This is a genomic window from Streptomyces sp. B3I8 (assembly GCF_030816915.1).
In the GTDB taxonomy this organism is placed as follows: Bacteria; Actinomycetota; Actinomycetes; order Streptomycetales; family Streptomycetaceae; genus Streptomyces.
The window spans coordinates 7036783-7491808 of the sequence record NZ_JAUSYN010000002.1 but is presented as its reverse complement, the minus strand read 5'-3'; the positions used below and the strand labels follow the sequence as shown (position 1 = coordinate 7491808).

At 72.7% G+C, this 455026-nt stretch carries 393 protein-coding genes and 9 pseudogenes (2 of these 402 running past the window's edge); 185 read left to right on the top strand and 217 right to left on the bottom strand.

The features are described from left to right. On the bottom strand, positions 1-1094 hold the 5' portion of the coding sequence (locus QFZ64_RS35050) for a chitinase (protein WP_307071526.1). 751 nt of this gene lie to the left of the window's left edge; the window shows 1094 of its 1845 coding nt (coding positions 1-1094); its start codon is at positions 1092-1094; the stop codon falls past the left edge of the window. Positions 1095-1439: 345 nt separating this feature from the next. Here QFZ64_RS35050 and QFZ64_RS35045 point away from each other — a divergent pair, with 345 nt between their 5' ends. Continuing rightward, on the top strand, positions 1440-1673 hold the full coding sequence (locus QFZ64_RS35045) for a hypothetical protein (RefSeq protein ID WP_307071525.1): 234 nt from the start codon (positions 1440-1442) through the stop codon (positions 1671-1673). 55 nt (positions 1674-1728) lie between these two features. Here the strand turns inward: QFZ64_RS35045 and QFZ64_RS35040 are convergent, their stop codons facing one another. Next, positions 1729-2784: a terpene cyclase gene (locus QFZ64_RS35040; RefSeq protein ID WP_307071524.1), complete on the bottom strand. Its 1056-nt coding sequence runs from the start codon at positions 2782-2784 to the stop codon at positions 1729-1731. A gap of 49 nt (positions 2785-2833) precedes the next feature. Next, positions 2834-3814 (bottom strand): SDR family NAD(P)-dependent oxidoreductase, encoded by a 981-nt coding sequence (locus QFZ64_RS35035; RefSeq protein ID WP_307071523.1) that lies wholly within the window; start codon positions 3812-3814, stop codon positions 2834-2836. A gap of 330 nt (positions 3815-4144) precedes the next feature. Here QFZ64_RS35035 and QFZ64_RS35030 point away from each other — a divergent pair, with 330 nt between their 5' ends. Beyond that, entirely contained in the window at positions 4145-4906 is a 762-nt protein-coding gene (locus tag QFZ64_RS35030) for an isocitrate lyase/phosphoenolpyruvate mutase family protein (RefSeq protein ID WP_307071522.1), read from the top strand. Here QFZ64_RS35030 and QFZ64_RS35025 read toward each other — a convergent pair. Together QFZ64_RS35025 and QFZ64_RS35020 are read right to left on the bottom strand one after the other, a co-directional pair. Next, a complete protein-coding gene (locus tag QFZ64_RS35025) occupies positions 4887-5213 on the bottom strand; it encodes a hypothetical protein (protein ID WP_307071521.1) in 327 nt (108 codons plus the stop codon). The genes QFZ64_RS35030 and QFZ64_RS35025 overlap by 20 nt on opposite strands. A 393-nt stretch (positions 5214-5606) precedes the next feature. Continuing rightward, a complete protein-coding gene (locus tag QFZ64_RS35020; RefSeq protein WP_307071520.1) occupies positions 5607-7247 on the bottom strand; it encodes a prenyltransferase/squalene oxidase repeat-containing protein in 1641 nt (546 codons plus the stop codon). Between the two features lie 475 nt (positions 7248-7722). Here QFZ64_RS35020 and QFZ64_RS35015 point away from each other — a divergent pair, with 475 nt between their 5' ends. The 7 genes from QFZ64_RS35015 to QFZ64_RS34985 all read left to right on the top strand — a co-directional run bounded on the left by QFZ64_RS35015 (position 7723) and on the right by QFZ64_RS34985 (position 16635). Next, positions 7723-8430, top strand: a complete 708-nt coding sequence (locus QFZ64_RS35015; protein WP_307071519.1) for a sulfotransferase family protein — start codon at positions 7723-7725, stop codon at positions 8428-8430. A gap of 1111 nt (positions 8431-9541) precedes the next feature. Then, positions 9542-10594, top strand: a complete 1053-nt coding sequence (locus QFZ64_RS35010) for an aminotransferase class I/II-fold pyridoxal phosphate-dependent enzyme (protein ID WP_307071518.1) — start codon at positions 9542-9544, stop codon at positions 10592-10594. Next, complete coding sequence (locus QFZ64_RS35005; RefSeq protein WP_307071517.1) at positions 10591-11616, top strand: polyprenyl synthetase family protein; 1026 nt, start codon at positions 10591-10593, stop codon at positions 11614-11616. The genes QFZ64_RS35010 and QFZ64_RS35005 overlap by 4 nt, the downstream gene beginning before the upstream one ends. Before the next feature lie 47 nt (positions 11617-11663). Further along, positions 11664-12620 carry a UbiA family prenyltransferase gene (locus QFZ64_RS35000; protein ID WP_307071516.1) on the top strand — a complete coding sequence of 319 codons (957 nt, stop codon included), beginning with the start codon at positions 11664-11666 and terminating at the stop codon, positions 12618-12620. After that, entirely contained in the window at positions 12617-14278 is a 1662-nt protein-coding gene (locus QFZ64_RS34995; protein WP_307071515.1) for a prenyltransferase/squalene oxidase repeat-containing protein, read from the top strand. Before QFZ64_RS35000 ends, QFZ64_RS34995 begins: the two co-directional genes overlap by 4 nt. After that, positions 14275-15537: an NAD(P)/FAD-dependent oxidoreductase gene (locus QFZ64_RS34990; RefSeq protein ID WP_307071514.1), complete on the top strand. Its 1263-nt coding sequence runs from the start codon at positions 14275-14277 to the stop codon at positions 15535-15537. The genes QFZ64_RS34995 and QFZ64_RS34990 overlap by 4 nt, the downstream gene beginning before the upstream one ends. A 246-nt stretch (positions 15538-15783) precedes the next feature. Continuing rightward, positions 15784-16635: a TauD/TfdA family dioxygenase gene (locus QFZ64_RS34985; protein WP_307071513.1), complete on the top strand. Its 852-nt coding sequence runs from the start codon at positions 15784-15786 to the stop codon at positions 16633-16635. Between the two features lie 66 nt (positions 16636-16701). Here QFZ64_RS34985 and QFZ64_RS34980 read toward each other — a convergent pair whose 3' ends face one another. From QFZ64_RS34980 to QFZ64_RS34960, 5 genes are read right to left on the bottom strand one after another with little or no spacing between them, the layout of a single operon-like run. Then, positions 16702-18105, bottom strand: coding sequence for an MATE family efflux transporter (locus QFZ64_RS34980; protein ID WP_307071512.1), 1404 nt, complete (start codon positions 18103-18105; stop codon positions 16702-16704). Between the two features lie 5 nt (positions 18106-18110). Beyond that, positions 18111-19139, bottom strand: coding sequence for a cysteine synthase family protein (locus QFZ64_RS34975; RefSeq protein WP_307071511.1), 1029 nt, complete (start codon positions 19137-19139; stop codon positions 18111-18113). 35 nt (positions 19140-19174) lie between these two features. Beyond that, a complete protein-coding gene (locus tag QFZ64_RS34970; protein WP_307071976.1) occupies positions 19175-20542 on the bottom strand; it encodes an alanine racemase in 1368 nt (455 codons plus the stop codon). Continuing rightward, the gene (locus QFZ64_RS34965; protein WP_307071510.1) at positions 20539-21573 is read right to left on the bottom strand and encodes an ornithine cyclodeaminase family protein; all 1035 of its coding nucleotides are present in this window, start codon (positions 21571-21573) and stop codon (positions 20539-20541) included. Before QFZ64_RS34965 ends, QFZ64_RS34970 begins: the two co-directional genes overlap by 4 nt. Before the next feature lie 32 nt (positions 21574-21605). Next, complete coding sequence (locus QFZ64_RS34960; RefSeq protein ID WP_307071509.1) at positions 21606-22595, bottom strand: TauD/TfdA family dioxygenase; 990 nt, start codon at positions 22593-22595, stop codon at positions 21606-21608. Positions 22596-22936: 341 nt separating this feature from the next. Between QFZ64_RS34960 and QFZ64_RS34955 the strand changes: the two genes are divergently transcribed. From QFZ64_RS34955 to QFZ64_RS34940, 4 genes are read left to right on the top strand one after another with little or no spacing between them, the layout of a single operon-like run. Beyond that, positions 22937-24448 (top strand): ABC transporter substrate-binding protein, encoded by a 1512-nt coding sequence (locus QFZ64_RS34955; RefSeq protein WP_307071975.1) that lies wholly within the window; start codon positions 22937-22939, stop codon positions 24446-24448. Next, positions 24433-25446, top strand: a complete 1014-nt coding sequence (locus tag QFZ64_RS34950; protein WP_307071508.1) for an ABC transporter permease — start codon at positions 24433-24435, stop codon at positions 25444-25446. The genes QFZ64_RS34955 and QFZ64_RS34950 overlap by 16 nt, the downstream gene beginning before the upstream one ends. Beyond that, a complete protein-coding gene (locus tag QFZ64_RS34945; RefSeq protein WP_307071507.1) occupies positions 25443-26303 on the top strand; it encodes an ABC transporter permease in 861 nt (286 codons plus the stop codon). Before QFZ64_RS34950 ends, QFZ64_RS34945 begins: the two co-directional genes overlap by 4 nt. Beyond that, positions 26300-27841: an ABC transporter ATP-binding protein gene (locus QFZ64_RS34940; protein ID WP_373430716.1), complete on the top strand. Its 1542-nt coding sequence runs from the start codon at positions 26300-26302 to the stop codon at positions 27839-27841. Before QFZ64_RS34945 ends, QFZ64_RS34940 begins: the two co-directional genes overlap by 4 nt. Positions 27842-28255: 414 nt before the next feature. On the opposite strand, the gene QFZ64_RS34935 is transcribed toward QFZ64_RS34940, so the two are convergent. Then, a complete protein-coding gene (locus QFZ64_RS34935; protein ID WP_307071505.1) occupies positions 28256-28441 on the bottom strand; it encodes a hypothetical protein in 186 nt (61 codons plus the stop codon). 618 nt (positions 28442-29059) lie between these two features. On the opposite strand from QFZ64_RS34935, the gene QFZ64_RS34930 reads away from it, so the two are divergent. Further along, entirely contained in the window at positions 29060-29449 is a 390-nt protein-coding gene (locus QFZ64_RS34930) for an AQJ64_40280 family protein (RefSeq protein ID WP_307071504.1), read from the top strand. A gap of 216 nt (positions 29450-29665) precedes the next feature. Here QFZ64_RS34930 and QFZ64_RS34925 read toward each other — a convergent pair whose 3' ends face one another. The 3 genes from QFZ64_RS34925 to QFZ64_RS34915 form a co-directional block, all read right to left on the bottom strand. Continuing rightward, entirely contained in the window at positions 29666-32782 is a 3117-nt protein-coding gene (locus QFZ64_RS34925) for a discoidin domain-containing protein (protein WP_373430792.1), read from the bottom strand. A 258-nt stretch (positions 32783-33040) separates the two neighbouring features. After that, positions 33041-33826: an SAM-dependent methyltransferase gene (locus QFZ64_RS34920; protein WP_307071502.1), complete on the bottom strand. Its 786-nt coding sequence runs from the start codon at positions 33824-33826 to the stop codon at positions 33041-33043. 971 nt (positions 33827-34797) lie between these two features. Beyond that, a complete protein-coding gene (locus tag QFZ64_RS34915) occupies positions 34798-35535 on the bottom strand; it encodes an aspartate/glutamate racemase family protein (protein ID WP_307071974.1) in 738 nt (245 codons plus the stop codon). Between the two features lie 276 nt (positions 35536-35811). Here QFZ64_RS34915 and QFZ64_RS34910 point away from each other — a divergent pair. Beyond that, positions 35812-36511: pseudogene (locus QFZ64_RS34910) on the top strand (alcohol dehydrogenase catalytic domain-containing protein). A 75-nt stretch (positions 36512-36586) separates the two neighbouring features. On the opposite strand, the gene QFZ64_RS34905 reads toward QFZ64_RS34910, so the two are convergent. The 6 genes from QFZ64_RS34905 to QFZ64_RS34880 form a co-directional block, all read right to left on the bottom strand. After that, positions 36587-38080 (bottom strand): MFS transporter, encoded by a 1494-nt coding sequence (locus QFZ64_RS34905; protein WP_307071501.1) that lies wholly within the window; start codon positions 38078-38080, stop codon positions 36587-36589. Then, entirely contained in the window at positions 38077-38601 is a 525-nt protein-coding gene (locus QFZ64_RS34900) for a hypothetical protein (protein ID WP_307071500.1), read from the bottom strand. Before QFZ64_RS34900 ends, QFZ64_RS34905 begins: the two co-directional genes overlap by 4 nt. Before the next feature lie 646 nt (positions 38602-39247). Continuing rightward, the gene (locus tag QFZ64_RS34895) at positions 39248-40114 is read right to left on the bottom strand and encodes a helix-turn-helix domain-containing protein (RefSeq protein ID WP_307071499.1); all 867 of its coding nucleotides are present in this window, start codon (positions 40112-40114) and stop codon (positions 39248-39250) included. An 86-nt stretch (positions 40115-40200) separates the two neighbouring features. After that, complete coding sequence (locus tag QFZ64_RS34890) at positions 40201-41055, bottom strand: SDR family NAD(P)-dependent oxidoreductase (protein WP_307071498.1); 855 nt, start codon at positions 41053-41055, stop codon at positions 40201-40203. Positions 41056-41098: 43 nt separating this feature from the next. Continuing rightward, positions 41099-41434 (bottom strand): hypothetical protein, encoded by a 336-nt coding sequence (locus QFZ64_RS34885; RefSeq protein ID WP_307071497.1) that lies wholly within the window; start codon positions 41432-41434, stop codon positions 41099-41101. Between the two features lie 45 nt (positions 41435-41479). Further along, positions 41480-42397 (bottom strand): LysR family transcriptional regulator, encoded by a 918-nt coding sequence (locus tag QFZ64_RS34880; protein ID WP_307071496.1) that lies wholly within the window; start codon positions 42395-42397, stop codon positions 41480-41482. An 88-nt stretch (positions 42398-42485) separates the two neighbouring features. Here QFZ64_RS34880 and hisD point away from each other — a divergent pair, with 88 nt between their 5' ends. The 6 genes from hisD (at position 42486) to QFZ64_RS34850 (ending at position 49770) form a co-directional block, all read left to right on the top strand. Then, a complete protein-coding gene (gene hisD, locus QFZ64_RS34875; protein WP_307071494.1) occupies positions 42486-43805 on the top strand; it encodes a histidinol dehydrogenase in 1320 nt (439 codons plus the stop codon). A 263-nt stretch (positions 43806-44068) separates the two neighbouring features. Next, positions 44069-45430, top strand: a complete 1362-nt coding sequence (locus tag QFZ64_RS34870; protein WP_307071493.1) for an ABC transporter substrate-binding protein — start codon at positions 44069-44071, stop codon at positions 45428-45430. Then, positions 45427-46440, top strand: coding sequence for a carbohydrate ABC transporter permease (locus QFZ64_RS34865; protein ID WP_307071492.1), 1014 nt, complete (start codon positions 45427-45429; stop codon positions 46438-46440). Before QFZ64_RS34870 ends, QFZ64_RS34865 begins: the two co-directional genes overlap by 4 nt. Beyond that, positions 46437-47246, top strand: a complete 810-nt coding sequence (locus QFZ64_RS34860) for a carbohydrate ABC transporter permease (protein WP_307071491.1) — start codon at positions 46437-46439, stop codon at positions 47244-47246. The genes QFZ64_RS34865 and QFZ64_RS34860 overlap by 4 nt, the downstream gene beginning before the upstream one ends. Next, a complete protein-coding gene (locus QFZ64_RS34855) occupies positions 47243-48100 on the top strand; it encodes a nitrilase-related carbon-nitrogen hydrolase (protein WP_307071490.1) in 858 nt (285 codons plus the stop codon). The genes QFZ64_RS34860 and QFZ64_RS34855 overlap by 4 nt, the downstream gene beginning before the upstream one ends. Beyond that, positions 48097-49770: a glycoside hydrolase family 13 protein gene (locus QFZ64_RS34850; protein WP_307071489.1), complete on the top strand. Its 1674-nt coding sequence runs from the start codon at positions 48097-48099 to the stop codon at positions 49768-49770. Before QFZ64_RS34855 ends, QFZ64_RS34850 begins: the two co-directional genes overlap by 4 nt. Positions 49771-50180: 410 nt before the next feature. On the opposite strand, the gene QFZ64_RS34845 is transcribed toward QFZ64_RS34850, so the two are convergent. From QFZ64_RS34845 to QFZ64_RS34825, 5 genes are all read right to left on the bottom strand, one after another. Continuing rightward, the gene (locus tag QFZ64_RS34845; protein ID WP_307071488.1) at positions 50181-50717 is read right to left on the bottom strand and encodes a hypothetical protein; all 537 of its coding nucleotides are present in this window, start codon (positions 50715-50717) and stop codon (positions 50181-50183) included. Between the two features lie 105 nt (positions 50718-50822). Further along, a complete protein-coding gene (locus QFZ64_RS34840) occupies positions 50823-52400 on the bottom strand; it encodes a molybdopterin-dependent oxidoreductase (RefSeq protein WP_373430791.1) in 1578 nt (525 codons plus the stop codon). 153 nt (positions 52401-52553) lie between these two features. Continuing rightward, entirely contained in the window at positions 52554-53135 is a 582-nt protein-coding gene (locus tag QFZ64_RS34835; protein ID WP_307071486.1) for a hypothetical protein, read from the bottom strand. Positions 53136-53341: 206 nt separating this feature from the next. Further along, positions 53342-53686 carry a hypothetical protein gene (locus tag QFZ64_RS34830; RefSeq protein WP_307071485.1) on the bottom strand — a complete coding sequence of 115 codons (345 nt, stop codon included), beginning with the start codon at positions 53684-53686 and terminating at the stop codon, positions 53342-53344. A 92-nt stretch (positions 53687-53778) separates the two neighbouring features. Next, the gene (locus QFZ64_RS34825) at positions 53779-54360 is read right to left on the bottom strand and encodes a TetR/AcrR family transcriptional regulator (protein ID WP_307071484.1); all 582 of its coding nucleotides are present in this window, start codon (positions 54358-54360) and stop codon (positions 53779-53781) included. A 103-nt stretch (positions 54361-54463) separates the two neighbouring features. Between QFZ64_RS34825 and QFZ64_RS34820 the strand changes: the two genes are divergently transcribed. The 3 genes from QFZ64_RS34820 (at position 54464) to QFZ64_RS34810 (ending at position 56506) form a co-directional block, all read left to right on the top strand. Beyond that, positions 54464-55330 carry a PHB depolymerase family esterase gene (locus tag QFZ64_RS34820; RefSeq protein ID WP_307071483.1) on the top strand — a complete coding sequence of 289 codons (867 nt, stop codon included), beginning with the start codon at positions 54464-54466 and terminating at the stop codon, positions 55328-55330. Between the two features lie 115 nt (positions 55331-55445). Next, positions 55446-55853: a PaaI family thioesterase gene (locus QFZ64_RS34815; RefSeq protein WP_307071482.1), complete on the top strand. Its 408-nt coding sequence runs from the start codon at positions 55446-55448 to the stop codon at positions 55851-55853. Continuing rightward, complete coding sequence (locus QFZ64_RS34810; protein ID WP_307071481.1) at positions 55850-56506, top strand: TetR/AcrR family transcriptional regulator; 657 nt, start codon at positions 55850-55852, stop codon at positions 56504-56506. Before QFZ64_RS34815 ends, QFZ64_RS34810 begins: the two co-directional genes overlap by 4 nt. Before the next feature lie 52 nt (positions 56507-56558). Here the strand turns inward: QFZ64_RS34810 and QFZ64_RS34805 are convergent, their stop codons facing one another. Beyond that, positions 56559-57320, bottom strand: coding sequence for an IclR family transcriptional regulator (locus QFZ64_RS34805; protein WP_307071973.1), 762 nt, complete (start codon positions 57318-57320; stop codon positions 56559-56561). 122 nt (positions 57321-57442) lie between these two features. Here QFZ64_RS34805 and QFZ64_RS34800 point away from each other — a divergent pair, with 122 nt between their 5' ends. The 3 genes from QFZ64_RS34800 to dmpG are packed head-to-tail and all read left to right on the top strand — an operon-like array spanning position 57443 to position 60262. After that, positions 57443-58309: a 2-keto-4-pentenoate hydratase gene (locus tag QFZ64_RS34800; RefSeq protein ID WP_307071480.1), complete on the top strand. Its 867-nt coding sequence runs from the start codon at positions 57443-57445 to the stop codon at positions 58307-58309. Next, the gene (locus tag QFZ64_RS34795; protein ID WP_307071479.1) at positions 58302-59249 is read left to right on the top strand and encodes an acetaldehyde dehydrogenase (acetylating); all 948 of its coding nucleotides are present in this window, start codon (positions 58302-58304) and stop codon (positions 59247-59249) included. Before QFZ64_RS34800 ends, QFZ64_RS34795 begins: the two co-directional genes overlap by 8 nt. Further along, positions 59249-60262 (top strand): 4-hydroxy-2-oxovalerate aldolase, encoded by a 1014-nt coding sequence (gene dmpG / locus QFZ64_RS34790; RefSeq protein ID WP_307071477.1) that lies wholly within the window; start codon positions 59249-59251, stop codon positions 60260-60262. Before QFZ64_RS34795 ends, dmpG begins: the two co-directional genes overlap by 1 nt. 282 nt (positions 60263-60544) lie before the next feature. Here dmpG and QFZ64_RS34785 read toward each other — a convergent pair. From QFZ64_RS34785 to QFZ64_RS34705, 16 genes and pseudogenes are all read right to left on the bottom strand, one after another. Beyond that, positions 60545-60691: pseudogene (locus QFZ64_RS34785) on the bottom strand (DUF427 domain-containing protein); the annotation flags it as partial. A gap of 144 nt (positions 60692-60835) precedes the next feature. Next, entirely contained in the window at positions 60836-63049 is a 2214-nt protein-coding gene (gene katG, locus QFZ64_RS34780; protein WP_307071475.1) for a catalase/peroxidase HPI, read from the bottom strand. Between the two features lie 101 nt (positions 63050-63150). Beyond that, the gene (locus QFZ64_RS34775; protein ID WP_307071474.1) at positions 63151-63855 is read right to left on the bottom strand and encodes an MIP/aquaporin family protein; all 705 of its coding nucleotides are present in this window, start codon (positions 63853-63855) and stop codon (positions 63151-63153) included. 800 nt (positions 63856-64655) lie between these two features. Next, a pseudogene (locus QFZ64_RS34765) lies at positions 64656-65270 on the bottom strand (glutamate-cysteine ligase family protein); the annotation flags it as partial. 16 nt (positions 65271-65286) lie between these two features. Beyond that, positions 65287-66087: a 3-hydroxybutyrate dehydrogenase gene (locus QFZ64_RS34760; RefSeq protein ID WP_307071473.1), complete on the bottom strand. Its 801-nt coding sequence runs from the start codon at positions 66085-66087 to the stop codon at positions 65287-65289. Further along, complete coding sequence (locus QFZ64_RS34755; protein ID WP_307071472.1) at positions 66084-66950, bottom strand: VOC family protein; 867 nt, start codon at positions 66948-66950, stop codon at positions 66084-66086. The genes QFZ64_RS34760 and QFZ64_RS34755 overlap by 4 nt, the downstream gene beginning before the upstream one ends. A gap of 4 nt (positions 66951-66954) precedes the next feature. After that, positions 66955-67779, bottom strand: a complete 825-nt coding sequence (locus QFZ64_RS34750) for an alpha/beta fold hydrolase (RefSeq protein ID WP_307071471.1) — start codon at positions 67777-67779, stop codon at positions 66955-66957. Between the two features lie 115 nt (positions 67780-67894). Next, positions 67895-69334: an NAD(P)/FAD-dependent oxidoreductase gene (locus QFZ64_RS34745; RefSeq protein ID WP_307071470.1), complete on the bottom strand. Its 1440-nt coding sequence runs from the start codon at positions 69332-69334 to the stop codon at positions 67895-67897. Position 69335: 1 nt separating this feature from the next. Continuing rightward, positions 69336-69893: a hypothetical protein gene (locus QFZ64_RS34740; RefSeq protein ID WP_307071469.1), complete on the bottom strand. Its 558-nt coding sequence runs from the start codon at positions 69891-69893 to the stop codon at positions 69336-69338. Between the two features lie 312 nt (positions 69894-70205). Beyond that, positions 70206-71645, bottom strand: a complete 1440-nt coding sequence (locus QFZ64_RS34735; protein ID WP_307071468.1) for an aldehyde dehydrogenase — start codon at positions 71643-71645, stop codon at positions 70206-70208. A 22-nt stretch (positions 71646-71667) separates the two neighbouring features. Beyond that, positions 71668-73992: a hydantoinase B/oxoprolinase family protein gene (locus tag QFZ64_RS34730; RefSeq protein WP_307071467.1), complete on the bottom strand. Its 2325-nt coding sequence runs from the start codon at positions 73990-73992 to the stop codon at positions 71668-71670. Between the two features lie 11 nt (positions 73993-74003). Next, on the bottom strand, positions 74004-76106 hold the full coding sequence (locus tag QFZ64_RS34725; RefSeq protein ID WP_307071466.1) for a hydantoinase/oxoprolinase family protein: 2103 nt from the start codon (positions 76104-76106) through the stop codon (positions 74004-74006). Positions 76107-76126: 20 nt separating this feature from the next. Then, entirely contained in the window at positions 76127-77758 is a 1632-nt protein-coding gene (locus QFZ64_RS34720; RefSeq protein WP_307071465.1) for an FAD-dependent monooxygenase, read from the bottom strand. Further along, complete coding sequence (locus QFZ64_RS34715; protein ID WP_307071464.1) at positions 77755-78537, bottom strand: alpha/beta fold hydrolase; 783 nt, start codon at positions 78535-78537, stop codon at positions 77755-77757. The genes QFZ64_RS34720 and QFZ64_RS34715 overlap by 4 nt, the downstream gene beginning before the upstream one ends. Before the next feature lie 248 nt (positions 78538-78785). Then, on the bottom strand, positions 78786-78998 hold the full coding sequence (locus QFZ64_RS34710) for a hypothetical protein (RefSeq protein ID WP_307071463.1): 213 nt from the start codon (positions 78996-78998) through the stop codon (positions 78786-78788). A gap of 207 nt (positions 78999-79205) precedes the next feature. After that, entirely contained in the window at positions 79206-79799 is a 594-nt protein-coding gene (locus QFZ64_RS34705; RefSeq protein WP_307071462.1) for a TetR/AcrR family transcriptional regulator, read from the bottom strand. A gap of 280 nt (positions 79800-80079) precedes the next feature. Here QFZ64_RS34705 and QFZ64_RS34700 point away from each other — a divergent pair, with 280 nt between their 5' ends. The 3 genes from QFZ64_RS34700 to QFZ64_RS34690 all read left to right on the top strand — a co-directional run bounded on the left by QFZ64_RS34700 (position 80080) and on the right by QFZ64_RS34690 (position 82449). Further along, positions 80080-80508: an organic hydroperoxide resistance protein gene (locus QFZ64_RS34700; RefSeq protein WP_307071461.1), complete on the top strand. Its 429-nt coding sequence runs from the start codon at positions 80080-80082 to the stop codon at positions 80506-80508. Positions 80509-80631: 123 nt separating this feature from the next. Continuing rightward, positions 80632-81240 (top strand): TetR/AcrR family transcriptional regulator, encoded by a 609-nt coding sequence (locus QFZ64_RS34695; RefSeq protein ID WP_307071460.1) that lies wholly within the window; start codon positions 80632-80634, stop codon positions 81238-81240. A 585-nt stretch (positions 81241-81825) separates the two neighbouring features. After that, positions 81826-82449 carry a TetR/AcrR family transcriptional regulator gene (locus QFZ64_RS34690; protein WP_307071459.1) on the top strand — a complete coding sequence of 208 codons (624 nt, stop codon included), beginning with the start codon at positions 81826-81828 and terminating at the stop codon, positions 82447-82449. On the opposite strand, the gene QFZ64_RS34685 is transcribed toward QFZ64_RS34690, so the two are convergent. From QFZ64_RS34685 to QFZ64_RS34665, 5 genes are all read right to left on the bottom strand, one after another. Beyond that, a complete protein-coding gene (locus tag QFZ64_RS34685; RefSeq protein ID WP_307071458.1) occupies positions 82415-83083 on the bottom strand; it encodes a chorismate mutase in 669 nt (222 codons plus the stop codon). The genes QFZ64_RS34690 and QFZ64_RS34685 overlap by 35 nt on opposite strands. Before the next feature lie 113 nt (positions 83084-83196). Beyond that, positions 83197-84735, bottom strand: coding sequence for an MDR family MFS transporter (locus QFZ64_RS34680; RefSeq protein ID WP_307071972.1), 1539 nt, complete (start codon positions 84733-84735; stop codon positions 83197-83199). Between the two features lie 196 nt (positions 84736-84931). Further along, entirely contained in the window at positions 84932-85942 is a 1011-nt protein-coding gene (locus QFZ64_RS34675) for an NAD(P)-dependent oxidoreductase (RefSeq protein ID WP_307071457.1), read from the bottom strand. A gap of 66 nt (positions 85943-86008) precedes the next feature. Further along, positions 86009-87322 (bottom strand): preprotein translocase subunit SecY, encoded by a 1314-nt coding sequence (gene secY / locus QFZ64_RS34670; RefSeq protein WP_307071456.1) that lies wholly within the window; start codon positions 87320-87322, stop codon positions 86009-86011. A 543-nt stretch (positions 87323-87865) separates the two neighbouring features. Next, on the bottom strand, positions 87866-88522 hold the full coding sequence (locus tag QFZ64_RS34665) for a TetR family transcriptional regulator (RefSeq protein WP_307071455.1): 657 nt from the start codon (positions 88520-88522) through the stop codon (positions 87866-87868). 68 nt (positions 88523-88590) lie between these two features. On the opposite strand from QFZ64_RS34665, the gene QFZ64_RS34660 reads away from it, so the two are divergent. Further along, the gene (locus tag QFZ64_RS34660; RefSeq protein ID WP_307071454.1) at positions 88591-90900 is read left to right on the top strand and encodes a CocE/NonD family hydrolase; all 2310 of its coding nucleotides are present in this window, start codon (positions 88591-88593) and stop codon (positions 90898-90900) included. 185 nt (positions 90901-91085) lie between these two features. On the opposite strand, the gene QFZ64_RS34655 is transcribed toward QFZ64_RS34660, so the two are convergent. From QFZ64_RS34655 to QFZ64_RS34640, 4 genes are all read right to left on the bottom strand, one after another. Next, a complete protein-coding gene (locus QFZ64_RS34655) occupies positions 91086-92156 on the bottom strand; it encodes a glycoside hydrolase family 43 protein (protein WP_307071453.1) in 1071 nt (356 codons plus the stop codon). Positions 92157-92862: 706 nt separating this feature from the next. After that, the gene (gene thrS / locus QFZ64_RS34650; RefSeq protein ID WP_307071452.1) at positions 92863-94101 is read right to left on the bottom strand and encodes a threonine--tRNA ligase; all 1239 of its coding nucleotides are present in this window, start codon (positions 94099-94101) and stop codon (positions 92863-92865) included. 330 nt (positions 94102-94431) lie between these two features. Further along, the gene (locus QFZ64_RS34645) at positions 94432-95289 is read right to left on the bottom strand and encodes an aldo/keto reductase (protein ID WP_307071451.1); all 858 of its coding nucleotides are present in this window, start codon (positions 95287-95289) and stop codon (positions 94432-94434) included. A gap of 178 nt (positions 95290-95467) precedes the next feature. Beyond that, complete coding sequence (locus tag QFZ64_RS34640; protein WP_307071450.1) at positions 95468-98380, bottom strand: AAA family ATPase; 2913 nt, start codon at positions 98378-98380, stop codon at positions 95468-95470. Positions 98381-98815: 435 nt separating this feature from the next. Here QFZ64_RS34640 and QFZ64_RS34635 point away from each other — a divergent pair, with 435 nt between their 5' ends. The 4 genes from QFZ64_RS34635 to QFZ64_RS34620 all read left to right on the top strand — a co-directional run bounded on the left by QFZ64_RS34635 (position 98816) and on the right by QFZ64_RS34620 (position 102468). Beyond that, positions 98816-99073, top strand: coding sequence for a hypothetical protein (locus QFZ64_RS34635; RefSeq protein WP_307071449.1), 258 nt, complete (start codon positions 98816-98818; stop codon positions 99071-99073). 444 nt (positions 99074-99517) lie between these two features. Continuing rightward, positions 99518-100459, top strand: a complete 942-nt coding sequence (locus QFZ64_RS34630; protein ID WP_307071448.1) for an MBL fold metallo-hydrolase — start codon at positions 99518-99520, stop codon at positions 100457-100459. A 22-nt stretch (positions 100460-100481) separates the two neighbouring features. Next, positions 100482-101984, top strand: coding sequence for a carboxylesterase/lipase family protein (locus QFZ64_RS34625; protein WP_307071447.1), 1503 nt, complete (start codon positions 100482-100484; stop codon positions 101982-101984). Positions 101985-102084: 100 nt separating this feature from the next. Next, positions 102085-102468 (top strand): RidA family protein, encoded by a 384-nt coding sequence (locus QFZ64_RS34620; protein ID WP_307071446.1) that lies wholly within the window; start codon positions 102085-102087, stop codon positions 102466-102468. A gap of 141 nt (positions 102469-102609) precedes the next feature. Here QFZ64_RS34620 and QFZ64_RS34615 read toward each other — a convergent pair whose 3' ends face one another. Further along, a complete protein-coding gene (locus QFZ64_RS34615; RefSeq protein ID WP_307071445.1) occupies positions 102610-103056 on the bottom strand; it encodes an Rrf2 family transcriptional regulator in 447 nt (148 codons plus the stop codon). 81 nt (positions 103057-103137) lie between these two features. Here QFZ64_RS34615 and QFZ64_RS34610 point away from each other — a divergent pair, with 81 nt between their 5' ends. Together QFZ64_RS34610 and QFZ64_RS34605 are read left to right on the top strand one after the other, a co-directional pair. Beyond that, positions 103138-104004 carry an NAD(P)H-binding protein gene (locus tag QFZ64_RS34610; RefSeq protein WP_307071444.1) on the top strand — a complete coding sequence of 289 codons (867 nt, stop codon included), beginning with the start codon at positions 103138-103140 and terminating at the stop codon, positions 104002-104004. Positions 104005-104130: 126 nt separating this feature from the next. Beyond that, positions 104131-104997 carry an MBL fold metallo-hydrolase gene (locus QFZ64_RS34605; RefSeq protein WP_307071443.1) on the top strand — a complete coding sequence of 289 codons (867 nt, stop codon included), beginning with the start codon at positions 104131-104133 and terminating at the stop codon, positions 104995-104997. 217 nt (positions 104998-105214) lie between these two features. Here the strand turns inward: QFZ64_RS34605 and QFZ64_RS34600 are convergent, their stop codons facing one another. Beyond that, entirely contained in the window at positions 105215-106153 is a 939-nt protein-coding gene (locus QFZ64_RS34600; protein ID WP_307071442.1) for an SDR family oxidoreductase, read from the bottom strand. A gap of 289 nt (positions 106154-106442) precedes the next feature. On the opposite strand from QFZ64_RS34600, the gene QFZ64_RS34595 reads away from it, so the two are divergent. Then, positions 106443-107285, top strand: a complete 843-nt coding sequence (locus QFZ64_RS34595) for a helix-turn-helix transcriptional regulator (RefSeq protein WP_307071441.1) — start codon at positions 106443-106445, stop codon at positions 107283-107285. Between the two features lie 74 nt (positions 107286-107359). Here QFZ64_RS34595 and ligA read toward each other — a convergent pair whose 3' ends face one another. Continuing rightward, entirely contained in the window at positions 107360-109489 is a 2130-nt protein-coding gene (ligA, locus tag QFZ64_RS34590) for an NAD-dependent DNA ligase LigA (protein WP_307071440.1), read from the bottom strand. 70 nt (positions 109490-109559) lie between these two features. On the opposite strand from ligA, the gene QFZ64_RS34585 reads away from it, so the two are divergent. Then, positions 109560-109799 (top strand): hypothetical protein, encoded by a 240-nt coding sequence (locus QFZ64_RS34585; RefSeq protein WP_307071439.1) that lies wholly within the window; start codon positions 109560-109562, stop codon positions 109797-109799. After that, positions 109799-110176, top strand: a complete 378-nt coding sequence (locus tag QFZ64_RS34580) for a fic family toxin-antitoxin system, toxin component (RefSeq protein WP_307071438.1) — start codon at positions 109799-109801, stop codon at positions 110174-110176. Before QFZ64_RS34585 ends, QFZ64_RS34580 begins: the two co-directional genes overlap by 1 nt. Positions 110177-110248: 72 nt before the next feature. Here QFZ64_RS34580 and QFZ64_RS34575 read toward each other — a convergent pair whose 3' ends face one another. Continuing rightward, a complete protein-coding gene (locus QFZ64_RS34575; RefSeq protein ID WP_307071437.1) occupies positions 110249-110614 on the bottom strand; it encodes a hypothetical protein in 366 nt (121 codons plus the stop codon). A 76-nt stretch (positions 110615-110690) separates the two neighbouring features. Beyond that, complete coding sequence (locus tag QFZ64_RS34570) at positions 110691-111602, bottom strand: SDR family oxidoreductase (RefSeq protein ID WP_307071436.1); 912 nt, start codon at positions 111600-111602, stop codon at positions 110691-110693. A 118-nt stretch (positions 111603-111720) separates the two neighbouring features. On the opposite strand from QFZ64_RS34570, the gene QFZ64_RS34565 reads away from it, so the two are divergent. Then, positions 111721-112329 carry a TetR/AcrR family transcriptional regulator gene (locus QFZ64_RS34565; protein ID WP_307071435.1) on the top strand — a complete coding sequence of 203 codons (609 nt, stop codon included), beginning with the start codon at positions 111721-111723 and terminating at the stop codon, positions 112327-112329. A 105-nt stretch (positions 112330-112434) separates the two neighbouring features. Here the strand turns inward: QFZ64_RS34565 and QFZ64_RS34560 are convergent, their stop codons facing one another. The 8 genes from QFZ64_RS34560 to QFZ64_RS34525 form a co-directional block, all read right to left on the bottom strand. Further along, positions 112435-112890 (bottom strand): GNAT family N-acetyltransferase, encoded by a 456-nt coding sequence (locus tag QFZ64_RS34560; protein WP_307071434.1) that lies wholly within the window; start codon positions 112888-112890, stop codon positions 112435-112437. Positions 112891-113072: 182 nt separating this feature from the next. Further along, the gene (locus tag QFZ64_RS34555) at positions 113073-113963 is read right to left on the bottom strand and encodes a LysR family transcriptional regulator (RefSeq protein WP_307071433.1); all 891 of its coding nucleotides are present in this window, start codon (positions 113961-113963) and stop codon (positions 113073-113075) included. Positions 113964-114019: 56 nt separating this feature from the next. Next, a complete protein-coding gene (locus QFZ64_RS34550) occupies positions 114020-114718 on the bottom strand; it encodes a nucleotidyltransferase domain-containing protein (RefSeq protein ID WP_307071432.1) in 699 nt (232 codons plus the stop codon). A gap of 137 nt (positions 114719-114855) precedes the next feature. Continuing rightward, positions 114856-115662 carry a hypothetical protein gene (locus tag QFZ64_RS34545; RefSeq protein ID WP_307071431.1) on the bottom strand — a complete coding sequence of 269 codons (807 nt, stop codon included), beginning with the start codon at positions 115660-115662 and terminating at the stop codon, positions 114856-114858. A 71-nt stretch (positions 115663-115733) separates the two neighbouring features. Further along, the gene (locus QFZ64_RS34540) at positions 115734-116594 is read right to left on the bottom strand and encodes a hypothetical protein (protein WP_307071430.1); all 861 of its coding nucleotides are present in this window, start codon (positions 116592-116594) and stop codon (positions 115734-115736) included. Further along, positions 116587-117186: a SigE family RNA polymerase sigma factor gene (locus tag QFZ64_RS34535; protein ID WP_307071429.1), complete on the bottom strand. Its 600-nt coding sequence runs from the start codon at positions 117184-117186 to the stop codon at positions 116587-116589. Before QFZ64_RS34535 ends, QFZ64_RS34540 begins: the two co-directional genes overlap by 8 nt. Positions 117187-117327: 141 nt before the next feature. Further along, positions 117328-117861, bottom strand: a complete 534-nt coding sequence (gene cpt / locus QFZ64_RS34530) for a chloramphenicol phosphotransferase CPT (RefSeq protein ID WP_307071428.1) — start codon at positions 117859-117861, stop codon at positions 117328-117330. Between the two features lie 113 nt (positions 117862-117974). Next, positions 117975-118985, bottom strand: coding sequence for a GlxA family transcriptional regulator (locus QFZ64_RS34525; RefSeq protein ID WP_307071427.1), 1011 nt, complete (start codon positions 118983-118985; stop codon positions 117975-117977). Between the two features lie 44 nt (positions 118986-119029). Here QFZ64_RS34525 and QFZ64_RS34520 point away from each other — a divergent pair, with 44 nt between their 5' ends. After that, on the top strand, positions 119030-119794 hold the full coding sequence (locus QFZ64_RS34520; RefSeq protein WP_307071426.1) for an NAD(P)H-dependent oxidoreductase: 765 nt from the start codon (positions 119030-119032) through the stop codon (positions 119792-119794). Positions 119795-119882: 88 nt separating this feature from the next. Here the strand turns inward: QFZ64_RS34520 and QFZ64_RS34515 are convergent, their stop codons facing one another. Beyond that, positions 119883-120647 carry an SDR family oxidoreductase gene (locus tag QFZ64_RS34515; RefSeq protein WP_307071425.1) on the bottom strand — a complete coding sequence of 255 codons (765 nt, stop codon included), beginning with the start codon at positions 120645-120647 and terminating at the stop codon, positions 119883-119885. A 101-nt stretch (positions 120648-120748) separates the two neighbouring features. On the opposite strand from QFZ64_RS34515, the gene QFZ64_RS34510 reads away from it, so the two are divergent. The 9 genes and pseudogenes from QFZ64_RS34510 (at position 120749) to QFZ64_RS34470 (ending at position 132262) form a co-directional block, all read left to right on the top strand. Continuing rightward, on the top strand, positions 120749-121624 hold the full coding sequence (locus QFZ64_RS34510) for a helix-turn-helix transcriptional regulator (protein WP_307071424.1): 876 nt from the start codon (positions 120749-120751) through the stop codon (positions 121622-121624). Between the two features lie 209 nt (positions 121625-121833). Then, positions 121834-122448 carry an NADPH-dependent FMN reductase gene (locus QFZ64_RS34505; protein ID WP_307071423.1) on the top strand — a complete coding sequence of 205 codons (615 nt, stop codon included), beginning with the start codon at positions 121834-121836 and terminating at the stop codon, positions 122446-122448. Positions 122449-122708: 260 nt separating this feature from the next. After that, a complete protein-coding gene (locus tag QFZ64_RS34500; protein ID WP_307071422.1) occupies positions 122709-124607 on the top strand; it encodes a PQQ-binding-like beta-propeller repeat protein in 1899 nt (632 codons plus the stop codon). After that, complete coding sequence (locus QFZ64_RS34495) at positions 124604-125899, top strand: MFS transporter (RefSeq protein ID WP_307071421.1); 1296 nt, start codon at positions 124604-124606, stop codon at positions 125897-125899. The genes QFZ64_RS34500 and QFZ64_RS34495 overlap by 4 nt, the downstream gene beginning before the upstream one ends. Positions 125900-126076: 177 nt before the next feature. Further along, positions 126077-127966 (top strand): BTAD domain-containing putative transcriptional regulator, encoded by a 1890-nt coding sequence (locus tag QFZ64_RS34490; RefSeq protein WP_307071420.1) that lies wholly within the window; start codon positions 126077-126079, stop codon positions 127964-127966. A 260-nt stretch (positions 127967-128226) separates the two neighbouring features. Continuing rightward, positions 128227-128670, top strand: a pseudogene (locus tag QFZ64_RS34485) (NADPH-dependent FMN reductase); the annotation flags it as partial. A gap of 294 nt (positions 128671-128964) precedes the next feature. Then, the gene (ribA, locus tag QFZ64_RS34480) at positions 128965-129579 is read left to right on the top strand and encodes a GTP cyclohydrolase II (protein WP_307071971.1); all 615 of its coding nucleotides are present in this window, start codon (positions 128965-128967) and stop codon (positions 129577-129579) included. Next, a complete protein-coding gene (locus tag QFZ64_RS34475; RefSeq protein WP_307071418.1) occupies positions 129576-131279 on the top strand; it encodes a WD40 repeat domain-containing protein in 1704 nt (567 codons plus the stop codon). Before ribA ends, QFZ64_RS34475 begins: the two co-directional genes overlap by 4 nt. After that, positions 131276-132262: an SUMF1/EgtB/PvdO family nonheme iron enzyme gene (locus QFZ64_RS34470; protein ID WP_307071417.1), complete on the top strand. Its 987-nt coding sequence runs from the start codon at positions 131276-131278 to the stop codon at positions 132260-132262. The genes QFZ64_RS34475 and QFZ64_RS34470 overlap by 4 nt, the downstream gene beginning before the upstream one ends. Before the next feature lie 179 nt (positions 132263-132441). On the opposite strand, the gene QFZ64_RS34465 is transcribed toward QFZ64_RS34470, so the two are convergent. Beyond that, the gene (locus tag QFZ64_RS34465; protein ID WP_307071416.1) at positions 132442-133404 is read right to left on the bottom strand and encodes a zinc-dependent alcohol dehydrogenase family protein; all 963 of its coding nucleotides are present in this window, start codon (positions 133402-133404) and stop codon (positions 132442-132444) included. Between the two features lie 111 nt (positions 133405-133515). On the opposite strand from QFZ64_RS34465, the gene QFZ64_RS34460 reads away from it, so the two are divergent. Then, positions 133516-134142: a TetR/AcrR family transcriptional regulator gene (locus QFZ64_RS34460; RefSeq protein ID WP_307071415.1), complete on the top strand. Its 627-nt coding sequence runs from the start codon at positions 133516-133518 to the stop codon at positions 134140-134142. Positions 134143-134251: 109 nt separating this feature from the next. On the opposite strand, the gene QFZ64_RS34455 is transcribed toward QFZ64_RS34460, so the two are convergent. Together QFZ64_RS34455 and QFZ64_RS34450 are read right to left on the bottom strand one after the other, a co-directional pair. Further along, positions 134252-136456 (bottom strand): SGNH/GDSL hydrolase family protein, encoded by a 2205-nt coding sequence (locus QFZ64_RS34455; protein WP_307071414.1) that lies wholly within the window; start codon positions 136454-136456, stop codon positions 134252-134254. 140 nt (positions 136457-136596) lie between these two features. Further along, positions 136597-137187: a TetR/AcrR family transcriptional regulator gene (locus QFZ64_RS34450; RefSeq protein WP_307071413.1), complete on the bottom strand. Its 591-nt coding sequence runs from the start codon at positions 137185-137187 to the stop codon at positions 136597-136599. A gap of 128 nt (positions 137188-137315) precedes the next feature. On the opposite strand from QFZ64_RS34450, the gene QFZ64_RS34445 reads away from it, so the two are divergent. Continuing rightward, positions 137316-138356 carry an NAD(P)-dependent alcohol dehydrogenase gene (locus QFZ64_RS34445; RefSeq protein WP_307071412.1) on the top strand — a complete coding sequence of 347 codons (1041 nt, stop codon included), beginning with the start codon at positions 137316-137318 and terminating at the stop codon, positions 138354-138356. A gap of 89 nt (positions 138357-138445) precedes the next feature. Here QFZ64_RS34445 and QFZ64_RS34440 read toward each other — a convergent pair whose 3' ends face one another. Next, positions 138446-139306 carry an enoyl-CoA hydratase/isomerase family protein gene (locus QFZ64_RS34440; protein ID WP_307071411.1) on the bottom strand — a complete coding sequence of 287 codons (861 nt, stop codon included), beginning with the start codon at positions 139304-139306 and terminating at the stop codon, positions 138446-138448. A 105-nt stretch (positions 139307-139411) separates the two neighbouring features. On the opposite strand from QFZ64_RS34440, the gene QFZ64_RS34435 reads away from it, so the two are divergent. Further along, a complete protein-coding gene (locus tag QFZ64_RS34435; RefSeq protein ID WP_307071410.1) occupies positions 139412-139834 on the top strand; it encodes a helix-turn-helix domain-containing protein in 423 nt (140 codons plus the stop codon). A gap of 22 nt (positions 139835-139856) precedes the next feature. Here QFZ64_RS34435 and QFZ64_RS34430 read toward each other — a convergent pair whose 3' ends face one another. The 12 genes from QFZ64_RS34430 to QFZ64_RS34375 all read right to left on the bottom strand — a co-directional run bounded on the left by QFZ64_RS34430 (position 139857) and on the right by QFZ64_RS34375 (position 152724). Next, positions 139857-141764: a glycoside hydrolase family 5 protein gene (locus QFZ64_RS34430; protein ID WP_307071409.1), complete on the bottom strand. Its 1908-nt coding sequence runs from the start codon at positions 141762-141764 to the stop codon at positions 139857-139859. Positions 141765-141922: 158 nt separating this feature from the next. Beyond that, positions 141923-142615, bottom strand: a complete 693-nt coding sequence (locus tag QFZ64_RS34425) for a hypothetical protein (protein WP_307071408.1) — start codon at positions 142613-142615, stop codon at positions 141923-141925. Between the two features lie 183 nt (positions 142616-142798). Then, positions 142799-143434: a GPP34 family phosphoprotein gene (locus QFZ64_RS34420; protein ID WP_307071407.1), complete on the bottom strand. Its 636-nt coding sequence runs from the start codon at positions 143432-143434 to the stop codon at positions 142799-142801. Positions 143435-143592: 158 nt separating this feature from the next. Continuing rightward, on the bottom strand, positions 143593-144252 hold the full coding sequence (locus QFZ64_RS34415) for a response regulator transcription factor (protein WP_307071406.1): 660 nt from the start codon (positions 144250-144252) through the stop codon (positions 143593-143595). Then, on the bottom strand, positions 144249-145340 hold the full coding sequence (locus QFZ64_RS34410) for a sensor histidine kinase (RefSeq protein WP_307071405.1): 1092 nt from the start codon (positions 145338-145340) through the stop codon (positions 144249-144251). Before QFZ64_RS34410 ends, QFZ64_RS34415 begins: the two co-directional genes overlap by 4 nt. A 205-nt stretch (positions 145341-145545) precedes the next feature. Next, a complete protein-coding gene (locus tag QFZ64_RS34405) occupies positions 145546-146619 on the bottom strand; it encodes a B12-binding domain-containing protein (protein WP_307071404.1) in 1074 nt (357 codons plus the stop codon). Continuing rightward, complete coding sequence (locus QFZ64_RS34400) at positions 146616-148229, bottom strand: SpoIIE family protein phosphatase (protein ID WP_373430790.1); 1614 nt, start codon at positions 148227-148229, stop codon at positions 146616-146618. The genes QFZ64_RS34405 and QFZ64_RS34400 overlap by 4 nt, the downstream gene beginning before the upstream one ends. 273 nt (positions 148230-148502) lie before the next feature. Next, positions 148503-148988: an ATP-binding protein gene (locus QFZ64_RS34395; protein WP_307071403.1), complete on the bottom strand. Its 486-nt coding sequence runs from the start codon at positions 148986-148988 to the stop codon at positions 148503-148505. A 174-nt stretch (positions 148989-149162) separates the two neighbouring features. Further along, positions 149163-149378, bottom strand: a complete 216-nt coding sequence (locus tag QFZ64_RS34390; RefSeq protein ID WP_307071402.1) for an STAS domain-containing protein — start codon at positions 149376-149378, stop codon at positions 149163-149165. Between the two features lie 110 nt (positions 149379-149488). After that, positions 149489-150811 (bottom strand): PP2C family protein-serine/threonine phosphatase, encoded by a 1323-nt coding sequence (locus QFZ64_RS34385; RefSeq protein ID WP_307071401.1) that lies wholly within the window; start codon positions 150809-150811, stop codon positions 149489-149491. Further along, positions 150811-151614 (bottom strand): alpha/beta fold hydrolase, encoded by an 804-nt coding sequence (locus QFZ64_RS34380; RefSeq protein WP_307071400.1) that lies wholly within the window; start codon positions 151612-151614, stop codon positions 150811-150813. Before QFZ64_RS34380 ends, QFZ64_RS34385 begins: the two co-directional genes overlap by 1 nt. 138 nt (positions 151615-151752) lie before the next feature. Then, the gene (locus tag QFZ64_RS34375; protein WP_307071399.1) at positions 151753-152724 is read right to left on the bottom strand and encodes a DMT family transporter; all 972 of its coding nucleotides are present in this window, start codon (positions 152722-152724) and stop codon (positions 151753-151755) included. A 134-nt stretch (positions 152725-152858) separates the two neighbouring features. Between QFZ64_RS34375 and QFZ64_RS34370 the strand changes: the two genes are divergently transcribed. Beyond that, complete coding sequence (locus QFZ64_RS34370) at positions 152859-153479, top strand: TetR/AcrR family transcriptional regulator (RefSeq protein WP_307071969.1); 621 nt, start codon at positions 152859-152861, stop codon at positions 153477-153479. Between the two features lie 58 nt (positions 153480-153537). On the opposite strand, the gene QFZ64_RS34365 is transcribed toward QFZ64_RS34370, so the two are convergent. Together QFZ64_RS34365 and QFZ64_RS34360 are read right to left on the bottom strand one after the other, a co-directional pair. After that, complete coding sequence (locus QFZ64_RS34365) at positions 153538-155058, bottom strand: SulP family inorganic anion transporter (protein WP_307071398.1); 1521 nt, start codon at positions 155056-155058, stop codon at positions 153538-153540. Between the two features lie 425 nt (positions 155059-155483). Beyond that, positions 155484-156374 (bottom strand): LysR family transcriptional regulator, encoded by an 891-nt coding sequence (locus tag QFZ64_RS34360; protein ID WP_307071397.1) that lies wholly within the window; start codon positions 156372-156374, stop codon positions 155484-155486. A 92-nt stretch (positions 156375-156466) separates the two neighbouring features. Here QFZ64_RS34360 and QFZ64_RS34355 point away from each other — a divergent pair, with 92 nt between their 5' ends. Beyond that, positions 156467-157549, top strand: coding sequence for a zinc-binding alcohol dehydrogenase family protein (locus QFZ64_RS34355; protein WP_307071396.1), 1083 nt, complete (start codon positions 156467-156469; stop codon positions 157547-157549). Between the two features lie 24 nt (positions 157550-157573). Here QFZ64_RS34355 and QFZ64_RS34350 read toward each other — a convergent pair whose 3' ends face one another. Further along, complete coding sequence (locus QFZ64_RS34350; protein ID WP_307071395.1) at positions 157574-158758, bottom strand: YeiH family protein; 1185 nt, start codon at positions 158756-158758, stop codon at positions 157574-157576. A 95-nt stretch (positions 158759-158853) separates the two neighbouring features. Here QFZ64_RS34350 and QFZ64_RS34345 point away from each other — a divergent pair, with 95 nt between their 5' ends. Further along, on the top strand, positions 158854-159834 hold the full coding sequence (locus QFZ64_RS34345) for a LysR substrate-binding domain-containing protein (protein WP_307071394.1): 981 nt from the start codon (positions 158854-158856) through the stop codon (positions 159832-159834). Between the two features lie 100 nt (positions 159835-159934). Here QFZ64_RS34345 and QFZ64_RS34340 read toward each other — a convergent pair whose 3' ends face one another. Together QFZ64_RS34340 and QFZ64_RS34335 are read right to left on the bottom strand one after the other, a co-directional pair. Then, entirely contained in the window at positions 159935-161098 is a 1164-nt protein-coding gene (locus QFZ64_RS34340) for a hypothetical protein (RefSeq protein ID WP_307071393.1), read from the bottom strand. A gap of 109 nt (positions 161099-161207) precedes the next feature. Then, positions 161208-162071, bottom strand: a complete 864-nt coding sequence (locus QFZ64_RS34335) for a GntR family transcriptional regulator (protein WP_307071392.1) — start codon at positions 162069-162071, stop codon at positions 161208-161210. 194 nt (positions 162072-162265) lie between these two features. Here QFZ64_RS34335 and QFZ64_RS34330 point away from each other — a divergent pair, with 194 nt between their 5' ends. The 5 genes from QFZ64_RS34330 (at position 162266) to QFZ64_RS34310 (ending at position 168479) form a co-directional block, all read left to right on the top strand. Beyond that, positions 162266-163531 (top strand): extracellular solute-binding protein, encoded by a 1266-nt coding sequence (locus QFZ64_RS34330; protein ID WP_307071391.1) that lies wholly within the window; start codon positions 162266-162268, stop codon positions 163529-163531. 37 nt (positions 163532-163568) lie between these two features. Beyond that, the gene (locus tag QFZ64_RS34325; protein WP_307071390.1) at positions 163569-164537 is read left to right on the top strand and encodes a carbohydrate ABC transporter permease; all 969 of its coding nucleotides are present in this window, start codon (positions 163569-163571) and stop codon (positions 164535-164537) included. Beyond that, positions 164534-165370, top strand: coding sequence for a carbohydrate ABC transporter permease (locus QFZ64_RS34320; RefSeq protein WP_307071389.1), 837 nt, complete (start codon positions 164534-164536; stop codon positions 165368-165370). The genes QFZ64_RS34325 and QFZ64_RS34320 overlap by 4 nt, the downstream gene beginning before the upstream one ends. A gap of 122 nt (positions 165371-165492) precedes the next feature. Then, on the top strand, positions 165493-167058 hold the full coding sequence (locus tag QFZ64_RS34315) for a beta-N-acetylhexosaminidase (protein WP_307071388.1): 1566 nt from the start codon (positions 165493-165495) through the stop codon (positions 167056-167058). Further along, entirely contained in the window at positions 167055-168479 is a 1425-nt protein-coding gene (locus QFZ64_RS34310) for a cellulose binding domain-containing protein (protein WP_307071387.1), read from the top strand. Before QFZ64_RS34315 ends, QFZ64_RS34310 begins: the two co-directional genes overlap by 4 nt. Positions 168480-168629: 150 nt before the next feature. Here QFZ64_RS34310 and QFZ64_RS34305 read toward each other — a convergent pair whose 3' ends face one another. From QFZ64_RS34305 to QFZ64_RS34285, 5 genes are read right to left on the bottom strand one after another with little or no spacing between them, the layout of a single operon-like run. Then, entirely contained in the window at positions 168630-169583 is a 954-nt protein-coding gene (locus QFZ64_RS34305; RefSeq protein ID WP_307071386.1) for an ROK family protein, read from the bottom strand. Next, the gene (locus tag QFZ64_RS34300) at positions 169580-171373 is read right to left on the bottom strand and encodes an ABC transporter ATP-binding protein (RefSeq protein ID WP_307071385.1); all 1794 of its coding nucleotides are present in this window, start codon (positions 171371-171373) and stop codon (positions 169580-169582) included. Before QFZ64_RS34300 ends, QFZ64_RS34305 begins: the two co-directional genes overlap by 4 nt. Beyond that, the gene (locus QFZ64_RS34295) at positions 171370-172272 is read right to left on the bottom strand and encodes an ABC transporter permease (protein WP_307071384.1); all 903 of its coding nucleotides are present in this window, start codon (positions 172270-172272) and stop codon (positions 171370-171372) included. Before QFZ64_RS34295 ends, QFZ64_RS34300 begins: the two co-directional genes overlap by 4 nt. Beyond that, positions 172269-173228 carry an ABC transporter permease gene (locus tag QFZ64_RS34290; RefSeq protein WP_307071383.1) on the bottom strand — a complete coding sequence of 320 codons (960 nt, stop codon included), beginning with the start codon at positions 173226-173228 and terminating at the stop codon, positions 172269-172271. Before QFZ64_RS34290 ends, QFZ64_RS34295 begins: the two co-directional genes overlap by 4 nt. Positions 173229-173278: 50 nt before the next feature. Beyond that, a complete protein-coding gene (locus tag QFZ64_RS34285; RefSeq protein ID WP_307071382.1) occupies positions 173279-175096 on the bottom strand; it encodes a peptide ABC transporter substrate-binding protein in 1818 nt (605 codons plus the stop codon). 311 nt (positions 175097-175407) lie between these two features. Between QFZ64_RS34285 and QFZ64_RS34280 the strand changes: the two genes are divergently transcribed. The 3 genes from QFZ64_RS34280 to QFZ64_RS34270 are packed head-to-tail and all read left to right on the top strand — an operon-like array spanning position 175408 to position 179050. Then, positions 175408-176685 carry an ROK family protein gene (locus tag QFZ64_RS34280; RefSeq protein ID WP_307071381.1) on the top strand — a complete coding sequence of 426 codons (1278 nt, stop codon included), beginning with the start codon at positions 175408-175410 and terminating at the stop codon, positions 176683-176685. Positions 176686-176717: 32 nt separating this feature from the next. Then, positions 176718-178265, top strand: coding sequence for a M81 family metallopeptidase (locus tag QFZ64_RS34275; RefSeq protein WP_307071379.1), 1548 nt, complete (start codon positions 176718-176720; stop codon positions 178263-178265). Further along, entirely contained in the window at positions 178262-179050 is a 789-nt protein-coding gene (locus QFZ64_RS34270; protein ID WP_307071378.1) for a copper homeostasis protein CutC, read from the top strand. Before QFZ64_RS34275 ends, QFZ64_RS34270 begins: the two co-directional genes overlap by 4 nt. A 313-nt stretch (positions 179051-179363) precedes the next feature. Here QFZ64_RS34270 and QFZ64_RS34265 read toward each other — a convergent pair whose 3' ends face one another. After that, the gene (locus tag QFZ64_RS34265; protein WP_307071377.1) at positions 179364-180245 is read right to left on the bottom strand and encodes a LysR family transcriptional regulator; all 882 of its coding nucleotides are present in this window, start codon (positions 180243-180245) and stop codon (positions 179364-179366) included. A gap of 164 nt (positions 180246-180409) precedes the next feature. Here QFZ64_RS34265 and QFZ64_RS34260 point away from each other — a divergent pair, with 164 nt between their 5' ends. Further along, positions 180410-180802: a VOC family protein gene (locus tag QFZ64_RS34260; protein ID WP_307071376.1), complete on the top strand. Its 393-nt coding sequence runs from the start codon at positions 180410-180412 to the stop codon at positions 180800-180802. A gap of 57 nt (positions 180803-180859) precedes the next feature. Here QFZ64_RS34260 and QFZ64_RS34255 read toward each other — a convergent pair whose 3' ends face one another. From QFZ64_RS34255 to QFZ64_RS34245, 3 genes are all read right to left on the bottom strand, one after another. Beyond that, positions 180860-181900 carry a LacI family DNA-binding transcriptional regulator gene (locus QFZ64_RS34255; protein WP_307071375.1) on the bottom strand — a complete coding sequence of 347 codons (1041 nt, stop codon included), beginning with the start codon at positions 181898-181900 and terminating at the stop codon, positions 180860-180862. Between the two features lie 56 nt (positions 181901-181956). After that, complete coding sequence (locus QFZ64_RS34250) at positions 181957-183708, bottom strand: discoidin domain-containing protein (RefSeq protein ID WP_307071374.1); 1752 nt, start codon at positions 183706-183708, stop codon at positions 181957-181959. Between the two features lie 142 nt (positions 183709-183850). Beyond that, positions 183851-184960: a DUF1996 domain-containing protein gene (locus QFZ64_RS34245; RefSeq protein ID WP_307071373.1), complete on the bottom strand. Its 1110-nt coding sequence runs from the start codon at positions 184958-184960 to the stop codon at positions 183851-183853. 269 nt (positions 184961-185229) lie between these two features. Between QFZ64_RS34245 and QFZ64_RS34240 the strand changes: the two genes are divergently transcribed. Continuing rightward, positions 185230-187173 carry an SMI1/KNR4 family protein gene (locus QFZ64_RS34240; protein WP_307071371.1) on the top strand — a complete coding sequence of 648 codons (1944 nt, stop codon included), beginning with the start codon at positions 185230-185232 and terminating at the stop codon, positions 187171-187173. A 70-nt stretch (positions 187174-187243) separates the two neighbouring features. Here the strand turns inward: QFZ64_RS34240 and QFZ64_RS34235 are convergent, their stop codons facing one another. Next, a complete protein-coding gene (locus QFZ64_RS34235) occupies positions 187244-188005 on the bottom strand; it encodes an SDR family NAD(P)-dependent oxidoreductase (RefSeq protein WP_373430715.1) in 762 nt (253 codons plus the stop codon). A 156-nt stretch (positions 188006-188161) separates the two neighbouring features. Here QFZ64_RS34235 and QFZ64_RS34230 point away from each other — a divergent pair, with 156 nt between their 5' ends. Next, positions 188162-189193 (top strand): Lrp/AsnC family transcriptional regulator, encoded by a 1032-nt coding sequence (locus tag QFZ64_RS34230; protein WP_307071370.1) that lies wholly within the window; start codon positions 188162-188164, stop codon positions 189191-189193. Positions 189194-189278: 85 nt separating this feature from the next. Here QFZ64_RS34230 and QFZ64_RS34225 read toward each other — a convergent pair whose 3' ends face one another. Then, positions 189279-190328: an aldo/keto reductase gene (locus QFZ64_RS34225; RefSeq protein WP_307071369.1), complete on the bottom strand. Its 1050-nt coding sequence runs from the start codon at positions 190326-190328 to the stop codon at positions 189279-189281. 129 nt (positions 190329-190457) lie between these two features. Between QFZ64_RS34225 and QFZ64_RS34220 the strand changes: the two genes are divergently transcribed. Further along, positions 190458-191069 carry a TetR/AcrR family transcriptional regulator gene (locus QFZ64_RS34220; RefSeq protein ID WP_307071368.1) on the top strand — a complete coding sequence of 204 codons (612 nt, stop codon included), beginning with the start codon at positions 190458-190460 and terminating at the stop codon, positions 191067-191069. Between the two features lie 49 nt (positions 191070-191118). Here QFZ64_RS34220 and QFZ64_RS34215 read toward each other — a convergent pair whose 3' ends face one another. The 5 genes from QFZ64_RS34215 to QFZ64_RS34195 form a co-directional block, all read right to left on the bottom strand. After that, positions 191119-191685, bottom strand: a complete 567-nt coding sequence (locus tag QFZ64_RS34215; protein ID WP_307071367.1) for a hypothetical protein — start codon at positions 191683-191685, stop codon at positions 191119-191121. Beyond that, positions 191682-193079 carry a hypothetical protein gene (locus QFZ64_RS34210; protein ID WP_307071967.1) on the bottom strand — a complete coding sequence of 466 codons (1398 nt, stop codon included), beginning with the start codon at positions 193077-193079 and terminating at the stop codon, positions 191682-191684. The genes QFZ64_RS34215 and QFZ64_RS34210 overlap by 4 nt, the downstream gene beginning before the upstream one ends. 23 nt (positions 193080-193102) lie before the next feature. Continuing rightward, positions 193103-193912: an ABC transporter ATP-binding protein gene (locus tag QFZ64_RS34205; RefSeq protein ID WP_307071966.1), complete on the bottom strand. Its 810-nt coding sequence runs from the start codon at positions 193910-193912 to the stop codon at positions 193103-193105. A 127-nt stretch (positions 193913-194039) separates the two neighbouring features. After that, positions 194040-194879, bottom strand: coding sequence for a zf-HC2 domain-containing protein (locus tag QFZ64_RS34200; protein WP_307071965.1), 840 nt, complete (start codon positions 194877-194879; stop codon positions 194040-194042). Positions 194880-194914: 35 nt separating this feature from the next. After that, entirely contained in the window at positions 194915-195475 is a 561-nt protein-coding gene (locus QFZ64_RS34195; RefSeq protein WP_307071366.1) for an RNA polymerase sigma factor, read from the bottom strand. Between the two features lie 192 nt (positions 195476-195667). Here QFZ64_RS34195 and QFZ64_RS34190 point away from each other — a divergent pair, with 192 nt between their 5' ends. Beyond that, entirely contained in the window at positions 195668-196258 is a 591-nt protein-coding gene (locus QFZ64_RS34190) for a TetR/AcrR family transcriptional regulator (protein ID WP_307071365.1), read from the top strand. A 151-nt stretch (positions 196259-196409) separates the two neighbouring features. After that, a complete protein-coding gene (locus QFZ64_RS34185) occupies positions 196410-197231 on the top strand; it encodes a MerR family transcriptional regulator (RefSeq protein ID WP_307071364.1) in 822 nt (273 codons plus the stop codon). A gap of 113 nt (positions 197232-197344) precedes the next feature. Here QFZ64_RS34185 and QFZ64_RS34180 read toward each other — a convergent pair whose 3' ends face one another. Then, positions 197345-197863, bottom strand: a complete 519-nt coding sequence (locus QFZ64_RS34180; protein WP_307071363.1) for a hypothetical protein — start codon at positions 197861-197863, stop codon at positions 197345-197347. A gap of 423 nt (positions 197864-198286) precedes the next feature. Between QFZ64_RS34180 and QFZ64_RS34175 the strand changes: the two genes are divergently transcribed. Continuing rightward, positions 198287-199654 (top strand): GDSL-type esterase/lipase family protein, encoded by a 1368-nt coding sequence (locus QFZ64_RS34175; RefSeq protein ID WP_307071362.1) that lies wholly within the window; start codon positions 198287-198289, stop codon positions 199652-199654. Here QFZ64_RS34175 and QFZ64_RS34170 read toward each other — a convergent pair. Further along, entirely contained in the window at positions 199611-200627 is a 1017-nt protein-coding gene (locus QFZ64_RS34170; RefSeq protein ID WP_307071361.1) for a chlorophyllase, read from the bottom strand. The genes QFZ64_RS34175 and QFZ64_RS34170 overlap by 44 nt on opposite strands. 266 nt (positions 200628-200893) lie before the next feature. Between QFZ64_RS34170 and QFZ64_RS34165 the strand changes: the two genes are divergently transcribed. Further along, on the top strand, positions 200894-201265 hold the full coding sequence (locus tag QFZ64_RS34165; RefSeq protein WP_307071360.1) for a MerR family transcriptional regulator: 372 nt from the start codon (positions 200894-200896) through the stop codon (positions 201263-201265). 171 nt (positions 201266-201436) lie between these two features. On the opposite strand, the gene QFZ64_RS34160 is transcribed toward QFZ64_RS34165, so the two are convergent. Further along, positions 201437-201844 carry a pyridoxamine 5'-phosphate oxidase family protein gene (locus QFZ64_RS34160; RefSeq protein ID WP_307071359.1) on the bottom strand — a complete coding sequence of 136 codons (408 nt, stop codon included), beginning with the start codon at positions 201842-201844 and terminating at the stop codon, positions 201437-201439. A gap of 502 nt (positions 201845-202346) precedes the next feature. Between QFZ64_RS34160 and htpG the strand changes: the two genes are divergently transcribed. The 4 genes from htpG (at position 202347) to QFZ64_RS34140 (ending at position 208165) form a co-directional block, all read left to right on the top strand. Next, complete coding sequence (htpG, locus tag QFZ64_RS34155) at positions 202347-204314, top strand: molecular chaperone HtpG (RefSeq protein ID WP_307071358.1); 1968 nt, start codon at positions 202347-202349, stop codon at positions 204312-204314. Between the two features lie 644 nt (positions 204315-204958). Beyond that, positions 204959-205921, top strand: a complete 963-nt coding sequence (locus QFZ64_RS34150) for a Rieske 2Fe-2S domain-containing protein (protein WP_373430712.1) — start codon at positions 204959-204961, stop codon at positions 205919-205921. A gap of 133 nt (positions 205922-206054) precedes the next feature. Further along, positions 206055-206990: an SRPBCC family protein gene (locus QFZ64_RS34145; RefSeq protein ID WP_307071357.1), complete on the top strand. Its 936-nt coding sequence runs from the start codon at positions 206055-206057 to the stop codon at positions 206988-206990. Further along, complete coding sequence (locus tag QFZ64_RS34140) at positions 206987-208165, top strand: zinc-dependent alcohol dehydrogenase (protein WP_307071356.1); 1179 nt, start codon at positions 206987-206989, stop codon at positions 208163-208165. Before QFZ64_RS34145 ends, QFZ64_RS34140 begins: the two co-directional genes overlap by 4 nt. Positions 208166-208211: 46 nt before the next feature. On the opposite strand, the gene QFZ64_RS34135 is transcribed toward QFZ64_RS34140, so the two are convergent. The 5 genes from QFZ64_RS34135 to QFZ64_RS34115 form a co-directional block, all read right to left on the bottom strand. Continuing rightward, the gene (locus tag QFZ64_RS34135) at positions 208212-209126 is read right to left on the bottom strand and encodes an STM4011 family radical SAM protein (RefSeq protein ID WP_307071355.1); all 915 of its coding nucleotides are present in this window, start codon (positions 209124-209126) and stop codon (positions 208212-208214) included. Between the two features lie 10 nt (positions 209127-209136). Then, a complete protein-coding gene (locus QFZ64_RS34130) occupies positions 209137-210534 on the bottom strand; it encodes an STM4012 family radical SAM protein (RefSeq protein ID WP_307071354.1) in 1398 nt (465 codons plus the stop codon). After that, entirely contained in the window at positions 210531-211346 is an 816-nt protein-coding gene (locus QFZ64_RS34125) for an STM4013/SEN3800 family hydrolase (protein ID WP_307071353.1), read from the bottom strand. Before QFZ64_RS34125 ends, QFZ64_RS34130 begins: the two co-directional genes overlap by 4 nt. A gap of 107 nt (positions 211347-211453) precedes the next feature. Continuing rightward, positions 211454-212764, bottom strand: coding sequence for an STM4014 family protein (locus QFZ64_RS34120; protein WP_307071352.1), 1311 nt, complete (start codon positions 212762-212764; stop codon positions 211454-211456). Further along, positions 212761-213720: an STM4015 family protein gene (locus QFZ64_RS34115; RefSeq protein WP_307071351.1), complete on the bottom strand. Its 960-nt coding sequence runs from the start codon at positions 213718-213720 to the stop codon at positions 212761-212763. Before QFZ64_RS34115 ends, QFZ64_RS34120 begins: the two co-directional genes overlap by 4 nt. A 181-nt stretch (positions 213721-213901) precedes the next feature. On the opposite strand from QFZ64_RS34115, the gene QFZ64_RS34110 reads away from it, so the two are divergent. Both QFZ64_RS34110 and QFZ64_RS34105 read left to right on the top strand, forming a co-directional pair. After that, positions 213902-214228: a hypothetical protein gene (locus QFZ64_RS34110; RefSeq protein ID WP_307071350.1), complete on the top strand. Its 327-nt coding sequence runs from the start codon at positions 213902-213904 to the stop codon at positions 214226-214228. Between the two features lie 236 nt (positions 214229-214464). After that, a complete protein-coding gene (locus QFZ64_RS34105) occupies positions 214465-215592 on the top strand; it encodes a DUF6745 domain-containing protein (RefSeq protein WP_307071349.1) in 1128 nt (375 codons plus the stop codon). Positions 215593-215744: 152 nt separating this feature from the next. Here the strand turns inward: QFZ64_RS34105 and QFZ64_RS34100 are convergent, their stop codons facing one another. Further along, positions 215745-216566: an alpha/beta fold hydrolase gene (locus QFZ64_RS34100; RefSeq protein ID WP_307071348.1), complete on the bottom strand. Its 822-nt coding sequence runs from the start codon at positions 216564-216566 to the stop codon at positions 215745-215747. Between the two features lie 45 nt (positions 216567-216611). Next, complete coding sequence (locus tag QFZ64_RS34095; protein ID WP_307071963.1) at positions 216612-217154, bottom strand: TetR/AcrR family transcriptional regulator; 543 nt, start codon at positions 217152-217154, stop codon at positions 216612-216614. Positions 217155-217487: 333 nt separating this feature from the next. Here QFZ64_RS34095 and QFZ64_RS34090 point away from each other — a divergent pair, with 333 nt between their 5' ends. From QFZ64_RS34090 to QFZ64_RS34075, 4 genes are all read left to right on the top strand, one after another. Next, positions 217488-218423 (top strand): alpha/beta fold hydrolase, encoded by a 936-nt coding sequence (locus QFZ64_RS34090; RefSeq protein ID WP_307071347.1) that lies wholly within the window; start codon positions 217488-217490, stop codon positions 218421-218423. 207 nt (positions 218424-218630) lie between these two features. Then, positions 218631-219227 carry a helix-turn-helix domain-containing protein gene (locus QFZ64_RS34085; RefSeq protein WP_307071346.1) on the top strand — a complete coding sequence of 199 codons (597 nt, stop codon included), beginning with the start codon at positions 218631-218633 and terminating at the stop codon, positions 219225-219227. 95 nt (positions 219228-219322) lie between these two features. Further along, positions 219323-220186, top strand: coding sequence for a trans-aconitate 2-methyltransferase (locus QFZ64_RS34080; protein WP_307071345.1), 864 nt, complete (start codon positions 219323-219325; stop codon positions 220184-220186). Positions 220187-220366: 180 nt separating this feature from the next. After that, positions 220367-221758, top strand: coding sequence for an erythromycin esterase family protein (locus QFZ64_RS34075; protein ID WP_307071344.1), 1392 nt, complete (start codon positions 220367-220369; stop codon positions 221756-221758). A 26-nt stretch (positions 221759-221784) separates the two neighbouring features. Here QFZ64_RS34075 and QFZ64_RS34070 read toward each other — a convergent pair whose 3' ends face one another. Together QFZ64_RS34070 and QFZ64_RS34065 are read right to left on the bottom strand one after the other, a co-directional pair. Continuing rightward, complete coding sequence (locus QFZ64_RS34070) at positions 221785-222672, bottom strand: trimeric intracellular cation channel family protein (RefSeq protein ID WP_307071343.1); 888 nt, start codon at positions 222670-222672, stop codon at positions 221785-221787. Positions 222673-222935: 263 nt separating this feature from the next. Beyond that, on the bottom strand, positions 222936-224417 hold the full coding sequence (locus QFZ64_RS34065) for an NAD(P)/FAD-dependent oxidoreductase (protein WP_307071342.1): 1482 nt from the start codon (positions 224415-224417) through the stop codon (positions 222936-222938). A gap of 245 nt (positions 224418-224662) precedes the next feature. Here QFZ64_RS34065 and QFZ64_RS34060 point away from each other — a divergent pair, with 245 nt between their 5' ends. Continuing rightward, positions 224663-225637: an AraC family transcriptional regulator gene (locus tag QFZ64_RS34060; protein ID WP_307071341.1), complete on the top strand. Its 975-nt coding sequence runs from the start codon at positions 224663-224665 to the stop codon at positions 225635-225637. Between the two features lie 50 nt (positions 225638-225687). Here the strand turns inward: QFZ64_RS34060 and QFZ64_RS34055 are convergent, their stop codons facing one another. Next, positions 225688-226488 (bottom strand): GntR family transcriptional regulator, encoded by an 801-nt coding sequence (locus QFZ64_RS34055; protein ID WP_307071340.1) that lies wholly within the window; start codon positions 226486-226488, stop codon positions 225688-225690. Between the two features lie 155 nt (positions 226489-226643). Between QFZ64_RS34055 and QFZ64_RS34050 the strand changes: the two genes are divergently transcribed. The 5 genes from QFZ64_RS34050 to QFZ64_RS34030 all read left to right on the top strand — a co-directional run bounded on the left by QFZ64_RS34050 (position 226644) and on the right by QFZ64_RS34030 (position 232155). Further along, complete coding sequence (locus QFZ64_RS34050) at positions 226644-227975, top strand: D-tagatose-bisphosphate aldolase, class II, non-catalytic subunit (RefSeq protein WP_307071339.1); 1332 nt, start codon at positions 226644-226646, stop codon at positions 227973-227975. Beyond that, positions 227972-229144: an SIS domain-containing protein gene (locus QFZ64_RS34045; RefSeq protein WP_307071338.1), complete on the top strand. Its 1173-nt coding sequence runs from the start codon at positions 227972-227974 to the stop codon at positions 229142-229144. Before QFZ64_RS34050 ends, QFZ64_RS34045 begins: the two co-directional genes overlap by 4 nt. Positions 229145-229181: 37 nt before the next feature. Continuing rightward, entirely contained in the window at positions 229182-230192 is a 1011-nt protein-coding gene (locus QFZ64_RS34040) for an N-acetylglucosamine kinase (protein WP_307071337.1), read from the top strand. Continuing rightward, the gene (locus QFZ64_RS34035; RefSeq protein ID WP_307071336.1) at positions 230179-231138 is read left to right on the top strand and encodes a DMT family transporter; all 960 of its coding nucleotides are present in this window, start codon (positions 230179-230181) and stop codon (positions 231136-231138) included. The genes QFZ64_RS34040 and QFZ64_RS34035 overlap by 14 nt, the downstream gene beginning before the upstream one ends. Before the next feature lie 162 nt (positions 231139-231300). After that, the gene (locus QFZ64_RS34030) at positions 231301-232155 is read left to right on the top strand and encodes a class II fructose-bisphosphate aldolase (protein WP_307071335.1); all 855 of its coding nucleotides are present in this window, start codon (positions 231301-231303) and stop codon (positions 232153-232155) included. A gap of 134 nt (positions 232156-232289) precedes the next feature. Here QFZ64_RS34030 and QFZ64_RS34025 read toward each other — a convergent pair whose 3' ends face one another. Then, complete coding sequence (locus tag QFZ64_RS34025) at positions 232290-234956, bottom strand: alpha-L-rhamnosidase C-terminal domain-containing protein (protein ID WP_307071334.1); 2667 nt, start codon at positions 234954-234956, stop codon at positions 232290-232292. A 222-nt stretch (positions 234957-235178) separates the two neighbouring features. On the opposite strand from QFZ64_RS34025, the gene QFZ64_RS34020 reads away from it, so the two are divergent. The 3 genes from QFZ64_RS34020 (at position 235179) to QFZ64_RS34010 (ending at position 239673) form a co-directional block, all read left to right on the top strand. After that, positions 235179-237491 (top strand): MMPL family transporter, encoded by a 2313-nt coding sequence (locus QFZ64_RS34020; RefSeq protein WP_307071333.1) that lies wholly within the window; start codon positions 235179-235181, stop codon positions 237489-237491. A 152-nt stretch (positions 237492-237643) separates the two neighbouring features. Beyond that, positions 237644-238972 (top strand): sensor histidine kinase, encoded by a 1329-nt coding sequence (locus QFZ64_RS34015; protein ID WP_307071332.1) that lies wholly within the window; start codon positions 237644-237646, stop codon positions 238970-238972. After that, positions 238969-239673, top strand: a complete 705-nt coding sequence (locus tag QFZ64_RS34010; RefSeq protein WP_307071331.1) for a response regulator transcription factor — start codon at positions 238969-238971, stop codon at positions 239671-239673. Before QFZ64_RS34015 ends, QFZ64_RS34010 begins: the two co-directional genes overlap by 4 nt. Before the next feature lie 18 nt (positions 239674-239691). Here QFZ64_RS34010 and QFZ64_RS34005 read toward each other — a convergent pair whose 3' ends face one another. Next, positions 239692-240291: a short chain dehydrogenase gene (locus QFZ64_RS34005; RefSeq protein ID WP_307071330.1), complete on the bottom strand. Its 600-nt coding sequence runs from the start codon at positions 240289-240291 to the stop codon at positions 239692-239694. A gap of 146 nt (positions 240292-240437) precedes the next feature. Here QFZ64_RS34005 and QFZ64_RS34000 point away from each other — a divergent pair, with 146 nt between their 5' ends. Beyond that, entirely contained in the window at positions 240438-241331 is an 894-nt protein-coding gene (locus QFZ64_RS34000) for a LysR family transcriptional regulator (RefSeq protein WP_307071329.1), read from the top strand. A 403-nt stretch (positions 241332-241734) separates the two neighbouring features. On the opposite strand, the gene QFZ64_RS33995 is transcribed toward QFZ64_RS34000, so the two are convergent. Continuing rightward, a complete protein-coding gene (locus QFZ64_RS33995) occupies positions 241735-242280 on the bottom strand; it encodes a hypothetical protein (protein WP_307071328.1) in 546 nt (181 codons plus the stop codon). Positions 242281-242541: 261 nt separating this feature from the next. Between QFZ64_RS33995 and QFZ64_RS33990 the strand changes: the two genes are divergently transcribed. Beyond that, on the top strand, positions 242542-243321 hold the full coding sequence (locus tag QFZ64_RS33990; protein WP_307071327.1) for a polysaccharide deacetylase family protein: 780 nt from the start codon (positions 242542-242544) through the stop codon (positions 243319-243321). Positions 243322-243369: 48 nt separating this feature from the next. On the opposite strand, the gene QFZ64_RS33985 is transcribed toward QFZ64_RS33990, so the two are convergent. Then, a complete protein-coding gene (locus tag QFZ64_RS33985; protein WP_307071326.1) occupies positions 243370-244365 on the bottom strand; it encodes an aldo/keto reductase in 996 nt (331 codons plus the stop codon). 128 nt (positions 244366-244493) lie between these two features. On the opposite strand from QFZ64_RS33985, the gene QFZ64_RS33980 reads away from it, so the two are divergent. Beyond that, positions 244494-245354 (top strand): helix-turn-helix transcriptional regulator, encoded by an 861-nt coding sequence (locus QFZ64_RS33980; protein ID WP_307071325.1) that lies wholly within the window; start codon positions 244494-244496, stop codon positions 245352-245354. A gap of 52 nt (positions 245355-245406) precedes the next feature. Here QFZ64_RS33980 and QFZ64_RS33975 read toward each other — a convergent pair whose 3' ends face one another. Beyond that, on the bottom strand, positions 245407-245802 hold the full coding sequence (locus QFZ64_RS33975) for a GNAT family N-acetyltransferase (RefSeq protein WP_307071324.1): 396 nt from the start codon (positions 245800-245802) through the stop codon (positions 245407-245409). A 43-nt stretch (positions 245803-245845) separates the two neighbouring features. Next, a pseudogene (locus QFZ64_RS33970) lies at positions 245846-247154 on the bottom strand (MFS transporter). Positions 247155-247710: 556 nt separating this feature from the next. Between QFZ64_RS33970 and QFZ64_RS33960 the strand changes: the two are divergent. Further along, positions 247711-248679: a helix-turn-helix domain-containing protein gene (locus tag QFZ64_RS33960; RefSeq protein WP_307071322.1), complete on the top strand. Its 969-nt coding sequence runs from the start codon at positions 247711-247713 to the stop codon at positions 248677-248679. Here QFZ64_RS33960 and QFZ64_RS33955 read toward each other — a convergent pair. Further along, positions 248612-249547: an AraC family transcriptional regulator gene (locus QFZ64_RS33955; protein WP_307071321.1), complete on the bottom strand. Its 936-nt coding sequence runs from the start codon at positions 249545-249547 to the stop codon at positions 248612-248614. The genes QFZ64_RS33960 and QFZ64_RS33955 overlap by 68 nt on opposite strands. Before the next feature lie 117 nt (positions 249548-249664). On the opposite strand from QFZ64_RS33955, the gene QFZ64_RS33950 reads away from it, so the two are divergent. After that, a complete protein-coding gene (locus QFZ64_RS33950; protein ID WP_307071320.1) occupies positions 249665-250582 on the top strand; it encodes an MBL fold metallo-hydrolase in 918 nt (305 codons plus the stop codon). Positions 250583-250826: 244 nt separating this feature from the next. Next, entirely contained in the window at positions 250827-251735 is a 909-nt protein-coding gene (locus QFZ64_RS33945; protein WP_373430789.1) for a glycoside hydrolase family 19 protein, read from the top strand. 32 nt (positions 251736-251767) lie between these two features. On the opposite strand, the gene QFZ64_RS33940 is transcribed toward QFZ64_RS33945, so the two are convergent. The 6 genes from QFZ64_RS33940 to QFZ64_RS33915 are packed head-to-tail and all read right to left on the bottom strand — an operon-like array spanning position 251768 to position 262890. After that, complete coding sequence (locus tag QFZ64_RS33940; RefSeq protein WP_307071318.1) at positions 251768-254464, bottom strand: SpoIIE family protein phosphatase; 2697 nt, start codon at positions 254462-254464, stop codon at positions 251768-251770. Then, entirely contained in the window at positions 254451-257945 is a 3495-nt protein-coding gene (locus tag QFZ64_RS33935; RefSeq protein ID WP_307071317.1) for a CoA transferase, read from the bottom strand. Before QFZ64_RS33935 ends, QFZ64_RS33940 begins: the two co-directional genes overlap by 14 nt. Continuing rightward, on the bottom strand, positions 257942-258766 hold the full coding sequence (locus QFZ64_RS33930; RefSeq protein WP_307071316.1) for a methyltransferase: 825 nt from the start codon (positions 258764-258766) through the stop codon (positions 257942-257944). The genes QFZ64_RS33935 and QFZ64_RS33930 overlap by 4 nt, the downstream gene beginning before the upstream one ends. A gap of 50 nt (positions 258767-258816) precedes the next feature. Further along, positions 258817-260403, bottom strand: a complete 1587-nt coding sequence (locus tag QFZ64_RS33925; RefSeq protein WP_373430788.1) for an AMP-binding protein — start codon at positions 260401-260403, stop codon at positions 258817-258819. Position 260404: 1 nt separating this feature from the next. Next, a complete protein-coding gene (locus tag QFZ64_RS33920) occupies positions 260405-261796 on the bottom strand; it encodes an NAD(P)/FAD-dependent oxidoreductase (protein WP_307071314.1) in 1392 nt (463 codons plus the stop codon). Next, positions 261793-262890 carry a UbiA family prenyltransferase gene (locus QFZ64_RS33915; RefSeq protein WP_307071313.1) on the bottom strand — a complete coding sequence of 366 codons (1098 nt, stop codon included), beginning with the start codon at positions 262888-262890 and terminating at the stop codon, positions 261793-261795. Before QFZ64_RS33915 ends, QFZ64_RS33920 begins: the two co-directional genes overlap by 4 nt. 489 nt (positions 262891-263379) lie before the next feature. On the opposite strand from QFZ64_RS33915, the gene QFZ64_RS33910 reads away from it, so the two are divergent. The 4 genes from QFZ64_RS33910 (at position 263380) to QFZ64_RS33895 (ending at position 267523) form a co-directional block, all read left to right on the top strand. After that, a complete protein-coding gene (locus QFZ64_RS33910) occupies positions 263380-263916 on the top strand; it encodes an EF-hand domain-containing protein (RefSeq protein ID WP_307071312.1) in 537 nt (178 codons plus the stop codon). Positions 263917-264005: 89 nt separating this feature from the next. Beyond that, positions 264006-264959, top strand: coding sequence for an EF-hand domain-containing protein (locus QFZ64_RS33905; protein WP_307071311.1), 954 nt, complete (start codon positions 264006-264008; stop codon positions 264957-264959). 210 nt (positions 264960-265169) lie between these two features. Then, complete coding sequence (locus tag QFZ64_RS33900) at positions 265170-266375, top strand: DegT/DnrJ/EryC1/StrS aminotransferase family protein (RefSeq protein WP_307071310.1); 1206 nt, start codon at positions 265170-265172, stop codon at positions 266373-266375. Then, the gene (locus QFZ64_RS33895; RefSeq protein ID WP_307071309.1) at positions 266372-267523 is read left to right on the top strand and encodes a DegT/DnrJ/EryC1/StrS aminotransferase family protein; all 1152 of its coding nucleotides are present in this window, start codon (positions 266372-266374) and stop codon (positions 267521-267523) included. The genes QFZ64_RS33900 and QFZ64_RS33895 overlap by 4 nt, the downstream gene beginning before the upstream one ends. A gap of 29 nt (positions 267524-267552) precedes the next feature. On the opposite strand, the gene QFZ64_RS33890 is transcribed toward QFZ64_RS33895, so the two are convergent. Then, positions 267553-268809 carry a nucleotide sugar dehydrogenase gene (locus tag QFZ64_RS33890; protein ID WP_307071308.1) on the bottom strand — a complete coding sequence of 419 codons (1257 nt, stop codon included), beginning with the start codon at positions 268807-268809 and terminating at the stop codon, positions 267553-267555. Positions 268810-269125: 316 nt separating this feature from the next. On the opposite strand from QFZ64_RS33890, the gene QFZ64_RS33885 reads away from it, so the two are divergent. The 6 genes from QFZ64_RS33885 (at position 269126) to QFZ64_RS33860 (ending at position 275431) form a co-directional block, all read left to right on the top strand. After that, positions 269126-270202: a hypothetical protein gene (locus tag QFZ64_RS33885; protein ID WP_307071307.1), complete on the top strand. Its 1077-nt coding sequence runs from the start codon at positions 269126-269128 to the stop codon at positions 270200-270202. Further along, positions 270192-271187, top strand: coding sequence for a sugar phosphate isomerase/epimerase (locus tag QFZ64_RS33880; protein WP_307071306.1), 996 nt, complete (start codon positions 270192-270194; stop codon positions 271185-271187). The genes QFZ64_RS33885 and QFZ64_RS33880 overlap by 11 nt, the downstream gene beginning before the upstream one ends. Then, positions 271180-272568 (top strand): M20/M25/M40 family metallo-hydrolase, encoded by a 1389-nt coding sequence (locus tag QFZ64_RS33875; protein ID WP_307071305.1) that lies wholly within the window; start codon positions 271180-271182, stop codon positions 272566-272568. The genes QFZ64_RS33880 and QFZ64_RS33875 overlap by 8 nt, the downstream gene beginning before the upstream one ends. 93 nt (positions 272569-272661) lie before the next feature. After that, complete coding sequence (locus QFZ64_RS33870) at positions 272662-273864, top strand: Ldh family oxidoreductase (RefSeq protein ID WP_307071304.1); 1203 nt, start codon at positions 272662-272664, stop codon at positions 273862-273864. Between the two features lie 128 nt (positions 273865-273992). Then, complete coding sequence (locus QFZ64_RS33865) at positions 273993-274979, top strand: Gfo/Idh/MocA family protein (RefSeq protein ID WP_373430787.1); 987 nt, start codon at positions 273993-273995, stop codon at positions 274977-274979. Beyond that, positions 274976-275431, top strand: coding sequence for a hypothetical protein (locus QFZ64_RS33860; RefSeq protein ID WP_307071302.1), 456 nt, complete (start codon positions 274976-274978; stop codon positions 275429-275431). The genes QFZ64_RS33865 and QFZ64_RS33860 overlap by 4 nt, the downstream gene beginning before the upstream one ends. On the opposite strand, the gene QFZ64_RS33855 is transcribed toward QFZ64_RS33860, so the two are convergent. Next, entirely contained in the window at positions 275412-276092 is a 681-nt protein-coding gene (locus QFZ64_RS33855) for a methyltransferase domain-containing protein (RefSeq protein ID WP_307071301.1), read from the bottom strand. The two genes, QFZ64_RS33860 and QFZ64_RS33855, sit on opposite strands and share 20 nt — an antisense overlap. A gap of 219 nt (positions 276093-276311) precedes the next feature. On the opposite strand from QFZ64_RS33855, the gene QFZ64_RS33850 reads away from it, so the two are divergent. After that, positions 276312-277973, top strand: coding sequence for a beta-1,3-glucanase family protein (locus tag QFZ64_RS33850; RefSeq protein WP_307071300.1), 1662 nt, complete (start codon positions 276312-276314; stop codon positions 277971-277973). Positions 277974-278072: 99 nt separating this feature from the next. Here QFZ64_RS33850 and QFZ64_RS33845 read toward each other — a convergent pair whose 3' ends face one another. Next, positions 278073-281165, bottom strand: coding sequence for a lectin (locus QFZ64_RS33845; RefSeq protein WP_307071299.1), 3093 nt, complete (start codon positions 281163-281165; stop codon positions 278073-278075). A gap of 395 nt (positions 281166-281560) precedes the next feature. On the opposite strand from QFZ64_RS33845, the gene QFZ64_RS33840 reads away from it, so the two are divergent. Then, positions 281561-281923 carry a DUF488 domain-containing protein gene (locus QFZ64_RS33840; protein WP_307071298.1) on the top strand — a complete coding sequence of 121 codons (363 nt, stop codon included), beginning with the start codon at positions 281561-281563 and terminating at the stop codon, positions 281921-281923. A gap of 98 nt (positions 281924-282021) precedes the next feature. On the opposite strand, the gene QFZ64_RS33835 is transcribed toward QFZ64_RS33840, so the two are convergent. Both QFZ64_RS33835 and QFZ64_RS33830 read right to left on the bottom strand, forming a co-directional pair. Then, on the bottom strand, positions 282022-282675 hold the full coding sequence (locus QFZ64_RS33835) for an NADPH-dependent F420 reductase (RefSeq protein ID WP_307071297.1): 654 nt from the start codon (positions 282673-282675) through the stop codon (positions 282022-282024). 40 nt (positions 282676-282715) lie between these two features. Beyond that, the gene (locus QFZ64_RS33830) at positions 282716-283534 is read right to left on the bottom strand and encodes an inositol monophosphatase (protein WP_373430786.1); all 819 of its coding nucleotides are present in this window, start codon (positions 283532-283534) and stop codon (positions 282716-282718) included. A gap of 246 nt (positions 283535-283780) precedes the next feature. Between QFZ64_RS33830 and QFZ64_RS33825 the strand changes: the two genes are divergently transcribed. Continuing rightward, on the top strand, positions 283781-284698 hold the full coding sequence (locus QFZ64_RS33825) for a LysR family transcriptional regulator (protein WP_307071295.1): 918 nt from the start codon (positions 283781-283783) through the stop codon (positions 284696-284698). Between the two features lie 105 nt (positions 284699-284803). Here QFZ64_RS33825 and QFZ64_RS33820 read toward each other — a convergent pair whose 3' ends face one another. The 3 genes from QFZ64_RS33820 to QFZ64_RS33810 form a co-directional block, all read right to left on the bottom strand. Next, positions 284804-285820 (bottom strand): SDR family oxidoreductase, encoded by a 1017-nt coding sequence (locus QFZ64_RS33820; RefSeq protein ID WP_307071294.1) that lies wholly within the window; start codon positions 285818-285820, stop codon positions 284804-284806. 193 nt (positions 285821-286013) lie between these two features. Next, the gene (locus QFZ64_RS33815; protein WP_307071293.1) at positions 286014-287009 is read right to left on the bottom strand and encodes a sulfite exporter TauE/SafE family protein; all 996 of its coding nucleotides are present in this window, start codon (positions 287007-287009) and stop codon (positions 286014-286016) included. A 195-nt stretch (positions 287010-287204) separates the two neighbouring features. Further along, the gene (locus QFZ64_RS33810; RefSeq protein WP_307071292.1) at positions 287205-287399 is read right to left on the bottom strand and encodes a DUF2795 domain-containing protein; all 195 of its coding nucleotides are present in this window, start codon (positions 287397-287399) and stop codon (positions 287205-287207) included. A 164-nt stretch (positions 287400-287563) separates the two neighbouring features. Between QFZ64_RS33810 and QFZ64_RS33805 the strand changes: the two genes are divergently transcribed. After that, entirely contained in the window at positions 287564-287914 is a 351-nt protein-coding gene (locus tag QFZ64_RS33805) for a hypothetical protein (protein WP_307071291.1), read from the top strand. A gap of 163 nt (positions 287915-288077) precedes the next feature. On the opposite strand, the gene QFZ64_RS33800 is transcribed toward QFZ64_RS33805, so the two are convergent. The 6 genes from QFZ64_RS33800 to QFZ64_RS33775 form a co-directional block, all read right to left on the bottom strand. Further along, on the bottom strand, positions 288078-288419 hold the full coding sequence (locus QFZ64_RS33800) for a DUF3040 domain-containing protein (RefSeq protein ID WP_307071290.1): 342 nt from the start codon (positions 288417-288419) through the stop codon (positions 288078-288080). Positions 288420-288680: 261 nt separating this feature from the next. Further along, positions 288681-289040, bottom strand: coding sequence for a hypothetical protein (locus QFZ64_RS33795; protein ID WP_307071289.1), 360 nt, complete (start codon positions 289038-289040; stop codon positions 288681-288683). Further along, the gene (locus QFZ64_RS33790) at positions 289037-289900 is read right to left on the bottom strand and encodes an extradiol ring-cleavage dioxygenase (RefSeq protein WP_307071288.1); all 864 of its coding nucleotides are present in this window, start codon (positions 289898-289900) and stop codon (positions 289037-289039) included. Before QFZ64_RS33790 ends, QFZ64_RS33795 begins: the two co-directional genes overlap by 4 nt. A 128-nt stretch (positions 289901-290028) precedes the next feature. Further along, on the bottom strand, positions 290029-290892 hold the full coding sequence (locus QFZ64_RS33785) for a citryl-CoA lyase (protein ID WP_307071287.1): 864 nt from the start codon (positions 290890-290892) through the stop codon (positions 290029-290031). Beyond that, the gene (locus QFZ64_RS33780; RefSeq protein WP_307071286.1) at positions 290885-292105 is read right to left on the bottom strand and encodes a CaiB/BaiF CoA-transferase family protein; all 1221 of its coding nucleotides are present in this window, start codon (positions 292103-292105) and stop codon (positions 290885-290887) included. The genes QFZ64_RS33785 and QFZ64_RS33780 overlap by 8 nt, the downstream gene beginning before the upstream one ends. A gap of 256 nt (positions 292106-292361) precedes the next feature. Further along, the gene (locus QFZ64_RS33775; protein WP_307071285.1) at positions 292362-293159 is read right to left on the bottom strand and encodes an IclR family transcriptional regulator C-terminal domain-containing protein; all 798 of its coding nucleotides are present in this window, start codon (positions 293157-293159) and stop codon (positions 292362-292364) included. A 405-nt stretch (positions 293160-293564) separates the two neighbouring features. Between QFZ64_RS33775 and QFZ64_RS33770 the strand changes: the two genes are divergently transcribed. Continuing rightward, on the top strand, positions 293565-295073 hold the full coding sequence (locus QFZ64_RS33770) for an amidohydrolase family protein (RefSeq protein ID WP_307071284.1): 1509 nt from the start codon (positions 293565-293567) through the stop codon (positions 295071-295073). A gap of 67 nt (positions 295074-295140) precedes the next feature. Here QFZ64_RS33770 and QFZ64_RS33765 read toward each other — a convergent pair whose 3' ends face one another. After that, positions 295141-295878, bottom strand: a complete 738-nt coding sequence (locus QFZ64_RS33765; protein WP_307071283.1) for an SDR family oxidoreductase — start codon at positions 295876-295878, stop codon at positions 295141-295143. A 145-nt stretch (positions 295879-296023) separates the two neighbouring features. Here QFZ64_RS33765 and QFZ64_RS33760 point away from each other — a divergent pair, with 145 nt between their 5' ends. Beyond that, positions 296024-296623 (top strand): TetR/AcrR family transcriptional regulator, encoded by a 600-nt coding sequence (locus tag QFZ64_RS33760; RefSeq protein ID WP_307071282.1) that lies wholly within the window; start codon positions 296024-296026, stop codon positions 296621-296623. 442 nt (positions 296624-297065) lie between these two features. Then, complete coding sequence (locus QFZ64_RS33755) at positions 297066-298538, top strand: glycoside hydrolase family 76 protein (protein WP_373430785.1); 1473 nt, start codon at positions 297066-297068, stop codon at positions 298536-298538. A gap of 49 nt (positions 298539-298587) precedes the next feature. Here QFZ64_RS33755 and QFZ64_RS33750 read toward each other — a convergent pair whose 3' ends face one another. Beyond that, the gene (locus QFZ64_RS33750) at positions 298588-299202 is read right to left on the bottom strand and encodes a hypothetical protein (RefSeq protein WP_307071280.1); all 615 of its coding nucleotides are present in this window, start codon (positions 299200-299202) and stop codon (positions 298588-298590) included. Positions 299203-299375: 173 nt separating this feature from the next. On the opposite strand from QFZ64_RS33750, the gene QFZ64_RS33745 reads away from it, so the two are divergent. The 5 genes from QFZ64_RS33745 to QFZ64_RS33725 all read left to right on the top strand — a co-directional run bounded on the left by QFZ64_RS33745 (position 299376) and on the right by QFZ64_RS33725 (position 303650). After that, a complete protein-coding gene (locus QFZ64_RS33745) occupies positions 299376-300500 on the top strand; it encodes a glycoside hydrolase family 76 protein (protein ID WP_307071279.1) in 1125 nt (374 codons plus the stop codon). A gap of 238 nt (positions 300501-300738) precedes the next feature. Then, the gene (locus QFZ64_RS33740; protein ID WP_307071278.1) at positions 300739-301254 is read left to right on the top strand and encodes a SigE family RNA polymerase sigma factor; all 516 of its coding nucleotides are present in this window, start codon (positions 300739-300741) and stop codon (positions 301252-301254) included. Beyond that, positions 301244-301924, top strand: coding sequence for a hypothetical protein (locus tag QFZ64_RS33735; RefSeq protein ID WP_307071277.1), 681 nt, complete (start codon positions 301244-301246; stop codon positions 301922-301924). The genes QFZ64_RS33740 and QFZ64_RS33735 overlap by 11 nt, the downstream gene beginning before the upstream one ends. A 145-nt stretch (positions 301925-302069) precedes the next feature. Beyond that, the gene (locus tag QFZ64_RS33730) at positions 302070-302666 is read left to right on the top strand and encodes a TetR/AcrR family transcriptional regulator (protein WP_307071276.1); all 597 of its coding nucleotides are present in this window, start codon (positions 302070-302072) and stop codon (positions 302664-302666) included. Positions 302667-302732: 66 nt separating this feature from the next. Further along, positions 302733-303650: an NADP-dependent oxidoreductase gene (locus QFZ64_RS33725; RefSeq protein ID WP_307071275.1), complete on the top strand. Its 918-nt coding sequence runs from the start codon at positions 302733-302735 to the stop codon at positions 303648-303650. Positions 303651-303960: 310 nt separating this feature from the next. Here the strand turns inward: QFZ64_RS33725 and QFZ64_RS33720 are convergent, their stop codons facing one another. From QFZ64_RS33720 to QFZ64_RS33710, 3 genes are all read right to left on the bottom strand, one after another. After that, positions 303961-305358, bottom strand: coding sequence for a DHA2 family efflux MFS transporter permease subunit (locus QFZ64_RS33720; protein WP_307071274.1), 1398 nt, complete (start codon positions 305356-305358; stop codon positions 303961-303963). Between the two features lie 23 nt (positions 305359-305381). Continuing rightward, on the bottom strand, positions 305382-306191 hold the full coding sequence (locus QFZ64_RS33715; protein WP_307071273.1) for an alpha/beta fold hydrolase: 810 nt from the start codon (positions 306189-306191) through the stop codon (positions 305382-305384). An 81-nt stretch (positions 306192-306272) separates the two neighbouring features. Further along, on the bottom strand, positions 306273-306740 hold the full coding sequence (locus QFZ64_RS33710) for a cupin domain-containing protein (protein ID WP_307071272.1): 468 nt from the start codon (positions 306738-306740) through the stop codon (positions 306273-306275). Positions 306741-306907: 167 nt separating this feature from the next. On the opposite strand from QFZ64_RS33710, the gene QFZ64_RS33705 reads away from it, so the two are divergent. Beyond that, positions 306908-307561, top strand: a complete 654-nt coding sequence (locus tag QFZ64_RS33705; RefSeq protein ID WP_307071271.1) for a TetR/AcrR family transcriptional regulator — start codon at positions 306908-306910, stop codon at positions 307559-307561. A 259-nt stretch (positions 307562-307820) separates the two neighbouring features. After that, entirely contained in the window at positions 307821-311030 is a 3210-nt protein-coding gene (locus QFZ64_RS33700; protein ID WP_307071962.1) for a TIM-barrel domain-containing protein, read from the top strand. 227 nt (positions 311031-311257) lie between these two features. Here the strand turns inward: QFZ64_RS33700 and QFZ64_RS33690 are convergent, their stop codons facing one another. From QFZ64_RS33690 to QFZ64_RS33680, 3 genes are all read right to left on the bottom strand, one after another. Beyond that, positions 311258-311599, bottom strand: coding sequence for a DUF5713 family protein (locus QFZ64_RS33690; protein ID WP_307071270.1), 342 nt, complete (start codon positions 311597-311599; stop codon positions 311258-311260). A 132-nt stretch (positions 311600-311731) separates the two neighbouring features. Next, complete coding sequence (locus tag QFZ64_RS33685; RefSeq protein WP_307071269.1) at positions 311732-312100, bottom strand: VOC family protein; 369 nt, start codon at positions 312098-312100, stop codon at positions 311732-311734. A gap of 45 nt (positions 312101-312145) precedes the next feature. Then, on the bottom strand, positions 312146-312919 hold the full coding sequence (locus tag QFZ64_RS33680) for an oxidoreductase (protein WP_307071268.1): 774 nt from the start codon (positions 312917-312919) through the stop codon (positions 312146-312148). 81 nt (positions 312920-313000) lie between these two features. Between QFZ64_RS33680 and QFZ64_RS33675 the strand changes: the two genes are divergently transcribed. The 4 genes from QFZ64_RS33675 (at position 313001) to gap (ending at position 315957) form a co-directional block, all read left to right on the top strand. Beyond that, complete coding sequence (locus QFZ64_RS33675; RefSeq protein ID WP_307071267.1) at positions 313001-313579, top strand: TetR/AcrR family transcriptional regulator; 579 nt, start codon at positions 313001-313003, stop codon at positions 313577-313579. 9 nt (positions 313580-313588) lie between these two features. Next, positions 313589-313861, top strand: a complete 273-nt coding sequence (locus QFZ64_RS33670) for a hypothetical protein (RefSeq protein ID WP_307071265.1) — start codon at positions 313589-313591, stop codon at positions 313859-313861. A 9-nt stretch (positions 313862-313870) separates the two neighbouring features. Then, positions 313871-314827 carry a GlxA family transcriptional regulator gene (locus QFZ64_RS33665; protein ID WP_307071263.1) on the top strand — a complete coding sequence of 319 codons (957 nt, stop codon included), beginning with the start codon at positions 313871-313873 and terminating at the stop codon, positions 314825-314827. Positions 314828-314958: 131 nt separating this feature from the next. Next, entirely contained in the window at positions 314959-315957 is a 999-nt protein-coding gene (gene gap / locus QFZ64_RS33660) for a type I glyceraldehyde-3-phosphate dehydrogenase (RefSeq protein ID WP_307071262.1), read from the top strand. Positions 315958-316028: 71 nt separating this feature from the next. On the opposite strand, the gene QFZ64_RS33655 is transcribed toward gap, so the two are convergent. Both QFZ64_RS33655 and QFZ64_RS33650 read right to left on the bottom strand, forming a co-directional pair. Next, positions 316029-316802, bottom strand: a complete 774-nt coding sequence (locus QFZ64_RS33655; RefSeq protein WP_307071261.1) for a DUF4328 domain-containing protein — start codon at positions 316800-316802, stop codon at positions 316029-316031. Between the two features lie 246 nt (positions 316803-317048). After that, positions 317049-317822, bottom strand: coding sequence for a DeoR/GlpR family DNA-binding transcription regulator (locus tag QFZ64_RS33650; protein ID WP_307071260.1), 774 nt, complete (start codon positions 317820-317822; stop codon positions 317049-317051). A 322-nt stretch (positions 317823-318144) separates the two neighbouring features. Here QFZ64_RS33650 and QFZ64_RS33645 point away from each other — a divergent pair, with 322 nt between their 5' ends. From QFZ64_RS33645 to QFZ64_RS33625, 5 genes are all read left to right on the top strand, one after another. After that, positions 318145-318999 (top strand): endo alpha-1,4 polygalactosaminidase, encoded by an 855-nt coding sequence (locus QFZ64_RS33645; protein ID WP_307071259.1) that lies wholly within the window; start codon positions 318145-318147, stop codon positions 318997-318999. Positions 319000-319263: 264 nt separating this feature from the next. Further along, positions 319264-320607, top strand: a complete 1344-nt coding sequence (locus tag QFZ64_RS33640; RefSeq protein WP_307071258.1) for an ABC transporter substrate-binding protein — start codon at positions 319264-319266, stop codon at positions 320605-320607. Positions 320608-320617: 10 nt separating this feature from the next. Beyond that, the gene (locus tag QFZ64_RS33635; protein ID WP_307071257.1) at positions 320618-321589 is read left to right on the top strand and encodes a carbohydrate ABC transporter permease; all 972 of its coding nucleotides are present in this window, start codon (positions 320618-320620) and stop codon (positions 321587-321589) included. Next, the gene (locus QFZ64_RS33630; RefSeq protein WP_307071256.1) at positions 321586-322506 is read left to right on the top strand and encodes a carbohydrate ABC transporter permease; all 921 of its coding nucleotides are present in this window, start codon (positions 321586-321588) and stop codon (positions 322504-322506) included. Before QFZ64_RS33635 ends, QFZ64_RS33630 begins: the two co-directional genes overlap by 4 nt. Before the next feature lie 133 nt (positions 322507-322639). Next, on the top strand, positions 322640-323977 hold the full coding sequence (locus QFZ64_RS33625) for an alpha-glucosidase/alpha-galactosidase (protein ID WP_307071255.1): 1338 nt from the start codon (positions 322640-322642) through the stop codon (positions 323975-323977). Positions 323978-324035: 58 nt separating this feature from the next. On the opposite strand, the gene QFZ64_RS33620 is transcribed toward QFZ64_RS33625, so the two are convergent. Further along, the gene (locus QFZ64_RS33620; RefSeq protein WP_307071254.1) at positions 324036-324212 is read right to left on the bottom strand and encodes a hypothetical protein; all 177 of its coding nucleotides are present in this window, start codon (positions 324210-324212) and stop codon (positions 324036-324038) included. Between the two features lie 135 nt (positions 324213-324347). Here QFZ64_RS33620 and QFZ64_RS33615 point away from each other — a divergent pair, with 135 nt between their 5' ends. Beyond that, complete coding sequence (locus QFZ64_RS33615; protein WP_307071253.1) at positions 324348-325127, top strand: SDR family NAD(P)-dependent oxidoreductase; 780 nt, start codon at positions 324348-324350, stop codon at positions 325125-325127. 224 nt (positions 325128-325351) lie between these two features. Here the strand turns inward: QFZ64_RS33615 and QFZ64_RS33610 are convergent, their stop codons facing one another. Continuing rightward, entirely contained in the window at positions 325352-325810 is a 459-nt protein-coding gene (locus QFZ64_RS33610) for a hypothetical protein (RefSeq protein ID WP_307071252.1), read from the bottom strand. A 171-nt stretch (positions 325811-325981) separates the two neighbouring features. Between QFZ64_RS33610 and QFZ64_RS33605 the strand changes: the two genes are divergently transcribed. Beyond that, on the top strand, positions 325982-326158 hold the full coding sequence (locus QFZ64_RS33605) for a hypothetical protein (RefSeq protein WP_307071251.1): 177 nt from the start codon (positions 325982-325984) through the stop codon (positions 326156-326158). Between the two features lie 105 nt (positions 326159-326263). Here QFZ64_RS33605 and QFZ64_RS33600 read toward each other — a convergent pair. Next, a pseudogene (locus QFZ64_RS33600) lies at positions 326264-326899 on the bottom strand (transposase); the annotation flags it as partial. Positions 326900-327003: 104 nt separating this feature from the next. Here QFZ64_RS33600 and QFZ64_RS33595 point away from each other — a divergent pair. From QFZ64_RS33595 to QFZ64_RS33575, 5 genes are all read left to right on the top strand, one after another. Then, a complete protein-coding gene (locus tag QFZ64_RS33595; protein ID WP_307071250.1) occupies positions 327004-327981 on the top strand; it encodes an ABC transporter substrate-binding protein in 978 nt (325 codons plus the stop codon). After that, entirely contained in the window at positions 327978-328760 is a 783-nt protein-coding gene (locus QFZ64_RS33590; RefSeq protein WP_307071249.1) for an ABC transporter permease, read from the top strand. The genes QFZ64_RS33595 and QFZ64_RS33590 overlap by 4 nt, the downstream gene beginning before the upstream one ends. Positions 328761-328873: 113 nt before the next feature. Then, positions 328874-329662: an ABC transporter permease gene (locus QFZ64_RS33585; protein ID WP_307071248.1), complete on the top strand. Its 789-nt coding sequence runs from the start codon at positions 328874-328876 to the stop codon at positions 329660-329662. Further along, entirely contained in the window at positions 329659-331320 is a 1662-nt protein-coding gene (gene mdlC, locus QFZ64_RS33580; protein ID WP_307071247.1) for a benzoylformate decarboxylase, read from the top strand. The genes QFZ64_RS33585 and mdlC overlap by 4 nt, the downstream gene beginning before the upstream one ends. 9 nt (positions 331321-331329) lie before the next feature. Beyond that, positions 331330-332088: an ABC transporter ATP-binding protein gene (locus QFZ64_RS33575; protein WP_307071246.1), complete on the top strand. Its 759-nt coding sequence runs from the start codon at positions 331330-331332 to the stop codon at positions 332086-332088. Between the two features lie 59 nt (positions 332089-332147). Here QFZ64_RS33575 and QFZ64_RS33570 read toward each other — a convergent pair whose 3' ends face one another. Both QFZ64_RS33570 and QFZ64_RS33565 read right to left on the bottom strand, forming a co-directional pair. After that, positions 332148-333989: an arabinofuranosidase catalytic domain-containing protein gene (locus QFZ64_RS33570; RefSeq protein WP_307071245.1), complete on the bottom strand. Its 1842-nt coding sequence runs from the start codon at positions 333987-333989 to the stop codon at positions 332148-332150. A 300-nt stretch (positions 333990-334289) separates the two neighbouring features. Next, positions 334290-335186, bottom strand: coding sequence for a DUF305 domain-containing protein (locus tag QFZ64_RS33565; RefSeq protein WP_307071244.1), 897 nt, complete (start codon positions 335184-335186; stop codon positions 334290-334292). Positions 335187-335506: 320 nt separating this feature from the next. Between QFZ64_RS33565 and QFZ64_RS33560 the strand changes: the two genes are divergently transcribed. Then, on the top strand, positions 335507-335980 hold the full coding sequence (locus QFZ64_RS33560; RefSeq protein ID WP_307071243.1) for a carboxymuconolactone decarboxylase family protein: 474 nt from the start codon (positions 335507-335509) through the stop codon (positions 335978-335980). A gap of 45 nt (positions 335981-336025) precedes the next feature. Further along, a pseudogene (locus tag QFZ64_RS33555) lies at positions 336026-336496 on the top strand (RNA polymerase subunit sigma-24); the annotation flags it as partial. Between the two features lie 87 nt (positions 336497-336583). On the opposite strand, the gene QFZ64_RS33550 reads toward QFZ64_RS33555, so the two are convergent. The 3 genes from QFZ64_RS33550 to QFZ64_RS33540 form a co-directional block, all read right to left on the bottom strand. After that, the gene (locus QFZ64_RS33550) at positions 336584-338503 is read right to left on the bottom strand and encodes an N-acetylmuramoyl-L-alanine amidase (protein ID WP_307071241.1); all 1920 of its coding nucleotides are present in this window, start codon (positions 338501-338503) and stop codon (positions 336584-336586) included. 156 nt (positions 338504-338659) lie between these two features. Continuing rightward, a complete protein-coding gene (locus QFZ64_RS33545) occupies positions 338660-341230 on the bottom strand; it encodes a SpoIIE family protein phosphatase (protein ID WP_307071240.1) in 2571 nt (856 codons plus the stop codon). 80 nt (positions 341231-341310) lie between these two features. Then, the gene (locus QFZ64_RS33540; protein ID WP_307071239.1) at positions 341311-341535 is read right to left on the bottom strand and encodes a hypothetical protein; all 225 of its coding nucleotides are present in this window, start codon (positions 341533-341535) and stop codon (positions 341311-341313) included. Between the two features lie 391 nt (positions 341536-341926). Here QFZ64_RS33540 and QFZ64_RS33535 point away from each other — a divergent pair, with 391 nt between their 5' ends. From QFZ64_RS33535 to QFZ64_RS33525, 3 genes are all read left to right on the top strand, one after another. Then, positions 341927-342952, top strand: a complete 1026-nt coding sequence (locus QFZ64_RS33535; protein ID WP_307071238.1) for a glycoside hydrolase family 11 protein — start codon at positions 341927-341929, stop codon at positions 342950-342952. A gap of 25 nt (positions 342953-342977) precedes the next feature. Next, positions 342978-344027 (top strand): polysaccharide deacetylase family protein, encoded by a 1050-nt coding sequence (locus QFZ64_RS33530; protein WP_307071237.1) that lies wholly within the window; start codon positions 342978-342980, stop codon positions 344025-344027. A 113-nt stretch (positions 344028-344140) separates the two neighbouring features. Further along, positions 344141-344989 (top strand): Cof-type HAD-IIB family hydrolase, encoded by an 849-nt coding sequence (locus QFZ64_RS33525; protein WP_307071236.1) that lies wholly within the window; start codon positions 344141-344143, stop codon positions 344987-344989. A 72-nt stretch (positions 344990-345061) separates the two neighbouring features. Here QFZ64_RS33525 and QFZ64_RS33520 read toward each other — a convergent pair whose 3' ends face one another. Further along, positions 345062-345937, bottom strand: a complete 876-nt coding sequence (locus tag QFZ64_RS33520) for an SGNH/GDSL hydrolase family protein (protein ID WP_307071235.1) — start codon at positions 345935-345937, stop codon at positions 345062-345064. A gap of 429 nt (positions 345938-346366) precedes the next feature. Next, the gene (locus QFZ64_RS33515) at positions 346367-348013 is read right to left on the bottom strand and encodes a SpoIIE family protein phosphatase (protein ID WP_307071234.1); all 1647 of its coding nucleotides are present in this window, start codon (positions 348011-348013) and stop codon (positions 346367-346369) included. Positions 348014-348399: 386 nt separating this feature from the next. Between QFZ64_RS33515 and QFZ64_RS33510 the strand changes: the two genes are divergently transcribed. Beyond that, positions 348400-348603, top strand: a complete 204-nt coding sequence (locus QFZ64_RS33510) for a cold-shock protein (protein WP_030379203.1) — start codon at positions 348400-348402, stop codon at positions 348601-348603. Positions 348604-348824: 221 nt separating this feature from the next. Further along, positions 348825-350351, top strand: coding sequence for a DEAD/DEAH box helicase (locus QFZ64_RS33505; RefSeq protein ID WP_307071233.1), 1527 nt, complete (start codon positions 348825-348827; stop codon positions 350349-350351). A 210-nt stretch (positions 350352-350561) separates the two neighbouring features. Here QFZ64_RS33505 and QFZ64_RS33500 read toward each other — a convergent pair whose 3' ends face one another. The 8 genes from QFZ64_RS33500 to paaA form a co-directional block, all read right to left on the bottom strand. Beyond that, complete coding sequence (locus QFZ64_RS33500; protein WP_307071232.1) at positions 350562-351812, bottom strand: cation:proton antiporter; 1251 nt, start codon at positions 351810-351812, stop codon at positions 350562-350564. 6 nt (positions 351813-351818) lie between these two features. Next, on the bottom strand, positions 351819-352331 hold the full coding sequence (locus QFZ64_RS33495; protein WP_307071231.1) for a cation:proton antiporter regulatory subunit: 513 nt from the start codon (positions 352329-352331) through the stop codon (positions 351819-351821). A 168-nt stretch (positions 352332-352499) separates the two neighbouring features. Then, positions 352500-352712 carry a hypothetical protein gene (locus QFZ64_RS33490; RefSeq protein WP_307071230.1) on the bottom strand — a complete coding sequence of 71 codons (213 nt, stop codon included), beginning with the start codon at positions 352710-352712 and terminating at the stop codon, positions 352500-352502. A 224-nt stretch (positions 352713-352936) separates the two neighbouring features. Further along, complete coding sequence (paaE, locus tag QFZ64_RS33485; RefSeq protein WP_307071229.1) at positions 352937-354094, bottom strand: 1,2-phenylacetyl-CoA epoxidase subunit PaaE; 1158 nt, start codon at positions 354092-354094, stop codon at positions 352937-352939. Beyond that, on the bottom strand, positions 354094-354570 hold the full coding sequence (paaD, locus tag QFZ64_RS33480) for a 1,2-phenylacetyl-CoA epoxidase subunit PaaD (RefSeq protein ID WP_307071961.1): 477 nt from the start codon (positions 354568-354570) through the stop codon (positions 354094-354096). The genes paaE and paaD overlap by 1 nt, the downstream gene beginning before the upstream one ends. Positions 354571-354665: 95 nt before the next feature. Further along, the gene (gene paaC / locus QFZ64_RS33475) at positions 354666-355514 is read right to left on the bottom strand and encodes a 1,2-phenylacetyl-CoA epoxidase subunit PaaC (protein WP_307071228.1); all 849 of its coding nucleotides are present in this window, start codon (positions 355512-355514) and stop codon (positions 354666-354668) included. 23 nt (positions 355515-355537) lie between these two features. Beyond that, positions 355538-355840 carry a 1,2-phenylacetyl-CoA epoxidase subunit PaaB gene (gene paaB / locus QFZ64_RS33470; protein ID WP_307071227.1) on the bottom strand — a complete coding sequence of 101 codons (303 nt, stop codon included), beginning with the start codon at positions 355838-355840 and terminating at the stop codon, positions 355538-355540. Beyond that, positions 355837-356826, bottom strand: coding sequence for a 1,2-phenylacetyl-CoA epoxidase subunit PaaA (paaA, locus tag QFZ64_RS33465; protein WP_307071226.1), 990 nt, complete (start codon positions 356824-356826; stop codon positions 355837-355839). Before paaA ends, paaB begins: the two co-directional genes overlap by 4 nt. 318 nt (positions 356827-357144) lie before the next feature. Here paaA and paaI point away from each other — a divergent pair, with 318 nt between their 5' ends. After that, a complete protein-coding gene (gene paaI / locus QFZ64_RS33460) occupies positions 357145-357570 on the top strand; it encodes a hydroxyphenylacetyl-CoA thioesterase PaaI (RefSeq protein ID WP_307071960.1) in 426 nt (141 codons plus the stop codon). Between the two features lie 11 nt (positions 357571-357581). Next, positions 357582-358928, top strand: coding sequence for a phenylacetate--CoA ligase PaaK (gene paaK, locus QFZ64_RS33455; RefSeq protein ID WP_307071225.1), 1347 nt, complete (start codon positions 357582-357584; stop codon positions 358926-358928). A 48-nt stretch (positions 358929-358976) separates the two neighbouring features. Here paaK and QFZ64_RS33450 read toward each other — a convergent pair whose 3' ends face one another. Continuing rightward, positions 358977-359444, bottom strand: coding sequence for an ATP-binding protein (locus QFZ64_RS33450; protein WP_307071224.1), 468 nt, complete (start codon positions 359442-359444; stop codon positions 358977-358979). A gap of 159 nt (positions 359445-359603) precedes the next feature. Here QFZ64_RS33450 and QFZ64_RS33445 point away from each other — a divergent pair, with 159 nt between their 5' ends. Together QFZ64_RS33445 and QFZ64_RS33440 are read left to right on the top strand one after the other, a co-directional pair. Continuing rightward, a complete protein-coding gene (locus QFZ64_RS33445; RefSeq protein WP_307071223.1) occupies positions 359604-360578 on the top strand; it encodes a hypothetical protein in 975 nt (324 codons plus the stop codon). 253 nt (positions 360579-360831) lie between these two features. Next, positions 360832-361917 carry a Ku protein gene (locus QFZ64_RS33440; protein ID WP_307071222.1) on the top strand — a complete coding sequence of 362 codons (1086 nt, stop codon included), beginning with the start codon at positions 360832-360834 and terminating at the stop codon, positions 361915-361917. Positions 361918-362017: 100 nt separating this feature from the next. Here QFZ64_RS33440 and proP read toward each other — a convergent pair whose 3' ends face one another. Beyond that, entirely contained in the window at positions 362018-363526 is a 1509-nt protein-coding gene (gene proP, locus QFZ64_RS33435; protein ID WP_307071221.1) for a glycine betaine/L-proline transporter ProP, read from the bottom strand. A gap of 301 nt (positions 363527-363827) precedes the next feature. Next, positions 363828-364319 (bottom strand): peptidylprolyl isomerase, encoded by a 492-nt coding sequence (locus tag QFZ64_RS33430; RefSeq protein ID WP_307071220.1) that lies wholly within the window; start codon positions 364317-364319, stop codon positions 363828-363830. Between the two features lie 206 nt (positions 364320-364525). Between QFZ64_RS33430 and QFZ64_RS33425 the strand changes: the two genes are divergently transcribed. Both QFZ64_RS33425 and QFZ64_RS33420 read left to right on the top strand, forming a co-directional pair. After that, positions 364526-365095, top strand: a complete 570-nt coding sequence (locus QFZ64_RS33425) for a TetR/AcrR family transcriptional regulator (protein WP_307071219.1) — start codon at positions 364526-364528, stop codon at positions 365093-365095. A gap of 96 nt (positions 365096-365191) precedes the next feature. After that, entirely contained in the window at positions 365192-366385 is a 1194-nt protein-coding gene (locus tag QFZ64_RS33420) for a GDSL-type esterase/lipase family protein (protein ID WP_307071218.1), read from the top strand. Positions 366386-366437: 52 nt separating this feature from the next. On the opposite strand, the gene QFZ64_RS33415 is transcribed toward QFZ64_RS33420, so the two are convergent. Both QFZ64_RS33415 and QFZ64_RS33410 read right to left on the bottom strand, forming a co-directional pair. Then, the gene (locus QFZ64_RS33415; protein WP_307071216.1) at positions 366438-366890 is read right to left on the bottom strand and encodes a hypothetical protein; all 453 of its coding nucleotides are present in this window, start codon (positions 366888-366890) and stop codon (positions 366438-366440) included. A gap of 186 nt (positions 366891-367076) precedes the next feature. Next, positions 367077-368027 carry an alpha/beta fold hydrolase gene (locus QFZ64_RS33410; protein WP_307071215.1) on the bottom strand — a complete coding sequence of 317 codons (951 nt, stop codon included), beginning with the start codon at positions 368025-368027 and terminating at the stop codon, positions 367077-367079. 148 nt (positions 368028-368175) lie between these two features. On the opposite strand from QFZ64_RS33410, the gene QFZ64_RS33405 reads away from it, so the two are divergent. Further along, on the top strand, positions 368176-368790 hold the full coding sequence (locus tag QFZ64_RS33405; RefSeq protein WP_307071214.1) for a TetR/AcrR family transcriptional regulator: 615 nt from the start codon (positions 368176-368178) through the stop codon (positions 368788-368790). 102 nt (positions 368791-368892) lie between these two features. Here QFZ64_RS33405 and QFZ64_RS33400 read toward each other — a convergent pair whose 3' ends face one another. Beyond that, positions 368893-369969 carry an alkene reductase gene (locus tag QFZ64_RS33400; protein WP_307071213.1) on the bottom strand — a complete coding sequence of 359 codons (1077 nt, stop codon included), beginning with the start codon at positions 369967-369969 and terminating at the stop codon, positions 368893-368895. A 122-nt stretch (positions 369970-370091) separates the two neighbouring features. Here QFZ64_RS33400 and QFZ64_RS33395 point away from each other — a divergent pair, with 122 nt between their 5' ends. From QFZ64_RS33395 to QFZ64_RS33380, 4 genes are all read left to right on the top strand, one after another. Beyond that, positions 370092-370469 carry a MerR family transcriptional regulator gene (locus tag QFZ64_RS33395; protein WP_307071212.1) on the top strand — a complete coding sequence of 126 codons (378 nt, stop codon included), beginning with the start codon at positions 370092-370094 and terminating at the stop codon, positions 370467-370469. A 96-nt stretch (positions 370470-370565) separates the two neighbouring features. After that, positions 370566-371075 (top strand): DinB family protein, encoded by a 510-nt coding sequence (locus QFZ64_RS33390; RefSeq protein ID WP_307071211.1) that lies wholly within the window; start codon positions 370566-370568, stop codon positions 371073-371075. A 401-nt stretch (positions 371076-371476) separates the two neighbouring features. Beyond that, a complete protein-coding gene (locus tag QFZ64_RS33385) occupies positions 371477-371932 on the top strand; it encodes a tellurite resistance TerB family protein (RefSeq protein ID WP_307071210.1) in 456 nt (151 codons plus the stop codon). A gap of 125 nt (positions 371933-372057) precedes the next feature. Next, the gene (locus QFZ64_RS33380; RefSeq protein ID WP_307071209.1) at positions 372058-372855 is read left to right on the top strand and encodes an SAM-dependent methyltransferase; all 798 of its coding nucleotides are present in this window, start codon (positions 372058-372060) and stop codon (positions 372853-372855) included. A 73-nt stretch (positions 372856-372928) separates the two neighbouring features. Here the strand turns inward: QFZ64_RS33380 and QFZ64_RS33375 are convergent, their stop codons facing one another. The 6 genes from QFZ64_RS33375 to QFZ64_RS33350 form a co-directional block, all read right to left on the bottom strand. Beyond that, positions 372929-373726: a TIGR03943 family protein gene (locus tag QFZ64_RS33375; RefSeq protein WP_307071208.1), complete on the bottom strand. Its 798-nt coding sequence runs from the start codon at positions 373724-373726 to the stop codon at positions 372929-372931. After that, positions 373723-374778: a permease gene (locus tag QFZ64_RS33370; RefSeq protein WP_373430711.1), complete on the bottom strand. Its 1056-nt coding sequence runs from the start codon at positions 374776-374778 to the stop codon at positions 373723-373725. The genes QFZ64_RS33375 and QFZ64_RS33370 overlap by 4 nt, the downstream gene beginning before the upstream one ends. A 164-nt stretch (positions 374779-374942) precedes the next feature. Then, positions 374943-376046 (bottom strand): NADH:flavin oxidoreductase/NADH oxidase, encoded by a 1104-nt coding sequence (locus tag QFZ64_RS33365; protein WP_373430710.1) that lies wholly within the window; start codon positions 376044-376046, stop codon positions 374943-374945. 152 nt (positions 376047-376198) lie between these two features. Continuing rightward, on the bottom strand, positions 376199-377098 hold the full coding sequence (locus QFZ64_RS33360; protein ID WP_307071206.1) for an NAD(P)-dependent oxidoreductase: 900 nt from the start codon (positions 377096-377098) through the stop codon (positions 376199-376201). Between the two features lie 331 nt (positions 377099-377429). Continuing rightward, positions 377430-378071 carry a CoA transferase subunit B gene (locus QFZ64_RS33355; protein ID WP_307071205.1) on the bottom strand — a complete coding sequence of 214 codons (642 nt, stop codon included), beginning with the start codon at positions 378069-378071 and terminating at the stop codon, positions 377430-377432. Then, positions 378068-378817 (bottom strand): CoA transferase subunit A, encoded by a 750-nt coding sequence (locus QFZ64_RS33350; protein ID WP_307071204.1) that lies wholly within the window; start codon positions 378815-378817, stop codon positions 378068-378070. The genes QFZ64_RS33355 and QFZ64_RS33350 overlap by 4 nt, the downstream gene beginning before the upstream one ends. 246 nt (positions 378818-379063) lie before the next feature. Here QFZ64_RS33350 and QFZ64_RS33345 point away from each other — a divergent pair. Then, positions 379064-379254: pseudogene (locus QFZ64_RS33345) on the top strand (fic family toxin-antitoxin system, toxin component); the annotation flags it as partial. Positions 379255-379298: 44 nt separating this feature from the next. On the opposite strand, the gene QFZ64_RS33340 reads toward QFZ64_RS33345, so the two are convergent. The 7 genes from QFZ64_RS33340 to QFZ64_RS33310 all read right to left on the bottom strand — a co-directional run bounded on the left by QFZ64_RS33340 (position 379299) and on the right by QFZ64_RS33310 (position 386464). Continuing rightward, complete coding sequence (locus QFZ64_RS33340) at positions 379299-380063, bottom strand: SDR family oxidoreductase (protein ID WP_307071203.1); 765 nt, start codon at positions 380061-380063, stop codon at positions 379299-379301. A 31-nt stretch (positions 380064-380094) separates the two neighbouring features. Beyond that, positions 380095-381078 carry a cyclase family protein gene (locus QFZ64_RS33335; protein WP_307071202.1) on the bottom strand — a complete coding sequence of 328 codons (984 nt, stop codon included), beginning with the start codon at positions 381076-381078 and terminating at the stop codon, positions 380095-380097. Positions 381079-381534: 456 nt separating this feature from the next. Further along, positions 381535-382599: an extracellular solute-binding protein gene (locus QFZ64_RS33330; RefSeq protein ID WP_307071201.1), complete on the bottom strand. Its 1065-nt coding sequence runs from the start codon at positions 382597-382599 to the stop codon at positions 381535-381537. Positions 382600-382765: 166 nt separating this feature from the next. Then, complete coding sequence (locus QFZ64_RS33325) at positions 382766-383920, bottom strand: ABC transporter ATP-binding protein (protein WP_307071200.1); 1155 nt, start codon at positions 383918-383920, stop codon at positions 382766-382768. 8 nt (positions 383921-383928) lie between these two features. Then, a complete protein-coding gene (locus QFZ64_RS33320) occupies positions 383929-384819 on the bottom strand; it encodes an ABC transporter permease (RefSeq protein WP_307071199.1) in 891 nt (296 codons plus the stop codon). Then, the gene (locus QFZ64_RS33315; protein WP_307071198.1) at positions 384816-385682 is read right to left on the bottom strand and encodes an ABC transporter permease; all 867 of its coding nucleotides are present in this window, start codon (positions 385680-385682) and stop codon (positions 384816-384818) included. Before QFZ64_RS33315 ends, QFZ64_RS33320 begins: the two co-directional genes overlap by 4 nt. 17 nt (positions 385683-385699) lie before the next feature. Then, entirely contained in the window at positions 385700-386464 is a 765-nt protein-coding gene (locus QFZ64_RS33310; RefSeq protein WP_307071197.1) for an IclR family transcriptional regulator, read from the bottom strand. 239 nt (positions 386465-386703) lie between these two features. Here QFZ64_RS33310 and QFZ64_RS33305 point away from each other — a divergent pair, with 239 nt between their 5' ends. Genes QFZ64_RS33305 through QFZ64_RS33280 form a run of 6 tightly spaced genes read left to right on the top strand, consistent with a single transcriptional unit; the run spans position 386704 to position 392409 of the window. Then, on the top strand, positions 386704-387615 hold the full coding sequence (locus QFZ64_RS33305) for a DUF6282 family protein (RefSeq protein ID WP_307071196.1): 912 nt from the start codon (positions 386704-386706) through the stop codon (positions 387613-387615). After that, entirely contained in the window at positions 387615-388559 is a 945-nt protein-coding gene (locus tag QFZ64_RS33300) for a 3-keto-5-aminohexanoate cleavage protein (RefSeq protein ID WP_307071195.1), read from the top strand. The genes QFZ64_RS33305 and QFZ64_RS33300 overlap by 1 nt, the downstream gene beginning before the upstream one ends. After that, positions 388556-389467, top strand: a complete 912-nt coding sequence (locus QFZ64_RS33295; RefSeq protein ID WP_307071194.1) for a hypothetical protein — start codon at positions 388556-388558, stop codon at positions 389465-389467. Before QFZ64_RS33300 ends, QFZ64_RS33295 begins: the two co-directional genes overlap by 4 nt. Further along, complete coding sequence (locus tag QFZ64_RS33290; protein WP_307071193.1) at positions 389464-389733, top strand: hypothetical protein; 270 nt, start codon at positions 389464-389466, stop codon at positions 389731-389733. The genes QFZ64_RS33295 and QFZ64_RS33290 overlap by 4 nt, the downstream gene beginning before the upstream one ends. Next, positions 389726-390952, top strand: a complete 1227-nt coding sequence (locus QFZ64_RS33285; protein WP_307071192.1) for an iron-containing alcohol dehydrogenase — start codon at positions 389726-389728, stop codon at positions 390950-390952. Before QFZ64_RS33290 ends, QFZ64_RS33285 begins: the two co-directional genes overlap by 8 nt. After that, positions 390949-392409 carry an NAD-dependent succinate-semialdehyde dehydrogenase gene (locus tag QFZ64_RS33280; RefSeq protein WP_307071191.1) on the top strand — a complete coding sequence of 487 codons (1461 nt, stop codon included), beginning with the start codon at positions 390949-390951 and terminating at the stop codon, positions 392407-392409. The genes QFZ64_RS33285 and QFZ64_RS33280 overlap by 4 nt, the downstream gene beginning before the upstream one ends. A gap of 122 nt (positions 392410-392531) precedes the next feature. Here the strand turns inward: QFZ64_RS33280 and QFZ64_RS33275 are convergent, their stop codons facing one another. Further along, positions 392532-393188, bottom strand: a complete 657-nt coding sequence (locus tag QFZ64_RS33275; protein WP_307071190.1) for a bifunctional 2-polyprenyl-6-hydroxyphenol methylase/3-demethylubiquinol 3-O-methyltransferase UbiG — start codon at positions 393186-393188, stop codon at positions 392532-392534. Between the two features lie 218 nt (positions 393189-393406). Here QFZ64_RS33275 and QFZ64_RS33270 point away from each other — a divergent pair, with 218 nt between their 5' ends. The 4 genes from QFZ64_RS33270 to QFZ64_RS33255 all read left to right on the top strand — a co-directional run bounded on the left by QFZ64_RS33270 (position 393407) and on the right by QFZ64_RS33255 (position 398698). Continuing rightward, on the top strand, positions 393407-396157 hold the full coding sequence (locus tag QFZ64_RS33270; protein WP_307071189.1) for a SpoIIE family protein phosphatase/ATP-binding protein: 2751 nt from the start codon (positions 393407-393409) through the stop codon (positions 396155-396157). A gap of 185 nt (positions 396158-396342) precedes the next feature. Next, complete coding sequence (locus QFZ64_RS33265; protein ID WP_307071187.1) at positions 396343-397065, top strand: nuclear transport factor 2 family protein; 723 nt, start codon at positions 396343-396345, stop codon at positions 397063-397065. Further along, positions 397062-397400: a YciI family protein gene (locus QFZ64_RS33260; RefSeq protein WP_307071186.1), complete on the top strand. Its 339-nt coding sequence runs from the start codon at positions 397062-397064 to the stop codon at positions 397398-397400. The genes QFZ64_RS33265 and QFZ64_RS33260 overlap by 4 nt, the downstream gene beginning before the upstream one ends. A 53-nt stretch (positions 397401-397453) precedes the next feature. Next, complete coding sequence (locus QFZ64_RS33255; RefSeq protein ID WP_307071958.1) at positions 397454-398698, top strand: RNA polymerase sigma factor; 1245 nt, start codon at positions 397454-397456, stop codon at positions 398696-398698. Positions 398699-398826: 128 nt separating this feature from the next. Here the strand turns inward: QFZ64_RS33255 and QFZ64_RS33250 are convergent, their stop codons facing one another. The 4 genes from QFZ64_RS33250 to QFZ64_RS33235 form a co-directional block, all read right to left on the bottom strand. After that, complete coding sequence (locus tag QFZ64_RS33250) at positions 398827-400158, bottom strand: acyltransferase (protein WP_307071185.1); 1332 nt, start codon at positions 400156-400158, stop codon at positions 398827-398829. A gap of 159 nt (positions 400159-400317) precedes the next feature. After that, positions 400318-400758: a hypothetical protein gene (locus QFZ64_RS33245; protein WP_307071184.1), complete on the bottom strand. Its 441-nt coding sequence runs from the start codon at positions 400756-400758 to the stop codon at positions 400318-400320. Positions 400759-400932: 174 nt separating this feature from the next. Then, positions 400933-401994, bottom strand: a complete 1062-nt coding sequence (locus tag QFZ64_RS33240) for a CdaR family transcriptional regulator (RefSeq protein ID WP_307071183.1) — start codon at positions 401992-401994, stop codon at positions 400933-400935. Between the two features lie 113 nt (positions 401995-402107). Beyond that, on the bottom strand, positions 402108-402332 hold the full coding sequence (locus tag QFZ64_RS33235; protein WP_307071182.1) for a hypothetical protein: 225 nt from the start codon (positions 402330-402332) through the stop codon (positions 402108-402110). 458 nt (positions 402333-402790) lie between these two features. Between QFZ64_RS33235 and QFZ64_RS33230 the strand changes: the two genes are divergently transcribed. Further along, positions 402791-403546, top strand: coding sequence for a hypothetical protein (locus QFZ64_RS33230; RefSeq protein ID WP_307071181.1), 756 nt, complete (start codon positions 402791-402793; stop codon positions 403544-403546). 21 nt (positions 403547-403567) lie between these two features. Here QFZ64_RS33230 and QFZ64_RS33225 read toward each other — a convergent pair whose 3' ends face one another. The 3 genes from QFZ64_RS33225 to QFZ64_RS33215 form a co-directional block, all read right to left on the bottom strand. Beyond that, on the bottom strand, positions 403568-404095 hold the full coding sequence (locus QFZ64_RS33225) for a hypothetical protein (protein WP_307071180.1): 528 nt from the start codon (positions 404093-404095) through the stop codon (positions 403568-403570). A 123-nt stretch (positions 404096-404218) separates the two neighbouring features. Further along, the gene (locus tag QFZ64_RS33220; RefSeq protein WP_373430709.1) at positions 404219-405754 is read right to left on the bottom strand and encodes an MFS transporter; all 1536 of its coding nucleotides are present in this window, start codon (positions 405752-405754) and stop codon (positions 404219-404221) included. A 233-nt stretch (positions 405755-405987) separates the two neighbouring features. After that, positions 405988-406179, bottom strand: a complete 192-nt coding sequence (locus QFZ64_RS33215; protein WP_307071179.1) for a hypothetical protein — start codon at positions 406177-406179, stop codon at positions 405988-405990. Positions 406180-406544: 365 nt separating this feature from the next. On the opposite strand from QFZ64_RS33215, the gene QFZ64_RS33210 reads away from it, so the two are divergent. From QFZ64_RS33210 to QFZ64_RS33200, 3 genes are all read left to right on the top strand, one after another. After that, the gene (locus QFZ64_RS33210; protein ID WP_307071178.1) at positions 406545-407975 is read left to right on the top strand and encodes a glutamate decarboxylase; all 1431 of its coding nucleotides are present in this window, start codon (positions 406545-406547) and stop codon (positions 407973-407975) included. A gap of 117 nt (positions 407976-408092) precedes the next feature. Further along, positions 408093-408962 (top strand): class II glutamine amidotransferase, encoded by an 870-nt coding sequence (locus QFZ64_RS33205; RefSeq protein WP_307071177.1) that lies wholly within the window; start codon positions 408093-408095, stop codon positions 408960-408962. Between the two features lie 21 nt (positions 408963-408983). Next, positions 408984-409376: a hypothetical protein gene (locus QFZ64_RS33200; RefSeq protein WP_307071176.1), complete on the top strand. Its 393-nt coding sequence runs from the start codon at positions 408984-408986 to the stop codon at positions 409374-409376. A 116-nt stretch (positions 409377-409492) separates the two neighbouring features. On the opposite strand, the gene QFZ64_RS33195 is transcribed toward QFZ64_RS33200, so the two are convergent. After that, positions 409493-411397, bottom strand: coding sequence for a discoidin domain-containing protein (locus QFZ64_RS33195; RefSeq protein WP_307071175.1), 1905 nt, complete (start codon positions 411395-411397; stop codon positions 409493-409495). 361 nt (positions 411398-411758) lie between these two features. On the opposite strand from QFZ64_RS33195, the gene QFZ64_RS33190 reads away from it, so the two are divergent. After that, a complete protein-coding gene (locus tag QFZ64_RS33190) occupies positions 411759-413630 on the top strand; it encodes a coagulation factor 5/8 type domain-containing protein (protein ID WP_307071174.1) in 1872 nt (623 codons plus the stop codon). 183 nt (positions 413631-413813) lie between these two features. Here the strand turns inward: QFZ64_RS33190 and QFZ64_RS33185 are convergent, their stop codons facing one another. From QFZ64_RS33185 to QFZ64_RS33155, 7 genes are all read right to left on the bottom strand, one after another. Further along, a complete protein-coding gene (locus tag QFZ64_RS33185) occupies positions 413814-414896 on the bottom strand; it encodes a YihY/virulence factor BrkB family protein (RefSeq protein ID WP_307071173.1) in 1083 nt (360 codons plus the stop codon). Positions 414897-415033: 137 nt separating this feature from the next. Next, the gene (locus QFZ64_RS33180; protein WP_307071172.1) at positions 415034-416083 is read right to left on the bottom strand and encodes a serine protease; all 1050 of its coding nucleotides are present in this window, start codon (positions 416081-416083) and stop codon (positions 415034-415036) included. Positions 416084-416430: 347 nt separating this feature from the next. After that, complete coding sequence (locus tag QFZ64_RS33175; protein ID WP_307071171.1) at positions 416431-417111, bottom strand: RecQ family zinc-binding domain-containing protein; 681 nt, start codon at positions 417109-417111, stop codon at positions 416431-416433. Positions 417112-417544: 433 nt separating this feature from the next. Beyond that, positions 417545-418324 (bottom strand): alpha/beta fold hydrolase, encoded by a 780-nt coding sequence (locus QFZ64_RS33170; RefSeq protein WP_307071170.1) that lies wholly within the window; start codon positions 418322-418324, stop codon positions 417545-417547. Positions 418325-418729: 405 nt separating this feature from the next. Further along, positions 418730-419152, bottom strand: a complete 423-nt coding sequence (locus QFZ64_RS33165) for a DUF6003 family protein (RefSeq protein WP_307071169.1) — start codon at positions 419150-419152, stop codon at positions 418730-418732. A gap of 195 nt (positions 419153-419347) precedes the next feature. Then, positions 419348-419755, bottom strand: coding sequence for a DUF4190 domain-containing protein (locus tag QFZ64_RS33160; protein WP_307071168.1), 408 nt, complete (start codon positions 419753-419755; stop codon positions 419348-419350). Between the two features lie 126 nt (positions 419756-419881). Further along, positions 419882-420931, bottom strand: a complete 1050-nt coding sequence (locus tag QFZ64_RS33155) for a LacI family DNA-binding transcriptional regulator (protein ID WP_307071167.1) — start codon at positions 420929-420931, stop codon at positions 419882-419884. Between the two features lie 265 nt (positions 420932-421196). On the opposite strand from QFZ64_RS33155, the pseudogene QFZ64_RS33150 reads away from it, so the two are divergent. The 6 genes and pseudogenes from QFZ64_RS33150 to QFZ64_RS33125 all read left to right on the top strand — a co-directional run bounded on the left by QFZ64_RS33150 (position 421197) and on the right by QFZ64_RS33125 (position 430969). Then, a pseudogene (locus QFZ64_RS33150) lies at positions 421197-422490 on the top strand (ABC transporter substrate-binding protein). Between the two features lie 8 nt (positions 422491-422498). Continuing rightward, the gene (locus QFZ64_RS33145) at positions 422499-423503 is read left to right on the top strand and encodes a carbohydrate ABC transporter permease (RefSeq protein ID WP_307071166.1); all 1005 of its coding nucleotides are present in this window, start codon (positions 422499-422501) and stop codon (positions 423501-423503) included. Next, positions 423500-424423: a carbohydrate ABC transporter permease gene (locus tag QFZ64_RS33140; RefSeq protein ID WP_373430708.1), complete on the top strand. Its 924-nt coding sequence runs from the start codon at positions 423500-423502 to the stop codon at positions 424421-424423. Before QFZ64_RS33145 ends, QFZ64_RS33140 begins: the two co-directional genes overlap by 4 nt. A gap of 64 nt (positions 424424-424487) precedes the next feature. Next, on the top strand, positions 424488-425726 hold the full coding sequence (locus tag QFZ64_RS33135; RefSeq protein WP_307071165.1) for a glycosyl hydrolase: 1239 nt from the start codon (positions 424488-424490) through the stop codon (positions 425724-425726). Positions 425727-425854: 128 nt separating this feature from the next. Then, positions 425855-427909: an endo-beta-N-acetylglucosaminidase gene (locus tag QFZ64_RS33130; RefSeq protein WP_307071164.1), complete on the top strand. Its 2055-nt coding sequence runs from the start codon at positions 425855-425857 to the stop codon at positions 427907-427909. A gap of 39 nt (positions 427910-427948) precedes the next feature. Then, positions 427949-430969 carry a glycoside hydrolase family 38 C-terminal domain-containing protein gene (locus QFZ64_RS33125; protein WP_307071163.1) on the top strand — a complete coding sequence of 1007 codons (3021 nt, stop codon included), beginning with the start codon at positions 427949-427951 and terminating at the stop codon, positions 430967-430969. A 75-nt stretch (positions 430970-431044) separates the two neighbouring features. Here QFZ64_RS33125 and QFZ64_RS33120 read toward each other — a convergent pair whose 3' ends face one another. From QFZ64_RS33120 to QFZ64_RS33110, 3 genes are all read right to left on the bottom strand, one after another. Then, positions 431045-431590: an isochorismatase family cysteine hydrolase gene (locus QFZ64_RS33120; protein ID WP_307071162.1), complete on the bottom strand. Its 546-nt coding sequence runs from the start codon at positions 431588-431590 to the stop codon at positions 431045-431047. 85 nt (positions 431591-431675) lie between these two features. Further along, positions 431676-432023, bottom strand: a complete 348-nt coding sequence (locus tag QFZ64_RS33115) for a PRC-barrel domain containing protein (protein ID WP_307071161.1) — start codon at positions 432021-432023, stop codon at positions 431676-431678. A gap of 153 nt (positions 432024-432176) precedes the next feature. Next, complete coding sequence (locus QFZ64_RS33110) at positions 432177-433295, bottom strand: hypothetical protein (protein ID WP_307071160.1); 1119 nt, start codon at positions 433293-433295, stop codon at positions 432177-432179. A 138-nt stretch (positions 433296-433433) separates the two neighbouring features. On the opposite strand from QFZ64_RS33110, the gene QFZ64_RS33105 reads away from it, so the two are divergent. From QFZ64_RS33105 to QFZ64_RS33085, 5 genes are all read left to right on the top strand, one after another. Continuing rightward, positions 433434-435794: a large ATP-binding protein gene (locus QFZ64_RS33105; protein WP_307071159.1), complete on the top strand. Its 2361-nt coding sequence runs from the start codon at positions 433434-433436 to the stop codon at positions 435792-435794. A 59-nt stretch (positions 435795-435853) separates the two neighbouring features. Then, positions 435854-436828, top strand: coding sequence for a MoxR family ATPase (locus tag QFZ64_RS33100; protein WP_307071158.1), 975 nt, complete (start codon positions 435854-435856; stop codon positions 436826-436828). 491 nt (positions 436829-437319) lie between these two features. After that, positions 437320-438096, top strand: a complete 777-nt coding sequence (locus tag QFZ64_RS33095; RefSeq protein WP_307071157.1) for a hypothetical protein — start codon at positions 437320-437322, stop codon at positions 438094-438096. Further along, positions 438093-441011, top strand: coding sequence for a hypothetical protein (locus QFZ64_RS33090; RefSeq protein ID WP_307071156.1), 2919 nt, complete (start codon positions 438093-438095; stop codon positions 441009-441011). The genes QFZ64_RS33095 and QFZ64_RS33090 overlap by 4 nt, the downstream gene beginning before the upstream one ends. A gap of 63 nt (positions 441012-441074) precedes the next feature. Then, on the top strand, positions 441075-442295 hold the full coding sequence (locus QFZ64_RS33085; RefSeq protein ID WP_307071155.1) for a toll/interleukin-1 receptor domain-containing protein: 1221 nt from the start codon (positions 441075-441077) through the stop codon (positions 442293-442295). A 98-nt stretch (positions 442296-442393) separates the two neighbouring features. On the opposite strand, the gene fxsT is transcribed toward QFZ64_RS33085, so the two are convergent. The 8 genes from fxsT to QFZ64_RS33045 all read right to left on the bottom strand — a co-directional run bounded on the left by fxsT (position 442394) and on the right by QFZ64_RS33045 (position 453471). Beyond that, on the bottom strand, positions 442394-446365 hold the full coding sequence (gene fxsT / locus QFZ64_RS33080; protein ID WP_307071154.1) for an FxSxx-COOH system tetratricopeptide repeat protein: 3972 nt from the start codon (positions 446363-446365) through the stop codon (positions 442394-442396). Beyond that, entirely contained in the window at positions 446362-447528 is a 1167-nt protein-coding gene (gene fsxC / locus QFZ64_RS33075; protein ID WP_307071153.1) for an FxsC protein, read from the bottom strand. Before fsxC ends, fxsT begins: the two co-directional genes overlap by 4 nt. A gap of 145 nt (positions 447529-447673) precedes the next feature. Next, the gene (locus QFZ64_RS33070) at positions 447674-449203 is read right to left on the bottom strand and encodes an HEXXH motif domain-containing protein (protein ID WP_307071152.1); all 1530 of its coding nucleotides are present in this window, start codon (positions 449201-449203) and stop codon (positions 447674-447676) included. Then, positions 449200-450351: an FxsB family cyclophane-forming radical SAM/SPASM peptide maturase gene (locus QFZ64_RS33065; protein WP_307071151.1), complete on the bottom strand. Its 1152-nt coding sequence runs from the start codon at positions 450349-450351 to the stop codon at positions 449200-449202. Before QFZ64_RS33065 ends, QFZ64_RS33070 begins: the two co-directional genes overlap by 4 nt. A 70-nt stretch (positions 450352-450421) precedes the next feature. Next, complete coding sequence (fxsA, locus tag QFZ64_RS33060) at positions 450422-450604, bottom strand: FxSxx-COOH cyclophane-containing RiPP peptide (protein WP_307071150.1); 183 nt, start codon at positions 450602-450604, stop codon at positions 450422-450424. Between the two features lie 258 nt (positions 450605-450862). Next, the gene (locus QFZ64_RS33055) at positions 450863-451438 is read right to left on the bottom strand and encodes a hypothetical protein (RefSeq protein WP_307071149.1); all 576 of its coding nucleotides are present in this window, start codon (positions 451436-451438) and stop codon (positions 450863-450865) included. Positions 451439-451672: 234 nt separating this feature from the next. Further along, on the bottom strand, positions 451673-452662 hold the full coding sequence (locus QFZ64_RS33050) for an alpha/beta fold hydrolase (protein WP_307071148.1): 990 nt from the start codon (positions 452660-452662) through the stop codon (positions 451673-451675). Positions 452663-452907: 245 nt separating this feature from the next. Then, positions 452908-453471: a hemerythrin domain-containing protein gene (locus tag QFZ64_RS33045; protein WP_307071147.1), complete on the bottom strand. Its 564-nt coding sequence runs from the start codon at positions 453469-453471 to the stop codon at positions 452908-452910. 238 nt (positions 453472-453709) lie between these two features. Between QFZ64_RS33045 and QFZ64_RS33040 the strand changes: the two genes are divergently transcribed. Next, positions 453710-453856 (top strand): hypothetical protein, encoded by a 147-nt coding sequence (locus tag QFZ64_RS33040; protein WP_307071146.1) that lies wholly within the window; start codon positions 453710-453712, stop codon positions 453854-453856. Between the two features lie 140 nt (positions 453857-453996). Here the strand turns inward: QFZ64_RS33040 and QFZ64_RS33035 are convergent, their stop codons facing one another. Continuing rightward, complete coding sequence (locus QFZ64_RS33035; protein ID WP_307071145.1) at positions 453997-454707, bottom strand: SDR family NAD(P)-dependent oxidoreductase; 711 nt, start codon at positions 454705-454707, stop codon at positions 453997-453999. Positions 454708-454809: 102 nt separating this feature from the next. Between QFZ64_RS33035 and QFZ64_RS33030 the strand changes: the two genes are divergently transcribed. Continuing rightward, on the top strand, positions 454810-455026 hold the 5' end (the start) of the coding sequence (locus tag QFZ64_RS33030; RefSeq protein WP_307071144.1) for a helix-turn-helix transcriptional regulator. 623 nt of this gene lie beyond the right edge of the window; 217 of the gene's 840 nt are visible here — the first part of the coding sequence; the start codon lies at positions 454810-454812; its stop codon lies off the right edge, out of view.

The window sequence follows — 455026 nt, the reverse complement described above, 5'->3', positions numbered from 1 at the left end:
TGGCCGCCGATCGAGATCAGCACCTTCTTGCCGGCGGCCTGCTTGGCCTTGATCGCGGCCTTGAAGTCGGCGTCGCTCTCCTCGCCGGGGCATTCTCCCCCACTCTCGGCTTCGCTCGTGCGGGAGGTGCCCCCATCCGGGCAGCGGTTGAAGCGGATGTCCCCGGAGGTGGCCGAGGTGGGCTCGCCGAAGGCCAGGTCGATGACGTCCCAGCTGTCGGGGACGTCGGCGAGGCGGGTGTAGCCGGCGCCGTTGGCGAAGCTGGCGTGCAGGTAGCCGACGAGGGCGTGGGCGGGCAGGTCGGACGGGCTGCCGCCGGTACCGGCGTTGGTGGTGGCGGTGACGGCTGCGGACTTCGCGGACTCGCCGGCGGCGTTGACCGCGGTCACCCGGAAGCTGTACGCGGTCGAGGCCGCGAGGCCGGACACGGTCGCCGAGGTGCCGGTCACGGTATGGATCCGGGCCCCGTCGCGGTAGAGCGCGTAGTTCGTCGCGCCGGTCACCGCCGACCAGGACAGGCCGACGGAGGACGAGGTGACGGAGGTGGTCTTGAGGCCGGCCGGGGCGGCGGGGGGCTGGCCGGTGCCGCTGCCGCCGGGGCCGACGAGGGTGATGTCGTCGGCCTGGTAGGCGCCGGTGCCGTACCAGCCGTGGGTGTAGATCGTGACCTTGGTGGTGGCGGGGCCGGTGCGGAAGGTGGTGCTCAGTTTCTGCCAGTCGGGGGCGGACTGGGCCCAGGCGGAGACGTCGGTGGTGCCGGTGCCGTTCGCGCCGAGGTAGACGTAGGAGCCGCGGACGTACCCGGACAGGGTGTACTGGGCGTCGGGCTGGACGGTCACCGTCTGGGTGCACTGGGCGTTGTCGCTGCCGGCCGGGACGGCCTGCAGCGCGGAACGTCCGCCGTGCACCGGTGAGTCGACGGTCGTGCCGGCCGTGCAGGTCCACCCGGTCAGGCCGGACTCGAAGCCCCCGTTGACCGCGAGGTCCGCGTCCGTCGCGCCGGCGGGCGACGAGAGCGCGGTGAGTGCGGGCACGGTCAGCAGGGCGGCCGTGAGCGCGGCGAGAACGGATCTGGGTCGTCGAGCGCGGTCCACAAGGGCCTCCGGGATCAGGGGAGTTGGAGGGGCGCAGCACGTTCAACTTGGTCCAGACCAATCATGTTGTCAAGACATCCGGGAGCTGTCCGTGGCCGCTCCCGCGTCCGGCCGGCATCCGCGAGCGCGGCGATGTCCCGCTGCCGTGCGGCCGGCGGCCGGTGCTCCCGGACCCGGCCCGGCCGAGGCGGTGGACAGTGGTGACCGTGTCGGTGCGGGTGCGGTCGGCGACGGCGACGGCGACGGCGTCGATGTGACCGCTCGCCCCGGCGACGGCGTCGATGCGCAGGGCGTACAGCTCGTGTCGGCGGCGGAGCGGTTGGGCAGGGTGGTGGGGCCGTCGCCGTGGGCTCCTACAAGAGCGAACTGGCCCGCTCCGCCGAACCGCGCGCCGCCCACGGTCCCGCCGTTCCGGACGGCGCCGCCACCGCCGGTCCCCGGCTCGTCCGCCTGCTGCACCACGTCACCACCGCGCACCAGCCGACCTGGGGCCCGGCCCAGCCCCTGTCCGGAGGGGAGGAGCAGTGGCGACGCGTCCCACACGAGGTGGCCGTCGGCACGAACCGGTTCCCCGTCTGATCCCTGCCGTGTCGCCCGTCGCCGGCAAGAGCGGCGGCGGTGCGGAGTGGGCCCGTCACCGAGGCGGGAAGGTTCCCGGTTCGGGGTGTGGCGGGCGGTGGGGGCCGGTGTGCAGGAGCTGGTCGAGGTGGCCCGGGCCCGAAGGAGGCACGACCCGGGGAGCCTCGCGGTAGCGGTGGGTCCCGGTCTGCCAGGTGTGGTAGCCGCTCATCCAGGCGGCCATGACGCGGACGTAGGCGGCGACGTCGGCCTGTTCCCGTTCGGTGAGGGCGAGTTGCGCGCCGACAGTGGGGACCTGTGCGGCCAGGCGGTGGAAGCGCCGCACGCGCCGGTCCACTTCGTCGCGGGCCGCGGTGAGGGCTTCGCCACGGGTGAGGTGGCGGGCCCGTTCCAGGACGAGGACGAGGTTGTCCATGTCGCCGCGGGCCTCCTCCTTCTCCAGGGAGTACACGTCGTTGCACATCAGGGTGACGTCGATGGCGGCCCGACGCATGAGGCGCAGCTCGGGACTGTGGAAGGCGGAGGCGGGGACGGTGAGACCGGCCGCGCGTTCCCCGAGGGAGAGGGGCAGGTCGGTGGCGGCGATGCCGCGCCGGACCTCGATGTAGGTGGCGAGGTCCGCCGGGGTGCCGCGCAGGCGGCCTCGCGCCTCGTGGGCCTGCGCGGCGAAGTAGTACTCCCACTCGTGGGCGGTACGGGCGGTCCAGGCCGGGTGGGCGCCGGCGGTGCTGCGGGCCCGGATGTCGGCGAACGCCGTGGTGCAGGGGTCGGCGCCGGGCGGCGGCGGGGCGCCGTGCGCGATGTCGATCAGCACCTGGCAGACGCGGGCGGCCTCGGCGGGGTCACGGCCGAGGGGGCCGTCGAACTGGTCGTCGAAGACGAAGAAGAAGCCCATCGCGTCCGCCAGCAGGTCCAGGGCCGGGCCCCGGGCGTGCGGGAAACCGAGCGCGGCCAGGCGCGGCATGTCCCAGGAGACGTACCAGGCCAACGAGCGTTCGTCGGCGGCCAGGCCGATGCGGCGCACCCAGTCCAGGTGGTGCCGGCGGGCACCTTCGAGGCCGGGGCCGGTCTGCGTGGCGGCGGGGAGGCCGAAGGTCATGTCCTGGGGCACGGGTCCCTCCCGGAGCCGTGGCGGGCGGCGCGGGGCGGGCGGGCGCGCGTCATGCGCGGTCGGCCGGGGTCGTGAGGTCGAGGACGGGTGTCCCGGCCGCCCCGGCGCCCAGCCGGGCCAGGGAGAAGCCCATGGACTCGCTGACGCTCGCCGGTGTGCGGAACGTCCCGGTGTCGCTGATCCGCGCGAAGCCGTCGCGGACCGCCTCCGGTGTGGGGTCGTGCGTCCACACGACGCCTTCGGTGGCGCCCAGGAAGATCCGGGCGGTGCGGCGGCCGGCCGCGTGCAGGAGGTGGCCGGTGCAGGGGGCGTCCTCGTGGGCCAGCAGGGCCACCACCGGGGCGACGTGCCGGGCGGGGAACAGGTCGGTCAGCAGCGCGGTCGTGCGTGCGTCGTCCCGGACCGCCTCCAGGGACATGCGGGTCGCGGCGACGGGTACGACCGCGTTGACCTTGATGCCGTGGGCGGCTCCTTCGGCTGCCGCGGAGGTGGTCAGGCCGAGCACGGCGCCCTTGCCCGCGGCGTACGCGCTGAGCCCGGTGTCGCCGAACAGGGCGTCGGAGCAGGTGTTGACGATCCGCCCGTACCCGGCCGCGACCATGTGCGGCCACACGGCCCGCAGCATGTTCAGCGTCCCGCCCGCGTGCGTGTCCAGCACCCGCCGGCACTCGTCGTCGGTGAGCTCGGCCAGCGGGCGCAGGATCGAGATGCCCGCGTTGTTGACCAGGGCGTCCAGTCGCCCGAACCGCTCCAGCGCGGCCGCGGTGAGGGCGTGCGCGCCGGCCGCGGTGGCAACGTCGTGCCCGTCCGCCAGCGCCTGCCCGCCCGCCGCCCGGATCTCCTGCACCACGGCCTGCGCGGGCACGGGTGACGTGCCGTGCCCGTCGGTCGCGCTCCCCACGTCGTTGACCACGACCTGCGCGCCGCGCGCCGCGAGGAGCAGCGCGTACTCCCGGCCCAGTCCCCTCCCCGCGCCGGTCACCACGACCACGCGACCGTCGAGACGGACCTCGTCACGCCCCTCGTCCACCGGAACCACCCAGCCCTTCCGAGGCGGCGCGCCGGGGCGGCTTCCCCCCGGGCTTCCGCCCACCCTGCCCCTGCCGTTCGCGCCGGGGCAGGGGGCGCGCGGACCGAGTGGACGCACCCGTGCGCACCCCGGGTGCCGTTGCGCGCTGCGGGCGCCCTCGCGCGATCCGGCACGCGCCGCCGCGTGGGACGCTGACGCGCCCTCGGGTACGACGGCGCGTCAGGGCGGCGCACTCCTCCGCACCGCACTTCGCACCTGAGGTGACGTGCGGGAGCGGTGAACGCCCGTCGTCCGTCCGATGGTCGGCGGTGCCGGGGTAGCGTTGACCGCATGACCCTCCACACCACCGTTGAGCGCGCTCAACGCCTCAAGCAGCTGCACGCCCGGCACCGGCCGCTCGTGCTGCCGACCGTCTGGGACGTCTGGTCCGCGCGCACGGCAGTGGCCGCCGGATTCCCCGCGCTGACCATCGGCAGCCACCCCCTCGCCGACTCCCGCGGCGCCGACGACCACGAGGGGCAGACCTTCGAGGAGGTCATCGCCGCCGTCGCACCGATCATCGCGGCGGTCGACGTCCCGGTGTCGGTGGACCTGGAGGCCGGGTACGGGCAGAAGCCCGCCGACCTCGTCGCCGGGCTCGTCGAGGCCGGCGGGGTGGGCCTCAACATCGAGGACACCGTCCACTCCGACGGCGGCCGCGTGCGCAGCACCCAGGAGCACGCCGCCTTCGTCGCCGGCCTGCGCGCGGCGGCCGACGACGCGGGGGTCCCGCTCTGGGTGAACGGGCGCACCGACCTCTTCCTGCACGCGCAGGACGCCTCCGGTGTCCTCGACGAGGCGATCGAGCGGCTGCGTGCACTGGAACAGGCCGGCGCCGACAGCGTCTACCCGGTGGGCATCCAGGACGACGACGAGCTGCTCGCCGCCGTGACCGGCGCGGTCGGCGTACCCGTGAACTCCACGGCCCACCCCGTCAAGCACGACCTCGAGCGCTTCCGCCGCCTCGGCGTCGGCCGGGTCACCTACGGCCCGCTGCTGCAGTTCGCCCTGACGGACAGCATGAGGGACATGCTCAAGTCCTGGGCGCCCTGAAGGGTCGGTACAGCTTGTTCACCGCCGTGACGGTCGTGGTCTTGAAACCCGCCACCTCCGCGTCCTTGGAGGTGCCCAGCCGGGCCCGGCGGACGATCGTGACGGTGGCGCCGTCGCGGCCGACCGAGAACAGATGGATGTCGGAGGAGCCCTGGGCGGAGGCGGTGTGGATGCCGTAGACGTCGGCGCCCTCCTCGACGTTCAGGTGGCCGTAGGGCTTCGAAGAGCAGGGGCGGCTGAAGCCGCGGCGCACCACCGGCGGCCGGCGCCTCTGCCCGGCCTCGGCCGTGGCGCGGGTGCAGCTCATCCAGCAGCTGTTCATCGCCGGGCTCAGCAGCTCAACTGCTCGCCACGCTCCTGCCGTCCATCGATGCCCGCCACGTCGATGCCGAGTCGTCGGCGCGACCGCTGGTCGAGCACGCACGGCTGGAGTCAGAGGCCGCCGGTCCGCTGGCGGCCGGCCGCCGTCTCGCCGCACTGATCGGTCTCGTCGATCACCCCGGCGATGCGTCGTGCCCGGCGTCCCTCGACGAGGCAGTGACCGATGGAGCAGTGCCCGATGGGGCACCGACGTCGAGGAGGACGTCATTGGACGGAGGAGACGTGGAGGACCGCGCCCACGCAGCGCCGGCGACGGGACGAACCGGCAGCACACCAGCCCCGGCCGGCACCCGACACACCAGCCAACGCCCACCGCGCGTCAGACGGCCCGGTGCCCGTAAGCGTCGAGGAAGGCCGCGAGGGCGCGCAGCGCGAGGCCGTTGGTCAGTCCGCCGTTCGGGAAGCGTGATGCGCCACGGATGAACTCGCTGACCGGTGCCTGCGGCCACCGGCCGTCGGTTCCCTGCGCGAGCAGCCAGACGACACCCCGGCGGACCGCCTCGTCATCCGTGCCGCGCCGGCCGGCCAGCAGGGCGCACACCGCCCACGCAGTCTCCTCCACCGTTCCCGGCGTGATCCCGTCCCCGGTACTCCACGAACCGTCCGGACGCTGGGTGCGCACCAGCCACTCCGCGGCCCGCCGGGCGACGGGATGCCCGCCGGCCCCCGCCTTCACCAGCGCCTCCAGCACCACCGACGTACCGGAGGTGTAACTGCGGTACCACACCGAGTCGAACGAGCCGTCCGGACGCCCGCCGGCCAGCAGCCAGCGCACCGCCGCCCGCACGACCCGGCCGTCCGCGGGCACTCCCGCGTTCAGCAGCGCGACCAGGGCCTGGGCCGTGGTGTGCGGGCAGGGGCCGCAGTTGTCGACCCTGGTGTTACGGACACACAGACTCCACGATCCCCGGCCATCCTGCTGCGCGAGCAGCCACGCCACACCACGGGCGACGTGCTCGTCCTTGCCTCCCTCCGGCATGCACGCCAGCGCGGACGTGATCTCGGCGGTCTCCACCGCGGCCGGCCAGCCATGAGGCGAGGACCAGCCCCAGAAACCCGCCGGACAGCCGAAAGCGGTGAAAGGCCTTTCCTGCTGACGGTCGTGGAACAGCGACCGGGACAAAGCCAGCCGTGGGTCGGCGCTGTAACCGGCCTCCACCAGGCCCTCGACGGCATAGACCGACCATGTCAGATCCAGCGGCATCATGTTCCACGAACCGTCCGGATTCGCCTTCGACCGCAGCCATTCCACAGTCGACGCCACCAGATCCGGTGCCGCACCGGAGCGTGACAGTGCCTCGCACGTCAGGCCGGCCGCCCAGGGATCCTCGCTGAACTCCCCCGTCATCCCCTCGTGTTCATAGATCTGCCGGATCAGCCGCAGCGCGGGGGGCGTGCCCACCCGGTTGAGCACCCGCCGCACCGGGCCCTGCGGACGACTACGGGCCTGGGCGAGCGCCGCGGCGGCGACGAGAGGGGCGCGGAAGTCGAGCAGCTCACGGAACAGCCGGGGAAAGGCGGCGAGTTCCAGAGGAAGCCGCGGAAGGTCCTCGGGGTCGAGCCAGCCGGCACGGGCGTAGAACCGCCGGCACACCGCAGCCATCTCCCGATGAGGAATCGCTTCCAGCCCGCCGAAATCCTCGAGCCACGACCGCGCCGCACGGACAGCCTCGCCCGCCCGCTCCGGCGCGAGCTGCTGCAAGGTCGCGGCGGCGACCGCGGTGGGACCGGCTTCGGTCGGCGTGTGGGGAATGGTGCTCCAGCCGCCGTCGGCGGCCTGGTTGCGGCACAGCCACTCCACGCCCTTTTCGACAAGGCTCGCGGACCGCACGGGATCGGCACAGTGCAGCGCGGAGACGGCACCCACTGTGGCCAGGACCGAGGTCCATCCCTCCGCCCCGTAGTCGAAAACCCCGTCGGGCCGCTGCACATCCCAAAGAGCACGCGCTCCGGCGTGCATCGTGTCATTGACTTGGTCAAGCAGTCGCGGACTCGTCGGCTGCAACTGCTCCTCCTTTCTCCTGGTCGCAGTGGACTAAGGGCTGTGCCGGCACGGCGTCCCACCTCTGGAATGGCGCATCCGCGTCATCGGTCCGTCGTCGAGGAATGCCTGGTCATCGTGTGTCGGAGAGCATTCACGGGTGTCCGGGCCGGGCACACGGACGCGGTGACTCTTATTCCGGTGCGGACAATGCCGCGAACAATTCACGCGGGCGGCTCCCGCCTGCTCGCCCGTCCGCACGTCACGGAGTAGCAGACTTACCTTCCCACGAGAGTTGCCCAGCCTTCCTCGGAATGTCAAGGGGGCCCCTCGCGCGCCGCCCTGGCTTGAATTCTCTCCCGTCTGCGTTTCCATCCGGTAACCGTCTCAGCGAGGGACAAATTCTCCCTTACCTGAAGTCAAACCCGATCGCCTGCAAAAAATTCTCCGCTTCGTGAAATCGTCATTCATTGACAGAGCAAGGTCGCTTCTCGTAAATTCCAGCCGACTGCGCCGAAACGAACGGAGATCGCCAGTGTCATTACGAGTCATCGGAGCAGGAATCGGACGCACCGGTACATTCTCTCTCCATCTCGGCCTGAGCGTACTGCTGGGCCAGAAGTGCTACCACATGCTTGAGGTGACCCAGCGCCCCGAGCATGTCCCGCCGTGGGAACAAGCCTTCGCGGAAGGAAGCCCCTCGTCCGGCTGGGAGAGTCTTTTCGACGGTTACGGTGCCGCGGTCGGCGGCCCGACGTCGGCGTTCTGGCGTGAGCTGCAGAGCGTATTCCCGGAGGCGCTCGTGGTGCTTTCGGCCCGTGACACCGACGAATGGTGGCGCAGTTTTTCGCAGACGGTTGTCCCCGTGCTGGAGCGGCACCTGGCGCACCCGGAGCACGCGGACGCGCGGATCATCGAACTGGGCCGCCTCACGACTGTCGAGCATCTGACGACCGCGTGGTCCGACGAGAGCGCCGCCAAAGCCGCCTATGAAGCGCACAACGACGAGGTGCGCTCGCACGTGCCGGCCGACCGGCTGGTCGACTGGTCCCCCGCCGACGGATGGGGGCCACTGTGCCGCGCCCTGGACGTACCGGTGCCCGAGGAACCGTTCCCGCACCGCAACACCACGGCGGAGCTGCGGGCCATGGCAGAGCTGTGACCGGCCCGGCATCCGTCGCGCCTCTCCGCGGCGCGCGCCCACCGGGGCCGGCGGAAGGCCCGCGCGGGATCGACGGGGGTTGAGACCGACAAGGGCCTCGGCTCGGCCCCGTGCCCGCCACCGAACCGAGGTCGAAGCCGACCTCCAGGGCCACAGCCGACCTCCGGGCGACGGGAGACGGGAGAGACGGCCGGGCAGCAGTCGGCCCTCCGGGTCCGGCGGCTGCCCTCCTCCACCCGTTTCCCTGCCGGCGCCGATGTTCCGGTGTCGAGGCACAGTGGTTTCCACATCCTTTCCTGACCGGTAGCCGGGTGATATCAGCCGCAGGGCACACTGGTCATACGCCTCCACCGGCAGGCCGTGAAGACGCCCGAAACCGCGATGATCCGCGGTGAACGGCTCGCGCGTCGTGGTCGAGGCGATTCCGCGGCAAGGTCGTGAGAGGAGAGTGGGGGCCTGTTTTCGGACGATGGACGAGAAATCAGCCATCGTCTTCGGCAGCGTGCGCATCACCGATTCCGTGGTATCAGCAACCCACTCCTTTGTCAGGAGTGCGGCAGCACCGACGGCCGCGCCCGCGCCCGACCGCCGCACGGTGCCGGCGACACCGTCACTGCCACCCGCCCGGCACCGACCGCGCCCGGCATCACGCCAGATCAGACCGGCACGAGTGAACGCAGCTGCCGCCTTTCGCCTGCCCGGCCGCAGCTCGCCCAGCTTTCCCCCGCGAGGCCTCCCGCCGCAGAATAAACATGGCGAAGGTCACACCGCGACAGGGGAAAACATTCCCTGACCGCCCACAGTGCCCCACGCGCCGATTCTCCAATTGCCGCCCCATCCGGAACAAATCACCCTTTCCGGGTTTCATCGGACCGGTGGTTGCGCGGGGAGCCGTGTCATGGTCAGACTGAAGGAGTCGGCACTCTTCAAGCCGGCCGACGGAACAGTGCCCCCCTCTCACGCCTGTTCTCTCACCCTCCGGTCTCCCCCACCGAATCCTCCACGCCAGCCCTCATTTCACAGCGCGCATTCCTTTTACCGCGCCGTCATCAGCATGCGGTCGCGGCTGCCTTCTCCATGCCCCATGGCACGTCGACAGGAAGGCCACCTCGTGGATCCGGCAATCTACGAACTCTCTCTCAACGAAAACCATTCGGCACTGTTACCGGGAGTGGCCCGGGCGGTCCGCGAGGCGAGTGAGCGCGTCAACCTCACCCTCGACGCGCTCGCCACCGGGCTCACCGAGGAACTGGCGCGCCGGCTCGGCCTGCCGCCTGCCCGGGTCGTGGCGGGCCCGGGGTCGGGCGCGCTGCTCCAGCAGTTCCTGACCGCGCACGCCGGGCCTGGCACCGAGGTGCTGTACGCCTGGCCGTCGTTCGAGATGTATCCACTCCTGATCCGCAACGCCCGCGCCGAACCGGTCGCGGTGCCGCTGACCGGTCAGAAGCACGACCTGGCCGCCATGGCCGCCGCCGTGACGGACCGTACCAAGGTGGTGCTGCTGTGCAACCCGAACAACCCGACGGGCGAGGTGCTCGGGCACAACCGGTTGAGGGACTTCGTGACCGCGCTGCCGCCGCACGTGCTGGTGCTGGTCGACGAGGCGTACCGCGAGTTCGCCGGTCCCGGCGAACTCGCCGACGCCATGGCGCTGGCGGGAGGTGACGAACGGATCGCGGTCGTGCGGACGTTCTCCAAGTCGCACGGGCTGCTCGGACTGCGGGTCGGCCATCTGGCCGGTGCGGAGACGGTGGTCGGGCCGCTGCGGAGGATGACGCCGTTCTTCCGGGTGAGCACCGTCGCGCAGGCCGCCGCGATGGCCGCGTTGGAGGCCGAGAACGCGATGCGGGAGCGATGTGCCGAGGTCGCCCGGGAGCGGGACCGGGTCCGGGCCGGGTTGCTGGACCTGGGACTGGAGGTGCCACCCAGCGGTGCCAACTTCCTCTGGCTGCGGCTCGGTGAGCGGAACAAGGCGTTCGTGGATCATCTGGCGGCCCATGGTGTGGTGGTGCGTGAGATCGCGGGCGCGGGCGTGCGGGTGAGCACCGGGACCCCCGAGGCCAACGACGCCGTTCTGGCGCTCGCCGAGGATTTCGTCGCGAAGGAGTGCACCGCTCAGGAGGGCACCGCTCAGGAGGGCCCGGCGCCGGAGTGTGCCGGATGACCGCCGAGGCCGTGGCGGCGCGGACGGCGGTGCGGGAGGTCACGCTGTCCCCGGCGGCCAGGGCGCTGCGCCGGGAGCTCGACGTCCGCTGGCCGGCCGGCGGGGACCGGATGCACGAGATCGCCCGCTACGCGCTTCTCGCCCCCGGCAAGCTGCTGCGGCCGCTGTTGCTGGTGACCTCCGCCGAGGCGACCGGTGGTTCGCGCAACGAGGTGGTCCCGGCGGCGCTGGCCGTGGAGTACCTGCACGTCGCCTCGCTGATCCACGACGACGTCATCGACGGTGACGACCTGCGGCGCGGCCAGGACTCCGTGCACGCGCTGTACGGTGTGCCGGACGCGATCGCCACCGGGGACGCACTGCTGTTCCGGGTGTTCTCGGCGGTCGCCGAGTGTGCCGCGCTCGGGGTGCCGGACACTGCTGTGCTGGGCGCGGTCCGGGTGCTGGCGGAGGCCGGCGAGGACCTGTGCCGGGGACAGGTCCAGGAGGCGGAGCTGGCCGCCGCGTGGCCCGGCGAGGGCGGCCTGGACGACTACCGGGAGATGGCCTCGCTGAAGACCGGGGCCCTGCTTCGGGCCGCCTGCCGGGCCGGTGCGCTGCTCAGCGGCGGCTCGCCGGAGGAGACCGAGGCGGTCACCGTCTTCGCCGGCCACTTGGGGCTGGCCTTCCAGATGTACGACGACCTGCTGCCGTATCTCGCGGACCCGGCCGTCACCGGCAAGCCCGGCACGAGCGACGCCGCCAATCTGCGTCCGACCTTCCCGGTGCTGCTCGCCCATCAGGCCGGCGGCCCGGACGACAGGCGCCGTCTGGAGCAGGTCCTCGGCGGCGGGCTCACTCCGGAGGGAACCTTCGCCGTGCTGCGCGAGGTGGTCGTCGCGACCGGCGCCCTCGACCTCGCCCGGACCCAGGCGTACGCCGAGATCGCGCAGGCGAGGGCGGCGCTGGCCCCGTTGCCCCGCGGCGACGCGCACGGGCTGCTCTCGGTGATCGCGGACCTCACCGTGCGCCGGGACCGCTAGCCGTGGCGGGCCGGTGGAGGCGCGGCCGGACGACCGTCCTCGCCCATGTGCAGACCTGGCGTCCGTACACGACCAGCTACCCTGCCCTGCTCGGGCTGGCCGGTGCCGCCTGGGCCGGGGGCGCCGGTGTGCGGCGGCCGGTGGTCGCCGCGGCCGCGGCGGCGTTGGGCTGGCTTTCCGGGCATTATCTGGGTGACTGGTTCGACCGGGGGCTGGACGCGATCGGCAAGCCGCAGCGGCCGATCCCCTCCGGACGGCTGTCGGCGGACGCGGCGCTCGCGGGCGGGGTCGCGTGCGCGGCGGCCAGTGCCGTCCTGGTGGTGACCGCCAACTGGGCCGTCCTGCCGCTGTTCCTGATCGCGATGGCCGGCATCGTCGGCTACAGCCGGGTCTTCAAGAAGCGCGGCCTGTCCGGGAACGTGTCCCGGGGCGCGCTGACCGCCCTCGCCGTCGTGATCGGCGCGATGATCGCACGGCCTGCGCCGCCCTGGTCGCTGCTGCCGGTGGCTGCCGGACTCCTGCTGCACGACACCGCGTCGAACCTGGTCGGCACCGTACGGGACGTGGACGGCGACCGGACCGGCGGATACCGGTCCGTGCCGGTGCGGCACGGCGTGCGGCGCGCGGTCCGGCTGGCCCTCGCCCTGTACGCGGGCGGGCTGGCGCTGGTCGCCTCGTCCGCCGGATGGGCTCCGCGCGACGCGGCCGGGCAGGTGTCTCTGCTCACCGTGGCCGCGGGCTGCGGCACGGCCGCGTTCGTACCGCTGCTGCGGTCGGGTCCGGTGATCGACGCCCGGTCCGCGCTGCGGGCCCACGAGGTGCTGGTCGCGGAGCGGCTGGTGCTGGCCGCCGCCGTCCTCGCCGGTGCCCGGGGGTCGGTGACGGCCACCGCCGTCCTGGTGCCGGTTCTGCTGTTCTCCCTGGTCACCCAGAAGCTGATGCGTGCGGGCCACGAGTTCCCGCCCGCCCCGGCCGTCCTCGTGAGAAAGGATCCCGCGGCGTGACCACTCCCCTGCTCGTGGACGAGGTCTCCGATGCGATCGACGCGGCCGCCGGCACGCTGTTCGCGGCGCAACGGCCGGACGGCGTGTTCGACTACGGGGCGCCGGCGTCGACACTGGGCACCGTCGGTGCGGTGGGTGCACTGCACTTCGGCGATCCCGAAGGCTCCGCGGACCTCATCGCGCGGGGCGCCACATGGCTGGCGCGGACCCAGGGCGAGGACGGCGGCTGGAGCATGGTGCCGGGCCAGGTGTCCGAGGCGGGCCCGACGGCGCTCGCGACCGCCGTGCTCCACCTCGTCGCGCCGCGGACGGCGGCGGACCGGGTCCGGGCCGGACGGGAGTGGACGCGGCGGCACGGCGGGCTGGAAGCGATCCCGAACCCCGAGGTCGTGGACTGGTGCCGCCAGTTCTTCGCGTACGCCGGGTGGCTCGACCCGCGGGACATGCCCCGCTTCCCGATCGAACCGGCCCTGCTGCCGGCCCTGTACCGGCGACTGTTCGACCTGCGCATGCCGACGGTGTCGGCGTCGGCCCTGGCCGAGGCCCGGCACCGGCCGCCGACCGGCTTCCGGCGCCTGCCGGCCCGCTGGGCCGGCCCGCGCGCGCTGTCCGTGGTCCGCCAGGTGTACGAGCACGGGGGCGCCACCGGCAGCTGGTACGAGGACCCCTGGGTGACGGGGCTGATCGTCACGGGGCTGGCTCGCGCCGAGGTCGGCCGGGACATGGTCGAGGGCGCGGTGCGGTGGCTGCGGGCCCAGGAGAACACGGACGAACAGGGCGTTGTGGAGGGGTCGTGGAGCACCGGCCCGCCGGACTTGACCTCGTCCGTGTACGCCACGCGCGGTCTGCTCGCCGCGGGCTACGGCGACGAACCCCGGCTGAAGCCGGTGAAGGCGCTGCTGCTGAAGCTGCAGCGGCACGAACCGTTCGCCGCCTTCGGCAGCCCGCCCGGCTTCTGGGGCCGGCCGGGAACGCTGGGCACTGGCGAGGCCGTCTCGGTGCTGGCCCGGCTCCCCGGTACCGATCAGGCCGACGCCGTCCGCCGGGGCGTCACCTGGCTCACGCTGCAGCAGGACAGCCGCGGTTCGTGGGGTTCGTGCGTACGCAACACCCGGGTCGCCGACAGCGGCCCCTGCCCGCACCTGACCGCCAAGGCGCTGGACGCGCTGCTGGACTCGGGCGTGCCCGCGGACGACCGGCGGGTACGGCGGGGGCTGCGCTGGCTGGCCAAGGCGCAAAGACCCGAAGGGAGTTACGAGTCGGTCTGGTTCCGGATGCACACCGCCGGCACCTCGGCGGTGCTGCAGACCTTCGCCCGGGTCGGTCTCGCGGACGCCCCCGCCGCCGTACGCGCCCGGCGGTGGCTGGAACGGACGCGGCGCGACGACGGCTCCTGGAGCACCGGCGATCCGGCCGACGCGGGCACGGTCGAGGAGACGTCGTGGGCGCTGGCCGGCCTGCTGGCCGCCGGGGCGCACCCGCGAGAACTGCTGCCCGGCGTGCGGTGGCTGCTGGCGGCCCGGTTGCCGGACGGCGGATGGCCGGCCGCGCCGGTCAACGAATACGTGCGGCACGTGTCGCGCTGTCGCATGCCGGCGCTCACCCAGGGCCTCGCGCTGCGGGCGCTGGCCCACTACCGGCAGGAGAGCACCCGATGAACGTGGATGTGGTGGTGTGCGGCGCGGGCGTCGGTGGCCTGGCGGCGGCCTGCGCGCTGGGACGGCTGGGCCTGCGCGTGCTGTTGCTGGAGAAGCAGCCCCGGCCCCGGCCGGTGGCCAAGGGCGAGGTCTTCCAGCCCGGTTCGCTGCGGGTGCTGGGCGACTGGGGTGTGTCCGGGCTGCTGGGGCGGGCGGGCGCGCTGCGCCTGGACCGGCTGGTCGCCCGTGACCAGGACGGCACCGCGCGGATGACGCTGGACTACCGGCGGCTGCCCGTCGACGGGAACTGGCTGCTGGCGCACGACTACCCGGCCATCCTGCGCGCGTTCACCGAGGCGTTGCCGCCCTCCGTCGAGCTGCGCCGCGGCGTGCTCGCCGACGAACTGGTCCGGTGCCCCGACGGCCGGGTCACGGGCGTACGGCTGACCGAGGACGGCTCACTGCGCACCGTGACGGCGGCGCTGGTGGTGGCTGCCGACGGGATCTCCTCCCGGCTGCGGCGGGCGGCCGGGATCGACTTGGACCGGCGGGAGTATCCGCACCGGCTGGTCGCCATGGAACTGACCGGCGCACCGGAGGCCGAGGCCGATTTCTCGGCGTACGTCACCGCGCGCGGGCTGCGGTTGCGGTATCCGCTTCCGGGCGGCCGGATCCGGCTGTACGCGCAGGCCGGTCCCGGGGAGTTGCGCGGGGCGGGGCCGGGTGAGCTGGACCGCTGGGCCGCCGCGCTGGTCCGGGACACACCGGCGCTGGCCCCGCTGGCGGACGCGATCCACGAGGCCCTGCCGCGGCGTCAGACCCTGCCGGTCGTCCGGGCGCTGGCGCCCCGCCTGACCGTGCCGGGACTGGCGCTGGTCGGTGACTGCGGGCATGTCGTGCATCCGATGGCGGCTCAGGGCATGAACAGTGCCGTCGCCGACGCCGATCGCCTGGCCGCGGTGCTGCGGGAGTGCGGCGACCTGACGGCCGCGTCCGTGGACCGGGCACTGCTCGCGTACGGGCGGGCCCGCCACGCCGACCTCGTACAGGTGGGGCGGACCAGCCACAACGCCGCACGGATGGTGACCGACCTGTCGTGGACAGGCCGGCTGCTGGGTCGGCGTGCCCTGCGATACACGGGTGCCAACGAGCGGATCCGTTACACGGTCATGCACAACATGGCCGGGCTCGGAGCCCATCCGCTGACCCCGCTGGACCGGCTGCATCAGATCGGGCTGCTGCCGGATCCGAGGGCCCGGCAGCGACCTGCGTGGGCGTGACACGCGTGGGCGAGGAAAGCGTGTCCCGGCGGCAGTGCTCCCGGCCGTGGTGCCTCCGGCGTGGGTGGCCTCCGACCGCGCCCCACGGCCGACGGGACGCCCGCCGGGTGCCGCGTCTCGCGGACGGCCGGCCCGGCAGCCGACGCCGGCGGGCCAGTGGGCCGGCAGCAGGAGTCCGCGGTCTGTCTGTCCCGCCCGGGAGCAGCCCCCGCGGGCCATCAAGGAACCCAGGAAGGTGATGTGGTGATGACGAACGACGGGACCCGGTTCGAGGTCCGCCCGATGTCCGGCGCACTCGGCGCCGAGGTGCGCGGGGTGCCGCTCGACCGGATGACGGAGACGGATTTCGCGGCCGTGCGCGAACTGCTGTTGGAGCACCTGGTGTTGTTCTTCCCGGACGCGGCGGGGCTGGCTCCCGAGGCGCACAAGGAGTTCGGCCGCTGGTTCGGCGACTTGGAGGTGCACCCCTTCCTGCCCAAGCTGCCCGGGCACGACGAACTCGTGGTACTCGACTCGGAGCGCGGTGCGAAGGCCGACGTCTGGCACACCGACGTGACGTTCTCCTCCTCTCCACCGATCGCGTCGGTGCTGCAGCTCGTCGAGTCTCCGCCGGCCGGCGGGGACACGATGTGGAGCAACCAGTACCTGGCATACGAGGCGGTGTCCGCGCCTCTGCGGGAGATGCTCGACGGGCTCACCGCGGTGCACGTCTTCGAGCACCCGTCCATGCCGTACCGCGGTGAGGCGGAGCATCCGGTGGTCCGCACGCACCCGGAGACCGGCCGCCGGTCCCTGTACGTCAACCGGCTGTTCACCCGGCGCATAACGCAACTGGCACCCGGTGAGAGCGACGCGCTGCTGCGGTACCTGTTCGAACTCTCCGAGAGCCCGCAACGGGTCTGCCGTTACCGCTGGCAGCCGGGCGCGATCGCGATGTGGGACAACCGGGCCACCCAGCATTACGCGGTCAACGACTACACGGGCCGCCGGGTCGGCTGGCGGGTGACGATCCTGGGCGACAAGCCGGAGGGCGAGGAGCCGCGTTGGCCACACTGGTCGGCCGGAACGGAGGGTGACAGCGCCGAGAAGTCACGGTGACGCGGTCTTGAAGCGGTCGTGCGCCGGTCCGCCTCGGTTCGTCTGTTCGCCTCGCACAGGAGGGGCTCAAGCGACGGCCGGCTCTGCGGCGGCGCGATGGGACAGGGCCCGATCGTAGCGGCGCAGCAGAAGCGCGGCGGTCGCGGCGAGGCCGGTGAGGAGGCCGAGCCAGACACCGACGGTCCCCAGACCGGCAAGGTGGCCGAGCAGCCAGGCGGCGGGCAGGCCGATCAGCCAGTAACCGACAAGGGTGACACGGAAGCCGCTCCTGGTGTCGTCGAGACCGCGCAGCAGGCCGACGCCGATGTTCTGGGCGCAGTCGAAGAACTGCAGCACCGCCGCGATCAGGAGGAGGTTCGTGGCGATGTCCGTCGCGCTGTTCCCTTCGGGCGCCGACGGGTCGAGGAAGGGGCGCAGCACCAACGCAGGGACGGTGAGGTAGACGACGCCGACCACCGCCATCACTGCCGCCGCGCACGCCAGCGCGGTGTTCTTGATGCGTCGGGCCGCCGTCGTCCGGTTCAGTGCGAGTTCCCTGCTGACGTTGAGGGACGCGGCGTGGGACAGGCCGACGGCCGTCTGGAAGACGATGTAGATGAGCTGGTTGACGGCTGTGTGCGCGGCCAAGGCGGCGCTGCCGAAGGTGCCGATGATCAGGGCGACGACGGAGAAGAAGCCGGCCTCGGAGCCGTAGGTCGCGGCGATGGGCAGGCCCAGGCCGGTGAGCTTGCGCAGGGTGGCCGGGCGGGCCTTCCAGATCCGGACGTCCAGCAGCGGGGCCAGCCGGGGGTCACGGCGGGCCGCGCCGTGGAGCGCCAGGCAGGTCAGTGTGTACACGAGTGAGGTCGAGACGCCGATGCCGGGCAGGCCCAGTTCCGGCAGGATCCAGGTCCCGTGCAGCAGGCCCCAGTCGAGGGCCGCGTTCACGGCAACAGAGGCGACGGTGATCCGGAGCAGGGCCTGCGGGCGGCGCATGCCGACCGTGAACTGCCGTATCGCCTGGAACCACAGGCAGGGGATCAGGCCGGGCGCAAGTGCCAGTAACACCGGCCAGGCCGTGTCGACGACCTCGGGGTCCTGGCCCAGTAAGGCGACGGCCTGCCCGATCAGCAGGATGAGGACCGCGCCCACGACGCCGGACAGGGTGGCCAGCGCCAGCGCGGCGCGGACGATGTCCCGGACCTCTTCCCTGGTCTCGTGGGTGAGTTCCTCGTCCTCTTCGGTGCGGGCGGAGGCGGCCGAGACCTGGTTGCCGACGGCTGTGACCATGCCGACGCCCATGGTGCGCAGCTGGTTGAAGATGACCAGCGCCAGGCCGCCGCCGGCCAGGGCCTCGGCGCTCATCAGGCCCATCATCACCGTGTCGGTGGTGGTCAGAGCCACCTGGGCGAGCTGGGTCAGGGCGAGCGGGACGGCCAGGGTCGCCAGGGCGCGGCTGTCGCGGAGGAGGGTGGTGAGCGGTATGGGCATCGGTGTCAGCTCTCGCGGAGTGTGGTCAGCAACTCGTCGATCTCCCGCTCGGCAGCCGGGTCGATCAGGTCCCGGGCGCTCATCCAGTCGTCGTCGAAGACGGTGTCCAGGTACTTCTCGCCTCCGTCGTTGACCAGCGCGACCATAGTCGTGCCCGGAGGGAGAGAGGACATGCGGGTCAGCGCCTCGTACACCACGCCGCCCGCGGAGCCGCCGATGAGGAGGCCAAGACGGCGGGCCAGCACCCGTGCGGTGGCGAACGCCTCGACGTCGCCGACCTTGGCGCCCTCGTCCAGCAGACGGTAGTCGACCATGGCGCCGATGGTGGCGCCCTCGGGAGTGCCGGTGCCGGACTGGTAGTAGTCGTGGGCGGGGGGCCCGAAGGCGATCGACCCCTTCGGCTCGACGCCGACGATCCGTACGTCCGGCACGGTCCTGCGCAGTTCGCCGCCGGTTCCGAAGAGTCCGCCGCCGGTCCCCACGGCGCCGATCAGGATGTCGATACGACCGTCCAGAGCCGCGTCGAGTTCGTGCGCCACCGGCCGGTAACCCTCCCCGTTCGCCATGTTGTTGTGCTGCTCGGTGAAGTAGGCGTTGTCGCTCTCGGCCGCCAGCTTCTCCGCGAACTCCTCGCGGGCGGCGGTGGCCAGCTCCTCGTCGCCCTCCTCCGCGACATACAGGAGTTCGGTGCCGAGTGCCTTCATGCCGCGCAGCTTGTCGGCGGCGGCGTGATGGTCGACGACCGCGGTGAAGGTGTAGCCGCGCTCGGCCGCGATCACGGCCAGGCCGAGACCGGTGTTGCCGGAGGTCGACTCGATGATACGGCCGCCGGGGCGCAGCAGTCCGCGTTCCTCGGCGTCGAGGACCATCTGCCGGGCCATGCGGATCTTCGCGGTGCCGGTCGGGTTGAACTGTTCGAGTTTGAGCAGCAGTCGGCCGCCCGTGGCGGTACGGCACAGCTCGAGGAGCGGGGTGTGGCCTATGAGGTCGGAGACACGTCTGACCACGGCCGGACGCGCGAGCGCCTTGTCCATCGGAGGGCTCCAAGTCGGGTACGTCGGGGAGGGGGTCAGGCGAGTGGATGGCGGTCGAGCCGCCAGCGGGTCGTGCCGCCGGCGGTGTCGAGGACGACCTTCGGGGGAAGCGGCAGTTCGTGGAAGGGGGACTCGTTGGAGTCCATCTGGTATCCGGCGGTGTTGGGGTAGACCAGCAGATCGCCGACGGCCGGGCGAGTGGGGAACCGCACCTTGCGCCAGGTGACCATGTCCGACTCCAGGCAGGTCGCACCGCCCACGCAGGCGGCATACGGCTCGCCGTGCGGCTCGTGCCGGGGCAGCAGCACGGGATCCGGCAGGTACTCGCTGTTGAACCACTGCTCGGACAGGCTCAGGCTGCTGCCGTCCACGGTGACGATGCCGTAGCCGCCGCGGTCCTTCACACCCTGCACGCGGAACACCGTGCATCCGGCCCTGTCCAGCAGGGCCCGGCCCGGCTCCAACAAGAGTTTCACGCCTGCCTCACGCAGTCGCCCGGCGAGACCGTCCCCGGCAAGGATCGTGCGCAGCGCATCGGCGCCCGCCACGGGCGAGTGGTACGGGTAGAAGTCCGCCGGATCGAAGGACCTGCCCGCGTGATAGTGCTCGGGCCGCTGCTCCCGCAGGAAGCTTTCCCAGTGCCCCGTGTCCGTGTAGTCGACGGCGAAGCCGCCGCCGATGCTGATCCGGTCCGCCCTCAGCCCCATGGCCCGGGCCTTGAGGCACAGCTCGACGAGTTCGCCCGCCGACGCGGCGCGCAGCGACGGTTCGTAGCCGGACAGGTGGAAGGAGAAACCCTCGACGACGACGGCGTCCTGGGCCTGCGCGCACCGGGCGAGAGCGGTTTCCAACTCCCCCGCGTCCAGACCGAAGCGGCTGTGCGGCTGTACCGGCGGCAGCCGCCGCAGCAGCACGCGCGCCGGTCGGGTGACGGCGCGCGCCTGCGCGAGGACGCTCTCCAGCTCGTCGAGGGCGTCGACGGCGATCAGGCAGCCCTGCAGGACCGCGACGCGCAGCAGACCGCCGGCCTTGGCAGGCCCGGTGACCACGATGTGCTCGCCGCGCACGCCGTGCCCGAGCGCGTCCCGCAGTTCTCCGGCACTGGCCACGTCCACGCCCCGGCCGGACAGTGCGCAGCGGTCCATCCATGCGGCGGCCTTGTTGGCCTTCTTCGCGTAGTACACGCGGCCCTCGACACCGGCCTCGCGCAACGCACTGTCGAATGCGGCGGCATTGGCGTCGAAGCGCTCGGGCAGCAGCAGGTGGAAGGGGCCACCGAGCGCGTACGACAGCTCATGCGGAAGCGCGCTGTGCAGGATCGCGTCGAGCTGTGGATCCGGGTGGGCGGGCAGCGGCGGGGCCCCGGCGGAGCCGCCCGCCGCGGCACCGGCGGCGTGCGTCACTGCCACAGCGGCACCCTCGTTCCCAGGCCCTGTTCAACGGCGAGCTGCGCGAACCGGTGGCCGAGCGCGATGTCGGTGACGACGAGGCCGCTGTTGTAGGCGAAGATCCGCTCGTCCGCCGAGCGCCGGCCCTCGGCACGGCCCGCCACGACCTCCGGGAACTCCGCGTCCACGGGCGGGAAGTTGCCGTCGGCGTCGGCCATGTCGGTGCCGGTGACCTTCATCTGCGCCTCGCTGGTGGCGATCACCCGGTCCGCCCTGAGCAGGGTGGAGGGGGCGATGCCGTGGCCGACCAGGATGGACAGGGCGCCCGGCCTCAGGTCGGCCGCCTCGACCGCGGCGGGTGTGTGCTGTCCGGCGGCGGCGACCACGACGTCGGCGCCGGCCGCGGCGGCCCGGACGTCGTCGACGACCTCCACCTCCCGTCCGGGGAAGTGGTGGTCCAGCTGTGCGCGGACCGCGGCGAGGCCGTCGGGGTGGGTGCCGTGGACCATGAGCCGGTCGAGGTCCGGCAGGGTGGTGAGCAGGAACGGCAGGGCCAGCCGGCCCTGGGTGCCGGTGCCGATGACCAGCGCGCTGCTGCTGCCGGGCACCGCCAGCTCGCGGGCGAGCAGAGCCGAGACGGCCGGCGTGCGCAGCGAGCCGATGCGGCCGCAGTCCATCATCGCGACCGGCAGGCCGGTGACGTCGTCGTAGAGGGTGAGAGTCGTGTAGTAGTGCTGCTCGTCACGGCCCTTGTCGAGGCCGTGCTTGTACGAGGTCTTGATCGCGACGGCCTCGCGGACGCCGTCCCGGCCGAGCATGGCGTACGAGACGGAGCGGCCGTCGTCGGGCTTCACGGTGAGTTTGCGCGGGTTGGCCGACTTGCCGTCGGCCAAGGTGCGGTACGCCTGCTCCACCACCTCGACCACCTCGGCGAGGGAGATGTCGAGGCCCACGACGTCGCTGGTGCTGAGGATGCGCAGGGTCTTGTCGTCCGCGGATGTGCCGGGCGGGTTGTCGTCCGTGCGTGCGGGGTGGGTGTCGGTCACGGCTGGTCCCTTCGTACGAGGGGATGACGGGATCAGAGGTGGGCCACGAGCGCGGCCTGGCCATAGCCGTGTTCGTCCGCCTCGGACAGCGGGCGGCTGCGGCGGCCGGGCACGCGCACCGAGGCACGCTTGAGCCAGCGGTCGGTGCCGTCGTAGCGGGCCTTGAACGGCACCCGACCGTGCACTACCTGGTCGTTGTCGACGACCAGGACGTCACCGGGCTCCAGCGCGACAGCGACGGACACGCGTTCCAGCTCGGCGGTCAGCCGGTCGTAGGCGGCGCGGTAGTCGGCGGGCGCCTCGTCCAGCGGGGTGTAGGCGGGGTCGTAGCGAAGGGTCGGTCCGGACTCGGTCTGCCACAGGACGCGGACCTTCGGCGGCGCTTCCGCGAACGACTGCGCCTCGGCATAGGCGTCGTCGGGGAGGATCGGCAGCACCGGGCGGGAGAGCAGCGCCACGTCGTCCGCGTCGAGGCGGACCTTGCGGACGCTGGCGGCGGTAGTGGCGACGGCGTCGTGGTTGCGCATGCAGGCGAGCAGCAGCAGGTGGGCGCGGCCGGGGTGGAAGGCGTCCTCGGTGTGCGGGCTGAGCAGCACGGTGCTGCTCGCGCCGGTCTGCTCGTCCTCGTGGCCGGGCGAGGGAACGATGTTGTGCACGAACCGGCCCTCCTGCTGCCCCTCCCAGGCGATCGGATGGCCCATCGCGGTGGCCAGCAGCAGCAGGATCACGTCCCATTCGGCCGCGCTGTCGCCCGCGGTGGCCCAACTGGAAGGTGTGGGGCCGGTGCCGCCGTCGTCGACGGGCAGGCCTCGCAGGACGAACAGGCCGTCGTCGGTGTCGACCGGGCGGCAGTGGTGGCGGATCGCCTCGCCGAGGCGGGCGGCGGACGCCGCGACGCGGCGGAGCAGTTCGGGCCGGGCCGCCGAACTGCCGAAGTGGGCGAGGATCTTCTGGGCTGTGTCGGTCAGCTCGTCAACGGTGTGCGGGTCGAGCTGCCGTAAGGATGCGGCTCTCGTGGGCATGGCGGAGTCATCCGTTCCAGGGTGCGGGTGAGGGGGAATTGCGGCGGGAACGCGTTCCTGTCGGCTTGCTGTGCCTCGGCGGCCGAGAACGTATCAGCGGAATTTAGGTAAGGCAACCCTTACTAGACCTCATGTCGTCGCGAGGCCCGCATCACGCCCCTCGCGCTGCCATGCGCCCCCCTGTGCGGGTTTACCGCCCCGGCAGAGGCGCGAAATGGCCCGCACAGCTTGCACACGGGATCTTCTTAGGGTAGGCACACCTAAGTAATCTTCCTCATGTGACGGGAACGAGGGCGTACGTGAACTGGAACAGGCGTCAAGTGCTGTGGGCCGGCGGCGGGATGGGCGCGGCCGCACTCCTCGCCGCCTGCGGCGGCGGCGACGAGACCTCCTCCAAGTCGCCATCGAAGACGAGCGAGAAGCCGCGGCCCGGGGGCACTCTCCGGGTCGGCGCGCTGGGCCGCGCCTCGGCCATCACCCGTGACCCGCACGGCACCCAGGCCAACGAGAGCGACTACCTGATCATCTCGCTGGTGTACGACACGCTCACCGTCCCTGGCGCCAGGCCCAACACCCTCCCCCGCCTCGCCGCTTCCTGGAAGGCGTCGGACGACCTCAGGACCTGGCGCTTCACTCTCGCCAAGGGGGCGAAGTTCCATGACGGCACGCCGGTCACCGCCGAGGACGTCGTCTGGTCGTTGAAGCGGCTGCGCAACACCCCCTCGGGCGCCTCCCGGCTGCCCGGCATCAAGCCCGCGAACATCAAGGCCGAGGGCGACGACACCGTCGTCCTGGTCTCCGACTACGCCAACGCCGAACTGCCCCTGCTCACCCGCCTGACGACGTTCGTCCTCAAGAAGGACACCAAGGACTCCGACCTGGGCAAGGCGCCCGGCACCGGCCCGTTCGAGCTGGAGTGGTTCCGCGCCGGCAACGCCAGACTGGTCCGCAACAAGGACTGGTACGGCGGTGAAGCCATCCTCGACGCCATCGAGATCAAGATCTTCGAGAGCCCGCAGGCGATGGCCAACGCGCTGCTCGCCGGCCAGATCGACGTCGCCTCCAACGTCGGGGCGGTGGCGGCGCGTACGGCCGAGAAGCGCCGGGACGTCCAGATCGTGCGCCGCCCCAACGACATGGCGATGCCCATCGTCATGCGCACCGCCGAGGGACCGTTCGCGGACGCGAGGGTGCGCGAGGCGCTGCGGCTGGCGGTGGACCGCGAGGCCATGGTCAAGCAGGTGCTGTCCGGGTACGGCACGGTCGCCAACGACATCCTGGGCACCGGCGACCCCGCCTACGCCAAGGACATCCCGCAGCGCAAGCGGGATCTGGCCAAGGCCAGATCGCTGCTGAAGGAGGCCGATTTCGACCTGTCGAAGACGTACAGGCTGCTGACCACCGAGGACATCGCCGGCCTCGCCGAGGCGGCCACCCTGTTCGCCTCCCAGGTCCGCGAGGCCGGGGTGAAGGTCGAGGTGGTCAAGCAGGAGTCGGCCACGTTCTGGGGAAAGACCTGGCTCAAGGGCGACCTGTACACCACGTACTGGGGCACGAACGACTCGGTGGTGTTCTTCGCCAGCAAGACCATGGTGTCCGACTCCGGCCAGAACGAGGCCGGTTGGAGGAACAAGAAGTTCGACGCCGCGTACGAGAAGGCGATGGCGACCGAGGACGCCGCGGAGCGCGCCGAGCTGCTGCACGAGATCCAGCAGTTCGAGTACGACGAGTCCGGCTACCTGCTGTGGGGCATGGCCGACGGCATCGACCTCGCCGCCGCGCCGGTGCGGGACCTGCCGGCCCTTCCCGGTTACGGACGCGTCCAGCTCGAGACGGCATGGCTGGCTCGCTGATCGGGGCCGTGCGACGCGGGCCGGGCCGGGGCGACGAGCCCCGGCCGGCCCCGGCCGTCGTACGTCTCCTCCTGCGCGTGACCGCGGTGCTCGCGCGCCGGGCCCTGCTGCTCGCCGTACTGCTCGCGTTCGTCTTCGCCGCCGTGGAGCTGCTGCCTGGCGACGCGGCCACCGCCACCTCCGAACGCGGAGAGAGCGCGGCCGACCTCGCCGAGCGGCGTCATCTGCTCGGCCTGGACCGGCCGGTGCCGGAGCGCTTTCGGGAGTGGATGACCGGCCTGCCGACCGGCGATCTCGGCACCTCGGCGCACGGCGAGGCGGTCACCGATCTGCTCGCCCGTCCCTTCCCCAACACCCTGCTGCTCGGCGGGCTCGCGCTCCTGGTGACCCTGGTCGCCTCCGTCACCCTCGGCTGCTGGGCAGCGGCCGAGCCCGGCGGGAAGGTCGACCGGGCCGTGTCCGCGAGCGCCACCGGTGTGCTGGCGCTGCCCGAGTTCGTCGTCGCGGTGGCCCTGATGCTGGTCTTCGCCCTGTGGACCGACTGGCTGCCCGCCGTCACTCTCACCGACGCCGACGGCTCGCCCGCCTCCTGGAAGATGCTCGTCCTGCCCGTGCTCGCGCTGGCGATCCCGCAGATCGGCTGGAACGTCCGGATCGTGCGGGCCGCGCTCGCCGACGAGTCCACAGCGCCGCACATCGAGACCGCCGTCCTCGACGGGCTGCCCCGGCACCGGATCTTCACCCACCATCTGCTGCCCGGCGCGCTGCCGACCATCACGGCCGGGATCGCCACCTCCACGGGCATGCTGCTGGGCGGCGCGGTCGTCGTGGAGACCATCTTCAACTACCCCGGCATCGGCTCGGTCCTCGCCGGAGCCGTCACCGACCGGGACAGCCCGCTCGTCGCCGGCGTCGTCGCCGTGACCGGAGCCGTCATCACCGGCGTCCTGCTGCTCGCCGACCTCGTACGCGCCTGGGCCTCGGGAGGCCGGACATGACCGTACCCACATCCACCGCACATCCCGTCCCTCCCGCGCGCCGTCTCCCCGGGCGCCGCCGACCGGCACTGCGGGTGCTCCCGGCCCTGCTGCTCATCGCCCTCACCCTGGCCGGGCCGTGGCTCGTCCCGCACGCGATCGACGTCCCCGTCACCGCCCCCTACGCCGAACCCGGCGGCGACGCCCCCTTCGGCGGCGACCAGCTGGGCCGGGACGTGCTCAGCCGGGTGCTGGCCGGAGGGCGCGAACTCGTCGTGACCTCTCTCCTGGTCGCCGTCCTGGTCACGGCCGTGGCCGCCGTGCTCGGCGCGGTCAGCGCCCTGCGCCCGGCCGTCGGACGGATCGTCGAACGCACCGCGGATGTCCTGATGCTGCTGCCCGCCGTCCTCGGCATCCTCCTCGTCACCCTGTCCTGGCCGGACGGCGGACGGCTCGCGGTCGTCACGGCAGCGGTCGTCCTCGGCGTGCCGTACGCGGTGCGCCTGGTCGCCGGCGCAGCCGCACCCGTGGCGGCCTCCGGATACGTCGAGGCAGCGGCCGTCGGCGGCGAACGGCTCGGGCACCTCGTCGTACGCGAGGTGCTGCCCAACCTGCGGGCGACGCTGCTCGCGCTGTTCGGACTGCGCTTCGTGGCTGCCGTCTACCTCGTGGCCACCGCCGGATTCCTCCAGATCGGTCCCCAACCGCCCGCCGCCGACTGGGCGTTGATGATCCGCGAGAATTCCGCGGGCATCCTCCTCAACCCCTGGGCCGTCCTCGCCCCCAGCATCGCCATCGGCCTGCTCGCCATGAGCGTCAACCTGGCGGCAGCCGCCCTGATCCCCGTAGCCGGCCGGAAGGCGGTACCCGCACTGTGAACCACATGCCCGACTGGTACCCCGACAGCCCGGCAGCGGACGGGGAGAACGCGGCGGTCCAGGTCTCGGGCCTGACCGTCGCCGCCCGCAGCGGCCGGATCCTGCTGGACCGGGCCGACCTGGAACTGGCCCCGGGCCGCGTCACCGCCGTCGTCGGCCCCTCCGGCAGCGGCAAGACCACCCTGCTGCGAGCCGTGACGGGCACCCTGCCCCCGGACACCGACCGGACCACCGGCACCGTCACCGTCCTCGGCCAGGCCCCTCTCACCCTGCCCGCCCCCGCCTTGCGCGCCCTGCGCCGACACCGCCTCGCCTACGTCGGCCAGGACCCCGGCTCCGGTCTCAACCCGCGCATGAGCGTGCGCCGCCTGCTCGCCGAAGTCACCGCGGCCCCGAGCCGCGAAGCCCTCCGGGCACAGCTCAACGAGGTGCGGCTGTCCGTCGACGGCGGCCTGCCGGACCGCCGTATCGGCGAACTGTCGGGCGGCCAGCAGCGCCGGGTCGCACTCGCCCGGGCCCTGGCACGCCGACCCGCCGTCCTCCTCCTCGACGAGCCCACGGCCGGACTCGACCCGGCGCTGCGCGACGAGATGGCAGAGCTCCTGCGGCACCTCGCCGAGAACCATCGGATCGCCATCGCCCTGTCCTGCCACGACACCGACCTGGTCGCCCGCCTCGCCGACGACGTCGTGCGCCTGGGCGGCCCACGCCCCGGGGCGACCCCGCCCGGCCCCCGCCCTGGGAACGAACCCGCCCGCCCCCCGTCCGACAGCCCGCCCATGCTCACGGCGTCCGGCCTGCATGCCGCCCACACCCACCGCGGCCGACGCGTCCCCGTGCTCCACGGCATCGACATCGCCCTCGCCCCCGGAAACAGCCTGGGCATCGTCGGCGCCTCAGGCTCCGGCAAGACGACCCTGCTGCGCACCCTCGTCGGCCTGCACCGTCCCACTGGCGGCAGCGTCAGCCTCGACGGTGCCGGCCTCGCCCCCGCCGCGCATCGCCGCTCCCGCGAGCAACGCCGCCGCCTCCAACTCGTGCCGCAGGACCCGCTCGGCACCCTCAACCCCAGCCGCACCGTCGGCGCCACACTGCTCCGCCCTCTCCTCCTGCACCGCCGGACCGGCCGCGCCGAGGCGTCCACCCGTGTCCTGGAACTCCTCGAGCAGGTCGGTCTGCCCGCCGCGTCAGCCGACCGCTACCCCCACGAACTGTCCGGCGGACAGCGCCAACGCGTCTCCATCGCCCGTGCGTTGGCGGCCGACCCCGACGTGCTGTTCTGCGACGAAGTCACCTCCGCGCTCGACGCGGACACCGCTGTCGCCGTCATGGACCTGCTGACTGACCTCCGCGACCGTCGCGGCCTGTCCCTGGTCCTGGTCAGCCACGACCTGCGCCTCGTCGCCGACCGGACGAACGCGGTGATCGTGATGTCCGAGGGGCACGTGGTGGAGTCGGGCCCCACCGCCCGGTTGTTCAGCTCACCGACACATCCGGTGACGGTGGCGCTGGCGACGGGCAGCGCGCTGGGCGGCTGACCCACTGCCTCGGAGTCGGACGCGGGCGGCAGAGTGTCGCGGACTGCCTGCGGTCCGTCGCGGGCCCGCGGGGGCTCTCGCCGCGCCGCCGGGGGCGCCTTCGCGGGTGGGGTGAGGTCATGGTGGTGCCGCCGTTCCTCCGGTTGGGCCCACGATCCGGCGAGCGTCGACGGTCTCCTGGTTTGGTCCGCCCTTCCCGGGGGCTTCTGTCCGACGGGCGGGGGCTGCCACGGCGGGACACTGTGAGTGACGCGGCACGTCCGGGGCCTGTCTGCCTGTCCGCGCCGGTCGTGGGCCGACGCGGCACTCGGCCGGGCACCGTCACTGCGCGACAGAAAGGGAGCGGTGTCCCCCGGGCGACGACGCTCATCGTGCGGGGGTCACGCCACGGCCGGGTCTGTGGGGCCCGCATCCCTACAGGGCGGCGGGAGGGACCTTCGGCGCGAAGATGTTCTGCGGCGCGCTCGGCTGGGCGGTGGATGCCGGGCGCAGTACCTGGGCCAGGTCGCGGTGTATCCGGTCGGCTTCACCGCGGACCTGGACGGGGATGTCGCCGCGTTCGGCGACGAGGCGATCGTAGACGGGGGTCTGCTGGAACACGGCGGGGCGGTCTCCCTTTCAGCGGGCGGTTCACGGACTGGCGCAGCATACGGCCCCGTTGACGCCCCGCCGGTGGCGGGGCGTTCAGACCAGGACGCGGGGAGCGCGGGCTGTGGTGTCCCGTCGCCGTCGAAGGCGCGGCGGCCAAGGCGGGCGTGGGCCGCCGGAGGGGGCCGCTGCGCGTGCGGTTGTCGCCGGTTCAGGGAAAGTCCGGCGCTGAGCGGCACGTCCAGGGCATGTCCCGCGCTGAGCGGCACACCGTGACCGCGCCGTGGACAGGGAGGAGTCCGGGCCGCGGTGCCGGCCGGCAGCCGCTCGAGGTGGGCAGCGCTCCCTCCCCCCGGCTCACCTCGGCCGCATCCGCTGCTCGTCCGGTGGATCACCCGGGTACGGCCTCACGTTCGCTCACCCGGAAAGGTGCCGGCACCGTTCGCCCACCGCCGGAGCCGGACGGCCCGCGCCCCCGCTCCCCGCGCGCCGGAAGAGGACAGGCAACCCTGCCGGATGTCGAGACGTCTCAGAGGACGAGTCTGATCGGGTCCCTCCCCCGGCGGACGCGCCGGAGCGGAACAGCGACACGCGACAGTCAGGAACCGAGCGGTCCGGAGGACACCGAACATGCAGGTGAATGTGGAATGGGTCGACGCACGAGTGAGGCTGCCTCACCCCGGGGAACCTGTTGCGGCCGCGACGTTCGGCACCTGGCCACACGACTTCCATGACCGTTCCGTCGCAGGTGAACACTACTGGCTGGTCAGGCCCATGGTGTTCCACGACCTGTACATCCCGACGACCTTCCAGCACCGGTCCGACGACGACAGCCACTACCACGACTGCTTCGTGGACTCCGACGGCATCATCCGCTACCCCCCGGGCGGACCGGGTGAGGACCACATCACCCACTGGGCGGCGCTGCCGTTCCTGCCGGGACTGTCGGTGCACGTGGCAGGCGGACCGGAGGCCGGCGCAGCCCTCCGGCGAGCTCGCGAGGCCACCGGCCTTCGGTAGACCGTCGCACGGCACCGTCACGTTGTCGCATACCTGGCTGTCCGAGCGAGCGTCGGGGCGTGGTGGGCCGCGGCCCGGGCCCGTGTTCGGGCCGCGGTGGGCCGGCCGGCGTCGGTGACCTGGTCCCGGACGGCGAGACTGCGGGACCTGGTGTCAGTGGATGAAAGAACCACACGGCGTCGCGGGGGGAGCGATCGGCCTGCCACCGGCCCGCCGTCACCGCAGGGAGAGGTGGACCAGACGGGCGCCGCTCCCGTCCGCCGCGTCGGTCGCCAGGGCCACGTAGCGGGCGGTGATGTCCGTGCCGAGGTGGCGGGTGCGGCCGCGGCCCGTGAGCCGGCCGGCCGGGGTGTAGGTGAGGCCGTCGTTGCTGAACTCGGCGCGCAGTCCCGGGACATGGCCGTTCGTCCAGTCCGTGCGGATGTCGCGGACACGGGCATCGGCGCCGAGGTCGACGACCAGGCGGCCGTTGGGACCGGGCGCCCACGCCGTCGCCGGATCGCCGTCGACGGCGGCGGAGGGGTCCGACATGCCCGGCGGCAGCGGGCTGGTGGGAAACACCGTGCGGCCCAGTGCCAGGTCGCGCAGGGGGTAGGCAGTCGCCCGCCGCACGGTGACCGTCGTGGGGCGGCCCGCGCGGACCACCGCCACCTCGCTGCGCCCCTGGGCGCTCACCCGCACGCGGCAGGCCGGTCCCGTGAGTTCGACCGACGCGCCGTCGCGCACCCGCGCCCGCAGACCCGTCGGCAGACTACGGCCGTCGAGGGGGCGCAGGGTCAATCGCGGGGGCAGCAGCCGGGCTTCGGCCGCGTCGAGTTCGGCCTCGTAGGCGGTGCCACCCTCGGTGAGGGTCTGCCGTCCCTCGAAGAGCAGCCTCCCGCTCCCGCTCTGCGGTACGTCGACACGCGTGGTGACGGGCTCGTCCGACAGGTTGAACAGGCTGAGGTGGCTGTCGGTGAGAGTCGCACGGACGGCTTCGGCGTCCGCGCGTGGCGCGGGTGCCGCGGCCCGCTCGCGCAGCGTACGGGGTGAGGCGCCGGGGAGTCCCTCGACCACGAGGGGCGCGGCCGGGCCGTCGGCCAGGATGATCTCGTCCTGGTGGACCGTCAGGCGGGAGTCCGAACCCCGTACCACCAGGCCCGCGCGGCCGTCGATGTCCAGCCAGCCGCCCCGGCTGGTGACGTCGGGCACCGGCCAGGAGGCGAGGTCCTCCCACTGGACTCCGTCCGCCGACCCCTGCACCGTGTAGGCGCGACCGGCGGCGGCCTCCCAGCGCAGGGTGACCCGGTCCACCGCGTGCGAAGCCCCCAGGTCGACGGCGAGCCAGCTGTCGGCTCGGGGTCGGTCCGCCCGTGACACCGCCCACCGGGTGGTCGGGCTGCCGTCCACCGCCAGCGCCGGCTCCTTGCCGGTGTCGTAGGAGGAGGCGGTGGCCGTGCCGGTCCGGGCCAGATCGGTGCCGTCCGCCCCGTCGCGCGTTTCGAAGGCGAAGAGCGAGTATCCGTAGGCCGGGTCGGGCCGCACACCGAGCATGCGCACATGCCGTACCTCGGTGCGCTCGAACGTCACCTCGTCGACGCGCGCGGCCGGCGTGGCCGGTCGGGAGTCGGAGGAGGCGACGGTGGCGCTTCCCTCGGCGAAGCGGTAGGTCCGCGCCCCGGTCAGGCCGGGCACGCCCGGCATGGTCAGGTTGTGGATCTCCAGGTGCCCCTCCCCCGCCGCGACGCCCGACGTCGCGTACACGACGGCACCCGTGGGAAGCGTGGTGAATCCCGCGTACCCGGCCCCCACCCGGAGCATCGTGGCGCTGCCGTCGAACCCGTCCCGGATCCTGCGGTAGGTCTGTACCCGGCGTTCCGTCGCCTTCAGGGAAGTCGCCGGCAGGAACATCGCCGTGGACCCGCTGAGCTTGAACAGCCAGTCGTCGTGGCCCGGTTGCCAGGCGTACTTCACGAAGCCGGGCTTGGTGACGGCGCCCGCCCATGCCGCAGCCGTCTGGTGCGACACCAGGCCGGGTCCGGGGCCGAAGTCGGTGACCCCCGCAGCGCGCTCGAACAGCTCGTCCGAGGAGAGGGGGCGGACCGTGCGGCCCTGATCGTTCGCCCACAGATGCAGGAGGTAGCTGATGGCGAGCTCCGCGCGCGCCTCCGGCTCGTACTTCGGCTCGCCCGAGAACTTCGCGATCCTGAACTCGGGCGGGTAGCTCTGGTACGCCTCCAGTCGCTCCGCCAGCGCGACTTCCGCCCGGGCGGCCGCCCTGTCCCCCAGCACCTGGGCGAGGAACACGAGCGGGATGACGTCACGGCCGTAGAGGTGCTCACGGTCGTTGACCATGGGCATCAGCGGCTCACCGGCGTCGCTCATCACGCCGAGGAGGGTGCTCCACAGCTGGTCGGCGTTCGGCTGGTGGGTGAACACCTCTGGCATCGTCCGTCCCGCGACGATGAAGTGGGCGGCGTTACGACCCGAGGTGCGCCACAGTTCTTCCTGGTAGTGCGGTCCGAACGAGCCGTGGTTCTCGACGATGAAGGTGTCGTACAGGTTGCGGGCGGTGTTGTCGGAGACGGGAACCCCGTCCACACGCGCCGGGTTCGCCAGGTCCGCCGGGGGCAGTCCGGTCTCGTTGCGCGACCACGTGCCGAAGGCTTCGGCCCAGTCACCGTGCCTGGGGTCGTCCGCGGCCCAGGCCAGTCCCGGGGCCAGGGACTGCGCGTAGACGCCCATCTCCTCGAGTTTGGTGTCCCCTTCGTGGCCGCCGAGCAGACCGTGCGGGGTCCAGCTGCCCGAGGCGGGGTCGTTGCCCGTGCCCAACGCGGTGGTGTGGGCGGCCTGTTCACGGGCGATGGTGTCCACATGGGCGCGCGTGGTCGCGTCGAGGTCGTCCCACAGCAGCCGCGCGGCGAGTACGAAGTACAGCTGGAAGGTGGTGTCGAAGAACAGTGTCCGGCCCCATTGGGTGCCGCCCGTCAGCCTGTTGGACGCGGCGAAGTGCTTGATGGTCGCTATGGTGCGGTCCTTGAGGACCTGCTTGTCGGTCCCCGCCCGGTCGTCGTCGTAGCTGCCGTGTGTGAGCAGGACGGCATGACCGAGCACGACGGCGAAGCTGAAGTCCTTGTCCGTGTAGTAGCCGCGGACCGCGTCCCACTGGGTTTCCGTCCAACGGGTGTGGTTCAGCAGGACGCGGTGATACGTGTCAGCCACCGGATCCGATCCGGTGCGGCTCTGCTCATGTCCTTGCCCTTGGGCCAGGGCCGCGCCGCTGCCGAGGGTGAGCGGGAGTGAGGCGAGCGCGCTCGTGACGCCGAGGAGTTGGACGAAGCGACGGCGGTCCATCGGGGTTCTCGGCAGCACGTACGGCACCTCTCACTCGGACAACGTTGTCAGGCAGTGGCCTGAATTCTTCGGTCCCGCGGGTCGATACGTCAAGAGGCCGGATCGGGAGAGGAAGGCCGCGGAGTGCCCCTTCGCGGTGGCGGTATGGGGAGTGCCGCCCTCTCGACAACGGCTCGGCCCCCTCCCCCGGACCCATTGACGGGTGAGCGGGAGGGAGGCGCGCCGCCGCGGCGTGAGGGCCCGGGCACCCTTGACCGGTCAGGGCACTCTGGCGACGCCGACATGGAAGCCGCTTCGCCCGGGAGCCGGCGCCGGCCCCTCCCGGTACCACTCGGTGGCGTTGACCAGGCCCGGCGCTACGAGGTCGAGCCCGTCGAAGAACGGCTCGACCTCGCTGCGACTGCGCAACCGCAGCGGGATCGAGCCCTTCTCGTACGCGGCCTCGATCTTCCCCTTCCACTCGGGGTGCTGGTCGGCCGTGCCGTGCGAGAGGACCAGGTAGCTGCCCGCGGGGAGTTCTCCCACCAGAGTGCGCACCATGTTGTACGGATCCTCGTCATCGGGCAGGAAGTGCAGCATGGCCAGCAGGGACAACGCGATGGGGCGTGCGAAGTCGAGCCTCTCGCCGGCGAGTTCCAGGACGGTCGCAGGCCGGCGCGCATCCGCGTGGAGGAAGTCGGTGAACCCCTCCGGCGTGCTGGTCAACAACGCATCCGCGTGCGGCAGGACGCTCGGGTCGCTGTCCACGTAGACGACTCGGGCGGTGGGCACGATCGCCTGAACGATCTGGTGCAGGTTGGGCTCGGTGGGGATGCCGGAGCCGATGTCGAGGAACTGGTCGACACCGTTTCTCGCCAGCCAGGCCACGGCACGGTGCATGAACGCCCGGTTCCGGGCCGCATTGCCGCGGGTCTCCTCGGGCAGTTCCAGGCCCACCTCCTGGTCCGCGGAGTGGTTGTCCTTCCCACCCAGCAGCCAGTCATAGACGCGTGCGGGACGGGGCTTGCTGGTGTCGATGCGGGCGTGGGGCACACCGGCGCTCACTGGAAACTCCTTCGTGCGGAAATCCTCCGGACACAGCGGCCGGAGCCCGTCCGCCCCCTTCCGCCAAGCGCGCGGCGGCGCGCGCACCACAGTGAGCGACACACACTAGGGGAGAACGTTCAGTCTCACCCATTACAGGCCCTCGGTGAATCCTCTGTCAATACTGAACGTTCTGTCCCGCACCGCGGTGCCGTTCTCGACCGCCTCGTGTGCGACCGCGGGTTCGTACGGCGTGCTCCGATCCGGGCAGCCGGTCGCCGTCGCGGCGGGACCGGCGTCCCGGCGCCGGGGCTCCCGCGCACAGCCGCGGGCGCCCCTGTCGGTTCAGGTTCCCGACGGTTGTGTCCGTGCCCTGGGAGGAGGAGAGGGAAAGGGCGGCGGTGAACTCGGCCGGTTGCTCGATGTGCCCGAAGCGGCCGCAGCGCTTCGGCTCGACGAGGTGCGCTGCCGCCGGCACGGTCCTCGACCGGCGAGGGCACGACCACGTAGCGTGCGCCACCGGACGCGTCTCGACGTGTCCGCTGGACCGCAGCACCGCCAGGGCCTCGCGCGCGACGTTCCGCGGACGGGGTCGAAGGTCCCTCGCAGTGGGCCGGTCCCTCACCTCCGTCGTCGCGCTCTGCGGGCACCGACCTGGAAGGCAGCGGAACCGGGTGTTCCGGGCTGCCGTCCTACGTCACCGACTACCTGCCCGGACCGCGGAACTGACGATCCCGCGGAGGCCGGGTGCCCCGGACCGCGTCGCCGGAGGAAGCGTCGACCGAGTCGTGGGGGCCGACGCACGTGAGCCGGACGTGCACGTCCGGGCCGGTGGGCCGGTGGGCCGACCGCCGACCGCCGACCGCCGACCGCCGACCGCCGACCGCCGACCGCCGACCGCCGACCGAACCATACGGACGGCACGACCCGGCCACCGGCCGACCGTGATCGGCCCGAGTGCGGCCAGGCTCCCGGGCCGTCGCGGTGTGCTCCTACCGGCGCCGCGGTCCGCTGCGGGCTCGCGCCGCCGACGGAGAGCGCTCTGACAGAGCGTCGGCCACGGCCGCCTCGGCGTGCAGCCGCGCTGTGGGAAAGATCGGCACGGGGCTGTCCTGGGGGCCGATGAGAAGCTCGATCTCGGTGCAGCCGAGAATGACGCCTTCCGCTCCGTGGGCAACCAGGTCCTTGATGACCCGTTGAAAGGCGGCGCGCGAGTCGTCCCGCACGACGCCGACGCAGAGTTCCTCATAGATCACTCGGTGCACCAGCGCCCGTCCGTCCCGCTCCGGGATCCGGACGTCGAGGCCGGCCTGTTCGAGTCGGCCCCGATAGAAGTCCTGCTCCATCGTGAACGCCGTGCCCAGCAGGCCGACCCGCCGCAGGCCCGAAGCCCGCACGGCGTCCGCGGTGGCGTCGGCGAGGTGGAGCAGCGGAACGGAGACCGCAGCAGCGACCACGTCGGCGACCTTGTGCATGGTGTTGGTGCAGATGAGCAACAGATCGGCACCGGCTGCCTCCAGGGACCTCGCGGCCTCGGCCAGGACCGTGCCGGCTTCCGCCCAACGCCCCTGGACCTGCAACCGCTCGATCTCCGCGAAGTCCACGGAGTAGACGACGCATCGAGCCGAGTGGAGGCCGCCGAGCCGGTCGCGCGTGCGCTCGTTCAGGATCCGGTAGTACTCCGCTGTCGACTCCCAGCTCATTCCACCGATCAGGCCGATCGTCTTCATCTTCATCGCTCCGCCTCTCGCGTGACCTGTTGACGACACACTACGATGGAGAACGTTCGGTATGGACATGAGGTGTGCGCAGACAAGCCCCGTCCCCGCTGCACGGGCCTGGCCCAGCGTTTACTCCCCTTCGCCGACCAGGCCCGTGGTTGCGCACTCGGCGCGTCTTCAGCGCCTCCTCGAGCGCGCCGACGCGCACCTGACGTGACGTGAGTCGATCCCGAGCGTGATGGTCATCGGGCTCGCCGAGCCCTCGTGCAGGCGAGGCGGGGCATCATGCGCGCAGCGCGCTCTCACGAGTGCGGCGGCGTTGAGCACCTCGTCATCGAGGAAGCACCGGACCCCCGGCCCGGGGCCGGCGAGATCCGTGTCCGGTGATCGCGGCCGGCGTCAACCCCGCCGACCGGAAGGTGCGCAGCGGCGCCGCCCGCGACTTCCTCTCACTGGCCATGCCCGCGATCCCCGGTCGCGAGGCCGTCGGTGTGGTGGACGGGATCGGTAACGGCGTACGGGGCGTGAGCATCGGTAATCGTGTCTTCGGACTGGGCGGTGTCACCGGAGCGACGGCTGGGCCGGCCGTACTCTCGGCCTGGGCCTCCGCACCTGCCGAATGGACCGACGGGCAGGCCGCCGGCGCCGGTCTGGCATCAGTCACCGCGCTCGCCGGTCTGGAGGTGTGTTCCCTCGGAGGTAGTACCGTCGTGGCGATCCGACCCGTGTGCCGACTGTCGCGGACGACGCCGACGCGGCGCGCCTCGGTGCGCATCCGGCCAACGCGCGCAACGACTTCCGTCTTCTCGTCCAAGCCGCGGCACTGGGCCGTCAGGGCCTCTGTACACCTCGAGTCGGTAAGACCTGCTCGCTCGAGCAGATCCGGGAAGCGCATGCTCACTCCGCAGGCGGACACGGGAGGGGGAGGTTCGTGGTCCCGCATCTGGCCGTCCGGCTCCGCGCGTGCCGTCGCCACCGGGCGTGACGCGGCGGGCCCCGGCAGCGCCCGTCCGGCGTTCCACAGCGCGTGGTCCCTGCGCCTCCCGTGCGAAGACCGCACCTACCGCTCTCGCACGGAAGAGAGCGCCTCTCCTTCCTTGGTTCCCGGCGTCCCGGGATCGTGGGCGTCGACGATCTTCGACGGGGTTTCCAGGGAGGGGACGCGTTCGGCCCGCAGTGACAGCAGCGAGGAGACGCACAGCAGCACGGCGATGAGGATCGACACCGAGGTGATGGCGTGCGCCGACCCGTACGCGTCGGCGGCCGCGTAGAAGATGCCACCGATGATCGCGACCGACAGGGCGGCGCTGATCTGAAGGGTCGCGTTGACCAGACCGCTGGCCAGGCCGGCGAAAGCGCGTGGAATGTGCGTCACCGTGATCCGGATCAGTGAAGGCAGGGCGAGCCCCTGCCCGAAGCCGATGAGCGCCAGGGGTGCGGCGGCCCACGGGGTCCGGTCGAACGCGGCGACGAGTCCGGCGAAGGCGAGGAAGCCGATGGTCTCCAGGCACAGGCCGAGAGCGGCGATCCGGCGCGGCATGACCCGCATGAGGTGCGGCACGGTCAGCGGCCCCACCAGGAAGCCGATGCCCAGCGGCAGGATGTCCAGGCTCGCCTCGAGCGGCGTACGGCCGACGGCCTGCTCGTGCTCGGAGAAGACGAGGAAGAACGCGGCGATCGAGTAGAACAGGGCGACCGCCGCCAGGGAGATCCGCACGCCCGGCGCGGTCACGGCCCGGGGCGGCACCAAAGGCATGACATGTCGTCCGCGAGAGCGGTCGCCGTCGCCGTCGAAGGCGGCCTCGTAGCGCCAGAACCTGTGCAGCACGCCGGCCGCGACGACGAACAGGACGAAGCACCACCACGGCCGGCCCAGGGCCTGCCACTCGAGCAACGGGATGACGATTCCGGCAAGCCCGGTGAAGAGCAGGACGGCGCCGACCGCGTCGAGCCTCTCCGCGCCTCGGGTGTGCGGGTCGTGCAGGAACAGACTGCCCACCAGGCCCAGGGCCGCGACGGGCAGGTTGATGAAGAAGATCGTCCGCCAGCCCAGGCCCCAGAGGTCGGCGGTGACGAGGAGTCCGCCCAGCGACTGGCCGATGACCGCGGCGAGTCCGATGGTCGCGCCGTGGAAGCCGAGGGCGATCGTCTGGTCCCGGCCGTCGAGGCTCGCGCGGATGAGGGCCAGCGACTGCGGCGCCATCAGCGCGGCGGTGAGACCTTGCAGGACGCGTCCGACGACCAGCAGCCAGGGCTCGCCGACCGCACCGCACAGGAGCGAGGCGAGGGCGAACCCTACGAGGCCGATGAGAAAGACTCGTCGCCGCCCGTACAGATCGCCCAGACGGCCACCGAGAATAAGCATCACGGCATAGGTGGCGGCGTAACTGGCCACGATCTGCCGGCCCAGGATGTCGCCGCCGCCGAGGTCGTCCTGAATCGAGGGGATGGCGAGGTTGACGACGAAGAAGTCGAGTGGCGGCAGCAGCGTGCCGGCCAGGAGTGTGACCACGCCCACCCAGGTCCGGGCGGACGTACGTGACGAAGAAGTCATTGCTTGGCCTTGTTCTCGGCAACGACCGTCTCGGCCTGCGTCTCCCGGAGGGGCAGAAGGGCGTCGGCGGAACGTTGCATCGTGTCGGCGGGCACGCCGTCGCGTGCCTGGGCGGAGATGCTCATGAGGAATTCGTGGACGAGACCGGCCATGGCTTCCGCGTCCGTTCCCGACGGCGGCGCGCCTTCCGCGACCGCCTGCCGGACCCTGTCGAGTACGCGGGAGCAAGTGATGTCCCGGCGCTCGGCCTCCCTCCGGTGGGCCGGGTCGTCGCAGTCCGAGATCGGGGCGGCCGGAACCATCGTGCAGCCGGGCGGGTGTCGCTTGTTGGCCCGCATCGCGATCGACCGGCTCAGGGTCGGCCCGACGGCTTCCCACGGATCCGGCGACGCATCGGTCAGCGGTTCCGGCGCGCGTCCGCAGGTCGTGCGGCAGTGCGTGTTCGCGTCGGCGAACACCTCGGCCTTGCTGCCGAACAGCTGGTTGAAGCCGGCCGATCGACGGCGGACATTGACCTGCACGCGACGTTGGTCATCCCCTGACCGAGCACGTCGACGTCGTGCAGCGGGCTCAGTAGGTGAAAGGGACACCACGGAGCCGGGAGGGGGTGAGGTCGGTGCAGCGAACGATGCCGTTCCTCACTTCCTCGGTCTCCGGCGCACCGAACACGGCGACGGAGGGCTCCTGGTCGCGTCGCCATGGGCGGTGCGTGCGACCAGTTGGCCGCGCATCATGACGGCCGTCTGCGCGCGGACGTCGTCCGATGCCTTCGGCGAGGTCCAGGCCTCGGCCCCGGCCCGCACGGCGGCTTCGTTGTCGCCGGCCTCCAGCGCCGCCCTCCCTGTCCCACGCGCTCCGCGGACAGGAGGAGGGCGGCAGGTCGTGCGGCCGGCCCGGGCCGGCTTCGTAGGGAGGTATCACGGTTGCTTGGTTCTTTCGAAAAGGTCGGCGTGTCCGTGGCTGTCGCCCACCGGCCCTCGGTGACGGAGCGCCGGCTACGCGGCCGCGTCGAGTTCGGCCGGTTCCGCACTCGGCGCGGTCCCCGGGCTCGCCCCGGATGCCGAGTCCGGTAAGCCGCATGGCGCCGAAGCCCGGGCGAGCGATCTTCTTCCCGGCGATCTCGCAGGTGCCCACGCTGTCGGCGAGAAAGGTGTTCATGATCGTGTGTCACCTAGTCTCCGGAGTCACGTTCTCGCCGGTGTCCGCCGCATCGGTGGCCGCCTGGTCGGCCAGCCGGCGCAGGAGGACCAGGCTGTCGTGGCCGGCACTGCCGGGTTCGGCGCTGTAGACGGACAGATGCTGTCCGGGGGCGCTGGCGACGGCGAAGGTCTCGAAGTGCAACCGCAGTTCCCCTACGCGCGGGTGCACGAAGTGCTTCTGCTCCCGGGTCCGCGGACGCACCTCGTAGCGGGCCCACAGGTTCGAGAACGCCGGGCTGTGCAGGGTCAGTTCACCGACGACCCGCTCGATGCGCCCGTCCGCGGGGAATTGCGAGGACGACGCCCGCAGATTGCTCACCGCAAGACGCGCCGCGGCGTCCCAGTCACCGTAGAAGGACTTCGCGTACGGGTCCAGGAAGATCATGCGCAGCAAGTTGTCGTACCGGGCGAATCCGCGGTACAGCTCGCGCGCCATCGCGTTCGCGCCCAGGATGTCCTGCGCCGCGCCGACCAGGAAGGCCGGCACGTCCGGCATGCCGTCCATCAGCCGGACCAGCTCCGGGGCGACGGTCGGCGACGCGGCCGCCCTCGTCCCGAACACCGGCAGGCCGAGCCGGAACAGATGCGCGGCGGCGTCGTCGTCCAGTCGCAGGGCGCCGGCGATCGACCGCAGCACCTGGTCGGAGGGGTGCCGTTCCCGGCCCTGCTCCAGCCGGATGTAGTAGTCCGTGCTCACCCCGGCGAGCAGGGCCACCTCGTCACGCCGGAGCCCCGGCACCCGCCGGGGACCGTCGTCGGGCAGACCGACGTTCCGCGGCCGGACCAGTGCGCGTCGGGCCCGGAGGTATTCACCGAGCTTGTTCTCGCTGTCCACCCTGACGACAGTAATGCGGACCGGCTCCCCGGGCGTGGGTGTGGTGCACCCACGCCGGCCGAGCCGCCGCCGCGGCGTCGCGCCCGTCATTCCTGCTGCTCCGTCGGCCGGACCAGGATCTCGTTCACCGCGACGTGGCGCGGCCTGGTGACGATGAAGGCGATGGTGTCCGCCACGTCCGTGGGACGCAGGCACTCCATCGTGGTGTAACGCTCGTACATGCGGTCCCGGACGTCGGGGCGGTTCTGGAGGGGCAGTTCGGTCTCCACCGCACCGGGTTCGACGAGCGAAACGCGCAGGTGGCGCTGGGTGACCTCCTTGCGGAAGGCTTCGCCGAAGGCGGTCACCGCGTACTTGCTCGCGTTGTAGACACCGCCGCCGCCGCGGACCATTCGGCCCGCGGTGCTGCTGACCAGGACGATGTCGCCGACTCCGCGCGGGCCGCCGGCCGCGGCCTCGAGCAGGTGGGGAGCGGCCGCGTGGGCGGTGTACATGAGTCCGAGGGTGTTGAGTTCGATCATCCGGCGCCAGTCGGTGGTGTCGGCGTCCGTGATCGGTCCGAGGATCATGACACCGGCGTTGGCCACGACGGTGTCGAGGCGGCCGTAGGTGTCGACGGCGCGGGCGACGGCCGCGTGGGCCTGCTCTTCGCGGGTGAGGTCGGCACCCACGGCCAGGGCCTGGCCACCGGCGCCTTCGATCACCTCGACGAGTGCGTGGAGGCGGTCCGCGCGGCGGGCCACGACGGTCACGCGGGCGCCGAGGGCGGCCAGCGTGAGCGCGGTGCCCTCACCGATTCCGCTGCTGGCTCCGGTCACCAGGGCGACCGTGCCGGAGAGGGGGCGGCCATCGGCCGCGGCCCGGCCCGGGACCACGGCCTCCTCCGCCGTGGACCGTGGACGGGTGCGGACCGCGTCCGCGGTGTGGGAATGACTGGTCATGAGGTCGACGGTAGGAGTGCTCCGGCCGGCGTGGGAGGGAGCATCACCCCCACCCGAGGAGCCAGAGCCGTCGGGCGCCGGAGGCCGCGGAGACCGTCACGACAGGCTCCACGCCCTGCTGGGCATCGTTCAGGGTTCGCGTCGGCGGGTTCGTGCGGTATCCGGTGGATGCGGCGTCGACGACTCCACCGGTGACACCGAGGACGGTGTGCAGGACGTGGACGCCCTGATCGGCCTCCGGGTCGGGGTACTTCGGTGCGCGGAGCAGGGATTCACGCACGGGCGTCGTGGTTCCGCCGTCCTCCCGCACGGTCCGGGTGATGTCGTGGCCGTAGGCGGAGGTGCCGGCGACCACTGCTGCGAAGTCGCCCTCCGCCACGTGCGCCCACCCGTGCGCTGACGGGCGCACGCCCCGGGACAGACCTCAGTGCGCCAGCAGCATCCGCCGGGCCAGGCGGGTGATCTCCCGGGTCGCCGGTGACAGTACCGAGCCCTGTCTGCGGACCACCGCGATCGTGTCGTAGAGGGGCTCCGCGAAGCCGACGGTGTGGAGGGTGTCGGGGAAGGTGCGGCTGCGGGAGACCGCGCGGGAGACGACCGTGTCGCCGGCTCCCCGGGCCACGATGTGCAGCGCGGATTCGACGTGCTCGACCTCGATGGCCGCGGAGAGGGCGACGCCCTCCACCTGGGCCCGTTCGGCGAGCTGGCGGCGGGTGGGGTCCCGCCAGCCGTAGTGGGCGTCGTAGAGGATGAGGTTCGCCTTGGCGAGGTCGGCCATGGTGACGGGCCGTGCGGTGCGGTCGGGATCGGCTGAGGTGTAGACGACCTCGTCCCGCATGAGGGGGGTGACGTCGAGCCCCTCGGCATCGATGGGCAGCACGACGAGCCCCGCCTCCAGGTCGCCGGCGGTGACGGCTTCCGCGACCTCGACGGAGTTCAGGCCGACGATCCGCAGCCGCACCCTGGGGTGGCGGGCGTGAAAGGTCTCCAGCAGTTCGGACAGGAAGTAGTAGTCGGCGTTGCGCAGCAGACCGAAGGTGGCGACGCCGCCGTCGAGGGAGGTCAGGGAGCGCAGGGCGCGGTCGGCGCCGTCGGCCGCTTCGGTGGCCTGCTGGGCGTAGGGCAGGAGTTCCTGACCCGCGGCGGTCAGCACCAGCCGGCGCGGGCCGCGGGTGAACAGGGGCACCCCGTAGTGCTCCTCCATGCGTCTGATCAGCTCCGACACCGAGGGCTGGCTCGTCCGCAGCTCGGCCGCGGCGGCGGAGAACGTGCCCAGCCGTGCGGAGGCGAGGAAGGCGCGCAACTGGTTGAGGGTGATCGCGACGGCGGCGGACGGAGGCATGCCGGGATTGTGCCATAGGGCAGCCCTATGGAATGCCGAGGACAATTCGGGGTTGTCCTTGAGAAGGTGCTGCTTCAGTCTCAGATGCATGAAATTGAGCCACCGCTTCACCACTGCCTTCGCCGGCCGCTTCACCCTGCTCAAGGCTCCCGAGGTGAACGCTCCCCCGGCCCAGCGCGACCCCGAGGTGATCGAGACCGTCAGCCGGATGCTGTCGGACATCGAGCGCCACGGCATGGACGCGATCCGCCGCTACGCGAGCTCCCTGGACGGCCAGCCCGACGGCCCGGTCGAACTCGGTGCGGCGGAGGTGGCCCGCAGCGGCGACCGGCTGCCCGAGAAACTGCGGGAGGCGATCGAACTCGGTGCCGAGCGCACCCGGCGTTTCGCCGCGCTCCAGCGCGCTCATCTGACGGACTTCGAGGAGGAGATCGCCCCCGGGCTGCTGGTCGGGCAGCGCTACGTTCCCGTCGGCGCGGTCGGCGCGTATCTGCCGGCCGGGCGCTTCCCGCTCACGGCCAGCGCGTTCATGACCGTGGGCGTGGCCAAGGCCGCGGGCGTCCCGACGGTGGTGGGATGCACTCCCCCGCAGCCTGACGGCCGCGCCAACGACGCCGTCACCTACGCCGCGCACCTGTCCGGGATCGACCACCTCTACGTCCTCGGAGGCGTGCAGGCACTGGCCGCCATGGCGTTCGGCCTGCTGGACCGGCCGCCCGTCGACATGATCGTCGGCGCGGGCAACGCCTATGTCGCCGAGGCCAAGCGCCAGCTGTTCGGGACGGTCGCCATCGACCTGCTCGCGGGCCCCTCCGAGGTCGCCGTGATCGCGGACGAGACGGCCGACGCAGAGGCCGTCGCGGCGGACCTGCTCGGGCAGGCCGAGCACGGCCCGACGTCCCCGGCCGCCCTCGTCACCACCTCCGAACGGCTGGGGCGGGATGTCGTCGCCGCGGTGGAACGACAGCTGACCACCCTGTCCACGCGGGACATCTGCGGTCCCGCCTGGCGCGACCACGGCTCGGTCGTCCTGGTCGGCAGCCGGGAGGACGCGGTGGCGGTCATGGACGAGTTCGCCCCCGAGCACCTGGAGGTGCACACGGGCGAGGACGACTGGTACCACGACGCGCTGCACAACTACGGCTCCCTCTTCCTCGGTCACTGGAGCACGGTGGCCTACTCGGACAAGGGCATGGCCGGCACCAACCACACCCTGCCGACCGCGGGCGGTGCCAAGCACAGCGCCGGGCTGTCCGTCTCGCGTTACCTCAAGCCGCTCACCTACCAGCGCGTCGCCCGGGAGGCGACCCCGCTCCTCGCCGAGGCGGTGGAGGTCATCTCGGCGAGCGAGGGCATGTCCGCCCACGAGGCCACGGCCACCCTGCGGCTGCGCACCTACCAGGGCTGACCCCGCCCGCGCCCCCTCGGCGCCGAGGTCCCGCCCTCCCGGGCCCCCCGCCGTCGCGGTCCGTCCGACGGCACTCCGTGCCCCGGGTCACGGCGGGCCCTCGGCCACCGAGCGGACGATGCCCGTCGGGCTCTCCGGCGGGCCGTACCGTCCCGTCCCCCTCGCCCTCGCCCTCGCCGCCCCGGGACGGTACGGACCGCGCGGCTCCCCCCTTCTTCCCCCACCTCCCGATCCAGCCATCCCGTACAGAGAACCGGTGCACCATGAAATCCGTACGTCGTGAAGGGGCGGGCCCGCCCCGGTTCGCCCCGGTCGCCGCCGCGGTCACCGCGCTGGCCGCCCTGCTGGCCTGCGCCGGATGCAGCCCGCCCGGGGCGGGCAGGAGCCCCGCCGGGGCGAACCAGCCCGCCGTCACCGACCCCGTGACCCCCGCGCAGGTCGCGGAACTCGGCGAGGTCACCTTGCGGATGTGGGCGGACCAGGCGGAGAAGCCCCTGATGAAGTCCGTGGTACCGGCCTTCGAGAAGCGGTACCCGAACGTCAGGGTCGACCTCACCTACAAGAGCTTCGACGACCTCGTCGCCACCGTCGTCAACGCGGCCTCCGGCACCAACCCGCCCGACCTCTTCCAGGGCAACATCGGCTATGCGGTCGACGGGGCGCTGGTCAAGGCCAAGCTGGTCCGGCCGCTCGACGACGTGGCGGCCGCCTACGGCTGGATCACCGGCACCGGTGCCAGCACCCTGGCCCCCGCCCGCTGGAACGGCTCGGGCACAGCGTTCGGCAACGGCAACCTCTACGGCATGTCACCCATCAGCGAGGTCCAGGGCATCTACTACAACAAGGCCCGACTCGACGAGCTCGGCCTGCGGCCGCCGCGGTCCCTCGCCGACCTGGAGAAGGACCTGCCGCTCGTCAAGAAGGCCGGCAAGCAGCCGATCATGCTGGGCAACAGCGACCAGTACGCCGCCACCCACATCTTCTCCGACCTCGCCGCCACCGAGCAGTCACCGGCCTCGATCCGGGACTGGATCGGCGGCAGGGCGGGCACCACCTTCGTCACCCCGGGCAACGCGAAGGCGGCCGGGACGATGGCCGACTGGGCGAAGAAGGGCTACTTCGGCTCCGGCTACGACGGCCTGAGCAACGAGGACGCCGTCTCCCGCTTCGCCAAGGGCTCGGGTGTCTTCTTCGTCGGCGGCTCGTGGAACGGCGCCACGCTCGACCCCGGGAAGTTCGGCTTCGGCGCCCTGACCACCGGTGGCGCCGGAGCGACCGCCTCCCCCTGGCACATCTCCGCCTCCTCCGAGGTCACCCCCGCCGCCGTCGCCTTCCTCGCCGCCCTGCACACCCCGCGAACCGGCCAGGAGATCCTCGACACCGGCCGGCTTCCCGTCGTCACCGACGGGGTGAAGGGCGGCAACACCCTGCAGAGCCAGACCCTCGACGCGCTCAAGCGCACCATCGCCGCCGGAACCCAGGTCGGCTACTACGACTGGACCGCCACCGACATGCTCAACGTCATGGGCGGCAAGCTCCAGGAGGTCATGTCCGGCCGCACGAGCGGCGCGGAGTTCCTGAAGGCGGTCCAGGACTCCTGGCGGACGGCGAGGCAGAAGCGATGAGCACCGCGGCCCCCACCACCGGGCGCCCCACCGAGACCTCCGCGCCGTCGGCCACCGGCGGCCGCCGCCGCCCCTCCCCCCTCGCCCGCCTGTCCTCCCTGTCCTGGACCTCACTGCTGTACGTCGCCCCGGCCCTGGCCTTCTTCGGCGTCTTCGTGCTCTACCCCATCGGCATCTCCGTCTGGTACTCGTTCTACGCCTACGACGGTCTGACCGTGGGCACGCCGGTCGGCTGGGGCAATTACACGGCCGTCTTCACCGACGGCCGGCTGCGCGCCGCACTGCTGCACTCCCTGGTCCTGCTGCTCTTCTACGCCGCTCTGCCGGTCTGCGTGGGCCTGCTGCTGGCCGGGGCGATGTCCCGGATCCGGGTGTACGGACTGACGGTGTTCCGCGCGGTGCTGTTCCTGCCGCAGATCCTGTCCAGCGTCGTCGTCGCCGTCGCCTGGCGGAACCTGCTCGCCGCGGACGGCCCCGTCAACGCGGTGTTCCGGGCCGTGGGGCTGGGCCGGTTCGCCACCAGCTGGCTGGGCGACTTCGACACCGCCCTGCCGTCGATCGGGCTGATCGGTACCTGGGTGGAGTACGGGCTGTGCATGGTGCTCTTCCTCAGCGGCATCGTCACCATCGACCGCTCCACCTACGAGGCCGCCCGTCTCGACGGCGCCGGGCCGGTGCGGGAGTTCTTCGCGATCACCCTGCCCGCGCTGCGCCCGCAGATCTCGATCGCGCTGGTCCTCACCGTCACGTTCGCGCTGCGCAACTTCGACCTGATCTGGAACACCACCCGGGGCGGCCCCGGCACCACCACGACCGTGCCCAGCCTGTACGTCTACCAGGACGCCTTCCAGAACCGCATGCTCGGCCGGGCCTCCGCCCTGGCCATCGTGCTGACCCTGGTCATCCTTCTCGTCGTGGTGGTCGTCCAGCTGGCGCTGCGCGAACGCGAGGGCCCGCGCCGCCGGTTCACCAGGCCGCGCACACCGGACAGAAAGGTGCAGTCGTCATGAGGATCGCCCGCAGCGAGAGCATCGCCACCCACACGCTGCTCGTCCTCGCCTCCGTCGTCGCCGTGTTCCCCCTGGCCTCGATCGTCGTCTCGTCCCTGCACGGGGTGGCCGGCTCGTCCGGCGGGCTGACGTTCGACGGCTACTCCACGGCCTGGACGCAGGGCCGGTTCGGCTCCGCCCTGCTGTCGAGCGCGCTGGTGTCGGTCACTGTCGTGGTGGTCACCGTCGTCCTGGCCGCCCTGGCCGGCTACGCGCTCGCCACCATGCGGGTGCCCGGCGGCAAGATCATCGTGGCACTGCTGCTGCTGGGCCTGGTCCTGCCCTACGAGGTGACCGTACTGCCGCTGTACGAGCTGCTCACCGGGTGGCATCTCATCGACACCTACTGGGCACTGATCCTGCCGCAGATCGCGCTGTCGGTGCCGCTGGGCGTGCTGTGGATGCGGTCGTTCTTCGCCTCCGTCCCGGTGGAGCTGATGGAGGCGGCGCGCATCGACGGCACGAGCCGTCTGCAGAGCCTGCGCCTGGTCCTCCTGCCCATCGCCGGCCCCGCGCTCACCACCCTGGGTACCGTGCTGTTCCTGTTCACCTGGAACGAGTTCCTCCTCGCGCTCATCCTCGTCCCGGACAACCCCTCGGTGCAGACCGTGCCGCTGGCGCTGTCCTTCTTCTCGGGAGCCGCCCGGTCCAGTGACCCGGCCGTGACCGCCGCCGCCGCCGTCCTGGTCGCCCTGCCGGTGCTGCTCGCCTACGTCTTCCTCCAGCGGCGCCTGATCAGCGGCCTGACCGAAGGAGCCGTCAAATGACCGCGCCCGTCCCGCACCCGGACAGTGGCGTCGCACTCGTGGTCTGCGAACAGCTCGCGCCGCGCGTCGGCGAGCTGGCCCACAACAAGGAACTGGCCCTGGACGCCGTGCGGCGCGCCCGCTCCGAGCGGGCCGACATCGTCGTCCTGCCCGAACTCGCCACGTCCGGCTACATGTTCGCCGACCTGGACGAGGCACGGCGCACCGCGATCACCCCGGACGACGCCTTCTTCAGCGACCTCACCCGCCTCCTGGCCGGGACCCGCACCGTCGTGGTGCTCGGCTTCTGCGAGGACGGCGGCCCCACGCTGTACAACAGCGCCGCCGTCCTCGACGCCGACGGCGTACGCGCCGTGTACCGCAAGACCCATCTGTGGGACCGCGAGACGCTGTTCTTCACCCCCGGCGAACGGATGGCCCCGGTCGTCACCACGGCGCACGGCCGCATCGGTGTGCTGATCTGCTACGACCTGGAGTTTCCGGAGATGCCCCGCCGGCTGGCCACGGCGGGGGCCGACCTGATCGCCGTGCCGACCAACTGGCCCCTGGAGGAGCACCCGGCGGGCGAACGCCCCGCCGAGATCGTCCAGGCGCAGGCCGCCGCGCGCGCCAACGGTGTCTACATCGCCTGCGCGGACCGCGGCGGCACCGAGCGCGGGCAGGCCTGGACACAGGGGTCGGCCGTCGTCAACCAGTACGGCTGGCTCACCGCCACCGCGACCGCCGCGACACGGCACCGGGCCGTCACCGACGTCTTCCTCCATCTCTCCCGGGACAAGTCCCTCTCCCCGCACAACGACCTGCTGCGCGACCGCCGAACCGACCTCTACGCCCAGGAGAGCCCTCAGCTATGACGTCAGCCGACACCACGCCCGCGCCGGCGCCCGCCTCCCCCGCGGCGGACGACGCCTGGTGGCGCACCGCCGTCATCTACCAGATCTACCCGCGCTCCTTCGCCGACAGCGACGGCGACGGTACCGGCGACCTGCCCGGCATCACCGCCCGCCTGGACCATCTGGCCGATCTCGGCGTCGACGCCCTGTGGCTCTCGCCGTTCTATCCCTCCCCGCAGGTGGACGGCGGCTACGACGTCGCCGACTACCGTGACGTCGACCCGCGCTACGGCACCCTCCGCGACTTCGACGCCCTGCTGGCCCGCGCCCACGCGATGGGCATCCGCGTCGTCGCCGACCTCGTCCCGAACCACTGCTCCGCCCTGCATCCCTCCTTCCGGGCGGCGTTGACCGCGCCGCCCGGCAGCGCGGAGCGGGCCCTGTTCCACTTCCGTGACGGCCGCGGTCCCGACGGAAGCCTGCCGCCCAACGACTGGACATCGATGTTCGAGGGCCCCGCCTGGACCCGCGTCACCGAGGCCGACGGCAGCCCCGGGCAGTGGTACCTCCACCTGTTCGACCCCGGCCAGCCCGACTGGAACTGGGACAACCCCGCTGTGCGCGAGGACTTCGAGACCACGCTGAGGTTCTGGCTCGACCGCGGCGTCGACGGCTTCCGCGTCGACGTCTGCGACGCCCTCGTCAAGGCCCCCGGCCTGCCCGACTGGCCGCACCCCACCCACGGGGTCGTCGAACCGGTCGACGGCGTGATGCCGCCCATGTGGGACCAGGACGGCATCCACGACATCTTCCGCTCCTGGCGCCGGCTGCTGGACGGCTACGCCGGCCACCGCATCCTGTGCGCCGAGGCCTGGCTGCCCCCCGAGCGCGCCGCCCGCATCATCCGCCCCGACGAGATGCACCAGGCCTTCAACTTCCGCTTCCTGGAGACCCCGTGGCGGCCGGCCGACCTGCGCCGCGTCATCGACGAGTCCCTGGCCGCCAACGACGCCGTGGGCGCCCCCACCACCTGGGTCCTGTCCAATCACGACGTGATGCGCCACGCCAGCCGTTTCGGCTACGACGGCCCCGTCGCCCTGGAACACGGCGTCGGCGCCGACGACCCCCAGCCCGACCGCGCGCTGGGCCTGCGCCGCGCCCGCGCCGCGACCGCGCTGATGCTCGCCCTGCCCGGCTCCGCCTACCTCTACCAGGGGGAGGAACTCGGCCTCCCCGAGGTCACCGACCTGCCCGACGCCGCCCGTCAGGATCCCGTCTGGGAGCGCTCCGGCCACCGCATCCGCGGCCGCGACGGCTGCCGGATCCCCCTGCCCTGGACCGCCGGCGACACCGCCCTGGGCTTCAGCGACACCCCCGACACCTGGCTGCCGCAACCCTCCTACTACGCCTCCTTCGCGGCCGACACCCAGCGCGACGATCCCGACTCGACCCTCCACCTCTACCGCCACCTGCTGTCACTGCGCCGCCGGTACGGGCTGGGTGCGGGCGGGCTGCGCTGGCTGCCGTCCCCGCCCGGGCTGCTGTCCTTCACCAACGGCACCGTCGAGGTCCTGGCCAACCTCACCACCGAGCCGGTTCCCCTTCCGGCCGGGGCCCGGGTGCTGGCCGCCTCGACGGCGGTGGGCGATCGGCTGCCGGCCGAGGGAACGGTCTGGTTCGTCAGGGAGTAGAGGGAGCAGGAGGCACGGCACCCGGCGCGACGCCGGGTGCCGTCTTTCGGCCCCGGTCCCACGACGGGTCCCGGCCGCGGTCTGCCGCGTCGTGGCGCTGCCCGCCGGTGTGCGCAGGGCGACCGGCGCGGCGTACTGCGACGGCGGCCGAGCCGCTCATCTCCCCGCGCGCGTCGCCGACCGGGGTCCGGCTCGTTGCACCGCGCGAGGATCTTCCGGGCGGCCGGTCCGCCCGGGTACCCGCGAAGGCGCTCTCGCCCGGATCACCCCTGCCCTGCTGTCGGGCGTCCCGGCCCGAGCGCCGCCCGCACCGGCCGCCCTTCGGACGGCGGGGAGGGAACCCGACGGAATGGGCCCGCCGGCGGACGACCGGCGGGCCCGTGGCAACGCGCATGCGACACCTGCGGTTGTTACGGCTTGGAGCCGTTCATGATGTTGGCGATCGGTCCGATGAGGAACCACTTGTTGTCGACACCCTGGCCCTTGATCTGGTGGGGCTCGGTGTCGCCCGTGTAGTAGTACAGCGGGTGGCCTCCGTAGGTGACCTGCTTCGTGCCGTCGGTCCGCTTGATGGTGCCCAGGTTGCTCGGCACGGTGTACTTGCCCGTCACGGTCACCGGCTTGGTCGTCGTGAGCGGCGGCCACTTCTTGGCGCACGCGTCGTAGCAGTTGGACGCCGACTTCTTGTCGTCGGTGTTCAGGTACAGCGTGCGCCCGGCCGTGTCGGTGAGCCAGATGCCGGCGCTGCCCTTCGCGGTCTTCAGGACCAGCTTCGAACCCGCGTCCGACTTCGCACCCGAGTCCGCCGAGTCCGGCGCCGTGGACGCCGTCTTCGAACCGGTGGACGACGAATCGTCGGAGGAGTCACTGCATGCTGCCGCGAACGTCGCCAGGGCGGCGAGGGAGAGGCCGAGGCCGAGCGTGCGCAGTGAAGTCGTACGGAGCATGACCATCCTTGTGTGTGAGTGCAACGCGACATGTGCCGTGGTGCGGGTTGTGGTGGTGAGGTGGACCGGCTCGCGGCTCCGCAGGAGCGCCGCCGGTCGTGGCCGTCAGGAGACCTTGACGGTGAGGGTGTGGTAGCCGGTGGCGCCGTTCGGCACCACGCCCTGGACGGCGGAGGTCTGCACGGCGCCGGTGGCGTCGGTCGCGCGCACCCTGACCTTGTGCGAACCCTTGGGCGCGTTCGTCCACTCGTACGACCACTGCCGCCAGGTGTCCGGGGTGTCCGCCGCCGTCAGCGTCGCCTCCCGCCAGGGACCGTTGTCGATCTGCACCTCCACGGCGGCGACGCCGCGGTGGGTGGCCCAGGCCGTGCCGGCGAGCGTCACGGTCCCGGCCGGGACCGTCGCCCCGCTCCGCGGCACATCGATCCGGGACGCGGTCTTGACCGGGGCCTGCGGCGAGTAGCCGCGCGGTGTCCAGTACGCGTCGGAGGCGGCGAAGGTGGTGAGGTTCAGATCGGTCAGCCACTTGGTGGCCGACACGTATCCGTACAGCCCGGGGATCAGCATCCGGCAGGGGAAGCCGTGCTGGGTCGGCAGCACCTCGCCGTTCATCGCGATCGCCAGCATGGCCTGCCTGCCGTCGAGCACCGCTTCGACCGGCGAGCCGATCGTCATCCCGTCGGTGGAGGTGGAGAGGATCATGTCCGCTCCGCGGTGGACACCGGCGCGGCGCAGCAGGGGCGCCAGCGGCGTGCCGAGCCAGCGCGCGTTGCCGACGTACGGTCCGCCGACCGGGTTGGACACGCAGGTCAAGGTCATGTCGTGTTCTTCGAACCGGTAGGAGAGGAGCTCGTCGAACGTGATCTCGAACGGGCGGTCCACCATTCCGTGGATCTTCAGCTTCCAGTCCCCCGGGTCCACCCGCGGGACGACGAGTGCCGTGTCCACCCGGTAGAACTCCGAGGTCGGGGTGAAGAAGGGACCGAGGCCGCGGACCTTCGCATGCACCGAGGCGGGCGGTTCGGGCAGTGCGGTGGCCGGCGTCGGGAGCACCACCTTCGCGCGCGCCTTCGCGACGTCGTAACGCTGCTTGATCCACTCCCTGCCGCCGTATCCGGCCACCAGAGCGCCCGCCGTCGTACCGAGTGCGCCGATCACGAAGCGGCGCCTGGCTCCCGACTCCGCGGACGGCTGCGACTCCTCGAGCGACAGGAGGGTGAGCCGCCACAGCACCAGCGCCGCGGCGATTCCGGCGAACAGTGAGGGGAACAGCCAGTTGGTGCTCGCCGTGGGCCGGGTGACGGCGGTGATCGCGCCGACGACGCCGAACGCGGCCGTCAGCACGCTCGCGAGGGTCAGCCGGGCGCGGGCGAGTACGCCGTTGGCGGCCGCTCCTATGCCGATCGTCGTGTAGACGCCGGTCAGCAGCACCGTCTTGTCGTTGCTGCCGAAGTTGCGGATCGCGAACTGCTCGAGCCATGTGGGCGTGATGCTGATCGCCCAGTTCCCGACCGCCGTCACCGGCGCGGAGGCCTCCCCCGTGGCCACCGCGACCAGTTCACCGACCGCCAGGCCCGCGCCGCCGGCCACCAGGCCGACCAGCGCGCCCCGCGCGATCCGCCCGACGCGAGCGGCCGGGCGCGTCCTGGCCCTGGTGGAACCCGGCTCCTGCTCCACGTCCATGCCTCCCGGCTCCGGCACCGGGGTGTCCGCGGCCTTCCCCCGACCACCGTCGGGCTGCTGCTCGCTCATACGCCCTCCGTGAACGTCGCAGTCGATGCCGGGAGGAACGGGGCGGCCGGTGCGGGGGTGACGTCTAACGATGCGCTGCCCATGTCAGTCCGCCTGGTGGGCGCGGCCGAGGCGCAGCGCCGAGACGAGGAAGAAGATCCCGCCGAGGACGGCGTAGCCGCCCACATTGGTCAGCTTCGGATCCGGGGCGGAGGCACTCAGGCAGAACTGCGTCCCGGCCAGCACGGAGATGCCACCGCTGAGGATCATCGGCCACTGGCCGCCCATCCGGCGCTTGCGGCGGCCGAGCCCCACGAACAACTGGAGGGCTCCGGAGACGACGGCCCAGGCGCCCCAGACACGCAGGACCGCCGGCACTCCCGAGGCACCGGCGACGGCGAGGCCGACCGCGGCGACGGTGCTGATCGCGATGTTCGTCTGCAGTCCGCGGAGCGGTCCGGTGACGCCGGACGAGCGTGCGTCGGCGATCGCCGCGGCGACGTCGAACAGGGGGTAGAGAACGAGCAGGGTGATGCCGAAGACGCCGAGGTCCGACTTGTCGGCGAACAGCAGGGCCGCCCAGACGACGGCGAAACCGGACCGCACGAGGTAGAGCTGGCGCAGGGCCGGCGCGAATCTGCCGACGGCCGCGGTGGAGCCGGCGGCCGGCACGTCCAAGGAAGTCACGATGTTCCTTTCGGGCTGTGACGGAGGGGACAGGACGTGTCGGCCGGCGGCACTGTCGTCAGCTCCCTCTGCGGGCAGGCGAGGGTGTGGAACCACCGGGTCCGTCTCGGTACTGAACGTTCTGTCTTGACTCAGCATCACGGGCCCGCCCCTCCTTGTCAAGACAGAACGTTCTCCCTGTCAGGCTTACGGTGCCTACCGCGCCTTTACCGGCGTTGCGGAGTGCGCCCTCTGCCGAGGTCTACGGGCGCGGGTCGGAGGGCGGTCGCCCCTCCGCGCCGTTCTCCCTCCCGAACTCGGCCAAGTCGTCGAACGCACGGATCGTCACCGCGCGACGCTCGTCCCTGCAGCCGGACGGGGGGCGACAACTCATCGATGCCGCGCTCCTCCACCAGCAGGTACGTCTTCTTCCACCCCTCGACCACCTCGGCATCGCGCAGCGACACCCCGACACAGCCCTGTCCCGCCAGGAGGCCGAGCAGTTCCAGGTCGGCCGGCACCGCGACACCCCAGCACTCGGCGGGCTCGATCTCGGCCGGGCCGGCGGACATCGCGTCGGCCACCTCGGCGAGGAGCCGGTGGGTGCGGATGCGCGGCCCTTCGCGCGTGCGGGTGTCGTTGAGCGGCCCTTCGAGCGTGCGGGTTACGTGTGGGTGTGCGTGCGCAGCCCTTCGAGCGTGAGGGTGAGGTAGCGGCGGACGACGGCCGCGCGGTCCTCCGTGTCGGCGGCCGCGCGCATCCTCGACGCGTGGACCACGCCGCACATCAGCGGCAGCAGGTCGCCCCGTGTCACCTCCGGGTCGGCCACTCCCGCGGCGTGCGCGCGGTCGAGGAGCTCTCCGAACACCTCGTTGAGCCGGCGCTTGAGCGCCGTGATGTGCGGCAGGGCGTCGGCCGGCGCGGCGAACACCGGAGGGAGCGAGGCGTCGACCATGACGGCGGTCGTGCCCGCGTGCAGATAGTCCGACAGCGCGGTCCAGGGGTCGTCGAGCTGGAGCACGCGCTCGGCGTGGCCGATCAGCGCCTCGATGCCGGGGGTGGCCACCGTTTCGAGGAGCGCTTCGGGGGTGGGGAAGTGCCGGTAGACCGTGGCCACTCCGACCGAGGCGACCCGGGCCACGTCGTTGAGCTGGAGCGGCGTCCCCTCGTCCACCAGCCGGCGCGCCACGTCGATGATCTTCTGCCGATTGCGGGCGGCGTCCTTGCGCAAAGGGGCGGGGGACATGGGAACCAGCTTAACGGATGAGCCATCCGTTTGTGCTACGGTGAAACGGATGAGTCATCCGTTTCACCGTAGCGATCAACCGTGGCGATCAGAGGACAGGCAGATGAACCCGAACAGCGTCGACGTCGACGGCAGACCTCGCACCTACACCGTGGTGGGCCCCGCGGACGGCAAGCCCTCCCGCGCGCTCGTCCTCGTCTTCCACGGCTCGTCCCAGACCGGGCGGAAGCACCGGGCGTTCACCGGCGCCGCCTACGACGCCCTGGCGGACACGAATGAGGCCGTCGTCGTCTACCTCGACGGCCACAAGGGCAACTGGAACGACGCACGCCGCGGCAGCTCCTTCCCCGCGCGGACGGAGAACATCGACGACGTCGCCTTCGCCCGGTCGGTGGTCGGAAAGCTGGCGGAGAGCCACCGCATCGACACCCACCGGGTCTTCGCCGTCGGCTACTCCAACGGCGGGCAGATGGTGATGCGTCTGATGCACGAGGCGCCGGAACTGCTCGCGGGGGCGGCGGTGATCGCGGCGACGCTGCCGGCGCCGGAGAACTTCCTGGCGGCGGACCTGTCGCCCGCGCCGATGCCGGTGGCGCTGATCCACGGGACCAAGGACCGCATCGTCCCCTACGCGGGCGGCGAGATGGCCTGGTGGACCCGGAAGCTCTTCAAGGTCGGCGGACGGGGCCTGTCGGCGCCGCGGACGGCGGCGTACTTCGCTCGCCACAACGGCATCGCCACCGAGCCCGTCAGCACCACCGTGCCGCACCGGGCCGGCTCGGCCGACGGGACCTCGGTCGAACGCACCGCCTACGAGCAGCAGGACCGGCCGCCGGTGGTGCTGTACACCGTGCACGGGGGCGGCCACACCGTACCCGGCCCCAAGAAGGCGCCCGCCGTCCTCGGCAGGACCAGCCAGGACCTCGACGTCGCGGAACTGGTCGGCGAGTTCTTCGGCACAGGACGGTAGTCGACGTCCCGGCCGGCACCGCACACCCCGGCGGCGCCCGAAGAGGTGACCCGAAGGGGTGACCCGAATGACTTGATGCTGTTAACTTAACGCAGTCAAGTCAGGAGGCTTCCCCATGCCCATCACCGCGGCCGACATCTACGCGCTGGCGCCGTACGCCAAGACCCTGGGAGTCGAATTCGGAAGACTTAAGGCCGGGTCGGTCGAGGCACGTCTCCCTCACGCCGTCGCCCTGTCGACCGGCGGCGGGGCGATGCACGGCGGAGCGCTGATGGGACTGGCCGATGTGGCCGCCGCGGTCTGCGCGGCGCTCAACGGCGGGGAGGGTGCGGTCCCGGTCCCGGCGACCATGGAGTCCAGCACGCACTTTCTCCGCCCGGTGCTGGGAGCCGCGGCGTTCGCGATGTCACGCCCCCTGCACGTCGGCAGATCGACCGTGACGATCGAAGTGGACATCCACGACGACCAGAAACGTCTGTGCACGCGTGTCACTCAGCTCGTCGCTCTCAAGAGGCCCCGATGACCGGATCCGGTGACTCCGGCGCCCCTCGCCCACGGCGCCGTCCACGGGCCCGGCGCGGCGAGGGAGGCCGGCTGTACGAGGAGCTCCTCGACGCCGCGGAGGATCTGCTCGACACCTCGGGGGAGGACGCCGTCACCATCCGCGCCGTGGCGCGGCGGGTGGGCGTCAGCAACCCCGCCGTGTACCTCCATTTCGCCGACCGCTCGGCCCTGTTGAGCACCGTCTGCCTCAGGGTCTGGGACCGGCTCGACGCATACATGGCGGATGCCGGCTCGGCCGCCACGGACCCCGTCACCGATCTGAGGAACCGCTGCGTCGCCTACATCAGGTTTGGCCTCGACCACCCGCTCCGCTACCGCCTCGTCGCCTCGGGACCGGCGACGGAGGCCACGGCGCAGGTGGCGGACGCCTGCTTCCGCAACCTGCGGCAGGCGGTGCGGAGGACGGCGGGGGACGACGGTGTGCCGGACAACGAGGTGACGGCGCTGACCCGCGCCGTCTGCGCCTGTCTGCACGGCGCCGTCTCCCTGCTCCTGCTGCAGTCGGCGTCCGTATGGCCGGACGACCTGGACCGGTACGCGGACGACGTGGCGTCCCTGGCGACCAGCGGAGTCCTGCACCGGATGGGCCGGCGACCGGCGGCGTCGGCGTGACCCGCGGGTGTGCGGATGCGCACCCGCGGCCATCCCTTGAACGAATCGCTCACTACAGCGCCGGACGGTGGCCGCTGAGCGAGATCGCGAAGTCGGTACCGCCCTTGAGAACACGGGACAGACCGAGGGCCGCCGTCCGTACGGCCGGTGCGAGGTGCGCGGGTCTGTAGTGCTCCCGGGGGACGGCGACGGACAGGGCCGCCACGGCTGTGGCGCCGGCGAACACGGGGGCCGCGATGCAGCACACACCCGGCGCCGCCTCCTGCTCCTCGTAGGCGAGACCCGAGATCTGGGTCTGTTCGAGTTCGGTGCGGAGGCGCACCGGGTCCGTGACCGAACGGGGCGCGAGCCGGGGCAGCGGCGCAGCGAGGACCTCCTCCACGAGCTCCGACGCGGAGAAAGCCAGCAGTGCTTTGCCGATCGCGGTACAGGTCAGGGGGAGCCGGCCGCCGATGCGTGAGGGCAGGGCGAGCGTGTCGTGCCCGTGCATGCGCTCCAGGTAGACGACGTCCGTGCCGTCGCGCACCCCCAGGTGCACGGTCCGGCGCGTGCCCTCGAACAGGTCCTGGAGGAAGGGCAGCGCCGCTTCCCGCAGGTCCAGCCTCCGGGGCACCAGCGAGCCGAGTTCGAACAGCCGGTTTCCGAGTCGGTACCGCTCCCCCGCCCGCTCCAGGAAACCGAGCCGGACCAGCTCTCCGACGAGGCGGAAGGTCGTGGTCTTCGACAGGCCCGACATGGCGGAGAGTTCCGTGAGCCGGAACTCCCCTCCCGCACGCTGGAACACATGGAGGATTCTGTCCGCCTTGTCGAGCATGTTGCCGCCCGCGCTGTTCCGTGACATGGAACGAACTTTGGCACAGGACCGTGGAGCCCTCTATATCTGAGGCGCTCGCCCCTGTCCGGGGCGCTCGTCCATCCTCCGGGAGAACCCCTGCCGTGACCGAAGTGGCCGACATCCCCGTCCCCGTCCGCTACGTCGCCGATCTCCTGGCGGCCGCCGCCAGGAGCGGGCACCCCAGTCCCCCCGTCCGCGACCTGCTCGCCCCCGGCGACATCGACGCCGCCTACGCGGTCCAGCGCCTCAACACCGAGCGGGCGCTCTCGGCCGGCAGTCGGCTGGTGGGCCGGAAGATCGGGCTGACCTCGAGCGCCGTACAGCGCCAACTCGGCGTCGACCAGCCCGACTACGGAGCCCTGCTCTCCGACATGGCGGTGGACCAGGGCGGCGAGGTGCCCCCGGGACGGCTGCTCCAGCCGAAGGTGGAGGCGGAGGTGGCACTGATCCTGGCCGCCGGCCTGTCGGACGAGCGGTGCACGGTCGAGGACGTGGTGGCGGCCACCGGGTTCGCCGTACCCGCCCTGGAAATCGTGGACAGCCGTATCGCGGGCTGGGACATCTCCCTCATGGACACCGTCGCGGACAACGCGTCCTCGGGACTCTTCGTGCTCGGGGACGCACGTGTGCCCGTCGACGAGGTCGATCTGCGCACGGTGCGGATGACCATGTCCCGGAACGGCGACGTGGTCTCCGAGGGCACCGGCGCCGACTGCCTGGGAAGTCCGCTGGAGGCCGCCGTGTGGCTGGCCCGCACCCTCGCCCGCCTCGGCGATCCGCTCCGCGCGGGCGACATCGTGCTGACCGGGGCACTGGGGCCGATGGCCCCCGCCGCACCGGGGGACACGTTCGACGCCTCCGTCTCCGGCCTGGGCTCGGTGCGGGTCGGCTTCGCCCCTCGCTCCGCCGACGACTTTGCGGACGACTTTGCGGACGACTCCACCGGCGAAGGAGCGGCAGATGAGTGACCGCGTCAAGGTGGCCGTCCTCGGATCGGGCAACATAGGCACCGATCTGATGATCAAGATCCTGCGGCTGTCGGAGCAGCTGGAGATCGCCGCGATGGCCGGCATCGACCCGGACTCCGACGGGCTGGCCCGGGCGCGTCGGCTCAAGGTGGCCACCACACATGAGGGGCTCGACGGTCTGCTCGGCATGGACGAGTTCGCCGACGTGCAGTACGTCTTCGACGCGACCTCGGCGGGAGCCCACCGCCGCCATGACGCGGTGCTGCGGGGCAGGGGCCGGACGGTCGTCGACCTCACGCCGGCGGCGGTGGGCCCGTACGTGGTGCCGCCGGTCAACCTGGACGAGCATCTCGACGCGGACAACGTCAACATGGTCACCTGCGGGGGCCAGGCCACGATTCCGATCGTGGCCGCCGTCGGAGCGGTCACCCCCGTGCACTACGGCGAGATCGTCGCGTCGATCTCCTCCCGCTCCGCCGGCCCCGGCACCCGGGCCAACATCGACGAGTTCACCGAGACCACGTCCGCCGCCATCCAGGAGGTCGCAGGCGCCGCCCGGGGCAAGGCGATCATCGTCCTCAATCCGGCGGAGCCGCCGCTGATCATGCGGGACACCGTCCACTGCCTCGTGTCGGCCGCCGACACGGAGGCGATCACGGCGTCGGTCGAGGCGATGGTCGGCACGGTCCAGGCCTACGTTCCCGGCTACCGGCTCAAGCAGAAGGTGCAGTTCGGGTCCGTCGCCGGGGACGACCCGCTGCGGTCGCTCCTGCCGGACGGTATGGACGACACGCCCACGAAGGTGTCCGTCTTCCTGGAGGTCGAGGGAGCGGCGCACTACCTCCCCGCCTACGCCGGAAACCTGGACATCATGACCTCCGCGGCCCTGCGCACCGCCGAACGCATCGCCACCCACCGCGCGGACAAGGAAGCCCGCTGATGACCAGTCTGTACCTCCAGGACGTGACCCTCCGCGACGGCATGCACGCCGTTCGACACCGCTACACCGTCGCCCAGGCGCGGGAGATCGCGGCAGCCCTCGACGCCGCCGGTGTCGCGGCGATCGAGATCGCGCACGGCGACGGGCTCTCCGGTTCCTCGATCACGTACGGCGTGGGCGCGCACACCGACTGGGAGTGGATCGAGGCGGTCTGCGACGTCACCACGCGGGCCGTTCCGACGACCCTGCTGCTGCCCGGGATCGGCACGCTGCGCGATCTGCGCCAGGCACACCGGCTGGGGGTGCGGTCGGTGCGGATCGCCACGCACTGCACCGAGGCGGACATCTCCGCCCAGCACATCGCCGCGGCCCGTGGGATGGGCATGGACGTGTCGGGGTTCCTGATGATGTCCCACATGGCCGAGCCGGCCGAACTCGCCGGGCAGGCACGGCTGATGGAGTCCTACGGGGCCCAGTGCGTCTATGTCACCGACTCCGGCGGCCGGCTCACCATGGACGGTGTCCGCGACCGCTTCCGCGCGTACCGCGACGTGCTCGACCCCGCCACCCAGGTCGGCATCCACGCCCACCACAATCTGGGGCTGGGCGTCGCCAACAGCGTCGTCGCCGTCGAGGAGGGCGCGTACCGGGTCGACGCCTCCCTGGCGGGACAGGGCGCGGGGGCGGGCAACTGCCCGCTGGAGGCGTTCGTCGCCGTGGCCGACCTGATGGGCTGGGAGCACGGCTGCGATCTGTTCCCCCTCATGGACGCCGCCGACGACGTGGTCCGCCCCTTGCAGGACCGCGAGGTCCGCGTCGACCGCGAGACGCTCAGTCTCGGCTACGCCGGCGTGTACTCCAGTTTCCTGCGCCATGCCGAGGCCGCCGCGTCCCGCTACGGCCTCGACACCCGGGCGATCCTTGTGGAGGTGGGGCGGCGGGGCATGGTCGGCGGCCAGGAGGACATGATCACCGACATCGCCCTCGATCTCGCCGCCGCGGCCGGGAAATAACGGCTCTCCCCAGGCCGCAGCCGCAGCATGAACACGGACCGAGCGGGCTCGGGCTGCCGCCGGGTGCCACGCGGCGCGCCGTCCGGGCCGGACAGCGGTCGCAGCAGCGGTACGCCGTTCTCGACGGAGATCGCGTCGTACAGTGGGCGGCTCGCCCCGGTCGCCGCCCGTGTCCGAGCGCTTCGGTAGATGGGTGGGAACGCGGCAGCGGACCGGCCGGGACCCTTTCGTGAGTCCCCGAGCAGGTCAGGTGCGCCCCGCCCACCCTGGCGTACCGACTCCTCAGAACACCTGCACCTCGTAGAAGCAGAAATGCTCCTTGATCGCGTCCGCCTCCGGTTTCGGGCCGAGGTACGCCCGGGCGAGGTCGGCCGCGTCCGGCGGCGACCAGTACGATGCGTCGCCCTTGAAGGGACAGTCCGTACGCGTGGATTCTCATGCGGACGGCACAGCCCGGACAGCACAGCCCAGGCGGAGAACGGCACTTCACGGTTCTCCGCCACGGGTCACCGGCTCCGTCACCTCGGAGGAAGCGACGGAGCCGGCCCTGGTGGGCGGTGCGGTGCGGTGGGTTCAGACGAGGTCGAACCGGTCCAGGTTCATGACCTTGACCCACGCCTTGACGAAGTCCGTCACGAACTTCTCCTTGGCGTCGTCGCTCGCGTAGACCTCCGCGAGGGCGCGCAGCTCTGAGTGGGAGCCGAAGACGAGGTCGGCACGGGTGCCGGTCCACTTGACCGCGCCGGAGGCGTCACGGCCCTCGAACGTGTTCCGGTCCTCGGAGGTGGACTTCCACGTCGTGCCCGGGTCGAGCAGGTTGACGAAGAAGTCGTTGGTCAGGACGCCCGGCGTCCCGGTGAGCACGCCGTGCTTGGAACCGTCGTAGTTCGCGCCCAGGACACGCAGACCGCCGACCAGGGCGGTCATCTCGGGCGCGCTCAGGTCGAGCAGGTTCGCGCGGTCCAGCAGCAGATACTCGGCCGGAAGGCGGTTGCCCTTGCCGACATAGTTGCGGAAGCCGTCGTGTCGAGGCTCCAGCGCGGCGAACGACTCGGCGTCGGTGTGCGCGTCGGTCGCGTCGACACGGCCCGCCGCGAACGGCACCTCGACCGCGAACCCGGCGTCCTTGGCCGCCTTCTCCACGGCCGCGGTGCCGCCGAGGACGATCAGGTCGGCCACGGAAACCTTCCTGGCACCGGCGTTGAACTCGCCCTGGATGTTCTCCAGGACTCGCAGGACCTGCGCGAGATCGTCCGGGTTGTTGACCTCCCAGCCGCGCTGCGGCTCCAGGCGGACCCGGCCCCCGTTGGCGCCGCCGCGCTTGTCGGAGCCGCGAAACGTGGAGGCCGACGCCCAGGCCGCGCCGATCAGTTGCGGGACGGTCAGACCGGCGTCGAGGATCTTCACCTTGAGCGCCGTCACGTCGGCGGCATCGACGGCCTCGCCCCCTGCCTCGGGCAGCGGGTCCTGCCACAACAGCGTCTCCGTCGGGACCTCCGGTCCGAGGTACTGAGACTTCGGGCCCATGTCACGGTGGGTCAGCTTGTACCAGGCGCGGGCGAACGCGTCCGCGAACTCCTCCGGGTTCTCGTGGAACCGGCGGGAGATGGGCGCGTAGATCGGGTCGAAGCGCAGCGACAGGTCGGTGGTGAGCATCGTCGGGCGGTGCTTCTTCTCCGGGTCGAAGGCGTCCGGAACCGTCTCCGGGGCGTCCTTCGCCTCCCACTGGTTGGCTCCGGCCGGGCTCTGGACGAGCTCGTACTCGTACTCGAAAAGATTCTGGAAGAAGCCGTTGCTCCACCGGGTCGGAGTGGTGGTCCAGGTGACCTCCAGGCCGGACGTGATCGCGTCCTTGCCCACGCCCGTGCCGTGGGTGCTCCTCCAGCCGAGGCCCATCTGCTCCACCACAGCCGCCTCGGGGTCGTCGCCGACACTGTCCGCCGGGCCCGCGCCGTGGGTCTTGCCGAAGGTGTGGCCACCGGCGATGAGGGCGACGGTCTCCTCGTCGTTCATCGCCATCCGGCGGAAGGTCTCGCGGATGTCGCGGGCCGCGGCGATCGGGTCCGGGTTGCCGCCCGGGCCCTCGGGGTTGACGTAGATGAGGCCCATCTGGACGGCGCCGAGCGGATTCTCCAGCTCACGGTCACCGGAGTGACGCCTGTCGTCCAGCCAGGTGGTCTCGGGACCCCAGTAGACGTCCTCCTCTGCCTCCCAGACGTCCTCGCGGCCGCCGCCGAAGCCGAAGGTTGCGAGGCCCATCTGCTCCAGCGCGACGTTGCCGGTGAGCACCATGAGGTCGGCCCAGGAGATGCTCCGGCCGTACTTCTTCTTCACCGGCCACAGCAGCCGGCGGGCCTTGTCCAGGTTGGCGTTGTCCGGCCAACTGTTGAGCGGGGCGAAGCGCTGCTGGCCGGAGCCGGCGCCGCCGCGGCCGTCGCTGATCCGGTAGGTGCCCGCGCTGTGCCATGCCATGCGGATCATCAGCGGGCCGTAGTGGCCGAAGTCGGCCGGCCACCAGTCCTGCGAGCTGGTGAGCACCTCGGCGATGTCCTGTTTCACGGCCGCGAGGTCGAGGGCCCGGAAGGCCGAGGCGTAGTCGAAGTCCTTGCCGAGCGGGTTCGCCACGGCGGGGTTCTTGGCGAGGATCTTCAGGTTCAGCCGCTTCGGCCACCACTGGCGGTTGCCGCCACCCTGCGTGGGATGCGCGGCACGCTGGTGCGCGACCGGGCACCCGCCGGTGCCGTCCGCCTTGGGGTCGGTCACGATTGCATCGGGGTTCTCAGACATGACAGTCCTTCCGAACTGGGGGGATCAGGAGGCTGGAGCGGGGGCTTCGACGGAGCAGACGGAACACAGGCCCCGTGATCTCCGCTCGAGGTCCGCGGACCTCACGTCTGAGCGGTGGCTCCCGTGTCCACCGCGTCGACACCGTGCACCACTGTGTCCGGCGCCGTCCGTGACGCGGCACGCTCATGCGGGTTGAGCGTGAGGAAGACAAGACCGGCGAGCGCACCACCGACACCCTGAGCGATGAGGTAGACCCAGAGGGAGGACCAGGCGAAAAGGCCGGCCACGGAACCCCCCACAGCCACAGCCGGGTTGAAGGCTCCGCCGGATATGCCCCCTACCGCTACCGCGCCCGCGAGGACGGTGAAACCGATGGCCAGGCCGTAGAAGGAGTTCTGCGGGTGGTCACTGCTGGTGGCGACGTTGAGAACCACGTAGACGAGCATGAAGGTGAGAAGTACCTCCACCACGAGCGCCGCCGCGAGTTGATGGCCGGACAGGGAGACGGCCGAGACCTCATCCGGGTCGACGGCCCAGCGGCCGAGCAGTCCTCCACCTGTCCCACCCGCTACCTGTGCCACCACATAGGCCATCGCCTCGGCTCCGCCGATGCGTCCGCGCACGAAGACGCCGAGCGTGACAGCCGGGTTGAAGTGAGCACCCGAGACATGGCCTCCGGCGTACACCATCACCATGAGGGCCGCACCGATCGCCAAGGGGGCGAGGGCGGCCTTGGTCAACACCGCAGCGGTAATGGTGAAGACCAGGAATAACGCACCGATGAATTCAGCTGCCGGTTTACGCAAAACTCTCTCCTTCGAGGGCTGAGTCCTACCTGGAATACGTGTCGTGCATCCTGGATGTCGCGGTGCACAAGACGGTTCGAGAAATGCACAGCGATCCGTGACGCTCGGGCATCGGCTGCGAGCAACACCCTAGGGAGGACCGGAGGGTTTCCCACCGGCCGAGCTCTTACGAAACGCTGACATCGTTGCCTTACCGGGGCGGCGGGTTGGCGGCAGGTAGGTCGGCCAGGCCCCGGTCACGTGGAACCTCAGTCCAGCTCCGGTGGCAATGACTGCCTGCTCAAGAGAGGGGATCCCCCGCCACGCCATGCCGCGTGTCAGGCGGTATTTCCCACTCGACCTCCGTGAGCAGGCGAAGCCCGGGCCATCGAGCTCAGGCATCCCGCCTTCGTCGGCAGTGTCCCGTCGAACGCTGATTCCCGCAGCGCGTCCGGAGCCCGCCCACGTACCTCGGCCGCTACCGGCGGGCCTGGCCGGGGCGAGCAACGGCAGACCGGTTCTTTCGGAACGCGGGTGCTCGAACGCGTCGTGCAGGCTGCCGCTCTCGGGTCGTATCGCCTCCTGCGACGACGCGCGGCAGCCAGTGCTCGCCCTGGTCGGCGATGTGCGAGATCCCACACCGAGGGGACATCAGCGGTGACACCGGAGTGGACAGCTCGGGGCCTTCCGCGCAACCGGTCAGCAAGGGGGTGCGTTCGCGGACCCGTGACGAGCGTGAGGAGCGCCACGCTCACGCCGGGTCTTGGCGTCTGTGGACACCTCACCCACGGCTGTGGTGCAGGTGGCGTCGGTAGAACGGTTCATCGGCCGTTCTTCTCGTTGAGCGGGCCGGGGCCGGTGGCGCCCGGCGTGACCGGCATGTCGTCGGCGGGGCAGCGGCCCACGACACGGGGCGCTCCAGGAGAACTCGGTCGCAGCGTCCGTGACCAGGTTCTTGGCGCCGAGCCGGGGCAGGTCGTCGAGTGCGGTGGTGACGCAGATGACGGCCGCCCGACGCAACTCGGGATCGGTGAGCCCGTCGCGGGCCGCGACCTCGTACAGGGAATTGTTCGGGCGCCTGCCGACCGGGCGTGCGCTCGGCGAACGGCTCGACAGGCGGTTTCGGTGGCCTCGCGGTCGTCGAACAGCGCGGCCGTCACCGCGAGGGGCACGATCCAGCCGTCACCGCCGGGCTGCGCGTCGATCACGCGCAACTCCAGGTGGCCGCGCGGCCGAACGGGCGGGAAGGTGGATCGCCGGCCGGTGAGCCGCTTCTCGGCCATCGGAGAGTTCGCGAACGATGCGAGCAGGACGGCCCCCAGGTGATGTGCCGGCCACCTACGACGTACGTGACCGAGGGGTTCCCCCTCTTTGTACCCGGCGTCCACGCACACGTGCACCGACACGGAACCGCACATCATGTGGCGGCCCACCGGCCGAGGCACGTGGCCGTCAGGACGCGCTCCACCCGCCGTCGAGCGTCAGCTCGGACCCCGTGAAGGACGCCGCCTGCGGTGAGCACAGGAACGCCACCGCGTCGGCGACCTCCTCGGGCTCGATCAGACGCTTGACCGCGGACCGGGTCAGCAGCACCTCCGAGAGGACCTGTCCGGCGTCCAGTCCGTGCAGGGCCGCCTGGTCCGCCAACTGCTTCTCCACCAAGGGGGTGCGCACGTAACCCGGGCACACGCAGTTGCTGGTGACGCCCTTGGCGGCGCCCTCCAGCGCGATGACCTTCGACAGCCCGAGCAGACCGTGCTTGGCACTGACGTAGGCGGACTTGTAGGCGCTGGCTCTCAGGCCGTGGACGCTGGAGATGTGGACGATCCGTCCCCAGCCCCGCGCGTACATGCCGGGCAGCACGGCGCGGCTGAGCAGGAACGGTGCCTCCAGCATCAGCCGCAGCATGAAGGAGAACCGTTCGGGCTCGAACTCCTCGACGGGCGCCACATGTTGGACACCGGCGTTGTTCACCAGGATGTCCGCGCCCAGAGCCGGCCCGGCCAGTTCGGTGGTCCGGCTGAGGTCGAGCACGAGCGGTTCGCCGCCGATCAGCCCGGCGGTGCTCTCCGCTCCCTCGGCGTCGATGTCGCAGGCGACGACGTGGGCGCCGAGTTCCGCGAGCCGGAACGCGACGGCCCGGCCGATCCCGCTCGCCGCGCCCGTGACGAGCGCGCGGCGGCCGGAGAGGTCGGGGCCGGGGGCGGGACCGATGACGGGGCCGTCGGCAGGGCCGTTGGCGGGGCCGGTCATGACGCCGGGGAGGCGAACGGATTGGCGTGGGTGTGGTGGTGTCCCCAGACGTCGGAGACACCGAAGTCGTGCGGAACCCAGTCCTCCCCCACCTCTATCCCGCCGCAGCCGATCTCCAGGTGGAAACCGCTGGGGTTCCGCACGTAGAACGAGATCGCCTTGTCGTTCATGTGCCGGCCCAGGCTGATGGAGATGGGCGCGCCGTTGGCCTTGGCGCGGTCGTACGCGCGCCCGACGTCGTCGATCGAACCGTGCTCGAACTCCAGGTGGTGGATCGAGGGCGTGTCGGCGTCGGCGAGCGCGATGCTGTGGTGCGCCGCGTTGCAGCGGAGGAAGTACAGCCCGGGGGCACGGTAGTCGGTCAGTCTGAACTCCAGGACGGACTCGTAGAGTTCACGCAGCTCGGCGAGCCGGGGACTGGCCAGCACGAAGTGGCCGAGGCCGGTGGTGCCGGGCATACCGTCGGGCCGGGCGACGCCGGTGCGTGCCTTGGCCTCGCCGACCGCCAGTTCCACCCGGTGGCCGACGGGGTCGGTGAACCAGCGCAGGAGTGTGGCCCCGCGCAGTTCCGTCTCCTGCGCCGAGCCGTCCTGGACGGTGCGGCCCGAGTCGGTGAGCCGGCCGGTGAGCCGGTCCAGCTCGCGCGGGGTGTCGACGATCCAGCCGAGGTGCCGTGGGGAGTCCTCCGTGGACGGGTAGAGGGCCAGCCGGTACTTGAACTCGTCCAGTTCGGCGAGTGCGATCTCCTGTGTGCCGGACTTCGCCGGGGTGACTCCGATGCCCAGCGTGCGCCCGAGCAGGTCGGTCCAGGCCTCGGCGTCCGAGACGTTCAGCCCGACGTAGCCCAGTTTGCGGATACCCACGGTCTCATCCCTCCGCCGCGGCGGCCGCGCCGCCCTGCAGGAACTCTCGGACGATGTGGTTGAACTCCGGTGCGCGCTCGTACTGCACCCAGTGCCGGCAGTGGGGAAGGACGCGGAGCTCCGCGTCGGGGATGCCCGCGAGGAGCGTGGAAGCCCAGGTGAGCGGGACGGTCTGGTCCTCGCGCCCCCAGACGAGCAGGGTGGGGGCGGCGATGAGCGGCAGGTCGGGGGTCAGATCCCCGAAGTTCGGCGGGATCGGCAGCTCCGGGTGGGCGCGCAGGCTCGCCTCGTACCGCTCGTCGATGAGGGCTTCGGTCGCCAGCGTCTCGTCGTACACCATCAGCCGTACGAACTCGGCCATCGCCTCGCGCGACGGCTTCTGGGCGGCCATGTAGGCGAAGAGCCGGTCGAGGCCGACGGGCCACGGCGGCGCGTCCGCCGGGAGGACCCCGCCCGGGGCCATGAGGACCAGCCGGTCCACGAGGTCGGGGTGGCGCGTCGCGAGGCGCATCGCGACGGCGCCACCGTAGGAGTTGCCCACCAGGTGGGCGCGCTCGATCCCCAGCGCCGTCATCGCCCGGCGCACCCGCTCCGCCGCGTGGAAGATCAGCGGTTCGTCCGGGGCGGGCCGCGGGGAGTTCCCCCAGCCGGGGAGGTCCAGCACGATGTTGCGGTGGTCCTGGAAAGCCGCCAGGTTGCCCCCGAAGTTGCTCATGCCCGTCGCGCCCGGGCCCGAGCCGTGCAGCCAGACGACCGGACTGCCCGAGCCGACGTCGGTGAAGGCCAGCCGGGTGTCCCCGACGTCCACCGTGTCCGCCGTGTTCGTCATGTCGGCCCCCTCTCTGTATGTAGCGCTCACTATACAAGTCTGTGCGGCACTCGCACCTGCTGTCAAGCGCCGCGAAAACCCCCTGCCCGCACGGGAGCAGGGGGCGCCGCGCGGGTCATCGGCCGTAGGCCTCCAGCAGCCGCAGCCACACCTCGCTGACCGTGGGGAACGCCGGAACCGCGTGCCACAGCCGGTCCAGCGGCACCTCCCCCACCACCGCGATGGTCGCCGCGTGCAGCAGTTCCGCCACGTCCGGGCCGACCAGGGTGAATCCGACGATCACCTTGCGGTCCTCGTCGACGACCATCCGCGCCCGGCCGTGATATCCCTCCGCGTGCAGGGAGGAGCCGGCGAGGGCGGCCAGGTCGTGGTCGACGACCCGGATGCGCAGCCCGGCGGCCTCGGCGGCGGCGGCCGTCAGCCCGACGGACGCGACCTCGGGGTCGGTGAAGACCACCTGCGGTACGGCGCGCTCGTCGGAGGTGGCCACGTGCCGGCCCCACCGACCCCGCTCGACCGGTTCGTCCTTCGCCCGGGCCACGATGACGTCGCCCACGGCGCGGGCCTGATACTTGCCCTGATGAGTCAGCAGCACGCGGCGGTTGACGTCTCCGGCGGCGTACAGCCACCCGCCGTCGAGCGGTGTGCCGTCCTCCCCGGTCACCCGCAGGGTGTCGTCGACGGTGAGCCAGGCACCGGGTGTCAGTCCGACCGTGTCCAGGCCGATGTCCCGCGTGTTCGGCGTGCGGCCGACCGCGACGAGCACTTCGTCGGCCTCCACCTGCTCACCGTCGGTGAGCGTGAGGGACACCGTCCCGTCGTCGGCCCGCTTCACCGAGACGGCCTCGGCGCCGAGGCGGACCGACACACCGCTCTCCCGCAGCGACTCGACGACGTGCTCGCCGGCGAACGGCTCCGCCGACGGGAGCACCCCGTCCCGCGCCAGCACCGTCACCGAGGCGCCCAGCGCGGCGAACGCGGTGGCCATCTCCGAGGCGACCACGCCACCGCCGATGACGGCGAGCCGTCCGGGCACCGCACTCGTCGCGGCCGCTTCGCGGCTGGTCCAGGGACGGGCCCGGCGCAGCCCCTCGACGTCCGGGACCAGGGCGCCGCTCCCGGTCGCGACGACGACCGCGCAGCGCGCGTTCAGTGTGGTCGTGGTGCCGTCCTCGCCGGTCACCTCGACGACCCGGGCGGAGCTGATCCTCCCGTGTCCGCGGTACAGCGGGACGCCCACCTGTTCGAGCCACGCCGCCTGCCCGTCGTCCTTCCAGTGCGAGGCCAAGGAGTCGCGGCGCCGCAGCACGGCGACCACGTCGAGGTCGCCGGTCACCGCCTCGCGGGCGCCGGGCACCTGGCGGGCCGCGCGGAGCGCGGCCCCGCCGCGCAGCAGGGCCTTGGTCGGCATGCAGGCCCAGTATGAGCACTCGCCCCCGACCAGTTCGCGCTCGACGACGGCCGCGCTCAGGCCGCCCTGTGCCACCCGGTCGGCGACGTTCTCCCCGACCGGGCCCGCGCCGATGACGACGACGTCGTAGGTGTGGGTGCTCATGTCAGCCTTCCTTGCGGGAGCGGCCGAGACGCAGCGCCGAGACGAGGAAGAAGATGCCGCCGAGAACGGCGTAGCCGGCCACACCGCTGAGCTTCGGGTCCGACCCGGAGGCGCTCGCCACGAAGTTGCCGCCGGCCAGTACGGAGATGCCGCCGCTGAGGATCATCGGCCACTGGCCCCCCATCGCGCGGCGCCCGACGCCGACGATGAGCTGGACGACTCCCGAGACGATCGCCCAGGCTCCCCACACCCGCAGGACCGCCGGCACACCGGAGGCGCCGGCGACGGCGAGGCCCACGGCGGCGACGAGGCTGATGGCCATGTTCACCTGGAGGCTGCGGACCTGCTCGTTGGTGTCGGACGAGCGGGCGTCCCACACCGCTGCGGCGACGTCGAAGAGCGGGTAGACGACGACCAGGGCGACGCCGAACGCGCCGAGTTCGGACTTGGTGGCGAACACCAGGGCCGCCCAGACGACGGCGAAGGCGAACCGCACGAAGTACAGCCGGCGCAGAGCCGGAGCGATGCTTCCGGCGGCGGGAGTGTCAACGGTGGTCACGATGATCCTTTCGGGGTTGTGTTCTCGGGGCTGTGGCGAGGCCACAGGTGCGATTCAGCGGGTGGCACGTCCGTCCGGCTCCGGGAGGCGGCCGCGGAACGGGCCATGAGAACCGCCGGTGTTGATACCGAACGTTCTACCTTGGTCCAGCATGGCGACTCCGCCGACCCCTGTCAAGACCGAACGTTCTACCTTGCACAACGCGATCCGCGAGAACACGGCTCCCGGTCACCGCGGAACAGCCCGCGACGACCGGGAGCGCCGACGGCATCCGGGCACGACGGGGCGAGCCCGCCGTTCCCGTCGTGGTCGTCACCGGTAGATCGACTTCACCTGCTGGTAGTTGAACACCGCCTCCGGCCCGAACTCCCGGCCCAGCCCGCTCGCCTTGACCCCGCCGAACGGCGCCGCCGGGTCGACCGTGTAGTGGTTCAGCCCGACCGTCCCGGTGTGCATACGACGGGCGACGCGCAGGGCGCGTTCGTCGTCGTCCGTCCACACGGTGCCGCCGAGGCCGTACTCCGAGTCGTTCGCGAGGCGCACGGCGTCGTCCTCGTCGGTGTACGGAATGACGGCCAGTACCGGACCGAAGATCTCCTCACGGGCGATGACCTGGGTGTTGTCCACGTCGGCGAACACGGTGGGCGTGACGTAGTAGCCCTTCTCGAGGCTCGGCCGGGTGCCGCCGACGACCAGCCGGGCGCCTTCCGACCTGCCCTTCTCGATGTACCCCTCGACCCGGTCGCGCTGACGCGCGCTCGCCATCGGCCCGACCTGCGTGGTGGGGTCCAGGGGATCGCCGACGGTGAGGCCGCCGACCAGGGAGGCCACCGCGTCCACGACCTCGTCGTACCGGCTCCGCGGCGCCAGGATGCGGGTGCTGGCGAAGCATGCCTGACCGTTCGCCAGGAGCGTGGCCCGGACGAACGGTTCGGACATCGCCGTCGCGAGGTCGACGTCGTCGAGGATGACGGCGGCCGACTTGCCCCCGAGCTCCAGCGTGACCGGACGCAGCAGGGCGCCGCAGGTCGCGGCGATCCGCCGGCCCGCCGCTGTGGAACCGGTGAAGGCCACCTTGTCGACATCGGGGTGGGAGACGAGGTACGCGCCGGCCTCGCGGCCCGCCGGCACGACATTGACGACGCCCGGCGGCAGCCCCGCCTCCTCGACCGCCTCCGCGAAGAGCACCGAGTCGAGCACGGTCTCCGGCGACGGCTTCAGCACAAAGGTGCACCCCGCGGCCAGGCCGGGCGCGTACTTCGTCGCGGACAGGAGCTGCGGTGCGTTCCACGGCACGATCGCCGCCACCACGCCGAGGGGTTCCCGGCGGACATGGACGGGCGCGCCGAGCATGCCGTCGCGGACGCTCTCGCCCGGCTCGTCGCGGACGAGGTCGGCGTAGTAGCGCAGCAGGACGCCCGGGAGCGCGCCCTCGACCTGTTCGGAGAGTCCGATCGTCATGCCGTTCTGGGCGCTGACGAGGTGGGTGATGTCCTTGACCCGCCGTTCGAGTGCGTCGGCGAGGCGGTGCAGGGCTTCCGCCCGCCGCGCCGGCTCCCAGTGGGCCCATCCGTCCGGATCGTCGAAGGCGGCCCGGGCGGCGGCCACGGCCGCGTCCATGTCCTTCTCCGTGCCCGCCGGGACGCTGCCGAGGATCTCCTCGGTGCTCGCGCCGAGGACCGTGATGCGCTCGCCGGATGCGGGGGTCACCCACCGGCCGCCGATGAAGAGCGCATCGTGGTGCGGATTCATGGCGTCTCCTTCGACGGGCGGTTCACGCCCAGCCCTTGTAGTGGTCGGCCGGGAGGGGGTGGTCGACGGGCACGACACGGGAGTTGACCGCGGTCAGGCAGCCGGGACAGCAGAGCTGCCGGAAGACGACCTCCGCGTCGACGTACTCCGACGGGTCGTGCCAGATGTGCGGCCCGGCCTCCGTCGGCGCCGAGTCGAGACGGGCCAGCGACCGGACGTACGCGCCGTCGGCCGGCGGGCCGATCTCGGTGGCGCAGTGGACGCACACCACCGTCCCGCCGCCGGCGGACTCCCGGACGGCGAGGTTGTCGTCGAGCCTGCGGGCGTCGCCGAGGTCATGGGTGCCCAGCGGCTTGAGGCGGGTGTCGGCCAGTCCGGCGCCGGCGGCGCGACGGTGGCGCATTTTCCGGCGGAGCTCACCGGACGCCGTCGGGTCCACCGTGCCGTCCTCGCGCAGTACGACACCGTAGACGTCCCGCGCGGCGTCCGCCGACACGCGCACCATCAGCACGTCCTCGCGGACGCTGTCGGGCTCGCGCAGCAGCGGGTCGCCGTAGCCGCCGCCGGCCTGCCAGTGCAGGTAGAGCGCGTCACCGGCGCCGAGGGTGGACTCCCCCTCGCAGGGCAGTACCTCGATCTCCCCGCCGAGCCCGTCGAGGTCCGCGGGGATCGCCGTCGCCCCGGCGAGCCGGGGCACGTCGATGCCGCGCACCACGAGGTCGAGCTGCGAGTTGCCCGGGTAGCCGCCGGCCAGTCCGACGTTCTGGTTGGCGACCTTGCCGGTGCCCGAGACGACCAGCGACATCGTGCCCGTCTGGTCCGGGTGCTGCACGTAGCAGACCGAGCCGCTCATCCCGCCGCGCTGCCGGCCCGGGCCGCCGGAGTCGGTCTGCTCACGCCGCCACAGGGCGACGAGGGGGTAGAGGTACTCGGTCATCTCCACGTCGGGGGCCCGGGCGGAGGGGATGATGAGCCGGCCGCCGGTGTCGACGCCGTCGTGGTGCACCTGGGCCCCGTAGCCGCCGGCCATGACGTCGAAGACGGGGGACACGAAACCTTTGTGCGCGCCGCCGCGGACGTCGACGCCGGAGACCACGCAGAGGTCGGTGGTGCCGTTGCAGATGGACTGCACGTCGGCGCGGTGGTCGGGTTCGGCGTCCAGCATCCTGGCGAGCACCTCGGCGACGAGGTTGCCCGATCCCCAGGCAGGCCCGAAGGGGCCCTTGCCCACGGCCGCGGGGAAGGAGGCGTTGGTGATCGTGTTCTCGTCGGTGACGATCTCGAAGCAGCGCATCAACCCGCCCGCCGCCCAGGGGATGTCGCCGGCCAGGAGGGGCAGCATCGTGAAGACGATGCCGGCCCGCAGGCCCGGGTAGGGGCAGTTGATGACGCCGGTCTGCTCGGCGGTTCCGCGGAAGTCGAAGACGAGCCGGTCGGCCTCCTTGGTCATCGTGACCTTGATGGCGTGCAGGCCGCGGTCGCCTGTCCCCGACTGCTCCTGGTAGCCGACGGCGCTCCACGTCCCGTCGGGCAGGGTTTCCAGCTTGGCCCGCAGCCGGCGTTCGGCGTCGTCCATCATCCGGCGCATCACGGCCTTGACGGTGTCGGCACCGTACTTGGTGATGAGCCGCAGGATCTGTTCGGCGGCGTTCTTGTTCGCGGCGATCTTGGCGCGCAGGTCGAGGCCCACCAGATGGGGAAGGCGCGACCTGCGGACCCACGCGTCGGCGACGTCGCGTTGCAGCACCCCGCCCCGGACGACCTTGATCGGCGGCGTGGGGACGGCTTCGCCGAAGACGTCCTGGGCCGAGGGGCTGAACGAGCCGGGCCGCGGGCCGCCGAGGTCGACCTGGTGGGCGATGGCCGTCGTCCAGCCGAAGAGCTTGCCGTCGTGGAAGACCGGGGCGAGGATCGCGGCGTCGTTCTGGTGCAGTCCGCCGCCGATCCACGGGTCGTTGCAGAGGAACATGTCGCCCTCTTCGATCCCCGGGTTGTCGCTGCGCTTGCGCAGCGTCCAGACGACGGCCAGGTCCATCGAGCCGATGAGGCCCACGTTGTAGGCGCCGACCTGGACCTGTTCGCCGAGTTCGTCGCAGATGGAGAAGTTGAAGTCGTTGGACTCGGTGACGACGTGCGAGCCCGACATCCGGCGCAGCGTCTCGCCCATCTCCTGAGTGATGGCCCACAGCCGGTGCCGCACCACCTCGTAGGTCAGTGCGTCGACGCGGTCGGCCGTCTCGTCGTCGATCTGGTGCAAGGGAAGACCGGGCGAGATCTGCCGCAGCAGTTCCTCGCGGGGCAGGGGGCGGCTGGTGTACTCGTCCGCCCCGGGGATCTGGGATGTCATGGGAGCTGTCCTCACTGGTAGCGCAGCACGAGGTTGCCGAGGTGGTCGACGCGGCCGGTGACCCCGGCGGGGACCACGACCACCGTGGTCGGGACATCGACGATCGCCGGTCCGACGAGCTCGTGGCCGGCCCGGAGCCGGGCGTAGTCGTAGACGGGGGTGGGCACATAGCCGGTCCGTGAGTCGAGGCAGACGTCGCGTTCCCCGAGGAGGGCCTCGGCCGGGTCGGGGCCGTCGGCCACGGGCGCGACCGGCAGTGTCACGGGGAAGCCGAGACCGGCCTTGGCCCGCACGCGGTAGGTGATCGCCTGCACACCGGCCTCGCGGTAGCCGGCGCCGCTGCCGTTGACGCGTTCGTAGCGCTCCTCGAAGCGCCGGAGAATCTCGGCACCGGTGTGCTCGGTGAACTCGGTGTCCGGTACGGCCGTCGAGAGTTCGGTGACCTGCATCGAGTAGCGCAGGTCGATCTCCCGTTGCAGCGTGACGTCCTGGAACGTCACCTGCTGCCGGTCGAGCGCGCGCCACAGATCGGCTTCGAGACGGGCGTAGTGCGCTTCGAGGACCGTGTGGTCGACCGGGAAGGAGGAGGGGTCGGAGAGTTCGGCGCTCATGATGACGTCCGAGGCGGCGAGTCCGTAGGCCGAGAAGGCGGAGGCGACGGGGCCGAGGGGGACGACGACCTCGCTGACCCCGAGATCCTGGCAGTAGCCGGCGCAGTGGGCGGGCCCGGCACCGCCGAAGGCGTAGACGACGAAGTCGCGGGGGTCGTAGCCGGCCTGCACGACGGCCCGGCGCAGCAGGTCGCCCGCCTGGGCGTTCTGCACCTCGTGGATGGCGACGGCGGCTTCTTCCACGGTGAGGCCGAGCGGCTCGGCCACGTGGGTGCGGATCGCCTCCCGTGCCAGGTCCATTCGCAGCGGTTTCCGGCCGCCGAGCAGACCGTGCGGGCTGAGGATGCCGAGGACCAGGTTGGCGTCGGTGTTCGTCGGGTGGGTGCCCCCGTTGCCGTAGCAGGCGGGGCCGGGGACGGCCTCGGCGCTTCGCGGACCCAGGCGCAGGTTCCCGCCGGCGTCCACCGAGGCGAGTGCCCCGCCGCCGGAGCCGATGGTGTGCACGTGGATGGTCGCCGCGTTGATGGGGAACTGGTTGACGACGGAGCCCGGTGCCATGACCGGCTCTCCGTCGACGATGAGCCCGGCGAGGAAGGTGGTGCCGCCGACGTCGGTGGTGATGACGTTGCGATGCCCCAGTTGCCCGGCCAGGCGCATGCCGCCGATGACGCCGCCGGACAGGACGGAACCGACCGTGGTGATGGCGTGTTCCGGTGCGCGGTCGGCGGTGATGGTGCCGCCCTCGCTCTGCATGACCAGCAGGGGCCCCTTGAGGCCGCCCTCCTCCAACTGCTTCTGCAGCGGCAGGAGATAGGTGCGCAGCCGCGGGCCCACCTGGGCGTTCATGATCGTGGTGGAGGTTCTCGCGAACTCGCGGATGCGCGGGCTGACCTCGGACGAGAGGGTGACGTACAGGTCCGGGGCGATCTCGTGGATCAGCTCGCGGACGCGTTGTTCGTGCGCGTCGTTCTTGAACGACCACAGCAGGCAGACCGCGATCGCCTCGACGCCCTGGTCGACGAGGGACCGCGTGACCTCGCGGACCTCGTCCTCGTCGAGGGGGACCAGGATCTTCCCGGCGTGGTCGACGCGCTCGGTGACTTCGAGGGCCCGGTACTTCGGGATCAGCGGTGCGGGTTTGCGCTGCCGGAGGGTGTCCTGGATCTCGTGGGCCGACCGGCCGAGGGTGCGGCCCTCGGCGTTCATGATGTAGATGGCGTCGCGGTGTCCCTTCGTGGCGATGAGCCCCACGTCGGCCACCTGGCCCTGGACCAGGGCGTTGATCGAGGCGGTCGTGCCGTGGGCGATGTAGTCGGTCCGCGAGAGCAGTTCGCCGACGTCGATGCCCAGCTCGCCCGCGATGTCCTCGATCGCGCGCATGACACCGACCTCACGGTGCGGCGGCGTCGTCGGTGTCTTGGCCGACACGATCCGGCCGGCGCCGTCGGAGGCGACCGCGTCGGTGAACGTGCCACCGACGTCGATGCCCAGTGCGTATGACATGTACCTTCTCCTGTTGCTCTCTACCGCTGAGGGGCGGCGGCCCGCCCGGTGACTGTCCGCAGGAGTTCCTCGGGACGGGCCTGCGGCCCGCCCATCCAGGCGACGTGCTGGTCGGGGCGTACGAGCAGCAGCTCGGTGGGGTAGTGGTCGGGCCGGGGTGCCGGCAGGTCGACGACGGCGAGCGGGATGCCGAGGCGGTCGGCCGCCGAGGTCCACGACGTCACGCCGACGCCCGGGTCGGTCCGCAGCAGGGTGAAGCCGGGACCGAGCACATCGAGCACGGAACGCTCGTCGTCGAGCCAGACGTGCGGCAGCCGGAACCCCGGCTGTGCCCGCCGGAGGTGGTCGCCCATGGTGATCGCGGCCTGTTCCTCGCCCCCGACCACGAGGGGCGAGTCCGCGTAGTGGTAGCCGAAGCTGAAGCCGTCGGGCGAGTAGCGCTGCGGCTCCGAGGCGGCGAGCCGGGCGGCGAACTCCGCGCGGGCACGCTCGCCCTCGGGACCGGGCAGATGGATGTCCGGCGAGAACTCCGCGAAGGCCTTGTCCGCCGCCGCCCCCACCGCAGCGGCGAACTGCTCGCCCACCGGCCTGCGCTCCCGCTCGTACGCGTCCAGTACCTCCGGTGCGGCCCACCCGTGATGGACCGCCGCCAGCATCCAGCCCAGTGCCGCCGCGTCCTGGATACCGGCGTTCATGCCGAACCCCCCGACGGGGATCCAGATGTGGGCGGCATCCCCGGCCAGGAACACGCGCCCGGTGCGATACCGCTGGGCGACCAGCCGGCGTCCGGTCCAGCGCACCACGCCGAGCACCTCGTGCGCGACGGATGCGCCGACCGCCTCCCGCAGCAGCTTCTCGGGGTCCTCGGCCTCGGTGTCGTGGTCGGGGGCGAAGGCCACGTGGTGCAGCCACCGCGTGTCACCGTCGATGGCGATGAGGGAGGAGATCCGACGGCCGTAGGTCCAGTACGTCCACGCCCGGTCCCGTGCGGCCAGCCGCCCGAGCTCGGGCGAGCGGAGGTAGGTGGAGACGAACTTCTGGAGGGCGTCGACGCCCTCGTAGCGGATGCCGAGTCGACGCCGCACGGTGCTGTGGGCGCCGTCGCAGCCGACCACGTAGGCACACCGCAGGGTGCGGCGCTCCCCGGCACTCTCCACGACCGCCTCGACATGGTCGTCGTCCTGCTCGAACCCGACCAGGCGGGTGCCCCGCTCCAGGGTGAGCCCGGGGAGCCGGCGCGCGTACTCCTCCAGGATCGGCTCGAGGTAGAGCTGCGAGATCCGGTGCTGCGGCTCCGGGGTCGGCCAGTCCTCCTTTCCCTCCCCGTCCAGCACGTCGCGGGCCGACGGCAGGTCGATGCGGAAGATCTCCTCACCGGTCAGGGTCGTCCGGTACTGGATGGTGGTGGGGTGGTTCTCGGGGAGCCCGGCACGCCGGACGTCGTCGGCCACTCCGAGTCTGCGGAAGATCTCCATGGACCGTGCGGAGGTGGTGTTGCACCGGGGGTTGACGGCCCGTTCCTCGGCCGCCTCCACTACATGGCACCGCACGCCGCGCCGGGCCAGGTCGATGGCGAGGGTCAGCCCGGCGGGCCCGGCACCGACGACCAGGACCGGGACACGGTCCTCGCTGTTGCTGGTTGCTTTCGTCATGCGCTCAGGAACTCTCCTACCAGGCCGCAGAAGGCGTCCGGCCGATCGACATGGATCCAGTGGCCCGCCCCCGCCACCACCTCCAGGCGGGCGTCGGGCAGGGCATCGACAAGGCGCTCGGAGACCTCGACCGGTGAGACCCGGTCGCGGGCGCCGTGCAGGGCGAGCACCGGATTGGCGAGCTTCGTGAGATCGACGGGAGGGGGACCGCCCGCGACGTCGGCGAACATCGACCGGAACGCCGGCTCCGCTCCGGGGCGCAGCGCCTGGCGCAGCCGGACGGCGGTGAGGGCGTCGAGGAGCGCGCGGTGGGCGCTCTCGTCGGCGACCAGCCGCCCGAGGGTGGCGCGCATCGAGTTCTCGGTCGGGTCGTCGTAGAAGGGAACGACCCGCGGCGGCGGTCCGGTTCCCGCACCTCCCATGACGACCGCCCGACCGACGCGGTCGGGTGCCAGGGACAGGAGCGCCAGTGCCGCGGCTCCGCCGGCGGTGGAGTTGCCGAGGAGGTGTACGCGTTCCAGTCCCTCGCGGTCGAGGAGGTCCAGGACCTGCCGTGCCCGCGCCAGCGCCCAGGCGCGCGGCCCCCGTATTCCGGCCGGCCCTTCGATCCGGGCGCCGAACCCGAGGAGATCCGGGGCCAGGCAGCGGAACTCGTCCGAGAGCCGCGAGCGCACGCTCGCCCAGTTGCTCTCGGCGTCGACGCCCGGACCTCCCCCGTGCAGCAGGACGAGAACGGGTCCGATGCCGGTACGGGCGACATTCTCCGATGTGTCCGCCACGTGCAGCCTCCTCGCTGGGCAGTGCTGGGTAGCACCGGGTCGTACGTCGGGTCTCTCTTCACGGCGGCCGAGCCTCGTCTGCGGTGACCACCTGCGACGGAGCCAGGGATGTCACGCTCCGGCCGCAGCGCCCTCGACCGGGTCATACGGCGCGGCCCTGGCGCGCATGGAGCGTTGTGTATGTAGCGTTCACTCTACGGCGCTCGCACCGTGTTGGCTACCTCCGCGACACGGCTGTGCGAATCCGGCTACATGCCCCACCGGGGAGTTATCTCGGCGACGGTCAGGGCCGCGAGCCGCAGGGTCGCGTCGCGGCGATGGCGCCGCGACGCCGGCGTGTCCGCCCTGGCCACGGCATGGCCGCAGGCCTCTTCGGGGCGGTCGGCGGTGACGATGAAGACATGCGTCCCGAACGTCCCTTGAGCGGTGAGCGTCGGGATGGTGACAGCCCATTGAGGCATGGCGTGTCTCCTGCGAGGCGTGCGGCGAGGTGTGGACGCAAAGCGGCAGGATCTTCATGCCCGCCTTGACTGGAGCACTCGGTACGAACGGCAGCCTAGGGTCGCCACACCCCTCCGTCAAGACCGAACGTTCTGCCGCAACTTCGCGGTCGGCCGACCGTGTCAGGCCGCGCTACGACCCGCCCCGCCCCGCCACGCCACTCCGCGCTACGCCGCTCCGCGCTGCGCCGCCAGGCCGCGGACCATCGAGAGGAACGGGGCGACATGGGAGCTGTAGGCCACGTTGTCGAAGCTGTTGGTCACCGACAGGCCGTCCGTCAGGGCCCGCCCGAGGACCGCCAGCTCCTGGACGAGCGCTTGCGCGTCCTCGTCGCCGCCGTCCGGCACGAATATCGGGGTCAGGGCGTCCACCCACGACTTGTGGGCGTAGTCCCGGATGCGACGCACGATCCGCTGCACGGCCTCGGCATCCTTGTGCGGGCCGACGCTGACGGCGACCAGCAGACGCAGGTAGTCGGGGCGCCGGTCGAGGGAGCCGCAGGCAGCCGAGAACCATGCCTCCAGGCGCTCGAACGGTGCCAGTTCGTCGAACGAGGACGGATTGGGGAACAGGGCGTGGAGTTCCTCGAAGGTGCGCTCGAGCAGCGCCGCCAGCACGCCGAACTTGTTGCCGAAGTGGTAGTAGATCGAGCTGGGCGGGAGCCCCGACTGCGCCGACAGGTCCGAGATGGCCATGCCGTCGTAGCCCTTTTCACCGATGAGCGAACGAGCCGCGTTCAAGATGACCTCGCGGCTGCTCAAGCCGGCACCAGCCGACGCCGAACCTGAAACCCTCGCCATGCGGCCATCATAGATCCCCGCACTCCCCTCCCCCGGAGGCCCGCCCCGGGCTCCTCCCCCCGGAGACCTGCTCCAGGCCCTGCCCCGGAGACCTGCCCCGAGACGGCGAAACAGACCAGGACTGCAAAGCAGTAGAACGTTCTGTCTTGACGCCGACCGCCTCCGTGGACACACTCACATAGAGACAGAACGTTCTACTTTGTCGAGGGCCACCACGGCCCTCCGATCCGAGGAGAGAGAAGTGACCGACATCCCGTACAGAGGCATCGCCACGTCCACCGGCGACGGCAGGTCGGGGGGCCGCGCCCGGACCAATGACGGACTGCTCGACCTCACCCTGGCGATCCCGAAGGAGATGGGCGGCCCCGGCGGCGCGACCAATCCCGAACAGTTGTTCGCGGCCGGCTGGGCCTCGTGCTTCCACTCCGCACTCAAGGCCGTAGCGGCTCAGCAGCGGACCGAGATCTCCGACTCCACCGTCGTCGCCGAGGTGGGTGTTCAGAAGACTCCCGAGGGCGGCTTCGGCCTCAGCGCCGTCCTGCGCGTCGAACTGTCCGGCGTCGAGCAGGAGACGGCGGACAAGCTCGTGGAGGCGGCCCACGCGATGTGCCCGTACTCCAACGCCACCCGCGGCAACCTCCCGGTCACCCTCGACGTGACGGTGGCCTGACGCCCCCGGCCGGGAGAGCAAGCCTCCCCTCCCCCGGCCGGACGGTTTCCTGCATCCACAGGGCTGTTCGGCGTACGATGGCTAAAACGAACGTTCTATCGCGCCAGTCGGGTAAGTGAGCGTATGAGTCGGAGCATTGAAGGTGCCGCCGTGTCCGAGGCCCGGACGCGGCTGCTCAACACGGCAACCCGGATCTTCTACGCGGAGGGGATCCACTCCGTCGGCATCGACCGGATCGTCGCCGAGGCCAAGGTGACCCGGGCCACCCTCTACCGGCACTTCGCCAGCAAGGAAGACCTCGTCCTCGCCTACCTGCAGCAGGCCGACCAGGCCGTCCGGGGACAGGTGGGCGCCGCCCTGGCCGACGCCCCCGCCCCGGCCGACCAGGTGCGGGCCGTGGCCACGTCCATCACCCAGGGCATCCGGTCCGCCGGGTTCCGCGGCTGCGCCTTCCTCAACGCGGCCGCCGAGTACTCCGACCCCACGCACCCGATCCACCAGGCCGTCCTGGCCCACCGGCAGTGGTTCCTCGACACGGTCACCGAACTGCTGGCCCGAACCGGCGACAAGCCCGCCGAGGCCGCGGGCCGTCACTTCGTGATGCTCCGCGACGGCGCGATGGCGGCCGGCTGCCTCTTCGACCCGAAGCTGATCTCCGACACCTTCCTCCACGGCGTCGAAGGCATCATCAGGGCCCGTGCCGTCCCCGAACTCGCCCCGCGCAAGGTTTGAGGCTGCCCGGCCGACGGGTCCCCCCGTCTCCTCGGCCGACGGCGCACGCGCCTTCACGCATGTTCCTCCCCACCTCCGCGGAAGCACCCGCCCGGCGGGGAGGACGTCTCGTGGTGCCGAGGCCGGCCGAGCGGTACCGGGTGGTGCTGTGCCACTACACGGGCTCGCGCCGCCTGACCTGCCGGCCCGCACTCGACAGCGGTACTGCTCGCCGGGCGGCCACACCGGCGACGTCGTCGCGACCGCGAGGTCAGCGAGGAGCGGGACACGAGCGCGCGGTCTCACCACGGTGGACATCGACGAACTCCTCGCCTCGCGGGAGCCGAACCGTCCGCGCCGGTCCTCCGTCACGGCGCCGTCGGTCACGGGCGATCCGGAGCGGCGGCACCACGGCACTCCTCGCCGCACGCCGGTACGCCCACACCGCGGACGCGGACATCGCCCCGGCCACCGTTCCTCCCGGCCCGGCGCGCATCTCGGACTCGCCGGGCCGGACCGTCGCCCTCCGCCCCGCGGCCCGCATCGCCCGACTTCGGGCGAAAGCCCTCAAGACTGAACGTTCTACCGTTTGGTACCGTGGGAGGCATGAGTCGGAGTACTGAAGGCGGCACCGTGTCCGAGGCACGGACCCGGTTGCTCAACACCGCGACCCGGATCTTCTACGCGGAGGGGATCCACTCCGTCGGCATCGACCGGATCGTCGCCGAGGCCAAGGTGACCCGGGCCACCCTCTACCGGCACTTCGCCAGCAAGGAAGACCTCGTCCTGGCCTATCTGGACCAGGCCGACCAGGCCATCCGGGGACAGGTCGACGCCGCTCGGGCGAGCGGTGCGTCCCCGACCGACCAGGTGCGGGCCGTGGCCAAGGCGATCACCGACGGGATCCGGTCCGCCGGGTTCCGCGGCTGCGCCTTCCTCAACGCGGCCGCCGAGTACTCCGACCCCACGCACCCGATCCACCAGGCCGTCCTGGCCCACCGGCAGTGGTTCCTCAACACGGTCACCGAACTGCTGGCCCGAACCGGCGACAAGCCCGCCGAGGCCGCGGGCCGTCACTTCGTGATGCTCCGCGACGGCGCGATGGCGGCCGGCTGCCTCTTCGACCCGAAGCTGATCTCCGACACCTTCCTCCACGGCGTCGAAGGCATCATCAAGGCCCGCACCATCCCCGAACTCACGAACGCGGCGTCCCCTGCGGCACGGGACTGACAGTCCCACCGGTGCGGCACACGGAGTTCGTCGCCGTGCTCAGCGCCCGGCGGTGGGGCGCGTCCAGGCGCTCCCGCACCGCTCCCGACACCTCCGCCAGCGCGAGCTGCACCGAGCAGGTGACCGGCCTGTCGCGGAGTTCCGCCGTGTTCCGCAGTTCCGCGAGCAGGTCCGTGGTCAGTCGGTCGAGGCGTACCCGGATCACGCCGAGGTCGGGGCGTGTGGTGGGGGCTTCTTCGGGGTGAGCGGTCCAGCGGGCGAACAGTGCGCGCTGCACCTCCTTGCTCGCGGTGATCTGGTCCCGGAAGAACGCCACCGCCGTGTCCGCGTCGACTCCCGCGGCCTCGGCCTGCGCGCGGACCTGCTCCAGCACCTGGGCCTCGCGCACCGGGTCCTCGACGGGTGAGTCGGTGCCGAATTTCGCCGCCGCCACCTCGTCGCTCACCAGGAGGCGTTCGATGACGAGGGCCGTGAGAGGGCCGAGCCTGCCGAGGGGTTTCGCGGTGGCACTGCTCGCGGGTTCGGCGCTCGTGCGCGTACCTGCCGCCACGGCCTGGGGGGCGGTCAGTACCGTGGCGGCCAGCAGGAGTCCGACGGTCGCCGCGCGGTGCGTCGTCCGGGTGCGCAGGTTCAAGGGTCTGCCTCGTTCTCGTGGTGTGGAAGGGACGGGTGACATGGGTCGCGTACTCGGCTGCCGGCGAGGGCCGGTGGCCGGAGCGGTCCGGTGGCGGAAGGTGTCCGGAGCGGTCAGGAGGCCTGCTCCGCCTCCGGCGCCCGCACCGCGCTGTCGGACGCGCGCAGGGGGACCTCCTTGATGAACAACGTCACCAGGAAGGCGATCAGGGCGACGGGGGCGGCGTACAGGAAGATGTCGCCGATGCCCCGGCCGTATGCGCCCTCGAGCCAGATGCGAACGGAGGCGGGCAGCACGGCGAGGTCGGGCAGCCGGCCACTGCCGGCAGCCTTCGCGGCGGCCGCCCGGTCCTGCGGGCCGAGGTCGCCGATGGTCTCCATCGCGTGCCGGCCGATGCGGCTGGAGAGGATCGAGCCGAGGACCGAGACCCCCACCGCGCCGCCGAGCGAGCGGAAGAAGGTCACGGTCGAGGACGCGACGCCGAGGTCGCGGGTGGAGACCTGGTTCTGCGTGCACAGGACGAGGTTCTGCAGGGTCATGCCGACGCCGAGCCCGACCAGCGCCATGCAGCCGGCCACGTAGAGGTACGGGGTGTCGTGACGGAGCATGCCGAGCAGGGCCAACCCCGCCGTGAGCAGGATGCCGCCGGCCAGGAGCCATCCCTTCCATCGACCGGTCCGGGTGATGACCCGGCCGGAGACGGTGGAGGAGAGGAACAGGCCGCCGATGAGCGGGATCGTCATGACCCCCGACAGGGTGGGGGACGCGCCGCGGGCCAACTGGAAGTACTGGCTGAAGAAGACGGTACCCGCGAACAGGGCGACGCCGACGAACAGGGAGGCGACGGAGGCGAGGGCGATGGTGGGGTTGCGGAACAGGCGCAGCGGGATGACCGGTTCGCTCACCTTCGTCTCCACGTACAGGAAGACGAGCGTCAGTGCGAGCGCGGCGCCGAGCAGCGTGTACGTCTGCCAGGACAGCCAGGCGTACTTGTCGTCGGCGAAGGTGACCCAGATCAGCAGGGTGCACACGGCGGCGGTGACGAGGAACGCGCCGGCCCAGTCGACCTTGACGTGACGCTTGGTCAGCGGCAGGTTCAGCGTGCGCTGCAGCACTATCAGCGCGACGACGGCGAAGGGGACACCGACGAACAGGCACCAGCGCCAGCCGAGCCAACTGGTGTCGGTGATGACGCCGCCGAGCAGCGGTCCGCCGACGGTGGCCACGGCGAAGGTGGCGCCCAGGTACCCCGAGTAGCGGCCCCGTTCACGAGGGCTGATCATCGCGGCCAGCACGACCTGTCCCAGCGCCGAGAGGCCGCCGCCGCCCAGGCCCTGGATGACCCGCGCGGCGATCAGGGTGGCGGGGTTCGGCGCGAGTCCGGCCACCAGGGAGCCGAGGACGAAGATCACCAGCGCCGACTGGACCAGGATCTTCTTGCTGAACAGGTCGGCGAGTTTGCCCCACAGGGGGGTAGAGGCGGTGACCGCGAGGAGGGACGAGGTGACGACCCATGTGTAGGCGCTCTGGCCGCCGCCGAGGTCACCGATGATGCGCGGCAGCGCGTTGGTGACGACGGTGGAGGACAGGATGGCGCAGAACAGACCGAGCAGCAGACCGGACAGGGCGCGCATGATCTGCGCATGGGTCATCGTGCCCTCGCCGTAGTCCTCGGTGTGGGGGGCGGGTGACTCCGTACCCGCGCTGGGGGTGGTTGGCATGGGGTGTGGTTCCTTCATGTGGTGCGGTGGGTGTGCCGTGGCCGGCGGCGCACCGGGCGCGGTCCTCACAGGTGAGCCGCGGGGCGGTTCTCGGAGGTGGGCCGCGGGGCGCGTCGGCGTCGGTCCGTCACCCCGCCTCGGCGTGGCAGTGGCGGGTCAGGGCGGTCATCTCCAGGAGGCCGTCGTCGAATGCGATGCGCGGCCGGTAGCCGAGGACGGTGCGGGCGGCGCTGATGTCGTAGACGCGGTCGCGGCCCAGGACCGCGACCCACCACTTGGTGAGCGGCGGGGTGGTGGTCCTGCGCGGCAGGCGGGCCCTGCTTTCCATGAGGACCGCGAGGGGTGCGGCGACACGCGAGGGGAGGCTGCGGCCGGTGGAGACGTCGACACCTCGGGTGGCCAGCAGTGCGGTGAGGAAGTCGCGTACCGGCATCGGGGCGCCGTCGGTGACGTAGTAGGGCACACCGTGGTGGCCGTGCTCCAGGGTCAGCAGCACGGCGTCGGCGAGGTTGTCGACATGGATGAAGTCGATGACCCGCCGGCCCCCGTCGATCCACAGGAACCGGCCCCTGGCGGCGACGGCGGCCATTTCGGTGAGGTTCATCCCCGGTCCCCAGACGAGGGGCGGCCGCAGGATCAGCAGGGTGGTCGCCTGTGACGCGGTGCCGCGCAGCGCCTCCTCGGTCGCCAACTTGGTGCGCAGGTACGCGGTGACGGGGGTGCCGCTGTCGGTGTGTTCGTCGACCACGGTGGCGCGTTGGGTGCCGGTGGACACATGCGCGGCGCTGAGCAGTACGAACCGGGGCACTTCCGCTTTCACGGCGGCCGCGTGCAGAGCGACGGTCGGTTCTTGGTTGTCGGCCCGGAAGCCCGCTTCGTCGCCCCGGGGTCCCGTTCTGGCCGCGGCGTGCACGACGGCGTCGACGTGGTGCAGGGTGTCGAGCCAGGCTGGGAGGGAACCGTCCGGCCGGACGAGTTCGGCCAGATCGCCGGGCACCGGCCGGGCTCCGGCGTCGGTGACCTTCTTCGCGCCCGCACCGGAGCGGGCCAGCGCGGCGACGGTGTGCCCTTCGGCGCGCAGTCGTCGAATCAGATGCCGGCCGACGAAGCCGCTGCCGCCGGTGAGAAAGACGTGCACGAGTGACTCCTCATGTGCGAGGACACCGTGTCGCCACAGGGCCCTTGGGTGGGAAGTGCGGGCCGCTCAGCGGAGGAAGCCCTCGTAGTGGCGTTGCCGGAGCCGGCTCTCGATCTGTCTCACGGTGTCCAGGCCCACGCCGACGATGATCAGGAGGCTGGTGCCGCCGAACGGGAAGTTCTGGCTCGTTCCGCTCGTGGCCAGCGCGAGGGTGGGGACGAGGGCGATCAGCCCCAGGTACAGCGCGCCCGGCCAGGTGATCCGGTTGAGCGTGTGGCGCAGGTACTCGGCGGTCGGGCGTCCGGCCCTGATGCCCGGGACGAAGCCACCGTGCTGCTTCATGGTGGTCGCGATCTCGTCCGGATCGAAGGTGATCGCGACGTAGAAGAACGCGAAGAGGACGATGAGTACGGAGTAGGCGACGAGGTAGACGGGGTGATCGCTCTTGGTGAGGTTCTGGGTGATCCAGGTCTTCCACCCCGAGTCGCCGTGCGAGAACTGGGCGATCAGGGCCGGGAGGTAGAGAAGTGACGAGGCGAAGATGACCGGGACGACACCGGCCTGATTCAGTTTCAGCGGTAGGTAAGTGGACGCACCGCCGTAGGAACGGCGGCCGATCACGCGCTTGGCGTACTGGACCGGGATGCGGCGTTGGGCCTGCTCCACGAAGACCACGAGGCCCACCAGGACCAGTCCGACGAGGAGGACACCGCCGAACGCGATCCAGCCGTCGGCGAGGGTGCCCTGCTTCTTGATGGCCCACAGTGCGGAGGGGGTCGTGGCGGCGATCGAGACGAACATGAGGATCGACATGCCGTTGCCGATGCCGCGCTCGGTGATCAGTTCACCGAGCCACATGACCACGCATGTGCCGGCGGTCATGGAGACGACCATCGTGACAGTGGTGAGGATCGCCTTGTCCGGGACGATGTCGGAGGCGACCGCGCAGCCGGAGAAGAGGGTTCCGCTGCGGGCGGTCGCCACCAGTCCGGTGCCCTGGAGCACGGCGAGCGCGACGGTCAGATAGCGGGTGTACTGGATGATCCTCGCGCTCCCGGCCCGGCCCTCCTTCTTGAGCGTCTCCAGACGGGGGACGACGACGGTCAGCAGTTGCAGGATGATGCCGGCGGTGATGTAGGGCAGGACGCCCAGGGCGAAGATCGTGATCTGAAGCAACGCACCGCCGCTGAAGAGGTTGACCAGCCCGAGCAGCCCCTGGTTGGCGGAGGCTCCGTCGACACACCGCTGGACGGCCCCGTAGTCGACGCCCGGGAGCGGGACGTGGGTGCCCAGCCGGTACACCACGACGACACCGAGCGTGAAGAGCAGTTTCCTGCGCAGGTCGGGCGTCCTGAATGCGTGGGCGAATGCGACGATCACGGTGCCTCCGGCGACCCTGCCAGACGCGCCGTCGTGGATCGTCGGCGCCCGGCAAGACCAAACGTTCTATCTCGCAGCATCGTCGACCGCGGGAAGCGTTCTTGTCAAGACCGAACGGTCTACCTACCGGTAGGTGCGGCCGAGCCGATCCTCGGATCCCGTCTCGGCCGGCACCGCCTCTCGCACCCGGCGGTGCGGCTCGGCCGGCGCGGGATCGGGCTCCGGCGAACGGGCGGCACCGAGGCGGGTCTCTCGAAGCGGACCACGCCGTCGAACCGCACCGGCGGCAGCAGCGGCGGCAGGCGGCCACCTCGGCGGACTCCCGGCGGATCGGGGCGGTCGACTCCGGTCAGGCGGCCAGGGTGAGGCGCGGGCTGCCGGCGGGCGAGGGGGGCGCGCACGGCTGGGCGGGCCGCCGTCAAGCCTCCCGGACCGTCGAGTCCACCGCCTCGTCCCCGTCCGACCTGACTCGACCGCGCGCACCGCGCCACCCCAAGGGCGCACCTCCACGCGGTTCGCGGCGCGGCTCAGTCACGGTGCGGCTCAGTCGTGGCCCTTCCCGTCCACCGGCTCCACGGGGTGCGGCGCGGGCAGGAGGACGGCCTGCAGGGCCGGGCCGAGCCGTCGGACGATCGCCTCGCGCTCCTCCTGCGCGAGCACCGTGACCCGCACGATCTGCCGTCCGACGGTGAGACCGATCAGCATGGAGGCCGCGAGGGCGACGCGGATCGCGGCGTCCTGGCCGTCCGAGCCGAACTGCGCCGCGTCCTCGGACAGCCGGGCCTCGATGAACTCCCTGAGCTGCGTGTTCGCCCGGGTGTTGGTGATCGCTCCGCGCAGCATCGCGCCCAGCGCCGCCGCGTCGGGTCCATCGCCCTCCCAGACGGCCAGATGCGCGCGGACGACCCGCTCACCGACCGACTCGGCGGGGCCGCCGAACGCGCCCGCGATACGGGCGAGCGCGTCCGGGGACAGCGACATCACGGCGCCGAAGAGTTCGTCCTTGGAACGGAAGAACTGCATCACGAGCGCGGCGTCGACGCCGGCCTCCGCGGCGACGGCGCGGATCGTCGTGTCCTTGAAGCCGTTCGTCGCGAAGAGTCGGCGCGCCGCGTCGAGCACCGCCTGACGGGTCGTGTTCCGTCCGGGTCTGCGGCCGCGCCGCGCGGGCGGCTTCGGCTCGTCGGGGTGCTCGGTCATGGGCGTAGTGTACGGTGGCCGCCATATTATCAACGTCCGTTGATATTTCCGTGGAGGAGATGGCACCGATGACGCACACAGGCCTTCTGGCCGGCCCGATCAGCGGTCTCAGGTACGAGACCCCGACGCATCGGGGGCTCACGGGCCCGCGGGGCGAGTTCCGCTACGAGGACGGAGAGCGCGTCGCGTTCCTGGTGGGAGCGGTGCCCATCGGCAACGCCCTCGCGCGTCCGCGGCTCGGCCTCGCGCAGATCGTCGCCCGCGTCGACGGCGACCTCGCCAAACTGCGCGACCCGGGGCTGACGAACATCGCCCGCTTCGTGTTCACCCTCGGCCGCACGGCCGTCCGCGACCACGGCACGCACCTCGCGCCGGAGGTCCACGACATCGTCGGCCGCCGGCCGGTCGACTTCCGCCACGACGCCGATTTCCAGGGCACGGGGGTAGTCGACAAGCTCCGCGCGTTCACCGACGACCCGGTCCTCGTCCAGCTCCTGCGCGACCTGAACGAGGCCGGTGTCTTCGAGGGCACCGAGCCGCGGACGTGGTGCTCCCCGGCGAGCGCCCGCAACGAGGTCCGCCGCAACGCGATGGGCATCCTGCGCTTCCGCAACGTCGAGATCCCCCTGCGCGACGGCGGCCACGTCCTCGCGGACGTCTTCCGCCCCGCCGGACCTGGCACCCACCCGGTCGTCGTCAGCTCAGGGCCTTACGGCAAAGCCTTCAACCACCACTCCATCGCCACCGCGGCGGACCTCGAAGCGCACGAGGTGATGGAGGACGACTACTTCTCGGGCAACCCCGGCGGGCAGGCGTTCGAGAACCACGAGACCGTCAACACCGCCTCCTGGGTCCCCGACGGATACGTGGTCGTACGCGCCGACATGCCCGGCGCCGGCAACTCCCCCGGGCGGCTCGCCCCATGGGGCATCACCGGGGCCGAGGCCCTGCGCGACTGCATCGAATGGGCCGGCACCCAGCCGTGGTCCAACGGCAACGTCGGCACCTGGGGCATGTCCTACCTCGCGATGAACCAGCACCAGGCCGCCAGTCTGCGTCCCGAGCACCTCAAGGCGATGATCGCCATCGGCACGGACGTGGACCTCTACGAGGAGGTCGCCTACAACGGCGGCATCTTCAACGAACAGTTCTGGTCCGTCTGGAAGGCCGCCGGCATCGAGCCCGCGATCGTCGGGGAGCCCGGCATCGCCGACTTCGTCGAGACCCTGAAGAACAGCCCCTTCCGCGACACCGACCCCGACGCCGTCTTCGGGCCACGGGCGGACGTCTTCATGAGCCCCGACCTGTCCGGTGTCACCGTCCCGCTCTGGGCGGTCGCCGCGACGACCCACTCCGCACACTTCCACCAGCTCGGCGGCGCCGGCGCCTACCTGGCCACACCGACACCGCACAAGAAGCTCGACCTGTGGGACGACTGGTTCCAGAAGGCCTACGCCGAGGAGACCACCGCCGCTCACAAGGCCTTCTTCGACCACTGGCTCAAGGGTGTCGACAACGGGATCATGGACGTCCCGCCCGTACGCCTCGAGATACGGACCGGGAACGGCGCCGCCGTCATCCGCCACGAGAACGCGTGGCCCGTCGAGCACACCGACTACCGGCGCTGGTACTTCGACACCTCGACCACGCCGACACCGGAACCGCGGCAGAGCCGGCGCTTCCACCTGCTCGCGACGGCCCCGCCGGCCACGGCCGGCCACGCCTCCTACTCCGCCCAGATCGCCCTCCTTCCTCCCGCCACCGGAGCGGCCCTGCGCGTCGACCCCGCCTCCGCCCCGTCCGACCCGCGCACGACGGGCATCTCCTTCCTCAGCGCCCCGCTGACCGCCGACGCCGTCCTCGCCGGATACGGCAGGGCCGGACTGGTGGTCTCCTCCACCAGCCACGACATGGACCTCTACCTGTCGGTACGGGTCATCGACGAGAGCGGCCACGAAGTCGACTTCACCGGACTGGCCACCAGCGGCTTCGGCGACCGTCCCATCCCGCTGATGAAGGGCTGGCTGAAGGCGTCGCACCGCCGGATCGACGAAGAGCGCACCACCACCTACACCGTCAAACACACCCACCGCGAGGCCGACTACGCGCCGCTCGCCGAGGGCGAGGAGGTGGAGGTCGAGATCGAACTGATCCCCAGCACCGGACTGCTCAGGAAGGGCCAGCGCCTCCGCGTCGACGTCCAGCCCTACGACGGCGTCGCACACGGCATGCACCACGCCTACGACCCCGCCTACCACGACGGAGCCACCAACACCGTCCACACCGGACCGACGCGCCTCGGCTATCTGCAACTGCCCCTCATCGACACCGGCCTGGGCCGCCCGGACGAACAGGCGGGCCGGGAGGGGGCGAGTTGACACCGCGTCCGGAGTCGGGGACGGGGCGCCCGGCTCACGTACGGTGAGCCCGGGGCCCTCCGGGCGGGCCGCGGCGAGCGGTGACCTCACACGGACCGGGAGCAGGAGCGTCGAGCTCCTCACCCGGGACGGCCGGCACACTGCCCCCGGAAGGCCCCGGCGTGCCGCTCGGAGGCGGCCGTCGGCTACTCGAAGAACTTGATGCTCCAGCCGGTGTCGGTGTTCGAACCGGGGACGTTGGCGCGGCGGTACGTGGTGTTGCCCCACCATGTGAACGAGCCGGTGTACCAGTACCGGTTGGCCCACTCGTACGGCGTCCCCTTCGGCACGGCGTGGAACATGAGAGGGAACGTGGGCCCGGCGGGCGGGCTGGTGTCGATGTCACCGTCGAGGAGCACGAAGGTGTGGTGGCCGGGGCCGTTGACGTGGAGCGTCGGGTCCCAGCCGGACATCATGGTCGCGCGGTTGGAGCCGAACAGACAGCCGTTGGACTTGTACCAGTCCCATACGTACGTCGGGTCACCGCCGGCCCGCAACCTGAGATCGGCGATGCAGTACTGCTCGCTCCAGCTCCCGTTGGCGGAGTACGTGATGTGCAACTGCCCGTTCGGGTCCTTGATGGCTTCGGGTGCCTCGTTGATGTACGGGTTGCCCACCACGCGCTCCCAGCTCTCGCGCGGCTGCGAGATGACGTACCGCGAGCCGGCGGGTGTGACCGGGTCGCTCATCCGCGCGATGTAGAGGTTCTGCTCGACGTTGGTGTCGCCGGCCCAGCCCGACCAGACGAACCAGCGCTGCCCGTTGAAGGTGAACAGCGTCCCGTCGATGGCCCACCTGTCGTCCGGCAGCAAGAGCCTCGTCTCGGCGGTGTAGCCGCTGTCCGGGGCGGCCGAGCTGATCACGTACATCCGGTGGGCCGCCCCGCGGCCGGCCGAGAAGTAGATGTAGTAGCGCCCGCCGTCCCGCACGACCTCCGGGGCCCAGATCTCGCCGAGGCCACGCGTGTCCGACCAGACCTGGCGGGCCGACGCCGAGGCGAGACCGGCCGTGGACGAGGCCTGCCGCACGGCGATGCCGCCGCCGGTCGACTGCACCGAGACGTAGGTGCCGCCCACGCGCAGCACGCTCGGGTCCGAGGCCCGCAGGGATGTCTGGTCCGCTCGGGCGGGCGTCGCCGCCGGCAGTGAGATGACGGCGGCGAGTACTCCGGACAGCGCGCAGACCGCGATGCCGGAAAGAAAGCGGGAAAGTCTCATGACCCCGTCCCGTGGTCGTCCTCCGTTGTCGACGCCGCACCGGCGCAGGCGCCGGGTGGGGGCGGCGTCCGGCCGGGATCACGCGGGAGGGAGCTGTGGGGAGTGATTCCGGCCGCCTGGCCCTCGGCTTCCATGGCGCGTTTGCATCGATGGAAGCGCTCTCACAGAGTCCCGACAAGTCCTGAGCATGTCAATAGTCTGGACCAATGTCCAACCGTCTCGCCGCACGCAGCGGAGGCGGCGGCACGCGGCACGCTCACCGCGCGGGCGAAGCCGCCGGGAGTGCTGATCGCCGACGCGGGTCGCCACAGCCCGGTGGCCAAGGCGGTCACGGTGCAGCTGATCAGGCAGCTGCGGGAGTGCGTCCGGGCCGGCATCGAGGCCACCCGGGCCGCCGGCGAGGCAGATCCCTCGCGTTCGTCGAACCGGTGCGGGAGCTGACCGGCGGCGCGGGCGTGCGTGTGGTGTTCGACGCCGAAGGCGCGGCCACCTTCCACGCCTCCATGCAGGTGTTGGCGCGCGCACGGTTCGCTGGTGTTCTACGCGACGGGGCACGGCCGGATGCCCTCGCTCCGACTCGACACGGTCCCTCGCAGCATCGGCATCACCTACCCCGGCGTCGAGGACCACGTCGGCACACCGGAGCAGTTCACCGCACACACGACGAACCGTTCTGGGGTTCGAGCGCGAAGAATCGTGACACCGGCTATGAGGCGGCTTCGGCCCACAGGTCGGTGCTGTGGGCCCCGATGAGAGCGCTGACGCGAGTGAGTACATCACCGACCGGCCGCGGGTCGAGCCGGCGTCCGTCACGCAAGCGCAGTGCGATGTGGTCGTCGGCGGCCTCCTTGGCACCGACGACGGCTTGGTAGGGAACCAGGCGGGCCTCTCGGATCCGGGCGCCCAGACTGCCGCGGTCAGGTCCCGCGATCCGGGCACGCAGTCCGAGACGGGTGCAGCGTCGGGCGAGGGCCTCCGCGTTCGGCAGTTCGGTGTCGGAGACCGGAAGGATCACCAGCTGAGTGGGGGCGAGCCAGGCGGGGAAGGCGCCGCCGTGCTGTTCGACGAGGTGGGCGACGGCTCGCTCCACACTGCCGATGATGCTGCGGTGGACCATGACCGGGCGGTGTCTGTCGCCGTCCGGGCCGATGTAGTGCAGGTCGAACTGCTCGGGCTGGTGGAAGTCGACCTGGACGGTGGACAGGGTGGACTCCCGGCCGGCGCCGTCGGTGACCTGGACGTCGATCTTGGGGCCGTAGAACGCGGCCTCTCCCCCGGCCGCCTCGTAGGGCAGGCCGGAGCGGTCGAGGGCGTCGGTCAGCAGGGCGATGGACCGCTGCCATTTCTCGGGTGCGGCAACGTACTTGCCACCGGGGCCCGGCAGGGAGAGCCGGTAGCGGGTCGGGGTGATGCCGAGCGCCTCGTACGCCCGGCGGATCATCTCCAGCGCCGCCTGCGCCTCCTCGGCGACCTGGTCCAGGGTGCAGAAGATGTGAGCGTCGTTGAGCTGGATGGCCCGCACACGGGTCAGCCCGCCGAGCACACCCGAGAGTTCAAAGCGGTACATGCCTCCCAACTCGGCCATGCGCAGCGGGAGTTCGCGGTAGCTGTGGGAGCGGGAGCGGTAGATCACCGCGTGATGGGGACACAGGCTCGGCCGCAGGACGACCTGCTCACCGCCGAGGTCCATCGGGGGGAACATGTCGTCGCTGTAGTGCGCCCAGTGTCCGGAGATCTCGTACAGCTCCCGCTTGCCGAGGACCGGTGAGTACACGTGCTGGTACCCCGCTCGCCGTTCGGCGGCGCGGATGTACTCCTCCAGGGTGTGCCGTACGGTCGCGCCGTCGGGCAGCCAGTACGGCAGGCCGGCGCCGATGAGCGGGTCGGTGTCGAACAGGCTCAGTTCACGGCCGAGTCTGCGGTGGTCATGGCGGCGGTCGTGCATGGCGGTCTCCTCGCGGACATCGGGCGAGTGACCGCAAGGCGAAGCCCCGGGGCACTCGCCCCGGGGCTTCGGACTCGGACATCTGTCAGCGCGCCGGGACACTCTCCGGCGTCGTCGTCACAGCAGCGCGCTTCATGCCGCAGAAGCTAGCAGGCTGTACCGCTGCGTGCAGGTCATTTCTCGACGGCAGCGCTCGGGCCACCCAGCCATCCGTCACGATGCCCGAAGGACGTGGGTCAACGCGACGGCGACGGCGACGGCGACGAGCTGCGCAAGAGGGGCAGCGGCCGCGCCCAGGTCCGGCACGGGGAGGTGGCGGCACCCCGAGGTTCAGGCGGACAGCGACGCGATCTGCTCGGCTGTGAGCTCCAGGTCGGCCGCGGCGGCGGAATCACGGATGCTCTCCGGGCGCGAGGCGCCGGGGATCGGGATGACGACGGGGGCGAGCGCGAGCTCCCATGCCAGGGTGACCCGGTGGACACTGACACCGATCTCGTCGGCGACCCGCTGGAACGCGCCGTGGCGCTCCGCGAGCTCCTTCGCGTTCGCGATGCCGCCGAGCGGGCTCCACGGCAGGAAGGCGATGCCCAGCTCGGCGCAGTGTTCGAGTTCCTGCAGGCTGGAACGGAAAGCGGGCGAGAACTGGTTCTGCACCGACACCAGCCGGCCGCCGAGCACTTCCCGCGCCACGTCGATCTGCTCCACGTTCGCGTTGGAGATCCCCGCCATCACGATCACGCCCTCGTCCAGCAGCTCGCGCAGCGCGCCGACGGAGTCGGCGTACGGCACGGCGGGGTCGGGGCGATGGAACTGGTAGAGACCGATCGCCTCGACGCCGAGCCGGCGGGCGGACTCCTTCACGGCACGCTTCAGGTACTGCGGGTCACCATTGAGCGTCCACGTCCCGTCACCGGGTCGCAGGTGCCCGCCCTTCGTGGCGACGAGCACCTCCGTGGCGCCCGCACCGTACTCGCGCAGCGCCCGGGCGATGAGCTCCTCGTTGTGGCCGACCTCGCCCGCGTCGCGGTGATAGGCGTCCGCCGTGTCGATCAGAGTGACACCGGCGTCCAGTGCGGCGTGAACGGTGGCGATCGAGCGCTCCGCGTCCGGACGCCCCTCGATCGACATCGGCATCCCGCCAAGGCCCACGGCGGAGACGGCCCGCCCACCGATAGTGCGCTCCCGCATGAAATCCTCCCGGACATCCTCGTGCGTGCGCGGCGCCGTGCGACACCACACCACCCACACTAAAAACCACCGGCTCGGAAGACCAACGCCAGTTCGTGCTGACACCCACAACCACGGCAGGTGAATGGCGTCCCACCAGCGCGAACAGGTGCTGACCGGGCGGTCCGCCCGGCTCCGCTCAGCTGCGCCCGGTGCCCGTCAAGGTGCCCTCGACCACGTCGCGGAGCTGTGCGCGGGCGGTGATGCCGAGTTTGGGGAAGACGCGGTAGAGGTGGGAGCCGACCGTACGGGGGGAAAGGAAGAGTCGTGCGCCGATCTGGCGGTTCGTGAGGCCGCGGGCCGCGAGCTGGACGATCTGTTGCTGCTGAGGGCTGAGTTCGGTGAAGGCTCGGGGCACCGGGCTGTCGGCGGCTTCGATGCCGGCGGCACGCAGTTCGGCCTGTGCGCGGTCGGTCCACGGGCGTGCGCCGAGTCGGCGGAAGGTGTCCAGGGCCGCGGTCAGCAGTGGCCGGGCCTCGGCGATGCGGCGTTGCCGTCTGAGCCATTCGCCGTAGTCCAGGCGGGTCTGGGCCTGTTCGAACGGCCATTGCTCGCCGCCGGTCTCCGCCAGCGCGGCCCGGAAGTGGTGTTCCGCCCGGTGGGGTTCGGCGAGCAGCGCGCGGCCCCGGTGGAGAGTCGCGGTGAGGCGGGCGGACGTGCCGGTGGAAAGGTGCCGCGCCGCCTGTTCGAGGAGCACGGCGGCGTCCTCGCGCGGGCCTCGGCGCACGGCCGTGGCGGCGAGTTCGGCGAGGACGGTGTAGGAGACGTGGTAGTGCACGGGGTCGCCGTCGTCGGTGAAGGCGGAGCGGAAGCGGGCGTAGGCGGTGTCGTGGTCGCCCTCGGCCAGTGCGGCCAGGCCCAGTGCGCGGTGGGCGCCGACGGCGACGGAGCGGCTGTGCGGCGGGTCGACCAGGAGCAGCGCCTGTTCGGCGGCCCGGCGCGCGGCGGCCGGGTCGCCGAGCAGGGCGAGGACCGTCGCGTCGAGAGCGTGCGCGCAGGCTTCGGCGTGGTCGAGTCCGGCGGCCGACGCCACCGTGGAGATCTCGGCGGCCACCGCGCGGGCGTCGGCCCACCTGCCCTGTTCGAGGTAGGCCCAGCCCACGGCGCAGCCCAGGCCGTCCGGGAGTGAGCCGCGGGCCTGCCAACGGTCGGACGCCTCGTCGAAGGTCTGGACCGCGAGGGCGGTCCGGTCCAGGAGCCAGGCCACGATGGCGAGCGCGGTCAGACGGCCGGGGTCGTCGCCGGCCTCGGCGATGAGTCCGGGCAGTGCCGGGGCGAGGGACGCTCCCGCGCCGTTCGGGTCGCAGACGGCCAGGATCCAGGCGCGAAGTGCGTCGCCCTCGTCGGGGTTCGCGTCGTCCGGCACGGCCGAGAGCAGATCCTCGATCCGTTGCCGCTGGGACTCCTCACCCGAGTAGTAGCGGACCACGGCGGCCGCGGCGAGTGCCTCCAGGGCGCGTGACGAGTGGGCGGCCGCCAGCTCCTCGCCGGTGCGGGCCAGCAGGGCGAAGGCCGCCGCGTGGTTGCGGCTCAGCGCCATGAGCTGTCCGGTGGCCAATGCGGCCCCGCTGGTCAGTACCGGGTCCTCGGTGCGTCTGCGGGCCTCGGCGGACAGGTGTTCCACCCAGCCGAGCTGGCCGGTCAGGACGGCCGTGCGGGCGGCCTCGGTGAGCAGGCGCGCCTGGTCGGCCCGGTGCGGGCTCAGCTCCGCGGCGCGGGCCAGGGCGGCCGCGGCGGCCGCGTGGCCGCCCCGTCGGCGGGCCCTGTCGGCGGTCTGCCGCAGGGCGGCGGAGACCTCTTCGTCGGGACGTGTGGTCGCGGCGGCCAGGTGCCAGGCACGGCGGTCGGGCTCCTCGTGCAGCAGCCGGGCGAGGGACAGATGTGCGTGTCTGCGTTCCTCGAAGGACGCGGCGTGGTAGACGGCCGAGCGGATGAGGGGGTGGCGGAAGGAGATCCGGGGGCCCTCCTGGCGTACGAGACCCGCCCGTTCGGCGGACGCCCACACCGGGTCGTCGACCTCGGGGATCCCCCGGGACGCGGCGGGCCCGTCCGTCGCGTCTGCGGCGGCGAGCAGCAGCAGAGGGCGCCGGGCGGCCGTGGGCAGGGACTCCAGTTGCCGCGCGAAGACTCGTTCGAGGCGGTCGGTGACGGGCAGAGGTCCCTCCACGCCGCTGCCCGCGAAGGGCCGGGTCCCGGCGGCACGGGTCAGTTCGACCAGCGCCAGCGGGTTACCGGCCGCTTCCTGCAGGATGCGTACCCGGGTCCGGCCGGAGGGTGGTGCGGGCTGCCGGTCGAGCAGCCGGTTCGCCGCCGCACCGCTCAACGGACCGAGTTCGAGGCGCGCGCAGCCCTTGTCGAGGCCGGGCAGCGCGTCGGCGGAATGTGCTCCCACCAGCAGCGTGACGGGTTCGTCGGCCATGCGACGGGCCACGAAGGAGAGGACGTCGAGCGACGCGCGGTCGATCCACTGGGCGTCGTCGACCAGCAGGAGCAGGGGCGCCGGGTACGACGGGCCTGACAGCTCGAATGGGTCCGACAGGCCTGATGGGTCCGACAGGTCCGACAGCGAGGGGTCCGACAGCGAGGGGTCCGACAGCGAGGGGTCCGACAGGTCCGACAGCAGGGTGAGCACGGCCAGGCCGACCGTCATGCCGTCGGGGGTTCCGGCGCCCGCGTCCAGCCCCAGAACGGTGCGCAGCGCCTCGCGCTGCCGCGCGGGCAGTCCGTCCAGCGCGGCGAGGACCGGGCGCAGCAACTGATGGAGGCCCGCGAACGCGAGGTGCGCCTCGGACTCACTGCCGACCGCCCGCAGTACCCGGCCGCCCTCGCGGCGCACATGAGCGGCCGCGAGATCGAGCAACGCGCTCTTGCCTGCACCGGAGTCACCGGTGAGGAGCAGCACCTCACCGCGGGACCGGCCGGCGTCGAGGCGCCGCATGATCTCCTCGGTCTCGGCTTCCCTGCCCACCAGCGGCACGCCGGGATCCACCAGCGGCACACCGGTGTCGCCGGGCGAGCTCTGGTTCCCTCGAGCCCTTCCACCACTTTCCACGGATGCTCCAGGGGACTTCACACATGCGGAGAACGACCTGAGCGCCGGAGTGTTCCACCCGGCCCTGCCTGCGAGCCGGGCATCGCTCCCGCGACTTCCATCACTCGCAACGTGCGCGCCGGCGAGGGTATTCCGGTCGGCCGGGGCGGGAGGGCCCGCTGAGGGCCGGCCTCGCCCCGGTGCACCCCGGGTTCCCGGTATCCCCGGTGTGCCGGGATGCAGTCGTGTGACGCATACCGGTGCCGCGCGGCCGGATCCAGACTCGCGCTGCGACGCCCTGCCTCGCGGCGTGGATGGCGTTCCTGCTGCTGATCTACGGCTCCGTGCACGCCCGCCGGTACGGCGCGAGGGGGCAGGGCCTGGGCGTCTTCGCCTTCATGGTCTTCTTCCTGGCGGAGTTCAGCGAGGCGCGTGTGGCGACGCTGCCACGGCTGGGTGCGGCCTTCTTCGTGGTTCGGATGCGTCGCGGCCCTGTACGGCCGCCCGGGATTCCTGACGGCGCCCCGCGTTCTGGCCCGGCTGCGGCGCACCGTCGACGCGCGACTGCGGGACGTGGCCGCGCTGCGCGTCGCCGGGCAGGACGCCGACGGGCTCGTGATGTCGCTCGCACGCCCCCTGGACAGGCCGCACGCGGCGGTGCCGCTGATCGAGAGGCTTCTCGGTGAGCGACGTTGTTCCTCACCGGCGGGCTGAGCATGCTGCTCGCCCTGCTCGGCAACTTCTCGACGGGCGTGCTCGTCGTGCGTGTACGGGAGACCGCGCTGGGCGTCTCGTACGGGGTCCTCACCGCCGCCGTACTCGTCCTGCCGCGGCGGGGTCCGTCGCGCGGGCAGGCAGAAGGAGGCCGCCTTCCGGCAGGGGCCCTTCCCGTCGGCGGCCTCCCCGCCGCGTCTCCCCCCGCCCGCCCTCCGGGCCCCCGGCACCCTCCGTGCCCCCGGCTCATCCTCGGGAGGATGCGTCTGGCCCCGAAGCGCCGCACCGGATGCAGTCATGTGACGCATACCGCCGCGCGCCCCGGCCGACGCACCCTTGCTGAGCAGGGTCGTTCAGCCGGCGGACTCGTCCCGGGCGACCCCCTCCTCCCCCGGCAGGAACCCGCGGCCCAGCTCGCGGAACCATTGCGCATTGGAGCAATTCGTGGACACCATCACCCTGGGTGACGTCACCGTGACTCGCGTCTGGGAATACTTCGGTCCGGTCGACATGACACCGGACGTCTTCTTCCCGGAGAGCTCGGCGAAGACCTGGGACGATCACCGTTCCTGGCTGGTGCCGGGCTTCCTGGACGCGCGGACCGAATCCGTCAACTCGGCCATACAGACGTGGGTGCTGCGCAGCGAGGGCAGGACGATCCTCGTCGACACCGGCGTCGGCAATCACAAGGACCGGCCCTACGCGCCGGTCTGGAACCGGCTCGACACCGACTTCCTGGGCAACCTCGCGCGCGCCGGTGTCCGTCCCGAGGACGTCGACATCGTGATCAACACGCATCTGCACATCGATCACGTCGGATGGAACACCTACCTCGACGGCCGGACGTGGGTGCCGACGTTCCCGAACGCCACCTACCTCATGCCCAAGGCGGACTTCGACTACTGGAACCCCGCCAACGAGCACAAGACCCACCTGGGCCGCGGCAATCAGAACGTCTTCGAGGACAGCGTCGCCCCGGTGCACCAGGCCGGCCTGACCCACCTGTGGGAGGACGGCCACCGCATCGACGGCAACCTGCGTCTCGAACCGGCGCCCGGCCACACCCCCGGCTCTTCCGTGCTGCGACTGGAGTCCGGAACGGACCGCGCGCTCTTCGTCGGCGACCTCATGCACAGCCCGGTCCAGATCGTCGAACCCGACACCAACAGCTGCTTCTGCGAGGACCCGGCCGGGGCCCGCGCCACCCGGCGCAGGCTGCTGGGCTCCGCCGCCGAGGACAACTCCCTCGTGATCCCCGCGCATCTCGGCGGCCACGGCGCCGCCGAGGTCGTCCGCGACGGGGGCGGGTTCGCCATCAAGGGCTGGGCGCCCTTCTCCCCGTATGCCGAGGAGAACAACACCGAGCGGTACATCGAGCAGGCCTGAAGCCGGCGGAAGGACACGAGACATGAGCAACCACTCCGCCCCCCTCGTCACCACCGATCGGGGAACCGTCCGCGGCGTGCGCCGGGGCCTCACCAGCGTCTTCCTGAACATCCCGTACGCCGCCCCGCCCCGCGGTGCCGACCGGTTCACGCCGCCCCGGCCGCACGAGCCGTGGGACGGCGTGCGGGACGCCACCGTGCCGGGCCCCACCGCACCGCAGTCCGCGCGCACGCTCGGCACCGTGGACATGACACCCTACTTCGGCACCGGATGGAGCCGCGGCGAGGACTACCTCACCGTCAACGTCTTCGCCCCCGCCCACGCCGGTGCCGGTGCCGGTGCCGGTCTGCCGGTCATGGTGTTCGTCCACGGCGGCGGATTCGTCGCCGGATCGACGCGCTCCGCCCTGTACGACGGCTCCGCGTTCGCCCGTGACGGCGTCGTCCTCGTCACCCTCAACTACCGGCTCGGCATCGCCGGCTTCCTCGATCTGCCCGGCGCACCCGCCAACCGCGGACTGCTCGACGTGGTCGCCGCGCTGCGCTGGGTGCGGGAGAACATCGCCGCCTTCGGTGGTGACCCGGGCAACGTCACCCTCTTCGGCCAGTCTGCCGGGGCGACGATCACCGCCGGCGTCCTCGCCGGCCCCGAGGCCGCGGGGCTGTTCCGCCGGGCGATCGTCCAGAGCGGCAGCGGCCTGGGCGCCTTCACCCCCGAGCAGGGCGCCCGTGTCACGCGGGCCGTGGCCGAGGCCCTCGGCATCGCTCCGCACGTCGACGCCTTCGCGGACATCCCCGACGAACGCCTGGTGGAGGCCGCCTCCGCGCCGGCGGGCATCGACCTGCGGACCGGCACCCACTTCGATCCGCTGATCGGCCTCAGTCCGTTCAGTCTGGTGCTGGACACCCAGCCCGCCGACTCCGTCGCCGCGGGGCTCGGCGCCGACGTCGACCTGCTCGTGGGTACCAACGCGGAGGAGGGCAACCTTTACCTGGTCCCGGTGGGCACGTACGCCGGCTCCACCGCCGCCGACGTCCACGCCGCGGCGGCACGCTCGCACCCGCAGCCGGAGCGGCTCGTCGAGGCGTACCGCGCGTCCCGTCCCGGGGCGTCCTTCGCCGAGCTGCGGTCCGCGGTCATGGCCGACGCGCTGTTCGGCGTGGGCAGCCGCGCCCTGGCCTCCGCGCATGCCGGCCACCCGGACTCCCGCACCTACGCATACGAGTTCGCCTGGCGCTCCCGCGCCCTGAACGGAGAGCTCGGCGCCACGCACACGGTCGAGCTGCCCTTCGTCTTCGACCTCACGGACCTGCCCGAGCTGCACGGCCCGACCGCCCTGCTCGGTCCCGACAAGCCCCCCGCGGACCTCGCCGTCCGCGTGCACGAGACCTGGATCCGGTTCGCCGGGACCGGTGACCCCGGCTGGGACCCGTACGACACCGAGCACCGGGCCACCATGCGCATCGACGGCGACTGGACCCAGGGCGACGATCCGCACGGTCGGGAGCGAGAGGCCTGGAGCTGACACCCCTCATGCGTCACTCCCGGGAACCCACCGTTCCCCCGGCTCCCCGCCCGTCGGCTCCCCGATTCCCTCCCGACTCCCTCAGGAAGAGCGGAACCTCATGACCAGAACCGTCCTCACCACCGAGCACGCGCCCTCGCCGCCGGCCCCGCTGTCGCAGGGCATCCGCAAGGGCCCCGTCCTGCAGGTCTCCGGGCAGCTCCCCTACGACCCGGGCACCGGCGAGATCGCCGGCACCACCGTCGCCGAGCAGACCACGCGGGCCCTGAGCAATGTCACCGCGGTCCTCGAGGCGGGCGGCGGGAGTTCGGGGGATGTCGTGATGCTGCGGGTGTACCTCACCGATCCCGCCCATCTGGCCGAGATGAACGCGGCGTACGCGGCGGCCGTCGGTGAGCCGTACCCGGCCCGCACCACCGTGTACACGCCGCTCCCGCCGGGCGTCCTCGTGGAGGTCGACGCACTGGCGGTACTGGACGACTGAGCGGGAGGCCGGTCGTCCGAACGGGGCGCACCCGCCCAGGAGCGGGCGCGCCGGCGCGGGCGCGGGACGCCCTGTGCGCACCGGTCGGACGGCCGGCACCGTCACGCGTGGGCCGGCACCCGTAACGTCAGCCGTCGAGCGTCAATTGTCGAGCGGCGGCAGCGTCGTCTCCAGCGTGCCCGTCAGGACGTCGCGCACGGTGAAGCGCCGTAGCGTGGCCGCGACCGAGTCGGCGACCGCGCGGTCGAGCGTGGTCAGGCTCTTCTGCACCTGGCGGCCGGTCGCGCAGGCCGGGTCCGGTCCGTGCAGGCCCAGCACCGGGTCGGTGCCCTGGAGCAGCGACCACACCCGGGCGAGCGGGATCCCGGCGGGGTCCACCGCCAGTTCCCAGCCACCACGGACACCGGGCCGCGAGCGCACCAGCCCGGCCTCGCGCAGCGGACCGAGCACACGGCGCACGTACACGGCGTTGACGTTGGCGCTGTTGGAGAGCTCCTCGGAACTGACCGCGTGCCCGTCGGTGACGCCTGCCAGGTACGTCAACACGTGCACGGCGACGGCGAATTGGGTGTTGGTGGATCGGGCCATGGGCCCATCTTGTCATTTCGTAGCCGTCATGACTACGCTTGCCGACATTCGTAATCATCATGACTACAATTAGGTGGACCGATGATCGGTATCACGGGTGCTTCCGGGGCTCTGGGGCGCGCCACCGCCGAGGCCGTGCTGCGTACGGTCGATCCCCGCCGGGTCGTGCTGACCACGCGCCGGCCGGAGGCGCTGGCCGACCTCGCGGACCTCGGTGCCCGGGTGCGACCGGCCGACTTCGACGACGTGCGCGGTCTCACCGCCGCGTTCGAGGGCGTCGACCGGCTGCTGCTGGTCTCCACCGACAACGTGGGCGCGCGCCTGGAGCAGCACCGGGCGGCCATCGCCGGGGCGGCCGCGGCGGGGGTGGCCCATGTCGTCTACACGTCCGTCCCCGAGCCGGTGCCCGGCAATCCCGCCGCCGTGGTCCTCGACCACGCCGGCACGGAGGGGGCCCTGCGCGAGAGCGGACTGCGGTGGACGATGCTGCGCAATCACCTCTACGCGCACCTCCAGGTCTCCGCCGTCGCGCACGCCGCCGCGTCCGGCCGTCTCGTCACCAATCACGGCACGGGCGCGGCGGCGTACGTCACGCGCGAGGACTGCGCCGCGGCGGCGGCCGCGGCGCTGACCCAGGACGGCCACGAGGACCGGGTGTTCGAGGTTTCGGGGCCCGAGGCGGTCACCGCCGGGGACCTGGTGGCCCTGGCCCGGGAGATCGGCGGCCGCGAGGTCGAACTCGTCGCCGTCGACGACGAGACGTTCGCCGAGGGTCTGCGGGCCGCCGGTGTGCCGGAGCTCGACGTCCGGTTGATCACCTCGTTCGGCGCCTCGACGCGTGGCGGGTACCTGGCCGGCGTCAGCAGCGCGTTCAGCGAGCTGACGGGCCGTGCGCCGACGCCCTTCGCGGAGGCGATACGCACGGCACTCCCCCGTCGAGGGGCGTGAGGTCCGTGTCGGCGAGTTGCCGTCGCGCCCGCCGCACACCGGCCGGCGTTCCCCTGCTCCCGCACCTCCCCCTTCCCCCCTCCCCACTGCGCCGAGGCCGCCACGGCCGTATCGGAAAGGTTCGTCATGACCACGGACACCACGAGTGACGCCACCCCCCGCATCACCCCCGACACCACTCCCGACGTCACCTCCGGCGCACTCCGCCTGCGTCGCCTGGGATGGGCGGGGGTGGAGATCCTGCTGGGCGGGACCAGACTGCTGATCGATCCGCTGGAGAACGTCGGGCCGCTGGAGCCCGCCCTGGGAAAGCCCAAGCGGCCTCTGCCTCCCGTCGAGACACCCGGGGGCGTCGAGGCACCCGAGGGAACCCACGTCCTGCTCACCCATCTGCACCCCGACCACTACGACCGTGAGCTCCTCACGCGGCTCGCCGGGTCCGGGACCGTCGGCTGTCACACGCCCGTCGCCCCGGCGCTGGCGCGGGACGGCGTCGAAGCCGTCCCGCAGGAGCGGGGACGGGCACGGCGGATCGGCCCGCTGACGGTGACACCGGTCGCCTCGCTGGACTGGCGCGGCAGCGAGTCCGACCAGGTCGCCTGGGTGGTGGAGGGCGCCGGTACGCGGATCATCCACTGCGGGGACACCATGTGGCACGGCGACTGGTGGAAGATCGCCCGGGACCACGGCCCCTTCGACCTCGCCTTCCTGCCCGTCAACGGGGTCATCGCCAAGTTCGAGGGCTACGAGGCGGACGTGCCGGTCACCCTGACGCCCGAGCAGGCCGTCGAGGCCGCGGCGGTCCTCGGCGCCACCGCCGTCTGCGCCATCCACTACGAGCTGTTCGACAACCCGCCCACCTACGTCGAGCAGCCCGACATCGCCGGGCGGTTCGTCCGCGCCGCCGCGAAGCGCGGCCTCATCGCTCACCTGCCGGGTGACGGCGAGGCGGTACCACTGGTCACGCGGCGGGCGGGGAGGGCCGCCCGGTAGGGCCTGTCTCTCCCTTCCCGTCGTCCGCCCGGAGGGCGGGCCGGGCGGCGTCAGGCGCGCGCTCTGGGGATATCCCCCTGCTCGCGGAGCCGAGAGCCTGGGGAGCGTGCAGGGCGTCGCCCGGCAGACGGGAAGGGAGAGACAGGCCCCAGCCCCTCCCCGCCGTCGCACCGCGGGTGGGCGGTAGTGGTGGTCCGCGGGCCGGAGTGCGCCGCGTTCACGCGCAGCGGATCCCGGTCAGTTCCTCCGAGCGGGCCCAGACGCGGCGGGCCTCGTCCGCGCTGTGCAGGCGGCTGTAGAGCTTCTGCGGCGCGGGCGGGCCGCCGAGGTGGCCGGGTCCTCCGGGGCCGTAGAAGGCGCCGCCTTCGGCCTGCGGCGACGTGGCGGCGTACAGGGCGGGGAGCAGCGCGCTGCGGACCGTGCCGAGGAGGATGCCCCGGGCGGACAGCACGCGGATGACGCGTACGCCGAGGGTGTCCTTGGTGCGCCCCAGCTCGGGGCGGGCGGCGAGGAGACTGGTGGGGGCGATGCCCGGGTGGGACAGGTTGCTGGTGATGCCCCAGTCACCGGCCGCGCTGCGACGGTCGAGTTCCAGGCCGAACAGCCCGGCCGCGATCTTCGACTGACTGTAGGCGCGGCCGCCGCTGTAGGAGCGTTCCCAGTTCAGGTCCTCCCAGTTGATCGCGAACTGGTTCGCCGCGATGCTGATCTGCGTCGTCACGCGGGCGCGGCCGGCCCGCAGCAGCGGCAGCAGGTGGGCGACGAGGGCGAAGTGACCGAGGTGGTTGGTGCCGAACTGCAGCTCGAAGCCGTCCGCGGTCGTCTGCCGCTCGGGCGGTGTCATGACGCCGGCGTTGTTGACGAGCAGGTGGATCGGGCGGTCCTCCGCCAGCAGGGTCTCGCCCAGCGTCCTGACGGAGGTGAGTGAGGACAGGTCCAGCGTGCGCAGCGACACGTCCGCGTCGGGGACCGTCGTGCGGATCGCGGCGAGCGCCGCCTCGCCCTTGCGGGGATTGCGGACCGGCAGGAGCACCTCCGCGCCGGCGGCGGCGAGGCGGGTGGCCAGACCGAGTCCGATGCCGTCGCTCCCGCCGGTGACGACGGCGCGCCTGCCGGACAGGTCGGGGACGGTGATGTCGATGTCGGTACGTGCCATGGGTGGGCTCCCTCGTGGTGTCGGTGCGACCACAATGGCCGGATCCGTCGGGCGGGTGCAGGGCCTGCCGAGCCACTGATCGCCGGGCCGTGGATACGGCGGACACAGCGGACCTTCGTGGCCATTCGCCGATCGGGGCGGTGCGGCGGGAGGGGTGTCCGAGGGCGCCGGGCGTGGGAGGTCGCGGCCGGTTCGTCGGCCGGAGAGGGGGATCGACGATCCGAGGCTGCGCCGCCGCGCCCGCCCGCGCGAGGCGGTAGAAAGGAAGGTGTTCACGGAGGAGACAGACATGGCGATCGACCGGGCCGGACTGGCCGCCTTCCTGCGGCGGCGGCGGGAATCACTGCAGCCCGAGGACGTCGGCCTCCCCCGGGGGCAGCGCCGCAGGACGAGCGGACTGCGACGCGAGGAGGTCGCGGCGCTGTGCCACATGTCGACCGACTACTACGCGCGGCTCGAACGCGAGCGCGGCCCCCAGCCCTCCGCGCAGATGGCCGCCTCGATCGCGCAGGGTCTGCACCTGTCCCTGGACGAGCGCGACCATCTCTTCCGTCTGGCCGGGCTCAGCCCGCCCGTGCGCGGCTCGGCCGGTGACCACGTCGGTCCCGGCCTGCTCCGCATCCTCGACCGCCTCGCCGACACTCCTGCCGAGATCGTCGGCGAGCTCGGGGAGACGCTGCGCCAGACCCCGCTCGGTGTGGCCCTGACCGGCGACACCACGCGGTTCACCGGTCCCGAACGCAGCATCGCCTACCGCTGGTTCGCCCTGCCTGGCACCCGTGAGCGGTACGCGCCGGAGGATCACGCGCACCTCTCGCGCATGTTCGCGTCCGGGGTGCGCGAGGTCGCCACGCTGAGGGGCCCGGGCTCACGGGCGGCGCACTACGCCGACCTCCTCCTGGAGCGGAGCGAGGAGTTCCGTGCCCTGTGGCAGGCCCACGAGGTGGGTGTCGGCCCCCGGCAGGTCAAGCGCTTCGTCCATCCCGAGGTGGGGCTCCTGGAGCTGAACTGCCAGTCACTGCTGGACACCGACCAGTCGCACCGGCTGCTCGTCTACACCGCCGCCCCCGGTTCCGAGAGCCACGAGAAACTGCGTCTGCTGTCCGTCATCGGCGCCCAGACGGTCGGCTGACCGGCCGGTCGGCAGAGTCGGCGGAAGTCGGCAGGCTCCGGGGGCGGCGGGGGGGGGCGGCCCGTGCCGGTTCCTCAGTCGAGGTGATCGGCGATGAGGGCGGCGAACTCGTCGGGCGTGGCCAGGCGGATCCCGAGGCTCTCGGCCTTGGCCCGCTTGGCGCCCGCGCCCTCCCCGGCGACGACGAGGGTGGTCTTCTTGGAGACGCTGGAGGAGGAGCGGCCGCCGGCCTGTTCGACGAGTTCGTTCATCCGGTTGCGGCTGAGCTTCTCCAGGGGGCCGGTCATCGCGCCGGTGACGACCACGGTCATGCCAGTCAGCGGGCCGCCCCCGGTTTCCCCCGCGGCTGCTTCGGCGCCCGGCAGGGTCCCGGCCCTGTCGGTGCCGTCGGCCGGCTCGCCGGTGACGTGCGCGTCCGGGACGGGTGGGGTGGCGCCGGGTTCGGTCATGTTGACGCCGGCCGCGACGAGTCTGTCGATGAGCGGCGCCAGTTCGGCCAGTTCGGCGACGATCGAGGGGGCCTTCTCGGTGCCGATGCCCTCGACCCGGCGCATCGCCTCCGCGTCCGCGGCGCGGATGTGGTCCATCGTCGCGAAGTACCGGGCGATGCGGCGGGACATGGACCGGCCGGTGCCGCGGATGCCGAGCGCGCACAGCACCCGTGCCAGCGGCCGGCCCTTGGCGGCGTCGAGGGCGGCGAGGAGGTTGTCGGTGCTGGTGTCGCCCATCCGCTCCAGGCCGAGGAGCTGCTCGCGGGTGAGGGTGAACAGATCGGCGAGGTCGGTGACGAGGCCGGCGTCGACGAGCTGGACGACGCGGGTGTGACCGAGGCCCTCGATGTCGAGCTGGTCGCGGCCGGCCGCGTAGGACAGGGCGGCCACCAGATGGCAGTTGCGTCCGTTCTCGCAGCGCCAGCGCTGCTCGCTGGTGTCGATGCCGGAGCCGCAGCGCGGGCAGACCGCGGGGAAGACGATGGGCTGTTCTTCGCCGGTGCGCAGATGGGCGACGGGAGCTTCGACGCGCGGAATGACGTCGCCTGCCCGGTGGACCATGACCTGGTCGCCCAGGCGCAGGTCACGACGGGTGATGTCGGCCGGGTTGTGCAGGGTGGCGTAGGTGATGGTGGCGCCGTCGATCTCGACCGGTCGCAGGACGGCACGCGGGGCGATGATGCCGGTGCGGCCGACGTTCCACTCCACCTCGAGCAGCCGGGTGATCTTCTCGACGGCGGGCAGCTTGTAGGCGATCGCCCAGCGTGGGGCGCGTGAGCCCGAGCCCGCCGTGCGCTGGTCGGCGGCGAGGTCGGCCTTGATGACGATGCCGTCGATGCCGAACGGCAGGTCGGCCCGCCGGGCGGCGATCTCCTGCACGCGGGCCAGCACGCCCGCGACGGTATCGGCAGTGCTGCCGGGTACCGCGGTGGTGGCGGTGGTGTTGATCCCGTAGGCGGCGGCCTGCGTCATCAGCTCGCTGTGCGCGAGTTCCGCCAGCCGGGCGGCGAGCGCGGTGCCGGTGCCTGGCAGGGGCAGCAGACCGTACCCGAAGAACGTCATCGGCACGGTGTAGGCGCGTTCCCTGGCGCGCAGGCTGCCCGCCGCCGCGCCACGCGGGTTGGCGAACGGCTGCCCGCCGTGCGCGGTGCGCACCTCGTTCGCGTGCTCGAACTGGGCGGTCGTCATCAGGACCTCGCCCCGGACCTCCACGGTGACCGGTTCGGCCAGCTCGACGGGGAGTCCCTCGATCGTGCCGATGGCGTGCGAGACGTCCTCCCCGGCCGTGCCGTCCCCGCGGGTGATGAGCCGTGCCAGCCGGCCGTCCGTGTACCGGGCGGCGACGGCGAGCCCGTCCAGCTTCGGCTCGATGCCGAACCGCTCGATCTCGTGGCCGACGCGCCGGGCCAGGGAGGCGGTCCAGGCGGTGAACTCCTCCGGTGAGAACACGTTGTCCAGGCTCAGCATCGCCACCGTGTGCGGGACGTCGCCCTCCACGGCACCACCGGCGACCTTCCCCGTCGGGGAGCCGGGCAGCACCTGCTCGGGATGGTCCGCCTCCCAGGCGGCGATGCCTCGGACCAGCCGGTCGTAGGCGTCGTCGTCCAGTGCCGAGGTCCCGTCCGCGTAGTAGGCGGCCGACGCCGTCACCGCGTCCTCGACCGCCTGCGCGTAGGCGGCGGCATCCATGATCACAGCTGCGGGTGTTGTCATGCCGGTCATCCTGCCCGCCCCCACTGACAACGGCCCTTCCCCGGCTGGTACCAGCTGTTACCATCGGGGAATGGCGAAGACACAGAAGGGCTGGCGGGTCGACGACGAGATCGCGGAGCTGGCCACGGCCCGGGCCAAGGACCGCGGCATGAGTGTCGGCGACTACATCGCCGCTCTCGTGCGGGAGGACGCCGACGGGATGCGGCAGCGCGGCCTGGAGGCGGCGCGTCGCTTCCTCGACGAGCACCAGGCGGTGTTCGACGAGGCCGAGGACGGCGACCGTCGCGCCCGGGGGGCGCACGCCGCGTAATGGAACTGCACATCGACGTTCCCTGGATCCTGCAGGTCGCGGAGGTCGCCGGCGCGGCCGACCCCTCCCCGGAGGACTACGGGGTCCCCGTGGCCGCGGTCGCCTGTCACCGGGCGGAGCTGCTGGACACCCCCGTCTACGACGGTCCCTACGCCCGTGCCGCCGCGCTGGTGCACGTTCTCGGGCGCTGCCGCTGGCTGGAGCGTTCGAATCTGGCCGTGGCCGCCGCGACGGGGGTGATGTACCTGGAGGCTTCCGGCATCCCGGTCAAACCCGCGCGCGAGGACGCGCTCGCCCTGCGTGACCTGTTGCGCGATCCCGCCTGCAGCGCCGCCCGGATCGCCACGCTGCTGCGCGGCTGGCCCCGGGCGAGCTGAAGGCGCGGCCGGTCCTTCCCGATCCCGGCGTCGGCGTCGGCTCCGGCTCCGGCGTCGGTGGGAGGAAGGAGATCAGGCGGGCGGCAGGGGGTCCAGGTCGAGGGTGGTGTGCTGGGTCGACAGGCCCTCCACGCTGACCAGGGCGCAGGCGAGGACCCTGCCCCGCCACACCCTGCTCACCGGGAGGTTCTGGCGCGGGATGAGCGGATACCCCTTCGGCTGGAAGGAATTGCCCCCGTTCGGCCCGACGCTCACATGGACGTGGTTCATGTACCGGATGCCGGTGTCGACGTCGAGGAGCACCGGGTGCCGGAAGGCCTCGGCCATGTCGAATCCGTGGCGTTCCTTCTCGGGTCTGACGTCCTGGTACTCGGTCACTTCGACGAGGTGGCCGACCGGTATCGGCGCCGGATAGTTGACTGCGAGGGGCACGCTCATGGAGCGCACGTTACCCCGCGCGGATCACCTTCCCGCACACGGTCGGCCCGGACGCCGGCGCGCGACCCGGCCGGCCTCAGGCCTGCGGCGCCGTGAAGTAGTCGCCGTGCGTGAGGTCCTCGATCAGGGTGGGCCGGCGGGGTGACCAGCCGAGCAGCTCCCGGGTGCGGGCGCTGGAGGCGGGGCCGTCGAAGGCGTAGACACGGGCCATGAACGGGTTACCGAAGTGGGTCACGGCCTCGTCGGGGGTGACCGACGCGGCGGGCAGGCCGAGGCCCCGGCCGATCGCCTCCGCGACGCTGCGCAGGGTGACACCGCTCTCGTCCACTCCGTGCAGCACACTGCCCGCGGGTGCCTTCTCCAGGGCCAGTCGGAACAGAACAGCCGCGTCCCCGCGGTGCACCGCGGGCCACCGGTTGGCGCCGTCCCCCACGTAGGCCGACACCCCGGTACGCCGCGCGGTGGCGACGAGCATGGGGACGAAGCCGTGGTCCCCGGGTCCGTGGACGGTGGTGGCGAGGCGGACCACGACGGCGCGCACGCCCCGGGCGGCGAGGTCCAGACAGGCGCGTTCGCCCGCCACACGGAAGGCGGCGAGACCGGCTTCGTCCGGCGCGTCCCGCTCGCCGCCCACCCGGCCCTCGGGCAGGACGAGCGTGCCGGAGGTGACGACGAGCGGCCTGCCCGACCCCTCCAGGGGACCGCCGAGCGTCTCGATCGCGGTCCGGTCGCGCCTCGCCATGTCGTCGAGGTCGGAGAAGTCGCCGCCGTAGGCCATGTGCAGGACGCCGTCGGCCGCCTCGGCGCCGCCGCGCAGGCTGTCGAGGTCGTCCAGGGATCCGCGGTGCGGTGTGGCTCCGAGCGCGCGCAGCCGGGCGGCGGCGGTGTCCGAGCGCGCCAGGGCGGTGACGGTGTGGCCGCCGGCGAGGAGCTCGCTGACGACGGCGGGACCGGTCTGGCCGGAACCACCGGTGACGAACACATGCATGGACATCTCCTGGACACGTCAGTGACTGGCACCTCTTAGTGCCAGTCACTGACGTTACGTAGCGCCAGTCACTGGCGTCAAGTAGCGCCAGTCACTGACACACCGGTATGGTGACCGGGTGCCACGCAGCGGAGCAGAAGCGCGTCGCCGCCTTCAGCAGGCGGCCCTGGAGCTGTACCGGGAACGCGGATACGACCGGACCACGACAGCCGAGATCGCCGCGCGCGCCGGCGTGAACGAGCGGACCTTCTTCCGGCATTTCCCGGACAAGCGCGAGGTCCTTTTCGACAGCGAGGCCGACCTGCGGGACGCGTTGGTGCGCGCCGTGGCGGAGGCGCCCGAGGGCCTGCGGCCGCTCGACGTGCTGCTGCGCGCCTTCCGGATGGCCGGACGCATTCTCGAGGAGAACCGTCCGTTCACCGAACCACGGCTGGCGATCATCGCGGTGACCCCGGCACTCCGCGAACGCGACACGGCGAAGGCCGCCTTGCTGGTCGAAGCGCTGACGGAGGCACTGCGGCGGCGCGGCGTCCCCGCCCGGCTGGCCGGCCTCGCCGCGCAGACCGGCTGGGGCACCTTCCACCACGCGGCCCAGGCCTGGATCGACGACCCCTCTCAGGACCTGCAGACGCATCTCCTGCGCGCCTTCGACGACCTGCGCGAACTCTCCGGGGCGCCCCGGCCCGCACCGGCGCGGGCACAGACCCGGGCCGAGACAGAGCGGTAAGGCCCGCCGACGAGCACCCGCTTCCCGGGTTCGCCGAGGGTGACGGGTGGGGCAGGGAGCCGACCGTGGTGCCCAACTCCTCCCAGCCGGCTCCGACGACCGGCGTCAGGCCAGTCGGCGGGCGAAGCAGACGGCCATGGGATGGCCTCTGTAGGGGCCGTAGCCGTCGGTGCGCCGGTAGCCCTCGCGGTCGTAGAAGCGGATCGCGTCGGGCTGTTCGACGCCGGTCGACAGCTGGACGGTGTCGGCCCCCCGTTGTCGTGCGTGGTCCTCCAGTGCCCGCAGGAGGGCCGTGGCCACGCCCGTGCCGCGGGCGTCCGGGGACACGTACATGCGCTTGACCTCCCCGGTGCCGTCGGGCAGCAGGCGCAGGGCCCCGCAGCCGGTCGCCTCGCCGGCCGCGTCCCGGGCGATCAGGAACACGTCGACGGTCTCCGCCGTCGGTCTGTCGGTCTCCTGGTCCGGGATGCCGTAGCGGGCGGCGAGTTCCTTCTCCATGGCGGCACGGAGGCGGGCGCCGTCGGCGCTGTCCCAGGGCTCCGGCGAGAGGGTGAAAGTCACGGCACTCCAGTCGATTCGTACGGGCGGTCGGAGCCGGCCGGTCCGGCCGACGCGGCGGTTGTCCTGCGGTGATCCAACCAGCGACGACGATCACTTCGGTAATGCCGATGCGGCAGCACCGCGCATGCCGAGCCGGCATGCCCGGCCCGCGCTGCACGGGCTCGTTCCGCCGCCATCGGGGGTCAACCACCCGGACGGGCCCAGTGGTTGCGTGCGTGTTCCACGAACTCCTCGGCCATCGGGTGGGCACCGTGCGCCGGCATCGCGATCTCCAGACTGCTCCCGGAGAGACCGTCGACCGGCCGGACACCGAGCCCCGGGAGCACGGTGTCCGGCAACGTCGAACCGTGGACGAAGGCCACGGCCCGGCCGAGCACGACGGCGGCGAGCACACCGGTCGCGTTCCGTACCAGGGGGCCGTGCCGCCGTGGGCGCCGGTCGACGTCCGCGCCGGTCCAGTGGGCCGCCTCCCGCGATGTCATGCCCGCCCAGTGGGTGACCGGCTCGTCCCGCAGGTCAAAGAGTGTCAGCCTCTCGCGGACCGTCAGGGGGTGGTCGGCGGGCAGCAGCACCATGCGGGGCTCGTGGGCGAGCCGGGCGACGACCAGTCCGTCCAGGTCGTGGCGGTCCCGCAGGAACGACACGTCCGCCGCACCGGTCCGCAACTCGTCGGTCTCACAGAGCCATTCGCGGGGAACGACGTCGACCCGCATGCCCGGACGGGCCGCCTCGAACGACCGGGTCGCCTCCCTCACGGCCACGACGTCGCACGACGGGGCGGTCACGGTCAGGGTCCGCGCCGGGGACCCCGTGCCGCGCACGCGGTCGAGAGCCGCCCTGGAACGGTCCACCAGCGCGTACGCCTCGGTGAGCAACGCGGCCCCCGCGGGCGTGAGTTCGGTGGCATGGGAGCGGCGCACGAAAAGGGGGACGCCGACCGTGCGCTCCAGCGCCTTGACCGCCCGCGACAGCGCCGGCTGGGTCATCGTCAGCCGGCGTGCCGCCCGCGTGATACTGCCGGCCTCCGCCACGGCGATGAGATACCTGAGGTGTCGCAGTTCGAGATCGGGCACGAACGTGACGGTAGGCGATACGTTCGGCTCGCGAGCGACGAACGCGCAACACCGTCTCACCCGATGCTGTATCCGTCCCACAACGGTCCGCCGGCGGCGTCCAGTGCCCGGGTCACGGCGGCCTCGAAGCCCTTGATGTCCCCGTCGGTCGCCTCCCTGGCGGCCTCGTACAGCGCGTGGTGGAGGTCGGGCTCGGCGGCGGCCAGTCGTCGCGACAGCCACTTGCCGCCGCCGAGCCAGTGCCCGCCGGCCAGGAGGACCAGCTCGGAGGCACGCTGCAGCAGGTGCGAGACGAGGTACAGCCGCTCAGCGGGGTCCGCGCAGCCGCGCAGGTCGTCGAGCAGATCGGTCACGATGTAGCGCAGGTGGTCGCGCTCACCGTCCGAGAGCGGGGGCGGACCCGCGGCCCAGCGGCTGCGGGCCTCTGCCTGGAGCGAGGCGCCCAGTCCGTCCTCGTCGAACAGCAGCGTGCCCTCGGCGCACATCGCGAGCAGCGGCGAACTGCGCTTGGCGGTCTCCTTGTCGGCGAAGTCCCGCCAGACGGCCTCCGTCTGCAGGAACAGCTCGGTGGGCCAGCCCCGGTGCACCAGGTTCTCCCGGCCGGGGGCGGGCGGCCCGTCCATGAGGACCACGATGTCCAGGTCGGAGGTGGGCGTGCGGCGGTGGGTGAGCACGCTGCCGGCGAGGAAGGCCGTCCGCGCGGTGGGGAACCGGTCCCGCACCAGTGCGCGGGCGGTGGGCAGGGGTTCGTCCATCCGCGCAGCCTACGTTCCGGCGCCGTCCCCGGTGGGCGGGGGCCGAAACCCACACCGCCGCCCCGGTGAGCCCGGCGGGCACCGACATCTGCCGCCGGTCGTCCGCCCCTGATCGGGCCGGGCCGGGCCGGGCCGGGTCAGCGGGCCAGGGAGGCGGCGTCGCCCATGACGATCATCGGCTTGCGGGACGGGTCCAGGGCGCGCAGCAGTTCCTTCATGTGGTCCCTGGCGATGCTGACGCATGCCTGAGTGGGGCCGTGGTGGTCGACGTGGACCCAGATGCCGCCGCCCTTCGCGGCGCCCTCCGGGCGGGTCCAGTCCAGCGGGGTCGTGCCGGGCTGCCGGTTGTAGTCGATCGCGACGACGTAGTCGAAGGAGCCGGCCAGCGGTTCGCCCCGTGAGCCCGTGCCGGCGATCCGGAACCCGGTGGAGCGGTCGTAGGGCAGCCGGGTGCCGGGGTCGGGCAGCAGGCCGCCCGCGTCCGTGAGGGTGAACGCGCCCACGGGGGACCGCAGGTCGCCGATCCGGTGGTCGTGGGTCCAGCCCTTGAGCGCGTTGTGGGCCGGCCAGGATCCGGTCGTGGGCTCCCAGCCGTCGGGGGTGCGCCGGTAGAGGCGGGCGGTGGCGGTACTGCCGTCGCGGTCCGTGCCGGTGACGAGGAGGACCTGGCTCGTGGAGTCGGGGACCCGGGCGAGCATCTCGGGTCCCACGCCCGGCAGGAGGCGTTCCCCGCGGACGCTCCTTACGGCGACGCCGGGTCGGCCGGCGGCGGTCGTGGGCGTGATGCGGCCGGCGGGCCGGGCCTTGCCTGCGGTGGTGTCCGAGGGAACGGCGCAGCCGCACAGGAGGAGTACGGCGCCGACGGTGACCGCGGCGCCGTAGCGGATCGGCCGGGGCGGGAGGGACAGAAGGTGCGGGAGGTGGGCGGGGCGGCGCAGGGGCATGGCGGGGGAACCCTTCGAGGGCGACGGATGTGCGGGGTGGTGCAGTCGGGTGGCGACCGCGGTTCGCGGCGTCAGCCGTGACGGGCCGAACCGATGAGTGCCTCGGCCTGGTCGAGGACGTCGCCCCAGGCTTCGGCGGGGCCGTTCGGGACGGTCTCGATGTCGAAGGCGCGCACGGTGTTCCGGCGGGGGGCGACAGTCGGTGACGAGGTCGGGCCGTGGGCGTCCTCGTCCGCCGGGCGGGCCGGGGGCTCGCCCAGGCAGATGCTCACCCGGAGTGCGGACCGGGCCGGCTTCGGTGCCGGCAGGACCAGGGCGGCGTACTGCAGTTTTCCGCCCAGGCTCCGGCAGGCGTCGCCGGGTGCGGGCGCCGGGGTGAGCGGGGTGCCGGGCGGTGCGGTGGGTTCCTCGGCGTGGGAGGTTCTGGCGTCGGGGGTTTCGAAGGCGACGAGGGCGCCGCCCCGCACCAGTTCGGACAGCGGCGCGCAGGTGAACGTGTCCACGGTGCCGGTGGTGTCCCGGCCGCAGGTTCCGGGGACCCGGTCGGCGTCGAGTGGCTGGACGGCGGCGTAGACCACGGCGCCGCCGTCACCGCGGGGCACGGCGAGCGCCTGCCACCCGGGCGGCAGCGTCAGGGTGAAGCCCGAGTCCGTGGTGAACCGCCGGTCGTGGGCGCCCGCTCCCGTCGGCGGGGAGGCCGCCGGCAGCGCGGTGTCCGGCGGTGTCCCTGGCGAACCGGTGCCCAGCCAGAGCGCGAGGCCCGCCGCGGCCAGCGCGCCCGCCGTCGCGGCCCGCGTCCGGCGACGGCGCCGGACGCGGCGCCGCACCTGTCGCATGCGGTCGGCCGGCGCTTCCAGGTGCGGGACCGACCGCCGCAGCAGCACCCGCAGTTCGGCGTCCTCGCCGGTGTCCGTCAGGTCGTGGTCAGGCACGCGCCCGCCCTCCGCCCGCGGTGAAGGCCGACGGTGCGCTCCCGGCCGACGGTGCGTCCCCGGCGCCGGGCCCGAGAACGTCCGGGTGCCGGTCGCCGAGGGCGGTGCGCAGGGTACGGAGCGCCTTGACGCTCTGGCTCTTGACGGTGCCGGGCCCGCAGCCCATGATCTGCGCGGTCTCCTCGACCGAGAGGTCCTCCAGGTAGCGCAGCACCAGCACGGCACGCTGCCGCCGGGGCAGACTTCTGACCGCGGCGGCCAGTGACTGTTCCAGGTCCACGGCGGCGAAGGGATCCCCGCCGGTCGAGGGCCGGTCGGGCAGTTCGCCGTGGGGCACCTCGCCCCGCCAGCGGCGCTGCCACCACGAGGCGTGCGTGGTGACGAGCGTCTTGCGCACATACGCCTCCGGGTGCTGGTCGGCGATCCGGGGCCACTTGGGCCACACCTTCGCCAGCGCCGTCTGCAGCAGGTCCTCCGCCTGGTGCGGGTCCCCGGTCAGCAGCCACGCCATGCGCAGCAGGCGGGGTCCGCGGGCTGTGACGAACGTCTCGAAGTCCCGCGCGCTGCCGCTGTTGCCCATCGCGCCGGTCATGCCCCCGCCATCGTGCCCGTGCCGTCCGTATGTCGCTCACACCAGGTGAACGGGGTGGGGGCCGCGCGGGGTTGCCCCGTGCGCCGGGGAAGTTCGCGGCGGGCGGGCGGTGCCGTCGGTCACCCGGCCCTCACCCCGCTCTCACCCGACCCGTGCGGCGATGGTCCGCGCGCACTCCATCGCCTCCGTGCGTGTGGTGTCCACCTCGAGGTCGTAGGTCACGCCCCGGTGGACCAGGTCCGCCTGGGCCGCCGCCATTCCGGCGGTACGGTCGCCCCGGGCGATCTCGCGCCCCGCGGCCACCGCCGCCTCGCACCTGACGCCGACCCACAGCACCGGCAGTCCGCCCAGGGCCCGCTGCCACCGGCGCTGCGAGTGGGCGCCGCCGAGGAAGACCTCGTCGACGACGATCCGGGCGCCCGCGCGGGCCATCGCGGCGACTCCCTCGATCCATGCCGCTTCCACGGCGCGGAACGCGGGGCCGACGCTCACCTCACCGTCGTCGGCGAACCCGATCCCGTCCCCCGCGGTCCGCAGGGCCGGCGGCAGCGCCTCGACCAGTGTGTCCGTCCCGAGGGCGAGCCACGGACCGGGCAGCACCGTCTGCAGGCACCGCGCGATCCCGGACTTCCCCGAGCTGGAGCCACCATTGAGGACGATCACCTGAGCCGGCACGCCGCCACTGTAGAGGCCGCGGGCTGCCCGCACACGACGGACCGGTGCGGCACGCGACGGCGGAGCGGTGCGGCCACCGCCGTCCGCCGCGTCCGGATCGGGGTGCGCGGTGGTCAGTCGCGGCCCCGGAACGTGGCGCGGTAGGCGGTCGGGGAGACCCCCAGTTCGGCCCGCAGGTGCAGGCGCAGGGAGTCGGCGGTGCCGAAGCCGGCGTCGGCGGCGACCTCGTCGACGGGGAGGTCGGTGCGCTCCAGCAGGGTGCAGGCGCGCTCGACGCGCTGCCGGACCAGCCAGCGCCCCGGGGAGGTGCCGATCTCCTCACGGAAGCGCCGGGTGAACGTGCGGACGCTGGTGGCCTCCCGGTCCGCCAACTCCCGGAGGGTGAGGGGCCGGTGCAGGTTGGCGAGGGCCCAGGCGCGGGCCCGGCCGGTGGAGGAGATCGCCGGTTCGGGCAGCGGCCGGTTGATGTACTGGGCCTGGCCGCCGTCGCGGTGCGGCGGGACGACGGTGGCGCGGGCCACGTCGCCCGCGACGACGGCGCCGTGGTCGGCGCGGATCATGTGCAGGCACAGGTCGATGCCCGCGGCGGCGCCGGCGGACGTCAGGACGCCGTCGTCGTCGGTGTAGAGGACGCCGGGGTCGAAGGCGACGTCCGGAAAGCTCTCCCGGAACAGCGTGGAGGAGCGCCAGTGGGTGGTCGCCCGCCGTCCGGCGAGGAGGCCGGCCCGGGCCAGTACGAACGAGCCGGTGCAGATCGAGGCGATCCGCGCGCCGGGCCGGACCCGGGCGAGCGCGGCGGTCAGCGCGGGGTCGAGCGGGCCGGCGTCGGCGGCACGGTCGCTCTCCGCTCCGGGCACGAAGACGGTGTCCGCCTCGGCCAGCGCCTCGGGACCGCGGGTCACGGTGACGGCGAAATCGGTGTCCGTGCGAATCTCGCCGGGCACGAGTGCGCAGGTGAGGACCTCGTAGAGCGGGGTGCCGGTGTCCGTGCGGGCCTGGCCGAACAGCCGGTGGACCAGGCCCAGTTCGAACGGCAGCATCCGGTCGCGGACCAGGACGGCCACCCGGTGGCGGCCGTCGGCCGCGAAGACGGTCATGGCCCGATCTTCGCACATGTTGTCCATCGGGCCAGTCGTGGCGGCATGGGTGCCGCCCGATGATCGGAGCCATGAACATTCTCTGGGTCATGGCCCATCCCGATTCCCGTTCGCTGACCGCACACCTCGCCGCGGAGGGCCGGCGCACGCTCCTCGCCGCGGGTCACGACGTCGAGGTCTCGGACCTCTACGCGATGGGCTGGAACCCCGTCGTCGACGCCGCGGACTACGCCCACGACCCCGCCGAGCGGCTCCATGTCGCGGCCGCCGCGAAGAAGGCCCACGCCGCCGGCGCGCTGAGCGCCGACATCCGGGCCGAGCAGGACAAGCTCGACCGGGCGGACGCGCTCGTCGTCCAGTTCCCGATGTGGTGGTTCCAGATGCCCGCGATCCTCAAGGGCTGGTTCGACCGGGTCTTCGTGCAGGGCTACGCGTACGGTCTGAGCGGGCCGGACGGGCGGCCGCTCGGCTACGGGGAGGGGTTCCTCTCCGGCAGGCCCGCACTGGTCGTCGTCAACGCGGGAGGCCCCGCCCGCTTCTACGGCGCGCGGGGCATCCACGGTGACCTCGACGAACTGCTGTTCCCCCTGCAGCACGGCACGCTGTTCCACTCGGGCGCGAAGGTGCTCCCGCCGTTGCTGGTCCCGGGTGCCGACCGGTACACGCCCGAGGACGCGGAGAGCGCGGCCAAGGAGTTGCGCGAGCGTCTGCTCACCCTGTGGACGACCGAGCCGATCCCGTTCCGCCCGCAGTACGGCGGGGACTACGACGCCGACCGCGTCCTGCGGCCGGACGTCGTGCCGGGTCGCACCGGCCTCGGCGTGCACCGCGCCTGAGGCCGGGCGCTCCCAAAGATGCGCGCGGGCCGATGCGGGAGCCGGCCCGTACCCGTGGGGGCCCGGGCCGGCGCGGGTGAGCGCCGGGTCACTTCCCGTGCGGGTCGGCCGCGTTGATCGCCCGGACGACCTCGGCGTAGTCGCCGCGGGACTCGCCGTGGCGCAGGAACTTCACCTGCTCGACCAGGATCTCCCCAGCCTCGGACCGCGCCTCGAGCAGTGCGACGGTCTCGCTCACGTACGCGTCCAGCGGCATGGCGTGTTCGTTGGTCTCCTGCCCCGGCAGGAGTGCGGTGCGGACGGACGGCGGTACCAGTTCGACGACCTTCACCGAGGTGCCGGCGAGCTGCAGCCGCAGGGACTCGCTGAGCATGTGGATCGCCGCCTTGGAGGCGTTGTAGCTCGGCGTGACCCGGAGCGGCGCGAACGCCAGTCCCGAGGAGACGGTCATGATCGTGGCGTCCGGGCGGGCCTTCAGGTGCTCGACGAACGCGGCGATCAGGCGGATCGGGCCGAGCACGTTCGTCGTCACCGTGGCTTCCGCGGTGGCGAGGAACGTCTCGGGGGCGCGCCAGTCCTCCACGTGCATGATCCCGGCCATGGTGACGAGGACGTTGAGGTCGGGATGGTTCGCGAGCACCGTCTTCGCCGCGGAGGCGATGCTCGCGGGGTCCGTGGTGTCGATCCGCACGGTGTCGATGCCGGGATGCTCCGCGGCGATCCGCTCGAGCAGGTCGGCGCGGCGGCCGCCGACGACGACGGTGTTGCCCCTGGCCCGCAGTTCGAGGGCGAGGGCGAGACCGATGCCGCTGGTGGAGCCGGGGATGAAGACGGTGTTTCCGGAGATGTTCATGCTCCGACTGTCGTCCGTCCGTCGGCGCGGGTGCAGAGACCCCTTGTCGGGGGATCGGCGGTCCCTGGCAGACCTGGCCGGGCGCGCGTGACAATCGGGGCATGGACCGTGCAGCACTCGCCGATTTCCTCCGTCGCCGCCGGGAGGCGCTCCAGCCGGAGGACGTCGCGCTCCCCGCGGGCGTACGGCGCCGCACCCGGGGTCTGCGGCGCGAGGAGGTCGCCTCGCTCGCCGTGATCTCGACGGACTACTACACCAGGCTGGAGCAGCGGCGCGGTCCGCAGCCCAGCGAGCAGACGCTGGCCTCGCTCGCCAGAGCCCTGCGCCTGACGAACGGCGAGCGCGACTACCTGTACCGGATCGCGGGGCACAACGCCCCCGCGTTCCTGTCGGCCTCGACGCACGTGGCGCCCGCACTGCAGCGGGTCATGGACCGGCTGGAGGACACCCCGGCGCTCGTCCTGTCCGACCTGGAGGAGACGCTTCTCCAGAACAGGATGGCCACCGCCCTGTTCGGTGACGCCTCCGGCCACACGGGTGCGGCGCGCAGCGCGATCCACCGCTGGTTCACCGATCCCGCGGAGCGACTGATCTACCCCGAGGCCGACCGGGAGCGGCAGAGCCGTTCCCGGGTCGCGGGCCTGCGCGTGTCGTACGGGCTGCGGGGGCCGCGGTCCCGGGCGGGCGACCTCGTGCGGCTCCTGCAACGGACGAGCGCGGAGTTCGCCGAGCTGTGGGAGCGGCACGAGGTCGCCCGGCGCTTCGAGGACCACAAGACGCTGCTGCACCCCGAGCTCGGCGCCCTCGAACTGCACTGCCAGGCACTGTTCACCGAGGACCAGTCGCAGACACTCCTGGTGCTGACCGCCCCGCCGCACACCGAGAGCCACGAGAAGCTGCAACTGCTCGGTGTGCTCGGCCTGAACCGTTTCGCCGGAGCGGAGGGCGCTGCCGGGCCGCGCCCGGGCACCGCCTGACGACGGCGGCCGGCCCGCGTCCGGGCTGCGCCTGACGACGGCGACACCCTGGCGCCGGGCAGAGGAACGGATCGGGAACGAGAAGGGAAGCGGAGCCTCCACTATCGAGAATGCGCAGGGATGGTTCCCGCCGGGGCAAATGCCCCGGAGTCCCGTTCCCGGCGTGACGGTCGACTCTCGCACCAGCCGACACGAGGGGAGGATCCGGTATGACCCGCATCGTTCTCGTCTCCGGCAGCCTCAGGCGCCACTCGTTGAACAGTGCGTTGCTGGCCACGGCGCAGCGCGTCCTGGATGAGCACGACGGGGTCCGTACGTCCGTGCTCGACCCTCGGTCCCTCCCTCACTTCGATCACGACCTCGACGTCGACGGCGGCCCGTCGCCGGTCGCGGCGGCGCGCGGTCTCGTCGGCGCGGCGGACGGTCTGCTGATCAGTACGCCGTCGTACAACGGCGCTCCGCCGGGCGTGCTGAAGAACGCCCTCGACTGGCTGTCCCGGCCGGAGGCGGGATGTGTGCTCGCCGGCAAGCCGGTGGCCGTCATGAGTGCCTCCACAGGGTTCCACGGCGCCGCGGAGGCGCAGGAGATCCTGCGGGACGTGCTCGACGGCGCCGGAGCCGATGTGCTGGACCATCCGGTGCTGGCGGTCGCCCGTGCCGACCAACTGCCGCGCCGCGGAAGAGAGCTGGCGGACCCCGCGCTGCTGGCCCCGCTGCGGGCTGTCGCCGACGCGCTGCTGTCCGCCGCCCGCCCCGTACCGGTGGAGCGACCCGAAACGACCCCCGACAGCCGGACCCGCGGCCCCGCCACCCCGGCGCGCTGAGCCCGGCCGGCCCCCCGAACCACTCAACGGGTGCGAGTGATCCGCCCGTTGAGTCGGCAGGAGCTATTCGAGGAGGGAGGTGACTGACATGACCAAGCCCATTCGCCGCTACGCCAGGGCCGCCCGCTAGTCACAACGGTCGCTCGGGGGTGTTCAGCCGGAAGAACACCCCCGAGCGCTGTCGGCGCCGGCCGGCCGGAACTCCCGGGCACCCCCCATCACAAAGCTACGCCGCACGCAGGCCTGGAGGATTTACACCCATGGAAATGCCCAGCCGGACGGTCCGCATACTACACATCGGAGACGGCACGCTCCTGGCCACGGACGTCGCGGGCCGGATCCACCTTCTCGACGAGGACCTCAACCTCCTGCGGTCCTCCCTGGTGGTGCCCGACGGTCAGCCGATCTACGCCGTGGCGGTCTCCGGCGACCACGTGGTCACGAAGGACAAGTACGGCGGGATCGGCCGCTGGTCGCTGCCCTCGCTGGACCTGCTGGACCACATCGACGCGACCCGGCTGTGCGACGACTCGCTGATGCCGGGAGAGGTGCCCTCGCCCGTCGTCAACCGCGGGCTCGGCATTCTGAACGACAAGGTCTACGTGAACAACGGCTACCTGCAGCTGGTGGTCATCGACCTGCCCACCTTCCGGGTGGAGCGGATCGTTCCGTCGATGAGCTCCGACTACCTGGAGTGGTTCGACTTCGGCCACCCCCGTCTGCACGCGGTCACGGACAAGAAGGGGCAGCTCTTCCTCGGCGACGTCGAGAAGCAGGAGTTCCCCGTGCGGGTCCAGGTGGACGACCACTCCAATCTGCACCGCGTCGTCTGGGACCACCGTCACGAGCGCTTCTGGGTCACGCAGGACCAGGGCGCGGGCGAGACGGGGAACAAGGCGAACGGCATCGTCACGCTCACGGACGACGGCCGGGTCCTGGAGAGCGTGGCCTTCGCGACGGACGACGTCGAGGTCATGACGTTCTCCCCGGACCACCGCTGGGTGTACACGGGCGGGTTCGACGGCGAACTGTACGCCTTCGACAACAGCGGGCCGGACCTGAGGCTGGACCGCATGGTGGCCTCGTTCCCCCACAACATCAACGACTTCACGATCTCGGACCGGTCCGACCGCCTGTTCGTCCTGACCCAGGACGGCGTCATCACGGCGCTCACCCCCGACGGCACCCGGGTGGCGCGCAACTCCTTCCGCCACCAGTCCTTCTGGGACCTCCAGGCCGACCCCGGCCGGCCCGACCGGCTGCTGGCCGCGGTGGACGAGGGCGTGGCCGAGCTGTTCGTCGAACGGACGGGCGCGCCCGGCGAGATCGGCGTGCGCATAGCCGCGCAGCACGACCACCGCCTCGGCCTCACCCGCCGTGTGGTGCCGCTCGAGGACGGCGGCTGGCTCGGGGTCACCCGGGAGAACCTGGCCTTCCGGGCCGGACCGGACGGCGCGTTGGTGTGGAAGGCGGCGCCGGGCGGCAGGCTGTCGACCGTCTCCGTCGACCCGGACGGTGCGCGGGCGCTGGTCACCTGCAACATCGGCGCCTACGAACTCGACGTCGAGACGGGCGAGACGGTGGACACCTACGAGGTCGACAACGCCCCCATCTGGGCGGGGACGTACACCCCGGACGGTGACCTCCTGCTCGGCGGCCGCAACGGGGTGTTGCGCCGCGTCGACCGCGACACGCACACCGACCGCTGGGTCTCGTTGCTCGGCGAGGAGGCGTACTGCAAACGCTTCCGCTTCGACGGCGACCGCGTCTTCGTTCTGGGCGGTGACGGCGTGCACGAGATCGACCCGGCCACGGGGACCGTGCTGCGGGTCTACTCGGAGCTGCTGGAGAACACCGCCGAGGACGCCGCCCTGGTGGACGGCCGGCTCTACGTCACCACCTACGGCCAGCAGTTGGGGGTGTTCTCCGACCCCCTTCCGCCCGGTACGGCCGAACCCGAGATGCTGGGACTGCTCGAGCCGCTGCCCGACTTCGCCAAGGTCGCGCACGCCGTGCGCAGCGCCGACGGCACGCCGTACCTGCTGGTCGGCGGGCGCGGTGGCTGGCTGCGGACGTACCGTCTGACGAAGGAAGGGCCGGAGCGGGTGCGCGACCAGTACCTGAGGCCCGTGGACCCCGGCCGCCTGGACCGTGCGTGACGCTCGAGAAGCCCGCGGCCGCGGCCTCACTGTGGCGGCGGCCGCGGTTCGTCTCCTTCAGCGCGGGCGTGTTCGCGAACAACATCGGTGACGGCATCTACGCCGTCACCCTGCCCCTGCTGTCGTACGACCTGACCGGGTCCCTGCACGTCATGGCGCTGCTCAGCGCGGTGACCCCCGTCTCCCTGCTGCTCAGCGGTCCCCTGCTCGGGCATGTCGCCGACCGGTACGGGACGCGGGCACTCGTCCTGTCGGGTCTCGCGGTCCAGTTCCTCGCCGTGCTGGTGCTGATCCTGGTGCTCGACAGCGACATCCGTCCCGGTGCCTGGCTGCTGGTGCTGTGCGAGCTGAGCGTCCAGTTCGGCGGCGCGACGTACCGCAGCGGCTGGTTCGCCAGCCTTCCGGCGCTCTTCCCCGACCAGCCGGGGCAGGCGCGCGGTCTGCAGTCGGCGTCGTTCCGGATCACCACGGTGCTCGGTCCGCTGCTGGCCGGCGCCCTGCTGGGGCCGCTCGGTTACGTCGGCCTGCTCTGGGTGAACCTGGGCAGCTTCCTGGTGCCCGTGGGGGTGTGGCTGGCGGGGGTGCGGCCGCCCCGCAAGACGGAGGACCACCAGCCGCACGACGGGTTCGCCCGGTCGATACTCGCGGGCTGGCGGGTGCTGCGGAGCAGCCGGGCGGTGTTCACCACGATGGTGCTGGTGGCGTTCGTCGAGATGCTCGGCGGTACCGGGAGCCAGGCGCTGTCGGTGTTCTACCTGCGCGACGAACTCCGGTTGTCCGGCGGCCGGGTGGAGATCGTCCTGACGGTGGTCAACCTGTGTGCCGCGGGGGGCGCGCTGTGGGCCACCCGGATCGCCGGCGAGGGCTCCCGGCTGCGCATGGGGCCCATCGCGCTGGGCACACTGCTGACCGCGGCGGGAAGTCTGGTGCTGATGACGGCCGGGGCGGCGGTGGCGGTCACGCTCGCGATGGTCGGGCTCTTCGGCGCGTACAGCGTCCTCAATGTCGCGGCCGAGGTGCTGCTGTACCGGACGATGCCCGCCGAGTACATCGGACGGTTGTGGGGACTGTGGCGACTGGTATGCGGCGGCGCCGAGGCACTGGGACCCCTGGTGATCAGCACGAGCAGCAGTGTGCTCCCAGTCAGAGGTGTATTCCTCGTGCTCGGCGTGATTGCTATCCTCCCGGTGTGCTGGCTGCTGCTGCATACCCGTACCGGTTGGGACTCTCTGCCACCGCCTTCCGGCACGCAGCACGCCGGCTCGGTCTCCGGCCCGCAGGACGCGGCCTGACCCGCCCGGGCAGACGCCCGCTGCGCACGGCGGACCCCCCGCCGTCGCGGGACACCGACCACAGCGTCGCCTCGCACCCCCTCCCCCCACAGCGAGGACTTCGCGCCGCTGCCCGGCACGCATGCGGCACCTCACGTCCGCACACACGGGGATCCGGACGAAAGATAAGGTCGTTACGTGACAGTTCAACAGCCCGGTATTCGCCTCCTGTTACTCGGGCCTCTCGAAGCATGGGACGAGGAACGTCGGATACATCTCGGGGGCACGCTCAACGAACGGGTACTGGCGGTTCTGCTGCTGGAACAGGGGCGGGTCGTCTCGGTCTCCCAGCTGGTGCAGGCGGCGTGGGCCTACGAGCCCCCGGCGACGGCCTCCCATCAGATCCGCAAGGCCGTCGGCGAACTGCGCCGGCGCATCCCCAACGGCGGTGCCCTCATCGCCACCGAACCGTCCGGCTACCGGATCCTCCTGGACGAGGGTCAGCTCGACCTCGCCCTCTTCGCCGCCCACGAGGACCACGCCCGGCGGTCACTGGCCGCGGGCGACCGGGCCGAGACCGCCCGGCAGTTGGAGGCCGCCCTCGCCCTCTGGCGCGGCCCCGCCATGCCGGACTCGGGCAGTGCCACCATCGACGCGGCATGCGCCCTGCTGGAGGAACGCCGGCTGAGCGCCCTGGAGTCGCTGGCCGACCTGCGGCTGTCCACCGGTGAGGCCGCAGGGCTCATCGGCGAGTTGCGTCACGCCATCGCCGCCCACCCCTACCGCGAGTCGCTGCGCCACCGGCTGCTTCTCGCCCTGTACCAGGCGGGCCGGCAGGCCGAGGCCATCAACGAGTACGCCAACACACGCACGTTCCTCGCCGAGGAACTCGGCATCGACCCGAGTCCGGAACTGTCCGCCCTGTACCAGGCGATCCTGCGCAACAGTCCCGAACTCTCGGTCGTGTCCAAACCGGCCCAGCCCGCGGGTGTGCCCTCCGGGCCGGCCGCGCCCGCCCAGGGCATCGAACGGCCCTGCCCCTTCCCCTATGTGCCCGACGACTTCACGGGCCGTACGGCCGAGATCGACAGGCTCGTGCAGGCCGCGACCCGCACCGCCGACCGCTCGCCCCGCATCGCGGTGATCGACGGCATGGCCGGCTCCGGCAAGACGGCGCTGGCCGTGCACGTCGTCCACCTCCTGGCGGAACGATTCCCCGACGGCCTGATGTACCTCGATCTGAAGGGATACTGCCGGGACGAGGAGGAGGTCGGCCTGTCCTCCGGCCTCGAGATACTGCTGCGCTCCCTGGGGCTGCCCGAGGCGGAGATACCCGAGGACATGCGCGGGCGCCTCACCCTGTGGCGCGCGAGGACCTCCGCCCTCAAGCTGCTGGTGCTCTTCGACCACGTCGGCGATCCCGACCTGGTGCACCGCCTGCTGCCGCCGTCGCAGGACAGCTTCGTGCTCGTCACCAACCGCTCGCAGCTCATGGACCTCGACGGCGCGGAGAGCATCTCGCTGGGACCGCTGTCCGAGGCGGAGAGCACCCGGCTGCTGAGCAGTTCCATCGGCTGCTCCCGGGCGGAGGCGGAACCGGAGGCGACGGCCGAACTGGCCGGACTGTGCGGGTACTTGCCGCTGGCCCTGCGGATCGCCGGCGCCCGGATCCGGAAGCGGGAGCACTGGACCATCCGCTACTTCGTGGACCGGCTCCGCAACGCGGACAACGTCCTCGACGAACTGCGCATCGGCTCGCGCAGTGTCGCGGCCTCGCTCGCGACCTCCTACGAGGCCCTCCCGCCGCGGATACGCGGCCACTTCCAGTTGCTGAGTCTGCGTCCGGCCTCCGACTTCGACGTGGAGTCCGCCTCGACCCTGCTCGGCATCGGCCCGGCCACCGCCGAGCGGACCCTGGAGTACCTGGTGGACATGCATCTGCTGCAGCAGAAGGGGCTGGGACGCTACGGTTTCCATCCCCTCGTGCAGGCCTTCGGCCGGAGTCTGCCCGACGACCCGCTCGGCCGGAGGCCGACGAACGGCTCCCCCGTGACGCTGACCCGCATCACGATACGTCCGGCGTCGTAGTACGTCCGGTCGCACGGCCGCCGCTGCGGGCAGCCGTGCGTGCCGTGTCCGTCCCGCCCCGGTGGCCCCCTGCCGCCGGGGCGCCGCCGTGTGGGCGGGGGCCGTCACGGCCCTCGCGTCGCCGGTGGCAGGCGGGACGGCTTCAGGAACCGCTCGGGACCGCTTCGGGACGCGGGCACCGGAACGTTGAACTCCGCCAGCGCTTCACGTCATGGCCCCGCCCCTCAGGCGGTGTTGTCCCCGGCGTCGAGGAGACCACGATGACCAGGATTGTCCTCATCTCAGGCAGCCGGCGGCTCCGTTCACTCAACACGGCGGCCCTCGCCACCCTCGAAGGGATACTCAGGGAGAGTGCCGAGCCCGTCGACACGCACGTACTCGTCCCCGACGACCTCCCTTTCTACGACGAGGACGCGGACGCGGAGGGCCGGGCGGCCGACGCCGTGGAGCAGGCCCGGGAGCTGGTGGAGTCCGCCGACGCGGTGGTGATCAGCACCCCGTCGTACAACGGCCTGATCTCCGGCCTGCTGATGAACACGCTGGACTGGCTGTCGCGCCCCTGGCACGCGGGGGCGCTGGCCGGCAAACCGACCGCCGTCCTGAGCGTCTCCACCGGAGCCCGCGGCGGCGTGGACGCCCAGCCCGTCCTGCGCGCGGTCCTGGAAAGGGCCGACGCGGTGCTGATGGACGGGCCGCGGATGGCGATCCCCTTCGCCGACGCCCTGCCGCAGACCGGGGGCCGCTTCACCCAGCAGGGCGTGCTCGCCGAACTGACCGCGTTCGCACACGCGGTGATCACCCACGCGAGCCGACGCCCCGACACCGCCGGCCTGAGCCAGGAGCACGTGACCGTCGCACCCCTGCCGGATCCCCCCGTGACGGCCCTCACCACACCGGACGGGCCTGCCGAACCGGCTGAACCGGCTGAACCGGCTGAACCGGTCGAGCCGGCCGACCGGGCCGCCTCCGGGAGCACCAAGTCCGGACATGCCTGGAGCGTGCCGAGCCCGGCCAGGATCCGGCAGAGCGTGCGGGTGCCGCTGCACCAGGGGCTGGGCACCGTCCTGCAGGCCGACCTGATGACCTTCACCGGCCTCGCCGACGTCGGCGAGCACCTCGCCGTGCGGCTGGGTCCCCCGGCCGAGGTGCCGCTCGTGCGCGTGCACTCCGAGTGCCTCACGGGCGAGGTGTTCGGCTCCGCACGCTGCGACTGCGGGCCCCAGCTCGCCGAGGCGCTGCGCGCGATCGACGACGCCGGAGGAGTGCTGCTGTACCTGCGTCAGGAGGGCCGGGGCATCGGCCTCTACAACAAGCTGGACGCCTACCACCTCCAGCAGCAGGGCCTCGACACCTACGAGGCCAACCGTGCCCTCGGACTGGACGACGACCTGCGCGACTACGCGGTCGCGGCCCAGATGCTGGGCGCCCTCGGGCACAACGAGATCGACCTGCTGACCAACAACCCCGACAAGCGCGATCAGTTGCTCAGGTACGGCATCAAGGTCCGTGACACGGTCTCCACCGGGGTCTTCGCCAACCCCTACAACACCGGTTACCTCAGGGCCAAGGTCGTCCGCACCTCGCACACCATCCAACTGAAGGGCTCGGCATGATACGTCACCATGGTCCCATCAGCGGCATCGCGGCCTTCGGCGGAGAACTCGTGGCGACGGCCGGCTACGACAACCAGGTCATCCTGTGGGACGCCGCCGAGCGCCGCCCGCTGGCCCGCGCCCACCACGACCACCTCGCCAACCACGTCGAGTTCAACGCGGACGGCACCCTGCTGCTCACCGCCTCCAGCGACTACACCGCCCGGGTGTGGTCACTGCCCGACCTGAAGCTGCGGACCGTGCTGAGCGAGCACCGGGACGACGTCGACATGGCGGCCTTCCACCCGAGCAGGCCGCTCGTCGCGACCGTCGCCCGGGACCACCTCATCCGCGTCCACGACCTCGACACCGGGGCCGTCGTCGCCCGGCTCGAGGGGCACACGGCCGACATCCTCTCCGTCGCCTGGCTGGCCGACGGCACGGAGCTGGTGACCTCCAGCGACGACGGCACGGTCAAGCGGTGGTCCCTGGAGACCCACGCCATGACGGGCGACGTCGATCTGGGGGACGCGGAGACCGACACCATCGCCATCACTCCCACCGGGGTGATCTACGCGGGCAACGACAACGGCGAGATCGTCACCATCACCGGCTCGCGCACCACCCAGCACCGCGCCCACGAGGCCGGCATCAAGCGGCTCGTCCACCACGCCGCCACGCAGTCCCTGGTGAGCCTCAGCTACGACCGCACGCTGCGGGTGTGGGACTGTTCGGGCACCGACGGCGAACCGGTCCTGACACACACCACGGAGTTCCCCGCCGAGGTGTGGCCCCGTTCCTGCGCGTTCCTGGACGACCGCACCGTCGTCTTCGGCACCTTCGGCACCGCCTACGCCACGTACGACCTGGACAGCGGGACATGGGACCTGACGGGCGTCGAACGGACGCGCTGCCTGAACGCGATCACGGCCGCCGCGGACGGGGTGTGGACCACCGGGGACGCGGGCGTCGTGTGGCGGGACGGACAGCAGGTCGCCGTCACGGGCAGCCTGTGCAACTTCCTGATCCCGGTGGGCGACCGCATGCTGACCGGCGGTCAGCTCGGCCGGCTCTTCGACGCCGCCGACGGCCGGACGCTGTTCCAGCACCGTTCGCCGCTGAACTGCGCGGCGGTCTTCGAACGGGACGGGGTGCCGCATGTCGTGGTGGGCGCCTACACCGGCGAGGGCCTGGTCTTCTCCGTCGGCGAGCAGGTCCGGCACGTGGCGACACTGCCGCTGCACACCAACCCGGTCAAGGACGTGGCGATCTCCGGCGACACCCTGTTCGCCGTCTGCGCCGACACCTCCGTGTGCTGGTTCTCCCTGACCGACTTCGAGGAGACCGGGCGCGTCGAGAAGGCGCACGACCAGATCGCCAACGGGTGCGCGGCGCTGGACGAGGGGGCCTTCGCCAGCGTGGGCAGGGACCGCACGCTGCGCGTCTGGCGCGGCCGCACCAGCCGGGCGACACCCACCCCGCACGACCACTCCATCAAGTGCGTGGCCGCCTCCGACGACGGCCGGTTCGTCGCCAGCGGCTCGTACGCGGGCACGGTCGCCGTCCGCGACCTGCGGACCGACACCTGGTCGTACGTCGGCAGGCCGACCGCGGCCGGCATCTCCTGCCTGTGCTACGACCCCGCCAAGGGGCAGTTCCTGGCCTCCTCCTACGACGGTTCCGTGCACGAGGTCCCGACGGGCGAGAGGATCGCCGCATGAGTACCATCACCCCGCCACCGGTCGATCCGCACGCCCTCGACGACCGCGCCACGATGGGCCTGCCCGCCTCCTTCGTCCCGCGGGTCGACGAGGCCGAAGCGAACAACCGGGCGCGGCTGCTGGCCTTCCGCGGCTCGCGCGACCTCGCCCGCACCGTCGAGGACCCGGCCGCGGAGTTCCTCACCCGGCTCGCCGCCGGACGGCTGCTGGCCCTGCTCGGCGACCCCCGGATCGTCCCCGACGACCCCGCGATGGTCGACGTGCCCGCGGCGCGCGTGCGGCTGGGGCTGCCCGCGGACCGGGTGGACGCGGTGACCGCGCGGTGGCACCACGTGGGCGTGGTGCGGGACTGGATCGCCAAGGAGGCCCCGCAGTACGAGGCGGACGTGCCGGCGTTCCGGATCGGCCGTTACCCGGTCACCAACCTGGAGTACCACGCCTTCCTGGTGGCGGAGCCGGACGCCGCTCCCCCGCCTTCGTCCTGGCGGTTCGGCGGCTATCCGGCGGAGCTCGCCAACCATCCGGTGTGGACGGTCGCGCCGCAGGACGCGGAGCGCTACGCGGCATGGCTGGCGGCGCGCACCGGGCGGTCCTTCCGGCTGCCGACGGAGGCCGAGTGGGAGTACGCGGCGGGCGGCGGGGACGGACGGGCCTACCCGTGGGGCGAGGAGATGGACCCCGAACGCGCCAACACGGTGGAGCACGGCCCCCTGTCCACCACTCCGGTCGGCATGTACCCGGCGGGCCGCTCCCCGTTCGGCGCCGCCGACATGGGCGGCAACGTGGAGGAGTACGTGTCCGACGACTACCGCCCCTACCCCGGCGGCGAGACGATCGAGGACGACCTGGGCGGCCGGGCGGCGTACCGCATCGCCCGCGGCGGCAGCTTCACCCGCTTCGCGGACCTGGCCCGCTGCCGCCGCCGGCACGGCTGGTACCACCGGGACATGTACGCCATGGGCTTCCGGCTGGCCGAGTCCTGAGGTGCTCCCGCGGTTCCCCGCGCCCCTTCTCAGGGGCGCGGGGCCGTGTCGACATGCGGCTGCGCCGCGTGGGCGCGGTCCTGCCGGGGGTCCGGGGGCGTAGCCCCCCCGGGCCGGAACGGGAAGGAGCGGCGGGGGCGAAGGAAACCGCCGCCCGGATGCCGCTCCCCCGCACCGGTTCAGGGAACCAACACGATCCTGCCGAACACTGTTCCCTCGTCCATCGCCCGGTGGGCCTTCGCCGCGTCCACCAGCGGCAGCACGTCGTGCACGACCGTGCGCAGCTCCCCCCGTGCGGCGTCGGCGAACTGCGCCGCCCGCACCTTCTGCCGGTCGGCGTTGGGCACGGTGTCCAGGCTGAGGGTGGCGAACGTCAGGGACTTGCGGAAGCCGTCCAGCAGCCGGGTGCCGAAGTCCGCCGGGGGCTGTCCGGCGACGACGCCGACGATCACGTACCGGCCGTTGGGGTTCAACCGGTCCACGATCCCGGGAAGACCGGGGCCGCCCACGACGTCGATCACCACGTCGAAGCCCTCGGGCGCGTCCGCGCCGCCCTCGCCGGAGCGGTCCAGGACATGCGTCGCGCCCAGGTCGCGCAGGCGCTCGCCGCGCTCGGCCGACGAGGTGGTCACCGCGACCGCGCCGGCACCGCGACCGGCCGCGAGCTGGACCGTCGAGAGTCCGATGCTGCCCGCCGCACCGCGCACCAGTACGCTCTCGCCGGGGGCGGGACGGGCGCGGTCCAGGGCGAAGTGGGCGACGACGCCGGAGCTGCCGAGTGTCACCGCGTCGGTGGCGGTCAGCCCCTCGGGCAGCGGGAGGACGTCCTCGACCGCGGCGACGGCCCGCTCGGCGTACGCGCCGGTCAGCCCCGTGAACGCCCATACGCGCCGCCCCACCCATGAGGCGTCCACGCCCTCCCCGACCGCGTCCACGGTGCCCGCGGCCTCGCTGCCGAGGAGGTGCCCCTCCTTGAGACCGAGGCCGCCGATCGTGGCCCGGCGGATCACGGCGTCGACGCCGCCGACCCCGATCGCCTCGGTCGTGATCCGCACCTGCCCGGGGCCGGGGGCGGGCACCGGCAGGTCGACGACCTCCAGCCCTTCGGGCGCCCCGAACGTCCTGATCACAACGGCCTTCATGTCACCACTCCTCGTTCGACGGAACGGCCGGGCCCGCGACCCTTCCCGGCGGGCCCCGCCGTCCTCGCAACGTAACGGACGCCCCCGTCCGGTTGGCTAAAGTGAGAGACCATGACCGAGCAACTGACTCACCCCGCCCGCTCCGACGCCCGCGACAACCGGCTCCGCATCCTGGAGGCCGCGCGCGCAGTCTTCGGTGCGGAGGGGCTCGGCGCGCCGATGCGTGAGATCGCCCGGCACGCGGGTGTCGGCCCCGCCACGCTGTACCGGCACTTCCCGACCAAGCGCGACCTGGTCCTGGAGACCTACGCCGAGCAGCGGCGTGTCTGCCGGTCCGCGGTCCACGACGCCCTCGCCGACCCGGACCCGTGGCACGGCTTCCGCGAGGTGATCGAGCGCGTCTGCGCACTCCACGCCGAGAGCCGGGGGTTCGCCGACGCGTTCATGGCCGCGTTCCCCGAGGCCCTGGACTTCAGCGCCGACCGGGAGCAGGCGCTGCGCGCGGTCGCCGAGCTCTCCCGCCGCGCGCAGCGGGCCGGACGCCTGCGGCCCGGGTTCGTCGTGGACGACCTGGTCCTCATGCTGATGGCCCACCGCGGCCTGCAGGACACCCCCCACGCCACGCGCCTCGCGGCCTCGCGCCGCTTCGCCGCGTATGTCATCGAGGCGTTCCGCGCGGTCCCGGAGGGCGACACTCCCCCTCCCCCGATGCCACCGGCACCGCGGCTGCGGGGGTGAACGGCTCACCCGGCGCGGCGGCACCTGCCGCACGCCGGTACGGGACCGCCCCGGCTGCCCGTATGTCGGGCAGCCGGGGCGAACGGGAGTGGGTGGGCCCGTCCGGTTGTCAGCCGCTCTGGTCGACGGTCGCGGCGAACAGTTTCAGGCGGGTGTCGTCCGGCAGTCGGACCGAGCGGAGCACCCGGTCCGGGTCCAGCGGGAGTGTGCGCGCGAAGATACGGACGGCCGGACCGTCGCGGCCCGTGCCCGCCCGGTACCGGTACGGCGCCGCCACGGCGACCGTCTCGCCGGGCTGCGGCTGCCCCGCCCAGTCGCTGAACCCCAGGGACACGGCGGCGGTGGAGCCGTCGGCGTAGGTGAGCGTGGCGGTTCCCTCCGCCGCGCCGCCGGAGGCGGCCCCCAGTACGCGCAGTTGCCGGGCCCGTAGCCCGGGCAGCTCCAGTGTCTGCCCCTGGGCGGTGACGGTGTTCTTCGTCCCGTCGGCCGAGGAGGGGAACGCGAACGGCGCCCCCGCGAGCACGGACGGGCCGTTCGCGGGCAGGGTCTCGGCGGCGTAGCTCCAGCCCAGGCCGTCGAAGTCGCCGTCGTCCGGATGGTCGGCGCTCGCGATCGAGTCGCGGTCGTAGGCGCCGGTCAGGTCCACCGGGCAGGAGTCGTCGGACTGTGCGCAGCCCAGGCCGCGGACGTCCAGGACGGCCGTCGCGGTCCGGCTGCGGCCGTCGCGGGTGCGGACCGTGAACCGGACGTGGTGCTCACCGGCCGCCAGGGCGGCCGGCACGGGCACGTCCAGCGCCACGTCGACCTGCGCGAAGCGGCCGTCGCTGCGTACCGCGAAGGGGTGCGCGTACCGCTTGCCGTCGAGGCTCGCGGTGACCTTTCCGCGGACCGTGCCGGGGCCCTGGACGGTCGTGCGGGTGACGAACGGGACGGTGGCCGCACGGCCGGCGATCGTGACGGCCCGCCCCGGGGCCGCGGCGAGGGTGAGCGAGCGCACGGGACGGAGGTACGGCGCGAGACGCGCCGGATCCGGGCGGCCGAGCGCGTCCAGGTCCACCGCGTCGGCCATGGCCCGCAGCCCCTCGTCGTTCGGGTGCAGATGGTCGCCGCTGTCGTATTCCGTCCGCATGCGGTGCGGGTCCGCCGGGTCGCGTACGGCGGCGTCGAAGTCGACCACCGCGTCGACGACCCCGCCGTCGCGGATCCACGTGTTCACGGTCTCGCGGGCGGCCTCCTGCTCCGGCCCGTACGTCTGCCATCCCTCGAAGGGGATGAGGGTGCCGCCCAGCACGCGCAGGCCGGCGGCGTGCGCGCGGTCGGCGATGTCACGCAGCCCCGTGACGATCTCGTCGGCGCTGCCCTCGCCCGGGATCCGCTGGATGTCGTTGATGCCTTCGAGCACGATGACGGTCCGCGCGCCCGCGCGGCGCAGCACGTCCCGGTCCAGTCTGTCCCGGGCGCTGGGTCCGGTGCCCTCGTGCAGCACGCGGTTGCCGCTGATGCCCGCGTTGAGCACGCCGAACCCGCGGGCCGGGCCGTGGCTCGCGCGCAGCCGGGCCGCCAGCCGGTCCGGCCAGCGCCGGTCCGTGCCGGGCGTCGAAGCGATCCCGTCGGTGATCGAGTCGCCGAGGGCGACGACGGCGCCGCTGCCCGTCGCGGCCTCGGGCCGGCCGGGCCGGACGTCGACCTCGGTGACGTAGTGCCAGGACTGGGTCGTCGAGGGCAGCCCGGCGCCGCCGAGGTCCCCTGCGTGGTCGGTGCCGTCCGTGGCGTAGTACGAGGTGGTCAGCCCGGCGGCGTGCAGGGTGACCGGTCCGGACGGGTCGGGGGTGTAGGTGGTGACGAACAGGTCGGCGGCCGCGGCGACGGGGAGGGCGACCGGATCGCTGTAGACCTCGGCGCCCGCGGGGACGGTGACGGCCCGGTGCCCGTCGAAGGTGAGGTCGCGCAGGGAACCGGGCGCGAGCGCGGCGCTGTCGGGCACCTTCTGCAGCCCCACGGTGGTGTGGGCGAACAGGACGGGTCGGGTGCCGAGGGCGTTGGAGAGTTTCACGCGGATCCGGTCGCCGCCGACGCTCGTGCGGACGAGGTTGCGGAGGGTGTATCCGGCGTACCCGGTGTCGCTCGCCGTGCCGCTCGCCGCAGCTGCCCAGGTGCCGGTCCAGCTCCCCCGTTCCGCCGCCGCGGAGGACGGGGCGGCGGCCGCGGCGGAGGGCGGGGCGGCAGACGTGGCGGTCGCGGGGAGGGCCGTGGCGGTCGAGGAGAGGCCCGCGGTCGTCAGCAGCAGGGCGAGAAGGGTGGCGCATCTTCGCATGGATGTTCCCTTCACAGGCGGAAAGACAACGTTGTCAGGCATCAGGCAAGCTATCGACGGTTCTGACGCCCGGTCAATCCCCTTGCGGGCCGGGCCGGTTGCTCCCTGCGGGCGGAGCCTGTCGCCGGCGGGACGCCCTCTCAGTCGGCGACGGTGACGGCCCTTCGGACGCAGTCGCGCAGGAGGGCCCGGCGCCGGTCGTGCACGGCGTCGGGCTCCTGATCACTGGCCGCGTACACATTGCTCACGGGCGACCAGGCCATGGACATGGCGATGACCACGGCCATGAGGTCGAAGGGGTCGCCCGGCCGGATCCGCCCGGCGTCCTGCGCCTCGGCGATGGCGGCGAGTTTGCGGTCGTCGTAGTGCTCGTGGGTCTCGACCAGGTGCCCGGCGGGCCGGCGCTCCAGCCGGGTCCAGGTGGCGAGCCGGATGAGGTCCGGGCGGCGCAGGTACTCGTCGTAGAGGCGCACGGCCCAGCCCGGGAGGTCGTCCGCGTCGATGGGCACGACGTCGGTGATGCGCTCCAGCGAGCCGAGGAAGATCGCGTCGAAGAGGCGTTCCTTGTCGCCGAAGTAGGCGTAGAGCTGCGCCTTGTTGGTGCGTGCCGCCGTGACGATGCGCTCGATGCGGGCCCCCGCGATGCCGTGGCGGGCGAACTCCTCGGTGGCCGCGTCCAGGATGCGCCGGTACGTCGCGGCGCCGCGTGAGGTCTGGGGCTGTTCCGGCATGCGGGGACCCTATCAAACATCAAACAGAACAGTTGGTTTGCTTTGTGGCCCACCTCGTGCCTAGGCTGCGAGGGAAGCGAATAGACCGAACAGTTTGTTTGTCATATCGATCGAGGAGGAGTCGGACTGTGCGAACGACCGTCGGATGGCGGGCCACCGGCCCCAATACGCTGCGACGCACCCCTCTGCACCGCCGTGACCTGCGTGCGGACGACCTCGCGGTGCGAGTGGACCACTGCGGGCTGTGCCACACGGATCTGCACGCCGTCCGGGGGCACGCCCCGGACGCCCCCGAGCCCCTGGTGCCCGGGCACGAGTTCACCGGTGTGGTGACCGAGACCGGGGCCGGGGTGACGGCCTTCTCGGTCGGCGACCCCGTCGCGGTCGGCAACATCGTCGACTCCTGCGGCTCGTGCGCCATGTGCGAGGCCGGACAGGAGAACTTCTGTCGCTCCTTCCCTACCCTCACCTACGGCGGCACGGACCGGCAGGACGGGTCGACCACCCTCGGTGGTTTCTCCCGCGAGTACGTCGTGCGCGAGGCGTTCGCCTATCCGCTCCCGGCCGGTCTGGACCCGGCCGGGGCCGCCCCGCTGATGTGCGCGGGCGTCACCGTCTGGGAGCCGCTGCGCTCACTGGGGGTGGGCCCGGGCAGCCGGGTCGCCGTGGCCGGGCTCGGCGGCCTGGGGCACCTCGCGGTCAAGCTGGCGGTGGCGCTGGGCGCCGACACGACCGTCCTCAGCCGCACCGGCGACAAGCGGGAGGACGCCCGCCGGCTGGGCGCGCGGGAACTGATCGCCGCCACGGACACCCGGCGCACGAGCGCGGCCCGGAACAGCTTCGACGTGGTCCTCGACACGATCTCCGTGCCCCACGACCTCGCTCCCCACCTGCGGCTGGTGGCGATGGACGGCACGCTCAGCCTCCTCGGCCACCTGGGTACGGTCACCGTCGAGGTCATGGATCTGCTCGTCGGCCGCAAGAAGCTCGGTTCCGCGGGCAGCGGCGGCCGCCGGTCGACGGCCGAGATGCTTCGCTTCTGCGCCGCGCACGGCATCACCGCCGACGTGGAGGTGCTTCCCTCCGCCCGGATCCACACGGCGCTCGACCGCCTGGGCCGCAACGACGTCCGCCACCGTTTCGTCCTGGACATGTCCGACCTGGACTGAGCGTGCGGGGACCCGCCGGGCGCCGGCACCCGGCGCGCAGGTGCCGCGCCGGGTGCCCGCCACGCAGGCACCCGGCGACCGGTCCCCCGTCAGCGCGCGGCGCCGCGCATCAGCGTCTCGAGGTCGCGTTCGCCGGCCGGTGTCTGCGCCCCTGCCCGCAGTCCCTCGCTCATCAGTCGACGTGCGGCCGGCCGGGCGATCGTGGCGGCCCAGGCGTCGTTCTCGCGCAGGAGTCCCTCCGTGAGATCGTCGGCGGGCAGCGCGCGCTTGGCCGCCTCGACGACACCGTCGGGCAGTGCGGCGATGTCGCGGGCCACCCGGTCGACGTGGTCGTCGAGTTCCGCGGCCGGCAGGGCCCGATTGATCCAGCCGTAGGCCGCGGCCGTCCTGGCGTCGAGCAGGTCGGCCGTGAGGATCAGCTCCAGCGCGCGGTTGCGGCCCACGCGGTGGCGGAGGTACTGGGTTCCGCCGCCGCCGGGGACGATGCCCATGAGCGACTCGATCTGACCGAGCCCGGCGGTCTCGACGGCCGCGAACGCCATGTCCGCCGCGGCCACGAACTCGGCCCCGCCACCACGGGCCTTCCCGGCGAGCTTGACGACGGTCACCTGGGGCTGGTGCCGCAGGAGCTCGCCGACGGCCTGGAACACGTTGACGTCCGCCGGAGCCGACGCGGCGAGCGACTCCAGCGCGGCCATGTCCTCCCCGATCCGCATGTCCACATGGGCGAGGAAGAACTCGGGATCGGCGCTGGAGAAGATGATCACGCGGACCGAGGGGTCGTCCGCGAGCGCGGTCAGCACGGTGCGGAGCTCACGCATCATCACGGCACTGATGACGTTCACCGGGGGGTTGTCGAGGACGATCCGCGCGACGCCCTGTGCGCTGCTCACGCGCAGCGTGGCGTAAGCGTCGTGGGCGTCGTGGGCGTCGTTCGTGAGGGAGGGCATGGAGGCTCCACAGGTCGCCGGAAGGCAGGTAGGTTTGCGATGCATACCTACCTTTGGCGGCATCGATGTGATCCGCAAGAACGCACTTCGGGAGTACCAGGGCACATGAAGGACACCGACCCGCACGGTTCCGGTCCCGGTGCCGGAGCCGGCCTGCGACGAGGCGCGGGCACCGCCGTGCCCGTCGTCTTCCGGGCGGACTGCCCCAGCCGGCCGATCCTCGACCAGATCGCGGACAAGTGGTCGATGATGGTCATGGCGCTGCTGGAGCGGCCCACCCGGTTCAACGAGCTCAAGCGCGGCCTGGAGGGTGTGACGCAGCGCGTCCTCACGCAGACGCTGCGGCGCCTGGAGCGCAACGGCATGATCCGCCGCACCGTGCTGCCGACCTCGCCCGTCGGCGTCGAGTACTCCCTCACGGCGCTGGGCGAGTCGCTGCGCGAGCCGTTCGGGCAGCTCTACGCCTGGACGGTCGCGCACAGCGAGGAGATCGAGGACTGCCGGCGGGAGTACGACGCCAGAGGCTGACACCCGCTGGTCGAAGGACGTCTCAGCGCAGCCGGCGGCAGAGCAGCGCGTCCGGGCCGCCCGCGCTGCCCACACGGGTGGTGAACGCGATCCCGGCGGCGTACTCGTCGTCGGCACACTGCCCCTTGTAGTTCCCGGAGGCGAAGTCGCCGCCGGAGTCGGGCCGGTTGTCGGACCGGTCGAACCAGAGCGTGCGGCCCGTGGTGCCGAGGGAGGTGCGGGCGGGGGCGCAGAGGGCGGCCGACACGCGGCTGCCGCGGCGGCTGTAGCCGATGAGGTAGGAGCCGGAGGGGCACTGGAACTTCGTGTAGCCCCCGGCCCAGTCACCGCCCTGCGGGACGTTTCGTTCGTCGGTCACGACCGTGTGGGTGCCGTCGGCGGCGCGCAGGTCGCCGGCTTCGGTGTCGGTGCACAGTCCGCGGCCCCCGGCGTGGCTCAGGCCGATCAGTCTCAGTCCGTCGGGGCAGGCGGCCTTGTAGGCGCCCGGGTCCCAGTCGCCGGTGGCCCGTACCCGCAGGGACTGGACCTGGTCGCCGTGGTCGGTGCTGAGCATCCGCCAGGCGGGCACCGGGGCGACGGAGCCGGTGCGGGTCGGTGCGGTCATCAGGTGGTCCCAGCCGGTGCGCCGCCAGTCGGTCTCGTCCAGCAGTCCGTGCCGGTGACCGTCGGCGTCGTAGCGCAGCAGCGCCCAGTCGTCGTGGCCTTCCCAGCCGACCAGCGGCCAGTAGGCGAAGTCGGCGTCGTGGTCGGCGAAGTAGTCGGTGATCCGGCCGAACCAGGTGCGGGCCGCGCCGTTCGTCTCGCCCGCGCCGATGCCGAACTCGCTGATCCACAGCGGTGCCGTGTAGTGCCGGCCGCTGTCCTGCGACACGAAGAACGCCTCGTCGTACAGGGCCTGCCGCAGTTCCTCCTCGGTCAGGTCCTGGTAGCGGGGGTCGCTGGTCTCCCCGATGCCGGTGGCTCCGCTGTGGTGGGGGCCGGTGTAGCCGTAGAAGTGGGCGGACCAGACCAGTTTGTCGCTCTGTACGAGGGTGTGCGAGAGGGTGCGGGCGGGGGTGAGCGTCGGCCGGCCGTGCGGGAAGCCGTCGACGGGCAGCCCGGTCCAGTTGATGCCCTCGACGACGATGAGGAGGCCGGGGTTCGCCTCGGTGAGGATGCGGTCGGCGGCCCACTGCGCCGCGGCGTACCAGTCGTAGTCGTCGCCGCCGCCCCAGTCGGGGTCGTGCAGCACGTCCCGGCGCACCTCGTTGTACAGGTCGGCGCCCACCACCCGGGGGTCGTCGGCGTAGCGGCGGGCCATGAACACCCAGTCGTCGACCCACTGTCCCGCGTCCTGGGAGCTGTTCCAGCGTTCGTTGCCGTCGAGGCCGCAGCACCAGCGGGAGGTGTTGGTGTGGTTGTTGAGCACGACCGCGAAGTCGGCGGCGGTGAGCGCGGCGACGACGGCGTCGAAGACCTGCAGGGGTGTCCTGCCGCGCAGTTGGGGGTTGGCCGCGACGGCGGAGTCCGGTACGGGGCCGGTGGCGTGGATCATCTCGTTGGAGAAGGGCAGCCGGACGCTGTTGATGCCGAGTGCGTGGAAGTCGGCGAGCAGCGCGGTCAGGGGGACGCGGTCCAGGCCGAGGGGGATGCCGTGGGAGTCCTGTCCGGCGTGGTGCTGGGCCGGGTCGGCCGCATCGCCGTTGCCCGTCCAGGAGCCCTGCGCCCCGTCCCAGTTGGCCGACTTCAGCCGGAACCGGTTGCCCGCCGCGTCGACGATGTAGCGGCCGCGGGTGGACAGGGGCGGTTGCCAGGTGCCGGCGGTCGCCGGCGCGTCGGACGTCGGCGGCCGGTCCTTCGGCGTGGCGGCGAGTGCGCCGGGGGCGGTGGCCGTCAGGAGCACGGCCGACACCGCGCATGTCAGGTACTTGACAATCCGATGCAGTGACATGGGCCCCTACCGGTGGTGGACGGGAGACGGTGACCGCGACAGCAACTACCCATGGGACGGAGGTGGTTGACGCGGATAGTAGTCCTCGCACGGCAGGGCGTCGAGCGGGCCCCGGACCGTGGGGTCCGGGGCCCGCTCGACGCCCTGCGCGGACGGGGTCAGGCGGGCCGACGGGCCGCGCCCGCCGCCGACGGCGCGTCCGTGACCTGCCGGTGCGCGCTCTTCGCGGCGCTGCGGCAGAGGGAGATGCCGAGGGCGAGCAGCCAGTAGCTGAGGATCGCGCCCATCGAGGCGGTGGTGCCCCAGCCGTTCGCCGCGTAGAAGTGCGCGGGTTCGTTGCCGAAGAACAGGGACGGCACGAAGGCCACGTTGAGCCCGGCCAGGACGAAGGCGCTCCGGTGGGCCCAGGACGGCAGCAGACGGGTGCGGGACAGCGTGTGTCCGACGGCGACCAGGAACAGGGCGAGCAGGACGCGCCCGATCGTCCCGTACAGGATGTAGGTGCCGCTCACGTCGATGGTCGGGTCGATCGGGTGGTCGGCGGCGATGACCGCGCCGCCCTCCAGTCCGCTGGAGACGAGGGTGACCGTCCCGTAGACCAGCCCGGCGGTGAAGGCCAGGCTGCCCGCCCATTCGTACGCGGGGCGGACCGTCCTGACCAGTTCGCGGAAGGCGGCCGCGAAGACGATGAAGAACGTCAGCCCCAAGATGCCGAACAGCAGTCTCGCGAGGACGTTGGAGTCCGGTGGCGGGCCGTCGTAGAGGAAGTACAGGGGTACTTCGACGATGAGGGCGACGGCGGCGGCGAGGCAGGCGAACCCCGCAAGGCGCCGGGCGGTGGTCTCGTTCATGGGTGTTCCCCCGTGGGTGTGTCTCGGATGGTGTGCCGAATGGTGTTCCGGTCCGGGCGGCGAGGGCCGGTGGTCCTCGCCGCCGGGACCGACGGACTGAGCCGTCGGCCGGTCATCGGGCTCGGCCCGGGGCCGGGCGGAGTGTGTGCTGTCGTCGCCCCTCGTCGTCCCTCCCCTGTCGGGTCAGCCGCCCCCCATGCCGCCGCGGGCGGCGAGGACGGTCATGGGCAGGGAACGGACGGCCTTCTCCAGGCCGGGCGCCAGGGCGGCGAGCCGCCTCGTGCAGGCGTCGATGCGGGACCGGAAGGCCCTGCGCTCATGCCGCGGGACGACGGAGGGGATACCGCCCGCCGCGGCCAGCGCCAGCAGCGCCGCGTCGGTGGCGGGCAGCCGCTGCACGGGGCCGTCGCCGTGCAGCGCGGCGCGGACGCGGGCACGGACGGCGGCGGTCGCCGCGGGGTCCACGGCGGTCGAGCGCCGGCGGCCGAGGAGGCCGCGGTGCGCTGTCACGGTGAGGACTCCGGCCGCGGCGAGCCTGTCCTCCACCTCGGCCAGGGTCCGCGCCCGGTGGCGGCGTACGAGGTGTTTCCAGCCGTGCCCGGGTGCGTCGCGCAGCACCCCGTCCAGGACGGGGTCGCCGGTGGACCCCGTGCCGTGCACGGTCACCGTGCCGCCGTCCTCACCCAGCCGTCCGCGCAGTACGAGGTCCGTCAGCGCGGCGGCACGCAGCAGCAGCTCGGTGCGGGAGCGGTCGTAGGGGCCGTGGGCGGTCTCGTCGTGGGCGAGCAGGTAGGTGAGGCAGGCCAGGTCTTCGGTCATGTCTCGACGCTACGGTCGGGCTCCCCGACGCGGATCGGCCGCACGGAGGGACCGGCACTGGGAGCACGGGAGGGACGACGGGCCCTTCTCCTCCCTGAGGAGGAGAGGGCGCCTCGGGGGTGGCGCGGGCGTGGCGGTGCGGGCGTGGAGGAGGCGGCTCAGGGACGGCGGGGCCGCACCAGGCCGTGGTCGTACGCGGTGACGACCGCCTGGACGCGGTCGCGCAGGCCGAGCTTGCGCAGCACGGCGGTGACGTGGTTCTTGACGGTGGCCTCCGACAGGGACAGCCGTTCGGCGATCTCCGTGTTCGACAGTGCCTGCCCGATCAGGGTGAGCACCTCCCGCTCGCGCCCGGAGAGGCTGCGCAGGGAGGGTGCCGGCGCCGGGTCGGGCAGGGTGCGCAGGAACCGGTCGAGGACGCGGGTCAGCACGGTCGGCGCGAGCAGTGCCTCGCCGCGCGCGGTGAGGCGGATGGCCTCGACGAGTTCGCCGGGGCGGATGTCCTTGAGCAGGAAGCCGCTCGCCCCGGCGCGCAGTGCGTCGACCACGTGCGCGTCCACGTCCCAGGTGGTCAGCACGAGGATCCGGGCCCCGCTGCCGCCGTCCGCGATCCGCCGGGTCGCCTCGATGCCGTCCACGACGGGCATGCGTACGTCCATCAGCACGACGTCGGGCGCCAGCTCCCGGGTCAGCCGCACCGCCTCCCGGCCGTCGCAGGCCTCCCCGACCACCTCCAGGTCGTCCCGGGCGTCGATGATCATGCGGAAACCGGTGCGGACCAGGGCCTGGTCGTCGGCCACCACCACGCGCAGTGTCATGAGACCCGCTCCACCGGCAGCCGTGCCGCCACCTCGAATCCGCCGCCGGGCCGGGGCCCTGCGCTCAGGGTGCCCCCGAGCAGCCGCGCGCGCTCCTTCATCCCGACGAGTCCGCGCCCCGCACCCGTCATGGCGACCCTGCCGTGCGCGGTCCGCCCGTTGTCGGTCACCGTCACGCGCACGCAGTCTCCCTCCGCCGTCACCCGTACGCTCACCTCGTCCGCGTCGGCCGCGTGGCGCAGCGCGTTGGTGAGCGCCTCCTGCACGATCCGGTATGCCGCCAGGTCCACCGCGGCCGGGAGTCCGTCGAGGTTCCCCTCGTGCCGCACGTGCACGGTCGTCCCGGTCGCGCGCACCGAGTCGGCCAGTTCCGCCAGGCGTGCGAGCCGGGGTCCGGGGTCTCGCGTCGCGGCCGGCCCCTCCTCCTCCGCGTCGGGCCGGAACGCCCGCAGCATGGAGCGGAGTTCACCCAGTGCGGAGCGGGCGCCCGTCTCGATGGCCCGCAGCGCCTGACGGGCCTGGGCGGGCTGTTCGGTGAACACGTCGTCCGCCGCGCCCGCCTGGACGACCATCACCGACAGGGTGTGCGCCACCACGTCGTGGACCTCGCGCGCGAGGCGTTCGCGTTCCTCCGCCAGGGCCCGGCGCAGGTCGGCCCGCGCCCGCTCCTGCTGGGTCCTGCGCCACTGTCCGAGGGTCCAGGCCAGGGCCGGTGCCAGCAGGCAGAGCACGAGGTCCGCGGTGCCGCCCGTCACCAGGGCGAGCGGTGCCACCGCCCACAGCGCGACGAGGGCCCGCGCGGACGCGCGCGGCGGCCGGACGGCCGCCGCGACGCACAGGGTGACCTGTGCGGCGAGCAGCGCTCCGGTCAGGGTCACCGTGGGCAGCAGCGCCCAGACGGTGAGTCCGGTCGCCGCGTGGGCGGCTAGGACGGGGAGAGGGGCGCGGGTCTGCCATCTCAGGGCGCCGACCTGGGCGAGCACCAGGACCTCGGCGACCGGGAGCCGCCCGCCTCGTCCGGTGCCGGCGACGAGCACCGAGGTGCCGAGGACGGCCAGCACCAGGGCGGCCGAGCTCCACCACAGCACCCGGGCATCCCGGGACGACGGCGCGTCCGATGGCTCGAAGGCCCCCTGCGCAGGCCCGGTCCACACGCCTTCCGGGTGCGTACCGGTACGGTCGTCGTCCGACTGCGTGCTGCCGCTGCCCCCCACGTGCCGACCATACCGTCCTGCGGGGCCGGGGGCTGCCGCGTTCCCACCCGCCGTTGCGGGCCCGTGGGCCGACGTCGGGTCAGGCGTGGGCGCCGGGGGCGGTGTGGCCGCGCAGGGCCGTGGTGCCCTCACGGATCAGTCGCTGGGTGCGGGGGAAGTCACGGAGCCGGCCGGCGAGGAGGTCCAGGCCGACGGTCAACGACCGGGCGGGCACGGCGCGGGCTTCGAGGATGACCGCGGTCCAGGTGAGGAAGTCGGTGAAGATCGCGCCGTCGTCCATGTAGAGGGCGGTGGCGAGGAAGTCGAGGATGTGGGCGAGGTCCTCGGCGGTGCGCTCGCGCTGCGCGTCGCCGTGGTCGCGGACGGCGGGGAAGGCGTCCTCGAGGTCGACCAGGGTCTGTTTGACCAGTTGGGCCCGGGACCGGACGATCAGGGTGTACTCCTGGTCGGCCAGGTGCGGCAGGTCGTCCACGGCCTGGCGGCCGGCCGGCGGGGCGGGCCGGGAGAGCCCTCCTTCCAGGGCGGCGGCCGCGCCCCGGGCGTCCGGCGCCCACCCGTCGGCGCCGAGCGCCCGGGCGTGCCGGCCGTCGGGGCCGAAGGCGCGCCCGCCCGCGAGGACGGGAACGCCGACGGACCGGCAGGCGGTGATGGCCGCGTGGGCGGCCGGCAGGTGGGTGGGGATCGACCCGGACAGCAGCACCGCGTCGGTGTTGGTGTGGTGCAGATGCGCGACCAGGTGCGGGGTGGGGGTCTGCGCGCCCAGGTAGTCGACGTGCCAGCCGCGCAGCCGCAGCACCTCGGCCACGAGCCGGGCGGGGAAGGCGTGCCACTCGCCGTCGACGCAAGCGACGGTCACGCGTCCACGCGCGGTGTCCGGGCGCGTCGCCGCGGAGGTCCGGTGGGCGAGGACGGCGACGACGCGTTCGTTGATCGCGGTGGCGGCGTGTTCCCGGGCGACGCTGAGGCGGCCCGCGGCCCACTCGGTGCCGACGCGTTCCTGCACCCGCGCGATCACCTCCAGGAGCAGCATCTCCCCGTCGACGTGCCGGGCCGACGCGTCCTGGACGAGGGCGACCGCGGTGTACTCGTCGCCGTCGGCCACAGCCCGCCACAGTTCCTCGCGCAGGCCGGCCGGCGTGGTCGGGTCACTCACCGGTCCTCCCGGCTTTTCCCTGCTCCCGCGACCGGCGTCGGGCCGGTGCGCACCGCTCCGATGGCGACGACGGCCATGTCGTCGTGGCCGCCGGAGCGCAGCCACTGGAAGGCGAGCATCTGCACGTGTGCCACGACGGCCTCCGCGGGCATGCCGGCGCATCCGGCCAGGGCCCGCCGCAGCCGTTCCTCGCCGAACAGTTCGTCGCCGAGCGGGCCGCCGCGGGCCTCGGTGATGCCGTCGGTGTAGAGCAGGCAGATCTCCCCCGGGGCGAGCGTCGTGTCGACGGTGCGGGCCCGCGCCTCGGGCAGGGCGCCGACGAGGGTGCCACGGGTGGGCGCCTCCTCCACCGTGCCGTCGGCGCGGACGAGCAGCGGGGGCAGGTGGCCTGCGCTGGTCAGCCGCAGCCGCACGCCGTCGTCGTCGCGGCGGCGGCGCACGGAGGCCAGGACGAGGGTGGCGAAGCGGGTCTGGTGGGAGGACAGGAGCGCTCCGTTGAGGAGGCCGAGGACGCGTTGGTGGTCGTCGGCGAGCGGCAGCAGGGCCTGCAGGGTGTTGCGGATCTTGCCCGTCAGCACCGCCGCTTCCAGCCCCTTGCCCGCGACGTCCCCGAGGACGACGAGGGTCTCCCGGGAGGGGTCGGCGCCGGGGTGGACGTCGTAGAAGTCGCCGCCGATGCGTTCCTGGTCCGTGGCGGCACGGTAGTTGCCGGCGTACTCCACCCCGTGGACGCTGCCGAGCACCGGCGGGAGCAGTTCCCGCATGAGGGTGGAGGTGATGGCGGTCTGCTCGGCGTAGAGGCGGGCCGCGGACAGCGCGGCACCGGCCCGGGCGGCGAACAGGCGGGCGAAGACCTCCTCGCCCTCGGTGAACGCCGTCTCGGTGCCGGAGCGCAGCAGCACCAGGGCTCCGGCGGGTACCCCGTGGCCGGGCAGCGGTGTGACGATCACCGAGCCGATCGGCCTCACGAAACCGTCGGGTATGAGCCAGTCCGGGATGTCGTCGGGGTTGAGCCGGCGGGCGGGCACCGGGGGGTAGCCCTGCAGGGCTTCCGCCAGCCCCGGCACGCCGCGGGTGTCGACCTGCCGGTTGACCTGGACGGCCGTGGTGCCCCGCGCCGCGTAGGTGAGCTGGTGGCGGCGCCCCTGCGGCGGGGCGATCAGGACGGCGGCCTCGGCCAGGTGCTGGGCGGCCAGAGAGGCGGTCACCTCCATGCAGCGCGGCACGTTCAGCGTCGACAGCAGCGTGGAGGCGATCTGCGAGAGCATCTCGGACCGGTCCCGGGCGTTGTCCAGCGCCGCCTCCGTCCGCCGGAGGTCGGTCTCGTCGATCAGCCACCAGACCACTCCCCCGTCGGCGGACTGGGTCGGGTGCGCCTCGAAGAGCCGGCCGCCGAGGTGCCCGGCCGGGACGGCACCACCGGCCAAGTGCGGTGCCTCGGTGAGACGGTGGTGGGCGTCGGCCAGCCAGGAGGGCACGCGGTCGCGCAGCCGGTCGCCTCGGACCGCGTCCGGCAGACACCGCCGGGCGGCCTCGTTGATCCCCGTCAGGTCCCCGTGCCGGTCGACGACCAGCACGGGGTACGGGGCGTGGCGCCACGTCCCGCCCACCGGGACGTCGGGGTCACCGGAGCCGGGGGACGAGCGGAGGCCGGGGTCCGTGACCGGACCGGGGGAAGCATTCAAATCGGCGGGCGCGCGCCGTGCGCACCCCACCGCCTTTCCGCTGGCTACGAAGACCTGTGGGCACAGATCCCTGGGCAAGGACGTGGAACGTTCAGCGTTCCGCAATCACCCGGCTGCCGCAAGCCGCCCCGAAACGCCTTGTTGAAACGTGCGACGGGTCACCTTGTGGGGGACGGTGCGAACCGCCGGTGCCCGGTGTCAGGTGTCGGGGGTGTGCGCGGTGCCGGGGGCGAGTGCGTCGTCGACGAGCACGATCCGGGCGGTGACGCGTTTGCCGGTGGGTTCGCGCCGGGTTTCGAAATCCCGGGCGATGGCCTTGACGATCTCCAGTCCGTGCTGGCCGATCCGGCCGGCGTCGGCGGCCCTGGGCACCGGCAGTTCCGTGTCGCCGTCCCGCACCACGACCTCCAGCAGGTTGTCCGTGACCCGCAGTTCCAGCGAGACGGGCCCGGGCGCGTACTTGCGGGCGTTGGTGACCAGTTCGCTCACCACGAGCTGGGTGTCGCCCACGACCCGCGCGGTCAGGGGCAGCCCCAGTTCGTCGCGGACCCGGCCGAGGAACGCGGTGGCGAGGTCACGGGCCCGGGCGATGCTCATGCCTTCCTTCTCCAGCGTCACCGCGACCCGTTCCGGTGTCCCGCCGAGCGGAGCAAGACGGCCGTCGCCGCCGGTAACCGACTCCATACGTCCTCATTCGTACTCGACCCGCACCTGCCCCGGCCGCACGGATGTGCCCTCGCACCGGCTCAGCCGTCTCCTCAGGGTAGAGCAGACGTTCGTGCGCGCTGTACAGGCGTTTCCCTCGGGGGTACCCCGAAGCGTCCCGGGCGTGCCTCCCCGCGTCCCGCCTTTCGTCGCTCACTCGTCCTCGGCGGTGGCGCGGAAGGTGAAGACCCGCTCGAGGCCCACGACGGCCAGAACGCGTTCGAGGTCGGGCGGTACGGCGGTCAGGACGAGTTCGGCGTCGGCGGCCAGGGTGTGCCGGCGGGCGGCGAGGAGTGCGGTGATGCCGGTGGAGTCGCAGAATTCCAGGCCGGACAGGTCCAGGACCAGGCACTGCCCCCGGTGCAGCACGAGCCGCTCCACCTACCGGCGCAGTTCGGCGGCGTGGACGAAGTCGAGTTCACCGGCCACGAGGAGGACAGGGCCGGCGGCGGTGTCGCGCTGGGTCAGGCGCAGCGGGCTCATCGCGGGGGGTCCGATACCGGGAGGGGGTGTACGGGGGTGTCGGGGACGCCCAGGGCCAGCAGTGCCGCGTCGTCGTCGAGGCCTTCGCCGAAGCCCTTGAGCAGTCCGGTGAGCGCGGTGACCAGTTCCTGGGCGGTGGCGGGCGCCCGTGCGGCGAGGAAGGCGTACAGGGCGTCCTCGCCGTACAAGCTGGCACGGGTGGGTCCGGTGCGCGCCTCGGTGAGGCCGTCGGTGTACAGCAGGAGGGTGTCGCCGGGGGCGAGGGTGGTCCGTGTGGTGGCGACGGGGGCGTTCGGCAGCACGCCGACGAGCAGTCCACCGGGGGTGGGCAGCAGGTCGACACCGCCATCGGCGCGCAGGACGAGGGCCGGGGGGTGGCCGCCGGAGGCGAGCTGGACCGTGGTGGGCCGGCCCTCCCCGCCGGGTTCGAGGACGCCGTAGACGACGGTGCAGAACCGGGGGTCGCCGCTCGCCGAGTAGCGCTCGTGCAGGACGGTGTTCAGGGTGGTCAGGGCGGCGACCGGCGCGGAGTCGTGGTGGGCGGAGGTGCGCAGGGTGTGGCGGGTCAGCGAGGTCAGCGAGGCGGCTTCGGGGCCCTTGCCGCACACGTCGCCGAGGAAGAACGCCCACCGGCCGTCGCCGAGGGGGAACAGGTCGTAGAAGTCGCCGCCGAGCCGGTCCGGAGAGGCCGTGTGGTAGTGGACGGCCGTCTCCATGCCGGGCAGCCGGGGGAGGGTCTCGGGCAGCAGGGACCGTTGCAGTACGGCGAGCGCGTCGGCCAGCCGTTGCCGGTCGGCCTCGGCCTGCCGGTGGGCCGCCTCCGCCTCGGCCCGCGCCTGCTCGGCCTCCTTCCGGCGGCGCAGGAGTTCCTCCTCGTAGGCACGCCGGTCGGAGGCATCGAAGACACTGGTGCGGATGAGCAGCGGATCGCCCTCGCTGCCGAACTTGACGGTGGAGGAGACGAGCACGGCGAGCCGGGCACCCCGGGCCGTCCTCATCTCCAGGGCGATCCCCCGCAGTTCGCCCTGCATGCGCAGCAGGGGCGCGAAGTGCGTCTCGTGGTAGAGCTTGCCGCCGACGGTGAGCAGATCGACGAAGCGCCGTCTGCCGACGACGTCCTCGCGGTCCAGGCCCAGCCAGTTCAGCAGCGTGGTGTTGATCTTGGCGATGGTGCCGTCCATCAGCGTCGACAGATAGCCGCAGGGAGCCGACTCGTAGAGTTCCTCGGCGCTGTCCTCCAGCAGCGCGCTGAACGCCGCGTGCGTGTGGTGCCGATCTCCGTCGCGGGACGGCTCGGGTCCTCCGCCCGTGCGGGACATCACTGCAGCTCCCGCAGGAAGCCGAGGAGCTCCCGCGCGGTGGCCTCCGGGGCGCTGAGCTGCGGGCAGTGCCCGGTGGCGTCCAGGGTGATCAACCGGGAGCCGGGAATCGCGGCGTGCACGTAGGCGCCGACCTCGCGCGGCGCGATGACGTCCTCGGAGCACTCCATCACCAGCGTGGGTACGTTCACGCGGGCGAGGTCGTCCCGGCTGTCCGACAGGAAGGTGGTCCGGGCGAAGACCCTGGCGATGTCGGGGTCGGTGGCGCAGAAGCTGTTGGTCAGCTCCTGTCCCAGTTCCGGCCGCTCGGGGTTGCCCATGATCACCGGGGCCATCGCGGAGGACCAGCCGAGGTAGTTGGACTCCAGGGAGCCGAGGAGTTCGTCGATGTCCTCGCGGGTGAAGCCGCCCCGGTAGCCGTCGTCGTCGACGTAGCAGGGCGAGGGCGTCACCATCGCCATCGCCCCGATCCGCTCCGGCGCGGCCTCGGCGGCCAGCACGCCGACCATGGCGCTGACGGAGTGCCCGACGAAGACCGCGCGCCGCAGATCGAGTTCCTCGCAGACCTCCACCACGTCGCGGGCGTAGCCGCGCAGCGAGGAGTACCGCTCGGCGTCCCACGCCGACAGGTCCGAGCCGCCGGAGCCGACGTAGTCGAACGCCACCACGCGGTGGCGCTCCGCCAGCGCGGGCTCCACCAACCGCCACATGTTCTGGTCGCAGCCGAAGCCGTGGGCCAGCAATACCACCGGCCCGTCCGCGGCACCGGTGATCCTCACGTTGTTCCTGCGACGGATGTCCATCGATCCATCGTCGCACCTCGGCCGGGCGGCCAGGACTGCGGTCCGATCCGCAAGCGGTCCGTGCACGTCTGCGCCGCCCGCGACGCCGCCGGGCCCGGACCCCTCGGGCGGCCCGGCGCTCCCGCACGGTGACGCGGCTCACGCCCGCGCCGTCGTCCGTGTCCGCCTCCCGTCCCGTCTCCCGTCCCGGTTCTCGTTCCGCCTCCCGTCCCGGTTCCCGTCCGTACCCCTGTCCCTCCCTCCGCCCGTGCCGCCGTCCGCGCGGTGGACGAGGCCGACCGCCGCGAGGGCGACGCAGAGGCCGACGGCCGTGCGGACGCCGAACGGTTCGGCGAACATCAGGGCGCCCCACACGGCCGTGACGGGGGCCATCAGGAACATGAGGGTGTTCACCCCGGTCACTCCCGTGCGCCGCAGCAGGACCCAGTAGAGCCCGTACCCGCCGAAGGTGGACAGCACCACCAGCCATGCGATCGCGGCCCAGAACGACGGCTCGGCCGGTGGCCGTGCGGCCCCGGTGCCGGCGGCGAGCGCGGTGAAGACGACGGCGCTGGTGAGGCAGTGCGTGGTCATCGCCGCATCGGGCGCGACCGGTGTGCGGGTGCGGCCTTCGAGGAACGTGGCGGCCACCAGGGACAGCATCCCGAGGAACGGTACGAGGTAGGCCCAGCGGGGGACGCCGGTGCGGGCCGCGGCGTCGGCCGTGGTGACGAGGACGACGCCGCCGAGCCCCAGGCACAGACCGAGCCACTGCCGGCGCGAGACGTACTGGCGCAGGACGGGTCCCGCGAGCGCCCCGGCGACCAGGGGCTGGACACCGTCGATCAGCGCGGTGGTGCCGCTGGAGACCCCGAGCTGGATCGCGTGGTAGACGGTGAGCAGGTAGCCGCTCTGCGAGAGGAGCCCGATCACGGACTGCCGGGCCACGTCCCTCGCGGTGAGCCCCCGCCACGCCCCGCGGGCGAGGGAGACGGCGCCGAGGACGAGGGCGAGGGGCAGGAACCGCCACATCAGGATCGTGACCGCGGCGGCGCTGCCCGCGCCGAGCTTGGCGCCGATGAACCCCGAACTCCAGCAGAGCACGAAGGCGGTCCGGAGCAGGACGTTCACGCCGGCCTCCTCTCGACGGGCCGGACCACGCGGGCCAGGCACTATACAGATCGGTATAGTCACGCTCCCCCACACTATACAGGTCGGTATACTTCCGGGATGTGAGCACTGTGAGCGAACCGCGACGGATCACGATGACGCCCGCCGCCCGGCGCGCCCTGGCGGCCGCCGAGAGGCTGTTCTACGCGCGCGGCATCCATGCCGTCGGTGTGGACCTGATCGCCGCCGAGGCCGGGGTGACGAAGAAGACGCTGTACGACCGGTTCGGCTCCAAGGAGCAGCTCGTCGTGGAGTACCTCGCCGCCCGTGACGAGCGCTGGCGGGTCTTTCTCGACGGGCTGCTCGACGCCGCGCCGCCGGAGCCCCGGGCGCGGGTGCTGGCCGTCTTCGACGCCTCGCTCGCCTGGACGCGGTCGCAGGAGTCCCATGCCAAGGGGTGCGGCATGGTCAACGCGCACGCCGAGATCAGCGACGCGTCCCATCCGGCCTATCCGGTCATCACCGGGCAGAAGCAGTGGATGCTCGCGCTGTTCACCCGCCTCGCGCGGGACGTCGTCCAGGACGGGGCGGGGTCCTGGGAGCGGGCCGAGTCACTGGGCCAAAGTCTCATGCTGCTGCACGAGGGGGCGTTCGTCGCCCACGGGCTGCGCATCTTCCCGGACCCGTTCGGCCGGGCCCGCGCACAGGCCGAGACCCTCCTGGCCGGCGCCGGGGAGCCCGCGGCGCCGCACGGGGTCGGCACCCCGCACGCATGAGGGGCCCGGCAGGCGTGCGGATCGGCCGCACCCCGCGCTCCGGGGCCCGGCGCCGGGTTCAGTGGCTCGCGGTGAGTTCGCCGCTGAGCCTGCCGTGCAGGCGGGCACTGGGGCCGTTCAGTCCGATGATCTCCACAGTCTTGCCGCGCTGGGCGTATTTGGTCTCGATGGCGTCCAGGGCGGCGACGGAGGAGGCGTCCCACACATGGGTGCCGGTGAGGTCGATGACGACCTTGTCCGGATCTCCGGCGTAGTCGAACCGGGTGACGAGGTCGTTGGAGGAGGCGAAGAACAGCTGCCCGGTGACGGTGTGGACGACCTGGGTGCCGTCCGGGTCGGTGACGGAGGTGACCTCGGTGAGGTGGGCGACGCGACGGGCGAAGACCACCATGGCGGTCAGCGAGCCGACGACCACGCCGATGGACAGGTTGCCGGTCGACACGACGACGATGACGGTCACCACCATGACGGCGGTCTCGCCGACCGGCATGCGCCGAAGCGTGGCGGGTTTGATCGAGTGCCAGTCGAAGGTGCCGACGGAGACCAGCACCATGACGGCGACCAGGGCGGCCATGGGGATCCGGGAGACCACGGGGCCGAGCGCGAGGCACAGGATCAGCAGGAAGAACCCGGCCAGGAAGGTCGACAGCCGGGTGCGCGCCCCGTTCTTCACGTTGATCATGGTCTGGCCGATCATGCCGCAGCCGCCCATTCCGCCGGAGACGCCGGTGACGATGTTGGCGATGCCCTGGCCGACCGCCTCGCGCGTCTTGTCGGAGGGGGTGTCCGTGAGGTCGTCCACCAGCTTGGCGGTCATCATCGACTCCATGATCCCCACGAGCGCCATCGCGAAGGCGTAGGGGGCGATGACGGTGAGGGTGTGCGTGGTGAACGGCACGTCGGGGAGGCCGGGCACCGGCAGCGAGGACGGCAGTGTGCCCTTGTCGCCCACGGTCGGCACGGCGATCCCGGCGGCGACGGTGAGGACGGTCAGGGCGACGATCGACACCAGCGGCGCGGGCACCGCCCTGGTCACCCTGGGGAAGAGCAGCATCAGCGCCAGTCCGCCGGCGACGAGCGGGTAGACCGGCCACGGGACGTCGCGCAGGTTGGGGATCTGAGCGGTGAACAACAGGATGCCCAGGGCGTTGACGAAGCCGACCATCACGCTGCGGGGAACGAACCGCATCAGCTTGGCCACTCCCAGCGCGCCGAGCGCGATCTGGAAGACGCCGGCGAGAATGACGGTGGCGACCAGGTGACCGAGGCCGTACTGGCGGGCGACGGGGGCCACGACCAGGGCGACGGCGCCGGTGGCGGCGGAGATCATCGCGGGCCGGCCGCCGACGAAGGCGATCACCATGGCCATGGTGCAGGCGGCGAACAGACCGACCTCGGGGTCGACGCCGGCGATCACGGAGAAGGAGATCGCCTCCGGGATCAGGGCCAGCCCGACCACCAGGCCGGCCAGGGCCTCGGTGCGGAACACGGTCGGCGACAGCCACACGGGACGGCTGGGGCGGCGCGGCAGCCGTGCGGAGGCGGGCCGGGGAGAGGGCGCGGGAGCGGGAGTGGGCAAGGAAGGCGGTACCTGTCGTGCTCGGGCACGCCCGGCGGGGAGCCGGGGGCGGCGGGGACGGAGAGGGCGGGCCGGGCGGACGGCCGCGGTCGGCCCGCCGGGTGCGGGCCGGAAGCGGGGTGGGAGGCCGGCGGCGGACGACTGCCCGCGGCTCGGCCGGTGTTCAGGACCGGTGCGTCACGGTGGACAGCCGACGGCGCCGGGCGTCATCGGCTCACACACGCGCATCTCCCCCGGAACTCGGTGATCGGACCTCGGCCTCGGACCTCGGCCTCGGGTCTCGTTCGCCGGGGGCGGCATCGGCCCCGGCCTCGACAGCGGTGGGGCCGCGGCACCCGTGCCGCGCACGGCACGGGTGTGCCGATCCTCACCGGCGGCCGAGACTACACCGACGTGGGAGTGTGCCGGGGCGGGTGGGCCGGACCTCAGGCCGCGGCGAGGGCGCGGAGGACGGCGACGACGGCCGGGGACGGCGGGCCCGGGAGGCGGGCCGCGAGGACGCGGCGGATCTCGGGTGGTGCTCCGTCGACGCGCAGCAGGCTCACGCCGGGCGGCAGCGCGGGCCCCATGCCGCGGGGGACGGTCGTGACGCCGAAACCCGCGGCGACCAGCCGGAGCTTCGTCAGCCAGTCGCGGGCGGTGTGGACGACACGCGGGCGGCCCGGCAGACCGGGCCAGACCCCGAGCGAGGGTTCGGCGCCGGAGGAGGGGGCGGCGATCCAGGGGACGTCGACGAGTTCCCCGGCGTGCACCGCCGTGCGGCCGGCGAAGACGCCGGTGGTGGGTGCCGCCACGCACAGTTCGGTGTCCTCGATACGTTCGACATGCAGCGGAGGGCTCTCACCGTCCGAGGGCCGGTGCGGCGGGCGGGAGGTCAGCACGGCCAGGTCGAGCGAGCCGGCCCGCAGGGACCGGATCAGGCTCGGCGTGGTGCCCTCCCGGGTCGTCACGGCGACCTGCGGATCGGTCGCGGCGAGCAGGGTCAGCGCCGGGGGCAGCAGTGTCGCTCCCCCGCTGGGGAAGATCCCCAGCCGTACCGGTTCCGACCGGGGTGCGGACCCCGACAGGTCCTGTGCGGCCTCGTCGAGGCAGGCCAGGATCGTGCGGGCGTGCCGCAGCAGGGTCAGGCCGGCGGGGGTGAGCCGCACTCCGTCGAAGTGCCGCTCGAACAACACCGCGCCCGCGCCGCGTTCGAGGGCGGCGGCCTGCCGGGAGATCGCCGACTGCGTGTAGCCGAGCCGTGCGGCGGCCGCGGTGAAGCTGCCCGACTCGGCGACCTGGCGCAGCACCCGCAGCGCCGTACTGGAGAAGTCCATGCGTCCCAGGCATACCAGATATGCGGGACTGTCGCTTCACGCATGCCCTCCGCGCTCCTAGCCTCGGCAGGGAGCGATCAAGGAGAAATACGATGCGAGCAGCGGTTCTGACGGAGTTCGGCGCGCCCCTGGCGGTGCGGGAGATGCCCGATCCGGTGGCGGGCGGTGGCGAGGTGGTGGTAGAGGTCCTCGCGGCCGGTGTCGCCCCGTACGCCGAGGAGGTGTTCGGCGGCCGGCGCAACTACCCACTGGTGCCCCCGGTGGTGCCGGGCATCGGCGGGGTGGGCCGCGTCGTCCACGTCGGACCGGACGCCACCCGGCTGCGCGTGGGCGACCTGGTGTGGTGCGACTGCACGGTGCGCGCCCGGGACGACGCGCTGACCCCCGACATCACGTTGCAGGGGTGGAGCGCGCGCGGCGAGGGCGGCGCCCTGCTGGCCGAGTACATGCACGACGGGGCGTACGCGGAGCTGATGCGGCTGCCGACGGAGAACGTGTATCCGCTGCCCGCCGCGGCCGGGGACGACCCGGCGCGCTGGTCGACGCTGGGCGTGTACGTGATTCCCTACGGGGGGCTGCTGGCGGGCGGCCTCGAGCCCGGCGAGACGCTCCTGGTGAGCGGGGCCACCGGCAACCTGGGCAGCGCCGCGGTCGCCCTGGCGCTGGCGATGGGGGCGGGTCGCGTGGTCGCGCCGGGCCGCAACCGCGCCGTGCTCGACCTGCTCGCCGACCGGTTCGGCCCGCGTGTCCGCCCGGTGGAGCTGACCGGCGACGAGGCGGCCGACCGCGCGGCGATGTCCGCGGCCGCCGGGGGCCCGGTCGACATGGTGCTCGACCTGCTTCCGCCGTCCGCGCCCAGCACCGTGGCCCGGACGGCGGCCATGACCGTCCGCGAGTACGGGCGCGTCGTCCTCATGGGCGGCGTCGGCATGCTCGGCGGGCCGGAGCTCGCCCTCCCCTATCCGTGGCTCATGCGCAACTCGGTGACGGTGCGCGGGCAGTGGATGTATCCGCGCTCCGCCGACGTCGGCATCGTGCGGCTCGCCGCGTCCGGGGTGCTGGACCTCGCCGGCGACCGGGTGCGGACGTTCGGCCTGGACGAGGTCAACGAGGCCGTCGCGTACGCCGCCGCGCACCCGGGCCCCTTCGACCGCACGGTCCTGGTCCCGCGCTGATCGCCCGGCCGGGCCGCGTCCCGCTCACAGATGCCCGGTCAGGAACTGGACGGCCAGGCTGGTGGCGGTGACCACCAGCCACAGGCAGCCGCCGAGCAGCAGGGGCGCGGGCCCGGTCCGGCGCAGCCGGGCGAGGTCGGTGGACAGGCCGATCGCGGAGAGGGCGAGCGTGATCAGAAAGCCGGCGGCGGCGCCGAGCGGGCCGTGGGCGGCCGCGGGAAGGAGACCGGCGGTGTTGACCGCCGCCAGGGCGAGGAAGCCGACGAGGAACCACGGCACCAGCCGCCCGACCCGCACGGGGGCGAGCCGGTTCCCGCTCCGGCCCGCGTCCACGTCACCGCGCGTGCCGGTGCGCGCCCCCGCGTTCGCGCGGGCATCCGCCGCTTCAGCGCGGCGGCGGGCCAGGGCGGCGAGGCCGAGGCAGATCGGGATGATCATGAGCGTGCGCGCCAGTTTGACCACCACGGCCTGGTCGGCCGCGTCGCCGCCGTACGCCGAAGCGACGGCCACCACCGACGACATGTCGTTGACGGCGGTGCCCGCGAAGAGGCCGAAGGCGTGCTGGTCCATCCCCAGCAGATGCCCGAGGGCGGGGAAGGCCGGCACCGCGGCGACGTTGAACACGAAGATCGTGGAGACGGCGTAGGCCACGTCCGCCCCCGCCGCGCCCACGACCGGCGTCACCGCCGCGATCGCCGAGGCACCGCACACCCCGGTGCCCACGCCGATCAGGGTGCGCAGGTCGCCGACGACACCGAGGCGGCGTCCGATGCCGTAGGCCGCCGCCAGACAGACCGCGAGGGTCACGAGCATGACCGGCAGCGAGCCGGCCCCGGCTCGCAGCACCTGGCCGAGGGAGAGCCGCGCGCCCAGGAGCACCACCGCCGCCTGGAGCACCCGGCGCCCGGCGAAGTCGACGCCCGGACGTGTCCGCTCCCCGGGGCGCACCGCGACCGCCACCAGTGCCCCGAGCGCGATCCCGCTCACCGGCCCGCCGACGACGGGGACGAGCCGCCCCACCGCGGTCGCGACGGCGGCGACCACGACGGCGAGCGCGAGCCCGGGCAGCCGGGCGGCGATGCCGCGCGGGGCGGAACCCGCGGCGTTCCCGGGCACGGGCACGGGCACGGGCACGGGCACGGGCACGGGCACGGGCGCCGTCGCTGACGCGGGCGCCGTCGCCGGACGGCAGGAGTCGGTGTCCTTCATGATCACCACTGTGCGCGGGCCCCGGCCCGTCCTGTAGCCCCCTGTCGACGAGGAGCTCATAGCGTCGACGTATGACCAACTCATACGCTGGCGCTGTGACTGACACCCCCGCCCCCCGTGCCGCACCGCTCCCGCTCCCCCTCCCGCTGCGCACCCCCGATCTGGAGTCGCTGCGGCTCCTCGTCCTGGTCGCCGAACTGGAGAGTCTGGGCCGGGCCGCCGAGCGGCTGCGGATCTCCCAGCCGTCCGCCAGCCGTCGGCTGTCCACGCTGGAGCGCGGGCTCGGTCTGGTGCTGGTGGACCGGACCCGGCGCGGCTCCCGGCTGACGCTGGCCGGGCAGGTGGTCGCCGGGCACGCCCGGCGGGTGCTGGGCGAGCTGGACGACCTCCTCGCCGGCGCCGGCCGGCTGCGGGACCGGCGGGAGGCCGAGCTGCGGGTGGCGGCGAGCCTGACGATCGCCGAGTACCTGCTGCCCGCCTGGATCGGCGAGCTGCGCGCCCGCCGGCCGGAGCTGTACATCGGCCTGAGGGTGACCAACAGCGCGCACGTGCCCGAGCTGGTGGAGTCGGGCGAGGCCGACATCGGGTTCATCGAGGGGCCGCGGCTGTCCCGGGTGATGTCGACCCGGCAGGTGGCCGAGGACCGGCTCGTCGTCGTGGTGGACCCCGGGCACCCGTGGGCGCGCCGTCGGGAACCGCTGACGGCGCGCGAGCTGTCCCGCACGCCGCTGGTGCTGCGGGAGAGCGGGTCGGGCACCCGGCAGACACTCGACCGCGCCCTGCACCTGGCCGGCTGCGAACGCGCCCGGGCGCTGGTGGAGCTCGGGTCGACGACGGCGGTGCGCGGCACGGTGGTGGCCGGCACGGGCCCGGCCGTCCTCAGTGAGCTGGCCGTCCGCAGGGACCTCGACGACGGTCTGCTGATCGGGGTCGAGGTCACGGGCGTCGACCTCACCCGCGAGCTGCGCGCGGTCTGGCCCACCGGGCGTCGCCTGGTGGGCCCGGCGGCGGAACTGGTCACGGTGGCCCGCGGCACGCGCGCCGCCCGGCGTCCGGCCGGCCCGTCGGCTCGGTGACCGCGTGGCCGGTCGCGTCAGAACGGCGACCGGTGGCGCTCCCGAGGCGGACACGGAAGAGGTCCGCGTCGGCCGGGGCCCGGAAGCCCGGGTCCCGGCGCTACTTCTTCGGGAGCCGGAAGCGGCCGAACGTCTTCGCGAGGGTGTCCAGCGGTGAACGGTCGGCCCCGGTCGTCCCGGTCGCGGGCGGGCGGGACGCGCCGTCGCCACCGGTGAAGTCGGCGAGAGCCGCCTGCGCCGCCTCGGCGGCCTCCTTGTAGAGGTCGCAGGACTTCGTCATGGCGTCGAGCGCCTCGGCGTACCTGTGCACCATGGCCTGGGCGTGGACCAGTTCCTCGTCCGGCGTCAGCAGGTGCCAGCCCAGGCGCAGCCGGTCCAGGGCCCGCTCGGCGTCCTCGGGCAGCGGCCGGGGCAGCGCGGCGAACTCCGTGAGGGTACGCAGCACTTCGGTGGGCTCGGAGCCGTCGAGGAAGACGCTGCGCACGGTGAACCGCTCCGCGTCCCGTTCCGCCGAGCGGTCTGTGCCGCGCGGCGCTGCGGGCAGGACAACGGCGCCGCCGCGCGGCATGCGGACGTTCAGCTCCCGTTTCATCTCGAAGTCGGCGATCTGCGCCTGTTCCGGTGTGGCCCGGTGCTCGACGACGCGGTGCCGCAGGCTGGGCGGCAGGAACGCGGAGAGCGGCCGCTGCCCCCGCGCGTCGGGCGTCATCGCCTCGTGCACCACCAGGTGGATGTACCAGCTGCCGCGGACGCAGTCCCGCAGCCGGTGGCGCAGCGCGTCGCCGTCCTTGGGCAGGTGGTTGACCTCGCGCAGGCGTACGTCCGGCACGGTGTCGTGGTCCCAGGGGACCTGTTCGCTGTCGGGCCAGAACATGGTGGCGGGCGAGGGCCAGCGCGCGTCCCAGGGGCGCTCGGCCTCGGCGGCGAGGACCCAGGTGACGCCCTCCCCGTCCTTGCGGCGGTTCTCGGGGTCGTACGTGGTGAGCTGCGCGCGGACGGTGACGTCGTCGGCGACGCGCCAGCGGGCCTCGAAGAGGCGCCGGGCCGACGGGCCGGGGTCGGCGGCCGCCTCCCTCGGGTGCAGGACGGTGGAGCGGGCCGCCTCGACGGGGTCGAGGTCCAGGAAGTCGTCGAGCACCCCGGCCGCCTTGAGGGCGATCAGGTTGCGGCGGGCGTCCTGCTCGGGCTCGTGCCCGGGGTGGCGGCCCCGCGCCAGCCACACGGTGGCGGGGACGAGCTTCTCGGAGCTGCTGTTCTTGGCCATGGAACCGTTCTGTGGGAGGGGACCCGGGGGGACCCGACCAGTATGGTCCCAGCCGGACGGATGCCCACGCGTGACCCGCGCGACACCACCGGTGCGCGCGTGCGCGCACTCAGGGGGCCTGCTGGACGTCGCCCCGGGTGGAGGAGGCGACGGGGTCGCCGTGGGCGAAGTCGCCGGGCGGGATGCCCGGGTGGTGGCCGGGCGCCGGTTCGGCCGGGGCCGCGGTCGTGGCGGTGGTGGGGCCGAGGGTGAGGCGGGAGACGATGCGGTAGCGGTCTCCGCGGTAGAGCGAGTGCACGTACTCCACGGGCCGCCCGCGCACGTCCGAGGTGAGCCGTTCGAAGAGCAGCGCGGGCGAGAGTTCGGGCACGTCGAGCAGTTCCGCCTCGGCGCGGGTGACGACGGTCGGCTCGATGCCCTGTACGGCTTCGCGGACGTGAACGTCGTGGTGGCGGCGCAGATGCTCGTAGAGGTCGCCGTTCTCCAGTTCCTGCGGGGTGAGGCCGGGCACGAGGTCGGCGCGGATGTGCAGGTGCTCGATCGCCATGGGCGTTCCGTCGACGAGGCGCAGCCGGGCCACGTAGACGATCTTCGCCGCGGGTGAGAGCCGCAGCCGGTGGCCGATGCGGGCGCCCGCCTGCAGGGTGGTGAACTCCAGCAGCCGGCTGGACCAGACGCCGTCGGCCTGGGGCACCGTCATCGTCTGTTCCCCGGAGACCAGCTCCTGGGTGATCTTCCCGGGTGCGACGAACATGCCGCGGCCGTGTTCGCGGACGAGAAGCCCGGCGGCGACGAGTTCATCGACGGCGGCGCGGAGGGTAGGCCGGGACACCCCGAGGCGGGCGCACAGGGCGCGTTCGGAGGGGATCGGGTCGCCGGGGTGCTGGGACTCGATCAGCTGGAGGATGTGGTCGCGCACCAGCTCGCGTTTGAGCACCGGTCCCGGCGCACCGCCGTCGGCGTCGGCGTTCACGTCACTCCCCGTTTTCGTACGACCAGTTGCCTGACCAGTTGACCACGTGCCGCCCGAGATCGACAACTATTCGCAGTTCATCGAGGGTTGACGGCCGCATTGGTCTATGCCACCTTTCTCCACCAACAGAGGTCACCTGACCAGTTGACCAACTGGTCAGATGCGACCCCAGGCGCGACTCTCCGAGGTGACCCGTGAAGCACCGCTTGCTCGTCGGCCTGTCGCTCGTCGCGGCCGTAGGAATCAGTGCCTGCAGTTCGTCCGGCTCCGACGGGGCGTCCGGTGACGGCGGGCGGACCGCCATCGACGTGTGGCTGATGCGCGACAGCGTGTCGGCCGCGTTCCAGAAGGAGTTCGAGAAGGGCTTCGAGAAGGCCCATCCCGACATCGACGTCCGGGTGCAGATACAGGAGTGGGACGGCATCGGGGAGAAGGTCACCGCCGCGCTGGCCGGCAACGACGCCCCCGATGTCATCGAGACCGGCAACACCCAGGTGGCCCAGTTCGCGCAGAGCGGCGGTCTGCTGGACCTCAGCGACAAGGTCTCCGACCTCGGAGGCGCCTCCTGGCTGGGGGGCCTCGCGGAGCCCGGTGCCTATCAGGGCAAGCAGTACGGCATCCCGTACTACGCGGCGAACCGCGTCGTCGTCTACCGCAAGGACCTGTTCGAGAAGGCCGGGATCGACGCCTCGAAGATCACCACGCGGGAGCGGTGGATCGACGCGACGAGGAAGCTCGACAAGAGCGGCCGGCAGGGCGTCTACCTGCCCGGACAGAACTGGTACACCCTGGCGGGCTTCGTCTGGGACGAGGGCGGCGATCTCGCCACCGAGTCCGGCGGCTCCTGGCACGGCACCCTGGACACGCCCGGGGCGCTGCGCGCGATGGCCTTCTACAAGAAGCTCCAGGCGCTCGGCAAGGGGCCCAAGGACTCCGACGAGGCGAACCCGCCGCAGGCCGAGGTGATGGCCAAGGAGCAGGTGGCCCAGATCGTCAGCACGCCGGGCGGCGCCAACGTCGTCACCCAGAACAACCCCGGGCTCAAGGGCAAGCTGGGCTTCTTCCCGATCCCCGGGAAGACGGCGGACCGTCCCGGCTCGGTGTTCACCGGCGGTTCGGACCTGGTGATCCCGGTGGTGTCGCGACATCACGACGCGGCGTACACGTTCGTCAAGGAGATCACCGGCGACGCCTGGCAGAAGAAGCTCGCGGTCGCGATGAGCTATGTGCCGAACCGCACGACGCTGGCGTCGGCGGTCGCCGGCGACCCGGGCGCCTCGGCCATGGCGGTCGGCGCGGCCCGGGGGCACGCGACGCCGAACACGCCGGGCTGGGCCGCCGTCGAGGCCAAGAACCCGGTCAAGGACTACATGACGGCGGTCCTCACCGGCGGGGACCCCGCCCGCGAGGCGAAGAAGGCGTCCGACGCGATCACCCGGGCCATGAAGTCCGGCACCTGACCCACCCACCGCGACCGCCGGCGAAAGGAGTGCGTCCATGTCGGTCGTCCGTGAGCGGGCCGCGCACCGCCCCCTCGTACCGCCGCCCCGCCGCCCGCCGGGTCCGGCCCGCCGCCCCACCATGGCCGGTGTCTGGCCCTTTCTGCTGATCGCGCCCGCCGTCCTCGGCATGCTGTACCTGCTCGTCTACCCGCTGGCCCGGGCGGTGCTGATCTCCTTCCAGGACTTCGGCCTGCGCCAGCTCGTCCTCGGCGACGCGCACTTCGTCGGCTTCGCCAACTACCGCGCCCTGCTGACCGATCCGCGGTTCTGGACGGTCGTGCGCCGCACCTTCCTGTTCATGGCGGTCAATGTGGCCCTGATCATGACGCTGTCGACGCTGGTGGCGCTGATGATCGAGCGTCTGGGCCGCCGCTGGCGCACCGCGGTGCTCAGCGCGCTGGTGATGGCCTGGGCGATGCCCGTGGTCTCGGCGACGACGGTCTTCCAGTGGCTGTTCCACTCACGGTTCGGGATCGTCAACCACATCCTCACCGGCCTCGGATTCGACTCGTTCGAGGACTACCCGTGGCTGGCGCACGGGTCCGCGGCCTTCGCCATCCTGGTGGCGCTCGTGGTGTGGCAGTCGGTGCCGTTCGCGGCGATCACCCTGTACTCGGCGCTCACCACCGTGCCCTGCGAACTGTACGAGGCCGCGCGGCTGGACGGCGCCTCCGCGGTCCGCGTCTTCCGGTCGGTGACCCTGCCGATCCTGCGGCCCCTGTTCATGCTGGTGCTCTCGCTCGAGGTCATCTGGACGTTCCGGGCGTTCGTGCAGATCTGGGTGATGACACGCGGCGGTCCCGGCGACGCCACCACGATCCTGCCGGTGTACGCCGTGCAGACGGCGCTCGCCCAGCAGCGCTACGACCTCGGCTCGACGGCGTCCATGCTCACGGTGCTCCTGATGTCGGGCGTGCTGGTCCTCTACTTCCGGCAGATGTTCCGTCAGGAGGCCGAACTGTGAGTACGCAGAGGGCACTTCGCCGTCTTCCCCTGCACCTGGCCGCGAGTGCGACGGTGGTGGTCTGCCTCTTCCCCGTCTACTGGATGATCACCACCGCGTTCACCCCCAACCGCGACATCCAGTCCGCCCACCCCCGGCTGGTCCCGCGCACCTGGACGCTGGAGCACTTCCGGCGGGCGGTGGACGCGGACGGGTTCGGGCTGTTCTGGCGCAACAGTCTGCTGGTGACGCTCGGCACCGTTCTGCTCGCGCTGCTGGTCGCGCTCGGCGCCTCGTTCGCCGTGGCACGGATGCGCTGGCGGGGCCGGCGGCAGTTCATGCTGGCGGTGTTCGTCGCCCAGATGGCGCCCTGGGAGTCGCTCATCATCCCCGTGTACATCATCGCACGGGACACCGACATGCTCGACCGGCTGCCCACGCTGACGCTCGTGTACTTCATGATGACCCTGCCGTTCACCATCGTCGTCCTGCGCGGCTTCCTCTCGACGATCCCGCCGGAGCTGGAGGAGTGCGCCCAACTGGACGGCTGCACGCGGCTGTCGGCGTTCCGGCACGTGGCCCTGCCGCTGCTGGCACCCGGGCTGATGGCGACATCCCTGTTCGGCTACATCACGGCGTGGAACGAGTTCGCCTACGCCAACTTCCTGATCATCAAGCAGCAGGACCACCGCACGCTCCCGGTGTGGCTGTCCTCGTTCCACAACGTGTTCGGCACCGACTGGGGCGCCACCATGGCCGCCTCCACCCTGTTCTCGCTTCCCGCCCTGGTGGTGTTCCTGCTGCTGCAACGGCACGTCACGTCCGGCTTCGCGGCCGGCGCGGTCAAGGGCTGATCCGTCGCGCCTCCGCCGTTCCGGCGCCCCCGCGACACCCGCCGCCCCCACCGTCTGGGCACCCCCGCCGCCTGTGCCGCCCCCGCCGCCCTCGCCGCCCCTTCGTCCCCCGGAGGACAGCAGTGTCCGCTCACCCGCCCGTAGTGATCCCCCAGCCCACTCAAATCGCCCACCGGCCCGGTGCCTTCACCCTGCGCGCGAGCACGTCACTGCGGATTTCGCCCGGCGCGGAACCCGCGGCCGCGCTGCTGCGGACACTCGCCGGTCCGTCCTCCGGGCCGGCCTTCCCCGCCTCCCCCGACGGGCCTTTCGTCCTGGCGCTCGACCCGAGGCTGACGGGGCTGGGCGCGGAGGGGTACGGCCTGACCGTCGCCCCGGACGCCGTACTGCTGCGGGCGGGCGGAGTCACCGGCCTGCTGCGCGGCATCCAGACCCTGCGTCAACTGCTGCCGGCGCGGGCCCTGTCCGGACGTCCCTCGCCCGGCGCCGCCTGGCAACTGCCCTGCGTGGAGATCACCGACGTGCCCCGGCACCCCTGGCGGGGCTTCATGCTCGACGTGGCCCGGCACTTCCAGCCCGTGTCACTGCTGCGCCGGTACGTGGACCTGCTCGCCCTGCACAAACTGAACGTGTTCCAGCTGCACCTCACCGACGACCAGGGCTGGCGCATGCCGATCGCGGCCTACCCACGGCTCACGGAGGTGGGCGGGCGGCGCGCCGAGTCGATGGTGGGTCCCGCCGGGTCCACCGTCTTCGACGGGGCACCGCACGAAGGGGCGTACACCCGCGAGGAGTTGACCGGCCTCGTCGCCTACGCCGCCGCGCGCGGGGTCACCATGGTGCCGGGAATCGAGATGCCGGGGCACGCGCGGGCCGCCGTCGCCGCCCATCCGGAGCTGGGCGCGGTGCCGGGGCGGCGGGTCGGCGTGTGGACCGAGTGGGGGGTGTGCGACACCGTGCTCGGCGTCCACGAGCCGGTGTTCGACTTCTGCCGCACCGTCCTCGACGAGGTCATCGACGTCTTCCCCTCCCCGCACATCCACCTCGGGGGCGACGAGTGCCCGACGAAGCAGTGGGCGGCGAGCCCCGTGGCCAGGGCGCGGGCCGCGGCCGAGGGGCTCGCGGGCCCGGAGGCGCTGCACGGCTGGTTCCTGCGCCGTGTCGGCGCGCATGTCCTGGAGCGGGGCCGCACCCCGGTCGCCTGGGCGGAAACGGGCGAGGGGCTGCCGCCGGAGTTCACGGTGATGACCTGGCGCGAACCCGAGCACACGCGGATCGCCCTCAAGCGCGGCCACGCGGTGATCAGTGCCCACCACCGGGCCGCCTACCTCGACTACGCCCAGACCGACTCCCCCACCGAACCGCCGGCGCAGCCCGGGGGCGTGGTCGACCTGCGCGCCGTCCACGAGCACACCGTGCCGGAGAGCGACGACACGGCCGGTGAACTCGTCGGCCTGCATGCCGCGTTGTGGACCGAGTTCGTGTCCGCGCCGGAACACCTCGACCATCTCGCCTTCCCCCGCCTGTGCGCGTTCGCCGACCGGGCCTGGTCCGGCGCCGCGTCCTGGCCGCACTTCCACGACCGACTCACGGCGCACGCCCCGCGGCTCACCGCCCTCGGCGTGCGGCACGGGCCTCTGCACCCCCACCTCCCCGCCCCCCACAGTTCCGGAAAGGAACAGTCATGAGAAGGACGACCCTCGGACGATCGGTCACCTGTGCCGTCGCCGCCGTGCTCGGCGCGGTGGGCCTCGTCGCGTTCCCCCCGAGCGCCGGCGCGGCCACGAGCGCGGTGAGCGTGCAGTACCACACCGGCTCCACGGGTTCCGACCAGGCGGAGCCGTGGCTGAAGGTGCGCAACACCGGGGACACCGCGGTGTCCCTGAGCTCGGTCAAGGTGCGGTACTACTTCAAGGCCGACTCGGCGGGCGCGGGTTACCGCTTCGCCTGCTCGTGGGCGGTCAAGGGGTGTGCCAACGTCACCGGCACCTTCGGCACGCTCGCGCATCCCACCGCGACCGCCGACCGCTATCTGGAGATCGGCTTCACCTCCGGCGCGGGCACGCTCACCGCGGGCGCCGACTCGGGCGACCTGCAGCTCCGGTTCTACCGTTCCGACTGGCAACCGCTCAACCAGGGCGACGACTACTCCTTCGGCGCGGGACAGACGTCGTACGCGAACTGGTCCAAGGTGACCGCCCAGGTCGGCGGCGCGACCGTGTGGGGTACGGCGCCCGAGGGCAACGACCCGGGGGACCCCGGAGACCCGGGCGATCCCGGAGACCCCGGGGGCCCGAACGCCGGGACGGCGCTGTTCGACGACTTCAACTACTCGTCGTACAACGACCCGAGGATCTCGGCCAACGGCTGGAGCGTGCGCTCCAACTCCGGTGGCCCGGGCATCCCCGGCGCGACCTGGGCCCCGGGGAACGTCACGTTCTCCTCCTCGGGCGGCAACTCCGTGATGAACCTGGAGACGTCCACGGCGGGCTCCGGCGAGAACACCAAGCAGGCCGAAGTCCTCACCAAGGCGCTGAAGTTCAAGAACGGCACGTACGCGGCGCGGGTCCGGTTCAGCGACGCCCCGAAGAGCGGGCCGGACGGGGACCACCTCGTCCAGACGTTCTTCACCATCAACGACCTCAAGGCGCCCATGGCCGACGACTACTCGGAGTACGACTTCGAGTACCTGCCCAACGGAGGCTGGGGCGAGTCGTCGAACATCCTGTACACGACGTCCTGGGAGACCTACAACCCGGACCCGTGGCAGGCGGTGAACCAGCACACGGAGGGCCGGCAGAGCTACGACGGCTGGCACGACCTGGTGCTCACCATCGACAACAGCGTCATCCGGTACTACATCGACGGGCAGCTGTTCGGCACGCACGACGCGCAGTACCTGCCGGAGCGGCCGATGTCGATCAACTTCAACCAGTGGCTGATCGACTTCGGCGGACAGTCGAGCACCAGCCCGCGGGCGTACGACGAGAAGATCGACTACGTCCTGCACGTGAAGGACCAGGCCCTGACACCGGCCCAGGTCGCCGCGAAGGTCGCGGCCTACCGCTCGGCGGGCACGACGTTCGAGGACACGGTCCCGGGAACGTGACCCGAACCCCGCAGGGCCGCGCCCCTACAGGGCCGCGGCCCTGTAGGGGCGCGGCCCTGTAGGGGCGCGGCCCTGTAGGGGCGCGGGGAACTGCGCGACCAGCCACCACGCAGCCGCGCACAACCGCCCTGCGCCCCTGAAAAGGGGGCCCTACGGCGCCGGCGTCGACGCCGGCTCGACGCGGCGTCCCCGGCCCGTCTCCAGGCGAGCCCGGGACGCCGCCCCCACCGGCACCGCGTCGGGGCCGAGCCCGGCCCGGACCAGGCGGACCGGATGCCCGCTGACCGGCGGCTCCTCGACGAGCCGCTGCCGTATCACCGGCTCCAGCAGGTGCCACGCCCGGCTGACGCCGCCGCCGATCACCACCGTGGTGATGTCCACGAGCCCGGCGGTCATGACGACCGCCCGGGCGAGCCCGGCAGCGGCGTCGTGGAACACCGCCCGCGCGTCCTCGTCGCCGCTTCCCGCCGCGTCCGCGAGGTCGGGGGCGGTGAGCGTGCGGCCCGTGCGCTCGGCGTACCGGGCGGCGAGCGAGCGGCCGGAGGCGAGGGTCTCCAGGTGGCCGCGGCCGCCGCAGGTGCAGGGCAGGTCGCCGAAGCCGGGGATGTGCCCGATCTCACCGGCCGCGCCGTGCGGCCCGGGGAAGAGGCGGCCGTCCGTCCACAGGGCGCCGCCGACTCCCGTGCCGAGGGTGATGCCGAGGACGTCCGGTTCGCCCCGGACCGCACCCGAGGACGCCTCGCCGCGCAGGAACGCGTTGACGTCGTTGTCGAGGAAGGCCGGCACGCCGAGCGCGTCCGCCACCGCGGTGGTGACCGGGAAACCGGCCCAGCCGCGGAAGGAGTCACTGGCCACCAGGACGCGGCCCTCGGCGGAGTCCACGACCCCTGCCGCGCCGACGCCGACGCCGGTCAGCCGGCCGGGTGTACCGCGCAGCAGCGGGGTCAGCGCCCCGAGCGCGGCGTCGATCATCGCCTGTCCGCCGTGGGCGGCCGGCGTGGTGGTCTCGGCGCGGTCGAGGACCGTGAGGGCGTCGTCGCAGAGGACGACCTGGGTCGTGGTACCGCCGATGTCCACACCGGCGTACAGGGTGCGGTCGCTCACGCCCCGCCCTCCGTACGTCCGGCCGCGAGGGCGGCCAGGCGTTCGGTTCTGCGTGCGCGCTGGACCACCGGATCGGGGACCGGGGCGGCGGCCAGCAGCCGCCGGGTGTAGTCGGTCTCCGGGTGGAGCAGCGTCTCGCCGGTGGGGCCCTGCTCCTCGATCCGCCCGGCCCGCATGACGGCGACCCGGCGGGCGAAGTGCTGGACGACGGCGAGGTCGTGGGAGACGAACAGGCAGGCGAAACCGAGGTCGTCCTGGAGTTCGGTGATGACCTCGAGGACGGATTCCTGCACGCTGACGTCGAGCGCGCTGGTGGGTTCGTCGGCGACGAGCAGCCGGGGTTCGAGCACCAGGGCGCGGGCCAGGCTGACCCGCTGGCGCTGTCCGCCGGACAGTTCGCCGGGGGCGCGGCGGGCGAGTGCGCGCGGCAGCCGTACCTGTTCGAGTACGTCCTCGACCCGGCTGCGCCGGTCCCGCGCGGACATCTCGCGGCGGTGGACGAGCAGGGGCTCGGCGACGCAGCTGCCGACGGTCATCCGCGCGTCGAGCGAGGCGACCGGGTCCTGCAGCACCACCCCGATACCGGCCCGCAGCGCCCGCCGGGCGCGGCCCCGGGTGCGCGCGAGATCGGTGCCGAAGAGGGAGACGGTTCCGGCGTCCGGGCCGATCAGCCCGAGGGCGACCCGCGCCGCGGTGGACTTGCCGGATCCGGACTCCCCGACCAGGCCCAGGGTTTCGCCGGGCCGCACGACGAACGACACCCCGTCCAGCGCGCGCACGGCCCGCTTGCCGCGCCCGTACACGACGGACACGTCCCTCAGCTCGACGACGGGCCCGCCCGCGGCACCACCGCCGGACGTGCTGTCGGACTCCCCGTCGGGACGTGCGCCGGTCGATCCGGCCTCGTTCTTCGGGGCCCGCTCGGTGACCCTGCGGGCCCCGCCCGCCGGCCGCCGTTCTCCCGTCGACGCGACCGTCAGTCGCGGTACGGCCGCCAGCAGCCGCCGGGTGTAGTCGTGGGTGGGGCGGAGCAGCACGTCCTCGACGGTGCCGCTCTCCACGATGCGGCCCTGGTGCATCACGGCGACCCGGTCGGCGAAGTCGGCGACGACGCCCATGTTGTGGGTGACGAGGAGGACGCCGGTGCCGGTCTCGGCGGCGAGCCGGCGCAGCAGGTCGAGGATCTCCGCCTGCACGGTGACGTCGAGCGCGGTGGTGGGCTCGTCGGCGATCAGCAGGGCGGGGTCGTTGGCGATGGCCATGGCGATGACGACGCGCTGGCGCTGGCCGCCGGAGAGCTGGAAGGGGTAGGCGCGGACGCGTCGTTCGGGTTCGGGGATGCCGACCCGGCGCAGCAGGTCGACGGCGCGGGCGGCGGCGTCCTGGGCGGTGACGTCGTGGTGGTTGCGGATCACCTCGCTGATCTGTCCGCCGATGCGGGTGAGCGGGTCGAGCGCGGTGGCCGGTTCCTGGAACACCATGGAGACGGTCCGTCCGCGCAGCCGGGCGAGCCCGGCCTCGTCCGCGCCGACGATGTCGGTGCCGGCGACGGCGGCCCGGCCGGTGACGCGGGCGTTGCCGGACAGCAGCCCCATCGCGGCGAGCGCGACGGTGGACTTGCCCGAACCCGACTCGCCGACCAGGGCGAGGGTCTCGCCGGGCCGGACCTGGAGGGACACCCCGCGCACGGCGGGGACCCGCGCGGACTCGGTGGTGAAGACGACGCCGAGGTCGTCGAGTTCGAGTATCGGCTCGGCCGCCGTCGCGGTGTCGTCGGGCTGGGCGGTCATCCTCGTCCCCTCACGTCGAATGCGTCGCGGAGCCCGTCCCCGATCGCGTTGAACGCCCACACCACCAGGATGATGGCCAGGCCCGGCGGCAGGATGAGCCACCAGTAGCCGGAGTAGGCGGCGTTGAGCCCCGCCGAGAGCATTCCGCCCCAGTCGGTGGACGGCGGTTGCACGCCGAGGCCGAGGTAGGAGACGTAGGCGACGAGGAGGATGGCGTCGGCGATCTGGAAGGTGGTGGCCACGATGATGGTGGACACGGAGTTGGGCAGGATGTGCCGCAGGATGGCGCGGGCGTGCGTGCCGCCGATGGCGCGCAGGGTGAGGACGTAGTCGCGGTTCTTCAGGCTCAGGGTCTCGGCCCGGATGAGCCGGGAGGGCACGAGCCAGGACACCAGGCCGAGGATCAGGATCATCCCGGCGAGACCGGGGGTGGTGATGGCGGAGACGACGAGCAGGATGAACAGGGCGGGGATGGCGATGCCGGCGTCCACGACACGCATCATCGCCGCGTCGATCCACCCGCCCGCGTATCCGGCGGTGGCGCCCCACAGGGTGCCGATGACGGTGGCCAGGACGCCCGCGGCGAGGCCGACGACGAGGGACACCTTGCCGCCGTACATGAGCCGGCCGAGTTCGTCGTGGCCGACGGCGTCGGTGCCGAGCCAGTGGTTCCCGCTCGGGGAGAGGTTGACCTGCTGGAGCGCGGTGTGGGTCTGGTCCGTGGAGTACACGAGCGGGCCCACGAAGCAGAACAGGACGAAGAGGGCGACGACGCAGAGCCCGGCGACGGCGAGCCGGTTGCGCAGGAAGCGCCGGACGGCGAGCCGGAGGCCGGAGGCGCCCTCGATCGGGGTGTCGGTCGCGCCGGGCAGTTCGGCCGGCTGGAGGATGGCGCTCATGCCCTGCCTGCCTTCACTCGGGGGTCGATGACGCGTTGGACGATGTCGGCGAGGAGTGTGCCGACCACGGTGGCGAGGGCGATGACCAGGACGCAGCCCAGCAGGACGGGATAGTCGGACGCCTGCGCGGCGGACCAGAACAGCAGCCCCATCCCCGGGTAGTTGAAGAGCTGCTCCACCACGAGCGCGCCACCGAAGAGGACGGGCACGTAGTAGCCGAGCATGGCGACCACCGGGGTCAGGGAGTTGCGGAAGACGTGCCCCCGCAGGATGGCGCGGGAGCGGGCGCCGCCGGCCCGCGCCGTCCTGACGTAGTCCTCGGAGAGGTTCTCCAGGGTGGCGGCGCGCATGTAGCGGCTGAACACCGCGATCATGGAGGCGGCGCCGGCGACCACGGGCAGAACCAGTGCCTTGGGATCGGAGAGCACGTCGGCCAGGGAGTCGCCCTGCGGTGCCTGGGAGGGGAACCAGGGCAGTACCTGGCTGAACACCAGGACGAGGACGAGGCCGAGGAAGTAGACGGGGGTGGAATAGGCGATGAAGCTGAGTGTGGTGATGACGTAGTCCACGGGCCGGTTGCGCCGTACCGCCTGCCACATGCCCAGCGGGATCGCCAGGAGCAGCCCGATGACGGCCGACAGGACGGTGAGGACGAGGGTCTTCGGCAGCCGTTCCCCGATGAGCCGGGAGACCGGCGCGTTGAGGGTGTACGAGGTGCCGAGGTCACCGTGCAGCAGCTGATCGAGGTAGTAGAAGTACTGCACGGGCAGGGGCTTGTCGAGCCCCTGTTCGTGGTTGAAGCGGGCGATCTGCTGGGCGGTGGCCTGGGGGCCGAGGATGCCTCGGGCGGGGCCGCCGGGCAGGGCGTGCAGCAGGGCGAAGACGACGATCGTGACGATGACGACGACGGCGAGGGCCTGGAGGACGCGTCGAATCAGGAACGTTGAGGTGCTCATGTGTTTTCCGGTCGCTTCGGCTCAGGGGTGCGCGGGGTCACCGGCCGGGCTCACTTGCCGGTCCACGTCCACATGGCGGGGTGGAAGTTGGCGAGGGAGTCCTGGGCGAAGCCACCGAGTCCGTCCTTGACGACGGAGACCTGGTAGTCGGGCTCCGGGAGCCAGATCACGGGCAGGTCCTTGGCCAGTGCGGCGCTGTACTCCTGGACCGCCTCGGTGGATTCGGAGGTGGTGGTCCGGTCGATCAGCTTGTCCACCGACGGGTTGGAGTAGTTGCCGAAGTTGGAGCCGCCGCCGGTCTGGAACAGCGAGTCGCCGCTCGGGTACGCCGGGAAGTACCAGCTGCCCGCGGTACCGAAGAAGGAGAGCTGCCACTTGCAGCCGGCGTCCCCCTGCTTGCACTGACCGGACTGCGAGAGCACGGAGTTGACCGGGGCGGTCTTGATGGTGAACTTGATGCCGGTCTTCTCGAAGGAGGACTGCAGCGCGCTCATCATGTTGTCGGTGACGGCCGAGCCGGACTGCGACAGCACCTGCATGCGGAACGTGGTGCCCTTGGCGACACCCTTGCCGCACTGGTCGTCGCCGCTGCCCGCGTCGGTGCACACCATGGTGCCGCCCTGCTCGGTCCAGCCGTGCGAGGTCAGCAGCTGCTTGGCCTTGGCGGTGTCGAAGGGGTACGGGTTGTCCTTCTGCACCGGGGAGACGAAGTCGGAGCTCTGACCCTGCGGGATCGGGCCGAAGGTGGGCACGGCCGTGCCGTTGAAGATGACCTTGGACAGGCTCTTCTGGTCCACCGACATCTGGATCGCCTGGCGGGCGTAGAGCTGCTTGAAGACGGCGCCCATGGCCGGGTTGTTGAAGTTGTAGGGCATGTAGGTGATCGCCCAGCCCGCCCACGGCTTGACGCTGTAGCCCCGCGACGTGAAGGAGGCCTCCTGGCCGAGGTCGGTGGCGTTGATGTAGCCGTAGTCGACCGAGCCGGCCCGCAGTGCGTTGGCCTCGGCGTCGGTCGTGGTGAACGGGAGCAGGTTGACGGTTTTGATGTGGGCCTTGCCGCCGCCGTCGTACTTGGCGTTGGCGGCGAGCTGGACCTTGCCGGCGGTGGAGAAGGATTTCAGCGTGTACGGGCCACTGACCGTCTTCCAGAGCGGGTCGCTCGCGTAGCCGGAGATGTTCTTGGCGGCCTTGTTGAGGTAGGCCCACACCTTCTTGGCGCCGGCGGCGGTGCGGTCCTGGTCCGAGACACCGGCGGAGTCACCGGTCTTGTCCCACACGTGCTGCGGCATGGGGCGGATCATGCTCAACTCGTTGGCGAGCATCCACTGTTGGTTGTACGCCTTGTCGAAGGTGAGGGTGAAGTGCGTGTCGTCGACGGTCTTGAACGAGGTCCAGTTGTCCGGCGCCTTGCCCGGGCTGTAGTTCGCCCAGTCGGCCTTGTCCGCCTTCACCAGGTTGAACCAGAACTCCACGTCGCGCGAGGTGACCGGCTTGCCGTCGCTCCAGTGCCGGTTGCCGAGGGTGACGGTCACGCTCTTGTTGTCGCCGGCGAACTTCGCGGCCGTGGCGAGGGAGTTGTCCTTGTTCCAGCCGACCTGGCCGGTGGAGCCGTCGTAGGCGATGAGCGGCTCCCAGAGGACCTGGGATATGGAGGAGTTGTTGGTGTTGAGGTGCGCGGCGGTGCCGATCGGGAGGATCCAGTTCGGCGTGAAGTTGGCCGGGAGCGCGTAGTTGATGCTGTCCGCCGAGTGTCCGCCGGACGACGAGTCGCCGCCCCCGGAACAACCGGTGAGCAGAGCGCCGGAGGTGACGGCGGCACCCGCGACCAGGGCCCAGCGGCGGCCGGTCGCCGTGCGAGCAGGGAACATGACTCTCCTCGAAGTGGAAGGACCCGTGAGAGGCCCCGGCGACGGCCGGGGTGGGCGCCGCGGGAACCGGCGCTGTCTGCACGACAGTCAACGTCCCACACGTCTGCCGAACAAACAAGGATCGGTAAAAATTAAGTGCCCGCGAACTCGGCGCGGCTTTCATGAGTGTGCGTCAGGCCGGGATATGGCCGCCTTCATCCCTATTGGTGCCACTTTCACCCTTGGTATTGCCACCCGGAAGACGGTTCCCGTCCGCGTCCTGCGGGCGTACTGTCTTCGCCACACCCACCGTTGCGGAAGTTACTTCGTACATGACTGAAATAAGTGCCCGGAACCGCCGGCCCGCGAAGGACCAGTCCGTGGAAGGCCGGTCCGTGAAGGGGAAGTCCGTGAAGGGGAACTCCCCGCTCGCCGCCCGGGTCCTGGAGCTCGTGGCCTCGGGCCAGGCCTCCTCACGCGCGGAACTCGCGGCCCTGCTCGGCGCGGCCCCCTCCACCATCTCCCTCACCGTGGGGCAGTTGGTGGAGCGCGGGCTGATCGCTGAGGAGGGCACCCACTCGTCCACCGGCGGGCGGCCGCGCAAGGTGCTGCGCCTCGGCGGGACAGACCAGTTCGCGGTCGCCGCCGACCTGGGCGGCCGGCACGCCCGCATCGGCGCGGTACTGCCCGGCGGCCGGCTGAGCCGGGTCACCACCGTGCCGTTCGTCATCGCCGACGGTCCCGAGGAGGCACTGCCCCGGCTCGCGGACACACTGGAGGCACTGGCGGAGGAGCAGGGCCGCGACCGGCTGTGCGGGGTCGGGCTCTCGCTGCCGGGTCCGGTCGACGTCGAGTCCAGGGCCGTCATGCTGCCGTCCCGGATGCCGGGCTGGAACCGCTTCCCCGTCGCCGACTGGCTGCGGGACCGCTTCGGCGTCGCGGTCGCGGTGGACAACGACGCCAACTGCATGGCGATGGGCGAGCACACCGTGCGGCCCGCCGAGCACCGGCAGTCGATCATGGTGAAGATCGGTTCGGCGATCGGCGCCGGTGTCATCGTCGACGGTCACCTCTACCGGGGCGCCACCGGTGCCGCCGGCGACATCACCCACATCCGTATCGACGGCGGCGCCGACATCCCCTGCTCGTGCGGCAAGACCGGCTGTCTGGAGACGGTGGCCTCCGGGGCCGCGCTGGTGCGCATCCTGCGCGAGCGCGGCGCCGACGTCGACAGCCCCGAGGACGTGGTGCGGCTCGCCGCCGACGCCGATCCCGAGGCGACGCGCGCGGTGCGCCGGGCCGGGGAGCACCTCGGTCAGGTCCTCGCCGCCAACGTCAACTTCTTCAATCCGGACGCCGTCTACCTGGGCGGCATCCTCTCCACCCTGGAACCCTTCGTGGCCGCCGTCCGCAGCCGGCTCTACGAGAGCTGCCATCCGATGGTCACCGAGCACCTCACCATCGAACGCGCCCGCCTCGGCGCCGACGCCGGTGTCGTGGGCGCCGGACAGTTCGCGCTGCAGCACGCCATGGCCGACGCCCTGCGCGGCCTCGGCGCCGGCGCTTCCGGCACCGGGCGCCCGGACCGCCTCGCACCCCGCACCCCCTGACTCACCCGCGTCCCACCCCCGTACGGAGAACCATGTCGGAAACCGCCGCCTCCCCCGCCGGCCCCGCACGTCCCGCCGCCGCCCGTCCGGTCATCGCCGTCGCCGGGCTCGGCATCGAGTCGTCCACCTTCTCCCCGGCCCGCACCGAGGCCCCCGCCTTCCACCCCTCGCGCGGCGCCGAGGTGCTCGACCGCTACCCCTTCCTCGCCCCGGGCGAGGAACTGTGCGAGGCCGCCGACTGGCACGGTGCGCTGGTGGGCAAGTCGCTGCCCGGCGGCACGGTCACCGCCGCCGCCTGGACCGCGCTCACCGACGAGCTCGTCGAGCGCCTCGCCGCGCTCCCGCGGCTCGACGGTCTGTGGTACGACATCCACGGCGCGATGACCGTGGAGGGCGTCGACGACGCCGAGGCCGTCCTGCTGGAGCGCATCCGCGCCACCGTCGGCCCCGGCGTCCTCGTCTCCACCTCGATGGACCTGCACGGCAACGTCTCCCGCGAACTGGCCCACCGCAGCGACCTGATCACGTGCTACCGGACGGCCCCGCACGAGGACCACATGGAGACCAAGGAGCGCGCCGTGCGCAACCTGGTCGACCTGCTGGCGTCCGGCGGCCCCCGCCCGGTGAAGGCATGGGTGCCGGTGCCGGTCCTGCTGGCCGGGGAGCAGACCTCCACCCGGATCGAGCCCGCGCGGAGCGTGTACGCGGCGGTCGAGGAGGTCGAGGCCTCGGACGGCGTCATCGACGCGGCGATATGGGTGGGTTACGCCTGGGCCGACGAGCCCCGCAACCGCGCGGCCGTCGTCGTCACCGGAACCGACCGGGACGCCGTGGCGGCCGGCGCCGAACGCCTCGCGCGCGGCTTCTGGGACGCCCGTCACGACTTCGACTTCGTCGCCCCGACCGGCACGTTCGACGGCATCCTCGACGAGGCCCTGGCCTCGCCGGACCGGCCGTACTTCCTCAGCGACACCGGCGACAACCCCACCGCGGGCGGCGCGGGCGACGTCACCTGGGGGCTGACCCGGCTGCTTGAGCGGCCGGAGTTCCGGAAGGACGACGGTCCGACGGTGCTGTACGCCTCGGTGCCGGGCCCCGCCGCCGTGGACGCCGCGGTCGCCGCCGGAGTGGGTGCCACCGTCACCGTCACCGCCGGGGCGGAGGTGGACGACCGGCACGCCGGGCCCGTCACCCTCACCGGGGTGGTGCACGCGATCCGGTACGGCGACCGGGACGCGGAGACCGAGGTCGTGATCCGCGTCGGCAGCGTGTACGCGATCCTCACCCGGCTGCGCAAGCCGTACCACCACGAGCACGACTTCACCGACCTGGACCTCGACCCCCGCTCCGCCGACATCGTCGTCGTGAAGATCGGTTACCTGGAGCCGGAGCTGTTCGACATGGCCGTGGGCTGGAAGATGGCGCTCACCCCGGGCGGCGTCGACCAGGACCTGGTACGGCTCGGCCACCACCGCGTCCGCCGGCCCCTGTTCCCCTTCGACCGCGACATGCCCGACCCGGATCTGACGGCACGGATCATTCCGGCCTCCGACCTGCCGCTCACCGGGGAGGACGAGTGACCGGCGGGAGTGCCGTCGCCGCGCTGGAGATCGCCGTCACCTCCCCGGCCGGGGCACGGACCGCCCTCGCGCACGGTGCGGACCGGGTCGAGCTGTGCACCGCGCTCGAACTGGGCGGACTGACCCCGTCGGCGGCCGTGGTGGAGGCGGCCGCGGCCGTCGGGCCGCCGGTGCACGCCCTCGTGCGGTGCCGTCCCGGTGACTTCGTGTACGACGCCGAGGAGATCGCCCTCATGGTCGCCGAGGTGCGCTCCGTCGTCGCGTCCGGCGCGGCCGGGGTGGTCGTCGGCGCGCTCACCGCCGGGGGCACCCTGGACACCGACGCCGTCGCCCGCCTCGCGGACGCCGCCCACGACGGGGGCCGGCCTGTCGACGTCACCCTGCACCGGGCCGTCGACCAGTCGGCCGACCCGGTCGCCACCGCCGCGCTGCTCCTCCCGCTCGGTGTCACCCGGGTCCTCAGCTCGGGCGGCGCGGCCACCGCGGCGGAGGGGTCGGCCACGCTGACCGCGATGGTCGCCGCGGCGCCCGGACTGGAGGTCATGGCGGGCGGAGGTGTACGCGTGACCGACATTCCCGCGCTGGTCGGCGCGGGCGTCGCGGCCGTGCACCTCTCGGCCAAGCACCGCGCCGAGCCACGCCGCACGGGCATCTGGACGCCCCTCGGCGCGGCGGGAACCACCGCCGACGAGGACACCCACTTCGTCACCGACCCGGCCCTCGTGGCGGCGGCCCGGCGGGCGCTGGACGTCAGGGCGGCGAGCCTGCCGGGCCGGGCACGCTGAAGACGACGGCCGAACGGCCGGGATGCCGGGATGGCCGGCCGGACGGCTACGCCCGGGAACCGTCGCCGTACGGAACGGCGAACACCCCGCGGGCGGAGCCGCCGTCCGGGGTCTGCCAGGTTCCGGTGACCTGCCCCGCCCTCTGCGGGGGGAGGGACCGGCCGGGGCGGGCCGCAGGATCCTGTGCGGATGGAGCGAGATGCCCCGGGACGCGGTCAGCACGGTGCTCTCCCGGTCGTCGTCGGTGACCGTGAAGTCCCTGGGAAGAGGGCCGTCACCGGTGCGGACGACGGACACCTCCCGGTCGACGGTGTCATCGCGGAGGGGTACCGGTGTCCAACAGGGCGAGGAACGCGGCCGCCGCAGGGGGTGGCGGGAAGCGGCTCCAGATGAGGTGTTCGACGCGTACGGGGCCGTCGGTGAGCGCCACGCACCGCACGCCGTGCAGCTCGGCGGTGAACGCCTCGGGCAACAGGGCGATGCCGAGGCCGTGGCGGACCATGCGGACCATCAGTTCCACGCCGGACACCTCGAAGGCGACCTCGCGGCGCAGGCCCGCCGCCGCGAACGCCCGGTCCGACTGGGCACGGGCGGCACTGCCGTCGGCGAAGTCCACGAACACCTCGTCGGCGACGCGGCGCAGGTCGACCCGGTCCTCGTCGGCCAGCGGATGGCCGGGGGCGACCACGGCGACGTGCCGGCCCTGGCGGAGCTCACGGTCCCGGACGCCCTGCGGCCGGAATCCCGGGGGCACGCCGAGGAGCGCGGCGTCGAGCGTGCCCTCGCGCACCTGCTCGACGAACCGCTCGCTGGAGCCCGTGCGCAGACGGATCCGTACGTGCGGGTGGCGCAGCCGGTAGTCGCGGAGCAGCGCCGGGAGGTCGAGGGCCGCGAAGGTGGGGATCGAGCCGAGGGTGAGCGTGCCGCGTATCTCGCCGGTGGCCGCCGCGACCTCGGCCCGGGCCCGCTCGGCCGCCTCAAGGGCCTGCCGGGCGGCCGGCAGGAACGCCTCGCCCGCGGGGGTGAGCCGGACCCGGCGGCTGGTCCGCTCGAACAGCCGGGCGCCCAGTTCTCGTTCCAGCCGGGCCACTTGGTGGCTGAGCGCCGACTGCACGATGTGGCACCGCTCGGCGGCGCGGGTGAAGCCGCCGGTGTCCGCGACCGCGAGGACGTAGCGCATCTGCTGGAGATCCATGGGGATCGATCGTGGAACACGATGGATCGGATGACAAGCATGTGTTGGACCGATGGACGGCCGTCCGGCCATGCTGAACGCGGCGGCGCGCTCGCGTCGGGTCCCTCACCGGTGGACCGCCGTCACACCGTTGCACCGCTCCGGCTCTCATTCGGGAGACATCCATGCGTGTGATCGCCTTCGACCACCTCGTCCTGAACGTCGCCGACATCGAGCGTTCGCTCGACTTCTACACCGGCCCGCTGGGGCTGGAGCCCGTACGGGTGGCAAAGTGGCGGGCCGGCCGGGCGCCGTTCCCCTCCGTGCGGGTCAGCCCCACCACCATCATCGACCTGGTGCAGGTGCCCGCAGGGCGGCCGGGGGGCGCTTCCAACGTCGATCACATCTGTCTGGTGGTCGAGCCGCTCGACTGGCAGGAGGTCGTCGACTCGGGGGTCTTCACCGTGCTGGACGGGCCCGGCGAACGCTACGGCGCCCGGGGCACCGCCCTCTCCCTCTACGTCCGGGACCCGGACGGCAACACGGTGGAGCTGCGCTGGTATCCGCAGGACGCCTGAGCGCGACCACCGGGAGCCGGGGCCCCCAGGTCGCCTGAGCCGGGTCCCGCGCAGCCGTCACGCGGAGTCGCGGACGACCAGCTCCGGGGCGAAGACCACCGACGCCGGTTCGGTGCGCTCGCCCCGGACGTGCTCGTCGAGGAGGCGGGCCATCCGGGCCGCCATGTCCTCCACCGGCTGCCGCACCGTGGTCAGCGCGGGGCGGGACGTCCGGGCGACGGCGGAGTCGTCGAACCCGACCACGGCGACGTCGTCCGGCACCCGTCTGCCGTGTGCGCGCAGCACCTCGCAGGCGCCTTGCGCCATCAGGTCGTTGGCCGCGAACACACCGTCCAGGCCGGGCAGTTCGGCGAGCAGCCGGGTCATGGCGGCGACGCCGCTGTCGTGCGTGAAGCCCCCCTCCTGGACGGGCACCGGATCGTGTCCCGAGCGGGTGAGCGCCTCGCGGAAACCGGCCAGGCGCTCCCGGCTCGCCGCGACGTCCAGCGGCCCGGACACGGTGGCGGGCCGCCGGCAGCCGCGTGCCAGCAGGTGTTCCGCGGCGAGCCGGCCGCCGGCCCGGTGGTCCAGGTCCACGTGGCTGAGCGGGACGGGGTGCCCGGGGCGCGCGAACAGGACGGCGGGCAGGGCCTGTTCGGCGAGCAGTGCGGGCAGTGGGTCGTCGGCGTGCGTGGAGACGACGAGCGCGCCGTCGGCGCGGCCCTGCCGCAGATAGGTCAGCACCTCGTGCCGGTCCTGCGGGGAGTCGGCGAACATCAGCACCGGGTACATCGAGTGCGGGCGCAGATAGCCGACGACGCCGGCCACCACCCGGCCGAAGAAGGGATCGGTGAACACCCGTGCGGCGAACGCCTCCTGGGTGTCCTCCGGCGGCTCCCCCGCCCCGGAGACCACCAGGGCGACGGTCTCGGCGCGTCGGGTCACCAGCGAACGCGCCGCCCGGTTGGGGGCGTAGCCGGTGCGGGCGATGGCCCGGCGGACCACGTCCTGGATCGCGGGGTCCACGTTGCGGATGCCATTGACGACCCGCGAGACCGTCGCCCGGGACACACCGGCCTCCCGGGCGACGTCCTCCAGCGTGGGAGCCCTCCTGCTCATGCCACGCACCTTAACGGCCCGGCGATCACCGCGAACAGAGCGCTCCCCCGGCCCGCTCAGCCGTAGACGCCGAACTCGTACAGCGAGTAGCCGTAACCGGTGCCGCGTGCCGTGCCGTCGACGCGGACGTAGCGGCCGGTCCCGGTGACGTCGAAGTCGTCGACGCCGCCGTTGCCGTCCGTCACCGTGCGCACCGTCCGCCAGGCCTGTCCGTCGTCGGAGGCCTGGACGGTGTACGCCTTGGCGTAGGAGGACTCCCACACCAGTTGGACGTGGCGGAACGAGGTGCGGCTGCCGAGGTCCACCTGGAGCCACTGCGGGTCGCTCCAGTCGCTGGCCCAGCGGGTGGCGGGGTCGCCGTCGACCGCGTCGGCCGCCGTGCACGGGCAGTCCCCGTAACTCGGCTGGAAGGAGGAGGCGGTGGCCGGTCTGCGCAGCGCCAGGTTGGTGCCGCCCACCTCGGGCGGCACGACCCGCATCGAGCGGGTCTCCACACCGACGTTGCCGTGCCCGTCGGTCGCCTTGACGTAGACCTTCCACACGCCGGGCCGGTCGGGGGCCGTGAACGACAGCCGGCCGGCGCCCGGACCGGTGAACGGCAGTGAGTTCAACTGCTTGCCGCCGTCGACGTAGTTGCTGTTGTCGAGCACCTCGTAGGTGATCGGGTCGCCGTCGGGGTCGCTCGCCCGGACGTCGAGGGTGACCGCGCGTCCGGCAGGCACCGCGCCCGCACCGCCCTCGACGGACAGATCACTGATGACCGGTGGTGTGTTGTCGTGGGAGGTGTCCTTTCCATAGGCCCGCTTCACCGCGTAGTACGACAGCCGTTTCTGGCCCGCGGGCAGCAGGTTGAACCAGATGCCGCCGAAGTCGTACTCGGTGCCGTAGTGGAACATGGTGGCGCCCAGGGCGACGCCCTCGTGTCCGGTGACGCAGCCCCAGGCCTTGGTGTATCCGTCGGCCTTGGCCTGGTCGCTCGGCTCCTGCGGGACCCCGTTGGCGTCGTCGGGCACCTCCCACTCCCCCGCGGGCCCGGTCTCGGTGACGATGTACGGCTTGGTGTAGCCGCCCTGTTCCCACGCGGACCGCACGTCGCAGACGCCGTTGTAGGAGTTGACGGCGTACAGGTCCAGGTCGGGCGCGTTCTTCTTGTAGTACGGCCAGGCGCCGACCCAGGCGTCGGTGGAGGTGACCGGGTGGTCGGGGTCGATGCCGTGGATCTTCTTGGTGATGTCGTTGACGAGGGTGGTGTAGGCGTCGCGCTGGCGCTCCAGTTCGTCGCCGCTGTAGCAGTTCCGCAGGCCGAGCACGGACTCGTTGCCGACGTCCCACATGAGGACGCCGGGGTTGTCCTTGTAGGTCCGCACCCACTTGGGAAACTCGTCGAGGACCTGCTTCTTGTACGCGGTGTCGGTGAGGTAGTTGACACAGCCGCCGGAGCCGGGGCCGCCGCCGGGCTGGAGCCAGAACCCGGCGACGACCTTGATGCCGTGCGCGGCCGCGGCGTCGAACAGGGGCTTGCTGGAGGCGTCTGTGCCCCAGGTGCGGATGGTGTTGACGCCCATGGACTGCAGGTCGGGCAGGTACTTCTCGGCGTCGGCGACGGACGGGCCCCAGGTGAGGCCCTTGACGCGGTACGGGCTGCCGTCGACGGTGAGCTGCCAGTGTCCCTGGGAGCCGGTCACCTTGACGACGCTGCCGGCGGCGTGCGCCGCGGTCGCGGGGAGTGCCGCCAGGGCGCCCGCCACGAGGGCGCCGACGGTGAGGGGGGCCAGGAGGCGGCGGGCACGGGTGCGGGGTGGGGTCACGGTGTCCTTCTCGGTGGTTACGTTCGCCGGTTGCGCAGGCCGGTTCGGTGAGGACGCGAGCCGGATACGGGATCCGGCCGCGTGGGCCGGTTGCGGAATCCGACTACGGAAGCCGGTCACGGGAGCCGGTTGCGGAGTCCGACTACGGAAGCCGGTAGTTCTCGTCGAGTGCCGCTCCCGCCTCCGGGTGCGTCTGGTCGTAGCCGCGCGCGTCGCACTGCAGTCCGCCGACGACGCAGTGGTCGACCAGCGCCTTCAGCGTGGCGTCGTCCCAGGCGTTGAAGAAGTCGTAGTGGAAGCTGTGCCCGGAGCCGCTGGCCAGCGTGACCCGTGACATGTCGCCGTTCACCGGGAACGCCATCTTGAACTCGATCATCGGCAGCGCCACTGGGTGGTCGGTGGGGCAGATGTTGTCGTTGGTGCCGGCCTTGACCACCGGGTAGGCCATGTGGCTCTTGTGGTCGGGCGTGTCGAGGTACGTGCCGTCCCAGCAACTGGGGGCCTGGAACCGGATGTTGAGCTGGACGTCGGGACGGTCCGGGCAGCTCGCCGGGAACTCGGTGTTGAAGAAGCTGTCACCGCACTCCCAGCCCTCGACGAAGCCGGGGTGGTTCCGGAACTCGGCGGCGCTCTGCATCGGGTTGGCGACGACGAACCGCAGTCCCTTGGGGAAGGGCCGGACGCTGGTGTAGTCGGTGACGCCGGCTTTGTAGTAGATCGTCTGGGGGCCGACCGGGAGCACCGGCTTCCCGTCGTTGAGCAGGGTGGGCATCCAGTAGCCGGAGAGGTCGCCGGGGGCCTTGCAGGTGGTGCCGCCCGCGGCCAGCGAGGCGGTCGAACTGTTGGCGTTCGTGGTGGTGTTGCCCATGAACGTGTGGTCGTGGGACTTGCCCGGCTGCTGCGGGTACACGATCGGGTCGTCGGGGGCGGTGTGGGTGACGCCGCAGTTGGCCTGGAACTCGTGGAAGTAGCGGTGCGGCGGGTTCTGCGTGGAGGGGGTGACCCCGGTGACCGGCGGGTTCGCCGGGATGTACCCGTCGCCGTCGGGGTCGTCCGGGGACGATGCGGTGGACACGGGCATGGCGTTGCCGGAGTGGCCCGCGTGCGCGGCGGTGTGCGAGGCGGCTGCCGTGGTGCCGGGTGCCGCGGCGTCGGCGTCGGCGCTCAGGGCGATGCCGCCGGCGCCGAACGTGGCGCACAGCAGCGCGCCCGCGATCAGCGTTCCGGAGAGGGCCTTCGATCTGCGGGGCATGAACGCCTCCTGAGTGTGGGGGGTGGAGGTCGTGCGAGGACGCGGGAGGGCGTGAGGTGCTCGGTAGGTGCTCCCGGAGTGCTCCGGGGTGCTCGGTGAGTGTGCGGGAGACCGTGGGAGAGTGCGGGAGAGCGCTCTCCCATGCACGGAGTGTCCGGGCGCTCATGACAAGGTGTCAAGAGGCGTGGCAGAAGCTGTGGCAGCGGACGCGCCCGGCGGCCGGGTCGGGCACGGGGGCGTTGTCAGTGGTGAGTGGCAGCATCCGGGACATGACGCAGACCACGACCTTCGACTGGCGCCCCTTCCTGCTCACATGGAGTGGAGAGTGGGCGGACTGCCAGGACGGCACGAGCGGGCTCGAGGGCGACGAGGCCGCCCGGCAGGCGCGGTGGCTGGGTTTCCCGCCCGCGTCCGAGGAGCGGATCACCGCCATGGAGGCGCGTCTCGGCCGCCGGATGCCTCCGTCGTACCGGGAGTTCCTCGCTGTCTCCGACGGCTGGCGGCACGCGGGCGGCTTCCTGTGGCTGCTGGCGGGCACCGAGGAGGCGCGCTGGCACGACAACGGCTCCGGTCTCGCCGACGACTTCGAGGACTACCTGGCGGAGGACGCCACTCCCCAGGAGCGCAAGGAGGTGGACATCTGGCGGAAAGGGCTGCAGTTGGACGTCGAGTCCGACGGCCTGTACGTGCTCATGGATCCCGAGGACGTGGACGAGCACGGCGAGTGGCCGGTGTACACCTGGGCGGGCTGGCGGGCCGCGCCGCCCGAACGGCACGCGAGCTTCCGGGAGTTCATGTGCGAGATGCACAGGGAGTTCCACCGCCTGCGTGCGCACGACGGGGACGGCGGCGCGGAGTTCGTCAACGACACGACGCGCGAGCTGGACGCCCTTGTGGAGGTGGCCCGGCTCGACGCGCTGCGCGGTGACTGGGAGCGGGCGCTTCGGGCACTGGACGAGGCCAAGGCGTACGGCAGGCCGCGGGCCACCGCGCTGGGCGACCAGATACGCCGTCTGCTCGGACGCACCTACCTGGTGTATTACGACGGCCTGGCCGCGGACCCGCGGTACGCACCCGAACTGCTGCCGCCGCTGGTGGTCGAGCACGTGGCGCACTCCTACCGGGACGACTCCACGCTGAAGTTCCACCTGCGCGGTGCCGACGAGGAGTTGCTGGCACGTGCCTACGCGACCCTGGACCAGGTGCGCACCGGCACGTACCGGTACGCGCCGGCCGGGCCGTTCGGGGAGGCGGTCGGCGAGGCGCGGGAGTTGGCGCGGTGGGGCGACACCGACGGGGCGTGGCGGACGCTGAGGAACGCGTTGCCCCTGTGGGAGCCGCTGGGGCCGGACCACCTGGCACCGCTGGGCTGGGTGGCCGACCCGCTGCTCGGCCCCCTGCTGACCCCACCGCGGGCGGAGGAACTGCTGTCCACGCCGAGGGGCGGACAGCGGGGTGCGGCACCGTCACCGACGGCCGGTGACGATCCGGAGGGCCTCGCGTGGCTGGCGGAGCCGGACCCTGGCAACAGGCGCGGTTCCTATCGCTTCGTGCTGGTGGAGGGCGTCGAACCGGCGGACCTGCCCGGGCGGCTCACAGACGGGGGAACCGCGCTGAAGGAGCCCATGACCCTGTGGGACGCGCACCGGGTGCGGAGCGACAAGAGGGAGTTCTCCTCCTACGACGACAAGGCGCTCATGGCCGTCGGCCGGGCCGGCCCCGGCTGGAGCTTCGCCTTCGACGCGGAACCCGCTCCGTTCAACGGGCAGCGCTTCGTCTCCCCGGCCGGGGCGGCGAGTGAGGGGACCCGCGCGGTGGTGGTGTGGAGCGGGCTGAGGGCTGGCCACGGGAGGCCGTCCTTCCACCTGTCGGTGGCGCGAGACGGCGTCGAGGAGTACGCCTTCACCTACGAGGCCGGGGAGATCCGCACGAGCGGCGCGATACCGGACGCGCTGGCGCCGAGCCGGTTCTTCGGCCGGACGAAGGAGGATGCCGCGGCGGAACAGGCGGTGCTGACTGCGGTGGCCGAGGAGTTCGGCGTCCGTCTGCCGCGGCACGCTCTCCTGCACGGCCGGCTGCACACCTTCACCACTCGCTCGTGGACCCGTCCGCCGGTGGCGGGAGAGACGTACGCGGTGATGACCCTCGGCTGGGGCCCGGCGCTCGTCGCGGACGGCACCGCTCCCGAAGGCACCGGACCGGACGGCGGCTGACAAGTGCCGGCGGGGCGGCGGGGCGGCGGGGCGGCGACCGGACCCTCGGCCCGCGGTCCGCCCCGGCAACTCACCACGGAACGGTCTTGCCCCAGCGGTCCAGGTACGCCAGGCCGGGTGTGCCCTGCCGGGAGAGGAGGACGTCGACGATCAGGGGGACGCTCTCCTCGATGGTGTACGGGACGTCCGGACCGCCGAGCGCGGTACGGATCCAGCCCGGCGCCATGAGGACGAGGGCGCGGCGGGTCCCGGCCTGCCGGGCGGCGAAGCCGCGCAGGAACATGTTCAGGGCGGCCTTGCTGCCCCGGTAGACCTCGCGGCCACCCGTGGTGTTGTTCGTGATGCTGCCCTGCCCTGAGGACATCGCCGCGATCAGACCGGTGTCCGGCACGAGGTCTTCGAGCGCCTCGATGACGCGCATCGGACCGAGCGCGTTGGTGACCATGATGTCGACGAAGTCGGCCGTGGGCACCGCCCCGATCGGGGTGTCCACGTTGTTGGTGGTGCCCGCGTTGACGAGGAGGAGGTCCAGCCGGCGCGCGGCGAGTCGGTCGTGCAGGGGCGCGAGGTGGGCGGGCTCGTTGATGTCCAGGTGCTCGACGGTGACCCGCCCGTCGGACCGGTCCGCGAGGTCGTGCAGGGGGGTGCGGGCGGTGGTGTCACGGACCGTGCCGAAGACGTGCCACCCCCGGTCCAGGAGCTCGGCCGCTATCGCGTGGCCGAGCCCGCGCGAGGCGCCGACGACGAGGGCGGTGGGAGCGGAGGGGAGGTCAGGGGCGTCCGGGGTGTTCGGGGCGGCCGAGGTGTGCCGGTTCCCGGCGGTCGACGACATCCGAGGTCATCTCCGTTCGGTGCGAGGTGGCTGGTGGGTGGTGCGCAGTGGATGCTGCGCGGTGGGTGACGTACACGGCAAGTCTCCGCGCCCCGCCGTCGCCGACAGGACTCCGGAGGGTGTTTCTGTAGGATTCCCGTCATGCGGGATGCTCCGATGTCTGAATCCTTCGCCGTGCGGTCCGAGGATGTGCGGATCATCCGCGCGCTGCAGATCGCTCCGCGGGCTCCCTTCGCCGCGCTCGCGGGTGCGCTCGGCCTCACCGAGGCCGCCGTCAACCGCCGGTATCGGCGGCTGCGGGGCGAGGGGGTCCTGCGGGTCACCGGTGTGGTGAACCCGGGGGCGCTGGGGCAGAGCAGATGGCTGGTGCGGTTGCGCTGCCGCCCCGGCAGTGTCTCGGCGATCGCCGAGGCGCTCGCCCGGCGGGAGGACGTCAACTGGGTGGCACTGAGCGCGGCCGGTTACGAGATCACGTGTGCGATCCAGTCCCGGAACCGGGAGCAGCGTGAGGAACTGCTCGGCCGGCGGCTGCCGCGCACGGCGGCGGTGCTCGACATCAACGCCTTCGCGATGCTCCGTCAGTTCCTGGGCGGACGCGGCCACTACTGGGCGGCGCTGGAGGGTGTGCTCTCCCCGGAGCAGGAGGCCCTGCTCGGGAGCGAGGGCTCCCCGTTCGCCGAAGTCCCCGTGGTCGCCCGCGAACCGGTGGTGCTGACCGCCGAGGACGAGCGGATCTGCGACGCCCTCGCGGTGGACGGCCGGGCCTCCCTCGTCGACCTGGCCGCGGCGGCCGGTTCCACTCCGGGACGCGTATCCCGCCGTCTGCACTCCCTGCTGGAGCGCCGGGCCGTGCACATCGACGTCGAGATCGCGGCGGCCGCCCTCGGGTACCACGCACGGGCGAACCTGTGGCTGCGGGTGCATCCCTCGGCGGTGAAGGAGGTCGGGCGCGCGCTGGCGCGGGAACCGGGGATCGCCTTCGCCGCGGCCGTCTCCGGGCCGTACAACGTCCACGCCGTCGCGCACTGCCGGGACCTCGACGAGCTCTTCGAGTTCACCTCGGACCGCGTCGGCTCCCTGGCCGGACTGCAGAGCATGGAGGTCTCCCCCGTGCTGCGGCACCTCAAGCAGGCCGGCACGCTGCTGTCCGGCGACCGCCTGGCCGGGCCGGCGCACGGCCGCACATGACCCGGGACGGACGGTCCGACGGCACGCCTCACCCGGGTCACCGTACGACGGCCTCACCGTACGACGGCCTCACCGAACGACGGCCTCACCGAACGACGGCGCGACGGCGGCGTTCCGGGGCGGCCAGGATCTCGGCGGCGTACCCGGTGTCGCCGGGATTGAGGTCGGTGCCCGGTGCGACGACACGGTCGACGCGGTCCAGTACGGCGGGTTCCAGGACGACGTCGGCGGCGGCGAGCTGGTCGCGCAGGTGTCCGGCGGTGCGCGGGCCGATGATCGCCGCGGTGACCGCCGGGTGTGTGGTGACGAAGGCGAGGGCGAGCTGGATCAGCGTCAGGCCGGCCTCGGCGGCGATGCCGGCGAGTTCGGTGGCGGCGTCGAGCTTGGCCCGGTTGCCCGGTACGTCGAGGTCGTAGTGGGAGAGCGTGGTGCGGAAGGGCATCGTGCGGGTGCGGTGGCTGGACAGGTCGGCCGCGTCGCGGTGCCAGCGGCCGGACAGCCAGCCCCCGGCCAGCGGGCTCCAGGCGAGCACGCCCATCCGGTGGCTCTCGCAGGTGGGCAGCACGTCGGCCTCGACGCCCCGGGCCAGCAGGGAGTACGGCGGCTGTTCGCAGACGAAGCGCTCGCGCTGCCGTCGTTCGGCGGTCCACTGCGCCTGGACGATCGTCGAGGGAGTGAAGGTGGAGGAGCCGGCGTAGCGGATCTTGCCCGCGCGGACGAGGTCGGTCAGGGCGCCGAGGGTCTCGTCGAGGTCGGTCTCGGGGTCGGGCCGATGCACCTGGTAGAGGTCGATGTGGTCGGTGCCCAGACGGCGCAGGCTCGCCTCGCAGGCCTGGGTGATCCACCGCCGGGAGGCGCCGCGCTCGTTGTGGCCGGGGCCCATGGGGCTCGACACCTTGGTGGCCAGGACGACGTCGTCGCGGCGTCCGGCGATCGCCTTGCCGACGATGATCTCCGACTCGCCGCCCGAGTACACGTCGGCGGTATCGATGATGTTGACGCCCGCGTCGAGCGCGGTGCGGATGATGCCGGCCGAGTCGTCATGGTCGGGGTTCCCCCACTTCCCGAACATCATCGCGCCCAGGCACAACGAGCTGACCTGGACGCCTGTGCTTCCCAGCGTGCGGTACCGCATGGTGTGGACCCTTTCCGTGGAGCGGCGGCCGACTGCTATCGTTCCGCCCAAGCGGAGTCGACTCCGCTTGATTTCGCCACGGTAAGCGGAGTCGACTCCGCATAGCAAGCCGAGAGTGGGAACACGCGCATGCCTGAGCCATCCGGCCGGTCCGTCCGGGCCGACGCGCGGGCCAACGAGGACAAGCTGCTCGCCGCCGCCGCGTCGGCCTTCGCCCGGGACGGCGCCGCCGCGACATTGAAGGGCATCGCCAAGGACGCGGGCGTCGGGATCGGCACGCTGTACCGGCGCTTCCCGACCCGCGAGCAGCTCGTCGACGCGACCTACCGCTACGAGACGACCCGGCTCGCCGCCGGGGCCCCGGACCTGCTCGCCGAACTGCCCGCCGACCGGGCCCTGCGCACATGGATGTCGCGCCTGTTGGACTACCTCGTCACCAAGCACGGCATGGCCGACACGCTGAGGACCCTTCTGCGGGACGACGACCGCCTGAGCTCCCGGACCCGCGAGCAACTCACCGGCGCGATCGAGCGGTTCCGCCTGGCCGGCGTGGCCCAGGGCCTCCTGCGGGAGAACGTGTCCTCCCCCGACATCCTCATGGCCCTGGCCGGCATCACCCTCGTCACCGGCACCCCCGAGCAACGCGCCCAGGCCGAGCGCCTTCTCGACCTGCTGATGGCCGGACTGGTCCGCTCGCGCTCCGGGGACGACGGCCGGGGGCCGGTGCGCGGAGCCCGGTGAGTGCGCTGCGACTCGGCGAGCCGGCCCCGCCGCGCCCCCCGTCGAACCCCTACCGGCGCGGACCCGCGAGCGCGTAGGTCGCGGTGCCCAGGGCCGTGAGGGTCACGGCGGTCCAGGTGGCCGACGCGGTGCCGGGGGGCAGGAGCAGCCAGGTGGCGATGCGTGTCGGGGTGCCGGTCGCGGGCGGAGCGAACAGCGTGAACGCGAGCCAGGTGAACGGCAGGGTCCACGCGTACTGTCGGCCCCACAGCGCGGCGCCCAGCGCGGCCAGTCCCATCAGCCCCGCGGCGTCCCGGACGGCGAACGCGAGGGGTGCCGGGGCACCGCCCAGTGACTCGACAACGGGCAGTGCGGCACAGACGGCCGCGGCGGCGATCAGCACGTGGGCCGCCCGGCGGGGTGCCCAGCGGATCGCGGCCGTCCGGTCCAGCGCGAGGTCGTGGCCGCCGAGTCCGGCCGAGGTCGCCATCGCGCCCGTGGCCAGGACGAGTACGGGCAGCCGCGGATCGCCTTCCGCGTCCCGGGTGAACGTCCACAGCACGAGGGCGCTCACCAGCAGCACCGCGAGCGACGCGGGCACCTGGCGCGAGCGGGTGTACAGCGTCAGCCGTCTCACCGGGACCCACCGCCCTTGAGCGCGTCGAACGCGTCGCCCTCGCAGGAGAACGCGGCGTCGCGCATCGCCCCGATCCGGGAGAGCTGCTCCGCCCGGGGCAGTGCCCGGAGCTTCTTCCACACCGGGCGGGCCTGGGCGTCGACCTGGTGGTGCAGCCCCGACGCCTCCGTGCCGGGGAGCGGTTTCAGGTCCCCGAGGACCCAGCCCACCGCGACCGCCTGCGCGTACAGGTCCCCGCCGACGCCGCTCCAGCCCACGGGCGTGCAGTCCGGCGCCATGCCCTCCGCGACCAGGGCCCGGGTCAGTTCCTCGCCCTTCGCGCCGCCGACGAGGCCGTCGTCGAAGCCGAACAGCACGGTGTCGCGGGACCACCGCGGTGTGGTGCCGTCCGGCTGGACGGCGGTGTTCTCACGGACGGTATCGGGGGCGCGGTCGCCGAGGGCGTCGTGCAGCAGGCGCAGTGCCTTCCTTCCGGGGCCGGCGACCTCGGCGAGCCGCTCCCGGTGCACCCGGGCCACGCAGACCGGACCGTCGCACACCGGGGTGGCGGCCGACTCGTCGACGACGTACATCCGTTGCGGGTCGGCGGGGAGGACCAGGAGTGCGAGGACAGCCCCGGCGAGGGCGGGTGTCACGGCGAGCAGCCGGGTGCGCGGGGTCGCCGCGACGAGCAGGGTGAAACCGGTCGCGGCCAGGCCGAGCAGCCAGAGCGTCTGCCCGACGTGCACGGAGGCGGAGAGCGTGACGAAGACGTTGTGCACCTCCTCCACCGTCGGCGACAGCAGGGAGAGACGGTTGGGCTCGGATTCGGGGACGCCGTTCGGTGCGGCGGTCTCGGTGTGGCCCAGGGACGCGTTCATCAGGACGGTGAACGTGAAGGCCGCCATCGTCAGCGCGGGCGGGGTGAGCATGGAGGGCAGCGCCCGTGCGACCCCCATGCCGAGCACGGCTCCCGCGACCAGGGACAGCGCTCCCACAGTTGCGATGGGCAGCCACCCGAGGTGCGTGTAGTCGGTGTGGGCGAACACCTGCACCCCGCCCACGAGGACGAGCAGCACGTACGCGCAGGCCAGTGCGAGCGCCGTCGCGCCGGCCGGCACCGCCGCACGCTGCCATGCGGGCCTCGGGGTGCTCGACAGCAGTTCGGGCATCCGGGAGCGGTGGTCGCGCAGCCCTTGCAGCGCGCCGAGGCCCACGGTGAGCGGCCACAGGTAGAAGAGCAGGCCGCGGGTCCACAGGGCCAGGGAGGTCCACTGGGCCGTCCAGGCCGTGCCGCCCCGCCACCAGGAGCCGTCGATCAGATACAGGAACGCGAGCGCGCCCGTGAGGACGGCTGCTCCGGCCCAGGGGGCGACGGAGCGCCTCAACTCGGTACGCAGGACGGTGGTGTTCAACTCGGTACGCAGGACAGGGACGTTCACCAGGAGCCCCCTTCCCGGCCGGGGCTCAGCAGCAGCGCCGAGTAACCACGCTCCAGCGGGCTGTCGCCCACGTGCTCGGGCCCGCCGGCCGCGGCAAGTTCCCTCGGGGTGCCCCGGAAGACCAGCCGGCCCTCGGCGAGGAGCACCACATGGGTACAGGCGGCGCCCACGTCCTCGACCAGGTGGGTGGAGACGACGACACAGGTGTCGGTGCCGAGTTCCTGCAGCAGTTCGCGAAACCGCACCCGCTGCGCCGGGTCCAGGCCGGCCGTCGGCTCGTCGAGGAGCAGCACCGCCGGGTCGTTGACGAGTGCCTGGGCGATGCCGGCCCGGCGCACCATGCCGCCGGACAAGGTCTTCATGCGGGCGTCGGCGCGGTCGGCGAGGCCCACCCGCTCGACGGCGCGCTGCACGGCGCCGGGGACGTCCTTCTTGGGCACCTCCTTCAGCCACGCCATGTACTCGACGAACTCGCGCACCGTGAAGCGCTTGTAGTAGCCGAACTCCTGCGGCAGATAGCCGATCCGGCGGCGCAGCGTACGGTGTTCGCCCCTGCCGCCCACGGTTTCGCCGAGCAGTTCCAGGGTGCCGCCGGCAGGGCGCAGCACGGTGGCCAGGGCGCGGATGAGGGTCGTCTTGCCGGCGCCGTTGGGGCCGAGCAGGCCGTGCACTCCGGTACCGAGCGACAGGTCGAGGCCGTCGACCGCCATGCGTTTCCGGCCGGCCCTGACCTTCAGGCCGGTGGCCCGGATCTCCCAGGCGTAAGCCGTCGGCGCGAGATCGGCCGCGCTCACCGCGGGCGTCATGGGCGTCATGCGGGGGTCCTCCTTGTTGTCGCTGTCGGGCGTCGTTCTTGTTGTCGTCGTCGCTGTCGGGGGTCGTCGGCGTTGTCGGGCGTCGTTGTTCGTCGCTGTCGGGTGCCGTTGTCCGTCGTCATCGATGGGCTCCCAGCACGGCGTACGCGCCCCTGCGGGCGAGGACGACCGTGGTGGTGAGGGCGAGGACCAGTCCCCATCCGGGCAGCGCGGCCGTCTGCAGGACGGCGGTGGTACGGCCGGCGGTCAGGGCCGGTGTCACGATCACGGCGGCCCACACGGTCACCAGGGACACGGCGGCGCGGGTGACGCCGATGACGCCGCCGAGCGCCAGGGTCGCGGAGGTGAAGGCCAGACAGGGCAGCAGCCACTGTCCGGCCGTCACCCCCGTCGCCCACCCGCCCGCGAGCAGCGCGGGCACGACCACGGCGAGCACGGCGGTGGTGCGCCGCAGCACCAGGTGCAGCCCCGCCCTCGGTGCGGAGGCCGTCAGCTCGTACGCCGGGTCCAGGCCGCGCGACCACGACGCGGCGACGCCGAGCACGGGCAGGACGGGGGCCAGCAGGAGCACGAGCGGCGCCTCGCCGGTGCCGATCCGGTCGAGGAGCAGCGCAAGCAGGGTCACGGTCACCGTCATGGCCAGCCACGGCACCATCACCGGCGTCGTCCACCGCGACAGGCGTGCGGGCCACCGCCGCCGGTGGGGCAGCGGGGGGATCGCGGCCAGTCGGGGTCCGAGGTCCGACCACACGGTGTCGACCAGTGCCGCCACCGCCGGGGCCCGGGCGTCCACGACGGCCGACAGCCGGTCGCGGCACGTCCGGCACTCCTCCAGGTGTGCCTCCAGGGCCCACACCTCGTCGTCGGCGAGACAGTCCGCGACGCCGCGCGCGTAGGCGTCCAGGAGCGGCGGTGACGCGTGTTCCCCGTGCGCGCCACCACTGCCGTGCCCGCCCATGCCGTTGGTGCCCATGCCGTCCCCTCCCCTGCCGTTCATGCCAGTGCCTTCCGCATCGCGATCCGGGCCCGGCGGGCGCGGGTCTTGACGGTTCCCTCGGGCAGCCCGAGCAGGACGGCCGTCTCCCGGACGGACATGCCGTCGAGGACCAGGGCCTGCAGCACCTGCCGCAGTTCCGGAGCGAGACGGCGCAGCGCGTCCCCGACGTCGCCGCCGACGGCCGCCGCGAGCGCCTCCTCCTCGGCGGCGGGCGCCGCGGTGCGCGGGGCGGCCGCGGGCGGCGGCTCCGCGTGGTGGGCGCGGCGCCGGAACGCGTCGACGAGGCGGCGCGCGGCGATCGTCCACAGCCAGCCGACGGCGCTGCCCCCGGCCGCGCTCCCGGCGAACGCGCCGGCCGCGCGCCACACCGCGAGGTACGTCTCCTGCATGACCTCGGCGACGATCTGCTCGTCCGCGCACCGCCGGCGCAGCCGTACGGCCAGCGACGGCGCGGTACGCCGGTACAACTCCTCGAACGCGCCCCGGTCACCCTTGGCCACGAGCCGGACGAGCCCTTCCTCGTCCAGCTCGCCCGGTGCCTTCCTCCGTGAACTCACGCCTTCTAGACGCCGGGCACGGCCGCCGGGTTTTCCCCTGCGGGTGATGCCGGTCACATCTACAGGTCCGCCTCGACGCCCGCGTCGCGCCGCAGCGCCGGTGCCACGCCGGGAGGGAGCCGGGCGGCGCCCCGTTCACGGTCCGCTACTCTCGCGGAGAGGTACCCCACTTGGCGAAGGCAGGAAGCGACCGTGCCCGACACCGCAGCGCGCCGGCCCCTGCGCGCCGACGCCCGGCGCAACCGGGAGCGCATCCTCACCACCGCCCAGGAGGCGTTCGCGGTCCATGGGGCCGGCGCCTCCCTGGAGGAGATCGCCCGCCGGGCGGGCGTGGGCTCGGCCACCCTGCACCGGCACTTCCCGTCCCGGCGGTCCCTGCTGGAGGCCGTCTTCCACGACCGCGTCGAGGCGCTCTGTGCCAAGGCGCGGCAGCACGCGCAGGAGAGCGAGCCCGGCACCGCCCTGTTCTCCTGGCTGCGGGACTTCAACGCCTACGCGGCCACCTGCCGAGGTCTGGCCGCCTCGCTGGCGCACGACGACCGGGACCCCGAGCCGGTGCGGCGGAACGAGGGCTGCACCACGATGATCGCCGACGCGGCCGGTGAACTGCTGCGGCGGGCACAGCTGTCGGGCGCGGCGCGCCCCGGCGTCCGCGTCGAGGACCTGCTCGCGCTCGTCGGCACCATCGCGCTGGCCACCGAGCACCGGGCCGACGACGAACAGGCGCGCCGGCTCCTGGACATGGTGATCGACGGCGTGCGCGCGGAGCGCCAGGAGCCCTGAGCCGCACCCCGGAGCACCGGACACCGGGCAGCGGGCAGCGGGCACCGGGCAGCGGGCACCGAAGAAGTCCTGATGGCGTCGGACGGTGTGGGAGGGCACCGGACGGTGTCTTGACCCTCACACCGTGTCAGGCGGTCGACTCGGAGACATCATGTTCACCATCGGAGACTTCGCCCGGCACGGCCGCGTCTCGGTCCGGATGCTGCGGCACTACGACGCGACCGGTCTGCTGCGCCCGGCCCACGTCGACCCCGCCACCGGCTACCGCCACTACACCGCCGCCCAACTCGCCCGCCTGAACCGGATCATCGCGCTGAAGGAGCTCGGCTTCACCCTTCGGCAGGTCCGGGACATCGTGGACGAGAAGGTCGGCGCCGAGGAGCTGCGCGGCATGCTGCGGCTGCGGCGGGCCGAGCTGGAGAGCGCCGTGGACGCGGCACGGGCGCGGCTGGTCCAGGTCGAGGCGAGGCTCCGAGCGATCGAGAGCGAGGGGCAGATGCCCACGAACGACGTCGTCCTCAAGAAGGTCCCGGCGGTCCGGGTGGCGGAACTGACCGCCACAGCCGCGAGCTTCGGGCCCGCGGACATCGGGCCGGTCATCGGCCCGCTCTACGACGAACTGTTCCGTCGCCTGGAGGCGGCGGGTATCAGGCCCACGGGCCCCGGTGTCGCCCACTACGAGGACGCACCCGAGGGAGGCGGCCGGATCACCGTCCACGCCGCCGTCCAGGTCTCCGTCCCCGTCCGGGACGGCGACGTCCGCGTCCTCGACCTGCCGGCCCTGGAGCGGGCGGCGACCGTCGTGCACCACGGCTCGATGGACACCGTCCTCTCCACCGCCCAGGCCCTGGCCCGCTGGAGCGACACCCACCGCTACCGCCCGACGGGCTACCCCCGCGAGATCAACCTGGAATGCCCCGAGGACCGCGACGCCTGGGTGACGGAACTGCAGGTCCCGGTGATACCGGCCTGACGCGGAGGCACCGGTCAGGCCCTCCCCGGAGGGCCTGACCGGTCACCGGGTGCACGCCGGGCACGGCCACCGGACGTACGCGGGCGCGGTGCCGGATGCCGCCGCGCCCGCGGTCACCAGAGCCCGCAGGGCTCCCTGGACGCCGCCCGGCGCAGGATCGCCCGGGTGGAGCCCATCCCGTACTTGTCCATGTCGCTGGAGAGTTCGGCCACGGTCAGGAGCAGCGGCCGCATGTCGACGCCGGCGTCCCGTGCCTGCCCGCACAGGTGGTCCAGGTCGACCATCATGTCCCGGGCGTCGTCGCCCTGGTCGACGACCGCCACCTCCAGCAGGCGTTGGGTGAACCCTTCTGCCGTGTGCGGGAAGGGCAGCGTCGCCGCCCAGCGGAAGGAAGCGCAGCGCTCCAAGAGCGTGCGCAGGGCCGCCCGGACGTCCTCCCCGCCCTCCTCGTACCGGCGGAGCACTTCCCGCAGCGCGGCCTCGGCCTCGGTCCGGACCCCCGCCTCGTCCAGCGGGTGCGGGGCTTCCCGCACCGTGCGCCTCCAGTCGGGATCGGTGAAGTCCACGGCTCTGGTCGCCATGGGCTTGACGCACACGTCGACGAGCGCCACCCGCTCCGCGAGCTCCGCCATTGCCTCCACGCTCAACGTCCGCCTCGCTTCCCCGCGTTCGGCACACGGAGACAGTGCGGGCCGCAGCCCGGCTCTCTTTGTCGCACAACATGATCAACCCCTCCGTCATGTCCTGCCCACCCCGCCGACGGCGCACACGGCCCTGTTCCGGGAGGCGGTGTCGGTGTCTAGGATGCGGAAGTCATCGCAGCGTCGCGCGTGGTGAAAGGTGCCTGCGGGGAGCCGGTGCGGGGTTGCGGCGGCCGGCCGCGCGATTCTCGCGGTGCGCGGCCGGCCGCCGCCACCGACGGAGCACAAGGCACGCAGCTCGCAGCTCGCACCGACGAAGGGAAGAGGACCGGACCGGACTGGACCGGATGCGCACCACCGCCCGCCCCGCCCGCAGATGACCGCACCCGTCCGCTCACGTCGGAAGGCACCCCCATGCGTCCACTTCTCATCCGCGTGCTCGACTCCTCCCGGGCCTCCCGGGCCTCCCGGGCCTCCCGGGCCTCCCGCGCCGGACGCGTCGCCGCCGCCCTGGCGCTGGCCGCGGCCTCGTCCGTCCTGGTCACCTCCGCGACGACCGCCGCCGCCCCCGCCGTGGCCGCCGAGGCCGCCTCCGGCCAACGCGCCCATGAACACGGCTGGTTCACCTCCTGGGCCACCTCCCAGCAGCATCTCTCCAGCACCCCTCTGCGCGACCGGTCCGTACGGATGATCACTCACCTCAGCCAGGGAGGTGACGCGCTGCGCGTGCGCATCCAGAACACCTTCGGCGACACTCCCCTCACCGTCGACGCGGCCACGGTGGCGCTCACCGACGGCAAGAGCGCGGCGACGGAAGGCGCCCCGCGCACCGTCACCTTCGACGGCCGGCGCACGGTGGTCGTCCCGGCCCACGGCGAGGTGTGGAGCGACAGCGCCCGGCTCAGGACCGGGGCCCAGGGCGACGTCGCGGTGTCGCTCTCCGTCTCCGGCACGGCGCCCGCGGGCCGCCACGACAGTGCGTTCCGCACCAACTACCTCACCCCGCCGGGTTCCGGCGACCACACCGCCGACGCGAGCGGCGACGCGTACACCGAGACGACGGAGTCCACCTACCTGGTGAGCGCCGTCGACGTGCACAACACCCGGCTGCGCGGCAGCCTCGTCGCCTTCGGCAGCTCCGTCGTGGACGGCACCGGGTCCACCAGTTGCGGTCCCGGCTGCGAGCGTCCGGGTGAGAACCTGCGCTGGACGGACGACCTGGCCCGGCGGATCACCGCCGAGCTCCCCGCCTCGCGGCAGTTCGCCGTCGCCAACGCCGGCATCGGAGGCACCACCAGCGCCGCGACCTGCCCGGGCAACGGCGACTCCATCCGCGGCCTGGACGCCGTCTCCCGCCTCGAGCGCGACGTCCTCGCGCTGCACGGAGTCACCGGCGTCCTCTACTACTACGGCACCAACGACCTCGCGAACCGCTGCGACGCCGACCAGATCCTGGCCGGCTACCGCGAGGTCTTCCAGCGGCTACGGGACGCGGGGATCAAGGTGTACGTCACCCCCATCACCCCCCGCCCCGGCTACAGCGACCAGAACAACCGCGACCGGCACACCGTCGGCACGTTCGTCTCCACATGGAACGACTGCACCGGCACCTGTGACGGCGTCCTCCCCTTCGACCAGGTGCTGGCGGACCCGGTGAAGCCGAACAGCATCAACCCGGCGTACGACCTGGGGGACGGCATCCACGCGAACATCGCCGGTCAGCAGGGACTGGCCGACGTCATCTCGCTCCCGATGCTCGCCTCCTCGGCGGCTCGCCGCTGACCGCCCGCCGTACGGGTGCCCCGCCCGGTCCCCTGCTCTCCAGCCGGGCCCGGGCGGCGGCGCCGTCGTCGCCGGCGCCGGAGAGCGCCTCTCGCGCCGCCGTCCAGCCCGTGTCGTCCAGGCCGAGGGCATGGCGCAGATAGGCCCAGGTGACGCGCTGGAGCAGGGCGACGCGCGCGGGGTCCTCGTCCGTCGTCTCCCGGGCCTCGTAGCCGGGGATGCCGCCCAGGGAGTGTTCCGCCCCGAAGAGGGTGAGCAGGCTCTTGTCACCCGGGCTCAGGGTGTAGGCGTCGGTCATCCAGTCCGGTCCCCGGTGGGTCAGAGGGGAGTCGTCGCGGTCGCCGACGACGACGAGGGCCGGTGTCGTCATGCGGGCGAAACTCGGGTTCAGGAAGGGGAAGTTGTCTGCCGCGAACGGGGTCAGGTCGGCGCCGCCCCTCCCGGCCGTGGCGAGGAGGAGGCCCGCCGTGATCCGCGCGTCGGACAGGTCGTCCTCCTCCTGCCCGGTCATCGGATCGAGGACGCGCAGTCCGAGGAGATTGCCCACCGTCTGGCCGCCGAAGGAGTGCCCGGCCGCGGCGATCCGGCTCCGGTCGAGCCGGCCGCCGAGGCCGGGCACGGCGGCCTCCAGCACGTCGAGGTGGTCGAGCACGCGCCTCATGTCCTCGACCCTGATCCGCCACAGCCGCGGGGTGCGGGGATCGTCCGGGGGCAGGCCGACGGTCCGGGAGTCGAGGTGGGTGGGCTGGATCACGACGAACCCGTGGGCTGCCCAGAAGTCGGCGAGCGGCCCGTAGCCGTCCAGCGAGGAACCGTAACCGTGCGAGAAGAGCACGACGGGGAGCTCGCCGCCGGTCACGGGCGCGGAGATCCTGACCCTCAGGTCCGTCCCCCGCCCCGGGGCCTCCAGCGTCACCGGCTTGACGGAGACGACGGGAGCGACGGCGGTGAGACGGACATCGATGAGCGCCATGCCGGACGTATCCTGTCCGGACGCTCGTCCGGTAGCTCGTCCAGTCCTTTGTTCGGTCGCATGTTCGGTCGCTTGTTCGGTCATGGGAGGGCCCTTTCTCGGACACCGAGGGGGAGGCCGCCGGACGGGGCACAACCCCGCCCCGCACCCCGGTGGGAACGGCCCGGCGGGCACGATCCCGGCGGGCGGCGCGGCGAGAGCTACGCTAAAAGCTCACGTCGACGTCAGGAGCAAGCGACGGCGTCCGTCCGGTCCCGGAGGAATCGATGCGCATCGGCGAACTCGCCGCCCTCACGGCCGTCAGCGTGCGGGCCCTGCGGTACTACGAGGAGCAGGGGCTGCTCGTCGCAGAGCGCGGTCCCGGCGGCCGGCGCCGGTACCCGGAGGGCGCGGTCGACCGGGTCCGGCTGATCCAGCGGCTGTACGCGGCGGGCCTGTCGAGCCGGACGATCAGGGAGCTGCTGCCGCGGGCGGCGAACGGTGAGGCCACACCCGAGCTGCTGGAGCGGCTCTCGGCCGAACGGCGGCGGCTCGACGGGCAGATCGACGACCTCGTGAGCACCAGGGGCGAACTGGACGCGGTCATCGCCCTCGCCACCGAGAGCCGGCGGACGGGCCGGCGCTGCCCGCAGCACTGACCGGCTGCCCGCTGCGCTGACCGCCGCGGGGCGGTACGGGGATGTCCCGACACCACGGGGCGTCGCCGGCGCACGGCGGGCGACCACCGCATACGGCCTGGACCACCGAGCCGCGCGAGGCCGCCCGAGCGCGGGACATCGCCGGCGACACCGCCGAGCGGCGGCCCCGCCCTACCAGCCGGACGGCTTCGCGGTGCCCATGACCCGGTCGACGGCCACCTCGATGACCACCCGCTCGACATTCGGCCGCGGGGGCCGGTAGCGCTCGGCGTAGCGGCGTACGGCCTCGGCGACCGACGCCGCGTCCTCGCGGACGACCGCCACCCCTTCCAGCGTGCACCAGCGGCGGCCGTCGACCTGGCTGAGGGCCACCCGCGCACCCGGCCCGGCGGCCAGGACGTTACGGACCTTGCGGCTGCGGCCGCTGCTGATGACCCGCGCGATCCGTGTCCCGGGGTCGTAGGTCACACCGACCGGGACCTGGTGCGGTGTCCCGTCGGGGCGCAGGGTGACGAGGAAACAGAGGTGGCGCTCCCGCCAGAACGTGTCGTCGGTCGCGGACGGGATCTCGGCAGGCACGTGGTCTCCTCGTACGAAGGGCACGGCGGGGCGCGGAATGACGGGCCGTACCGGCACATCGTACGGAAGGTCATGTCGGCCGAGCCGACCCGTAAGGGCATGATCGCGTCGGCGAGACTGCCGAGCCGGCGAAGGCGTGCGTGGCGAACGGCAGCAGCGTGATCGTGCCGTGCACGGTGAACGCCCGGCTGTACTGCTCCTTGGACAGGAACTGCGGCCCCGGACCCCGGCTCGGCCCTGATCGCCAGGGCCGGGACACGGTGGGTACCGTTCCGTCCGGCGCCGCCCGCCGGAAGGCCGGGGCGGGCCACCGGCCCCCGCACGGCACCGGATACATGTGCCCCCGCGCCGCATGCCTCACCCACCGGCTCGGTGAGATTTCCCGACCCTGTTTCCTGCCCCTGGGGCGGACCGGCCGGACGTGGCGGTGCGGGGGCCGCCGCGTCCCTTAAAGTGACCAGGATCAGTACCGGCGAACAGACCTGTGAGGTGAACGACAGCCATGCCGGCCGAAACGTTTGAGTTCCAGGTAGAGGCCCGTCAGTTGCTCCAACTGATGATCCACTCGGTCTACTCGAACAAGGACGTCTTCCTGCGCGAACTCGTCTCGAACGCCTCCGACGCACTGGACAAGCTGCGTCTGGAGGCCCTGCGGGACGACTCCCTCGGCGCCGACACCAGCGATCTGCACATCGAGATCGAGACCGACCCGGAGGCCCGCACCCTCACCGTGCGGGACAACGGCATCGGGATGTCGTACGACGAGGTCGGACGGCTCATCGGCACCATCGCCAACTCGGGGACGGCCGAGTTCCTGCGGGAGTTGCGGGAGACCAGGGAGAAGGCGGGGACGGAGAACGAAGCCGGGACGGGGGCCGACGGCGGTGACGCCGACACCGAGGGGCTCATCGGTCAGTTCGGCATCGGCTTCTACTCGGGCTTCATGGTGGCCGACGAGATGACCGTGGTGACCCGCCGGGCCGGCGAGTCCCAGGGCACGCGCTGGAGTTCGCGCGGCGAGGGCACGTACAGCCTGGAGAAGGTCGACGAGGCCCCGCAGGGCACCGCCGTCACCCTCCACCTCAAGCCGGCCGACCCGGACGACCAGCTCCACGACTACACCTCCCCGTACACGATCCGCGAGATCGTCAAGCGGTACTCCGACTTCATCACCTGGCCCATCCGAATGGCCGGGGAGAGGCCGGGCGGGAACGGAGACGGGGCGGGCGAGGACGGCGACGCCGGTGCCGCGCCCGAGACGCTGAACTCCATGAAGGCCCTGTGGGCGCGTCCGCGTGACGAGGTGTCCGACGACGAGTACCACGAGCTGTACAAGCACATCGGCCACGACTGGCGTCCCCCGCTGGAGACCATCCGGTTCCAGGCGGAGGGCACGTTCGAGTACCAGGCCCTGCTGTTCCTCCCGGAGCACGCCCCGCACGACCTGTTCACGCGCGGCTACCGGCACGGCCTGCAGCTCTATGTGAAGCGCGTCCTGATCATGGACGACTGCGAGGCGCTGCTGCCGTCCTTCCTGCGGTTCGTCAAGGGCGTCGTGGACGCGCAGGACCTGTCGCTCAACGTGTCCCGGGAGATCCTTCAGCAGGACCGGCACATCCGCATGATCCAGCGGCGGCTCACCAAGAAGGTGCTGTCCTCGCTGAAGGAGATGAAGAACCGCGAGCCGGAGCGGTTCGCCACGTTCTGGCGGGAGTTCGGGACGGCGGTCAAGGAAGGGCTCGTCACCGACCCCGACAGCCGCGACGCCGTCCTCGCCGTCACCACTGTCGCCACCACGCACGGCGAGGAGCCGACCACCCTCCACGAATACGTGGAGCGGATGAAGGACGGCCAGGACGCCATCTACTACATGACCGGCGAGTCGCGGCAGAGCATCGAGAGCTCCCCGCACATGGAGGCCCTGCGCGCCCGGGACATCGAGGTGCTGCTGCTCACCGACCCCGTCGACGAGGTGTGGGTCGACACCGTCGGCGAGTTCGAGGGCAAGAAGCTGCGCTCGGTCGCCAAGGGCGAGGTCGGCCTCGACCCCGTCGCGGACGAGAAGGACGAGGAGGAGCGCGAGAAGCAGGGGGAGGAGTACGCGGCCCTGCTCGGCTGGATGAAGGAGCAGCTCGACGACGAGGTCAAAGACGTGCGGCTGTCCGCCCGGCTCACCACCTCCCCGGCGTGCGTCGTCTCCGACACCGACGACCTGTCCCCCGCCATGGAGAACATGTACCGGGCGATGGGCCAGGAGGTGCCGAAGGCGAAGCGCATCCTCGAACTCAACGCCGGGCACCCACTGGTGAGCGCGCTGAACCGGGCGTACGGGGAGCGTGAGGACCGCAGCGGCCTGGTGGAGACCGCCGAACTCCTGCACACCCTCGCCGTGCTCGCCGAGGGCGGCCGGCCGGAGGAGCCCGGACGGTTCGTCAGGACGGTGGCCGACCGCCTCGCGGCCACGCTCTGACTCGTTCCTGTTCCTGTTCCCGGGCCTGTGCCCGGCGCCGACGCGCCGGGCACAGCGGGGCCGGCGCTCTGCCGTCCCGTTCCGCCCTCCCTCATCGAACCCACCACCGGTTCCTTCACCGGCTCCCTCCCCCGGCCCGAGCGCTCGTCGACGGTGTGCGCGTTGCTCGGGCGGCGTCGACGGCCGCTGTCGACGAGATCGCGCTCCGCCCACCGGCCCGCTGCTCGACGCTGCCGTGCACGTCCACGTCCTGGGCGCGCCGCTCTCCGCCTTCGCCGTCTGCCAGGTCGACCCGGTCCGCCACCGGTGGAGCCTCGCCCGGCGGGGCGGTACCCTGTCGGCCGCCGGGGGCGGCCCGCACCGTCCTCCGCCGTCCTCGCCAGGATGCTTTACGCCACTCCCCGCCGGCACCGCGTTCGCGGCCGCCGACCCACGCCGGTGCGCCCAGTGGATGTACCTGTCGCGCCCGGCAGCATGCGGCCAGAGATGCACATACCGGTCGCGGCCGGCGGCAGCCCGCCGCCCGTCCGGGGACGGCGGTCCGCCGGGGGGGACACGGCTCCGGAGGGACGGCCGGACGGGCCGTGTCGCGGGCCGACGGGTTGAGCCGGGTTGCTCCGCCCTTTTCCGGCTACTCGCCTCCCATGACCAACAGCGCATTCCCGCGCCGGGCAGGCGCGAAGATGATCCGGGCAGACGCCAGGACGAAGAGCCGGACAGCGCCCGATGCCAAGGGGCCCGGCCGGATTCTGGCGGCCACGGACCGGATCGAACGGTACTCCGGGGCGGACAAACTGCTCGCACAGGTGCAACAGGCGGTCCGGGCGCTGCCCCTGGGCCAGGCCCGTGACGCCCTGCACGGGCGGTGGCTGGGCCATCCCGTGCACCCCCTGCTCGTGCAGATCCCGGTGGGGAGCTGGCTGTCGGCCGCCGTGCTCGACCTGTTCCCCGGCCAGCGGCGGGCCGCCCGCACCCTGATCGCCACCGGGCTGGGCGCCGCCCTGCCGGCGGCCGTCGCGGGCTGGGTCGACTGGGCCGAGCTGCACCGCGAGCAGATGCGCGTGGGCCTGGTGCACGCCGTCGCCAACATCACCGGGATCGGCCTGTACGCCAGCTCGCTCACCGCGCGGCTGCGGGGGCGCGAGGCACGGGGCCGGATGCTCGGACTGGCCGGGCTGACCGCGGTGGGGGTGGGCGGCGCGCTGGGCGGGCACCTGGCCTACCGCCAGGCCTCCGGCGCCAACCACGCCGAGCACGTTCCCCACCTGGTCCGGCCGGGCTGGCATCCGCTGGCCGCCCTCGACGAGCTGCCACTGGGCCGGCCCGTACGGCGCGACATCGACGACATCGCCGTCGTCGCGGTGCGCGCGGAGGACGACACCGTGCGGGTCCTGGCCGAGCGGTGCAGCCACATGGCCGGACCGCTGTCCGAGGGGACGGTGGAGGACGGCTGCCTGCGCTGCCCGTGGCACGGGAGTCTCTTCCGGCTCAGCGACGGCTGGAACGTGGAGGGCCCCGCCACCGCGCCCCAGCCCGCCTTCGACACCCGGGTCGTGGACGGCCGCGTCGAGGCCAGACTCCGGGTGGAGCCGGCCGACCGCTCGTGACACTCCCTTTCCGCGCCGACGCGGAGGGCGCGCGCAGGAACCGGCCCCCCGCACGACGGCACGGACCGCCGTCCCCGTGCCCCGCACCGGCACTTCCCCGGCCCCGTCCGGACCGACATGAGGAGAACACACCATGAAGACGCTCCGCCGCGACCCCCTCGTGCGCGGTCTGGGCCTCGCCAGCGCGGCTCTCGGCATTCCGCAGGTGGCCAAGCCCGCCGACGTGGCCCGGGGCATCGGCGTAGCCGCCGGGCCCCGGCAGCGCACGGCCACTGTCGCCGTCGGCGTCCGCGAACTGACGGCGGCGGCCGGGCTGCTGGCCCGTCCGCACCCCGTCTGGCTGTGGGGCAGGGTCGGCGGCGACGTCGTCGACCTGGCCCTGCTGACCCGGACCCTGCGCCGCCACGACGGCCGGGGCCTCGGCCGTACGGCACTCGCCACGGCCGCGGTCGCCGCGCTGACCACCGTGGACGTCTACACGGCCGTGACCCGGACCGGCAAGGGGTCGGAGACGACGCTGACCGCCACGACGACCGTGAGTAATCCGCCCGAGGAGGCCTACGCCTACTGGCGGCGCCTGGAAGGGCTGCCCACGTTCATGGCGCATCTGGAGGAGGTGCGCCGGACCGGCGCGACGACCAGTCACTGGCGGGCGAGCGCCCCCTTCGGCCGGACGGTGGAGTGGGACGCCGAGGTGACGGAGGACGTGCCCGGCAGCGTTCTGGCCTGGCGTTCGCTGGACGGCGCCGACATCGACAACCGGGGCGAGGTGCGGTTCTCCCCCGCCCCGGGCGGAAGCGGTACCGAGGTGCACGTGACCCTGCGCTACGCGCTGCCCGCCGGTGCGCTGGGCCGCGCGGTCGCCCGCTACTTCGGCGAGGAGCCGTCGCAGCAGCTCGACGACGACCTCCGGCGCTTCAAACAGGCCGTCGAGACGGGGGAGGTCGTCCGGTCCGAGGGTGCCCCCGCGGGCAAGCGGGCCCGCGGCGAGTTCCCCCAGCACCCGGCCCGCCCCCTGACCTCGAAGGAACTGAAAAAACTGACGAAACTGAAGGAGACGCTGTCGTGAAGGCCACCTGCTGGACGGGGCCCGACTCGGTGTCCGTGGAGGACGTTCCGGACCCGTCGGTCCTGAACGGCCGGGACGCCGTCGTGCGGATCACCTCGACCGCGATCTGCGGTTCCGACCTCCACCTCGTCGACGGTTACGTGCCCGGCATGCAGAAGGGCGACATCCTCGGCCACGAGTTCATGGGCGAGGTCGTCGAGGTGGGAGCCGGGGTCGACCGTTCGAAGATCAGGGTCGGCGACCGGGTCGTGGTGCCGTTCCCCATCGCCTGCGGCGCCTGCGCGGCCTGCCGGGCGCGGCTGTACTCGTGCTGCGAGAACAGCAACCCCAACGCAGGGCTCGCCGAGAAGGTGTTCGGCCATCCCACCGCCGGGATCTACGGCTACTCCCACCTCACGGGTGGTTTCGCCGGCGGCCAGGCCGAGTACGCGCGGGTGCCCTTCGCCGACGTCAACCCGCTGGTGGTCGAGTCCGACCTGGACGACGAGCAGCTGCTCTTCCTGTCCGACGTGCTGCCCACCGGGTACATGGCGGCCGAGATGTGCGACATCACGGACGGCGACGTGGTCGCGGTGTGGGGCGCGGGAGCGGTGGGCCAGTTCGCCATGGACAGCGCGCGGATGCTGGGCGCGGCGAAGGTGATCGCGATCGACAAGGAGCCGTACCGGCTGGACATGGCGGCGGCGCAGGGCTACGAGACGATCGACTTCGAGACCGTGGACGTGCGTTCCGCGCTGCTGGACATGACCGGCGGGCGCGGTCCCGACAAGTGCGTCGACGCGGTCGGCCTCGAGGCCACGCACGGCTCCCCGCACGTCGATTTCTACGACCGGGCCAAGCAGGCGGTCCGGGCCGAGAGCGACCGGCCGCACGCGCTGCGGCAGGCGATCACGTCCTGCCGCAGCGGTGGGGTGGTGTCCGTCGTGGGTGTCTACGGCGGGCTCGTCGACAAGTTCCCGGTGGGGGCGTGGATGAACCGGTCGCTGACCCTGCGGGCGGGGCAGTGCCATGTGCACCGGTACATGAAGCCGCTGCTGGAGCGGATCGAGCGCGGGGAGATCGATCCCACCAGGGTGATCACCCATCGGATGCCGCTGGTCGAGGCGCCGAAGGGCTACGAGCTGTTCAGGAACAAGCGGGAGAACTGCGAGAAGATCGTCCTGAGCGCCCGCTGACCCGCTCCGGACGTCGTCCGGTCGGTCCGGTCGGCCGGGCGGGCGCCTAGGGACGTCTCGCGGCCGGCCGGGCGAGCGCGAGCCCGGTGGGTGCCGGCCGCCGGGCCGGTCCCGGTGGGACGGCCGCGGGGACGCGCTCCAGCACCCCGCCCGCGAAGACGTCGTACAACGGCAGTGTCTCCAGGTGGACATAACCGATGTGGCAGTCGCAGACGGCGAGCGGGCAGGGGCGGGGGCGCAGCGCGGCGCGGTAGGAGCCGTCGTAGAGGTTGCCGAGTTCGGCGGGGACGAAGTGGCAGCGGCGGACGGTGCCCTCGCCGTCGACGGAGATCACCGACTCTCCGGTGCGGCAGGGCAGTCCGGCGCTGGCGTGCGGGTGGCGGCTGTAGGGGAAGAGGGGATCCAGGGCCGTCCACCGGTCTGCTTCCGCGTCGGTGTACGTGTGGTCCTCGGCCGCGTTGATCCACAGGTAGACGTGGGCGGGCAGATCGGCGCGGAGCCGGCGGGCTGCCTGGAGGTGTTCGGGCAGGCCGACGACGCCGACGCTGAACCGCACGCCCCGGTCGGCCAGTTCGCGGCACTTGCCGAGGAAGCGGTCGTACGGGGTCTGGCCCGGATGGTAAGTGCACCACAGGGCGAGGGTGCCGGGGTCGGCGTCGGCCAGCCAGTCTGTGCGGCAGCTCAGGTTGGTCTGGATGGCGACGCGGCGGATGTGCGGCAGGTGCGACAGCTCCGCGAGGGTGCGCCGGTACCAGGAGCGGACCAGACCCTCCCCCCACGGGGTGAACAGCAGGGAGAGGCGGTCGTCCTGCTGGGCGGTGGCCCAGTGTGCGAAGCGTTCCAGGGCGGCGCGGTCGGCGCGCAGTTGGTCGGTGGAGTCGCGGCGCTTGGCGAACGGGCAGTAGGGGCAGTCGTAGTCGCAGGAGGCGAGCGGCCCCCGGTACAGCACGGTCAGGTCCATGGGCGGCCGGTCACTTCCTCTCGTACGCGGCCATGGCGGCGCGCACGGCCGGGGAGAACAGCAGCGGTCCGACGGCGTCGGAGTGGGCCAGCCCCTCGGGGGTGAGGCGCAGCCGGCCGTCGGCGGCCGACAGCCAGCCGCGGTCGTCGAGGACGTCGAGTTCCGTGCCGAAGTCGTCGGTGGGGGCCTGTCCGAACCGGGCGCGGTAGTCGCTCTCCGCCAGGCCCTCGGCCTGCAGCAGGGACTGCAGGAGATGCCGGCGGCGGGCCTCGTGGGCGTCCATGCGGTGGCCGACCTCGGCACGGGTGAAGTCCTCGGTGGCGACGTAGTCGTCGATGATGCCGCGGATGGCGTGCATGCCGACGGCGTAGTCGAAGGAGTAGTGCAGTGCGGAGGTGTACGAGCGGGCGCCGCAGCCGAGGCCGATCATGCCGTCGGTCTGGCAGGCGTAGTCGTCCGCGCCCTGGGGCGGGGCGTCCGCGCGGCGGAACATCCGCATGGACTGCTGGGTGTAGCCGCGGGCGAGCAGGTGGTCGCGGCCCGTGCGGTACAGGCGCAGCCGCTGCGCGTCCCAGGCCGGGTCGGCGCCCGGGGAGGCGGCGCGGTGGCGGTCGAGGCCGGTGAGGGGGCGGACGTAGAGCGGGTAGAGGTAGAGCTCCTCGGGTTCCCAGGCCAGGGCGGCGTCCAGGGAGTGGCGCCAGGTGTCCTCGGTCTGGCCGTCGATACCGTAGATCAGGTCGATGTTGAGCACGGGGATGCGGGCGTCGCGGATCCGGCCGAGGGCTGCTTCGACGTCCGCGCGGCGCTGGGGGCGTACGGCGGCGCGGGCCTCGGCCTCGACGAAGCTCTGCACGCCGAGGCTGAGCCGGGTGGCGCCCCGGTCGGCCAGGACGGCGAGGCGGTCGGCGGTGGCCGTGGCGGGTGACGCCTCGACGGAGAGGGGTATCGCGTCCAGCCGGGCGCCCATGCGCGACTCGGCGATGTCGCACAGCCGTTCCAGCTCGGGTGCGGTCAGGAAGGTGGGCGTCCCGCCGCCGAACGCGGCGGTGGCGAAGCGGATGTCCTGCCCCTCGCCGAGGGCGTCGCGCACGGCGGTCGCCTGGCGTTCCAGGGCGTCGAGGTAGGCGCCGGTGAGGCCGTCGGGGGCGCCGATGCGGGTGAAGAGGTTGCAGAAGCCGCAGCGTACTTCGCAGAAGGGGATGTGCAGGTAGAGGGAGAGGGCGCTCTTGTCCTCCGCCGCCCACAGGGACGTCAGCGTCGGGCGGTCGGGCAGCCGACGGTAGGCGCTCTTGTGGGGGTAGGCGTAGACGTAGTGCTGGTACGGGCCGGACGGGTCGGCGGCCGGGGTGAGGGTCGGTAGCGGCGTCACGGCGGCCGGTGTGGTCGCGGTGGTCGGGGCTGTGGTCATCGGTGGGCCTCGGCGGGTTCGAGGAAGAAGTGGGCGTAGGGCACGGTCCACACGCACTCGTGGCCGAGGCGGTGACCGGTGTAGCCGTCGTCGCCGTAGGCGGTGCCGTGGTCGGAGCAGACGATGGCGAAGCAGCGGCGGCGGGAGGCGGCGGCCGCGAACAGGCGGCCGATGTGCCGGTCGACGTACTCCAGGGCGGCGGCGTGTGTCTGCCGGGTGTCACCGGCCTCGCGGGTGGCGCCGGGCAGGTGGAACCAGTTGGGCTGGTGCAGCGCGGAGACGTTTACGAAGAGGAACAGCCGCTGTTCGGCGGGGAGTTCGGCGATCACCCGCTCGGCCCGGTCGATCTGGTTCTCGAAGGAGTGGGGCGAGGTGACGCCGAACTCCGGTTCCCAGTGCGACTCCTGGAAGAGGCCGGGAAGCACGGAGCCGAGCGGTCCCTGTCCGTTGAAGAAGCCCACGCCGCCGATGCACACCGTGCGGTAACCCGCCCCGGCGAGTCCGGAGACCAGGTCGGGGGTGTCGTAGACGAAGGTGCCGGGCGCGGTGCTCTCGCTGCCCGCGAAGCTCGCCGCGAACAGCCGCGGGTGCGGGCCGGGCCCGGCCGGAGTGGGCAGGAAGCCCGCGAAGATGGCCTGGTGGGAGGCGTAGGTGAAGCTGCCGGGCGCGTGCCGCTCCTCCCAGCGGCCGCCGGGAAGGTGACGGGCGAGGTGGGGCAGACGGCCCTGCCGCGCCAGTTCGACGGCCACGTCGTGGCGCAGTGTGTCGAGGGTGACCAGGAGGATGTCGTGGTCACCCACGACGGTGTTCATGTCCGGAGCCGACAGGCCGGGCGCGCCGGGCGGTTCATCCTGGCCGGGCACTGCGGGCGGCCCGGGTGCGCGAGGTGTGGTGGGTCGGTGCATGGCGGTCCTGTTCGTTACGTGTGGGACGGGTGCCGCGGAAGCCGCGAGCCGTGGTCCGGGGCGTCGGCCGGGCCGGAGCGGCTGTGACGCGGACCGGGACGGGCGTGGGAACCGGTGGCGCCGGGGCCGTGCAGGACGGCCGCGACCTGTGCGGCGTACGTGTCGGCGCTCTCCGCGCCGCTGCCGGGCAGTCCGGTGAGTCCGGGCAGCAGGTCGCCGAAGGCGTTGACCTCGCCGACGACGAACCTGCGCCAGCCGGTGGCGGGCAGCAGGTCCACGCCGACGCACAGGGTGCGTGGGAAGCAGGCCGCGGCCCGCTCGCACACCTGGAGCACGTCCGCCCAGCGTGCTCCCGCCCTCTCGACGGCCTCACGCGCCGCGTCGAGATCGCCGCGCGTGCCGCCGAGGTGGAGGTTGGTCATCGGGGCACGGCTGGTGCGGACCACGGCGTGGGTGGCCCTGCCGGCCACCACGACCACCCGCAGGTCGGCCGCGCGGCCCTGCTGGGACGCCTTGGGCAGCCAGCGTTCCAGGTGCAGCCCATCGTGGGCGAGGGTGTCGACGATCGCGGCGATCTCCTGTTCGCTCTCGTAGCGGCGCACCTTGAGCGAGTTGTACAGCCGGCCGTCCGGGGCGCGTTCCACCGAGGTGGTGGCCCGGATGCGGGCACCGGCCGTCTCGACGGCCAGGACCCCCGAGGCGGACGAGCCGTGCGCGAGCTTCACGAACAGCCGCGGCATCCGGTGTGCGCGCATCAGCGACCGCACGTCGTCCCAGCCGCGTACCGGCGCACCGTCCGGGCCCGAGGTGGGCGAGGCGGGTACCGGCACGCCGGCCGCGTCGAGCACGGCGTGGCAGCGGCGTTTGTCGAACAGCACGGCGAGGTCGTCGGGGTCGTCCAGACGGACGCCGCCGCGCAGTGTGGCGACCGCGGCCGTGAACCGCGCGTACCAGCGCGCCGAGCCCTCCACCCGGGCGGGGTCCCCGGCGTCCCGCAGCAGGCGGTCGATCTCCGGGTCCTCGCCCGGCGAGTCGAGCCGGACCGTCTCGTCGGGGGCGAAGTCCGCTCCCCCCTCGCGCAGTACGTCGATCCACGGCACGACGCGCGGGCCGGGCAGCCCGGCCGCGCGCACCGCTTGGGCGAACAGGGCCACCCGACGGTTGTCGGGGTTGCCGACCACCGCCAGGCGCGGGGCGTGCGGCACGGCCGGCGACGGGTCCGACGGACCCACGGCCGGGGCCGCGTGCGCCCCCGTCCCCGCGCCCGGGGCCGCGGACAGCGCCTCGCGCGGTGTCCGCGGCCCGACGGCGTCGGGGACGCTCATTCGTCCACGGCGACGTAGCGCCACGTCGTGCCGTCGTCGTTGGTGTCCTCGTAGACGTCGCCACGCTCCAGCTCGACCTCCACGCCCGCCGGTTCCAGCGCCTCGCGGAGCCTCTCCCGCAGGGGCTCGCTGAGGTAGTTGTGGTAGAGGTCCAGCTTGCGGAGGTGGGTCAGGGGCTGTCCGCCGAGGAGCGCGGCGGCGCCCTCGTCCGTCAGCGTGCCCATGGACATGTCCAGCACCTCCAGCTGGGCCACGACGGGGGCGGCGGCGACGGCCGCGGCCACCTCGTCCTGCATCTCGCTGTTGCGCAGGGCGAGATGGCGCAGCTTCGGCAACCGGGCGCCGGACAGCAGGGGTTCCAGGTCCGTGATCTCGCTGTCGCCGCCGTAGTTGGCGACGCCGAGCCACAGGTCGAGGTGTTCCAGCGCGGGCAGGTCACTGGCGCCGATGCCGCGCACAACCGTGGCGGGCAGCCCGCCGGTCTGCACCTCCAGCCGGCGCAGGTTCTCGTGGCGCAGGGCGGTGAACTCCAGTCCGATGCCGCCGCGCACCCCGAATTCCTCCAGCGCCGGGAAGGCTGCGAGCAGCGGACTCACGTCGCTCTGGTTGATCCACGATATCTCGGCCTGCTCCATCGAGATGTCACCGAGGAAGATCGCGCGCAGCTCCGGGAAGCGGTCCCGCTCGGCCACCAACGCCTCGATGACATGGGACGAGTCGTCCTCGGTCATGTCCGTCCACGCGCCCACGATCAGCGCCCGCACCCGGGTGGTGTCCACGGCGCTGCAGAACCGCGCGAGCGCCCTCGGCCATGCCTCGTCGGCCTCGTAGACATGACTGCTGACGCACCATGCGACGGAGTCGGCGGCGGGCAGGTCGCCCAGGGGCTCGTCGGGGGACGGGAATTGCGCGGCGGGCAAGCCGTACAGCGTCTCGATCTCGTCGGCGTCGTACACCTGGGTGCTCCTCGGCAGTTGGGGATGGCGCTCTCGCGATTGCCGCAGTTCTACCAAGAGCCACTGACATCCGCCGTGGGCGGGGCGGACGGAGCGCGGTGCGGGGGCGTTGTCAGTGGTGGCCCCTACGGTGTCGTTCATCAGGCCGGTGCGCGACGCACCCGGCCAGGAGGGGAGAGTCATGTTCCGGCAGGGAGACGTACTGATCGTGCCCGTCGCGGAGACCGCGGTCCCGGCTCATGTGGCGCAGGCGCCGAAGGAGCGGCGGGACGGGCGGGGCCGGCTCGTCCTGGCGCTCGGCGAGGTCACGGGGCACGCCCACGCGGTGGTCGGCCCGGGAGAGTTGATACGTGAGCCGGGGCCGCTCGGGCCGATGCTGCTGCATCTGCCCAAGGGCGGCCGGGTGGTGCACGAGGAACACGCGGTGGTCACGCTGCCCGCGGGCTGGTTCCGGGTCATCCGGCAGCGCGAGTACGTGCCCGGGTCCGTGCGCATCGTGGCGGACTGAGCACGGAGCCGGGTGGGTGCGGGGGCGCACCGGTCGGAAGGGCACCGGTACACCGGGCACCGGCGTGCGCACGGCCCCCGGGAGACATGCGAGTGATGAGCGTGGGTGGGACAGACGTGGGTGGGACGGACATGGGCGGGACGAACGTGAGCGGGACCGGCGTGAGTGGGACCGGCGTGAGTGGGACCGGCGTGAGTGGGACGGACATGGGCGGCACGAACCTGAGCGGGGCGGACATGAGTGAGACGGGCGTGATCGACGGAGACGGCCGGACGAATCTCGACGGCGTGTCGGAGGCCGAAGGGGCGGTGGCCGGCGGACCGGTGGTGGGAGCGGCGGACGGTGGCTCCGCCGACGCGGACGGGCTGGGTCCGTGGCGTGCTCGGGCCCGGGCCACCGCCCCCGCCGACCGGACGGCGGCCGAGGCAGGCATCAGGGCGGCCTACCGGCAGGCCGGACTGCCCGAGCCCGAGCGCTTCGTGTGGGCGGGGTCTCCGCGCGCTGCCGTGTCCCTGATACGGGAACTGCCCGACCGGGGCACCTGTGTCCGCGACGCGGTCAGGGACACCCCCTGGTCCGCCGAACGTGCCCGACTGCACGCCGAGTTGGGCGCCGCCGGGTGGTCGGAGCACTGGGCGGCGACGGGCGGGCGACTGTGGGAGTCCACGCAGGCGCTGGTGGACCGGATCAGGAGTGGAGTGCTGGAGGAAGTGGCCGGCGGGACGACGGGGGCGGAGGCGACCGCCGTACGGCTGCTGCTCCTGGACGCGGTGCTCGGACAGCACGACGCACCGTGGCTCGCGGCGTTCGCCACGGACGGCGGTCCGGTCGAGGCACTGACCGAGGTGTGCCGCAGCGCCGGCTGGTGGTGGCCGTACTCCCGGGTCGTCGTGGTGTCGGAACGCCCCGCGGCGCTGCACCAGGACGAGGCGGGCCGGCTGGACAACGGGGAAGGGCCCGCGCTGGCCTACCCCGACGGCTTCGCTCTCCACGCCTGGCGCGGCATGCCGGTGCCGGCCGACTTCCTCACCGAGCTGGCCGACCTGACGCCGCGCCGGATCCACAAGGAGGAGAACGCCGAACTGCGCCGGGTCATGCTGGAGTTCTACGGGTACGACCGCTATCTGAAGGACTCCGGCGCCCAGCCCCTGCACCGCGACGAGACCGGCACCCTGTGGCGCATCGATCTCGTCGGCGACGAACCGCTCGTGATGGTCGAGGTGCTCAACTCCACCCCCGAACCGGACGGCACCCACCGCACGTACTGGCTGCGGGTCCCGCCGACGACGCGCACGGCGAAGGAGGGGGTGGCCTGGACGTTCGGCGTCACGGCCGAGGAGTACGTGCCGCTGCAGCAGACCTGACGCAGCACTGACGTCAGCTCTGCCGACGGACGTGACCGCAGAGCTGACGACGACAGAACTGACGACGGAACTGACGACAGAACTGACGACGGACCGGGCGAGAGACGTGGCGGAGGAACTGAGGCCCACCCGGCGGGTCACCCGAGGACCCGTCAGGTGTGATCGGGGGTGGGTCGGCGCGCGTCGAGGAGGAACGCCGAGATCAGGTCGGTCAGGACCCCGGGTCGCTGCAGATGCAGGTCGTGCCCGGTACCGGGGACGCTGACGGACGTCATGTCGGGGCGTCGCCGCAGCAGTTCGTCGATCTCCATGGGCGCGAGAAGGCTCGCTCGGGCCAGCACGAGCAGGGTGGGGCAGGTGACACCGCTCCACTCGGGAGCGAAGGAGCGCCGGGCCGTCTCCGCCAGTGAGCCGACCATCACGTCCCGGTCGAAGCGCGGCCAGAGCCGTCCGTCGCGCTCCTGAAGTCCGTCCGCCCAGCCCTCGCCGACGGGCCCGCCGCCGAAGTACCGGACGGCGGCGTCGCGCGAGGGGAAGGGCACCGGCCAGGAGTCCAGCCACGCCCCGATGTGCGCCGGGGTGTCCGGGGAGGGCTCGCCCGCCCCGGCTTCGACGAGCACGAGCGCGCGCACCAGCCCGGGATGCCGCGCGGCGGTGAGAACGGCAGTGTGTCCGCCGAGCGACTGGCCGACCAGGACGGGCGACTCCAGGCCCAACTGTTCGGTCACGGCGAGGACATCGCCGACGTAGGCGTCGCGGGAGACGTCCGCGGACAGGTGTTCGCTCGCGCCGTGGCCGCGCTGGTCCACCGCGACGACACGGTGCGCGGCACGCAGCCGCGCGGCCGTCGCGTCCCATTCGCCGGCGTGACCGGCCAGCCCGTGCAGCAGCACCACGGGCGGTCCGCTCCCGCCCCAGTCACGGCAGACCAGCCGCACCCCGTCCCGTACGACCGTACGCTCCGTCCACGTCACCGCGCCTCCCCTGTCTCTTCCCTCCGTTTACTGTCCGAACTCCCCTCAGCCCCGTTCGCGCAGGCCCGCGACGAGGAGGCCGACGAGCCGGCGCGCGTCGTAGTCCGGGTCGCGATCGGCGCCGATGCAGAGGTTGCCGATGCCGTGCAGGAACTGCGGGGCGTCGGGTCCGGGGCGGATCTCCCCGGAGGCCACGGCCGCGTCGAGGAGGTCCGCGCAGACCGGCACCAACCGGTCGAGGAAGTAGGAGTGGAGGGTCTCGAAGCGGGTGTTGTCGGCGCGCAGCGCGGCGGCGAGTCCGTGCTTGGTGACGAGGAAGTCGACAAAGAGGTCCACCCAGCGCGCGAGCGCGACGTGGGGCGTGGGGGCAGCGGCCAGCAGGGCCGGTCCGGCCTCGACACAGGCGTCGACCTGGTGCCGGTAGACGGCGATGACGAGGTCCGCCCGGGTGGGGAAGTGCCGGTAGAGCGTGCCCATGCCGACGCCGGCCCTGGCCGCGATGTCGCGCACCGGTGCGTCCACCCCGGAGGCGACGAACACTTCGGCGGCCGCGTCCAGCAGGGTCCGCGCGTTGCGCCGGGCGTCCATGCGCCTGACTCCGGCCTCCTGCGTGGTGCCGTGGTTCACCGTGGTGCTCCCCTCTCGTGAGGCCGGATCGCGGATCGCGGGCCTCGAACATCGCGGAACGCGGATCGCGGATCGCGGGAACATTGCGAAGCGGAGCGACGTTCCGTATCGTGAGCGGAGCGACGTTCCGCTTCTGCCCATCCTGGCAGTTCCGGAACGCGACGTCCATCCCGAGCGCCCGCCCACGGTCCGTCGCCGTGCCTGATCACCGCCTTGCCCACTCCGAATACCGAACGGAAGGCATCACTCATGTCCGCCACGCCCGCCACACCACCCACAACCGCCACTCCTGCCATGCCGAAGACGACCGATCTGCGGGAGACCGCTCCCCCGCCCACCCCGGTGGTCTCCCTGCGCCCGATCGTCCTGCCCGCCCCGGAACGCGGCGAGGATCTCCAGGTGCGCGTCACCGCCCCCGCGAGCGGTGCCGGCCTGCCGATCGTCGTCTTCTCGCACGGCTTCGGCGGATCGATGAACGAGTACGCCCCGCTGGTGGACTTCTGGGCCGCCTCCGGTTTCGCGGTCGTCCAGCCCACTCACCTCGACTCCAGGACGCTCGGCCTTCCCCCCGAGGACCCGCGTACGCCGCGGATCTGGCGTTACCGCATCGAGGACCTGGTCCGCGTACTGGACAACCTCCCCGCGCTGGAAACCGCCGTACCGGGTCTGACCGGGCGGCTCGACCACGGCAGGATCGCCCTGGCCGGCCACTCCTGGGGCGCGCAGTCCGCCAGTGCCCTGCTGGGCGCCCGCGTCGTGGACGCCGAGGGCGTACCGGGCGAGGACATGACCGACGGCCGCGTCTCGGCGGGCGTACTGCTCGCGCTGACCGGCCTCGGGGACAGTCTGACCCCGTTCGCCGAGGAGAACCTCCCCTTCATGAAGCCCTCGTTCGACGACATGCGGACGCGGAGCCTCGTCGTCGCCGGGGACAACGACCAGTCCTTCCTGTCGACCCGCGGCCCGGACTGGTTCACCGACCCCTACACCTACAGTCCGGGCCCCAAGAGCCTGCTCACCCTGTTCGGGGCGGAGCACTCGCTCGGCGGCATCTACGGCCAGGAGTCGACGTCGACGACGGACGAGAACCCTTCGCGCGTCGCCCTCCTCCAGCGGCTGACGACCGCCTTCCTTCGTGACGCCCTCGTACCCGGCGACTCCGGCTGGCAGGCCGCGGCCGCCGCCCTGGAGGAGGGCCGCGACCCCCTGGGGCGGCTGCGGAGCAAGTAGGCGAGCGGTCGGCGAGTCATCGCGGAGCGGTGCGGTCGGTGCGGAGCGGCGAGACCACGCGTCGCACCGCGCACCTCCGGGGCGCACGCGCGACGTCCGCCCCGGAGGCACCGGCCGCCGCACCGAACGCACCGAACGCACCGACCTCACCGACCTCACCGACCTCAGGGCGAGCACTTCTTGCTGAGTAGGCATACGATGCTGCTCATGACGCAAGACGACGACGGTGATCTCGACAACCTCGTTCGCAGACGCATCCGTGCCCTTCGCCTCGCCCAGGGGTGGTCGCTGGAGGAACTGGCCGCCCGCGCCCGGCTCAGCCAGTCCACGCTCAGCCGGATCGAGACCGGCCGACGGCGGCTGGCCCTGGACCAACTGGTCACCCTCGCCCGCGCGCTGGACACCTCCCTCGACCAGCTCGTCGAGACCGCCGTCGACGACGTCGTCTCCCACCCGGCGATCGACGCGGCCCGCGGACAGATGAGCTGGCCGCTGAAGGCACAGCCCGGCGTGACCGTGGTACGTCAGCGCATGACCAAGCCGCCGCCGGACAACCCGTCCCGCATGCGAGCCCACCCCGGGCACGAATGGCTCGTCGTGCTGTCCGGCACCGCGACCCTGCTGCTGGGCAACCGCCGGCTGCGTATAGAGACCAACCAGGCGGCGGAATTCCCCACGATGCTGCCGCACGCCATCGGCGCCGAGGGCGGGCCGTGCGAGGTGCTGGGCATCTTCGACCGCGACGCCCGCCGCGGTCACAGGCGCGGCGAGGGCGCCGACAGCCCACCACGCCGGCCCTCCTGACCGTTCCTTGCGCGTCCGGCAGCAGAACGGGCCGCCGTCTTGCCCATGCGGGGAACACGGGGGGCGTACGCGGCCGGCCCGCTTAGCGTGACGGCATGAACCACCCCTCCCCGCACACGCACACGCACACGCCCACCGAGGTCCAGTCCGAACTCCTCGACCTGGACGCGGAGGTGCTCGCCGAGCACCTCGCCTCCCTCGTCGCCTGGTTGCCCGTCAGCGGTGGTCCCAGACACCTCGTCGACCTGGGGTGCGGCACCGGCGCCGGCACGTTCGCCCTGCTCGACCGCTTCCCGGAGGCGGAGGTGACAGCCGTCGACTCCTCCGCCGCGCATCTGCGCCGGCTGCGGGAGAAGGCGCACGCGGCGGGCGTCGCCGACCGCGTGCACGTCCTGGCGGCCGACCTGGACGCCGCCGAGTGGCCCGACCTGGGCACGCCCGAACTGGTGTGGACCTCGGCCGCCCTGCACCACCTGGCCGACCCCGAGGGCGCACTGCGCCGGGTGCGCGACCTGCTGGCACCGGGCGGGCTGCTGGCGGTGGTCGAACTGGCCGGCTTCCCCCGGTTCCTGCCCGCGGACGCCCCGGCGGAGGCCCCGGGCCTGGAGGAGCGCTGCCATACCGCGCTCGACCGCCGGCACGCCGCGAATCTGCCCCATCGTCATGCCGACTGGGGAACCCTGTTGCGGAGCACCGGGTTCACCGTCGAGGGGGAACGTGTCTTCGACATCGCGCTGGGTCCCGGCATGCGGGCCCCGTCGGACCAGGACGCGGTGCGCCGCTACGCGTCGAGCAGTCTGCGTCGCATCCGGGACGCCGTCGCGGCCGAGCTGGCACCCCGGGACCTGACCGCACTGGACGCGCTCCTCGCCCCGGACGGCCCGAGCGCCCTGTCGCGCCGGAACGACCTGGGAGTGCGCACCACACGCATGGCCTGGACGGCCCGCCGCGCCCTCTGACGTCCGTGCCGGGGCCACGCCCGTCGCCCCTCCCCCGCCGACCTCGTCCGGCACGGCCGGCCTTCCGGCCGGCCGTGCGGGGAGGCGGCGTTCCCCCCTGCCCGGGTAGCGCCTGCGGTACTCGCGGATGGGCAGCACACGGGTTGGTGGCGCGTGGGTGCCGCACGGGAATCTGGGACCATGAAACGACGCACGGCGATACTCCTCCCCTCGGCCCTCCTCACCCTCGCCACCCTGACCGCGGCCACCCCGGCCGTCGCGGCCCCCTCGGCCCACCCCCCGACCCGGGCGGCGGACACCGACCGCTCCGACAGGTCGACGGACCGGGTGGTGCGCGGCATCGAACGAAGCGCCCACGTCCTGCGGACCACCGACCCCGGGAGCCGTCTGCGGGACCTCGACGCGCTGGACCCCATGATCGCCGACGCCGAGGTGGTGGGGCTCGGCGAGGCGACCCACGGCTCGCGGGACTTCTTCCGCATGAAGCACCGGGTGCTGCGTCACCTGGTCCAGGAGAAGGGCTTCCGCGCCTTCGCACTGGAACTGCCCTGGAGCAGCGGCCTGCGCCTCGACGACTACGTGGTGCACGGCAAGGGCGACCTCGAGGACATCGCACACGACGAGTTCCAGGGCTCGTACGACATCTGGAACAACCAGGACTACCGCGACCTCATCGCGTGGATGCGGAACCACAACCTTCGTCACCCGCAGGACCCGGTGCACTTCGTGGGCACCGACATGGGCTACGCCGGGCCGGAACTGTACGACCGGATCACCGACTACGTGGCCCGCGCCCACCCGGAACTGCTGGACCGGGTCACCGCGCTCTACGAGGGGCTCAGGCCCACCACCGACGCCGCGACGTACAGCAAGCAGTACCTCGAACTGCCGCTCGCCGAGCGCAAGGACCGCGCGGAGCGCACCGGGAAGGTGCTCGACCTGCTGGAGGGGCAGCACCCGGGACGCGGTGCCGACGCCCGCGCCCAGCTGTGGGCCGTGCAGAACGCCAGGGCCGTGGACCAGTTCGCCGAGGGCTACTCCTTCGACATCGGGGACGACGCCCAGGTCGCGCGGATGATGAAGTTCCGCGACCGGACGATGGCGGCGAACACGCTGTGGTGGAACAGGCACACCGGTGACCGAATGCTGCTGTCGGCGCACAACACGCACGTGTCCTACGACTCGTTCGACCCGCGCTACCCCAAGACCGAGGGCGCGTACCTGCGCGACGCACTGGGCGGGAAGTACGTCAGCATCGGTTTCAGCTTCTACGAGGGCGGTTTCAAGGCGTTCGGCACGGACGACGGGGTGATGCGGACCCGCACCGTCGGAGCCGCGCAGCCGGACTCGAACGAGTACACGCTGGACGAGGCGCGACAGCGCGACTACATCCTCGACATGCGTACCGCCCCGCCCGCCGTACGTGCCTGGCTGGACCGGCGGCGCACCACCTACAACATCGGTGCGGGCTGGCCCGACACCTACCTGTACGACATGGCGCTGGGGCAGGCGCACGACGTGCTCATCCACCTGCACGAGATCCACGCCACCACGTATCTCGGCTCGTCCTGACCTCCGACGTCACGTGCCGGGTGACGTCACCGTCGGCGGGGCTCGTCGCCCGCCTCCTCCGGTCCGGTGTGCGGGAGCGAGGGAGCGTGCCAGCCGATCCGGGGATCCCGCGCGGGCGGGGCGGCGCCGCGGGTGAGGTCGCCCCGCCGGATGGTGACCGTGCGGGCGTCGAGCGGGCTCAGGGTCACGGTGTCCGCCTCCAGCGGAACGGGCGCCGCCGACCGGGCCGGCACCACGGCCTGCTGGTGGCGCATCCCGGAGAAGGGATTGCGCCAGAAGTGCGAGCGCGGGGTGCGCCAGCCGTAGCGCAGGGCGAGCAGCCGCAGGGCGATCGCGAACACCGACGCGCCGACGGCCGTACCGACGTGGAGCACTCCGGTGAGGTGGAGGACGGCGGTCGAGCCCGCTCCGGCGACAGCGGGCAGCGCGTAGAGGTCATTGTCCCAGCGCAGCAGGGAGGGCACCTCCATGGCGAGGACGCTGGCCAGTACGCCGCCCCCGACGGCGCTCGCGGCACCGAGGGTGACGGCGGCGGGGACGTTGAAGCCGTGAGTGAGCGCCTTGATGGTGCCGGTGACGCTGAACAGCCCGAGGGCCCCGGCGTCGGACACGTCGAAGATGACGCTCTTGCGCACCAGGAGGTCGTCGTGGAGACGGTGTCCGAAGTGGACGACGGCGGCGGCGCCGACGGGGGTGAAGTAGTAACCGAGGTCGGTGAAGGCGGCCGGCGGCACCTGGAGGACGAGGTCGCGGAAGAGGCCGCCGCCCAGTCCGGCGGCCTCGCTCAGGATGACCGTCCCGAAGACGTCGAAGTCCCTCCGTACGGCGATGAAGGCGCCCGAGAGGGCGAAGGAGAAGATACCCAGGAGATCCATGACGTACTGGGTGGCGCCGTTCAGTTCGTCGATCGGCATGGGACGGGACCTCCGGAGCAAGGTGTGCACGTGCGGCAAGTACGGTGAACACCCGGCTCGGGAACGGGGCACCCGTGTGGCGTTCCGAGACGACAGACGTCTCCTGTGCCGTCCACGTTCCCTTGCGCGGGCGGGAGTTGCTCACCCGCTCCGCGACTTCGACCGTACGGCTCGGTAACGGGACGCACGGTGACCCCGGCACCCGCGGAGGCCCGTGTGGAGGAGGCGGGCGCGAGGGGGCCGGGGTGTGGGAGGTGGGACGGTCAGTCCCGCGCCGCCTCGTTGACGGCGACGGCGCGTTCCAGCAGGGCGGGGTCGGCCAGGGTGGCGGGGTGGCGCAGCATGAACGAGACGTCGTTGAAGGCGCGGGCGATGTCCCCGTCGAGGAGCGTCGCGGCCGTCAACTGGCCCATCGCCCAGCGCTGTCGGCGGACCTCCTCGGGCACCTCGGCGCCGGTCTCCGCGTCGAGGCGGGCGGCGTCGCCGCCGGCGGAGACCGCCCACGCCGCGTCCACCACGATCTGCTGGAGCGCGAAGAACTCCGTGGCCGCGGCCGAGAGGTCCGGCTTCCCCGTGAGATACGCGGAGAGGCACGACGCGTGCAGGGTGGCCGAGCTCATGCCCTGCCCGTAGACGGGGTTGAAGGACGCGACGGCGTCGCCCACACCCACCAGGCGCGCGGGGAAGCGGCGCAGGCCGGTGAAGGTGCGCCGTCGGCTCTCCGCCTGGTGGTAGGTGACGATGTCGCGGGTGAGGGCACCGCTGGTGGCCTCGGTGAACAGGGGCGGCAGCTTGGCGCAGGCGGCGCGGAACTCGTCGATCGTCCTGCCGGGGCGGTCGTCGCCGTACCCCATCAGCATGACGATCCACTGGTCGTCCTCGATGGCGTTCACCGCGGCGACGGACACGCCGCCCGCGTCGTACCGGGGCGAGAAGATGCTCAGCGCGAGGCCGACGTCCAGGTCGGCGGTGCGTGTGCGGCGTTCGAAGAGCGCGGTGGCGTAGTTGATGGGGGTGCGCAGGCGTTCGAGCGGGGGTTCGTCGTAACCGTCCCGTCCCACCCACTCCGCGAGCCGGCCGCCGCGCCCGGTGGCGTCCACGACGAAGTCCGCGTCGAGTATCCGTTCGGTGCCCGCCTCGTCGACGCGGACACCGTCGACGGCGCCGTCGCGGTACCGCAGTCCGGTGGCCCTGGCATGCAGGTGGGAGACCTGGGGCAGAGCCATGACCGCGGCCCGGACGCGCGCCTCGAGCAGCGGCCTGCCGATGCCCAGCACCTCCAGGCCGGCGCCGCTCGGCGCCTGGGGGTGCCCGTCGAGGAGGGTGGCGGCCCGGTCGAGGCCGATGAGGGTCGCTCCGCGTTCCCTGACGTCGTCGGAGAAGCCGGGGAGCCAGCGCTCGATCCAGCTCAGACCGGCTGGGAGCAGGGTGTGCACCTGCTGGTCCTGTGGCACGCCGCGGCGCGGGGCGCCCTCGGTGGAGACCTCGTCCCGCTCGACGACGATCACGCGGCGGGCGTGGCCTGCGAGCACGCGGGCGGCCAGCAGGCCCGCGACGCTGCCGCCGAGGACACACGCGGTGTCGAACAGGACGGGGCTGGCGGTGGGCGGTTCGGCCCGGACGAGTCCGTCGAAGACGGAGACGACGGAGTCGGCGGGAACGACGGAAACAGAAGGAACGGCGGAAACAGAAGGAACGGCGGGATCCGCGGGAACGGCGGATGCGGGATCGGTCGGCACGGTCACGGGGTGTACTCCCCCAAGGAGTCCGCGGAGTCCGGCGGCACGTGCGGGACGAGCGTCGTACTCCGTGGAGATCGAAAAGCTGCGGTCGACAGGAGTCTCGCGCCTCACGCACGGGGCACATTGCACGTCCGTGCCAGGGAACGGCATCCGTGTGCCGTTGTGGGCTTAGGGTGGACGGCGGCCCAACCCGCCCTGCGTGCGGTGGTGTTGACGGCGGGTGTGGGCAGCGAGGAGGTGACGCGCCCATGCGCGACCAGGGCGGCCCCGTGCCGCTGCCGAGCGACGACCCCTCGGACGGATTCGCGATCGACCTCACCGTCCCGTACGCCGACAGCGACCGCGACCACGTGCTGCGGGAGCGGTGGCGGCGCCAGGCGGGAGACGCCGTGCCGCCCCCTCCCCTGCGGCTGCCGCGGCACAGCGAGGGCGCGTACCGGGTCCGGATCCGGCTGCAAGTCCTGGGCGACATCCGCGTGGAGGACCAATACAGCGACGCGGTCGCGGGCAGCACGGGAGGTGCGTACGGTCACCACGAGGACCTGGTCATGGCGCATCTGACGGTCGGCGGGGAGTGGCGTTTCAGTTCGGGGCGGCGGACGGCCGCAGTGGGGGCCGGGCTGCTGTGCGCCCGCCGGAACGACGAGCCGTGGGACTTCACGGTGGCCCGGGGCACCCGGGCGACCGCTCTCGGCCTGCCCGCCCGGGACATCCGCTTCCCCGCCCGCACGAACCTCGTCATGGCCGAGCACCGCGACCCCGCCGTGCGGCTGCTCCTCGCCCACCTGCGCGGCTGGGCCGAGGTGGCCGACTCCCTCGGTCCCGCCGCGTCGGCGACGGCTCGCGCCGCGGCCGTGGAACTGTTCCACGGCGTGCTGAACGACCAGGTCGTCGACGACCCGCCGTTCTCGCCGGCCCTGGTGCGGGCCGCCACGGAGTACGTGGAGAGCCGGCTCACCGACCCGGACCTGGACCCCCGGGCGATCGCGGCCGCGCTGCACGTGTCCGTCCGTACGCTGCACCGCGCGTTCGCCCAGGAGGCGACGTCGGTCATGGGCCTGGTGCGCGCCCGGCGCCTGGACAGGGCCAGGGCGGAGCTCCTGGCCACGCCCCTGAGCGTGTCGGAACTGGCGGCCCGTTGGCACTTCACCGACAGCAGCCACTTCATCCGGGCGTTCCGCGCGCGCTTCGGCAGGACACCTCGCGCGCTGCGCCGCACCTGACCGGCGGCGATGGCGGCGAGCGCCACCACCGCCGTCAGCCGGGGCGGGGTTCAGCCGGTGATGGACGCCCGGAAGTGGTAGCGGTCGCCGCGGTAGATGGCCGCGGTCAGTTCCAGGGGCTGTGAGTACTGGTTGAAGGCGAGCTGGGTCGCCACCAGGACCGGGGTGGCGTCCGTTATCTCGAGGAGGGTGCGCTCCACGTCGGTGGGCTGCCGGGCCTCCACCGAGTAGTCGGCCACGCGCGGCAGTTGGGGCGGGTCCGCGCGGCGCAGGGTGGCGAAGAGCGAGTCCTTGGAGAAGTCGGTCTCGGCGAGCAGCGGGCACAGTTCGAGGGGCAGCCGGTTGTGCTCCAGTACGACGACCCGGTCGTCGAGGTAGCGGACGCGGCGCATCTCGAACAGGTCGGCGCCGGGGCCGATGCGCAGCCGCTCGGCCTCCCGGACGGTGGCGGGCCGCACCTCCGACTCCAGCACCTCGGCGCGGATGCGGAAGCCGTGCTGTTCGGCGTAGTCGGCGAAGCCCTGCACGGTGCGGCCGCCGGCCGGTCCCGTCCCGCCCGTGGGCCGGCGCGGGGCCGACAGGACGCGGGTGATGCCCTCGGCGAGGAACCAGCCGCGGGCCGGTGAGGACTCGATGACGTCGCGCGCGGCCAGTTCGTTGAGCGCCGCCCGCATCGTGACGCGGGAGACGCCGTAGCGGCCGGCCAGCGCGCGTTCCGAGGGGAGGCGGTCGCCGGGGCGCGCGCCGTCGCCGGAGATGTCGTCGAGCAGGCGCGCGGCGACCTGGGTGTACAGCGGGAGAGCGTCGCTGGAGAGGAGGCCCTGCGGGAGGGCGGAGTCCGAGGCGGCCATACCAGTACCGTACCAGTGAGTTGCCATACCAGATACATACCAGAGCCAGACCATTGACGACCAGTTTTCAGGCCAGTATCGTTCCAGTTGAATTTGCGGGGTGATTGAGGCGCATTCGCCGGTCACGCCCGACTTGTGCGACCGTGGGGTGAATCATGAGCAGTTCCTTGGACGAACTGGTGCGACACCAGAAGGGTGGTGACGCACAAGGGATCACGTCGGTCTGCTCCGCCCATCCGCTGGTGATCGAGGCGGCCGTACTCCAGGCCCTGGAGTCCGGGGGCACAGTCCTGGTGGAGGCGACCTCCAACCAGGTGGACCAGTACGGCGGCTACACCGGCATGCGCCCGGACGACTTCCGCTCCCTGGTGCTCGGCATCGCCGAACGTCTGGGTCTGCCCGCCGACCGCGTCGTCCTCGGCGGCGACCACCTGGGGCCCAACCGGTGGCGCGCGCTGCCGCCGGAGGAGGCCATGAAGGAGGCGGAGCGACTCGTCGCGGCATACGTCCGGGCCGGCTTCACCAAGATCCACCTGGACTGCAGCTTCTCCTGCGCGGGTGACCCCGCGCCGCTGAGCGACGACGTGGTCGCCGACCGGGCCGCCCGCCTGGTGGCCGTCGCGGAGGCGACGGCGCGCGAGACGGCGACCGACCGGGCCGGTGCGCTCCGCTACGTCATCGGCACCGAGGTGCCCGTGCCGGGCGGTGCGCACGAGACGCTGGACGGCGTCCGCCCGACCACCGCGGACGGGGCCCGGCTGACGCTCAAGCGCCACCACGAGGCCTTCGCGGAGCACGGGGTGAGCGAGGTCTGGCCCCGGGTCATGGCGCTGGTCGTCCAGCCGGGCGTCGAGTTCGACCACCTGAAGGTCGTCGACTACGACCGGGAGCGCACCGGGGAACTGCGCGCCGTGCTGGACAGCGAGCCCGGCATGGTCTTCGAGGCCCACTCCACCGACTACCAGACCCCCGAGGCACTGTCCGCACTGGTCGAGGACCACTGGGCGGTGCTCAAGGTCGGCCCCGGCCTGACCTTCGCACTGCGTGAGGCGCTCTACGCGCTGGCCGGCATCGAGGAGGAACTCCTCGCCCCCGAGCGGCGCTCGGGCCTCCCGGAGGTCGTCGAGCGCCGGATGCGCGCAGAACCGTCCTGGTGGGAGGGGTACTACGAGGGCGACGACGAGGAGCGGCGGCTCGCCCGCCGCTACAGCTACAGCGACCGGGTCCGCTACTACTGGCCGGACCCCGCGATAGAGGCGGCCGTGACCGCGCTCTTCGACAACCTCTCCGCCACCGGCATCCCCCTGCCCCTGCTGAGCGCCCGGCTTCCCGAGCAGTACCGGCGCGTGCGGGCCGGCCTGCTGGAGGCGAGCCCGCGTGCCCTGGCCGTCGACCGGGTCCGCGACGTCCTGCGGGACTACGACCGTGCCTGCCGCACCGCCACACGCCGCACCGCCACACGCCACGAAGAAGAGGAGTACGCGTGACCACCACGACCGACACCCCCACCTCCCGCCCCGACGGCGGCCGCCACACGGTCGCCGAGATCGGGCAGCAGCCGCGGATGTGGCGCGAGGTCGGCCGGATCCTGGCGGACGGCCGCAAGGAGCTGGACGACTTCCTGGCGCCCTTCCTCGCCCAGGAGAACCTGCGGATCGTGCTGACGGGCGCCGGTACGTCGGCCTTCGCGGGGCAGCTCGTCCGCCGGGTGCTGTCCCGCCGCACCGGCCGCCGCGTCGACGCCGTGGCGACGACCGACATCGTCTCGGACCCCTACGGCTCCTTCGGCGAGGACGTGCCCACCCTGCTGGTGTCCTTCGCCCGCTCCGGGGACAGCCCCGAGAGCATCGCGGCGGCCGACCTCGCCGGCCGGTGCCTCACCCGGGTCGGCCACCTCGTCATCACCTGCAACAGCGAGGGCCGGCTCGCCCGCGAGCACGCCGCGGACCCCGACTCCCACGTCCTGCAGATGCCGGCGGCCTCGAACGACCGCGGTTTCGCCATGACGTCGAGCTTCACGTCCATGGTGCTGGCGGCCCTGCTCGCCTTCGGCGCCGTAGACGGCGAGTCGGAGGTCGAGACGCTGGCGCGGGCCGCCGAACACCTCACCACCGGCGGCCTGGACGACGGCATCGACGCCCTGGTCGCCCGGCGCCCCGAGCGGCTGGTCTACCTCGGCAGCGGCGCACTGAAGGGGCTGGCGGAGGAGTCCGCGCTGAAGCTGCTCGAACTGACCGGCGGCGCGGTCGTCGCCCTGGCCGAGTCGGCGCTGGGCTTCCGGCACGGCCCGAAGGCGGTGCTCAACGACCGCACGGCGGTGCTCGTCTACGTCTCCAACGACCCCTACACCCGCGCCTACGACCTGGACATCCTGAGCGAACTGCGGGCGGGTCTCCCGCAGGGCACCGTCGTCGCGGTCGCCGGGCGCCCGGAGGGACTGCCCGAGGACGGCACCTGGCTCGTCCCCGGCGCCGGAGAGGTCGAGGACGCGGCGCTGGCCCTGCCCGCCGTCGTCTGCGCGCAGCTCATCGCCCTGCGTTCCTCCCTGGCCCGCGGCATCCCGGCCGACAACCCGTTCCCCTCCGGCGAGGTGAACCGAGTGGTGCAGGGCGTGATCCTGCACCCCCTCCCGGAGCGCGGCGACGGCCGTGCCTGACAACGACAAGCGCACCGAACCGACAGGAGGAACGACGATGTTTCTGGGTGTGGACGGTGGAGGCACGAAGACGGCCTTCTGCCTCGTCGACAGCACCGGCGCCGTGCGGGCCGAGGCCCTCGGCGACGGCGCCTACTACTTCGCGGAGAACGGCACGGGCGGCGTCGACCACGTCGTGCGGGTGCTGGAGAAGGGCATCGCCGCGGTCTGCGACAAGGCGGGCATCACGACGGACGGCATCGCCTACGCCTTCCTCGGCCTGCCCGGCTACGGCGAGGCGCCCCGCGACCTGCCCGCGCTGGACGCCGCACCCGGCAAGGTCCTGGGCAACGACCGCTACGCGTGCGACAACGACATGATCTGCGGGTGGGCGGGCTCCCTGGGCGCCGTCGACGGCATCAACGTCATCAGCGGCACCGGCTCCATGGTGTACGGCGAGCGGAACGGCTCCGGCGTCCGCGTCGGCGGCTGGAGCGAGATGTTCAGCGACGAGGGCTCCGCCTACTGGATCGCCGTCCAGGGCCTCAACGCCTTCACCAGGATGAGCGACGGACGGCTCCCGGAGGGGCCCCTCGCCGACGCCCTCCGCCACCACCTGGAACTCGTCGACGACCTCGAAATCATCGACGTGGTCCTCAACCGCTGGCACGGACGGCGCAGTGACATCGCCGGCCTGAGCCGCAGTGTCTCCCGGGCCGCCGAGCTCGGCGACGAGGCGGCCGCCGGCATCCTGACCGAGGCGGGCCGGGAGCTGGCCACGCTCGTCGACACCGCGCGGCGCCGGCTGGGCTTCACCGCCGACGAGACGGTCCCCGTCTCCTACTCCGGCGGAGTCTTCGGCTCCGCCGCCGTCCGGGACGCTTTCACCGCGCGACTGCGCGACGGCGACGGGACGTACGACCTGCGCACCCCCTTGTTCCCCCCGGCCATCGGGGCCGCGCTCTACGCGGCGAAGCGGGCCGGAACCCCGCTGGACGCCGCAGCACTCACCGCTCTCCGCGACGGCGCGGACCCTCACCCCTTGGAGGACAGAAATGACGTCTTCTGACCTGGCCGGCGCGTCCGGCGCCTCCGGCCGATCCAGCCGGAGCTGGATCGTCTACGCCGGACTCCTTGTGCTGTTCTGGGGCGTCTGGGGCGCGACCTCCAGCCAGCCCGTCGAGCGGTACGACTACCCGGACGAGATGATCTACATCATCTGGGCGTTCACGATGCTCGTCCCCGCGGCCGTCGCACTGCGGCGTGAGCGCTTCGACCGCCGTCCGATGGCCGCCCTGTACGGTCTGCTGGCCGGACTCACCGGCGCCGGCGGCCAGTTGCTGCTCTTCCAGGCGCTGGCGGACGGCCCCGCCTATCTGATCTTCCCGGTGGTGTCGCTCTCCCCCGTCATCACCGTCCTGATGGCCGTGGCGCTGCTGCGCGAACGCATAGCCCGGCTCGCCGTGGTCGGTGTGATCGCCGCGGCGGTCGCGATCGTGCTGCTCAGCATTCCCTCCGGGGCCGGCGGCGACGTCGACACCGGCTCGTGGATGGTGCTCGCCGTCATCATCTGCGTGGCATGGGGCGCCCAGGCGTTCTTCATGCGCAAGGCCGCGCTGGTGGGCGTCAACGACGCCACGACGTTCGGCTGGATGACGATCAGCGGTCTCGCGCTGGTCCCGGTGGCCTACCTGATGATGGGCGACCTGCCCTCGGCACCGTGGCAGGCCCCGGCGATCACGGCGGGGACCCAGGTCCTCAACGCGGTGGGCGCGCTGTTCCTCGTCATGGCGCTCAGCCGGGGCAAGGCCAGCGTGGTGGCACCCATCACCAACGCGCTGGCGCCGGTCCTGACGATCGTGCTGTCCCTGATCATCTACCAGACACTGCCCACCGTCTGGGGCACCATCGGCATCGTCCTCGCCCTCGCCGGGTCGACGCTCATGGTCTACACCGACGAGAAGCGCGGGGAGGACACCCTGGCCCCCGGGGCCACGACGGAGAAGGTCGGCTAGGGCCAGACGGCCGAGGGGCCCTCCCGGGTTCCCTCGACCGCGCCGTCGCCCCACCACTCGCCCCGTCCCGCCAGTCCTGCCCTTCCCCTTGTCCTGCCCTTCCCCCCCCATCCTTTCCTTCGTCTCGTCCGTCCCGCCTTCGCGCCCCAAGAGGAACCCGACATGCCCCTGGTCCCCACCGGAGAACTGGTCGCCCGGGCCGCCGCCGTTCGCGGCTGCGTCCCCGCCTTCAACGTCATCACGCTGGAGCACGCGGAGGCGATCTCGGACGGCGCGCAGGCGGCTGGCCGGCCGGTGATCCTCCAGATCAGCGAGAACGCCGTGCGCTACCACGGCGGCCGGCTCGCCCCGCTGGCCCGTGCCACCGCCGCCGTCGCCGAGGCGAGCGAGGTGGAGCTGGCGCTCCACCTCGACCACGCCACCGACATGGAACTGGTGCGGCAGGCCGCGGACAACGGCTTCTCCTCGGTGATGTTCGACGCGGGCGCTCTCCCCCACGACCGCAACATCGCCGCCACGGCCGAGGCCGCCCGGTGGGCGCACGAGGCCGGGCTGTGGCTGGAGGCCGAACTCGGCTACGTCGGTGGCAAGCCGGACGCTCCCGCGAGCGCCCACGCCGCCGGGGTGCGGACCGACCCCGCAGAGGCCGCCGACTACGTCGCACGCACCGGCGTCGACGCGCTGGCCGTCGCCGTCGGCAGCAGCCACGCGATGACGGAGCGCACCGCCGCGCTGGACCACGCGCTCATCGCCCGGCTGCGCGAGGCCGTCCCGGTCCCGCTGGTGCTCCACGGTTCCTCGGGCGTGCCCGACGGGGACCTGCGCAGGGCGGTGGAGTCCGGCATGGCGAAGATCAACATAGGTACGGCTCTCAACGTGGCGTTCACCCGCGCGGTGCGCGACGTCCTCGGTGCCGCCCCCTCCCTGACCGACCCCAGGAAGTACCTGACCCCGGCCCGGGAAGGCGTGGCGGAGACGGTCGGCACCCTGCTGGCGGTGCTCCCCGCGGGCCGCTGAGCACGACGCGCCACCCGCGGCCCGCTGGGCAAAGGCGCCACCGGCGGGGCCACGGCTCCGGCCCCCCGGTCGCCTCCGTCCGGGGGCGGCACGCCACCCGCAGGAGCCGTGCCCTGTCACCCCATGCGGCGCTCTCACCCCCGCCGGGGTGACACCACGAACGTGTGGTGCCCGGGCCGCACGCCCGAGACGGTCACCCGTCCGTCGTCGGCCGAGATCCCGCTCACCCGCCCCCGCTTCCCGTCCCACACCACGCGTCCTCCGCTGCGCACCGTGACGTCCCGTCCGCCGGTCGGAAGTGCCACGCTCCCCCGCGTTCCGCCGGGCACCCGCACCGTCAGCGAGAACTCGCCGTCCGCGTGTGTCCACTCCACTCCCAGTCCCCCGTGCGGCGTGGGCAGTTCGCCCTGCGCCCATGTCACGTCCGCCGGATGCGGCCGTACCTCCCAGGTCGCGTAGCCCGGCGACAGCGGTCGCGCCCCGAGCAACTGGTGGGTGAGCGCGGGCAGTACCCCGGTGGACCAGCCGTGGGCCATGCTGGTGTACGCCCCCTCGTACAGGGAGCCGCCCGGTCCGATCCCCTCCCAGTTCGTGATGCCGGGGTCGTTGCGGTCCATCCACCCGTAGGTGCGCCGGATCTGGTCCAGTGCGGAGTCCGCCCGGCCGCTCAGGAAGCGGGCGACGATCTCGGGGTAGGACGTGAACGCGTACACCCGCTGGGAGGCGTCGGCGAACAGGGTGTCGTTGTCCATGAACGCGTTGCCGTACGGCCGCCGTGTCGTGGCGTCGAGGTGGGCGAGCGCGGCGGCGGCCCGGTCGGCGTCGGCGACTCCGGCGATCACGGCCAGGGCGTTGCCGTCCTGGGCGTGGCGGACGGCGCCGGTCCCGGAGTCGAGGTAGGCGCCGGCGGACTCGTCCCACAGGTGTGCGTTGACCGCCTCGGCGACGGCGGCCGCCCGCTCGCGCCAGCGGTCGGCGTCAAAGGCGTGTCCGAGCCAGTCGGCCAGTCGGGCGGCGTCGTTCAGGGCCTGGACGTACAGGACGTTGTAGTAGGTGACCCTTCCGGTGCGGCCGAGGAAGGCGTAGTCGCCGTAGCCGCCGGTGCCGTTGAGGCCCTTGCTGAGCAGCCCGGCGTCGTCGGTGACGCTCGGGTACCAGGTGTCGAGCACCTTCACCAGGTTCGGGTAGGTGCGGGAGGCGTAGGCGCGGTCGCCGGTGTAGAGGACGTAGTCCCAGCCGCAGGTGACCCACCACATCGGATAGTCGAAGAGCGGGAGGGTGTAGCCGCTGATGGAGGCCGGGGGGATCCAGCCGTCGGAGCGCTGGTGGTCGGCGAGGTCGGCCAGGACGTTGCGGGCGGCGGCCGCGGTGTCGTCGTGCGTCAGGTACAGCGTGCGCGCGGAGACGGCGAGGTCGCCGACGTACGGGTCCCGGTCGCGCTTGGCCCCGTCGTGCAGGACGAGTTCGCCCTCCAGGGTGTCGCTCCAGGCGTTCCTGGGGTCGACGTCGTCCCGGCGGAAGGTGTCGGTGACGAGTTCGTTGGTGTACGAGGCGCCGTACCAGAAACGATTCAAGTCGTCGTCGGAGCAGAGGAACCAGCCGCGGTAGGTGCTCGGGGTGCCCAGGTATCCGGTGAAGTCGAGGCTGACGGAGTCGATGTCGACCCTGCCCCAGGGCTGGGCCACCGGTGCGTCCGAGGCGAGGGCGTCCAGGGTGATGCGCAGGTAGCGGAAGCCGTGCAGTCCGTCGGCGAAGACCTTGCCGTCGTGCTGGAATCCCTTGGTGTCCTTCCAGTGGGCGCCGGCGGCGGGCACGGCGAACTGGTCGGTGCCCCGGCCGGTGCCGCCGGCCTGGTCGGAGCGGGTGAAGTCGGAGCGCTCCGTGAGGAATTGCCGCGTCTCGGAGAACGCGAGCCGCACTCCGGGCGAGTTGGCGGAGGCGCCGGTGAACCGGATGTCGGGGTACCCGACGACCACCTTGCCGAAGTCGACGGTGACGCTGGGCGCGACGACGGGTTCGATCGCCTCGGGCCACAGCTCGTTCACGCGGGTGAACACGCCCTTGCCGGTGTCCTGGGCGGCCGTGACGGTGAGGCGCAGCCGGTCGGTGGTGACCTTGCGGGAGAAGGGGACGGCACGCTGGACGACATCGTTGTCGGCGACGGTGGCGACGGTGTCCCAGCCGCCGCCGGAGGTGCCCGCCTCGACGGTGAACGCGGTGGGCACGCCGTCGCCGTTGGAGACGACGGTGATGCCGGACAGTTCGAGCGGGGCCGGCGTGGTGAGGGTCAGGACGTCGGGGAAGCCTCTTTCGGTGTCGTCGTTCCAGAAGGTGTCCGGGTCGCCGTCGATCGCGTTGGCGGCGTCGTAGGTGCGGGGGTTGCCGTCGTTGCCGCTGTTGGGGGCGTGCGCGGAGGAGGCCTCGGCGGTGGTGCCCTCGGGCCAGCGGGGCGCCGGCTCGGGCTGCGGGCGGCGCAGCACGGTTCTGCCGCCGCCGGGGCGCAGCAGGGCCTCGGGGTCGTTCACGTCACCGGTGGACTCCGTGATGCGCACGGGGCGGACGGTGGTGGAGGCGGGGGCCTGGACGTAGCGGTGCCAGTCGCCGCGACGGGGGGTGACACCGTGGACCGGGGGGCGGGTCCCGGCGGTTCCGGCCGCCCCCGTCGCCGATCCGGTCGCCGGTCCGGTCTCGGCGGCGGCCTGCGCGGGGCGGGCCGCGGCGAGAGCGGTCAGGGCGAGGGCGCCGGCGGTGACGACCGTGCGCCGTCGGGGTCCTTGGTCGTGCGTGCGGTTCTCGGGCATCGCGACTCACCTCACGGAGCAACAGGTTTTGAAACGTTTCATACGACACGGGCGACGCGAAGGTATACCAGAACGGCCGGGGCGTACAGGGGATGCACCGGGTCCGTACTTCCGTACTACGGACTCAGTAGCGCCGACTGCCGACGTGCGTACGACGACACGGCGGTGCGCGTCCCGGGAGGCTGGGCCCACCACCAGCACCAGACGGGGAGAGCTCCTGCCGTGGCCATTTTCCTTCACCGAGTGGGCCGTATCGCCTTCCGGCACCGTTGGTACGTCGTCCTGGTCTGGGCGGCCGTACTGGCCCTCGCCGGATGGGGGGCGGCGAGCGCTCCGAAGGCGTCGGACAAGCCCTTCTCCATGCCCGGCATCGAGTCGCAGAAGGCGTTCGACCTGATGGAACAGCGCTTCCCCGGAACCACCGCCGACGGGGCGAGCGCCCGAGTCGTGTTCGTCGCACCGGACGGGGAGCGGATCGACGATCCCGTTAACAGGCGGACGATCGAGCGGACCGTGACCTCCCTGGCCGACGGCCCGCAGGTCGTGAGCGCGTCCGACCCGTTCCGCGCGAGGACGCTGAGCAAGGACGGCCGGACGGCGTACGCGACCGTCACCTACGAGGCCGGCCCCAAGGACCTCACCGACGCCACCAAAGACCGGCTGAAGGACGCCGTCCATGACGCCCGGGGCGGCGGGCTGACCGTCGAGGTGGGCGGGAAGGCCCTGAGCGAGGGCAGCAGGCCGGGCGGCGTGGCCGAACTGATCGGCGTCGCGGTGGCCGCCCTGGTCCTGCTCGTCACCTTCGGTTCCCTCGCCGCGGCCGGGCTGCCGCTGCTGACCGCCCTGATCGGCGTCGGGATCAGCCTGGCGTCCATCCTGGCGCTGGCCCACGCACTGGACCTGTCGGCGACGACGAGCATCCTGGCGATGATGCTGGGCCTCGCGGTCGGCATCGACTACGCCCTGTTCGTCGTCTCCCGCTACCGCGAGGAGCGCGCCCGGGGCCACGCGCCCCAGGAGGCGGTCGGTCTCGCGGTCGGCACGGCCGGCTCGGCGGTGGTGTTCGCCGGGCTGACGGTGGTCATCGCGCTGGCGGGACTGTGGGTGGTGGGGATCCCGGGGCTGACCAAGATGGGCCTGGCCGCGTCCGGCGCGGTCACCGTCGCCGTACTGGTCGCGCTCACCCTGGTCCCGGCGCTGCTCGGCTTCCGGCCGCACGCCGTGCTCACCCGGCGGGCCCGCAGGGGCGGAGCGGCCGAGGAACGGAACGCCCCGGCCGAAGCGACCGCGGAGCACAGCAGTCCCGCCGAAGCGGCCGAGGACCGGAGCACTCCGGACAGCTGGGGCACCCGCTGGGCGCGTTTCGTGCTGCGCCGTCCGCTGCCCGTGCTGCTGCTGGGCGTGGTGGCCCTCGGGGCTCTCGCGCTGCCCGTGACGGGGCTGCGGCTCGGCAACCCCGGCGACGAGGCCAAGCCGACCTCGACCACCGAGCGCCGGGCATACGATGCCCTGGCCGACGCCTTCGGGCCGGGCTTCAACGGGCCGTTGAGCATCGTCGTGGACGCCCGGGGCAGCGCCGGCGCGAAGGACGCCGTCGAGACGGTCGCACGGCGGATCGGCGACACCGAGGGCATCGTCTCCGTCTCCCCGGCCCGCTTCAACCATGCGGGCGACACAGCCGTCTTCCAGGCGGTACCGTCCACGGCGCCGACCGACGAAAGGACCAAGGCCCTGGTCACGTCCCTCCGCGACGCACGGCCGGCGATCCGGTCCGGGACCGGCGTGACGTTCGCCGTCACCGGCACCACCGCCGTCGACATCGACATCGCCGGGAAGGTGCGGTCCGCCCTGGTCCCCTATCTGCTCGTCGTCGTGGGTCTCGCTGTCGTCCTGCTGCTGGTGGTCTTCCGGTCCCTGCTCGTTCCGCTGAAGGCGGCCCTCGGCTACCTGTTGTCGGTGCTGGCCTCCCTGGGCTCGGTCGTCCTCGTCTTCCAGCAGGGCCACGGCGCCGAACTGCTGGGCGCGGAGCACACCGGTCCGGTCATGAGCCTGATGCCGATCTTCCTCGTCGGCATCGTCTTCGGCCTGGCCATGGACTACGAGGTCTTCCTCGTCTCGCGGATGCGCGAGGCGTACGTCCACGGCGCGACGCCCGGCCAGGCGGTCATCGACGGGTTCCGGCACAGCGCCCGGGTCGTCGTCGCCGCCGCACTGATCATGGTCGCGGTGTTCGCCGGATTCGTCAGCGAGGACGACTCCATGATCAAGATGATCGGGTTCGGGCTCGCCTCGGCCGTCCTGTTCGACGCCTTCGTGGTACGGATGGCGATCGTGCCCGCCGCCCTCGCGCTCCTCGGCCGCCGGGCCTGGTGGCTGCCGGGCCGGCTGGACCGGATGCTGCCCCGCGTCGACGTGGAGGGCGAGGCACTGGACCGGCTGCCCGCCGGGGCGGACCCCCGACCGGCCGGAACGGCGACGGGGGAACGGAAAGCGTCCGGAACGACGGCGGCGGAACGGGAAACGTCCCGCACCTGACCCGCACCGCCAGCCCGCCCCGCACCACTCATCGGCCCCCTCACCACTCTGCACCCGCCCCCCTCACCACCTGACCCCCTTCACCATCCGTCCGCCGCGGCCCCCGCCGCGGCGGACGGCGCGCCGTGATCCGCGGAACCGACCGGAGAAGAATGAGCAGCAGCCCGGAGCCCTACGCCGACCGCCTCGAGCGCTACGCCGACCGTCATCCGCGCATCGTCGACACGGTGCTGGTGCTGGTCCTCATGGCCTGCGCGATCGTGGGCACCGGGCTCACCAGACCCGGCGCCGCTCCACCCGAGCGGGACGCCACCGTGCTGATCGTCATGGGTGTCGCGTGTCTCGTCCTGTTCGCGCACCGGAGCCGTCCGCGGACGGTCACGGTCGTGAACGCGGTGTGCATCGTCATCGCCACCGCACTGGAGTACGTGCTGACCCCACTGTTGCTGGCCCCCGTCATGGCGGCCACGTACTGGCTGACCACGCGCACCGGCCTCAGGACCGCACGCCTCTACGCCGTCACCACGGCGGTGGCGCTGATGGTCACCTCGGCGGCGTTCGATCCCTCCTTCGCCTCCTCCCCCGTGCCCCGCTCCATCGGCTACTGTTTCTGGCTGCTGCTGCCGCTCGCCGCCGGCAGCATGACCAGGCTGCGGCGCGCCTACGTGGCGTCGGTGCAGGCCCGCGCCGAACACGCAGAGCGGACCCGGGAGGAGGAGGCCCGGCTGCGGGTCACCGAGGAGCGCATGCGCATCGCCCGCGAACTGCACGACGTGGTGGCGCATCACCTGGCCCTGGCCAACGCCCAGGCCGGCACGGCCGCCCACTTCGCGCTCACCGATCCGCCCCGGACCAAGGAGATCCTCACCGGGCTCACCGGCACCACGTCCTCCGCGCTGCGCGAACTCAAGTCCATGCTGGGGCTGTTGCGCCACGACGGCGGCCCCAAAGCCGCGGCGCTCGACCCCTCCCCCGGTCTCGCCCGCCTGCCCGAACTGGTCTCCACGTGCGCGGTGGCGGGGCTCACCGTCACGGTCACGACGAGCGGTGAGCCCCGGCCGCTCACCCCCGGCGTGGACCTGACCGCGTACCGGATCGTCCAGGAGGCGCTCACCAACGCCACCAAGCACGCCACCGCCGGTTCGGCACACGTGCGTCTCGCCTACAAGGAGTCCCGCCTGCGGATCACCGTCACCAATGGTGAGCCGCCCGGCACCTCGAAGGTTCCCGCGGCCGCGCCGGGCCGGGGCTTCGGCATCATGGGCATGCGCGAACGGGCCCACACCGTCGGCGGCGAGTTCCACGCCGGGCCCCGCCCCGGAGGCGGCTTCGAGGTGGCGACGAGTCTGCCGCTGTCACCCGCCGCGCCCGAACCGGCCCCGCACACCACGGGCGGCGCGGACGACGAAAGCACCACGGGCGGCGCGGGCGACACGGGCGACGAGAACGGCACGGGCGACGTGACAGGAGAGGACGCATGACCATCAAGGTGCTGCTCGCCGACGATCAGACCCTGCTCCGGGCGACGTTCCGGATGCTGATCGACTCCTGCGAGGACATGACCGTGGTCGGTGAGGCCTCCGACGGCGCGGAGGCGGTGCACCTGGCCCGGACGCACCGTCCCGACATCGTCCTCATGGACATCCGCATGCCCGGCACGGACGGGCTCACCGCCACGTCCATCCTCTGCGCGGATCCGGAACTGTCCGCCACACGCGTCCTCATCCTGACCACCTTCGAGACGGAGGAGTACGTCGCCCGGGCCCTGCACGCCGGTGCCAGCGGCTTCCTCGGCAAGGACGTCACCACCGACACCCTGCTCGCCGGCCTGCGCACCGTGGCCTCCGGGGAGGCACTGCTGTCCCCCGTCGCCACCCGCACCCTCATCGCGAACTTCCTGATGAGCCCCTTCCCCGGCGCGCAGCTCGCCTCACCCGGCCGGCTGTCGGAACTGACCGCCCGGGAACGGGAGATCATGGCGATGGCCGCCGAAGGCATGTCCAACACGGAGATCGCCGAGACACTCGTCCTCAGCCCGCTGACCGTCCGCACCCACGTCTACCGTGCGATGGCGAAACTGGGCGCCCGTGACCGTGCCCAACTGGTCGTCATCGCCTACCAGACGGGGCTCGTGCAGGTGACCCCGCCGAACCCGCCTGCGCCCGGCACGGGAACGCCCTGAACGCGCGGAGCCGCCGCGTCACCAGACGCGGTACGTCTGCCCCGTCTGGGCGCCCTCGACGGAGCGGACGTAGGCCGTCGCCACGCGGGAGACGGGGGCCGGTTCCACACCGGGGAAGAAGGGGCCGTACGCCGCCAGGGACTCCTCGACGACCGTCGGGCTGACGACGTTGATCCGCCGCGGCGGGAGTTCGAGCGCCGCGGCGCGGACGAACGCCTCCACCGCGCCGTTCGCCGCCGAGGCGGCCGCGCCCGCCGGTATGGGCTGCTCGGCCAGGATGCCGCTCACCAGGGTGAAGGAGCCGTTCGGCGCCACGTGCCGGAGGCCCTGGCGGACCAGGTCCAGTTGGGCGAGCGTCTTGCCGCGGAAGGTCGTCAGCACGTCGTCGGGGGTCAGTTCGTCCAGCGGGCGGAACACCCCGTCGCCCGCCGCGACCGCCACCGCGTCCAGGGGACCGGCCTGCGCGTACAGCCGGGTCACCGCCTCGGGGTCGGTCACGTCGGCGACGAGGTCGCCGCCCGAGCGGCCGACGCCGATCACCTCGTGTCCACGCTCCACCAGTGCGTGGCGCACCGCGCCGCCCAGCGTGCCGCCCGCGCCGATCAGGAGAATTCTCACGCTCCACCGTTCCTCATGCTCGAAATGCTCGAAATGCCGGAAAGCCGTTGTGCTGTCCCGGGCGTGTCGCCCGGCCACCGCAGACGCTACGGAGGCCGGCCCGAGTCGGGGAAATGCCGTTTGGGCAGGGTCTATGCTTGGTGCGCATGGATGATGTGGAGCTCCGCCATCTTCGTGCGCTGGACGCGGTGGCCCAGGAGGGCACCGTGACCGCGGCGGCGTCGCGGCTGCACATGACGCAGCCCGCCCTGTCCCGCACGCTCGCCCAGCTGGAGTCGCGTGTCGGCGTGCAGCTCGTCGACCGTTCCAGCCGGCACCTCGCCCTCACGCCCGCCGGGAACACCCTGCTCGGACACGGGCGGGCGATCCTCGCCCGGCTCGACTCGGCGCTCGCCGACACCCGTAGGGTGGTGCGCCCGCTGCGGCTCGGTTACACCTGCGCGGTACTGGGGCGGCAGACCGTGCCCCTGCTGCGCACCTGGCGCCGTACGCACCCGCACATCCCGCTCGACGTGGTGCGGCAGGACAACAGCACCGCGGGGCTGGCCACCGGCGACACCGACGTGGCCGTACTGCGCACCCGCCCACCCGGCCCGCTGCTGCGCACCGAGGCCCTCTACATGGAGGACCGTGTCGCCGCCCTGCCCGACGACCACCCGCTCGCCCAGCGGGACACGGTGCTGATGGCCGAGCTCACCGCCCGGCCCGCCCGCTCCACCCCGGGACCGCCGGCCGCACTCCCGCTCGCCCTGTGGCCCGACACCGGCACCGCCTCGCCGGAACTGTGGCCCCCGGAGCGCCGTCCGGGCCGTGTCGTCGAGGTCGGCAACGTGGACCAGTGGCTCAACCTCATCGCCACCGGCGGCGCGTTCGGCCTCGGCACGTCCGGCACCGCGCAGAGCTTCAGCCACCCGGGGGTGCGGTTCGTCCCCGTGCGCGACGCCCCCGCCGCCACCGTCTATCTGGCCCGCCCGGCGCACCCCACGCACCCGCTCACGGAGGAGTTCGCGGCGACGGTACGGGAAACCGTGAGCGCCTGAGGGGGCGTCCGGCCGTCACGGGACGGGGCCGGACACCCGCGACCCGCCCGGCCCCGCGGGTGGACACCCGCGAGCGGCTCCCCGGTGACGGACTGCCGGTGGCGGCGGTGACCGGACGCTGTCCCCCCGACGAGAAGGGGGAAGGACCGGCCGACGGCGAGGACTTCTGGATCGTGCTGCCGATGCGCTTCGCCCGGCACCACTTCGCCGAGGACGGCACCAAAACCACGACTGCTTCGTCGACTCCGACGGCGTCATCCGCTTCCCCCACGGCGGCCCGCCCTGCGAGGAGCCCGTCACCCGCTGGGCGACGCTCCCGGCCCTGCCGGGCCTGTCCGTGCACCTGGTGCCGGGCGAGGCGGCGCCGGCCGCCGTGCGGAACACCCTGGCGGCCGGCGGGGGGTCAGCGGGGCTGATTCCCCGGCCCGGGCACCCTGCCCCGCACTCGTGCGAACGCGTGGGCGGCCTGCGTGTCGCCCTGCGGCCGCGCCGCGCCCCGCAGTTCGGCGAGGGCCTGTCGGTGGCGGTCGGAGAGACGGTAGACGCCGTCGTCGCCGAGGGAGCCGGAGGCGAGGTAGTCGTCGAACGACTGATTGTCGATGGCCAGGTTGCCGAGGACGGAGGCGAACGCGTCGGGGACGGCCACGCGGAACGTGCGCCCCGGCTCCTCCCGGACGTCGATGAGGAGCAGGGTGCGCTCGTGGCCGACGAACGTCTCGCGGTCGGCCACGACGAGCACCGGGTACCGGCTGCCGTCCGGGACCAGCGCGAGCAGCTCCGCCGCGGAGAGACCCTCGTGGGCCGGGTCGACCATGACGGTCAGCCAGGCCTTCGCGGTGGTCGGGGTGTCCTCGATGGACTCCAGCAGAGTCCGCCATGCCGCGTCGTCGGTGAAGTCGGTGCGCAGCAGTGGGGAGAAATCGGTTCCGCTCAACGGTGCGGCGGTCATATGTCCTCCGGCGTCGGGGGTAGGCCGAGTGTACACACGACTCCCTTGGCCGGTACGGCAGTTGGTGGCGGCAGTCGGTGCCGGCGACGGCGGGGGGCGGTGTCCTCCAGGACGGTCCGAGGGCGGCGGTGGCGTCCGCGTTGTCCCCGGTTCCCCGCGGATTTGTTCTTGATCGGTAACAGCGGGATCCTCAAGCCCTGTTGTGCCGTCTGCTGGGGTGCAACGGGAACGACGGAAGACACACGGACGGAGCACCGGAACATGAGCAGGCATGGCGGACGGGGTTGGCACGGCCGGGTGTTCGCGGTGGCGGTCGGCGTGACGGCGGCGGCGACGGCGACCGCGCTGTGGACCGCCGGAGCCGGCTCGGCCGAGGGTCACAGCGCGCGGGACACCGCGGCGCACTCCACCGCTCCGGCCGACCGTGCCCCGGCGAAGGTGTCGGTGGACATCGCCCACGCCTCGGACCACGGCGCCCGCGGCGTCAACATCACCATCGACGACGGCCCCGACCCGACCTGGACGCCGCAGGTGCTGAAGGTGCTGAAGGAGAACGGGGTGAAGGCCACCTTCTGCATGGTCGGCACCCAGGCCGAGGCCCACCCTGACCTGGTGAAGGCGGTCCTGGCGGACGGGCACCGGCTGTGCGACCACACGGTGTCGCACGACGTCACCATGGACAAGAAGTCCGAGGCCTACCAGTCGCAGCAGATCCTGGACGCCGAACGCATGATCACCAAGGCCTCCGGGGGCGTGCGCCCGCAGTACTACCGGGCGCCGGGTGGCGCGTTCACCCCCTACAGCCGCGATCTGGCCGCCTCCCGGGGGATGCGTCCGCTGGGCTGGAACGTCGACACCAAGGACTTCGAGCACCCCGGCACGGCCGCCATCGTGGCCACCGTCAAGCGGGAGATATCCAACGGTCCCACCGTGCTCTTCCACGACGCCGGCGGGGACCGCGCGGAGACCGTCGAGGCGCTGCGTCAGCTCCTGCCCTGGTTCAAGGAGCAGGGTTACTCCTTCGGGTTCCCCGTGCGCTGAACCGGAGCCTCCCGGACCCGCACGGCCCGGACCCGCGGGTCCGGTTCCTCAGTTCCCCACGCCGAGGGCGGACATGGCCGCGGCGGGGTAACGGTCGCCGCGTGCCGCGCCCCTGGGGACCGCCTTCTCGATCGCGGCGAGGTCGTCCTCGGTGAGCCGTACCCCGAGCGCGGGCAGCGCCTCGGCCAGCCGTTCCCGGGTCCGCGCGCCGACCAGCGGCACGATGTCCTCGCCCTGGGCGGCCACCCAGGCGATGACGAGCTGGGCGACCGTGCACCCCTTGGTCTCGGCGACCGCGCGCAGGGCCTCCACCAGGGCGAGATTGTGCTCGACGTTCTCCTTCGCGAACCTCGGGCTGTAGGCGCGGAAGTCGCCGGGGGCGGCTTCCCGGCCGGGCTTCCAGTGCCCGGAGATCAGGCCGCGGCCGAGGACACCGTACGCCGTCATGCCGATGCCGAGTTCCCGCAGGGTGGGCAGGATGTCCGGCTCCACGGCGCGGGAGATCACCGAGTACTCGATCTGCAGGTCGGCGACCGGATGCACGGCGTGCGCCCGGCGGATCGTGGCCGCGTCGACCTCCGAGAGGCCGAGGTGGCGCACGTACCCGGCCTCGATCAGCTCCTTGATCGCGCCCACCGTCTCCTCGATCGGGACCGCCGGGTCCAGCCTGGCGGGGCGGTAGATGTCGACGTGGTCGGTGCCCAGCCTGGTCAGGGAGTGGGCGAGGAAATTCCGTACCGCCTCCGGGCGGCAGTCCCGCGCTCCGGGGCCGGGCAGGGGACCCCGCAGTTCGCCGAACTTGACGCTCAGCAGGTAGCTGTCCCGGTCACGGCCGCGCAGCGCCTCCGCGAGCAGCAGCTCGTTGTGGCCCATGCCGTAGAAGTCGCCGGTGTCGATCAGTGTGACGCCGGCCTCCAGCGCGGCGTGCACGGTGGCGATGCTCTCGGCGCGGTCCACCTCGCCGTAGGAGCCCGACATGCTCATCGCGCCCAGACCCAGCGCGGAGACGGCCGGTCCGGTGCTCCCCAGGGTTCGCTTCTGCATTCGTTCTCTCCTCTGTTCGTCGGTGCACCACCCACTGTGGTCGTGTGCCGCGGGCGGCGAAAGCGGAGCCTTTCTCATGGGAGCGCCGCTCCCTGGATGCCCCGCCCGTCCGGAGGGACCATGGGGGAATGGAACGTGAGCAGCTCGCCGACTTCCTCCGCCGCCGTCGTGAGGCGATCCGCCCGGCGGAGGTGGGGATCTCCGCCGGCCCCCGGCGCCGTACCACCGGTCTGCGCCGGGAGGAGGTGGCCATGCTGGCCGGGATGTCGGTGGACTACGTCGTCCGGCTCGAACAGGGCCGCAGCAGTCAGCCCTCGCCGCAGTTGCTCGGCGCGCTGGCGCGGGCGCTGCGGCTGTCCGACGACGAACGCACCCATCTGTTCCACCTGGCCGGACACCGGCCGCCGCCCGCCGACGGGGTGGCGCGCATGGCCCGCGCCGGGCTGATCCGCATGCTCGACCTGCTCCACGACACCCCGGCGCTGGTCGTCTCCGACCTGGGCGAGGTCCTCGCCCAGAACCGGATGTCCGTGCTGCTGGGGGGCGCGAGCACGGGCCGCACCGGTGACCGGCGCTACCTCGCCTACTGCTGGTTCACCGAGCCCGACGCCCGGGCGGGCCGGCCGCCCGAGGAGCGGGAGCACCATTCCCGCCGGCTCGTGGCCGACCTGCGCGCGGCGGCGGGCCGCCGGGCCGGCGACCCGGTGGTCACCGGACTCATCGCGCGACTGCGGGCGGCGAGCACCGAGTTCGACCGGCTGTGGGCCGAGCACGAGGTGGAGGTGCGCCGCGCCGACCGCAAGACCCTGGTGCATCCGCGGGTGGGCCCGCTGCTGATGGACTGCGAGACGCTGGTCACCCCCGACCAGAACCAGCAACTGCTGGTGCTCACCCCGGCGGACACGGAGAGCCGGGAACGGCTGGAGCTGCTGCGGGTCCTCGGCAGCGAGGAGTTCACGGCGCGAGGGCCGGAGAAGCCCGCACGGTGACGCGCGTGGTGCGCATGGTGAAGTACACGCGCACAAGCCCCCGTCGGCCGGGTCACAGGGCGACGAGTCCCGCCGCCGTCGGCGTGAAGCCGCATCCGTCGAGGTAGAACCGCCGCAGGTGTTCCTCGAAGTCGACGTGCAGCCACTCGCACCCGGCGGCGCGGGCCTCTTCGGCCGCGCGGGCGACGAGCGCGGTGCCGACCCCGGTCCCCCGGTGGCTGCGGGCGACGACCGTGTCCAGCAGGAAGGCGTGCGAGCCGCCGTCCCAGACCACGTTGACGAAACCGATGAGGGCCCCGTCGTGCCGGGCGCACACCCAGCCCAGGCTGTGGCGTTCCAGCCGGGCGCGCCAGTCGGTGTCCTCGGCCGGGTGGCCGAAACCCTCGGCATGCAGCGTCTCGAGCGAGGCGTCGTCGAAGTCGCCCCGCCACACGTATTGGACCGTCATGCCGAGCGTAGGCCACGGCCCGCCGGGCTCAGGCGGAGCCGCGTCAGTCGCGGGGCAGCGCTGCGCGGGAGAGCGCGGCGGTGGCGAGCAGCAGCACGGCGACAGCGAGGAGGCCGACGCGCATGCCCGGCAGGGAGAACGCGCCGCCGGGCCCGGCCAGCAGGCCGCCGAAGAGGGCGACGGCGAGTGCGCCGCCGGTCTGGCGCAGGGAGTTGAGCAGCCCCGACGCGGTGCCCGCGCGTTCCCCGGGGACGGCGTCCATCAGCAGCGCGGTGAGCGCCGGTACCACCACGGCACCGCCGACGCTCAGCGGCAGCAGCAGGACCAGCACGAGCCACACCGGGGTGTGCGCCGCCAGCGGCAGCATGGCCACCATCGCCCCGGCCAGCACCAGTTGCCCGACCACGAGCACCGGCCGCCGCCCGAACCGCTCGGCCAGCCGCGGCGAGAGCAGATTGGCCCCGGTCACCACCACCGACAAGGGTACGAACATCAGCCCGGCCTCGGTCCCCGACATCCCCCGCAACTGCTGGTAGTAGAGGCCAAGAAGGAAGATCCCGCCGTAGAAGGCGGCGTTGATCGCGAACCCGACCGCGAGCGGCACCGACACCCGGCGCTCCCGCAGCATGCCGAGCGGCACCATCGGCCGCGGGTGCCGGCCCTCCACCGTGCGGAAGGCGACGGCGCTGACGACGGCGAGCGCTGCGGCGGCGAGCACGGGCGCGCTGGTCCGGCCCAGGTGGCCGCCCTCGATCACCGCGAACGCCAGCCCCGCGAGGGCGAGTACGGCGGTGAGCTGGCCACCGAGGTCCAGCGCCGCGGGCCGGGACGGGGAACGCGGCACCCGCACCAGCAGGCCCAGGATCACCACGCCCACCGGGAGGTTGAGCAGGAAGACCGCCCGCCAGCCGGCCGCGTCGGTGAGCAGCCCGCCCAGCACCGGGCCCGCCGCCATCGCCACCGAACCGCCGACCGACCACAGCGCGAAGGGCCCGGGCACGGGTCCTGGGCTCGTCGTAGACCTGGCGGATCAGCGCGAGTGAGGCGGGCATGACGACGGCGGCCGCGACGCCCTGCGCCACGCGCGCGGCGACCAGCACGCCGATGCCGGGCGCCAGCGCACAGCCGAGGGAGGCGAGGGTGAACAGGGCGACGCCCCAGGAGTAGGCGCGGCGGGCGCCGGCGCGGTCGGCGAGGGCGCCGGCGGAGAGCATGAGGGCGGCGCACATCAGGGTGTACGCGTCCACCACCCACTGCAACCCGGCCATGCCGCCGTGCAGGGAGTCCCCGATCGCGGGGAGGGCGATGTTCACTGCCGAGACGTCCACGGTGATGACCGTGAACCCGAGCAGCGAGGCGAGCAGCCCGGCTCCACCGCCGCGCCGCGGTGGTGTGACGCGGCTCCGGCCCGGAGGGCGCGGGCGGGCTCCGGGTCCCGTGGGCGGGACGGCGGCGTCTTCGGTGGCGTGGCGGGCCGGGCGCGCCGGGGTGGAGGGGACGTGGGCGGGGGCGGCGGGCGGGGTGGACGGAGTGGACCGGATGGACTTGGCGGTCCTGGTGGACTTGGTGGACTTGATGGACGGCATGGTGACTCCTTCTGCCGTTCGGCAGGTCGGGGCTGATCCGCGGGGTGGTCCGCGGGGTGCGGATGCCGGTGCGCCGGCGAGTCCGTGGTGGCGCGCGGTTGCCCGCGGTGCCGGCCGGGCTCGGTGGGCGGGCGGCCTCGAGTCGTCGGGGTCGCGGTCCGGTGTCGCGCACCCCCTGGACCCCGGCGGCCGGGCCGCCCGCTCCGGGGTCGACTCTGCTCTCCCGCGCGGCCGTACGACAGACCGCACCGTTCCCGGGGTGCCGCGTTCCTGGCCCTGACACGGCCCCCCACACGCCGGACCCGCCTGCGAGAATGGCCGGATGGCAGCAGCAGCGGACGTGCGGGGCACCGAACTCGGCAGATATCTGAAGGCCCGCAGGGCACAGGTACGGCCCGAGGAGGTGGGGCTCCCGGCCGGCGCGGGTCTGCGCCGCACACCGGGGCTGCGCCGGGAGGAGCTGGCCGCGCTGGCGGGCGTCAGCGTCGACTACTACATCCGGCTGGAGCGGGGCCGGGAGACCAATCCCTCCCCCGCCGTCCTGGACGCCCTCGGCCGCGCCCTGCGACTGCGCGGCGACGGTTACGAACGGCTGCACGAGCTGGCCGAGTTGGCCTCCGGGAGGGTCGGCGAGCTGCCCGCCTCCGCGGACCACACCGTACGTGACTCGGTGCTGCGGATGCTGGAGTCGGTCCGCCCGCTGCCCGGGTACGTGGTGAGCCGCTACAACCGGGTGCTGGCCGCCAACCCGCCGGGCCGGCGGCTGCTGCCCGGCCTGTGGGACTGGCCGGAGGACCGGCGCAACCTGACCCGCTACCTCTTCCTCCACCCGGTCGGCCGCACGCTCTACGAACCGTGGGCGGAGACGGTCGCCTCCTCGGTGGCGCACCTGCGGGCGGTCGCCGGGGCCGATCCCGACAACCCCGAACTGACCACCCTGGTCGGTGAACTGGCCGTCAAGTCACCGGAGTTCGCGCGACTCTGGGAGCGGTACGACGTCTGCGAGCGCGGCGGCGGGCAGAAGTGCTTCCGCCATCCGGCGGTCGGCATGATGACCCTCACCTACGAGGTCATGCGGCTGGCCCGGACGGGCGGCCAGCGGATGGTGGTCTACCAGGCGGCGCCGGGCACGCCGGACGAGGAGGCGATGCTCCGCCTGGAGTCCGCGGAGACGGTGACGCCCGCGGAGGCGGTGCCCGGGGAGGGGAAGGACCGTACCGCTGTCAGCGTGGTTCCGGCGGGGAGCCGTCCGCGCGGAAGTGGGCGGGTGTCCGGCCGAAGTGGCGTTTGAAGGCGTGGGAGAACGCGAACGGTGAGCCGTAGCCGACCTGCCGTGCGACGGCGGTCAGGGGCTGGTCGCCGGTCCGGAGCAGATGTGCCGCGGTGGTCATCCGCCACCAGGTCAGATAGGCCATGGGCGGCTGCCCGGTGAGCGCGGTGAAGCGCCGGGCCAGGGTCGCGCGGGACAGGCCCACGCGGGCGGCCAGTTCCTCCAGCCGCCAGGGGGCGGCGGGCTCGGTGTGCAGCGCCTCCAGTACCGCCGCGACCTCACGGTCACGCAGGGCGCGCGGCCAGCCGCCGTCCGGGTGCTCCTCGAACCAGGCGCGCGCCATGTAGACGAGCAGGAGATCGAGCAGACCGGAGACGACGGCGTCCCTCCCGGACCGCCCGGACCAACCGGACCGGCCGTCCCGCCCGGACCGCCCGTCCCGGCCGCCGGTCACCTCCACCGCGAGGAGGTCGACGGCCGCGCGCAGTTCGGGGTGGCGGCCCGGCCCGGCGGGGAGGTGGACGACATCGGGCAGCGAGCCGAGCAGGGGGTGGCCGCGGGTGTGGTCGAGACGGTACTTGCCGCACAGGAACTCGACGCGGCCCGCCGGGTCGGCCACCGCGTCGTCCAGCAGGACCGCGCCCTCGGCCCGGGGGGCGTGGGACAGGAGGTGGGCGCTGCCGTGCGGCACCAGGACGACGTCACCGGTGGCCAGCGGTACGGGTTCGGCGCCCTCGGCGAGCAGCCAGCCGGAACCGCGCAGCAGGACGTGGAAGCCGGCACCGTCGTAGCGGTCGAACCGGTAGCACCAGGGCGGGTCCACCCGGAGCCGGCTGGAGACCGGGCGGCCGGTGCGCATGGTGGTGATCACGTCGCTGAGTACGTCCACACCCTCACCGTACCCGGGTCGGTGTACGCGCCGGAAGGAGCACCGGTGAGACGATCACGCATCCGATCGAGTCATTCACGTATGGAACGGCTCACCGGAGCGTTCTAGCGTGACGGTATGCAACATTTCATGCTCGGCGAGGTCGAGGTCACGAAGGTGGTCGAGTGGCAGGGCGAGATCGCCCCCGCCCGGACCATGGTCCCGGACAGTCCGCCGGAGATCTGGCGGGAGAACGCCTCGTGGCTGGCTCCGGACCACTGGCACCCGGAGACCGACGCGTACCACGGCGCCGTCCAGACCTGGGTGCTGCGCAGCGAGGGAAAAGTCGTCCTGGTGGACACGGGGGCGGGCAACGACCGGACCCGGCCGCAGGTGCCCCTCTTCGACCATCTGCGCACGGACTTCCTGGACCGGCTGGCGCGGGCCGGTGTCCGCCCCGAGGACGTGGATGTCGTGATCAACACGCATGTCCACTACGACCACGTCGGCTGGAACACCCGGCTGGACGGCGACACCTTCGTGCCGACGTTCCCGAACGCCACCTATCTGATCCCGAAGGCCGACAAGGAGTACTTCGACCCCCGCAACGCCCACCGTCGGCCCACGCCCCGGAACGAGTACGACCAACTCCGGAGAGAGGGGAGCCACTTGGTGTACGCGGACAGTGTCACGCCGGTGCTCGACCGTGCCGTGCTGTGGGAGGGCGGCCACCGCCTCGACACCCACCTCACCCTGGAGCCCGCGCCGGGACACACTCCGGGCTCGTCGGTCGTCCGGCTGTCCAGTGGCGGGGACCGCGCCGTGTTCGTCGGGGACATGCTGCACAGCCCCGTGCAGATCCTCGACCCGCGGTTCAACAGCTGCTTCTGTGAGGATCAGCGGGCGGCCGCGGTGACCCGCAGGGCGGTGCTCGAACGCGCCGCGGACCGGCGGGAGCTCGTCGTCCCGGCACACTTCGCGGGCCCCGGCGCGGTCGAGGTCCGGCGCGACGGCAGCCGCTTCGCGGTCAACGGCTGGGCGCCCGGCGGCAATTGACGGCTGCGGACGGCAGGACGCCGGCCTGCCGCCACCGATGCCGGCGGACGCGGAACGGAGCCACAGATCCTATTGGTCTATACCTTGACTGGTACATACCAATGCGCTTGAGTGGGTGTCACCCCCCACCGCGGCCGCACCGAGGCGACCGCCGACCCCGTCGGCGCGTTCGCGGCAGGCTCCGTCCTGCCCTCGGTGCGGCCCCGTCCCCCGAGGAAGAGGTACGCCCGTGCCCAAGCGCCGCCTGTCCGCTCGTCTTTCCGCTCGCTTCTCCGCCCTGCTGGCCACGCTCGTGCTCGGCGCCGCCGCACCGCTGCTGCTGCCGTCCGCCCCGGCCTCGGCGACCACCGCCGCGTCCTGTTCTAGCTACCCGAACTGGGCGGCCGGACGGTCCTACGTCACCGGCGACATCGTCCGCTACACCGACGGCAAGGCCTACATCGCCGAGCACGACAACCCGGGCTACGACCCCGTCATCAGCACCTGGTTCTGGGAGCCCTACGCCTGCGACAACGGCGGCTCCACCAACCCCTCCGGCTTCGTGGTGAGCGAGGCACAGTTCAACCAGATGTTCCCGAACCGGAGTTCGTTCTACACGTACAGCGGCCTGAAGGCCGCGCTGAGCGCCTACCCCGGCTTCGCCAACACGGGCAGCGACACCGTCAAGAAGCAGGAGGCGGCGGCGTTCCTTGCCAACGTCAGCCACGAGACCGGCGGGCTGGTGTACGTGGTGGAGCAGAACACCGCCAACTACTCGCACTACTGCGACTGGAACCAGCCCTACGGCTGCCCGGCCGGACAGTCCGCCTACTACGGACGCGGCCCCATCCAGCTCAGTTGGAACTTCAACTACAAGGCGGCCGGCGACGCCCTCGGCATCGACCTGCTCGACAACCCGAACCTGGTGCAGACCGACGCCTCCGTCGCCTGGAAGACGGGCCTGTGGTACTGGAACACCCAGTCCGGCCCCGGCACGATGACCCCCCACAACGCCATGGTCAACGGCGCCGGCTTCGGCCAGACCATCCGCAGCATCAACGGTTCACTGGAGTGCGACGGACGCAACCCTGCCCAGGTGCAGAGCCGGGTGGACGCCTACCAGCGCTTCGTCCAGATCCTCGGCACCTCGGCGGGCGCCAACCTGTACTGCTGACCAGCCGGCCGTGACGCCGCCCCCGTCCCCGATCAGGGCGGCGTCACCCGCAGTGCCAGCAGGGCGATGTCGTCGGTGCTGTCGGCGCCCAGGCGCAGCAGCACCTCGTCGCAGAAGACGTCGAGCGGGGCGCGGGCGAGGTCCGCGGTGCAGCGCCGCAGCCGGGTCATGGCATCGTCGAGGTGCTCGCCGCGCCGTTCGATCAGGCCGTCGGTGTAGAGCAGCAGCGTCGAGTGCGGCGGCAGCGTCTCGCACCCGGTGGGGCGCGGCGGTTCGGGGTCCATGCCGATCAGCACCCCCGCGCCGGCCTCCAGGTGACGGGTCTCGCCCTGCGCGGTCGTGAGCAGCGGCGGCAGGTGTCCGGCGGTCGCGTAGTGCAGGGTGACGGCGCCGGCGGCCCCGGGGGTGCCGCGGACCATGCCGTAGAGGCAGGTGGCGGTGGCGTTCCGGTACAACGTCTGGCTGGCGAGGTCGAGGCGGCGCAGTACCACCCCGGGCGGTTCCTGACGGTCGACGGCGATGCCGCGCAGCATGTTGCGCAGGGAGCTCATGGCGACGGCGGCCTGCAGGTCGTGCCCGGTGACGTCGCCGATGACCAGGGCCGCCTCGCCGCCCGGCAGCATGAAGGCGTCGTACCAGTCCCCGCCCACGTGGGCGGTGGCGGAGGAGGGCGCGTAGCGGGCGGCCAGTCGGAAGTGCTCGGTGCGCGGAAGCGCGGGCAGCAGGGAGCGCTGGAGGCGCTCGGCGATCTGCCGGGTCTCCTGGTAGAGGTGGGCGTTGTCCACGCCGAGCGCGAGGCCGCCGGCCACGTCACCGAGGAGCGGCAGGTCCTCCTCGGTGAACGGGCGCTGCCCGCCGGTGCGGGCCACCGTCAGGGCGCCGAGCACCTGCCTGCGCGCCTGCAGCGGTGCGACGACGGCGCTGTGTGCGCCCAGTTCCGCGAAGAGCCGCGACTGCCGGGCGTCCAGGGCGCTGCCCTCCCCGGAGTCCGGCGGGATGTCGGTGAGCAGCAGGGGGCCGGCGCCGCGCAGTGCCCGGGGCAGGGGGCCCTTGCCGGTCCCGGACACCGGCGGGAGTGCGCCCTCGTAGGTGACGGACGGCGGCGCGGCCGGGTCACGGTGGACGACGCAGACCCGCTCCACCTGGTCGCGCGCGTCGAGGAGGTCCACCGCGTACCAGTCGGCGAACCGTCCGACGAGGATCTCTCCCACCCGGCGCAGCAGTTCGGGGGCGTCGGGGGCGGCGGCGAGAGCGCTGTAGGTGTCCGCGACCAGGGCGAGCCGCTGCAGCGCGGTGCGGGCGAGGCGGTCCTCGCGCCCTCCCTCCGGGCCCTCGGCGACCGGCGGCGGCCGTCTCGGCACCGGTTCGCGTGCGGGCACGGGCGCGGATTCGGTTGCGGTGTCGGTTTCGTGCCCCGCGATTCCGTGGTGCCCCGCGGCTTCGGGCCACGCGGAGTCGTCCGGCGACGGACCGAGGGTGCTGCTCCGGGGGATGAGCTGGGCCACGAACACGGTGCGGCCGTCGGCCGCCTCCTGGGTCTGGATGAACAGCCGTACGGGGATGAGCCGGCCGTCGCTGTGCAGGGCGGGCAGCGGTATGGAGCGGCCGAGGATGCGCGGCCGGCCGGTGCGCAGCAGGGAGGAGAACGCCTGCACGTGGCGGTCGCGCAGGTGTGCGGGCATGAGTGTGGTGATCCGCTGCCCCACGAGGTCGTCGGGGTGCCGTCCGAGGAGGTCGGCGGCCGGTCCGTTGACGGCGATGATGCGGTCGGCGTCGTCGGCGGCGATCGTCGGGACCCGGCCCGCCAGTACCTGCCGGGCGTCCCAGGGGTTCAGCTCCGAGGGACGGGCGCTCGGCTCCCGGGGAACCAGCGTCCAGGCCCCGGGCACACCGCCGGTGAGCTGGCCGGTGATCTCGTCGAACAGCCAGCGGTGGAAGGCTCGGAGGTGCGGCAGGGCGGGCCGGCTGAGCAGGCGTTCGCGCCGCGCCGCCGTCTCGGCGAGGTCGAGGACCCGGCGCAGGGTGCGCACGGCCGGCGCGACGTCGGGCGGGACGGCGAGGAGGAGGGTGCGGATGTCGGTGCCGGAGTGCTGGTCCTGGGCCGCCGCCGCGACGCACGCGGTGATCATGTCGTTCGCGTCCTGGGCGGTGGCCAGGTCCGCGGGCCGTACGCCGTTGTCGTCGCCGGCGGCGGCGGCGGCGAGGACGAGCTCGCGCAGGAGGGCGCGGCGATGCGCCTGCGAGGCGGAGTACAGCGCGAAGGGCAGGTCGACCAGGGTGACGCTGCCGGTGGGTCCGGAGGCCGGCACGGCGAAGCCCGCGGGGCCGGGCGCCGGCGCGTCGGCCCGCGGCGCCAGTTCGAACCAGACCGCCTTGTGGTTCTCGGCGGTGTCCACGCCGTGGCGGCCGGCGAGCCGCTCGACGAGGGCGAGCCCCCACCCGGTGGCCGTGTAGGGGTGCTGCCGCTGGGACACCGGGGGGCGGTCCGGCCGCCCGTCGCCGACCCGTACGCGGACGGTGCCGCCGGTGCGGCGCACCTCCACGGAGACCTCGGTGCGCGCGTGCAGGACGGCGTTGGTCACCAGTTCGCCGGTCAGCAGTTCCGCGGTCTCCGTCTGCCGCGGCGCCGCCCCGTCCAGCGCGTCCCGCACGAAGCGCCGGGCCCGCGCGGCGCTCTCGGGGCGGGCCGGGAAGCGCCGCGCCCGGGGCCCGTCGTCAGACCTGCTCATGCTCTCCAGTGTGCGGCACCCCGGGGCGGGTGGCTCGGGTGGCCGCGAGCCGGGCCAGGGTGGGGCGGCAGACCTTGCCGGTGGGGCCGAGCGGCATCTCGGGCACCCTCAGCAGCAGTTCGGGCAGTTTGCGGCGCTCCAGTCCGCACGCGGTCTCCAGGAAGTCGGTGAGGTCCTCCAGGGTGACGGCGGGCGCGCCCGGCGGCTCCCGCACACAGGCGCACAGGCGTTCGCCCAGCTCCTCGTCGGGCACGCCGACACAGGCGGTCTCGGCCACCGAGGGATGGCCGGCGAGCGCCTGTTCGACCTCGGCGGGGCTGATGGTGTAGCCGCCGCGTACGACCATCTGCCGGAGGCGGCCGAGCACGTGGAGCCTGCCGTGCGCGTCCAGGCGGCCCCGGTCGCCGGTGCGGACCCAGCCGCCCGGGGTGCGGTACCGCGAGTCGAGGTCGGGTGCCGCCACGTAGCAGAGCGGGGTCATGGGGCCCCGGGCGAGGATCTCGCCGGTGCCGGGGGTGACGCGGATGTCCGTGACGGCGGGGTCGGGCAGGCCGGTGCCGGTCTCCGGGGACAGCCCGGTGGCGGCGGTGTGGCAGTTGACGCCGTCGGAGGAGCCGTAGACGGTGACGACCGGGCGCCCGAACCGGCGTGCGCACAACGCCGCCGTGGCCTCGGGGAGGGCGGCGCCGCTGGAGACCAGGGCGCGCAGCCCGCTCAGATCCTCGTCGGGCGGCGGGGGCTGCTCGGCGAGCCGGCGCAGCATCGTGGGCACGCCGAAGACGTGCGTCGGGCGGTGCGTGGTGAGCATCCGCAGCGCCTCCCGCGCGTCGGGCGCGTCCTGGACGAGCAGGGTGGCGCCGAGGGCGGCCACCGTCACGGACGTGCCGAGCGAGCCGAAGGAGGAGGCGAGCGGGACGAGGACGAGGTTGCGCATCCCGTCGGGGTCGCCGCAGGACAGGGCGCGCAGGTAGGCGGCGCGCCCGCCGGCCATCGCGTTGTGGGAGTAGGCGACCATTTTCGGCTCGGCCTCGGACCCGGAGGAGACCAGGATGCGGGCGGGGGCCTCCGCGTCGACCGGTCGGGGCCGGAACGGTTCCCGCGCGGGGGCGGTGAGCCGGACGCCTTTCGGGTGTGCCGGTTCTCCCCAGGAGAACACCGCCTCCAGATGCGGGAGGTGGGCGTCCGGCACCGCGTCACGGGCGTGCTCGACGATCACCGCGCGGGCCCGGGAGCGGGCGAGGAGGCTCGCGGGGCCCCGGCTGCCGTGCCCGGGCGGGTAGGGCAGGGCGACGGCGCCGAGTGCCGCGACGGCGAGTTCCGCGGCCACCGCGCGGCGCCCGTTGGGCACGCGGACGGCGATGATGTCGCGCGCGCCGAGCCCCTGCTCGGCCAGCCGGCCGGCGAGGTGGCGCACGTCGGCGTCCAGACGGGCGTAGTCGAGGGCACCCGCCGCGTCGACGACGGCCGTGCGGGTGGGGTGGGCGCGCACGTGGGCGGCGAAGAGGGAGTAGAGGTCGCGGTCCGGGCAGTGGCCTCGCGCGACCCAGGTGCGGCGCAGCGCGGCGGGCACCAGGTCGCGGATCTCCACACCGGCGGCGGATCTCCACGCGCGCCTCATGCGAACTCCCAGGGGGCACGGGGGAAGGCGTACACGCCGGTACCGAGCGCGGGAGCGAAGCGGGGGTCGCGGGCGAGGGCCGCGAGGTCGGCGCACACAGGGGTCGCGGGGACGCCGGCCGCCGCCAGCCGGGGCAGCAGTACGGCGCCGCGAAGGGTGCGGGCGTGCGCGGCGGGGTCGGCCGTGGCTCCGGCGCCCAGCGCGCGGGGCGACGCGCTCGGGGTGGGCACGGGCCTCGGGTCCCAGCCACAGATGTCCGTCGCCGGTGGCCAGCGGCCGGTCGTACGGGCCCCAGCGGGCACGCCGTTTCCCGCGTGGGACGAGCGCGGCGGCGGAGTACAGCGAGGAGTCGGCGCGCTGCCCCCGTCCGGTGCGCAGCCGTTCCAGCAGCGCCGCGAGGACGGCCTGCGCGCAGACCAGACCGCCGAGGACGTCGGTGAGGGTCATCAGGGACGGCGCGGGCGGCTCGTCGGCGGGGCGGAGGGCGGCGGCGAGGCCGCTGTGGGCCTGGACGAGGTAGTCGGTGCCGAGCGGCGGGCGGGGGCCGAGCGCCTCGCCCCAGCCGGACGCCCGGGCGTACACCAGCGCGGGACTCACCCGGGCGAGGTCGTCCGCGTCCAGGCGGAGGTGGGCCGCCTTGCCGGGTGCCCAGTTGTGCAGGAAGACGTCGGCGTCGCGGACCAGGTCGCGCACCCGCGCGCGGCCGGCCGTCGTGGTGATGTCGGCCTCGACGACGGTCTTGCCCGCGTTGAGGGCGCCGAACCGGGCCGAGCATCCGTCGGCCAGGGGTGGGATGCCGCGCATCGGGTCGCCGCCGGGGGGCTCGACGCGGACGACCTCCGCGCCGAGCAGGCGCAGGACGTGTCCGGCGAGGGGGCCCTGGACCCGTCGGGTCGACTCGACGACGCGGAGTCCGGCGAGGGGCTCGGCGGGGGCCGTGGGCGTGGTGGGGCGGGGGGTGGCGGCGCTGCCCGGGGCGAGTGGGGTGAGTGTCCAGGGTGGGACGGCGGTCGGGGGTGCGGGGTCCTCCCGTACGGCCAGCAGACTCGCTCCGGACGCGGTCGCCGCCGCGCACAGTGCGGTGAACGGGGTGCGGTGGACGGTTTCGGCGAGGGCGGGTGGGAGGGGGCGGACGGCGGTGGCGAAGCGTGTCTGGAAGGTGCGCCAGCCTTGTCGGACGGCGTCCGACGGTGCGCCCAGTTGCCGCCAGAAGGCGATCCAGGGCTCGGCGTCCAGGGCTTCGAGTTCGATGCGGATGCCGTCGGCGGAGATGAGGCCGGGGGTACCCGTGGGTTTTCTCGCCCCCGCCGCCCCTGCCCTTCCCGCCCCCGGGGGCTGTGCCCCCGGATCCCCCGGGGGCGCGTCGTCGGGTGCGGGGGTGTGGAGGTGCGCCGCGCGGTCGCCCGCGCCCGGGGAAGGGGCACGCCCCTCAGCCGTCGACGAACCCGGTTCCCCCACACCGCTGCTCACCGCCACCCGCTCCTCCCCCGCCGTCGCCGCCGCCAGGTACTGGGCGACGGCGATCAGCGCGCCCTGGGCGACCGACGTGCGGACCGCGCGTGTCGCCGCGCCCCGCGCCCGGGCGAGCAGGGCCGCGGTCACGCCCTGTGCGGCGAGTACGCCCGCCACGGTGGACGCGTAGTCCACGGCGAGCGGGGCGGGAGCGCCGCCCGCCCGGCCGTGGACGTGCATGAGGCCGCAGGCGGCCTGCACGGCGCGTTCCTCGGGGAGGGCGAGGGCCAGTGGGCCGGCCCAGTCGATGTCGCAGGCGACCACGGCGGCGTCCGGCGTGCCGGTCAGGGCGAGCAGGTCCCCGGCGACCCGTGCGGCCACGGGCGGTCCGGTGGGCGCGGGATGCGTCATCGGCCGCCCTCGCCGTCGGCCGGGGGGCGGCGGGCCTGTACCGAGTACATGACGCTGGAGGCGGCCCGGAAGCCGGGGTCGCGCATCAACGCCCGTACACGGTCCAGTTGTTCGTCCGTCAGGCCGGCCGCCAGCAGCTTGTCCCGCAGGTGGTGGGTGTGGTGGAGCTGCAGCCGCAGACCGGGCGAGTCGGCGGTGCGCAGCTCGATACGGGGCCTGACGTCGATGTCGACGAGTCCGGCGGCGCGCATCGCGGCGGGCACCCGGCGCCCCCATTCCGGGTCCCCGCCGCCGGCCCGCATGACGGCGCTCTTCGTGGCCAGGAACGTCTCGTACAGACGTGCCGACTCCTCGTCCGGGGTGAGCAGCGGCGGTTCGTAGGAGGTGTCGAACTCCTCGATCTGGAGCCGGCCACCGGGTTTGAGCGACCGCGCCAACTTGTCCAGGACGGCGAGCCGTTCGGGTACGTGCTGCAGGACGAGGCGGGCGACGACGAGGTCGAAGGCGGCTTTGGGGAGCGGGTCGGTGACCACGTCGTGGCGCAGGGCGGTCAGGCCGGGACGTGCCGGGATGTGGTGGGGTTTGACGTCGGTGGCGACGACCTCGCCGTCCGGGGCGACACGGTCGGCGAGCCAGCGGGCGACGCTGCCGCCACCCGAGCCGATCTCCAGACAGCGCCAGCCGCGCGTGACCCCGGTCTCCGCGAGCCGGGCGAAGGTGTCGGCGTCGTAGGCCTCGGCGAGGCAGCGGTGCTGTTCGCGGCTGTGCACGCTGTCGTTGTCGAAGACGTAGCCGGGGTCCTCGACCAGGTGTGCGAGCATGCGGTGCCTTCTTCCCTTCCTCGTGCGGAGTTCCGGTCCGGAACTCTCGTTCAGGTCCAGCGGCCGGAGCCGCCGGTGCCGGCCGTGCCGGTGAGCTGCCGCAGCAGGGCGGTGCGGCGGACCTTGCCGGTGTCGGTGCGCGGGACCTGCTCCCAGGTGAGCGCGACGGGGGCGGCCAGCGGCGGCAGACCGCGCGTCGCGGTCCGCCAGCCGTCCGCGTCCAGGCGGCCGTCGGCGGTGACGACGACGGGCAGGGGCGGGCCGTCGGCGCCGGTAAGGACGAGGCACTCCAGTGCCCACGGCAGCCGCTCCTCCAGCACGTCCTCGGCCCGCAGGCAGCTCAGTCCGGACCCGTGGTCGACCTCGCGGTCGAGGAGTTCCACGCTGCCGTCCCGTCGGAGGACGCCGATGTCGCCGGTGTTCCACCAGGCGCCGAGCCGCTTCGCGGACCAGCGGGCCTCCTCGCCGACGTAGCCGAGGGCGCGGGCCCGGGTACGGGCCAGGACGAGACCGGGCCGGCCCCGGGGTACGGGCCGGAAGGTGTCGGGGTCGACCACCCGCAGCCGGGTCCTGACCGGCACCGGCCGGCCGAGGTTGCGGCTGCCGGGGCCGCGGCCCTCGTCGGTGCTCGCCCGGGTGTGGAACCGGAAGGTGAGCGGGCCGGTCTCGGTCTGGCCCCAGCCCTGCATCCACAGCGGGGCCCGGTGCCGGCTGGCGGTGAGGTAGGCCCGGACGGTGGGCGGGTGCACGGCGTCGTAGGTGCTGGCGTAGAGGCGGACGTCGCGGAACGGGTTGTGCAGCCGCTCGGTCAGTGGCCGGAAGCGGACGTAGGTGGCGGGTGTCGCCTCGACGAGGGTGGGCGGGTGGGCGCGCAGCAGTGGGTCGGCGAGGTCGGGGTCCTGCCCGGTGACGATGACGATCTTCGCGGGGGCCAGGCAGAGCGCGCTCCCGGTCCAGCAGAACGTCCGCCCGTGGGCGAAGGAGTTGGCGTTGAGCAGGGTGTCGTCGCGCCGCACACCGATGCGGGGGTAGCGGACGCTCTCGAAGCGGGCCAGTTCGCCGACGAGGGTGCGGGTGGAGTGGGTGACGAGTTTGGGCACGCCGGTGGTGCCGGAGGTGTGGTTGACGATCAGCGGCAGGTCCTCGCCCCTGCGGACGGGCGCCGGCGCGGGGTGGCCGCGTACGTCGTCGGGGCGGAGGGTGCCCGGCAGGTCCGCGTCGATGCCGGCGTCCAGGACGAGGGTGGTGGTGGCCGCGGCGGTCGGGTCGGTGTCCTCGCGGCGGGCGCGTGCGAGGACCTGGGCGGAGGTGACGAGGAGGGCCGGGGTGAGCCGGGTGAGGAGCGTGACCAGTGCCTGCCCGGGCAGGCGGGCGGACAGTTGCGCGGGCACGGCGCCGACGCGGACGGCGGCGCAGGCCAGCAGGTCGTAGTCCCAGTGGTTCTCCTTGACGACGGCAACCCGGTCGCCGGGGCGGACCCCTGCGGCGGTCAGCATGCCCGCCGTCTCCCGTACCAGCGCGGCGAGTTCGGGAACGGTCCAGCGGGTGCCGCGGTCGGGGGCGAGGTCGAAGGGGCGGTCGAGGTGGACGGTGGTGCGGGTGCCCCGGGCGGCGCACTCGTCGAACAGGACGCCCATGTCACGCGGTTTCACGTACCTCGCTCCTCGGTGCGGGGACGGCCGGCCGGGCCGTGCGGACGGTGGTGGGGGCGGGGCGCAGCCGGCTCAGGACGCGGGAGGCGGCGAGTGCTCCGGAGCGGACGGCGGCCTCGCCGGCGGGGCGCAGCATGACCCAGTCGCCGGCGTACTCCACCGGGCGGGCGGGCCTGGCCAGGAAGGCGGCCCGGTGGTGCAGGGCCTCGGGGGTGGCCTCGGGCAGGCCGTGGGTGAAGCGGTGTACGAAGTGGCGACGGGCGGCGTCCCGCAGACCGGGGACGTAGCGGGTGGCCGCCTTGACGAGCAGTTCGGTGGTCTCCCGCTCGGAGGCGCCGCGCAGTGCGGGGATGCGGCGCGGGTCGGCCATGAGGGTGAGAAGTCCCTTGCCGGCGGGTGCCCGGCCGGGGTGTTTGGCGTGGTCGACGAGGATGCCGGAGAGCGTGTCGTCCTCGGCGTCGGGTGTGAGGAGCGCGTACAGGGGGGTGGGTGAGGCGGGGGCGAGGGGCCGGTCGAGGAGACAGCTCACCTTGAGGGTGGGGGTGAAGGTGCACGCGGTGAGGTAGGCGCGTTCGTCCTCGGGCGCGGTGCCGTGCAGTCGTGCGGCCACGGGTGCGGGGACGCAGAGGACGGCCGCGCGGGCGGTGACGGTGCCGCCGGGGACGCGCAGCCGGACCGAGTCGCCCTCGGTGACGACCTCGTGGACGGGGCGGGCGGTGGCGACGTCGAGGCCGTCGGCCAGCCGGCGGGCGAGGAGGTCCATGCCGTCGTGGTAGGTCCGCCAGGTGGAGACGGGTCCCACGGAGCGCATCAGGCCGAGCAGGGGTGCGGCGGCGGAGCGGGCGGTGTCCCACCCGAAGAAGCACCCGGCGACGGGCTGGAGCAGGTAGTCGTGCAGGTCCCGGTGGTAGCGGCGGGCGAACCGGGCGACGGTGCGGTCGCCCGCGGGGGTGTGCTCGGGGTGGTCGCCGTCGAGAGCACGGCGGTGCCGTGCGGTCCAGGCCAGGAAGCGGGCGAGGTCGACGCGGGCGCGCGGGGAGAGCCCGGCGCCGGTCAGGAGCGCGGAGGGGTCGGCGACGCCGGGGTGGGCGCGGCCGTCCCGCCACACGCCGATGGCCCTGCCGATGCGGGGCACCTCCCGAGCGGTGACGCCGAGCCGGGCGAGCAGTTCCCAGGTGGCGCCGTAGCCGTGGGTGGGGATCTGTTCGGCGCCCTCGTCGATGGTGTAGCCGTCGTGCCGGAAGGAGTGCGTGCGGCCGCCCACGTACGGCCGGTCCTCGAAGACGCGCACCTGGAGCCCGGCGCGCCGCAGTTCGTGCGCGGTGGTCAGGCCGGCGACGCCCGCGCCGATCACGGCCACGTCGAGGTCGGGGCTCATGCGGTGGCCTCCGCGCCGGCCAGGAGGTTGGCGGCGATCAGCAGGACGAAGCCGACGCGGTGCGCGCGGAAGCCGATCCGGCGGGCCCGCATGACGTCCCCGGTGCGGAAGCCGACGAGGTACTGGTGGGTCCGCAGGGCGGTCACGGGCAGCATCAGCGGTACGAACCACCAGGGGGCGAGGCCGGTGGCACAGGCGCTCACGCCGAGCAGGAACTCGGCGGCGGACAGCGCCCCGACGAAGAGGGCGTTGCCGCGGGGGGAGGTGAGGGCGGCCACGGTGGGGCGGCCGACGGCGCGGTCGCCGGGGATGTCGTTGGTGTTGGAGTAGACGCCGAACATCAGTGGACCGAAGCCGAACAGCACAGCCTGCACGAGCAGGAACCCGGAGAAGCGGCCGGCGGCGAGCCCGTAGGTGGCCATCACCATGCCGACGCCCAGTCCGCAGATGAAGGCCTCCTGGAAGCCGTGGTAGCTGATCCTCAGGCCGTAGGAGTACTGCAGCGACACCACGAACAGGGCGGCGAGCAGCCCCAGCGTCCACAGGGGCCGGTACGGGGCGGCCAGAGTGGCGCCGGTCCACAGGAGGGCGCCCGCGGCCGCGGTGACCCGGGCGAAGGCGAGCGCCTGAGGAACCGTCAGCTCGCCGGAGACCAGGGGTTTGCGGCGTTTGTTGCGCAGGGGGTCGTCGGGCCCGTAGTTGGCGATGTCGCTGCCGTCGCGGTAGCCGGTGACGTCGTCGAGGGCGACCATCGCCATGATCACGAAGACCGAGCCGCACAGGAACAGGGCCGAGGCCGTGAGCGCCCCGGGGACCGGCCGGCCGGCCGGCGGCACGAGCGCCGACAGCGCCACGGCGACCGCCGGGTAGTAGTCGTAGACGTCGAGCTTGCCCAGCCGGGCGTAGGCGCCAAGCCGGTTCTCGGCCGGCGGGGCCGCGGCCGGGGAGCGCCCGGCCGGTGAACCGTTGACCGGGGAATCGTTGGCCGGGGAATCGTTGGCCGGGGAATCACCATCACGTAAATCCCTGGCCCGGGATTCACCGATTTCAAAATCATTGGCCGGGGAATCACCGATACGGAAATCACTGGTCACAGAATTCACTCCGGGTGCCTGCGGTAACGGGCGGATCGCGCTCACCGGCGCGGGAATCGACATGTGTGGAATTCCGGCCGGAATATCGTCAAGCACTTTATGGCCACGCCGGGGCAGCTTCGCACCGGCGGCGGAGGTGTTCGCCCCAACGAGTGACGGCACCCCTCCTCCGAAGCACCCTCCGACACGGCCCGAAACCCGTCAGACACTTGGACGATCCACCAAGTAACCCGAGTTGAAGAGGGAAGACGCCTGCCGGTCAGGCGTTCCCCTCTCGTGCACTCACACGATCCGTGACCACTCCCCCCTCACTCGTACGGGCTATCCGTCGCCGGTCGAGTTCGGCGTGCGAATACCTGGGTAATTCTGCGTTCGTACGATTCACCCCCCATGCCGGACGACAGCGGCGGAGGAATGGGTGCATCACGAACGAAACGGTCACCGATTTCCTTTCCGCTCCCTGTCCGCCGTCCGGCGAGAAGGAGAGAAATGCCACTCACCGGCACTCAGAGGAAGCGGCTGGAACAGCGCTTCGACCTCTACGACACCAATGAGGACGGTCGCATCGACCGCGCGGATCTCGAACGCGAGGCCCAGCGCATCGTGCGGGCCTTCGGGGAGCACGAGAGCTCGCCCCGGGCCCAGGCACTGCTGCACGCGTACCCGCAGATGTTCGACTACCTCGTGGCGCGGGCCGACCTCGCCGCGGGGTCGGCCATGACGAAGGAGCAGTTCGTCGACATCGCCGCGCGGGAGATGCTCCAGCACGGGGCGGCCGGTTTCGGCAAGGTGCTGCGTCCCAGCATCCGCGCCATGGTCGACCTGTGCGACACCGACGGCGACGGGGAGGTCAGCCCCGACGAGTTCGGCACGTGGCTCGAGGCCATCAGCGGCGACATCGACGCGGTGCGGGCCTTCGAGGAGATCGACGCCAACGGCGACGGCCGGCTGAGCGTGGACGAGCTGGTGACGGCGGTCGGCCACTACCACGAGGGCAAGCAGGACGCTCCCCTCCTCGGCGTCTGACCGGCGCCACGGAGCCTGCGAGCCGGGCCTCTCCTGATCCCGCCGCACGCCTGGAGGGCCGCCGACTGCTGTGGGCCCGGGGCTGTCTGGTGGTCCTGGCGCTCGGTGAAGGACTGCCGGGCGCGTGGGCGCTGCTGCTGCCGCACCGCTTCTACGACGCCTTCCCGCTCCCGGGCCACCCCTGGGTGGCACTGTTCCCGCCCTACAACGAGCATCTGGTGCGCGACTTCGGCGGCGCCGTGCTCGCGCTGGCGGTGGTGCTCGGCCTGGCCGCCTGCGTTCCGCAGCCCTGGCTGGTGCGGGGCGCCGCCGTCGGACTGCTCGCCTTCTCCGCTCCCCATCTCGTCTACCACGGCGCGCACTTCGGCCGCTCGTCCGCGGCCGAGGTGCCGACCCAGGCCGTCTCGCTCGCGCTGCCCCTCGTTCTCGCGGGGATCGCGCTGGCGACGACGGCCCCGAAAACCCCAGTGACGCCAAAAACTCCGGTACCTCCGAAAGAAAGAGGACTCACCATGCCCCCCACCGTCCAGGAAGAGCGACTCCAGCGGCGCTTCGAGCTGTGGGACCGCGACGGCGACGGCAGGATCGACCGCGGCGACTGGGAGCACGAGGCCCGCCGCATCCTCGCGTCGTTCGACGAGTCGCCGACGTCGGACAAGGGCCAGGCCCTCCTCGATGCCTACCTCGGGATGTGGAACTACCTCGCCGGCCACGCCGAGCTCGGCCCGAACGGATCCCTTGACCGGCAGGCGTTCCAGGACCTGGCCGACCGCCAGATCCTCGCCCGGGGACAGTCGGGCTTCGACGAGGTGGTGCGGCCCACCATCACCTCCATCCTCGACCTGTGCGACAAGGACGGCGACGGGCACGTCAGTCCCAGGGAGTTCAGGCTCTGGATCAGGGCCACCGGCGCCGACGAGTCCACCGCCGACACGGCGTTCCGGGCCATCGACGCCAACGACGACGGGCAGCTCAGCGTCGAGGAACTGGTGCAGGCCGTGCACAAGTACCACGCGGGCGAGCTCGACGTCGCCCTGCTCTGACGGCCGCACCGGCCGCGCGGTCCCGGTCCCTTCCCCGGCGGCGGCTCACCCGCCGGGGAAGGGGCCGCCCCCTGCCGCGGCCCGCGCCACGCCCGTACGGACGGACCCGCCGCCGACCGGACCCGCAGGCCACGTCGGTCGGCCGAGTCCGTCGACCGGCCCCGCCCGCCGAGTCGGGTCGACCGAACCCGCCGCCGATCCCGAGGACCCATGGATCACACCTCAGCCGGCCCCGCGACCGGTCCGGCACCGGACCGCGCCCGTCCGGTGCCGTTCTTCACCCAGGCCGCCTCGTTCGAGGACGCCTGGTCCGACATCCGTGCCCGTGTCACCGAGGTGATCGACGACGGCAAGTACTCGCACGGGCGGCAGGTCGGCAGATGGGAGACGGCGCTGGCCGAGTGGACCGGGGCCCGCCACTGCGTGGCCGTCAACAGCGGCACCGACGCCCTGGTCCTGCTGCTGCGCGCCTGCGGGCTGGGCCAGGGTGACGAGGTGGTCGTGCCCGCGTTCAGCTTCGTCGCCACCGCCTCGTCCGTCGTGCTGGCGGGGGGCCGGCCGGTCTTCGCCGACATCGACCCGGTGACGTACACACTCGACCCCGACTCGGCGTCGGACGCCGTCACCGGGCGCACCACGATGCTCATGCCGGTGCACCTGTTCTGCCAGTTGGCCGACATGGGCGCGCTGGCCCGGGTGGCCGAGCGGCACGGGCTGACGCTCGTCGAGGACAGCGCGGAGGCGATCGGCATGCGCTGGAACGGCGTCCACGCGGGGCTGCTGGGAGCGGGTGGCGTGCTCTCCTTCTTCCCCACCAAGACGCTCGGGGCTCTGGGGGACGCGGGCGCCGTCCTCACCGACGACCCGCGGGTCGCGGCGACCGTGTCGGCCCTGCGCCACCACGGCCGTACCGCCCGTACGCTCGCCCACTTCCCGGGCATCTCCAGCGCCACCGAACTCAACGGCGTCAACAGCAAGATGGACGACCTCCAGGCCGCCGTGCTGCTCGGGAAGCTGCCCCGGCTCGCGCGGGCCGTGCGCCACCGGGCCGCGCTCGCGGCGGCGTACACCGAGCGGTTGCGCGACGTGCCCGGTCTGCTGCGCCTGCCGACCCTCGCCGCGCGCGAGGCGGCCACCGACGCGGTGTTCTACGTCTACCTGGTGGAGGCCGAGCGGCGGGACGCGCTCGCGGCCTTCCTCGCCGACCACGGCGTGGGCACCGAGACGTACTATCCGGTGCCGCTCCACCTCCAGCCGTGCTTCGCCGGACTCGGTTACCGGAACGGGCAGTTCCCGCATGCCGAGGCCGCCTGCGAGCGAACGCTCGCGCTGCCGTTCCACCCGGACCTGACGACCGCCGACCTCGACACGGTGTGCGCGCTGGTCCGCCGTTTCTTCACCGGGAGGCCCGTATGACGTCGCACACGGCGGGCGGGGCGGCCGTCCCGTTCTTCGCGCCCGACCTGTTCGAGGAGGACCGCGAGGTGCTGCTCGACCTCGTACGGCGCACGGGGACGGTCGCCGGGCAGCGGTTCATCCTCGGCGCGCTGACCGCCGAACTGGAGGGGGCACTGCGGGCGACGGTGGACGGGGCCGAGGTGGTGACCTGCTCCAGCGGCACCTCGGGGCTCACACTGATCCTGACGGCGATGGGGGTGGGGCCCGGCGACGAGGTGGTCGTTCCCGCGTACGGCTGTGCCCCGCTCGGCAACACCGTCGCCAACCTGGGGGCCACGCCCGTCTTCGCGGACATCGACCCGGTGACGATGGTCGTGGACCCGGCGGAGGTGGAGCGGGCGATCTCCCCGCGCACGAGGGCGGTGATGCCGGCGCACATGTTCTCGGTGATGGCGGACATGCCCAGGATGCGGGAGATCGCGCGGCGGCACGGGGTGCGGCTGGTGGAGGACTCGGCGGTCGCGCAGGGCGGGGTGCTCGACGGGCGGCCCGCGGGGACCTGGGGCGAGGCGGGGGTGTTCTCCTTCGTCCAGGTGAAGACCTTCGGGACCGCGGGCGAGGGCGGCGCGGTGGTCACGCACGACGCCGAACTCGCGTGCGCGGTACGGGCGTTGCGCAGCCACGGGCAGGAGGGCCCGCGGTTCGTGCACCAGCGGGTGGGGTTCAACAGCCGGTTCGACGAGCTGCAGGCGGCGTTCCAGCTGCACCGGCTGCCCGGGCTGCCCGCACGGCTGGAGCGCCGGGCCCGCATCGCCGACTACTACACCGAGCGGTTCGCGCCGCTCGCGGAGCGGGGTGTCGTGCCCCCGCCGCCGGGGCGCGACGGCCGCTGCTACTACGTGTACTCGGTGCTGGCCGAGGAGCGGGACGCCCTCAAGGAGCATCTGGCGGCGCACGGGGTGGCCAGTCACGTCTACTACCCGCTGCCCCTCCCCCACCAGCCGGCCTTCGCCCGCTTCGTGCCGCCCGGCCGGGCGTGGCCGCACGCGCGGGCGGCCGGCCGCCGCCAACTCGCCCTGCCCATCAATCCGCATCTCACGGACGCGCAGGTCGAGCACGTCGCCGACGCGGTGTGCGCCTTCGCGGTGGAACGGCGGGCGGCATGACGCACGTCGGAGCCCTGCCGCCCGGGGGGTCACAGCAGATGGGTGGTGCCGTCGCGCAGCCGGCCGCGGGTGTCGAGCAGCAGGGGCGCCCAGTCGGGGAGCCGCTCCACGGGCAGCACGCCGTGGTCCTGGAGCAGGATCGTCAGGTCGGCCCCGGCCGCCGCCTCCCGCAGCCGCGCGGCGCGGGGCACCGGTTCGCCGTCGACGGCCCAGGCCCCGGCGAGCGGGTCGTGGTAGCGCACCTGCGCGCCGGCCCGGCGCAACAGCCGGGTCAGGGGGGTGGCCGGGGTGCAGCGCAGGTCGCGGCTGTCCCGCTTGTATGTCACGCCCACCAGCAGCAGCCGCGCGCCGTCCAGCGCCTTGCCGGCGCCGGACAGCAGGTCACCGGCCCGGTGGACGACGTGTGCGGGCATCGCGGCGTTGACCTGCTGGGCCAGTTCGACCAGGCGCAGCGGACTGCCGGCGGCGCGGGCCCAGTGGGCGAGGTAGGCGGGGTCGACGGGGATGCAGTGGCCGCCGACGCCGGGACCGGGGCGGAACCGCTGGTAGCCGAAGGGTTTGCTGGCGGCGCAGTCGAGGGCGTCCCACACGTCGACGCCCAACGCGCGTCCGACGACGGCGAGTTCGTTGACGAGGGCGATGTTGACGCTCCGGTAGACGTTCTCCAGGAGCTTGGCGAGTTCCGCCTCGCGTGCGGAGCCGGCCTCGACGACCCGGTCGCACAGCCTCCGGAAGAAGACGGCCGCGGCGGCCGTGCAGCGCGCGGTGCAGCCGCCGACGATTCGGGGGGTGTTGCGGATGCCGTAGTGGTCGTTGCCCGGGTCGATGCGCTCCGGGGAGAAGGCCAGCGAGAAGTCCGTCCCGGCGGTGAGGCCGGAGACACCCTCCAGGAGGGTGCGCACGACGCCGTCGGTCGTGCCCGGGTAGGAGGTGGACTCCAGGACCACGAGGGTGCCCGGTTTCAGATGGGCGCCGACCGCGGCGGCGGCCCGGCGCACGTGGGACAGGTCCGGTTCGCCGGCGTCGTCCAGCGGGGTCGGTACGCAGATGACGACGATGCCGGCCTCGGCCAGTAAGCCCGGGTCCGCCGTGGCGGTGAATCCGGCGGTGCGCATGTGCGCGAGATCGGTGTCCGGCACGTCCGGCACATGGGACCGGCCGGATTCGAGTGCGGCGACGACGGCGGAATTCTCGTCGAGACCGAGGACGCGCATTCCCGCCGCGCACGCCTCGCGCGCCAGTGGAAGTCCTGTGTACCCCAACCCGATGACAACGACAGTTTCCACCGCGACTCCCCTTGTACTCGTTCCGGACCGGAAGGTCTCTCCGACCACCGTAGGCAGGTCAGGACGGCACGACACCGGGCTGGAAAACATGTCACCCGGAATGATGAAAAGAGTACGGAGTGAGGTCATATCGTCTTTCTCGCGCGTGGCCGAATAGAACGCGAAGAGGGTGCGAAGAGGACGAGATGACGACGGAAAAGGACGGCCGCGCGGAGGGTGGACAAAGCAGCGGCACATTCTCCGATCTGTTCGAAGGACCGGCGAGAAAACCGGTCGCGTGTCCGGCCTCGGGCCGGCCGAAAGGGGTGGCACCGTCATGCTGCGCACATTGCTCCTCGGGCTCGGACGTGCCGGGGCGGGACTTCATCTGCCGGTGCTGGCCCGCGCGCGGGCCACGCACCCGGAACTGTTCGCCGGGCGCCCCGTGGTGGGCGTCGATCCGGGCCCTCGCCCGCTGCCCGGTGGCGGCCCGCCCGGGGCCGGCGGGGACCGTCTGGTGGTCGCCGACTCGCTGCAGCGCGCCCGCCGCTGCCTCGACCCGGCCGTCACCGTCGTCCACCTGTGCACCCCGCCGGCCGTGCGGGGCGCGCTGCTCGAGGAGGCGGCGCACCTCGGCTACCGGCGGTTCGTGGTGGAGAAGCCCCTGGCCGCCGACCGTGCGGCGCTGCGCCGGGTGCGGGACGTCGTGGACCGCCACGCCCTGCGCGTCGAGGTGGTCTCCCCCTGGCTGCACAGCGCGCTCACCGACCGGCTCGCGGCGCTCCTGGCCGACGCCGGGCAGGTCCGCTCGGTGGCCGTGACGCAGGACAAGGCGCGCTTCCGCCGCTCGCTGACCGGTGGCAGTCACCGGCACGCCTTCGAGGTGGAGGTCCCGCACGCGCTGGGCGTCCTGCTGAGGCTCCTGGGCGACGGCGAGGTGTGCGCGGCCTCCTGGACGGATCTGCGCCTGGGCGAGCGGGTCGTTCCGCACATGGGCGGCGCGCGGCTGGCCCTGCGCCACCGCGGCGGTGCCCGCGGGCTGGTCGACTGCGACCTCACCTCGCCGGTGCGCCGGCGCCGCATCACCGTGGACACGGCGGACGGGGTGCGCCTCGTCGGTCACTATCCCGTCGCGCAGGACGACGACGTGGCCCGCCTCGACGTGTGGCGCGACGGGCGCCGGGCGCGGGAACTGTTCGAGGACGACGCGCTGCGGCGGTGCCTGGTCGCCGCCTACCGCCGCTTCGCGGGGGACGACCCGCCCGGCACGGCCGACGGCCTCTGGGTGCACGCGCGCACCGTCGAACTCCTCGACGACGCCCGGCACCTGGCGGCGGGCGGCACGCTCCCCCGTCTTCCCCGGTCCGGGGTCCGGGCCGCGTCCGGCTCCCTGGAGGCCCGCCGTGCCTGCTGAGCAACGCCCGGCGCTGCCCCCCGCCCCTCGTCGTCCGGTCACCGCCCCCGCCCTCCGCCGTCCGGTCGCCGGACGCGCCACGCACGTTCCGTCCGGCCCGCCGCCCGGCATCCGCTACGCCGGCATCGGCGACGAGGCCGCCCCCGGCCTCGCCGGGCAGCTCACCGCCCTGCGCGAACTGGGCTGGTCCGCAATGGAGTTGCGCAGCGTCGACGGCCGGTCCGTCGCCGATCTCGACGACCGCGCGTTCGGGCGGCTGGCCGAACGGCTCGCCGCCGCCGGCACGGAGGTGGTCTGCGTCGACTCGCGGATCGCCGACCACCACCGGCCCGTCACCGGGCCGTTCGCGCGCGACACCGACGAGCTGGGTGTGCTCGCCCGGCGCTGCGCGGTTCTCGGCACCCGGTACGTGCGGGTCATGTCGTACCCCAACGACGGCCTGGGCGAGGCGGAGTGGGGCCGCAGGGTCCGGCAGCGCATGACCGTGCTGGCCCGGCGGGCCGAGGACTCCGGGCTCGTCCTGCTGCACGAGAACTGCGCCGGCTGGGCGGGCACACGCGCCGAGCGGATGCTGGACCTGCTGCACCATGTCGACAGCCCGGCGCTGCGGCTGCTGTTCGACACCGGCAACGGCGTGCCCCACGGCTACGGCTCGGCCGCCCTGCTCCGGGCGGTGGCCGACTTCGTCGAGCACGTCCACGTCAAGGACGCCGTGCGCGCCCGCACCGGCGAGGTGGCCTACGTGCTGCCGGGCCACGGCCACGCCGAGGTCCGCGAGTGCCTCACCACGCTGCTGCGGCGCGGCCGGCGCGGCACCTGGTCCATCGAGCCGCACACCAGGCTGCGCCCGCACGACGGCACCGACACGCGTGGCGACGACGGCGTGGCGGCCTTCGTCGCCCACGGGCGGGAGCTGGAGCGCCTGGTGGCCCGGGAGGTCCTGCCGGCCGTGACCCCCGCCCCGCACGGGGGCCGGCATGACTGACACCGGCCGCCCACCGAGAGCCCGGCTCACCGGCGAGGACCACGCCCTGCTGCTGCGCCTCCTCGGCATCCCCACCGCCGGCCCGCTGGAGACCGGCGACACCGGGGCCGTACGGCTGTGGGAGGCCGGGCGCGCGTACGCGGCGGCGGCGCGGCGGTTCGGCATGTCGGTGGTCCGGCACGCCGCGCCGCCCGGGAGCGTCACACTGCGGGACGACGTCCCCGTGCCGGTCCGGGAGGCCGCCGGGGACCCCGCCTTCCTCGTCTGCCAGCCGAGTCTCGTCCTGCGTCTCGGGCCGCCCCGGCTGCCGCGCGGGGCGACCGTCATGTTCAACGTCCACCTCGACACGGTGGCCGGCTGGTGGCCGCCCTCGTTCGACGGCGCGCGGTTCCGCGGGCGCGGGGCGATCGACGCCAAGGGCCCGGCGGTCGCCCTGCTGGCCGGCATCCGGGCGGCGCGCGCGGCGGAGCCGGCGGTGGGCGACCGGGTCGGTGTGCTCGTCCAGGCGGTGGCGGGCGAGGAGGGCGGCGCGATGGGCACGTTCGGCACCCGGCCGCTGGTCGAGCAGGGCTTCGTCGGAGCGCTCAACGTGTTCTGCGAGCCCACCGGACACCGGTATCTGCCCCGGTCGACGGCCGCCATGACCGCCTGCGTCCGGGTGCGCGGCCAGGACGCGGTCGACGACCGCCCCGAGGCGGGTCACAACGCCACCGTCCTGCTGGGGTTCCTCGGCCACCATGTGGCGACGGTGCTGCCGGGCCGGGTGCCCGGCACGCGCGTCTGCGTGGCGGGGCTGCACACCGGGGAGCGGCACAACAAGGTGTACGGCAGCGGGCGGTTGCTGCTCAACCTCGCCTACGCCGACCGGGAGTGCGGGCGGGCTGCGGAGGCCGCGCTGCGCGAGACGCTCCGCGAGGGACTGGCCGCCTTCCGCGCCGGGGCACTGGGGCGTCCCGGCCTGGCCAGGACGGCCGACGACGCCGACGCCATCACCTCGCTGCAGTGGCTCAAACGCGGGCTGCCCGCGCTGGGCGGCCCCACCGGGGACCACGCCTGGGCAGAGCGGCTGCTGGAGGCGTGCGGGCTGTCCCGGTGGCCCGCCGACGAGCCGGCATTCACGTGCGACGCCCTGTGGATGAGCGGTGTGCCCGACACGTACACCGCCGTGTTCGGGCCCGGTGGCCTGGACACCAACCGGGCGCACGCGGAGGGCGAGTACGCCGACCTCGGCGAACTGGACCGGTACGCCGACGAAGTGGCCCGCCTCCTGGTCGCGTTCGCCCGCGGCACCCCTGCGTCCCGGCCGCCGCGCCCGTCCGCCGTGCCCGAGGTCCGAACGGTGGCTGTTCCCACCGACGACCCCCGTCCGGGGGCCCGTTGAGACGACCCCACCCGCACACCCGTCGAGACGCCTTCCCCTCCGCACACCCGTCCAGACGCCCCCGTCCGCTCGCCCGTCGAAAGGCAGGACACCGTGACCGCACACCCGTCCGCGACCACCACCGCCGCCCCGGGGCCGCGCCCGCACCGGGCGCCGCCCGCGCCGGGGTTCTCCCGCGGTGGTGACGTCCGCGTCCCCTACGAGGGCCTGCGGGACTTCGTCACCGGGGTGTTCCGCACCCGGGAGCTGCCCGCGGACCGGGCCCGCGGGGCAGCCGAGGCACTGTGCCACGGCGACCTCACCGGCTTCACCACGCACGGCGTGGGCAACCTCGCCCGGCTCTACCTGCCCCTGCTGGACAGCGGCCGCTGCGATCCGCGCGCCGAGCCCGAACTCCTCGCCGACAGCGGCGCGGCCGTACTGCTCGACGCCCGGCGCGGGCTGGGTCTGTGGACGGCGACGGAGGCCATGGAGCTGGCGGTCGGGCGCGCCCGGCTGCACGGCGTCGGCCTGGTCTCGGTGCGCGGGGGCACCCACTTCGGGTGCGCGGGTCACCACGCGCTGCGCGCCGTGGACCACGGCATGATCGGCCTGGCCGCGTCCAACTGCGGACGGCAGCGTCTCGCCCCGCCGCTCGGCGGCGCCCTCCCGATGCTGGGCACCAACCCGCTGGCGCTGGCGGCCCCCGGGGGCGCGCATCCGCCGTTCGTGCTGGACATGAGTACGACCGTCGTGCCGACCGGCCGGATCCGGGCCGCCGCCCGCGCGGGCGAGCGCGTACCGGACGGCTGGCTGGAGGACGCCGACGGCGCCCCGGTCGGCGACCCGGCGGCCTACGACCGCGGCGAGGCCCGGCTGCGCTGGCTCGGCGGCTCCCCGGAGACGGGAGGGCACAAGGGGTACGGGCTGGGGCTGCTGGTGGAGGTGCTCTCCGCGCTGCTGCCCGGCGCCGGTCTCGGTCCGCAGCGCGACGCCTCGACCCGCCCCGGCAGCCCTCGGCCCGACGACGACGTCGGCCATCTGCTGCTGGCCGTGGCACCCGGCCGGCTGCGTCCCGAGGAGGACTTCCTGGACGCGGCCACCGGGCTGTTCGGCGCGCTCCTCGACTGCCCGCCGGCGCGGGCGGACGAACCGGTCACGTATCCCGGCCGGCGGGAGTGGCGGCGCTCCCGGGACCGGATCGCGCACGGGGTGCCGCTCGGCGCCGCGCCGCACCGTGAACTCCTCGCGTTGGCGGAGCGGTCGGGGGTCGCCTTCCCCGCACCCGTGGCCGACGGGACCGGAGGCGCGGCATGACGGCACCGCGGTACGGGCACGGGGCGGGCACGTCACGGCCGCGGAGCGCTCAGGGGTTCGGGGCGGTTGTGCCGCGGACCGCTGACGGGTCGGGGACGGACGTGCCGCGTCCCGCCCTCCGGGTCGGGATGGTCGGCCTCGGAATGATCTCCCGCTTCTACCTCGCCGCGCTCGAACGTTCCCCGGACACCGAGCTCGTCGCCGTGTGCGACCGTGATCCCGCCGCCTTCGCGGGCCTGCCCGCGCACCTCGACCGCCACACCGACCACCGCCTGCTGCTGCGGGAGTCGGACGTGGACGCCGTCGTCGTCGACGTGCCCAACGACGCGCACTTCCCGGTCTGCCGGGACGTGCTCGCGGCCGGGCGCGCGGTGTGCGTGGAGAAGCCCCTGGCGACCCGGGTGACGGACGCGCGGGCCCTGGTCCGGCACGCGCGGGAGTGCGGGCTGCCCCTGTTCACCTCCTTCCACCGGCGCTACAACGATCCCGTCCGCGCCCTGCTGCGCCGGCTGCCGGAGGGGGTGCCGGTGGACGCGCTGACCGTGCGCTACAAGGAGACGATCGAGGAGCACGCGGGGCGCGACCGCTGGTACCTGGACCCCGTCCGCTGCGGAGGCGGCTGCCTCGCGGACAACGGGCCCAACGCGCTCGATCTCGTGCGCCTCTTCCTCGGCGGGGACCTGCGCGTGGAGCGTGTGGCGCTGGACCGTGCCGCGCACGGTGTCGACCGTGCCGCACGGATCCTGCTCCGGGCTCCCGCGACGGGCGCGCGGGCGCGGGTCGAGCTCGACTGGTCCTACCCCGGGGAGCGAAAGACGATCGAGGTACGGCTGGCCGACGGCCGGGTCGACGCCGCCGACATGCTCGCCGGGCACACCGGGTTCAAGGGGTCCCTGTGGCACGAGTACGACGGCGTGCTGCGGGACTTCGTCCAAAGGGTGCGGGCGGAGGAACGTCCCGGGTCCGGTACCAGGTCCGTGACCGGCTCCGGTCTCATGACCGGCTCCGGGTCCGGTCCCGGACCCGCGCCGGACGGGCTGGCCGTCGCCGAACTGGTCGCCGCCTGTTACGCCATGGCGGACGGCGACCGGGACCGAGAGGAGACACACGCGTGAACCCCGCGGAGGACGGCGCCAAGCGCGTCGTACGCGGCCCGCTGGTGAAGGTCCTCACCCACCGCCTGGACCGGCGCGGCATGTCACTGGCGCCGTACGCCAGCCGTTGTGTGCGGCGCGGGGAGGTGCACGAACTGGTCACCACCGACCACACGGACACCTCGGCCGGGGCCCGTGTGGACCGGGTGGGCTTCCTGGGTTTCGTCGAACTGGCCTGCGCCGGTGTGCTGGACCGCGGTGACACGGTCCTGGCCGGGGGGCTGCCGATCGGCACGGTGCTCGGCTTCGACGCCTGCCACTTCCCCAACCACTACAACATCCTGATCCGCGCCCCCCGGCCGGTGACGGGCCTCGAACTGTCGCTGTCGCCGGAGACGGAGATCCGGTTCGAGTGCGCCTTGCTGCGGACACGCGCGGCGGGGCCGGACGGGCTCAACGCGCTCCTCGGCTGAGGCCGGTGTCGACGAGGGCGGCGAAGGAGCGGTCGCCGCCGTAGTCGAGTTCGTGGCGTTCGAGCACACGGGAGCCGGGCAGCAGGTCGAGGAAGTGGCTCAGGGGCCGCAGCCGCGAGAACCGCCCGACCGGGACGACCGCGTGCTCGTACTCGATCAGCAGAAGCTGCCGGGTGGCGAGCGACAACGTGCGGAAGAGGGCGGCCAGTTCGCCGTCGTCGAGGAGGTGCATGAGCACCCATACGCACACCGTCACATCGGCCGGGCGGCCCACCATGCGGTCGACGTCCTCCAGGGTCAGGTCCTGGGCGCGCAGCCGGTGCAGGGTCACGTTGCCGAGGCCGGTGCAGGCCGCGCGGGCCGATTCCAGCATGCCCGGGGTCATGTCGAGCGCCGCGACCCGTCCGGCCGCGGCCGCGAGCGTGGGGGTGAGCCGGCCGATGCCGCAGCCGATCTCGACGACCGAGCCGACGCCGTCGGGCAGCTCCTGGCCGGCACGCTTGAGCAGACGGGCGAGGGTCCGCCGGGTCTCGTCGGTGACCGTCTCCCCGAGCTCGGGCGGCTGTTGGGCGCGCATCACCCGGGCGAGTCCTTCCCGCCGGGACCGCGCGTGCCATTCCTGGGCGATTTCTTCGGGAGTGGGGGGCGTGGTGTACGTCATGTGGGGATCAACGACGTTCGTCCGGAAAAGGAACCGGGACGAACCCCGGCCCGGACCGAGCCGTCGCCGCGGAACGGTCCACCGGCAACGTCCTTGACGTGCACACCTCTTGACCGATGATTGGTTCAGTCCAATAGTGGGACGTGCGTTCACTCCCCTTGAGAGCGCTCTCACACGGCACTCTCCACTCTTCACCCCACACTCCCCCAGGAGCCCGTCGTGCTCTCCCGTCGTGCCCTTCTGACCGCCGCGGTGGCCACCGCCGCCGCGCTCCCCCTCGCGAGCGCCGGCACCGCCAGTGCCGCCGCTTCCCTTCCCCTCGTCCTCGCCAACAACTCCGGCAGTTCGGCGCAGGTGTACGCCTACGTCAGCGGCGCCGACACCTCCGGCTGGCCCGGGTTCGTCACCGCCGACGGCACCTTCCACCGGCTGCCGGACGTCTCCGCCGTACAGACCCCCGCGGCCGACTACTCCATCGCGCTCGGCGGCTCGGGCTCCTCGCCCGTCCGGCTGACGCTGCGCGACTACGTGATCGGCGGCCGGGTCTGGTTCTCCGTCGGGAAGAAGATCCAGTTCTTCATCAACCCGGCGAGCCTCAACGGCGGGAAGCCCGGCCTCGTCCAGCCCGGCTTCACCAGCAACGACCCCAACTGGACCACCAACTGGGGCTTCGCCGAGTTCACCTACAACTCGGCCAACCTGTACGCCAACATCAGCTACGTGGACATGGTCGCCCTGCCGATCTCCATGTCCACCACCGGCGCCGCGGGCAACCAGTCGGTGCCGGCGCTGCCCTCCACCGCGCTGGCCAACATCGCCTCGGGACTGCGGACGCAGCACTCGGCGGACGGGGCGCCGTGGGACCGGCTGGTCGCCACCGACTCCTCCGGCGCGGTGCTGCGCGTCCTGGCGCCCTCGCACGCGCCGGCGGACTTCGGCTCGTACTGGAACCCGTACCTGGACCGTGTGTGGGACCACTTCCGCAACAACACCCTCACGATCGACGGCCAGGGCTCGATCGGGGCGTACTCGGGGCGGGTCAGCGGTGACGTCCTGACCTTCTCGGGGCTCAACACCAACGGGGTGCCGTTCACCAAGCCCTCGGCCAACGACATCTTCGGCTGTGCGAGCGGTCCGCTGTACAACTCCGGCTCGGACGCGCGCGGCGCCGTCGCGGCCCGGCTCGCCGCCGCCCTCAACCGCTCCGACCTGCTCGTGTCCGGGGGCGCCAACCAGCCGAGCGGGGTGCGGCCCGACCAGTACTACACGGAGTCGATCACCAACCACTACGCCCGGCTGGTGCACAAGTTCTCGTCCATCGGCTACGCCTTCCCCTACGACGACGTCGGCCCCACCGGCAGCGCCCCGGTCGACGGGCACCTCCAGGACCCGGCGCCCACCTCATGGACCCTCACCCTCGGGGCCGGCTCCGGGGGCTCGGGCGGCGGTGACAACGGCGGGGGCGGCGGCACCAGCGCGTACGCCACCGTGCAGGCGGAGAGCTACAGTTCCCAGAGCGGCTCCCAGACGGAGGCCTGCTCGGACAGCGGGGGCGGCCAGGACGTGGGGTACCTCGCGGCCGGTGACTGGCTGAAGTACTCCTCGCTGGACTTCGGCGGCTCCTCCCCCACGCAGTTCGTGGCACGGGTCGCCTCGGGGGTCGGCGCCGGGGTGAGCGGCGCGATCCGGGTCCGGGTGGACAGTGCGACCGGGCCTCAGATCGCGGAGATCGACCTCGGTGACACCGGCGGCTGGCAGAGCTGGCGCACGATACCGGCGAACATCACCCGCTCGGTGACCGGCGTGCACGACGTCTACCTCACCTTCGCGGACAGCAGCACGGAGTTCGTCAACGTCAACTGGTTCACGTTCACCCGATGACGGTGGACTGAACGCATGCGACGGCGGCCGGCCGGTTCCCTCGCGCACGTGAGGTGTGCGGGGAACCGGCCGGCCGCCGTGTGCGTACCGTGCCGCCGGTCAGGCGGGCAGCGTCCACTTCTGGGCGGCGCTGTTGTTGCACTCGTAGAGCTGGAGCTGAGTGCCCTCGGTGGTGGCGGAGTTCGGCACGTCGAGGCAGCGTCCGGCGCTGGCGTTGATCAATTGGCCGGAGGACGTCGCGCGCCACTGCTGGGCGTTGCTCCCGTTGCAGGTGTACAGCTGCACCTTGGTGCCGTTGGTGGTACCGCTGCCCGCGGCGTCCAGGCAACCACCCTTGACGCGCAGCGTGCCGTCGGGGGCCACCGTCACGCTCTGGGCGTCGCTGCCGTTGCAGCCGTAGAGCTGGATCGGCGTGCCGTCGGCCGTGGCACCCGACTTGTCGTCCAGGCAGAGGTTCTGGCCGACGCCCGCGGTGACGGCTCCGGTGCGGGCGTGCGGCGCGGCGGGCAGGTTCCACTTCTCGGCTGCACTGCCGTCGCAGTCGCGGATCCGCAGGTGGGTCCCGTCGGTGGTGGTGGAGTCCGGATCGTCCAGGCAGCGACCGGAGTTGGCGTTGACCAGCGTGCCGCCGGACCCGGTGGACCAGGCCTGTGCCCCGGTCCCGTTGCAGGTCCACAGGCGGACCGCGGTGCCGTTGGCGGTGCCGCTGTCGGCCACGTCCAGGCACTTGCCGAGCGCGCGCAGGGTGCCGTCGCCGGCGACCGTCCAGTCCTGGGCGTAGCTGCTGTTGCAGCCGTAGAGCTGCACGGCGGTGCCGTCCGCGGTGCCCGAGTGGTCGACGTCGACGCACTTGCCGGAGTCCACACCGGAGGTGAGGGCTCCCGCCCTCGGGCTCGGCGGGGCGACCACGGAGCCGTGGTAGGAGGGCGGCGCCGCGTTCGCCGTGTTCGCCCAGGAGGTGTTGGCGGTGGTGCCGAGGCGGTAGGTGAGGGTGCCCCCGTCACCGAGGGCGTTCGTGGGTGCGTAGGCGTTGTTCCAGGCCGAGCCGTTGAAGGTCGCGGACTGCACGTAGGGGGCGTTGCCGGCGGCACCGTCGCCGTTGATCGTCAGGGTGTGGCCCGAGGGCAGGGTGAGGACGGCCTGGGGGAACAGCGGGGAGCCGAGGGCCAGGTCGTCGGTGCCGGGGGTCATCGGGAACATGCCGAGCGCCGACCAGACGTACCAGGCGCTCATGGCGCCGAGGTCGTCGTTGCCGTCGGCGAGGCCGGCGGGGCTGTTGGACCAGATCTGGTCCTGGATGGACCGTACGGTGCCCTGTGTCTTGTAGGGCTGGCCGATGTAGTCGTACTCCCACGGCAGTTCGATGCTGGGCTCGTTGCCGACCCAGGCGTAGCCGTTCGCGCCGGTGTAGCTGCGCAGCACGGTGTCGAGGTAGTGGCTCATCACGGTGTTGCCGCCCTTCGCGGCGGCCAGTCCGGCCACGTCGAAGGGGACCATGCCGGTGTAGATCCAGGAGTCGGCCTCGACCATGTCGGTGCCGCTGGTGGGGTCGAACCCGGCGGTCCAGGTGCCGTCGGCGTTGCGCGGCTGCACGAATCCGGAGGCCGGGTCGAGCGTGCCGCGCCAGTCCTGGGCACGGTCGGCGTACGTGCGCTGGTTCGCGGTGTCGCCGAGCGCGCCGGCGAATGCGGAGAGCGCGAAGTCGGCGGTGTCGTACTCCAGGGTGGTGGCCACCGGGCCGTAGAAGTTGCAGCAGCCGTAACTGCCGTCGTGCGGCATGTAACCCGGGGTGTTGAGGTAGTTCAGGCCCGGCCGGTCGTTGTTGGCGGTGCTCGCCTGCTTGACCAGGCCCTGCAGCGCGGCCGAGGTGTCGAAGTCTCGGGCGCCGAAGGCGTGGTAGTCGGCGATGATGGCGGCCGCCGGGTCGCCGACCATGACGTAGGACTCGCCGTTGTTCTCCGACCACTTGGGGAAGATCCCTGTCTGCCGGTAGTCGTCGACCATCGACTGCGCGGTGTCCGAGGCGACCTGGGGACTCACCAGCGCCTCCAGCTGCGCCTGGGAGCGGTAGATGTCCCAGCCGGAGTAGTTGGCGTAGACGGCGTCGTGACCGGCGTCGACGGTGTGCGTCTTGCCGTCGAAGCCGTAGTACTGCCCGTTCGTGTCGCTGAGGACGTTCGGGTGCAGCAGGGAGTGGTAGAGCGCGGTGTAGAAGAGGGTCTGCTGGTCGGTGGTGCCGCCGGAGACACCGATCTTCCCGAGCGCGTCGTTCCACGCCGTGTGGGCGGCGTTGCGCGTGGCGTCGAAGTCCCAACCCGGCGCCTCGGCGGTGCGGTTGGCGACCGCGTTCGCGACCGAGACGTAGGAGACGCCCACCTTGGCCCGCACGGTCTGGCCGCCGGTGGTGTCGAAGGTGACGCGGGAGTTGGCGCCGGAGGTGCTCTGTGCGGTGAACGGCCGGTCGAAGACCATGTCGAAGTAGACGGTGTAGGTGTTGCCCGCGCCGCAGAACCTCCCGCTGGTCACCTGCCCGCTGACCTCGGTGTTCGACACCGCGGTGAACTTGGTGTTCGAGCCGCCGTTCTGGCTGCTCCCGAGCTTGAGGAGCAGGTTGGCCTGCGTGGTGGACGGGAAGGTGAAGCGGGCCATGCCGCTGCGGGTGGTGGCGGTGAGTTCGGTGGTCACCTTGTTGTCGAGGGCGACCTTGTACGAGCCGGCCGTCGCGGACTCGGCGGAGTGCGCGAAGGAGTCCTTGGCCCCGTAGTCGACGCCGCCCACGGTGGGCAGCACGGGTATGTCGCCCGCGGCGCCGCAGCCGGGTCCGGCGATGTGGGTGAGGCTGAAGCCGGTGATCGACGAGTCCTTGTACTCGTAGCCGCCGCCGGGCGGCCGCGAGGGGGTGTCCGGGCTCCACTGGACCATGCCGAACGGGACGTCGGCGCCGGGGAAGTCGTTGGCGTCGTTGGACGTCCCGATGAACGGGTTGACCAGGCTCGCGGGGTCGGTGACGGGCGCCGCCGCCTTCGCCGCCGGGTGGGCGGAGAGCGCCGAGGCCTGGGCGGGCACCGCGAACGTGGCGACCAGGGCCATGCCCGCGCCCGCCCCGGTCAGGGCGACGAGCCGCCGCCATCGGGGTGGACGCCGACGCGGTGCGGCACGCCCGGCACCGGTCAGGACCAAGAGGGATCTCATGAACCGCCTCCTACGGGGAATGGGGGGTGACCATGCGGGCGGTCGGGCCGGGCGCCTTGGCTCCACTCGTCTCTGACAACGTTGTCGTCGGGGCGCTCGACGGGGCGGCGGGCACGGGTGGGCGGGGATGCGGAGGTGAATACGGGGGCATGGACCGGGCTTCAGGGGCGCACGGGGTGCGGACCCGCGACCGCGGACGGATGCCGGGGAGGAGCCGAGGGGGGTGCCGGGGAGGAGCGCTCTGCCACGCTAGAGATTGATCATGGGCATGTCAATGCTGCGGGCGAAGACGGCGCGCGGGAGCAGTAGGCGGTCCGCCGGGTAGCGTGGAACACGGGGCGGGCGGACCGGAACGGCGGCGCCCGCGGTACCGGGCGCCGCACGAGGAGGTACCCATGACACGCACGAGGGCGGTCCGCGTCCGCCGGGTCTACGAGGAGCCCGGACAGGGAGACGGCGCCCGCGTCCTGGTCGACCGGATCTGGCCACGGGGCGTGCGCAAGGACGGGGCCCGGCTGGACGAGTGGTGCAAGCAGGTCGCCCCGTCGACGGAACTGCGCAAGTGGTACGGGCACGACCCGGACCGCTTCGAGGAGTTCGGCCGGCGCTACCGGGAGGAACTGACGGATCCCGAGCGGGCGGACGCGTTGGCACACCTGCGCGACCTGGCCGCGGACCGGCCCCTGACACTGCTGACGGCGACCAAGGACCCCGCGATCAGCGCGGCCCGGGTGCTCGCGGAACTGCTGCGGGGGTGAGTGCGGGCCCCCGGGCGGGGGCCCCGGGCCGGGGCGCGGGGCGCGGGGGCCGAGGGCCGCGCCCGTCGGCGCGGCCCTCGGTGGCGGGCGATGGTGTCTCAGCGGGACAGGGAGACGGCGATCGGCCGGAGTCCCTTGTGGCGCAGCACCTGGGTCACCAGGAGCATGACGACCTCGGTGGCGCGGGCGGTGGAGATGTCGCCGATGTCCTCGATCCGGTCGGACTTCCAGCCCAGGTCGCCCAGGAGCCGGGCCACGGCGTCCTTGGCGTCCTGGTCGTCGCCGGAGAGGTAGACGGTGGGCGGGGTGGTCAGGGACTCGGGCGCGGTCATGACCACGAAGAGCATGGTGTTGAGGGTCTTGACGACGCGGGTGGCGGGCAGTGCCCGCTGGAGCCGTTCGCCGAGGCTGCCCTCCTGGTACACCAGGTCGCCGGGGAGCCCGTCCGGGCCGTGGTGGGTGGCGTTGGCGACGTCGACGAGGATCTTGCCGGCGAGTTCGTCCGCCATCGCGCCCAGGCGTTCGACGGCGGTGTCGCCGGGTGTGGCGTTGATGACGAGGCCCGCCGCGGCGGCCGCGGCGCGCTGGTCGGTGAACCGGACCTGGGCGCCGAGGTCCCGCGCCTGGTCGGGGAGCGGGCCGGCGGGGTCGCGGCGGCCCACGACGACGTCGTGACCGGCGAGGGCGAGCCCGCGGGCCAGGTTGAGGCCGACGCGTCCGGCGCCGAGGATGCCGATGGTGGTGGAGCTCATGCGAGTACGTCCTTGTCGTTCGTGGGCGGGTGGTGCCGGGTCACTTGACGGGGGCGAGGGCCTCGGAGACGGCCCGGTGGACGCCCGGGGCGGCGGCCAGGAAGTCGCGGTGGCCGGGCGTCCAGGGCTCGCCGCGGAGGTCGGTCACGAGGCCGCCGGCCTCGGTGACGAGCAGGGCCCCGGACACGAGACCGGACCGCACCTCGGAGTACTGCCAGAAGGCCTCCATGCGGCCGGCCGCGACATTGACGAGCTGGAGGGTGGCCGGGACCGAGACCCTGACCACCAGACCGGCCGTCAGCAGGGCACTGACCGATTCCCCGATCCGGCGGTAGGTCTCCTGGTCCTCGTCGGGCTGGGCCTGCGAGGTGGCGACGAGCCCCGCGTCGAGGCCGGTCTTGGCGGAGACGCGCAGGGTCTCGCCGTTGCGTGCGGCGCCGTGGCCGGCGATCGCGGTGTAGGTGTCGCCGGTGAGCGGGAGGTGAACGACCGTCAGGACCGGCCGGTTGTCCCGCATGAGGGTGGCGGTGACGGCCCATTCGGGCATGCCGTGGACGTGGTTGATGTTGCCCTCGGCCGGGTCGACGATCCACCACTCGCCGTCCGGCAGCGTGCCGGTGGCGAGCTCGTCGTCGACCCACTGCGAGCCGGGCCGGGCGTCGAGGAGACGGCGCTCCAGGTCGGGCAGGACCGCGTTGTCGTTGGCCTGGAGCTCCTCGAAGATCTCCGTCAGGTTCCGGGCGCGTGCGTGGGTGGTGTAGCGGTCGCGCAGGACGGCACCGGCGGCCTCGACCGCGGTGCGCACCCTCCCCAGCAGCACCTCGTCGATGCCGGCGGCCTCGATCTCGGACCTGGTCATGGATTCGTTCGTGGACTTGCTCGTGGATTCGTTCGTGGACTTGATCGAGGACTCGTTCGTGGACATGGCGAACTCCTTGGGCGCGGAAGGGGAAGGCAGAGGGAGGGGAGGAGGGCGAGGCAGGGAAGGAACATCGGGCCGCCGCTGTCGCTGCCTCACTCGCTCGGGCGAAGCGGCCTGCACCCGACGGTAGAGAGAGCGCGGATTAACTACAAATGCACGCTCGTCATTCATAAACTTACTCACATGCAATTGGACTTGAATCTCCTCACCGCCCTCGACGCGCTCCTGGAGGAGGGAAGCGTGGCCGGCGCCGCCGCCCGGCTGCATGTGACGGCTCCCGCGATGAGCCGGACGCTCGGCCGGATCCGCAAGGCGACCGGCGATCCGGTCCTGGTCCGCTCGGGGCACACGATGGTTCCCACCGCCCACGCGCTGGCGCTGCGGGAGGAGGTCCACGACCTCGTGCACCGCGCCCACGCGGTGCTGTCCACCCGCAGGGAGATCGATCTGGCCACGCTGGAGCGGGTGTTCACCGTGCGCTGGCACGACGCGCTCACCGCCGCGTGCGGTCCCGCCCTGGTGGCAGCGGTGCACCGGCAGGCGCCGGGGGTTCGGCTGCGACTGGTCGCGGAGTCCTCCTCCGACACCCCCGAACTGCGGCGCGGCGAGGTCGACCTGGCGTCCGGGACCGGCCCGTCGACGGCGCCCGACGTCATCAGCCGGCTACTCGGCGAGGACCGCCTCGTCGTCGCGCTGCGCACCGGACATCCGCTCACCGCGCGGCCGTTGACCGCCGAGCGGTACGCCGCGGCCGGCCATCTCACCGTCTCCCGCCGCGGCCGGCTGCACGACCCGGTCGACGCCGCCCTGGAGGGCCTCGGGCTGCGGCGGACGGTCGTCGCGGCGGCGCCCAGCGCGGCCACCGCCCTGCAGTTGGCCCGAGAGACCGATCTGCTGGTCACGGTCCCCGGCACCATCATTCGCACCGCGCTCGACGCGCTGGGGCTGACGACGCATCCGCTGCCGGTGCCCATGGCGCCGATCCCGGTTCATCTCATGTGGCACCGGCGCCACGACAACGACCAGGCCCACCGGTGGCTGCGGGAGCAGGCGTGTGCCGCGGTCGAAGCGGTGCTCGGACCGCCGCCGCCGGCCTCGTGACAGGAGGTGACCGCGGCAGTGGCAGGGGGGATGACACGGGTCACGGAGCCCGGTGGGCGCCCCCGGCGCCCGGTCCCCTCCGCGGCGTGGTGACCGGCTGCCTGGTCACCGGCTGCGGGAACCCGTGAGCGCCGCGACCACGCCGAGGCCCGCCGCCGTGGCCGTGAGGCCGCCGAGCAGGGCCCGCCGGTGCCGGGACAGCCACAGCACCGGGTCGCGGCCGTGCGCCTGCTCGCCGAAGGCCCCGTGCGCTCCCCGGTCCTCCGTCGCGTCGGAGGGCTCGTCGAGGTTGGCCCCCCAGCGCGGCAGGTCCTCGTCCGTCTGCTGGGCCTGGACGACCTTGCGTCCGAGGTAGAAGTCCATGAACGCGGGGGCGAGGCGTTCACCCAGGATGGTGTACGCGGTGGACAGGCCCACCCACAGGTTGCGCCGCGGGTGCTCGGCGAGGAAGACGATGCCCTTCGCGGGGAGCTCCGGCTGGAACACGGGCGGCACCGGCTGGGGGTGCTTCGGCATCCGGCTGAGGTTCCAGTTGAACTGCGGGGTGTTCAGGCCGGGCAGTTGGATCATGCAGATCCTGACCTTGCTGCGCTCGTGGATCAGTTCCGTCCTGACCGACTCGGTGAAGCCCTTGACCGCGTGCTTGGCGCCGCAGTAAGCGGACTGCAACGGGATGGAGCGGTAGGCCATGGCCGAGCCGACGTTGACGACGACACCCCGGTCGCGGGGCCGCATGTGCGCGAGAGCGGCCCGGGTCCCGTTGACCTGGCCCAGGTAGGTGACCCTGGTCATGCGTTCGTACTCCTCGGGCGAGGTGTCCCAGAAGAAGGTGAGCGCACCGGCGAAGGCCACGTTGACCCAGACGTCGATCTCGCCCAGTTCTCGCTCCACCTGCTCGGCCGCGCGCCGCACCCCCTCGTGGTCGGCCACGTCGGTGGGAATAGCCAGTGCGCTGCCTCCGGCCTCCTCGACGTCCTTCACCGCGCCGTCCAGACCGGCCCGGCCGCGGGCGAGCACCGCCACGTCGTATCCGCGTGCCGCGAACTCGCGCACGGTCGCCCGGCCGACTCCGGCGGTCCCGCCGGTCACCACCGCGAGCTTTCGCCCTGTCCTGCTCGGCATCAGTGCTCTCTCCTCGGTCCTCGGTCCTCGGTCCTCGGTCCCCGGTTCCCGGTTCTCGATCGCGTGATCGTCCTCGGACGGGGGGGCGCCCCCTGCCGGGGGATGCGGAGTACCCCCAGGGAGGGGGTGAGCAAACGGGGCGGAGACGGGGTTCCCCCGAGGAGCGGCGGATGCCGGTCGGTGGCGGGCCCGCTCAGGACGACAGGCGCGCCTCCTCCGCGGCGACGTGCGTCGCGTCGTCGCCCTCCGCCGGCCCCGACCCCGACCCCGACCCCGGCACCGGCACCGGTTCCGGCACCGGCGCCGGCGCCGGCGCCCGGACGGGTACGGCACCTCGCCTTCGGTCCCTCAGCGTGAGCCCGGCCCCCGCCCCGGCGATCAGCACCGACACGGCCACGAGGACGCCGCCCGGCACCTTCAGCATGGACAGACCCGACCCCGTCAGCAGCACCACGAGGACCCACCGCAGCGCCGGTCCCGTGACCCGGGTCGACAGCAGGGCTCCGACGACGACACCCGGGACCGCCCCGACGAGCAGCGTCGCCGCGAGTCCGAGATCCGCGTCGCCGCTCAGCAGATGCCCGAGCGCGGCCGCGGCGACCACCGGAATGGCCTGCACGAGGTCCGTGCCGACGAGCTGGTTCGCCTTGAGCCGTGGATGGGCCAGCATCAGCATCACGATGATCAGGGACCCGGAGCCGACCGAGGTCATGCCGACGACGGTGCCACCGACCAGTCCGATTCCCAGGGTCACGAGCGGGCGCACGGCCACGTCGCCGGACTCGTCCCCGGCGGCATCGCGCCTCCGGTCGAGCCACATGCGGACGAGCATGCCGAGGACCGCGAGGAGCAGCCCAGCGCCGATGACGTACTTGACTCGTCGCTGCAGCGCGTCGCCGTCGCCGAGCGTGCGGAGCAGGAAGACGCCGCCGAACGCGGCAGGAACGGCGGTGGGCAGCAGCCTGCGCACGATGTCCCAGCGCACGGTGCCGGCACGCTGGTGCACGACCGCTCCGAACGGCTTCATGAACACGGATGCGGCGAGGTCGCTGCCGATGGCCGCGGTGGGGTTCACCCCGAAGAACATGACCATGATCGGCGTCATGAGCGCGCCGCCACCCATACCGGTGAGCCCTACGGCAAGGCCGACGAGAGCCCCGGAAAGGATGAGCGGCCCGGAAAGATCCATGGCCGCACACTAGTGAGTTTTCCTATGGGAAACGTAGGGAATCCACCCTTCGGACACCTCGGCCCCGCGCGGGCCCGGCGGCCCCGCAAGCGCGGGGGACACAGCGCGCGGGGGCCGCTGAAGCCCGCAGGGGTGCGCCGGGGGGCACGGTCGTCCGTCCGTCGGCCGGCTCGGCCGGTCAGGCCGGCCGCCCCGTCACCCGTTGTCGAACACGGCCTTCTGCACCTTGTTGGGGCCGTCGAACTCCGCCACGTCGGCGTGCGACAGCTTGTCGACGAGGGCGCTGTCCGCCCCGTTGTTCCTGGCCAGCTCGACCAGATCGTCGCGGCTCGCGGGATAGTCGGCGCCCTTGAGGGCCTTCTGGAGGTCGATGGGGCTGATGCCGGCCATGGCGCTGCTCCTTCGGGATGGTTTCTGGTGAAACGCACGGTTCCGGGTCAAGTCACCCTCCGGATCGGGCGTAAACAACCGGCACCCCGATTCGCTCGGCCCACGCGGGGTACTTCCGCGGTGACGCACTGGCACTGGCCGCCGGTCGCTGGAAGGGAGCAGGCATGCTGTCTCATGCGCTCGAGCGTGGTGTCCTCGTCCTCACCGTGCACCGCGATCCCGGCCCCGCCGGGCGTGCCGCGCTCGCCGCGGAGATCGGCAATCTGGTCCACGCGTACCGGCCGAGGCCCGTCGTGGTCGTCCTCGAGGAGCCCGCCACGGGAGACCCCACGGTCGGCGCGGTACTGCGCGCCCACCGCCTGTGCAGCGGCCTGGGCGTCCTGATGTCCGTGTCCACCCACAGTGCGCCCGCGCGGCGACTGCTGGAGGCGGGCGCGGACACCGGTGGCTGTCGACTGGTCGTGCACGCGCGTACGGCCACCGCCATCGACGCGGCGTTCGCCGCCGCGGCCTGACGGCATTCGGCTGGGGCTGTTGCGAAAGTCCCGTCGTCCGCCCGGAGGGCGGGCCCTGCGGCGTCAGGTGAGTGCTCTGGGGGTCCCCCTGCTCGAACGAAGCCGAGAACTTGGGGGAGCGTGCATGGCGTCGCGGGGCCAGGCGGGACTTTCACAACAGGCCCTAGGCGCGCCCGTACACGCCCGGCCCCGGGCCCTGGAGGGCGTGGCCGGGCCGGTGAGTCCGGTGGTCCGGCCGGTGGGTCGCGGCACCGGCGCCGAGGGCGGACATGAGGGCGACGACGATCAGCGCGACGGCCACGCAGGCCGCGATGAGCAGCCGTCGTCTGCGGCGCACGGCGCGGAGGCGCGACGGCTCGGCGGGCGGGGGAACGGCGGGCGCGGGCCGGCAGGGGACCGGCTGGGCCTTCGTGATGTCGCCGAAGGTGTCCAGTTCGGCCGCGAGGTCGGGATCCTGGGTCAGGAGTTGCCGCTCGATCTCGGCCAGCTCACGTTCGTAGTCCATGAGGCGCTCCTTGAAGTGCGGCGCTGCGACGGTCGCGCCGCGCGACGGCGGCTGCGGTCGACCGTGTACGGCACGGCGCGACCGTCGCGTGACGACGCGGACCGGGCCGTGCGGGCCCTCGCCGGTGAAGTACCCGTACTGGCCGACCCGACGCCGGATGACGACGTTTTCCCGCCCGGCCGTGCCGTTCCGCCCTACCCGCTTCCGCGCACCCACGCGCCCGTGCACACGCAGCCGGCGCCGGCTCCGGTCCCGTCGCCCTCAGGTGGCGATGTCGGGGTAGGGCAGCGACATGTGCGCCAGTCTCCTCGCGTACTCGGTCTGGAAGCCCATCGGCGGGTGGTCACGCTCGAAGAGGCCGATGAACAGGGTGAGGGTCAGGAACGGGTGCGCGCCCATTTCGAAGAGCGTGACGTAGTCGTGGGTGGCCAGCGCCTCCCGTTCGGCCTCGTCGAACCGCAACCAGGTGGAGGACTCGCCGGTGACGCAGTTGAGGATGCGGTTGGCGTACTCCTCCTCCCACCAGGTCACCGTGGCGCGCGGGTCCTCGCGGTAGCGCTCGACCAGCTCCGCATCTCGGTCGACGGTGAACAGGAACTTGTTCAGCAGATACTTGCTCACGGCCGGCCGCCCTTCGGGTACCAGGTGAAGTACGCCTCCATCGTGTGGAAGAGGTCGTAGGTGTCGACGTAGTCGGCCCGCAGTCCCTCCCCCGCCACGCCCATCATCAGCATGAAGTCCATGAAGCCGTGGGTGGCGTTGCCGGGCAGATGGAGGCTGTCGAGGGTGACCTCGGACAGGCAGCCCTCGATGTCGCCCGACCCGATCCACCGGACCGCCTTGCGGTCGAACTCCGGGTCGGGTCCGGTGGGTCCGAACTGCCGGGGCCCGCCCAGCTCCAGGGACAGGTGACCGGTGCCGATCACCGCGACCCGTTGGTCGGCGGGCCAGGACTCCACCAGGGCCCGGATCGCGCGCCCGAGCTGGACGAACCGTTCGGGGCGCGGCAGCGGGGGCGCGAAGATGTTGGTGTAGACAGGGACGATCGGCAGGTCGTTCTGCGGGCGGAGCGTGATGATCGGGCATGTGATGGAGTGGTCGATCCGCAGCTCGTTGGAGAAGGCCAGGTCGAAGCCGGCGTCCAGGCCGCCGCGCAGGAGGTGCGCGGAGAGGTCCTCCTGGCCCTGGAGGACCATTCTCGGCAGGCCGAACTCGCGTTCCTCGTTGTGGAAGTTGGCGTCGTAGACGGGCGCCTTACCGACCAGGAACTGGGGCATGTTGTCCAGCCAGAGCTGGTGGAAGTGGTCCGAGCCCACCATCACCAGCACGTCCGGGCGCGCCTTCGTCAGGGTCTCGCGGAACGCCTCGATCTTGCGCACCCATTCGTCCGCGAAGGGCGGGCGGTCGTCGCCGGTGGAGGTGCTGGCGCGGTAGTAGAAGGGGTGGTGCGTGGACGCGATGACCGCGACCAGTTCAGCCATGCGGACCTCCGTTGGTGGGACCGGCGGGCGTCGGCTTCGGCCCGAGCGGCTCGGCGGTGCAGGGGTCGGGGGGCGGGGAGCAGGGAGCGGGGAGCAGGGAGCGGGGGCCGGGGGGACGAGTCGGGAGGTCACGAGTCGGGGGTGCACGGACCGGGGGTGTACGGGTCGGGTGGTACCGAGCGGTTGTTGAGGTCGACGGAGAGGAACATCTCGTTCGCGACCGGGTGCCGCAGTTCTTCGGCGAGCTGGCCGATCAGTCCGGCGGTGCGGGCCAGCAGGGCGAAGCCGCGCAGTAGTTCCAGCGGCAGGCCGAGGTCGGCCAGCGCGGCCCCGCAGACGCCTGCGCCGTTCAACGGCAGGGTACGGCCGAGCACGTGCGGATGGACCCGGCCGATCGCGGTGAAGAGCGTCAGGTGCGGCCCGAGGAGGTCCTCCTCCGCCGCGAGGGCGAGCAGCCGGGGGGTGCGCGGGTCGCCGTCCTTGTGGACGTGGTGGCCGAGCCCGGGGACGAACCGGCCGCTCGCGCGCCGGGCCCGTACGGTCTCCAGTGCCACCGCGTCCCAGCCGGCGTCGTCCTCGGGCAGCGCGCCGTCGAGTCCGGTCAGCACGTCGTGCAGCCAGCGGCCGCAGTCCTCGGTGACGCCGAGGAAGCGGGAGCCGCCACCCAGCAGTCCGGCGGCGAGCGCACCCTGCACGGAGTCCGGCGCGGAGAGGTAGGTCAGCCGGGTCACCATCGCGGTGGGCGTGAAGCCGTGGTCGGCGAGGGCGGCGAGCACGGCCTCGAAGACGCGGGTCTCGCCGGGGGTGGGCCGTCGCTGGGTGGCCAGCCAGAAGGCGAGTTCACCGAAGCCGACCTCACCCATGATGTCGCGGGCCAGGTCGTGTCCGAGCAGGGTGATCGACTCACGGGAGGACGCGCCGAGGGCGGTGGGGTACACGGGTGCGGGCGCGGGCCCGGGGCCGGTAGTGGGCGCGGGGCGGTCGTCAGCCATCGCCGTCCTCCTGGGAGGTCGTTGAAGTCCCGGCGCTTTGGGGGGCGTTGAGCCAGGCCCGGATCTCGGCGCCGTGCTCGTCGGGTTCGGGCGGGGGCAGTCGGTAGGTGGCCGGGGTCGCGGAGAAGCGGATGGGATGCCGGGTGGTGGGCACCGTGCGGTCCCCCTCGCCGACCTCCACGACCGGCTCCAGGCCGAAGCGTTCGGCCATGGCGAAGCCGCCGTCGATGGTGTTGATGGGGCCGCACGGCACCCCGGCCGCCACCAGCAGGTCGAACCACTCGAGGGCGCCGCGGACGCGCAGCCGTTCGACGAGCAGCGGCCGGAGCTCGTCGCGGCGCTCGGTGCGGTCGGCGTTGCGGGCGAACCGTGGGTCGTCGGCGACCTCGGGGATGCCGAGCACCTCGCAGAGCCTGCGGAACTGGCCGTCGTTGGCGGCGGTGACGATGAGGTCGTTGTCGGCGGTGGGCAGCGGCTCGTAGGGGAAGACGCTGGGGTGGGCGTTGCCCATCCGGTAGGGGACGACGCCGCCGGCCGCGTAGGCGGAGCTGTGGTTGACCAGTCCGGTCAGCGCCGACGACAGCAGATTGACCTCGACGTGCTGGCCGGTGCCGGTGGCATCGCGGTGGCGCAGGGCGGCCAGGATGCCGATGACGGCATGGTTGCCGGCCATCACGTCGAAGACGGAGATCCCCGCCCGGTACGGCGGCCCGTCCGGGTCGCCGGTCAGGCTCATCAGCCCGGAGATCGCCTGCACCATGAGGTCGTACCCGGGCACGTTCCGCCCCGGACCGGTGCCGAAGCCGCTGATGGAGGCGTAGACGATGCCGGGGTTGTCCTCCCGCACGGAGTCGAAGCCGAGTGCGTAGCGGTCGAGGCCGCCGGGCTTGAAGTTCTCGATCAGGACGTCCGCGCGGCGGGCGAGTTCGCGGGCCGCGGCGGCGTCGTCGGGGTCGCGCAGATCCAGTGCGAGGGCACGCTTGCCGCGATTGACGCCCAGGTAGTACGTGGAGACGCCGTCGCGTACCGGGGGCATCCAGGTGCGGGTGTCGTCGCCGCGCGGCCCCTCGACCTTGATGACGTCGGCGCCCATGTCGGCGAGCAGCATGGTGGCGTAGGGACCCGCCAGGATGCGGGAGAAGTCGGCGACCAGCAGTCCCGACAGGGGACCGCCGCCCCCGGCCTGCGAGTCGGGTCCGGTGTCGTCTGCCATCAGAGACCGCCTCCAAGCGTCGACCGCTGTACGGACGACTGTCCGCTCTCCGATTCTGGCACGACGGACGGCGCGGACGTCAAGGGTCGGAGAGTGCGCGTGCGCTCCTCCGGGGCCGCCGAGCGCACGCACGGAACGAGGGAACCGCTGCCTGGTGGTGCGGCGAGCGGGGGCCCCTCGGTTCGAGCGATGCCGAGAGCCCGAGGGAGCGTGCCGGTCGTCGCGGCGGGGCGAACGATGCCTGTTGCGGCACTGGTTACCGGACGACGTGGGGGGCCGTCTCCAGACGGGCGAAGTCCGCGCTGATCTCGCCGGCCGCCTGCAACAGCAGCGGCAGATGGTGGTCGAGCAGCCGCTCGACGGAAGTCTCGGCGGCGTGGGCGTTGACGTTGAGCGCGGCGATCACCCGGCCCGAGCCGTCGCGCAGCGGCACGGCCACCGAGCGGATCCCCAGGGTGAGCTGCTCGTCGGTGAGCGCCCAGCCACGCGCCCGCACCTCGCGCAGCTCCGCGTCGCGCTCGGCGCGTTCCGGCTGCCAGCGCGGTACCAGGCCGGACCTGCTGGGCTCGGCCAGGACCTCGTCCAGCCGCCCCGGGTCGAGCGCGGCGAGCAACACCTTGCCGAGCGACGTCTGCAACGCCGGGAAGCGCGTGCCGATCTGCACGGCGAGGGCGACGATCTTCGGCACCGACACGCGCGCCACGTACACGATGTCGGAGCCGTCGAGCTGGGCCGCGGACACGGACTCGCCGGTTCCCGCCGACAGCCGTTCCATGTGCGGCCGGGCCACGTCCCACAGTCCCATGGACCGCACATAGGCGACCCCCAGCTCCAGCACGCGCGGGGTCAGGGCGAACCCCTGCGGGTCCGCCCGCACGTACCCCAGTTCCTGCAGAGTGAGCAGGATGCGGCGCACGGTGGGCCGCGCCAGCCCGGTCGCCGTCGCGAGTTCGCTCAGCGCCATGACGGGCCGGTGCGGAGCGAACGCGGTGATCACCTCCAGGCCGCGGGCCAGTGCCTCGATGAAATCCGGTCCGGTGCCCTCGCGCGGCATGGTCTCTCCTCGCAACGATCTGTCGGGGACGGCGGGGGAACCGCCTGACGGAGCGGGCGCCACCCTACTGCACGGGTGCGCCGGTGCGTCCGGCAGACGGACAGCCGTCAAGGGCGGTCCCTCCGCCCCTCCCGCCCACTCACGAGCGGCGGAACCACAGGTGGAGAGCGTGCGCACGGCATGCGTGAGCCCTTCCCATGCGCGGCCCGCGCAGGCATTGGTCGACGTGCGACCGGTGTACGGACGCCCTGCCCGCCTCGCCGTCCCGCCCCCGCGCCGATCGATTCCGTACGGGCGCTTGACACCGTCGGACCCGCTGCCCAGAGTGACAACCATCCCTTGGCGACCGCTTGGCGGACAGTCGTCCGCCACCGAGGTCGTACCCGCGGTGTGAGGAGTCCACGGATGAGCGAGTCGAGCGGACCGGGTGAGCCGGGCGGATCGAGCAGGCCGAGCGGGGCGAGCGGATCGAGCGGGGCGAGCGAGTTCCGCCCTGGACGACCGGTGGTCCTGAGGGGCGGGACGGTGCTGCCGATGGACGCCTCACGCCGGGTCCTCACGGGCGCCGACGTGCTCGTCGTCGACGACCGGATAGCCGCCGTCGGGCACGGTCTGGAGGTTCCCGAGGGCACCGCCGTCATCGATGCCACGGACGGCATCGTGATGCCCGGCATGATCGACACCCACCGCCACATGTGGCAGACCGCGATGCGCGGCTACGGCGCCGACTGGACCCTCACCCAGTACTTCGTCTGGTACTACCTGGAGTCCGGCAAGCTCTTCCGCCCCGAGGACGTCCACGCGGGCAACCTGCTGGCGGCGATGGAGGCGATCGACGCCGGTGTCACCACGGTGGTGGACTGGTCGCACGGTCTGCGGACCGTGGACCACGCGGACGCCGCCGTCGACGCCCTGCGCTCGGTGCCCGGCCGGGCCGTCCTCGCCTACGGCAACATCCAGCAGCCGCCCGCCGAGTGGACCGGCAGCCCGGAGTTCCGCGACTTCGTGCGGCGCCGGATCACCGGGGACGACATGCTGGGCTTCCAGCTCGCCTTCGACGTGACCGGCGACCCCGCCTTCCCGGAGAGGCCGGCGTTCGAGGTGGCCCGCGAACTCGGCGTGCCGGTGACCACGCACGCCGGCGTGTGGGGCGCAACGGGCGACGACAGCATCCGGCTCATGTACGACCACGGGTTCATGACCCCGCAGACGGTCTACGTGCACGCCGCCTCGCTGTCCGCCGACTCCTACCACCGCATCGCCGCGACCGGCGGCTCCGTCTCGGTCTCGACCGAGAGCGAGCAGAGCGCGGGCCAGGGCTACCCGCCCACCTGGGCGATCCGCGCCCACGGCATCCCGGTGTCGCTGTCCATGGACACCAGCGTCTGGTGGAGCGGCGACCTGTTCTCCGCGATGCGGACCACTCTCGGCGCCGACCGTTCCCGGGAGCACCTCCAGGCGCAGGCGAACGGCGACACCGTCACGCACGTCGCGCTGCGCGCCGAGGAGGTGGTCTCCTGGGCCACGCGCGGGGGCGCGCACGCCCTCGGCCGTGACGATCTGGGCAGCCTGGAACCCGGCAGGAAGGCGGACCTGGTCCTGATCAAGAACGACCACTCGCCGGTCTCGTTCCCCCTGCTCAACCCCTACGGTCACGTGGCCTTCCAGGCCCAGCGCGGCGATGTGCACACGGTCCTGGTGAACGGCAGGGTCGTCAAGCACGAGCACCGGCTGCTGGGCGTCGACCTGGCCGCCGCACGGCGGGAGATCGACGGCACGGTGGCGTATCTGCGCGAGTCGCTCGGCGAGGAGGGCTGGCGGAAGGGCATGAATCCGGACGTGCCGGAGACGAAGATCCTCGACAACCCGTACACGTACACGGACTACCGCAGCGGATCCACCCACGGCGGCTGAACCGGCCGCCGCCCGGGGGCGCCCGCCGCCCGACCGCGCCCTTACGCTCGACCGCGCGGGCCCGCCCTCAGTCCTGCGCGGTCGAGCGGACGACGATCTCGCCGACGTCGACGCCCGCGGGCTGCTCGATCGCGTAGGCGATGGCGGAGGCGACCGCCGAGGGCGGCATGGCGATCTCGTCGCGCCGCCGGACCAGCGCCCCGGCGATGTCGGGGCTCCCCGCCTTGCCCACGCCCTCCGTGTCGGTGAACCCCGGGGAGACGAGGGTGACGCGCAGGTCGGGTCCCGACTCCTGGCGCAGCCCCTCGGTCAGTATCTTCACCGCCGTCTTCGTCGCCGCGTAGACGCCCATGGGCGCCTTCACCACGTAGGCGGCGGTGGAGGCCACGTTGACGAACTGGCCGGAGCGCTGCCGCCGGAAGACCGGCAGTGCCGCGCCGATGCCGTTGAGCAGGCCCGTGATGTGGGTGGCGACCATGGCGTCCCAGTCGTCCTGGCGCAGTTCGTCGAACGGGGAGACCGCCATGGTGCCCGCGTTGGAGACCAGGACGTCGAGCCGGCCGAAGCGGTCCACCGCCGTGCCGGTGAGCAGCGCGAGGTCCGCACGGTGCCTGACGTCCACGACGACTCCGACGGCCGAGCCGCCCTGCGCGGTGATCCGGTCCACCACGCCGTCCAGCCGGTCCTTGCGCCGGGCGCCGAGCACGACGCGGGCTCCCCGCGCGGCGAGATGCAGCGCCGTCGCCTCACCGATGCCGCTGCTGGCGCCCGTGAGCGCGATGACCTTGTCCTTGATTCCCGACATGACACGTCCTTCGAAGGATCGGTGGATGGGCAGGCCGATGGGTGGCCTACAGTGGAAGTGGAGGCGTCCCCACTTCCCTTCGAGGCTAAGTGGGGACGCCCCCACTTAGCAAGCCGGGATGCCTGGGAAGGGATGACGAACACCGATGACCGAGGAAGCGGCACGCCCCCTGCGCGCCGACGCGCGGCGCAACCGGGAGAAGATCCTCGCCGCCGCCGTGCGCGTCTTCGCGACGGAGGGACTCGACGCCCATCTGGAGCGCATCGCCAAGGAGGCGGGGGTGGGCAGCGCCACGCTGTACCGCAACTTCCCCACCCGTGAGGCGCTGGTCGAGGCCGTCTACCGCAACGAGGTGGCCCAGCTCTGCGAGGCGGCCCCCGCCCTGCTGGCGCAGAAGCCTCCCCTGGAGGCGCTGCACGACTGGACCCGGCTCTTCCTGGACTACGTGACGGTCAAGTACGGCGTGATCGACGCCCTGCGCGCCATCGCCGCGTCGGGGCGCGGCAACCCGTACGGCCACAGCCGCGAGCTGATCTGGGGCGCACTGCGCGTCCTCATGGACGCGTGCGTGGCCGCGGGCGCGATCCGCACCGACATCGGCCCCGACGACATGGGCACCGCGCTGGAGGGCATCGCCCTCACCTCCTCCGGCCGCGAGGACCGCGCCCGGGCGGAGCGCCTTCTGGACCTCACCCTGGACGGCCTGCGCATCAGCACGAGCACAAGCGCAAGTACGAGCACCTGAGCAGGGCGCCGGCCTCGCACGCGGGCCAGAGGCCGGCCCGCGGTGGGCGCGGCCCAGGACGGGCGCAACCGGCGCGCCGCCCCTGGCGCGCCCACCGCCGCCGCGCCCACCCGGGCGTCGGCCCGCGGCCGGGCCCCGCCACCGCGAAGTGCAACTCGGCTTCCGTCCGGCCCCGTTGACGTCCCCCCAGCTCAGCACTACCGTCTGAGAGCGCTCTCTGTGTCAGGCGCCGCGCGAGCGCCTCACCGAAAGCCCGCTCCCCCCTCGCGTACTCCCCCATCGCACTCCCCCATCACGCTCCACCCCCGCATCGCCTTCGCCCCGCTCTCACCCCACACCCCCGGGCCCACCGTCACGACCTGCGACCGCACGGCACACCCGTCCTCGCCGCCCCGGCCCGGGGTCCCCCACCGAGCAGGGAGGTCCTCCCCCCATGACCACCATGTCCAGACCCGGAGCGCTGCGCCGGCCCGCCGTCGTACTCGCCACGGTCCTCGGCGCCGCCCTCGCGGCCCTCACTCCCACCCCGGCCACCGCCGCGGACACCTCCACGGCGGCGACCATCTGCAACACCTACTGCGACGCCCGCGACCCCGCCGCCTCCCCCGGCGACCGCACATCCGTCACCGCGAGCATCTACGGCCGCTCCCTCACCCTGCACTTCGACGACTCCGACGCGATGGGCTGGGCCTCCCTCACCAACGGCAGCCCCGGCGACGAGGTCTGGCTGGACCGCTCCCTCGACGGCGGCCGCACCTGGAACTCCGGCAGCAAACTGGGCGACACCACCGTGCCCGCCGGACAGAGCGGCCGGCGCACCCAGATGTACAACATCGACGACTGGAACAACCACGGCGTCGGCGCCCTGCGGGCCTGCGGCAAGGCCGGGGACCGCGGCGAGATCGCCTGCACCCCGTGGGCGCGCACCACGTGGAACGCCGGCGAGCGGCGCACCGCCGCTGCCACCGGCCTGATGAGCCTGTACAACTACGGCACCGGCCTGTTCGACACCACCGGCTGGTGGAACTCGGCCAACGCCCTGACCGCCGTCATCGACAACATCCGCCTGACGGGCATGGGCAGTTACCGCTACGCGATCGCCCGCACCTACGACCAGAACATCAACGCGCAGGGCGGGCAGTTCCGCAACGACTACCTCGACGACACCGGCTGGTGGGGCCTGGCCTGGGTCGCCGCGTACGACCTCACGGGTGACAGCCGCTATCTGAACACCGCGCGGGCCGACGCCGACCACATGGCCGCCTACTGGGACGGCACGTGCGGCGGCGGCGTGTGGTGGAGCACCGCGCGCACCTACAAGAACGCCATCACCAACTCCCTGTACATCCAGCTCGACGCGGCCCTGCACAACCGCATCCCCGGTGACACCGCGTACCTGTCCCGCGCGCGGTCCGGCTGGAGCTGGTTCCAGGGCACCGGCATGATCAACGGTTCCCACCTGGTCAACGACGGCGTGAACCTCTCCACCTGCCGCAACAACGGCGACACCGTCTGGTCCTACAACCAGGGTGTCCTCCTCGGCGCGCTGACCGAGCTGTACAAGGCCACGAATGACGGTGGCACCCTGACCGCCGCCCGGCAGATCGCCGACGCGGCGACCACCACGTCCTCCCTGCACACCGGTGACGGCATCCTGCGCGACCCGTGCGAGAGCGGCGACTGCGGGGGCGACGGTCCGTCCTTCAAGGGCGCGGACGTGCGCGGCCTGGCCCGGCTCAACTCCGTGCTCTCCGACCATCCTTACACGTCCTACCTGCGGCGCCAGGCGGACCGTGCCTACTCCGCCGACCGCAACGCGCTGGACCAGTACGGCCTGCGCTGGTCGGGTCCGCTGGACAAGGTGGACGCGGCACGCCAGCAGAGTGCCCTCGACCTGCTGAACGCGGCGTCATGAGCGGGATCACGGGCGGAACCGTGAGCGCGGCCGTGAGCGGGGCCGCGCGTCACTCGCGGCGGCCGCGGTCGTCGACAACGTTGTCCGGGCGCGGAGGGAGGACGACCGCGAGGGCGGCTCTCCCCGTCCTCCTCTCACTCCTCCTGGTCCTCACCGGGGCGCTGGCCGGTGTCGTCGCCCTGCCCACGCCCTCCCGGGCGGCGACCGGGCAGGTCTGCGCCCTGGCATGCGACGCCCTCGACCCCTCCCAGGCGCGGAAGGAGACCTTCCCGGTCGCCGACCGCACGGTCAACGGGCGCGTACTGCGGCTGCACGTCTCCGACCCGGACGACATGGCGTGGGCGAGCATCGACAACGGCACGCGGGGCGACGCCGTCTGGCTCGACCGCTCCTGGGACCGGGGCGCCACCTGGGAGGGACTGCTCGGCAAGGCGAGCATCCCCAGCTCCTGGACCGGCACGCGCACCCTCATGTACAACATCACCGACCCGGTGGGGCACCGCCGCGGCTGGATCCGCGCCTGCGGTGACGCCGCCGGTGTCACCTGCACCGACTGGGTGTACCCCAAGGTGTGCGACGGCACCCACTGCGACGGCGCGGACCCCGCCACCGCGCCGTCCGACGAGCGTCCGGTGCCCTCCACCACGCTCTTCGGACGCACCATCAGCCTTCACGTCGACCAGCGCGACGCGACGGCCTGGGGCACGATCGAGAACGGCGGTCCGGGCGACGAGATCTGGCTGGACCGTTCCTGGGGACGAGGGCGCCACCTGGCCCGAGGGCTCCTCCCTGGGCCGCACCGGCGTGTCCTCCGGCGCCACATCGGCCCGTACGGCCATGTTCGCCACCCGCGACCCGCGCGGGCTGCTCTACGGCGGTGCGGTCCGCGCCTGCGGCCGGGAGGCCGGCCACGCGGAGGGGAGCTGCACCGCGTGGGCCCGCCCCGCGCCCACCCGGGCCCGCGCGGCAGCGGACGCGCTGATGGCGTCGTACCGGACCGACGAGGGCTGGTGGCGCAGCAGTTGGTGGAACTCGGCGGCCACTCTCACCGCGCTCGTCGACTTCGCCCGGCGTACCGGGGACCACGACTACGACTGGGCGATCGCCCGTACCTTCGAGCAGAACCGGGGGGTCTTCCCCGCGGGCGGCCGCGGTTCCGACCCGATCGAGGGCCACTTCATCAGCCGCGCCGTCGACGACGCGGCCTGGTGGGCGATCGCCTGGCTGGACGCGTACGACCTCACGCACGAACGCCGGTACCTGGACGAGGCGGTCACGATCACCTCGTACATCCACACGTTCTGGGACACCGGCACCTGCGGCGGCGGGGTGTGGTGGAACCGTGAGCGCACATACAAGAACGCGGTGACCAACGGCCTCTATCTGTGGCTCACCACCTCGCTGCACCAGCGGCTCCCCGGTGACACCACATGGGGCACGCGCGCGACCACGGCGGCCGGCTGGTACCTGAACAGCGGCCTGATCGACTCCTCGGGCCTCGTCAACGACGGCCTCACCGGCGGCTGTGCCAACAACGGGCAGACGGTGTGGAGTTACAACCAGGGACTGGCCATCGGCGCGTTCACCCAGCTGTGGCGGTCCACCGGTGACGACCGCTACCGGAGCACCGCGAGGCGTCTCGCCGACGCGGCCCTCTCCTCTCCCCTGCTGACCCGGAACGGTGTCCTGACGGAATCCTGCGACACCGGCACGAACACCTGTGACGACAACCAGAAGCAGTTCAAGGGCATCTTCGTCCGCCACCTGGCCGACCTGGCGGACGCCACGAACTCGGCCGCCTACCGCGCCTTCCTCGTGAAGCAGGCCGACACGATCTGGACCACCGACCGCGATCCCCTCAACCGCCTCGGCCAGCGCTGGTCCGGCGGTTCACCGAACGTCAGTGACTGGCGCACCCAGGCCGGTGCCCTGGAGGCACTGACCGCGGCCGACGGCCTCTGACCGCTCCCCGACGTGCCGGGCGACACCAACTGTCGCCCGGCACAGGCGTGTCGGGGCGGCCAGGCGTTGCCGGCAGCGCCCCGGTGGCGGGCGCCCGAAGAATCTCGCGACCGCCGGATCCCGGTACCCGTGTTCGCCGTCTCCCTCTGGGGGTGTGCTTCGATGTGCGCGACCCGTGGGATCCGTTCGTAGCGTGACGGGTGGGTCGCACGGGATTCCGAGACGTTCGGTGGAGAGCATGACCGAGGACGAGTTCGACGCCTTCTACGCGGCCGCGTTCCCCCGTCTGACCGGGCAGCTCTACGCCTTCACCGGGGACCTGGGCGAGGCGCAGGACGTGGTGCAGGAGGCGTTCGTGCGCGCCTGGGGCCGGCGTCACAAGCTCCTGGTCGACGAGGCGCCGGAGGCGTGGACACGTACGGTGGCCATGCGGCTCGCGGTCAGCCGCTGGCGCCGGGCCAAGCGGTGGGTGGAGCTGGTGCGGCACAGTCCGCCGCCCGAACCGGACCCCGGTCCCGGGCCCGAGCGCGCCGCCCTGGTCGCCGCGCTGCGGGAGCTCCCGGAGAGTCAGCGCATGGCGATCGTCCTCCACCATCTGTGCGACCTCAGTGTCGAGCAGGTAGCCTCCGAGACCGGTGCGCCCGCGGGAACGGTCAAGGCCCGGCTGTCGCGCGGACGGGCGGCGCTGGCCCGGCGGCTGGCGGTGGACGAGGCCGAGGAGTCTGCCTGGAGGGAGAGCGGCCGTGTCGGATGAGCTGGCCACCGCGCTGCGCGAGCTGGCGAGCGCACACGAGGCCGCGGCTCCCGTACCCCCCGCCGAGATCCGCGTCCGGGCGCGGCGCCGGCTGCTGCGCCGTCGGGTGACGGCGGCGTTCGGCGCGGCGGCCACGGCGGCCTGTGCGCTGACGGTCGCCGCGTTCACCCTGCACGAGGAGGGGCCCGCCCCGCGCCACCACCGATCGGCCGCGGCCTCCGGCACCGCCCCCCGCCCCGTGTCGACCCCGGCGCCGCGGCAGGCGGACGGCTCCCTCGACCTGGGCGGGCACACCCTGCACTCCGGGGACCGGGTGCTGCGGATCGACTCCGCCTCCCTCACCGCCTTCCCGACCGGTGGCACGCTGACGGTCACCGCCAAGCGCCGGCCGCTGCTGCTCCCGGACGCGGCCGTCAAGGGTCGCGCCTCGTTCAAGGTCCCGTACGTGGTGGAACTGCGGACGGCCGACAACACACAGGTCTACGCCGGTGCCCTCGCACCCGAGAAGGCGGCCGGTTCGCTCGGCACCGACACGGGGTGGCTGGGCCTGGGGGCCGGGGACGCCAAGTGGTTCTACGACCGCGCCCGCGTCGGGGACCGCTTCGAGGTCACCACCGGCCCCGTGCCGGAGACCCGGACCCCCTGGGTCGCCACCTCACCCACCCGGTAGTCGGGAGGGGTGGTCTTCCGGCCGGAGGGCCGGTGGGAAAATGGGGTGCCGGGGCGGACCCCGGCGACGCAGGCAGACGGCAGAACGCTCGGCCGTACGGGAGGGACCCCGTGCCGTACGGTGGGGGCGCTGAGAGGAGCCCCACGTGGTGGACGACGCCCACGAGCCCACGGTCCGGTCCAAGCGGGCGGACGCCCGGCGCAACGAGCAGACCCTGCTGGACGCGGCCGCCGCGGTGTTCGTCGCCTCCGGCGTCGAGGCGCCGGTGCGGGACATCGCGGCCAGGGCGGGCGTCGGGACGGGCACGATCTACCGCCACTTCCCCACCCGGGCGGACCTCATCGTCGCCGTCTACCGGCACCAGATCGAGGCGTGCGCCGAAGCCGGTCCGGCCCTGCTGGCCAGTGCCGCGTCCCCGCACGCCGCGCTGGGCCGGTGGATCGACCTCTTCGTCGACTTCCTGGTGACCAAGCACGGCCTCGCCTCCGTGCTCCGCTCGGACGACCCCGGTTTCCAGTCCCTGCACGCCCACTTCCTCGACCGGCTCCTCCCGGTGTGCTCCGAGCTGCTGGACGCGGCGGTCGCTTCCGGCGAGATCCGCCCCGGCCTGAAGCCGTACCAGCTGATGCGCGGCGTCGGCAACCTCTGCATCGGGGCGGAACGGGATCCGGAGTACGACGCCCGCCGCCTCGTCGGCATCCTCGTCGCGGGACTGCGACAGCCCGCCGACGACAGGCCATGATGAGCGACAGGACCGTCCGGCGTCGTGGCCGCGGGGGTCTCCGTGCGGCGAGAGGGGAACACTGTGATGAAAGCCGTTGTGGCCACCGACCCGGCCGCGGGAACGGCCGGGACGACGCTGACGGACCGGCCCGAGCCGTCCGCGGCGATCAACGACGTCATCGTCCGCGTTCACGCGTCGGGCTTCGTCCCGACCGAATGGGAGTGGCCGTCGACCTGGACCGATCGCGCCGGCCGTGACAGGACCCCGTCGATCCCCGGCCACGAGCTGGCCGGAGTGGTCACCGCCCTCGGCTACGGCACGACGGGACTGTCGGTCGGACAGCGGGTGTTCGGCCTCGCCGACTGGCACCGCGACGGCACCCTCGCGGAGTACGTGGCGATCGAGGCGCGCAACCTCGCACCACTGCCCGGCGACGTCGACTTCACGGTGGGCGCGTCCCTGCCCATCTCGGGTCTGACCGCCTGGCAGGGGCTGTTCCAGCACGGCCGTCTCCAGGCCGGCCGGACCGTCCTCGCCCACGGCGCGGCCGGAGCGGTCGGGACGATGGTGACCCAGCTCGCACGCGAGGCCGGCGCCCACGTCATCGGCACCGGGCGCGCCGCCGACCGGGACAAGGTGCTCGACTTCGGCGCACACGAGTTCGTCGACCTCGGGCACGACGCCCTGGCAGACGTCGGCGGTGTCGACCTGGTCTTCGACGTGATCGGGGGCGATGTCCAGCGGAGCTCCGCGGCTCTGCTCAGGGCCGGCGGGACGCTGGTGTCGGTCGTGGGCCCGGTCGAGGCCCGTCCCGCCGACGGCCTGGCGATCGATTTCGTGGTCGAGGCCGACCGCGCCCAACTGGGTGAGATCGTGCAGCGGGTGCGGGACGGGCGGCTGCGTACGAACATCGGCACCACCGTGTCCCTCGACGACGCGGTCGCCACCTTCAACTCGACCGGGCGGCGCAAGGGGAAGACCGTCGTTCGGGTACGTCCGTAGGACCGGACGGGTACCCGCATGGCAGGGGCGATCCCGGTGGTGCGGGTGGACACCGGGCCGCCCGGAACGCGTAGGGCCTGTTGCGAAAGTCCCGTCGCCCGCCCGGAGGGCGGGTCCTGCGGCGTCAGGTGCGTGCTCTGGGGCCCCTGCTCGAAGAGCTCGGGGGAATGCCGGGCCCAGGCCCTCGTACCGGATGTACTCGGGTCCGGGCCCGGTGCGGCGAGAGGGGGTCCCCCTGCCCGAGCGAAGCCGGGAGCTCGGGGGAGCGCGCATGGCGTCGCGGGGCAGGCGGGACTCGTCGCAACAGGCCCTAGCCCCGCACCGGCCGGCGCACCATCACCGCGTCGGGGTCCGGGGCTGCGGCCCGGGGGCTCGTGGTGAGGGGGCTCACCACGAGCACCGTCAGGCCGCAGCCCGCGATGATCCACCACGCACCCGCACGGCTCCCCGCCGCGAGCACCGCGCCGGTCACCGCGATGCCCAGCGCCGCGCCGACCTGACGGCCGGTGGCGGCGATGGCGGCGGCCACCCCCGCCCGGTCGCGCGGCAGCCCGGAGACCGCCGTGTCGGTGATGGGCGCGTTGACGAAGCCGAATCCCACCCCGAACAGCGCGAACGCCACGTCCAGGAGCAGGGTGGAGTGGACGTCGGGACGGGTGGCCGGGAGCGCCAGCAGACCGCCCGCGGCCATGCCGGTACCGGCGAGCAGCAGCGGAAGGCGCGGGCCCCGGCCGGCGACCATCCGTCCGGCCAGCGGCGGGCACAGCAGCGACGGCACCGCCATCGGCAGCAGCTGTGTCCCGGCCGCCAGCGCTCCGAGCCCCAGGTCCCGTTGCAGGTGCAGGGTGGCGGCGAACAGGAAGCCGCCGAGCGCGGTGAAGGCGCACACCGCCATCACCGTCGCCCCGGCGAAGGGGGCGGCGCGGAAGAGCCGGGGATCGATCAGCGGCTCGTGGCGCCGCAGCTCGTAGGGGACGAGCACGGCCGACGCGCCCGCCGAGGCGAGCAGGCAGGACAGGATCAGGGGCGAGGTCCAGCCATGGCCCGGCGCCTCGATGACGGCGTACGTCAGTGCCCCGAGCGCGGCGGTCAGCAGCAGCTGGCCGACCGGGTCCGCCCGGCGGGGGCGCGGCGCGCGCGACTCCGGGACGAACACGGTGGCCAGCAGCAGGGCGGCGAGCCCGATGGGCACGTTGAGCCAGAACACCGAGCGCCACCCGGCGCTCTGCACCAGGACGCCACCGAGGATCGGCCCGGCCGCCATACTGATGCCGACCACCCCGCCCCACACGCCGATGGCGCGGGCCCGCTCCTTCGGCCGCGGGTGGGCGTGCGTGAGGATGGCCATGGCGACCGGGGTCAGCATGCAGCCGCCGAGGGCCTGCGCCATGCGGAAGACGATCAGCCAGTCCAGTGAGGGGGCCAGGCTGCACAGGGCGGAGCCGCCGGTGAACAGCATCAGTCCGAGGTGGAAGACGCGTCGCCGTCCCACCCGGTCGGCGGTGGCGCCGGCCAGGATGAGCAGCGAGGCCAGTACGAGGGTGTACGCGTCCAGGGTCCACTGCAGTCCCGCCAGCGAGCAGTGCAGGTCCGCCTGGATCGAGGGCAGGGCGACGTTGAGGATCGTGGTGTCGAGGCCGACCACCAGCACGCTGAGGCAGCACACGGCCAGGATCACCGTCGGTCGCCCGCGGTCGGTCGTCGGCACGTCGGTGCTCCGCCCGCCGCCGGTCAGCGCTGCGGCCGGTGGGTGGCGTGGGCGTCGGCGAAGTCCCAGACCAGCGGGAGGAGTTGGTCGGGGGTCTCGGTCTGCGGCAGGTGCCCGGTGGCCGCAAGGAGCCGGAACTCGGCGCCGGGCACGGCCTCGGCGTAGGCGCGCCCGTAGTCGGCGTCCACGACCTTGTCGCTCTCGCCCCAGGCCACCAGCGTCGGGTGGGTGATCTTGGCCAGCCGGTCGGTGAGGGTGGGGTCGGCCATGGTGTGCGGGCCCGAGTAGACCTGGAGGGCGGCCCGGTTGCCGGCCATGACCGCGCGCTGCTCCGTGGAGAGCGCCGAGGGGTCGAAGCGGAACTTCGAGGGGTCGTGGAAGGAGAGCCGGGAGAGTTCCACCGGCGTCAGGGAGAAGGTGCCGGCAACGGGGTGGCCGGGGACGGCGATGCCGACGGCGTTGACGAGGGTGACGCTGGTGATCCGGTCGCTGCCCAGGACCGCCAGTTCGGCGGCGATCCAGCCGCCGATGGAGTTGCCGACGACGGCGACGTCCCGCAGGTCGAGGGTGTCGAGCAGGTCCGCGTAGATCCGGGCCAGGGTGGGGACGTCGGTCAGCCAGTCGGGGCGGGTGGTGCCGTCGAAGCCGGGGTGGACGGGGCTGAACACCCTGGCCGGGCGCTGTTCGGCCAGCAGTGCGGCGAACGGGGCGACGGTGGCCGGGCCGCCGCCGCCGTGCAGCAGGAGGAAGGGGTGGCCCTGCTCGCCGTGCCGGTCGACGGCGAGTTCGAGGGCGCCCTGGTCGAGGGTGAGGGTGTGGGTGGCGCGGGTCATGTCGGTGCTCCTTGGGCGGCTCGGTCGAGCCGTGGGACGAGGGGTGGGAAGGGGGCCGCGGTGCGGGTGGCGGCGGGGCCGTCAGGCGAAGTCGGTCGCCGGAACCGTGGCGTAACGGCTCATCACGGCGACCGTCGACTCCGGCGTCAGCTCCTGGCCGTCGGCGATCATGTCCCGCAGGTCGTGGAAGTACCGCACGTACAGGTCGGGCGTGAAGGTGTTGAGGAGGACGGCCGGTTCGTCGCCGAGGTTGGCGAACGTGTGCGGGGCGCCCGGCGGGATCATCGCCAGCGTGCCGGCCGGGGCCTCGTACGTGGTGTCCCCGACGGTGAAGTGGACGGTGCCGGAGACGACGTAGAAGCCCTCGTCGTGCTGGGCATGGCGGTGCTGGGGCGGGCCCTCGGTGTGCGGGGCGAGGGTGATCTCGCCGATGCCGAGGCGGTGCCCGGTGGTGCTGCCGTCCTCGAGGATGCGCATGCGGGTACTGCCGAGCCGGATGCTCTCGCCGTCGTCGGGGCCGACGACGGACGGTCGGTTCGTGGCGCTCATGACGTCCCCTTTCCGGTGTTCGTGAGAGTTGACTCTCATGAGAGTAGGGAGGACCCCTCCGCAATGCAAGTGAACTCTCATAATGAGAGGTAGGCGCTACCATGGAGGCTCCTCACCGGCCGAACGGCTCGGACGACGGAACGGACCACAGGAGGAGGGGACCCGCGATGACGGCACGCACGGACACGGGTGCAGGGGCCCACGGGGGCGACGCCACCGGCAAAGGGACCGGCACCGGACGCGCCAACCAGCGGCAGCGCACCCGGACGGCGATCGTGACGGCCGCCCGCGATCTCATCGCCGCCGGCACGGAGCTGACCATGCCGCTGGTCGCACGTGCGGCTCTGGTCTCGGAGGCCACCGCCTACCGCTACTTCCCCGACCTGCCCTCATTGGTCAGCGAGGCCCTGAGGGATGCCTGGCCGCCCCCCGCCGAGGCGCTGGCGCCGGTCGGGGACAGCACCGACCCGGTCGAACGCGTGGCGTTCGCGACCGAGTTCCTGCTCCGCGGCGTGCTCGCCCGCCAGGGTGCGGTTCGCGCCATGATCGCGGCGACGATCGTCCGGCCGGAGGCCGCGATCGCCCGTCCCGGAATCCGGTTCGGGCTGATCGACCACGCGCTGCTGCCGCTGGAGGACACCCTCAAGGCCGCCGATCCGGAGGCGTTCGCACAGTTGAAGCGGGACCTCGCGGTGGCGGTGAGCGCCGAGGCACTGTTCGTCCTCACCGATCTGTGCGGTCTTCCGCCCGAGGACGCGATCGCCAGCGCGGTACGCACGGCGACCACGCTGACCAGCGCCGCCGTCTCTCAGGACGCGTAGCGACAGGTACCGGGCAAATCGCCGGAACTCCCCGATTCCGCAGGGTCACTTGCATGGACATGAACCGGAGTTCCGTGCTCCTATGCGAGGTGCACGTCGTGCGGCCGGTGATCCGTCGCGGCCCGCCCGGCGTGACCGAGCGGCATGGCCGACAGGAGAAACGGAATTGTCCATGACCAGCACCGCACCACCGAGAAGACGGCTGAGAACCGTACGACGACACACGGGGGTGGCCACCGTCCTCGCGGTCGCCGCCGCCATGACCGTGGCGGGCACCGGCGCCGCGACGGCCAAGGGAGCGCAGAGCCACCGCATCCCGACCGTCACCTCCGGTGACGCCCGCTTCCAGGTTCTCTCACCGACGCTGATACGCACCGAGTACGCGGCCGACGGGAAGTTCACCGACGACCCGACGTTCAACGCGATCGGACGCGCCGGCTTCACCCCGACCTCGTACACCTCACGGACCTCCGACGGCTGGCTCACCGTCAAGACCAGCGCGGTGACCCTGCGGTACAAGGTCGGCTCGGGTCCGTTCGACGCGAGCAACCTCTCCGTGAACGTGACGGCCGGCGACACCCCCGTCACCGCCGCCCCCTGGCACCGTCTGACGTGCACCCTCGGCGCGCTGTGCGAGGCGGAGGACCTCCAGCTCAGCGGGGCCGCCGTGGCCTCCGACCACCGCGACCACACCGGGGTCGGATTCGCTGCGGGCTTCGAGGGGACGGGCGCCTCGGCATCCTCCGACATCGATGTCAAGGAGGCCGGTTCCTACCAGTTCGACGTGCGGTACGCCAACTCCGTCGGCGGGGACGGCAAGAACGAGACGCGCACGCTCACCCTGACCGTGGACGGCGGCTCGCCGCAGAAGGTCTCCCTGCCGACCACCGACAACTGGGACACCTGGAAGCTCGTCACCGCCAAGGTGCAGCTCGGCGCGGGCCACCACACTCTCGCCCTGACCCGGACCGCGTCGGACTCCGGCGATGTCAACCTGGACAGCGTGGCGCTGGTCCGCCCCGGCGACCCGTACCCGGCCGTGTCCACCACCGCGATCAGGGACTGCCTGTTCGGCGTGAGCTGCGAGGCCGAGGCCGGCCGCATCGGCGGCTCGGCGGGCGGCGCCACGGACCACACCGGCTACGCGGGCACCGGCTTCGTCGCCGAGCTCGACAAGGGTGCCAGCCTGACCACGCACGTGGTCGGCGTACCGGCCGACGGCACCTACACCGTGCGGGTGCGCTACGCCAACGGCACCGGCGGCGACGGCCAGCACAAGGCCCGTACCGCCTCCGTCACCGCCAAGGGCGCGAGCGGCACGATCAACTTCCCGGCGACGGACAACTGGGACGACTGGCAGACGGCCTCGACGACGGTCCAGCTCGCCAAGGGCGACAACGACCTCACCCTCGGCTGCCCCGACGACGCCAGCTGCCACGTCAATCTGGACACCGTCTCGGTGGCCGCCGCGGGCGACCCCGCGCCCGCGCCGCACCTCCCGCTCGGCGGGTACCGCCGCGGTCTGGACGGTGTGACCGGCAGCGGCGCCGCCCCCGTCACCACGCCCGGCCTGCTCAACAAGGACGGCTGGTACCTCCTCGACGACACCCCGTCGGCGCTGTACGACACCGCCACGCAGAAGGTCCGGCAGCGCCCGGACCACAACGGCGGTGCCTACCAGGACGGTTACCTCTTCGGCTACGGCCACGACTACAAGCAGGGCCTCACCGACCTGGCCACGCTCACCGGCCCGCCCGCGCTGCTGCCCCAGTGGGCGTACGGCGTCTGGTACTCGGAGTACATCGACCGTACGGCCGACGACTACCAGAAGAAGATCCTGCCTGCCTTCCGCTCCGAGAACGTCCCGCTCGACGTGCTGGTGACGGACACGGACTTCAAGGCCGTCAACAACTGGAGCGGCTGGGAGATCGACAAGAAGCGGTTCCCCGACCCCACCGGCTTCTTCAAGGACTGGTCCGACGCCCAGGGCCTGCACAACACGCTCAACGTGCACCCGAGCATCCTCGCCTCCGACCCGCAGTTCGCGAAGGCGCAGGAGACCGCCAAGGGCAAGCTGAAGCGGGGCGGTTGCGCCGGTGGCGCCAGCGTCGAGGACAACTGCTACATCTTCGACTTCGGCGACCCCGACCAGCTCCAGGCGTACATGGATCTGCACCGCACCATGGACCAGCAGGGCAACGACTTCTGGTGGCTCGACTGGTGCTGCGACGCCTCCCAGTCGTCGATGCCGGGCGTGACCCCGGATGCCTGGATCAACCAGCAGTACGCCGCCATGACCGCGAAGAACGAGGGCCGCGGTTTCGTGCTCTCCCGCGCCTACGGCTCGCTGCAGGCGGCCGGGTACAGCGGCCAGGCGGGTCTGCCGACGGGACCGTGGGCGGACAAGCGCTCCACCGTCCACTTCACCGGTGACACGTCCTCCACGTGGGGCGTGCTGAAGATGGAGGTCGGCTACACCCCGGGCGAGTCCGCCGCGACCGGCATGGCGTCGATCACCCACGACATCGGCGGGCACAACGACACCACCGGGCTGACCGGTTCGGAGCAGTACACCGACGGCGGGCAGACGCGCACCACGCACAAGCTGCCCGACGACCTGTACGCGCGGTGGGTGCAGTTCGGCACCTTCCAGCCCATCGACCGGCTGCACAGCAACCACAGCGACCGGCTGCCCTGGCAGTACGGCACGGCGGCGCGCAAGTCGGCCGACGCGTTCCTCAACCTGCGCGAGAACCTGGTGCCGTACACCTACTCGCTCGCCGAGGAGGCCAACCGCACCGGTGTGCCGATCGTCCGGCCCACCTACCTGGAGTACCCGGACGAGGCGCAGGCGTACGCCACCGCCGGCAGCGAGTACTTCTACGGGTCCGACATGCTGGTCGCCCCGGTCACCAGCCCGGGCGGCTCGGCCACGACCTCGGTGTGGTTCCCGCCGGGGCAGTGGACCGACTACTTCACCGGCAAGACGTACACCGGGGGCACGACGCAGAACGTCACCACCACGCTGGACACCATGCCGGTGTTCATCAAGGCCGGTGGCATCCTGCCGACCCGGACGCACGACGTCTCCTCCAGCGACCACCACCCGCTGACCGACGTGACGCTCACCGTCGCGGCCGGGAAGTCGGGCTCGTACCGGCTGTACGAGGACGACGGGGTCGGTACGGGGCGCCACCACAGCGCCACGACGACCGTGCGGTACCGGGTGAAGGGTGCGCAGCACTCCGTGTCGATCGGCGGGGTGAGCGGATCCTTCCGCGGCCAGGTGAAGAAGCGTGAGTGGACGGTCACGCTGGTGGGTCTCGGTGACCACGTGCCGTCGACGGTGTCGGCGAACGGCAAGCCGCTGTCGTCGAAGTCGTACCACCTCGACAAGGACGCGGGGTCGTTGACCGTGACGTTGCCGAGTCGGTCGGTGCACGCACCGGTGACGGTTTCGTTCCGGTAGCGGGGCCGGGGGCGGCGGGGGTGGGTTTCCTCACCCCCGCCGCCCCTCCTGCGCGGGAGGAGCACAACCGCTCGCACAGCGAAGTCCGCGCCCGCGTCGAGCGCGCCCTCGCCCGGATGAAGACCTGGACGGTCCTCCGCCCTGCCGTGGCGACTGCCGTCTCGAAGGCGACGGCGTCCCTCACGCCGTGCTCGGCATCACCCGCCCGCACGATCGCAGCACATCACTCACCAGTCACGGGTGGCGATCAGTTCCTCCACATCCGCGTCCGTGAACCCGTATGCCGATGCGACATGCCAGAAGTCCTCGGCAATCACCTCGCGAGCAACCGTCTCGATCTCGCTCCCGGCTGCCTCGAACTCCGCCTGCAGGAGGTTGAATTCCTCCGTCGCCGCATGGGTGAGCGCATACAGAGCCGCCAGGTCCGACGGCCGCTCGGCCTCGATCCGCTCGCACAGCCGCGCGAGGATCGCCCCGCCCCGGTCGACGACGTGATCGGGGAAGTACGAGTCCGCGTGCATCTGCCGCAGAAAGGCGTGCTTCGACATCCGCTGGTTCGTGATCGGCACGGCTTTTTCCCGTCTCCGTGGAAGAACTGACGCGTCGATCATGCACGGCACCACTGACAACGAAGTGGCCCGTGTGCTGTCCGGGCGCCTGGGCGCCTGGGCGCCCGAGTGTCCGGACGCCGTTCACGACGCTCAGGCCGCGCGCAGGCAGAAGGGGTGTCCGGCGGGGCTGGCGTAGACGCGGCTGCCGGTGCGGGTTCCGGGGGCCGCCTCCTCCGTGGGCCGCAGCCGGACGGCGCCGGCGTCCGTGGCGGTCCGGTCGGCGGTCGTGAGGTCCTCGACGCGGAAGTCGAGGTGCATCTGCTGACCGGAGCCGTCGGGCCGGTTCGGGGCGAGGTGGCCGGGGGCGGACTGAACGACCACCACGGGCAGGCCGGGCGGATGGACGAAGCGGTGGGTGGGCGTGCGGGTGAGGGAGCCGCCGAGCAGTCGGTGCCAGAAGGCGCCCTCCGCCTCGATGTCGGCGGCGTCGATGACGACGGAAGCCAGGGTCATGGGCATGGTGGCAGTGGTCCTTTTCTTCGTGTTCCTCGTGCCGGTCGACGCTCAGACGGTCGGGAGGATGCCGCCGTCGACGCGGAACTGCGCTCCGGTGAGCCACTTCGCACGGCTGGAGGCGAGGAAGGCGATCATCTCGGCGACGTCCTCGGGGTCCCCGGGACGCCCCATGGGAACGTTCAGCCGGTCCGTGAGCCGACGGACGGCCTCGTCCTCGGACACGCCCTGCTCCTCGGCCATGTGCCGGAGGTGGGCGGCGGCGCCGTCGGTGACGACGAAACCGGGGAGAACGCAGAGCACGCGTACCCCGTGTCCGCCGACCTCGGTGGCCAGTTCGCGGCTGTAGGCGTTGAGCGCGGCCTTGGCGGCGGCGTAGGAGGCTTCGGCGCGCTGGGGCAGTCGGCTGGCGATCGAGGAGACGTGCACCACGACGCCGGAACCCCGCTCGACCATTCCCGGCACCAGGGCCCGATCGAGGCGGACGATGCTCAGGAGGTTGATGTCCAGGTCGGCCTGCCAGGAGGCGTCCGACCTGGACAGGGTGGGTGCCGGGGCGCTCGCAGCGCCGGCGTTGTTGACGAGCACGTCCACGCCGCCCACATGGTCGACGACGCGGCGGCCGAGTTCGGCCACGCCCTCCCGCGTGGAGAGGTCCGCCGCGATGAAGACGGCGCCGGTGTCCTGTGGGGGGCGAGTGCGGGAAGCCGTCAGTACGGTCGCGCCACCGGCGACGAATCGACGCACGGTGGCGGCGCCCAGGCCCCGGCTGCCTCCGGTGACCAGGACCCGGAGGCCCTCAAAACCCTCACTGGTGATCGGCACGGCACGTTCCTTCCGTAAGATGAGTCCGACTCCGGAAACGATACATGCAAACGGAGTCCGATTCACCTTACGGAGGTTCCCTTGCCGGCATCACGTCCACTGCGCGCCGACGCGCGCCGCAACCGCGAGGCGCTGCTGTCCGCGGCCCGCGAAGCGTTCCTCGCCGGTGACACCGACGCACACGTGGAGGAGATCGCCCGCAGCGCCGGGGTCTCCGTCGGAACGCTCTACCGCCACTTCGATACCCGCGAGGCCCTGATCGAGGAGGTCTATCGCAAAGAGGTGGACGACCTGTGTGCCTCGCCGGAACACCTGCTGGGACGCCACAGCCCCGAGGAAGCCCTGAGCCGCTTCCTGCTCCTGCTCGTGGACCACGCCGCCGTGGGCAAGGGGATGTCCCTCGCGCTGGAGAGCATCATGGCGACCGACTCCCCGGTCTTCGACGACGCCCGTACCCGCATGGGTGACGCCCTGACGCGGCTGCTCGACGCCGGCACCGCGGCCGGCACCGTCCGCGGTGACGTCACCGGCCCCACCCTGTTGCGGGCCCTGGGCGGCATCTGCGCCATGCGCGTGAGCGAGGGATGGCTCGACGAGGCCCGCCAGATCACCGGCCTCCTCCTCGACGGCCTGCGCCATGGCGCCCCGCGCACGACCTGAGACCGAGGAATGCGCGGCGTACTGGTCCCGGCGATCCTGCCCGTCGTCACCCTCGTCCGGGAACACGCCTTCCCGAATGCCGACGCGGGGGCGTCAGTGCACGCGTTCACCGCACCCTGTCGGGAACAGGACGGCGCCGACCGGCAGTTCCCCCTGCTGTCCTCCGGCCGTCCGCAGGCACGCCTCGGGGGAGCCGTCCGCGGGTGGGTGTTCGAGGGCGACCTCGTCCAGTACGGCGCTACCCATGACCAGCAGGCACGGGACACCCCCCGGTCACCGTAATCTGGATTCGTGCCCGACTCCCCTCTTCACCGCGTCGCCGTTCTCGTGCTCGAGGGGGCCAAGCCCCTGGATGTCGGGATTCCGGCGCAGGTGTTCACCACGCGTGCGAGCATGCCGTACGAGGTGCGGGTGTGCGGGGCGGCGCCCGGGCTGGTGACCGGTGGGGACGGGCTGTCGTACCACGTGGCGCACGGTCCGGAGGCGCTGGCATGGGCCGAGATCGTGTTCGTGCCCGGCTACCGCTTCCCGGACCGGGAGGACCCGCCGCCCGCCGTCGTCGAGGCGCTGGTCGCCGCGCACGACCGGGGCGCACGGCTCGCCGCGATCTCCACGGGCGCGTTCGCGCTCGCCGCCACCGGGCTGCTGGACGGCCGGCGCGCCACCACCCACTGGCACTACACCCGGGCGCTCGCCGCGAAGCACCCGGCCGTCCGGGTGGACGAGAACGTGCTCTTCGTCGACGAGGGCAGTGTGCTGACCTCCGCCGGCGCCGCCTCCGGGATCGACCTGTGTCTGCACCTGCTCCGCGGCGATCTCGGCGTGGCCGCGTCGAACCACGCCGCCCGGCGGCTGGTCGCGGCGCCCTACCGCAGCGGCGGCCAGGCTCAGTACGTTCCGCGCAGTGTGCCGGAGCCGCTGGGCGAGCGGTTCGCCGCGACCCGGGAGTGGGCGCTGCACCGGCTGGACGAACACCTCACCCTCCAGACGCTGGCCCGGCACGCGGAGGTGTCGCCGCGGACGTTCTCGCGGCGGTTCGTCGAGGACACCGGATACACGCCGATGCAGTGGGTCATGCGGGCCCGCATCGACATGGCGCGGGAGCTGCTGGAGCGCTCGCAGCGCAGTGTCGAGCAGATCGCGGGCGACGTCGGCCTGGGCACGGGGGCCAATCTGCGGCTGCACTTCCAGCGGATCCTCGGCACCACGCCCAGCGAGTACCGGCGCACCTTCGCCAAGGGCGAGTAGGCCGCGCGGCTCCCGATCCCGGCCCGTCCTCCGGCCTGGCACGATCCTTGCGGACCGTGGCGATCCAGCCGCTGTCCCGCGCGGGCGCGGCGCGCGAGTCTGGTGGTGAACCACGGAGGGATTGAACACTCATGACTCGCATCGCCATCAACGGATTCGGCCGCATCGGACGCAACGTGCTGCGTGCACTGCTGGAGCGCGGCGGCGACCTGGAGGTCGTCGCCGTCAACGACCTCACCGAGCCCGCCACGCTCGCCCGGCTGCTCGCCTTCGACACCGCCGCCGGCCGGCTCGGCCGCCCGGTGAGCGTCGACGGCAACACGCTGGTGGTGGACGGCCACCGCATCAAGGTACTCGCCGAGCGGGAGCCGGCGAAGCTGCCCTGGTCGGAGCTGGGCGTCGACCTGGTGCTGGAGGCCACCGGCCGCTTCACCTCGGCCGAGGCCGCGCGTGTCCACCTGACCGCCGGTGCGCGCAAGGTGCTCGTCAGCGCCCCGTCGGCGGGCGCCGACGTGACACTCGCCTACGGCGTCAACACCGAGGCGTACGACCCGGCGGCGCACACCGTCGTCTCCAACGCCTCGTGCACCACCAACGCGCTCGCGCCGCTGGCCTCGGTGCTCGACGAACTCGCCGGTGTGGAGCACGGGTTCATGACCACCGTGCACGCCTACACGCAGGAGCAGAACCTCCAGGACGGGCCGCACCGCGACCCCCGCCGCGCCCGCGCCGCCGGGGTGAACATCGTGCCGACCACCACGGGCGCCGCCAAGGCGATCGGCCTGGTGCTGCCGAACCTCGAGGGCAAGCTGTCGGGCGACTCGATCCGGGTGCCGGTACCGGTGGGTTCGATCGTCGAGCTCAACACGACGGTCGCGCGCGACGTGACCCGTGACGAGGTGCTGGCGGCGTACCGGGAGGCGGCCGAGGGGCCGCTCGCCGGGATCCTCGAGTACTCGGAGGACCCGCTGGTCTCCTCCGACATCACCGGCAACCCGGCCTCGGCGATCTTCGACTCGGCACTCACCCGCGTCGACGGCCGCCACATCAAGGTGGTCGCCTGGTACGACAACGAGTGGGGTTTCTCCCACCGCGTCATCGACACACTGCAGTTGCTCGCCGCCGGCTGAGCACACCGTACGACAGGCAGGGACCGGTCGCCCTCTGGGGTGACCGGTCCCTGTGTGCCGCGCGGTGGGTCTCAGAGCGGCGCGCCGGTGAACGGCGGGGCGGGGCGGGGCCCCTCGGCCGCCTTGCGGCGCTGCATCCGGGTCAGCCGCACGGCGAAATGCACGGCGGCGGCCGCGGCGACGATGTTGAGCGCGTCGGCGACCATGTACTGCGCCACTCCTGAGTCGATGTCCGTCAGCGTCTCGGCATCGTCGTACTTGGTCCCGGCCACCCGGTTGTAGAGGATGCCGAGTACGAACAGGGCCCACCACAGGCGTATCGGCCACAGGCGTTCCCGGTACGGCGTCCCCTCGGAGGGCAGCGGGGTGGCGGCCCGCCACATGTCGGTGGCGACGCGGTAGGGCAGCAGGAAGTTGGCGAACGGGATCAACCAGGCCGCGACGGCCCATCCGGGCCCGTGCCGGAAACGGTCGGGGGCGAGCGGGCCGGTCAGGCGACGCATGTGAAAGAACCAGGCCACGAAGGCGATCGCACAGGGCACGTAGGCGATGACCTGGTAGCGGGCGACCGAGTCGTAGAAGGAGGCCGCGTCGTCCAGTTCCTGCTGCGGCGCCGTGAGGAAGTCGGTGTCCCCGTCGACCACGCCCCGCAGCCGCACTCCGGCGAAGACGCTCAGCAGATCGGTGGCGGCCACGAGGGCGAGTCCCGCGACGGCGACGGCGAGCAGGACGGAGGACGCCCCGCCCGGCCTCGCCGGCTTCGCGAGCGGCACGGCCCGCGCGCGCGCCCCCGGTGCCGTGGGTGGTTCCGCCGGTCCCGGACCCGGCTCACTGGATGCGGACATGATGGCTGGCCCCCCATGGACAAGAACGGAAGAAACCGCTCGCGGCCGGTGAACGATATGCCGGTCGGGAGTCCTGCGTCTATGTCGGCACCGGTCGTGCCGGTGCGGGCCCGCCCCCGTCCCGGCCCCGGCCGCCGTCGAGCTGCCGCACCAGCGGTCCGCCGACGCCCCGGCCCGGCCCGGGCACCGGGCACCGGGCACCGGGCGACTCGGACCCCACGGGGCAGCGCGTCCGACGCCCCGTCCTCACACCACCGTCACCGCCACGCCCGCGTCCATGATGTCCGCGAGGACGGCCTGAGGTGCGGCGGCGTCGGTGACCAGGCGGTCGATGTCACGCAGTGGGCAGATCTTCGCGAAGGTGACCCGGCCGATCTTCGAATGGTCGGCAACCACGACCGTGCGGTCGCTGCTGGCGAGGAACGCCCTGTCGGTGGCCGCCTCCAACTGGTCGTGCGTCGTGCATCCGTGGGCCGCGCCGACGCCGTCCACGCCGAGGAAGGTGACGTCGGTGTGGTGGTCGGCGAGTGTCTTCTCGGCGATGGGGCCCACGAGTTCGTAGCTCTCGGTGCGGGCGGAGCCGCCCACGACGACCAGGGTGACGTCCTTGTGCGGCACCATCTCGGCGGCGATGTTGACCGCGTTGGTCACGATCGTGACGCGGCCGCGCGCGGCCAGCACCCGGGCGATCTCGGTGACGGTGGTGCCACCCGTCATCCCCACCACCGCGCCCTCGGGCACGAGTTCGGCCGCGGCCCGCGCGATGGCCTGCTTCTCGGCGCGGCGGTGCCCGCTGCGGTGCGGGACCGGGAGCTCGGGTCCCGCACCGCGCAGCGCCGCGCCACCCAGTACCGCTCCCCCGTGCGTGCGGCGCAGCAGGTTCTGTCGGCTGAGCTGTTGCAGGTCGCGCCGGATGGTGGCTCCCGAGACCTTGAGCAGCCGGGACAGCTCGGTCACGTCCATGGCACCACGCGCGGACACATGCTCAAGTATGCGCGCATGACGCTCGGTCTTCAGCATGCGAGGAAGCATAGACCGCCGTACGCCGACCCGACATCCACCTTTCTGCCTGGTATACGGGCGGTCGGCGGCGGGCGCGGGTCCGCCACGAGGCCCACAGCACCATGACCATGTGCGCAAAGTGCGCATGTTCGATCTGTTGACATGGCGAAAGCTGCTCGCTTTACTCCATGCAACGCCTGGGTCGAGCACCCGGCGTCAGAGGTACGCCCAGCCGGTAGCACGGCCCTGCGCCGTAAGTCCGGACTGAGTCGCCAGGACTTCCGCGCGGAGCCGGGGTCCGAGGCGGGGACGTGCCCCCACATCCTCTGGAGCGCAGGAGATGCCCCACACTTCTCACCCACGATTCCGCAGGCGCGCCCTGGTCGGGGCGGCCACCGCGGCGGTCCTGTGTCCGCTGCTGGCGTGCAGCACGGCCGGTGCCTCCACGACGGCGGCCGCCACCGCCAAGGCCGGCGCCTCCACGGCGGCGTCCGTGAAACTGCCCCCCGTACACGCGAACTTCGACTATCAGATCGGCGAGCCCTACACTCCGCCCACCGGGGTGAAGGTGGTCAGCCGTGACCACGGCGCCTCCCCGGCGAAGGGCCTGTACAACATCTGCTACGTCAACGCGTTCCAGGCGCAGCCCGGCGCCGAGAACGAGTGGGGCGACCTGCTCCTGAAGGACGCGAACGGCAAGGTGGTGTACGACGAGGACTGGGGCGAGGCGATGCTCGACATCCGCACCGCCGACAAGCGGCAGCGGATCGCCGACCACGTCGACACCTGGATCGACTCCTGCGCCGGCAAGGGCTTCGACGCCGTCGAACCGGACAACCTGGACACCTTCGACCGCACGAACCTGATCAGCGAGTCCAACGCCAAGGCGTTCATGAAGCTGCTCTCCGCCCACGCCCACGCCAAGGGCCTGGCGATCGGGCAGAAGAACACCGCCGAACTCGCCTCCGCGCACGCGGAGATGGGCACGGACTTCGCCGTCGCCGAGGAGTGCGCGGAGTACGGCGAGTGCGGGGACTACGCCGACGCCTACGACGACCACGTCGTCGTCATCGAGTACAAGAAGGCCAACCTGAACAAGGCCTGCTCCCAGTTCGGTGACCGGCTGAGCATCGTCCTGCGCGACGTCGACGTCTCCGCCCCCGGCAGCAGCGGTTACGTACGCCAGACCTGCTGACGGACCCCTACCGCGGCGGGCGCCCTTCCGGGCGTACCGCCGCCCCGCCCGGCGCACCGGACTCCGCGGATCGCGGTGCGCCGACGGGCCCCGCCCCACCCACGCAGCCCCACCCCACCTCTCTTCGCCCCGCACCGCGCAGTACCCCCACACCGCCGCCGTGCCGGTACCTCCTTCCCGTGATGTCCCGCCCGGCCCCCGGCGTCCGTGACGCCCCCGAGGCCCGGGACATCCACACCGTTCCGCGTCTCCCCGGGAGCACCCATGGCCGCAAGCCCACACCGCCCGTCCGGCCCACCGGCCGGCCCGTCCCGCCGCACTCTCCTGCGCACGGGCGGTCACCTGGCCCTCGGCACCGCCGCCGGCGCCGCCCTGGCCGGCTGCGGGTCGGGCGCTCACGACGGGGTCGGCGCCGACGGCCGGGTCACGGTCGAGCTCTGGCACGGGCAGACGGACACCGGCCGGGCCGCCATCGAGAAGCTGGTGGCGGAGTTCAACCGCACCCACCCCGGCATCCGGGTCGACGCCGGCGGCGGCGTGCTGGCCGACGCCATGCTGCAGAAGATCACCGCGGCCCTCGCCTCCGGCTCCTTCCCCGACATCGCCTACGTCTTCGGCTCCGACCTGGCGAGCGTGGCCCGCAGCCCCTCGGTGGTCGACCTGACCGACACCTTCCACGACGGCCCTGTGCCGTGGAAGAGCTTCTGGGCCCCGGCGCGGGCGGCGGTCACCCTCAACGGGCAGGTGCGGGCCGCGCCCGCGCTGCTCGACGCGCTCGCCGTGGTGTGCAACAAGAAACTGTTCCGGGATGCCGGGCTGCCGCTGCCCGAGGCGGGCTGGAGCTGGGACGAGTTCGTCGCCACCGCCCGCAAGCTGACCGACGCGGGCCGCGGCGTCTTCGGCACCGGCTGGCCCGGCGTCGGCGACGAGGACACCGTGTGGCGGCTGTGGCCGATGATCTGGGACCTGGGCGGTGACGTCGTCTCCGAGGACGGCAAGCACATCGGCTTCGCCGACACCGGGGCCAGGGCGCTGGAGACGGTCGCCGCGCTCGCCCGCGACAAAAGCGTCTACATCGATCCCAAGCCGGGCAGCGAGCAGATGTACCAGGTCTTCGACTCCGGCCGGATGGGCATGGTGCCCACCGGGCCGTGGCAGCTCCCCGACATCCGCCAGGCGAAGATCGACTACCACGTGGTGCCGCTGCCCACGTACAGCGGCAAGCAGATGACGATCTCGGGCCCCGACACCTGGACGGTCTTCGACAACGGCCCGGCCCGGGTCCGGGCGGCCCGCACCTTCGTGACCTGGCTCTCCCGGCCCGCACAGGACGTGCGGTGGGACGTCAACGCAGGCAGCCTCCCGCTGAGCCGCAGCACCGAGGCACTGCCGGCCTGGCGGGCCCAGGAGAAACACACCGAGGGACTGCACGTGTTCACCGCGGCGCTGGAGTCGGCCCGGGCCCGCCCGGTGCACCCCGCCTATCCGCAGATCTCCCAGGCACTCGGCCAGGCGATCGTCTCCGTGCTCCTCGGCCGCAGCTCCCCGGCCAAGGCGCTGCGCACCTGCGCGGACGAAGCCAACGCCGCCCTGCTCATCCCGCGTTGAGAGGACCACCATGCCCCGTCTACCCACTCCCCTCACCCTCGCGGACCGCGGCGACAAGCAGGGCGCCCGCACCAACTCCGTACGCCGGCGCCGACGCCGGGAGTCCGCCACCGCCTGGGCGTTCATCTCGCCCTCGGTCCTGGTCATCCTCGGCCTGAGCGTCGTCCCGGTCATCTGGTCGCTGCTGCTGTCGTTCCAGGCCGACGACCTGGTCACCCCCAGCCGCTGGGTCGGCCTGGACAACTACCGCGCGCTCGCCCAGGACCCGCACTTCGCCGAGGCGGTCCGCAGCACCCTGCTGTACACGGTGCTGTACGTGCCGCTCAGCATCGGTCTCGGGCTGCTGCTGGCGCTCGCGCTGAACCGGAGGATCCGGCTGGTCGGCCTGTACCGCACGCTGGTCTTCGTGCCGTTCGTGGTCTCGGCCACCGCGCAGGGCGTGCTGTTCTCCTTCATCCTCGACCCGGAGTTCGGCGCCGCCAACTCCGTGCTGCACACGTTCGGCATCTCGCCCCAGGGCTTCCTCACCGACCCCGGCCAGGCGCTGTACGCGCTCATCGCGATCTCGCTGTGGAGCGGCACCGGCTTCTGCGTGGTGGTACTGCTCGCCGCCCTCCAGGACGTGCCGGCCTCGCTGATCGAGGCGGCCCGGCTGGACGGTGCCGGGCGCCGCCATCTGCTGCGCCACGTCACCCTCCCCGCGATCACCCCGGTCCTGGTCTTCCTGCTGCTGTGGCAGACCATCAACGCACTACAGGTCTTCGACCTGGTGTACGTGACGACGAAGGGCGGGCCGCTGGGCTCCACCTCGGTCATCGTCTACTTCATCTGGGAGCAGGCCTTCAAGAACTTCACCGCCGGTTACGGTGCCGCGGCCGCCTACACCCTGGCGCTCGCCCTGATCCTTCTCGCCGTGGTGCCCCGGCTGGCCCGGGCACTGCGGGCACGTAACGGCCGCGGCATCCAAGGAGCCACCCGATGACCGCCACGTCCTCCGTCCCCTCCGTCCCTCCTCTCCCCTCCCCGGCCTCCCCGGCCGCCGCGCGCACGACGACGGCGGTCAGCGGCACCGGCCGGCGCCGCGGACGACTGCCGTTCAGCGCCTGGCACCTGCTGCTGGCGCCGCTGTGCCTGCTCTTCGCCGTGCCGCTGATCTGGCTGGTGCTCAGCTCCGTCATGAGCGACGCGGAGATCAACCGATTCCCGCCCGCCCTGTGGCCCTCGGGCATCCATCTGGACGGCTACCGGTTCGTCATCGGCAACGCCCTCTTCCCGCGCTGGTTCGCCAACTCGCTGATCGTGTCGGTCACCGCGGTGATCTCCAACCTGCTGCTGGGGGCGCTGGGCGGTTACGCGTTCGCCCGGATGCGGTTCGCGGGCTCCCGGCTGCTGCTGGGGCTGATGCTGGCCACCATGGCGATCCCGTTCCAGCTCACGATGATCCCCACGTTTCTGGTGATGAAACGGCTGGGGCTGATCGACTCCCTGGGCGCGCTGATCGTGCCCTCGCTGGTGACACCGTTCGCCGTGTTCCTGCTGCGCCAGTTCTTCCTGTCCCTGCCCAGGGAACTGGAGGAGGCGGCCTGGCTCGACGGCTGCTCGCGGCTGAGGGTGCTGTTCACGATCGTGCTGCCGCTGTCCCGGCCGGCCCTGAGCACGGTGGCGGTGCTGACGTTCCTCACCACCTGGAACGACCTGAGCTGGCCGCTGATCGCCATCAACCACGATACCCAGTACACGCTGCAACTCGGTCTGACGACCTTCCAGGGGCAGCACCACACCCACTGGTCCGCGGTCATGGCGGGCAACGTGCTCACCGTGCTCCCGGTGCTGCTGGCCTTCCTCGCCGCGCAGAAGACCTTCATCCAGTCCATCACCTCCAGCGGCCTGAAGGGATGACCCCGCGCGAGGCACGGCCTCGTCACCCGCCGCACCCCTACGACCCGTCCCTCCCCGGCGGCACTCCTCGCGCCGCCCGGACCACCCCGAACGAGGCCCGCTTCGCCGGTGCCTGCAACGGAGAAGAATCCTGATGTCCCTCACCACCCCGAAGATCGCGTTCATCGGCGCGGGCAGCGTCGTGTTCACCCAGGGGCTCCTGGCCGACCTGCTGGCCTTCCCCGAGCTGCGGGGCGCGCACATCGCCCTGCACGACATCGACCCCGAGCGCCTGGCCACCGCGCGCGGCGCCGCCCAGTACATCGCGGACGAGCGCACCGGACAGGATGGTGAGGGCGGCCCCCGGCCGCGGATCACCGCGCACGCCGACCGGCGCGAGGCGCTGACGGACGCGGACTTCGTCATCAACATCGTCCAGGTCGGCATGCGGGAGTCCACCCGCACCGACTTCGAGATCCCGGCCCGGTACGGGCTGCGGCAGACCATCGGCGACACCCTCGGCGTCGGCGGCATCTTCCGCGCGCTGCGCACCTTCCCGCTGCTGAGGTCGCTCGGCGAGGACATCGCCGAGGTGTGCCCCGACGCCTGGCTGCTCAACTACACCAACCCGATGGCGATGAACGTCCAGTACCTCACGCAGGCCACCGGACTGACACGTGTCGTCGGCCTGTGCCACTCGGTGTACTGGACCGTCCGCGACCTGTCCGACCTGCTCGGCGTCCCCTACGACGAGGTCACCTACCGCGCCGCCGGCGTCAACCACCAGGCGTGGCTGCTGCGGCTGGAGCACCAGGGGGCGGACCTGTACCCGAAGCTGGACGCGCTGATCGCCGAGGACCCGCAACTGCGGCGCCGGGTACGGGTGGACATGTACCGGCGGCTCGGCTTCTACCCGACCGAGACGAGCGAGCACTCCTCGGAGTACGTGCCGTGGTACCTGCACCACGACAGCGAGATCGAGCGGCTGCGGCTGCCGGTGGGGGCCTACCTCGGCATCGTCGACGAGAACGTCGCCGAGTACGAGCGGACGCGGGACGCACTCGACAAGGGCGAACCGCTCACCGTCGAGGGCACGATGGAGTACGCCCCGCAGATCATCCACAGCATCACCACGGGCACCCCGCGCACGGTGTACGGCAACGTCCCGAACCGGGGGCTGATCGACAACCTGCCCGCCTCCGGAACCGTCGAGGTGCCCTGCCTGGTGGACGGCGGCGGTGTCCAGCCGACGCGGGTGGGGGCGCTGCCCGCCCAGTGCGCCGCGCTGAACCGTACGTATCTGAGCATGAACGACCTGGTGGTGCGGGCCGCCCTGGAGGACGACCCGCGTTCGATCCGCCAGGCCGCCATGACCGACCCGGCGACCGCGGCCACGCTGCCCGTGGAGCGCATCTGGGACCTGTGCGACGACATGGTGCGGGCCCACGCCGACCTGCTCCAGCCCTCGCTGCGCGCGACGCTCGGCCACTGAGAACGCGGGCCGGCCAGAACGCCGGCCCCCGAGCACGCCGCGGGCCCGCCATCACCCTTCAGGGGCGGTGGCGGGCCCGTTCCTTGTCGGCCGCTCTGCCGAGGTTGTTGTACAGCCGCCGCAGGTGTTTCGCCGCGGCGCACGGCATCCGGTCCTGGGCGCACTGCCGACACGCCGCGAGGTGGTTCTCGTAGTCCAGACGGGCCCGTTCCAGTGGGCTCTGCGAAGAATGCATGCCCGCATTGGATCTTGTTACTCCCGGTATGAGGCTCAACGCCCGCTCAAATGTCGGGAGTTGCCCTGCCTGACGGCCCCCGCGGCTGCCGGGCCGTGCCCGCGGGGCCCGGTCCGGCCCGGTTAGGCTGCGCGCATGAGTGCGAAGGACTACCTCAGCGGCCTGTTCGCCCTGGACGACCGGGCGGCCGTGGTGACCGGAGGCAGTTCCGGCATCGGGCGCGCCGTCGCCGGGGCGCTGGCGCGGGCCGGGGCCCGGGTGGTGGTCGTGGCGCGTGACGAGGAGCGGCTGGCCGGCACCGTGGCGGAACTGACGGCCGACGGCTGCCGGGCGGCGTGGGTGAGCGCGGACCTCGCCACCCGTGACGGGGTGCGCGCGGCCGCCGAGGAAGCGGCCGGGGTGTTCGGGGAGCCGGACATCCTCGTCAACTGCGCGGGGGTGAACCTGCGGCCCCCGATGGACGAGCTGGACACGCGGGTGTGGGACACCACCATGGCGGTGAACCTGGAGGCACCGTTCCTGCTGGGGCAGCGGTTCGGGCCCGGCATGGCAGAACGGGGCTTCGGGCGGATCATCCACGTCACCTCGCAGCAGGCGCACCGGGCGTTCGTGCGGAGCGGCGCCTATGGGGTCTCCAAGGGGGCGCTGGAGTCGCTGGCCCGCTCGCAGGCCGAGGCGTGGTCGCCGTACGGCGTCACCTGCAACACCCTCGTGCCGGGTTTCGTGATGACGCCGCTCAACGCGCGGCTGTCGTCCGACCCGGAGAAGGTCGCGGCGCTCGCCGCACGCACGATGACCGGACGCAACGGTGTGGCCGAGGACTTCGCCGGCGCGGCCGTCTTCCTGGCCGGCCCCGCCTCCGCGTACGTCACCGGGCAGTCGCTCTTCGTGGACGGCGGGTTCTCGGTCCACTAGGCCCTGTTGCGAGAGTCCCGTCGTCCGCACAAGCTTGTTTTTTTCACCTCCGCGTGGTTCCTGGCACGGGTGGCGGGCGGTCGCGCGCCAGGCGACGAAGCACCCGCGGCTGACCCAGCGGGCCGCCTGGCCCGACCAACGGCCCGCTGCCGGTCATCGGATCAACGCCGTTGGTAGCGGCCCGGATGCGCGCGTGCCTGGCCCGCCCCGGGGGCGGCTCCGGTTCAGACGGTCGACGACTGGCCGAGGGTCACGCCGTTGGCCGTGCCCACCGAGTTCACCGAGGCGCTCTCGGCGAGGGACTTCCCGAAGCACACTGACCAGGAGTTCGCCCCGACCCCGGAGGACGAGCACGCCCAGTCACCGAGCGAACCGGCGCTGGTCCACAGGTCGGCGGCGGCCGACACGCTGAAGAGGGTGGATCGGTTGTTGCGCACGATCACCGCCGCCTGCACTGCTCCTCCGCCCGCCGACCTGATCGCGCAGACCTGCGCGAGCACGCTGCTCGCGATCGTCACGCTCCCGTGGCAGCCCCACGTGGCGGAGCTGGAGGTGATCGGGTTCGTGTTGCCGTACGCCTTCCAACTGCCGGCGGCAGCCGAGGCGGAACCGGCGGTCGCCAGGCTCAGCCCGAGCGCGGCGGTGGTGGCTGTCAGCACTGCGACCGTACGAGCGACTCGCATCGTGATCCCTCCTGGGCCGGGTGGAGTTGCAGCCTCTCCGCGCACCAGTGTGCCCACGTCCGGCCCCGCGGTCACCGACGACACGTGCCGGACCCCGTGTTTGGCCGGAACGCACGCGTATCCGGAGCAGAAACAGCCGCATCCCGGCCACGGGTCGAGGACTCCGGCGCGGTGGTCGTCGAGCTGGCCGCCGCCCGCACCGCGGCGCGCACCGCCGAGTCGGCCGCGCTGTCAGGCTTGCGCCAGGCCGCCACCCGGTTGATCCCGGCCGGCCACCGGCCGGAGGCCGGGTTCGCCCGGGAGGGCGGGGTGGACAGGCAGGCGGTCCGCACCTGGCTGGGCAAGTAACTGACACCTCGCGCCGTTCGCCGATCGGTCACGGTGACCGTTCGGCGAACGCTTCTCAGATGCGCCTGCCCGGCCCATACCGGACAGGGCGTACTCCTCGAGCGAGGGCTTCGGCCGGCGCATCACCCGGTTCCGACCGCAGTCGGCCCATGATCTCGACGAGCAGGTCGCCCAGCAGGTGAGCGATGCGGGGCGCGTCGTGTCCGGCGTCCAGCACGACCAGGACGTTGGGGTCGCCCTGCTTCCACCGGCCGGCGGCGACGAGCCGTTCGACGACCTCGCGGAGCTGGACCGTGGTCACCGCGGCGACGTCGGCGCCGGGTCCAGGCGCACCGCGTCCAGCACCGCCGTCCAGGACGTGCGGCCGGCCTCCAGCGCGGCCACCACCGAGCAAGGCCAGCCGAGCACCATCTGATGCTTGCCCTCACCCCGGCCGAACGTGTGGCAGAAGGCCCGGTCGGCACTGGTGTTGGCGTCCGGCCGGAGCCACGGCGAGACATCCACCGCCAGCACGAGCCGGCCGTCCGCCGCCCTGGGCAGCGGCACCCCTGCCAGAGCCCGACGCAGCCGGGCGACGCCGATCCGGCCCTGATCGAGTCCGCCGTACAGAGCTCCATGCCCACGGCGGTATTCGGGCGCGAACGCGAGATCAACCAGCGTCCGCACCGGCCCGTCCGTGCACAGCAACGCGTCGCCCCGTGCGGTCAGACACGCGTACGGCTCCGACCGGAAGTGTGACACTTCCGCGGACGCGTCCCTTCTTTGCGCGGCTTTTCCCGGGGCGCGGCGTTCTCACCCGTTCGGCTGATGGTGTTCATGACACGTGTCTGGTAGGCATGCTGTCCATGACGTCACGTCACTTACGGGGAACTCGGGGGAAGCTGGCGGCGGCGACGGTTGCCTGCGCGCTGTCCCTCACCGCCTGCGGCGACGGCGGAGGGGGAAGCGGCTCGGCGTCGTCGGGCGGCCGGGAGAGGATCACGGTGGCGGCCCTGCCGCTGGCGGACGTCGCCGCGCTGTATCTGGCCCGGGACCACGGGCTGTTCACCAAGGAGGGGCTGGACGTCCGCATCCAGCCGGTGCAGCAGAGCATCCAGGCGCTGCCCGCCCTGAAGAACGGCCAGGTCGACGTGATCGCCGGCGCCAACTACGTCACCTTCCTCCAGGCCGACGAGAAGGGCACCCTCGACACCCGCATCGTCAGCGAGGGCATCCGGGTGGCGCCGCACATGATGGACCTGCTGGTGCCGAAGGACTCGCCCGTCAAGAGCGCCGCCGACCTGAAGGGCCGCACGGTCGCGGTCAACATCCTCAACAACATCCAGTCGCTGACGCTCGACGCCATCCTCGACGCGCGCGGCCTGGGGCATCCCGTCTACCGGCAGATCGCCTTCCCGCAGATGGGCCCCGCGCTGCAACGGCACCAGGTCGACGCCGTGCACGCGGTGGAGCCCTTCGACAGCGCCATCCGGGACCAGGTGCACGCACGCGTCCTGCTCGACGGCGGCTCGTCGCCCGTCTCCTCGCTGCCCATCAGCGGCTACCTCTCCACAGGGAAGTACACCGAGGGGCACGCCAAGGCCGTCGCCGCCTTCCAGCGCGCCATCCGCGCCGCCTCGAAGACCGCCGCCGAGGACCCCGACGCCGTACGCGCCGAACTGCTTAAGTACACCGAGGTCACCCCGGCACAGGCGAAGTCGATGGCGCTGCCCGCCTACGCCACCGGCACCGACGTCGCCCGACTGCGCGCGCTCACCGCGCTGATGTCGAAGCACGGCCTGCTGAAGAAGCCGCTCGACCCGGCGACCCTGCTGGTGAAGTGAGCCGGGCGCGGCGGTTCGCCCTCGGCGTGCTCGGCGTCCTGCTCGCCTTCGGGGTGTGCGAGGCGCTGGGCCGCGCCGGGATCGTACGGCGCGCGTACCTCCCTCCGGCCTCGGAGGTGGTGGCGCGGGCCGTCCGGCTGGCGGGCGACCCCGTGTTCCTGGACGGGGTCGGTGCCACCCTGCGCGCCTGGGCTTTCGGGCTGGGCCTGGCCTGCGCGATCGCCGTCCCGCTGGGGCTGTTGCTCGGCACCTCGCCGCTGATCGGCGCCGCCGTGCGGACCCTCGTGGAGTTCCTGCGGCCACTGCCGTCCGTGGCGCTGATCCCGCTCGTCTCACTGCTCCTCGGCACGGGGACCCGCACCGAGGTGGCCCTGATCACCTACGCGTGCGTGTGGCCCGTCCTGTTCAACACGGTGTACGGCCTCGGCGAGGTGGACCCGCTCGCCGAGGAGACCCTGCGCGCCTTCGGCTTCGGGCGGCTCTCAGTGCTGCTGCGCGTGGAGCTGCCCGCCACCGCGCCGTTCGTCGCCGCCGGGGTGCGCATCTCGGCGGCGGTCGCGCTCATCCTGGCGGTGGCCACCGAGCTGCTGTCCGGCTTCGGTGAGGGGCTCGGCATCTTCCTCGCCCAGGCACAGACGGCGACCGACGGCTCCCGTGACGTCCTGGCGGGCGTGGTCTGGGCGGGCGCGCTGGGCCTGGTCCTCAACGGCGTCCTGGTGTGGGCGGAGCGACGGCTGTTCCCGTGGACGCCGGACCACCGCCGGAAGGCGGACACGTGAGCGGCCGGGGCGCACCGCCGGACGGCACTCGCGCGCCGACGGGCCGGGCGGGCACGCCGCCAAACGGCACGGGGAAGCCGTCGCGCGGGGTGCGGGCGGCGCGCCGGGCGGGCGTGTCGCGGGCACTCCTGCTCCGCCTCGGCGTGCCCGTCCTCGCCGCGGGCCTCTGGCAGGCGGTCACCCTCGCCCACCGCAGCGTCTACTTCCCGCCGCCCGTCCGCATCGTCCGGCACGCCCGCGCCCTGTGGTTCTCCGGCCCCGTGCGGCACGCGTTCCTGACCCGCGCCGCGGTCGACGACATCCTGCCCAGCCTCGGCCGGCTGTGCGCCGGGTTCCTGCTCGCCGCCGTCGCCGGGATCGCGCTCGGCATGGCGGTCGGCCGCTCGGAGCGCGCCTACGCCCTGTGCGACCCGGTGCTGCAGTTCGCGCGGGCGGTCCCGCCGCCGGCCCTGGTGCCCGTGTTCGTCGTCGTGTTCGACTTCGGCACCCCGATGCAGCTCGCGTCGATCACGTTCAGCGCCGTCTGGCCGGTGCTGGTCAACACGGCGGAGGGCGCCCGGGCCACGGACCCGCTGCGGCTCGACACGGCGGCGGTGCTGCGGCTGACCGCGCCGGAGCGGCTGTGGTTCCTGCTGCTGCCCTCCGCGCTGCCGCGGATCTTCGCGGGGCTGCGGCTGAGCCTGTCGCTCTGTCTCATCCTGATGGTCTTCTCGGAACTGCTGCCGGGCACCGCGAACGGCATCGGCTTCACCCTCACCGACGCGCAGTCACGCTCGGACCTGCTCACCGTGTGGGCCGTGCTGCTCCTGCTCGGCGCGCTCGGTCATCTGCTCAACACCGGTCTGCTGGCGGTCGAGGGACGACTCCTCGGCGGGGGAAGGAACGGAGAGAGAGGCGTATGAACACATCCGACGGGGCGGCCGGGGCCACCGGCGGACGGCCCGCCTCCAAGCACGGCACCACCGTGCGGGAGGCCGTGCTGGGGTTCCTGCGGGACGCCGGCATGACGACCGTCTTCGGCAACCCGGGCTCGACGGAACTGCGCATGTTCCGCGACTGGCCCGACGACTTCACCTACGTCCTGGGCCTGCAGGAGTCCACGGCCGTCGCCATGGCAGCGGGCCACGCCCTCGGCACCGGGCACGCCACCTTAGTCAGCCTGCACTCGGCCGGTGGCGTCGGCCACTCGCTCGGCGCCGTCTTCAACGCCCACCGCGACCGCGTCCCGCTGGTGATCGTCGCCGGGCAGCAGGCCCGCTCCCTGCTGCGGCTGCGGCCGTTTCTCGGCGCGGACGAACCGGCGCTCTTCCCGCGCCCCTACGTCAAGTTCTCCCGGCAGCCCGAGCGCGCCGCCGACGTGCCCGCCGTGCTCGCCGAGGCGCACCGGATCGCGATGACGCCGCCGCGCGGCCCGGTCTTCGTCTCCGTCCCCGAGGACGACTGGGACCGGCCCGCCGAGCCCGTGCCGCCGCGTACCGTGCACGGTGGTTTCACCGCGGACCCGGACGCCCTGTCCGCGCTGGCCGCCCGCCTGGCCGCGTGCGTCCGCCCCGCACTGGTGGTGGGTCCGGGCGTGGACGACGAGGGGGCGCTGCCGGGGGCCGTCGCGCTCGCCGAGCGGCTGCGGGCGGCGGTGTGGATCAGCCCGCTCTCCGGGCGGTCCGGCTTCCCCGAACGGCATCCGCTCTTCCAGGGGTTCCTGCCGCCGGTCCCCGGCCCGCTGGCCGGCCGGCTCGCCCCGTACGACGTCGTGGTCGCCCTCGGCGCACCGGTGTTCACGTACCACGTCGCCGGCGACGACCCGCCGCTGCGGCCGGGCACCGAACTGTTCCACCTGGACTGCGATCCGGCGCAGGCGGCCTGGCTGCCCGTCGGCACCAGCATCGTCACCACCCTCTCCCCCGCCCTCGCCCGCCTCACCACGCTGCTGGAGCCCGCCGACCGGGAGCCGCCCCCGCCCCGCCCGGCGCCCGGGGCCGCCGAGCCGGGCGACGCGCTCACCGCGGAGTACGTCTTCGACCATCTGCGCTCCCGGCTGCCCCGCGACCGGGTCCTCGTCGAGGAGGCGCCCAGCCACCGCGACGCCTTCCACGCGCGCGTGCCCGTCGACGTCACGGGAGGGTTCCTCACCACCGGCAGCGGGGCGCTCGGCTGGGGACTGCCGCTGGCGGTGGGGCGCGCACTGGCCGACCGGCGGCGCGTCGTGTGCGTGCTCGGCGACGGATCGGCGCTGTACTCGGTCCAGGCGCTGTGGACCGCCGCCCGGTATCGGGCACCTGTCGGCTACGTCGTCCTCGACAACGGCGGCTACGAGGCCGTACGCGGGCTGGGCCGCCGTATCGGCATCGCCCCGGTCCCGGGCACGGACCTCGGCGGCGTCGACTTCTCCGCTCTGGCCGGGGCCTTCGGCTGCCCGGCGGAGTACGCGGAGGACCCCGCCGCCCTGCCTGCCGCCCTGGACCGGCTGCTCGCGCCGGGCGACGGGGACGGCCCACGCCTGCTGCACCTGCGTGTCGCCGCTTTGGGGGCGGCGATGTACAGCGACCCCTGGGCCGGGTGAGCGGCCGGCATGCTCCGCCTCGACTCCGTCGGCCAGCGCTACGGCGACCACCCGGTGCTGCGCGACCTCACCCTCACCGTGCCCGACGGCCAGCTGCTGTGCGTGGCCGGCCCCTCGGGCTGCGGCAAGTCCACGCTGCTGCGCACCCTCGCCGGGCTGCTGCCCGCGGCGGAGGGCACGGTCAGCCTGGACGGGACGCCGGTCACCGGGGTCCCCGACCGGCTGGCGGTCGTCTTCCAGGACTACGGCCGCTCGCTGCTGCCCTGGCTGACGGTCCTCGACAATGTCGCCCTGCCGCTGCGCCGCCGGAGCCTGCGCCGGGCCGAGCGGCGTGCCGAGGCCGCGCGCATGCTGGAGCGGGTCGGCCTGGCCGGCACCGCCCGGCGCCACCCCTGGCAGCTCTCCGGCGGGATGCAGCAACGTGTGGCGCTGGCACGGGCGTTGGTGTGCCGGCCGGCCCTGCTCCTGCTGGACGAGCCGTTCGGCTCCCTGGACGCGCAGACCCGGGAGGACCTGGAGGATCTGCTGCGGGAGGTGCACCGCGCCGAGGGCACGACGACGGTCCTGGTCACCCACGACATCGACGAGAGCGTCTACGTGGGCGACCGGGTGGTGGTCCTCTCTCCCGGTCCCGCCGCCCATGTCGTCCTCGACCTCCCGGTCGAACTCCCCGTGGAACGAGAGCAGATCACCACCCGCGGCTGCGACGCGTTCGTCGCGCTGCGGGCGAAGGTGGGCCGGGCGGTGCGCGCGGGGGCCGGCGGCTGAACGCGCGGAGGGGTACGGCACCCGAGCGGTGCCGTACCCCCGTGCCGTACCCGCGGCCGTCAGCCCAGTGCGAACTTCTGCGCGGCGGAGCCGTTGCAGTCGTGGATCTGCAGCCGGGTCCCGTTGCCCGTGGTCCCGTTGGGCGAGTCGAGGCAGCGGCCGGACTGCGGGTTGCGCAGCGAACCGTCCGCCTGCTGCACCCACTTCTGACCGCCCACCCCGTTGCAGTCGTACAGCTCCAGCTTGGCGTCGTTCGCCGTGCCGTTGCCCTCGATGTCCAGGCACCGGCCGAGCGTGCGGAGCGAGGAGTCGGAGGCGTGGTACCAGTGCTGGTCGACGGCCCAGGTCTGGCAGTCCCAGAGCTGGACGGCGGTGCCGTTGACCCCGGTGTCGTCGGCGGCGACGTCGACGCACTTGCCGCCCGGTCCGGCGACCGGGGCGCCGGCGTTCACCGAGAACTTCTGCGCGGCGGAGCCGTTGCAGTCGTGGATCTGCAGCCGGGTCCCGTTGCCGGTGGCGCCGTTGGGCGAGTCGAGGCAGCGGCCGGACTGCGGGTTGCGCAGCGAACCGTCCGCCTGCTGCACCCACTTCTGACCGCCCACCCCGTTGCAGTCGTACAGCTCCAGCTTGGCGTCGTTCGCCGAACTGTTGCCGACGACGTCCAGGCACCGGCCGATCGTGGAGAGGGAGCCGTCGGGGTTGTGGGTCCAGTGCTGGTCCTCCGCGTAGGACTGGCAGTCCCAGAGCTGCACGGCGGCGCCGTTCACCCCGGTGTCGTCGGCCGCCACGTCGACGCACTTGCCGCCGGGCCCGGTGACCGTGCCCTGGGGGCCGTTGGGCACGCTGGTCTGGCCGGAGTAGCCGACGGAGACGACGTTCGCCTGGACGGCGTTCTCGACGGCGTCGGTCGGGTAGCCCGAGACCATCGCGCCCTCGAAGAAGGTGCCCATGTTCCAGTTGCTGTTGTCGCCGCCGGTGCCCAGGATGATGCCGCCCTCCTGCTGCATGGGCTTGTAGCCGCCGCGGGTGGGCAGGCCGCCGTCCCACCAGGTGGTCAGCCCGCCGGACTGCGAGTTGCCGCCCTTGAGCGCGTACCGGGTCTGCCCGTTGTTCTTGAGCACGGCCGTGACGTACGTGCTGTTGTTGCCGCGGTTGGCGGTGTTGGAGCCGTTGTCGCCCTGGAACATGCCGTTCTCCAGGTCGGCCTCGACCCAGGGGCCGGAACCGGTGCAGGGCGCGAAGTAGCAGGTGGTCGCGATGGACACGGCGTCCATGTGCCCGTTGCCGGTGTCGGCCGGGGTGCTCTCGGCGTTGCCGTAGTCGAAGCAGCAGGCGGAGCCGACGTGGGTACCGCTGGCCACCATGTAGACGCCCTCGGGCTGCCCGTTGACGGCGACCCCGGAGGCGGCGCCGGTGGAGCGGTAGCCGACGCCGGGCGAGGTGAAGATGCCGTACACCTTGTGGCCGCCCGCGGTGACGGCGAGTTCGCTCGCGTCCGCGCCGCGGTCCGCGCCCATGCCGGCGGTGCCCGCGGGGCCGGGGTTCAGGTCGTTGTGGCGCGAGGTCTGGTCGTAGATCTTGGTGATGCGGCAGCTCGTGCCGCCGCAGAAGGTGTCCTGGCGCTGGGCGTCGGCGTAACCGCCCGGCGCCAGCAGCCCGATGTCGGTGGCGGCGCCGTCCGAGACGCGGGTGACCCGGTAGAGCGGGCCGTTGTACGAGGAGAAGAGGGCGCGCACTGTGCTGTGCGCGGCGACACACGGTGTGCCGGCGTCGCCGTAGAGGTCACACGGCAGTGAGCCGGCGGCCTGGGCCGCACCGGGGAGGCCGACCAGGGCGCCGAGGGCGAGCCCGAGGGCTGCGAGGAGCGACAGCAGCCGCCCGCGCGTTCTGGATCCGAGCATGACAATAGATCTTGTACCGTGCACGGCGCACTCCTCGAGGAAGGTGGGGAGAAGCTTCCAACGGGCAGGCTTCCAGGCCGAATTCACGCACCTGTGACCGTTGCGGAACGTACGCGCGGCGGTTGTTCTCGTCAAGATTTGTTGCTTTGGGCTTGCACAAACATTTGCATGTGTCTTGAATTGTTTGGCTTCGACGGGTCGTACCACGAGGCGGCACCCGGCCCGCGCCCCGGCCCACGCGGAAGCCGGGGTACGGGCCCGGGTACGGACCTCGGCCACGGGCCTGGGCCGCGGTGACGCTCAGCCCCGCCGTACGGCGGCCGCGCGCCTGCGGCGTGCCAGGGTCAGGCCGAGGCCCGCGCCGCACGCGAGCAGCGCGGCGCCGGCCACCGCGGGCAGGGCGGCCGACGCCTGGGTGCCACCGGCCCCGGCGTGTGCCGTCCCCCGGGGCATCCGCGTCGCCGGCGCGGGCAGCGTTCCCCGCTCCTGGGCGTCGGCGACCTGACCGGTCAGCCAGCCGATCAGTTCCGTGATCCCGGCGAGCTGGGAGGTCATGCCGGAGGCTGCCGCCGCGCGCAGCTCCGGGTGCGTGGCGCGCACCTGCGCTGCGGGGAACTCGACGGCGGCGGCGGAGTCCAGGGACACCATCCGGCGCGCGAACTCGGTGTCGAAGTTCTTGCCCTTGTCGACCCCGCGCAGGTCCTCCACCATCCGTGTCATGCCCTCCCGCAGGGCGGTCATCGCCTTGCGGGCCCCGGCCGGCGCCTTCCGCGTGGCCTGTTCCGGCGTCATGCCGTACCAGTCACGCAGCCACTTCGCGCCCTGGTCGGCCTGCTTCTCCTGGTCGGTGACCATGGTCCTGGCCCGGTCCCGGACGGCGGTGTCGGCACCGCGCTCGACCTCCAGCTTCGCCATGTCGACGACAGCCCGATGGTGGGCGACGAGCTGGGCGAGGAACGTCGTCTCGAGCTGCTCCACGTCCAGGGACGCCAGGATGCGGCCGAGTTCGTAGGCCATGGGGTCGGCCGGCATCGCCGCGCCGCCCCCGGTGTCACCACCGGGCGGGGTCGGGCCGCCGTGCGGGGCCGCGACGACGGTGACGCCGGGCGCGCTCCACGCCGCCGCACCGCCCGTGAGAACCAGGGTCGCCGTACACGTCGCCATCACCGTGACGCGCCGGACAAGGGATATCGCCACTTCCGAGAACCTTCCGCCGGGCCGGCGCGGGGAGAGCTCCCGTGCGCGGGCGGGATGGGAGAGGAGAGACGGACCGGACACCGGCCCGGAGCCACGCCCCGCCACCCGGGAAGGATGCGCGCAGGGCGACGGGCTCGTCACCGAACGTACGCACGCCGCCCCGGTCCCGCCCGCCCACGGCGCCCATTCGGGAGAGGCGGCGGGAGGGGGACCACGCGGGAGAACGGCGAACGGCGCGGCCTTCCTCCGGGGGCGTGTCACGTCCCGTCGGCCTGTCCGGTCAAGCGTGCGTAACCCGCTCAATCGCTCAGGAGATCGTCATGGAATCGCGGCTCGACTTCTTCGGCAGTGCCCTCGGCGGCAAGGTGCTCAGGCACATCAACTCGGCCGGCCGGGTGGCCTCGGAATCGGGGTTGCCGGCCGCCACCCAGGAACTGGTGAAGATCCGTGCCAGCCAGATCAACGGGTGCGGTTTCTGCACCGACATGCACACCAAGGACGCCACCGCCGCCGGTGAGACCCCGGTGCGCCTCAACCTGGTCGCCGTCTGGCGCGAGGCCACGGTCTTCACCGAGGCGGAGCGAGCCGCGCTGGAGCTGACGGAGCAGGGCACGCGGCTGGCCGACGCCTCCGGCGGTGTCTCCGACGAGGTGTGGGCGAACGCGGCCAAGCACTACGACGAGGAGCAACTGGTGGCGCTGCTCTCGCTCATCGCGGTCATCAACGCCTACAACCGCATCAATGTGATCAACCAGCAACCGGCCGGCGACTACCAGCCCGGCCGGTTCGGCTGAGTCGCCCGCGCCGGTGAGGGCGGGGGCGGCATTGCCATGAGCGCGGTCGCGGAGATCCTGGAGATCAGCGAGGCGGGCGCCCACCAGTTGGTGAGCCGGGCACGCCGTCACCTGGCCGCCGAGCGCAGGAAGCAGGCGAGTCCGGCGGAGCACCGGCGGCTGCTTGAGGTGTTCCTGAACGCGACGCGCACGGGTGACGTGGCGGCGCTGGAGCAGGTCCTCACCGCCGACGTCGTGCACTGCTCCGACGGTGGTGGCATCCGCAACGCGGCCCGTGTCCCGGTCGGCGGGCGGACGCGGGTGGCGAAGGTGCTCGTGGCCTTCGCACCGCGGTTCTGGGACGACGTCGAGGTGCGGTGGGTCGAGGCCAACGGCCGTCCCGCCGTGCTGGTCCCGTCCGGCGGTACGGCGACGGCACTGCTGTCCGCCGACGTCTCGGCGGGGGGCATCGACCGGCTCATGCGGATGCTCAACCCGGAGAAGCTGGCGCCGTTCGTGGCGTCGCTGGACGGCTGAGGAACGACCCGGGCCCCTCACCCCGCTCATGCGGCGGAGTGAGGGGCCCGGTCCGTGTCGGCCGGGGGTCGGCCAGGGGTGCGGCCGTCACCGGTCCGCGGTCACGTCCCCCTCGTACACCAGCGCCGTGCGGTGGTTGTACTGGATGGTGTACATCTTCTTGCCGCCGGTGACGACGCGTCCGCCGGAGGGGAAGTAGTCGTCGGTGGGCTCGGCCTGCGCGGTGGCCACGTAGGCCTGGCCGGGCGGCACCTGGTAGGCGCTCAGCGGGGCCTGGGTGGAGGGCGAGAGGCCGTCGGGGTACTCGCCGGCGTCCGGGTAGCTCGTCCCGTACACCGCCGCCGGCGAGGTGCCGGCCGCGCCGACCAGGGTCACGCCGGGGGCGGGGGTGGTGTTGCAGCCGTGCGGGTTGTAAAACCACACCTTGGCGCCGCTGAACCAGATCGCCGTCCAGTCGCCCTGCCGGTCGGCGACGACGAACTGCTGCCCGGCCTGTGCGGTGCCGCCCCAGTCGTTGACGCGGTCGGTGCCGACGCCGTCCGCGTGCAGGGCCTGGTCGCCGAAGAGCGGCGCGGTGTCGCTGGGCGCGGTGCGCAGGTACACGAAGTTCGACGGCTGGGTCCGCTCGGTGCACTCCGGCGTGTTCCCCGTGGGGTCGTCGGACGGACACACCCGCACGGTCTGCTCGTTGTGCGCGTAGTCCGGCGTGATCGTCACGGCCGTGCCGACCGGACCCACACCGTGCCTGCCGTCCACCGGGGCCTTGAGCAGGCGCATGAAGCGCCCCCAGTCCCAGGACGGACCCGGGTCCCAGTGCATGCCGGAGACGAGGGCGGAGCTGGGCCCGGCCACGTTGTCGTGGCCGACGATGTGCTGCCGGTCCAGGGGGATGTCGAAGCGGCCGGCCAGATACCTGACGAGTGCGGCGCTGGTCTCGTACTCGGTCTCGGTGTACCAGGTGCCCCCGGCGGCGGCGTATCCCTCGTGCTCGATGCCGAGCGAGTGCATGTTGACCGAGTAGTTGCCCGCGTGGAAGGAGAGGTCCTTGGTGGGCACCATCTGGGTCACGGCGCCGTCCGAGGAGCGGATGACGTAGTGCGCCGAACCGCCGCCCGGCTGCTGGAAGGCGTTGACGGCCGACTCGTAGGAGGACTCGGTGTCGTGGATGACGATCGAGTCGATGCGGATGCCGTTGGCCGGCCGGTTCGAGACCTGGCCGTTGGCGGACGCCGCCGGGACGAAGGAGCAGTCGAGCTCCGGCGGGCACTCGGTGCCGGCGGCCGTCGTCGTCCTCTTCAGGTGCAGCGAGGCCAGTTGGCCGGTGGCGGGCCGGACGTCCGGGGCGGCGGGCAGGCGTACGCGCTGTCCGTCCCCGGTCTTCTCCTCGGCGCCCTCGCCGATCGTGGCGAACACCCGGTCGGCGAAGGCACGGGCGGCGCGCTCCTCCCGGGAGCCGCTGTAACGGGCCACGGCGGCGTACCACTTGCCGGGGTCCGCCGGGGTGCCGCCGACGGTGTCCTTCGCGTAGGAGGCGAGCAGGGCCGCGCCGCCCCGGATGTTGGCCTCCTGGTCCTCGCGCAGCGCGCCGGACGACAGGCCGGTCAGGTCGGCCGCCGCACCGAGGGTGTGCAGGGCGGGGTCGGCGGTCATCTTCTCGACGTCGGCGCGGCCGGCGGCCCCCGCGTCGCCCCCGGCCATCATGGTCGGCGTCACGTCCGTCAGGTGCATGAGACCGTAGCCGCCGCTGGTGCTGTGCTCCCCCTCCGGCGCCTCCCACGCGGACTCGTGGTAGGCGACGGCGAGGAGGACCGGCAGGGGGACGTGGTACTCGGCCGCGGCCCGCGCGAAGGCGCTCTGGCGGGCGGAGTCCGCGCTCCGCGCCGACGCGTTCGCCGGTCCCGCGGAGGACGCGAGGGCGAGGGGCGGGGCTGTGGCGAGTCCCGCCGCGGCCAGCAGGCCCGCGGTGACGGTCAGGGACAGCCGCCGACGCGGCTTGCGCTCATGCACTTGCGATACCTGGCTTCCGTGCGCTCGTGGGGGATCGCGCGCCGTCGCCGTCACATCGCGCACGTGAACACGTGGGCAGGACAGGGCTGTTGGCGCGCCAGGGACTGTACACGCCCGGCCCCGGTCCCTGCCGCACCGACGGGCCCACGCGTCCGCTCAGTCGGCGTCCGCCAGGGAGAGGAGGGCCGCCGCGACCGTGTCCTGCGTCGGCGTCAGCGGCTGTTCGGTCCAGATGGTCTTGCCGTGGGAGGTGAACCGGCTGCCCCACCGCTCGGCCAGCACACTGACCAGTTGCAGGCCCCGGCCGCCCTCGTCGGTCTCGGAGGCACGCCTGATCCGCGGCATGGTGAGGCTGGCGTCGCTGACCTCGCACACCAGGGCGCCGGTGCGCAGCAGACGGAAACCGATGGGCCCCTTGGCGTGTCGCACCACGTTGCCGACGAGTTCGCTGGCCAGCAGTTCCGTCGTGACGGTCAGCTCGTCCAGGTGCCAGGTCGCCAGCTGCTCGCGCACGTGCTTGCGGGCCTCGCCGGCCGCCCGGGGGCCGTCGGGCAGCCGCCAGGACGCCACGTCCGCCCGGGGCAGCGCGTGCAGGCATGCCACCAGCAGCGCGGCGTCGTCGGTGACGGGCTGCCCGCCGGGCAGGAGCCGTCCGACGAGATGGTCCGCGAGCCGGCCGAGGTCGCCGCGGTCGGCGTGCTCCACGAGGCGGGCGAGTGCGACCATGCCCTCGTCGATGTCCCGCCGCGCCGACTCGACCAGGCCGTCGGTGTACAGGAGCAGCAGGGTGCCGGCCGGCAGCACCAGTTCCGCCGTCTCGAAGGGGGGCCGGGCTCCGCCGAGCGGCGGGTTGTCGGGGACGTCCGGGTAGCCGGCGCGGCCGTCCGGGTGCACCACCAGCGGGGGCGGGTGGCCGGCCCGGACCACGGTGCAGGTCCCGGTGGTGGCGTCGTACAGGGCGTACAGGCAGGTGGCGTACGCGTCGGGGCCGATGTCCGAGACGATGTCGTTGAGGTGGCCCATGAGTTCGTCCGGCGGCAGCTCGAGGGCGGCCAGAGTGTGCGTCGCGGTGCGCAGCCGGCCCATCGTGGCCGCCTCGGACAGTCCGTGCCCCATCACGTCCCCGCACACCAGGGCGACCCGGCCGGCCGAGAGCGGGATGAGGTCGTACCAGTCGCCGCCGACGTCAGAGCCCTGTCCGGCGGGCACGTAGCGGGCCACAGCGGTCACCTCGCGCAGGTGGGGCAGGTGCCGGGGCAGCAGGTCGCGCTGCAGCTCACGGGCGCGGGTGAGCTCGGCATCGGACAGCCGGGCCCGCTCCAGCGCCTGGGCCACCAGGGCGCTGACTGTGAGGAGCAGGGTGCGTTCCTCGGGGGTGAGGCGGCGTTCGGTGTCGAACGCCACGACGCAGACGCCGAAGGTGCGCCCCGAGGCGGTCAGCGGCAGGAACGCCCAGGCGTGCTTGGTGCTGGGCGGCCGGTCGCCGTACGGGTTGTCGGCCATCCACTCCTCACGGGACGCGTAGAACAGCGGCTCGTCGCGCAGGAGTGCCCGTTCGGCGGGCAGACGGCCGGTCATGGGCAGGCCGCGGGGGCCTCCCATGTGCTCCAGGAAGGCGCGGGGATAGCCCACGGACCCTATGTACGCGAGTCGGTCGTCCTCGCGGACGAGGACGAGCAGGCCCTGTGCGGCGAAGGGCGGCAGCACGCGCGCGGCCACGGCCTCGACCACGTCCTTCGGGGTGCGGGCGGCGGCCAGCGCGGTGGTCAGCTCGGCGGTCCTGCGGGCCCGTTCCGCGGAGTCGCGGATGGCGGCGACCTCGTCGGCCTGGCGGACCCGCCAGGGGGGCACCTCCATGACGTGCACGACCGCTCCCTCCGACACGGGCAGCACCCGTACGTGGTGGCAGCGGCCGGTGGCGGGCAGCACGGCGTCGAAGCCGACGGCGCGTCCTCGGGCGGCGGCGAGACGGCAGCGTTCCTCGGCGTCCGGTGTCTGCCAGGGGCCGGGCTCCCGCCACAGGACCCGGTCGGCGGCGGCCTCGTCCGGGTGGCCGAGCAGCGCGCGGGCGGCGGGGTTGGCCGCGGTCACCCGCCAGGCGGTGTCGACGCGGAGGACGGCGTCCTCCGCGTTCCAGAGCGCGCGGGCCAGCTCACCCGCCCCGGCCGGCAAGAGATCCGCGGAGCCGGCGAGGGGCGGCCCGGGGGCGGGGGCCGCCGGGTCCGGGAACGGCCGGGCGGTGAGCCGGTCGCGGACCCAGCCTGCGACCTGCCGCAGGAACCACCAGTCGTCGGGCGAGGGCTGCGAGTGGCGGCCGGTCAGCAGGGTCAGCACGCCGACGCTCTCCCCTGCGCCTTCCCTCCCGTCCTCCCCCGCGCGTTCCCTGGCGCCGTGCAGCGGGACGGCGGCGCGCCCGGCCGAGCCGGCCGGCGGCACGACGGCGTCGGTCGGCCTGCTGCCCGGCGGGTCCCACGCGCACCCGTCGCAGGCCACCGCGCGCGCCGTCGCGGAGGCGCTGTCACCGGGGAGCACCTCCCAGGCCCGTACGGACACCGCGGGCAGGCCCGCCGAGGACACCAGGTGGAGCTCTCCCCCGCTGCCGCGCACATGGACGCACCCGCCCAGCGCGCCCAGTTCCGCCATGGCGTGCTGCAGGGCGAGCCGGAGGACGTCACTGTCGGTGACACTGTCGTCGGCGGCGCGCAGGAAATCCAGACGACTGATCACCAGCCCAATATAGGCGCGCCAGGCGTTACGGACCTTTCGGGCGGACCGACGGGCGGGCGGAGCCAAAGCCCCGAGGGGGCTCAGAACAACCGGTCCTGTTCGACGCGGGCGCCGCGGCGCCTGGCGGGCCGGCGTGCGGCGGGCCGGATGGGCGCCTCGTCACCGAAGAGGGGCGCGGTGCCGTACTCGTCGGGCTCGGCCGGCACGGGGGTGGGTCCGGTGCCCACGTTCAGGCACAGCGGCGCGTCCCGGTCGAAGTCGCCGGGCGTCATGGCCGTCCACTCCCGGTCCCGATGCTCGCTCACCGCGCTCCTCCGCCCCCGCCCGCGTTCTCACCCCCATCGTTCCCTGCTCTTCCCGGTTCACCTGCACCGGCCCCCGGACGACACGCGGCGACACAGAAAAGCGCGTCACGGTGACGTACGCGAGCTTCGAAAGTTTCGCATACGGTTGATCAATACCCAGGCGATACCCCGCAGCTTTAAGTATGACTTTCCAGGTAGCGACCTCGCCGCAAGACGTGACCAGCACTTACTCCGTTCACGCAATCCCGAAACTCTCGAACGTTTCGTCAGGGCACCCGAAACTATTGACAGTTGACAGGGGCAAGCCAACACTGTTCGCCGTTGAGAGCCCCACGGGCCGTGCCGGCGCCGCCCGCCCCCCACCAGCCACTCCCCAGGAGGAAGCACGGACATGAACGCGCTCGTACATCCGAGAGGCCGCACAGCCGGCCGCCTCACCCTGCTGGTCAGGGCAGCCTGGGCCGTCGCCCTGGCCGCCGTGGCCTCGCTGATGCTGTCCGGCACCGCGAGTGCCGACACGATCACCTCCAACCAGACCGGGACCAGCGGCGGTTACTTCTACTCGTTCTGGACCGACAGCCCGGGCACCGTCTCCATGAACACCGGGTCCGGCGGGAACTACAGCACGTCCTGGCGCAACACGGGCAACTTCGTCGCGGGCAAGGGCTGGAGCAACGGCAGCCGCAGGGCCGTCAACTACTCCGGCAGCTTCAACCCGTCCGGCAACGCGTACCTCTCGCTCTACGGCTGGACGTCGAACCCGCTCGTCGAGTACTACATCGTCGACAACTGGGGCACCTTCCGGCCCACCGGCACCTACAAGGGCACGGTCACCAGTGACGGCGGTACGTACGACATCTACGAGACGACCCGCGTCAACGCCCCCTCCATCGAGGGCGACAACAAGACGTTCAACCAGTACTGGAGCGTCCGGCAGTCCAAGCGCACCGGCGGCACCATCACCACCGGCAACCACTTCGACGCCTGGCAGGCCCATGGCATGCCGATGGGCAGCTTCAACCACTACATGATCCTCGCGACCGAGGGCTACCAGAGCAGCGGCAACTCCAACATCACGGTGGACGACACCGGTTCGGGTGGAGGCGGCGGTGGCGGTGGCGGTGGCGGAGGAGGTGGTGGCGGTGGGAACGGCGGTTGCACCGCCACCCTGTCCGCCGGCGACAAGTGGAGCGACCGCTACAACCTGAACGTCGCGGTGAGCGGCTCCAGCAACTGGACCGTCACCATGAACGTCCCCTCCCCCGCGAAGATCCTCTCCACCTGGAACATCAGCGCCTCCTACCCCAGCTCCCAGGTACTGACCGCCAAGCCGAACGGCAGCGGCAACAACTGGGGCGTCACCATCCAGACCAACGGCAACTGGACCTGGCCGACGGTCAGTTGCAGCGCGAGCTGACCGCGACGGCACGAGAGGAGGCCCCATGAGAACCACCGAGACCGCCAGAGCCGGCAGCGCCGACAGGGTCACGGCACGACCGGCGTTGCGTTCCCTGGTCGCCAGGGCTGCGGTCGTCGCGCTGGCCGTGGCGGGCACGGCGGTCGTCGACGCGGCTCCGTCGCAGGCCGCCCCGGCGGCGACCTGCAACGGGTACGTCGGACTCACCTTCGACGACGGCCCGTCCAACGACCACACACCGGCCGTGCTCAACGCCCTGAAGCAGAACGGGCTGCGGGCCACCATGTTCAACGAGGGCCAGTACGCGGCCTCGTACCCGTCCCAGGTGCAGGCCGAGATCAACGCCGGCATGTGGGTGGGCAACCACAGCTACACCCACCCGCATCTCGTCCAGCAGAGCCAGTCGGCGATCGACTCGGAGGTGGGCCGGACCCAGCAGGCCATCGCGAACGCCGGTGGCGGTACGCCCAAGCTGTTCCGGCCCCCCTACGGGGAGACCAACTCCACCCTGAAGTCGGTCGAGGCGAAGTACGGGCTGACCGAGGTCATCTGGGACGTCGACTCACAGGACTGGAACGGGGCGAGCACCGACGCGATCGTGCAGGCGGTGAACCGGCTCGGCAACGGGCAGGTCATCCTCATGCACGAGTGGCCCGCCAACACCCTCGCGGCCATCCCGCGCATCGCGCAGACGCTGGCCTCCAAAGGGCTGTGCGCCGGCATGATCTCCCCGTCCACCGGCCGGGCGGTCGCTCCTGACGGGGGCGGCTCGGGCGGCGGTGGCGGAGGAGGTGGTGGCGGTGGGAACGGCGGTTGCACCGCCACCCTGTCCGCCGGCGACAAGTGGAGCGACCGCTACAACCTGAACGTCGCGGTGAGCGGCTCCAGCAACTGGACCGTCACCATGAACGTCCCCTCCCCCGCGAAGATCCTCTCCACCTGGAACATCAGCGCCTCCTACCCCAGCTCCCAGGTACTGACCGCGAAACCCAACGGCAGCGGCAACAACTGGGGCGTCACCATCCAGACCAACGGCAACTGGACCTGGCCGACGGTCACCTGCTCCACGTCCTGACCCCCCGGGCTCCGCGCAAGACCGCTTGCGCGGAGCCCCCGACACCCCTCGGCGACCTGCGAAAACACCCCTCACTACACTGGAGGACCGCACACCCCCCATTCAGGACATCCATGAACTCCCCGCACCACCGACCGTCCCCGCTGTCGCCCACCGGGCCCGACATCCGGCTCGTCGTCACCGACATGGACGGCACCCTGCTGGACGGCGACGGCCGCATACCCGACGGCTTCTGGCCGCTGCTGAACCGGATGGAGCGGCGCGGCATCGTCTTCTGTCCCGCCAGCGGACGCCAGTACGCCACCCTGCGGGAGCAGTTCCGGAGGGCTGCCGCCGGCACGGTCTTCATCGCCGAGAACGGCACCTACGTCGTCCAGGACGGCCGTGAGCTCAGCTCCGACGTGCTGGACCGGGGCATCGTCACCGACGCCGTCGGCACGGTGCGGGAGCTGTCCGCACAGGGGGTCGACACCGGCACGGTCGTGTGCGGGAAGAGGTCCGCCTACGTCGAGCGCACCGACGCCGCCTTCCTCGCCGAGGTACGCACCTACTACGCGCGGCTCGAACTGGTCGAGGACGTCACCGCCGTCGACGACGACCTCATCAAGCTCGCCTTCTACGACTTCGGCCGGGCCGAGGAGGGCCTGGCACCGGCGCTGAAGCCGTACGGCCTCACCCACCAGGTCGTGCTCTCCGGCGAGCACTGGGTCGACGTGATGAACCCGACCGCGAACAAGGGCGCCGCCGTGCGCGGTCTCCAGCGCCGGCTCGGCATCACGCCGGACCAGACGGTGGTGTTCGGGGACTACCTCAACGACCTGGAGATGATGGACACGGCGACCTGGTCCTTCGCCATGGCCAACGCCCACCCCGAGATCAAGCTGCGCGCCCGCCACCACTCACCGGCGCACACCGAGAGCGGCGTGGTCACCGCCCTCGCCTCCCTGTTGGGCCGGGACTGACTCCGACCGGTCGAGGGCGAGGAGGTGGCCCGCCGCCGGCGTGGCACGGCGGCGGGCCACCGGTCGGTGGGATCAGCCCAGACCGAGGGCCGTCATCGTCTGCTCGGCCATCGCGCGCTCACCGCGGGCGTTGGGGTGGACGGGGACGACGTTGGTGCCGAACAGGAGCGGCTCGATCCAGCGGCTGGCGCTCGACGCGCAGGCGTCGTGTCCGTCGGAGGTCTTCGAGAAGTCGACGAAGCCGGCGCCGGTCTCCCGGGCGGCACGCTGGATGACCGTGTTCAGATGCGCCTGGAGGGTGCGCAGGTAGGGCACGTCACCGGAGGCGATGGGCATCTTCACGAAGCACGAACCGTCGGCGGCGGCCGGCATGATCCAGGGGTAACCGAGCACGGCGACCCGGGCGTTCGGCGCCTTGTCGCGGATCGCCCGCAGGGCGGCCTTGACGGCCGGGTAGGTGGTGTCGTCGATCTGGTCGTCGAACGTGCTGCCGTACAGCGTCTCGCAGGGGTGGCCGTGTCCGAGGGTGGCCAGACCGGCGGTGCCACAGGCCAGCATGGCGCCGACGAAGGTGTTGTTGTCGTTGCCGCCGATGGTGAGGGTGACCAGGCGGGTGTCGCTCTTCACCGCGTCGAGCTGGGCGGGGACGCCGGGGTACTGGGCCTCGGTGATGTCACCGGTCTCGGCGGCGCCGCAGGTGACGTCGGTGAGCGCGGCGCCGGTGCGTTCGGCGACGACATGCGGGTAGTTCAGCGTGGAGCGCAGGCAGAGCAGGGGTGCGGACAGGTCGGCGGGCAGCACGCCGGATCCGGCGCTGTAACTGTCACCGAGGGCGACGTACGGCAGGGGTGTCGCGGCGTGGGCGCCGGGTGCGGCCAGGCCGAGCGCCAGTGCGCTCACGGCGGTGGCGGCGGCCGTCAGGGCTCGGCGCAGTGCACGTCTGGGCATTCTGCTGTCTCCTCGGAGTCGGGCATGCCGGATGCGGGCACGGCGGTGCCCGGCGGCTTACGGGTGGGGAACTCTGCGGCTCGGAAGGGGCCGGCGGCGGCGTGGGCGCGGGGACGCTCCGTGCACCGTCGGGGAGAAGGGGGAGGGGTGGTGCGGTTACCGAACGGTTCTACCGAGAAGTAATGTGCGCCTTGTTCGACTGGGCGTCAACAACGTCGACACGACTTCTTGAATCCGCCACCACGAGGGCGCGCCGACCACCGTTCCGACGCGGCACCCCACCGCGCGCCCGGCCCTGCCCCCCATCACACACGCGCCATGCCCGCCCTCTCGGCCACGCCGTGACGGCGCGTCAGGGCGAGACAGGTACGGCGGCGGGCGTTCGACGGACGTTCGGGCGAGCGGCTCGATCCGAGACCGCCGCGCTCCTCACCGTGCGCGGCGGGCGAGGAGGAGGGCGATGTCGTCCGCGTTCCCGGCGGGGTCGGCGACGGCGGTGAGCAGGTGGTCGGCGAGTGTCTCGAGCGGTGCGGGCGCGGAGGCCAGGCACCGCAGCAGCGCCGTCTTGCCCACCAGTATGTCGTCCGTCCGGGACTCCACCAGGCCGTCGGTGCACAGCACCATGGTGGCGCCCGCCTCGAACGGGATGCGGGTGCTGGGACATTCCTCCTCGGGGAAGGGTCCCAGCGGCATGCCCCCGGGCACGGGGTACCAGGCGCAGCGCCCGTCCGCGTGCCGCACCAGCGGGCCGAGGTGCCCGGCGCGGACGATCTCGGCCTCGCCGGCCGCGGGGTCGAGGACGGCGAGGGTGCAGGTGGCGAACCGGTCGGTGCCGAGCTCGGCGAGGAAGCGTCCGGCCCGGCTCAGCGCGGCCTGCGCCGAGTGCCCCTCGGCGAGATAGGCGCGCAGTGCCGTGCGCAACTGGCCCATCACGGCGGCGGCGTGCACGTCGTGCCCCTGGACGTCCCCGATGACCAGGGCCGTACGGCCCCGGGACAGGCGCAGGGCGTCGTACCAGTCGCCGCCGACCTCGTGCGCGAAAGGCGCGGGGCGGTAGCGGGCGGCGAGGGTGAGCGCGGGTGTCTGCGGCAGTTTGGCCGGCAGCATGCTGGTCTGCAGCCCGGCGGCCATCTCCCGGGTGCGGTCGTAGAGCAGGGCGCGCTGCAGCGACTGGGCGATGGTGCCGCTGAGCGCGAGCAGCAGGGTGCGCACCTGCGGCGAGAAGCCGCCGCCCTCGGAGACCAGGCCGACCGCGCCGAAGGTACGGCCCTCGGCGGTCAGCGGCAGCATGGCGTAGCCGGCGCTGTCGTGCGCGGGCAGCAGGCTGCGGAGCTGCGGGTAGTGGTCGAGCAGCCCGGCATGGTCGAGGAAGACGGGGCGGCCCGTGCGGATCGTCTCGCTCAGCGGCAGCGAGTCCTCCAGCCGGCTCATGCGCAGGGCGCGGACCACGGAGGCCGGGAAGCCCCGGAAGGCCAGCAGCAGCACATGGCCGTGGTCCTCGCAGCAGATGGCGACGCTCTTGACCGTCGCGGGGCCGAGCAGCCCCGCCCGTACGAGTGCCTCGGTGACCTCCTCGACGGTGGCGGCCTGCGTGAGCGTGGTGGTGAGTTGCTGCACCATGTCGGCGTGGCGGGCGCCAGTGGGGTCCGCCACCTGGGACTCGCGGGCCTCCACGTCGGGGCGGGCGTCACGTACGACGCCCACCACGCGCAACAGCCCTCCGTCGGCGTCACGCACCGTCCGGCCCTGGGCGTGGGTCCACCGGATGTCGCCGTCGGAATGGCGGATCCGGAAGTAGACGCTGAAGGCCGTCCGCCGGGCCAGCACGCGCCGCGCCTCGGCGAACAGCCGGGGCATGTCCTGGGCCAGCACCCGCGCGGCGAGCAGCTCCGGGTGCCGCTCGCACTCCTCACGGGTCATACCGAGCACGGCCAGCGCCGTGGCGTCGCAGTGCAGCCGGCCCGCCGGCGGCTCCCACACGACCCCGCCGATCCCGACGAGCGCGGGCACACCGGCGACGGCCGTCCCCGCACCGTCGCCGAGGCCGCCTCCACCGTCGACTCCCATTCCGGACATCTCTGCCATTCTCCGCCTATGGCGCCGGAGGGCACCTCGGCGCGAGGCCGACGCCGCACCGCACGGCTCTCCCGGCCCGGGCCGGGCGCACCTCCGAAGACACCCGGGAGGCACTCCGAAGACACTCCCAGGACACCCCGGAACACTCCCCTCCCTGGTCGGGGGTGGCGTCCGGCCGTGATTGTGCTACCGTTGACGTTGTTGCAGTTTTGGTTACCAGAGGCTTCGAGTGCTCTTCCGACCTTTGTCGACGGGCACTTTTTTCGTTTCCGGGGCCTTCGGATTTCATTTCATCCGGGGTCTTCCGAGTCTTCGGTCGGGTAAATCGTCGCTGCGGCGCCGGTCCGCACACGCGGTTCCGGGCACTGCCCCAAAGGAGATTCAACATGGCATCTGGCACCGTGAAGTGGTTCAACTCGGAAAAGGGTTTTGGCTTCATCGAGCAGGACGGTGGCGGCGCCGACGTCTTCGCCCACTACTCGAACATCGCCACCTCCGGCTTCCGTGAGCTTCAGGAGGGCCAGAAGGTGACCTTCGACGTCACGCAGGGCCAGAAGGGCCCGCAGGCCGAGAACATCGTTCCTGCCTGACGCCGCGGCGTTCTGAACGGCTGGGACCCGCACTCCAGGGGTGCGGGTCCCAGCCCGTTGTATGTCTTCAGCTCATTTGCTCGACCCCATCTCCGTCGGCGTCCGTCCGACGTCTCTTCGGCTCAGTCTTGCGATTCCCCCACGGCCGGTCACCGGCCGGCCGACGGCACCCCCGGTGCCGCGGGAATTCCTCGATACGTGCCGCATCGAGGAAGGCCCGCATGAATCGTCCTGCCCATTCCGACAACCGTTCCGCCCGGAACCGCCGCCCCCGCCCCCAGCGGGCGGGCGGGCAGCAGGGTTCCGGAGCTCCTCAGCGTTCGGGGGGCCAGGGCTCCGGCCGCGGTGGCCGCGGCGGACGTGCCTCCGCCGTGCACGGTGAGTTCGCGCTGCCGACGACCGTCACCCCGGCGCTGCCGGCGGTCGAGTCGTTCGCCGAGCTGGACCTGCCCGCACGGCTGCTGACCACTCTCGACACGCAGGGCATGTCCGCGCCCTTCCCGATCCAGGCCGCGACGCTGCCGAACTCGCTGGCCGGACGCGACGTCCTGGGCCGCGGGCGGACGGGGTCGGGCAAGACCCTCGCCTTCGGGCTCGCCCTGCTGGCCCGTACGCACGGGCAGCGGGCCGAGCCGCGGCAGCCGCTGGCCCTCGTCCTGGTCCCCACCCGCGAGCTGGCCCAGCAGGTCACGGCCGCCCTCACCCCGTACGCCCGGGCCCTCGGCCTGCGGCTCACCACGGTGGTCGGCGGCGTGTCGCTCGGCCGGCAGGCGAGCGCGCTGCGCGGCGGGGCCGAGGTCGTCGTCGCCACTCCCGGCCGGCTCAAGGACCTCATCGACCGTGACGACTGCCGGCTGGACAGTGTCGCGATCACCGTTCTGGACGAGGCCGACCAGATGACCGACATGGGGTTCATGCCCCAGGTCACCGCGCTGCTCGACCGAACCCGCCCGGACGGCCAGCGGCTGCTGTTCTCCGCGACCCTCGACCGCAACGTCGACCGGCTCGTGCGGCGCTACCTGAACGACCCGGTGGTCCACTCCGTGGACCCCGCGGCGGGCGCGGTCACCACGATGGAGCACCACGTGCTGCACGTCGACGACGACGACAAGCACGCCACCACGGCGCGGATCGCCGCCCGCGACGGGCGCGTGATCATGTTCCTCGACACCAAGCACGCGGCCGACCGGCTGGCCAAGAAGCTGCTGGCGGTCGGGGTGCGCGCGGCGGCGCTGCACGGCGGGAAGTCGCAGTCCCAGCGCACCCGGACGCTGGCCCAGTTCAAGGACGGCAACGTCACCGCGCTGATCGCGACGAACGTCGCGGCCCGCGGCATCCACGTCGACGACCTGGATCTCGTCGTCAACGTCGACCCGCCGGGCGACCACAAGGACTATCTGCACCGGGGCGGGCGTACGGCGCGCGCGGGCGAGTCCGGCACGGTGGTCACCCTGGTGCTCCCGCACCAGCGGCGGGAGATGACCCGGCTGATGGCTGACGCGGGCATCACGCCGCGGACGACCCGGGTGCGGGCGGACGAGCCCGTGGAGGCGGACTGGGAGCGGATCACCGGCGCGCGCGAGCCGTCGGGTGTCCCGGTCGTCGTCGCGGCGCCCGCCGCGACGGAGGAGCGCCGGCGCGGGGCCGCGCCGCGGCGCGGCCGCCGCGGCGGCACGGGCCGCGGCCGTCCCAACCCCGGCTCGGGCTCCGCCTCCGGGTCGGGTGCCCGGGGCGGCCGGCGCGGCTGAATCGCGCGGACCTCGCTCGGGTCTCGCGCCGGACACGGCGCGAGGGAGTCCTGAGGTGTCTGCCGTCCGGCGGCGCGGGTACACCGCGACGTGCCGCCCGGCGAGCCGCGCCCCTGACACGCGGAACGGCCCCGTGCCCCCTTCGGGGGTACGGGGCCGTTCCGCGTCCTTGCGGTGCCCGCGCACGCGGGCGCGTGCCACCGCGGGACGTCAGGGGCGGGCCGCCGTGTCCTCGGACGCGTCGAGCGCCTCGCGGGGAGGCGCACCGCCCGGGCCCGCGTCGCTGCTGCCGGCCGGGGTGCGCCCCCGCCTCGTCAGTCTCAAGGCGACCGGCTCCGTGAAGCGTGCCGTCAGCGGGCCGACGACCACCAGGATCAGGACGTACGCCGTGGTCAGCGGTCCCAGCGACGGTTCGATGCCGGCGGTCACCGCGAGCCCGGCGATGACGATGGAGAACTCGCCGCGCGCGACCAACGTGCCGCCCGCCCGCCAGCGCGCCCCCGCCGAGACCCCGGCCCGCTTCGCGGCCCAGTGCCCCGTCGCGATCTTCGTCAGCGCGGTGACCAGGGCCAGCGCGAGGGCCGGCAGCAGCACCGGCGGGATGCTGGTGGGGTCGGTGTGCAGGCCGAAGAAGACGAAGAAGACCGCGGCGAACAGGTCCCGAAGCGGCGCCAGCAGATGGTGCGCGCCCTCGGCCACCTCCCCCGACAGCGCGATGCCCACGAGGAACGCGCCCACCGCGGCGGACACCTGGAGCTGCTGCGCCAGACCGGCGATCACCAGGGTGAGCCCGAGTACCACCAGCAGCAGCTTCTCCGGGTCGTCGCTGGAGACGAAGCGGGAGATCAGCCGCCCGTACCGCACGACGAGGACCAGGACCAGTCCGGCGACGCCGAGGGCGATCGCCAGGGTGAGGCTGCCGGCCGCGAGCCCGGAACCGGCGAGCAGCGCGGTGACGATGGGCAGGTAGACGGCCATCGAGAGGTCCTCGAGGACGAGGATGCTCAGGATCGTCGGTGTCTCGCGGTTGCCGAGCCGCCCGAGGTCGCCGAGCACCTTGGCGATGACCCCGGAGGAGGAGACCCAGGTGACCCCGGCGAGCACCACCACGGCCACCGGCCCCCAGCCGAGGAGCAGGGCGGCGACGGCGCCCGGCAGCGCGTTGAGCGCGGCGTCGACGAGACCGGCGGGGTAGTGCGTCTTGAGGTTGGAGACCAGGTCGCTGGCCGTGTATTCGAGGCCGAGCATGAGCAGCAGCAGGATGACGCCGATCTCGGCGCCGATCGCCACGAACTCCTCGCTGGCGCCCAGGGGCAGCAGCCCGCCCTGGCCGAACGCGAGGCCGGCCAGCAGGTAGAGCGGGATGGGCGAGAACTGGAAGCGGGCGGCGAACCGGCCGAGGAGACCGAGGCCGAGGATGATGCTGCCGAACTCGATGAGGAAGACGGGGGAAGAGTGCACAGGCGCTCACTCCCGTCCGAGTATGGCTGCGGCGGCGTCGACCCCTTCGCGGGTGCCGATCATGATGAGGATGTCTCCGCCCGCCAGCCGGAAGTCCGGGGTGGGTGACGGGATCGCCTCGGCCAGGCGCAGTACGGCGACGATCGAGACGCCGGTCTCGGTGCGCATCCGGGTGTCGCCCAGCAGCCGCCCGTTCCAGTGCGAGGTGGCCGCGAGTTCGATGCGCTCCGCGACCAGTCCGAGTTCGGTGGTGGAGAGCAGGCTGGGGCTCTGGTGGGCGGGGCGCAGGGCGTCGATGAGCGCCTCCGCCTCGCTCGCGGTGAGCCGCGCCGACAGGGCGCAGGCATCGGGGTCGTCGGTGCGGTAGGCGCTCAGGGTCCGGGCGCCGTCGCGGTGGGCCACCACGGAGAGCCGACGCCTCTCCCGCGTCGTCAGGTCGTACCGCACGCCGATTCCCGGCAACGGCGTACTGCTCAGGCGTGGAACGCTCACCGCTGACCCCCTCCTTGTTTTTGCCATCTCTTGGCGCAACCTTGGTCGACAGTCTACCGAAGCGATCACGCCTCGGTGTGCATGTACCTGCCAGGTGCGCGGACGAGGCGGCACGGCGAGGCCCCGGAGGGTCGCTCCGGGGCCTGCGAGGGTGTGACGGATGTGGCCGTAAGCCGTCGGTTCACTCCGGGGCGGTCACCGGGCGGTCACCGGCGTCTCCTCGCGCGAGGTCTCCTCCGGGTGGAGCTCCGGCGGCTCCTGGCCCAGCCCCCGGGTGAGGACGCACAGGTGGACGATGCCAAGGGCCAGCCAGGCCAGGCCGAGCAGGACGGCGGTGTGGCTGAGCTTGGTGAGCAGGTAGACGTCGGCCACGGCGCCGAGGACCAGGAGGACGGCGTGGGAGAACACCGGCCGGTGGTGGCCCGAGCGCGCAAGCTGCTGTTCGGCGACGTCGTCAACTGGCTGCGGGGCAGGTCCGGCCGGACGGTCTCCTACGTCCTGGACGCCCTGGTCCCCGGGTGCCGGCCACGCTGCTCGCGGGGGCGGCGCTCACGCTGGGGGGTGGGGCGACGGGGGGGTTGGGGCGGCGGGGGGGGCGAAGAGAACCCCCGCCGCCCCCCTGCCCGCCCGCCTCAGCCGTCGTAATCCACCGTCAGCGCCTCCGTCACCGGATAGCTCTGGCACGTCAGGACATACCCGGCGTCCACCTCCGCCGGCTCCAGCGCGTAGTTGCGCCGCATGTCCACCTCCCCCGCCACGACCCGCGCCCGGCAGGTCCCGCAGACGCCCCCCTTGCAGGCGAACGGCAGATCGGGCCGCACCCTGCTCGCGGAGTCCAGGACGGCCGCCCCGCGGGGCAGCACGGAGGTGGTGGCCCTGCCGTCCAGGACGACGGTGACCCGGCTGACGGGGCCGTCGACGGGCGCCTCCTCGTGCCGCGCGGTACGCACCGGCTCGTCGTCCGCGTAGAACAGCTCCTGGTGGACCCGCTCCCCGGGCACGCCTAGCCCGGCCAGCACCTCCCGGGCGTCGCGCACCATGCCGTGCGGGCCGCACAGCCACCAGTGGCCGGCACCCTCCACGTCGACCAGGGCCTCGACGAGCGTGCCGAGCCGTCCGGCGTCCAGACGGCCGGAGAACAGTTCGGCCTCGCGCGGCTCCCGGGAGAGGACGTGGGCGAGCTGGAAGCGGGTGGGGTACAGGTCCTTCAGGTCGGCCAGCTCGTCCGCGAACATCACCGAACCGGTGCGGCGGTTGCCGTAGAAGAGCGTGACGCGGGAGCGGGTGTCGGCGGCGAGGACCGACTCCACGATGGACAGCATCGGGGTGATGCCGGACCCGGCGGCGATCAGCACATGGTGGGCGGGGACGGTCAGGTCGGGGGTGAAGGCGCCGGTGGGGGTCATCACCTCGATCGTGTCCCCGGGCCGGACCTCGTGGACCAGCCAGGAGGAGAACAGTCCCCCGGCCACCTCGCGCACTCCGATGCGCGGCGCGCTCCCGGCGGGGGCGCAGAGCGAGTACGAGCGCCGCTCGTCGCGCCCGTCGACGTGGCGGCGCAGGGTGAGGGACTGGCCGGGCTCGAACGCGAACTCCCCGGTCAGTTCCCCGGGCACCTCGAAGCCGATGGCGACCGCGTCCTCGCACAGTCGTTCCACCGAGGCGACACGCAGCGGGTGGAAGACCGGCCGGCGTCGGGGGCGGCGGGCGGCGGGGTCCGTGGCGGCCGCGGGGGTCGTCGTGGCCTCGGGGGTCGTCGTGGCCGCGTCGCGGGCGAGCACGTCGTCCATCAGATCTCCTTGAAGTGCTCGAACGGCTCGCGGCAGTCGAGGCAGCGCCGCAGCGCCTTGCACGAGGTGGAGCCGAAGCGGGAGGTCTCCTCGGTGCGCGCCGAGCCGCAGCGGGGGCAGGGCACCGCGCGCCGCGTCGGGGACAGGGTGAGCGGTACGGGGCCGGCGGCGGAGCGGGGGGCCGGGCCGGGCGGGGCGATGCCGTGCGCGGCGAGTTTGCGGCGGCCCTCGGGGGTGATCCAGTCGGTGGTCCAGGGCGGGTCGAGGACCGTGCGGACCTGGACCCGCGGGTGTCCGGCGGCGCGCAGCCGGGCGGCGACCTCGGCCCGCATCTCGGCCATGGCCGGGCAGCCGGAGTAGGTGGGGGTGAGGTCCGCGACGACCGTGCCGTCGTCCCGCACGCGCACGTCGCGCAGGACGCCCAGGTCGGCGAGGGTGAGCATGGGCAGTTCGGGGTCCGGCACCCTGGCGGCGATCCGCCGGGCGTCGGCCGCGGTGCTGCTGGGCGTGGTGCTGCCGGTCGTGGTGCCGCCGGGACCGGTGCTTCCGGTCGGTGGGACGGTCCGCACGGTCACCACGCGGCTTCCGGGTGGGCGCGGGCCACGCTCTGCAGTTCGGCGAGGAGCGGGGTGAGGTGCGCGGTGTGCGTGCCGTCGCGGCCGGCGCCGGGGAGGGCGGCCCCCGCGGGCATCGTCAGTCCGGCTGCCCCGGTGACCTGTGCGAGCACGGCGGTGACCTCCTCGCGTACGTCGCAGGCGGCGAAGAGTTCCTCCAGGTACGGGGCGACCGTGTCCAGCGCGGCCCGCGTCCGGCGGTGGGACTCCTCGGTGCCGTCCCCGAGCCGGACGGCCCACTCGGCGGCGTACTGCCGGTGGTAGGCCAGCTCCCTGGTGCCCTTGGCGGCGACGGCGGCGAGCACCGGGTCGGGCGAGCCGGTGAGCCGTTGGAACTCGGCGAGCCGCCAACTGGAGAGCACGAGCAGCCGCACGATCGTGAACGCGAAGTCGCCGCGCGGGAGTTCGGCCAGGCGGACGTTGCGGAAGTCGGCGGCGTCACGGAAGTAGGCGTAGGCGTCCTCGCCGCGGCCGGTGCCGTCGACCTGGCCGCAGCGCGCGTACAGCAGCCGGGCCTGGCCGAGCAGGTCGAGCCCGATGTTGGCGAGCGCGACCTCCTCCTCCAGCTCCGGGGCGCGGGTGGTCCACTCGGCGAGCCGCTGGGCCGAGACCAGCGCGTCGTCGGCGAGGGACAGGCAGCGGGCGGCCAGCTCGGCGGTGTCGAGGCCGGCGGGCACGGCGGTGTCCACGCCGTGCAGCGGGTCCTCGAAGCCCGTGCCGAAGGCCCAGCGGGCGTCGCCCTCGCCGCCGTCGGCGCCCGCGCCCGGTCCCTGGGCCAGGGACAGGTAGACGTGGTCGTCGCTCATGCCCTGCTCCTCATGGGCTGCTCCTAGATGTGGGGGACGTCGTCGGGGATGTCGTAGAAGGTGGGGTGCCGGTAGACCTTGTCGGCGCTGGGGTCGAAGAACGGGTCCCGTTCGTCGCGGGTGGAGGTGGTGATGAGGTCGCTGCGCACCACCCAGATGCTCACGCCCTCGTTGCGCCGGGTGTACAGGTCGCGGGCGTGGGTGAGGGCCATCCGGTCGTCCGCCGCGTGCAGCGAGCCGACGTGCACGTGGTTGAGTCCGCGCTTGCCGCGCACGAAGACCTCGTACAGCGGCCAGTCGCCCCTGGGGGCCGTGGTGTCGCTCATGCCGCCGATCCTTCCCGGGTACGGGCCGCCTGCTTGGCGGCGTGGGCGGCCGCCGCCTCGCGCACCCAGGCGCCCTCGTCGTGGGCGGTGCGGCGGCGCTCCATGCGTTCGGCGTTGCACGGGCCGTCGCCCTTGATGACGCGGACCAGCTCGTCGAAGTCGGGGGTGCCGAAGTCGTACCGGCCGCGCTCGTCGTTCCAGCGCAGCTCCGGGTCGGGCAGGGTGACGCCGAGCGCGTCGGCCTGCGGGACCGTCATGTCGACGAACCGCTGCCGCAGTTCGTCGTTGCTGTGCCGTTTGATCTTCCAGGCCATGGACCGCGCGGAGTTGGGCGAGTTCTCGTCGGGCGGGCCGAACATCATCAGCGAGGGCCACCACCAGCGGTTCACGGCGTCCTGGACCATCTCGCGCTGGGCATCGGTGCCGCGCATCATCGTGCGCAGCAGTTCGTAGCCCTGCCGCTGATGGAAGGACTCCTCCTTGCAGACGCGGACCATGGCGCGCCCGTAGGGGCCGTAGGAGCTGCGGCACAGCGGGACCTGGTTGCAGATCGCCGCGCCGTCCACGAACCAGCCGATGACGCCGACGTCGGCGAAGCTGAGCGTGGGGTAGTTGAAGATCGACGAGTATTTCTGGCGGCCTTCGAGGAGCCGCTGGTTCAGCTCGGCCCGGTCCACGCCCAGGGTCTCGGCGGCGGAGTACAGATACAGGCCGTGCCCGGCCTCGTCCTGGACCTTGGCGAGCAGGATCGCCTTGCGGCGCAGCGAGGGGGCACGCGTGATCCAGGCGCCCTCGGGCTGCATCCCGATGATCTCCGAGTGCGCGTGCTGCGCGATCTGCCGGATCAGCGTCTTGCGGTAGCCGTCCGGCATCCAGTCGCGCGGCTCGATGCGCTGGTCGCGCGCGATCGTCGCCTCGAACCGTTCCTGGAGGTCCGCCGGCCCGGTGCCGCCCGGCGCCGGTGCGCCGGTCTCCGTCGTGGTCATCCGCCCGCCTTCCACCACGTGTCCTTGTCGCCCGCTCGTACGAACAGTGTCCACGCGTACCGTGCGCCCGTGCGCGCTTACGCCAACCGACCGTTCGTTCGGTCCATCTTACGGCGTGAACCCACGGTCCTGGCAAGGGCCGAAGGGTGTGCACCTCCCCCTTGACACCCTTCGGCACGGCTGGATTACATGACTGTGCCGCGCGGGACCGAATGGTCGGTCGGGCGCCCGGCCGGCGCCGGGCGGTCAACGGCGGCATGAAGTGGGTGACGGCAGGTGGCGCGAAACGCACAGGTGGGGCCTGATCCCGCCCGGACGATGTTCGAGGCGGACGAGGCCTCCCGTCGGCTCGGGATAGAGGTCGTCGAGTACGGGGAGGGCACCGCCGTCCTGCGTATGACGGTGACGGCGTCGATGGTCAACGGACACGGCATCGCGCACGGCGGCTACGTGTTCCTCCTCGCCGACTCGGCCTTCGCGTGCGCCTGCAACGGCGGGCCGGTGACCGTCGCGGCCGGGGCGGGCATCGACTTCGTGGCCCCGGCCCGGGAGGGCGACGTCCTCGTGGCCACCGCGCGGGAGCGCACCCGGTTCGGCCGCAGCGGCCTGTACGACGTGAGCGTCCGGCGCGGCGACGAGACGATCGCGGAGTTCCGCGGCCGCAGCCGCACGGTCGGCAGCACACGGGCGGACTCCCCGGGGAACACCGGGTCCGGCGCCCGCACGGCCCGCACGAAGGAGTGACCATTGTGACCATGGAGAGCGAAGCGCACATCCCGACGGCCGCCGGACCCCGGCGCGGCCTGCCGCTCCCGGCGGAACTGCGGGACGAGGCCGAGCGGATGTCCCCCGAGGAACTGCGCGCCCTCCAGCTCACCCGGCTGCGGGCCACCCTGCGGCACGCCTACGACCATGTGGAGCTCTACCGCCGGAAGTTCGACGGGGCCGGCGTCACCCCCGAGGACTGCCGTTCCCTGGAGGACATCGCGCGGTTCCCGTTCACCACCAAGGCCGATCTGCGCGACACGTACCCCTTCGGGATGTTCGCCGTCCCCATGGCCGACGTCCGCCGCGTCCACGCCTCCAGCGGCACCACCGGGCGCCCCACCGTCGTCGGCTACACCGAGCACGACCTGTCCGTCTGGGCGGACCTCGTCGCCCGCTCGATCCGCGCCGCCGGCGGCCGCCCCGGCCACAAGGTGCACATCTCCTACGGGTACGGCCTGTTCACCGGCGGTCTGGGCGCGCACTACGGCGCCGAGCGGGCCGGCTGCACCGTGATCCCCGCCTCGGGCGGGATGACCGCGCGCCAGGTGCAGATCATCCAGGACTTCCGGCCCGAGATCATCATGGTCACCCCCTCCTACATGCTCACCCTGCTCGACGAGTTCGAGCGCCAAGGCATCGACCCGCGTTCCACCTCCCTGCGTGTCGGCATCTTCGGCGCCGAGCCGTGGACCGAGGAGATGCGCCGTGAGATCGAGGAGCGGCTGGACCTGCACGCCGTGGACATATACGGGCTGTCGGAGGTGATGGGCCCGGGCATCGCCCAGGAGTGCGTGGAGACCAAGGACGGACTGCACGTGTGGGAGGACCACTTCCTGCCCGAGGTCGTCGACCCGGTGACGGACGAGGTGCGGGACATGGGCGGGGACGGCGAGCTGGTCCTCACCTCCCTCACCAAGGAGGCCCTCCCCGTGATCCGCTACCGCACCCGCGACCTCACCCGGCTGCTCCCGGGCACGGCCCGGCCGGCCTTCCGCCGCATCGAGAAGATCACCGGCCGCTGCGACGACATGCTCATCCTGCGCGGGGTGAACGTCTTCCCCAGCCAGATCGAGGAGATCGTGCTGCGCACCCCCGGGGTCGCCCCGCACTTCCAGCTCCGGCTGACCAGGCAGGGCCGCATGGATCACATGGCCGTCCAGGTCGAGGCCCGCCCAGGGACCCCGGCCGAGCAGCGCGAGGCGGCGGCGGGGGCCATCGCCCGGGGCATCAAGGACGGCGTGGGGCTGACGGTGGAGGTGACCGTCGTGGAACCGGAGACCCTGGAGCGTTCGGTGGGCAAGATCCGCCGGGTCCGGGACCTGCGCGAGCTGTGAGGTGGGCCGGAGGGCCGGCGCCTGCGGCGCCTACGGTGTCCACGGCGCCTACCGCACGCCGGGGTGCCCGAGGGGCTCGTCGGTCAGCGCGACCGACGCGATCGTCCGCTTGCCGACCGGCTCCCGGTGCACCTCGTAGCTCTGACACACGGCCATCACTATCTCCAGGCCGTGCTGGCCCACCCGGCCCGGGTCGGTCGCCTTGGCCACCGGGAGCACGGGTGCGCTGTCCCAGACGGCGATGTGCACCCGGTCGGCGTCCAGCCCGAGATCGACCAGGCAGGGCCCGGACGCGTACTTGCATGCGTTCGTCATCAGCTCGCTGACCACCAGCTGGGCCGCCCCGAGCGCGCGCTCCGTCACCGGTACGCCGTGTGCGGACCGCACGCGGACCAAAAAATCCCGGACCAGGTCACGCGCCCGTGCGATGTCTCCGGGAACGCCTTCGAGGGCCGCCGAGGCCCGCACCAGCCCGCCGTCCAGCAACTGCTCCTCTTTCCGGGCAGCCCCGTCCATCCGATCCGCCCTCTTCCTGAGCTCGACCGTCGTTCCCCACGCCGTCTACCCACAATCTAGGCGGGCACCAAGATTCGCCGCACCTCCCGTCCCCACCCGTGTCCCCTGCGCACGCCCGCCCGCATGCGGGACCGGCCGCCGCGGTGGAGGCTGAGACGCATGCGGGACAAGGGCGCGGGAGGCCGGGACGGCGGCCGGAGCGGGGTGGAACCGGCTCTCGACGAGTTGTACACCACGCCGCCGTCCGGTTTCGTCGCCCGGCGTACGGAACTGGCCGCGGCCGCGCGGGCCGACGGCCGCGGCGAGGACGCCCGTACGCTCCGAGCCGCGCGCCGCCCCACTAAGGCGGCCTGGGCGGCCAACCTGCTGCTGCGCGCCGAGCCGGAGGAGAGCCGGCGGCTCCTGGGGCTGGGGCGGTCTCTGCGTGAGGCCTACCGCGCGCTGGACGCCACCGGGCTCAAAGAGCTGTCCGCGCGGCGCCGGAGCGTCGTCGCCGCGTTGTCCGGGCAGGCCGCCCGGCATGCGGAGGAGGCCGGTCACCGGCTGTCGGACGCGGCACGGAGGGACGTCGAGGAGACCTTGCGCGCGGTGCTCGCCGACCCGGAGGCGGCCGACCGGTGGGCCGCCGGCCGGCTGGAACGGGGCCTCACCCCGCCTTCCGACTTCCCTTCCGACGGGGCACTTCTTGACGGTGCCGGGGCGTCCGACGGCGGTGGTGGGCGTGCGGAACGGCCGGCGGCTCCGTCGCGTCCGGCTTCCGCGTCCCCGCCCTCGGAGAAGGCGCCGGTCCGGGACGAGCTCGCCGAGCGGCGGCGTGCCCGGCAGGAGCGACTGGCCCGGGCGAGGGAGGCGGTGCGGCAGGCCGAGGAACGGCTGAGCGGCCGGCGGACGGAGGAGGCGGACACCGGTGCGGAGCTGGAGCGGACGGGGGAACGCCTCGACACGGCCCGGGAGCGGGTGGCCGGGGCCGAGCGGACGCTGCGGGAGGCGCGCGCGGAGCTGGAGCGGACCGAACGGGAGCGGCGGCACGCCGAGGAGAGGCACCGGGCGGCGGCCGACGCCCTCGGCGACGCCGAACGGGCGGGTCACCGGGCCGCACGGGAGCTGGAACGGGCGGACAGGGAGCCACGGTAGCGCCGCCGTGGGACGCGCCGCCGTGGGACGGCTCGCGGGGGGCCGCCGCACCCGCCGGGGTCGCGCGCGCCGGTCGCTGTGCGCGCCCGGATGCTGTGCGCGCCAGGGGCCGGCCTACTCCGCCCGGCACGCCGGACGCGCGACCCGTGGCGGGAGGTGCCAGCGTGGTCGGCAGCGGGGGCTCCGTCCGCCGCGCCACCGGGCGGGGCGGGCGCGGCGGGACGGAACCGGAACCGGAACGGAATGGTGGGCCATGGCACGCGCGATCTGGACCGGCGTGATCACCTTCGGGCTGGTGACGGTGCCGGTCGGCCTGTTCACGGCGACCGAGGACCACACCGTCCACTTCCACCAGTTGCAGCGCGGCACCACCGACCGGGTCCGCAACAAGCGGATCAACGAGCGCACCGGCGAGGACGTCGACACCGAGGACATCGTCAAGGGGTACGAGGTGGAGCGGGGCGAGTACGTCGTCGTGGGGCCCGACGAGCTCGACGAGGTCGCCCCCGGCCGTTCCCGCACCGTCGACATCACCGGCTTCGTGGATCTGGCCGAGATCGAGCCGGTCTACTTCGCCCGTACGTACTACGTCGCCCCGCGCGGTGAGCAGTACCTCAAGGTGTACGAGCTGCTGCGCGCGGCACTGGAACGGACCGGACGGGTGGGCGTCGCCACGTTCGTCATGCGCGGCAGGCAGTATCTGACGGCGCTGCGCGCGACGGAGCGGATCCTGGTGCTGCAGACGCTGCACTGGGCGGACGAGGTGCGCGACCCCGGCGAGGAACTGCCCGACCTGCCGTCCGAGCGGGCGGAGGGGGGCAAGGAGCTGGAGATGGCCGCGCAGCTCATCGAGACGCTCGGCGCCCCGTGGGACCCGGCGCTCTACCACGACACCTACCAGGAGAAGGTGCGCGAGCTGGTGCGCGCCAAGGCGGAGGGCCGGAAGGTCGCGGCCGAGGAGGGGGCGCCGGAGGCCACCGACGTCCCCGACCTCATGACGGCGTTGCAGGGCAGCATCGACCGCGCGGGCGGGCGCGCGCGGAAGGGGAGGACGGAGCACACAGGCCGCACGGCGGGGACGGCTCGCACGGGTGGGACGGGACGGGCGGAGCGCGACTCGCCGAAGGCGAAGCAACGCCGGGCGGCGCCGGCGAAGGCGTCGGAGGCGGGGCACGGGCGGCCGCCCGGCGGCACGTCCGACCTGCGGGAGCTGAGCAAGGCGGAGCTGTACCGGCGGGCCACGGACGAGGGAGTCGAGGGCCGTTCCCGGATGAGCCGCGACGACCTCGTCGAGGCACTGTCCCGGACCGGGGAGAGGCGCAAGAAGACCGCGGCCTGACGGGGCCGGGCGGGATCGGGAGTCCGGCATCAGGGACCCCGAACCCCGAACCCGAACCCCAAACCAAGCCCCACGCCTCGAGCTCCGAGCTCCGAGGTGGTCAGAACCTCGGCACCTGCGCCTTGCTCCCGACCATCTCCGCCGCCTCCTCCGCCGTCGCGACCGCCGGGGGCGAGCCCGCCAGCGGACGGCGGGCCGTCTCCTTCATGCAGGCCACCGAGACGACACCGACGAGGGCCGCCGCCACGGCGTAGAAAGCGGGCATCAGATCGCTGCCGGTGACGGAGATCAGCGCGGTGATCACCAGCGGGGTCGTCCCGCCGAACAGCGACGCGGAGAGGTTGTAGCCGATGGACAGGGAGCCGTAGCGCACCTGGGTCGGGAAGAGGGCGGGCAGCGCCGCGGACATCGTGCCGAGCAGGCAGACCAGCGACAGGCCCAGCATCAGCATGCCGCCGGAGACCGCCACCAGGCTGCCCTGCTGCACCAGCAGGAAGGACGGGACGGACAGCACGAAGAAGCCCAGCATCCCGGTCATGAGCACCGGCTTCCGGCCGACCCGGTCGGAGAGCTCGCCGACCTGGTTGATGACCAGCATCAGCACCACCATGGTGGCGATGAGGACCAGCAGGCCGTGCGTCTCGGAGTAGCCCATCTCGTCGGAGAGATAGGTCGGCATGTACGACAGCAGCATGTAGTCGCAGATGTTGTAGGCGCCGACGAGACAGACGCAGAGGATGAGCGTGGGCCAGTACTCGCGGAAGATCTTCGCGAGGTCGCCTTTCGCGGTCGGCTCCACCGTGGAGGCCGACTCGGACGCCCGATGGGCGGAGGAGTCCTCCAGCTTCTGGAAGGCGGGCGTCTCGTCCAGCTTGAGCCGCAGGTAGAGGCCGACGATGCCGATGGGGCCGGCCACCAGGAACGGCACCCGCCAGCCCCAGGAGTGCATGCCGTCGCTGCCGAGGAGAGCGGTCAGGAGCGTCACCAGGCCCGACGCGCCGACGTAGCCGGCCAGCGTGCCGAGTTCGAGGAAGCTGCCGAAGAAGCCGCGGCGCCGGTCCGGCGCGTACTCGGCGATGAAGGTGGAGGCGCCGCCGTACTCGCCGCCGGTGGAGAAGCCCTGGACCAGCCGGAAGAGGATGAGCAGCACGGGCGACCAGAAGCCGATGGTGGTGTACGCCGGGATCAGACCGATGGCGAACGTGCCGACCGCCATCATGATCATGGTCATGGCGAGGACCTTCTTGCGGCCGATCCTGTCGCCCATCGGTCCGAAGACCATGCCGCCCAGGGGGCGGACCAGGAAGGAGACGGCGAACGTGGCGAATGACGACAGGAGCTGCACGGTGTCGTTCCCGGACGGGAAGAACACCTTGCCGATGGTGACGGCGAGGTAGCTGTAGATGCCGAAGTCGAACCATTCCATGGCGTTGCCGAGGGAGGCCGCCTTCACCGCCCGCCGGACCGCCGACTCGTCGGTGACGGTGATGTCGGTGCGCCGCAGCGGGGGGTTGCGGCGCCGTTTCACCGCCCTGAACAGTCTGCGGTGGCGCTTGAGGGCCTCGCTGTCGGCGTCGATCGTGGGGAGACCGGTGTCACTGTCCGCCATCGAGGGCTCCTATCTGCCGGCCACGGGCGTCCACGCCATCACCTACTCGCTCACGGCCGGGGCAAACCGGCCACTTCCCGTGGCGGAAAACACTCGTCCGGATGAGCGATCGGCACGCACGAGAACCTTGCGGCGTCCCGGCGACGCACGGGGAACACCCCGGCCACAGGCCCTGGGGCGGCCCGTGACAAGCCCGAAGGGGCCCGGGGTGTACCCGGGCCCCTTCGGTTCCGCGACTGCGGAAGCGACTGCGACTGCGACTGCGACTGCGACTGCGACTGCGAGGAGCCGAGTCGGTCGCTCAGACCGTACCCGACGCGGAGATGGTGACCTTGCCCTTGGGGGAGCCGGACTGGCTGCCCAGGGCCTCGACCTGGTCGACCAGTTCCTGGCCCTCGACGACCTCGCCGAAGACGACGTGCTTGCCGTCCAGCCAGGACGTCACGACCGTCGTGATGAAGAACTGCGAGCCGTTGGTGTTCGGGCCCGCGTTGGCCATCGAGAGCAGGTACGGCTTGGTGTGCTTGTGCGTGAAGTTCTCGTCGGCGAACTTCTCGCCGTAGATGCTCTTGCCGCCGGTGCCGTTGCCCCGGGTGAAGTCGCCGCCCTGGAGCATGAACTGCGGAATGATGCGGTGGAAGGACGAGCCGGCGTAACCGAACCCGTGCTCACCGGTGGCCAGCTCGCGGAAGTTCTTCGCGGTCTTCGGCACGTCCTCGTCGTACAGCTTGAAGACGATGCGGCCCGCGGGCTGGTCGTTGATGGTGATGTCGAAATACACGTTGGATCCCATGGGAAGATCATGGCATGTTGCCCCCGGCGGCAGCAGCCTGGCCCCGCAAAAGCCGCTTGTCGGTCAGAGGCGGCCGCCTCCCGTCGGGCCGGCCGGTATCCTCCGCGCGGCCTCCACCTCCCGGCCTAACATTGATAAGCGTTTGCCTAAAAGGTTTAGGTAAACGCATACTCACCCTGGACATCGTCGGAGCGAGGGGACGCGTCATGGTGCGTGCGGGGCTGACCGCGGAACGGCTCGCCCGTGCGGGTGCGGAGCTGGCCGACGAGGTCGGGTTCGACCAGGTCACGGTGTCGGCGGTGGCGCGACGGTTCGACGTCAAGGTCGCCAGTCTGTATTCGCACGTGAAGAACTCGCACGACCTCAAGACCCGGATCGCCCTCGTCGCTCTCGAGGAACTCGCCGACCGCGGGGCCGCCGCCCTCGCCGGACGCGCCGGCAAGGACGCGCTCACCGCCCTGGCGGACGTCTACCGGGACTACGCCCGGGAGCACCCCGGCCGCTACGACGCGGCGCGGTACCGGCTCGACCCGGAGACCGCGGCCGCGAGCGCGGGCGGTCGGCACGCGCACATGACGCGGGCCGTGCTGCGCGGCTACGACCTCACCGAGCCGGACCAGACCCATGCGGTCCGGTTGCTCGGCAGCGTCTTCCACGGATACGTCAGCCTGGAGGCGGCCGGCGGGTTCAGCCACAGCGCCCCGGATTCGCAGGTGAGCTGGGCGCGCATCCTGGACGCGCTCGACGCCCTGCTGCGCAACTGGCCCCCGGCGTGAGCACGGGCGTCCGACGGGCGCCCTCCACACCGTCCGCCTCTCTCCCGCCCCCTCCCTTTCACTCCTCCGATCGACACCTTGAGGCAGCACCTCCCCATGAACGACCTCCCCCTGAACGACTGGATCACCACTCCCCTCTCCCCCGCGCTTCTGCGCGGCGCCCTGGAGCTGGAGACCACCGCGCGGGGCGTGCTCCCGCACCGGCTGCCCGCCCGGGCCCGCGCCCAGGTCGCCGACGGGCAGCTCACCATGGCGGAGTCCCAGCCCTCCGGCGTACGGCTGGCCTTCCGGACCCGGGCCACCGCCGTCGAGCTGGACACGCTGCCCACCAAGCGGGAGTACGTCGGCGCGCCGCCCCGGCCGGACGGTGTGTACGACCTGGTGGTCGACGGCCGGCTGTTCGGACAGGCGCGCGTGACCGGCGGCAACACCCTGGTCGTCGACATGACCGCCGGCACCTTCGAGTCACGGACCGGCGCTCCCGGCACCGTGCGCTTCACGGACCTGCCCGAGGGGCTCAAGGACGTGGAGCTCTGGCTGCCGCACGACGAGACCACCGAACTCCTCGCCCTGCGCACCGACGCCCCCGTCGCACCCGTGCCGGACCGGGGCCGCCGGGTGTGGCTGCACCACGGCAGCTCGATCAGCCACGGTTCGAACGCCGCGAGCCCCTCGACCACCTGGCCGGCGCTGGCCGCCTCCCTGGGCGGAGTGGAGCTGGTCAACCTGGGGCTCGGCGGCGGCGCCCTGCTCGACCCGTTCACCGCCCGCGCCATGCGGGACACCCCCGCGGACCTGATCAGCGTCAAGATCGGCATCAACCTGGTCAACGCCGATCTCATGCGGCTGCGCGCGTTCACTCCCGCGGTCCACGGTTTCCTCGACACGCTCCGCGAGGGCCACCCGACGACGCCGTTGCTCGTCGTCTCGCCCATCCTGTGCCCCATCCACGAGGACACCCCCGGCCCGAGCGTCCCGGACTTCTCCGACCTCGCCGCCGGCCGGCTGCGGTCCCGGGCGGCCGGGGACCCGGCGGAGCGCGCGGCCGGCAAGCTGACGCTGAACGTCGTCCGCGAGGAGCTGGCCCGGATCGTGGCCCAGCGGGCGGCCGACGACCCGCACCTGCACCACCTCGACGGCCGCGACCTCTACGGCGAGGCGGACGCCGAGGAGCTGCCGCTGCCGGACGCCCTCCATCCGGACGCGGCGGCCCATCGTCGTATGGGCGAACGCTTCGCCGAGTCCGTCTTCGCGGAGGGCGGGGCGTTCTTCACGGCGGGGAAGGCCTGAGGGACGGCGGCGCCGCCGCTGCCGCCACCGGGCGTTCCCCGCGCGCGTCGGCTCAGCCGGCGTGCAGGGTGCCCTCCTCCAGGGTGAAGTGCTGCGGCAGGGAGCAGCCGAGGGAGGGCGTCAGCAGCAGACTGACGTCGATCGGCGCCGGCTCGCTGCTCGACGTGGAGAACTGGCAGACGGCGCCCTTGCCGGTGAGCGGGTACCAGAACCAGCCCTCCGGCTCTCCGACCACCGCGCTGTCCGACTGCTGCCAGGCGCCGTCGCTGCGGGTGTAGACCCGCAGCCGCACGGAGGCGCTGTATTCGTCGCCGGCGGTGCGCTCCGCCGTCAGGGTGATCCTGTAGTCGTCGCCGAGCTCCGAGGAGGCGATCTGCCGGGTGTCGGTGGCGGCCGCGGGGTCGGCGCCCGCCGTACCGGCGCCGGCCAGCGACAGAACGCCCGCGGTGACGGCGGCGAGCGCCGCGACGGTGCCCCGACGGACATGCCTGCGGTTCGTGATCATGTGTTCCCCCGTACATGGTGGTCTGTGGTCCGGAATGCGAGGCGGGAAGGGAAGTCGCGGGCGATATCCACCCATCAGCTCCCGTATCCGGGTATCCACATACCCATATGTATGTGCCCCGATCCCCGCTTACCGATTAGGACATCCCGAGTTGCCCGAGGGTTGTACGGCGACGGGGAGCGTTCGTCAGCCGTCCTTCCCGTCCCGGTAGGGGGCGAGGAACGCGGTGAGCGCGGTGAGCATCGCCTCGGGGGCCTCCTCGGCCGGGTAGTGGCCGCAGTCGGGCAGGACGAGGGTCTCCACGTCGTCCGCTCCGCGTGCCATCGTCTCGCCGACCCCCGCGCCGAGGACCTCCGCTCCCCCGATCGCCAGCACGGGGAGGGTCAGCCGGCGTTCGGCTCGCCGCTCGTTCTGCGCGAACGTCTCGTCCAGCGCCCGGTAGGGGGCGAAGCTGCCGCGCAGGGCCTCGGGATCGCGGGCCATGGTGTCGATGTAGTACCGGACGGCGCTCTCGGGCAGCGGCTTCGCCGTCTTGGTGGCGAACTGGCGGCCGAAGTAGAGGTGTTCACGGCCACTGACGAGTTGTTCGTTCAGCTCCGTGAGGCGGTTGAACGCGAAGTGCCAGAGCCGGTCGTTGGCCGTCGCGCTGCCGAAGAGCGGCGGCGAGGGGGACAGCCCGGGGATGGCCGCCTCGGCGACCGCCAGGCGTGCCACCCGGTCCGGGTGGTCCGCGGCCAACGCGTATCCCATCCACATCCCCACGTCGTGGCCGACCACGGCGAACCGGCGGTGGCCGAGCGCCGTCATCAGGTCCGCCATGTCGGCGGCGAGCGTGGCGGTGTCGTAGCCGTCCTCGGGCTTGTCGGAGAGGCCGACACCGCGCGGGTCCACCGCGACGACCCGGAAGTCGCGGGCCAGCGCCGGCATCAGCAGCCGCCAGGCGTACCAGTTCTGCGGCCAGCCGGAGACGAGCAGCAGCGCGGGCCCCTCACCCCCGGTGACGGCGTGCAGGCGCAGGGTGCCGGTGTCGACGTACCGGCTGGTGAAGGTGGCGGCGAAGCCGGGCGGCAGGTCCGGGACGCCGGAGACGGAGCCGGGTTCCCCGGGCGGTGGCGTGCTGGGGGCGGAAGCGGACATGGTGCGGCCTTTCGACGCGGGCGGCCTCGGTCCACGTCACGTTAATCATCTTGGACCGATCGGTCAATGATATCTCGACCGATCGGTCCAAGATGGTTGTAGGATCACGGGCGTCGGAGGGTACGAGCCGGAAGGACAGGTGAGCGGCATGCCGGGCCGGAAGCAGTTCGACGTGGACGAGGCTCTCGACCGGGCCATGCGCGTGTTCTGGGAGCGCGGTTACGCCGACGCCTCGCTCGACGTCCTCGGCAACGCCACCGGCCTGGGCCGCGGATCCCTCTACGGCGCCTTCGGCAACAAGGACGCCCTCTTCCGCGCCTGCCTCGACCGCTACGCGTCGCGTTACGGCGCCCTCCACGACGAGGCGCTCGCCGCGCGTTCCGGGGATCCGGTGCGCGCGGTGGAGGCGTTCCTCGACGCCACCCTCGCCCGCATCGAGGACCCCACGCTGCCCGCCGGGTGCCTCATCGCGCAGTCCGCCGCACAGTCGGCGACGCTGGAGGAGGACAGCGGAGCCCGGGTGCGCGCGCTGCTCGACGCGCAGCGCCGGCGGGTGCGCGCGGCGCTGGCGCGTTCCTCCGCCGACGGACGCACGCTCGACGAACTCGCCACGTACGTCGTCGCCGTCAACCAGTCGCTCGCCGTACTGAGCCGGGCCGGCACACCGGTGCCGGAACTGCGCGCGGTGGCCCGGCTCGCCCGCACCACGGTGGCGGACACCCTCGCGCGGGGGGCGGGCGACGACGACCGCCCGCCCGCCTGAGCCGGAACCCGGACCCGGACCCGAGCCTGAACCGGCCCGGCGCGCCCGGACTCTGCCGATCGCGCCCTCCCCCGGCACCGCGCCCGCCCGTTCGGGGCCCGTTCAGGCCGCCGCGTGCTGGTACGTCGGATACGTCAGGTACCCCTGGTCGCCGCCCGTGTAGTACGTGGCCTCGTCGGCCGGGGCGAGCGGGACTCCGGTGCGCAGGCGCTCCACCAGGTCGGGGTTGGCGAGGAAGCCGCGGCCGAAGCTGATGAGGTCGGCGCCGAGGTCGAGCCAGCGGTCGGCCTCGGCGCGGCCGGTCTGCTTGGCACCCATGGGGAGCACCGGGTTCATGACGAGGGTGCCCGGCCACGCCCGCCGCAGGCCCAGGAGCACGTCCTCCTCGGCGGTGGCCTCAAGGTGGATGTAGGCCGGCTCCAGCCGGGCGAGTTCGGTGAGCAGGGCGGCGTAGAGCTCGGGGACGTCCCTCTCCTCGACGCCCCAGAAGGTGCCGCCCGGGGAGAGCCGGATGCCGGTCCGCCCGGCGCCGACGGCGTCGACGGTGGCGGCCACGGCCTCGACGGCGAACCGGATGCGGTTGGCCGTGGAACCGCCGTAGCGGTCGGTGCGCAGGTTGGCGTTGGAGGAGAGGAACTGGGAGATCAGGTAGCCGTTGGCGCCGTGCAGTTCCACCCCGTCGAAGCCGGCGTCGAGGGCGCGGCGGGCGGCCCGCGCGTAGGACAGCACGTGCTCGGGGACCTCGTCGGTCTCCAGGGCGCGCGGTACGGGCGCCGGCTGCGGCCCCGTCGGGGTGAACACCTCACCGGTGGCGGCGACGGCGGACGGGCCCACGGGCCGGTGGCCGGTGGTGTCGGGGTGGGAGACCCTGCCGCCGTGCATGAGCTGGGCGAAGATCCGGCCGCCGTTGGCGTGCACCGCGGCCGTGACGGGCCGCCAGGAGGCGACCTGCGCGTCGGTGTGCAGCCCGGGGGTGCCCGGGTTCGACTGCCCCACCAGGCTCGGCTGCACACCTTCGGAGACGATGAGCCCGGCGGTCGCGCGCTGGGCGTAGTACGTGGCCATCGAGGGGGTGGCCAGTCCGTCGGCGGCGGCACGCACCCGGGTCATCGGTGCCATCACCGTCCGGTTGGGAAGGTCGAGTCCGCCGAGACGGTAGGCGTCGAAAAGGCTGGTCATGCGAGACTCCGTAGGATCCGAGGTGCCCGGACCTCGGGCACGGCGCTACGCTAAAACCTGACATTGACGTCAGAGGCAAGAGCTGTGCGGCAGGTCACAGCGGGAGCGGGTGGGAGGACGGCATGCGTATCGGGGAGCTCGCGTCACGGGCCGGGGTCAGCGTCCGGTCGGTGCGCTACTACGAGGAGCAGGGGCTGCTCAAGAGCGTCCGCAGCCCCAGCGGGCAGCGGCACTACACCGAGGAGGAGATCGAGCGGGTGGCGTTCATCCAGCGGATGTACACCGCGGGGCTCTCCAGCCGGACCATCCTCGAACTGATGCCGTGCGTGGACGCGCCCAGCGCGGACAACTCCGACGCGGCCCTCGCACGGATGGCGCAGGAGCGCGAGCGGCTGTCCCGGCACATCGAGGAACTCATGGAGACCCGGGACGCGCTCGACCGGCTGGTGGCGGTGGCCACGGCATACCGGGAAACCCTGCAGACGCCGGTGGCGGGCTGACCAGTTGGACCACGCCCGCCCGCGGTCGGCGGCCGTGCCCGGGCACGGCCGCCGACCGCGGCAGACCGCCGTACGGCAGCAAGGGAGCATGTGAGCGTGAGCACCGACCCCCGCATCGGACCCCCACGCCTCGGCGGTGAGCGCGAGACCCTGCGCGCGTTCCTCGACTACCACCGGGCGACGCTCGCCATGAAGTGCGAGGGCCTCACCGACGAGGAGCTGCGACGCCGTTCCTCGCCGCCCTCGACGCTGACGCTGCTCGGCCTGGTACGGCACATGGCCGAGGTGGAACGCGCTTGGTTCCGCCGGGTGTTCGAGGACCACGAGGCTCCGATGGTGTGGTCCGAGAAGATCGACTTCCAGGCGGCGTACGACGCGAGCGCGTCGACCCGCGTGGAGGCGTTCACGGCCTGGGAGGCGGAGGTCGAGGTCTCCCGCCGCATCGAGCGGGAGGCGGCCTCACTGGAACTGGCCGGGTACCAGCCGCGGTGGGGCGAACGGGTGTCGCTGCGGATGGTGATGGTCCACGTCCTGCTGGAGTACGCGCGGCACAACGGCCACGCGGACTTCCTGCGGGAGGGCATCGACGGAACGGTGGGCGCCTGAGCCCTCCCGGTCCGGAGCCCTCCCGGTCCGGAGCCCCCGGATCCGGATGGGGCGGGCCCGGCCCCGGCGCGCCCCATCGAGGGAACGCGAACGCCCCGTCCCGGATGTCCCGGGGCGGGGCGACACTGGAGCGCTGGGCAGGCCTTGCACCTGCATCTCCCCGCAGGAAGCGGGGCGCCTTTCCTTGGACCACCAACGCGTGCACTCCGGCCGGTTCTTCACCCCCGGCGGCGTGTTGTGATGATCATACCCCAGGCTCACCCTGCGCGCGAACTCACGGATCACCGCTCTGCGGGCGGAACTCGTGGGGGCCGCGGGTAGTTCCTACAGTGCTGTCGGACATCGGCGGCAGCCGGCCCGTCGCAAGGGCGGCCGGATCGTTTCACCACGTAGGAGTGCGCATGGCCCTGTGGGACCGCCTGAAGGAGTCCGCGTCGACGATGCAGACCCAGCTCACCGCGAAGAAGAACGACCTGACGAGCGGCGCCTTCCGCGACGCCGCCATGGCGATGTGCGCGCTGGTCGCGGCGGCCGACGGCACCGTGGACCCGTCCGAGCGGCAGCGCGTCGCGCAGCTCATCTCCACCAACGAGGTACTGCAGAACTTCCCCGCCGACGACCTGCGCCGCCGCTTCGAGGACAACCTGAACAAGCTCACCGCCGACTTCGCGTTCGGCAAGGTCAGCGTGCTCCAGGAGATCGCCAAAGCGAAGAAGAAGCCCGCCGAGGCGCGGGCCGTCGTCCAGATCGGCATCGTCATCGGCGGCGCCGACGGCGACTTCGACAAGACCGAGCAGGCCGTGGTGCGCGAGGCGTGCTTCACCCTCGGCCTTCCGCCGCACGAGTTCGACCTCTGACGCGTCCGGGCCGGCCGAATCGGCAGCCGTACTCCATGGCCGGGCGGACCGGCGCCGTGGTACCGCTGAACCGCCCGCACTCCCATGGGCCGCGACCACACCGGAACACCTCAGCGGAGGCCGACATGACCGACACCGGGTTCAGCGCGAGCGAGATAGACACCGGCACACCGCATTCGGCGCGGATGTACGACTGGTTCCTCGACGGCAAGGACCACTACCCGGCCGACGCCGAAGCCGCCCGGAAGATCGTCGAGTTACTGCCCGACGTCAAGGACACCGCGTGGTCCAACCGTGAGTTCATGCACCGGGCCGCCCGCTTCCTGGCGCACCAGGGGGTCCGTCAGTTCCTGGACATCGGCACGGGGATACCGACCGAGCCCAACCTCCACCAGATCGTGCAGGGCATCACGCCCGACGCCCGGGTGATCTACGTCGACAACGATCCCATCGTGTTACGGCACGCCGAGGCGCTGCTGGACAGCACACCGGAGGGCCGCACCGCGTACCTGCACGCCGATGTGCGGGAGCCGGAGAGGATCCTCGCCCGAGTGAGGGAGCACCTGGACTTCGACCGGCCGATCGGCCTCTCCCTGATCGCGCTGCTGCCGTTCGTCGCCGACGGACACGACCCGTACGAGATCGTCGCGACCTTGACGGAGCCGCTGGCAGCGGGCAGTCACCTCGTGATCTCCCATGTCACCGGGGAGTTCCAGCCCGAGATCTGGGACCGCGTCGACGCCATCTACCGGGCCGGGGGGACACCGGTCGAGGCTCGCTCCCGTGCCGAGGTGACCCGCTTCTTCGACGGATTCGAACTGTGCGAGCCCGGCGTGGAGCTGGCCACCCGCTGGCGTCCGGACCCGGACGCGCCGGCGCGCCGCGACCAGCCGCTGTACGTGGGGGTCGGTCGCAAGCCCTGACGGCGGCGGGGCTCCGCCGCGAGACGACGGCTCGGGGCGGGCGACCGCTCGGCGCGAGGGGTGAGGGGGCGGCTCAGCGCGACGGGGTGAGGGGCAGGGCGTCCTGATAGCCGTTGACCGGGCGGGGCACCTTCGTGACCGTACGGGCGTCGAGCGCGACGTCGGCGGTGGAGGTACCGAGGGTGCCGTCCCGGTGCCAGGTGCCGGTGACCCTCACCCAGGTGTCCGCGGGCGGGGCGGGAGTCCGGTGGACGCGCACCTTCACCGACTGCGCGTCGGCCGCACAGCACGAGATGATGATGCGGGTCAGATCCCAGTCCCCGCCGGCCCGGTCGCCCTTGGGGACGGGTGTGACGAGGCCGGTCATCTCCACGGTGCGGCCCTCGACCGCCCGCGTACGGTCCTGGCGTACCCGGCGGGTGAAGTCGGTGAGGGTGATCGGCAGCGGCGAGGTGGCGGGCAGCGGGTCGAAGTGGTCCTGTTCGGATACCTGCTTGGGCGGCTGCCGGGCGGCGGTGAACGCGCCGAGGGCGGGCGGGGCCCAGAACAGCAGGCTCAGCGCGGGCAGGAACAGCAGCCAGGCGACGCGGGGGACGGAGGAATGGTCGTGGCCGTGGCCGTCGTCGTGGCCCTGCCTGTGTCCCTGGCCGTGTCGCTGTTCCTGGTGTGCGTGACTGTCCGGCGTCTCCCGCGGGGTCCGGCGCGACCACGCCTCCGCCACCCCGAGCACGAGCAGCAGCACACCCGACGCGATGAGCAGCGGGCGCATCCCCGGCCGCACGTAGCGCAGGCACAGATCGGTGAAGAGCGACGTGTGCAGCAGGCCGAGGCCGCCGAGGACGAGGAGCGTCACCTGCGCGGGCCGGTTCACAGCAGGACGCCTCCGATCAGCGCGCTGGACACGACGGCGACGACCGTCGTGGCGGCGGAGAAGCGGACCGCGAAGGCCCGGCCGAACGTGCCCGCCTGAAGGGCGATCAGCTTCAGGTCGACCATGGGGCCGACCACCATGAACGCCAGCCGCGCCACCGGCGGGAACCCGGTGAGCGAGGCGGCGAGGAACGCGTCGGCCTCGGAACACACCGCGAGCAGGATCGCGAGGGCGGCGAGGAACAGGACCGACAGCCAGGGCGAGCCGGTGAACGCGTCGAGCAGCGAACGCGGGACGGTCACGTTGAAGGTGGCCGCGGCCATCGCGCCGAGGACGAGGAAGCCGCCCGCGTGCAGGAAGTCGTGCTGGAAGCCGAGCCGGAACTCGGTGAAGCGGCTGTGCCCCGGCCGGTGCCCGGTGTGCCGCACCGCCGGTCGCAGCCACTCCGTGCGGCCCAGCAGGAGCCAGAGCCAGCCCATGACGGAGGCGGTGACGAGGGAGGCGAGGAGCCGGGCCAGCACCATCAGGGGGCTGCCCGGGAAGGCGATCGCGGTGGCGGTGAGGACGACCGGGTTGATCGCGGGCGCGGAGAGCAGGAACGTGAACGCGGCGGCCGGGGCCACGCCCCGGCCGATCAGACTGCCCGCGACCGGCACCGACGCGCATTCGCAGCCGGGCAGGACGACCCCCGCGACCCCCGCGACCGGCACCGCCAGCGCGGGCCGCTTCGGCAGCAGTCGGCCGAACACCCGGGCGGGTACGAAGGCGTTGATGGCGCCGGACAGGGCGGTGCCGAGCAGGAGGAACGGCAGCGCCTGCACGGTGATCGCCAGGCACACGGTCCGCCACGCCTGCACGGCGGGCGCGTCCACGCCGCGCACGGCGACGAACAGCGCCGTGCCGGGCAGGACGGCCGCCGCGAGCAGCCACAGCGCCCAGTACGGGGGCAGGCCGCGGCCGGGGGCGTCTTCGGCCGGACCGGGTGGCGCGGATGGCCCGGGTCGCGCGGGCGATCCCCCCGCCACCCCGGTCCGTTCGTCTGTCGTCTGCACGTCGGCTCCGAATGTTCGCACGCACGCCCAAGGGGGAGCAGGGGATCCCCCGTGCGCTTGGGGAGGAACATAGCGGGAGCCGCTTGCCGTCCCCTCAACGCCCCTCGGGAACGGGGTTCCTCGCGGGACCTCCGTGGGCGCGTGACGTGTCGCCGCGCGTGCCGTCAGACGCTCGCCCGGCGGGCGCGCTCGGCCCGCCCGTACTGGGGCGGGAAGGGGTGCTCCTCGCCCAGGGCGCGGGCGGCCTGGCGCGGCCAGTACGGGTTGAGCAGCAGCTCGCGCCCGAGCGCCACCGCGTCCGCCTCTCCGTCGGCGAGGATCTTCTCGGCCTGCTCGGGGTCGGTGATCAGGCCGACGGCGGCGGTCGGCAGCCCCGCCTCCCGGCGTACCCGGGCCGCGAAGGGGACCTGGTAGCCGGGCTGGGCGGGGATGCGGGCGTGCGGCACGTTGCCGCCGGTGGAGACGTGCAGCAGGTCCACGCCGTGCTCCTTGAGCAGCGCGGCCAGCCGTACGGTGTCGTCCGCCGTCCAGCCCTCCGGCTCGACCCAGTCGGTGGCCGACACCCGGAGGAAGAGGGGAGTCTCCTCGGGGACGGCCGCGCGGACGGCGTCGGCGATCTCCACGGCGAGGCGGGCGCGGTTCTCGAAGGAGCCGCCGTAGTCGTCCCCGCGGTGGTTGGAGAGCGGGGAGAGGAACTCGTGGAGGAGGTAACCGTGCGCGGCGTGCACCTCCAGGACCCGGTAGCCGGCCTCGACGGCCCGGCGGGCGGCGGCGACGAAGCCGTCGACGACGCCCCGGACCTCCTCGGCGGCCAGTTCGTGCGGCACCGGGTGCCCCTCGTCGAAGGGGAGTCCGCTCGGCGCGACGGGCCGCCAGCCGAGACGGTCGGGCGTCAGCGGGGCGCCGCTGTAGAACTCCGCGTCGGTGCTGGCCTTTCGGCCAGCGTGCGCGAGCTGGATGCCCGGCACCACGCCGTGCTCGCTGAGGAAGGAGGTGATCCGGCGGTGCGCCTCGACCTGGGTGTCGTTCCAGATGCCCAGGTCGTACGGGGAGATGCGGCCCTCGGGCACCACACCGGTGGCCTCGACCAGGATGAGCCCGGGACCGCCCACCGCCCGGGCACCGTAGTGCTGCAGGTGCCAGTCGGTGGGGGCGCCGGTGCCGGCTCCCTCGGCGGGGGCGCTGTACTGGCACATCGGGGCCATCCATGCCCGGTTGGGGAAGGTGACGCCCCGCAGGGTGTACGGCGTGAAGAGACTGCTGGACAAGGGGACTGCTCCTCCGGGCGGACACACGGTTCTGCTGGTTTCCCGCATGCTTCTCTGCTTGCTCGGACCGACACTAAATGTATGTGCCATCAGCATGCGAATCGGTGGCCACGCGGGAGCGGGGCAGGTCCGCCCGGAGGTGTCGAGAGAGGTCAGGCTCCCTCGGGCGCGGGCGGCTGCTCGAAGCTGGCGTAGTAGGCGGCGGCCATGTCCTCGTCGCCGTGCCCCTGCGCGGCGGCACGCTCCATGCGCGCGGCGCTCGCGGCGGCGACGTCGAGGCGGACACCGCCCCGCTCCCCGGCCCGCACGATCAGCCGGGCGTCCTTGGCGGCCGTCGCCACGGCGAACTGGGCGGGCGAGAGCCGGTCGTTCAGCACGAGGTCGGCCTTGGCCCGCAGGTAGGGCAGGTCGAGGGCACCGCCGCCGATGGCGTCGAAGAAATGCGCCGGGTCGACGCCGAGCGCCTGGGCCAGGGCGAGCACCTCGCCGGCGGCGCTGGTGGCCGCGAGGACCCAGCTGTTGGCGACCAGCTTCAGCCGGGTGGCGGTGCCGGCCGCACCGTCCTCCCCGGTCCACACGGTCCGGGCGCCGACGGCGTCGAAGACGGGGGCCACGGCCGGGCGGTGCGCCTCGGGGCCGGCCGCGAGGACGAGGAGCTGTCCGGCCTCGGCGGGCTGACGGGTGCCGAGCACGGGGGCGTCGAAGAAGACGAGGCCGTGGACGCGGGCGAAGGCCGCGAGGTCGTCGATCCCCTCGATGCCCGCCGTTGTCGACTGTACCCACGCGGTGCCGGGGCGCAGCGCGTCGGCGGCCTGCCGCATGACGTCGAGGGTGGCGGGGCCGTCGTAGAGCATGGTGAGGACGACGTCGGCGCCGGTGACGGCCTCGGCGGGGGTGTCGGTGACCGTGACGCCGTCCGCCGTCAGGGGTTCCGCCTTGTCCCGCGTACGGTTCCAGGCCCGCACGGCGAGCCCGGACCTGGCGAGGTTGCGCGCCATGGGCGCGCCCATGATGCCGGTACCGAGGACGGCGACGGTGGGTGTGGTGGTCATTGGTCTGCGCCTTCTGGTGGTCGGGAGGGGCCGGGGTGGGGTCAGGTGGGCCGTGCGACTGCACGTTACGTCGCGGGGCGCCGGCCCGCGCCGCAACGCGCCCCGCTCCACGCCCTGGCCTCCCGCGTAGGTGACCTGTTGGCCTTGCGGATCGCCCGCGGCAACTCCGTTTCGGACATGGTAGAACGGCCTCCGAGCGGGTCGCCGTCCCCCCGAGACGCTGGTCTGGGACAACGAGGCCGACGTCGGCCGCGGCCGTCCCACACTTGAGTTCGCCGCGTTCGCGGGACTGCTCACCCCCAAGGTCTGCCTGGAACTGGACCGTGGCCGGCTATCCGGCCGACTCGACGAGCAGGCCGACGCCGGTAGCGGCCCGCACCTCCTCCACGGTGACGTCGGGGGCGAGTTCGCGCAGCACGAGTGCGCCGCCCCGGACGTCGATCACGCCGAGGTCGGTGATGACGTGTTGCACCACCGCCCGGCCCGTGAGCGGCAGGGAGCACTCGTCGACGAGCTTGGGATTGCCGTGACGGTCCGTGTGTTCCATGACCACGATGACGCGCCGGGCGCCGTGCACCAGATCCATGGCGCCCCCCATGCCCTTGACCATCTTGCCCGGCACCATCCAGTTGGCAAGGTCACCGTTCCGGGAAACCTGCATGCCACCGAGAACCGCGGTGTCGATGTGACCACCGCGGATCATGCCGAACGACAACGCCGAATCGAAGAAAGCCGCACCGGGGTTCACCGTCACCGTTTCCTTGCCGGCGTTGATCAAGTCGGGATCGACGTGGTCCACGGTCGGGTACGGGCCGGTGCCGAGTATCCCGTTCTCCGAGTGAAGCACCACCCGGACCCCTGCGGGCAGGTAGTTGGGGATCAAGGTCGGCAGTCCGATCCCCAGATTGACGTACTCGCCGTCGATCATCTCGGCTGCGGCGCGCGCAGCCATCTGTTCACGTGACCAACTCATGCCGACACCGTCCGCTTCTCGATTCGCTTGTCCACCGCGCCCACGCGTACCACTCGCTGCACGAACACCCCCGGCAGGTGTACCTGCGCCGGATCGAGTTCGCCGGGTTCGACGAGCTTCTCGACCTGGGCGATGGTGACCCGGCCGGCCATGGCGACAAGCGGGTTGAAGTTCATGGCGGTCTTGGCGAACACGAGATTGCCCTCGGCGTCGCCGACCTCGGCGTGGACGAGTGCGAAATCCGCCGTGATCGACTCTTCGAGAACGTAGCTCCGGTCACCGAACTCGCGGGTCTCCTTGGGCGGCGACGCCACTGCGATCGAGCCGTCTGCGTTGTACCGCCATGGCAGGCCGCCCTCGGACACCATGGTGCCGATACCGGCCGGTGTGTAGAAGGCGGGGATCCCGGCACCGCCCGCACGCAAGCGTTCGGCCAGCGTGCCCTGCGGGGTCAGCTCCACCTCGAGCTCACCCGACAGGTACTGGCGCGCGAACTCCTTGTTCTCGCCCACGTACGACGCGGTGACCCGGCGGATCTGGCCGGCCGACAACAGTACGCCCAGACCGCAGTCGTCGACGCCGCAGTTGTTGGAGAACACTTCGAGCCGGGTCACTCCGCTCATGGCGAGGCCACCGATCAACTCTGACGGAATACCGCACAGGCCGAACCCTCCGACCGCGAGCGACGATCCGTCGACGATGTCCGCGACTGCGGCTGCGGGAGAATCGAACACCTTCGATCTCATACTGTCCTTCCAGGGATTGGTGAGGGCGTCAGGGCCGGCTCGCCGGTTCGGCCCGGATCCTCCGAGTCGGCTCGGCCTGTGCCGAGGCGCTGGGGGTGGTGCCGACGTCCCTCTGCCGTCGCGATATCGGCGGACCACCTTCGCCGGCGGCGCGGCACGGTTCGCAGCGCGACGGCATGAAGTGGGCGAATGCCTCGGCGAGCGTCGCGCGGGCGGCGACCGCCCCTCAACCAGGTGCCGTATGCGCGGCGCTGGTGCGGGCTGGAGCGCTCCGACCTGGCCGTGGCCGCCGCGACGGGAGTGTTGTACCTGGAGGCCTCCGGGATCCCGTCGAGCCCGCGCGCGAGGACGCGCTCGCCCTCCGCGACCTGCTGCGCGATCCGGCCTGCGGCGCCTCCCGGATCGCCGCACTGCTGCACGGCCGGCCCCGGGCGAGCCGAGAGCGCGGCCACGCCCTGCCGGCGGCGCCCGGACGGGACGGTCAGCGCTGCGCGCCCATCACGTCGAGCACCGCGCCGGTCACGAGAGAGGACTTCCCGGAGAGCAACCATGCGATGGCCTCGGCGACTTCCTCCGGGAGACCAGCGCGGCCGAGAGGGTTCTGTGCGGCGAACTCGGCGATCCGGTCGGCCTGGCCGGTCTTGGCATGGATGGGGGTGTCCACCATCCCGGGCCGGACGGAGTTCACTCGGATGCCGTCGCGCGCGACCTCGACGGCGAGTCCCTTGGTCATGGTGTCGACGGCCGCCTTCGAGCCGGCGTAGTGGATGAACCGGCCGGGCGAGCCGGTCAGGGCACCGATGGAGGAGACGTTGACGATGGTGCCGCCGTTGCCGCCGTGCTTGGTCGACATCCGCTTGATGGCCTCCCGGCAGGCGATCAGCACGCCCACCGTGTTGACCGCCAGCAGATCCATCGTCTCCTGCCACTCGTACTCGTCGGCGGCGCGGTGCCGAGGCCCGTTCACGCCGGCGTTGTTGACCAGTGCGGTGACCGGCCCGAAGGCCTCGTCGGTCGTTTCGAAGAGCCGGAGGACGTCGGCCTCCGAGCCCATGTCGGCCTGGACGGCGATGGCGTCACCGCCGGCCTCCTTGACGTCCTTCACGACGCCCTCCGCCTGGTCCTTCGAGCGGTTGTAGTTCACCACCACTCGCGCTCCGGAGGAGCCCAGCAGCCGCGCGGTCGCGGCGCCGATCCCGGTGCTCGCTCCGGTGACGATGACGATGTCGTTCTCGAAGTCGTTCATATCTCTCTCTCGACTGCGTTCGACGGGGGACTCAGGCGATCGCCAGTGCGTTGGGCGGGGACCCGACCCCGCCGATGATGTTGAGCGGCTTACAGGTCAGGAAGAACTCGTAGCGCCGCTCGCGGAGGCAGTACTCGGCGAGTTCGTCGAGCTTCCACAGTTCCCCCATCGCCATGCCCAGCAGAGCGATGAGCGGCCGGTGCAGCATCCCGCTGTGGTCGACACCGTGCTCCGGTGGCCGCTCGCCGGGCACGCGGAAGTCGGACTCGACGACCGGGTCCGCCTCGACGCCGGGAGTGTCACTGGCGACGAGCGCGATCTCGTGGTCCCACAGCCAGCGCAGCGTCGCTTCCCTCTGTGCCAGACCGGGTGACTTGTTGCGCGCGTTGAACTCGATGCGCTCCTCGGTCGACTTCGCGACGTAGTTCTCCGCCCAGCCGGTGCGCAGCAGCAACAGGTCGCCGCCGCGCCAGTCGACGCCCTGGTATGCCGCGATCGCGTCGAGGGTGTCGGCGTCGATCAGCACGGTCGACTCGACGTCGTACTCACGGCCTTCGGCCGCGAAGTAGCGAGGCACGTCCAGCAGCACGCCCCGTCCGGCGATGCCGGCCTGTGCCCAGCGGTGGATGCCCAGCCGAGTCGTGTCCTCGGAGTTGTCCTCCGCCGACAGTCCGTTGTAGAACCCGTGCCGCGGGTGCCCGATGTGCCGCAGTGCGTCGATCTGCGAGGTGGACTGCAGGTAGAAGGAGTCGAGCCAGTCGTCGCGGTGGAACTCGTTGTTGGCGAACACGTGGTGCTCGGTGGCCGGCCGCGTCCCGGTGGGGTACGGCTCGAAGGCGTTCACCGTGTGGTCGAGGTTGAACCTCTCGCCCGTGCGGATCAACGTGGCCGCCGCGGCGACCCGTTCGGGGGTCAGCCAGTTGATCGTGCCCAGCTCGTCGTCGCGTCCGAAGACGTCCCAGGCCGAGTACGGGGGCTGGGCGTTCACGAGCTGGTCGTATGTCGGCTTGGTCATAGGTCGGCCTCCGGCGGCGCTCCGTTCGCGCCACTGATCGCGTGTGCGGTCTCCCGCGGTTTCTCGTGCACCGGAGCCGAGACGGTGTCGCCGGCTCCCAGGAATGTCACCGTGGCCCGATGCCCCTTCTCACCGAAGGCCGGTCCTGCCGCCACGAGCGGCAGGACCTTCGGGCTCACCACGCCGTACTCCTCACGGCGCACCTCGGCCACCTCGCCGTCGGGACGGGGCCTCCGGCAGCCGTGGCTCTCCGGCTGGGGGGTGCCGGTCGCTGCCGTCGAGGCGCGGCAGCGACGGGCCCGTGGTCCGGCTCGGACCGGTTCTCGCCGCCGGCCCTCACCGTCCGCGGAGGGAGGCCCGGGGCGAGTGCCCCGTCCGGGGCGCTGTCCGCCCTGTACGGACGGCTGTTCGCAGGGAGGACATCCCGGCCCGGGGCTCGCAGCGCGACGAGGAACGTCATCCGGCCAGCCAGTTCTGCAACTTCGTGGTCACATCGTTGAAGTTCTTGGCATACCAGTCGATGTCCTGGAGGACTGTCTTGCCGGTGTTCGCCGGGCCGTACACCTCGACCTGCTTGGCCTCCTTGGAGAGGTTCGGCTTCGCGGCCTTGTTGATCGGCGCGGTGCCGAGCGCCTGGGAGATGTTGGCCGAGGCCTCGGGACCGAGCACCCAGGCCATGAACTTCTCGGCGTTCTTCTTCTCCGGCGACCCCTTCGGTACGGCGAAGCCGTTGATGGAGGTGACCGTCACGTCCCAGACCACGGTGATGTCGACGCCGTCCTGCAGGAGCGGAGTGATGCGCGAGTCGGGCAACGCGAAGATGTCGACCTGGCCGGCCCCGACCGCCTGCTGGAGCGCACCGACGTTGGGCGCGAAAGTGGTCTGATCGCGAATTGTGTCGAGCTTCTTGAGCGAGCGGTCGACATCGAGGGGATAGAGGTTGCCGGGCGACACTCCGTCGGCCAGCAACGGGTACTCGAGGATGCCGTTCTGCAGGTTGTTGACCAGCCCTCGCTTGCCGGGGAACTTCTTGGTGTCGAAGAAGTCCGCCACGGTCTTGGGCGCCTTGGCGGGGTCGGGGAATGCCTTGGTGCGGTAGGCGATCGGCGTGGCGTTGATGAAGTTGCCGGTGTAGCACTTCCCTATCGACTGCTCGACGAGTTCGCTGCGCTTGACGCCGGTGATCTCGAGCGGTTCGAACAGCGTCCCGCAGTTCTGCTCGGCGGCAGCCGGCGAGGTGGCGATGACGTCCCACTTCACCTGGCCGCTTTGGACCTGCGCCTTGACCTGTGCGACGTCGGTCGGCGAGGTGTTGACGAAGCTGACGCCCGGGTTCTTCTTCATGTACGGCTTCTGCCAGGCCTCCTCCATCGTCTTCTGGCCGTCGCCGCCGTAGGCGACGAAGGTCAGCTTTCCGTCGCCCTTCTTGCCGGAGCCCTCGGACTCACCGCCCGCGCAGGCGGCCAGCAGTGAGGCGCAGACGAGTGTGCTGAGAATCCCGAGAACTCTCTTGCTTGCCATCAGGGTCACTTCTTTCTGTCACGGCTCGCTTCAATGTGTTCAGAATGTAGATTCCGACTTCACATTTCGAACGCTAGGACCTGTGCGGCGACCCCGACAAGAGGTCGGAGCGCCTTTTCTTGCGTGATGTGCACTGGCTGTTCGTATCGTGAACGAAGCGAGTGCCTCAGCGAGCCACCACACGCTGCCGGTCGACATGCCACCAGGCGGTCACCGCCTGGCCCTCCCGCAGACCGCCCTCCTGGGGCGCCAGCCGGGCGCGTCCCACGGTCCCCCCGCCTCCGAGGGAGAGTACGGCGGTGCGGTAGGAGCCCAGGTAGTCGAGCTGGCGCACAGTGGCGGAGACATGGTTGGCCCCGGACGGCACCTCGTCCGGCGTGGTGGCGATCCGCATGTCCTCCGGGCGGACCACGAGTGCGGCCGGTTCCCCGGCGGTGACCCGCGGCGACACCGTGCCGGCCTCGACCGCCAGGGTGCGGCCCTCCCAGGCCACCGCGCTCCCCGACGTGACACCTTTCGCGTCCGCGATGTCGAAGACGTTGGAGTCGCCCAGGAAGCGGGCGGTGAACAACGTCTCGGGTGTCGCGTAGAGCGCCTCGGGGGTGCCCACCTGCTCGAGACGTCCCTTGTTGAACAGCGCGATCCGGTCGGAGAGGTTCATCGCCTCCTCCTGATCGTGTGTGACGAACACGAACGTCGACCCGAGCTCACGGTGGATGCGCTGAATCTCTTGCTGCAGGGTGCCGCGCAGGTTGCGGTCCAGCGCTCCGAGCGGCTCGTCGAGGAGCAGTGCGTTGGGGTCGAAGACGATGGCGCGGGCGAGCGCCACACGCTGCTGCTGCCCACCGGAGAGCTGGGAGGGGTAGTGCTTGTCGCGTCCGGTGAGTTGCACCAGTTCGAGTACCTGGCCGACCTTCTCGGTGATCCGCGCTTTGGGCAGTCGGCGTTCGCGCAGGGGGTAGGCGACGTTCTGCGCCACGGTCAGATGGGGGAAGAGCGCGTAGTTCTGGAACAGCATTCCCAGATTGCGCTTGTGCGGGGGCAGTGCGCTGACGTCACCGCCGTTGAACATGATCGACCCCGTGGTGAGGGTCTCGAAGCCCGCTATGAGGTTGAGCGTCGTGGTCTTGCCGGAGCCGCTCGGCCCCAGCAGTGTCATGAACTCTCCCGGCTCGATCGTCAGCGAGATGGTGTCGACCGCGGGCTCGGGGAGACCGAAGTCCTTACTGACGTCGGTGAGCCGGATCCGGGTCCCCGACCGGTTGTTGACCGCCTCCGCGGCGGCCTCGGGGGTGGGCGTCGTGGCGTGGGTGGTGGGCATGCGATCTCCTATCGCGTCTTGGTTCGGCTGCCCAGGTACTGCAGGACGAGGCAGACGACGGTCACCACGACCACCACGAGGCTGGATGCCGCGGCCATGGTGGGGTCGATCTCGTAGGTGACGCTGTTGTACATCTGCACGGGCATCGTCTGGAATGTCGGATCGCGCAGGAACAGGGCGATGACGACCTCGTCGAACGACGTCACGAAGGCGAAGACGGCGCCGCTGAGGATGCCTTTGCCGATGAGCGGCATCGTGACCCGGCCGAACGTCCTGAGCGGCGACGCTCCCAGCGACGCGGAGGCGCGCACGAGGGTGGAGTCGAAACCGCTGAGGGCGCTGGTCACCGCCACCAGGACGAAGGGGACGCCGATGGCGGCATGGGCGAGCACGTAGCCCTGCACGGTCCCGACGAGGTGCCATTTGAGGAACGAGATGTAGACGGCGACCGCGACGACGATCGCGGGCGTCACCAGCGGAATCATGAGCAACGCCCGCAGGATCCGCGCCGGCTTGCCCTGAAGGTGGTGCAGGCCTACGGCCGCGGCGGTGCCGACGATGGTCGCGATGAGGGCGGCCAGCAGCCCGACCACCACCGAGTTGCGCAGCGAGGTCAGCCAGTCCGGGTCGGTGAAGAAGTTGCGGTAGAGGTCGAGGCTGAGGTTCTTCGGCGGGAAGGCGAACGACCGGGTCGAGCCGAAGCTCATCGGGATGACGAACACCGTCGGCAGGATCAGGTAGACCGCGACGAGAGCGACGACGAGCTTCAGCCACCAGGGGATCGGGTCGATCCCGCGGGCGCGCCCGCGGCTGCGCCGTGTCGCCGAGGGGGACTGTGCCGGCGGGAGCGTCGCCGGCTCTTTCATGGCAGCTGGGCTCTGGGCGGGTTGCAGTGTCATTCCTCCTCCTCGGCGGAGGTGGTCGGGACGATGCCGATGGCGGAGACGTTGCCCCCCACCCGGTAGGCCAGGGCCACGAGTGCGAGGGTGACCGCGAGGACGATCATCCCCAGCGCACCGGCACCGGCGAAGTCCAGGAGCTGGGTCGTGCGCGTCGCGAGCAGCTGGGCGACCAGCGACTGCTGGGGCGAGCCGAGCAGGGCCGGGGTGACGTAGAAGCCGAGTGCCAGGGTGAACACCAGGACCACGCCGGCCACGACGCCGCCGCGCGACAGCGGCCAGTAGACCTTCCAGAATGCCTTGATCGGGTGCGACCCGAGACCGCGGGCGGCCAGTAGCAGCCGCCGGTCGATCCCGCTCAGGGCGCTGTAAAGGGGCAGCACCATGAACGGCAGCATCACCTGGCTCATCGAGATGGTGACGCCGGTGCCCGTTCCGTAGAAGACCACGCTGTGGCCGAACAGACCGAAGAAGGAGTCCACCGGCCCGTCACGCTGGAGGATGAGGATCCACGCGAAGTTGCGGGCCATCACGGAGGTCCAGAACGGGATCAGCACGAGGACCAGCAGCAGCCCGCGCATCCCCGGTCCGACCCGGGTCATCACGTAGGCGTAGGGATAGCCGCACAGGAGCGTCACCACCGTCACGACCGCGGAGATCGATGCCGTACGCCCGAGCACCCGCAGTGTGACACCGTCGGTGAACAGGTTCTGGTAGTGCCGAAGGGTCCAGGTGGGCTCGCCGAGACTGCGGACGAAGCTCTGCGCCAGAGGAAACAGCAGGATCGCCGCGAGCAGGCCCACGGCCGGCACCATCAGCAGCCAGAGCGGGTTCAAGTGTTGTCGTTTCATCCATGTCGTCATCGACATCGTCTCCTGTCCTAGCCCGAAACCATGGTTCCGAGCGTCTGTGCTGCTTCTTCGAGCTCCTGCACGCGCCGGGCGGAACGCTCCAAGGGCTGGAGCATGGTGCTCGTTCCGATCAGTGCCATCGCGGCGGAGGCCTCATTGCCCACGAACACCGGCGCCGCCACGGAGGCCAGCCCTTGCCCGTGGAGTTCCGCCCAGGCGATGCCCTGGCGGCGTACCGCCGTCAGCGCCTCGCGCTCCAGGGCGGCCTCGGCGGGACCGAGTACGGCGTGCCCCCGGGTGACGGCTGCCGGGTCGGTCGCGAACGCGAGCAGCGCCCGGGTCTGGGCCGCCTTCGGTTCGAGCACGGTGCCGACCCTGACAGTGAGGATGATCGTGCCGCGGTGCGCCTCCTCGACCAGCGTCACCACCGCCCCGGTACGCCCGAGGAAGCTGAGCACCGTCGTGAGGTCGGTGCTGTCGGAGAGCTGGCGCAGGACTGCGGGCGCGAGGGTCAGTATCTGCTGGCGCTCCGACACCAGGGCCGAGAGTTGGTCGAGCAGCGGCCCCGGACCGTACGTCGTGCTGAGGAATCCGGCGGTCTGGAGTGACTGCAGGTAACGGTGTGCGGTGGTGCGGTTGAGCCCGAGTCGTTCGGCCACCACCGCGGGAGTCAGGCTGCGGGTGTCCTGGTCGAGCAGCGCCAGCACGTTCGCGGCGCGGTCGATCGACTGGATCCCGCCTCGCTCCGTCTCGCCGGATGGCGCCGCGTTCGATCGACGCACCTCGATGCTCATGTGGTCCTTCCTGGATATGGAGGGCCGAGATCGGCGCCCCGCCGCCGGCCCCACGGACAGGCGCCCCGCCGTCGACCCTCGGAACGTTCGCAATGCAAGCACAGGCTTCGCAATCTGAACAAGACCTCGGTGACAAGCGATCTGGGCGACCCCATTGGTGGGCAAGTCGTTCGTTGACACCCAGAAGTGCGTGTGCGTAATCTGAATCTCGATTACGCATCCTGAACATAGGAGAGGGAATGACCGTCACGGTGGAACCGACTCCCGCACTGCTCGAGGTCCTGGACGGTGTCGTGGATCTGCACTGCCACTCCGGGCCCAGCCCGTTCCCGCGCCGGTTCGACCATGTGGAGGCCTCCCACGACGGGGCGCGCATCAACATGCGGGCGATCCTGTGCAAGTCCCATCACCACAACACCGTGATGGACCTGCTGGCGATGAGGACCCAGCTCGCCGAGGCACCCACCCCGATGTACGGCGGGGTCGCGCTCAACTCCGAGGTCGGCGGGATCAACCCCTCCGCGGTCGCGGTCGCCATCAACATGGGCGGCCGCTGCGTCTGGGGGCCCACGGTCTCCGCGGCCCAGCACATCGATGCCCACAGCCACGACGACGGATTCCCCTCCGCGGCGGGCAACCTCTACGAGGAGGAGGTCTCGGTCTTCGACGACTCCGGCGAGGTGTCGGAGCAGACTCACCTCGTCACCAAACTGGTCGCGGAGGCCGGCATCATGCTCACCGGCGGGCACCTGGACGCCGAGTCGATGAAGGCCTACTTCAAGACCGCCGCCGCCAACGGGGTCCGCCGCATCCTGTTGCACCACCCCGACTTCATCGTCAACGCCTCCGACACCGACATCGAGGAGATGGTGGGGTACGGCGCCTACGTGGAGCACGAGCTCTCGATGTATCACCCGGACGTCCCGGCGCCCGACTTCACGATCGAGCGGCTCGTCAACTGGATCGAGAAGGTCGGCCCCGAGCGAACGGTCATCAACTCCGACCTGGGCCAGAAGGGCAACCCCCTCCCGGTGGACGCCTATCTGTACATCGTGCAGCAGCTGCTCGACCACGGTGTCTCCGCGCAGGACGTGCGTCAGATGATCTGCCGCAACACCGCCTTCCTGCTGGGCCTGGAGGAGACCGCCTGATGAAGGTCGCCGAGAAGGTCATCATCAGCACGGCCGTCACCGGATCCGTGAACGTGCCCTCGCAGAGCCCGTATCTCCCGCTGTCCGCCGAAGAGGTGGCGGACAGCGCGATCGGTGCGGTCGAGGCGGGCTCGGCGATCGTGCACCTGCACGCACGTCACCCCGACGGCCGCCCCGCGTACGAGCCCGAGATATTCGAGGAGATCGTCGGACGCATCACGGACCGGACCGACGCGGTCATCAACATCACCACCGGCGGCTCGACGGCCATGACGCTGGAGCAACGCCTGGCCGGCGCCATCCGGGTCCGGCCCGAGCTCGCCTCGATGAACATGGGCTCGATGAACTTCGTCTACTCCGGTATCGCCGACAGGGTCACGGAGTGGAGGCACGACTGGGAGAGGCCCTACGTCCTCAACACGTACAGCCAGCCCTTCGTGAACACCTTCGACAAGATCGAGGAGACACTGCGGGCCCTGGGGGAACTGGGCACCCGCTTCGAGTACGAGTGCTACGACATCGGGCACCTCTACTCACTCGCCCACTTCGTCGAGAAGGGACTGGCCAGGCCGCCGCTGCTGATCCAGGGCGTCTTCGGCATCCTCGGCGGGATCGGTGCCGACCACGACAACCTCGAGCACATGGTCAGGGTGGCCGACCGGCTGTTCGGTGACGACTACTCGTTCTCCGCGTTCGCCGCCGGGCGCGACCAGATCCAGTTCGGCACCCACAGCGCCTGGCTGGGCGGACATGTCCGGGTCGGCCTCGAGGACAGTCTGTGGATCGGCAAGGGCCGGCTCGCGGAGAGCAACGCCCAGCAGGTCCACAAGATCCGCGCCGTGATCGAGGACCTCGGCAAGCAGATCGCCACCCCGGCCGATGCGCGCGCCCTGCTCGCGCTGCGCGGCGCCGGAGCCTCCACCGAAGGGAGTAAGCGCATATGAGTACCTATGCCGCCGACGACATCCGGTCCCAGCTGTCCACGGCCACCCCGGCCAGAACAGTGGATCCGAGCACGCCGATCCGGTCGGCGCAGCGGATCGAGTTCCGTTCCCATCCGCCCACCGAGGTCGGCCCGAACGGCAGCCGGACGTGGGTCGCCCGGGCGGCGAACCTCGTCATCGCCTGGACCGACGCCCGGGCCGGCGATGTCTTCACCCGGTCCGGTCAGCCCGACGAGTACGCCGTGCTTCTGTACTCCGACAGCGCCCCGGTCACGGTGACGGGCGGTGGGACGTCAGCGACGCTCGACGAGGAAGCCCTCGTGGTGGTGCCTCCCGGCGACAGCGAGATCCGTGTCGAGGGGGACGGTGCGCTCATCCGGCTGTTCTCCCACCGGGCCGAGGACCTCGCCGAACGCGCCGTGAACTCCGAGGTCTACGCCGAGCCCGACGAGCGGGTCACTCCCCTTTCTCCCTGGCCCGACCCGGTCGACGGGTTCGCGCTCCGCGTCTACCGGCTGGCAGAGACCCCGATCACCGAGGGCCGGTTCGGACGGATCTTCCGTACGACGAACCTGATGGTCAACTTCCTCGCCGAGGAACCGCAACCACGCGACGCACACAAGCTGTCGCCGCACCACCACGACGACTTCGAGCAGATCTCGCTGGCGGTGAAGGGCCGATTCGTCCACCACATCCGCTACCCGTGGGGACCGGACTCGACCCAGTGGCGGGCCGACGAGAGCCTCGAGGTCGGCAGCCCATCGATCTGCGTGATCCCGCCGCCGACCGTCCACACCACCCAGGGGGTCGGTGAGCATCAGCAGCTCATCGACATCTTCTCGCCACCCCGCGAGGACTTCTCCGCCTCGGGCTGGGTGCTCAACGCCGAGGACTACCCGGCGACATGAGCACCCCCCGGCATCAAAGACGCCTCCTGCGCGCAGCCCACGCCGAGCACGACGGACCAGCGCTCGGGACCTGGGGCACGCTGCCCGCGAGGGAGGTCGTGGAGATCTTCGCCCGTGCAGGCTTCCACCACACCATGTTGAACAACGATGCCGGCCTGCTCGGCGGCGCCGCCCGGTTGGCGGTGGAACCGGCGGTCAACGGGGCGGCCGACACGGCATCCAGGGCCGGCAGCGCCGGCGGCAGAGAATGGCTGACCCATGCCTGAGCTCACCGGAACACTCCGTCTCCCCGCACGTGTGCATTTCGGCTACGGTACCCGTGCCCAGCTGGCCGAGGTCGTCGCCGTCCATGGCCGACGAGTGCTCGCGGTCGTCGACCCGTTTCTCCGGGGCTCGCGACACCTCGCCGATATCGTCACCGGGCTCGAGACGGCGGGCCTCACCGTGCGGGTGCACTCCGACATCACCCCCGAGCTTCCGGTCGCCACCCTCGACGGCGCGGCCGAACTCGCCCGCACGTACGGTGCGGACGTCATCCTCGCGATCGGCGGCGGCAGTGCCCTGGACGCGGCGAAGGTGGTGGCGCTCCTCGCGACCCATGGCGGCCCGTTGAGCCGCTACTACGGGGAGAACCTCGTCCCCGGCCCCGTCCTCCCGATCGTGGCGGTCCCGACCACGGCCGGCACCGGCTCGGAGGTGACTCCCGTCGCCGTCGTGTCCGACCCCGAACGCGAACTCAAGGTAGGCGTCTCCAGTCCGTTCCTTGTACCGGCCGCGGCTGTCGTCGACCCTGAGCTCACCCTCGGGGCGCCCGCCACCGTGACCGCGTACTCGGGCATCGACGCACTGGTACACGCGGTGGAGTCGTTCACCGCCCGCCCCCTCGACCCGGACTGGGCTTCCACGGTGCCGGTGTTCACCGGCCGTAACGCCCTGGCGGAATCGGTGGCCCTACAGGCCGCGGCGCACCTGGGGCCGTGGCTGTCGCCCGCCGTGCACACGCCCGCGGACCGCAGGGCGCGCGAGGAGGTCGCCCGCGGCGCGCTCCTCGCCGGCATCGCCTTCGGCTCGACCGGCACTCATCTGTGCCATGCCCTGCAGTACCCGATCGGGGCCATGACCAGCACACCGCACGGGCTCGGTACCGGGCTGCTGCTCCCCTACGCCCTGGACGTGATGCGGACCGAGCCGGACATCGCCGATCGGATCGCCCGCCTCGGCGCCGCTCTTGAAGGGCTGCCCGCCCAGGAGGCGTCCGCCGAGCGGACCATCCGCAGGATCGTCGAGATCAACCACGCCATCGGGGTACCCGGTTCGCTCACCGAGATCGGCATCTCGCGAGACCAGTTGCCGCAGATCGCCGGACTCGCCCAGAAGTCGCAGCGACTGCTGGCGATCGCGCCGGTCGAGCCGACCCACGAGCTGCTGCTCGACCTCCTCGGACGTGCCCTGGCCGGAACCCTGAAGAAGGAGACCCTCGCATGACCTTGCCCAGCCCTCCCCCACCCGGCCTCCCCCCGGTGCATGCCGACCTGTTCATCGACGGCACGTGGCGCGCCGGCGCCGACGGCGGCCGGTTCGATGTGGTCGACCCCGCTGACCTCTCCACGATCGCCGCGTTCGCCATCGCGACCGAGCGGGACTGCCACGACGCCGTCGACGCGGCAGCCGCCGCGCTGGACGACTGGGCGGCGACCGCACCACGGGAGCGCGGTGAACTCCTCCGTGCCGCGTACGAGCTGCTCACCGCGGAGGAGGAGCACCTTGCGACCCTGATCGTGCGGGAGAACGGCAAGGCCTGGGCCGACGCCGTCGGCGAGGCGCGCTACGCCACCGAGTTCTTCCGGTGGTTCGCGGAAGAAGCGGTGCGGATTCCGGGCGAATACCGGCGCTCGCCGTCCGGCGACAAGCGGATCGTCGTCGACCGGCAGCCGGTCGGGGTCTCGCTGCTGATCACCCCATGGAACTTCCCGGCCGCGATGGCGACCCGCAAGCTCGCTCCGGCCCTCGCCGCCGGGTGCACGACGATCCTCAAGCCCGCGCGCGAGACGCCCCTGACGGCGGCGTACGTCGTGGAGGCGCTGCGTCGAGTGGGCGTCCCGCGCGGGGTGGTCAACCTGGTCACACCGGTGCCGACAGGTCCACTGGTGCAGCAGATGATCGATCGCGCCGAGGTGCGGAAGGTATCGTTCACCGGGTCGACCGAGGTGGGCCGGACCCTGCTGCACGCCTGCGCCGACAGCGTCGTCAGCACATCGATGGAGCTCGGCGGCAACGCCCCGGTCATCGTCCTGCCCGGCGCGGACCTCGACCTCACGGTCGCCGGGGCCCTGCAGGCGAAGATGCGCAACGGCGGCTCGGCCTGCACCGCCGCGAACAGGTTCTACGTACACACCTCACTCCACGACGAGTTCGTCGCCCGCATGGACGCCGCCCTGGCCGAGATGGTGGTCGGCCCGGGCCTGGACCGCTCCCACCACCTCGGAGCCCTGGTCTCCGTCGCAGAGCGCGACAAGGTCGCTGCCCTCGTCGACGACGCGGTCGCGAGCGGCGCCACCCTCGTGCGCGGCGGAAAACCCTCGGCCACGGGCGCCTTCTACGACGCGACCCTCCTGACCGACGTCGAGCACGGGTCGCAGATCAACGTGACCGAGATCTTCGGACCGGTCACGGCGGTGGTCCGCTACGACGACGTCGACGACGCCGTACGCATGGCCAACGACACGGTCTACGGGCTCATGGCCTACGTCTTCGGCGAGGAGCGGGCCGCCATGGCCGTTGCCCGGCGGCTCGAAGCCGGCATGGTCGCTGTCAACAGGGGCGTGGTGAGCGACCCGGCAGCGCCGTTCGGAGGCGTCAAGCAGAGCGGCCTCGGCCGCGAGGGCAGCTCGGAGGGGATTCTGGAGTTCCTCGAGGAGAAGTACATCGCCCTGACCGAGTGACTGAGGGCTGGCCGGGCGTCCTGCGTCCCGGCCGGCCTCGCTCTCCCAGGACGTTGGGCGGGGCGAGCGCGGCCCGGGACGGGTTGCCGCCAGGCTCGGCGCTCGGGGCCGACGGCCCCGCCTCAGGCTCCCGAGCCCGACCCCCCTCCCACCCGGCGCAGCCGCCACACATGGTCCTCACGGTATCCGCGCACCCCGTCCGGGGAGGGACTCGGCCTGCGGAGTGTCTCCTTCGTCTCGAGCACCCACTCCTCCTCCGGCAGTGCCAGCCGCTGGAGCAGCCCGTCGAGCGTGGGGAACTCCGCCTCGAACGGCGGCTCCTCCTGCCACGACGGCCACCCGGCGTGCATCACGATCAGCAGGGTGCCGCCGGGGGCGAGTGCGTCGGCGGCCCGGCGCAGGGCCCCGTCCTGGTCCAGCGCGACCGGGGACTGCAGGTATTCCGCGTTGACCAGGTCGAAGGTGCCCTTTGGGAAGGACCTGCCCAGTTCGTGCCGCTCCCACGTGGTGCGGTCACCGACGCCGGCCTCGGCGGCGTGCGCGGCGGCGCGGGCGAGGGCGGTGGGCGAGATGTCGACGCCGGTGACCTGCCAGCCGCGGGAGGCGAGCCAGACGGCGTCGGCGCCCTCGCCGCAGCCGAGGTCGAGGGCGCGGCCGGGTCGCAGTCCCTCCGTCTGCTGGACGAGCGGGGTGTTGGGGCGACCGCTCCAGACCCGCCCGTTGTCCCGGTATCGGGCCTCCCAGAAGGCGGCGGGGTCGCTGGCGGGGTCGGGGTGCATGGGCCCTCCTGAGTGACTGCGCGTCGGAAGCGGGGTGCGGCGCCGAGCCGGTCCGGCGCCCTGGGGAAGCGTGCGGCCCCGTCGGCACCGCGGGCAAACAACTTTGCCGTTACGGCAATGAGTAGTTCTCGGGAATGTCGGAGAGGGATCGGGAAGGAGCGCACCCCCGGGACGGGGTGGGCCTCGCCTCGGGGCGGTGCGCAGTGTAGACATGGGGCATGGTCCGACTGCCGGGTCGATCTCGGGCTCAGCCGCCCCGCCGCGTCGGCGCCTCGCGTGCCGGTCGCGCGGACGGGCATGCACCGCCGTCCCCCGCCCGCCCCCGCCGTCGGCGGCCGCTCGCCAGGCTGTGGGCGGCGGTCAGCGGCCGCAGCGTCGCCGGACAGGTGTTCGTCCTCCAGGCCGTGATCGTCATGCTGCTGATCGTCGCCTCGGTGGTGGCGCTGGTGCTGCAGGTGCGTCATGACACCACCCAGGAGGCGCGCAACCGCTCGCTCGCCGTCGCCGAGACCTTCGCCAACGCGCCCGGCACCCTCCAGGCGCTGCACAGCGCGAACCCCACCAAGGTGCTGCAGCCAAGGGCGGAGGCGGTGCGCAAGAGGGCGCACGTGGACTTCGTCGTCGTCATGAACACCGACGCGATCCGCTTCACGCACCCCAAGCCGGACCGCATCGGGAAGAAGTTCGTCGGCACGGTCGCCCCCGCGCTGGCCGGACGACCCGTCACCGAGGAGATCGACGGCACGATCGGCAGGCTGGTGCAGGCCGTCGTCCCCGTCGAGGCGCCCGACGGTTCGGTGCAGGGGCTGGTGTCGGCGGGCGTCACCACCGACAACATCGGCGGCGCCGCCGATCGGCAACTCCCCCTCCTGCTGGGCGCCGCGGGTGTCGCGATGGCCCTGGCCACGGCGGGCACGGCACTGGTGAGCCGCCGGTTGCAGCACCAGACGCACGGTCTGGGCCCGGCCGAGATGACGCGGATGTACGAGCATCACGACGCGGTGCTGCACGCGGTGCGCGAGGGTGTGGTCATCGTCGACGGCGGCGGGCGGCTGGTCCTCGCCAACGACGAGGCGCACCGGCTGCTGGATCTGCCGGACGCGGCCGAGGGCCTGCGGGTGGGCGAGCTCGGCCTCGCCCAGGACATGGCCGATCTTCTGGCGTCCCGTCGGATGGCCACGGACGAGGTGCACCTGGTCGAGGGCCGGTTGCTGGCGGTCAGCCAGCGGCCCACCCAGTTGCGCGGCGGCCCCTTCGGCAGCGTCGCCACGCTGCGCGACACCACCGAGCTGCGGGCGCTCTCCGGCAGGGCCGAGGTGGCACGCGAGCGGCTGCGGCTGCTGTACGACGCCGGGGTCGGGATCGGCGCCACCCTGGACGTCACCCGTACCGCCGAGGAGTTGGCGGAGACGGCCGTGCCGCGTTTCGCCGACTTCGTCACCGTGGACCTCTCCCCCGAGGTGCTGGAGGGTCAGGAGCCGAAGCCGGCCAGCACCCTGCGCCGCTCGGCGCTCAGCGGCCTCCGTAAGGACGCGCCGCTGTACCCGGTGGGCGAGCGCATCACGTTCGTCCCGAGTTCCCCGCAGGCGCGCAGCCTGAGCACCGGCACGGCGCTCCTCGTACCGGACCTGTCCCGGGCCCCCGACTGGCAGGCCCAGGATCTGGAGCGGTCCGCGCAGGTGATGGAGCAGGGCATCCACTCGCTGATCACCGTGCCGGTGCGGGTGGGCCCGCTGGTGATGGGTCTGGTCAACTTCTGGCGCTCGGAGCGGCCTGAGCCGTTCGACCAGGAGGAGCTGGTCCTCGCCGAGGAGCTCGTCGCGCGGGCGGCGGTCTCCATCGACAACGCGCGCCGCTACACCCGCGAGCACACGATGGCCGTGACGCTCCAGCGCAGTCTGCTGCCGCGCAACCTCCCCGACCAGAGCGCCCTGGACCTCGCCTACCGCTACCTCCCGGCGCAGGCGGGGGTGGGCGGCGACTGGTTCGACGTGCTGCCGCTGTCGGGGGCCCGGGTCGCCGTCGTCGTCGGTGACGTGGTCGGGCACGGGCTGCACGCCGCCGCCACCATGGGGCGGCTGCGCACGGCGGTGCGGAACTTCTCGGCGCTCGACCTGCCGCCGGACGAGATCCTCGCCTACCTGGACGAGCTCGTCGACCGCATCGACCAGGACGAGGCGCAGGACGACACCGCCGCGATCACCGGCGCGACCTGCCTGTACGCGATCTACGACCCGGTCTCGCGGATCTGCACTATGGCGCGGGCGGGGCATCCGCCGCCGGCCGTGGCCGGTCCGGACGGCGAGGTCGTCTTCCCCGATGTGCCGGCCGGTCCCCCGCTGGGCCTGGGTGGTCTGCCCTTCGAGACGGCCGAGGTGGAGCTGGCCGAGGGCAGCCGCCTGGTGCTGTACACGGACGGCCTGGTGGAGAGCAGGGAGCGGGACATCGACGTCGGCCTGGAGGCGCTGCGCCGGGCGCTGGCCGCGGCCGGTGACCAGTCCGTGGACGCCGTCTGCCGGTCCGTGCTGGAGACCCTGCTGCCGGCCGGCCAGAACGACGACGTGGCCCTGATCGTGGCCCGTACGCGGGCGCTCGGCGCGGACGACGTGGCGGAGTGGGAGGTGCCGTCCGATCCGGCGGCGGTCGGCGTGGTGCGCGCGCAGGTGTCGCGGCGGCTGGCCGAGTGGGGGCTGGACGAGCTGGTCTTCGCGACGGAACTGATCCTGAGCGAGCTGGTGACCAACGCGATCCGCTACGGCAGCGGTCCGATCCGGGTGCGGATGCTGCGGGACCGGAGCCTGATATGCGAGGTGTTCGACGCGAGCGGGACGTCACCGCACCTGCGGTACGCGGCGACGACGGACGAGGGCGGGCGGGGACTGTTCCTGGTCGCCCAGGTGGCGACGCGGTGGGGCACGCGGTACGTACGGGAGGGGAAGGTCATCTGGGCCGAGCAGGCGCTGGGGTGAAGGGTGCTCCGGGGCCGGGGCTGGGCGTCTTCGCGGATCACGCGTGAGAAGAAATGGCGCGGCGTTGTCGATACGGCGCCGGCCCGTTCGTCGGTGGGGTGACGGACCGGGTGGGACACGGCATCTCATCGAGAACCTGACGAACACCCGGCGGACGCCCCACGAAACACCGGGAGGACTCCACCATGAAGTACATGCTGCTGGTCTGCGGCGACGACACCGCCGACGCCACCGGGATGCCCCCTGTCGAACCCTGGGTCGAGGAGTTGGGGAACCAGGGCGTACGGCTGCACGGCCACCGGCTGCGGCCGCCGGCCGAGGCCGTCACCGTCCGCGTGCGCGGCGGCGAGGTGCTGCGTACCGACGGGCCGTTCGCGGAGACCAAGGAGTACGTCGCCGGGTACGACGTGCTGGAGTGCGACACCCTCCAGGAGGCCGTCGACGCGGCCGCCAGGCACCCCGTGGCCACGATCGGCGCCATGGAGGTACGGCCGTTCTGGGACGACGAGGACGCCCGCGAGCCGCTGCGCCTGCTCGACGCCGCACTGACCCTGGCCGCCCGGGAACGAGACGTGGAGGCCGCCCTGGCCCACTACACGCCGGACGTGGAGGTGATCTCCCCGGCCGGCGTCGCCGTGCACGGGACCGCCGCGCTGCGCAAGGCGTGGGAGGGGGCGTACGGGTCGGTGGTCGGGCCGGTGCGCCGGGAGGTCGTCGAGTCCTCCCTGCACGTCGCCGAGAACGTGGCCTTCGGCCGTGCCCTGGTCCGGACGACCGGCACGCTCACCGACGGCACGGCCCTGGACCGGCTGCTGCGGGTCACCACCGGGTACCGGGCGGTCGCGGAACGCTGGTTCATCGCCCACGAGCACCTGTCCCTGGCCACCGGCGAGGAGGGAGCGTCATGAGATACGCGTTCTTCATCTGCGTCCCGGTCGACGGTCCCGGGGCGAGCCCCGAGGAGGTCATGGCCGACCCGCGCTTCGCCGCCTACATCGAGGCGGCGCGGGCCGGCGCGGTGACCGGCGGGGCCCGGCTGCGGCCGGCGTCCGACGCCACGACCGTACGGGTCGCGGGCGACGAAGTGCTGCTCACCGACGGGCCGTTCGCGGAGGCCAAGGAGTACGTCGCCGGAATCGACTTCGTCGAGGCCGCCGACCTCGACGAGGCGATCGCCCTGGCCGCCGAACACCCGGCAGCGGCCGGCGGGGGCTCGGTGGAGGTACGGCCGGTGTGGGAGTGAGCTCCGCGGGCGGTGGCGGGGGCGCGACCGGTGGCGACGGCGAGGCGGAGGCGGTGGAGCGCGCCGTCGCCGACGCCTTCCGCCGCGAGTGGGGTCAGGTCGTCGCCACCCTCATCCGGGTGACCGGTGACTGGGACCTGGCCGAGGAGTGCGCGCAGGACGCCTTCGCGGGTGCCCTGGACCGGTGGCGGCGCGACGGGGTGCCGCGCCGCCCCGGCGCCTGGCTGACCACCACCGCCCGCAACCGCGCCCTGGACGTACTGCGCCGGGAGGCGGTCGGGGCGGCGAAGCTGCGGGAGGTGGCGGTGCTGGGACGCGACGAGCCGTCGTACGACGGTACGGGCTCCGCGAACTCCCCCGACGACAGCGGGGTGCACGACGACCGACTGCGGCTGATTTTCACCTGCTGCCATCCGGCGCTGCCCGTCGAGGCCCGGGTCGCGCTCACCCTGCGCACGCTGGCCGGGCTGACCACCGCCGAGATCGCCCGCGCGTTCCTGGTGTCCGAGACGACCATGGCCGCGCGCCTGACCCGCGCCAAGCACAAGATCCGCAACGCGGGCATTCCCTACCGGGTGCCGCCCGCGCATCTGCTGCCCGAGCGCACGGGTGGGGTGCTCGCGGTGCTGTACCTGCTGTTCAACGAGGGGTACGCGGCCACCTCCGGCACCGAGCGGCTGCGCGCGGAGCTGTGCGCGGAGGCGCTGCGGCTCGCCCGGCTGCTGGCGCGGCTGATGCCCGACGAGCCGGAGGTGCTGGGGCTGCTCGCGCTCCTGCTGCTGCACGACGCCCGGCGCGCCACCCGGACCGACGCCGCCGGGGACCCCGTCGGCCTGGAGGACCAGGACCGTGCCGCCTGGGACCGGACCGCGATCGACGAGGGCACCGCCCTGCTGGAGACGGCGCTGCGGCGCGGCCGGCCCGGCCCGTACCGGATCCAGGCGGCGATCGCCGCCTGTCACGCCACGGCGGTCACGGCGGCGGAGACGGACTGGGCGGACATCGCCGCGCTGTACGGCGAGCTCGTGCGCCAGGTGCCGTCCGCGGTGGTCCGGCTCAACCGCGCGTTCGCGGTGGGCATGGCGCGGGGGCCGGAGGCGGGGCTCGCGCTGGTGGCGGAGCTGGAGCGGGAGGGCGCGCTGGACGGGTACCACCTGCTCCCGGCGACCCGGGCCGACCTGCTCCGCCGCGCGGGGCGCCGGGACGAGGCCGCCGTGGCGTACGGGCGGGCGCTCGGCCTCGTCGGCAACGAGGCGGAACGCCGGTTCCTGCGGAAGCGGTTGGCGGAGTGCGGGTAGAGGCGATTCGGCGCGGGTTCGGGTGCGGGTGCGTCGTGGTTGCCCGCGATGGTTCGGCTCGGGTGCGGGTGCGTCGTGGTTGCCCGCGCGGTTCCCCGTGCCCCCGCAAGCCGGCCTTCGCACCACCCCTACGCCGCCTCCGTCACCGCGCTCCCGTCGTCCCGGAGGCGGGCCGTACGACGTCGTCCGGCGGACGCCACGAGGGCGACGCCCAGCGCCAGCCCCAGCGCCGGCAGTACGGGGACGCGTCCGCCGGGGGCGAAGCCATGGCCGGCGAAGCGGGTGAGCGCGGCCGTGCTCAGGGCCAGGCCGCACCACAGCCGCCCGCCCCGGCCGGACCCCGCGGTGGTCCACGCGTACAGCGCGGTAAGCCCCCGCTCCCAGGGCCGCAGCACCCGTACCAGCGTTGCCAGCACCACCCCCAGCACGGCCAGCCACGGCAGTCGCAGCGCCCACCAGCCGCCGGAGCCCAACGCCGGCTGCGGGGCCAGCCCGGTCAGGTAGAACGCCGCGGCGACGACGAGGACCGGCACCATGTGCCACAGGTACAGCGTCATGCTCGCGCCGCCCACCGGGCGCACCGCCCGCCAGACCCGCGCCCTGTCCAGCAGTCGCCGTACGGCGGGGGCGAGGAGGAGGCACAGGCCGATCTGGGCCACCGTCCACGCGAGCATCGCCGCGGAGGGCGGGTCGGTGTTGCTGACGCGCTGTCCGGTCACCAGGATCAGGCTCACCGGGAACGGCCCGAGGGCGACCAGGGCCGCGAAGGCGAGCGCCCCGCCCGCCGTCAGCGCGGCGGGCAGCGCGGCCGGGGCCCGCCCGCGTCCGGTGAGCAGGCCGTCGCGCCAGCAGAAGCCCGCCTGGTAAGCGACGCCCCAGACAAGGATGTAGTTGAGCGGCCCGATGTACGGGGTGCCGGCCGCGAGCACCAGGACGTCGACGAGCAGGGCCGCCACCGCCATGGCCGCCGGGACCCGTACGCCCCAGCGTCGGTGGGCCGCGTGCAGTACCGGGGTCGCGGCGCTGAGCAGCAGATACACCGGCAGGAACCAGAACTGCATGGCCAGCGCCCACCCGACCGTCGCCAGGGTGCCGGGGTCCACGCCGAGGCCGGCGCAGACGGCGAGGGCGAGGAGGGCCAGTGCGCTGTACGCCCCCGCCGGCAGCAGCAGGCGCAGGGCCCGGGCCCCGACCCAGTCGGCCGCCCCGGCGCCCGCCTCACGGGCGCGGGCCCAGGAGCCGCTCGCGGCGTGCCCGCCGGCCAGGAAGAACAGCGGCATGATCTGGAAGGCCAGGGTCAGCCACTGGGTGCCGGGGACGGCCAGCAGCAGTTCGGGGGCGGTGACCTCTCCGCCGGGGGCGCGGACCAGCGCGGTGATCAGCCAGTGCCCCACCACCACGCAGACGATCGCCCAGGCCCGCAGGAAGTCGATGTACCGGTCTCTGCCCGTGGGGTCCATGAGATGGATGCTGCCGCAACCGGTGCGGCGTCGAGCCGGGGATCCCGTGCCGCAACCGATCCGTGCCCGGTCCGATACCGGTGGACGGTGCCGCCGCCGGTGCCGAACCGATGTCGGCACCGGCGGCGGCACCCACCTGAAGAGAAACGTTTCTTCTAGTCAGGCGGCGGTTGCCAGCCGTCCCGCCAGGTCGCGTCCGTCGGCCTTGACGGCGGGCGGGAAGGTGAGCTTGAGGCCCTGCTCCTGGCCCTGCACGGTCAGGACGGTCTTGACACCGAGGCCGAGCAGCGCCGAGCTCGCCGGGGCGGCGGTGATGTACTCGCGCGGCAGCGACATCAGCAGCTTGCCGGGCCGGCCGCTGCCCTGGACGGCCTCCACGAACAGCAGCCGACGGTCGGTCAGGACCCAGTACATGGGACGCGGCTGGGCGACGGCGATGACGGCACCGGCGGTGAGCGCGCCGACCACCGCCGTGGTGAGCACCCGGCGCTTGGCGGAGACCGAGCCGACCTTGGCGAGCGAGGCGAGCTCGATCTGCTCCCCCTGGGTCAGCAACGGAGCCACGGTGCCGAGGAGTTTCTGCTTGCGTCTGTTGTTCATGACCGTCCGTACGGGGAGAAAGGCGTGTGACTCACGCCCGACCTGCGGCTTTTCCGCAGGGTGCAGGAGAGGAGCGTACGGGTGGGCCCGCACAGCGCACGTAAAGGCGGCGTCAGTAATCCGCAAGGAAACGGGCCGGGTTCGGTCAAGTGGGGCGGAACAGAAGATTGCGGCTCACACGTCCGATTCGGGCCAGCCGAGGAGCCGGGCGCCGATCACCGCCGTCTGCAGGGTGTAACGGTGCACGGGGTCGGAGGGGTCGGAGCCGGTGAGTTTGTGGATGCGGTCGAGCCGGTAGGTGAACGCGCGGACGCTGAGGCTCAGTCGGCGGGCCGCCTCGGCGGAGACGCAGCCGGAGTCGAAGTACGCGGTGAGCGTGTCCAGCAGCGGCCGGGCACCGCCGCGCGCGGCTTCCAACGGGCCGAGGGCGTGCCGCACCAGATCGGCCATGGCCTGCCGGTCGCGGGCCAGTACGGGGTAGACGAGCAGGTCGGCGGCGTGCAGTACGGGCTCGTGCAGGCCGAGCCGCTCGGCCAGGTGAAGGGCGTTGAGGGCTTCCTCGTAGGAGTGCACCACTCCCCCGGCCCCGGGGTGGGCCCGGCCGATGCCGACCTGCCCGCCGTCCAGGCAGGCGTGCGCCTGCCTGGCGAAGTAGGCGAGCACCTCGCTCTCGTCGCCCGGGGCGACGCAGATCAGCCGGCCGTCCTTGGTGGTGAGCAGTATGCGCCGCTCTCCGAAACGGGCGACGAGGGCCCTCTCGACCTGCCGGGTGGCCGGATGGGTCTCGTCCACGGCGCGCTCCCCGACGGCGACGGCGACCGCGTGGGCGCGGGAGAAGAGCAGACCGAAGCGCTCGGCCCGCTCGGAGAGCCGGCCGAGGTCGCTGCGGCCGTAGAGCAGGTCGTCGATGAACTCGCGGCGGGCCGCCTCCTCCTGGCGCATCGCGAGCTTCTGGGCGCGTTCGTGCCCCTCGGCGAAGGCGTCCACCGCGTGCTCGACGACCGCGAGCAGGCGGTCGGTGCCGGTGGCGGGCAGCGTGGGCCAGAGCTCGCGGGTGACCGAGAGGTGCCGGCGGACGAGGGCGCGCAGCCCGTGCCCCGCCTCTGCGGCGCGCTCGCCCTGCGCCCGCAGTGACTCCAGTTCGTCCCGGGTGAGGCGGCGGCCGGTCGCGCAGACCTCCGCCAGGATCCGCGCGTACTCCTCCAGGTGTGCCTCGTCCGCCCCGGCCCCCGCCACTTCCGCCCCCGCTCTCAGTGCCCTCTCCCCCTGTCCGTGCGCCGCGGCGGCCGGAGCCGCGTGGGTGGGAACAGAGTAGACAGGCCTACTGACAACAGCAGGTCGCAGGGGTCTCACCCGCGCTCGCGCAGGCGACGGTTCCGGTAGGCCCGGCCCCGGCGCCGGTCGGCGCGCGGCGCGCGGGTGGCGGCGGCCTCCGTCCCCGGTCCGTCGGCGGCGGTCTCCGTCCACGGTCCGTCCGCGCTCGTGGGCATGCGCCGACGGTCCCCGCGTGTCAGGGCCGCCGTGCCGACGGCGATGACCAGGACGGCTGCGGCGAGCGGCAGCAGGAAGGCCACGGTCACTCCTCTCGGCGGCGGCCCGGGGCCCCGGTTCCGGTTCCACGCGGTGGGACGGTCGGCGGACCGTGCGGCACGGCGGCGGGACACAACCGGTCGGGCGAAGGACGGAACACCGCCGGCACGGCGGCGGGGTACTACCGGTCCGGGTGCCGGACACCTGCCGGTGTCCGGCACCCGGACCGCCCCCGTGCTCCCCCGCGCCTCCATCATGCCCACCGTCGGCGGGACCCGCATTGCCGGAATCCGGCAATGCTCTCCGGGTTTTCGATGCCGACGGACTCCACTCGGCGCGGGCCGCCGCGGACCCGGATCAGGCGGGGCGTGCGACCGGGTGCCGGTCGGCGGGGTGCACCGGTCCGTGCGAAAATCTCGGAGCCCCGACGCCCCGCCCTGCACGGTTCCGTGAGGACGGCGGACGAGGGCGGGGGCGGACGAGGGGCAGGGAGCAGGGCATCGTGACCGAGCAGGGCGCGGGGGGCGGCGGCCCCCGGGGATACGAGGGCGGCACGCCCGCCGTACCGGACGAGGTGTGGGCGCGCTTCGCCCACGACACGGAGCGGGCGATCGCACGCTCGGCGCCGAGGGAGCCGTCGGCCCGGGAACGGGTGAGTGACGGCGCACGGGTCGAGCCCCGCGCCGACGCGCCCGGCTCCGGCTCCGACGCGTCCGGCTCCAACGGGTGCGGCACTGACGGCTCGCCCAGCACCGACCCGCCTCATGCGAACCCTTCCCACGCGGACCCGCCCGATGCCGATCCGCCCGGTCCCGACCGGTCCGGCACCGCACGCTCCGGTGCGCCCGGTCGTGGTCACGCCCGCCCCGACGGCCCGGGAACCATGTCCGCGCGGCGCTCGGACGGGGCCGGCGGATCGGGGTGGGACGCGGGCGAGGTCAGCGGGTCCGGTGGGGACCCGGCCGAAGCCGTCGGCGAGCTGTGGCAGCCAGAGGAACGGCGGGCCGGACCGGCCTGGCGGAACCTGGACGCCAGGGCCAGGCGCCGCCGGATCGCCCGGCTGCTCGCCGCGGCCGGCGCGGTAGTCCTGCTGTGGACCGTCGCCTCACGCGCGCCCGCCGGCCCGCGTGACGGGTACGAACCCGGCGAGGCCACGGTGAAGCAGTCGGAGGACGCCCCGCGCCGGGTTCCGGCGACACCCGGGCCCACCCTCGCCGTGTCTCCGACACACGCCACCCCGGCCCGTCACGTCGGCTGAACCCGCGGCACGGCCGCGCGGCTACGCCGTGAGCCTCTCGCCCAGCCCGAGGCACCCCAGCAGTCGCGCCCGGTGCAGGTCGGAGACCGGTGACACCAGGTCGGGGTGGCGCAGCAGGGCCGCCGCCCGGACGTCCCGCTCGTCCGGTGCGAGCAGTCGCCGGAAGTCGAGCGGCAGACCGTCCGTGTGCTCCCCCGCCGTGATCGCGGCGACCGCGCCCTCGGCCAGGTGCGGGTCGGTGAGCAGGCATGCCGCCCAGCTCGCCACGACCTCGTCCACCCAGGTGCGCCAGGCGTGGCCGAGCCATTGGGCGTCGTCGACGGGTTCCATGCCGGTGAGCCGGTCGAGCCGGTCGGAGCCGCCGGACCCGGCCATCACGGCGAGCTCGGCGTCGAGCACGGTCGGATAGCACAGCCACGCGGCGACGGTGACCGCCTGCCGTGCCTGGACCTCGGCGAGAACCGAGTCGAGCGCGGTGCCGGCCGACGGATAGGCGAGCGTCAGCCACTGCGAGGTCGCGGCGATGAGCGGGGAGAGTTCTGCGGACACGACGAGGCCGTTCCGATCGCGGAGGCGGAGGGGAGGACACGGGGAAACTATCCCCGCCGCCCCTTCCCGCGATATGGCGCGGACCACGCCGCGGACGTGGCTTCGGCCACGTCGGGGCCGGTGTCAGCGCGCCCCCGACGCCTGCTCCACGCGGTACAGGTCCTTCGAGGTACGGATCAGCTCGCTGCGTTCCTCCGTGGAGCCCACCATCGGCCGGGACCCGTGCAGCGGCACCTGTGCGCTCTCGGGGAGGAACTTCACGGTCACCAGCCCGATGACACCGGCGAGGATGAGGTAGTAGGCGGGCATCATGTCGTTGCCTGTCATGTTGATCAGGGCCTCGGTGACCAGCGGCGTCGTGCCGCCGAACGCGGAGACGGCGAGGTTGAAGCCGATGCCCATGGCGGCGTAGCGGACGGCGGTCGGGAACAGCGCGGGCAGCGTCGCGGCGCTCGGCGCGGCGAAGCCCGCGAGCAGCGTGGACAGGATCAGGACCCCGGCGACGGGCCCCCAGGTCCCTTCCCTCCTGATCAGCAGGAACGACGGCACCGCCAGGACGATCATGGCGACCGCCGAGACGGCGTAGACGGGCCGTCGGCCGACACGGTCGGTGAGCCGGCCGAGGAAGGTGATCAGCAGGACGATCCACACCATGCCGATCAGCACCAGCACGTCGGCGGAGCCGCTGGAGCGGTCCAGGGTCTCGGTCTGGTAGGTCGGCAGGAAGCCGGTGACCATGTAGTTGGTGACGTTGTAGAGGAGCACCAGGCCCATGCAGATCAACAGGGGCCGCCAGTGTTCCCTGACGATGGTCCTGAACTCCGTGCCGGCGGACTCCTGGGCGAGGCTCTTCTCGTGCTCGTCGAGCTGCTGCTGGAAGGCCGGGGACTCCTCCAGCTTGAGCCGCATGTACAGGCCGATCACGCCGAGCGGCCCGGCGATGAGGAACGGGATGCGCCATCCCCAGGCGAGCATCTCGGCCTCGCTGAACGCCAGGTTCAGCACGGTGACCAGGGCGGAGCCGGCCGCGTAGCCGACGAAGGTGCCGAAGTCGAGCCAGCTGGAGAGGAAGCCTCGGCGGCGGTCGGGCGAGTACTCGGCGACGAAGGTGGTGGCGCCGCCGTACTCGCCGCCGGTGGAGAAGCCCTGGATCATCCGGGCGAGCAGCAGCAGGACCGGCGCGGCGATGCCGATGGTGGAGTAGCTGGGGATGATCCCGATGACGAACGTGCCGGCCGCCATCATGATCATGGTGGTGGCGAGCACCTTCTGCCGGCCCACCCGGTCGCCGAGCGGGCCGAAGACGAGGCCGCCGAGCGGGCGTACGACGAAGGCCGCGGCGAAGGTGGCGAAGGAGGAGATGAGCTGGGCGCCCGGCGAGGCGCCGGGGAAGAACACCTTGCCGAGGGTGGCGGCGAGGTAGCTGTAGACGCCGAAGTCGAACCACTCCATGCAGTTGCCGAGCGCCGAGGCGCCGACGGCCCGCTTGAGCAGGGGCGCCTCCACGACCTGGACGTCCTCCGCGCCGAAGGCCCGCCGGTTGCGCCGGAGCCTGGAGGTCAGCTCCTCGCGGACCTGCCGCGGCAGCTCCGCGACGCTCTTCGGCACCTCGGTCCGGTGCCGGAGGGGGGACTGTCCGTCAGGCCTCGCGTCACTCACGCCGCCGCCTTTCCTCTACGTGCCCTGCGTGTACCGTGCGCTCCGCTCCGGCGGTTTCCTTGCTGCCGCCGGGGCGAAGGCCGCGCCGCGGTGATCACCGGGCGCACCCGGTACCGCCTGCCCGGTCTGCCCCGGGGCACACGGGAGGGGCGCACGAGGGCGCGCGGGCCGGCCCGCTGCCACGGCGGGGCCGGGTGGGGTTCACGAGGGCGGGGCGTGCTCCCCGTCCGGGGTCACCGGCCCGCCTCCAGCAGTTGCTGGAAGCGGGTCATGCAGGGCAGGCAGTGGTGGTCCGTCTCGTCCGGCGAGGCCGCCGGTCCGCCCGAGACCTCCGCTCCGCACAGGCTGGTGCCGCGCTGTTCGGTCACCACGTGCCACACCGGTTTTCCACTGCCGGGTTCCGGACCGACGCGCATCTCGTGCATGGTCACCACCTCCTGGGACGACGCCCCTTCCAGCAGACCCCGGCAGGCGGCGCCGGGCCCCGGTCAGGACCCCCATCCGGGTGACCCGGGCCGCGGGAGCACCCCCGGCCGCCGATGAACGCCACCGCCACGCCGACCGCGTCACCCACCGTGTGACCGACCACCACGCCATCGCCACGCCCACCGGGACGCCGTCCCCGGCACCGACCGGAACCGCGGCGGGAGACGGGCCGGAAACCGTCGGCCGCCTGGCCCGGAACTCGCTTTCGTACGGCCGCGGGCGGTTCGCCGGGCGGGCGGCGGGAACTCCCGCAGAGGAGAGCGAACCGGTCCATCCGGTGAGCAGGACGAGAGGCGGACCACGCATGCCCGTGCAGCACCACGGTGACGACGGCCACGAGAGCCGGGATCTGGAGATCAACCCGGTCTTCAGCCGGGAGCCCCTGCGGGTGCCCCGGTACGCGCTGCCGGACGGCGAGATGGAACCGGACACCGCCTACCAGGTGATCCACGACGAGCTGATGCTCGACGGCAATGCCCGGCAGAACCTGGCGACGTTCGTCTCGACCTGGGCCGAGCCCCAGGCCCGGCGGCTGATGGACGAGTGCGCCGAGAAGAACATGATCGACAAGGACGAGTACCCGCAGACCGCCGAGCTGGAGACGCGGTGCGTGCACATGCTCGCCCGGCTGTGGCACGCCGAGCACCCGCACCGGGCGATGGGCTGCTCGACGACGGGCTCCAGCGAGGCGGCGATGCTCGGCGGCCTGGCGCTCAAGCGACGCTGGCAGCACCGGCGCCGGGCCGAGGGCAAGCCGGCCGACCGGCCCAACCTCGTCATGGGCATCAACGTGCAGATCTGCTGGGAGAAGTTCGCCGACTACTTCGAGGTCGAGCCCCGGTACGTGCCGATGGAGGGCGACCGCTTCCACCTCACGGCGGAGAAGGCGGTGGAACTGTGCGACGAGAACACCATCGGTGTCGTCGCCGTCCTGGGCTCCACCTTCGACGGCTCCTACGAGCCCGTCGCGGACATCGCCGCGGCCCTGGACGATGTGCAGGCGCGCACCGGTCTCGACATCCCGATCCATGTCGACGGCGCCTCCGGGGCGATGATCGCCCCGTTCCTCGACCCGGACCTGGAGTGGGACTTCCGGCTGCCGCGGGTCGCCTCCATCAACACCTCCGGCCACAAGTACGGGCTGGTGATGCCGGGCGTCGGGTGGGCGCTGTGGCGGGACGAGGAGGCGCTCCCGGACGACCTGGTGTTCCATGTGAACTACCTCGGCGGGGACATGCCGACGTTCGCGCTCAACTTCTCCCGGCCGGGCGCCCAGATCGTCGCCCAGTACTACAACTTCCTGCGGCTGGGCTTCGAGGGTTACCGGCGGGTGCAGCAGACCTGCCGGGACGTCGCCACCGGTCTGGCCCGGCAGATCGCCGGTCTCGGCCCGTTCGAACTGCTCACGGACGGCAACGACATTCCGGTGTTCGCCTTCCGGATGCGGGACGGGGTGGAGCACTTCAGTGTCTTCGACGTCTCCGCGGGGCTGCGCGAACGCGGGTGGCTGGTGCCCGCGTACACCTTCCCCAGGGACCGCACGGACCTGGCCGCGCTGCGGATCGTGGTGCGCAACGGGTTCAGCCACGACCTGGCCGACCTGCTGATGCGGGACCTGCGCCGGGTCCTGACCCGGCTGGACAAGCAGCACGAACCGCACCGCGACGCCGACGACGCGGGCGGTTTCGCCCACGGCGCGGAGACCAAGAACCCGCGCACCCCTGGCCGCGACTGACACGGTCCGGACCGACCCGAACCGAGCCGAGCCGAACCGACCCGAATCGAACCGATCCGAACTGAACCGAGCTGACCCGAACCGGGCCGACCCGATCCGAGCCGGAGGAGGAGACCGATGTGCCGTCTGTTCGGCCTCAGCAGCGCTCCGCGGCGCACCCGCGCCACGTTCTGGCTGCTGGACGCCCCCGACAGCCTCAGTGAGCAGAGCCGTCACGATCCCGACGGCACCGGTCTCGGGTACTACGCCGACGACGGCACCCCCGTGGTGCACAAGGCGCCCCTGGCCGCCCGCGAGGACCGGGCGTTCGCGCGGGAGGCCCGGAAGGTGGAGTCGGAGACCTTCCTCGCCCACATCCGGTTCGCCTCCACCGGCGGCCTGGACACCCGCAACACCCACCCCTTCGAGCAGGAGGGCCGGCTGTTCGCCCACAACGGGGTGGTCGAAGGCCTGGACCGGCTCGACGAGCACCTCGGCGAGGACCGCGCACCGGTCAACGGCGACACCGACTCGGAACGGTGCTTCGCCCTGATCACCCGGGAGATCCGACGCCACGACGGCGACATCGCCGCGGGCATCGAGAGCGCCGTCGGCTGGATCGCCGAGAACCTGCCCGTCTACGCCCTCAACCTGGTCCTCACCACACCCCAGGAACTCTGGGCGCTGCGCTACCCGGAGACCCACCGGCTCTACACGCTGCGCAGGCACGCCGGCGGCCACCACGGCACCCGGCACCTCGACCACAGCGGCACCGACGGCCGGCTGCGCGTCCGCTCCGCGCACCTGGCCGAGTCCCCCGCCGTGGTGGTCGCCAGTGAACGCATGGACGACAACCCGCAGTGGCGGCTGATGGAGCCGGGCGAACTGCTGCACGTCGGCCCCGATCTGCACGCCACCCACCATGTCGTGCTGCCGGACCCACCGGCGCACCGGCTCACCCTGGCGGACCTCCGCCCCGACGCGGCCGCTTCGCAGAGGGCCGCCTGAGACCCGAGACCTGGAGGGACCATGTGGAAGCGCAGGAAAGGCGCCCGACCGGCCAGGATCCTCCCGCTGGAGCTGTGCGACCTGTGCGCGGCGACGTTCCCGCAGGACCAGGCCAAGTGCGGCTACGTGCCGGACTCCTCGTCCGTCCATCCGACGAACGACGGGTACGACGGGCTGCGCGCCCTCACCGCCTGCGGGGACGAGCACTTCGAGGTGCTGCGCGAGCAGTACCTGCGGCGTCCCTACGTGCGGGAGGAGCTGTGGGCCGCGAAGATCACGCGGGTGCTGACCACCGGCCCGCCCACGCTCACCATGGACCAGCTCGGCTGCCGCACCGGGCTGCACGAGCCGGAACTGCGCCGGGCCATCGCCTGGCACAACGAACGGATGCGGCGCCATGCCGCGGAGGAGTAGCGCGCACAGGAACAGCGCGCCCGGACCGCGCACCCGGTCCCGGTCCGCGCTCCTCGTCCCGGACGGCCGACGGCCCCCGCCCCCCGCCTGACGCTGCGGGGGGCGGGGCCCGCTCGTCACCCCTTCTGCTCGACGCGGACCCAGTCCACCTCCGCCTGTACGTTGCCGGCCGCGATCCGGTCGACGCTGGACTGCGGCAGCCCCCAGTAGGGGCTGGTCACCTTGTTCCAGCCGGCCGGGTACGCGCCGCCGAGCGCGAGGTTGAGGATGACGTACTGGTTGTGGTCGTAGACCCACTTGCCGCGCGTCGATTCCAGGACGTTGCGGGTGGTCTCCTGGACGAGCCGGTCGTCGACGTAGAAACGCATCGCCGTCGGCGTCCACTCGACCGCGTAGGTGTGCCACTGGTCGGCGGTGCCGCCGTTCGGATAGGTCTGCCGGGCGCCGATGTTGCCGTCGGCCGAGTAGCCCGGCCCGTGCAGGGCGGAGCTGGTCCAGTCGCCGTAGCCGATGTTCTCCATGATGTCGGTCTCGCCGGAGGCCGGCCAGGACACCGAGGGGTCGTCGACGTTGCTGCCGAGCAGCCAGAACGCGGGCCAGTAGCCGTCGCCGACGGGCAGCTTCATGCGGGCGCTGACCTTGCCGTAGGTGAAGTCGAACTTGGTGTTGGTGTCGACGCGGCCCGAGGTGAAGTCGTAGGTGCCGCCGCCCGCCGTGGTGCAGCCCTTGCAGTACTTGGCGCGCAGCACCAGGTTGCCGTTCTCGGTGCGGACGTTGTCGGTGGAGTCGACGTAGGCCTGCGACTCGCCGTTGACCGGGCCCATCTCGGTGCCGGTGCGGACCACCCGCCACTTGGAGCGGTCCAGGGAGGAGGTGGTGAAGTCGTCGAAGAACGTGGTGCGGTAGTTGCCCTGCTGCTCGCCCGGCAGTGCCGGGTAGGCGGCCGACGCGCTGCCGCCGGTGCCCCAGACCTGGAACTCGTAGAGCGAGTAGCCGAACTGGGCGGTGGCGGGCGCCGGGTTGTAGAAGGAGCGGCGCTCCACCCCGAGCATGCGGACGTAGCGTCCGGTGGCCGGCTGCGACAGCTTCACGGTGTCGTGCAGGCCGACCGCGTCGCCGGGGGACTTCACGTTCGCGCGGCGGGCGGCGACATCGGCGGCGGAGGGCTGGTAGACCGTGCGCCAGGTGCGGTTGTCGTCGGAGACCTGCAGCCGGTAGTCGACGGCGTAGGCGGCCTCCCAGTACAGGTCGACGGTGTCGATGGTGGCGGCGGCACCGAGGTCGACGGAGACCCAGCGGTCGGCGTTCCAGTCGCTGGACCAGCGGGTGGCGTCGTCCTTGAGGTTGGCGGGGATGCCGCCGTCGGTGACGTACGAGGGCGAATTGCCCGCGTGCTGGTAGAAGTTGGAGTACGCGGGGTGGTTCAGGGCGAGGTTGGTCCGGGTGGTGGAGGCGGGCGCGGGTTCGCCGCCGTACACCTTGAACGAGTAGAGCGAGTAGCCGTACGGGGTGGCGCGTTCGATGCCGCGCATCCGGACGTAGCGGCCGGTGACCTCCTGCGGGTAGGTGTGCGCGGTGACCGTGCCGCCGGTGCCGGCGGTCTCGGTGTAGAAGGGCGTCCAGTCGGTGCCGTTCTTCGACACCTCCAGGGCGTATCTCTTGCCGTAGGCCGCTTCCCAGTCGAGGACGACGGTGTCGATGCGCAGGGTGGTGCCCAGGTCGAGGCGGATCCAGGCGTCGTCGGCGAAGTTGCTGGACCAGCGGGTGGAGGTGTTGCCGTCGAAGGCGAGGCCGGGCGCGCTGCCGGCGTTCTCGCTGCCGGAGGCGGTGGCGGCGGCCGGGGTGGCGGCGTAGGCGGCCGCGGCGCGGTCGGTGTCCCAGTTCGCGGCGGCCGCCGTCCCGGCGGCTTGGTGGGCGGGGGCGGCCAGGGCCGGTGCGGGGGACAGCAGGGCCGCCGCGGCGAGGGTCGCGAGGGCGGTGAGCAGGGTGCGGGGTGTGCGTGAGTTGCGAGAGGTACGCATGCGGGCTCTCCCTCGGGGAGGTGGGGGTGCCGGTGGTGCGCGGTCACGGCTTAATTTAGGACGTGAGTTAAACCGGGCCGCGCGTACACGTCAAGGGATGCGGCAACACCTGCGACACACACTTGTTGAAGACATCGTGAAGGACGCCGGTCCGGTCACGAGTACGTCGAAAGCGGGCAACCGGCAGCAGAGCAGGGTCAATTGACGCCTTCTCGCCCGCCGCGGAGGAAACATGCCGCCCGGCTCTTGACGCACGGTTCACGCCAGATGAAGCATGCACGGCACGAGAGCGCTCTCAACTCCCCCTCGTCGTTCAGTTCCTGAACCGTTCGCCCCACTCCCCCAGCAGGAGAGCCGCCCCATGCGTCCTTCGTCCTCTCCGGACCCCGCCACCCCCTCCGAGGCCACCCCCTCCACATCCACCCCGTCCCCCGCCGGCCCCGCCGTTCCGGGCCGCAGGGCCGTCCTGGGCGCCGCCGCCGCGGTGGCCGCCACGCCCGCCCTGCTCGCCCTGTCCACGCCCGCGTCCGCCGCGCCCGCCGCCCGCCGGACCCCGCACCGGCGGCCCGAGGCGCACGTGAAACGGCTGGCGGCCGGCGGTGACCTCGGCCCCAACGTGCTGGTCTTCGACCCGTCGACACCCGACATCCAGGCCAAGCTGGACGAGGTGTTCCGCAAGCAGGAGAAGGCGCAGTTCGACACCGGTCGCTACGCCCTGCTGTTCAAGCCCGGCACGTACCACGGCCTCAACGCCCAGATCGGCTTCTACACCTCCATCGCCGGCCTCGGCCTCTCCCCCGACGACACCACCATCAACGGTGACGTCACGGTCGACGCCGGCTGGTTCGACGGCAACGCCACGCAGAACTTCTGGCGTTCGGCGGAGAACCTCGCCCTCGTTCCGGTGAGCGGCACCAACCGCTGGGCCGTGGCTCAGGCGGCCCCCTTCCGGCGCATGCACGTACGCGGCGGGCTCGACCTGGAGCCCACCGGGTACGGCTGGGCGAGCGGCGGCTACGTCGCCGACTGCCGGATCGACGGCCAGGTCGGCCCGTACTCCCAGCAGCAGTGGTACACCCGGGACAGCGCGATCGGCAGCTGGCTCAACGGCGTCTGGAACATGGTGTTCTCCGGGGTCCAGGGCGCCCCCGCGCAGAGCTTCCCCAACCCGCCGTACACCACGCTCGACACCACCCCCGTCTCCCGCGAGAAGCCGTTCCTGTACCTGAGCGGCAGCGAATACCGGGTCTTCCTGCCCGAGAAGCGGACCAACGCCCGGGGTGTCACCTGGGGCAACGGCACTCCCCGCGGCACCTCGCTGCCGCTGTCGCAGTTCTACGTCGCCCACCCGGGCGACAGCGCGGCCACCCTCAACCAGGCGCTCTCGCAGGGCCTCAACCTGCTGCTCACGCCCGGGATCTACCACGTCGACCAGCCGATCCAGGTGAACCGCGCCAACACCGTCGTCCTGGGCCTCGGGTACGCCACGCTCATCCCGGACAACGGGGCCACCGTCATGAAGGTGGCCGACGTCGACGGCGTACGGCTGGCGGGCTTCCTCATCGACGCCGGGCCCGTCAACTCCGCCACCCTGCTGGAGGTCGGACCGGCCGGGGCTTCCAAGGACCACTCCGGCAACCCGACGACGGTGCAGGACGTGTTCGTGCGCATCGGCGGCGCGGGCGCGGGCAAGGCCACCACCAGCATGGTGATCAACAACCGGCACACCATCGTCGACCACACCTGGCTCTGGCGCGCCGACCACGGCACGGGGGTGGGCTGGGACACCAACCGGGCCGACTACGGCCTCGTCGTCAACGGCGACGACGTGCTGGCCACGGGCCTGTTCGTGGAGCACTTCAACAAGTACGACGTGCAGTGGAACGGGCAGCGCGGGCGCACGATCTTCTTCCAGAACGAGAAGGCCTACGACGCCCCGAACCAGGCCGCGATCCAGAACGGCTCGCTCAAGGGGTACGCCGCCTACAAGGTGGGCGACCGGGTCACCAGTCACGAGGGCTGGGGGCTGGGCAGTTACTGCTACTACAACGTCGACCCGACCATCGTGCAGCACCACGGCTTCGCCGCCCCGAACACGCCGGGCGTGAAGTTCCACGACCTGCTGGTGGTCTCCCTCGGCGGGGCCGGGCAGTACGAGCGGGTGATCAACGACACGGGTTCGCCCACGTCGGGGACGTCCACGGTGCCCTCCACGGTCGTGTCGTACCCGTGAGCCCGCTGGGCGGATGAGGAACTGCCGGTGGCCGGACGGCGGGCCCAGCGCCCCGCCGCCGGTACAGGTCACTCCTGAGCACCGGGCCGCCCGTCGGCCACCGGCAGCACCCACAGAGGATTGCACACTGCAAATCGATGCGCCCGGAGACCACGGAGATTCGTCGTGCGGCCCGTGGGGCCGTCAGCCGTCAGGCGCGTGAAGGCCGTCCGGCCCGCCGGGTCCGGCGAAGCCGCCGGGGCCATAGGAGTCGTCCGGGCCGTCGTCGGGCAGGGGCGCGGGCCAGGGCGGCGGCGGGGTGCCGAAGTGCACCTCGACGCGTTCGAAGCCCTTGAACGCCTCGGTCCTGGCGTACGCCCGGTAGGCGCGATGATCCCCCCGGGTCAGCCGCACCCGGTCGGTGAACGGGGTGAGCAGGCTGCGCGGCCACAGCCGCAGCACCCGCACCGCGCTCACCTCGGCCGTCATCAGGAAGATCAGAGCACCGAGGTAGATCCAGGCCAGCAGGCCGAGGACGATCCCGAACATGCCGTACGTGGCGGTCGCGCCGCGCAGCACGTCCTGCACGTAGTACGAGCCGGCCCACTGCAGGGCCTGCCAGGCAAAGGCCCCGCCGAGGGCCGCGCCGTGCATGTGCCGCAGGGGCAGCCTGCAGTGCGTCAGGACCCGGTAACTGAGCTGGAGCAGTGCGGCGTTGAGGAAGACGGCGGCGATCGCGGCGCTCACCCGGATGCCGGTGGCCAGGCGGGTGCCGAAGACGTTCGCGTCGGAGACGGTGACGGACAGCAGCGTCGTCAGGCACAGGCCGAGCGCCAGCACCGACAGGAACAGCGCGCCCTTGAGCCGGGAGCGGAACGGGTCGGGACGGGCGTGCCGGGGCACCGCCCAGATCTTGTTCAGCGCGTGCTGAGCGCCCTGGGCGACCCCGAGGGCGCCGTAGAGGCTGCCGGCGACACCGGCGGCGAGGGCGAGTCCGTTGCCGTGGAAGGAGTGGATGTTCTCGGCGATCTGGTCGCCGAGAACGGGGAACTCGCCGAGCGCGGAGTCCAGGACGTCCTGCTGGAGCCCGGGGTTGTGGCTGAGCAGGGTGCCGAGGACGGCGACGAGGATCAGCAGGATCGGGAAGAGGGACAGGAAGGTGTAGTAGGCGAGGAGGGCTGCGAGGTAGGTGGCCTGGTCGTCGAAGAACTTGTAGACGACGGCGAGCGGCAGCCCCACCCAGCGGTGGCGTCGCTGGTACGCGTCGAACCGGGCCACCGCTCGCATCGCGTCTCACACTCCGTCACCGCCGCGGGATTGTTGCGTGAGCACATCCTCTCCCTCCCCGCGGGCCGGTCCCGCAGAGGCCACGCGGGGAAGTCCGCGGGCCTCTGCGGGACCTGGGCGCCGGTGAACCCGCCGGGTCAGGAACCCGCCGCGTTGTAGGCGCCCGCGGCCTCCTTGCCGTAGTACGGGTGGTACTCGTAGGAGCCGACGCTGATGCTGATGTTGCCGATCTGCATGCCGCCGCCGCTCGCGGTGTCGAAGCCCGCCAGGAAGGCACCGCCGCTGGAGCCGCCGGTCTGCACGCAGTCGATGCCCCAGACGCCGCCGCCGGCGTGTCCGCCCTGGAAGACCTCCGTGCCGGCGCACCAGTTCATCTGCTCACCGCCCCCCTCGGCCGCGGAGCCGCCGTAGCCGAAGGACCGCACGTACTGTCCGGGCGCCTGGTCGAACCCGATGCCCTGGCCGCCGACCGTGTCCACGAGTCTGCGGCCGTTCACCGTGCCGACGGTGACGAAGGCCGCGTCCCAGGCCGCGTCGGAGTCGCCGATGCGCTGCGGCTCCCAGTGCAGCGAGGTCGCGGCGAAGGTCCCGAAGGGGCGGTTGCCGTGGTCGTAGCCGGGGATGAAGACCCAGTTCGTGTACGCGGTGCCGTCGGTGTCCACGACGCAGTGCCCCGCCGTGGCCACCACGGACTTGTTGCCGCTGTTCACCGCGTCACCACTGCACGCGTACGTGCCGCCGTTCTTGGGGTTGTAGAAGAACACCTTGCCCGCGGTGGTGGAGATGAGGCCGCCGCCGGTCCAGCGCTGCGGTGCGCTCGCCGCGAGACGCGGGGAGGTGTCGGTCTTCTCGGCGGCGGTGGTCCGGGCGGGACCGCCGACGGGCTGCGCCGCGGGGACGGAGGTCGGGTGCGCCGCACGGGGCTCGGGGGTGCGGGCCGGGTCGTGCCGCCCCGTGGTGGAGGCGGTCGCGTCGAGGTCGACGGCATGGACCAGGCGCTCGGGCGTCCAGAACTTCAGGGCGTCACGCTGCTGTTGGGCACCGACCCGGGCCGAGGAGTCGGAGGCGGACCGTGCGGTGGCGGCGGGCGCGGAGCGTGCGGAAGCGGTGGGGGCGGCGCCCAGCCCCAGTGAGCCCAGTAGGGCTCCCAGTATGACGAGACTTGCCGTGCGGCGGCGCGTTGACAACGTTGTCCTCCTGTGGTCCGACGGCCGGAGCCGGTGGGGTTCGGGTGCGCATCGCGGAGGGATGCGGGGAGTCGGCGGGGCCGCCCGGCAAAGACGCGGGTGGGGGGCGCACGGACGGAGGGGGCCGATGAAGAGGAGCATGAGCATGAGACGTGTCCACGTCAATATCAGGTCCAGACCATTGGCCGGTTCTCGCCGCTCAGGCCGAAAAGACGTCCCAGGCCGTAGGAGAGGGGCCGCGACATGTTCGCGGCCCCCTTTTTCCGGGCTTCGGGCTGTGGCGGGCTCGGGCTGTGACGGGCTCGAGTTGAGGGAGGGCTGAGGGCGGCCCCGGCTTCACCCGCGGGTCACGGGGCGGGGGGCTCCTGCGGGTCCGGGCGCCGTTCGACCTCGAGCAGGTCCTCGCGTTCGGCAAGGGTCTCCAGGGAGAGCGTGCGGTAGCCGTGGGTGTCGAAGAGGACCGTGATGCGGTCGCCCTCCTCGCTGAGGACTGTGCCCTCGCCCCACTGGTCGTGCCGCACCTGGGAGCCGACCGGGTAGCCGGCCGCCGCGGGGTGGGGCGCGGTCGCCGGCCCGTCGCCGTCCCCGCCGCGTTCGGCCGCCTCGCAGGCGTCGCAGTTGCCGCACGGCGCCTCGTACTCCTCGCCGAAGTAGCCGAGCAGGAAGCGGCGGCGGCACCCGGTGGTCTCGGCGTAGGCGCGGGCCATGCCGACGCGGGAACGGTCGGTGCGCCGGTGGGCCTCGGCCGTCTCCTCGGCCCGCGCCACGGCGGCGCCGGGCGCGGTGCCGGGGTCGGGGGTCACCTCCCCGCCCGCGCCGGTGGTGACCGCGCCGGCCTCCTCCAGCAGGTTGACCGCGGTGGTGACGCGGTTCCGGGACAGCCCCGTGTCCTCGCGCAGCCCGTCGAGGTCCACGCCGTCCCCGCCGTCCCCGCCGCCCGCGCTGTCCGCGGTGTGCTCGTGGACGGCGCCGGCGACTACGGCGAGGGTGTCGTGGCCGGGGGCGCGGCCGGCGAAGTACGCCTGCATGCCGGTGTCCTCGGCCCACGCGGCGGTGAGGTCGGAGTTGACGGCGACGGCACCGGTGCCCTCGGGGAGGCCGGCGATCTGGTCGCGCTGGAGAGCGAGCAGGGGGAGACGACCACGACGGGCCCGTCGAGCAGGGTGCCGGGCACCTGGTGGATGGCGGACTTCCCGGAGCCGGTCGGCACGACGACGAGGGTGTCGGTGCCGGCGAGTACCGCCTCCGTGGCGGCGAGCTGGGCGGGGGGAGGCGGTCCCGGCCGAAGACCTCCGCGGTTGTCTCACGGAGGCGGGCGGCGACGTCGTCCGCCCTGCATGGTGTGGTCCGGTGTGGTCCGGCTCATGTCCCGCTCCCTGGTGTCGCGCGCGGTCCGCGCGGTGTCGGGACCGCGCCGCGACGGAGTGGTCCGGTACCCGGGGACGCGGCGGCCACTCGCGTTCAGGGGCTGTCCTCGTCGCCGCCCCGCGCGCGGCTCAGCAGGCGGGCCGTGGGGTGCGGGTCGGCGTACGGGAAGGCGTGGGCGCCGGGCAGGACGACGGGGGTGCCGTGCGGGGCGCGGCGGGCCAGGGCGCGGATCCAGTCGGGCGGGCTGAGCGCGTCGTGCACTCCGCCGGCCACCGTGACCGGGTGGGAGACGGCGCGCAGGGTGTCCTCGGGGGCGTCGGCCTGGGCCGAGCGGAGGTACCGCACGAGGCGTCCGGCACCGGCCCTGGCGTAGGACGGCAGCAGCGTGGGCAGTACGGCGGGCGACTCCCACAGGGCGGTGCGGGCGAACGCGGCGGCCATGGGAGCGGGGCGCCGCAGGGCGGGCGGGAAGGTGGGTGCCAGCAGCACCAGGGCGTGCACCCGTTCCGGGGCCAGCAGGGCCGCGCGCAGGGCGACCTGGGCGCCGGTGGAGTGCCCGGCGAGGACGACGGGCGGCCCGGCGAGGGCGGCCAGCCATCCGGCCACCGTGACGGCGAGCGGTTGCAGGGCGGCGGGGCGCACCGGGCGGCGCGGGTCGTCGAAGCCGGGGACGTCCAGCAGCCGGACCGGTCCGCGTTCGGCGCAGCACCGGGCCGTGCGCAGCAGATAGCCGGGGGCGCCGAGCCCCGGGACGAGCACCACCGGTCGGCCGTCCGGTCCGGGGCGGCCGGCGCCGAGGGTGCGCACGGTGTGCGGTCCGGCGGCGGGCTCGTGGCGGACGTACAGGACGGGGGCGGGGCGCTCGGTCGGCATTCCTCCACGGGTACCCGGGTGTCCGGGCCGGGAGACCCCGGGGGTCCGGGCAGAAAAAAGAGCCCCGGCCGGACGGGGGAGGCCAGCCGGGGCTCGTACAGGGTGACGTGCGGAGGGCGGTCGCCTCGCGGCGAAAGGCTCCATGGGGCTTCAGCCGAACGATCTTCCCCATGGGCGGAGGATGAGGCCCGGGGACACTGTTCCCTCCGCAGTCACATACACAAGAACGGCCGACCGCGCCGGATTGTTCCGCCCCCGCCCACCACCGCGGGTGAGGTGAACCACATGCTCCGCAGGGCTCCGTCGGCGGCCGGGGCGGGCCCTCGCCGCCCGTCGCCCGGGGCGGACCCCCACCGTGGGAGGCCCCGGCGGCGGGCGGGTCGGGGCGCAGCTCCCCGGACGCGGTCAGGACGTAGACGCCTTGATCGTCGCCAGGTCCTCGCCGCTCAGCTCCGCGATCCGGTGCGCGGGTACACCGGCCGCCGCGGCGCGGGCGAGCAGCGTCTGCCTGCCGTCCGCGGACGACCGGTAGGCCAGTAGTTCCTCCTCCAGCCGGGAGACGTCCTGCGGTGCGGCACGGTGACGCAGGCGGCTCAGTTCCTCGTCGCCGAGCGGGACGGGCAGCCGCTCGGCCCCCTCGGGAATGGCCGAGGTCTCCTCCGGCGGCAGCAGCCGCAGGCGCGGCGAGGAGGACGTCACCCCCTGCGCGTCCAGCCATCCCTGTACGGCGGGGGTGCCCATGCAGGCCAGTTCCCCGACGGCCGCGGGGGGTACGCCCCACGCTCCGGCCGGGCCGTCCAGCAGTACGAGGTAGGCGTCGTCGGTCATCCTCGGTTCCTCCTGTGAACAAGGTCTGTGCCACGCCGGCGTCTGGAGACGTCGACGATGCCCTCCCCCTACCCTCCCCGGCCCGTTCCACGGCCGGAGGGCTTCCGGCGGTGGAACGGCCCCTCGTCAACTCCCGTCCGGAGCACGGCGGTCGGGGTCCGCCGGCATCCGGCCCCGGGTCCGCCGCGCGGGGCGTCACCGGTCGCTGATGTCCCGGTCGAAGTCCTTGGCGCACTGCTGCCGGTCGGACTTGCCGTCGGCGTGCTGGAGGCAGTCCTGGTAGCTCTTGAAGTCGTCGCTCTTGAACACGGCCACGCCCAGCGCGAGGAGCAGCGAGGACACCACGAGGGCCAGGGTGCCGATCACCGCGCCGACGACGGACATGATCCCGTTGGTGGCCAGGCCTCGCTTGCTGCGGCGGTGGCCGAGCACGCCGAAGATCAGCGCGAGCAGCCCCAGTACGATCCCGCCGAAGACGGTCCAGAACAGGGCGGCGCCCACCAGCCCCAGGACCAGTGCCGCGATGCCGAACCCGTTGCGGCGCGGGCCCGGGGCCGCGGGCTGCCCCTGCCTCGTCTCGTAGTGTTCTCCGGCCGACGTCATGCCTGTCACCTCCGATGTGAGAGACCGTCAGTTGCGGTCGCACACCGTGCGGGTGCCCTGCGAACGGCTTTCGACAACACCCGCGGGGCCGCGAACGTGGGCGGCGGTTCCGGACGCGCAGCGGCGTCAGCGGCCGCGGGCGGCGCCCGTGCTGTCCCGTTCGATCAGCCGCGGCACCGGCACCTGCACCGTCCGGGCCGGGCCGCCGTCGAGGAGGGCCATCAGCTCACCGGCGGCGGTGCGCCCGAACCCGACGGTATCCCGGGAGAGGGCGGACAGCCAGGGTTTGACCATGCGGCACAGGGCGGAGTCCTCCCAGGACACCACCGACAGGTCCGCCGGCACCGCGAAGCCCAGTTCCGTGGCCGCGGCGAGCCCGGCGACGGCCATCACGTCGTTGTCGTAGACGAGCGCGGTCGGCGGTTCGGCGGCGCCCAGGACGCGGCGGGTGGCGGCGGCGCTCTCCGCGTCCGAGTAGTCGGTGGTGACGGAGTGGACCCGTGCCGCCGGACCGTGCCGCTCGGCCTCGGTGCGCAGCGCGCGGATGCGCCGCTCGGTGTGGGCGAGCCGGGGCAGTCCGGCGATGTGCACGATGCGCCGGTGTCCGAGCGCGTACAGCCGGTCCACCAGCGAGGCCATCGCGCCGGCGTCGTCCGCCCACACCGTGGAGGTGCCGGGCTGCCGGGAGTCGGGGCCGCCGCCGATCACCACGGCCGGCAGGCCGAGTTCGCCGAGGAGGTCGGGCCGGGGGTCGTCGGCGCGCGGGTCGACCACCAGGACGCCGTCCACCCGGTGCTCGGCCCACCAGCGCCGGTAGACCGCACACTCGTCCTCGACGCTCTCCACCACCTGGAACAGCAGCCCGAGATGGCGTTCGGCCAGTACCTCCTGGATGCCCGAGATGAGCTGCAGGAAGAACGAGTCGACCCCCAGGGTGTCGGCGGGGCGGGCCACCACGAAGCCGACGGTGGCGGCGCCCTCCCCGGACAGTTGGCGGGCGGCGGTGCTGGGCCGCCAGCCGAGCTGTTCCGCGACCCTGCGTACCCGTTCGCGGGTGACCTCGGAGACTCCGGGCCGCCCGTTGAGCGCGAAGGAGACCGCGCTCTCGGAGACCCCCGCGCGCCGTGCGATGTCCTTCATCGTCGGCCGGCGCGCCGGTGACCGTCTGGCCGGCATCGGTACCACCCTCTCGCCCGGAACGGGAGACGTAACGAGAACGTACCCGTGGAACATACAACACGCCGACGGAACTAATGCGCTTCAGCGATCAAGGCTAAAGCGCATTAGTGATCTCCGGCAAGACCGCTCCCGCAACGCGCTGACATGCATGGACGAGCCACTAAAGCCTTTAGCGGTGCCGAATGCATTGACTTCCCCGCACGACGCGCGGCAAGGTCGCTGCCGTTCCCCTTTCCCGACACCGCAAGGGAGCCGTGTCACCGTGCCCCTCTCCCGCAGAGCCCTCGCCGCCGCTGCCGTCGTCGCCGTCGTCCTGCCACTGAGCGCCTGCGGCTCCGGGGACGACAAAGGCTCGTCCCTCCGACGCCTCCGGGAAGGTCCGGGGCGACATCACCTTCCAGACCTGGAACCTCCGGGCCAACTTCAAGTCGTACTTCGAAGGGGTCATCGCCGACTTCGAGAAGAAGTACCCGGACACCCATGTGAAGTGGGTGGACCAGCCCGCCGAGAACTACGCCGACAAGATCAGCGCGGACGCGGCCGGCGGCACCCTGCCCGACGTCGTCAACGTCTCCCCCGACCTCGTCGCCCCGCTCGCCAAGGCCGGTCTCGCGCTCGACCTGGACAAGGCCGCGTCGAAGTACCGCGAGGAGTACCTGCCCGGCGCCTGGGCGAGCCACCAGATACCGGGGGTGAAGGGCACGTACGCCTTCCCCTGGTACCTCAACACCGGCCCGCTGTTCTACAACAAGGCGCTGTTCCAGAAGGCCGGCCTCTCCCCGGGCCGGCCGCCGAAGACGTACGACGACCTCTTCGCCGACGCGCTGAAGATCTCCGACCGCACCGGCGGCAAGGTCGCCACGCTCGCCAACGTGCCCACCATCGAGGACTTCGGCCGCTACGGGGTCCCGTTGATGAACAAGGAGGGCACCGCGTTCACCTTCAACAACGCCAAGGGCGTGCAACTCCTCACCAAGTACAAGGAGTTGTACGACGCCAAGGCCCTTGACCCGCAGGCGCTGACCGCCACCCCGGAGTCGTCGGGCCGCAAGTTCCTCACCGAGGCCGTCGCCATGAACCCCGGCAGCGCCCTGGATCTCGGCAACTTCAAGAAGCAGGCGCCGCACCTGTACAAGAACATCGGCATCACCGACCAGATCACCAGCACCGGCCACGTCAACATGTACGTGATGGGTCTGATGGTGAACTCGCGCACCAAGCACACCCCGGCCGCGGTGGCGTTCGCGCACTACGTGACCGACGCCGAGCACCAGATGTCGTTCGCCAAGAAGGTCGCCATCTTCCCGAGCACCGCGGGCTCCCTCGAGGACCCGTACTTCACCAAGGAGGACGGCACCGACGAGACCCGGGTCCGGGTGGCCGCCGCCAAATCCCTGAAGACGGCGGTGAACTACACGCCGGTGCTGTTCAGCGACCAGATGAAGACGGAGCTCGGCAACTCGGTGGCCAGGGCGCTGCAGGGCAAGCAGAGCCCCAAGGAGGCGCTGGACGCCGCGGTGAAGGCCTGCGACCGGCTGCTCCAGCAGCAGGGCTGAGGCACCCGATGGCCACCTCCGCCTCTACCGCCACCCGGTCCCGCGGCCCGGGCCGGCCGGACCGGCCGGGCCCGCTGGGGCGCCTGGGCCGACTGGCCCGCCCGGGCGGCACGGCCGGCCCTCCCCCGCCGCCGGCTGTCCGGGTGCGGCGCCAACTGCCCACCAGTCCCTGGCTGTTCGCCGCTCCGGGGCTGCTGATCACCGCCGTCTTCATCCTGTACCCGTTCGTCTCCACGGTGATCAACTCCTTCACCGACCGCCGCACCCTGCTCCCCGGTCACTTCGTGGGGCTCGCCAACTTCCGCGAGCTGCTGCACGACGACATGTTCTGGATCGGACTGCGCAACAGCACGGTGTACGTCCTCGGTGTCGTCCCCGCGCTGGTGATCCTGCCGCTGCTGCTCGCCCTGCTCGTGCAGCGGAACATCCCCGGCATCGCCTTCTTCCGGTCCGTGTTCTACACCCCGGTCGTCGCCTCGGTCGTCGTGGTGGGGCTCATCTGGGTGTGGCTGCTGGACGAGCGCGGTCTGGTCAACTCGCTGCTCGAAGCGGTCGGGGTGGGCAAGGTCGGCTTCCTCAGCGACCAGTGGCTGCTGCTGTTCAGCGCGATGACGGTCACGGTGTGGAAGGGCCTCGGCTACTACATGATCATTTATCTCGCGGCGCTCGCCAACGTGCCCCGCGAGCTGCACGAGGCCGCCGCGGTGGACGGCGCGGGCGCGGTGCGCCGCTTCTTCACCGTCACCGTGCCGGCCGTGCGCTCCACGATGGTGCTGGTGGGCGCGCTGTCCTCGGTCGCCGCGTTCAAGGTGTTCTCCGAGGTGTACCTGATGGCGGGGCCCAACGGCGGCCCGGCGGGCGAGGACACCACCCTCGTCATGCTGGTGCAGCGCACCGGCACCGGCCTCTCCGGCCGGGTCGGCTACGCCTCCGCCCTCTCGCTGGTCGTGTTCGTGGTCGCCGTCGTCCTGATGCTGCTGGTGCTGCGCGCCGACCGGAGGGAGGAATCGTGAGCGCCGTCGAGAAGCCCACGACCCCGGCCCCCATTCCGGCCCCGGCCCCGGCCCCCGCTCGCGCACGCCGCCGGATCGCCGACGAGTACGGCCGCCGGGTGCGGGGGTGGGAGCTGGTGCTGCGCTACGTCCTGCTGCTCGCCGTACTGGCGCTGACCGCGGGCCCGTTCCTGTGGCAGCTGTCCACCTCCCTCAAGGGGCCCACGGAGGACATCTTCACCTCGCCGCCGAAGTTCCTGCCCAGCCATCCCACCCTCCACAACTACGCGCGGGTCTCGGAGACCATCCCGGTCTGGGACTACGTCCTGAACTCGCTGAAGGTGGCCGTCGGCAACGTCGTGACCAACTGCGTCGGTTCGGCCCTCGCCGGCTACGCCCTGGCCCGGCTGCGCTACCGGGGCCGCCGCGCCGCCACGCTGGTCTTCATCCTGGCGATGCTCGTGCCGGCCGAGGGCATCATCATCGCCCAGTTCACGACCATGCGGGAACTCGGCCTGAACAACACGCTCGTCGCCGTGGTCCTGCCCGGCAGCGTCGGCGCGCTGAACGTGCTGCTGATGCGCAACGCCTTCCTCAACGTGCCGTACGAGATCGAGGAGGCGGCCTACGTCGACGGCGCCAACGTCTGGCAGCGGTTCTGGCGCGTGGCGCTGCCCTCGGTGCGGGGCACCCTGGCCGTCGTCGCGATCTTCGCGTTCATGTTCTCCTGGGACGACTTCCTGTGGCCGCTCATCGTGCTCAGCGATCCGTCCAAGTACACCCTGACCATCGGTCTGAACTATCTGCACGGCACCTTCGCCAACGACGAACGCCTGGTCGCCGCCGGCACCATCATCGCGGTGGCCCCGCTGATCGTCCTGTTCGCCTGTCTTCAGCGGTACTTCTTCCGCGGTGTCGGTGAGGGCGCGGTCAAGGGCTGACCACCGCACCCGCCGCACGCCCTTCCTGCTACCCCGCGTCCCGTCCCCGCGTCCAAGGACACGTATGCCTGCTGCTGTGCGCTTCGGCGTCAACTACACCCCGAGCGAAGGGTGGTTCCACCACTGGCTCGACTTCGATCTGGACTCCGTGCGGGCGGACCTGGACTCCGTCGCGGCGCTCGGCGCCGACCACGTCCGGGTGTTCCCGCTGTGGCCCTACTTCCAGCCCAACCGCACGCTGATCCGCCCGCGCGCCGTCGAGGACCTGGTGCGGCTGGTGGACGCGGCCGCCGAGCGCGGGCTCGACGTCAACGTGGACGGGCTGCAGGGGCACCTGAGCAGCTTCGACTACCTGCCGGCCTGGACCCGCACCTGGCACCGGCGCAACCTGTTCACCGACCCCGAGGTGCTCGACGGCCAGGCGGCCTATCTGCGCACCCTCGCCGCCGCGCTCGCCGGCCGGCCCGGCTTCCTCGGCATGACCCTCGGCAACGAGGTGAACCAGTTCTCCGCCGGACCGCACCCCGACCCCGACCGGGCCACGGCGGAGCAGATCGACGCCTGGCTGACACGCATGCTCGCCGCCTGCGCGGAGGGCGCCCCCGGGGCGCTGCACCTGCACGCCGAGTACGACGCCACCTGGTACCAGGACGACATGCCGTTCACCCCCGCCCAGGCCGCCCGGCACGGCGCCATGACGGCCGTGCACTCCTGGGTCTTCGACGGCACCGCCCAGCGCCACGGCCGCACCTCGGTGCCCACCGAGCACCACGCCGCCTATCTGATCGAGCTGAGCAAGGCGTGGGCCGACGACGTGCGGCGGCCCGTGTGGCTCCAGGAGGTCGGCGCGCCCGCCCCGCTGATCCCCGCCGCGCACGCGGCCGCCTTCACCGAGGCGACGATCGCCGCCGCCCTGGACTGTCCCGGCCTGTGGGGCATCACCTGGTGGTGCTCCCACGACGTCTCCCGGGACCTCGCCGACTTTCCCGAACTCGAGTACGGCCTGGGCCTGTTGACCAACGACCGGCGGCCGAAGCCGAGCGCGGAGGTGTTCGCCCGCGCCGCCCGCGCGCACCCGTACGCCCCGAAGCCGCGCACCACCGCCCTGGTCGTGCCCGCCGATCCGGCCGTCCGCTCCCGGTGCGCCCCGGGCGGCGCGGTGTTCGAGGCGTTCTTCCGGCTGACCGCCGACGGCGTCCGTCCGACCACCGTCCTGGACAGCCGTGCCGACGACACCGCGCACCTCGCCGCGCGCGGCATCACGGAGGTCGTCACCCCCGACGAGGTGCTCGCCCCGTCGTAGGCCCGGCGGGGCGAGCACCTCGTCGCGTCCACGGCTCCTCCACGCCGAGGCACCCCACCGACCGCACAGCCCCGCACACCCCGCACAGCCCCCGTGAGGTACTCCCCCACCCCCAGGAGGAACCGCCCGTGACCCCCACCAGACGTGCCGTCCTGTTCACCGGCGCGGCCACCGCGACCGCCGCCCTGCTACCCCTGCCGTCCGCCACGGCGGCCGGCCCCGGCTCCCCCGCCGCCCTCCCTGCCGCGACCCCTCCGTTGGCCTCGTACTGGTACCCGGACTCGCTGCCCTCCGGTGAGCCCGGCGCCGGCATCACCTGGCGCGGACTGCGCGACTGGCGCGCGGAGGACGACCCCGACCTCGCGTTCAACGCCTCGACGGTGCCGCTCGCGCCCCGTTTCACCCCGGCCCCGGTCAACGACACCGCGCGCGCCGGTCAGGCCCGTATCCAGTCCCTGGTCTCCTTCGGGCCGACCTCGGGCAATCCCTCCCAGGGCTCCGCCACCGCCGACCACTACGCGCTCACCCACTGGGCGTACCTCGACGAGCTGGTGTTCTGGGGCGGTTCGGCGGGCGAGGGGCTGATCCTCGCGCCGAACGCGCCGATCGTGGACGCCGCCCACCGCCACGGCGTGCGTGTCCTCGGCAACGTCTTCCTGCCGCCCGTCGCCTACGGCGGACAGCTGCGGTGGACCCGCGACCTGGTGCGGAAGGACTCCGACGGGCATTACCCGCTCGCCGAGCGGCTGGTCGCGGTGGCCGCCGCGTACGGGTTCGACGGCTGGTTCGTCAACGCCGAGACGGGCGGCGGGGACGCCGCGCTGGGCGCCGACATGCTCGGTTTCATGACCGAGTTGAAGAGCCTCGCGGCAGCCCGCGGGCAGCGGGTGACCTGGTACGACGCGATGACGGTGAACGGGTCGGTGAGCTGGCAGGGCGCCCTGGACAGCGGCAACGAGGCGTTCTTCGAGAAGGCCGACGACATGTTCGTGGACTTCCGCTGGTCGGCGTCCTCCCTCGCCTCCTCCGGGCAGCTGGCCGAGCAGCTGGGCCGGGACCGCTACGAGCTGTGGGCCGGGGTGGACGTCGAGGCGAGCGGCTGGAACCGCTTCGTGAACTGGGACGCGATCGTCCCGGCGAACGCCCCGCACGTCACCTCGCTCGGTTTCTACCGGCCCGAGTGGACCCGCAACCACCTGCCCGCCGACCACACCCCGGCCGAGTTCCACGCCGCCGACGACCGCTTCTGGACCGGCCGTTCGCTCGACCCGGCCCACCCCGACACCACGGACGGCTGGCGCGCCCCGGCACTCTCCGTCGCCGACCGCTCGACGGTGAGCTCGGTGCCGTTCGCGAGCACCTTCAACACCGGTCACGGACTGCGCTGGTACGAGGCGGGGCGAGTGACCTCCGAGGCGCCCTGGAACCATCTGGGGCTGCAGGACAGGCTGCCGTCCCGGCGCTGGGTGGTGCGCACCGAGGGGGCACGGCCCCAGGTGGCGTTCGACTTCGAGGACGCCTGGCGGGGCGGCAGCAGCGTCCTGGTCTCCGGGACGCTCACCGCGCCCGTCACCCTGGATCTGTACGCGACGCGGCTGCCGCTGCGCGGGGGCGCGGTCGTCGACCTGGCCTACCGGGAGGACGGGGGCGGGGCGGCGGTCGCCGTGGAGCTCGCGGTGGCCACCGCCGAGCCCGCGGCCGGGGCGGCGCCGCCGTACACGTATCTGCCGGTACGGCCTCGGCACCACGGGCGGGTCGCGGACGGCTGGCGGACCGCCACCGTGCGGCTGCCGGGCCGTTCCGGATCGGTGCACGCACTCGGGGTCCGGCTCACCGCGGCCGACGGGACACCGGTCGCCTGGCGGCTGGGCGCCCTCGCCGTACGGCGCGCAGACCGGCCGGACCGCCGGCCCGCGCCGCCCACGGGGCTGCGGATCACCGCGGCCTCGGGGGGCGACCTGCGGTTCGGGTGGCGGCCGGCTCGTGGGCCGGTGCGGCAGTACACGCTGCACCGGGTGCTGTCCGACGGCACCCGGCGGTTCCTCGGCGGCACCTGCCAGCACGCGTTCTTCGTGCCCGGGCTCGTACCCGGGGAGGGGGAGCGGACGGCACGGTTCGAGGTGCGTACGGTGGGGGAGGTCTACACCGCATCGTCCCCGGCCCACGTCACACACACCTGGTGACCCGCACACTTCTGTCCAGACCCATGGAGAACGACACGCATGCATGACGACCGCAGCCTCGTGGAAGCCCGCCTCAAGCGCGTCCTCGAGGAACGCATCCGTCCCGCCGTGTACCCCGAGTCGGTACCGCTGGAAGTGGCGGTGTGGCACGCGCCCGGCGAGCCCGTCCCGGTGGCGGAGGGGCTCGCGGCCGAGCCCGCGCCCATCGAGGTGGGCGCCCGGTGGGGAGCGCCCTGGGGCACGAGCTGGTTCCGGGTGACCGGGACCGTGCCCGAGGCGTGGGCCGGGCGGACCGTGGAGGCCCTGCTCGACCTCGGCTTCGACGAGAACATGCCCGGCTTCCAGTGCGAGGGCCTCGTGTACCGGCCCGACGGCACCCCGGTGAAGGGCCTCAACCCGCGCAACCAGTGGGTGCGGATCGGCGCGCCCGTCGCCGGCGGCGAGGAGGTGCGCCTGCACGTCGAGGCCGCCTCCAACCCCGTCATCCTCGACTACCACCCCTTCCTGCCCACCCGGCTCGGCGACAAGGAGACGGCGGGCAGCGAGCCGCAGTACACGCTGACCCGGATGGACCTCGCCGTCTTCGACGAGACGGTGTGGCAGCTCGTGCTCGACCTGGAGGTGCTCGGCGAGCTGATGGCCGAGCTGCCGGTGGAGTCCGCCCGCCGGTGGGACCTCCTGCGCGCGGTCGAACGGGCCCTGGACGCCGTCGACCTCCAGGACGTGAACGGCACGGCCGGGCGGGCCCGGGAACGGCTCACCGAGGTGCTCTCCTCCCCCGCCGTACCCTCCGCGCACCGGATCAGCGCGGTCGGCCACGCGCACATCGACTCGGCGTGGCTGTGGCCGCTGCGGGAGACGGTGCGCAAGGTGGCCCGTACCACCGCCAACATGACCTCGCTGCTCGACGAGGAGCCGGACTTCGTCTTCGCGATGTCGCAGGCGCAGCAGTGGGCGTGGGTGAAGGAGCACCGGCCCGAGGTGTGGGCGCGGGTGAAGAAGGCGGTGGCGGACGGGCGGTTCGTGCCGGCCGGCGGGATGTGGGTGGAGTCGGACACCAACATGCCCGGTTCGGAGGCGATGGCCCGGCAGTTCGTGCACGGCAAGCGGTTCTTCCTCGACGAGTTCGGCATCGAGAACGAGGAGGCGTGGCTGCCGGACACCTTCGGCTTCGCCGCGGGGCTGCCGCAGATCATCAAGGCGGCCGGTTCGAAGTGGCTGCTGACGCAGAAGATCTCGTGGTCGCAGACGAACAAGTTCCCCCACCACACCTTCCAGTGGGAGGGCATCGACGGCACGCGGATCTTCACGCACTTCCCGCCCGTCGACACCTACAACTGCTCGATGCAGGGCCGGGAGATCGCGCACGCGGCCCGCAACTTCAAGGACAAGGGGGTCGCCCGGCACTCGCTGGCCCCGACCGGCTGGGGCGACGGGGGCGGCGGCACCACCCGCGAGATGGTCGCCAAGGCGGCCCGGATGCGGGACCTGGAGGGTTCGGCGACCGTCACCTGGGAGACGCCGGAGGCGTTCTTCCGCAAGGCGGAGGCCGAGTACCCCGAACCGCCGGTGTGGGTGGGTGAGTTGTACCTGGAGCTGCACCGGGCGACGCTCACCAGCCAGGCGCGCACCAAGCAGGGCAACCGGCGCAGCGAGCACCTGCTGCGCGAGGCCGAGCTGTGGGCGGCGACGGCCGCCGTGCGGACCGACTTCGCGTACCCGTACGAGGAGTTGGACCGGATCTGGAAGACGGTGCTGCTGCACCAGTTCCACGACATCCTGCCCGGCTCGTCCATCGCCTGGGTGCACCGCGAGGCGCGGGCCACGTACGAGCGGCTGGAGCGCGAGCTGACCGCGATCATCACGGCGGCGCAGGACGCGCTGGCCGGGAGCGGTGACGCGGAGCTGGTGTTCAACGCGGCCCCGCATGCCCGGCGCGGCATCCCGGCGGGCGGCGCCGGGCCGGTGGCCGTCGACGGGAGCACGGCGCTTCAGCCGCGTGACGGGGGCGGGTTCGTGCTGGACAACGGGCTGCTGCGGATCGAGGTGGACGCCCGGGGTCTCGTGCCCTCGGTGTACGACCTGGGCTCCGGCCGGGAGACCGTCGCCCCGGGCCGGCCGGCCAACCTGCTGCAGCTGCATCCCGACTTCCCGAACCAGTGGGACGCGTGGGACGTGGACGAGTTCTACCGCAACACGGTGACCGAGCTGACCGACGTGGAAGAGGTGAGCGCGGGCGAGGACGGGGCGTCCGTGCGCATCGTGCGGTCTTTCGGCGGTTCCCGGGTCGTCCAGGTGCTGTCGCTGGCGCCGGGCGAGCGGCGCCTCGTGGTGGACACGGAGGTGGACTGGCACGAGACGGAGAAGTTCCTCAAGCTGGCCTTCCCGCTCGACGTGCACGCCGAACGGTACGCGTCCGAGACGCAGTTCGGGCACTTCCACCGGCCGACGCACACCAACACGAGCTGGGAGGCGGCCAAGTTCGAGGCGTGCAACCACCGGTTCGTGCACGTGGCGGAGCCGGGGTGGGGCGTGGCGGTCGTCACCGACTCCACGTACGGCCACGACGTGACCCGTGCCGTGCGGCAGGGCGGCGGGCGGGGTGCCACCACCACGGTGCGGGTGTCGCTGCTGCGCGCCCCGCGCTTCCCCGACCCGGAGACCGACCAGGGCGTGCACCGCTTCCGGCACGCGCTGGTGCCGGGTGCGGAGATCGGGGACGCGGTGCGCGAGGGCTGGCGGGTCAATCTGCCGGAGCGGCGGGTGACGGGCGCGGGTCCGGTGGCGCCGCTGGTCTCGGTCGCGGAGGACGCGGTGGTCGTCACCGCGGTCAAGCTGGCCGACGACGGCAGCGGTGATGTGGTGGTCCGCTTCCACGAGGCCAACGGTGGCCGCTCCACGGCGACGCTCACGCCGGACTTCGACGTGGCGTCGGTGACGGTCACCGACCTGCTGGAGCGCGCGCTGCCGGACGCGCCGGCGCCCCGCTCGGAGGACGGCCGGCTCGTCCTGCCGCTGGGCCCGTTCGAGCTGGTGACGCTGCGGCTGAAGCGGGCGTAGCACGGCGCGGCCCGCCGCGCGGCCCCGTGCCCTTCCCGGGCTCGGGGCCGCGTCGGCCGGGCGCGTGCCCGCGCGTCAGGCCCGGTCCGTCCACAGGTCCGCGCTCTCGCACACCTCCGCGCCCATGTTCCGTTCCATCATCCGCAGCGCGGCCCGCGCCAGGTCCTCGTGGATGTGGGCGACGGCGTCGCGCGGCACGACCACGTCCAGGTGGCGGATGTGCGCGTCCAGCGCCGAGTACAGCACGCACTGCTCGGTGACCTGGCCGCACAGGACGAGCCGGTCGATGCCCTGCTGGCCGAGGAGGTAGCCGAGCGGGGTCTCGAAGAAGATCGAGTGGCGGGCCTTGACCACGAAGAGCGACGCGTCGTCGGGCCGTACGGGCTTCACGAGGTCGGCGTGCGGTCCGGCCAGCGCCCTGTCGAGCAGTTCGCCGTGGTGCGAGCGCCACTCGCCGAAGTTGTCGTTGACGTAGATGACGGGTGCGCCGTGCTCGCGCGCCCGGTCGAGCAGTCCCGCGACGGCCGGCACGACCGTCTTCACCGACGGCAGGAGCAGGTCGGCGTCGTCGTGATCGTAGGTGTTGATCATGTCGATGACGACGAGTGCGGTGGTGCCCATGCGCACCAGTCTCCCTCCGCTCTCCCCGGGTGTCCTGTCGGCCGTGCCCGGGGGTTCCGCCGGCCCGGGCACGGCGGACCCCCGCTCAGTGACCGGAGCCGTAGTGGCCGCCGAGCTGGTCGCGGTAGCGGGGGTCGCCCAGGTGCTTGTCCTCGTCGAACTCGGGGGCGGCCTTGATCTGCTCCTTGGTGCGGGCGACGTGCACGGTGCGGTCCTCGTTGTCGATGCCGGTGACCACGCCCGCGGGCAGCAGCACCTTCTTGCCGAGGATCCAGACGCCGGTGTCGACCACGAGGTACTGCGAGTCGACGTCGGCCGAGTGCTTGTCGACCTTGCCGATGTGGCCGTCGGCCGCCTCGACCCGGTAGCCGGTCAGATCGTCGTCCGGGGTGTGTCCGGCCGTCGGGGCGTAGCGCCACATGCCTTCTGTCACCGTGACCTCCGTGGGGTGTCGGTTCCTGGGCGCGGCCGGGTGCGGCCGCGTTGCCGGGCCGACTGCCCCGGGACGGGCGTTCCATTCCCGGAGGTGCCCCCGTGAGTGCCCTGGTGAGTGCCCCGGTGGGGGCTTGCCGCACCGGGGGCCGGGTCAGCGGGCGGCGCCCACGGGAGCGTCGAGGAGTTGGCGCAGGGGGCCCGGGGGGAGCAGGTCCCACAGGTGGCGCAGATCGTGGCGGGCCGCCGCGGCGAGGGGGTCGTCCTCGTGGTGCCGACCGTCGAGGAAGTCGCGCAGGGCGAGGTCGCCGCCCCGGGCCATGGTGTACGGGGGCACGGAGTGGCGGGTGAGGATCAGGGCACCCGGGTCGTCCGCGCCGGTGGCCCGCGCGAACCAGCGGCGTACGTCGTGGAAGTGGCGTTCCTGGAGACTGCCGACGTCGATCACCGCCGGATCGGCGGGGGCCGGGGTGCCGTGCCGCAGGGTGAGCGGCACGTGCGTCCGGTCGTGTGCGCGGTCGTGCACCAGGACGTGCGCCGCCGCGTACAGCAGGGTCTGCTCCTCGTGGCGGGCGCCGCCCTTGCCCTCCAGTCTGCGAAGGATCCGCGCGCGCCGGTCGGGCGGCAGCGCGGCCACGAGGTCGGTCAGCGCGCCCAGCACCCGCGGCGGCGCGGAGGCGCGGTACACGCTGTGGGCGGCCGGCCCCAGGAAGGACAGCAGCCGTTGCAGGCAGTGCGCGAGCAGTTCGGTCTGCTCGGCCACGGTCTCCTCGCCCAGCGCGTTGAGCCGGCCGCCCAGCGGCCCGGCGAGGACCACCTGGACGTGGCAGTCGCGATGGCCGCTCCCGGCCAGCCGGGCGGCCATCCGGACGGCCGGCAGGACATAGCTCAGCGCCCGCAGCGGGACCTGGGTGCTGGCGCCGTAGACCACCCGCAGGACCAGCGGGGCACGTGCCGCCGCGCCCGCCGCCCGCAGCAGGGGCGGCACCCCGTGCCGGGGCAGCCCGTGGACGTAGCCGGTGCGCCGGGCCTCCGGTCCGACGACCGCGTGCAGCACCCGTGGTCTGGTCCGGTTGAGCTCGGCGGTCTCCTCGGCCGACGGGGGGAAGACGGGTGCGGGGGCGGCGCGCAGCAGGCGCCGGGCCTCCTCCTCGGCCAGTGGTCTGGCCTCGTTGTCGTGTCCCAGGACCGGAACCCCGCGCAGGATCGCGGCGAGAAGGTTCTCCTGTTTCTTCCCCAGGGGCGGCGCTGCCCCTTCGGACACATCGAGCATGTCACCGTACATTTCTTCGAACTGTTCTGACGGATCGTCAGGTGCTGCGGCGGATTCTGCCACGCCCGTCGCCCGGCGCAGTGCCAGACTGGTACGTGAAGCGGGTGCGCAAGCCGAACTACGGGGGAAGTGGTGTCCGTGTACCGCTATGCCGTCAGCTATTTGCGTGGTCGGGACGAGGCCTGGGTGGCCCGTTTCCTGTACGAGCTGCGCAGACGGCTGGACGCGTCCATGGGCCCGCAGTTCACCCGTGTCCCGGCGCCGCCCCCGCGGGACGCGCGCCGCACGGCGCCGGCCGAGTCGCCCGGCGTGGCCACCGCCGACGTCGTGCTGGCCCTGTGCAGTCCCTCCTATTTCAGCGAGGGCCCCGCCGACCAGGACTGGGCGGTCCTCGCGCACCGCCAGACGCTGGGCCAGGCCCGTACCGGCACCGCGCCCCGCACGGCGCTGCCGCTGCTGTGGGAGCCGATCCCGCAGCGGCTGCCGGAACCGGTCGCGGCGGCCGACGTCCTGACGGCCGGGCAGTCGCCGGAGTACCGCTCGCTGGGGCTGGCCCTGCTCACCATGCAGGCACCCCGGTACCGCGGAGCCCTGGACGAGGTCCTCACGGCGATCGTCGCACACATGAACGAGGCGGTCAGGAGTGGTACGACGGCACCGCCGCTGCCCGACCGGTCGGCGGGCGAGCCGCCCCGCGCACTCGCGGTGGACGACAACGTGTTCACCGAGGAGTTCCGCAAACACCTGGCACCGGCCGTGCCCGCACCCCGGGTCCCCCGCACCCTGGTGGCCGACGACGGCGCGGACGAGACCGTACCCGCCGAACTGCTGCCCGAACTGGGCCGGCGGCTGCTTCTGGTCGGGCCCCTGGGAGCGGGACACAGCACCGAACTGGCCCGGCTGGCCGGGCGGGCGCTCGACGCCGTCCCGCACACCCCGGCCGGCTCCGAGCGGGCGCCCTGGGGCTGCCGGATCCCGTTCGTGCTCTCCGCCCGCTCGGGGGCGCTCCCGGACCTGGACGGGCTGGTGCCCGCCCTCGCCCCGGGGGCCGCCGCCCGGGAGCCCGCCGGCTGGGCGGCCCGTCAACTGCGCGCCGGGCACGCCTTCGTCGCCGTCGACGACCTCGACGCGGTGCCCTCCCGCAACCGCACCGCCGTCTGGGAGTCCCTGCTGCGCCTGCTGCGCGCCCACCCGCAGGCACCGTGCGTCATCGCCACCAACGGGGCCACCGTGCCCTGGGAGCGGCTGGGCTCCGAGTTCCGCACCGTCCGCCTGCGCGCCCTGGCCCCGGCGGGCGTCCGGGCCCTGCTGGAGTCCCTGGCCGGCGGCGGCGACCGGCGGGCGTCGCAAGCACTGACGCGGCGGCTGGACGAGGACCCGGTGCTCTCCGGTGTCGCGGGGCGCCCGGCCGCCACCGCGGCGATCTGGCGGGCCTCCCGGGCACACGCCCTGCCGGGTCCGCCCCCGCGACACCAGCTCCTGCGGGCCGGGATCTCCGCCGGGTGGCGGCGCGCCCGGCCGGAACCCGGCGGGGTGCCCCCGGTGCGTGAGGACGGGGCCGCGGTGCCGGACAGCGTGCTGCGCACGGCCTGCGGCAGCCTGGCCGTGGCCACCCTGGACATGGACGGCGCGCGCATCCCGCTGCGCACGGCGCTGGACGCGCTGCGCGACCGCGGCACCCGCGCGGCCGGTGCCGCCCCGGCGCCCGACCGGCTGCTGGCCGCCCTCGCGGACCGTACGGGCACGCTCTACCAGCCCGGCCCCGACACGGTCGCGTTCTCCGACCCCGCGGTCCGCACCTTCCTGGCGGCCCACCATCTGGCCGGCGCCGAACCCGCGGACGCCGCGCGCCTCATGGCCCGCGCCGGGTACACCGAGCTGGAGGAGCTGCTGCGGGAGGTGCGGGCGGCACGGAACAGCAAGGAGCCGCGCGGCCTGCTGACCGCGGGCCACCGCCCGCTCCGCCGGCTGCCGACGGCCCGGCCCGCGGGACCCGCCCCGGTGCGGCGCGCCGTCGTCCGCTCCGCCGGGGAACTGCGCGCGCTCGCCGACGCCGGTTCCGATGGCCCGGAACTGTGGTGCGAGGGAACGGTGGAGGGCCTGGACGAGCTGCTGCCGCGAATGCGCGGCCTGCGCACGCTGGTCCTCACCGACGACCCCGCGCGCACCGCGCTCCCCCCGCTGGACGCCTGCCCCCGGCTGCGCGCGCTGCGGGTGGTGCGCTGCCCCGCGCTGACCGACTGGACGGCCCTCGCGTCCTCCACGGTCATGTTCCTCACTCTGGAACCGTGGCCGGACGGCGGGCCGGTGCCGGAGGGTCTGTACGACATGCCCTGGCTCAGCCAGGTCGACCTGGTGTCGCCGGGAGCACGGCCGTCCGCGCGCGCCGGGGCGCACGCCGTTCCCCGGCCGGGCGGAACGCCCAGGCAGGGGGCGGCGTTCCCCGGTGTGCGGGTGGTGCGTCCGGGCCGGGCCCGCGGAGGCAATCTTCAGCACTGACGGAGTGTCGGCTACCCTCTGCGAGGGAGCTTTCACGGTACGGGGACCAGGGGGAAACAGTGGGCTACGTCAAGCTTTTCGACCCCGACGAGGAGCTCACCGGAACCCCGCACCCCGATCCCTTGCCGCCGCTCCCGCCGCGCGGCGTGGCCCGGCCGGACGACGAGGTGTACCTCTTCGACGACCGTACGGTCCTGGCCGTCAACATCGCCCTGGCCACCGGCCGCCCCCTGCTGGTGCTCGGCCCGCCCGGCTCCGGCAAGTCCACCCTGGCGCCCAATGTGGCCCGGCTGATGAGGCTGCGCTACTACGCCGAGGTCGTCACCGCCCGTACCGAGCCGCACGACCTGCTCTGGCGCGAGGAGGCGTTCCGGCAGCTCAACGACGCGTACTCGGGGAGGCTCGGCGCCCCCGACTCGCCCGCGTACTTCCGGCCGGGCGTGCTGTGGAAGGCCCTCGACCCGTCCGTCGACCCGGTGTTCGCCGACTCCGCCGATCCCGCCGGCTCCGCGGCCGGGGAAGCCGTGGGCGCGGGGGCGGATCCGGCGTTGCGCGGACGCCCGGCCGTGGTGCTGATCGACGAGATCGACAAGGCGGATCCGGACGTGCCGGACGCGCTCCTCGACCCGCTGAACAACCTGCGCTTCGAGGGTCCGGGCCGCCGTCTCGTGACGGCCGCGGAGGGGATCGGCGCGCCCCTGGTGGTCATCACCAGCAACGAGGAACGGGAACTGTCGGCCGCCTTCCGGCGCCGCTGCATCCCGCTGGTCCTGGAACCCCCGGACCGCGAACACCTGCTGCGAGTGGCCCAGTTGCACATGGGCGCGGCCTACGACCCGCTGCTCGCGAGCGAGTTGGCCGAGATGTTCGACGCCGAGTCGTCCGCCGCGCGGCCGGTGGCGAGCACGGCGGAGTTCCTCGACACGCTGCGGGCCTGCCGGCAGATGGGGCTCACCGCCGACTCCCCGGAGTGGCGCGCGGTGGCGGGCCTCGCCATGGTCAAGGGCTCCACCGACGTCCTGCCGTACGCATGAGCTCACGCCGGGCCCAGGTGGGGGACCTGCTGCGGGCCGCCCGTCTGCTGGGCGTACGGGACGCCGAAGGTGTGGCACGGCTGGCCGACGCGATGGGACTGCCGTCGGGGCCCGGCCCGGTCCCGGCGGACCCGGGGTCCGTCGGGACCGGGGCGACCGACGCGGACGGCGGGCCGGGCACCGGGGGCCGGGGCGCGGAGCGACGACGGCCGGTGCGCTCCCTGCACGCCGGCCCCGGGTCACGGCCGACACGCCTGGACCGCCCGCCGACGGCCTCCCGCCGAACCGCGGCGCCGGTCGACGCAGACGGATCCGGGGGTGGAGGAGGGGGCGGGAACGGGGCGGTCACGCGAGCCGACACCCCCACCCCGACAGCCGCAGCCGCGCGCCGGACCGGGCCGGGGTCCGGGTCCGGGTCCGCGTCCGCGTCAGACGGTTCCGGCCCCGGGAGCCACCCCGCGATCCCGGAGACCACCGGAGCCTCCCTCCTCATGCTCCGCGCGCCGCTCCCCCCGCCGGGCCCCACCGGCCCCGACGGCGAGCCCGCCCTGCGTGACCTCGCCGACGCGCCGGACCCGCCGGAGCCGCCCGACATCCTCGACGTCCCCTGGACCAGCGCCCCGCCCCGGCCCGCACCGCCGTGGGACCCGCGGACCGAACGGGCCGTCTTCCTCGCCGTGGCCAGCACGTACCGCAGCGGGCACACCGTCGACCACGACCGGCTCATGGAGCTGGTGGTCCGGAGCCTCGCCGGCGGCCCCCTCGGCCGTCCCCGGGTTCCGTACCGGCAGCGGGCGACCACCCGGGCCGGGGTGCACCTGCTGCTGGACCGGGGCGAGTCGATGCGGCCCTTCCGCGAGGACCAGGCCTGGCTGGCCTCCCTCGCCGCCCGGGTGGTGCCGCCCGACCGGCTGACCGTGCTCGACTTCCGGCTCACCCGGGGCGCCAGCCGCGACGGCGGACGCACCTGGGGACCGCACCCCGTCCCGCCGCACGGACAGCCCGTCCTGCTCATGTCCGACCTCGGCCGGCTGCGGCCGCCGCTGCCCGGCCGTCACCACGCCACCCCCGCCCAGTGGCTGCCGTACCTGCGCCGGCTGTGCGCGGCGGGCAATCCCGTCATCTGCCTCACCCCGTACCCCGTGCGGGAGCACCCGGCCGCGATCCGGCAGCTCACCACGCTGCTCACCCTGGACCGCGGCATCCCGGTGCGCACGGGGCGGTCCGCCGCCCGCGTCGGCCGGCGCAGGCCGGGGCGCGGGTCGTGACGGCGGCCCCCGAGCGCAGCAGCGCCTTCCGGCTCATCGCCGAGCAGCGCCGCGACCAGCCCGACGTGGTGCTGCTGGCGCGCTCGCTGTGCCTGGCGGCGCAGGCCGAGCCGTACTTCGTGCGCGGCGCCCGGCTGCGGTTCCTGCCGCGCAGCGGCATCGGCCTCGAGGCCAGGCTGTGGTTCTCGCCGCTGGTGGAGGCCGCCGACAGCCGGGCGCTGGTGCTGAACCCGGAGGTCGGCGCCGAGCTGCGACAGCAGTTGTCGGTGCGGGACCTGAGCCTGCTCGGCTCGGTGCGCGAGTACACCCGCAACGCCCACCGCGCCGCCCCGCCCCTCGTGCGTGCCTTCGAGGAGCTGCTGTGGCGGGCCACGATCGGACCGCGGCCGGCCGAGGCGGAGGTCGAGGAGGCCCTGGCCCCACTGTTCCGGCAGGTCCTCGCCGACGGCGCCGGGGCGGCCGACGCCAGCCGCTGGGTGCTGCGCTTCCTTCCCCGGTTGCCCGAGGACGTGCACGGCTCCTGGCCGGCATGGCGGCTGCAGGTGATGGCGGCGGAACGGCTGGGCATGGAACCGCCCACCGGTGTCGCCGCCCGCACCGGCGCCGACCGGGTGCGGGCGGTGCGGTCCCTGGTGCACAGCGAGGTCGACATCGGCGTGCGGCCGGTGGCGGACGGCATCGTGCTGACCCGGCCGCCGGAGCCCGACGCGCTGGTCTGCCCTGCGAGCGGCGCCGCCCGGGTCCGGCTGCGGCTGCGCGGCGCGCTGCCCGGGGCCGGCTGGCACGAGCTGGACCTGTACGACGACGAGCGGGCCGCGCTGCGCCTCGGCGTCATCGCCGAGGCCCGTCCCGACGGCACGGTGCTGCACGCGCGGGCGGAACTGGGCGGCACCCTGGCCTGCGTACGGGCCGCCGGACGCGGGGCGACGGCGGTCACCGCGGACGGGCGCACCGACCTCTCGGTCGACGACGGCGAGACCGTGATGCCGCTCGAACTGCCGGACGCTCCGCGCCTGTTGGCCGTGGCGGACGCGGGCCCCGCCGCCACGGCGGCGGTGACCGGCAGCGGCCTGCACGTGGTGTCGACGGCGCTGGACGGCACGGCCGACGCCGTCCTGCACCGGCTCCCGGCGGCGATGGCGGAGCCGACGGCGCTGGGCTGGTCGCGGCTGACCCGGCAGACCGTGCTGTGCCTGGCGTCGGGGACCGAAGTGGTCCTGGCGGCCGACGGCGATCCGCGCCGCGATCTGGCGACGCTGACGCACTCGGCCCGGGTGGTGGCGCTGTGGACCTCGGTCCGGGCCGGGGTGGTGGCGGTGGCGGACGCGCGGGGCGATCTCGCCGTCCATCGCCCGTCGTCGGGCACCGGCCCGCCGACGATGCTGTGGGGCACCGGCCGGGCGATCACCGCCCTGACCGGCGACCCGGCGTCGGGCGCGGTGGTGTGGGCGACGGAGGACGGCCGGATCCACGCCTGGCGGCCGGACGGCGACACGGCCGGGACCCGGGGCGGCGGCGGGGACTACGGCGGGGAGACCCGCGGCCGTCGTGAGGAGGACGACTGGGACGTCCTGGCCGTGCTGCCGGCCCCGGCCGTCTCACTCGCGGTCTCGCCCGAGGCCGGGCTGGTCGTGGCGGCGGACGGCGGTCCCCGGTTGCTGCGGCTGCCGTGGCCGGACGGCGGACCGGTGGCGGAGGCGCCGGTGCCCTTCTCGGTGCGGGAGGTGTGTCCCGCACCGGGCGGACGGTTGCTGCTGACGGGGCACGGCGGCGAGGTGGAGATCCGTTCCGAGGACGGCCGGGCCCACCTGTTCACCCCGGCCCCCGTGCCCACCGCACCGGACGGAACCGGCCCTGCCTGGCTCCGCGACAGCGTGGGGGTGGCGCTGTCCGGGAGCGATCTCCGGCTGCCGGCGCGGGCGCGCCGCTGGGGCGTCGGCCACGTCTGCCTGCCCGCCTCCCTCCTACCGGGCGCGTCCCGTACGGCGGCCCTGGTGGAGCAGGCACGGGCCCAGGGCCTGCGGGTACTGGCCGATCTGCGCCCGCCCGAGGACACCGCCGCGCACGGGGCGCTGCTGCGGCGGGCGTACGACCTGCTGGAGGAAGGGCTCGACGGCCTGCGTCTGCGCGACGCCGCCCACTGGCCCGAGGCCCTGCTCACCCGGCTCCGCCACCTGCTGGACGCGTTCCCCGGAGCGGCGCTGGTGGGGGTGACGGACCAAGACGGGAACGGAGACGGGCACAGGGCCGGGAGCGGGGGTCGGGGCGGAACGGAACGGGGCGACGGTTCCGGTGCGGCTGTCGCCGCCACCCACTGCCACCTCGTCCTCGGCGCACCGCCGCACGCACCGGCGGGTGCCTCGCAGCCGGTTCCCCCCTGGGCACTGCCGCCCGACGCCCCGTACACCGAGGCCTGTCTGCTGCTGGCCCTGCCCGGCTGCCACGAGGTCCCCCTCGCGGTCCTGGACGCGGCGACGCCCGAGGCGACGGCCCTGCGCACCCTGCTGGCCGCGCGGGCCACCCAACTGGCCGTGCGCGGCGACGAGTTCACCCCGCACCCGACCGGGGACCCACGGCTCACCGGCGTCCGCCGCAGCCGCGCCGGCCAGACGGTACTGTGCCTGACCAACACCGCCGGCACCCCGATCGTCGCCCGTGTCCCCTGGCCGGCCCCGACTCCGACATCCGAACCGCCCGGACTGCCCGAACCACTCGAACCGCCCGAACTCGTCGAGATCGCACACGACCTCCCGGATCCACACCCGTCCGCCGCCGAGCCGGACACCCTACGCATGACGGACGGCGTCTTCACACTCTCTCTCGGACCGGGCCGCACCCGCTGGTTCCGGCTCCGTCCCGCTCCGGGCCCCCGGTCGACGGAGGCGACCGACCCCTTCGGCCCACCCGTCCCCTGACGTCGCACGCCGCGGGTCACGACCGGCCGGCGTCACCCCGTCCCCAGTTCAGCGAGGAGCACCATGCCAGGTCCCCATGTCTTCCTCAGCCGCAGCGAGCCCCTGGACTGCCCGTGCAGTTGCTGGCCCGCGCGGCGCGCCATGGAGGAGCTGCTGCGCGCGGAGGGCTGCGCCCCGGTCGTCGTGGACCGGGAGTCGCTGGTGCCCGGGCAGGAGTGGATGGAGGCGATATCCGACGGCATGGGCAGCGCGCACGGCATGCTGCTCATCGTGTCGGTGCACGCCCTGAAGTCCGAGCATGTGCAGAACGAACTCGCCATGGCGGAGCTGCGCAACCGCACCGACGGCTTCCCGGTCATCCTGCTGATGCTGCCGGAGGTGGACCTGAAGGCGCTGGAGCGCAGCGGGCTCAACTCCCTCAACCCGTCCCGGCGGCAGACCGTCGAGTGGCCGGAGCGGGGTGATCTGGAGGCCGTACGGCGGGACATCGCGCCGCAGTTGGAGCTGATGCGGGCCGGGCTGAACGACTCCCGGGTGCACCACCAGGTGGTACGGCACCTGCGTGAAGTGCCCGACCGCAGCCTGGACCGCGCCAGCGTGACGCTGGGGGTGCCGCTGGCCGGGCTGTCGCCCCTGAAGCAGCACCGCCTCGCCTCCGGTCTGCTCGCCGAGCGGCCGAGTGAACAGGAGGCGGACGCCGACCCGTTGCGGGCCGCCCTGACCGAACTGCTGCCGCTGCCGGGGCCCGGGGACTCCCGGGAACTGATCGAGCTGAGCGTGACCCACGCCCGGGTGCCGGGCGCCGAGGCCGACCGGCTGCGCGAGGCGCTGTGCGGGGCCGGTCCCCGCGTCGCCGTGCTGCCCGCCCGCTCCACGGACACCGCCCGGCGTTACGTCCACCGGGCGACCGAACAGCCCCTGGCCTGGGACCACTTCGTGGTGCCGATCACCGCGGGCACCGGTGTCCTGGACGGCCTGGTGGTGGGCATCCGGGACCTGTTGGAGGACGTCGACGTCTACGACGAGGAGACCCTGCGCGAGCACGAGCGGGACTTCGGCCCCGTGGTGGTGATCGTCCCGCATCCACCGGACAGCGACCTGGTGCGGACGCTGGACGCCGAGTTCCCGGTGGGCGTGCTGTTCCTGTTCGTCGTCGACGGCGATCTGCTGGGTACGGCCGGCGCCCACACCCTGCTGGACGGTCTGCCGTCCTGGCGCGAGGAGGAGATGAACCGCACGGTCCGCCGGTTCGTCCGCAAGTACGCCACGTCCCGCCAGAATTGACGCGCGTCGACCGGCGTGGGGGGCGGGCCGACAGCCCGCGGGCCCCGACCGGTCGGCCGGGGCCCGCGAAGCGTACGCGTCCGAGGACGGTCGCCCGATCAGATCGGCGGCATCTCCAGGTCGAAGTCGATCCGTCGGCGGTTCACCATCGCCCGGCAGGTGGGGTGGCGCGGACCGAGTGTGCGCTCCGTTTCCTCCCCCGCCTCCCGCAGCGCGGTCTCGGCCTCCTCGTCACCGGCGAGGACCCGTTCCAGGGCCGAGTTGTACCGCGCGCACAGGACCCTCGGATGGTCCGCGCCGTACAGCTCGAGGTAGGCCTCGTGCACCTTCTCGTCCTCCGCCGTCGCCTCCCGGTGCCGGCCCAGCGCGGAGAGCGCCCCCGCACGGTTGGCCCGGCAGGCGACGGCGGCGGGGTGCCGCTCCCCGAGCCGCCCGACCAACTGCCGCAAGGTGTCGTCGGCGAGCTTGAGCGCTTCCGTCGCCTCGTCCCGGGCACGCAGGATGGCCACGAGGTTGGTGGCCGCGGCGAGGGAGAAGGGGTGGTCGGCGCCCAGTCGGCCCTTGTAGACCTCGAGGTTGTCCTTGCCCAGCTCGGCTGCCTCGGCCCGCCGTTCGGGCTGGGTGTCCGAGAGGGCCAGCAGGTCGCAGGCGAGGTTGGCGCCGCACGACATGGTTTCGGGGTGGAACTCCCCGTACCGCTGGCGGTAGGCGTTCATCGTCGTCCGGGTCAACGCCTCGGCGGCGGTGTGGTTGCCCAGGCGGCGCTGGGTGACGGCGAGGGAGGCGTCGGTGCGCAGCACGTCGTCCGCGTTCTCGCCCAGCAGACCGGCGAACCGCCTGCGGATCTCGGTCAGCAGCTCCAGGGAGCCCTGGTAGTCGCCCATTTCGCGGCGGTCCAGTGCCACGCCGTTGGCGAGGATCCAGGTGAGCCGGTTGCGCACCCCGAGTGCCGAGCGACACTTCGCGTAGGCCTCCTCGGCCAGTTTGAGTGCCTCCTGCGGCCGGCCCGCGAGGTTGAGCGAGACGCCCAGGTTGTTCGCGGCCCGCAGGGTGGATTCGTGTTCCTCGCCGAAGTCGGGGTTGGTGCGGCAGAGATCGTAGGTTTCCTTGTCGGACTCGTAGGCCTCCTCGTAGCGGCCGAGACCGCGCAGGTCGCCTCCGTAGTTACGGGCCGTGACGAGGGTGTGGCCGTGGGTCTGGCCGAGTTGCTCTTGCTGACGCCGGAGGGTGTCGGCGTCCAGCTCGTAGGCCTCCTCGAACCGGCCGAGGGACCGCAGTGGGTTGGCCACCTGCGCGGCCAGCCGCAGCGTCAGGTGGTGGTCACGGCCCAGTGACTCGCCCCAGGTGTTCAGGGCACGGCGGCCCAGGGCGGCCGCGGCCCGGTGGTCGTCGATCCCCCACTGGTTGCGGACCTGCCGGATGACCCATTCGCAGACACGTGGGTCGGTGCTGGAGATGGCCCGGGAGGGTTCCAGGTGGGGCAGGAGTTCGGCGAAGCGCTGGCGTACCGTCACGTCCTCCTCCGGCAGCGCCGCCGAGGGCAGGGCGCTGGCCAGTACCAGGTGGGCGTGGTGACGGACGTGTTCCTCGCGGGCCGGATCCTCCTGGAGCCACTCGCGGACGGCGGCCTGGAGCAGCCGGTGCACCTGGATGAAGCGGTTGCGCTGGTCCACGGTGGCGAGGGCGTACCGGCCCAGGTCGCGGATCAGGTAGCCCATCACCATCGGGTCGAAGACGGAGCTGTCCCCGGTCGCTTCGGCGAGGTAGTTGCGCATGCCGTCGCTGTAGAGCAGGGAGTGCGCGATGGGCTCGGGGGAGAGGAACGAACAGAGTTCCAGCAGCCGGACGGCAGCCGGACGGTCCTGGGCGAGCCGGTCGACGGAGAGCCGCCAGACCGCGGTGAGGGACTGCTGCTGCGGACCGTCCCCGACGGCGCCTTCGCGGCGCAACACGGCGCTGACCCGGCTGTTGACCAGGTCGAGGTAGGTGTCCAGGGGCATGGCGGTCTGGCGCAGCCACGCCGCCGCCATCTCCATGGCCATCGGGAAGTCGCCGAGCCGGTCGGCGATCCGGTCGGCGTCGGCGTTCGACAGTCCGTCGACCCGGCGGCGCAGCAGGGCGACGCTCTCGGACCGGCTGAAGGCGTCGACCTCCATGGAAGCCTGGCTCTGGCCGATGGGCGAGCGCCGCGCGGTGACGATGACGTGGCCGGGACCGTCGTCGGGGATGTACTGCGAGACAGAGGCCTCGAGACGGTCCGGGCCCTGGCTCTCGATGTTGTCGAAGACCAGCAGCCAGCGTCCGACCCTTCCCGTGCGCAGCGCGGCCAGGGTGGCCTGGACGCGCTCGTCGACCGAGGCGCCGGGGAGTTCCAGCTCGGTGCCGAGGTCCGCGAGCAACTGCGGGATGGCCTCGGGCTGTTCGGAGGGGATCCAGTGCACGACGTCGTACTGGGCGCCGTAGCGGTGGACGTATTCCTGGGCGATCTGGGTCTTTCCGATGCCGCCCAGGCCGTAGAGGACGACCCTGCCCACCGGGGTGTCCTGTCGCAGCGCCTCCACGCCGAGTTCGGAGCGCACGTGTTCCAGGTAACCGTCGCGGCCGGTGAAGACGTTGTTGCGCGGAGGCACGTTGAACGCCTTGGGGACCAGGCCCGGATAGGCCGGGCCCTCGGGGGCGACGGCCGCCGGTGGCTCCAGGTCGAGGAGGCCGAACACCTGGTTGAGCGCCTGCTGCGGCGGCAGGTCGGCGAGGGTGAAGCCCGGCAGCCCTCGCAGTGCCGGCTCCGGGGTGTGTTCCCGGGCGCGCAGTCCGATGATCCTGGGGCCCTCGGGGGCGGACGCCAGGGCGCGCAGTTCGTCGGCCACGGGGGTGGTCGCGAAGTCGGGCGACAGCAGGGCGATGACCACGTCGGCGCTCTCCGCCGGGCGGGCGGCGAGCGGGACCGAGGGGCTGCTGCCCCGCTGGGTGACGGCGAGTCCGGCGGCCTGCATCTGGGCGGCGAGCCACTCCGCCCAGGCCCCGTCGCGCAGGGCGAAGTCCAGCCGCACCCGCGGCACCATACCCCCGCCGGGCATCCGTACCCGCTGGAAGCGTGCCAGCAGTTGCCTGCGGGTCTGTTCGTCGATCGGCTGGACGGCGGTGACCGCGCCGTCGGTGACGGTGGCGGTGAGGCGCTCGTAGGCGGCGAGGAGGGAGGCCGGCTGCCGGGGGGTGTCGGCGACGGTGGCGAGGACCTCCTCGTAGGCGAAGTACGAGCGGTAGGGGATCTCGACCGCGCCCCAGTAGCTGTCGGGATCGGAGGCGCGCGGGGTGTCCTTGAGGAATTCCTGGAAGCGCCGGCGGGCGTGGTCGCGGCTGGCCTCGAGTTTCTCCTGCTCGGCGTAGTCGACCCGCATGGGCACCGGGATGATCTTCACGTGGGGGGCGCCGCGCTTGACGTCCCGGGCGATGTCCGCGCCGCCGTCCACCGACTGGGTGTTGAGGGTGAAACAGTTGACGAGGACGTCCGGGAGCATCATGGTCGTGATGCCCGAGGTGTCGCCGAAGCCGGTGCGGCTGTCGATCAGGACGTAGTCGTAGTTGCGGCGCATGTCCTCGCGCAGCGCGTGGAGGAAGGCCGCCCCGTCGCGGCGTTCGTAGAAGCCGCGCCAGTCGTAGGTGTTGATCGTCTCCGAGTACTCCTCGGTCTGCTTGCCCGAGGAGACGAAGTCGATGTACCCGCCGTCCGGGAAGGTGGACGTCAGCGTCGTGGCGTAGCGCTCGACGCGGGCGTACTCGCGCAGGTCCTCGTCGGTCGTGCGCGGCACGCGCAGCTCGAACTTGCGGACGAGATCGATCAGGCCCTCGGTGGAGGCGAGATCGGGGTCCCCGAGGAAGGGGGTGAAGTAACGGTGCAGGCCCGGTGCTTCGAGGTCCCAGTCCATGACGAGTACGCGTTTGCCGTTGCTGGCGAGGATCCATGCCACGTTCGCCAAGGACATGGTGCGGCCGGTGCCGCCCTTGAACGAGTAGAAGGTGACGATGGTGCCGGACTCCGCGGTGCCGGCGTCACCCGAGTCGAACTTCATGAGGAGCGCCTTCCGAGCAGGGGAAATGGAGCGAGGCCGGTGGCCGGCGCGGCCGGGGCCCGTTCGGCCTCCACGGACTTCATGGCGTCGTTCTGCAGGCGGATCAGCGCCTTGCGGAGCGCGGAGGTGAAGCGTTCGGAGTCGGGCAGACTCCACCGCTGGTATTCGGCGAAGCTGTGCCGCAGCAGCGGGAGCATGCGGTCGACGGCGTCGTCGAGTTCGGCGGCCTGCGCGGCGGACTCGGTGTCGTCCTCGCTGCGCGGCTCCAGCACGGTGGTCGACCGGCCGGGGCGGCCGTCGACCGCCGAGAACAGCCGTTGTTTCTCCCGGATCCGGGCGACCCAGGCGTCCACGAGGAGCACTACCAGCCGGTCGGGGTCCGCGCCCACCCGGTCGACGGCGGTGTCGTCCAGCGCGAGGATGTCCGGTGCGAAGTCGAGGGCGGTGGCGACGTCCGTGACGAGGGAGGCGAGTGCGCCCTTGTCCTCGGGGGCGTAGGGCGACCAGTCCAGGGACCGGTCCCCGTAGAAATGCCGTGCCTGCCGGTCGGCGGGCAGCTCCTGGCGGGACATCGAGGCCATGACGAAGTCGATGGCCCGTCTGCCCTCGCGGGCACCGGGGCGGACACCGGCGCCGGTCGTCGTCCGGAAGCCGTGCATCTCCGGCAGCTCCTCGCGGGCTGCCGCGATCCGGCGCGCCAGGGCGTCCAGCACCTCTCCGTACTCGTCCTGGTAGCGGGCCTTCAGACGCAGCAGATGCAGTACACCGTCCCGCTGGTAGGCCTGCGACGGCACGTGCAGGGGGGAGATCGGGGACGTGACCGCCGGGGGGTGGTCCGGGTCGGGTTCCCAGACGACCGGGATGACGGCGTCCGCGCGGCGACCGGTGCGGGACCAGTGGACGTCGAGACGCTGCTGGAAGTAGTTCCACTCGGCAACGCAGTACGACTGGCTGAAGTAACGCGGTGAAAGGAGCGCGACGAGGACGGTCGACCGGCTCAGGGAATCGAGAGGCACGTCAAGGGTGTACGGATCGCCGCGCGAGCCCAGCGTTTCGGGAGGTCGCCCGATACGCGCCCCCACCGCCACGCTCAGATCACGGAAGAATGCCGCGACCCACTCCTCGTCGACCCTGCGGACATGGCTCAGGTAGAAGTGGCTCACCGTGACTCCAGTTGCATGACACGTTCCCAGGGCATGGGCGGCCTCCGGGCGTGCCACGACATGGAGGCGGCACCGGCCTCGTTGCCGTCCCGCGCCCAGGATCGACCGAATGTTCCGTTACGGGCGATAGAGACGGCAGTGACAATCACGCACAATATGGCGCGTCCGCCCCATTTTCGCGGTGCCATACCGCCCTCGGCTGCTCCGTCCATGCCCCCCTCCTCGTCTGAATGGCTGATGGGTCCCCGCCCGTGACGGCGGCTGCTTCGCCGGCCCCCGCCGCGTACCCGCGCGGTGAACGGCCCTCGTTACCCCACGGACGCGCGGAATCACCCGACATCACACGAAGGGAGGACGGCGAGGACTGCTCTTTCGGTCCGCCGACCGGGTGACCCCCTCCCCCGGAGCGGCGTACCCGTTGGCCGTGGTGCTCGGCCTCGGCGACCATGTGGTCGACGAAGAGGGTCCCGAGCGGCGTCAGCGCCCGGTGGCCGTCCAGGTGCCGGAGGGCGGCGGTGACGTGACGGCCGTAGTGGTCGAACCGCGCCGCGGCGGTCCGGGCGGCCGCGCCGTCCACGTCGCGGCTCCGGCGGGCCCAGAACTGGAGCAGTGCGAGATGCGCGTGCGTGCCGGTGAGGACCGCGCCGACGGGGCGGGGGTCCGGGCGCCAGCCGACGCGGTGACGCGACGCGTCGCGCGGGTCCGCCAGGTCGACCAGATCGGTGAGGGCCGCGAAGGCGACGTGCGCGGTCTCGTGGAGCAGGGTCTCCGCCAGGCGTGCGGGATCATTCTGGGGAGCGGTCGCCACCGCACCGTACGCCTCGCGCGAGGACGAGCTGCGTCCGCGTCCGGCGGGGTCCGGGAGCAGGGGCACCAGGGCGGTGCACAGCTCGGCGCAGGCGGCGGCGCGCTCGGGCAGCAGGTCGGCCAGCAGCCGCCATCCCTCCCCCAACATCGTCTCCCAGCGGGCCAGTTGGGAGGGGGTCTGCCGCGTCTGCACGGGGTGGCCGTGGGCCCGCAGCCGGTAGGGATCGGCGTCCTCGACCGCCACCGACAGCACTGGCCGCCCGCCCTGGGGGAAGACCGTGACGCGATGTCGGGGCAGCCACCGCGCGGGCTCCGCGTCCTGCCACCGGTCGTGGCCCTCCTCCAGTGCGACGGTCCGTCCCGCCAGGTGCAGGTGCCGGCCGTCGAGCCGGACACGGTCCGTGCCTTCGGGCAGTTCGGCCACACCCAGCGTCGGCAGCCAGAGCAGGCCGTCCGGTGTGGACAACGTGACCTCGGGACGCAGTCCGGCGCGTAACGCGGCAGCGGCGGCGAACGATCCGAGCCGGGCGAGGTCGACGGTCAGCCCCGAGGCCGGTCCGGAACCGGTGAGGGCGCGCAGGCACCGGGCGAGCCATACCCCGACGTGGGGGGCGAGGACGACGCGTTCGAACGCCTCCACGTCGGCTCCGTGCGCCCGCTTGCAGAGCTCCCAGCCGTCGGCGGCGCGGGAGCGCGCCCACAGATCGGGCACGGTGCGCCGGGCCATGTCGGCCACGCTCTTGAGCATCAGCAGCCTTCTGCTGATCTGCCCCTCACGGAGCACGGTGAGCGCCTGGCCGGTGGGACGGCCTGCGGCCACGGCGGCGAAGTCGGCGGCCGTCATGCGCAGGGTACCGAAGGAGGTCACGAGGCCCTCCCCAGCAGTGCGGCGGCGTCCGCCAGGGCGCGGTCCCGGATGTGCGTGGTGAGCACGCGCAGATCGGCGGTGTAGACACTGGGGTTGGCGAACCCCGTGCCGGGCGCGTAGCGGTGGGTGCGCAGTCCTCCCCCGCAGATGCTCACGACGGGGCAGCGCCGGCATTCCTCGGCGAGCCCCTCCGGGCCTCCGTCCCGCGCCTCGACGACGTCCGGTCGGCGTGCCAGAGCGTCGAAGTCGTGGTCGAAGACGTTCATTCCGGTGGCGGCGGCACCCTCGTAGGCCGCCTTCAGGGAATCGGGCAGCTCCATCGTCCCGTCGGTCTCGACGACGATGAAGTCGGTCTCACCCAGCCCCACGCTCGCCGAGCGCGCGCGCCCGCCGAGCGAGAGATCCATGATGTCCTCGAACAGCCGGATCCGCGTCTCCCGGTGCGGAGCGGAGTACCACCGGTCGAAGACGGTCAGCAGCCACCGCGCGTACGGCGTGCGCCGGGGGTCGTGGTGCGGCGGAGGGTATTCCCACGTCGCGTGCGGGAGAAGGAAGTCGACGGCCCGGGGCGCGTGCGAGAGCAGCGCCTCGTAGACGGCCGTCGGATCGGTCGTGACATCCACCGTGCACAACAGGCCCCGGTAGAGGGCACGGCTCTCCGGTTGCCTTAACAGTTCCAGCCCCCTTCGGACGGCGGTGTAGCTACTCCGTCCGTTCCTGGAACGACGATGCAGGTCGTTGGTCCCACGGTCACCGTCGAGGCTGACCCCCACCGACACCTGGTGCCGGCGGAACAGTTCCAACCAGAGTGGATCAAGGAGTGTTCCGTTGCTCTGCAAGGAAATATCACAACCGGCGGTGCCGTGGAGCGCGGACCGGAGGACCGTTACCAAGTGTTCGATTCGCTCCCGGCCGGCGAGCAGCGGTTCACCACCGTGGAGGACGATCCGGACCACTTCCAGTGCGTGGACCCTCGCGTGTTCCGCTATTCTCCCGGCAAGGCGTTCGGCCGTCTCCGGCGCCATGACCCGGGGTTTGTCGCGCCAGGTCGAATCCCGCAGTTCGTAGACGTAGCAGTAGTCACAGGCCAGGTTGCAGGGCTGCGCGACCTTGACCACCCATTCCCGGAAGGGCCGGACCTCCGACACGCGCCACCTCCTGCTCCCCGGTACCCGACCGGTCTCGCCAGAGCTTCCCGTCGTGCCCTCGTGCGGTGGGTCAGATGGCCGAGCTGAACCCGGCGATGTCGGACAGCGTCCCGTCCACGACATCCCGCAGCACCCGTCGCAACGATTCACCGAGCGCGGTGTCCGGCAAGTCGTCGAGGTCCACGGCCACCGTCGAGGTTGAACCGGACAAATTCACCACGTCGAACTCCACGTCGCTCGCTGTCGTCTTCATCGCCCCCGTGCTCGCTCTCGTCGCCGGCTCCGTGCGCGGGCCGGGCGATTGTGGACATGTGTCGACCCGCAACCGGCACTGCGGTGTGTCGAGTTGCGGGCGGAGTGGTGCGGTTCTGTTCCCAGGGAAGCACACTGATCACGTTCCGGCCAGATCGCCCCGTATGATCCGCGCCGGGCCGGACGACAACGGCCGGTCCGCCACGGTGGTTGGCTGATTCGTGCCCCGTGCACCATCCACCCCGGGGACCCAACTGGCTTATTTGATCAGGGCGTTGGCCGCGATGATGACCAGTCCGACGATCATGTCGATCGCCCCGGCGCGCACGCATGCGCCCCGGCCGCGGCCCGCGCTGTGCGCGGTCCACACGCCCCAGCCGGTGAGCAGCAGCGTGTTGAGCACGAGCGCCGTGTCGACCGCCGTCCCCTCGGTCCACAGCGGCGGCAGGGAGAGCAGCAGCAGGACGACGGTGGGGGTGGCCGCGGCGACCACCGGCCACTCGGCGGCCATCGCGCGCAGCCCGGCGCGGGCGCCCCTGCCGCCCGACGAGGCGCGGTGGGCGACAACGTGGGCGTAGCCGTGGGCCGCCGCGGAGGCGACGGCGGTGAGGAACACCCACAGTGCGTCGGAGCCGGGGTCGGACGCCTCGCCGGGGCTGTCCAGCGCGGCCGCCATGGCGCCGGCCATGACGAGGCCGTAGACGCCGCTGAACAGGGTGACCTCGGTGGGCCGCCGGGTCCGCCGCCGGGCCTGCCGGCAGGTCCTTGCCCCCTCCCGCGGTGGGGCGGTGGCACCGGGGGCGGGTGTGGCGTCGCGGCGTTCGCGGTCCGACATGGCTTCGGCCTCCGCCGGGAGGGGACGGGACCGTACGGGACGGTCGGTGCGCACGGGTCCGCCCGCACCCGGGGCGTAGGGCACGCGGAACCGCCGGACCATGCTGGTCCGGCGGTTCCCGGGAAGACGGCAGTACGCGCCGAGGACCGCGCGGTCGGTGCGGTACGTGGCGCCATACGGAGCAGGCGCGGCCCGGCGCGGAGCTCCCTCCGGCGAGGGAGCCGGTCCGAGGCGTCAGGCGGTCGGCAGTCCGGCGAGCCACTCCGTGAGCAGGCGGTTGATCTCCTCCGGGCGCTCCTGCTGGATCCAGTGGCCGCAGCCCTCCAGCAGGTGCGAGCCGACCAGACCGGGCAGGGTGTGGGGGAAAGCCTCGATCGCCTCGCTCAGCCAGGTGGTGGAGGCGTCCCGGGTGCCGCCCGCGAACAGGGAGGGCTGGGTGATGGCGGCGCCGTGGTGGGCGGTGAGGTCGGCCCAGTCCCGGTCCATGTTCCGGTAGCGGTTGAGTGCCCCGGTCAGTCCGGTCCGCTCGAACTCGCCTGCGTAGATGTCGAGTTCGTCCTCCGTGAGCCAGGACGGCAGTGTGCCGGCCGGGAACCGGTCGCGCATCCGTCCGCCGCGGGAGACGAAGTGCGGGTCGGGTGCGTCGGCGGCGGGCATGGTGTCGGCGGACAGCGCCGCGTACATGCCGGCCAGCCAGCCCCGTACGTCGGGCTCGATCTCCGCCTCGGCGCGTCCGGGCTCCTGGAAGTAGGAGACGTAGAACTCGTCCTCGCCGCCGATCCGTGCGAAGACCTCGGTGGGCCGGGGGCCGCCGGGCGGGGCGTAGGGGACGCTGAGCATGGCGACGGCGCGGAACACCTCGGGCCGCAGGAGTGCGCAGGTGGCGGCGATGTTGGAGCCCCAGTCGTGCCCGACGACCGCCGCCGTCGGCTCGCCGAGGGCCTCGACGACGGCGACGCAGTCCTCGACCAGGTCGAGCATGCGGTACGCCTCCGGCGCGGCGGGCCGGGAGGACCGCCCGTAGCCGCGCACGTCCAGGGCCACGGCACGGTAGCCGGCCGCGGCGAGGGCGGGGAGCTGGTGCCGCCAGGAGTACCAGGACTCCGGGAAACCGTGCACGAGCAGGACCAGGGGACCCTCGCCCTGCTCGACCAGATGGGTGCGCCCGGCGGGCGAGGGCACCAGGCGGTGGACGGGTGCGCCGGTGGCGGGTGTGAGGGGCACGGGATCTCCCGGGGGTCGCGGAACAGTACGCGTACGAACGGGGTACGCGGAACGATCCTGCGGCAGGCGCGGCGGCTCGGGCGATGCGCTTTGCCGTTCCGGCAAATTGGCCGCACGGGGCTGTCGCTCTCATGGCCTGCGGCCTGTGAGCCCGTGCCCCGCGCCCCGTACGTGACGGCGCCGGGGCCGGGACGGCAGTCGGTCCCGGCCCCGGCGCGCCGTGCGGCCGCGCGGTTCGCCGCCCGTCAGTCGCTCTTGCCGCGGCCCGACAGGGCGTCGCGGAGCCTGTCGATCAGGCCGGCGCCCGGGGCGAGCAGCTTGTTGGCCGGCGGCTTGTCCGGGGAGGCCGGGTGGGGCCGGGTCGGGGCCGTCTTCTTGGCCGTGCGCACCTTCTCGCCGAGCTTCTCGAGGTCCGCGGCGTCGGCCGCCTGGCGCAGCCGGGGGAACAGGTTGTTCTCCTCGTCGGCGACGTGCTCGCGGATCTCGCTCATCAGAGAGGACATCAACTGGTCGAAGCGGGGATCGTCGGGCCGGCAGCCCTCCAGTTCCTTCATGGTGCGCTCGGCCGTGCTGTGTTCCTCCAGCTCCTTGTCGGCGAGGGAGTCGCCGTCCGGGAGGTACCTGCGCACCGCGGGGTAGAGATGCATCTCCTCGGCGACGGAGTGGCGCACGAGTTCGATCGTGACCTGGTCGGCCAGCTCCTTGCGGCGGCTGTCCCCGGTCGGCAGTGCCTCGAATCGGGCGAACATCTCCTCGACTTCGCGGTGGTCGGTGGTCAGTTCGTGAATGACGTCTCCGCCGTGTCCCACGGATGCCTCCTTGCTTCGAGCGGTTGCCGGGACGGCAACGGTCGTGACGCCGCTGTACGCGTCGCCGGTGATCCACGGGTTCCCACAACCGCGCGCCTTATGACGCCCGGAACGGCATCGCACAGGTGCCGGGCGGCCGATGCGGGGTAGCCGGGACAGGGAGTACACGCGAGGAAGAACGCGAACGCCGACCGAAGGCGCGGAGGCCGTGCCGGCCCACCGGCCGGGGAGGAACGTCATGCCCTCAGTCATGGAACGCATCAAGCAGTTCGCCAGGAGCCCACAGGGCCGGCGGACCATCGACCAGGCGCGCCGCCAGGCCGCCGACCCGCGCCGCCGCGCCCAGGCGCGGGGCCTGCTGAGCAAGCTGCGCACACGCCGCTGACCGCGGCGGCCGTCGGCCCGAGACAGACAGGAGTCCCCCCGCCCGCGGCGGGCCGGGCACGCCCCGGTGGCGGCCTGCCCGGCGCGGGCGGACGCGCGTCCGTCAACGGCCCGCGCCGCGGGCGCCCGGGGTGCCCCAGGTCACCACGGAAGCGGGCCGTCTGCGGCGAAGTAGCCGCCCGTGGGACCGTCCGCACCCACCTGCGCCATCCGTACGATGATCTCGGCCCCCTCCTCCACGGTCTGGATCCCCGTGTTCCCGTTGAGGTCCGTCTTGGTGAAGCCGGGCTCGACGGCGTTGATCCGCATCCCGGGGAACGCCTTCGCGAACTGCACGGTGACCATGTTGACCGCCGCCTTCGAGGCGGGATAGGCGACGCCCGGATAGCCGTACGCCGGTGTGCCCGGGGTGCTCAGGCCGGTCAGCGAGGCGAGGCCGCTGCTGACGTTGACCATCACCGGGGCGGCGGAGCGGCGCAGCAGCGGCAGGAAGGCGTGGGTGACGCGGACCGTGCCGAAGACGTTCGTCTCGAACGTCTCGCGCATCATGTCGGCGGTGACGTCCGCGGCACCGATGACGCTGTTGCCGGGGCCCCGGCCCTCGATCCCGGCGTTGTTGATCAGTACGTCCAGACCGGCGCCGTCCGCCTCGACGGTCTCGGCCGCCGCGGCGACGGATGCGTCGTCGGTGACGTCGATGAGGAGCGGGCGGGCGCCGAGCGTATCGGCGGCGCGGCGGCCGCGTTCGGCGTCCCGGCTGCCGAGGTAAACGGTGTGGCCCGCTTCGATGAGGCGGCGGGCGGTCTCGAAGCCGAGGCCCTTGTTGGCCCCGGTGATCAGTGTCGTGGTCATGGGTCCAGGCTGCGCCGGTGCGGCGGGGCCTGCCAGGAGTCCCCGCTTCCTGGGACCAGCGGTACCAGGTGGCCGGGCGGCGGACCGGGCACACTGGGGAGCATGGCCACAGGGGAATTCGGCGGTGCGGTGCGCCGCTGGCGGGACCGGGTGTCCCCGGAGGCGGCCGGGCTCCCGGCCGGCGGGCAGCGGCGGGCGGCGGGGCTGCGCCGCGAGGAGCTGGCCATGCTGGCCGGCATCTCGGTCGACTACGTCACCCGACTCGAACAGGGCCGGGCGTCGAACCCCTCGCCCCAGGTCGTCGAGGCGCTCGCGCGGG

What these genes read in the sequence shown, in the direction of transcription:
- QFZ64_RS35030 (WP_307071522.1), top strand. Translation starts at nt 4,145, where the DNA reads ATGACCCTCCACACCACCGTTGAGCGCGCTCAACGCCTCAAGCAGCTG.
- QFZ64_RS35025 (WP_307071521.1), bottom strand. Translation starts at nt 5,213, where the DNA reads ATGAGCTGCACCCGCGCCACGGCCGAGGCCGGGCAGAGGCGCCGGCCG.
- QFZ64_RS35020 (WP_307071520.1), bottom strand. Translation starts at nt 7,247, where the DNA reads ATGCACGCCGGAGCGCGTGCTCTTTGGGATGTGCAGCGGCCCGACGGG.
- QFZ64_RS35005 (WP_307071517.1), top strand. Translation starts at nt 10,591, where the DNA reads ATGACCGCCGAGGCCGTGGCGGCGCGGACGGCGGTGCGGGAGGTCACG.
- QFZ64_RS34990 (WP_307071514.1), top strand. Translation starts at nt 14,275, where the DNA reads ATGAACGTGGATGTGGTGGTGTGCGGCGCGGGCGTCGGTGGCCTGGCG.
- QFZ64_RS34985 (WP_307071513.1), top strand. Translation starts at nt 15,784, where the DNA reads ATGACGAACGACGGGACCCGGTTCGAGGTCCGCCCGATGTCCGGCGCA.
- QFZ64_RS34980 (WP_307071512.1), bottom strand. Translation starts at nt 18,105, where the DNA reads ATGCCCATACCGCTCACCACCCTCCTCCGCGACAGCCGCGCCCTGGCG.
- QFZ64_RS34975 (WP_307071511.1), bottom strand. Translation starts at nt 19,139, where the DNA reads ATGGACAAGGCGCTCGCGCGTCCGGCCGTGGTCAGACGTGTCTCCGAC.
- QFZ64_RS34960 (WP_307071509.1), bottom strand. Translation starts at nt 22,595, where the DNA reads ATGCCCACGAGAGCCGCATCCTTACGGCAGCTCGACCCGCACACCGTT.
- QFZ64_RS34955 (WP_307071975.1), top strand. Translation starts at nt 22,937, where the DNA reads ATGGGCGCGGCCGCACTCCTCGCCGCCTGCGGCGGCGGCGACGAGACC.
- QFZ64_RS34950 (WP_307071508.1), top strand. Translation starts at nt 24,433, where the DNA reads ATGGCTGGCTCGCTGATCGGGGCCGTGCGACGCGGGCCGGGCCGGGGC.
- QFZ64_RS34945 (WP_307071507.1), top strand. Translation starts at nt 25,443, where the DNA reads ATGACCGTACCCACATCCACCGCACATCCCGTCCCTCCCGCGCGCCGT.
- QFZ64_RS34930 (WP_307071504.1), top strand. Translation starts at nt 29,060, where the DNA reads ATGCAGGTGAATGTGGAATGGGTCGACGCACGAGTGAGGCTGCCTCAC.
- QFZ64_RS34925 (WP_373430792.1), bottom strand. Translation starts at nt 32,782, where the DNA reads ATGGACCGCCGTCGCTTCGTCCAACTCCTCGGCGTCACGAGCGCGCTC.
- QFZ64_RS34915 (WP_307071974.1), bottom strand. Translation starts at nt 35,535, where the DNA reads ATGAAGACGATCGGCCTGATCGGTGGAATGAGCTGGGAGTCGACAGCG.
- QFZ64_RS34905 (WP_307071501.1), bottom strand. Translation starts at nt 38,080, where the DNA reads ATGACTTCTTCGTCACGTACGTCCGCCCGGACCTGGGTGGGCGTGGTC.
- QFZ64_RS34890 (WP_307071498.1), bottom strand. Translation starts at nt 41,055, where the DNA reads ATGACCAGTCATTCCCACACCGCGGACGCGGTCCGCACCCGTCCACGG.
- QFZ64_RS34880 (WP_307071496.1), bottom strand. Translation starts at nt 42,397, where the DNA reads ATGCCTCCGTCCGCCGCCGTCGCGATCACCCTCAACCAGTTGCGCGCC.
- hisD (WP_307071494.1), top strand. Translation starts at nt 42,486, where the DNA reads ATGAAATTGAGCCACCGCTTCACCACTGCCTTCGCCGGCCGCTTCACC.
- QFZ64_RS34870 (WP_307071493.1), top strand. Translation starts at nt 44,069, where the DNA reads ATGAAATCCGTACGTCGTGAAGGGGCGGGCCCGCCCCGGTTCGCCCCG.
- QFZ64_RS34865 (WP_307071492.1), top strand. Translation starts at nt 45,427, where the DNA reads ATGAGCACCGCGGCCCCCACCACCGGGCGCCCCACCGAGACCTCCGCG.
- QFZ64_RS34860 (WP_307071491.1), top strand. Translation starts at nt 46,437, where the DNA reads ATGAGGATCGCCCGCAGCGAGAGCATCGCCACCCACACGCTGCTCGTC.
- QFZ64_RS34855 (WP_307071490.1), top strand. Translation starts at nt 47,243, where the DNA reads ATGACCGCGCCCGTCCCGCACCCGGACAGTGGCGTCGCACTCGTGGTC.
- QFZ64_RS34850 (WP_307071489.1), top strand. Translation starts at nt 48,097, where the DNA reads ATGACGTCAGCCGACACCACGCCCGCGCCGGCGCCCGCCTCCCCCGCG.
- QFZ64_RS34845 (WP_307071488.1), bottom strand. Translation starts at nt 50,717, where the DNA reads ATGCTCCGTACGACTTCACTGCGCACGCTCGGCCTCGGCCTCTCCCTC.
- QFZ64_RS34840 (WP_373430791.1), bottom strand. Translation starts at nt 52,400, where the DNA reads ATGGACGTGGAGCAGGAGCCGGGTTCCACCAGGGCCAGGACGCGCCCG.
- QFZ64_RS34830 (WP_307071485.1), bottom strand. Translation starts at nt 53,686, where the DNA reads ATGTCCGCCGGCCCGGCCGAGATCGAGCCCGCCGAGTGCTGGGGTGTC.
- QFZ64_RS34825 (WP_307071484.1), bottom strand. Translation starts at nt 54,360, where the DNA reads ATGTCCCCCGCCCCTTTGCGCAAGGACGCCGCCCGCAATCGGCAGAAG.
- QFZ64_RS34820 (WP_307071483.1), top strand. Translation starts at nt 54,464, where the DNA reads ATGAACCCGAACAGCGTCGACGTCGACGGCAGACCTCGCACCTACACC.
- QFZ64_RS34815 (WP_307071482.1), top strand. Translation starts at nt 55,446, where the DNA reads ATGCCCATCACCGCGGCCGACATCTACGCGCTGGCGCCGTACGCCAAG.
- QFZ64_RS34810 (WP_307071481.1), top strand. Translation starts at nt 55,850, where the DNA reads ATGACCGGATCCGGTGACTCCGGCGCCCCTCGCCCACGGCGCCGTCCA.
- QFZ64_RS34805 (WP_307071973.1), bottom strand. Translation starts at nt 57,320, where the DNA reads ATGCTCGACAAGGCGGACAGAATCCTCCATGTGTTCCAGCGTGCGGGA.
- QFZ64_RS34795 (WP_307071479.1), top strand. Translation starts at nt 58,302, where the DNA reads ATGAGTGACCGCGTCAAGGTGGCCGTCCTCGGATCGGGCAACATAGGC.
- dmpG (WP_307071477.1), top strand. Translation starts at nt 59,249, where the DNA reads ATGACCAGTCTGTACCTCCAGGACGTGACCCTCCGCGACGGCATGCAC.
- katG (WP_307071475.1), bottom strand. Translation starts at nt 63,049, where the DNA reads ATGTCTGAGAACCCCGATGCAATCGTGACCGACCCCAAGGCGGACGGC.
- QFZ64_RS34760 (WP_307071473.1), bottom strand. Translation starts at nt 66,087, where the DNA reads ATGACCGGCCCCGCCAACGGCCCTGCCGACGGCCCCGTCATCGGTCCC.
- QFZ64_RS34750 (WP_307071471.1), bottom strand. Translation starts at nt 67,779, where the DNA reads ATGACGAACACGGCGGACACGGTGGACGTCGGGGACACCCGGCTGGCC.
- QFZ64_RS34745 (WP_307071470.1), bottom strand. Translation starts at nt 69,334, where the DNA reads ATGAGCACCCACACCTACGACGTCGTCGTCATCGGCGCGGGCCCGGTC.
- QFZ64_RS34735 (WP_307071468.1), bottom strand. Translation starts at nt 71,645, where the DNA reads ATGAATCCGCACCACGATGCGCTCTTCATCGGCGGCCGGTGGGTGACC.
- QFZ64_RS34730 (WP_307071467.1), bottom strand. Translation starts at nt 73,992, where the DNA reads ATGACATCCCAGATCCCCGGGGCGGACGAGTACACCAGCCGCCCCCTG.
- QFZ64_RS34725 (WP_307071466.1), bottom strand. Translation starts at nt 76,106, where the DNA reads ATGTCATACGCACTGGGCATCGACGTCGGTGGCACGTTCACCGACGCG.
- QFZ64_RS34720 (WP_307071465.1), bottom strand. Translation starts at nt 77,758, where the DNA reads ATGACGAAAGCAACCAGCAACAGCGAGGACCGTGTCCCGGTCCTGGTC.
- QFZ64_RS34710 (WP_307071463.1), bottom strand. Translation starts at nt 78,998, where the DNA reads ATGCCTCAATGGGCTGTCACCATCCCGACGCTCACCGCTCAAGGGACG.
- QFZ64_RS34695 (WP_307071460.1), top strand. Translation starts at nt 80,632, where the DNA reads ATGAGTCGGAGCATTGAAGGTGCCGCCGTGTCCGAGGCCCGGACGCGG.
- QFZ64_RS34690 (WP_307071459.1), top strand. Translation starts at nt 81,826, where the DNA reads ATGAGTCGGAGTACTGAAGGCGGCACCGTGTCCGAGGCACGGACCCGG.
- QFZ64_RS34680 (WP_307071972.1), bottom strand. Translation starts at nt 84,735, where the DNA reads ATGACCCATGCGCAGATCATGCGCGCCCTGTCCGGTCTGCTGCTCGGT.
- QFZ64_RS34665 (WP_307071455.1), bottom strand. Translation starts at nt 88,522, where the DNA reads ATGACCGAGCACCCCGACGAGCCGAAGCCGCCCGCGCGGCGCGGCCGC.
- QFZ64_RS34660 (WP_307071454.1), top strand. Translation starts at nt 88,591, where the DNA reads ATGACGCACACAGGCCTTCTGGCCGGCCCGATCAGCGGTCTCAGGTAC.
- QFZ64_RS34655 (WP_307071453.1), bottom strand. Translation starts at nt 92,156, where the DNA reads ATGAGACTTTCCCGCTTTCTTTCCGGCATCGCGGTCTGCGCGCTGTCC.
- thrS (WP_307071452.1), bottom strand. Translation starts at nt 94,101, where the DNA reads ATGCACGACCGCCGCCATGACCACCGCAGACTCGGCCGTGAACTGAGC.
- QFZ64_RS34645 (WP_307071451.1), bottom strand. Translation starts at nt 95,289, where the DNA reads ATGCGGGAGCGCACTATCGGTGGGCGGGCCGTCTCCGCCGTGGGCCTT.
- QFZ64_RS34625 (WP_307071447.1), top strand. Translation starts at nt 100,482, where the DNA reads ATGAGCAACCACTCCGCCCCCCTCGTCACCACCGATCGGGGAACCGTC.
- QFZ64_RS34620 (WP_307071446.1), top strand. Translation starts at nt 102,085, where the DNA reads ATGACCAGAACCGTCCTCACCACCGAGCACGCGCCCTCGCCGCCGGCC.
- QFZ64_RS34615 (WP_307071445.1), bottom strand. Translation starts at nt 103,056, where the DNA reads ATGGCCCGATCCACCAACACCCAATTCGCCGTCGCCGTGCACGTGTTG.
- QFZ64_RS34610 (WP_307071444.1), top strand. Translation starts at nt 103,138, where the DNA reads ATGATCGGTATCACGGGTGCTTCCGGGGCTCTGGGGCGCGCCACCGCC.
- QFZ64_RS34605 (WP_307071443.1), top strand. Translation starts at nt 104,131, where the DNA reads ATGACCACGGACACCACGAGTGACGCCACCCCCCGCATCACCCCCGAC.
- QFZ64_RS34600 (WP_307071442.1), bottom strand. Translation starts at nt 106,153, where the DNA reads ATGGCACGTACCGACATCGACATCACCGTCCCCGACCTGTCCGGCAGG.
- QFZ64_RS34595 (WP_307071441.1), top strand. Translation starts at nt 106,443, where the DNA reads ATGGCGATCGACCGGGCCGGACTGGCCGCCTTCCTGCGGCGGCGGCGG.
- ligA (WP_307071440.1), bottom strand. Translation starts at nt 109,489, where the DNA reads ATGACAACACCCGCAGCTGTGATCATGGATGCCGCCGCCTACGCGCAG.
- QFZ64_RS34585 (WP_307071439.1), top strand. Translation starts at nt 109,560, where the DNA reads ATGGCGAAGACACAGAAGGGCTGGCGGGTCGACGACGAGATCGCGGAG.
- QFZ64_RS34580 (WP_307071438.1), top strand. Translation starts at nt 109,799, where the DNA reads ATGGAACTGCACATCGACGTTCCCTGGATCCTGCAGGTCGCGGAGGTC.
- QFZ64_RS34575 (WP_307071437.1), bottom strand. Translation starts at nt 110,614, where the DNA reads ATGAGCGTGCCCCTCGCAGTCAACTATCCGGCGCCGATACCGGTCGGC.
- QFZ64_RS34570 (WP_307071436.1), bottom strand. Translation starts at nt 111,602, where the DNA reads ATGCATGTGTTCGTCACCGGTGGTTCCGGCCAGACCGGTCCCGCCGTC.
- QFZ64_RS34550 (WP_307071432.1), bottom strand. Translation starts at nt 114,718, where the DNA reads ATGGACGAACCCCTGCCCACCGCCCGCGCACTGGTGCGGGACCGGTTC.
- QFZ64_RS34545 (WP_307071431.1), bottom strand. Translation starts at nt 115,662, where the DNA reads ATGCCCCTGCGCCGCCCCGCCCACCTCCCGCACCTTCTGTCCCTCCCG.
- QFZ64_RS34535 (WP_307071429.1), bottom strand. Translation starts at nt 117,186, where the DNA reads ATGACCGGCGCGATGGGCAACAGCGGCAGCGCGCGGGACTTCGAGACG.
- QFZ64_RS34525 (WP_307071427.1), bottom strand. Translation starts at nt 118,985, where the DNA reads ATGGACAACATGTGCGAAGATCGGGCCATGACCGTCTTCGCGGCCGAC.
- QFZ64_RS34520 (WP_307071426.1), top strand. Translation starts at nt 119,030, where the DNA reads ATGAACATTCTCTGGGTCATGGCCCATCCCGATTCCCGTTCGCTGACC.
- QFZ64_RS34515 (WP_307071425.1), bottom strand. Translation starts at nt 120,647, where the DNA reads ATGAACATCTCCGGAAACACCGTCTTCATCCCCGGCTCCACCAGCGGC.
- QFZ64_RS34510 (WP_307071424.1), top strand. Translation starts at nt 120,749, where the DNA reads ATGGACCGTGCAGCACTCGCCGATTTCCTCCGTCGCCGCCGGGAGGCG.
- QFZ64_RS34505 (WP_307071423.1), top strand. Translation starts at nt 121,834, where the DNA reads ATGACCCGCATCGTTCTCGTCTCCGGCAGCCTCAGGCGCCACTCGTTG.
- QFZ64_RS34500 (WP_307071422.1), top strand. Translation starts at nt 122,709, where the DNA reads ATGGAAATGCCCAGCCGGACGGTCCGCATACTACACATCGGAGACGGC.
- QFZ64_RS34475 (WP_307071418.1), top strand. Translation starts at nt 129,576, where the DNA reads ATGATACGTCACCATGGTCCCATCAGCGGCATCGCGGCCTTCGGCGGA.
- QFZ64_RS34470 (WP_307071417.1), top strand. Translation starts at nt 131,276, where the DNA reads ATGAGTACCATCACCCCGCCACCGGTCGATCCGCACGCCCTCGACGAC.
- QFZ64_RS34465 (WP_307071416.1), bottom strand. Translation starts at nt 133,404, where the DNA reads ATGAAGGCCGTTGTGATCAGGACGTTCGGGGCGCCCGAAGGGCTGGAG.
- QFZ64_RS34460 (WP_307071415.1), top strand. Translation starts at nt 133,516, where the DNA reads ATGACCGAGCAACTGACTCACCCCGCCCGCTCCGACGCCCGCGACAAC.
- QFZ64_RS34455 (WP_307071414.1), bottom strand. Translation starts at nt 136,456, where the DNA reads ATGCGAAGATGCGCCACCCTTCTCGCCCTGCTGCTGACGACCGCGGGC.
- QFZ64_RS34450 (WP_307071413.1), bottom strand. Translation starts at nt 137,187, where the DNA reads ATGCCGGAACAGCCCCAGACCTCACGCGGCGCCGCGACGTACCGGCGC.
- QFZ64_RS34440 (WP_307071411.1), bottom strand. Translation starts at nt 139,306, where the DNA reads ATGCCCTCCCTCACGAACGACGCCCACGACGCCCACGACGCTTACGCC.
- QFZ64_RS34435 (WP_307071410.1), top strand. Translation starts at nt 139,412, where the DNA reads ATGAAGGACACCGACCCGCACGGTTCCGGTCCCGGTGCCGGAGCCGGC.
- QFZ64_RS34430 (WP_307071409.1), bottom strand. Translation starts at nt 141,764, where the DNA reads ATGTCACTGCATCGGATTGTCAAGTACCTGACATGCGCGGTGTCGGCC.
- QFZ64_RS34425 (WP_307071408.1), bottom strand. Translation starts at nt 142,615, where the DNA reads ATGAACGAGACCACCGCCCGGCGCCTTGCGGGGTTCGCCTGCCTCGCC.
- QFZ64_RS34420 (WP_307071407.1), bottom strand. Translation starts at nt 143,434, where the DNA reads ATGACCGAAGACCTGGCCTGCCTCACCTACCTGCTCGCCCACGACGAG.
- QFZ64_RS34415 (WP_307071406.1), bottom strand. Translation starts at nt 144,252, where the DNA reads ATGACACTGCGCGTGGTGGTGGCCGACGACCAGGCCCTGGTCCGCACC.
- QFZ64_RS34395 (WP_307071403.1), bottom strand. Translation starts at nt 148,988, where the DNA reads ATGGAGTCGGTTACCGGCGGCGACGGCCGTCTTGCTCCGCTCGGCGGG.
- QFZ64_RS34385 (WP_307071401.1), bottom strand. Translation starts at nt 150,811, where the DNA reads ATGTCCCGCACGGGCGGAGGACCCGAGCCGTCCCGCGACGGAGATCGG.
- QFZ64_RS34380 (WP_307071400.1), bottom strand. Translation starts at nt 151,614, where the DNA reads ATGGACATCCGTCGCAGGAACAACGTGAGGATCACCGGTGCCGCGGAC.
- QFZ64_RS34370 (WP_307071969.1), top strand. Translation starts at nt 152,859, where the DNA reads ATGACGCCCGCCGCCCGGCGCGCCCTGGCGGCCGCCGAGAGGCTGTTC.
- QFZ64_RS34360 (WP_307071397.1), bottom strand. Translation starts at nt 156,374, where the DNA reads ATGGACTTCTCCAGTACGGCGCTGCGGGTGCTGCGCCAGGTCGCCGAG.
- QFZ64_RS34355 (WP_307071396.1), top strand. Translation starts at nt 156,467, where the DNA reads ATGCGAGCAGCGGTTCTGACGGAGTTCGGCGCGCCCCTGGCGGTGCGG.
- QFZ64_RS34350 (WP_307071395.1), bottom strand. Translation starts at nt 158,758, where the DNA reads ATGAAGGACACCGACTCCTGCCGTCCGGCGACGGCGCCCGCGTCAGCG.
- QFZ64_RS34340 (WP_307071393.1), bottom strand. Translation starts at nt 161,098, where the DNA reads ATGGCCAAGAACAGCAGCTCCGAGAAGCTCGTCCCCGCCACCGTGTGG.
- QFZ64_RS34325 (WP_307071390.1), top strand. Translation starts at nt 163,569, where the DNA reads ATGTCGGTCGTCCGTGAGCGGGCCGCGCACCGCCCCCTCGTACCGCCG.
- QFZ64_RS34310 (WP_307071387.1), top strand. Translation starts at nt 167,055, where the DNA reads ATGAGAAGGACGACCCTCGGACGATCGGTCACCTGTGCCGTCGCCGCC.
- QFZ64_RS34300 (WP_307071385.1), bottom strand. Translation starts at nt 171,373, where the DNA reads ATGACCGCCCAGCCCGACGACACCGCGACGGCGGCCGAGCCGATACTC.
- QFZ64_RS34295 (WP_307071384.1), bottom strand. Translation starts at nt 172,272, where the DNA reads ATGAGCGCCATCCTCCAGCCGGCCGAACTGCCCGGCGCGACCGACACC.
- QFZ64_RS34290 (WP_307071383.1), bottom strand. Translation starts at nt 173,228, where the DNA reads ATGAGCACCTCAACGTTCCTGATTCGACGCGTCCTCCAGGCCCTCGCC.
- QFZ64_RS34285 (WP_307071382.1), bottom strand. Translation starts at nt 175,096, where the DNA reads ATGTTCCCTGCTCGCACGGCGACCGGCCGCCGCTGGGCCCTGGTCGCG.
- QFZ64_RS34280 (WP_307071381.1), top strand. Translation starts at nt 175,408, where the DNA reads ATGACTGAAATAAGTGCCCGGAACCGCCGGCCCGCGAAGGACCAGTCC.
- QFZ64_RS34275 (WP_307071379.1), top strand. Translation starts at nt 176,718, where the DNA reads ATGTCGGAAACCGCCGCCTCCCCCGCCGGCCCCGCACGTCCCGCCGCC.
- QFZ64_RS34265 (WP_307071377.1), bottom strand. Translation starts at nt 180,245, where the DNA reads ATGGATCTCCAGCAGATGCGCTACGTCCTCGCGGTCGCGGACACCGGC.
- QFZ64_RS34260 (WP_307071376.1), top strand. Translation starts at nt 180,410, where the DNA reads ATGCGTGTGATCGCCTTCGACCACCTCGTCCTGAACGTCGCCGACATC.
- QFZ64_RS34255 (WP_307071375.1), bottom strand. Translation starts at nt 181,900, where the DNA reads ATGAGCAGGAGGGCTCCCACGCTGGAGGACGTCGCCCGGGAGGCCGGT.
- QFZ64_RS34245 (WP_307071373.1), bottom strand. Translation starts at nt 184,960, where the DNA reads ATGCCCCGCAGATCGAAGGCCCTCTCCGGAACGCTGATCGCGGGCGCG.
- QFZ64_RS34240 (WP_307071371.1), top strand. Translation starts at nt 185,230, where the DNA reads ATGACGCAGACCACGACCTTCGACTGGCGCCCCTTCCTGCTCACATGG.
- QFZ64_RS34235 (WP_373430715.1), bottom strand. Translation starts at nt 188,005, where the DNA reads ATGTCGTCGACCGCCGGGAACCGGCACACCTCGGCCGCCCCGAACACC.
- QFZ64_RS34230 (WP_307071370.1), top strand. Translation starts at nt 188,162, where the DNA reads ATGTCTGAATCCTTCGCCGTGCGGTCCGAGGATGTGCGGATCATCCGC.
- QFZ64_RS34225 (WP_307071369.1), bottom strand. Translation starts at nt 190,328, where the DNA reads ATGCGGTACCGCACGCTGGGAAGCACAGGCGTCCAGGTCAGCTCGTTG.
- QFZ64_RS34220 (WP_307071368.1), top strand. Translation starts at nt 190,458, where the DNA reads ATGCCTGAGCCATCCGGCCGGTCCGTCCGGGCCGACGCGCGGGCCAAC.
- QFZ64_RS34205 (WP_307071966.1), bottom strand. Translation starts at nt 193,912, where the DNA reads ATGACGCCCGCGGTGAGCGCGGCCGATCTCGCGCCGACGGCTTACGCC.
- QFZ64_RS34200 (WP_307071965.1), bottom strand. Translation starts at nt 194,879, where the DNA reads ATGGGCGGGCACGGCAGTGGTGGCGCGCACGGGGAACACGCGTCACCG.
- QFZ64_RS34185 (WP_307071364.1), top strand. Translation starts at nt 196,410, where the DNA reads ATGTTCACCATCGGAGACTTCGCCCGGCACGGCCGCGTCTCGGTCCGG.
- QFZ64_RS34180 (WP_307071363.1), bottom strand. Translation starts at nt 197,863, where the DNA reads ATGGCGGAGCTCGCGGAGCGGGTGGCGCTCGTCGACGTGTGCGTCAAG.
- QFZ64_RS34175 (WP_307071362.1), top strand. Translation starts at nt 198,287, where the DNA reads ATGCGTCCACTTCTCATCCGCGTGCTCGACTCCTCCCGGGCCTCCCGG.
- QFZ64_RS34170 (WP_307071361.1), bottom strand. Translation starts at nt 200,627, where the DNA reads ATGGCGCTCATCGATGTCCGTCTCACCGCCGTCGCTCCCGTCGTCTCC.
- QFZ64_RS34165 (WP_307071360.1), top strand. Translation starts at nt 200,894, where the DNA reads ATGCGCATCGGCGAACTCGCCGCCCTCACGGCCGTCAGCGTGCGGGCC.
- htpG (WP_307071358.1), top strand. Translation starts at nt 202,347, where the DNA reads ATGCCGGCCGAAACGTTTGAGTTCCAGGTAGAGGCCCGTCAGTTGCTC.
- QFZ64_RS34150 (WP_373430712.1), top strand. Translation starts at nt 204,959, where the DNA reads ATGACCAACAGCGCATTCCCGCGCCGGGCAGGCGCGAAGATGATCCGG.
- QFZ64_RS34145 (WP_307071357.1), top strand. Translation starts at nt 206,055, where the DNA reads ATGAAGACGCTCCGCCGCGACCCCCTCGTGCGCGGTCTGGGCCTCGCC.
- QFZ64_RS34135 (WP_307071355.1), bottom strand. Translation starts at nt 209,126, where the DNA reads ATGGACCTGACCGTGCTGTACCGGGGGCCGCTCGCCTCCTGCGACTAC.
- QFZ64_RS34130 (WP_307071354.1), bottom strand. Translation starts at nt 210,534, where the DNA reads ATGACCACAGCCCCGACCACCGCGACCACACCGGCCGCCGTGACGCCG.
- QFZ64_RS34125 (WP_307071353.1), bottom strand. Translation starts at nt 211,346, where the DNA reads ATGAACACCGTCGTGGGTGACCACGACATCCTCCTGGTCACCCTCGAC.
- QFZ64_RS34120 (WP_307071352.1), bottom strand. Translation starts at nt 212,764, where the DNA reads ATGAGCGTCCCCGACGCCGTCGGGCCGCGGACACCGCGCGAGGCGCTG.
- QFZ64_RS34110 (WP_307071350.1), top strand. Translation starts at nt 213,902, where the DNA reads ATGTTCCGGCAGGGAGACGTACTGATCGTGCCCGTCGCGGAGACCGCG.
- QFZ64_RS34105 (WP_307071349.1), top strand. Translation starts at nt 214,465, where the DNA reads ATGAGTGAGACGGGCGTGATCGACGGAGACGGCCGGACGAATCTCGAC.
- QFZ64_RS34095 (WP_307071963.1), bottom strand. Translation starts at nt 217,154, where the DNA reads ATGGACGCCCGGCGCAACGCGCGGACCCTGCTGGACGCGGCCGCCGAA.
- QFZ64_RS34090 (WP_307071347.1), top strand. Translation starts at nt 217,488, where the DNA reads ATGCCGAAGACGACCGATCTGCGGGAGACCGCTCCCCCGCCCACCCCG.
- QFZ64_RS34085 (WP_307071346.1), top strand. Translation starts at nt 218,631, where the DNA reads ATGACGCAAGACGACGACGGTGATCTCGACAACCTCGTTCGCAGACGC.
- QFZ64_RS34080 (WP_307071345.1), top strand. Translation starts at nt 219,323, where the DNA reads ATGAACCACCCCTCCCCGCACACGCACACGCACACGCCCACCGAGGTC.
- QFZ64_RS34075 (WP_307071344.1), top strand. Translation starts at nt 220,367, where the DNA reads ATGAAACGACGCACGGCGATACTCCTCCCCTCGGCCCTCCTCACCCTC.
- QFZ64_RS34070 (WP_307071343.1), bottom strand. Translation starts at nt 222,672, where the DNA reads ATGCCGATCGACGAACTGAACGGCGCCACCCAGTACGTCATGGATCTC.
- QFZ64_RS34060 (WP_307071341.1), top strand. Translation starts at nt 224,663, where the DNA reads ATGCGCGACCAGGGCGGCCCCGTGCCGCTGCCGAGCGACGACCCCTCG.
- QFZ64_RS34055 (WP_307071340.1), bottom strand. Translation starts at nt 226,488, where the DNA reads ATGGCCGCCTCGGACTCCGCCCTCCCGCAGGGCCTCCTCTCCAGCGAC.
- QFZ64_RS34050 (WP_307071339.1), top strand. Translation starts at nt 226,644, where the DNA reads ATGAGCAGTTCCTTGGACGAACTGGTGCGACACCAGAAGGGTGGTGAC.
- QFZ64_RS34040 (WP_307071337.1), top strand. Translation starts at nt 229,182, where the DNA reads ATGTTTCTGGGTGTGGACGGTGGAGGCACGAAGACGGCCTTCTGCCTC.
- QFZ64_RS34035 (WP_307071336.1), top strand. Translation starts at nt 230,179, where the DNA reads ATGACGTCTTCTGACCTGGCCGGCGCGTCCGGCGCCTCCGGCCGATCC.
- QFZ64_RS34030 (WP_307071335.1), top strand. Translation starts at nt 231,301, where the DNA reads ATGCCCCTGGTCCCCACCGGAGAACTGGTCGCCCGGGCCGCCGCCGTT.
- QFZ64_RS34025 (WP_307071334.1), bottom strand. Translation starts at nt 234,956, where the DNA reads ATGCCCGAGAACCGCACGCACGACCAAGGACCCCGACGGCGCACGGTC.
- QFZ64_RS34015 (WP_307071332.1), top strand. Translation starts at nt 237,644, where the DNA reads ATGAGCAGCAGCCCGGAGCCCTACGCCGACCGCCTCGAGCGCTACGCC.
- QFZ64_RS34010 (WP_307071331.1), top strand. Translation starts at nt 238,969, where the DNA reads ATGACCATCAAGGTGCTGCTCGCCGACGATCAGACCCTGCTCCGGGCG.
- QFZ64_RS34000 (WP_307071329.1), top strand. Translation starts at nt 240,438, where the DNA reads ATGGATGATGTGGAGCTCCGCCATCTTCGTGCGCTGGACGCGGTGGCC.
- QFZ64_RS33995 (WP_307071328.1), bottom strand. Translation starts at nt 242,280, where the DNA reads ATGACCGCCGCACCGTTGAGCGGAACCGATTTCTCCCCACTGCTGCGC.
- QFZ64_RS33990 (WP_307071327.1), top strand. Translation starts at nt 242,542, where the DNA reads ATGAGCAGGCATGGCGGACGGGGTTGGCACGGCCGGGTGTTCGCGGTG.
- QFZ64_RS33985 (WP_307071326.1), bottom strand. Translation starts at nt 244,365, where the DNA reads ATGCAGAAGCGAACCCTGGGGAGCACCGGACCGGCCGTCTCCGCGCTG.
- QFZ64_RS33980 (WP_307071325.1), top strand. Translation starts at nt 244,494, where the DNA reads ATGGAACGTGAGCAGCTCGCCGACTTCCTCCGCCGCCGTCGTGAGGCG.
- QFZ64_RS33975 (WP_307071324.1), bottom strand. Translation starts at nt 245,802, where the DNA reads ATGACGGTCCAATACGTGTGGCGGGGCGACTTCGACGACGCCTCGCTC.
- QFZ64_RS33960 (WP_307071322.1), top strand. Translation starts at nt 247,711, where the DNA reads ATGGCAGCAGCAGCGGACGTGCGGGGCACCGAACTCGGCAGATATCTG.
- QFZ64_RS33950 (WP_307071320.1), top strand. Translation starts at nt 249,665, where the DNA reads ATGCAACATTTCATGCTCGGCGAGGTCGAGGTCACGAAGGTGGTCGAG.
- QFZ64_RS33940 (WP_307071318.1), bottom strand. Translation starts at nt 254,464, where the DNA reads ATGAGCAGGTCTGACGACGGGCCCCGGGCGCGGCGCTTCCCGGCCCGC.
- QFZ64_RS33935 (WP_307071317.1), bottom strand. Translation starts at nt 257,945, where the DNA reads ATGACGCATCCCGCGCCCACCGGACCGCCCGTGGCCGCACGGGTCGCC.
- QFZ64_RS33930 (WP_307071316.1), bottom strand. Translation starts at nt 258,766, where the DNA reads ATGCTCGCACACCTGGTCGAGGACCCCGGCTACGTCTTCGACAACGAC.
- QFZ64_RS33925 (WP_373430788.1), bottom strand. Translation starts at nt 260,403, where the DNA reads ATGGGCGTCCTGTTCGACGAGTGCGCCGCCCGGGGCACCCGCACCACC.
- QFZ64_RS33920 (WP_307071314.1), bottom strand. Translation starts at nt 261,796, where the DNA reads ATGAGCCCCGACCTCGACGTGGCCGTGATCGGCGCGGGCGTCGCCGGC.
- QFZ64_RS33910 (WP_307071312.1), top strand. Translation starts at nt 263,380, where the DNA reads ATGCCACTCACCGGCACTCAGAGGAAGCGGCTGGAACAGCGCTTCGAC.
- QFZ64_RS33900 (WP_307071310.1), top strand. Translation starts at nt 265,170, where the DNA reads ATGGATCACACCTCAGCCGGCCCCGCGACCGGTCCGGCACCGGACCGC.
- QFZ64_RS33895 (WP_307071309.1), top strand. Translation starts at nt 266,372, where the DNA reads ATGACGTCGCACACGGCGGGCGGGGCGGCCGTCCCGTTCTTCGCGCCC.
- QFZ64_RS33885 (WP_307071307.1), top strand. Translation starts at nt 269,126, where the DNA reads ATGCTGCGCACATTGCTCCTCGGGCTCGGACGTGCCGGGGCGGGACTT.
- QFZ64_RS33875 (WP_307071305.1), top strand. Translation starts at nt 271,180, where the DNA reads ATGACTGACACCGGCCGCCCACCGAGAGCCCGGCTCACCGGCGAGGAC.
- QFZ64_RS33865 (WP_373430787.1), top strand. Translation starts at nt 273,993, where the DNA reads ATGGTCGGCCTCGGAATGATCTCCCGCTTCTACCTCGCCGCGCTCGAA.
- QFZ64_RS33855 (WP_307071301.1), bottom strand. Translation starts at nt 276,092, where the DNA reads ATGACGTACACCACGCCCCCCACTCCCGAAGAAATCGCCCAGGAATGG.
- QFZ64_RS33845 (WP_307071299.1), bottom strand. Translation starts at nt 281,165, where the DNA reads ATGAGATCCCTCTTGGTCCTGACCGGTGCCGGGCGTGCCGCACCGCGT.
- QFZ64_RS33840 (WP_307071298.1), top strand. Translation starts at nt 281,561, where the DNA reads ATGACACGCACGAGGGCGGTCCGCGTCCGCCGGGTCTACGAGGAGCCC.
- QFZ64_RS33835 (WP_307071297.1), bottom strand. Translation starts at nt 282,675, where the DNA reads ATGAGCTCCACCACCATCGGCATCCTCGGCGCCGGACGCGTCGGCCTC.
- QFZ64_RS33830 (WP_373430786.1), bottom strand. Translation starts at nt 283,534, where the DNA reads ATGACCAGGTCCGAGATCGAGGCCGCCGGCATCGACGAGGTGCTGCTG.
- QFZ64_RS33825 (WP_307071295.1), top strand. Translation starts at nt 283,781, where the DNA reads ATGCAATTGGACTTGAATCTCCTCACCGCCCTCGACGCGCTCCTGGAG.
- QFZ64_RS33820 (WP_307071294.1), bottom strand. Translation starts at nt 285,820, where the DNA reads ATGCCGAGCAGGACAGGGCGAAAGCTCGCGGTGGTGACCGGCGGGACC.
- QFZ64_RS33815 (WP_307071293.1), bottom strand. Translation starts at nt 287,009, where the DNA reads ATGGATCTTTCCGGGCCGCTCATCCTTTCCGGGGCTCTCGTCGGCCTT.
- QFZ64_RS33810 (WP_307071292.1), bottom strand. Translation starts at nt 287,399, where the DNA reads ATGGCCGGCATCAGCCCCATCGACCTCCAGAAGGCCCTCAAGGGCGCC.
- QFZ64_RS33805 (WP_307071291.1), top strand. Translation starts at nt 287,564, where the DNA reads ATGCTGTCTCATGCGCTCGAGCGTGGTGTCCTCGTCCTCACCGTGCAC.
- QFZ64_RS33800 (WP_307071290.1), bottom strand. Translation starts at nt 288,419, where the DNA reads ATGGACTACGAACGTGAGCTGGCCGAGATCGAGCGGCAACTCCTGACC.
- QFZ64_RS33790 (WP_307071288.1), bottom strand. Translation starts at nt 289,900, where the DNA reads ATGGCTGAACTGGTCGCGGTCATCGCGTCCACGCACCACCCCTTCTAC.
- QFZ64_RS33785 (WP_307071287.1), bottom strand. Translation starts at nt 290,892, where the DNA reads ATGGCTGACGACCGCCCCGCGCCCACTACCGGCCCCGGGCCCGCGCCC.
- QFZ64_RS33780 (WP_307071286.1), bottom strand. Translation starts at nt 292,105, where the DNA reads ATGGCAGACGACACCGGACCCGACTCGCAGGCCGGGGGCGGCGGTCCC.
- QFZ64_RS33775 (WP_307071285.1), bottom strand. Translation starts at nt 293,159, where the DNA reads ATGCCGCGCGAGGGCACCGGACCGGATTTCATCGAGGCACTGGCCCGC.
- QFZ64_RS33770 (WP_307071284.1), top strand. Translation starts at nt 293,565, where the DNA reads ATGAGCGAGTCGAGCGGACCGGGTGAGCCGGGCGGATCGAGCAGGCCG.
- QFZ64_RS33765 (WP_307071283.1), bottom strand. Translation starts at nt 295,878, where the DNA reads ATGTCGGGAATCAAGGACAAGGTCATCGCGCTCACGGGCGCCAGCAGC.
- QFZ64_RS33760 (WP_307071282.1), top strand. Translation starts at nt 296,024, where the DNA reads ATGACCGAGGAAGCGGCACGCCCCCTGCGCGCCGACGCGCGGCGCAAC.
- QFZ64_RS33755 (WP_373430785.1), top strand. Translation starts at nt 297,066, where the DNA reads ATGTCCAGACCCGGAGCGCTGCGCCGGCCCGCCGTCGTACTCGCCACG.
- QFZ64_RS33750 (WP_307071280.1), bottom strand. Translation starts at nt 299,202, where the DNA reads ATGGTGCGTCCGAAGAGCGTGGTGGAGGGCACCGGACGCTCGTCGGAC.
- QFZ64_RS33745 (WP_307071279.1), top strand. Translation starts at nt 299,376, where the DNA reads ATGTTCGCCACCCGCGACCCGCGCGGGCTGCTCTACGGCGGTGCGGTC.
- QFZ64_RS33740 (WP_307071278.1), top strand. Translation starts at nt 300,739, where the DNA reads ATGACCGAGGACGAGTTCGACGCCTTCTACGCGGCCGCGTTCCCCCGT.
- QFZ64_RS33725 (WP_307071275.1), top strand. Translation starts at nt 302,733, where the DNA reads ATGAAAGCCGTTGTGGCCACCGACCCGGCCGCGGGAACGGCCGGGACG.
- QFZ64_RS33715 (WP_307071273.1), bottom strand. Translation starts at nt 306,191, where the DNA reads ATGACCCGCGCCACCCACACCCTCACCCTCGACCAGGGCGCCCTCGAA.
- QFZ64_RS33710 (WP_307071272.1), bottom strand. Translation starts at nt 306,740, where the DNA reads ATGAGCGCCACGAACCGACCGTCCGTCGTCGGCCCCGACGACGGCGAG.
- QFZ64_RS33705 (WP_307071271.1), top strand. Translation starts at nt 306,908, where the DNA reads ATGACGGCACGCACGGACACGGGTGCAGGGGCCCACGGGGGCGACGCC.
- QFZ64_RS33700 (WP_307071962.1), top strand. Translation starts at nt 307,821, where the DNA reads ATGACCGTGGCGGGCACCGGCGCCGCGACGGCCAAGGGAGCGCAGAGC.
- QFZ64_RS33685 (WP_307071269.1), bottom strand. Translation starts at nt 312,100, where the DNA reads ATGCCCATGACCCTGGCTTCCGTCGTCATCGACGCCGCCGACATCGAG.
- QFZ64_RS33670 (WP_307071265.1), top strand. Translation starts at nt 313,589, where the DNA reads ATGCGCGGCGTACTGGTCCCGGCGATCCTGCCCGTCGTCACCCTCGTC.
- gap (WP_307071262.1), top strand. Translation starts at nt 314,959, where the DNA reads ATGACTCGCATCGCCATCAACGGATTCGGCCGCATCGGACGCAACGTG.
- QFZ64_RS33655 (WP_307071261.1), bottom strand. Translation starts at nt 316,802, where the DNA reads ATGTCCGCATCCAGTGAGCCGGGTCCGGGACCGGCGGAACCACCCACG.
- QFZ64_RS33650 (WP_307071260.1), bottom strand. Translation starts at nt 317,822, where the DNA reads ATGCTGAAGACCGAGCGTCATGCGCGCATACTTGAGCATGTGTCCGCG.
- QFZ64_RS33645 (WP_307071259.1), top strand. Translation starts at nt 318,145, where the DNA reads ATGCCCCACACTTCTCACCCACGATTCCGCAGGCGCGCCCTGGTCGGG.
- QFZ64_RS33640 (WP_307071258.1), top strand. Translation starts at nt 319,264, where the DNA reads ATGGCCGCAAGCCCACACCGCCCGTCCGGCCCACCGGCCGGCCCGTCC.
- QFZ64_RS33635 (WP_307071257.1), top strand. Translation starts at nt 320,618, where the DNA reads ATGCCCCGTCTACCCACTCCCCTCACCCTCGCGGACCGCGGCGACAAG.
- QFZ64_RS33630 (WP_307071256.1), top strand. Translation starts at nt 321,586, where the DNA reads ATGACCGCCACGTCCTCCGTCCCCTCCGTCCCTCCTCTCCCCTCCCCG.
- QFZ64_RS33625 (WP_307071255.1), top strand. Translation starts at nt 322,640, where the DNA reads ATGTCCCTCACCACCCCGAAGATCGCGTTCATCGGCGCGGGCAGCGTC.
- QFZ64_RS33620 (WP_307071254.1), bottom strand. Translation starts at nt 324,212, where the DNA reads ATGCATTCTTCGCAGAGCCCACTGGAACGGGCCCGTCTGGACTACGAG.
- QFZ64_RS33615 (WP_307071253.1), top strand. Translation starts at nt 324,348, where the DNA reads ATGAGTGCGAAGGACTACCTCAGCGGCCTGTTCGCCCTGGACGACCGG.
- QFZ64_RS33610 (WP_307071252.1), bottom strand. Translation starts at nt 325,810, where the DNA reads ATGCGAGTCGCTCGTACGGTCGCAGTGCTGACAGCCACCACCGCCGCG.
- QFZ64_RS33595 (WP_307071250.1), top strand. Translation starts at nt 327,004, where the DNA reads ATGACGTCACGTCACTTACGGGGAACTCGGGGGAAGCTGGCGGCGGCG.
- mdlC (WP_307071247.1), top strand. Translation starts at nt 329,659, where the DNA reads ATGAACACATCCGACGGGGCGGCCGGGGCCACCGGCGGACGGCCCGCC.
- QFZ64_RS33575 (WP_307071246.1), top strand. Translation starts at nt 331,330, where the DNA reads ATGCTCCGCCTCGACTCCGTCGGCCAGCGCTACGGCGACCACCCGGTG.
- QFZ64_RS33570 (WP_307071245.1), bottom strand. Translation starts at nt 333,989, where the DNA reads ATGCTCGGATCCAGAACGCGCGGGCGGCTGCTGTCGCTCCTCGCAGCC.
- QFZ64_RS33560 (WP_307071243.1), top strand. Translation starts at nt 335,507, where the DNA reads ATGGAATCGCGGCTCGACTTCTTCGGCAGTGCCCTCGGCGGCAAGGTG.
- QFZ64_RS33535 (WP_307071238.1), top strand. Translation starts at nt 341,927, where the DNA reads ATGAACGCGCTCGTACATCCGAGAGGCCGCACAGCCGGCCGCCTCACC.
- QFZ64_RS33530 (WP_307071237.1), top strand. Translation starts at nt 342,978, where the DNA reads ATGAGAACCACCGAGACCGCCAGAGCCGGCAGCGCCGACAGGGTCACG.
- QFZ64_RS33525 (WP_307071236.1), top strand. Translation starts at nt 344,141, where the DNA reads ATGAACTCCCCGCACCACCGACCGTCCCCGCTGTCGCCCACCGGGCCC.
- QFZ64_RS33520 (WP_307071235.1), bottom strand. Translation starts at nt 345,937, where the DNA reads ATGCCCAGACGTGCACTGCGCCGAGCCCTGACGGCCGCCGCCACCGCC.
- QFZ64_RS33515 (WP_307071234.1), bottom strand. Translation starts at nt 348,013, where the DNA reads ATGTCCGGAATGGGAGTCGACGGTGGAGGCGGCCTCGGCGACGGTGCG.
- QFZ64_RS33510 (WP_030379203.1), top strand. Translation starts at nt 348,400, where the DNA reads ATGGCATCTGGCACCGTGAAGTGGTTCAACTCGGAAAAGGGTTTTGGC.
- QFZ64_RS33505 (WP_307071233.1), top strand. Translation starts at nt 348,825, where the DNA reads ATGAATCGTCCTGCCCATTCCGACAACCGTTCCGCCCGGAACCGCCGC.
- QFZ64_RS33495 (WP_307071231.1), bottom strand. Translation starts at nt 352,331, where the DNA reads ATGGCAAAAACAAGGAGGGGGTCAGCGGTGAGCGTTCCACGCCTGAGC.
- paaE (WP_307071229.1), bottom strand. Translation starts at nt 354,094, where the DNA reads ATGGACGACGTGCTCGCCCGCGACGCGGCCACGACGACCCCCGAGGCC.
- paaC (WP_307071228.1), bottom strand. Translation starts at nt 355,514, where the DNA reads ATGAGCGACGACCACGTCTACCTGTCCCTGGCCCAGGGACCGGGCGCG.
- paaB (WP_307071227.1), bottom strand. Translation starts at nt 355,840, where the DNA reads ATGAGCGACACCACGGCCCCCAGGGGCGACTGGCCGCTGTACGAGGTC.
- paaA (WP_307071226.1), bottom strand. Translation starts at nt 356,826, where the DNA reads ATGACCACGACGGAGACCGGCGCACCGGCGCCGGGCGGCACCGGGCCG.
- paaI (WP_307071960.1), top strand. Translation starts at nt 357,145, where the DNA reads ATGTTCGAGGCGGACGAGGCCTCCCGTCGGCTCGGGATAGAGGTCGTC.
- paaK (WP_307071225.1), top strand. Translation starts at nt 357,582, where the DNA reads ATGGAGAGCGAAGCGCACATCCCGACGGCCGCCGGACCCCGGCGCGGC.
- QFZ64_RS33450 (WP_307071224.1), bottom strand. Translation starts at nt 359,444, where the DNA reads ATGGACGGGGCTGCCCGGAAAGAGGAGCAGTTGCTGGACGGCGGGCTG.
- QFZ64_RS33445 (WP_307071223.1), top strand. Translation starts at nt 359,604, where the DNA reads ATGCGGGACAAGGGCGCGGGAGGCCGGGACGGCGGCCGGAGCGGGGTG.
- QFZ64_RS33440 (WP_307071222.1), top strand. Translation starts at nt 360,832, where the DNA reads ATGGCACGCGCGATCTGGACCGGCGTGATCACCTTCGGGCTGGTGACG.
- proP (WP_307071221.1), bottom strand. Translation starts at nt 363,526, where the DNA reads ATGGCGGACAGTGACACCGGTCTCCCCACGATCGACGCCGACAGCGAG.
- QFZ64_RS33430 (WP_307071220.1), bottom strand. Translation starts at nt 364,319, where the DNA reads ATGGGATCCAACGTGTATTTCGACATCACCATCAACGACCAGCCCGCG.
- QFZ64_RS33425 (WP_307071219.1), top strand. Translation starts at nt 364,526, where the DNA reads ATGGTGCGTGCGGGGCTGACCGCGGAACGGCTCGCCCGTGCGGGTGCG.
- QFZ64_RS33420 (WP_307071218.1), top strand. Translation starts at nt 365,192, where the DNA reads ATGAACGACCTCCCCCTGAACGACTGGATCACCACTCCCCTCTCCCCC.
- QFZ64_RS33415 (WP_307071216.1), bottom strand. Translation starts at nt 366,890, where the DNA reads ATGATCACGAACCGCAGGCATGTCCGTCGGGGCACCGTCGCGGCGCTC.
- QFZ64_RS33410 (WP_307071215.1), bottom strand. Translation starts at nt 368,027, where the DNA reads ATGTCCGCTTCCGCCCCCAGCACGCCACCGCCCGGGGAACCCGGCTCC.
- QFZ64_RS33405 (WP_307071214.1), top strand. Translation starts at nt 368,176, where the DNA reads ATGCCGGGCCGGAAGCAGTTCGACGTGGACGAGGCTCTCGACCGGGCC.
- QFZ64_RS33400 (WP_307071213.1), bottom strand. Translation starts at nt 369,969, where the DNA reads ATGACCAGCCTTTTCGACGCCTACCGTCTCGGCGGACTCGACCTTCCC.
- QFZ64_RS33395 (WP_307071212.1), top strand. Translation starts at nt 370,092, where the DNA reads ATGCGTATCGGGGAGCTCGCGTCACGGGCCGGGGTCAGCGTCCGGTCG.
- QFZ64_RS33385 (WP_307071210.1), top strand. Translation starts at nt 371,477, where the DNA reads ATGGCCCTGTGGGACCGCCTGAAGGAGTCCGCGTCGACGATGCAGACC.
- QFZ64_RS33380 (WP_307071209.1), top strand. Translation starts at nt 372,058, where the DNA reads ATGACCGACACCGGGTTCAGCGCGAGCGAGATAGACACCGGCACACCG.
- QFZ64_RS33360 (WP_307071206.1), bottom strand. Translation starts at nt 377,098, where the DNA reads ATGACCACCACACCCACCGTCGCCGTCCTCGGTACCGGCATCATGGGC.
- QFZ64_RS33355 (WP_307071205.1), bottom strand. Translation starts at nt 378,071, where the DNA reads ATGAGTTGGTCACGTGAACAGATGGCTGCGCGCGCCGCAGCCGAGATG.
- QFZ64_RS33350 (WP_307071204.1), bottom strand. Translation starts at nt 378,817, where the DNA reads ATGAGATCGAAGGTGTTCGATTCTCCCGCAGCCGCAGTCGCGGACATC.
- QFZ64_RS33340 (WP_307071203.1), bottom strand. Translation starts at nt 380,063, where the DNA reads ATGAACGACTTCGAGAACGACATCGTCATCGTCACCGGAGCGAGCACC.
- QFZ64_RS33335 (WP_307071202.1), bottom strand. Translation starts at nt 381,078, where the DNA reads ATGACCAAGCCGACATACGACCAGCTCGTGAACGCCCAGCCCCCGTAC.
- QFZ64_RS33330 (WP_307071201.1), bottom strand. Translation starts at nt 382,599, where the DNA reads ATGGCAAGCAAGAGAGTTCTCGGGATTCTCAGCACACTCGTCTGCGCC.
- QFZ64_RS33325 (WP_307071200.1), bottom strand. Translation starts at nt 383,920, where the DNA reads ATGCCCACCACCCACGCCACGACGCCCACCCCCGAGGCCGCCGCGGAG.
- QFZ64_RS33320 (WP_307071199.1), bottom strand. Translation starts at nt 384,819, where the DNA reads ATGACACTGCAACCCGCCCAGAGCCCAGCTGCCATGAAAGAGCCGGCG.
- QFZ64_RS33315 (WP_307071198.1), bottom strand. Translation starts at nt 385,682, where the DNA reads ATGACGACATGGATGAAACGACAACACTTGAACCCGCTCTGGCTGCTG.
- QFZ64_RS33310 (WP_307071197.1), bottom strand. Translation starts at nt 386,464, where the DNA reads ATGAGCATCGAGGTGCGTCGATCGAACGCGGCGCCATCCGGCGAGACG.
- QFZ64_RS33305 (WP_307071196.1), top strand. Translation starts at nt 386,704, where the DNA reads ATGACCGTCACGGTGGAACCGACTCCCGCACTGCTCGAGGTCCTGGAC.
- QFZ64_RS33300 (WP_307071195.1), top strand. Translation starts at nt 387,615, where the DNA reads ATGAAGGTCGCCGAGAAGGTCATCATCAGCACGGCCGTCACCGGATCC.
- QFZ64_RS33295 (WP_307071194.1), top strand. Translation starts at nt 388,556, where the DNA reads ATGAGTACCTATGCCGCCGACGACATCCGGTCCCAGCTGTCCACGGCC.
- QFZ64_RS33290 (WP_307071193.1), top strand. Translation starts at nt 389,464, where the DNA reads ATGAGCACCCCCCGGCATCAAAGACGCCTCCTGCGCGCAGCCCACGCC.
- QFZ64_RS33285 (WP_307071192.1), top strand. Translation starts at nt 389,726, where the DNA reads ATGCCTGAGCTCACCGGAACACTCCGTCTCCCCGCACGTGTGCATTTC.
- QFZ64_RS33280 (WP_307071191.1), top strand. Translation starts at nt 390,949, where the DNA reads ATGACCTTGCCCAGCCCTCCCCCACCCGGCCTCCCCCCGGTGCATGCC.
- QFZ64_RS33275 (WP_307071190.1), bottom strand. Translation starts at nt 393,188, where the DNA reads ATGCACCCCGACCCCGCCAGCGACCCCGCCGCCTTCTGGGAGGCCCGA.
- QFZ64_RS33270 (WP_307071189.1), top strand. Translation starts at nt 393,407, where the DNA reads ATGGTCCGACTGCCGGGTCGATCTCGGGCTCAGCCGCCCCGCCGCGTC.
- QFZ64_RS33265 (WP_307071187.1), top strand. Translation starts at nt 396,343, where the DNA reads ATGAAGTACATGCTGCTGGTCTGCGGCGACGACACCGCCGACGCCACC.
- QFZ64_RS33260 (WP_307071186.1), top strand. Translation starts at nt 397,062, where the DNA reads ATGAGATACGCGTTCTTCATCTGCGTCCCGGTCGACGGTCCCGGGGCG.
- QFZ64_RS33250 (WP_307071185.1), bottom strand. Translation starts at nt 400,158, where the DNA reads ATGGACCCCACGGGCAGAGACCGGTACATCGACTTCCTGCGGGCCTGG.
- QFZ64_RS33245 (WP_307071184.1), bottom strand. Translation starts at nt 400,758, where the DNA reads ATGAACAACAGACGCAAGCAGAAACTCCTCGGCACCGTGGCTCCGTTG.
- QFZ64_RS33215 (WP_307071179.1), bottom strand. Translation starts at nt 406,179, where the DNA reads ATGCACGAGATGCGCGTCGGTCCGGAACCCGGCAGTGGAAAACCGGTG.
- QFZ64_RS33210 (WP_307071178.1), top strand. Translation starts at nt 406,545, where the DNA reads ATGCCCGTGCAGCACCACGGTGACGACGGCCACGAGAGCCGGGATCTG.
- QFZ64_RS33205 (WP_307071177.1), top strand. Translation starts at nt 408,093, where the DNA reads ATGTGCCGTCTGTTCGGCCTCAGCAGCGCTCCGCGGCGCACCCGCGCC.
- QFZ64_RS33200 (WP_307071176.1), top strand. Translation starts at nt 408,984, where the DNA reads ATGTGGAAGCGCAGGAAAGGCGCCCGACCGGCCAGGATCCTCCCGCTG.
- QFZ64_RS33195 (WP_307071175.1), bottom strand. Translation starts at nt 411,397, where the DNA reads ATGCGTACCTCTCGCAACTCACGCACACCCCGCACCCTGCTCACCGCC.
- QFZ64_RS33190 (WP_307071174.1), top strand. Translation starts at nt 411,759, where the DNA reads ATGCGTCCTTCGTCCTCTCCGGACCCCGCCACCCCCTCCGAGGCCACC.
- QFZ64_RS33185 (WP_307071173.1), bottom strand. Translation starts at nt 414,896, where the DNA reads ATGCGAGCGGTGGCCCGGTTCGACGCGTACCAGCGACGCCACCGCTGG.
- QFZ64_RS33175 (WP_307071171.1), bottom strand. Translation starts at nt 417,111, where the DNA reads ATGCAGGCGTACTTCGCCGGCCGCGCCCCCGGCCACGACACCCTCGCC.
- QFZ64_RS33170 (WP_307071170.1), bottom strand. Translation starts at nt 418,324, where the DNA reads ATGCCGACCGAGCGCCCCGCCCCCGTCCTGTACGTCCGCCACGAGCCC.
- QFZ64_RS33165 (WP_307071169.1), bottom strand. Translation starts at nt 419,152, where the DNA reads ATGACCGACGACGCCTACCTCGTACTGCTGGACGGCCCGGCCGGAGCG.
- QFZ64_RS33160 (WP_307071168.1), bottom strand. Translation starts at nt 419,755, where the DNA reads ATGACGTCGGCCGGAGAACACTACGAGACGAGGCAGGGGCAGCCCGCG.
- QFZ64_RS33155 (WP_307071167.1), bottom strand. Translation starts at nt 420,931, where the DNA reads ATGCCGGCCAGACGGTCACCGGCGCGCCGGCCGACGATGAAGGACATC.
- QFZ64_RS33145 (WP_307071166.1), top strand. Translation starts at nt 422,499, where the DNA reads ATGGCCACCTCCGCCTCTACCGCCACCCGGTCCCGCGGCCCGGGCCGG.
- QFZ64_RS33135 (WP_307071165.1), top strand. Translation starts at nt 424,488, where the DNA reads ATGCCTGCTGCTGTGCGCTTCGGCGTCAACTACACCCCGAGCGAAGGG.
- QFZ64_RS33125 (WP_307071163.1), top strand. Translation starts at nt 427,949, where the DNA reads ATGCATGACGACCGCAGCCTCGTGGAAGCCCGCCTCAAGCGCGTCCTC.
- QFZ64_RS33120 (WP_307071162.1), bottom strand. Translation starts at nt 431,590, where the DNA reads ATGGGCACCACCGCACTCGTCGTCATCGACATGATCAACACCTACGAT.
- QFZ64_RS33110 (WP_307071160.1), bottom strand. Translation starts at nt 433,295, where the DNA reads ATGCTCGATGTGTCCGAAGGGGCAGCGCCGCCCCTGGGGAAGAAACAG.
- QFZ64_RS33095 (WP_307071157.1), top strand. Translation starts at nt 437,320, where the DNA reads ATGCTCCGCGCGCCGCTCCCCCCGCCGGGCCCCACCGGCCCCGACGGC.
- QFZ64_RS33085 (WP_307071155.1), top strand. Translation starts at nt 441,075, where the DNA reads ATGCCAGGTCCCCATGTCTTCCTCAGCCGCAGCGAGCCCCTGGACTGC.
- fxsT (WP_307071154.1), bottom strand. Translation starts at nt 446,365, where the DNA reads ATGAAGTTCGACTCGGGTGACGCCGGCACCGCGGAGTCCGGCACCATC.
- fxsA (WP_307071150.1), bottom strand. Translation starts at nt 450,604, where the DNA reads ATGAAGACGACAGCGAGCGACGTGGAGTTCGACGTGGTGAATTTGTCC.
- QFZ64_RS33055 (WP_307071149.1), bottom strand. Translation starts at nt 451,438, where the DNA reads ATGTCGGACCGCGAACGCCGCGACGCCACACCCGCCCCCGGTGCCACC.
- QFZ64_RS33040 (WP_307071146.1), top strand. Translation starts at nt 453,710, where the DNA reads ATGCCCTCAGTCATGGAACGCATCAAGCAGTTCGCCAGGAGCCCACAG.
- QFZ64_RS33035 (WP_307071145.1), bottom strand. Translation starts at nt 454,707, where the DNA reads ATGACCACGACACTGATCACCGGGGCCAACAAGGGCCTCGGCTTCGAG.